This window comes from Pantoea sp. RIT-PI-b, from assembly GCF_001187905.1.
In the GTDB taxonomy this organism is placed as follows: domain Bacteria; phylum Pseudomonadota; class Gammaproteobacteria; order Enterobacterales; family Enterobacteriaceae; genus Pantoea; species Pantoea nemavictus.
Window position 1 is genome coordinate 56,916 of record NZ_LGIS01000014.1, and the last position, 461,373, is coordinate 518,288.

The following is a 461,373-nucleotide window of genomic DNA, read 5'->3' on the forward strand; positions in this document are numbered from 1 at the left end:
ACGGCATCACACCCGGCCGCTATCAAAAACAAGTCTTCCCACTGCGCTAACCGCAATCTGCTACAAGCCTTTAACGCCAGGCTGCGTCACACTGCAGCGGAATGCCTATAAAGGAAGAGTTTATGTTTGCTGGAATACTGTTTGCCCTCGCTGCGGGGCTGATGTGGGGATTGATCTTTGTCGGCCCGCTGCTAATACCGGATTATCCGGGCACCTTACAATCGGCCGGGCGCTATGTGGCCTTTGGTTTAGTGGTGTTACCGCTCGCCTGGCTGGATCGCCGTCGTTTACGACAGCTAACGCGTAAAGATTGGTTTGAAGCGCTGAAACTGTCGCTAATCGGTAATCTGCTGTATTACGCCTTACTCGCCAGTGCAATTCAACGCACCGGCGCACCGATTTCAACGATGATTATCGGCACCTTGCCGGTGGTGATCACCGTGACCGCGAATCTCTGTTATGGCCATCTCGAAGGACGCTTGCCGTGGCGCAAGCTGACGCCCGCTCTGCTGATTATTGCCGTAGGGCTGGCTTGTGTGAATGCCGCGGAGTTGCAAACCCAGGGGCCGGATTTTGATTGGTCGCGTTATTTAACCGGTTTGCTTTTAGCCGTGCTGGCGGTGGCATGCTGGACATGGTATCCGCTGCGCAACGGTTTGTGGATGCGTGCCCATCCCCAACACAAACCCTCAAGCTGGGCGACGGCGCAAGGGTTAGTGACATTGCCGCTGGCGTTGGTGTTCTATCTATTAGTTTGCGGGCAACTTTACTGGCAGCAACCTGGATTTGATCTGCCGTTCGGACCGCAGCCGCAACGCTTTCTATTATTGATGTTAGCAATTGGGCTGATTTGTTCCTGGTTGGGCACGCTGTGCTGGAATGCCGCCAGTCAGCGCGTGCCGACGGTGATCATGGGACCGTTAATCGTGTTTGAAACCTTAGCGGGTTTGCTGTGGACCTTCCTCTGGCGACAAAGCTGGCCGCCGCTGTTAACCGCGGTGGGTATTGGCTGTCTGATTATTGGTGTGATCTACGCGATGCGTATCAAACCGCAGCCGCAAATCACAGCGGTATAAATCAGCAAAATAACGCTGCTGAAGAATCATTTCGGCAGCGTATTCCCCTGTATTTTAAGAATTTGACCAACCCGATCTGCGGACGCTATTGCCATTTCTACCCTTCATCTGAACCTCGATATAACATTCCTGCCGAATTTAGACGCTATTTTAGTGCTCATTTGTCATAAGCCATCGTGCTCTGGCAGCGCTGTGGCGCTTAAAGGTTAGCCTTAAGGTGACTTAAACCATCAATAAGCGGCTGTGATTCCTGCTAGCGGGGGACCTAAAGCGGCAAAAGCGCACGCAGATAACGCGAAAAACATGCATCTAACCTACCGTTTATTGCCCTTTGGCACTGAATAAAACGGCTATAAAGCCACTTTTTGCTTAAGGAGATAGTGTGGTGTTAAGAATCATTCGATGTGATGCGGATAAAAAACCATTAAGCGCAGCGATGATTAATCCCCGACTATTTATCTTTTCTCGCGCTTTTTTGCGGTTATTGTTTAGGGGAGATAACGTTTCTTATCCGGACTATTCCTGGCAGCGCGCAACGAATTTTAGTCTACGTGCATCAGCTCTATGACAAATGAATGCCGGAACAGATCCACTCTAAAACAGAGTGAGTGTGTGAGCGGTTACATGCAGTTGTTCATTAATGCTTAACAGAAATGTCTGCATTCAGGTCAGATGATTAATGTTGATAAAGTAATCATCGAAGCGCCAATCTCACCGTAATGAGATTGGACTTCGTTTAAATGGCTTGAATAGAGAGACTTTTGCTGATGTGAATCTATTTTACCGCAAAAAAGGAAGCAATTCCGCGATGGAATTCATCAGGAAAAATTGGTTCGAATTGTTATGTTGTGAACGCCGAATTAAATGATCTTCATATCTTCTGGTAAGAACAAATCTCAGCATTAAGTCAAATAACATCGGCCTTAATGGTGTTAGCGATTATCTGTACCTGCAGGATAATGATAAACGCTACGGCTAATATCCAGTAAACGGCAGCTACGACGGGTACCTATGTCGAATGTGGTTTGCAGGAAGTTAACAGCCTGGCGCTTTTCATTGGTGGTGAAGAAGTTTTTCAATACGCTTTGCAGCATCTCTTTATCGGAACTCAGTGATTGCAGCTCACGCGTGAGGTTAAGAAGCTGGTCTTCTAGCTCCTTGATTTTTCTGCCTTCTTCGGAAGATAGCCCAGAAAACTTCTTCTTCCAGCTATAGAAAGTGGCCTCGGAAATGCCAAGCTCCTCACAAATTTCCCTGACTTTCACTCCCGTTTCAGAAGCTTTAATGGCATTTGTGATTTGCTCTTCGCTATATCGTGACTTTCTCATAAATGCTATTACCTTTCTTATCAATTAGTGGATGAGAATTACTGTATTAATATCTGGCACTGCAAAAACACTATTAATGCAGTATTAAAGTGCGCGATTTGAATTGCGAGGGTTAAATTAAGATATTTATAAGAAATATCATCATGGGATAAATCTTATTTTATTATGAATGCCAATGAACGCCTTCCGGGCGTTAGGTTTTTGATATAAATTCTCTCCATCCCAAATGCAGAAAAATACTACATTCCATGGAAAACGGCATAAACCCCTTACAGAAATATCGGGCTATGCCAGTAAACCTTTGCTTAGAATTTAGGCTGAAATCGTTTACATCCACTGAGTTTCGCGCCGGATTTAATCAGAATTTTCCTGAATATATTCTCTAATTATCGACGCGAGTCTCATTTTTCGGACCAGTTTGGTTTGAAGTTCTTAAAATAAGTCAGGCCCACTGAGCGCTTGTTAATTCATTTCAAGGATGTTGTACCGAAAGTTGTTGTAGTTCGTAATACTAAGGATCAGTCAATGAAATTGAGCGTAATGTCTAATGCCGCCTGGATGATGTCTGAAAAGATTGTCTCCGTGTTCGGCGTCATATTTGTGACCTCCTACGTGGCAAAATCCTTTGGCCCAACCATCTTTGGCCAAATGGCGTTTTCCGCCTCGCTATTCTCCATGGTGCAAACCGTGGCGATTTTCGGGACAGAAACCATTTTGTTTAAGCGCATCAGTAAAAGTGCGCCGAAAGGTCTGCGCCTGATGACCGTAGCGCGCAACATGCGCATGGTGTTACTGCTGCTCACTTCGCTGCCGGTGTTGATTTGGGTCTGGTACAACATGCAGGAAAATTTCCTTGCCTTTGCTCTGGCCTCGTTTATTTCTTCGGTTTTCGTCACGCAGGACACTTTCAGCGTTTATAACAACGCGCGTTTGGCTTCGCGGCTAAATACCCTCGCCAACTCTGTCGGTTTGCTGCTGGGTTTCACCCTGAGTTTTGCCATCGCCTGGCTGCACCTCAATCCGCTGTGGCTGACCGTTTCGATTGTCGCCGTCACGCTGGTGCCGTACGTGATTAAGCGCTTTAACTTTTATCGCGAGAATCAGGATGTGGCGCCGCCACAAGAGAAGCGCGGTACCTATCTGCGCTATCTGCTGTACGCCGGACTGCCGCTGGCTATCTCCAGCATCTTTATCTCGGTGCAGGTGAAAGCGGCACAGATGTTCCTGGCGGGTATCGCCTCTGCGCGCGACCTCGGCCTGTTCGCTGCCGCCAATACTATTTCGGCTTCATGGATTTTTATCCCGGTCGCCATCATCACTTCCTGCTTCTCGGAAATTTTCCGTGAGCGTGGAGAAGCCGCCATCAAGCTGACAGCACGGCTTAATGGTTATGTCATGGGTGTTTCATTGTTGTTGTTAGCGGTGATCGCGATGTACGGCGAAAAAATCATCATCGCTTTGTATGGTCACGAGTACACACAGTCAGGAAGTCTCATTACGTTGTTGTCGTTAGCAACCTGCTTTTCGGCGATGGGGACCGTGGCGTATCGCTACATGGTCAAAGAAGGCGGGTTTAATTATCTGTTGAAGAAAATTGTTTGCCTGATGGTTATCAGCTTGCCGCTGTCGTGGTGGCTGATCCAGAGCTACGGCATCATGGGTGCCGCCTGGAGCGTTTTCATCTCAGAATTGCTGTCCCTTACCGTAATGAATTACTTCTTCAAAAACGGCGTCATCCAAAAAATCCAGGTTTCCTCACTCAACTACAAAACCTACAAATGAGGTCAGATATGCTCAAGTTGAAAGAAGAACTCAGAAGAAGCGTGCAGTACTTCATTAAGAAGATGCCCTGGGCTACCCAGGATCGTATCTACTACTTTCACAAGTTCCGCAGGCTGCCCAATCTGCGTGAGCCGAAAGTCTTTAACGAGAAGGTGCTGTACCGCAAATTTGTCCACGGTGATTATCAGATCTATGGCCGTCTGTCGGACAAATATTCGGTGCGCGAATACATCGCCGAGAAAGTGGGCAGCGAATACCTGATCCCATTGGTGTATGAAACCAGCGATCCAAGCTCGCTGCATACGCTGCCGAGCTGGAAAAACACGGTTATTAAGCCGAATCACGCGTCTAATATGGTCGAAATCCTGCTGGAAGAGCCGGATGCACTGAAGAAGCAGCAGATCATTAGCGACTGCCACCGCTGGCTGAAGACCGACTTTGCTAACGAAGCGCGTGAGATTCATTACCGCTACATTAAGCCGCGCATCCTGGTCGAGCAGTATATTGGCGATGGTAAAACGGCGCCGATCGATTACAAATTCCACATGTTCAATAAGCGCGATGGCAGCTTTGAATATGTGCTGCAGGTGATCTACAACCGCTGTAATCCGCTGTTGTCGATGAATTTTTACGTTAACAATCTTAACGAGGCGTATCACAAGATTCGTGATACTGGCCTGGACGTTACGCCGCAGATGGCCTCGTTACAGCACGCCCTGGCGCTGAGTAAAAAGCTGGCGAGTGATTTCGATTATGTGCGCGTGGATTGGTACATCGATAACGACCAGATCTACTTCGGCGAATTAACCTTCACGCCGGGCGCTGGCTTAGTTACCGGTCTGGATCGCGGGCTAAATCAAATGATGGGTGATATGTGGATTCAGGATCGTCGCGGTACGAAGATACCGGGCGTCACGGTGGCGGAAGTGACTATTCCGGCCGTATTGAAGAAAATTTAAGAATCACACAGCAAAATAAAAAACCCCGCGCAAGCGGGGTTTTTTATGGGCAGCGATTAAGGCATTGGCCAGTCGGTCGGCGTTTGGCTCATCACTTCGATAAAGGCGTTCTTCGAGATTTCCATAAAGTTGTGCAGATTCTCCATGCTCAGCGTAATGCCAAGCAGGCCGGTAACAAACCAGCAGGACATGCCAACCCCAATTCCCCCACACAGCAGCGCCATCACGTGATGACTGTTTTGACGCAGACGAATTTTCATGGTGCTGGCGAAGAACATCATTACCGCGCTCAGGAGTTCCCAGCGCATAACGATCAAACTGGTGGTTAACGTAGCCATCTGTAGCAAACCTCTTAGGATCAGTGATATCCCCGACATTCGATCGACATCACGGGCGGCAAAGAAGGAAGGTCAGGGAAGCCCTTCTGGCCGTCTTACTGCAAACAGGAAAGTGTGACTTGGCTCACATTATATCACTCGATTTTAAATTTTGAACAAAATTTATACCTTGTATGGTAGAAAAATTTTTATCGAAAATTGGGGGAGGAGACAGGCAGGAAAGGGGAGGTGCGCCCGCACGGGGCGCGCTGAAAAGGTTAGCTTACCGGGCAGCACTCGCCGGTAGTACGCTGGGCAAAGCTGTTCATGCTGCTATCCACACAGTCAAAGCTAAGCAAGCGCGGACGCTGAATCATCGCCTGACGGCGCATGGTATGACGATAAGCGGTCGGCGTTTGCGAGAACTGGCGGCGGAACACGCGCGAGAAAGTCTGCTGCGAGTCGTAACCGTACTGCATGGCGATATCAAATACCGGACGCTGAGTTTGACGCAGTGCTTCTGCGGCCAGCGTCAGGCGACGTTCGCGAATATAGCCACCCAGCGTTTGTTTCGTGACGGCACGGAACATACGCTGCAGATGCCATTTTGAGTAACCTGATTTTGCTGCGACTTCATCAATTGATAGCGCTTTATCCAGATTCTGATCGATCCAGTGGGTCAGCGAATGAATGATTTCCTGTTGCATCATAGCCTCATCCTTCTGATGGTTATTACCTGGTTAGAAATTCGAAGTTTTGCTGGGGTGCGAGTATAATTCCTCAAGTTAACTTGAGGTAAAGGCCCTAAATGAAAAAAGAACGCAATTACCCGAAGCCGGTGCTGACGCCGGGCGAAGTCGCCAAACGTAGCGGCGTAGCGGTCTCCGCGCTGCACTTTTATGAAACCAAAGGGTTGATTTTCAGCTCGCGCAACGGCGGCAATCAACGTCGCTATAGCCGCGACGTATTGCGCCGCGTGGCGATTATTAAAATTGCGCAACGCATCGGCATTCCACTCGCCACGGTGAGCGATAGTCTGAACCATGTGCCGGCCAACAAGCGTATGTCGACGCAGGAGTGGGATGCGCTAACCCAACATTGGCGTGAAGAGCTGGATAAACGTATCGAAACGCTCACCCGCTTGCGTAACGATCTTGATGGCTGCATTGGTTGCGGCTGTTTATCGATGCGAGACTGCCCGCTGCGCAATCCGGGTGACCGCCTGGGCGAACAAGGTTCGGGTGCGGTGTTACTCGATCCCGAGCAAGACGAGCAGAAGCGTTAATCCGCTATACTTGCCAGCACACTTACCGGCAAGGAAAACCGCATGATCACCGTTCACCATCTGGAAAATTCCCGCTCGCATCGCGTGTTATGGCTGCTGGAAGAGCTGGCGGTGCCTTACCAAATTAAACGTTACCAGCGCGAGAATAGCTTGCTGGCGCCCGACTCGTTAAAGAAAGTGCATCCGCTGGGAAAATCGCCGGTTATTACCGATGGCAATCGTGTGGTTGCTGAGTCAGGCGCCATCCTTGAATACCTGCAGCAGAAATATGACAGCGAACATCAGCTGATGTTAAGCGATGAAGAGGAGCAGATTCAGGCGCGTTACTGGCTGCACTACGCTGAAGGATCGCTGATGCCGCTGCTGGTGATGAAGCTGGTGTTTGCGCAGCTGGGCAAAAAGCCGGTGCCGTGGCTGTTGCGTCCGGCGGGTATTGCGCTGAGCAAAGGGATTCAAAAAGCCTGGCTGAACAAACAGCTGGCGTTGCACGGCAGCGTGATCGAACAACATCTCTCGCAGCATCCCTTTTTTGCCGGTTCACGATTTAGCATCGCCGATGTGCAGATGAGCTTCCCGCTGCTGGCACTGCAAATGCGCGGTTCCCTGCGTGATATGCCCGCCACCGCGCGCTGGCTGGAAACTATGCAGCAGCGCGCCGCCTGGCAGCGCGCGTTAGAGCAGGGTGGCCCGATTCAACTGCAGAGTTGATTGCGGCCAGGTCGCCATGAATGACGACCCAACAAAGCCCATGATCGTAGGGTCGCCATTCATGGCGACCTGGGAAACCCATTGGCTGGATTTATCCTGTATTACCCGCGATTAGTAGTTGAAAACGCCATGCCAAAGGCCAGATAATCGTTTGCCTTTTTTCCGTGTCCCCCTTTTACGACCTGGAATACGCGGCGACGTAAACGTTTGCCTGATTTTCTTCAGGAAAAGCTTCATCAGGGAGCGGCAAACGTGCGCCGTGCGGCGACTCACATCACAAAAATATTGAGGAATGATTATGTCTGGCGAATCGCGCCCGGCCAGTGGAAAACTGGACGCCTGGTTCAACATTTCTGCACGCGGCAGCAGCGTGCGTCAGGAAGTATTGGCGGGTCTCACCACGTTTCTGGCGATGGTGTACTCGGTTATCGTGGTGCCCGGCATGTTGGGCAAAGCGGGCTTCTCGCCAACGGCGGTGTTCGTTGCTACCTGCCTGGTGGCAAGCATCGGTTCGATCGTCATGGGCCTCTGGGCCAACCTGCCAATGGCGATTGGCTGCGCTATCTCGCTGACCGCCTTCACCGCTTTTAGCCTGGTGCTCGGCCAGCACATTAGTGTACCGGTGGCGCTGGGCGCCGTTTTCCTGATGGGCTTACTGTTTACGCTAATTTCGGTAACCGGTATTCGCGCGTGGATCCTGCGTAACTTACCGATGGGCGTCGCGCATGGCACCGGCGTCGGCATCGGTCTGTTCCTGCTGCTGATCGCCGCTGACGGCATTGGTTTGGTGGTGAAGAACCCGGCGGCAGGTTTGCCGGTAGCATTGGGCCACTTCGCCTCGTTTCCGGTGATCATGGCGCTGGTAGGCCTGGCGGCGATTTTCGGCCTGGAGAAACGGCGCGTGCCGGGCGGCATTCTGCTGACCATCATCGCCATCTCGATTATTGGTCTGATTTTCGATCCAGCGGTGACCTATCAAGGTCTGTTTGCCATGCCAAGCCTGAAGGATGCTAACGGTCAATCGGCGATGTTTAGCCTGGATATCATGGGTGCGCTGCAACCGGTGGTGCTGCCAAGCGTTCTGGCGCTGGTGATGACGGCGGTGTTTGATGCCACCGGTACCATCCGCGCGGTAGCGGGGCAGGCCAATCTGCTGGATAAAGAGGGGCAGATTATCAACGGCGGCCGCGCGTTAACCACCGATTCACTCAGCAGCGTGTTTGCAGGTCTGGTCGGCGCATCGCCGGCTGCGGTCTATATCGAATCGGCGGCGGGCACCGCAGCCGGCGGGAAAACCGGTCTGACGGCGATTGTGGTCGGTTTGCTGTTCCTGATGATTCTGTTCATGTCGCCGCTGGCGTATCTGGTTCCGGCTTACGCAACTGCTCCGGCGCTGATGTACGTGGGCCTGCTGATGCTGAGCAACGTGGCCAAAATCGACTTCAACGATTTCGTTGATGCGATGTCTGGCTTGCTGACCGCGGTGTTCATCGTACTCACTTGCAACATTGTGACCGGCATTATGCTCGGCTTCGCTTCATTGGTGATTGGTCGCCTGTTTGCCGGCGAGTGGCGCAAACTTAACGTCGGCACCGTGGTGATTGCTGTCGCACTGGTGGCGTTCTATGCCGGTGGCTGGGCCATCTGACTCCAAAGCGAATAAATTTCAAGATTATTCTCTTTCTGCTCCACGCCGCACATCGGGTTGCCCCGCTGTGCGGCGTTTTGTTTTACACTTTCCCACGCAACAACATCGCTTTAATGAAATTGATTCGCCTAAGGACAGCATGGAAATCTTCTTTACTATTCTCATCATGACGCTGGTGGTTTCACTCTCCAGCGTGGCGGCACGCATTCTGCCGTTCCAAATTCCGCTGCCGCTGGTGCAAATTGCCGCCGGTGCATTACTCGCTTTTCCCGTCTTCGGCCTGCATGTCGATTTTGATCCGGAACTGTTCCTCGTGCTGTTTATTCCGCCGCTGCTGTTTGCAGATGGCTGGAAAACGCCGATTAACGAGTTTCTCCATCACGGTCGTGAAATCATGGGGTTGGCGCTGGTTCTGGTGCTGATTACCGTGGTCGGGATTGGCTACCTGATTTACTGGCTGGTGCCGGGGATTCCGCTGATTCCCGCCTTTGCGCTGGCGGCGGTGCTCTCGCCAACCGATGCCGTGGCGCTGTCCGGCATTGTGGGTGAAGGGCGTATCCCGAAAAAAATCATGTCGATTGTGCAGGGCGAAGCCCTGATGAATGACGCATCTGGCCTGGTGTCGCTGAAGTTTGCCGTTGCGGTGGCGATGGGCACCATGGTGTTTACCTGGGGCGGCGCCAGCGTCGAGTTCCTCAAAGTGGCGGTCGGCGGTTTGGTTGCCGGCGTGGTGATCTGCTGGCTGTATGGCCGCTCGCTGCGTCTGCTGAGCCGCTGGAGCGGGGACGATCCGGCCACCCAAACCGTGCTGCTGCTGCTGTTACCGTTCGCCTCCTACCTGATTGCGGAACACCTTGGCGTCTCGGGTATCCTCGCTGCCGTGGCGGCAGGTATGACCATCACGCGCTCCGGCATTATCCGTCAGGCGCCGCTCGCCATGCGCCTGCGCGCCAATAGCGTGTGGCAGATGTTGGAATTCGTCTTCAACGGCATGGTGTTCCTGATGCTCGGTCTGCAGCTGCCAGACATCCTGGCCACCTCCATTGCGCAGGCCAACGCCGATCCAAACGTCGAGCTGTGGATGCTGTTCACTGACGTCTTCCTGGTTTATGCCGCGCTGATGGTCGTGCGTTTTGGTTGGTTGTGGATCATGAAGCGCACCAGCATGCGCCTGCTGAAGAAGAAGCCGCTGGAGTTTACCAACTACTCACTGCGCGAACTGTTGATTGCCTCGTTTGCTGGGGTGCGCGGTGCCATCACGCTGGCGGGTGTGCTGTCGATTCCACTGTTCCTCAGCAACGGCGATCCGTTCCCGGCGCGCTACGAGTTGGTGTTCATCGCCACCGGCGTGATTCTGATTTCGCTGCTGGTTGGCGTGGTGCTGCTGCCGATTCTGCTGCGCGATGTGGAGAGCATCGATAAGGTAGGTCATCGTCGTGAGATTCAATTCGCGCGTGCGGCCATGGCGGGCGTGGCGATTGAAAGCCTGCACAAAATGGAGCAGCGTCTGGAGACCGACACCGAAGAGAACATCGATCCGGAGCTGCTGAAGGAAGTGAGTTTGCGGGTGATCGGTAATCTGCGTCGCCGCGCCGAGGGTAAAAACGATATCGAGCAGGCGCAGTTTGCCGAAAACCTTGAGCGTCGTTTCCGCCTCAACGCGCTGCGTGCCGAGCGCGCCGAGGTGTATCACCTGCGTGCCACCCAGGAAATTTCCAACGAGACGATGCAGAAACTGCTGCACGATCTCGATCTGCTGGAAGCGCTGCTGATAGAGAAAGAGGAGTAGCAGTCGCTGTGTCATCCGGGTGCGCATGAATGCGCACCCTACGAAAACCCAGCCAAATAACGTAGGGTCGCCATTTATGGCGACCGATTCAGAATTTACACCGATAGCCGCGGCGCCGTATCCGGCCAGTGTTCACGGCAGCAATCAATCCACGCCTGAGCGCTGCGCGACAAGTAGCTGCCTTCCCGCCAAATCAAACCTAAACTCCACTGCAGCTCCGACTCCAGCGGCAGCCACAGCAGCGATTGCTTATCCAGCCGCTGACAGATCGGCTCCGGCAGAATCGCCAAGCCCATGCCCGCTTGCACCATCGCCGCAAGAAAATCCCACTGCGCGCTGCGCAGCGCAATATTCGGCGTCAAATTAAGGCGCTGAAACGCTTTTTTGATCTGGCGATTGAGCGCGAACTCTTCGTTGAGGATCAGCAGCGGATGTTTGGCTAACTCTTTTAGTCCGACTTGAGTGTGGTCGAGCCAGATGTCGCTACGCGGTAAAAGCACGCACAGCGGATGATGCATCAACTCCAGCGTGTTGAGCGGCAGCTCGGCATCGATCGGTAGCGCGGTGAGGGCGATATCGAGCGCGCCACTCAGCACCGCTTGCTGTGCCGTCAGGCCGCCAAATTCGGCAATTTTCAATTCAACGCCGGGATAACGGCGGCGAAAGGCGGAGATTGATCCGGCCATCTGCATGCCGACCATCGGGGGAATCCCCAGGCGCAGCTCGCCAGTTTTCAGCTGGTTGATGTCGCCCAGCTGCGCCTCAAGCTGATGAAACTCCTGCAGAATCGCCAGTCCGCGCTGATAAACTGCCTGGCCGCTGTCGGTAAGATGCAGTTTGCGTCCTTCGCGCAGCAGCAGGGTGCAGCCCAGCTCCTCTTCCAGCTGGCGTAGCATTTTGCTGATGGTGGGCTGCGTCACGTAGAGCTTCTCGGCGGCGCGGGTAAAGCTTTGCTGGCGGACCACTTCGGTAAAGTAGCGCAGCGCTCGCACGTCCATAAGCATTCCTTTTTGGCATAGTTTGAATGATTTTAATTCATTTCTTTCACAGTTTGCGGCGGATTTATACTAGTCCCTGAATTTTTCATGGGGGAAAAGGAAATGATGGCATTAAGTCCGCGCAGAACGGATCTCCTGCAACACGCTTTTATTCCGCTGCAGCTGGGGCTGTATGTGGGTTTGTTTATCTTCAGCGACCGGCTGGTGAGCTGGCTGCATCTGCCGTTGCCCGCTAACGTGGTCGGCATGGTGCTGCTGTTAGGGTTGATCATGACGCGCATTGTGCCGCTGCGCTGGGTGAAAGCGGGCGCTAACTGGCTGCTGGCGGAAATGCTGCTGTTCTTTATTCCAGCGGTCGTGGCGGTGGTGAACTACAGCGACTTGCTGCGCAGCGAAGGCTGGCGCATCTGCGTGGTGATTGGCGTGAGCACTTTACTGGTGCTGGCTTCCACTTCTCTGGTGGTCGATCGTTTATATCGCTACGAACTGGCGCGTGCCGCGCGTAAGCAGGCGCATGATGAATGATCTGCTGATAAGCCTGCTGTGTCTGGCGTTCACGCTGCTGGTCTATTACATCAACAAGATGCTCTATCGTCGCTGGCGCACGCTATTGCTGATGCCGTTGGTGCTTACGCCGCTGGTGCTGGTCGCGCTGCTGCTGCTCACCCATGTGAGCTGGAAAAATTACATTGCCGAAAGTCACTGGCTGATTTGGTTGCTGGGTCCGGCAACGCTGGCGTTCGCCGTGCCGGTGTATGAGAACCTCGAGATCATCAAACGTCACTGGCTGTCGCTGAGTGTCGGCGTACTTACCGCCACGTTGGTGGCGGTCTGCAGCTCGGTGTGGCTGGCGCGTCTGCTGACGCTGCCGGAAACCATCCAGCGCAGTCTGGCGGTGCGCTCGATTACCACGCCGTTCGCGCTGGCGGCGGCGCAACCTATTGGCGGCCAGCCCGATCTGGTGGCGCTATTTGTGGTGATCACCGGCGTGTTCGGCATGGCGGTGGGGGATGTGCTGTTTCTGCGTATCGCCATCAAGCAGGGCGTGGCGAAGGGCGCAGGTTTTGGTGCGGCATCACATGGCGCGGGTACCGCGCGTGCCTATCAACTCGGCCAGCAGGAGGGCGTGGTATCCAGCCTGGTGATGATGCTGTCGGGCGTGGTGACGGTGATTCTGGCTCCGCTGCTGAGCCATCTGCTGTGGGCAGCATAGCGGTTCATTTTCAAGCCAGGGCTTATTTTGCTTCCTTGTCGTTTTGCTTACTGTTTGTTCGCGCAAACAACAAGGAAGCGACAATGAAAAAGCATTATTTAGCAGTTGGCCTGATGCTGGCCTCCACTGGGATCAGCGCAGCGGAAATCGGCATTAAAGGGGGCAGCGATTTCTTCTCTGCCACTCTCAATACGGAAAAAACCGCGTTGGGCCTGCAGTATGGCGCCGAATACATGAACGGTGAACGCAAAACTCAGATGGTTGAAGGCAGTATTGGCTATGGATATGCTTTCGGCGCATTATCGGTAGCACCGCGCGTGGGCGCGTTTTGGGCCGATCTTGATAACGATAAATCCGGGAGCCGCGGCATGAATGCGGGAGTGCGCTTTATGGCTCCTCTGCCGAAAGTGGACAAAATCTGGCTCTATCTTGATTACTCAGTGGCTCCGGATTTCGCCACGCGTCACATGCACCACCTGTACCAGTTCGAGGCTGGCCTTCATTACCAACCGGCCAAATGGCTGACGCTAAGTTCGGGTTATCGTTATCTGTCAACTTATGGCAAATATGGTCAGAATGACCAGAATCTGATCAATGGCGTGTTTATTGGCGCTGCCTACCGTTTCTGATATATCCAGACGGCCTTAACCGGCCGTTTTCCCCGCTGTAATCCATTTTTACGTAAAGCTTTCCAAATAAAGTTGTCTCCTGCTATCAGGCTGTTACCCTTGCCGCCGAATTAAATGTCCTTCATGGAGTGGAATCACATGTTTAAGCAACTTGTTACTGGAAGCGTTTTGGGTCTGGCACTGCTGAGCAGCGGCGCGCAGGCAATTGAGGGCAGTGTTGACGTGGGTGAGCACAGCACCAACCTGAACCTTGGTCTCGGCACCACTTCACCAGGCCTGTTCCTGAAAGGCAACTGGCTGCGTAGCGATCACGATGGCAGCACCTACGGTGCAGGCCTGGGCTATAACATCGACGTGGGCGATTTCCGCATCGCGCCAACCGCGAAAGCCCTGTTCACCCATCCGGAAGATGGCCGTGATGGCTTCACCGTCGCAGTCGGTGGCGCAGCGCAATACAGCTTCAACAGCATGTGGGGCCTGTACGGCGAATATTACTATGCGCCGGAAGCGTTCTCCGATCGTCTTGATAGCTACCAGGAAGCCTCTGGTGGCCTGAGCTTCACGCCAATTTCTCTGCTGAACCTGCGCGTGGGTTATCAGTACATCGAGCTGAACAACAAAGGCAGCCGTAAAGACAACGTACTGGTCGATGGCCCATACGTTGGCGCGTCACTGCGTTTCTGATTTCAGGATCGGATAAGAAAGGGCGACCCATTGGGTCGCCCTTTTGCGTTAGGGTGCGCGCTGGCCCTCACCCTGGCCCTCCTCCACGGGTGGGAGAGGGAGAAAAACGCGCCGATCGGTTCCCTCTACCGCGTGCGGGAGAGGGTTAGGGGGAGGGGAACAACGCACAAAACTAATGCGATTTACCCTGCGAAATCCCTATCCCCGTCTGCGAACGAATAAACTGTCCACGGAAGCGAGCACGTTCCTGGGCGCCGCGCGCCGAATGGTCGGTGATCGAGAACAGCCAGATGCCGATAAACGCCGCCAGCATGGAGAACAGCGCCGGATACTCATACGGATAAATCGGCTTGTCATGCCCCAGCACCTGCACCCAAATCGTCGGTCCGAGAATCATCAGCAGCACCGCAGTGATCAGTCCCAGCCAGCCGCCCACCATCGCGCCGCGCGTGGTTAGTTTTGACCAGTACATCGACAACAGAATAATTGGGAAGTTACAGCTGGCAGCAATCGAGAACGCCAGGCCGACCATAAAGGCAATGTTCTGCTTTTCAAACAGAATCCCCAGTGCAATCGCCACCACACCTAATACCAACACGGTGATTTTCGAGATGCGCAGTTCATCGCGTTCCGTCGCCTTACCTTCGCGGATCACGCTGGCATAGAGATCGTGTGACACCGCTGAAGCGCCCGCCAATGTCAGACCTGCCACTACCGCCAGAATTGTGGCGAAAGCCACCGCCGAAATAAAGCCGAGGAACAGGCTGCCGCCGACCGCGTTCGCCAGATGTACCGCGGCCATATTGGTGCCGCCGAGCAGGGCGCCGCTGGCATCTTTGAAGGCCGGATTCGATCCCACCAGTAAAATCGCGCCGAAGCCGATAATAAAGGTCAGGAAGTAGAAGTAGCCCATAAAGCCGGTGGCCCAGAACACGCTTTTGCGTGCCTCACGCGCATCGGCGACTGTAAAGAAGCGCATCAGAATATGCGGCAAACCGGCGGTACCAAACATCAAGCCCAGGCCGAGTGACAGCGCCGATATCGGGTCTTTCACCAATCCGCCAGGCTGCATAATCGCCGCGCCTTTGGGGTGTACCGCCATGGCTTCGGTAAACAGCGTGTTGAAGCTGAAACCGGTGGCCTTCATTACCATAATCGCCATAAAGCTGGCGCCAAACAGCAGCAGCACCGCTTTGATAATCTGCACCCAGGTGGTGGCTAACATGCCGCCGAACAGCACGTACAACACCATCAAAATACCGACCATCACCACCGCAATGTGGTAATCCAAACCGAACAGCAGCTGGATCAACTTACCGGCACCGACCATCTGTGCAATCAGGTACAGCGCCACCACCACCAACGAACCGCAGGCCGATAGCGTACGAATCGGTTTTTGCGCCAGGCGATAGGATGCGACATCAGCGAAGGTGTAACGACCAAGATTGCGCAGGCGTTCGGCGATCAAAAACAGGATCATCGGCCAGCCGACAAGGAAACCGAGCGAGTAGATCAGCCCGTCGTAGCCCGACGTGTAAACCAGGGCAGAAATACCGAGGAACGAGGCGGCAGACATAAAGTCGCCGGCGATGGCCAGGCCATTTTGGAAACCGGTGATATTACCGCCGGCGGTGTAGTAATCGCTGCGCGAGCGGGTACGTTTCGAGGCCCAATAGGTGATGCCGAGCGTCGCCGCGACAAACACCACGAACATGATGATGGCTTCATAGTTGGTGGCCTGGCGCTGCACCGCACCGGTAATGGCATCGGCGGCAAATACGCTGGCAGGCACGATAGCCAAAAACATCGAGAGCAAGCGCTTCATGATTTCACCTCGCTCAGGATCTGTTTGGTCAGGCGGTCAAACTCGCCGTTAGCGCGCCACACGTAGACGCCGGTCAGCACGAACGACATCACGATCAGTCCGATGCCAATCGGAATCCCTCGCGTCACGTTGGTGCCTGCATGTAAGGGCGTACCGAGCCAGCCGGGCGCAAAGGCGATCAGCAGAATAAAGCCGACGTAGAGCACCAGCATGATAATGCTGAGCAACAGTGCGAATGCCTGCCGATTATGCACCAGTTCGTGATAGCGCGGATTACTTTCGACTTGTTGCCAGATTGCTTCCTGTTCAGGGGTTTCGTTCATCACATTTTCTCCAGAGGCAAGGCAGACGGAAATCTCACAATGAAGTGATTTAACTGGCTGAATATTCTAGTTATATATACCCTTCATACTTCAAGCTACAGGTGCGTTGGCTGCGTATGCTCATCCCAGTCACTTACTTCAGTAAGCTTCTGGAATTCTCATCTTTGCCGCCTTCCTGCAGCTCGAATTATTTTGGGTATGGGTTGTGCGATGTTGAAAGGCATACGGCGTAAGGTCAGGGTGACGGAGAGGAACCTGCCGTGGACAGGCTGACACTCTCCGTCGGGTCGATGCCGCTTACGGCATGGTGATGGACTGTTTCTCCTCCAGCAATTTCTCTACCACGCCCGGATCGGCCAGCGTAGAGGTATCGCCGAGATTGCTGGTATCGCCCGCGGCGATTTTGCGCAGAATGCGACGCATAATCTTGCCGGAGCGGGTTTTCGGCAGCGAGTCGGTCCAGTGCAGCACATCCGGCGTGGCAATCGGGCCGATCTCTTTACGCACCCAGTTACGCACTTCGGTATACAGCTCGGGCGATGGCTCTTCGCCGTGGTTTAACGTGATATACGCGTAGATCGCCTGACCTTTGATGCTGTGAGGAATGCCCACCACCGCAGCTTCCGCAATCTTCGGATGTGACACCAGTGCCGATTCAATCTCGGCGGTGCCCAGGCGGTGACCGGAGACGTTGAGCACGTCATCTACGCGGCCGGTGATCCAGTAATAGCCATCTTCATCACGGCGCGCACCGTCACCGCTGAAGTAGCGATTTTTGAAGGTGGAGAAGTAGGTCTGCTCGAAACGATCGTGATCGCCATACAGCGTACGTGCCTGGCCTGGCCAGGAATCGACGATCACCAGGTTGCCTTCGGTAGCGCCCTCCAGCGGATTGCCTTCGTTATCGACCAGCGCGGGCTGCACGCCGAAGAACGGCTTAGTGGCGGAACCGGCTTTCAGTTCGGTGGCACCCGGCAGCGGCGTGATCATAAAGCCGCCGGTTTCGGTCTGCCACCAGGTATCGACGATCGGGCAACGGCTGTCGCCAATCTTTTTGTAGTACCACTCCCAGGCTTCCGGGTTGATCGGTTCACCCACCGAACCCATGATGCGCAGACTGCTGCGATCGGTGCCTTCAATCGCTTTATCGCCTTCGGCCATCAGGGCGCGAATCGCGGTTGGCGCGGTGTACAGCAACGTTACTTTATGTTTATCCACCACTTCTGCCATACGACTTGGCTTCGGCCAGTTCGGCACGCCTTCAAACATCAGCGTGGTGGCACCGCATGCCAGCGGACCGTAAATCAGATAGCTGTGACCGGTGATCCAGCCGACGTCGGCGGTACACCAATAGACATCATCAGGATGGTAATCAAACACATACTTAAAGGTGCTGGCGGCATACACCAGATAACCGCCGGTGGTATGCAGCACGCCTTTTGGCTTGCCGGTGGAACCGGAGGTGTACAGGATAAACAGTGGATGTTCGGCATCGACGGCGACAGGCTCATGCTGATCGCTGGCCTTCGCCATTAGATCGTGCCACCACAAATCGCGACCTTCGCGCCAGCCGGACTCTTTGCCAGTGCGCTTGAACACCACCACATTTTTCACCGTGGTGACGTTCGGATTGTTCAGGGCATCATCGACGTTTTTCTTCAGCGGAATGCTGCGACCGGCGCGTACGCCTTCGTCGGCGGTGATGATCAGTTTGGCGTTGGAATCGACCACGCGTCCCGCCACCGCTTCCGGTGAGAAGCCGCCAAAAATCACCGAGTGCACCGCGCCAATGCGCGCGCAGGCCAGCATCGCCACGGCCGCTTCCGGCACCATTGGCATATAAATCGCGACCACGTCGCCTTTCTTCACGCCGAGGCTGGTGAGCACATTGGCAAAGCGACAGACATCGCCGTGCAGCTCACGGAAAGTGATGGTTTTGCTTTCGCTGGCGTCGTCGCCTTCCCAGATGATGGCGGGATGATCGCCGCGAGTGGCCAGATGGCGATCGAGGCAGTTGGCGGCGAGGTTAAGCGCGCCGTCTTCGTACCAGCGAATTGAAATATTGCCGGGGGCAAAGGAGGTATTTTTCACTTTGCTGTAAGGTTTAATCCAGTCGAGAATTTTGCCTTGTTCACCCCAAAAGGTGTCGGGATCGTCAACCGATTGTTGATACAGCGCCGCATACTGATCGGCATTAATGAGAGCATTCGCTGCGATGGCAGCGGGTACGGGATGCTTATGTATTTGGCTCATGGCTGACCTCCTTGAAGATGTTAATCATATGTCAATCAAAGGTTAATTGAAGACCGTGTCAGGGCTTTGTTTCTGTTTTGTAGTCTGGATCACGACCTTTTAGCCCCCTTAAATGTCACGCCTTCGCTGCGCTAAAACCTGGCGTGAAATGCCCCATCATCTGCTGTAAGCCTACGAGATCTCTGCCGCTGCTGTGCAAATAATCGGCAAACGAGCCGGGCCGCTTTTTGCACAATAGTGCATAGCTATGCTGAAACTTATCGAATTAACACTTTTCATAACAGCGAGTTATAGCCGTTAACCATTGTCAGCATTTTATGCTACTAACCTGAATAAGATTTGCGCTATCGCGCCGGGGGTTGCATTTACCGTAGTGAAAATGGTACTTATCTCGGCCCTGTTCAGCAGGTATCAACTCAGACTGCATCACTTCGCCGGCGCAAAATGCCTGCACAGCTGTAACCGACGTAGTCATAAATAACCCTCTATTTTATCGGGCTTTTGCTCACTTCCCTGTGTGACATTTCTCCTGCACCTTCGCAGCAGAGCAAAGGGGTTTTTAACTGAGGAAATAACGCGTTATGAAAGGTTTTAAGTTCACCCTTGCATGGCAGATTTTAGTTGCGCTGATTCTGGGCGTGATTGTGGGAACCGTGCTGCATAATCAGCCTGACGATCGTGAATGGTTAATCACTAACATTCTGACGCCAGCTGGTGACATCTTTATTCATCTGATCAAGATGATTGTGGTGCCGATTGTGATTTCCTCACTGATTGTCGGCATTGCGGGCGTTGGCGATGCGAAAAAGCTCGGACGTATTGGTGTCAAAACCATCATCTATTTTGAAGTGATCACCACCCTTGCCATTGTGGTCGGTATTACGCTGGCCAACGTATTCCAACCCGGCAGCGGCATTGATATGTCAACGCTGGCAACGGTGGACATCTCTAAATACGAAGCCACAACCGAAGCTGTGCAGGGCGCACCGCATGGATTGGTGACCACCATTCTGTCGCTGATCCCGCAGAACATCTTTGCCTCATTGGTGAAGGGCGACATGCTGCCGATTATCTTCTTCTCGGTGCTGTTTGGTATGGGGCTGTCGGCGCTGCCATCGGAACATCGCGATCCGCTGGTGACGGTATTCCGTTCTATTTCCGAAACCATGTTTAAAGTGACGCACATGATCATGCGCTATGCGCCGGTCGGCGTGTTTGCGTTGATTGCCGTCACCATCGCCAACTTCGGTTTTGCCTCGCTTTATCCGTTGGCCAAGCTGGTGCTGCTGGTGTACGTGGCGATTCTGTTCTTTGCTTTCGTGGTGCTGGGCACGGTGGCGCGCTTCTGTAAGTTGCGTATTACCACTTTGATGCGCATTCTGAAAGACGAGCTGATTCTTGCTTATTCCACCTCGAGTTCAGAAACCGTGCTGCCGCGCATTATGCAAAAGATGGAAGCCTACGGCGCGCCGAAAGCCATCACCAGCTTCGTGGTGCCGACCGGCTACTCGTTCAACCTTGACGGTTCAACGCTGTACCAGAGCATCGCGGCGATCTTTATCGCGCAGCTGTATGGCATCGACCTGTCGCTGACTGACGAGATCATTCTGGTGCTGACGCTGATGGTGACCTCGAAAGGAATCGCTGGCGTGCCGGGCGTCTCCTTCGTGGTGCTGCTGGCGACACTGGGCAGTGTCGGTATTCCGCTGGAAGGTCTGGCGTTTATCGCCGGTGTGGATCGCATCATGGACATGGCGCGTACCGCGCTGAACGTGATCGGTAACGCGCTGGCGGTGCTGGTGATTGCGCGCTGGGAAGACCAGTTCGACACCAAACAAGCCGCCGCCTACGAGCAACAGCTGCGTACACAAAGCGCCAGCTAATTTGCCCGGTGCGCATGAATGCGCACCCTACGAAAACCTCGACAAACAATTGTAGGGTCGCCATTCATGGCGACCGGTATCCCCAGAAACCCGCCATCGGCGGGTTTTTTTATGCCCGCTGCGGCAAAACACAAAAATATCTCCAGAGCAGAGGAATTAACAATTCGGTTTGATATATAGTTTTCCGAATAAATTATTCTCTCTCAGGAGTATTTCATGCAGATCGATCTCAGCCAGATGATCACCGAAGGGCGTAACCCAGCCAGCCAAAACATCGATGAACTGTCGACCGAAGCCATGCTGCGCGTGATTAATGATGAAGATAAAAAAGTAGCGCTGGCAGTAGAAGCCATCGTGCCGCAGATTGCGCAGGTAGTGGATGCGATTACCGCCGCGTTCAGCAAAGGCGGACGCCTTATCTATTGTGGCGCGGGGACATCGGGTCGGTTGGGCATTCTGGATGCCAGTGAATGCCCGCCAACCTTTGGCACGCCGCGCAGCCAGGTGGTGGGATTGATTGCCGGCGGGCACACCGCGATTCTGCAAGCGGTAGAAAACGCCGAAGACAACGTTGAGCAGGGCGCACAGGATCTGCGTGATATCGCCTTTGCGGCTAACGACGTTTTAGTCGGCATAGCCGCCAGCGGTCGCACGCCGTATGTGCTCGGCGCACTGGCCTATGCAAAACAGCAGGGCGCATTGACGGCGGCGTTAACCTGCAATCCCAACAGCCCGATGTCGCACGCCGCTGATGTGGCGCTGACGCCGGTGGTTGGCCCTGAAGTGGTGACCGGCTCTTCGCGCATGAAGGCGGGCACCGCGCAGAAGCTGGTGCTGAATATGCTCACCACCGGCGCGATGATTCGCAGCGGCAAAGTGTATGGCAACCTGATGGTTGATGTTGAAGCCACCAACCAGAAGCTGGTGCAGCGGCAGGTGAATATCGTCAAGCAAGCCACTGACTGCGACGATGCCACGGCGCAGCAGGCGCTGGCAGCCTGTCAGGGCCACTGCAAAACCGCGATTGTGATGGTGCTGGCCGGGCTCACTGCTGAAGAGGCGACATCGCTGCTCAGCCAGAATCAGGGCTTTATCCGCCAGGCCTTGCGCGACGCGGGAGCACAATGATGGCCGCCATCACGGAAGGGCTGCTGCGTGACATCCTGCACGCGGTGGGCGGAGCGAATAACGTGGTGCAGTGCGGCAATTGCATGACGCGCCTGCGCCTGACGTTGGCCGATGCCGCGCAGGTGGATAGCGCCAAACTGAAAACGCTGCCGGGCGTGCTGGGCGTGATCGAGAGCGATGCGCAGTTACAGATCGTACTGGGACCGGGCAAAGCGCAAACCGCAGCGGAGAAGATGCAGGCGCTGCTCAATCATGCCAGCGCGGCAGATGCACCCAGCGATCTGCACAGCATTGCCAGCGCGCAAAAGCAGCAGATGAAGGCGAAACAGACCAGCGCGCTGCACCGCTTTCTCTCCTGCTTTGCCACCATTTTCACCCCGCTGATTCCTGGCTTTATTGGTGCCGGTTTACTGTTGGGCTTTGCTACGCTGATTGAGCAGATCTTTCACCTCAATCAGCCGGGCGATCATGCGCGTTGGCTGCTGGATACCGTGGCGTACATGAAGGTGTTCGGCAAAGGGCTGTTCACCTTCCTGAGTATTTTGATCGGCTACAACGCACAGAAAGCGTTTGGCGGAACGGGCGTCAACGGGGCGATTATCGCGTCATTGTTTGTGCTTGGATATGCGCCAAAAGCCACGGTCGGTTATTACAGCGGCATGGAAGATTTCTTCGGGATGGTAATCGATCCGCGTGGCAACATTATTGGCGTGCTGCTGGCGGCCATATTTGGTGCCTGGGTTGAGAAACAGCTGCGCAAAATCATTCCCGATAATCTCGATATGATTTTAACGTCATTACTGACGTTGTTAATTACCGGTGCCGTCACTTTCCTGGTGATTATGCCGATTGGCGGCGAACTGTTTAAAGGCATGTCCTGGCTGTTTATTCATCTGAATAATAATCCGTTTGGTTGTGCCCTGCTCGCCGGGCTGTTTTTAATCGCCGTGATGTTCGGTATTCATCAGGGCTTTATTCCGGTCTATTTCGCGCTGATGGAAACCCAGGGTTTTAATTCGCTGTTCCCGATTCTGGCCATGGCGGGCGCTGGGCAGGTCGGCGCTTCGCTGGCGTTATGGTGTAAAGCGGATAAGCATTCGCTGCTGCGTAAGCAGATTAAAGGCGCGATTGTGCCAGGCTTGCTCGGCGTCGGTGAGCCGCTGATTTATGGCGTAACGCTACCGCGTCTCAAGCCGTTTATCACCGCCTGTTGCGGTGGCGCATTGGGTGGCTTCTTTATCGGGCTGGTGGCGTGGCTGGGATTGCCGGTGGGAATGAACACGGTGTTCGGCCCATCGGGTTTGGTAACGCTGCCGCTGATGACTTCATCGCAGGGGATTTTTGCCGGTATGGCGGTCTATCTCGCGGGGTTGATCGTAGCGTGGATCGGTGGATTCGCATTCACCTGGTGGGGCGGAACCCGTAATGTCGATTTAAGTTGATTTTCATACCATTGCTCACCCAGTGCGCATAAATTGCGCACCTTACCATCGTAGGGTCGCCATTAATGGCGACCGAGTTAATGGAAGCATTATAAACAAACTTCAACTTAAACGTGACTTGAATCACACTTTTACACTCCCTCGTATCGCTTATCCTGGCAAAGGGGGTTTCACCACATAAGGGCCATGTGTAAGTAAAATGTCAGGAAAAAATTAAGGATTTATTAAAGGGATAGAAAGCTAGACCTTAAATAATAATTGGCCTTAATTTATTTGGATTATCTCGCCTGCCTCGCAATTATTTATCCATTATCACAATAAGTTACCCGAAATTGCTTTTTGCATCAGCAAGCAAAAAAGTCTATACATTAAGCCATTAAATCTATGCCCGTAAGACTTCAAATTGCAGATGCCCTGGCAGCGTTAGCCTGTCTCCTGCGATGCGAATGGCTGAGGGTAAATAACGATAGCTTCATTCCTTTTTCGCTGCGCCGTATTTTCTTCACACAGTGGTTCTCAAATTAAATCTCGACACGGGGTTGGTATTAACCTGCCGTTTTATCCCCCTCAAGATGAATTTAACGCTGTTGCAATAACAGCGTGGACGCTGCACGCCCACTGGAGGAAGTATGAGGTTCAAATTAAATCCGATTGCGATAGGGATGATGGCGGCGCAACTGCTGTTCTATCCAGCGATTCAAAGTCAGGCGGTTACGTTAGGCGCATATACGCCGCAAGTTAATGATAATCAGGTTGGCAAGCTGGTAGTCAGCAGTGGCAGTGAAACGCTGACCGGTAACCAGGCATTCACCGCAGGCACTGACGGTGCGGTCTCCACCACGCTAGGACAAGTGGCCATTACCTCCGGCTCACAATTCATCAATCAGGATCGCCTTGATCCCGGCCCGCAAAACTTTGCCATTACCACGCCTGATGCCGCGACCGGCACCAATACCACCTTCCAGGTTTACAACTCTGCCAGTCTGGTAGCGCTGGCTCCGGTGAGCAGCACCACCAGCGTGCCGGATGTACAAAATGTGAATAACGGGCAATACATCAATGCGCGTGTGGCGGATGTGACGGGCGGAACGCTGGATGTCAATATTGGCCAGCCCAATGCCGCCAGCAGCAGCGCGACCAACAGCTGGACCATGGCAGCAAAACAGACGCAGCTGTTTGACGTTAGCGGCACCGGCACGGTGAACTGGAACAGCAATAACCGCATTAGCTTCTTTGGCGCAACCGCCACGCCTGACGGCAGCGGTGCGGCGACCAGCTCTTACGCCGTGCAGAACCTCGCCACCTACAACGGCGCCTTCAGCGTACAGACGTTGGACGGCAGCAGCACCAGCTTTACCGTCACTAACGCCAGTCAGCTGCAGAGTTATAACAACTGGCTGATTAGTCAGCTACAGCGCGGCAACCTCGATAAAACCCGCTATCTCACCGAATTTAATAAAGCTGTGACCTTCAGCAGCGGCAATATTGTTTACAACGTTAGCGCGACGCCGCCGGATGAGGTGACGCAGCCTATCGGCAATCGTATTGTGATCAACGCCAGCGGCCCTGATGCCAAAGTAAATCTGGCCGCAGGTAAAACCCTTGAAGTGGTTGGTGCTACCGGTGGGGCGATTAAAGCCTCCAACGGTGCGCAAGCGGTGATTGATGGCAAGCTGGCGAGTCGCGGCAGCATCACCAATAACGGCACCGCGCTGGTATTAACCGACGGCAGCAACGGCCTGAATAACGGTGTGATTAACGGCGGATTCCTCAATCGCCAGGATGGCACTGGCGTGGGTTCAACCGGCTACGGCGCCAACGCGGTGAATGTACAAAGCGGCAGCACCTTCAACAACAGCGCCGGCGGTATCGTTACCCTCGCTCCTACCGGCAGCAATCCACAGTAGGGCGTGGGGGGGATCAATCTGGGGGGATCGTCCACCCCCAAAAACACGGGAATATTAACGTTGGGGGAAACGGCTCCCGCGCTCGCGGCACGGCTTCCGGGGTGCTGCTCACCGATGACACCTCACGCTTTACCAATACCAGCACCGGCAATATTTACATCGGGCGCGGACCACAAAACAGTGTGAATGATGTGGTTGCCGATACGGCGATGAACCAGAGCGGCTTGACCAGCGGCATTGCCGTGGTGGCTAACGGTAACGCGGTTAATGACGGCGCGATCACCATCGGCAGCAAAACGCAAAATGCGGCGGGGATGTCCGCTACGGGCGCCAGCAATGCCACCATGATCAACAACGGCACCATTAATGTGAATGGCGCGGCCGCCGCGATCCCTCGTGAAAACGTTGGCATGCTGGTGACCAACAGTGCTGGCACCATCGATAACGCCGGCATCATTAACCTCAACGGCGTGAACGGTACCGGCCTGAAAGTGCTGGCGACCAATGGCCGCAGCGCGAGCGCCACGTCAACCGGGGTTATCAATGTGGCGGGTGTTGCCGATCCGGCCCGCGGCACGCGTAACTATGGTGTCTGGGTTGAGGGACAGGGCACTGGCACAGCACAGTCGACAGTCGATGGGCCAATCAATCTCCGGGGTAATGGCGCCATTGGCGTGCATGCGCGCGGTAACGCCACCGTAACGGTTGATCCGGCTGCGGTACCGACTTTCGCCACCGGCAGTAATCAGATTGCCTTTTTCGCCTACGGCCCCAATGCGCTAATCAGAGTGTTAGGGAATAATCCGTTTGATGTCACCACCCAGAACTCCACGCTGTTCCGCGTTGAGCAGGGGGCGGATTTTAACGGCGATTCCCTGGCGCTAACGGCATCGGGTGCCGGTTCTACGGCGGTACTTGGCAGCGGCGTGGGCACCGATGTGAACACCGATGCGGCGGTGATTAACGTGAGCGGCACCGGCGCCAACGGCATTACCGTTGAAGGCGGCGCAAAGGGCGTAATCGATACCACCACCACCATGAACCTCACCGGAAGTAACGCGATTGGGGCGATTGTTGATGGTCAAAAGCATGATATCAATGGCAAAAATAGCGGCTCTCCGGTTGCCAGCACCACGCTCAACTCCGCCGCAACCCTTAACGCCTCGCAGAGCGGATTAACCGGCTATCTGGCGCGTAACCGTGCGCAGTTAACCAACACCGGGGATATTAACTTCACCGGCGCCAACGCCACCGGCATCCGCGTGGAGAGTGGCGCAACCGGTAACAACAGCGGCAATATTGCGATCAACGATGGCGGCACCGGTATTTCGGTCAACAGCAGCGGTACCACCACCACGGCGAACAATAGCGGCGTGATCAACGTTAATGGCGGCACAACCAGCGCGCGCACGCGCGGCGTGAGTGCCAGCGGCAGCGGCGCGGTGGCGAATCTCAACAGCGGCGCACTCAATCTCAACGGCGTCGGTGCGATTGGCGCGGAAGCCTTGAGCGGTGCCAGAGTCAATGTTTCGGCGGCTTCAACGCCGCTATTCAACAATACCGATCAACTCGCCTATCACGCGGCGGGTGCAGGATCGCTGATCAACAGCGCGGCTAACGCACTGAACATTAATATCAACGGATCAAGCGGTTACCGCATTGATGATGGCGCCACGCTGGCGCTGAGTAACGGCAGCGCTATCACCAGCAGCGCGGCCAATAGCACCGGCGTGATTGTTTCGGGCAGCGGCAGTACGCTGAACAGCGGCAACGGCCAGCTCACCGCAAGCGGCAATGGCAGTACGGGCGTGCGGGTGGAGGGCGGAGCGCAGGCCACATTGGCGGCGGGCAACAGCGTCAATGCCAGCGGCACCAATAGCGTTGGCGTGCTGGTAAATAACCTGCGGACCGATCTCAGCAACGCGCTGAACGGTAGCGCTGCGCCTACGTTGGTTACCAACAATGGTGCGGTGGGCGGCGCAGGCACCAACGCGGTGGGTATTGATGTCACCAACGGCGCTGAACTGGTTAACAACGGCAACCTCAACTTCACCGGCAGTAATAACATCGGTATCCGCTCACGCGCGGGCAGCACCATCACCAACAACGGCGTGGTGAACGTGGCAAACGGCACCGGGCTGGATGTCTCCGGCAGCGGCAGCACCCTGGCGAAAGGCGGTACCATCAATGTCGATAACGGCATTGCAGGTGTACGCATCAGCGATGGTGCTCAGCTGGCGCTAACCGGCAGCGACACGGTGATCACCACGCGCGGCAATGCGCACGGCATCTTGCTGGATAGCGGAGCGACCGCACTCAGCGCCAGCGATGCTACGGTGAACGTGCTGGGCAGCGGCAACGGCATTGAAAACCGCGCCGAACTCAGCAACGTCGGTTTGAGTAATCTCACCATCAACGTCGGTGACGGTAACGGCATTCGTACGGCGGTGCCGTTCGATCCGGCCTCAACCGTCACCACCAATGTGTCCGGTAGCGGCACCGGCCTGAATATTGTCAATGCCGATGGCTCAACCACCAGCGGTGATTTAACGCTCGGTTCAGGTTATCAGTTCAACGTAACCGGAGCCGACGGCACCGGTATCCGTGCCAATACTACCGGTAATGTGACCACCGCCGCTAACGTCAATATCGACAATGCGGCGGGCGGATCGGCGCTGATTTCCAGCACCGCGGGCACCATCGTCAATACCGGCAATCTCAGTTCGAACAGCCTGACTTCGCCAGTGGTCGATCTGCGCGGCGGTAAAACGGTGTTCGAGAATCTCGGCAACATCATCACCGCCAATCCACAGACCGTGGCGGTGGCGGGCAGCAACGCCAATGACGAAATTCTCTTAACGGAAGGGGAAGTCAGAGGGGATATCAACCCTGGCGGCGGCTCGGATATGTTCCGCTGGACCGGCGGCACGCTTAACGGCAGCCTGACCATGGGGAACGATAACAACAACAGTGCTGAAGTCAGCAATGTTGATCTCGGCACCACTTACCATCTCACCAGCGGTACCGGCACCGGTAACACCCTGACCTTTAACAATATTGAATCACGCGGTGGCTCATTTAGCGCCGACGATCTGACTAAAGGGGTCAACCTGGGCAGCGGATGGAGCACCATCAACTTCAACGATTCCCAGTGGACCTTAACCGATAACCTCAAACTGGCGCACAGCAATATCAACATCGGCAGTGGTTCAACGCTGTATGCCGGTAACAATGTCAATCCAACGTTGGCCGGTGGCAGTGCCAACTCGCTGGTGGTGAACAACGCCGGGATTATCGACTTAACCAACGGCAGCGGTTCACCGGGTAATCGCTTAACCATCGATGGCTCGCTGGCATCGACGGGCGGACAGGCAAATCTGGTCACCAACCTTAATGAGGGCGGGGCGCTGAGCAATCAGTTCACCGACCACATCAATGTGACTGGCGATGCCAGCGGCACCACGCTGCTGAATGTAAGACTCGATGCCGCCAGCACTGGCGCGCTGACCGATGTAAACCGTTCCGGTGCTATCGATGCCTATGAAGGTATTTCGCTGGCGCAGGTCGCCGGCAACGCCAGCGGCAGCAGCTTCGGCTTACAAGGCGGTTATCTGTCAGCGGGACCCTGGCAGTACCAGCTTTATAGCTTCGCGCCGGGCAGCAGCGATCCGAGCCAGCGTTTAGTTAGCGGCACAGGCAACAATTACTGGGATTATCGTCTGGCGAACGCTTACGTTTGCCAGGGCGAAACCAGCTGTTCACCGTTGGTCATTACGCCGTTTAGCCCGGAACCTCGCGTGAATGAAAATGCGCGTCCGGCGGTGGTGCCGCAGGTGCCTTCCTATGTTTCAGCACCGGTTGGCCTCGCCTACTACACGGCGGCGATCATTGACGATTTACATAAGCGTCTTGGTGAACTGCGTCACGAACAAACCCGCCCGGATGGCAACGGTGGCGAGATGTTTGTGCGCTATATCGGCTCAAACCTGAAGTACAAGAGTGACCAAAGCTTCCGCAACTATGGCTACGATTTTGACCTCGATTACAGCGCGGTGCAGATCGGCGGCAACCTGTTACGTCTGGATGGGGATAAAGACAGCCTGCGCGGTGGGGTAGCGTATACGCGCGGCAACACGCGTATCCGTCCGCATGCCGCCGATGGTTATAGCAGCACCACCTTCGACAGCGACAGCCTGGCGCTGTACGGTACCTGGCAGCGTCAAACCGGCTTCTATCTTGATGGCGTGTTGTCGTTCGACTGGCATCGTGGCGAAACGGATATCGCGCGTCAGCAGGAGGTCGCGAAGCTGAAAGGTCACGGCTGGACGGCGTCACTGGAGAGCGGTTATCCGTTTGAACTGGGTGATGGCTATAAGCTGGAGCCGCAGGCGCAACTGATGTACATGAAGCTGAATATGAACGACTTCGTGGATGAAGATGGCAACAAGGTGCGTTACGGCAACTACAACCAAACTATTGGCCGCCTCGGCGCACGTCTGGATCGCACCTGGACCGACGACAGCAACCGCCAATACACGCCATATCTGCGCGCCAACTACTACAAAGGTTGGGGCGGAACGGCGAAAACGTCGGTCTCCTCGGTGGACAATCCCGCCTTTGGTGCCAGCTTCGACAGCGGCAACTTCGGCCAAATGTGGGAAGTCGGCGCAGGCGGCACCGCAACAGTGCAGAAGGATGTATCGCTCTACGCTGAAGCGGATTATCGCAAAGAGATCGACGGCAACGGCGCCAAAGGGTGGCGGTATAACGTTGGCGTTCGCTGGCAGTTCTGATTTCCCGTCGCACTTCGCGCTGCAAGTGCGTTGGCTGCGCTTCCTCACCCCGGTTACATAGTGAACTATGCTCCCGGGGCTGAGTAAACTTGCCGCCTTCTTGCAACGCAAATTGCTTTGGGAAAATTTCCCGGCGCACTTCGCGCTGCAAGTGCGTTGGCTGCGCTTCCTCACCCCGGTCACATAGTGAACTATGCTCCCGGGGCTGAGTCAGCTTGCCGCCTTCTTGCAACACGAATTGCTTTGGGAAATTTTCCCGGCGCACTTGCAGCGCAAATTGCTTTGGGGAAATTTCCCGGCGCACTTGCAACGCAAATTGCTTTGGGAAATCTCGTGCAGCGTTCTAAAATCAAAAGATGAGTTTGGTATATTCTAAAACCACGTTAATTGATTCTGTAAGTCTGAAAATGTGAAAGCCGCTGCAAAGCGGCTTTTTTATTGCGGTTAATTTGAAACTGACGCTAAAGCCAGAGCCTTGCAGTGCCGAAAAGGTAAAAAAGTGTAATCGATTTTTCTTTTAGCCTGCGTCTTGCAAGGACACACACATGCGTAACAACCAGCCCGTCACTCAGCGCGAATTCGCTTTTGCGGATGACGCCACACTGATGTCGACTACCGATCTCAACAGCTACATCACCTATGCGAACGACGCTTTTATAGAAGTGAGCGGCTTCAGCCCGGAGGAGGTGAATGGCCAGCCGCATAACATGGTGCGCCATCCCGATATGCCGCCTGAAGCCTTTGCGGATATGTGGTCGACACTGAAGCAGGGCGAGCCGTGGACGGCGCTGGTAAAAAACCGTCGTAAGAATGGCGATCACTACTGGGTGCGCGCTAATGCTATTCCGGTGGTGCGCGAGGGCAAAGTGCAGGGCTTTATGTCGGTGCGCACCAAGCCGTCAGCCGAGGAAGTGCGTGAGACCGAAAAGCGCTATCGTGATTTTCGTGAAGGTCGCGCCAAAGGGCGTCGCTTCCATAAAGGTTTGATTGTCGGCACTGGCTGGCGCCGCCTCGGTTCCATCCTGAAAACGCTGCCGCTACGCTGGCGGATTCGTTCGACGTTGCTCACGCTGCTGCCGCTCTCGGTGTTGGGCGTCTGGCTGCTGGGCCTGGCACCGCTGGCGATTGGCGGCTTTGCGGGCGGCATGGCAGGCATTTTGCTGTTAGCGAGCCTGTGGCTGGAACAGCAGATTTCACGTCCAATGGAGCGCATGTGCCGCCAGGCGTTGAGCGTGGCAACCGGTGCCAGCCATAAAGTGGAACAGATCGATCGCGTGGATGAGATCGGCGTAACGCTGCGCGCTATCGGCCAGCTTGGCCTGATGTTCCGCTGGCTGGTAGATGATGTCAGCGGCCAGGCAATCAATGTGTTAAGCGCCAGCGATGCCATCGCACGCAGCAACGATGAGCTGAGCCGCCGCACTGAACAAGCCGCCGCCAACGTGCAGCAAACCGCCGCCACCATGAATGAAATGACCGCCACGGTAAAGAGCAACACCGATACCGCCAAAGAGGTGAATGGCCTGTCGGAAAACACCAGCTTTGCCGCGATTAAAGGGGGCGAAGTGATGCAGGAGATGGTGGGCATGATGGCGGAGATCGCTGACAGCTCGAAGCGCATCGCCAACATCACCAGCGTGATTGATGGCATCGCCTTCCAGACCAACATCCTGGCGCTGAACGCCGCCGTAGAAGCGGCACGCGCCGGAGAGCAGGGCAAAGGATTCGCGGTGGTGGCGGGTGAAGTGCGCAGCCTCGCGCAGCGTAGCGCCAAAGCGGCCAGTGAAATTAAAAATCTGGTGGAAACCAGCGCCAGCCGCGTGCAGTTGGGGAGCGATCACGCTGATGCAGCCGGTCACACCATGCAGGAGATTGTCGATCGGGTGCAGAATGTCACCGCGCTGATTGCGCAAATCAGCGGCGCCACCGCCGAGCAGGCCATTGCGCTGACGCAGGTCAGCACTGCGGTGGAAGATCTCGACGATATCACCCACCAAAACGCCGCGCGCGTGGCCGAAAGCGCCGAAGCATCGGGCCGCATGACGCATCAGGCCAATCGGCTGGTGGAAGCGATCAGCGTGTTCCGCTGATCCTCAGCGCATTTCCCGTTCGGCGCGCAGTGCGCCGGGTGGCGTGCCGACAATGCGTTTAAACGCACGGCTAAACGCCGCCAGTGAACCATAGCCGAGGTGGAAGGCGACGCTTTCCACCGCTTCGCCCTCATTGACAATACGCTCCACCGCCAGCCGCATGCGCAGCTCGGTAAGATAGCGCAGCGGCGTCATGCCGGTTGCCGTTTGGAAGCGCGCGGCAAACACCGAACGCGAACTGCCAGATTCGCGCGCTAATCGCTCCACCGTCCAGTTTTCGCCTGGCGCGCGGTGCATCGCCGCCATCGCCTGGCTGAGACGCGGATCGCGCAGCGCCTGTACCAGCCCGCTGCCTTTGCCACAGCCGTTTTCCACCCAGCCACGGACGATCTGCGCCGCCACCACATCCGCCAGCCGCGATAAAATCCCGGCAAAACCGGCTTTGCGCTCACGCGTTTCACGCTCCATCGCATCAAGAATCGGCTGGATTTCTGGATACTGCGCCAGTAGCGTGCTGACCAGCATCACGTCCGGCATGGTGTGCACCAGCGGCTGCATGCCGCCCAGTTCAAACGCCATACAGGCACTGAACAGAATCACATCGCTGTTATCCGGGCACAGCTCGCTGCTGTCATCAATGGCGCAGACGCTGCCGCAAATCGGTCGGCTATTAAAGGTTGAGATGGGTTCGCAGGTCGCCTCTTCGCTGGAGATCAGCGCGTGCGGTTTGCCGTGCGGAATCAGCAGCGCATCGCCCGCCTGCAGCGGGTAGATCACCCCAGACGCCGAGCGGATCAGCAACGATCCCCGCCCAACAAAATGCAGCTGTGCGCGGCCTGGCGCATCGTCAAACTGCAGGCCAAAGGGCGCGTGCAGCGCAATGCGCTGATATTTGACGCCGTACAGGCGCATACCCATCAACAGTTCACTGGTCAGATCTTCATAGCGGCTCATACGGATCCAGACGAATAATCAAAAAACAAAGTTTCTGCATCATAGATCGTCTGATGAACAGTCACTATGCTTAACGCTAAATATTTTGTGATGGGGATCACAGATGAGCCTGGATACTGAAATAGTCGAAACACCGCTAGAAGTGGACAAACCGGCATGGGGCGCGGTGTTTGCCATGGCGTTTGGCGTGTTCGGCCTGATTACCGCTGAATTCTTACCGGTAAGCCTGCTAACGCCAATCGCCGCCTCGCTGCAGATCAGTGAAGGCCAGGCGGGTCAAACCGTGACCGTCACCGCGCTGGTGGCACTGCTCACCAGTCTGGTGATCGGCAACGTGACGCGTCAGCTCGATCGCCGTTTGGTGATGCTGGCCTTTACGCTGCTGCTGATTGCCTCCGCACTGCTGGTGGCGTTTGCAGAGAATCTGCCGATGATTCTGCTGGCGCGCGTGCTGCTTGGCATCGCCATTGGTGGCTTCTGGACGCTTTCTACCGCGATTACCATGCGTTTGGTACCTAGCGATCAGGTGCCGCGCGCGCTCTCTATTGTCTTCAGCGGTATCTCGCTGGCGACCATTATTGCTGCGCCGCTGGGGAGCTATCTGGGCGGCATTATCGGCTGGCGTAACATCTTTATACTGACGGCTGCGTTGGGCGTGCTGGCCCTGTTTTGGCAGTTCTTCACCTTGCCAGCGATGCCGCCTGTGAATAAAGCACGCAGCGGTGGCGTGCTGGATCTGCTGCGTAAAAGCGTGATGCGCTGGGGCATGCTGGCGGTGATCATGATGTTCACCGGACATTTCGCCTTCTTCACCTATCTGCGTCCCTTCCTTGAAGGCAGCGCGCAGCTTAATGTGAATCAGCTGTCGCTGGTGCTGCTGGCGTTTGGCGTGGCCAACTTCTTTGGTACTTCGCTGGCCGGTTATCTGGTGACACGCAGCGTGTCGCTGACGCTGACGGCAATGGCGTTGGTGATGAGCGTGACTGCGCTGGTGCTGGTGAGCTTTGGCGAGGTGTCATGGTTGGTGGCGGCGGGCGTCGCGCTGTGGGGCTTGGCGTTTGGTTCCATGCCAACCGGCTGGTCAACGTGGATTTCCCGTGCGGTGCCGGATGATGCCGAGTCGGGCGGTGGTTTGCTGGTCGCTACCATTCAGCTGGCGATCACCGCCGGTGCGGCAGCCGGTGGCTGGATGTTTGATCTGCAAGGGGCTGGCGGCGTGTTTCTTGCCAGCGGCGTGCTCATGCTGTTAGCCGCTATCACCATTTTCACCCGCGTTCGTCATCACGGTTAATCACTACCAGGTCGCCATAAATGGCGACCTGGTTGATAACCGCATGGATTCTCATAAATACCTATCACAGCCATTTATCCTGCCTTTTAACTAAATGTCAGATTTTTAACCGTTTGCACCAAGGTTATTCCAAACGTGCTTTTTATGTTCAAAATAATCGAACAACTACGGCAAATCTCTCCGCTTTTTACTGATCAATTCTGCGCCTATTATATCTCTCAACAAGGCGATGACGCCTTACTCAATCAAACGTTTATTAAGGAATTGACCATGAAATCTATCAAAACTTTTGCTGCTGTTGTTGCTCTTACCGTTCTGCCATTCGCTAGCTTCGCTCAAAGCATCACTGCAACCGCTTCAACGCTGGATGGTGCAGAAGCGCAAATCGCTGCTCAGGCGCACGAAGCTGGTGCTTCCTACAAAGTGACCGAAGCAAACTTCAACAACGGCGTGCACATGACGGCCGAACTGACCAAATAAGTTGCGTTAACGTTCTGTGCTGACAGGGTGCCTCCGGGCGCCCTGGCGGCGTTGCTAACCTGATAAAATCCTGTCACTTTCCCTCCGAAATGATTACTATTCTCAAAAAGTAACATCCTTCGTCGGCTCGCCTCGGGCTGTCTTTTTAACATTGGTTGTAATGTCGAGCTTTCACTTCACTGCCATCAGGCGGTGTTTTTGCTATGGAGAAGTTATGAAGGCGAATAAAAAATCGTGGGCGCTGCGTCCTCTGTTGCTGGCAACGGCGCTGTTCTCTACCTCTGCGGCGATCGCGGCGGAAACTCAGCCATTGAATCAGGTGATTTCAAAAGGCGCTTATGAGCTGGCGTTTAGCAATAGCGATAACGCGCTGTTCCTGGCGACCGCGCAAAGCACAACCGACAAAAAAGGCGGCACCGTTTATCGTCTTGATCCGCAGGATCTGGCGGTGAAGCAAACCATCAACACCGATCTGCCGACCTTTGGCGCGGCGCTCAATCAGAAAACCAATATTCTCTATTTGGGTAACACGCGTGATGCTGCACTGACCGCAGTGGATGCCACCAGCGGCAAAGTGATCAATACGCTGGTGCTGGATGGGCGTAAGCGCAGCGAAACCGTGCGTCCGCTGCAGCCGCGTCAGCTGGCGGTCGATGCGGCTACCGATCGCGTTTACATCACCGGCCTGGGTGAGCAGAGCGTGGTGTGGGTGGTGGATGGCAAAACCCTGAAACTGATCAGCACCGTGCCGAACACCGGCAAAATGGGTACCGGTCTGGCGATCGATTCTGCCGCGCAAAAGCTGTACGTCACCAATGCGGATAACGAGCTGGTGACCATCAATACGCGCCTGAATGCGATTGAAAAGCGTCAGAAAATTGAGGGCGACAAAGATCATTTCTTCCTCAACATCTCGCTGGATACCCAAGGCCATCGCGCTTTCCTCAGCGACTCTAAGCAGTCGCAGGTGCTGGTGCTGGACACCCGCACGCAGCAAGTGATTCACAAGATCGATGTGCCGGAATCGCTGGCGGTGTTGTTCAATGCCGATCGTGATGAGCTATACGTCACCCACCGTAAAGCGGGTGAAATCAGCATCATCGACGCCAGCAGCTACAAGGTGAAACGCACGGTGAAAGCACCTGGCCTGCCAAACAGCCTGGCGCTCTCAGCCGATGGCAAAACGCTGTTTGTCAGTATCAAACAGCCAGGTTCACGCAAAGAGCCACCGAAGAATCCGGACAGCGTGTTACGCATCGCCCTTTAATCCCCGTCATACTTCAAGCCGCAGGTGCGTTGGCTGCGTGTGCTCGCCCCGGTCACTTACTTTAGTAAGCTCCCGGGGACTCACACCCTTGCCGCCTTCCTGCAACTTGAATTATTTAGGGGATATCTGGTTTTACTGGGCGGCTTGTGCCGCCCTTTGCATTTCTGGCATTCGCTGCGTTTTTATCGCCACAGATACGCTACCTTGTAGGACGACAACACCATAAGAGAGGACGCTATGAGCCAGTTTTTTATGCATGAGAAAAACGATCTGGTAAACGAAGCCATCGAAGGGGTTTTACTCAGTACGCCGTGGCATAACCTCAGTCGCCTCGATCTTGGCGATGAGATCCGTGTGGTGGTGCGTTCGGACTGGGATAAGAGCAAAGTGGCGCTGATTTCGGGTGGCGGTTCCGGTCATGAACCGGCGCATGCCGGATTCGTCGGTAAAGGCATGCTGACGGCGGCGGTGTGTGGCGACATTTTTGCCTCGCCGAGCGTCGATGCGGTGCTGAACGCCATCGTGAACGTCACCGGCGACGCCGGTTGTCTGCTGATTGTGAAGAACTATACCGGCGACCGCCTCAACTTTGGTCTGGCGGCCGAGAAAGCCAAAAATCTGGGCTACAAGGTCGAGCTGGTGATGGTGCAGGATGATATCGCGCTGCCGGAAAACCCGCAGCCGCGCGGCATTGCGGGTACGGTGCTGGTGCACAAAATCGCTGGCTATGCGGCGGAGCAGGGACAATCACTCGATGAGGTCAAAGCGCTGGCGCAGCGCGCGATTGATGCCACCTCGTCGATTGGTCTGGCTTTTGCCACCTGTCATGTGCCGGGCGAAAAGCGCGATGAACGCGTCGAGCCAGGCCACAGCGAGCTCGGCATGGGTATTCACGGCGAGCCAGGTGTGGTGACGCTCGATACGCAAAACAGCCGTAAAATCAGCAGCATCATGACTGATAAACTGGCGCAGGCGTTACCGGAAGGCAAGCAGGCGCTACTGCTGATCAACAATCTCGGCGGCTTCTCGCAGCTGGAGCTGGCGCTGTTAACGCGTGAAGTGCTGCAGTCGCCGCTGGCGGCGCGCATCACCCATCTGATTGGTCCGGCGACGCTGGTGAGTGCGCTGGATATGAAAGGCTTCTCACTGTCGTTGCTGGCGCTGGAAGAGCCGTTTCTGGCAGCATTAAGCGCGCCGGTTCAGGTGCTGGGCTGGGTGCCGGTGTATGACTTTGCGCCGATCAGCCTGCAACGTGCGGAGAAAATCGGCAGCGTGCTGGATTTTGATGCGTCTGAGAATGCCGAAGTGGCGAAGATTGTTGCAGGCGTCACGCAAACGTTGATCGATCTGGAGAGCGAGCTGAATGCGCTGGATGCCAAAGTTGGCGACGGCGATACCGGTTCAACCTTTGCCGCCGGCGCGAAGAAGATTCAGCGCGGCCTGAAGGACAAGCAGCTGCCACTGAATGAGCTGCCCACCTTGCTGGCGCTGATTGGTGAGCAACTGGCAACGGTGATGGGCGGATCGAGCGGCGTATTGATGTCGATTCTGTTCACCAGCGCCGGCCAGCAGCTGGAAGAGGGCAGCGCGCTACCGCAGGCGTTGATGCACGGTCTGGAACGCATGAAGCATTATGGCGGCGCACAGCCGGGCCATCGTACGTTAGTCGATGCGCTGCAACCGGCGCTGGAAGCGTTAGTGGCGGGCGAGTCGCTGGCGGCGGCCGCTAAAGCCGCTCAGCAAGGCGCGGATGCGACTGCGCAGATGCAGAGCGCCAAAGCGGGACGATCGGCCTATCTGAATCAGCAAAGTCTGGATGGGGTGAAAGATCCGGGCGCGTATGCGATTGAGAAGGTGTTTGCGGTGTTAGCGCGGTAGATTGTGCGGGCTGATGCCCTCACCCCGGCCCTCTCCCACGGGAGAGGGAGATGCTGCAACATGCTCGATCGGTTCCCTCTCCCGCTTGCGGGAGAGGGTTAGGGTGAGGGCATCAGCCGCACCAAACCGCACCTTACTCTGCCGCTTCGCGCATCATCTCATCATGCGGAATATCATCCAGAATCTGTTCGAAACTGCGCAGACGTTTGTAGATCGACATCAGCGTAATCAGCGTTGACCACGAGGTGATCAAATACTGAAACGATGACCGCACCTGATCAAACACGTTGGTGATCTGGTTCAGCAGACCCAGCGTAATGGTGCCCGCCACAATCGACGGAAACAGCACAAACAGCCCGAACACGTTATCCACCTGCAGATACATAATGCGCGTGATGTTGAAGTACAAATAGTGGAAATAGAGGCGGAAATAGTTCTGACGCACGCGGCTAAACAGCTCATGCACCGTAGGCGGTGAGGCGCGCTGTGGATCGTCTTCGCCGTACACCAACTCCTTACGATAGGCCGCTTCCACACGCTGATTGCGGAACTCCAGCCCCGGCAGTTTTATCCCCACCATCGCCAGCAGCGCGGTACCAAAAAGCGACCATAGCAGCGCGGCAATCACCAGCGCATAAGGAATGCTGCCGAGAATGGGCACCTCTTTCACATGGTGCGACAGCGTCACCAGCACCGGCAAGAACGCCACCAGCGTCATAATCGCCTGAATAAAGTTAATGCCCCAATCCTGCAGCGTACCGGCGAAGCGCATGGTGTCTTCCTGCACACGCTGCGCTGCACCCTCAACCAGACGCAGACGCTGCCAGTTATGCATGTAGTAATTATTCATCGCGGTACGCCAGCGGAACACCCAGTGGCTGACGAAGAACGAGTTCATCACGCCAATCACCACCGCAATCAGCGCAATGCCGAGAAACGCCAACACTTGCACATAGAACTGATGGATGGCGACGGAACCGGCTTTGGTCAGCGCCTGTTGAATCATGTCGTAGAACGGGCCGTACCAGGCGTTGACGCCCACGCCAACCTGCACGCCAAACCAGGTGACAAAGATGATCAGTATCGAACCCCACACCGACCAGCGCTGCCACGGATGGTTATCAATCACGCGCCACGCAAGGCCAAAAATCCCGGCGACAATCCAGTAATAGGCATAAAACCACAGCTGGCTAGCATGAATAAAACGGCTGGCGTTGGTTGGCAAAGGTTGTTGCATCGCCGCCTGAAACGCAGGCCAGCGCGCGGGGAGATCATTGAAAAAGCCAAACCAGGCAAAAATTGCTATCAAACTCCAAATCGCAGCTGAGCTGAAAAACAGCGTTGGCCGCGGAAAAAAGGACTTAAACATAGGCACTCCGCTGTTGTGTGTACTCTTTTATACCGCTTTAGACATCTCTCTGTCTGTTGTCGGTTGTATCTGACGATGACAGTCTGGCCGCTGCGATGTAAAGCGGCAGCGACAATTGTTAAGTAATTAGTGCGAATTTGTTTCTAAGAACTAATTAATCCACAGCAATGGTGTTACAATATTTGCACTGTTACCGGTAACAGTGCTGCTGTATCCCTTAAGCTATCAATAAAAAAACAATACAACGCAACTACTTAACTTTCATGCCGCATTATATGTGGTACTGAGGCAATGTCATGTCAGAACAAAAAAATGGTCATTCTCGCCGGGATTTTCTGCTGAGAACCATCACCCTGGCGCCGGCAATGGCGGTGGGCAGTACGGCGATGGGCGCTTTGGTGGTGCCGATGGCCGCCGGGGCAGCCGAACAACATTCATCACCGCAACAGGCGCGTAGCTACCAGCCAACCTGGTTCACCGCCGAAGAGTTTGCCTTCATTACTGCAGCGGTGGCGCGCCTGATCCCCAGCGATGATCGCGGTCCTGGCGCACTCGAAGCCGGCGTACCGGAGTTTATCGATCGCCAAATGAACACGCCTTATGCCACCGGTAACAACTGGTACATGCAAGGCCCATTCAATCCCGACCTGCCGAAAGAGCTGGGCTATCAGCTGCCGCTGGTGCCGCAGCAGATCTATCGTCTCGGCCTCGCCGATGCCGATGGCTGGAGCAAAAAACAGCACGGCAAAGTGTTCGCTGAGCTAACCGGTGAACAGCAAGATGCGCTGCTGACCGCGTTTGAAAGCGGCCACGCGGAATTCCCGCAGCTGCCCGCTAAAACCTTCTTCTCCTTCCTGCTGCAAAACACCCGCGAGGGTTACTTCAGCGATCCGATCCACGGCGGCAATCAAGGCATGGTGGGCTGGAAGCTGATTGGCTTCCCAGGCGCACGCGCTGACTTTATGGATTGGGTGGAACGCGGCGAACGTTATCCGTTCCCGTCAGTGGATATTCGCGGGGAGAGGACCTAAGCGTGGCAAATGAATTGAAAAAAGTGGATGCGGTCGTGGTCGGTTTCGGCTGGGCGGGCGCGATTATGGCGAAAGAGCTGACCGAAGCGGGCCTGAATGTGGTGGCGCTGGAGCGCGGTCCGCATCGCGATACCTATCCGGATGGATCCTATCCGCAGTCGATCGATGAATTGACCTACAACATCCGTAAAAAGCTGTTCCAGGATCTGTCGAAAAGCACCGTGACCATCCGTCACGATGCATCGCAGACTGCTGTGCCGTATCGTCAGCTGGCGGCATTTCTGCCGGGCACCGGCACCGGCGGCGCCGGCCTGCACTGGTCGGGCGTGCATTTCCGCGTCGATCCGGTCGAGCTCAACCTGCGCAGCCACTATGAGCAGCGCTATGGTAAAAAATTCATCCCGGAAGGCATGACGATTCAGGATTTCGGCGTCAATTATGACGAACTGGAACCCTTCTTCGATCAGGCCGAGAAAGTGTTCGGCACCTCGGGCAGCGCCTGGTCGATCAAAGGCAAGCTGCTGGGCAAAGAGAAGGGCGGCAACCCGTATGCGCCCGACCGCTCCAGCGACTTCCCGCTGCCAGCGCAGAAGCGCACCTACTCGGCGCAGCTGTTTGCGCAGGCGGCGGAATCGGTGGGATATCATCCGTATGATATGCCGTCGGCCAACACCTCTGGCCCGTACACCAACACTTACGGCGCACAGATGGGCCCGTGCAACTTCTGCGGTTTCTGCAGCGGTTACGCCTGCTATATGTATTCCAAAGCGTCGCCAAACGTTAACATCCTGCCGGCGCTGCGTCAGGAGCCGAAATTCGAGCTGCGCAATAATTCTTACGTGCTGCGCGTTAATCTGACTGATGATAAAAAGCGCGCCACCGGCGTGACCTATCTCGATGGTCAGGGCCGCGAAGTGGTGCAGCCGGCGGATCTGGTGATCCTGTCTGCATTCCAGTTCCACAACGTGCACCTGATGCTGCTCTCCGGCATCGGTCAGCCGTATAACCCGATTTCCAACGAAGGTGTGGTGGGCCGTAACTTTGCCTACCAGAACATCTCGACGCTGAAAGCGCTGTTCGACAAAAACACCACCACCAACCCGTTTATCGGTGCCGGTGGCGCGGGTGTGGCGGTGGATGATTTCAACGCCGATAACTTTGATCACGGCCCACATGGCTTCGTCGGCGGTTCGCCGTTCTGGGTTAACCAGGCCGGTACCAAGCCGATCTCCGGTTTACCGACACCAAAAGGCACGCCGAACTGGGGCAGCCAGTGGAAATCGGCGGTAGCCGATACCTACAACCATCACATTTCGATGGATGCGCACGGCGCGCACCAGTCGTACCGCGCCAACTATCTCGATCTCGATCCGAACTACAAAGATGCCTACGGCCAGCCGCTGCTGCGTATGACCTTTGACTGGCAGGACAACGACATCAAGATGGCGCAATTCATGATTGAGAAGATGCGCAAAATCACCGAAGCGATGAACCCGAAAATGATCATCGGCGGCGCGAAAGGTCCCGGCACCCACTTCGATACCACCATATATCAAACCACGCACATGAGCGGCGGGGCGATTATGGGTGAAGATCCGAAAACCAGCGCGGTTAACCGCTATCTGCAGAGCTGGGATGTGCCAAACGTGTTTGTGCCAGGCGCCTCAGCGTTCCCGCAAGGACTTGGCTACAACCCAACCGGCATGGTGGCGGCGTTGACTTACTGGTCAGCCAAAGCCATTCGTGAACAGTATCTGAAAAACCCCGGCCCGCTGGTACAGGCATAAGGAACACGGCGATGATTAAAAGCATTTTAGCCCTGTTTCTGGGCACGATGACGTTCGCCGCTGTGGCGGACGATAGCGCTGCGGACGCATTGGTGAAACGCGGCGAGTATCTGGCGCGCGCCGGCGACTGCGTAGCGTGTCACAGCGCGCAGGGCGGTCAGGCGTTTGCCGGTGGACTGCCTATGGCGACGCCGATCGGCACCATTTATTCCACCAACATCACGCCGGATAAAGCCACCGGCATTGGCGACTACAGCTACGACGATTTCCAGAAAGCGGTGCGTCACGGCGTAGCGAAAAACGGCGATACGCTGTATCCGGCGATGCCGTATCCGTCGTATGCGGTGGTCAGCGATGACGACATGAAGGCGCTGTATGCCTACTTCATGCACGGCGTGCAGCCGGTGGCGCAGGCCAACAAAGAGAGCGACATTCCATGGCCACTGTCGATGCGTTGGCCGCTCTCGATCTGGCGCGGTATCTTTGCGCCGGACGTGAAAGCGTTCCAACCAGCGGCTCAGGAAGATCCGCAGTTGGCTCGCGGTCGCTATCTGGTGGAAGGTCTTGGCCACTGTGGTGCCTGCCACACGCCACGCAGCATCACCATGCAGGAAAAAGCGCTTAACAACGACGAAGGCAATAACTATCTTGCCGGCAGCAGCGCGCCGATTGACGGCTGGACCGCCAGCAACCTGCGTGGCGACAACCGCGATGGTTTAGGTCGCTGGAGCGAAGACGATCTCAAGCAGTTCCTGCGCTTTGGCCGTAACGATCACACCGCCGTGTTTGGTGGCATGACCGACGTGGTGCAGCACAGCCTGCAATATCTGAGCGACGAGGATATCAGCGCGATTGCAAAATATCTGAAATCACTCGGCGCAAAAGATCCGAATCAGGCGGTGTTTAAGCAGGATGACGCGGTCGCCAAGGCGTTGTGGAAAGGTGACGATAGCCAGCCAGGCGCATCGACCTATGTCGATAGCTGTGCTGCGTGCCACAAAACCGACGGCAGCGGTTATCAACGCTTCTATCCGGCGCTGCGCGGTAATCCGGTGGTGATGGCTGACGATCCAACCTCGCTGATCCACATTGTGCTGGTGGGCGGTACTTTGCCTGGCGTGCAAGGTGCACCAACGGCAATCACCATGCCGGCATTCGGCTGGCGCATGAACGATCAGCAGGTGGCGGATGTGGTGAACTTTATCCGTGGCAGCTGGGGCAATGGCGTGAAGTCGAGCGTATCGGCGAAGGATGTGGCGGCGCTACGTAAAGACGAAACCGTGCAGTCAAAACAGGGCAGTGCGGATATTAAGGTGCTGGAAGGGCAGTAGCTTTTGCTCGCTGTACCCCATCCCGTCCTTCCCCCACAAGTGGGGGAAGGAGACGCTGCCACATGCAGCATCAAAACTAACATATGGCATCATCTTCCTCCCCCACTTGTGGGGGAGGACCGAGGAGGGGGACAGCCAGCACGATCTGGGACAGCCAGCACGATCTGATGCCATCTTCAAATATTCTCCAAATCCATGCCACGGGTTTTCGGCCCGTAAATTCCTACCGATAGCATCACAATCAACATGCTCAGCACGATAAAGGCGATCACGCCCTGGCTGCCGGCATACTGCAAAATAATGCCAATCAAAATACTGCTGAACACCGTGGACAGGCGGCTAAACGAATAGCAGAAACCCACCGCGCGGGCGCGAATGTGCGTCGGGAAAATCTCCGTCTGATAAGCGTGATAGCTAAACGTCAGCCATGCGTTGCTGTAAGTAATCAGGAAACCGCAGATGATCATCAGCACCGGATTGGTCATAAAAGCGAACAGCGTGCCGAACACCACCGTCATCAGCGACGAAAAAACAATCTGCCATTTGTTCTCGAGCTTATCGGCGTAGCGGCTGCAAATCAGCGAGCCGAGCGGGTAAGCCAGGGTAATGAAAAAGGCATACAGCAGGCTGTGCGTGACGGTCGCGCCTTTGCCCGACAGCAGCGCCGGCAGCCAGTTGCCGAAGCCAAAGAAGCCAATCGCCTGGAAGAAGTTCATCACCACCAGCATCAGCGTGCGCTTGCGATAGGCCGGTGCCCAAATCTCACTAAAACGCCCGTGTTTCGGTTGATTCGTTGCCTGCTGTCCCCCATCCCGGCCTTCCCCCACAAGTGGGGGAAGGGGAGAAGAGATGCCACAGCGTTGCTCCATCGCACTCAGCACCTGATGCGCCTCCTGATGGCGCCCTTGTTGCGCCAGCCAGCGCGCAGATTCCGGCAGGTTTTTACGGATCAGCCAGATCACCAGCGAGCAAACGGCACCGGCAATCACCACCCAGCGCCAGCCTTCGAGGCTGAGAATGGTTTGCGGCACCAGCCACCATGACATCAGCGCCACCGCCGGTACCGACAGAAACTGAATAAAGAATGAGAAGGCGAACGCGCGGCTACGCAGATGGGCTGGCACCCATTCGGAGAGATAGGTGTCGATGGTCACCAGCTCCACGCCGAGACCAATGCCAACCAGGAAGCGGAACAGGATAATCATCTCCGCGCTCTGCTGGAACGCCATCAGTAAAGAAAACACGCCGTACCACGCCAGCGCGCACATAAAGGTGAGACGACGGCCAAAGCGATCGGCATAGGGCGCGAGCAGGCTGGCACCGACGAAAAGACCAAGGAAAGTGGCGGAAGCAAACGCCGCCTGATCGCCGATGCCGAACACCCCCGCAGAACCGGTATGAAACACGCCCGCGGCGACCAGTCCGGAGCTAATGTAGCCGGTTTCAAACAGATCGTAGAGTTCGAAGAAGCCGCCGAGCGCCAGCAGCGTGATAAAGCGCCACAAGCCTGCGGAAGAGGGCAGCGCATCAATGCGCCCGGCTAAGGTGCGGCGATCCGCTGCGATGTGATCGTTCGCCATCCCTGTCGACGTGATTGTTGTCATTGTTGTGTAAACCTCGGTGTTTGCAGAACCCGCTGACGGCTGAGATGAGTTTTAAAAATAATTAACCGTTAGCAAGCGAAGGAATAGCAGGATAATAAATTCGTAACGGGTTGCCGAGAGGCGCCACGGTGACATTTTGGCAACATGCGTTGCAGTTCACAGAAGTGTGATCGCCATCCATGGCGCAGGGTTAGTGCAGGCTGGGATAAACGCCCGGACCAATCGGTAAACCCAATGCGTACCATGCCAGCAGTAGCACAATCCAGGCGCTGAAGAACACCAGCGGATAAGGGAAGATCAGCACGTAATAGGTGCCGAGCTGCGCATCTTTTTGATAGCGCTGCAGGAAGCCGAGGAACAGCGGCAGGAATGGCGACATCGGTGCCAGCGGCAACACCGCGGAATCGGCGATGCGGAAAATCATCTGCGCGAAGGCCGGATGGAAGCCCAGCAGCATAAACATCGGCACGAATACCGGTGCCAGGATCGACCAAATAGCCGATCCGCTGGCGATGAACATGCACAGGAATGCCGACAGGAACATCAGGCCAAGAAAGGCCGGGGCACCGCTAATCCCGGCGCTCTCCAGCACATCGGTTAGGCCGATGGCCATGAACTTGCCCATGTTGCTCCAGTTAAAGAAGGCAACAAACTGCGACAGCGGAAACACCATCACAATAAAGCCTGCCATGCTCTTCATCGGATCCACCAGCAGCTGCGGAATATCATCCGGGCGGCGGATCTGCTTCGTCACCGCACCGTAGGCAATGGCTACCACGAAGAAGAACAGGATGATGATCGGCACAATGCCCTGAATAAATGGCGAGGGAATGATGCCGCCACTTTTTGGATCGCGCAGCGGCGCGTGTTCCGGCACCACCAGCAGCGCCATTAGTGCGATAAACGCCAGCGCAGCGATACCTGCGGCCTTCAGGCCGCGATTCTCCAGCGCGGTGAGCGGCGGCAGGCGATCGTTATTGCCGCCGTTCCATGCTGGCAGACGCGGTTCGACGAATTTATCCGTCAACAGCGCGCCAGCGATGGTCAGCACAATCACCGAACTGGCCATAAAGAACCAGTTATCGATAACGCTGACGTGCACGGTATCGCTCACCGCTTTGGCGGCTTCGGTACTGATGCCAGACAGCAGCACATCGGTGGTCACAATCAGCAGGTTGGCGGTAAAGCCGGACGCTACGCCGGCAATCGCCGCCAGCAGACCCGCCACCGGATGCCGTCCCACGGCGAGGAAAATCAGCGCGCCGAGCGGCGGCATCACCACCAGCGCCGCATCGGATGAGATGTGGCTGAAGAAGGCGATAAACAACACCATGTAGCTGGCGTAACGACGGCTGACGCGCGAGGCCATTTTCACCATCAGCGACTGCAGTAAGCCGACTTTTTCCGCTAATCCCGCGCCAATCACCAGCGCCAGAATCGATCCCAGCGGCGTAAATCCGCTGAAGTTTTTGATGATGTTGGGCAGGATCCACTGAATTCCGGCGACGCTCAGCAGGTTATTCACCCGCACCAGCTCGCCGTTAGTGGGATTCTTCACCGCCACGTCGAGGCTGCTGATAATCGCCGTGGCGACCATCAGTACCACAATCAAATAGACGAACAGTAAGAAGGGATTCGGCACTTTATTGCCGACGCGCTCAATCCAGCTAAACAGCTTTCCGGGGCTGCGGTTCTCCGTGGTGGCTTCCATAGGTCAATCCTCGTCAGTCGTCTTGTTATGTTTGCATGCCCACTTGGGGGCTATATTTTTTTGTTTTAAGGTGGTTTTTACTGCTCGTACATATCGTAGCGGCGCAATTTATTGCGCAATATCTGGATGGGCACGGAGTCGCCATTCAAATGCGCGATGAATCGCGCCGCTACGGATGGTGCTTATTACTGCTTAGGAAGCTAATTTCGACGGCGTTACATCTGCTGGAATTGGGCAGACGTAAGGCTGTTCGCGGCGCACGCGTTGGAACTCCTCGCGGCAGCGCGCCAGCGCCTCGTCATCCTGCAGCAAGGTCAGTGCGGTTGCGGCCATCACTTTTGCCGCCAGACACATGCCTTTATGGGCGATTGACGTGCGGCCCTGCGCCACCAGTTGCCAGGTGTGCAGCGGCGTACCAAAGGCGAAGCAGGGCGCGAAACACTGCGCGGTCGGCGTTACCCAGCTGACATCGCCGACGTCGGTTGAGCCGTAAAGCAGCTCGCGCGTCACTGCATAAGGCGCTACCTCATCCATCAGAATCTTATCGCCCAGTGCCTCGGTCCAGGCGACGCCCGCTTCACCGCCGGTGCGTGCCGCATTGAGGCGCGCGTTGCGCAGATCGTCTTTGCTCAGCGTGGCACGAATCTCGGCGGCGAACGCCTGCTCCGCTTCGCTGTAGTCAGGCAAACCAAACTGATGCAAATAGCGCTCCATTACGCCTTCCAGCGCGCGATTCGGCACGTAATTGGAGCAGGCTTTATCGAAGCGTACCGTCATCTGCGTGTCGGTCATCAGCGCCGCGCCTTTAGCGATGTTAATCACGCGCTGATAAATATCCTGCGCCTGATCGAGCTGCGGCGCGCGAATCAGGTACAGCACTTCGGCGTCGGCTTGCACCACATTGGGCGAAACGCCGCCCGCGTTGGTCACCGCATAGTGCAGCCGCGCTTCCTGCACGATGTGCTCGCGCAGGAAGTTGGCGCCGGTGTTCATCAGTGTCACCGCATCCAACGCGCTGCGTCCCAGATGCGGAGAGTTTGCCGCATGCGCCGCGACACCTTTAAAGCGGAAAGCTGCCTGAATATTGGCCAGCGTGCTGAGGTTGAACATGCCGCTAAAGCCTTCAGGATGCCAGGTGACCGCCGCATCAACGTCATCGAACAGGCCTTCGCGCACCATAAAGGTTTTGCCGGAGCCGCCTTCTTCACCCGGACAGCCGTAAAAGCGCAGCGTGCCGCGCTGGCCGTGCTCTGCCCACCAGGCCTTGATGGCGAAGGCGGCGGCTAAACCGGCGGTGCCGAGCAGATTGTGGCCGCAGCCGTGACCGTTGCCGTTCTCCACCAGCGGCTGCGGCGTGGCGCAGCCCGATTGCTGGCTTAAACCCGCCAGCGCATCGAACTCGCCCAGAATGGCGATCACCGGTTTACCGCTGCCGATGCTGGCAATAAACGCGGTGTCGATATTGCCGACGCCGCGCTCCACGACAAAACCTTCCTGCTCCAGCGCATCGGCCAGCAGCGCGGCCGATAGTGTCTCCTCAAACCGGGTTTCCGGCACGTCCCAGATGGCGTCGCTAAGAGCGCTAAAGCGCGGCTGGTTTTGGTTGATGTAGTGATTAATAAATTCGCTGTGGCTCATCGTTTGCCTCCAAACTGGGCTTGATTGAGTGCCAGCGTCGCCAGCGTCTGTACCGCGGTGGCCATGATCGCCTCGTCGAAATCGAACTTCGCGTTATGGTGGCCTGCCGCCAGCTCGCAGCCGAAAATCACGTAGGAGGATTGGCCGCCGCGCTGCTGCACGCGCTCCAGCATGTAGGTGGCGTCTTCAGAGCCTGCCGCCTGCTGTTTGGTATCGACCACTGAAGTGAAAATGCCCAGCGCCTCGGCCTGCTGGTGGATGAATGCCACCCACGGCTGGCTTGGCGTGCAGCTACGGGCGCCGCCCATCAGCTTCACATCGTATTCAACGCCGTACATCGCCGCCGCACCGGCGATCACACGCAGCGCCTGCTGATAGATATCGTCGTTGACATCATTGCTCGCGCCGCGCGTCTCCACCTTCATGAGCGCGTAGTCGGGTACCACGTTGCGTCCCGAGCCAGCCTGTAATACGCCGACGTTAACGCGCGCTACGCCGCCGCTGTGCTGCGGCAAATTATGCAGTGCCAGCGTGGCCTGCGCCGCCGCCAGCAAGGCGTTGCGCCCCTCTTCCGGTTTGCCGCCGGCGTGCGCGCCGACTCCGGTGAAATTCACATCCAGCTTGGTGGTGGCGAGGAAGCTGTCGCTGCCGCAGACGATTTCACCGGCAGGCACGCCGGTGCCGAGGTGAATGGCGGTAAACAGATCGACATCATCCACCACGCCCGCTGCGACCATCGCTTTGGCGCCGCGGACGCCTTCTTCCGCCGGTTGGAAGATGATTTTAAGCGTGCCGCTCAGCTGATCTTTCATCTCCATTAACACGCCCGCCAGCGCCAGGCCGATGGTGGTGTGGCCGTCGTGACCGCAGGCGTGCATCATGCCGGCATTACAGGAGGCAAAACCTTCGCGCGTCGGCAGATGATCGCTCGCGCGGCTTTCGTTTTGATCGAGTGCATCCATATCAACGCGAAACCCCATTACCGGGCCCGGACGACCGGTTTCCAGCGTCGCCACCACGCCACAAAATCCGCCGGAGAAGTGCTTGATCCACTGCGGCAGCGCACCTTGCTCCAGTGCGCGCGCTTCCTGTTGCGCCAGCACCTCATCGGAGGGCAATCCCATGCGCGAGTCAGCATCGATCACCTCGCGGCCCAGCTTGAGTTGATAACCAAGACGATGCAGCTCTTCCGCCACCAGCGTGGCGGTACGGAATTCGAGCCAGCCCGATTCGGCAAAATGGTGCAGATCGCGACGCCAGGCTTGCATCTGTGGCACGCGGGCGTGAACGAGGTCAGAGAGGGTTTTCATCGGCATTTCCTTTGTGTTGATTTTTTATGCATTCACTCGAATCTACACAATGGTTTTGGTGCGCATAAGATGCGAATATCTTGCTACTGATAAACAACGGTTATCATCAAAACTATGTCGGCTAATCTTAAACTTCATCAGCTGCGCGCCTTTGTTGACGTGGCGCGGCAGGGCAGTATTCGCGCCGCCAGCCGCTTGTCCGGGCTCTCGCAGCCTGCGCTCACCAAGGCGATTCAGGAACTGGAGCTGGCGCTGGGCGCACGACTCTTTGAACGGCGCCAGCAGGGCGTCACGTTAACCGACATCGGTGATAACTTTTTTCAGCATGCCAGCCTGGTGCTGGAAGAGTTGCGGGTGGCGCAGGAGGATATTCAGCAGCGGCTAGGCTTGGCCGGCGGGCGCGTGAATATCGGCGTGGGTGGCAGCATTGCGCGCACCATCATGCCGCAGGTGATCACGCAGTTTCATCGTGAGTATCCGCTGGTAAAGGTGCGGATTGTCGAAGGCCAGCTGGTGTCGATGGTGCATGAACTGCGCCAGGGCGAGCTGGATTTCACCATCAACACTTACGATCAAAACCATCTTGATCAGGAACTGGTGTTTGAACGGCTGATGGAGCGGGATTATCAGGTGGTGATGCGCAAAGGGCATCCGATGGCGCACGCGCGCACGCTGGCAGAGCTGCAGCACTGCGACTGGACGATGCCGACGCCGCAGGGCAGCTACTATCGGTTGCTACACGATATGTTTGGCGAACGCGGCATGGCGCCCAAAATTGTGGTGACCTGCGAGACCTTTATGGCCTGCACCAGCCTGGTGGCGCAGAGCGACTTCGTCAGCATTATCTCGCGCGATGTGATTGAAGACCCGACACACGGCGGTCAGCTGATTGCACTTGATCTCGACGAACCGCTGCCGAAGGCCACTTTCTATCTTATCCAGCGCAAAGATACCGCGCTGACGCCGATGAGCGCCTATATGGCTCAACTGTTCCGCCGCCAATGTCAGCAAAGGTAAGAGTGCGGCCTGGCTCGCAGTTGTATAAATAATGCGCACTACACTTGCAGGGGACGTTCCCTTTTTGGAGTACAGACCATGCAAGTTACCCCGTATGTGTTCTACAACGGTCGCTGTGAAGAGGCGATTGCGTTCTACCTGGCGGCCACCGACGGCGAGCTGCTGTTTAAGATGACCTATGGCGATATGCCGGATGAAACGCCGGTGGAGGATGAGGGCTGCACCTCAGGCGTGAGCTTTTCACCGGAGCAGATTATGCATGCGCATGTGCGCATCGGGCAGGGTGAAATTATGCTGAGTGATGGCGCGCCGCAGGCGGAGTATGGCGGTTTTGCCGTAAGTTTATCCACGCCGGATGAAGCGCAAGGCAAGCGTTGGTTTGATGCGTTGTCGGCGGGCGGTAACATCACCAAAAGCTGGGCTCCAACGTTCTGGGCCAACGGTTTTGGCATGTTGATCGATAAGTTCGGCGTGCCGTGGATGGTGAATGCGTATAAGCCGCAGATTTGAGTTGGATGCGGTTTGTAACCAGGTGCGCATAAATGCGCACCCTACAATGTAGGGTCGCCATTAATGGCGACCTTTTTACCAAGCGCACCATTTCCCGGCGACCGTTTACTCGATTAGAAGTTGTAACCCACCACCAGGTAGTAACCCCAGCCGGTTGATTTCACTTCAAACGGACCGTTACCGAAGTTCAGCTCCTGGCCGTCAGCCCACTGGCCGCCGTTGTGGAAATAACGCGCCACGGTAGAAACGTGCCAGTGATCGTAGTTCAGCGACAGAATGTGGCTGGAGGCGATGGAGTTGCTGGTGCGTGAACGATCGGACTCATCACGCAGATCTGAACCCCAGTCGAAGTTGGTGAAGCCGATGTAGCTCAGCTTGCCGCCCCACAGATCGGTAATCGGTACAAAGTATTTCACCTTGAAGCGATAACCATCCCAGCTGTTCTCATTCGCCGCACCGTAGTTTTCCCACTGATACTTGGCGTACACGTTGAGCGACAGGCCGATATCGCTGTGCGTATCGATGTCGGTGCCGAGACCCATATACCAGGTGTTCTGACGGTTATCGCTGTTGCGACCCATGTCATAGATGTAGTTGTTGGCGAAGTACCACTCTTTGAACGGGCCAAAGGAGAGATCGGTGCCGGTCAGTTTATCAATCGAGAAACGTGGCTCAATTTCCATGAACATCGGCGAACCGTGGTCGAACACGCCGTTAGCGTTGCTGTTGCCGACGCCAAAGAAGTTGGTCAGATCGAGGTAACCGTAAAAATCGAACCAATCCTTTTTGGCAAAGGCTTCGTATTCGAGATACACGTCGTTATTGAACTGCGGTCCAAAACGAGTGTGGTAGCTGCCCACCACGTTAACGCTCTGATGCCACCAATCCGAAACGTACTGCGGATCGCTGTCTGCTGCTTGTGCCGCACCAGTCCAGCTACTGGCCAATAAGGCCCCTGCTATCAACGCTTTATATTTCATTATGTTAACCATATGCTTGTGATCGCCGGGCTGATGCCGCGATCGGGTGAAATTGATCCCAGGGGATGGGCGGTGTGTTGTCATATCCGGTCTGAAGCGCCAGATTTTCAAGTTTGCGTAATGTGCCTGTAACAGACGCATAGAAAATAGATTTTGGTCACGTTTGTCAAAAAGTGTTGCAGTTTGATTCACTGGAAATGTGATCGTTATCACATAAAAGCCTGGTGGCGAACGGAACCCCGCAACCGTTTACGTGTCGCGTACAGCAGGAAACGTGTTTGATGAAGGGAAAGGATGTAGCGGCGCGATTTATCGCGCGTGTTTTGTAGCGGGCACCGTGCTCGCAGCGATAATGCGCAATAAATTGCGCCGCTACGGCACGGTGTGCGTTATGGCAAGGTAATGCGCACCTGCAGGCCAGCAATCTGGCCCTGCGCATCATGACGATTCGACAGCGCCACCTGCATTTGATGCTTCTGCGCCACGCTGCGCACGATTGAAAGGCCTAAGCCGCTGCCCTGGGCTTGTACATCGGGCGAACGGGTAAAGCGGTCAAAAGCGCGATCGATGAAAGATTCCGCCATGCCGGGCCCGTTATCCACAATATCCACCACGGTGTGATTGCCGACACGATGCAGCAGCACGTCCACCAGGCTGCCCTCCGGCGTGTGCAGCATGGCGTTGCCGATCAGGTTATCGAACAGGCTGCGTAAATCGGAGCGGCTGGCCTGCAGACGATAGTGCGCGCTGCCGTTGAAACCGATATCAATGCCGCGCTTATCCGCTACCACCATCAGCTGTTCAATGCTCTCTTTCAGCAGGTCGTCCAGCTCGATGGTTTCCACCGTGGCGACCACCGATTGATCTTCCTGGCGCGAGATATTCAGCAGCTGTGTGACCAGATGGCGCGTACGGGTGACGCCGGCTTCCAGCTGATCGAACTGACGACTGGCTTCGCCTGGCTGAATGTGTTGCCTTAGGTTTTCCAACTGCAACGTCACCGCAGTAACTGGCGTACGCAGCTCATGTGCCGCATCTTCGAGGAACTGGCGCTGTGACGACCAGGCGGCGCGCAGCTTATCGAGCAACGAGTTGTAGGCCGCCACCAGCGGCAGCACTTCATCCGGCAAGCCATCGGGAGAAAGCGTATGCGGATGCAGGGTTTCCTGGGCGGCAATCTGGCGCGACGCGACACGTAAATCGCGCGTAATAGCACGCACCACTAGCCAGATGACCAGCAGCGAGAGCGGCATCATTAATACCAGCGGGATGATGGCCGATAGCGCCCGTTTCAGCATCAGACTCTTCATATAGCCGATGTTGTGCAGCACCTGAATATTGCCGATTTCACTGCCGAGTTCGCCGGGTCGCGTATAGACGCGCCATTCACAGTCATCGCCGCAGTCACCCACTTTGAGATCGTGCCAGCCTTTTTTGCTTTGCAGCGGCGCATGTAAATCGGGCCACGAACTGGCGCGCAGCCGATTACGGGTGTCCCACAGCTGGACGATATAGGTGCTTTTCAGCTTCTCGGCATGCATCACCATCGGCATTAACGCAGGCATACGCTGGCTGGTGGCCCACGCATCGGCGATCTTGGCGAGCTGATCGTCCTTCATGGTGCCCATCATGTCGCCGTAGCAGTGATAGAAATACCAGGTGACGCCGCCGATCATCGCCAGGTGCAGAATCACCAGCGTGGCGAGCAGTTTGTTGCGCAGCGAGCGCATAAAAGTGAAAGGTTTCATATTGCCGGTACCCGCCAGCCGAGTCCGCGCACGTTGCGGATCACTTCGTTATCGAGCTTGCGGCGCATGCCGTGAATCAGGACATCAACGGCGTTGCTGCTAACCTCTTCGCCCCAACCGTAAATGCGGTTTTCTAACTGTTCGCGCGACAGAATGGCGCCCGGCCGTTCCAGTAAGGCGTAGAGCAGGGCATATTCGCGTGCGGTGAGCTGTTCGCGCTGGCCTTTGTACAACACTTCGCGCGTCATGATGTCAATCTGCACATCGCCGCTGCCCAGCAGCGAATCTGCCGCACCGTGGCGACGTCGGGTAATGGCACGCATGCGCGCCAGCACCTCTTGCAGGTCAAAGGGTTTCAGCAGGTAGTCATCCGCGCCGCTGTCCAATCCCTGAATGCGTTGCTGCACGGTATCGCGCGCGGTGAGCACCAGCACTGGCGTCATATCGCCGCGCGTGCGGGCCCGACGCAGCACCTGCAGGCCATCTTCACGCGGCAATCCGAGATCCAGCAACACGCAGGTATAGCCGCCTTCGGCCCAGGCATTGCTGGCAAATACGCCATCACGTACCCAATCCACCGACCAACCCGCCGCTTCCAGCGCTTGCTGCAGATTGGCGCCAATCATTTCATCATCTTCTACCAGCAGCACACGCATGATGCCCTCCAACTTAACTGAGCGCAGTTTAGCTCTCTATTCTTAGCGCAGAATTACCCTCCGTCACACTTGCCGCCTTTCTGCAGCTGGAAGTATTTAGGAGGGCCGATTTTCCCGCTTGCTAATTCTGCGCTAATTTTCCGCTAATTAAGGGATAAATTTAACGCGCTACAGTAGCTGCACTGGACATATCGTCAAAGCAGGAGAATCCCATGAATCAGCGCGAATTTATCCGTAGTTTGCTGGACTGGATAGAGAATAATTTAGGACACGATCTGCATCTGGATGAAGTTGCACGCCGCTCGGGATACTCCCGCTGGCATCTGCAACGTCTGTTTCGTCAGCACACCGGTTTCTCTCTGGCCGAATACATTCGCCAGCGCCGCTTAACCGAATCCGCGCTGACGCTGATTAACAGTGACGAAGCGATTTTGCAGGTGGCGATGAGCTACGGTTTCGATACTCAGCAGGCTTACACCCGCACCTTCAAAAACTATTTCCTCGTGACGCCGGGCCAGCTGCGTCGCCAACGTCGCGTTGAGCCGGATCGGCTGCTGTTTCCGCTGGCGATGGCGAGTTGAGATATGGGCACCGATATTCCCTTGGGTGCGTTTCGTAGCGGCGCAATTTATTGCGCAATATCTGGATGGGCAAGCTGCCGCCATTGATACGCGCGATAAATCGCGCCGCTACGGAATGTGCGATGATGGACTTATTGCAGGCTTAGCTTTTAATCTACGGTTCTCACTCATCCAGCCCGTCAGAGAACATGGACAACAGCGACAATCTCAGCGCCATGATGCTGTTTGCACGCGTAGTGGAACGGCAAAGCTTTAGCGAAGCCGCACGCACGTTAGGCGTCTCCAAATCTCACGTCAGCCGCGAAGTGGCCCGGCTGGAAGTGCGGCTCGGTATCAAGCTGCTGCAGCGCACCACGCGCAAAGTGGTGCTAACGGAGCTCGGCCAGGCTTACTATCCGTTTTGTGTGCGCATGTTGGAAGAGATGCATCGCGCCGATGCCTTTGTGCAACAGGTGCATCAACTGCCCGCGGGCAATGTGCGGCTGCAGGCGCCGATCACCTACGGCTGCCAATGCGTGGTGCCGACGCTCAATGCCTTTATCCGCCGTCATATTCATATCAATGTCGATCTTGATCTCACCACCAGCGATGACCCGCAGCCCAGCGCTGATGTCGCGATTGTCATCCGCGCGCGTGCGCCAGATGGCGCCAACTACCGCGAGCTGAGCAGCATTGATTGGGGCTTGTACGCCACGCCGGATTATCTGGCGGCGCATGCACCGATCGATCATCCCGAACGTCTCACGCGTCATGACCTGCTGCTGTTTCACGGCCCGGCGCACACGGCTGCGCTACCTTTCCGCCGTGATAAACAGCGTCTGGCGCTCGATGTGCATAGCCGTTTCCGTGCCAATAACAGCATGGCGTTGCTGAATGCCGCGCTGGCAGGCACTGGCATCGCTTATCTGCCGGCGTATATGACGCAGGAAGCCTTAACGCGCGGCGAAATCCAGCAGGTGTTGCCGGAATGGCAAATGGATCGCCTGCACAGCTACTTATTGCTAAAAGAGCAGCCGCAGGCTTCCTCGCCGGTAACCTTGCTGTGCGATGCGCTAATCAACGCGCTCAGTACGGTGTGATTGTTGTTATCTGGCAACAATAATGCGCCGCCTGGTAATTATCACCGCAAGGCTGTCTTCTCTTATAGGTCACTGTTAGCCTGCTAAAAAAGCAAAAACAGGGATATCACCATGCAGCAACCTCCAATCGCGTTAGCGCCCGAACAGCAACACTGGAAGCGAAATTTATTTGTCTGCGTGCTGGGCTCGTTCAGCACCATCGTGGCGATGACGCTGCTCTTGCCGTTTCTGCCGCTCTATGTGCAACAGCTTGGCGTGCAGGAACCGGCGGCGATTGCACGCTGGTCGGGCGCGGCTTATGGCGCCACCTTCCTCAGCGCCGCATTGACCGCGCCGCTGTGGGGCAAACTGGCCGATCGTTACGGCCGTAAATTGATGTTGATCCGCGCCAGCCTGGGCATGGCGATTGCCATGTCGCTGATTGGCATGGCCACTGCACCGTGGCAATTGGTGGCGCTGCGTCTGCTGGCGGGTTTACTCGGCGGCTATGCGTCGGGATCGACCATTCTGGTGGCGGCGCAAACGCCAAAAGAGCAAACCGGCTGGGCGCTTGGCGTGTTGTCGTCCGGCATCATGGCCGGTAACGTGGTTGGGCCTCTGCTGGGCGGAGTATTACCGCCGCTGATAGGTATTCGCCACACCTTCTGGCTGACTGGCGCAGTGATCTTTCTCGCGTTCCTGGCGACCACCTTCTTACTGAAAGAGGTGCCGCGTTCTGCCGGCAAAAAAACGCAGCAGAGCGCAGCCGACGATGAAAAGTCGCTGAATCTGCCGGTGGTGCGTCTGATGTGGCTGTCGGGGATGTTGCTGATTTTTGCCAATATGTCGATTGAGCCGATTATCACGCTGTACATTGGCCAGTTTGTCAGCGGCGATCACGCGGTAACGGTCACTGCAGGATTGGTGATGGCGGCAGCGGCGCTCGGCAGCATTATCTCCGCGCCGCGTCTGGGACGTTTAGCCGACCGCGTGGGACATGGCTGCGTGCTGGTGTATGGATTAATAGCGTGCGCGCTGCTGCTGATCCCGCAGGCATTTATCAGTGAAGCGTGGCAACTGGTGGTGTTGCGTTTTCTGATGGGCATGGCGCTGGGTGGCTTAATGCCGTGCGTCACGGCGCTGATTCGTCACAGCGTGCCGCAGTCGCAGGTGGGGAAGATGCTGGGGTATTCCACTTCGGCGCAGTACGTCGGCCAGGGTTCTGGTCCGCTGTTTGGCGGTTTTATCGGCGGCGCGTTTGGCATGCGCCCGGTGTTTCTGGCGACCTGCGTGATTATGGCGCTGTGTGCACTGCTAAACGCACGCGTGCTGCGTAAACGCTAATCGTTGGTTCGCCATTCATGGCGACCCTGGTATTAACCGCACAATACGTTCTTGTGCGTCTTTCATGACGGTCACCATAAATGGCGACCCTACAAAAAAAGCGGGCTAAAAAGCCCGCTTTTTTACCTCAACGCGAAAACTTACTTCGCATCAGGCAGTGCATAGGCAATCACATAATCACCCAGCTTGGTACCAAACGAACCGTGACCACCTGCCGCGATAACAACGTACTGCTTGCCATCCACTTCATAGGTCATCGGCGTTGCCTGGCCGCCCGCTGGCAGACGTGCCTGCCACAGCATTTCACCGGTGTTGGTGTCGAATGCACGCAGGTAGTTATCTGCGGTAGCACCAATGAAGAACACGTTACCCGCGGTGGTAATTGGGCCGCCCAGCATTGGCATACCCATTTTGAACGGAACGGGTACTGGCGCGCTATCGCGAACTGTACCAATGCGTTTTTTCCACACGGTTTCGTTAGTCTTCAGGTCAACTGCAGAAACGTAGCCCCACGCTGGTTGCTTACACGGCAGGCCAAACGGTGACAGGAACGGGTTCAGCTCCACGCCGTACGGTACGCCGTACTGTGGCTGGATGCCGGTTTCAGTACCTGAACCGCCTTTGTCGTCAGCCGGTGGCTCGATCGGGTTGCCCGGACCGCGCGGAATCAGCTTCGACACAAACGGCAGCGCCATTGGGTTAGCAATCGCAATCTGACGATGTGGATCAACCGCGATACCGCCCCATTCGAACATGCCCAGGTTGCCTGGGAACACCAGCGTACCTTGCTCAGACGGCGGGGTGAACGGACCTTCGTAGCGCAGACGCTTGAAGATCACGCGGCACACCAGCTGGTCATACAGGGTCGCGCCCCACATGTCCTTGTCCGTCAGATTATTTTTCGGACGGAAGGTCAGTTCGGAGTAAGGCTGAGTTGGTGCAACGTGGTCGCCTTTAGCGGCGCCCTGTGGAACCGGGGTTTCCGGTGCAGGAACAACCGGCTCACCGGTGCGACGATCCAGTACAAAGATGTTACCGGTTTTCGCCGGTGCATAAATCACCGGTACGGTTTTGCCATCTTTATCGGTGATATCGGCCAGCGTCGGCTGAGACGGCAAGTCCATATCCCACAGATCGTGATGCACGGTCTGATACGACCACACCAGCTTACCGGTGGTGGCGTTCAGTGCCAGTACGCTGCTCGCATAACGCTCTTGCTCTGGTGTACGGTTACCGCCCCAGATATCTGGCGTTGATACACCCATTGGCAGGTAAACGATATCCAGTTTCGGATCGTATACCGCCGGCGCCCACGAGTTCGGTGAGTTCATGGTAAAGGTGTGTTCATCGGCAGGAATCGCGTTAGGATCTTTCGCGCCCGGATCGAATACCCACAGCAGTTTACCGGTGTTGACGTCAAAGCCACGGATAGCGCCAGACGGCTCACGGGTGGAGTAGTTATCGGTGACGGCACCGGCTACCACGATGGTGGTATCGGTGATGACCGGCGGCGACGTCGGCTCGTACTGACCTGGGGTCAATACTGGCTGCTTGTGCTGCAGATCCAGTTCGCCGTTGTTGCCAAAGGCCGCGCAACGTTCACCGGTTTCGGCATCCAGCGCGAACATACGACCATCATTTACCGGCAGGTAAATACGGCGTGAGCACAGCGCAGGTTGGGTGTTGGCAGCATCAGCGGCAGCAGGCACTTCGTGGTAGGAAACGCCACGGCAGGTAACGTGCTGGAAGGTTGGATTCGGCTTCAGGCCCGGATCAAATTTCCACTTCTGCTTACCGGTTTTCGCATCCAGCGCAAACAGAATCTGGTGCGGTGAGCAGAGATAAAGCGTGTCGCGGATTTTAATCGGCGTTACTTCATCGGTGATTTCACCTGGATCGTTTGGCGTCTTCATGTCGCCAGTCTGGAACTGCCAGGCAACCTGCAGCTCTTTAACGTTACCGTTATTGATCTGTTTCAGCGGGGAGAAGCGGGTACCTTGCTGGTCACGCGCATACGCGGGCCAGTCAGCATCGTCGATGTTGCTTAACGGCTGCGCCTGTGGGGCATTTGACGCCGCAGCAGGAATTTCACCGTTCAGCTCTTGTGGATCGTGGAACACTGCCCATGCCAGCACCAGCGCACTGGCAACCAGCGCGACCGCCAGCAGACCAAGCGCGCCTTTGCCGGCATTATTCAGACCGCGATACACAAACGGCAGAATCAGCCAGACGCCGAAGATCACCAGCACATCGGTACGCGGTGCCAGCGCCCAGAAGTCGAAGCCGACTTCCCATACGCCCCACACCAGCGTTGCCAACAGCAGCAATGCGTACAGCAGTAACGCTGAGCCGCTACGGCGCCACAGCAGAATAGCGGTGATCAACATGACCACACCGCCAATAACGTAGTACCAGGAACCACCAATGGCGGCTAACCAAACGCCACCAACCAGCATAAACGCGCCCGTCAGCAGTGCAAAAAGCACTGTGAGAAAACGGATTACGCCAAAAGATGAGGAAGCTTTCCCCATAATATTGACCTCTTTCTTTGCCATTAAAAACTAAAAAGGAAACAACGCGTTGGGTTGCTTCCCGACATAGAGTACGAAATAACGAAAACTGTTCGATCGGCGCTTTCCGTGCGACGAGTTGATCCCTTTGCGTTAAATTTTATCTTAAAAACGTTAAAGGGTTTGATATTTTTAGTGCTTTGCACTCGAAGAGAGGAAGTAGTACGACATTTTATGAGGGAATTAAGGCGTTATGTCCGGTTACATCGGGCCATAACACCCAGGAGCAACATATTGTGTAAACGTTTACCCTTCAAACAATGTGCTGCTGGTACGTTGTTCTTGCCAGCCGCTCAAATTAAGTTGCGCATACTGTGCCGCGGGCAGCGTTAACTGTGGCGTACGTAATATTACCTCTGCTTCTCTTTCCCTGCACGATTCCAGCAGAAAGGGAAAGCTGAACTTGAGATAATTATCGTTAAAAAATTCCTCGGTCAGCACTATTCCTTTAAAAGGGAATGACGCGATATTCTGCCAGCAGGTTCCGGGCGCGGCCAAATCATAAAGCCAGAAAGAGAAACGTTCAGCTGCCTGGCGTAGCGCACTATCTCCCTGAACTAAATCGGCATAATTGATTGCCAGATGCACATTCTCATTTTGCAGGCCGAAATAATTTTCCGGTGCCTGTAAAAAATGTAGCAGGTTATTTCCCGAGAGCGGGATAATTATTAATTCAGGTGATTCCAGCAACTGATTATGCAGCGAAATTATGTTGCTTCCATTAAGTAATACCGTGCCTTCCTGCTCACAATGCATAAAGGGTGCTGAATAACACACACCGGTTAGCGTGCCGTCGAAGCGACGGATGCACTCAGTAACATAAGGATTATAAGAACTGTTTTCCATTTATCTCTGTGAATAAATTAATTGGCTGGAACGTCTTAATTATTATAAGGACGGGCGATTAATGAAGTCTTAACACGGCCAATATAAACCGATTAGTTTATAAAGTTCAGCTTTTTTAACTGTTTCTGATAAAAAGATAGGCTGCACTGCGCAGTTGATAATTTAATAGCGAAGAAACTATCTGGAAAGATTGGAATATTTTCAGCTGAAAATCATCAGCCTGCTAATATTGTGAGCTCAATGCTTAGCAAAAATATAGATAAGCTTCTGTTTTTAAACAGCACGGCTAGCCATTGTCTGGCTCAGTAAGATGCCGCACTCTGTGGCGTGAAAAATAAAGCGGAAGCCATTAAATGGCTTTTCACCAGGTTGGTGCAACGACGCTAACTGACATAATCATTTAGGATGGGATAACAACTATGGGTTCACCGGTATCCGCAGCAGAGGATTCGTTGCTGCGGCACAGGTCGTTTGTCGCCTTTTGGCTGGCACGCACCTGTTCATCGTTTGGCTTTCAAATGTTCTCGGTCGCGGTTAGCTGGCAGATCTATGCGCTAACCCATAGCGCGATGGCGCTGGGTATGATCGGCCTGATGCAATTTCTTCCTTCAGTGCTGTTGGCGTTGCCTGCCGGGCACCTGGCGGATCAACACGATCGCCGGCGCATCGTGCTGCTCGGACAGCTTATTGAGTGGCTGGCACTGCTGGGGTTGGTGGCGCTAACGCTCATCAACTGGGCGGGCAAGTTTGAAATTTGGGGGCTGGTGTTCCTGATCTCGGTAGCCAAGGCGCTCGAGTGGCCGGCGATTACCTCAATGCTGCCGGCGCTGGTGCCGCCGCCGATTCTGGCGCGCGCCATGGCGGCCAGCTCGGTGGGCGGACAGGCAGCGGTGATTATCGGCCCGACGCTGGGCGGCTTTCTGTATGTGGCGGGGCCGGATGTGGTATATGGCGTCTCGGCGCTGTTCTATCTGTTCTCCATCGTGCTGGTGAGCCGACTGCGCTACGAGCGACCACCGCAGGCGCGTCTGCCGATGAACCTGCCGAATCTGTTTGCCGGCGTGCGCTTTATCCGCGATCGCAAAGATGTGCTCGGGGTGATTTCACTCGATCTGTTTGCGGTACTGCTGGGCGGCGCCACCGCGCTGCTGCCGATCTTCGCACAGGACATTCTGCACACCGGACCGTGGGGCTTGGGCATCCTGCGCGGTGCACCGTCGGTCGGTGCGCTGGTAGTCGGCGTGTGGCTCAGCCGTCATAAGCTGGAGAAGAATGTCGGCATGATTATGTTCGGTTCGGTGGCCGGATTTGGCGTGGCAACGCTGGTGTTCGCGCTCTCCACCCAGCTATGGCTATCGGTGGTGGCGCTGGCAGCGCTGGGCGGCTTCGATATGGTGAGCATGGTGATCCGTGGTGCGCTGGTGCAGCTGGATACGCCAGATGATATGCGCGGCCGCGTTAACGCGGTCAACGCCATCTTCATTAATACCTCGAATCAGCTCGGCGAATTTGAGTCCGGTCTGCTGGCGGCCTTTATGGGTACAGTGCCAGCCGCGGCAATTGGCGGCATCGGCACGCTGGTAGTGGTGGGCGTATGGATGACGATTTTCCCGCACCTGCGTAAACGGCAGAAGCTGGAAAACGAAACGGTGGTTTGAGGTGGTTTCGTGCAGTCTGTAAAACGGTGCGCATAAATGCGCACCCTACGCCGTAGGGTCGCCATTCATGGCGACCGTCATCAAAATCGCACCCTCCACAACGCTTACGCTGTCGCTCTTTTCCCCAGGCTGGCGTCAAATTTTTTCCAGCTATCGCTCATATCCACCACGGTTTTCGATTTTCGCGCTTCATCGATTTTAATCGCGGTAAGACCCGCTTCCAGTGCATCCACCACCGATACCTTCAGCGGTGTTCCCTGTTTAATATGTTTCACAATCTCTTCCGCCATCAGCGCATCCGCGCCGTAATGGCCGTCATAGGCATTGCCATCGTAAACGGTGTCCACTTCACGATCGCCGGTGCGGGCGTTGTGCACGCGGAAATAGTTACGCACAAAGTCGCCTTCGGCCATACCATCGGTGCCCATCACGCAGAAGCGGCGAAACTCATCCGGCACATTAAGGTTGGCGTGAAAGGCGAGGGTGGCACCGCCGGCATATTCAATGAGCGCAGTTTGATAATCGACGATATCGGCATCGCCATCAAACACCGCATCGGTGCTGGACCAACCGCTCGGTTTCACGTGATACACCTCAGACTGCGGCGTCACGCTACCTGTAGGCGCGTGCTGTGGCGTGAAGTTTTTGCGTCCGCCAAAGCTGGCGACGCGCACCGGACGCTCGCCCACCAATCCCTGGTAGAGGTCGATATCGTGGCAGCATTTTTCCAGAATGTACGGGCCGGCATACTTCTCCAGACGACGCCAGTCGCGCTGGAAAAACGCACCGTGATACGGCTTGATGTGTTCAGTAGCTTCAATGGAAGTGATTTCACCGAGACGGTTTTCATCGCGAGCAGCGAGCAGATCGCGATACAGCGGCGAGTAGCGCAGCACTAAACCGACCAGAATGCGCTCGTGGCCATATTGCTGCACCAGCTGCGCCATGGCCATGGTCTGCTCTTCATTGATCACCACCGGCTTCTCGGTAAACACCGTGTATCCTGCCGCCAGGCCCTGACGAATGTGCTCCAGATGCATAAAGTTTGGCGAACCTACCAGCAGCAGGTCAAAGCCGCCGTGCTGCAGCAGCGCATCCACGCCGTCAAACGCGGTGCCCGGATCAATGCCGAAGGTGTGCAGATTCGGTAATCCAGCCGGCGCTGGATCGACATATCCCACCACGGAAAAATCTGTATCGGCTTTGTTGAACTCTTTCACCACGTGGGAAAGACGAAAGCCCAGACCAATAATGCCCACTTTCATGTTGTACCCCTGAAGCCCGTTGCCTGTTAGCCGCCCGACCTGTCAGGCTGCTGATGATCTGACCGCTAACTTATTACGACAGAAAAACTAATGTCAATCCGTGTGGCGGATCGCAAATGGTGAATATTTGTTATTTAATTGATTTTTATTAATTTTAATTAACCATACGGATTGCCTATTTATTTGTTATTGCGATTTAAGTTTTTTTCCCCTATCTTTCGCACATATATAAGAGTCATTCCGTGCGGGGCCGGCAGGAGGAAGCGCGTGCAATCACTAATGCTGGGTATTGATGGCGGTGGTACGCACTGTCGTGGACGTCTGACCGATAGCGCTGGACGCGTGCTGGCGGAAGCCAAAGGCGGTCCCTCCAACGTCTGGTCGCAGTTTGATGCGGCGATGGTGGCGATTGAACAGGTCATCGACGATCTGTTTGCGCAGGCGAATTTATCCGCGGAAGCGCGCGACCGCACGGTGATAGTCGCCGGACTGGCCGGAGCCAACGTCGCTTCGGTGCAAAGCCGTCTTGCCAGCTGGCAGCCACGCTGTCAGGTGCGTTATCTGTTTACCGATGTGGAAATTGCCTGCGCGGGTGCGCATGCGGGTGCGCCGGGTGCGGTGTTTATTATCGGTACCGGCAGCCAGGGCGCGGCCTGGGATGGCGCGCAGTTTACGCTGCTCGGCGGCTGGGGCTTTGCCTTATCGGATGCCGGTTCTGGTGCCATTCTTGGGCAACGCGCGCTGCGGCTGGCGCTGCTGGCGCACGAAAATATTGTCCCCGGCTCGCCGTTGACCCAGCGCATCATGGCAAACTATCAACACAGTGCGGAGCAGATGCTGCTCTGGTCGCAGCAGGCCACGCCCGCCGATTGGGGACGCGTGGTGCCGCAAGTCTTTGCTGCCGCGCGGCTGGGCGACGAGCACGGTCTTGCGCTGGTGCAGCAATCGGCGATGGATATCGTACAGATGGTGCAACCGCTGCTGGCGCGCAGCCACGGTAAACTGGCGTTGATGGGCGGATTAGCCGAGCCGATTCAGGCGTGGCTGCCGGCAGATATCGCCGCGCTGTTGGTCACGCCGCAGGGCGATGCGCTGAGCGGTGCGATTCGTCTGGCCAGCCAGTTCAGCCTGCAACGTCCCGCTTAACTTCAGATAAAGAGGCTCATGAGCGCTCCCAACGTAACTGCGCGTATTTTGCGACTGATTGTCGAAAATGCGCCTATTAGTCAATCCGATCTCAAAGTACGCAGTGGCCTCAGCATGTCGACGGTGTCGCAAGCCACGAATCGTCTGCTGACCGGCGGTATTGTGCAGGAGCTGGGGCTGCGTCGCGTGTCGATGGGGCGGCCAAAAACGCTGCTCGGTCTCAATCCCGATCACGCCAGCGTGGTAGGGATTCAGCTCAATGCTGAACGCAACCTGATGGTGCTGACCGATCTTAGCGGCAATATTATTGGCGAGCAGCAGATTCCCTCCGGCGCGATGACGCCCAAGCAGCTTGGCGATGCGCTGGCAAAATTCCTGCGCGGCGTCGAAGGCAAAAAGGTCGGTGCGATTGGCCTGGCGCTGTCGGGCTTAGTGGATGCCAGCAACGGCGTGTGCGTGCTATCACGCGCGCTGGGCTGGGACAACGTGCCGATCGCACACCTGCTGGAAGAGCGCTTCTCGCTGCCGGTATTTATCGAAAATGACGCCAATGCGCTGGCAATGGCGGCGCTGGTGTTTGGCCAGTTGGGTCATGCGCAGTCGGCGGTGATTGCCACCTTTGGTAAAGGCATCGGCGCAGGAATTCTGCTCGATCGTCAGCTCTATCGCGGGCGCCACGGTAAAGCCGGTGAGATTGGCGTTTCGCTGCTGGGTGACGGATCCGAGCGTTTGCTGGAGGACGTAGCCTCATCGCAGGCGATTCTGCAGCGCGTAGCGGCCACGGCGAAAGAAGCAGTGCCGCAAACGCTGCGCGACCTGGATATGCGCCCTACGGCGGAGGTGCTGAGTGCGCTGGCCGAGGCCGGACAGCATCTTGGCATGTCGCTGGCGAACCTGTCTGTGGCCTACGATCCTGACGTGGTGTATTTAGCGATGGAGCCGCAAATGGCTTCGCGCATCCTGCTCGATCACATCACGCAAAGTTTCCAGACCTACCGTTTGAAGCTGACGCCGCACATGACGCCGCTGCAGTTTCTCACCGAGTCGAACCGCATGTGGGCACAGGGCGCCGCCGGATTCGCGGTGAATAAGCTGCTGGATTTGTTGGCCGCGCAGGCCGATGAAGAGATCATGTCCAATAATTAATTGCGCGATAAATGCCCGCTCAATCTGTAGCGGCGCGATTCATCGCGCGTTTTAATGGCGCATCGTGCTCGCGGCATTGATGTGCAATAAATTGCGCCGCTACGGCATGGTGCTGGTTGTACCTTATCTGAGCCGCAAACCCTGCTCATCAAACAACAAACAGCTCTCGGCACGTAGCTGATAACTTAGCCGCTCGCCAATCGTATGCTCCGCCACGTTACGCTCCTCAATCACCAACAGCTTCTCTTCACCGATATCGAGATAGAGATAATTGGTGTGCCCGAGCATCTCGCTGAACGACAGCTCACCGCTGAAACTGAGCGCATCATGATTGCTGCCGACAGACTGGAAGTGCTCAGGGCGCACACCCAACGTGATTTTCTGTCCTTCGCGGCACGGTGCGGCAATCGGCAGCGTTAACTGACTGATGCCCAGCGCCGGCACCCGCAGCTGCACCGCACCGGTCGTAATCGCGGCCACTTCGGCGTGGAGAAAATTCATCTTTGGCGAACCGATAAATCCGGCGACAAACAGGTTGTCGGGATCGCGATACAGCGCCATCGGCGCGCCAACCTGCTCAATACGGCCCTGACGCAGCACCACAATACGATCCGCCAGCGTCATCGCTTCCAGCTGATCGTGCGTCACGTAAATCATGGTATTACCCAGCGAGGTGTGCAGGCGCGCAATCTCGATGCGCATCTGCAGGCGTAACTCGGCGTCCAGATTCGAGAGCGGCTCATCGAACAGGAAAATGCGCGGATGGCGGATAATGGCGCGGCCAATCGCGACGCGTTGACGCTGTCCACCGGACAGCGCGCGCGGTAAACGATCAAGAAATTCAGTCAGATGCAGGCGCGCCGCCGTCTGTTTAATTGCCTGCTCTATCTCGGCTTTCGGGCGCTTCATCACTTCCAGCGGATAAGCCAGATTGCCGCGCACCGTCATGTTCGGGTAGAGCGCATACGACTGAAACACCATAGCGATGCCGCGCTCGGTGGCGGGCTGTTCGGTCATGTCGGCGCCTTCAATTAACAGCTTACCGTCGCTGATCTCCTCCAGCCCGGCAATCATGCGCAGCAGCGTCGATTTGCCGCAGCCAGAAGGACCAACAAACACCACGAATTCGCCGCTGTTGATGGTGAGATCGATGCCGTGAATCACGTTCACATTCTCGTAGGACTTCTTAACGTTTTGCAGATGCAGGCTGGTCATGCGGTGCCTCGAATCAGAGAAGTTGGCCCATATAAATGGCGTTGCTGCGCATAATCGGCGTGAAGCCGAGGCGCTGGTAGAAACCACACACCTGCTCGTTTTGCAGGCTGACGCCGAGATAAACGCCCGGCACGCCTGCGGCACGCAGATCGTGCAGCAGCTGTTCAATCAGCTTGCGGCCCCAGCCACCTTGCTGCGCGGCAGGCAGCAGATTGATATGCAGATGCGCCGGCCACTGCGTGACCAGCTGTTCGGCGGCAGCATCGGGCTGATGAATGCCCTCCAGCACTTTGCTATCCAGCGCGGCCTGCGGCACGTAATCGCGATACTGCTGCTGCAGATGTGGCCACCAGTGCGCATCCAGCTGCGCTTCAAAGGCACGCGTATCCGGTGCGGCAACCGCATAGCCGACCACCTCGCCGTGCTGCTCCAGCACATAAGCAAACTCGGGCGCAAAGCGGGCGTAGGGAATGACAAAGCGCAGACCGGGCAGCGCGGGATCGGAATAAAGCGCGCTGGCGTCGGTGCCGGCATTGGCGGTCTCTAAGCAGATGCGCGACAAGGCGGGAAAATCTGCCTCGCTGGCGCGACGAATAACACCTTCAGCCGTCATGGTGGAGCCTCTGTGGTCAGGAGATGAACAGATTTTACGGTAAAGAAAGCCGACTTAGTTTTCAAGGTGTAATAATTGCGCTGGCGCACAAAGCTGACGCGAACTCTAACCACAAGGCATGAATAAGCGACTCATCAACGCCTGCGCAACGCCTGCCGCTGCGGGCATTGACGGCTCATGACATCCCACCTATGTGGTGTGAATAGAATAACTATAGGATTTTCATATGCTCTATCAGTGAGTTAAAGCGCCTTATCTGCCTGAGTGATTTATACTGAAGCGCCAGCTTTAAACTCTGGCGGTATCTGGTTTGCGCGCTGATTCGCAGCATGCTCTGCTAGCGAGGCGGCTTTTCTTCTTACTCTTTGCACTGTATCACAGAGCAAAAATTCCGCAGTGGTGATGTTTGACTTTCTTTTATGCATAAAGTAAGTATGAATTAAGTGCGTTGCTGCTGCTGAATCAACCTGCCGGGAATCGCAGGTGTCGAGATGAAGGGATGCCAGTCATCTGTTGGAGAAACCGAGCATGATGTGTGATTCAACCAATCGTTCTTCCCGTTTGCAAAGCTCACTGCGCACCTTGTCGCGCCTGGTCTCAGCCGGGATTCTGCTCGGTGCAACCATGGCGGCTGCCCAGGCCGTCACCCTGAATGAATGGGACATCTACAACTATCCGCAGCAGACCGAAGCGGTGGATGAAGCGGTAAAAGCCTTCCAGCAAAAGAATCCGGATATTGTAATTCAACGTTCCGTGCACTCGTTTGAAGACACACGTATTCCGCTCAAGCTGGCGTTAACCGCCGGTGACGGCCCGCAGATTGCCCAGGTGAATCAGGGCGGTGGGGATATGGGATCGCTGGTGAAAGATAAACTGCTGTGGCCGCTGGATGAGTACGCCAAAACCTATGGCTGGACCACGCGCTTCCCGGATTCGATCCTCAAGCGTAACCGCTGGTCGGATAAACAAGATTTCGGTAGCGGCAAGCTGTACGGCGTGGCCAGCCTTGGCGAGATGGTGGGGTTGTACTACAACAAAGCGCTGCTGGATAAAGCCGGCGTTGCGGTGCCAAAAACCTTGCCAGAACTGGAACAGGCAATGGAAAAACTCAAAGCCGCCGGTACGCCACCCATGATGCTTGGCCTGCTCGACGGCAACATGGGCCAGCAGCTGCTCAGCACCTTGTGGGAAGCACAGATTGAGAGCAGCGACCGCAAAAAACTCGACGATCTGATTTACGACGTCGGCGGCACCTTCAAAGACGATAAGCTGGTGAAAGCCGCCAATCTGATGAAGGGCTGGAACGACAAAGGCTACCTGTTCCCGGGCTTCCAGGGCATTGGTCACGACGATGCCGCAACCTTGTTCCAGAATGGTCAGGCGGCCTTCCTGGTGAGCGGCACCTGGTATCTTGGCCAGTTTAAAGACAACAAAGATCTGCATTTCGCCGCAATGCCGGCGGGCGAGGGCGTGCAGCATCCGCTGATGGTGGGCGGCACCGATTTGGCCTTCTCCATCACCAGCACCGCTAAAGATAAGACGCAGCAGGACGCGGCCGCGAAGTTTATCGATTACATCGTCTCGGATGAGATGGCGAATCGCTGGCTGAAAGTCGGTTTCCTGCCCGCCGGCACCAGCAAAAATGCGCAGATTCCGGCGGATAACCCGCTGCTGGCGGAGGCCTATCAAGTGTGGGTGACGCTTAACGATAACGATGGTCTCGGCCATTATCTCGATTGGGCTACCCCAACCATGAACGCCGAACTGAACCAAAATGTGCAGCTGCTGCTGGCGGGACGCCAAACCGCTGACCAGATGGTGATCAACTTCGATAACAACTATCAACGTTACCTGAAAACCCTCAAGCACTGATGACATGCGGCCCGGCATTAGCTGCCGGGCCGCGAACAGGCCCGCAAGCGAGTACGGTTATGCTGAATAAATCTGCCTGGCGCAATGCGCTCTATCTTCTGCCCGCGGTGCTGGTGTATGCGGTGTTTTTACTGCTGCCGCTGCTGGCCTCGTTAGGGATCAGCTTCACCGAATGGGATGGTACGTCGTGGCCCATTTTCATCGGCATGGGCAACTATCTGCGCATGTTCCAGGATCCGGTGTTCTGGGTGGCGCTGGGTAACAACGCCTTGTTGATGCTGTTCTACACGCTGTTTCCGATTGGCGTCGGGTTGCTGCTGTGCAGCTTCCTGTATGAGACGCGTAATAACAAAGAGCGCAGCGTGCTGCGCATCCTCTTCTTCCTGCCGTACATCATGCCGATGGCGGTACTGGGCGTGGTGTGGCGCTGGTTGTATAACCCGGCATTTGGCCCGATCGATCAGTTCCTGCGCGCCGTGGGTTTGCCGCAGCTGGCGCTGTCGTGGCTGGGCGATTTTACCTGGGCGCTGCCCGCCGTTGGCTTTGTGGCGACCTGGTACTTCTTTGGTTTCTGCTTAGTGCTGTTTATGGCCGGTTTGCAGCGTATGGATCCGTCGCTGCTGGAAGCGGCCGATCTGGATGGCTCATCACGCCGCCAGAAATTTATGCGCATCACGCTGCCATCGCTGCGGCCGGAACTGCGCATTGCGCTGCTACTGACGGTGATTGCCAGCCTGAAAGCCTTCGATCTGGTGTATGTGATGACGCAGGGCGGACCCGGCACGTCCACCATGGTGACCAACATCTTTATGTATAAGCAGGGCTTTGACCTGCACTACTTTGGCTATGCCTCCGCCGTGGCGGTATTCAGTATGATGATTGTATTAATAATCAATGGATTAATTCACTTGTGCTTACGGGAGCGTCACTGATGCGCGGCACGCCTTTTGCCCCACGCGCGCTGATTTGGATTGTCGCGCTGCTGACCATTTTGCCGTTTTTAATGGCGCTGATGACCTCGTTCAAAACCCAGATGGAACTGTTCCAGGGCGTATTCACGTTGCCCTCGTCGCTCAATTTTAAAAACTACGTTACCGCCTGGCAGCAGGGACATTTCAACATCTACTTTATGAACTCAGTGCTGGTGGTGATTCCGGTGGTGATCTGCAGCATTCTGCTTGGCATTCTGGCGGGATTTGGCTTTGCGTGGCTGAAGATCCCCGGAAAAACGCTGGTCGCGGCGCTGCTGGGCCTTGGCATGGTGCTGCCGAGCGAAGCCTTCATCATTCCGCTTTATCACGAACTGCGCTGGATGGGGTTGACCAACACCTATCTGGCGCTGATTCTGCCGCAAATCGCCTTGTCGCTGCCGTTTACCACGCTGATGATCGCCACCGCGCTGCAGCAGGTACCGCGCGAGCTGGTGGAAGCGGCGGTGATGGACGGTGCCTCGCGGCGTAAAATTCTGTGGGGACTGCTGGTGCCGGCAATCTGGCCGACGCTCTCTACGCTGGCGCTGCTGCTGTTTATCTGGACGTGGAACGAATTCCTTATCCCGTTGATTCTGGTAAATAAAGATGAGCTACGCACCTTGCCGATCGGCATGATGTTCTTCCAGAACAAAAATACCATTGATATTCCGGTGCTGATGGCGGGCGCAATGATCGTCATCATGCCGCTGGTGGCAGTGTTCCTGGTGTTCCAGCGCAAATTTATCAGCGGCGTCACCGAGGGCGCAGTCAAGTAGAGTCGCCATGTATGGCGACCTGACAAAATCCGCACATCACTCTCGTGGGGCGCCATTAATGGCGACCGTCATGATGGACGCACCAAACCTAACGCCACACTTTGTCCATCAGCAAAAGGTTTAGTCGCGCGGCGCGTGCTGCAATAGCGCATCGCCGCTATTCAGGAAAACCACATGCACCTCTCACTGGCTGATTTCTATCCCGTCGCCGATGGCGAAACCCTTGATACTTCCTGTTTCCAGCGCGCATTAGATCATCTTGCGGCGCGCGGCGGTGGCACGCTGTCGGTGCCGCCGGGGCGCTATCACCTCGGTACGTTGTCGCTAGGCTCCAACATCCATCTGCATCTCGAGGCGGGCGCCACGCTGCTCGCCAGCGCTCGCGTTGATGATTATCAGCAGCAGCTGGCGCAGAGCCAGGCTGAGCTGTCGCAGCATGTGCTGCTGTACGCCGTCGGTCAGCGCAATATCACCGTCAGTGGCAAAGGGACGATCGACGGCAATGGCGAAGCCTGGTTTGCCACAGAAAAGGATCAGCAAGGCTATCGCCTGCCGCGTGCGCAGCGCCCACGCATGATGGTGTTTGAAGATTGCGAGCAGGTGACGCTGGAAGATTTCAGTATTCTTCAGGCGCCGATGTGGACGGTGCATCTGGTGAGTTGTCGCCATGTGCATATTGATCATCTCACCATCGATAACAGCATGAGCATGCCGAATACCGATGCGCTGGATATCGACAGCTGCGAAGCGGTGTTCGTCAGCAATAGCTATCTCAGCGCTGCGGATGACGCCATTTGCATCAAAACCTCGCAAAAACCAGCGCATCTGCGGCGTGCCGCACGACAAATTATGATCAGCAACTGCCTGCTGCGTTCTTACAGCTGCGCGTTCAAAATCGGCACCGAAACTTTCGACGACGTGGAAGATGTCACGGTGTCCGGCTGTACTATTTTCGATTCCAACCGCGCCATCGGCGTGCTATCGCGCGATGGCGGCCACTTCCGCCGTTTGCTGTTCAGCAATATCACGCTGGCATGTCGCCACGCGCCGCCGTGCCATTGGGGCAAAGCTGATGCGCTGTTTGTTTCCGCGCGCGCGCGCGATCCGGCGATTGCGCCAGGCAGCATCGAACAGCTGCAGTTCAGCAACGTCAGCGGCGTGATGGAAGGCGCAATCAATCTGCATGCCGAACGGCCAGGGCAGATTCGTGATGTGATGCTGGCGAATCTGCAGCTGCGACAAGTGGTGACGCAAGGCGTGGAGCAGGGGCATTACGATGTGCGTCCGCCGTGCAATCCCGCATCGCCGACCGGCATGGGGTTGGACAATGCGTACAAGCTGGATAGCGCATCCGGCTTAGCGTATGGCGTGGCGGCCTATCCGGATGGCCTGCCGGGCGTGTTTGCCCGCGGTGTGGAGAATCTCCAGCTGCACAACGTGCTGATTACGCGCCCGCAACCGCTGCCGCACGGCTGGCATGCGGAAACAGTGCAGATTTTGTAAGCTGCGCGAGAAAATCCAGGTCGCCATGAATGGTAGAGTTATTTGTAGGGTGCGCATTCATGCGCACCTGGAAATATCGGTCGTTATAAATGGCGACGCTACAATGCCGAGGCGATAGCCGCGCCCAACTCTTCGGTGCTTGCGCTGCCGCCGAGGTCGCGCGTCAGGCTATTACCTGCCGCCAGCGTACGCTCGATGGCATCCAGCACCGCTGCGCCTGCTTCGGCGTAACCAAGGTGCTCCAGCATCATCGCGCCACACCAAATTTGCCCAATCGGATTGGCAACGCCTTTGCCGGCAATATCCGGCGCGGAGCCGTGCACCGGCTCAAACAGACTCGGGAATTTGCCCTCCGGATTAATGTTGGCGGACGGCGCGATGCCGATGGTGCCGGTACAGGCCGGGCCGAGATCTGACAGGATGTCGCCAAACAGGTTACTGGCGACCACCACATCGAACCAATCCGGATGCAGGACGAAGTTGGCGGTCAGAATATCAATATGATATTTATCGACTTTTACCTCGGGATAGCTCGGCGCCATCGCTGCCACGCGGCTGTCCCAGTACGGCATAGTAATGGCGATACCGTTGGATTTGGTGGCGGACGTCAGGTGTTTTTTCGGGCGCTTTTGCGCCAGATCGTAGGCGAATTTCAGAATGCGATCGACGCCAACGCGCGTCATCACCGTTTCCTGAATCACCACTTCGCGCTCGGTACCGGGGAACATGGTGCCGCCTACCGACGAATATTCGCCCTCGGTATTTTCACGCACCACGTAGAAATCGATATCGCCCGGCTGACGATTCGCCAGCGGGGCTTTCACTCCCGGCATTAAGCGCACGGGGCGCAGGTTGACGTACTGATCAAATTCACGACGGAACTGCAGCAGCGATCCCCACAGCGATACGTGATCCGGCACCACGTCTGGCCAGCCAACCGCGCCGAAGTAGATGGCATCAAACTGACTCAGCGTGGCGAACCAGTCATCCGGCAGCATTTTGCCGTGCTGCTGCCAATATTCGGCGCTGGCGAAATCAAACCATTGCCACTCCAGCGCGATATCAAATTTCTTCGCCGCTGCATCCAGCACGCGGATGCCTTCCGGCATCACTTCTTTGCCAATGCCATCGCCAGGGATGACGGCGATCTTATAGGTTTTGCCGCTCATAGGGTTTCTCGCAGGTTGCTGTTGATGTTCTGTACGCAGTATAACCATGCATCTGAAGGAAATAATTAGCCTGAGCGATAAGCCAATGTTGAATAAAAGTAGAGAATCGCGCACCTCCACCGACGATCTGGCCTTCTTTGTGCGCGTGGCCGCGCTGGAGAGTTTAACCGCCGCCGCGCGCGAGCTTGGTTTATCGTTACCGGCGGTGAGTAAGCGGCTGAGCCAGCTTGAGCTGCGGTTGGGCGTGCAGTTACTCAAGCGCACCACGCGGCGGCTGGAGCTGACGGCGGAGGGCAAGCGTTATCTCGATGGCGCACGTCCGCTGCTTGACCAGCTGGCGGAGCTGGAAGAGTCGGTTAGCAGTCAAACCTCGGTGCTGCGGGGTTCGCTTAACCTCAATGCATCCTTTGGCTTTGGGCGCCGTCACGTTGCACCTTGCGTGTCGCGCTTTGCCGCGCTGCATCCCGAGCTGGCCATCAGCCTGCAGCTCAGCAGCCAGCCCCTGAATTTTCTTGATGCGCGCGTGGATATTGATATTCGCGTCGGTGAACCGCCAGATGCGCGGCTGATGGCGCGTAAGCTACGAACCAATCCGCGCGTGCTGTGCTGCTCGCCGGATTACGCTGCGCGCCATGGCATGCCTGAGAGCATCGCCGCGCTGGCACAACATAATTGTATTTTGCTGCGTCAGTTCGACAGTGATTTTGCGCTGTGGCGCTTGAGTGATGGCACACGGCAGCTGACGCAAAAGGTGCGCGGTCGCTTAATTACCAACGATGGTGAAGTGGCGATGCAAATGGCGCTGGATGGTCACGGCATTCTGCTGCGTTCGTGGTGGGATGCGCAGCACAGCATTGAGTGCGGCGATCTGCTGCCGGTGTTGCCGCAGTGGACGGCGCCAGACGGTGATATTTATGCTGTCTGGCAGCCGCAGCGTCAGCTGCCCATCCGCATTACGGCCTTTGTGGATTTTTTGCAGTCCGCCTTGTAACTGTTAAGTTAAATTTGATTATTTGTAATCATCATTGACTGTTTGTGAGCAACTTCAAACAAATTAAGCCGCTTTTATCCTATAAATTGCCCTGCTTATGCGTGAGTTCATTCTTATTTGAGTGAAATAAATCATCAAGGCATAAGTGGGGTGGTCATCAGTGCTCAGACACGTCAATAACAATATTGACCACCTCATCAACGGTGCGCGTGAAGCCCAGCGCGTGCCACGACCCTACGTTATCGATGAGGCTGAAATGAAACAATTCTCTACAGAAGGGATGGTGATTATCATCGGGATTGTCATTACGTACATCCTGTTCACCACCTGGCTGACCTGGCGGCTGCGCAGTAAAAACAGCGGCGACTTTATGGCTGGCTCCAATGTGATGCCCGCTTTTGTGGTGGGCGTGATGCTGATGTCGGAATACATCGGTGCCAAATCCACCATCGGCACTGCCCAGGCGGCTTTTGAAGATGGCTTCGCCGCATCCTGGTCGGTGATTGGGGCTGCCATCGGCTTCCCACTGTTTGGCTTCTTACTGGTGAAGCGCATCTATAACACCGGCAAAATCACCATCTCTGCAGCGATCGCGGAACGCTACGGCAACTCAACCAAAAACATTATCTCGTTAATCATGATCTACGCGCTGCTGCTGGTGAACGTCGGAAACTACGTCAGCGGCGCAGCGGCGATCTCGACGGTGCTCAATCTCGATCTTACTACCGCAGCGGTGATCACGGCGATCGTCAGCACTTTCTACTTTATGTTTGGCGGCATGAAAGGCATTGCCTGGGTCACGCTGCTGCATAGCGGGCTGAAATATGTTGGTATTTTGATCATCCTCGGTGTGGCGCTGCACATGACCGGCGGCGTTAGCCCGATGATCAAAGAGATGCCGCATTTCTACTGGACGTGGGACGGCAATGTCGGCGGCAGCACCATCTTTGCCTGGATGATTGGCACCATCGGCTCGATCTTCTGCACTCAGTTCGTGATTCAGGCGATTGCTTCGACCAAAAGCGCGGCCTCTGCCAAGCGTGCGACCTGGGTCGCGTTCTTCTTCTGCATGCCGATTGCCATCGCCATCGCGCTGATTGGCGTGGCGGCGAAATACCTGCATCCCGATATCAAAAGTTTGTACGCGCTGCCGGTATTCCTGCAGGACATGAGTCCGTGGCTGGCCGGCATCGTTACCACCTCATTGGTGGCGTCGATCTTTGTCAGCGTCAGCACCGTAGCGCTGGCGATTGCCTCGCTGGTGGTAAAGGATTTCTACGTGCCGTATCGCAATCCGACGCCAGAACGCGAGTTCCAGATGACGCGTTGGCTGTCGCTGCTGATTGGCTTCCTGCCGCTGATCTTCGTGCTGTTTGTACCGGAAGTGTTGAAGCTGTCGTTCTTCACCCGCGCCATTCGTCTGTCAATTTCGGTGGTGGCGATCATCGCCTTCTACCTGCCGTTCTACAAAAGCACGCGCGGTGCTAACGCCGGGCTGATTGGTGCCTGCGTGGTGACCTCGGTGTGGTATCTGCTGGGCGATCCTTTTGGTATCAATAACATGTATGTCGCGCTGTTTACGCCAGCGGTGATCATGGTGATTGATCGCCTGATCCCGACGCGTCAGACGCAGACCAAAAAAGCCCCCAAATCCTCAATGCAAAACAGTGGAGCCTGACATGAGCGACTTAACTCTTAGCGTGGAACGCAACGGTAACCTTCATCCGCACGCGCAGGATGCGCAGCAGCTCACGGCGATGCTGCCTTCGGTCTGTCCGCAGAACCATGCGGCGAATCTGCTGCCGCTGCCGAACGGCGACGTGTTGTGCGTGTGGTTTGGCGGTACCCAGGAAGGGATCGCCGATATTTCCGTGTGGTGCTCGCGGCTGGAAAGCGGCAGCACGCAGTGGAGCGAGGCGCAAAAACTCTCCGACGATCCAACACGATCCGAGCAAAATCCGCTGCTGTTCCTCGATCCTGACCAGGTCTTGTGGCTGCTGTGGACGGCGCAGAAATCGGGTAATCAGGACACCGCGATTGTGCGTTATCGCCAGTCGCACGATTTGGGTCACAGCTGGGGTGCCATCGACACGCTGCTCGACCAGCCCGGCACCTTTATTCGCCAGCCGATGGTGGTGCTGCCAAACGGTAACTGGCTGCTACCGGTGTTTTACTGCCGCACGCAGCCGGGGGTGAAATGGGTCGGTAACGACGATATCAGCGCAGTAAAAATCTCCAGCGATCGCGGAAAAAGCTGGCGTGATGTGGTAGTGCCGGACAGCCTCGGCTGCGTACATATGAACATCACGCTGCTGCAGGATGGCAGTTTGCTGGCGCTGTATCGCAGCCGCTGGGCAGATTTCATCTACCAAAGCCGCTCGACCGACGGCGGTGAAAGCTGGAGTGCGCCGCGGGCGACTGAGCTGCCGAATAACAATTCGTCGATTCAGGTCACCACGCTGCACAACGGCCATCTGGCGCTGGTGTTCAACGCCATGAGCGCCAAAGATGCCCGCGAGCGCCGCGTGTCGCTGTATGACGAAATTGAAGATGAAGAGGATGACGGCGATGTTGCGGTGGCGGCTGAACCGCAGGTGCACAGCGGACGCAGCGCCTTTTGGGGCGCTCCGCGCGCGCCGATGACGCTGGCGATCTCGGCCGACGGCGGCAAAAGCTGGCCGTGGCAGCGCAATCTTGATGAGGGCGATGGCTACTGCATGACCAACAATTCGCAGCAAAAACTCAACCGCGAGTTCTCCTATCCGAGCATTAAACAGAGCGAGGATGGCGCGCTGCATGTCGCCTACACCTATTTCCGCCAGGCGATTAAATATGTGCGCGTCGATGAAACCTGGGTGACCGGATGAGCAGGCCACGGCACGCGTTGGTGACCGGCGTGAGCTCCGGCATTGGTGCGGCGATTGCCGAACACCTGCTGCAGCAAGGCTGGCAGGTGACCGGTTTTAGCCGCACGCAGGTGAGGAAAGATCATCCGGCTTTTACCTCGGTAAGCGTCGATCTGTTCGATGCCCGCTTGCTGAAACAGGCGCTGGCAGCGCTACCGAAGGTGGATGCGCTGGTACACGCGGCGGGCATGATGGCGGCGGCACCGCTGGGGGATTTGGATGAGGAGCAGGGCACGCGTCTGTGGTACTTGCACGTGCAGGTGGCGCAGATTATGGCCAATGCCCTACAGCCGCAGATGGAGCAGGGCGATCGCATTTTGCTGATTGGCAGCCGCACCTCACGCGGCGCGGCGCATCGCAGCCAATATGTCAGCACCAAAGCGGCGATAGTGGGTATGGCGCGCAGCTGGGCGGCGGAATTGGCAGCCAGGGGCATTACCGTGAATGTGATTGCGCCAGGCGCCACGGAAACGCCGATGCTGCTGCAGCCCGGCCGCGCCAGCTCACCGCCGCAGCTGCCGCCGATCGGGCGCTATATCAAGCCGGAGGAAGTGGCGGCGCTGGCAGGATTTGTACTGTCGCCGGCAGCCGCTGCGATTACCGGGCAGGAGCTGGTGATCTGTGGTGGGGCGTCTTTGTAAGTAGTGCTGCTGAACCCCCTGGTCGCCATGAATGGCGACCCTACAACAACCGGTTCTTTTGTAGGGTCACCATTCATGGTGACCTCATCATCCCCGCCGCAACCCCGCGACATCCACCTGCCACTGATTCAGCTTGTTATACAGCGCAGTGCGTGAAATCCCCAGCAGCTGGGCCGACTGGCGCAGGTTGCCTTTCTGCTCACGTACCACTTGCAACACATGCTGGCGCTCATTTGCCTGCAGCGAGGTCAATTCACTCAGCTGCGGAACTGCGCGCTGCACCATCTCTTCCGGCAGATCGTGACGATCAATCTGCAACCCTTCACACAAGTTCACCGTGCGCTCCACCAGATTCTCCAGCTCGCGCACGTTGCCTGGCCAGTGCCACGCCTGTAAACAGGCCATCGCATCGGCGGAGAGCTGTGGCGCAATGCGCTTTAATCGGGTACAGAGCGCCTGAATAAAGGTGTTCACCAGGCCAGGAATATCCTCCTGACGCTCGCGCAGCGGCGGGATCTCCAGCGAAATCACATTCAGGCGATAGTAGAGATCGCGGCGGAATGCGCCTTTTTCCACTGCATCCAGCAGATTGCAGTGGGTGGCGGCGATGATGCGTACGTTAACCTTGAGCGGATGTGCCGCCCCGATGCGCACCACTTCACTCTCCTGCAACACACGCAGCAGGCTGGTTTGCGCTTCCAGCGGCATCTCGCCAATCTCATCCAGAAATAGGGTGCCGCCATCCGCCAGCTCAAATTTGCCCGCCGAACCACCGCGACGCGATCCGGTAAATGCGCCATCGACATAGCCGAACAGCTCGCTCTGGACCAAATCACGCGGCAACGCACCGCAGTTCAGCGCGATAAAGGCTTCCTGCTGGCGCGGACTGGCGTTATGAATCGCCTGAGCAAACAGCTCTTTGCCGGTTCCGCTCTCCCCGGTCAGCAACACGGTGCTGTCGGTGCGGCTGCTGGCGCGCGCTTTGTGAATCGCCTGCTGCACGCGCGGCGCATGGCCGCGAATCATCTCGAAGGTATAGCTGGCGCTCACGCCCATCACGCGACGCGTAATAGCGCGAATACGTTGATTCTCACGCAGCGACAACACGCGGCCGCCGTCCGGCGCGGGCATCAGCGAGATCAGGCAGGAGATCGGATTGGTGTCGCCCGGCATAAATTGCAGCTCGCGGTCATTGCAGAACGGCATGATCAGCAGCGATCCCCCTTGCGGCTGCAGCAGCTCATCAATGGTACCTGCTTGCGGATCGAGGCTGCTGAAGATCTGTCGCGCATAGCGATTGAGGGTTTTAATACGACCGTGACGATCGCAGACGATCACCCCTTCATTCAGGGTTTCGAGGATCGACTGCTGCTCGGCCAGTAAACGGCGCAGCGTCAGCTGCTGGCCAACCGCTTCCGCCGCCGCCTGCACCGTGCCGAGCGTGTGGGCATTGAAGTTATCGGGCGTAGCGGTCAACGTTAAAACGCCCAGCAGCTGGCCGCTGGCATCGCGCACCGGCGCGGCGGCACATTGGCGATGGCGTTTACGCAGGTCAAGTTTCCAGTTCTCGCCGCTCAGCACATACACCAGCCGCTGCTCGATCAAGCAGCGCGCGGTGCAGTTGGTGCCGAGCACCTCTTCGCGCAGGATGCTGCCGACCGGCGTGAGATCCGCGCCGCAGAAATGCAGCGTCACACCCTGCGCATCGGTCAGATTGATGTGGCCATCCGGGTTATACGCCAGCAGGTTCTCCATGATGCTGCGCGCCGCGTGGATCAGTTCAGCATTATGTTCGAGGATCGCCGCCAGCTCGGCGGCAGGCGGTGAGATATAGGCAAAGGTCGCGGGATCGATCGCGCGCTGACGCGATCGCTGCCATGACTGCAAAATACTGTGCCGCATCCAGCCTGGCTGCTCACCGCGTTCAAAGCTGTGCCAGCCCTGCCACAACAAGGTATCCCATTCGCCCACCTCCGCGCTGTCCGGCAAGCTGAAGATAGGATCGCTTTCATCTTTGAACGGCAAACGCTCTATGACACGCATGCGACACTCCTGATTACGTTGGAATGTCCATTTTATTGACATGTGAAGTTGACATGTAAATTTTGTTGCCAGTTTGTGAGCTATATCTGTGTTACGCCTCACATAAAGCGGCTGGCTGCAGTTGGCATCACCTTTGCACTACAGATGGCACATCCCTGTACTCGAACGAGCACATCCAAAACAATAAGGAATAGGTCATGACATTTCACCTTAAGCCAGTACGCGTCGGCCTGATTGGCGCAGGACGCATGGGCAGCTTCCACGCAGAAAACCTTGCCTGGCGCGTGCCCGGGGCGACGCTTGCCGCGGTGGCCGATCCGCTGCCGGGCGCGGCAGACGCGCTGACCAACAAACTTGGCGTGGCGAAAGCTTACAGCGATCTGCATGCGCTGCTGCAGGATCCAGAGATTGAGGCGGTGGCGATTGCCGCCCCGGCGCGTACCCACGCTGAATGGGTGATCGCCGCAGCCCAAGCCGGTAAACACGTGTTCTGCGAGAAGCCAATGGCGGTGACGCTGGATGAGGCCGATCGCGCGATTGCTGCGGCAAAAAGTGCCGGCGTGGTATTGCAGGTCGGCTTTAACCGCCGCTTTGACTCGGGCTTTGCCGCGGCGATCGCGGCGGTGGAGGCGGGCGGAAAAGGCACTACGCAGCTGAGGCGATCGCTGACGCGCGGTCCGGGCCTGCACGATCCTGCACGCATCCCGCAGTGGACGATCTTCCTGGAAACCCTGATCCACGACTTCGACACGCTGCTGCACTTCAATCCCGGCGCGAAGCCGGTGGAAGTGTATGCGCTGGCGGATGCGCTGGTGCGTCCGGATTTCAAAGATAAAGGCTTGCTGGACACCTCGGTGGTCACCATTCGCTTCGATAATGGCGCGATTGCCACCGCTGAAGCCAACTTCCAGGCGGTGTACGGCTACGACGTTCGCGGTGAAGTGTTTGGCAGTAAAGGTATGCTGCAGGCGGGACATATCAACGCCAATCACTGCGTGCGCTATCACCAGGATGGCATCGCGATTGAAACTTCGCGCATGGACTCGGATCTGCTGCGCGAAGCCTATGTCGCAGAGATGGCTGAGTTTGCCCGCTGCATCCGCAGGGGTGAAACGCCGCGCGCCACCGGCGAAGATGCACGTAATGCGCTGGCGATCGCGCTGGCCTGTATTGATTCGGTGCAGCAGCAGCAGCCTATCAAGCTGGGAGGTCGCTAATGGCCAGTTATCAGCTGTCGGTATGTGCCGAAATGGTGTTTCTCGATCTGCCGTTCGTCGAGCGCGTAAAACGCATTCACGAACTGGGTTTTGGCGTTGAGATTTGGGGCTGGGCGAACAAAGACATTGATGCGCTAGCGGCAACCGGTGCGCGCTTCACCTCTATGACCGGCTATCTCAGCGGCAACCTGACTGACGATGACGAAATCCAGCAGCTGCTGCAAAGTGCTGAAGCATCGCTGGCGGTGGCAGCCCGCCTGAACTGTCCGGCGTTGAATCTGCACGGCACCGGACTGGATGACAAAGGTTTGCCCGTCAAACCGGTTGAGGTGGTCACCGGCGCGATGTGGCTGAAAGCCGCTGACACGCTGCGCAAAGTGGCGCAATTAGGCGAGCGTGCCGGACGCGTGTTCACGCTGGAGAATCTCAACTTGTTGGTTGATCATCCCGGCACGCCGTTCGCGCTGGCCGCCGATACGCTGGCGCTGGTGGAGGCAGTCAACAGGCCGGCGCTGAAGATGAATCTCGACCTGTATCACGCGCAGATTGGCGAAGGAAATTTGATCGAACTGATCCGCCGTTGTGGTTCTGCGATTGGTGAGATTCAGGTGGCGGATGTGCCGGGACGTCAGCAGCCGGGAACCGGTGAGATCAACTATCGCGCCATCGCCCGTACGCTGCACGATGTGGGTTATCGCGGCACCGTGGCGCTGGAGGGCTGGGCCAGCGGTGACAGCACCACCGCGCTGCAGCAGTTCCGCGATCATTTCACCCTTTAAGCGTTCCATCGCCGGGTATTTGCCTGTTGCCCGGCGTTAACTCGATGAAATTAAAATAATATCTCAACCCTACAGGACTCACTCATGAAGATAAGAAATGTGATGTTGTGCCTCTGCTCGCTGCTGCTCAGCCTGAGCGTGAGTGCTAAAACCTTCACCGTCGGCGTGGCGCTGGCTAATTTCGATCTCAACTTCGTCTCGATTCTGCGCACCCAGATGCAGGCGGAGCTGAAGGCCAGTCAGCTTAATAGTCAGTTTGTAGATGCCAAGGGCGATGTCGCGCTGCAAGTGCAGCAAGTGGATGATTTTATTAACCAGGGCGTAGATGCCATCATCCTTAATCCGGTGGATACCCAAGGCGTGTTGCCGATGATTACCGCCGCGAAAAACGCCGGCATCCCGCTAATTTTCGTCAACCGTAAGCCGGAGGTGAAGCTGCCAGCCGACATGGCATATGTCGGTTCAGACTCGGCGCTGGGCGGCGAAATGCAGATGGAAGCGTTAGCGAAGAAGATGAACTATAAAGGCAACGTGGCGATTCTGATGGGCGCGCTGTCGAATGAGGAAGCACGCGAGCGCACTCGAGCCGTGGAAGCGGTGATCGCCAAATATAAAGATATGAAGGTGATTGAGAAGCAGAGCGCCAAATGGCAGCGCAATGAGGCGGTGGATGTGGTTTCCAGCTGGCTGCTGAATCAGCGTCCGATTGATGCCATTGCCGCCAATAATGATGAGATGGCGATTGGCGCTATCATGGCGCTGAATCAGGCGAAGAATGAGAAAATTTTGGTCGCTGGCATTGATGGCACGCCGGATGGGCAGCAGTTTGTGAAGAACGGCAAAATGACGCTGACCATTTTCCAGGACGCCAAAGGCCAGGCCACGGGCGCAGTGCAGGTTGCTAAAGCGCTGCTGGAGAAGCAGAAAGTGCAGGAGTTTAACTGGATTCCGTATCAGACCATCACGCCAGAGAATTATGCGCAGTTTGCGGCGAAGTAGGTTTTCCCCTCACCCTAACCCTCTCCCGCAAGCGAGAGAGGGAACAAATAGAGGGAGGTAAGGTGAGGGCCCGATCACATCTCCACATCCTAATTAATTACCGCAACTAAACTTTCCTCTCTCCACGCCGATAATTTTCCCACTGAGTCCGTGCGCTTTGCCCCACGATTTTGGGGCTCTACGATCACCTTCTGGTATGGAAAACTGTCATGATCGCAACGCCCTTGTCAGGCCCGGACGCCGTGCCGGTGGAGATGGTCTCTCTCAAACGTATTGCCCAGCGGGCCGATAGCCTGGCGGTGATCCTCAGTTGGGCACTGTGGCCGATTGCACTTGGCGTTGGCTGGCTCAATGACAGCACAAGGGTGGCGCTGATTGCCGGCTTAGTGCTGGCGCTGCTGGCGACCTTTTTCGGCACCGCGCTACGCGGTACGCTGACCTCACGCCTGGTGTTATCCGCGCTGCTCATTGGCTGGGCAGGTTTGTTGATTCAGCTGGGTGGCGGCGAAACCGAATACCACTTCTCTGTGTTTGTGCTGATGTCGGCGCTGCTGGCGTGGCGCGATATGCGGCCGTTATTAATGGGCGCGGCGGCAGCGGCCACCCATCACGTGCTGTTCAATTATCTGCAGGAGAATGATCTGTTCGGCGTGATTGTTTTCCACCATCCTGGCTGGGATATGGTGCTGTTCCACGCACTGTTTGTGGTGGCGCAAACCGCCATGTTACTGGTGATTGCGCGCCAGATGGCCGCCGATGCGCGTTCGGCCAGCGAAGTGGCGGAGTTGGCGGCTCAGATCAATCAACAGGCGGGTTATCTGACGCTGAACGCCGATATGCAGCAGAGTGCAACGCCGTTCGCCCGCACCTTTAGTACCACGCTTGGCACCATGCACGGCACTTTGCATCAGGTCAGCGAGGGCGTGGGACTGCTGCTGGCGGAGTCTGACAGTATTCTTGAACGTAACGCCGCGCTCTCAACGCGCACCGATGAGCAGGCGCAGGCGCTGGAAGTGGCGGCGAGTGCAATGACTGAAATCAGCATCGCCGCCAGCCTGACCCGCGATAAAGCGCTGAGCGCGCGCCAGTTGGCGAGTGAAACCCGCACGGTGGCCACGCGCGGCGAAGAGAATATTCAGTCGGCGATTCACTCGATGGAGAAAATCAGTGAGGAGTCGAGAAGGGTAAAAATCATTCTGGAGCTGATTGACGGCATTGCTTTTCAGACCAACATTCTGTCGCTGAATGCCTCGGTGGAGGCCGCGCGTGCCGGTAATCAGGGACGCGGTTTTGCCGTGGTCGCCAGTGAAGTGCGTAACCTGGCGATGCGCAGTGAGAGCGCTGCGCGTGAGATTCGTCAGCTGATGGATGCCAGCTCGACCAGCACCGAGCACGGCACCGTGCAGGTAGAACATGCGGCGCAAACCATGCGCGAGATTCATAGTAGCATCAGTGGCTTATCGCAGCTGGTAACAGAGTTGTCGGAGATGAGTGAGCAGCAGAACCTGAGCATTGAACAGATTCAGCAGAGCATCAACAGTATTGATCACAGCGTTCATCGCAACGTGCAGCACGTGGCCGAAACGCTGCAGGTGGCGCAACAGCAGCAGCAGCAGGCGAATGCGCTAAAGCAGGCGATTTCGTTGTTCAGGTTGAGGTAAATACCCATATTTTCTGCGTATCGTAGCGGCGCAATTCATTGCGCATTCTGGCGCGCCAAAACCATGCGCAATGAATTGCGCCGCTACGGTATTTGCGTTTTATTCCACGCCTTTAACCAGCAGCACGCGGTACTTCGCACCTTTCAGACGATGCGCTTTAGCTTCCTGATACGCCGGGCTGAAATACCAGCCTTTTGCCGCTTCAACATCCGGGAACTCCAGCACCACGACGCCTTCAGCTGACGGACCTTCCAGCGTTTCCAGCTCGCCGTAAAACGCCAGCGGGGTGATCGGATGGTCGCCGCGCGCCTGGCCCGCTTTTTCGGCGTAGGTTGCCAGTTCGTCCTTGTCTAAGGTTTCGTCCTTAATAAACACCACATATGCCGCCATTATTTCTCGCCTCGCGCCTGACGTTTGTCTTCAGTGTTGTTATCAAAATCTGATGCATCATGACGTTCCAGCAGCTGATCCTGCGGTTCAGCACCAAATGCACGATTCACCTTACGGCCACGGATTACCGCCGGACGCTCAGCAATCTCTTTCGCCCAGCGCACCACGTGTTTGTATGACTGCACATCGAGGAACTCGCTGCCGCCATATTGGTTATTCAGCACCAGGTTGCCGTACCACGGCCAGGTGGCGATATCGGCGATGGTGTATTCATCACCGGCGAGGAAGCGATGGTTGGCCAGCTGACGATCCAGCACGTCGAACTGACGTTTGGCTTCCAGCGTAAAGCGGTTGATGGCGTATTCGATCTTCTCTGGCGCGTAATGATAGAAGTGACCAAAGCCGCCGCCGAGGTAGGGCGCAGAACCTTGCAGCCAGAACAGCCAGTTCAGGGTTTCGGTGCGGCCTGCCAGTGAGGTCGGCAGGAAGTGGCCGAACTTCTCTGCCAGATACAGCAGGATGTTGCCGGATTCAAATACGCGCTGCGGTGGGGTAACCGAGTGATCGCTCAGCGCCGGAATTTTTGAGTTTGGGTTCACATCAACAAAACCGCTGGAGAATTGATCGCCATCGCCGATACGAATCAGCCAGGCATCGTACTCGGCGTCTTTGGCCCCAACGGCAAGCAACTCTTCCAGCAGGATAGTAATTTTCTGGCCGTTTGGCGTGCCGAGCGAATAGAGCTGCAGCGGATGTTTGCCGACCGGCAGCGTTTTCTCATGCGTCGGTCCGGCGGTTGGACGGTTAGTTTTTGCGCCGTTACCTTTGGCTTCCGGGTCCCAGGTCCAGACTTTCGCGGGCTGATACTGATGTTCCGACATAGTGGTTCGCCTTGTTGTGTTTGGTTTTTTGCTGCTACTGAGTGTAGCAGCGCGTGATACAGGCGATTTAACCGCGCTGGCGGTAGGATACAAAGTCTGATTATGTAAAGTTCTCTTGCGTAAAGAGCATAAAGTCGACTTTGCCGGGCTGGTAGATGTCGGGGATGTCGCCCTCTTCCAGATGGCGTAACAGCAGCGTCAAGGCCAGCTGAGCATGGCGTAGGGTGTTTTGATCGATCGTTAAGGTGAGCACGCGATCCTGTAACAGTTGGCGCGTAGTGCTATACAACTCGTGCGTGACGTACACCACTTTACCGTCGAGCCGATGGCGCGCCAGGGCTTCGTAAATCTGGGTGTTGCCGATGCCGGTATTGTAGAGCCCCACAATCGGCGGCGAGGCGGCCAGCGTTTTTTCCAGCAGACGACTGATTCGCGCGCGCTCGTCCTGACCGGCGAGAATTTCGCGCAGACGCAGCTGCGGAAAGCGTTCGGCCAGCACCGCCTGGAAACCTTCAATGCGCAGGCGGTGCGCAGCATAATCGGCGCGCCCGCTCATCAGCACCACTTCACCCGGCTGCGACAGCATGCTGCCCAACATTAAACCGGCGGTGCGTCCGGCTTTGTATTGATCGATGCCTACGTGGCAGAGCCGCGCGGCATCCGGGAGATCGGCGACCAGCGTGATGACCGGTACGCCGCGCGCTTTACAGTCGGCCAGCGCAGCGTAAATCAGCGGATTTTCGTGGGCGAAAACGATCAGCGCATCACGCTTTTTACTGCTGGCAGTGATATGTGCCGCCAACTTTTCTGGCGCATTTTCCGGGATTAGCGTGCGGTGCAGGCGCAAGCGGCGATAGCCGAGTTCGTCTGCAAGTTTGGCGAAGTCTTGTGCTAATTGCTGAAAGAAGAAGGAGGCGTTGCCGCTGAGCAGTACTTCAATCTGCCACGGATGGCGATGCTCTTCAGGCAGAATGCGTTTTAAACCGGCATCACGCGCTGCCTGCAGAATTTTTTTGCTCATGGCGGGCGACACGCCGCCGCGATCGTTTAATACCCGGTCAACGGTGGCGACACCGACGCCCACTTGTTTTGCCAGCTCGGCCAGCGTCACTGCTTTCATGGTGTAGGTTCCATTAGGGCGGGCCCTCATCCTAACCTTCTCCCGCCAGCGGAAGAAGGGACCGATCAAGCTCGCTTTGAGCTCTCCCCCTGTGTGAGAGAGCAATCACGCCGCACTTTCCAGTTCCCTCTCCCTATGGGAGAGGGTTAGGGTGAGGGCATCAGCGCGTATTTACCCTAACAGCTCGCGCTCAATCAGCTCGCGCGTTTCAACCGCTTGATACTTCATCTTCTCCGGGTAGCCGAACAGCGCCGCCGAGATAATTGACTCGCCGCCGACTTTAAACGTGCGGTTAGCAAAATTCATCTCGCGCAGCGCTTCAAACAGCGCATCGAAATTGACTTCGCCTTCACCGACCGCCACGTGCTGGTGGATAGTGGCATCCACGCCCGGCGGGTTAACGATGTAACGACAGTGCTTGGTGTGGTTCATGGTATCGGCGATCAGCATATGTGACAGATCGTCACCGGCGTAATGCAGCATGTTCTTCACATCGCCGACGCCTTTGTCGTAATAGAAGGTGTGCGGTGCGCTGTAGATATACTTCACGTTTTCGCTGCGGAATGACTTCACAATGTCTGCGGTTTCGTTACTTTGCTCGCAGAAATCCCACGGATGGGCCTGAATCTCGACGCGAATGCCTTCACGTTCGATGATCGGCAGCAGCTCTTCCATCGAGCGATAGAACATCTCTTCACAAATTTCCGGTTCGTTGGGATTGCCCGACAGCTCGGTGTTGATCACCTGCACGCCCATTTCGACGGCTATCTCGATCATGCGTTTCCAGTTTTTCACCGCCGCCTGACGACGCAGCTCATCCGGGCCTGACCAGCGATACACCGTAATGAAAGAGGAGATCTCCAGCCCGGTAGCGTTCAGCGCGTTTTTGTACTCGCGCATGATTTCACGGCTGGCTTTCGGGTGTTTATAGAACGGGTTGATTTGCGGATGCGGCGACTGCTCGATGTACTTGTAGCCCCATTCAGCCACCTGATGCACCATGCGCGTGATGCCGAGATCGCGGATTACATCCACATCAAAAGCGATTTTCATTGTTTTCTCCTGAGCGTTAAGCGGTGCGCTCTTCGTTAAAGACCACGCCGATCTGCTTCCTGACTTCATCCATGGCGTGCAGCGTCGCCAGCGAAGTGGCAAGCGGACGTACGGGTGAGTCGAGCAGGCCCTGATGAATGCACCAGGCGGTATGTTCAATTTCATAACTGAGCTGAATATAGCGATTATTCGGTTCTTCCCAGCGCAGCGTGTGGCGGCCGTCGCTGGAGGTCAGACGGAAATTACCCGGCGCATAAAACTGGCCGTCGAGATAAAGCGTGGCATCGCGACCGGCGATCACCGCCGTGCCGGGCGTGTTGCTGAACAGCGTGGTGTTCAGCACCGAATGCATGCCATTGGCGTGAGTTAATAGCATTGAGGTTTGCCCATTGACGCCGCCGGGCGCCGGTTGCCCAATGGCGCTGATGCTTGCCGGTGCACCGCCTACCAAAACGCTGAAACTGAGCAGATAACTGCCCAGGTCCAACATCGTACCGCCCGCCAGATCCGCGTTAAAAATGCGATGATCTTCCGTGAAATACTCACCATGATCGGCAAGCAGCGTATGCACCTCGCCCAGCGCGCCATCGGCCAATAGCTGGCGAATCACATCATATTTCGGCGCAAAATCGCACCACATCGCTTCAACGCACAAACGCTGCTGCTGCTGTGCCGCCTGTTGCAGCTGCAAGGCTTGCTGCGCATTGAGCGCCAGCGGTTTTTCAATCAGCACATGCTTGCCAGCCTGCAAGGTGCGCAGGCCATCGGTGAAGTGGTGATTGTGCGGGGTGGCGATATACACCACATCAATATCATTACGGCTTAACAGCGCATCAATGCCTGCTACCGCATGGGGAATGTCCCATTTACTGGCAAAGGCTTGTGCTTTATCGAGGCTACGTGATGACACCGCAACCAGCTGTTGTTGTGTATGGTGACGCAGCGCGTTGGCGAAGTGGTCGGCGATCCAGCCGGGCCCGACAATGCCCCAGCGTAGCGCAGGAATTTGATTAGCAGGGTGACGACGCGGTGCCGGTAACGTGGTAGGGAACATGGTATCTCCGTTTTTCGACCTTTGTGTAAGGCAGATCGCGTTAACTGTAGAAACAGCAAACCGTGGTCTCTACTCTTTTCCTGATGCAAAACCATCAGCCAAAACCGCCGTTATCGGGAAAATAAATATCAAATATTTATTCTGAATGGTATGAAAATGAAATGATAAGTTTCATTTTTGCGAGGGCGATCAAAATAGTGAGAGATTATCTATCACTCATTCTAATTTGATGATGATTTGAGCGCAGAGCTATTGGCGATTTAAGGCAGGTTAGGGCATTATTTTTGATAATTTATTATCATTTAAGTGTGGAAAATAACCCATGAGCAAAATCACCATGAACGCCATTGCCGCCGCCGCAGGCGTGGGCGTGGCCACCGTTGATCGTGTGATCAATCGTCGTGCGCCGGTGCGTGCTGCCACCGAGCAGAAGGTGCTAGAAGCGGCTAATCGTCTGGGATATCGCATTGGCCATGCGCCGCTGCTGAATAGCACCTTGCCGGCAGCCAGCGTCACGGTGCGCATGGGCTTTATCCTGCTATCAAAATCCTACTCGTTCTATCACTCCCTCACCGATGCGCTACGCCAGCACACGCAACCCTTCCATCCGCTGGGCAGCGAACCGCTGTTCACCTGGCACGATATTGATGATGTTGAGGCGGTGGTAGCCTCGCTGTATGCGCTCGCTGAGCAGGTAGATGCCATCGGTTTGGTGGCGCTGGATCACCCGCTCATTCGCCACGCGATTGCAAGCGTGTCGCGCAGGGGCGTGCGGGTGTATGCGCTATTTTCCAACTTCTCACCCTGCGGTCACGCCGGTTATTTCGGTCTGGATAACCAGAAAGCCGGGCGCACTGCCGCCTGGATCGCCACGCATCTGCTGCATCAGCCGGGTTCGGCGGGGGTGCTGGTGGGCGACCATCGCTTTATCTGCCAGGAGAGTAATGAGATCAGCTTCCGTTCGTATCTGCGCGAACAGGACAGCGCACGGCGGGTGCTGGAGCCGTTGAAGACCAATGAGTCGATTGATGGCGGCTACCGTGCGACGCGTCAACTGCTGGATGAACATGCTGATTTGGCGCTGATTTTCGCGCCGTGCGGCGGTATTGAGGGGGTGATTCACGCGCTGCGCCAGCAGCCACAGCGCAAGGTGGCGTTGATTTGCCATGGTCCGGTGAAGGAGGGCGAGTTGGCGCTGATTGACGGCACCATTACGGTGATGATCCGCAATCGCATTGATGAGATGGCGATGCGTTTGGCGCAAACGGTGTTGCAGCATCATGCTGAACCCGGCGAGCATTTTACGCAGGTCATCCTGCCGTTCGATATCGTCACGCGTGAAAACCTGTAAACCGCGCCATTGCTGAATTTGATATATTTTCTATCATTTTAATGATGCGAAATAGTATGATCGCTATCAAAAAATGAATGTTTCATGGTTGTTGATGATGAAATATTTATTTGATACTTGCGCCATCCATTACCGCAAGGAACGATCATGACTATCCATATTGCTAACGCGCCCTGTAGCTGGGGCGTGGATGACCCGAAAAATCCTTTCCTGCCGCCATGGCAGAAGGTGCTGAGTGAAGCGTCGCAGGCCGGTTATAAAAGCATTGAGCTCGGCCCGTGGAGCTATCTGCCGGTGGATGCTGCCGAGCTGCGCCAGCAGCTGGAAGCGCACGATCTGTCGCTGGTGGCAGGCACGATTTTTGATGATTTGGTGAGTGAAGCCAACTTCCCGGCGATGGTTGAACTGACGCACAATATTTGCCGCAATCTGTCGCAAGTCCCCACCGCAACCAAAACCCACGCCGATAACAAACCGGCGCCCTATCTGGTGATTATCGACTTCGGCAATCCAGAGCGCGCCAAATATGCCGGTCAATCTGACAAGGCGCCGCGCCTGTCAGACGCCGACTGGCAGCGCATGATGCAGCACATCACCACCCTGAGCCAGATTGCCTGGAATGAATATGGCGTGCGTGCGGTGATCCATCCGCATGCCGGGGGTTGCATTGAGTTTGCCGACGAGCTGCAGCAGCTGGTGGAGGACATTCCGCATGAGGTGGCCGGTTTGTGCCTCGATACCGGCCATTTGTACTACTCCGGCATGGATCCGATTCTCTACCTCAGCCGCTATTGGCATCGCATCGATTACCTGCACTTCAAAGACGTCAACGACGCGGTATGGCGCGACGTGATTGCCCGCGGTGTGGATTTCTTTGCCGCCTGCGCGGAAGGCGTCATGTGCCCGATTGGTAAAGGGGCGATTGATTATCCGGCGGTGCGCGCCTTCCTCGCGGAGCGCAATTATCAGGGCTGGATCACCGTTGAACAGGAGCGCGATCCGCGAGATGCGGAGACCAGCCTGCGTGACGTCACCGCCAGCCTGCACTATTTGCAATCCGTCGGATTCTGAGGAGATCACCATGATTAACGGCATTAAAGCGCTGAATCGCTCCCTGCGCTGGGGCATGGTCGGCGGCGGTGGTACCAGCCAGATTGGCTACATCCACCGTTCGGCGGCGACGCGTGATAACAACTTTACGCTGCTGGCGGGCGCCTTCGATATCAACGCTGAACGCGGCCGCGCGTTTGGTACTTCGCTGGGTATCGATGCCGAGCGCTGCTATGCAGATTACGAAACCATGTTTGCTGCGGAAGCGGCACGTGCGGACGGCATCGAAGCGGTGTCGATTGCTACGCCTAACAACACCCACTTCACCATCTGCCGTGCGGCGCTGAATGCGGGGTTGCACGTGGTGTGCGAGAAGCCGCTGTGCTTCACCGCCGCCGAAGCCGATGAGCTGGAACAGCTGTGCAGCGAGAAGAAGAAAATTATCGGTGTGACCTACGGTTATGCCGGGCATCAGCTGATTCATCAGGCGCGCGAGATGATCGCCGCAGGCTTGCTGGGCGAGATTCGCATCATCAATATGCAGTTCGCCCACGGTTTCCATAATGAAGCGGTTGAGCTGCAGAACGAAAGCACCAAATGGCGCGTGGATCCGCGTTTTGTCGGCCCCAGCTACGTGCTGGGTGATTTAGCGACGCATCCGCTGTTTATTGCCGAAACCATGGTGCCGCATCTGCAGGTAAAACGCCTGCTGTGCAGCCGCCAGAGCTTTGTTAAAACCCGCGCGCCGCTGGAAGATAACGCCTTCGTGATGATGGAGTACGACAACGGCGCGGTCGGTACCATGTGGGCTTCTGCGGTGAACTGCGGTTCGATGCACGGTCAGAAAGTGCGCGTAATTGGTGAGAAAGCCAGTCTTGAGTGGTGGGACGAGCAGCCGAATCAGCTGCGCTATGAAGTGCAGGGCGAGCCGGTGCAGATTCTCGAGCGCGGCATGGGTTATCTGCATCAGAGCGCGCTGGCTGACGACCGTATTGGCGGCGGCCATCCGGAAGGGCTGTTTGAAGCCTGGTCGAATCTCTATCGCCGCTTCGCGCTGGCGATGGATGCCACCGATCGCGGCGATGCAGCCTTCCTGCAGGCGTTCTGGTATCCCGGTGCGCATGCTGGCTTGATGGGCGTACGTTGGGTGGAGCAGTGCGTGAAATCCGCCGACGCGGGCGCGGTATGGGTGGATTGTTGAATCCAGTGCGGTGATGGACCTGGTCGGCATTCATGCCGACCAGCAACTCAATGCGACCGCAAATCACTCAAAAACCGCTGCGCGCGCGGGTGCTGCGGCTGGGTGAAGAACTGTTCCGGCTTGGATTTCTCCAGAATCTGTCCCTGATCCATAAACCAGATGGTATCCGCCACTTCACGCGCAAAGTTCATCTCGTGGGTGACGCACATCATCGTCATCCCTTCCTGCGCCAGACTGCGCATTACCGACAGCACTTCGCCCACCATTTCCGGATCGAGCGCCGAGGTGGGTTCATCAAACAGCATCACCGGCGGTTTCATCGCCAGCGCACGGGCAATCGCCACGCGCTGCTGCTGACCGCCGGAAAGCTGCGCCGGATAGGCATCGGCTTTATGCGATAACCCTACACGCTCCAGCAATTCACCCGCCTGGCGACGTGCCTCCGAACGCTTCACGCCCAGCACTTTCATCGGCGACATCATAATGTTCTCGGCCACCGAGACATGCGGGAACAGGTTAAAACTTTGAAACACAAAGCCAATGCGCGTGCGCAGTTGGTTAAGGCGCGTGCTGCTGCCGTGAATATCGATGCCATCAAACACGATCTGGCCATCATCGATCGGCTCCAGGCGGTTAACGGTACGGATCAGCGTCGATTTGCCCGAGCCGGAAGGGCCGCATACCACCACCACTTCGCCGCTATTAATCTCGGCGCTCAGGTTGGTCAGCGCCTGGTACGCGCCGTACCATTTGTTGACCTGATTAAACATGATCATCGGTCCCATGGTGCTTCCTTATTGCGAAGAGGTTTTAGTCAGCATTACCGCCGGCGCCACGCTGGTGGCAAGCTGCGGCGGTTGGCGACGTTTCTGCGCTATGTGCGCTTCGAGTTTATTGGCAAGCCAGGTGAGGCTAAAGCAGATGAGGTAGTAGCTCAGCGCCACAATGGCGAACACCTGGAACGGTTTGGTCAGCAGCTGATTGCTCACCTGATTGGCGGCAAACGTCAGCTCCGGCACGTTAATCACATAGCCCAGCGTGCTGTCTTTGATGATCGACACCAGCTGGCTGACCAGGCTGGGCAGCGTGTTGAACAGCGCCTGCGGCAGAATCACCAGACGCAGGGTTTTCAGATGGCTCATGCCCAGCGCGCGTGACGCTTCATATTGCCCGTGCGGCAGCGACTGGATGCCGCCGCGCACGATCTCGGCGATATAGGCGCTCTCATAGATCACCAACGTACACAGCATGGTGGCGAATCCGCTGATGTTGTGGCCAATCAGTAGCGGTACGCAGAAGTAGGTCCAGAACACCACCATCATCAGCGGAATACCGCGCAGCAGGTAAACCCAGCCGGTGGCGGGCCAGCTCAGCCAGCGCCATGGCGATAGACGCGCCAGGCCCAGCAGCACACCGATCGGAAACGCCAGCAGCACGGCCAGCACTGAGATCAGCAGCGTACAGAGCACGCCGCCAATCGGCCCATTCGGGTATTGGCCCATTAACAGCAGCATGCCGTTGTCATGCAAAATGGTGAAAATCTCAAACATCGCCATTACCTCGCATAGACGCGCTGGAAGCGGCGGGCCAGCAGCGCGCCCAGGCCCATCAGCAGCAGGGAGAAGAACAGATAGCCCAGGGTCGCCACGATGTAAGATTCGAAAGTGCGGAACGTCTGGTTCTCAATATCGCGGGTGACGTAGGTGAGATCCGCCACGCCAATCACCATCGCCAGGCTGGTGTTTTTAAACAGCAGCACCGTGTGGTTGATCATCGCTGGCAGCGCATTGCGGATACCCTGCGGCAGAATCACCGCATGCATGGCGCGCACATAGCTCATCCCCAGCGCACGCGCCGCCTCATTTTGCCCGTCAGGAATGGCGCGCAGGCCGCTGCGGATATCTTCCGAGAAGTACGCCGCCTGACACAGGCCCAGCGCGGTAAGGGAGAACAGGAATTCGGCGTTGTAGTTGTTGATCCACATCTGCAGCGCTTCCGGCAGCAGGGTAGGAATAGCGAAATACCACATCATCAACTGGATCAGCGTCGGCACGTTGCGGTGATAGGAGACATAGGCTTTAACCAGCCCGACGGCCAGTCGATTTTCTGTCAGGCGGATCACCACCAGCAGCAATGCCAGCACCATCGCCAGCAGCCAGGCACCCAACGCCAGTTCAAGGGTGATCACCGTTCCGTCAACGATCATCTGGCCGTAATGGCCGGTTATCACACTGCTGAAATCGAGAGCCATACTGTTACCTCATGATCGCATGCTACGCGCTGTGGTCGCCCGGTCGCATGGTGGAAAGGCCGCCCGGCACCTGCAGCGTTGGGGTGATTTCGATGTTGCCGATATTCACCGCCAGCGGTGCGGCGAGCGCGAAGGCGACGCAGTCGGCGATATCTTTCGCCTGCGGCAGCTCGAAGCCATCAATAAAGCGGCGACGCGCCTCTTCATGATCACCCGAGACGTTGCCGAAAATATCGGTGGCGACGCGGCCCGGGCAGATTTCGGTGATGCGCACGCGTGCGCCATAGCAATCTACGCGCAGCTGGCGCGAAAGGGCGTGCACCCCGGCTTTGGTAGCGTGATAGACCGAGTTACCGTTGAAGTTGTAGATGGCAGCAATCGAGGTGATGTTGAAGACGTGGCCACGATCGCGCGCCACCATGCCCGGCACCAGCAGACGGCACAAATGCAGCACCGCGCGCAAATTGACGTCGACCTGGGTTTCAACCACGTTCTCGTCGGCTTCAAGGATTGAACCGGGATGCGACACGCCAGCGTTGTTGACCAGGATGTCGATTTCGAGGTCTTTGCACAGCGCGGTCAGCGCGTTGACGTCGCTGACATCCACCGCGTGTGGAATGCAGCCGGTACGATCGGCGAGTGCCGCCAGCTGCTCTTTACGCCGCGCGACCGCATGCACGGTGATACCTTGCTGGCACAAGCGCTCCACAATCGCTTCGCCCATTCCCGCCGATGCACCGGTCACCAGTGCGGTTTTGTAATCTGAAAATGGCATGTGCCTCTCCTCTTTGTTGCGTCTTTTGACTGTATGCAGTTATGCCGCAAGGGCATAAGACATAAAAATTTTGAGGCGATAAGCGCCCCTTATAACGCTGTGCTGCTGGCCCACGTGCGCATGAATGCGCACCCTACAAACCCATTACGCCCCCGGGAACACCCTTACGCATGAATGCGCTCCCAACGTCGTAGGGTCGCCATTTATGGCGACCGATGCGGCGCAAATGTCAGAATCTCCTCGTCGTACTCCACTGGCGAAAGATGCTGCGGCGTGAGCGCCTGCACCGTGCCGCTGGCGGAACTGCGCACCGGCACATACAGCGGGCCCACCTGCACCAGCGCCACCACGTCGCCAGCCTGCACGTGTTGGCCAGGCGCAACAAAATCCTGCTGACTATGCGGATGGCGGCGCAGCAGCGTGCCGGGCATCGGTGCGCCGATACGTTGTGTTATGGGGGGGATTTCCGGGGCGGGAACCCTCGCGGATACGGGCGGTGGCGTGGATGGCGTGACGGCAAAAGTTAACCGTACCGACCAGTGCTTGCCATCCAGCGCCAGGCTGCTCAGCCCCGCACTTTGCATCTTGCGCGCCAGGGCACGCAGCGTCGGCAGCGGTATTGCGGTTTTTTCCATAACATTCCCGTCAAAGCGAAGCACGCCCGCCGAAGCGGGCAAAATCGTAATCTAGCGCGTTCGTAAGACGGGCAGTAAGAGGGTTTCGCTTTGCGGTAATAAGCGGGTCTTATCCCACCAGCGTTAGCGGATGGTTCTCAACATTGCGGCGTGACATCAGCGACAGCAGAATCGATTTCACCGCTTCAGCCGGTTGGGACAGCGGCAGGTGATCGGACATGCAGAACGACAGCGATACCTGCACATCCGGATCGACGATCTTCGCCATCCACGCATCGCCGCTTTTCAGCATCGCGCGCGCCGCAGACTCCGGCATGATGGTGGTGCCGAGACCGGCGCTCAGTGCGGCATTCAGCGTGGTTTGTGATTCGATTTCGCATTTCACGCGGTACTGCAGATTGTTATGCACGAAGGCATCGTCGAGCACTTTGCGCATGATGTTATAGACGCGCGGCAGGAACAGATCGTACTGCGCCACCTGCGCCAGCGGGATCTCTTTCACCGGCTGCGCGAGGCTGAACGGGCAGACGAAGTAGAGATCCTCTTTCATCAGCGGCATAAAACGCAGGCCATGAATGGTGCGATGATCGTAAATCACCGCCATATCCATGCGGCCATTCATGATCAGCTCGCTCAGCGTGGTGCCAAAGTTCTCATTGAAGTAGAGCACGATGCCAGGGTGCTGCTGCTGCACTTCCATCATCAGCGGTAACGCGAGGTTTTGCGCGGCGGTGCCCGGCGCTAAGCCGACCGAAACGCTGCCGCTCAGCGAGGCGCCCACCAGCTCAATGGCGCTTTGTGCCTGCTCGCACTGGCGCAAAATCGCCTGCGCGTGGGAATAAAGCGTTTTACCGGCTTCGGTCGGCGTCACGCCGCGCTTGGTACGAATGAGCAGTTGCTGATTCACTTCCCCTTCCAGCGTGGCCAGCTGTTGGCTCAGCGCAGGCTGGGCAATATGCAAAATATCGGCCGCCTGGGTCAGGCTGCCGACATCAACAATTTTAACAAAGTACTTAAGGCGACGAAGATTCATGGACACTTCCTCCAACAGAACGCATGTCTGTTACTAAGCAAAGTTGATGCCAAAATAAGCTTTCGCTATTGAACTCAGACAGGAGGGTAGAGCCACAGTGCCTCCTAAGGCTGGTGCTGAGTTGATGTGTTGCCGTGACGGCACGTGCTAGATCGCCACCTTTGCACTGGTATGGTGCGTGTCACTCATTAGATTTGGCGATGATGGGAGTGAGTAAAGTGCCGGTGCGCGGTGTCATCCGGCACTAAAAGTAACACTCTATTAACATCGCGTCAGGCGGTGGCGCGTGACCTGCCGCGCATTTCCACATCACCCTCGCCACCTTTATGACGAAAGTGTGCGGTCGGTTCAGTCATCGCTTTGTGTTATATCACCACAACAAAGCACTATTAACCGCCGCTTCGGGCAAAAACCTATTCTCTGGTAAACGTGGTGTTTGCAGCTTGCTGCGAGCCGTTCATGCTGACACAGAGCCAGGATTAACCCATGCCCGAGATAGCCGATCGATTAAATAATGTCACCGTTTCAGCCTCCGTTGCCATGACCCAAAAGGCGCGCGATCTCGCGGCGCAGGGGATTGATGTGGTGGCGCTCTCCACTGGCGAGCCCGATTTCCCCACGCCGCCGCATGCGATTGAAGCCGCCTACGCTGCCGCGCGCGGCGGTGATACGCGTTATCCGCCCACCGACGGCACGCCTGCGCTGCGCAAGGCGATCCAGCTGAAATTCAAACGCGACAATCAGCTGGATTATGACGTCAGCCAGATCCTCACCGCGGGTGGCGCCAAGCAGATCATCTTTAACGCCATTATGGCGACCATCAATCCGGGCGACGAAGTGGTGATCCCCACGCCGTCGTGGATCAGCTATGCCGATATCGTCAAATTCGCCGGTGGGATTCCGGTGGCGCTGCCGTGTGCGCAGGAGAACGGCTTTAAACCGCTGCCTGCCGATCTCGATGCCGCCATCACCGACAAGACCAAATGGCTGCTGCTCAACTATCCGAGCAACCCAACCGGTTCGGTGGCGACCAAAGCGGAGTTGCAAGCGCTGGGCGAGGTGCTGCTGCGCCATCCGCAGGTGTGGATCATGACCGACGATATCTATGAGCACCTGATTTATGACGAGGTACGCTTCTACACGCTGGCGCAGGTTGAGCCGCGCCTGTTTGATCGCGTACTGACGGTGAACGGCGTGTCGAAAGCCTATTCGATGACCGGCTGGCGCCTGGGCTTCTGCGGCGGCCCGGCGCCGTTGATTAACGCGATGAGCAACGTTAATACCCAGAACAGCGGCGGCGTCTGTACCTTAACGCAGGCGGCCGCGGTGGCGGTGCTGGAAGGTCCACAGGAGCTGTTGCAGGAGCGGGCGCGCATCTACCGCGAACGCCGCGATTACGTGCTGGAGCGCCTGACCTCAATTGATGGCCTGCGCTGCCACAAACCCCAGGGCGCATTTTATCTGTTTGTGAATATCGCCGGCTATATTGGCAAAACCAGCGCGGGTGGTCGGTTGATCGCCAATGATGCTGATTTTGTACTGGCGTTGATTGAGGAGCAGTACGTGGTGACGGTGCAGGGAGCGGCGTACGGGATGAGTCCGTTTATTCGGTTGTCGTATGCGACGAGCATGGAGCGGTTAGAGACTGGATGCGATCGCATTGCGGCGTTTTGCGACGGCTGTCGCTGAGATCTCGTTCGCACGGAGCGACTTTCGTTTGCACGGAGCGAATTTCGTTCGTATGGAGCGAATTTCGTTCGCCATCGGCTGAGGCAGTTTCAGCTATGTCGTGCGGCGACCGAGCAGAGGACGCCTGGCCGCGCCCTCTGCACTCCCCGGCCTTGCGCCAGCCCATCCCGCCGCTACGCGGTGCCTTCGCTCCTTCACGATTCCTGACGGACCGGCGGCGATTCGCTCCTGCTCAGCGCCGCCTCTCGCCGCATCCCTGCGGCTCGCCCTGGAATCCCTCACTCGCTCAGCGGGTTGGGATGTCGCCTCAACACCCGCGCTGTGACAGCAATGCGTTCTCTTGCTTCATATCCGCGGTCTGTTTTGTAGGGGCGCCATTTATGGCGACCAGGGTTATTGCGCTAACACTTGCGCGGCCGGGGCGACCTGATGGCCGCTGGCTTCGATTTCGCTGCGTACAATATTGGCGAGCGCCAGTGAACCGGGCGTGTCGCTGTGAACCAGAATCGAACGCGCGCGCACCCTGATCTCCTCGCCTTCAATCGTCGTGACCGTGCCGTGCTGCAAAAACTGACGCACGCGGGCGCGCAGTGCGTTCTCTTCTTTGATCACCGAACCGGCGATGCCGCGCGGCACCAGGCGACCTTGCGCGTCATAGGCGCGGTCGGCCAGAAACAGCGTGAGCGTTTTCAGGCCTGCAGCCTGCGCGGCGGCTTCGATGAGCGTATCGGGCTGGGCGAAGATGATCAGATCGCTATTGATGCGCGCCACTAATTCCATCACCTGTTTTGCCAGCGCGGCATCGCGATTGACGATGTTGCCCATCGCGGCGTGGAAGCTGAAGTGCGACACCTGCGTACCTTCTGCAACGGCAATCGCCATCAGCGCACCGAGTTGATACGCCACCTGCTGGCAAATCTCTTCGGCGCTAAACGGCAGCTCGCGACGGCCAAAACCCTGGCGATCGGGCAAGCCGGGATGCGCACCAATGCCCACGCCATGCTCTTTCGCCAGCCGCACCATGTTGGTCATGATCGCCGGATCGCCCGCGTGGAAACCGCAGGCGATATTGGCCGACGACACCACTTTCATTAGGGCGGCGTCATCGCACAGCTGATAAACGCCGAAGCCTTCGCCCATATCGGAATTCACATCAATCTTCATGGCTGGGTTCCTGTTACGGATTAAACGGTAAGGGCTTTACGCAGTGGCTGGCAGCTGAGGCGCAGCCGATTCAGCCAGCGCGCAACTTCCTGTTCGATGGCGATGGCTTCGCGCGCATCGCTCTGGATCAGCTGGATCGACTGACCCGGCAGCACCTGCCCAAGTCGCCACAGATCCTGCTCGATCACCCCGGCGATCTTCGGATATCCGCCGGCGGTGTTGGCATCGCTGAGCTGGATAATCGGTTCGCCACCCGGCGGCACCTGCACAATGCCGGGGATCAAACCGTAGGATCGCATCTCAACGCTTTCGGATGGGAAAATGGGAACGCCCGCCAGTCGATAGCCGGTGCGATTGCTTTGATTGGAGACTTGCCACGACTGCTGCCAGAAACGTGCGGCATCGGCGGCAAACAGCGGATATTCGCCCGACGGTATGGCGCGCAGCTGTATTTCACCGGCGCTGTTACGCGGAAACCAGCTCTGCAAGGCGCTGTCCGGCGGTTCAATACCGATGCCGCTTACCGGCAGCGGCGGCACGCGGCTTTCGCCCAGCGCCAGCCGATCGCCACGCTGGAGCGGGCGTCCATCAACACCACCGAAACCACCGCGCAGCGCGGTACTGCGCGAGCCGAGCACCAGCGGCACATCAATCCCGCCGGCGACACACACGTAGCCACGCGCGCCGCTGCGCGGGTAACGCAGCTCCAGCACTTGCCCGGCGCGTACGCCGCAGCCCCACCATGGCGGCAGCGGCGTGCCATCCAGCGTGGCGCGACAATCGGCGCCGGTCACCGCGATGCTGCTGTCCTGCAAAAAACGCATGCGAAACGGGAACAGCTGCACTTCAAGTGCCGCCGCGTTTTCATCGTTGCCCAGCAGCAAATTACCAGCACGCAGCGCCAGCGCATCCATCGCGCCGCTCACCGATACGCCCATGTGGCGGAAGTTGAAACGTCCTAAATCCTGTACCGTATTCAGCGCACCGCTCTGTTCGATCTCAATCACAGCTCAATCCTCTGCGGCAGAAAACGGATGCGATCGCCCGGCGCCATCAGCGCAGGGGATTCCGCCAGCGGGTCAAACACCGCCAGTTCGGCAAAGCCAATAGCATTCCAGCCGTTTGGACCGGTCAGCGCCGAGACGCCCGCCTGCGCGCCGCCGATGGTGACGGTGCCTTTCAGCATGCTGAGCGACGGCACTTTCTTACGCGGCGTCGCTAGCTGCGGATCTAAACCATGCAGATAGCCGAAGCCCGGCGCGCTGCCTAAGGCAAACACCGTGTATTCGCTTTGATGATGCAGACGCACCACCTCACGCGGGCTCAGACCGGTATGACGACACACGGCTTCGAGATCGGTGGCGTGTTCGCCGCCGTAATGCACGGGAATTTCAATCAGTTTGCCCTGCGGGCTGATCGCCTGCGCCTGATCCCAGGCGGCGTGCAACTGCATGCGCACGGCGGTTTCATCGGCTGGAATATGGCGGAACAGCACCAGCAGGTTGGTGACACCGGGAATCAGCGCTTCAATCGCTTCGTCGGCATGCAGCAGGCGCGCCAGCGACCAGATGCGGCGCTGTGCCGGGAGATCGAAACCGCCCGGCGCTTCCACCAGCCACGCACGTGCACCAATGGTGGAGAGTTTGATATCAGAGGAGCAAGCCAGCGCGGGGGCGCTGGCGGGCAGGAGAGCAGAGTGCGACGTCACGGGCATGGTTATTCCAGCGGTTCAAATTTCAGACTGGAGAGCGGCTGCACGCGCTCTTCGCGCACCATTTTGTATTCGGTATTTGGTCCAATCCAGGTGTCCCAGATTTTGTCGATAGTGCCATCATCATCCATCGCCTTCAGGCTGCTGTTGACGCTGGCCAGCAGTGCCGGCTCGTCACGCTTCATGCCGACACCAATCGGCTCCAGCGCCATGGGCTCTTTAATCATCGCCAGATTGATGCCGTCTTTTTTCGCCTGCGAGATGGTTTTGATGCCGGTCATGGTGTTGGTGACGAAGCCCACTGACTTGTTCTGCTGCAGCGCGAGAAACGCGGAGGCTGAATCCTGGAAAGTCACCGCTTTGCCGCCTTTGATGTGGATCGACTGCTCAGAAGTGGTGCCTTTAGTGGCGCTGATGCGTTTCCCCTGGAAGTAGCTCAGCGGCTTATCGGCCAGCGGTGCTTTCACCAGCAGCATCTCTTTGGCGACGTAATAGGGATCGCTGAACTGAATCTGGTTGCCGCGAGTTTTGGTGTAGGCAAGGTTGGCGATCAGCACGTCGGCGCGCCCGGTGGCGATCACCGCAATGCGCGCTTCAACCGAAGTCGGCACCAGCGTCAGCTTGACGTTCATCTGCTTCGCCAGCGCGTTACACAGATCGATATCCATCCCCGCCAGCTGGCGTGTTTTTGGGTCCGGAGAGGAGAAGGGCGGGACGTCCGAATAGACCGCACACTTCAGCTCGCCGCTGGATTTGATGTTCGCCATCATGTCTGCATGCGCAGCCGAAATAGCCAGTAGCGGCAGCAGTGCCAGCCCGATGGTGGTAGGTCTTTTCATGGTCATGTGAACGTCCTCAATGATGAATACCACGGCGTCACCGGGTCGGAGCGCCAGCGTTCTCGCTTTTCTGGACTATATCGGCTTTGTTTTCAGACTAAAAAGAGGGAAACCCTGTTGTGCAATAGCGAAAAAATATGACCAGCGGGGCATAAGTTCTTTCTATTCGGGCAGAGCGAAAAAGTGTTATCCAGCGCACACTTTTCTCGCCAGGCTGCACGCATGTCCTCTCGGCAGTCCCGCCGATTGCAAGTGGTAGAGAGAATAGAAACCGCATGAATGCCCGATTAGGCGTGTTACTGAAGATTTTGGCCGCGCTATGCGCCACGTTGATGCTGGCGTGCGTGAAGGGGCTGAACGGTGCGATTCCCACCGGCGAAGTGATTTTTTTCCGCAGTTTTATCGCCCTGTTTCCGCTGTTGATATGGCTAAAAGTGCAGGGCAACGTGCTGGAAAACCTTAAAACGCGCAACCTGTTTGGCCACTTCATTCGTGGTTTTTCCGGCACCGGCGGCATGTATTTTAACTATCTGGCGCTGGTGTACATCTCGCTGGCCGATGCGACGGCGCTAAGCTACGCGGCACCGCTATTTACCGTCATTTTGGCGGCGATGCTGCTTAAAGAGCGGGTGCGGATGTCGCGCTGGGTAGCGGTGGTGGTGGGGTTATCCGGCATTTTGATTATGCTTTCCTCCAGTCTGAGCGCCAGCGGCGCGCTATTTTCCAGCCAGGCCAACAACGCGACGACCAGCCTCGGCGTGGCGTTTGCGTTGATTGCGGCGCTCTGTTCGGCGACCTCGAACGTGCAAATCCGCTTTCTTAACGGCATCGAGAAGCCGGGCGCGATTGTGTTCTATTTCTCGCTGATGACCACCCTTATCGGCCTGGCAACGGCGCTGTTTGGCTGGATAAAACCCAACGCGTTGCAGCTGTTACTGCTGGTGGGCTGCGGCTTGTTTGGCGGCCTGGCGCAGATTTTAGTGACGCTAAGCCTGCGTTACGCCGATGCCTCGCTGCTGGCGCCGTTCGATTACACCACGCTGGTGTGGTCGATGCTGATTGGGTATCTGTTTCTGCATAGCTTGCCGGGCAGCACCACCTTACTGGGGGCATCAGTTGTGGCGCTGGCCGGCATTTTCGCGGTGTGGCGTGAGAATCGACAGCGTAAAATGGCGATGGTGAGCAGTACGCCTTAGCAATGTGCGCAGGAATGCGCACCCTACAACGGTGAAACATGGGCATTGCGTTAACGAAACACATCATCAATGATTTCAACCTGCTTGCTGCGCAGCGTCTCATCCAGCCAGCTGCGCTCCAGCGAGCCGGTTTTTGCCAGCTCGAAGTTGCGTTCATCAACAATCAAATAGGCCTGTGCCGCTTCGAGAATATGCGCCGCATCCTGGCGTGGAATGACAATCACGCCATCCGCATCGCCCAACACGATATCGCCCGGTGAGACGTGGATTTTGCCGCAGGCAATCGGCACATTGATTTCACCCGGACCATCCTTAAATGGGCCGCCCGGCGTGTGACCGGCGGCGTACAGGGGGAAGTCCATGCGCGACAAACCGTCGATATCACGTACCGGCCCATCCAGCACAATGCCTTCCATACCGCGCTGTTTGGCGTAAGTCGCCATCACTTCGCCCATCAAAGACTGACTGCGATCGCCTTCGTTCGACAGGATGATCACATCGTTACGGCCCGCCATGTCTAACGCTTTATGTAGCATCAGGTTGTCGCCAGAGCGGGCTTTGACCGTAACGGCCAGGCCGCACATTATCGGCTGGCGCGGCGCGGTTTTCAGGCTGATCTCCGACGACAACGCGGGCAAGCGGCTCATGCAATCGGCTACCACCGCAGCCGGCAAACAGCGGAAGGCTTCCAGCAGCGGTTCGGCATCGGCCGGACGACGTAAATAGATTCGGTTTCCTGCGCTCATCGTTATTTTCCTGTAAGGGATGTTTTGATAATCGGATAGTGATGTTTAATCGTTAATTAAATGGGTGGAAATAATTGTTTTATTTTATGACTGTTTAATGCGTCAGCTTATTAAGCATGCACTCAAGTAAACTCTTTAATAATCATCTGTGTTTAAAGCTTACGCGATTGCATCGGTGTTACGTATCGGATGTTACGGCTAACGGAAACAGGATCACGAAATAATATTGTGCCGTTATTTAACTCGCTGATAATTAATTTTATTGGATTTTATTATGGGGAGATAAATTTAAAGTATTAGCTGGCGGGAATGATATTGGCATCGATTAGTGCAGGATCATGAAAATGTATTGAGGGGAGGAAAAAATGCGTTGGGATTTACAAACGCAGAAAAGCAAAAACCCAGCCATAAGCTGGGTTTTCTAAATGTTGGTGCCCGGACGCGGAATCGAACCACGGACACGGGGATTTTCAATCCCCTGCTCTACCGACTGAGCTATCCGGGCAACGGGGCGCATTAAACCTTAATGGCTCTCAGTCGTCAACGGCTTTCGTCAAAAAAGCGTAGCAATCGTGATTGATTGCTTGCTTTTCAGACAAGATGGATAAAAAGGCTACGCCAGTGCGCCGTTCTGACGACACAGCGCAATGCCGAGCACATCTTCCGCTAAGCGGCGCGCCGTTTCCACATCCTGTACATTGCGTTTCACCAGCAGCTTGCTCAGACAACCTTCCAGAATCAGCTCCATCTGATCGGCCACCATGGTGGGATTATCCAGCGCTAAATCGACCAGAATTTCGTGAGTAAACTGCCATGAGCTGCGTTTTTGCTGTTCAGCTAACTGATGCACAGGGTGATCGGGCTGGGGATAGAAGCTGCACGCGGCGATAAACAGGCAGCCGGGAAAGCGGCTTTTGCTAACGTATTCACTTAATACCTGGTAGCGTGCCAGCAGCTTTTGTTCGGCGCTGAGATGTTCATTAAGCTGCACCTGGCGGCGCCAGCTATCGATTTGCTGGCCATGATAGCGCAGCGCATCGTACAGCAGGGCATCACGATCGGGCCAGAAGCGCGTTAACTGCTCTGCTTCCAGACCGCTTTCACCCGCCAGCTGCGTTAAAGACGTGGTGGCGGCCAGGCCGCTCTGTTCGAGCACATTCAGCGCATGCTCGAGTATTTGTTCACGTTGCAAGTGACTCTCCTCTGGAATGCGGGCCCGCTCGCGGACAAACGGGCAGTGTCCTGCAGACAGTGTCGTTTAACGCGACACATTGTGCAAATGCGCGCGGAAATCGGCGGCGTTGAGGAAGCCGGTGACACGCGAATCGGGAATCTCTTTGCCTTGCGCATCGAAGAACAGAATGGTCGGCAAGCCTAAAACCTGTAGATGCTGCAACAGCGCGTTATCCTGCGCGTTGTTGGCGGTAACGTTGGCTTGTAGCAGCTGCACCTGGCTCAACGCGCTGCGCACGCCATCGTCACTGAAGGTATATTTTTCGAACTCCTTGCAGGCGACGCACCAGTCGGCATACAAATCGACCATGGTGATACGGCCTTGCGCCTGCTGCAGCGCGCTCTCAAGCTGAGCGCTGCTGGCAATGGTCTGGAACGGCAAATGCGCCACGGTTTGCACACTGCTGCTGCCAAATGCCCAATCCTGTAAGGGGCGAGCACTCACCAGCGCGGCGGCCAGCATGATGATTTGCAGCACGCGCCATTTGCCGGTCGCCCGCAGGCTGAGGCTGAATGCCCAGGCAAAAAACGCCACGCCGAGCAGACTCCACAGACGCAAGCCCCAAACGTCGCCAATCACCCGCTCCAGCAGGAACACCGGCAGCGCCAGAATCACAAAGCCAAAGCCCTCTTTGACCGTTTGCATCCACGGCCCGCTTTTCGGCAGCAGCTTATTACCAAACATCGTCACGGCAATCAGCGGCAGGCCCATCCCGAAGGCATACAGCCACAACGTGCCGGCACCGGCCCATAGATTTCCGCTCTGTGCGATATACAGCAGAATGGCGCTGAGCGGTGCGGTGGTGCAGGGGGAACAAATCAGCCCAGCCAGCGCGCCCATCATAAAGACGCCCGGCAGCGATCCGCCTTGCTGACGATTGCTCCACAAGGTGAGGCGGGTTTGCAGGCCAGAGGGCAACTGCAGCGAGAACAAGCCAAACATCGACAGCGCTAGCACGATGAACAGCGCCGATAGGCCAATCAGCACGTAAGGATGCTGCAGCGCCGCCTGAAAGCGTAATCCTGCTGCCGCGACGACCATGCCGAGCACGGTGTAAGTCAGCGCCATCCCCTGTACGTAGACCATTGCCAGCGCGAACAGACGGCCCATCGAATAGCGGCGCGGGCCACCCAAAATGATGCTGGAGATCAGCGGATACATCGGCAGTACGCACGGCGTGAAGGCCACGCCGATACCAATCAGCAGTGCCCACAGCGGAGAAAACGGCAGCGGCGTACTTTGATGGGTTGGCTGCGCGCGGGCAGCGGGCGCATCCTGATTGGCGGCCACCGCGCTGAGCGGCACACTGCGGGTTTCGGGCGGATAGCAGAATCCGGCGGCGGCGCAGCCCTGATACGTCACGGTGACGGTCGCGCCGGCATCGGCCTGGCGCAGGGTGACCGGCAGCTGCAGATCCTGCGGATAGATTTCACTTTTCCCGTAAAACTCATCTTCATGCGGCTGGCCCGGCGGCAAGCTCAGCGGAGCAATCTGCGCTTTTTGCGGCGTGACGTGAATTTGCTGGCGATAGAGATAGTAGCCATCTTTCACTTTCCAGCTCAGCGTCAGCTGATTTCCCTGCTGGCTGAAATCGAAGCCAAATGCCTGATCAACCGGTACAAAGCGGCTGTTGTTATTGGGAGAGAAAAGTGAGGCTTGTGCCGAAAGGCAAAAGGTCAGTGCCAGGCAAAAGCCGGCAAGGCGTAAAAGTCGAGCAGCCATAACGAATGAATTAGCTCCGGTGGCGAATAGGCCGCGATGATAGCACGGCCGCCTCGCCACGAGGTTTTCAGGATGTAACGACGCTACAAAATCAGGCTACCAAACAGGAAACCAAACGCCACCGAGAAGGCAATCGCCAACACGCCGGGGATAATAAAGGAGTGGTTAAACACAAACTTACCGATACGGGTTGAGCCGGTATCATCCATTTCCACCGCAGCCAGCAGCGTTGGATAGGTTGGCAGCACGAACAGCGCGGAAACGGCGGCAAAAGATGCCACCGCCGCCAGCGGCGATACACCGAGCAGCAGCGCGGCGGGCATTAGCGCTTTGGTGGTAGCGGCCTGCGAATAGAGCAGCGTGGCGGCGAAGAACAGCACCAGCGCTAGCATCCATGGATAACCTTGCAGCATGTCACCGGCCAGGTTTTGAATATCGGCCAGGTGCGCTTTGACGAAGGTATCACCCAGCCAGGCTACGCCCATCACGCAGATACAGGCGCTCATGCCTGATTTGAAGGTACTGGCGCTGAGAATCTCACCAGTATCAACTTTGCAGGTCAGGCAAATCAGCGTGGCAACGGTTAGCATAAACACCACGATGGCTTCGTTGCGCGGCAGCACCGGATTGCTGATGAGGCCCACGCTGTCGCTGATGGCGGTGGCGTAGAGCACCACGGCGGCGATACCGATCAGGAACAGCAGCACCGCGCGTTTCGCGCCCGGTTTGATGTCATACACCTGCTCGCCGCGCAATTTCACTTCGCCTTTAGCTAAACGCGCCAGGTAAACCTCATCATCCTTTAACTCCTTGCCGAGGAAACTGGTGATGATGGCAGCACAGAAGATCGCCGCCATGGTGGAGGGCAGCGCCACGCCGAGCAGCGCCAGATAACTCACCCCGTGCGGCTCGAGAATCGAGGCGAAGAACACCACCGCTGCCGAGAGCGGCGAAGCGGTGATGGCGATCTGCGAGGCGACAACTGCTATCGACAGCGGGCGCGAAGGGCGCACGCCTTGCTCTTTCGCCACTTCGGCAATCACCGGCAAGGTAGAGAATGCGGTGTGACCGGTACCGGCCAGCAGCGTCATGACGTAAGTGACCAGCGGTGCGAGGAAGGTGACGTAGCGGGGATGGCGGCGCAGCAGGCGCTCTGCTAATCCCACCAGATAATCAAGACCGCCGGCGATCTGCATCGCGGCAATCGCGGCAATCACCGCCATGATAATTTCGATCACATCGAAAGGAATGGCACCGGGCTTTAAACCGCAAAACAGCGTCAGCGCCAGCACACCTAAGCCGCCCGCGAAACCAATGCCGATGCCGCCAAGACGTGCACCGAGCCAGATCGCCAGCAGGACAATAACCAACTCCACTACTACCATTCGTTCCACTCCCTGAGCCGTGGAAAAATCCCGACTCTTAAAGTTGTAGCCGCCAAAATGAAAAAAGCACGCCGCATTGTATCGGGGCGTGCTTTTGGCAACTTGATCCGGAGCGGATTACTGTTCGTTTTCGTCGGTATAGCGTTTGGCTTTGTAGGTTGGATGCATCAGGTTTTGGATGGAGAAGATATCGTCCAGCTCGGCTTCCGTCAGTAAACCGCGCTCCAGCACCACTTCACGCACGCTCTTGCCGGTTTCAGCACAAATCTTACCGACGATATCGCCGTTGTGATGACCAATATACGGGTTGAGGTAAGTGACGATACCAATCGAGTTAAACACGTAGGCTTCACACACCGCTTTGTTGGCGGTAATGCCGTTGACGCATTTTTCCAGCAGATTAAAGCAGGCGTTTGTCAGAATGCTGATTGACTCAAACAGCGCCTGGCCAATCACCGGCTCCATCACGTTAAGCTGTAGCTGGCCCGCTTCAGACGCCATGGTGACGGTGATGTCGTTGCCGATCACTTTGAAGCACACCTGATTCACCACTTCCGGCACCACCGGGTTCACTTTGGCTGGCATGATAGATGAACCGGCCTGCAGTTCTGGCAGGTTGATTTCATTCAGGCCAGCGCGTGGACCGGAGGAGAGCAGGCGCAAATCGTTACAGATTTTCGACAGTTTCACCGCCAGACGTTTCAGCGCGGAGTGCACCATCACGTAGGCACCGCAGTCGGAGGTGGCTTCAATCAGATCTTCTGCTGGCACCACCGGCAGATTACTCACTTCTGCCAGACGCTGTACCGCCAGCTGTTGATAGCCCTCTGGTGTGTTAAGACGCGTACCGATGGCCGTGGCGCCGAGGTTCACTTCCAGCAGCAGTTCGGCGGTGCGCAGAATACTGCGGGTCTCTTCATTCAGCAGCACGTTAAACGCGTGGAACTCTTGGCCAAGCGTCATTGGCACCGCATCCTGCAACTGGGTACGGCCCATTTTCAGGATATTTTCGAACTCGACGGCTTTGCGCTGGAAGCCTTCGCTGAGCTGGCTGATGCCGTCGAGCAGTTTCAGGATTGAGGCATAAACTGCGATGCGGAAACCGGTTGGATAAGCATCGTTGGTCGACTGACACTTATTCACGTGATCGTTGGGATTGAGGTACTGGTATTCCCCTTTCTGGTGGCCCATCAGCTCCAGGCCGATGTTCGCCAGCACTTCATTGGTGTTCATGTTGACCGAGGTGCCCGCGCCGCCCTGATAGACGTCAACCGGGAACTGATCCATGCATTTGCCGTTATTGAGCACCTCATCACAGGCCTGAATAATGGTGTTTGCGATGTTGCGGGGAATGGTTTGCAGCTCTTTGTTGGCGAGCGCGGCTGCTTTCTTCACCATCACCATACCGCGGACAAACTCAGGTATGTCACTGATTTTGTTATTACTAATATAGAAGTTTTCAATCGCACGCAGAGTATGAACACCGTAATAAGCATCTGCAGGAACTTCGCGCATGCCTAAAAGGTCTTCTTCGATACGAATGTTGTTCGCCATGATTACCTTCTTATTATTGCTGCCTTGTTACTACCGGGCGTCCGAAGGGACGGGCGGCAATTAACGTGCAGGTGAAGCGATTATATTGTCGTGGAATGTCAGCGCCGACATATTATCCATCTTCACGCTGACGGGCACGATCATATTCTGATGTTACAGAATTGTTTGTGCACAGATCACTTTACGGGCATTTGCAGGCCCAGCGGTAATAACGATATGTGATGTACTTCGCAATTTTAAGTCAGTGGGAAAAAAATGGCAGGATCGGTTGAAATTGGCGCCGCAAATGCCCATCTCTATCAATACGGTCATGCAGACCCTCCCTTTCTGCTGTCTGGCAATTTGCGAGGCAGCTCCAACTCACAGGAGAATTCGGTGCGCTGGTTACCGTTAGTGATTTTTTTTGTATTGGCCTGGATTGAAATCTCAATCTTCATTCAGGTTGCGCATGCGCTGGGCGTGCTGCTCACCATGCTGCTGGTGATCTTCACCTCATGTATTGGTGTGTCGCTGGTGAAAAATCAGGGCATGAAGAACTTCCGACTGATGCAGGAGAAGCTGGCGCGCAATGAGAGCCCGGCGGCAGAGATGACCAAGAGCGTTTCGCTGATCATCTCCGGTTTCCTGCTGCTGTTGCCGGGTTTCTTTACCGACTTCCTCGGCCTGCTGCTGCTATTGCCGCCGGTGCAGAAGCATTTGACGCTAAAGCTGATGCCGCATCTGCGCGTGTGGCGCGGACCGGGCGCGGGCCCCGACGCGGGCTTCACCATGGACGGTGAGTATGAGCGCAAGGATCAGGACAAGATTGGCCACGATAAAGACCAATAAACATGACAAGGCGGCGCAAGCCGCCTTTTTGCTGCATTTTTCGCCATCTGTTGCAGAAACGAAAATATTTATATTTTTTACCCTTGAAAGCCCACTTATTGCCCCTATCTCTTCCAGCACGAGGCCGGAAGCCATGCAGTCCGGTTCTAACCCAAAAAATGAATGATTGGACTTCTCAAAGGAGAGCTATCAAATGAAAATTCGTCCATTGCACGATCGCGTCATCGTCAAGCGTAAAGAAGTTGAAGCTAAATCAGCGGGCGGCATCGTGCTGACCGGTTCAGCTGCCGGTAAATCTACCCGCGGTGAAGTCCTGGCTGTTGGCAAAGGCCGCATCCTGGAAAGCGGTGAAGTTAAGCCACTGGACGTAAAAGTGGGTGATCTGGTGATTTTCAGCGAAGGCTACGGTGCTAAGACCGAGAAAATCGACAACGAAGAAGTTCTGATCATCTCCGAAAGCGACATCCTTGCAGTTGTTGAAGCGTAATTTACGCGCAATTCACTGAACGAAACGAATTTAAGGGATATTTGAAATGGCAGCTAAAGACGTAAAATTCGGTAATGACGCACGCGTGAAAATGCTGCGTGGCGTAAACGTACTGGCAGATGCAGTAAAAGTTACCCTGGGCCCGAAAGGCCGTAACGTGGTTCTGGATAAATCTTTTGGTGCACCGACCATCACTAAAGATGGTGTTTCTGTTGCGCGTGAAATCGAGCTGGAAGATAAGTTCGAAAACATGGGCGCACAGATGGTGAAAGAAGTGGCCTCTAAAGCGAACGACGCAGCAGGCGACGGCACCACCACCGCAACCGTACTGGCTCAGGCGATCATCACTGAAGGCCTGAAAGCCGTTGCAGCGGGCATGAACCCGATGGATCTGAAGCGCGGTATCGATAAAGCCGTTATCGCCGCTGTTGAAGAGTTGAAAACCCTGTCTGTGCCTTGCCAGGATTCACGCGCAATTGCCCAGGTGGGTACCATCTCTGCTAACTCTGACGAAACCGTCGGCACCCTGATTGCTGATGCAATGGACAAAGTGGGCAAAGAAGGCGTTATCACCGTTGAAGAAGGCACCGGCTTGCAAGACGAGCTGGACGTGGTTGAAGGTATGCAGTTCGACCGTGGCTACCTGTCGCCGTACTTCATCAACAAGCCAGAAACTGGCGCAGTTGAGCTGGAAACCCCGTTCATCCTGCTGGCTGACAAGAAAATCTCTAACATCCGCGAAATGCTGCCGGTGCTGGAAGCCGTTGCTAAAGCCGGTAAGCCGCTGCTGATCGTTGCAGAAGACGTGGAAGGTGAAGCACTGGCAACGCTGGTGGTTAACACCATGCGCGGTATCGTGAAAGTGGCTGCGGTTAAAGCGCCGGGCTTCGGCGACCGTCGTAAAGCGATGCTGCAGGATATTGCTATCCTGACCGGCGGTACCGTTATCTCTGAAGAGATCGGTATGGAGCTGGAGAAAGCGACGCTGGAAGATCTGGGTCAGGCAAAACGCGTTGTGATCAACAAAGACACCACCACCATCATCGATGGCGTGGGCGATCAAGGCGCTATCTCTGGCCGTGTAACGCAGATTCGTCAGCAGATCGAAGAAGCGACCTCTGATTACGACAAAGAGAAACTGCAGGAGCGCGTAGCGAAACTGGCAGGCGGCGTTGCCGTACTGAAAGTGGGCGCAGCAACTGAAGTTGAAATGAAAGAGAAGAAAGCACGCGTTGAAGATGCCCTGCACGCGACCCGTGCTGCGGTTGAAGAAGGTGTGGTTGCAGGTGGTGGTGTGGCGCTGGTTCGCGTTGCAGCGAAAATCGCCGCATCTGGCCTGAAAGGCGATAACGAAGACCAGAACGTGGGTATCAAAGTTGCGCTGCGCGCAATGGAAGCGCCACTGCGTCAGATCGTGTCTAACGCTGGCGAAGAGCCATCTGTCGTTGCCAACAACGTGAAAGCGGGCGACGGTAACTACGGTTACAACGCGCAGACCGAAGAGTACGGCAACATGATCGACTTCGGTATCCTGGATCCAACCAAAGTGACGCGTTCTGCACTGCAATACGCTTCATCTGTGGCTGGCCTGATGATCACCACCGAAGCAATGGTCACTGACCTGCCAAAAAGCGACGCACCTGATTTAGGCGGCGCTGGCGGTATGGGTGGCATGGGCGGAATGGGCGGCATGATGTAATTGCCCCTGACTGCTTAAGTCATCTGGAAAACCCTCGATCGGAAACGGTCGGGGGTTTTTCTTTTGCGGGGGAACAAGGTATAAGTAAGGGCGCAATACTTCGGCTTTACGGGTTTAGGGCAATGAATGTTCAGAAAAAAAGTGCGCTTTTCTGCTACGCTGCCGCCCGACACTGATGATAATAAATGGGGATTACAATGCGGATTAACCTCTTGCTCGGACTGGCAGTGGGAACTTTACTGCTGGCGGGCTGTAGCAGCTCCAATCAACTGAGTGCTGGCGGCGAACGTGTGACCTTCGTCGACCAACAACCAGCCAGTCAATGTCAGCTGCTGGGAACGCTTACCGGCTCACAGAGCAACTGGCTAACCGGTTCAGGCGGTGAAGGCAGTTCACTGCGTGGCGCGGCTAACGACCTGCGCAACCGCGCGGCAGAGATGGGCGGCAACGTGATTTATGGCGCCACCAGCCCGACGCAGAATCTGCTGTCTGCTTTTGCCCCGCTGGACAGCAAAATGTCTGGCCAGGTGTATAAGTGCCCGTAAGCTGTCGTCGTAAAAAAAAGCCGCTGATGCGGCTTTTTTTATTCCTGGCGCAACTGTAAATCCAGCGGCGTCTTGCTTGGCTCTCCACCAATCTCACGTGCCAGTTTAGGCACCATGTAGCCTGAAACCATTGCCAGCAGCTGACGCATCAGTCCGCGCGCTTCTTCATCCGCAACATAGAAGTGCGCCGCGCCTTGCACCTTATCCAGCACGTGCAGGTAATAGGGCAGAATGCCGGCATCAAACAGCGCATTGCTCAGGTTGGCCAGCGCCTGCGCATCGTCATTCACACCACGCAGCAGCACGCTCTGGTTGAGTAATGTTACGCCCGCACGCTTTAGCATCTGCATGCCGTAACGCAGTTCATCATCAATCTCTTGCGCATGATTAATGTGGCTCACCATCAACACCTGCAGACGTGTGTCTGCCAGAATCTGACACAAACCTTCGGTGATACGCGCCGGAATCACCACCGGTAAGCGGCTGTGAATGCGCAGGCGTTTGAGGTGGGGGATTTTTTCCAGCGCGGCAACCAGCCAGGCCAGCTCATGATCTTTTGCCATCAGCGGGTCGCCGCCGGAGAAAATTATCTCATCCAGTTCAGGATGGGTGGCGATGTAATCAATCGCGGCTTGCCAGTTACGCTTGTTGCCCTGGTTATCCTGGTAGGGGAAATGCCGGCGGAAACAGTAGCGGCAATTGACGGCGCAACCGCCTTTTACCAGCAGCAGCGCACGATTTCTATACTTATGCAGTAAACCAGGTACCACGCTGCTTTGTTCATCGAGCGGATCGGTGCTATAACCTGGCGCATCAATAAATTCCTGACGGCTGGTGATGACTTGCAGCAGCAGCGGGTCCATCGCATCGCCTTTTTTCATGCGTGCGATGAAGGCGCGCGGTACGCGCAGGGCGAAAAGCTTGCGTGCATCAGCGCCTGCAGCCAGATCTGTATGTTGATCCAGAGCTAAAAGTTGCAGTAATTCAGCAGGTTCGGTCACAACATCAGCGAGTTGCTGCAACCAATCTTCTCTGACGGGGGGATTTAGGGTTACAATGTGTGCCATTTTTTTGGCTATTTACCAGTTCAATATTTACAGAGGGCCTTTATGGCGACTTATCTTAGCAACGATTTCCGTCCCGGTCTTAAAATCATGTTCGAAGGCGAACCTTATGCCATCGAAGCCAGTGAGTTTGTTAAGCCGGGTAAAGGCCAGGCATTTGCACGCGTAAAAATGCGTCGTCTGCTGACCGGTTCTCGCGTTGAGAAAACCTTCAAATCTACTGACTCTGCCGAAGGCGCAGACGTTCGTGATATGACGCTGCAATACTCTTACAACGACGGCGACTTCTACTACTTCATGCACCCGGAATCTTTCGAGCAGTATCAGATCGAATCTAAAGTGCTGGATGATGTGACCAAGTGGCTGCAGGACAACGCTGATTGTATCGTTACCCTGTGGAACGATAAAGCGATCGCCGTTCAGCCGCCGAACTTCATTGAAGCTGAAGTGGTCGAAACCGATCCAGGCCTGAAAGGTGACACCGCGGGTACTGGCGGTAAGCCAGCAACGCTGTCTACTGGCGCTGTCATCAAAGTGCCACTGTTTGTGCAGATTGGCGAAGTAGTAAAAGTAGATACCCGTTCTGGCGAATACGTTTCACGCGTAAAATAATCGTCAAATCAGGCGCATCGGTGATGCGCCTTTTTTCTCTCTCAGAGTTCAGAAAAATGAAAAAGATGGCAAAGTTTGCTGTTTTTGCGTTGCTGGTCTCCTCCGCTTTGAGCGCCTGCAACACTTTTCATGGCTTTGGTGAAGATGTCTCGCATTTAGGCGGCGCCATCTCACACGCAGCTGAGAAATAATTCGCTGCCACTTCTCTTTTTTACTCCGCCCATCCGCAGTTTTACAGATCGAGACTATGCTTTAAGAGCTGTACTTTTACTGCAACCAAAAAGGATATGGCTATGTTAAAGAAAAGTATTGTTGCGATTTTTTCCGTGCTGGTGCTCTCTTCCGTTCTGACCGCTTGCAACACCACGCGTGGTGTTGGCGAAGATGTTTCGGCGGGCGGCAAGGCAATTCAGCGCAGCGCACAGTAAGATATTCCGGTGCGAAAGCTGCTTTCGCACCGGTTCTCATCTCTATTTCTGCTCAACCCAAATCAGCTCATCAACCGGGAATCCGGCACTTCTGGCCTGTTCAACCAAACGCTGTTTAATGCTTTCGTCCAATTGAGGCGTGCGCGACAGAATCCATAGGTAACTGCGATTGGGTCCACAGACCAGCGCATAGCGATAGTCTGGATCTAGCGCAATCACGTTGTAACCGCCGTAGAACGGACCAAAGAATGACACTTTAAGCGAGGCGCGCTGTTTATCGCCGGTGAAATAGGCTTTACCGACGCTCTCCTGCCAGCGTTGCTTAGGTTGATTGAAGCCGCGGTTTACCACTTTTAAGCCGCCATCTTCGCGCGGGCTATAATTGGCCGTGACCTGCTGTAAACCGCGTTCAAAGCGGTGATCAAGGCGGGCGATTTCATACCATTGACCGAGATAACGTTGGCTATCAAAGCCCTCTACCACCGTGACGCCCTTGGGCGGTGTGGTCGAGCAGGCCACAGAGAGAAAAGCGCTGAGGCTGGCGAGCAGGGTTTTCCATGGGGACATTGTGGGATTCCTTTACGATTTTAATGAGTTAAGTATAGCCGCCCGTGACCAAAATGTTGGCTGTGCCAGCCGCCTTTGCTGCGTCGTTGTTTGCCATCGTCAATGCGGGTAGACTTCCACCCCTTATCTGTATGAGGAGTCATCAACATGAGCGAAACGGCAAGCTGGCAGCCGAGCGCATCTATTGCCAATTTGTTGAAACGCGCCGCTATTATGGCGGAAATACGGCGTTTCTTTGCCGATCGCGGCGTGCTGGAGGTCGATACCCCGGCGATGAGTCAGGCGACCATTACGGACATTCATCTGGTACCCTTCCAGACGCGTTTCGTTGGGCCGGGCGCTGCTGAAGGGCGCGATCTCTGGCTGATGACCAGTCCGGAATACCACATGAAGCGCCTACTGGCAGCAGGTAGCGGACCGATTTATCAAATGGGCCGTAGCTTCCGTAATGAAGAAGCGGGGCGTCACCATAACCCAGAGTTCACTATGCTGGAGTGGTATCGTCCGCATTACGATATGTACCGCCTGATGAACGAGGTGGACGATCTCATGCAGCAGGTGCTGGAGTGTGACAGCGCCGAATCCCTGTCGTATCAACAGGCGTTTATTCGTCATCTGGAGATCGATCCGCTGTCTGCTGATAAAGCGCAGCTGCGCGAAGTGGCGGAGAAGCTGGGCGAGGGCGAGTTAGCGAACCGTGAAGAAGACCGCGATACGCTGCTGCAGCTACTGTTTATGCTGGGCGTTGAGCCAAAAATCGGGATTGATAAGCCGTGCTTCGTCTATCACTTCCCGGCCACGCAGGCGGCGCTGGCTGAGATCAGTACTGAAGATCACCGCGTCGCTGAGCGCTTTGAGGTTTACTACAAAGGTATTGAGCTGGCGAACGGTTTCCGTGAGTTAACTGATAGCCGTGAACAGCGTCAGCGCTTTGAGCAGGACAATCGTCGTCGTGCCGCGCGGGGCCTGCCGCAACATCCTATCGATACCAACTTGCTGGATGCACTGGCGCACGGTATGCCGGCTTGTTCCGGCGTGGCGTTGGGGGTCGATCGTTTGATTATGCTGGCGCTGAAAGCCAGTTCATTAAGCGAAGTGATCGCCTTCCCGGTCGATCGCAGTTAAACCCTATGGGCGCGTAAGCGCCCTTATGGTGTCGTGGTGGTGGGCGCGGTTACTTCCGGGAACTCCTGAATGGTTACCGGCAACGTCATTTTCTTTTCATTGCGCAATATCTGCACGTCAATCACCGAACCTGGGCGAATTTCTGCCACCTGATCCATGGTTTCCTGCGCTGAGAGCGCGGTTTTGCCATTCACCTCAAGCAGCACGTCATTAGCCTGAATCCCGGCGCTATCGGCGGGGCCACCTGGCGTAACATCGCTGACAATGATGCCCTGAACGCGATCGAGGTTATTCCCCTGGCCGTGCAGCGGCGGCAGTTCGCGACCGGTGATGCCAATGTATCCGCGAATCACCCGACCATCACGAATCAGCTTATCCATGATTTTGCTCGCCAACGCGGTAGGAATGGCGAAACCAATCCCTTCTGGCGTCTCGCCATCGCTGCTTTTATCAAACGTCAGCGTGTTAATGCCCATCAATTCGCCGAGCGAGTTAATCAACGCGCCGCCTGAATTGCCTTGATTGATGGAAGCATCGGTTTGCAGGAAGTTTTGTCGGCCAGATGAGCTCAGGCCAACGCGTCCGGTGGCACTGATAATGCCTTGCGTCACGGTTTGGCCGAGATTGTACGGATTGCCGATGGCCATCACCACGTCGCCGATGTGTGCGATACGTTTGGCGTTAATTGGGATCACCGGCAGGTTTGACGCGCTGATTTTCAGCACCGCTAAATCGGTCATGGCATCAGAGCCCACTAACGTGGCTTCGAAGAAACGGCCATCCTGCAGCGCGACGATGATCTGATCGGCGTTGTTAATGACGTGTTTGTTGGTCAGGATATAACCTTTGGCGTTCATGATCACGCCAGAACCGAGCGTGGTGATACCGCGATTGTTGTTGCCGTGGGCGCTGCGGTTATAGACATTGACGACCGCGGGCACGGCACGTCGCACACCCTGATTGAAACTGACGGGTGCTTCATCATCGCTATTGTCATGCTCAAAGGTGATATTGCTGCCCATACGCAGCGCAGGGATCGCGACGAGCAGTAAGCCAGCCACGATCAGGCCCATCACCACAGAACGCAAAAGTTTAAGAAACATGGTGTTATTTCAAGCCAGGTGAGATCGCAGGGCAGAATAGCATGAGAAAGGCGGACAAACACCTGCTTGTCCGCCTGATGCGAGGATTATCGCAGAAGCAGGTAAATACTTTCGTCGCCGCGCACCACGTTCAGTGCCAGCACCGGTGGTTTGCCTTCAAGCACTTTGCGCATTTCGGCAATCGATGCCACGCGATTGCGGTTCACACCGATGATCACATCGTCTTTCTGCAAACCAACTTGCTCCGCTGGCGTGCCTTTTTCGATGGCATCGACTTTCACGCCTTTATCACCGGTTTTAGTCGCGCCGTCGCTCAGCGTTGCGCCTTGCAGTGCTGGAGACATCAGCTGCGCGCTGGCGGTAGTCTGCGCGCTTTGTTCCAGCGTGACGGTGACATTTACCGGTTTGCCTTCACGCAGCAGGCCGATCTTCACGTCCTGGCCCGGCGGCGTTGTACCCACTTTGACACGCAGCTCGGCAAAGCTGGTAATCGGCTTATCATTGATGGAGGTAATAATATCGCCGGCTTTAATGCCCGCTTTCTCGGCGGCAGATTTCGGCAGCACTTCCGAAACAAAGGCACCGCGTTGTGCATCAACGTTAAACGCTTTGGCGATATCGGCGGTCATTTCCGTGCCTTTAATGCCCAGCTGGCCGCGCTTCACTTCGCCGAACTGGATAAGTTGCTGCGCGAGATTCATCGCCATATTGGCTGGGATCGCGAAGCCAATACCGATGTTGCCGCCGCTGGAAGCCAGAATCGCGGTATTAATACCAATCAGCTCGCCATTCAGGTTAACCAATGCACCGCCGGAGTTGCCGCGGTTAATTGCGGCATCGGTCTGGATAAAGTTCTCCAGCCCTTCCAGATTCAGGCCGCTACGACCCAGCGCAGAGATGATGCCGGAGGTGGCCGTCTGACCAAGGCCAAAGGGATTACCGATAGCCACCGCAAAATCACCCACTTTCAGCGAGTCCGAATCGGCGATTTTCACCTGGGTGAGGTTTTTTGCGCCCTCAATTTGAATCAAAGCGATATCGGTCTGCTCATCGTGACCAATCAGCTTGGCATCGTATTCGTTGCCGTCGCTCAACTGCACATTGATTTTGTCTGCGCCGTTCACCACGTGATTGTTGGTAAGGACGTAACCTTTCGCGGCATCGATAATCACACCGGAACCCAGCCCTTCAAACGGCTGCGGTTGGGATTGTCCCGGCGCCTGACCAAAGAAGCGTTTCAGCGGCTCGGGGATATCTTGCGCCTGCTGGCCGGAATCGGTGCCCTCAACATGCACACTGACTACCGCAGGCAGAACTTTCTCCAGCATTGGTGCCAGGCTTGGCAATGCTTGTCCCTGAATCTGGGCGGGTAGTGTGGCCAGCGCGCTCGGTGCCGCGGCCAGACTCATGCCAATGCTCAAGGCTAATGCGCTCAACAGTCGTGCTTGTTTTTTCATTGCTACAACGCTCTCGCTGCGAAAAGAAAAGGGGATAAAAAAGTGTGACAGTCTTTTGGGGCAAGGGTTCGACAAACAAAAAGGGCACAGCCAAGCTGTGCCCCAAAAGGATTAATTACGCGGTGTGCGATCGCTACCTCGTAACAGGCCGGATGCGCCTTCAGAGTAATCGCGCGGCATTTGTACCGGCGCCTGATCGTTATCCGCTTCGGCTTCCGTTAACTGGTAGGCAAACGGATTTTTCTCGCCTGGCAGATTTGGCAGCAGGTCGTTTGACCCTTTCGCCATGTGCTGATACAGCTGGCGATAATCATGCGCCATGTTGTCCAGCAGCTCGGCACTGCGTGCAAAGTGGTTGGTGAGCTCCTCGCGGTAATCCGCCAGCTCAGCCTTCGATTTTTCCAGCTCATACTGCATGCTACGCTGCTCACGCAGCTTCTTGTTGCCAAAACGCATCACTACCGCGCCGACAATAATGCCAATCACTAAACCAATCAGCCCGTATTCCCAGGTCATAATGACTCCCGTGTAATTTCCGTTGTTTCGTAGGGCATTGCTTCTGCTGCAACATCAACTTCAATAGCAGCCACTATACCCAATAATCTATTGGAAGTGGAACTATCGGGCTGCATAGCATAGTGTAGAGCGGCCTAATTTTCGTCAACCGACCCGTGAATCGGACTTTTTCAGGGATTCTGAGAGAACCATGCAAACCTCATCTCCGCTTGCACGCTATGAGCAGGCGCTGTCGCAGGGCGAATTCCGCCCGGATGACGTACAACGAGAAGCGATTACCCGCTTAGATGCCATCCAGCAAGGATTGATTGCCCGTCAGCAACACGTTGAACCGGAAGCAAAAGGTCTGTTTGGCCGCTTATCTAAGATGATCAATAAAGAGAAAAGCACCCGCGATGCGCCGGTGCGCGGCCTCTATATGTGGGGTGGCGTTGGGCGCGGTAAAACCTGGGTGATGGACCTGTTTTTTCAGTCAATTCCTGGCGATCGTAAGCTGCGTCTGCATTTCCACCGCTTTATGCTGCGTGTCCATCAGGAGCTGACGCAACTGCAGGGCCACAGCGATCCGCTGCTGATTGTCGCCGATCGCTTTAAAGCGGAAACCGACATTCTCTGTTTTGATGAATTTTTTGTCTCGGACATCACCGATGCCATGCTGCTCGGCACGCTAATGGAAGCGCTGTTTGCGCGCGGTATTTCGCTGGTCGCGACCTCAAATATTCCGCCGGATGAACTCTACCGCAACGGCTTGCAGCGTGCGCGTTTCCTGCCTGCCATCGAACAAATCAAGCGTCATTGCGAAGTGATGAACGTTGACGCCGGTATCGACTACCGCTTACGTACCTTAACGTCGGCACATTTGTGGAATTTCCCGCTGAGCGATGCCACGCATAGCGAAATGGAGCGCATGTTCCGCGCGCTGTCAGGCAAAGCACGTGAAGATGCGCCGGTGCTGGAAATTAACCATCGGCAGATGCCGACGCTCGGCGTGCATGAAGGCGTGCTGGCGATTGATTTCCTGACGCTATGCGGCGAAGGGCGCAGCCAGCATGACTATATTGAGCTATCACGCCGTTTTCATAGCGTCTTGCTGTATGATGTGCCGGTGATGATTTATAAGACCGAAGATCAGGCGCGTCGCTTCCTTGCGCTGGTCGATGAATTCTACGAACGCCACGTGAAACTGGTGGTGGCGGCAGAAACGTCACTGTTTGAAATTTATCAGGGCACACGCTTGAAGTTTGAGTATCAACGCTGCTTGTCGCGTTTGCAGGAGATGCAAAGCGAAGAGTATTTGCGTCTGCCGCATCTGCCCTGATGACGTGGCAGAAATCGCAGGATTTAGATGCAAAAAGGTTCGATCTTTGAGTTCGACTTCTCTATAATCTTGCGACCCCACGTTACAGCATCGGTTTTCTTTCCCAAGAACTCGATGTGATCCGGTAACTCACTTGAAGGGGTGGCTTGCTGGGCAAAATGGTCGTGTGAGCCTCAATCGTTTACTTAGCGTTTGGGATTTCACCAACGTGTAACTTTTTATTTGGGTAAGCTTTTCAATGAAAACTTTTACAGCTAAACCAGAAACCGTACAGCGTGACTGGTATGTTGTTGACGCAACGGGCAAAACCTTGGGTCGCCTGGCGACTGAACTGGCGCGCCGTCTGCGTGGTAAGCACAAAGCGGAATACACTCCGCACGTTGATACCGGTGATTACATCATCGTTCTGAACGCAGAAAAAGTTGCTGTAACCGGCAACAAGCGTACTGACAAGATTTACTATCACCACACTGGCCACATCGGTGGTATCAAGCAAGCGACCTTTGCAGAGATGATCGAGCGCCGTCCTGAGCGTGTGATTGAAATCGCGGTTAAAGGCATGCTGCCGAAAGGCCCACTGGGTCGTGCTATGTACCGTAAACTGAAAGTTTACGCAGGCAACGAGCACAACCACGCGGCGCAGCAACCGCAAGTTCTTGACATTTAATCGGGATTATAGGCAATGGCTGAAACTCAAAACTACGGCACTGGTCGCCGCAAAAGCTCTGCCGCTCGCGTCTTCATCAAGCCGGGTAGCGGTAACATCGTAATTAACCAGCGCTCTTTGGAGCAGTATTTCGGTCGCGAGACTGCACGCATGGTCGTGCGTCAGCCGCTGGAACTGGTTGATATGGTTGGTAAATTTGACCTGTACATCACCGTTAAAGGTGGTGGTATTTCTGGTCAGGCTGGTGCGATCCGTCACGGTATCACACGCGCTCTGATGGAGTACGACGAGTCTCTGCGTTCTGAACTGCGTAAAGCGGGCTTCGTTACCCGTGATGCGCGTGAAGTTGAACGTAAGAAAGTCGGCCTGCGTAAAGCACGTCGTCGTCCACAGTTCTCCAAGCGTTAATTGTTTGCTGCTTCGGCAGCGGCAGTTGGCTCAAAAAACCCGCTTCGGCGGGTTTTTTATTATCTGTATTTATGATTTTTTCCCACAAAAAACGCGAGCTTTACCCGCATTTTGCCCGCAAATCATCATGCCCGCCCCACAAGCTGCTTAAAATCTGGTAAACTCACTGTCACTTTGCGCCTGCGAGACGCAGCGTTGTGCTTGTCGTTCCTGTCCGGAAGACCGGGCGATGCTTTTAACGCTGACGGTAGGCGAATCTGATGAGCCGGTGAGTCGCCGCGTGGTTGGCTATTCGCAGTATCTTTTTGTGAACAAACTTGGAGGTTTTCATGGCTGTCGCTGCCAACAAACGTTCGGTAATGACGCTGTTTTCTGGTCCGACTGACATTTTCAGCCATCAGGTACGTATTGTACTGGCTGAGAAGGGCGTCAGCGTGGAGATCGAGCAGGTTGAAACGGATAACCTGCCGCAGGATCTGATTGACCTCAACCCGTATCGCACCGTACCTACGCTGGTCGACCGTGAACTGACGCTGTATGAATCACGCATCATCATGGAATACCTCGATGAGCGTTTCCCGCATCCTCCGCTGATGCCGGTTTACCCGGTGGCACGTGGTGAAAGCCGTCTGATGATGCACCGCATCGAGCAGGATTGGTATAGCCTGATGCGCACCATCGAAACTACCAACGGTGCAGAAGCCGATGCAGCGCGTAAGCAACTGCGTGAAGAGCTGCTGGCCATTGCGCCACTGTTCGCACGCACGCCGTTCTTCATGAGTGAAGAGTTCAGTCTGGTGGATTGCTATCTGGCACCGCTGTTATGGCGTCTGCCGCAGATGGGTGTTGATCTGTCTGGCGCGGGTTCTAAAGAGCTGAAAGGCTACATGACACGTGTGTTTGAGCGTGACTCTTTCCTTGCGTCACTGACGGAAGCAGAACGTGAAATGCGCCTGCAAGCTCGGGGCTAACGTATGGAAATGTCGCAACTAACGGCGCGTCGTCCCTATCTGCTGCGTGCGTTCTATGACTGGTTGCTTGATAACCAGCTGACGCCGCACCTGGTGGTCGACATCAATCTGCCTGGTGTGCAGGTGCCGCTGGAGTATGCGCGTGATGGACAGATCGTTCTGAACATCGCGCCGCGTGCGGTTGGCAATCTTGACCTCGCCAATGATGAAGTGCGTTTTAATGCGCGTTTCGGCGGTGTACCGCGTCAGGTTTCTGTGCCGATGGCTGCGGTTCTGGCGATTTATGCCCGTGAAAACGGCGCTGGTACCATGTTTGAACCGGAACCGGCCTATGAGCTGGCGACGGACGAACAAGAAGCTGGCGGTCAGGAAGAGACGATGATGTCTGTGATTGATGGCGATCGTCCGGACGATGCGACTGACGACGATCACTCGCCAGATGATGAGCCGCCACCGCGTGGCGGACGACCTTCACTACGTGTAGTGAAGTAATACGTCTGAGAGTGAGAAATAAAAAACGGGCCGATTGGCCCGTTTTTTTATGCCTGCGCGTCTCAGTAGACGTCGCGCAGATAGCGTTTATCTTTCTTGAGCTGATCGATGTAAGCCGCAGCACGTTCGCTGGACAAGCCACCGAACTGGCGAACCACTTCATACAGCGCAGCATCCACATCTTTCGCCATACGCGAGGCATCGCCACATACGTAGAAGTAGGCGCCATCCTGTAGCCAGGCATACAGCTCCGCGCCTTTCTCTAGCATGCGGTTCTGCACGTAAATCTTCTCTTCCTGATCGCGCGAGAAGGCCAGATCCAGATTAGTCAGCAGACCTTTCTCCTGCCATGCCTGCAACTCATCTTCATAGATATAATCATGTGCCTGATGCTGGTCACCGAAGAACAGCCAGTTTTTGCCTTCAGCGCCGGTTGCCTGGCGCTCCTGCAGGAAGGCGCGGAACGGAGCGATACCCGTTCCCGGGCCAACCATGATCAGCGGCGCATTGCCGTTTGCTGGCACGCGGAACGCTTTGTTAGGCGAAATGAAGATCGCTGGCTTTTCGCCACGACGTACACGTTCAGCCAGGTAGGTTGAACACACGCCTTTACGCTCGCGGCCGCCGCTGTGATAGCGCACGGAAGCGATGGTCAGATGCACCTGATTAGGGTGCGCTTTCGAGCTCGACGAGATGGAATACGCGCGGTGCTGCAATGGACGCAGCATGGCAACCAATTCCGGCACTGACAGGCTGCGCGTCAGCTCAAGCTGCAGCAGATCCAGCGTATCTTTGCCCCACAGCCAAACGGCAAGGGTATCTTTATCGTCGTGCTGCAATACGTGACGCAGTTCCTGGTTGGTGGTGTGCTGTCCAACCCACTCAATCAGTTTGCGTGATGGCTCAGAGATTTCGAACTGATACGTCAGCAGATCGCCGAGGTTACGGTCAAAGCCTGGCACCGGCGTCTCATAGTCCGCTTTCAGTTCGGCCAGCAGCAGTGACACCAACGCTGCGTCATTCACGGGGATCACACCCAGCGCGTCGCCCGCTTCATATTTCAGACCGCTGTCGCTGAGATCGAATTCAAAGTGGCGAATATCTTTTGCCGACTCTTCTGCTGAGAGACGCTTGTTCGTTGCCAGCGCAGCTGCATAGGGATTTTGCTTATTGCTGCCCGGAATCACCGGCGCTTCTGGCGCACTTTCCAGCGCGGTACCGCTGCTGCCAGCGCTGGCAGCAAACTGTGGCATTGCCGTGCCGATCCACTCGCTGGATGGCTCTTCAAAGTCGATATCGCAGTCGATACGATCGGCAACACGTTTCGCGCCGAGCTGCTCGAGACGCATATCGATGAATTTACCTGCCTGGCAGAAACCGTCGTAGCCGGTGTCGCCAATTGCCAGGACCGCAAAGTGCATCTGCTCCAGACGTGGCGCGGTGCTGGCTGAAATCGCCTGCCAAAACAGCTGGGCGTTATCCGGCATTTCGCCTTCGCCGTAGGTTGAGGTAACGATCAGCACGTGACGCATAGTGGCGAACACATCCAGATCCACCTCACCCAGCGCCTGTACCACCGGCACCAGACCTTTGGCACGAGCGGCTTTGGCAGCCGTTTGTGACAGCGCTTCAGCATTACCGGTCTGTGAACCGAACAGGATATGCAGTTGCGTATTGGCACCTGCGGCCGGCGCGCTCTGCTTGTCTTCTAATACCAGCAGGCGCGAATGGAGACCGGCGAGAAAGCCCGCCAGCCAGTATTTCTGCTCACCGTTAAACGGAGCATCTTCAGGAATGTAAGGAATTTTCATCGGTAAGGCACTCAATCCTGTTCAAAATTTTTTCCCCGTCATACTTCAAGTTGCAGATGCGTTGGCTGCTCTCGCTCACCCGAATCACTTACTTGAGTAAGCTCATCGTGATGCCCTCGTTTGCCGCCTTCCTGCACCCCGAATTATTTAGGGGAGGGTCTAAATTACACATGTTCAGTAGTGCTGTAATCAGGAAAGTTTCCCGACCGCAGCAGCGATTTCTGGCAATGCAGCACGGGCAAACAGCTCTTCAAAATCAGGGAGATGGCCAAGGACTTCACGGTTGCAGGCATCCTGATAAATGATCCAGCCGTAAGTCGCCAGGCTATCCATGGAGCGAATGTTACGTTGCGTCAATGCCGCTTTGTAATCGGCCATACGTTTCGCGGCGATCAGGCTGGCCAGCTCGTCATCGCTGTAGCTCTCAATCGCGGAGCGCGCGTGACGTTGCAGCTTGCTAATCAGCGTAAAATCTTCGGTCATCAGCAGATTACGTACCGCTTTCTCGACTGCCGCATCCTCCACCGCGGTGCCTTTCGGCAGCTTGCCCAGCGCCAGCTGCTGCGCAAGGCTGAGAACGGTGTAGTTGTTCAGCAGCACAAACATCTCCAGCGTGTCGGTCGCGCCGTAAGCCGGTACTGCGCCGTTGGCAATGGTTTTACCGTCACGCCAGGCGGATTTGAACTTCGCCACCTGATGCGCAGCCAGCGACGTCGACAGCTCCTCGAGCAGGTCTTTGCGCGATTTGGCCTTCAGAATCTCGGTGCCATCCTGATACAGCAACAGCGAACGCGGCATCACGTAAACAAAGTGGTGGCACTCGGTTTCCCAGTTATCCAACAGCCATGCGGCACGTGGGGATTGGGTCGCTTCCAGATGCCAGTTCAGCATGGTCAGCACCGCTTGTTTATGTACCTGCGCCATTTCATCTTCATCGGCGATGGATCCAAACAGTACTGAATCACCCGCTGCGTGTGCCGCCAGCGATCCATACGGGTCGTACTGGTAAGCGAAACCGCCGCTCATGCCGTTGCCGAAGCCTTTACCGAAGGTGCCAAGGTTGAGGATGGCGCCGTTGGTCATGTATTCGCAGCAGAAGTCGCCGACGCCTTCCACTACCGCGGTTGCGCCAGAGTTACGCACCGCGAAGCGGTCACCCGCCTGGCCCTGAACAAACAAACGACCACCGGTAGCACCAAACAGGGCGAAGTTACCGATCAGCACGTTGCCGTCGCTATCCTGTGCGCCGCCGCCCGGTGACATCACCACCAGCTCGCCGCCGCATTGGCCTTTACCGACGCCATCGTTACAGGTGCCGTAATGTTTCATCTGCATGCCGTCGTTGCAGAATGCGCCGAACGACTGGCCGGCAGAACCGCTGGTGTTGATCAGCACGGTGGCTGGCGCCAGATAGTGACGACCGCGATCGTCTTTCAGCACCGCTGGCAATGCTGCCAGTTGCTCTTTCGAGAGTTCATGGTTCAGCATGCGTTCGATATCGATCGCCAACTGGCCACCCACGCTCTTGTTACGGTTGTTCAGCGTGATGCCGGCGCCCAGCGCGACTTCACGGCTTGCCTCGCCAACCAGCTGGGTTTTAAGTTCGTTGACCCAGCCATCATCCAGCTCAAAGTCTTTTTCCAGATAGACCGGCTTAGCAATTTTCTGCTCTGGCACCACGGTTAACATCGCGCGCAGATCCAGTTTGCCGACTTCCAGCGGGTGATCCATCAAGTGCAGCAGATCCGAGCGGCCACGCGCTTCACGCAGTGAACGCAGACCAAGGCGGGCAAGGAACTCACGCACTTCTTGCGCCACGTTGATGAAGTACTGCGCCAGCTGACGTGGATCGCCATCAAAGGCTTCGGCGTTAGTGGTTAAACCGGCCGGGCATTTGACGTTACAGTTTTTCGCCATCACGCACTTCAGCATCATCAGAGCGGTGGTGCCGAATTCGAAGCTGTCGCCACCGAGCAGGGCAGATTTGATGACATCGCTGCCGGTCTGCTGCGCGCCGGAGCAGCGCAGCTGTACTTTGTCGCGCAGGCCATTGGCACATAGCGCCTGGTGTACTTCGGCGATACCGATTTCTGCCACGCGGCCGGTATATTTCAGGCTGGTAACCGATGCTGCACCGGTACCGCCGGTGTTACCCGCGACGTTAATCACATCGGCGCCGGCTTTTGCCACGCCGACGGCGATGGTGCCGATGCCTTCAGATGAAACCAGTTTTACAATGACGCGCACGCGCGCGGCTTTGCAATCGTGGATCAACTGAGCCAAATCTTCGATCGAATAAGTATCATGGTGCGGTGGCGGTGAAACCAGCTCAACGCCCGGCGTACCGCCACGCGCTGCCGCAATCTCAACGGTCACTTTCGGTGCTGGCAACTGACCGCCTTCACCTGGCTTCGCGCCCTGACCGATTTTGATCTCCAGCTCTTCCAGCATTGGGTCAGCCAGATAAGCCGCCCACACGCCGAAGCGACCTGATGCCAGCTGTTTAATACGTGACGCGCGGATGGTGCCGTGACGTGAATAGTGCTCGCCACCTTCACCACAGTTACTCATGCCGCCAACCATGTTAGTGCCGTGTGCAACCGCTTCGTGCGCCGGCGCCACCAGCGCACCGTGGCTCATCGCGCCCGACGCAAAGGTCCGGGTGATTTCATGTGCCGGTTGAATCTCTTCCAGCGGCAGCGATGGCAGCGCGGTGAAGATCAGTGACAGATAATCCGCAGCTTTGCCGTAAGCGGTGATGTGCAATACACCATCAGCCACATTGCTGCTTTCGATATCATCGATAAAGCGGGTTTTCAGTGCACGTGACAGCGCTTCCAGACGCTCATTCTCTGGCTTCAGGCCAGCAATCGCATCAATCAGGCGCAGCTCAAACTGGTTCAGGCTGCCGTTCACCGCTTCGCATTGCAGACCACGCGTAGCGAAGCCGTTGTTGACCAGCGAGTAGCGGCCCAGCTTGCGACCGAATTCGGCTTCGCTATCCACGTGCGTTAAATCGCATGGCAGCGCGAGGATGTCACGCAGCGCCGCAGGACGACGTTTACGTTCAGCGTGCATCAGGCCGGAGAACTGACGGTAATCTGGTGTGATGGCAAAGGTGTCGATCACATCATTTGGGATGCGCTCGAAGCTGCTGTCTTTAAAGGCTTCCGCTTTGATATTGAAAGCGTTATCCAGCTTGGCCAGCGTCATCAAACGAATAAAGTTGTCCTCTTCGCGCTCTTTGTTAGCAAAGCGAATCGGTTGTTCCGTCATATCAATGAAGGTACGTACCGCAATGGTGCCGTACGAGTGGCCAGCACCTTCTGCGCGCTCTTTGAATAGGCCGAGCAGCGGGACTTCCGCTTCGCCCTGAATTTTTAACGAACTCTGATGCCAATCAACCGCCATCTGGGCGATAGCCGGGAAGCCTGCGCCGCCGACCGGCGTTTTGATATTCGGGAAGTATTTCTTCAATACCGGATCTTCAGTATCGAGGAAATTCGGCTCGAAGAACTCGCCGCAGCTGTAGCTCTCAACCGTACACAGGCCCACTTTGCCCATGGTTTTCATCAGCGCTTTTTCAGCGGCTTTGGCATAGCGTTTAAACGCTTTATTGCCCTCTACACCTTCACCGAACTTCTCTTCCGCACGCATCTGCACGCCGAGTGGGTAAACGGCAGAAGCACCGAAGCCCAGCGTGGCGGCGATATGGTGTGAAGAGATGCTCTGACCGCTTTCTACTACCAGCGAAACATCCAGACGCAAACCTTCCTGCACCAGACGCTGGTTGATCGCCGACACCATCAACAGCATCGGGATCGCTGCATGGGTTGAGGAGATGTGGCGGTCGGTAATCACGGCGATGCCGCCTTGCTGGCGTGCGAAATCCACCACCTGCTGCGCTAAGTCATCGATGGCTTTTTCCAGCGCGTTGGCGTTGGCTGCACGGCTGACGATATCTTTACCGACTACCGGCTCATACAGCATCTCGAAGCGCGCGTAAGGAGCGACGGTTTGCTCGCGCAGGCGCAGCATGTCGAGGTGCGTCAGAATCGGTGTTGGCACAATGATCTGCTGGCCCTTGCTGCGGCCAAGGTGCGGCTTAGCGCCGAGGGCAACACGCAGCGTCATGCCGTCCGCTTCACGGATGGAGTCGAGCGGCGGGTTAGTCACCTGCGCAAAGCGTTGCGAGAAGTAGTGCGCCATGCCGCCTTCATGGTCGGACAGGCCGTTGATGGCGTTGCCGTAACCCATCGCTGAGATCTTCTCAGCGCCGGTTTGCAGCATCGGGTCCATCATGAATTTGAAGCTTTCCTGGTTGTAGTAGTAAGCGACAAAACGCTGATAGGTTTGCAGGTCACCACGATAACGCAGCGGAGAACCTAACTGTTCAGCCTGGATTTCTGGCAGATCTTCCAGATCGACGCGTGCTTTGCTCAGCAGGGAGAGGTAATCCTTCTCTGCTGCCAGTTTTTCCAGCGCTTCCACGGTGGTGTAAGAGCGCTTCTCTTGGTGATCGTAATAAAGCATGCCGCCGGCTTCGATACGGCCACGACGCAGCACGCTTTCTGGTGGGAAGGCGATCTGGCCCGCTTCAGACATGGCACCGATATACTCCGCCGTTTCAACGGAACGCAGCGGACGCAGGCCAAGGCGGTCCAGACGGGCGCCAATCACTTCTCCGTTACCAAAGATTAGCGCGGCAGGGCCATCGTTCTTCTCTTCATATAATGAGAAGTACTCGAGCATGGCGCGTACTTCATTAGAGAGCGAGGTATCGTTCTCCCAGGCCGGAGGCATCATGGACACCACCGCGGTGATCAGGTCGAGATTATCTTCCATCAAACGGCTGTGGATGCTTTGGTCCAGACGCGAGCTGTCGGACTGACCTTTAGGACGGACAATTTTCTTACCGCGCGCCAGCATCAGTGCCGCTTCGGCGATGCGGTTTTTACGATCGGTGTTCAGCTCGCCGTTGTGCGCCATCAGGCGGAACGGCTGAGCCATGGTGGTATGCGGATCGGTGTTGGTGGAGAAGCGGGTATGGAAGAACAGCCCGCGCACCTGATGGTCCGCATCGGTTAAATCTTTGAAGTACGGAATCACTTCGTTGGAGTTCAGGCGGGCTTTAAACACCTGCGTGCGCGAGGAGAGCGACAGCGGATACAGACCGCCGAATTCGCTTTCGGTAAAAGCACGCGCTTCGATATCCAGCAGCGCGCGATAAATCTGGCGTTCGAACTCCAGTTGTTCAGTCACTTCCTGCGGCGCAGCAAACACCCACTGCACAATTGGCAGCTGGAATGGCAGGGCGGCCGGTCGTGTTACGCTGCCGTCGAGCGGCATATCGCGTTTCACTAATACCGGGAAGTTGTGTGCCGCCAGCGTTTCTTCTACCAGACGCTCAGCATTGGCTCGCAGTTCAGCGTCTTTAGGCACAAAGAAGTTACCCACGCCAAACCGACCGGCTTCCAGCGCCATGCCCGTAACCTTACGGAAGAAGTTCAGGGAGAGATCGACGTTAACACCCGCGCCATCGCCCACGCCTTCGGCAGACATGCCGCCACGGTGCGGGACCGTGCAAAGCGCGCTATGGGCCATCTGCAGGATCTCATGGGTCTGCTCGCCGTCCTTACGGGTAATGAAACCTACTCCACAGCTGTCACTTCCGGCTGATGGATCATACAAACCATAGGGATTCGGTTTTTGCGTGGACATTGAGAGTCTCCTTAAACTTCTTTTGACATTACCTGCATTATTTCGCGTACTGCCGCGTTACTGAGTCAGACAACGTGGCGGTATCAATTCTTGTGCCGCTCATAAAGAGCAGGCGTCGCAACACCGAGCAAGGGCTCTCCAGACACTGTTGTCACGTCCTTAATGAGCTGCTCTTTAATCCGGTCTCTTTCGGGAGATAGCTTGCATCTAGAGGGAGTCTTCTTGCTGCATAGATATGCCGAGACACAGGCCCACGAGGAAAGCTCCCAGTGGAATTCCAACTTATCGGGAAAGCGAACTCAGGTCAAATAGCCAGCTTTGTTGAGGGTAATTGGCTTTTATGTCTCTTAACTAAATGATTAAAAAGAGTTTATTGCGTAAATATATGTCAATCTCCCGCTGCGCATTCCCCCAGGAAGTGTGAGCCGTCTCACTGTGACCCAGCCCTCTGATATCTAAACAATGCTGGAAGGTATGCTTATAACAGCATTTAATTCTGCTGAGGGGGGTTCACACACAGCATGTATCTGTTTTTCTTATGGCGTCATATTTGAATCAAAATGGGGCTGCCATTAGTAAAATTAATCATGCGGCGCGTGATTAAAAAATCATTTAAGTTGAATGGGTATGCAATAAAGGCGCGCAACCATTACGACGAATGGCTGCCAGAGTGCTGATTAGCACAGGATGTTGAGAAAAGGCCCGCAAAAGCGCGGCCCTCCAGATTATTCAGTTGGCAGAATTAGTCAAGCGCTTTGCGCATATAGAAGGGAACGTCGGCGAAATGCCGCTGTGGTGCACCATTACAGGGCATAACCCGCGCGATATGGCAAGGCGAAGCGGCGCGGCGCGGCGATAAATACGCTATCATGAGCCAGATTTCGTTCAGGGAGCTCGTTATGAAACAGATTCGTCTTTTAGCGCAGTATTACGTTGATTTGATGGTCAAACTCGGCCTGGTGCGCTTTTCACTGCTATTGGCATCGGCGCTGGTGGTACTGGCGATGGTGGTACAGATGGCGGTCACCATGGTGTTGCGCGGCCATGTTGAGAGCATCGACGTGGTGCGTTCGATCTTCTTCGGTCTGTTGATAACGCCCTGGGCAGTCTATTTTCTTTCGGTGGTGGTCGATCAACTGGAGGAGTCACGCCAGCGCCTGTCGAAACTGGTGGATAAGCTGGAAGAGATGCGCACGCGCGATCTTGAGTTGAATCAGCAGATGAAAGAGACCATCACCCAGCTGAATCAGGAAATTAACGACCGTATTAAAGCCGAACAAGCGCGTGAGCAGGTGATGGACAAGCTGCGCGAAGAGATGGCGCGGCGCGAACAGGCACAAATCGAGCTGGAACAGCAATCCTCCTTCCTGCGCTCCTTCCTGGATGCATCGCCGGACCTGGTGTTCTACCGCAATATTGATAAGCAGTTCTCCGGCTGTAACCGCGCCATGGAACTCTTAACCGGCATGAGCGAAAAGCAGCTGATCGGTCTGACGCCGCGCGATATTTACGATGATGAAGCCGCTACCAAAGTGCTGGAAACCGATGAGAAGGTGTTCCGTCACAATGTGTCGCTGACGTACGAACAGTGGCTGGAATATCCCGATGGGCGCAAAGCCTGCTTCGAGATCCGTAAAGTGCCCTATTACGACCGCGTGGGAAAACGCAGTGGCCTGATGGGCTTTGGTCGCGATATTACCGAGCGTAAGCGCTATCAGGACGCGCTGGAGAATGCCAGCCGCGAGAAGACCACCTTTATCTCTACGATTAGCCACGAGCTGCGTACGCCGCTTAATGGCATCGTTGGGCTGAGCCGCATCCTGCTGGATACCGATCTCAATCAGGAGCAGCTCAAGTACCTCAAAACCATTCATGTTTCGGCCATCACGCTGGGCAACATCTTCAATGATGTCATCGAAGTGGACAAAATCGAACGCCGCAAAGTGCAGCTGGATAATCAGCCGCTGGATTTCACCGGCTTCCTTGCCGATTTGGAAAACCTCTCCGGTCTACTGGCGCAGCCCAAAGGACTGAAGTTTGTCATGGCGCCAGAGTTGCCGCTGCCGCATAAAATCTCGGCGGATGGCACGCGCTTGCGTCAGATTCTATGGAACCTGATTGGCAACGCGGTGAAATTTACCCAGCAGGGCGAAATCGTGGTGCGTGTTGCTTATCGTCAGGACGAAACGCTGCACTTTGAAGTGCAGGATTCCGGCATGGGCATTCCGCAGGAAGAGCAGGATAAGATCTTCGCGATGTATTACCAGGTGAAGGATCAGCATGGCGGCAAACCGGCGACGGGCACCGGTATTGGTCTGGCGGTATCGCGTCGGCTGGCACAGGCAATGGGCGGCGATATCAGCGTGAGTAGCGTTGCGGGGCAGGGTTCCTGCTTCACCGTCGAGATCAACGCGCCACGCGTCGCTGAGGAGGTTGAGGACGACAATCTGGATGACAGCATGCCTTTGCCGGCGCTGCACGTACTGCTAGTGGAAGATATTGAACTCAACGTCATTGTGGCGCGTTCGGTTCTGGAGAAGCTCGGCTGCAGCGTTGAAGTCGCAATGACCGGTACGGACGCGCTGGCAATGTTTGATCCGCAGGAGTTCGATCTGGTGTTGTTAGACATCCAGCTGCCGGATATGACCGGGCTCGACGTATCGCGTGCCATTCATCAGCGTCATGCTGGCACATCCTTGCCGCCGCTGGTGGCCCTGACGGCAAACGTGCTGAAAGACAAAAAAGAGTATCTCGATGCAGGCATGGATGATGTGTTGAGCAAACCGCTTGCCGTACCGGCGTTGACGGCGATGATCAAAAAGTTCTGGGATTATCAGCCGGAACAGGAGGCGTTAGTTATTGAGTCCTCAGCCGAGCAATCACGCATGCTGTTAGATGTGCCAATGCTGGAGCAATACATTGAACTGGTTGGCCCAGGATTGATTACGCAAAGTCTCACCATGTTTGAGCAGATGATGCCGGGCTATCTCGAGGTGCTGGATTCCAACATGATGGCGCGTGACCAAAAAGGCATTGCGGAAGAAGGGCACAAAATCAAAGGCGCGGCGGGTTCGGTTGGTTTACTGCATTTGCAACAGTTGGCGAAGCAGATTCAGTCGCCGGAGTTGCCAGCGTGGTGGGACAACGTACAGGAGTGGATCGACGAGCTAAAACAGGAGTGGCTGCAGGACGTGAACGTGTTACGTGAGTGGGTTGCGGAGCGGGAAAAAGTACAGGACGTTAGAAAAAAATGACCCCAGTCGAAACTGGGGTGCGCGAATACTGCGCCAACACCAGGGAAATCGGTACTGCTGCTATTATTAGAGGTCGAATAAAAAAGCAACAGTTTGGTATTGGTTAACGCTTCAAAATCACCTTAACAAATTCGCCAATGCTTGCGACAAGATTCATTAAATTGTGTGATGTTGAGCAGCGATTAAATACAGAAAACATTAATTTGCTGACACAGTCAAGCAAGGAATTAATTTCTTTGCCATATTGCACCTTTTTTGACCAATTAATCTGTTTTTTGCCTGGTTTTGCTTCACTCGACAGCAGGAAAAGGCCGGCAGATGCGGCGAAAAACTCAATCGGGTGAAAAATTGAAGTTAAGTAAGATTAACGTGCTGATATTAAATAGTAAATTTCCATTTCCCGCTGGGTTATCCAAAACGTTTTGGAAACCATCAGCAGAAAGTTCCAGTTTCCAGTTTAATGAATTATGTAAACCAAACGTGCGATAAATCGCTTTACCAATACTGCGCCAGAATGTGCACAGGATGGCACCAATTCAGCGGTGTTTTTCAGAATGGTCTTGCTCAACAATGAGCATCTTCGAACACTACTAAAAATTATAGTTAAGCTTTGTGAAAGATTTTACGTGAGCGATATCACATTTAGTTAAGTGTGCAAGCCTGCAGCGCCTGCCCGGGGTAACGCGATGGAACCGATTCCTTTTTAATGGAAGTGCTTGATGTGATTGGCTCTAATAGAGGAACGTTGATTGCGTAGGCAACAATTAACCCTCATGGCATTGGGTGTATGTGGATAAATTTTGGTGGTGAGACGCGAGTGTTCGCTATCATGACTTGGGTGATTGATTAATACAGGGAACAGGTAAGAGAAAATTGCATGAGTAAGAGTAAAGGGACGCTGGGAAAACGAATTAAACTGCTGATTGCAAAAGTACTGCTCGCCTGGCTTGGCATCTGGCTAGCGGGCATTTTGTTGTTTGCGTTTATACCTGTGCCGTTCTCCGCGGTGATGGTCGAGCGGCAGATTGGTGCCTGGTTCAATGGGCGCTTTGATTATGTGGCGCACTCGGATTGGGTCGGCATGGATGAGATTTCACCGTGGATGGCCCTGGCAGTGATTGCTTCGGAAGATCAAAAGTTTCCTGAGCATTGGGGTTTTGACGTCGATGCCATCCAGTCAGTGCTGGATAACGAGGGTAAAGAGCGCATGCGCGGCGCATCAACTTTGTCACAGCAGACGGCGAAAAATCTGTTTCTCTGGGATGGGCGTAGCTGGATGCGCAAAGGGCTGGAAGCGGGGTTAACGGTGGGAATTGAAACCGTCTGGACTAAGCGTCGTATCCTGACGGTTTATCTGAATATTGCTGAATTCGGCGACGGCGTGTTTGGAGTCGAAGAGGCTTCCCAGCGCTACTTCCATAAACCCGCCAGCCGCCTGACGATGTCGGAAGCGGCGTTATTAGCGGCGGTATTGCCCAATCCGATCCGTTTCCGCGCCGATGCGCCCTCAGGCTACACTCGCCAGCGTCAGCAATGGATTATGCGTCAGATGCGGCAGTTGGGCGGAGAGGGCTTCCTGAATCGTTACAAGCTGCACTAAAACGTTCAGTCTTCGTCGAAGCCCGCTTCAAACAGTTCAATAACCGCTGCCAGTGCCTGCACTTCCTGCGGACCACTGGCTTCGATTTCAATATGGCCGCCTTTGGCTGAATCGAGCATCAGCAGCGCAATCACGCTGCTGGCTTCGGCTTCAGTGCCGGACTCATTGCGCAACAGCACTTCCGCATCAAAGCTCTGCACCAGCTCAAACAGCTTCATTGCCGGGCGCGCGTGCATGCCCAGTTTGTTTCGAATCTCAACGGTTTGCTTCACGCTCATGATTTACGTTTTTCCAGAGTGCGATGACGAGACTGCACGTTTTTGCCGCGTGAGCGGAAATAATCTGCCAATTGTTCAGCGATATACACTGAGCGATGCTTCCCGCCGGTACAACCAATGGCGACGGTCAGATAGCTACGATTATTGGTTTCCAGCATCGGCAGCCACAGTTCCAGATAGCTGCGCGTTTGATAGATGAAATTATGCACTTCAGTGTGACGATCAAGAAACGCCGCTACTGGACGATCCAGACCGGTCATCGGACGCAGTTTGGGATCCCAGTGTGGGTTCGGCAGGAAGCGCACGTCGAAAACATAATCGGCGTCGATCGGAATGCCGTGCTTAAAGCCGAACGACTCAAACACCATGGTCAGCTCACGCTCACGTTTGCCTAGCAGGCGCGTGCGCAGCATTTCTGCCAGCTCATGGACTGACATTTCTGATGTATCAATGATCAGGTCCGCACGCGATCGCAGTGGCTCCAGCAGATCGTTCTCTTCATCAATGGCGCTTTCCAGCGACAAATTTTTGCTCGAAAGCGGATGCAAGCGACGTGTATCGCTGTAGCGACGGATCAGTGTATTGCGATCGGCATCAAGAAAAAGTAGCTGTGGCGAGAAGGTGTCGGGCAAATTATTGAGCGCGGCTTCGAACACTTCCGGCGATTCAGGCATGTTACGCACGTCAATGCTAACCGCCGCAGAGATGTTGCGTTCAGTTAAGGTATTCGCCAACTCTGGCAACAGCACGACCGGCAGGTTATCAACACAGTAAAAACCCATGTCCTCAAGGGCACGCAGCGCAACTGACTTTCCTGAGCCTGAACGACCGCTAACGATCATCAGCACCATCACATTTCTCCCGTTTTAAACCGGCGAAGACGCCGGTAAAAGTTTTTGTCGCTTAAGAGTGTGCTTCCTGAGCTTCTGTGATAATGGCGTAGAGCTCTTCGTCGCTTTGTGCCGCGCGTAAACGACGGCAGACGGTTTTATCCGCCAGACGCTTGGCGACAAGCGAAAGCGTATGCAAGTGGGTTTTGCACTGGTCCGCAGGCACCAGCAGAGCAAACAGGAGATCAACCGGCTGGTTATCAACCGCATCAAAAGCGATAGGCTGATCAAGGCTGATAAATACGCCTACAGCGCGTAACGTGTCCTCCTCCAGCTTGCCGTGTGGAATGGCGATGCCGTTGCCAATGCCGGTACTGCCCATACGTTCGCGGGTGAGGATTGCTTCGAAAAGCGTCTGGTGCGGCAGATTGAGCTGCTTCGCTGCCAGCTCGCTGATAATTTCCAGCGCGCGTTTTTTACTCTGGCAGTGTACGCCGCTACGGGTACAGTCCAGGGAAAGGACCGAGCTCAATTCCAGTGTTAGATCGTTGTTCATCATCGTTTCACTTGCGAGTTCACATAGCCGCGAGGAGCAGACAATGGGTTTCATTGCCCTGCGCCCGTTGGCGCTTGCGCAGATGACAAAACGGGGCGGTTAAATCCGCCCCATCCTGGCTCTAAGTGCCGAATCAGTCAGCACTCTGCAAGCGTGAAGGTTAGTGTTTTTTCAGTTTGTCTTTATGTTTGGTCAGCTGACGGGAGAGTTTATCAATTAACCCGTCGATGGCCGCGTACATATCTTCCGCTTCCGATGTGGCGTGCAGCTCCCCGCCGTTGACGTGCAGTGTTGCATCCGCAATCTGCGTTACCTTCTCTACTTTTAGAACAATATAAACCTGATTGATACGATCAAAATAGTGTTCCAGTTTGGCAAATTTGCTATTTACAAATTCACGCAGAGGTTCGGTAATTTCAACATTATGTCCGGTAAGGTTTAGCTGCATAGGTCTTCCTTCTTCGTTCGGTCAAACCAATTGCTTACGCTGGTTTGATGGCGGTATAGATAAAGACTCGCGATATTTAGCAACCGTACGTCGCGCTACCATGATGCCCTGATCGGATAACATGGAGGTCAGTTTGCTGTCGCTCAAGGGTTTTGCGGGATTTTCCGCAGAGATCAATTTTTTCACCAGTGCACGAATCGCCGTGGAAGAGGCTTCGCCGCCGCCTTCGGTGTTGACATGACTGGAGAAAAAATACTTCAATTCAAAGATGCCACGCGGGCTGTGTAAATACTTCTGCGTGGTGACGCGGGAAATGGTGGATTCATGCATATCAACGGCCTGAGCGATATCCGCCAGTACCATCGGACGCATGTGCTCCTCACCCTGCTCAAAAAACGCCTGCTGCTGTTCAACGATACAGCGTGTCACCTTCAGCAGCGTGTCGTTGCGGCTCTCCAGGCTCTTAATCAGCCACTTGGCTTCCTGTAAGTTGCTGCGAATAAACTGATTGTCACTGTCATTACGTCCGGCACCGCCCATCGCAGCGTATTGCTGATTGATCTTCAGGCGCGGCATGCTGTCGGAATTGAGTTCAACCGTCCAGCGTTTGCTGACTTTACGCACCAGCACATCGGGAATCACATATTCCGGCTCGCTGGTATTGATCGACTGGCCTGGACGCGGATCGAGCGACTGAATCAGCAGCATCGCGTCCTTTAGCACCTCTTCCTTAAGACGCGTGACGCGCATCAGGCTGCGGAAGTCGTGATTGGCCAGTAAATCGAGATGTTCGCTAACAATCAAGCGAGCTTCCGTCAGCATGGGTGTTGCGGCGGAATATTGCGATAGCTGAACTAACAGGCAATCACGTAAATCGCGCGCACCTACGCCCACCGGATCGAAACGTTGTACGCGTTTTAGCACGGCTTCGACTTCTTCCAGCGTCAGCTCTTCATCGCCAATACTGTCATAAATGTCTTGTAAGCTGACGGTGAGATAGCCGGTGTCGTCAATGGCATCGACAATGGAGGTGGCAATGGCGCGATCGGTATCGGTGAAAGGCGTCAACTCAACCTGCCACATCAGGTAATCCTGCAGCGATTGAGTCGTTTCACCCTGATAGACCGGCAGTTCGTCGTCCTGATAATCGGTACCTGTGCCGGAAGGGGTGCCAGCGGTATAAATTTCATCCCAGGTCGCGTCGAGCGGCAGCTCCTCAGGCATATCCTTCTGTTCAAGTGCTTCGCGCGTGTCTAACGAATCGCTTTCCTGATCCTGAAATTCGCGTGCGTCGACTTCTTCATGCAGATCGGTTTGTTCAAGCAGCGGATTGCTTTCCAGCGCCAGTTGGAGTTCTTGCTGGAGTTCAAGCGTAGAGAGTTGCAGCAAGCGAATTGCTTGCTGCAACTGTGGTGTCATCGCCAGCTGTTGGCTGAGCCTGAGTTGCAAACCTTGCTTCATAATTCGGTTAGAATTTCCTAAGCAAACGTAGGGTGTTACAACACCTTATCAGAGTCTGAACTCTTCGCCCAAATAAACACGCTTAACCTGCTCATCTACAAGAATTTCATCAGGCGTGCCATGGGCAATCAAATGTCCCTGGCTGACGATATAAGCGCGTTCACAGACTGCGAGGGTTTCACGCACATTGTGGTCGGTAATCAACACGCCAAGGCCACTGTCGCGTAAATGCTCGATGATTTTTTTGATGTCGATAACCGAAATGGGGTCAACGCCGGCAAAAGGTTCATCCAGTAGAATAAATTTCGGATTCGCTGCCAGTGCACGAGCAATTTCCACACGACGACGCTCACCACCTGACAGCGCCTGGCCCATGCTGTCGCGCAAATGTGCAATATGAAACTCTTCCATTAGCTCGTTGGCACGATCCTGACGCTGCTCTTCCGTTAAGTCATCACGAATTTGCAGTACAGCCATCAGGTTGTCGTACACGCTCAGGCGGCGGAAAATCGAGGCTTCCTGTGGCAGATAGCCGATGCCGCGACGTGCGCGGGCGTGCAGCGGCAGAATGCTGATATCTTCATCATCAATCACGATACGCCCCGCATCGCGCGGCACAATACCAACTACCATGTAAAACGTGGTGGTTTTACCCGCACCGTTGGGGCCCAGCAGGCCGACAATCTCACCGGATTTTACCTGCAGGCTAACATCTTCCACCACGCGGCGGCCTTTGTAGGCTTTCGCCAGGTTCTCAGCGATTAGTGTGGCCATAGCAATCAGTTACTCTTTTTAGGGCTCGCGGAGGAACCGTTTTTATCCTGCAGCTGCGACGGTACCAGAACGGTGGTCACGCGCTTGCTCTCACCCTGGCTGAAAGCCTGCATCTTCTGCTCTTTCACCAGGTATGTGATGCGGTCGCCTTTAATATTGCTGTCCTGCTGCTGAATAAAGGCATTTCCCGTCAGCTCAACGAAATCGTTCGCCAACTCATAGTGCAGCTTACTGGCATGGCCTTGCACCGGCTTACCGTTATCCTGCATTTGATAGAAGGTGGCTGGATTACCGTAGGCATCAACGATAGTTTTTTTACTGTCGCCACCAGGACGTGTTACCACCACTTTATCGGCGGTAATCTTGATTGAACCCTGGGTCACAATCACGTTGCCGGTAAAGGTCGCGACGTTGCCTTGCAGGTCCAGCGCCTGATTGACCGAGTCAATATTAACGGGCTTGTCTGAGTCGCCAGTTAACGCCAGCGCGGGCAAACTGGTTGCCAGCAGGGTACTCACCAGCAATAACTTAAGGCTGTTTTTGTTCATTTTGAATTTCATAGGAAGTTTTGACCTTTTCAAGCAGCTCAGCATGTTTCGTCCGTAAATTGCCGCGCATTTTCATGCCAGTGGAATTAAAACTGCGGCCAAAAAGGGTGACTTGATCGTCAGACGTCACGTCCTGGGTGACCAAATTTACCTGAGCATTATCGGTAAGGATGCGCTCAAGCTGTGAATCCTGAGTCAACGTATTGACGACAACGTTGCCATACAGATAAAGCATACGATCTTTAGTCAGCTTTGCCTTATCGGCACGCACCGACCACGTCGGCACTTTATTTTCGTCATACGTGGTCATCACCGGATGATCAAACCAACTTACCTCATCGGCTGAAAAGTAGGTCACTTTATCCGAGACAAGCTTATAGCCCAGCGCACCCGTAGGGTTATACACCACCGTATTGGATTTCTCGCTGGTGTAAGTTGGCTCTTGATCGTTGGTCGCCACCGGCGTTTTGTCGTCATCCTGGTTGGTGAGATTCCAGCCGATCAGCACCAAGGCGATCAAGGCTAAAATCAGCGTCATCCAACGCCTGCTCTTACTCATATTGATTGCCCTTTGGCATCCTCAAATTTGTTCTGCGCGATCAAAATCAGATCGCACAACTCACGTACTGCACCGCGTCCGCCGGCAATGCGGGTAACATAATGCGCGCGCGGCAGTAAAACCGGGTGAGCATCGGCAACGGCAACACTTAACCCCGCCTGCGCCATTACCGGCCAGTCGATCAGGTCATCGCCAATGTACGCCACCTGCTCGGCCGTTAATGACAGTTTATCCAGGAGTTCACGCCAGGCCAAAAGCTTATCTGATTGTCCCTGGTAAAGATGCGTAATGCCGAGCGTCTTGCAGCGATCTTCCAGCAGTTTTGCTTTGCGGCCGGTAATAATAGCCACTTCAACGCCGGAGGTCAGCAGGCAACGCACGCCATAACCATCGCGCACGTTAAACGCTTTCAGCTCTTCACCGCTGTTACCCATATAAATCACACCATCGGACATGACGCCATCGACATCACAAATCAGCAGGCGAATCTGCGCGGCACGCGCCATCACCTCTGCGCTCACCGGACCGTAGCAGGTCTCAACCATCGCCGTTTCAGCACTCATTATCTCTTCCTGTTCAGACCACGCCAGCGCGCAGCATGTCATGCATATGTACCACACCGAGCAGGCGATCGTCATCGGCCACCAGCAGGGCGGTGATGTTTTTGTTTTGCATCAGATTAAGGGCGTCGACCGCTAGCATATTAGGGCGTACGCGAATGCCGCCGCTGGTCATGACATCCTGAATGCTGGCCGTCTGGAAATTGATGCCCATATCGAACACGCGACGTAAGTCACCATCGGTAAAAATGCCTTCGATTTTCATCAGGTCATCAACAATTACCGTCAGGCCGAGATTCTTACGCGTAATTTCCAGCAGGGCATCGCGCATGGATGCATCCCGGCTTACGTGCGGGATCTCATCGCCGCTGTGCATAATATCGCTGACGTGCAGCAGCAGTTTGCGGCCCAGCGCACCGCCAGGATGCGAGAGCGCAAAGTCTTCCTGGGTAAACCCGCGTGCTTCCAGCAGCGCCACGGCCAGCGCATCGCCCATCACCAGCGTTGCCGTCGTGCTGGTGGTCGGCGCCAGGCCAAGCGGACAAGCTTCCTGCGGTACTTTTACGCACAGATGCACATCTGCAGCGCGGCCCATTGCGCTATCCGGGCGACCGGTGACGCAAATAAGTTGCACCTTCTGGCGCTTTAATACCGGTATCAGCGCCAAAATTTCACCGGATTCACCGCTGTTGGAAATCGCAATGACCACATCGTTAGTGCTCACCATGCCGAGATCGCCATGGCTGGCTTCGCCGGGATGAACAAAGAATGAAGGCGTACCGGTACTGGCAAAGGTCGCGGCCATTTTTTTACCGATATGCCCGGATTTACCCATGCCCATCACCACCACTTTGCCGCGGCAGGCGAAGATCATCGCGCAGGCGCGATCGAAATCATCATTGATATATTGATCAAGCTGCTCCAGCCCTTCGCGTTCGATGCGCAGCACCGCTTTTCCCGCTCGCTGAAAATCGAAATCCGGTTGCTGATATGACATGCCAGTCCGTCCTTAATAGCTTGTGATAAGCATGGGGCTGAACCACAACCACAGCACCCACGCGACAAATCCACCTAATAATAGCGTGCCTGCGATACGACCAATGCGGCGCTTGCGCAGCAGACAGAGCAGGGCGAACAGCACGCTAACTGCCAGCATCACCCAGTAATCACGCGCAAAGGCATGCGCATCAATGCTGCCGGGATGAATCAGTGCCGGCAGGCCGAGCACAATCGCCAGATTGAAGATATTGGCGCCGATCAGGTTGCCGATGGCGATATCGTCTTCACCTTTTAGCGCGCCTGCCACGACGGTCGCCAATTCAGGCAAGCTGGTGCCAACGGCAATCAACGTCAAGCCCATCACCAGTTCGCTCACACCGAAGTAGTCGGCAAAGACGGTGGCGTTGTCGATTACCATGCGTGTCGACATCGGCAGAATAATCAGTGCGACCGCCAGCCAAAGAAAAGCCACGGTATTGCCTGCTTCATCGCGCGGCAGTTCGGCCAGCTGTTCGCGGGTGAGAGTGTCGTTATTATCACGTTCAGCACGGCGGGCGATGCGGATCGCCACCAACAGATAACCCAGCGCAATCAACAGCAGCGCGACGCCGTCGAGACGACTGAGATGATTATCAAACAGCATGATGCCGCTGAGCAGCGAGACGAGCAGCATTAATGGCAGTTCGCGCCGAATCAGATTGGAGTGTACTGTCAATGGGTGCAGCAGCGCCGCGCCACCCAGAATTAAAAGTATATTGGTGATGTTGGAACCCAGCGCAGTGCCAACCGCTAAATCCATCTGTCCGTGCTGTGCGGCCGAAAACGAAATAATCAATTCCGGTAATGATGTGCCAATGCTCACCACCGTCATGCCAATAATCAGCGGTGGGATGCCAAAGGATCGACAAAGGATCGCGGCACTGAATACCAGACGGTCAGCACCGTAAACCAGTAAAATCAATCCGATAAACAGCAAGGCAGAGGCTACGAACATTAAAAATCCTTGATGGATGGAGGTGTCGGCGAACCTTGTCCGACAGGTAAATAGATGCTGCGTGCGGTAATAGGCGCTGATTTTGACTGTCTGAGAGGCAAAAGTAAATTTTAAGGCCGTTTTCGCCACACCAAGTGGGTAAGTTTCTGTAAAACTATCGTGCATTCGAGGTTAACAGGCTAACATCCACAGCTTTGATAACGCCCGATCCGCATAAAAGAGGTAAAGATGATCCAGCAGCAAACGAATCTGGTTGAGGTTCGTGGCGTCAGTTTCACGCGCGGAGATCGTACCATCTTCGACGACATATCTTTAACCGTACCCGCCGGTAAAGTTACGGCAATCATGGGTCCGTCAGGTATTGGTAAAACCACGCTGTTGCGTCTGATTGGTGGACAATTGCAGCCTGATAAAGGTGAGATTTGGTTCCGCGATCAGAACATCCCGACGCTCTCACGCACCAAATTGTATGAAGCACGCAAAAAAATGAGCATGCTTTTTCAGTCAGGTGCACTTTTTACCGATCTCAACGTGTATGAAAACGTGGCCTGGCCTTTGCGTGAACATACGCGGTTACCGCCGGAATTATTGCATAGCACCGTGCTAATGAAGCTGGAAGCGGTGGGTTTGCGTGGGGCAGCTAAACTGATGCCTGCAGAACTTTCTGGCGGCATGGCGCGCCGTGCCGCTCTGGCGCGCGCAATTGCGCTGGAGCCGGAACTGATTATGTTCGATGAACCCTTTGTGGGGCAGGATCCGATCACCATGGGCGTGCTGGTTAAGTTAATTGATGAGCTTAATCATGCATTAGGTTTGACATGCATTGTGGTTTCACACGATGTGCCTGAGGTCTTGAGCATTGCCGATCATGCCTATATTGTTGCCGGACAAAAAATCATTGCCCAAGGCAGTGCGCCGGAACTGCGGGAAAATCCTGATCCGCGCGTGCGCCAGTTTATCGAGGGTCATGCGGATGGTCCGGTGCCGTTCCGCTTTGCCGCTGGCGATTATCTCAGCGACTTGACCCGCTCAGGGAGAACGTAGACTGATGTTGTTACAGGCGCTAGCGTCATTTGGACGTCAGGGGATTAATACCTGTGCCGCTTTTGGCCGCGCAGGCCTCATGCTATTTCATGCGCTGGTGGGTAAGCCGGCGTTTCGTCGACATGCGCCGCTGCTGGTAAAACAGCTATATAGCGTGGGCGTGTTATCGTTGCTGATCATCGTGGTATCCGGGCTATTTATTGGCATGGTGCTGGGCCTACAGGGCTATCTTGTGCTCACCACCTACAATGCGGAAACCAGCCTTGGCATGTTAGTCGCGCTTTCGCTGCTGCGTGAACTGGGGCCCGTGGTGACGGCGTTGCTGTTCGCGGGCCGTGCGGGTTCCGCATTGACGGCGGAAATTGGGTTAATGAAAGCGACTGAGCAGCTCTCCAGTATGGAGATGATGGCGGTGGATCCGCTGCGTCGCGTTGTCTCTCCACGTTTCTGGGCTGGCTTCATCAGCATGCCGTTGCTGGCGCTGATTTTTACCGCGGTGGGTATTGCGGGTGGTGCGCTGGTTGGGGTGAGCTGGAAAGGTATCGATCCCGGCTTCTTCTGGTCGGCGATGCAAAACGCAGTGGATTTCCGCACGGATGTCGTTAACTGCATGATCAAAAGCGCGGTCTTTGCCGTCACGGTAACCTGGATTGCGCTGTTTAATGGCTATGATGCCATCCCGACCTCGGAAGGGATTAGTCGGGCGACGACGCGTACTGTAGTGCATGCTTCACTGGCGGTACTCGGTTTGGATTTTGTGCTGACAGCACTGATGTTTGGGAATTGATGCAATGCAAAGCAAGAAAAGCGAAATCTGGGTAGGCGTCTTCATGCTGGCTGCGCTGTTAGCGCTGTTATTCCTCGGTCTGCGCGTTGCCGACCTCAAAACCATCGGCACCGAGCCGACGTGGAAGATGTATGCCACCTTCGATAATATCGGCGGATTAAAAGTTAGCTCGCCGGTAAAAATTGGCGGTGTGCTCATTGGTCGGGTAGCGGATATTTCATTGGATGAGAAGACGCTTTCGCCGCGTGTGACCATGGATATCAGCGATAAATATGCCAATAAAATTCCGGACACCAGCTCATTAGCGATTCGTACTCAAGGCCTGCTCGGCGAGCAGTTCCTGGCGCTTAATTTAGGTTTTGACGATCCCGAACTGGGTTCGGCCATGTTGAAAGATGGCGGTACTCTGCGCGATACCAAGTCGGCATTAGTACTGGAAGATCTAATTGGTCAATTCCTCTATAAGAGCGGTGACAACAAGCCCGACGATAAATCCCAGGGTGCGGAGAGCGCACCAGCAACACCTGCAACAACGGAATAACCTACGAGGTAAAACATGATGTTTAAACGTTTCCTGATGATTGCCATGTTGGCAATTGTACCGCTGGCTGCGACGGCTGCGGACCAGAGCAATCCTTATAAGTTGATGAATGAAGCGGCGGACAAAACCTTCACACGCCTGAAGAATGAACAGCCGAAGATTAAGCAGGATCCCAACTATTTGCGTGAAGTAGTGCGCCAGGAATTGATGCCATACGTGCAGGTGAAGTATGCCGGTGCGCTAGTCCTCGGCCGCTATTATCGTGATGCGACGCCCGCTCAGCGCGATGCCTACTTCGCTGCGTTCGGCGATTATCTGGCGCAGGCTTATGGCCAGGCGCTGGCGCTGTATAACGGCCAAACTTACCAGATTCAGCCGGAGCAGCCGATTGGTGATGCCAAGATCGTGGCGATTCGCGTTACGATTATTGATCCAAATGGCCGCCCACCGGTGCGCCTTGATTTCCAGTGGCGTAAGAACAGCCAAACGGGCAACTGGCAGGCTTATGACATGGTCGCCGAGGGCATCAGCATGATTACCACCAAACAAAATGAGTGGGGCGATCTGCTGCGTACCAAAGGTATTGATGGCCTGACGGCTCAGCTGAAAACCTATGCAGCACAGCCGATCACCCTGGATAAAAAGCAATAATGAGTGAACCGTTACGCTGGCAGCGCACTGCCAGCACGCTGGCCCTGAGCGGCAAATTAGATCGTGATACATTGCTGACGTTATGGCAGGAACGTGACACCGCGGTAGCAGATATCGCTACTATTGATGTCTCGGGGCTGGAAAGAGTGGATTCAGCTGGTCTGGCGCTGCTGGTGCATTTGCGTGAAATCGCGCGGGCACAAGGCAGCGCACCGCTTTTCAGCGGGATCTCCGATAAACTCCAGTCATTAATTACGCTGTATAACCTGCAGCAGATTATTGTTTCTGCAGAAAAAATCGCCTGATTTCCGCACATCCATGCTAAGCCCCTGATTTATTCAGGGGCTTTTGCGTATTTAAGAGTCAGGCGCTTTCCTCTAAGATGTCTCCCTTATTATTATTAAGTGAAGTAACGAGCGATGGAAAATAGTGAAGTACAGGCCGTGCTGATGCAGGCGCTGCCATTAGAAGAAGTACACGTACTCAGCAACGATGGCAGTCATTTTCAGGTCATCGCGGTGGGCGAAATGTTCGGTGAACTGAGTCGCGTGAAGAAGCAGCAGGCTGTGTACGCGCCGCTGATGGAATACATTGCGGATAACCGTATTCATGCGGTTTCCATCAAAACTTATACCCCAGCCGAGTGGGCGCGCGACCGTAAACTCAACGGTTTCTAAGCGTCCTGTCGGTTGTTTTGTTGATAGATAATTGAGAGCCGTGTTAATGGACAAATTTCGTGTGCAAGGCCCCACCCGTTTAAGTGGTGAAGTGACCATTTCCGGGGCGAAGAATGCTGCGTTGCCGATTCTGTTTGCTGCGCTGCTGGCTGAAGAGCCGGTAGAGATTCAGAACGTGCCGAAGCTGCGTGATATCGATACCACCATGAAGCTGTTGAATTTGCTGGGTGCTCGCGTTGAGCGCAATGGTTCGGTCCACGTTGATGCTCGCGAAGTTAATGTCTTCAGTGCGCCCTATGATTTGGTAAAAACCATGCGCGCATCAATCTGGGCGCTAGGTCCATTAGTGGCGCGTTTTGGTCAGGGCCAGGTTTCTCTGCCAGGCGGCTGTGCCATTGGTGCACGTCCGGTTGACCTGCACATTACTGGCCTTGAACAGCTGGGTGCGGAAATTAAGCTGGAAGAAGGCTACGTTAAAGCTTCGGTAAATGGCCGCCTGAAAGGCGCGCACATCGTAATGGATAAAGTGTCTGTCGGCGCTACCGTTACCATCATGAGCGCTGCGACGCTGGCAACCGGCATCACCATCATTGAAAACGCCGCGCGTGAGCCGGAGATTGTCGATACGGCAAACTTCCTCAACACGCTGGGCGCGAAAATTAGCGGTGCGGGCACAGACAAAATCACCATTGAAGGCGTTGAGCGTCTGGGCGGCGGCGTTTATCGCGTGCTGCCAGACCGCATCGAAACCGGGACTTTCCTGGTCGCGGCTGCGATTTCACGCGGTAAAGTGCTGTGCCGTAATACCCAGCCGGATACGCTGGATGCGGTGTTGGCGAAACTGCGTGATGCAGGTGCCGACATTGAAGTTGGCGCAGATTGGATTAGCCTTGATATGCACGGTAAGCGTCCAAAAGCGGTTAACATCCGCACGGCGCCGCATCCGGGCTTCCCAACTGACATGCAGGCGCAGTTTACGCTGTTAAACCTGGTGGCCGAAGGAACCGGTGTAATCACCGAAACCATCTTCGAAAACCGCTTTATGCATATCCCTGAGCTGATTCGTATGGGTGCGCATGCGGAAATCGAAAGCAACACGGCGATTTGTCACGGTGTTGAAACGCTGTCGGGTGCGCAGGTCATGGCAACCGATCTACGTGCATCTGCGAGTCTGGTATTGGCGGGTTGTATTGCTGAAGGCACCACCATTGTGGATCGTATTTATCACATTGACCGTGGCTATGAGCATATCGAAGACAAATTGAAAGCGATGGGTGCAAATATCGAGCGCGTTAGCGGCGAATAATTGTTTCGAGCGTGGATTAAAAAAACCAGTCACGATAACGCGGCTGGTTTTTTTTTGGCTGTATGAATGTCAGATCTTTTTACGATCTTTAGGCGATCGTATGCGTTGCTTACGATCCAGCAGCATGCCACTGGCAGGATCAAAGTAACGACTTGGCCAGATCTCTGCAGGATGAACTTTGATCGCATTGGCAATCAGCCACTCACCTTTTGGCCAGGGGCGCGACAGCGCATTGGCAAGCGTTGAAGAGCTCAGCCCTGATTGCCGTGATAATGCTGCCAGTGATGTGCCTTTCTTGCGTAGTGCAGCAATGATATCTGCCGGGTGCCAATCCTCTTTCCTTGCGTACATAACTTTCTTCTCCGTGTCCGTGTTGTTGCTTCATCTCTGCTGCAAAATATCTCTCCCATCGCAGAGCTATTTGGAAAAATATCCGGAATTTTATAGCAAATGTTTCCCATAAATTTCCAGTAATTGTTTGACCAGCACACGAAACTGCGTCGCTTTTCGCAAAACCAATGCAAGGGATGTAAGTTAAAGAGGAGAAGGGGAGGAGAGGAAACGGGGCCAATGCTGGCCCCATTGAAATCAGAAGTCGCGCTGTACTGACATATGCGCCAGCGCTTCCAGCGCGCTACGCCACGGGCTTTCTGGTAATACCTGCAGCGCCGAGATGGCTTTATCGGCCTCTTCTTCAGCGCGTTTACGGGTCCATTCCAGCGACCCCGTTTGTTGCATCGCCGCCAGTACCGGTTCCAGCAGATGGCGACCGTTGCCTTCTTCAATGGCTTTACGAATCATCTGCGTCTGTTCTGGCGTTCCATTGTGCATTGCATGCAGCAACGGCAGCGTCGGCTTACCTTCGCTCAGGTCATCACCGGTATTTTTACCCAGCGTTTCACCATCCGCGCTGTAATCCAGCAAATCATCGATAAGCTGGAAAGCCGTGCCAAGGTAGCGACCATAATCCTGCAACGCCTTTTCCTGCGCTGGCGTCGCATCGGCTAAAATCGCAGAAGCCTGTGAAGCCGCTTCAAAAAGGCGCGCGGTTTTGCTGTAGATCACCCGCATGTAGCTCTCTTCGGTGATATCCGGATCGTTGCAGTTCATTAACTGCAGCACTTCCCCTTCCGCGATCACGTTGACCGCTTCAGACATCAGCGCAAGGATCTTTAAGGATCCCATACTGGTCATCATCTGGAATGAGCGGGTATAAATAAAATCCCCTACCAGCACGCTAGCCGCATTACCAAATGCCGCGTTGGCCGTTGCTTTGCCACGGCGCATATCGGATTCATCCACGACATCATCGTGCAGCAGCGTGGCCGTATGGATAAATTCAATCAGCGCGGCATTGGTGATATGCAACGATCCCTGATAATTCAGCGCGCGTGCAGACAGCACAGCGATCATCGGACGGATGCGTTTTCCCCCGCCGCTGATGATGTAATAGCCCAACTGGTTAATCAGTGAGACTTCTGAATTCAGCTGCTCGAGGATGGTCTGGTTGACGGCCGCCATATCCTGCGCGGTTAATTCATTAATCTGTTCTAAGTTCATTCGTCTTTTCAGCTTTACTCGTTTTTTGCATGGTAAGCGCTTTACACAGCGTGAGTTCAGGTAATCTGTTACTGATTGTACTTGAAAAATCGGGTTGCGAAACGTTTGCATTCGCCTTGCGCTTTTTTTCTGCAAGAGAGTGCAAAGTGCTCTTGTCTTCTGCTGGAGTATTGCGTAGAATTCGCGCCCTATTGTGAATATTTATCGCGCCGCCTGATGAACAGAAAGGCACGCGCAGAAGCGGAGTTTTATATGTACGCGGTTTTCCAAAGTGGTGGTAAACAACACCGAGTAAGCGAAGGTCAGACCGTTCGCCTGGAAAAGCTGGACATCGCAACCGGTGAAACCATTGAGTTTGACCAGGTTCTGATGATCGCAAATGGCGAAGACGTGAAAATCGGCGCGCCACTGGTTTCAGGCGGTGTGATCAAGGCAGAAGTTGTTGCTCACGGTCGTGGCGAGAAAATTAAAATCGTTAAGTTTCGTCGTCGTAAACACTACCGTAAGCAAGCTGGTCACCGTCAGTGGTTCACAGATGTGAAAATCACTGTGATCGGCGCGTAAGAGGAGATCTGACAAATGGCACATAAGAAGGCTGGTGGCTCGACCCGTAACGGTCGCGACTCCAATGCAAAACGTCTGGGTGTAAAACGTTTCGGTGGTGAATCTGTTTTGGCAGGTAGCATCATCGTTCGTCAGCGTGGCACCAAATTCCACGCAGGTAGCAACGTAGGTTGTGGTCGTGACCACACCCTGTTTGCCACCGCAGACGGCAAAGTTAAATTCGAGATTAAAGGCCCGAACAACCGTAAATATATCAGCATCGTTGCTGAGTAAGGTTGTCGTGCTGCAGACGTTTACCGTCTGAATACACGAATGAAAGGCCCCGCAGCTTTGCGGGGCTTTTTACATTCTGCTGAAGCTTGCTGGATAACAGCGACGTTGCAGCACAGTTGTTGTACAATTTATGTACTCCTGGCTTTGCCAGTTTTGTATTATCCGCCGTCGGTCAGCGCAGAAGACCCTGGCGGACCCGTTTGCGGCCTGCAAGCTGCCGTGAACGACAGCGTGACGGAGAAATAAAATGAAGTTTGTAGATGAAGCGACGATCCTTGCGGTCGCGGGTGATGGCGGCAACGGTTGCGTAAGCTTCCGCCGTGAAAAATATATTCCAAGAGGCGGCCCTGACGGCGGCGACGGCGGCGACGGCGGCGACGTATATCTGTTGGCGGATGAAAACCTCAACACCCTGATCGATTATCGCTTTGAAAAGTCTTTCCGTGCCGAACGTGGCCAGAATGGCCAGAGCCGTGATTGCACCGGTAAACGTGGTAAAGACATTATTGTTAAAGTGCCAGTCGGTACCCGCGTAATTGACCAGGGTACGGGCGAAACGCTGGGCGACATGACGCGCCATGAGCAGAAGCTGATGGTGGCGAAGGGCGGCTGGCATGGGCTGGGTAACACCCGCTTTAAATCATCGGTTAACCGTTCACCGCGTCAGAAAACCATGGGCACACCGGGCGAAAAGCGTGATTTGCAGCTGGAACTGATGTTGCTGGCTGACGTCGGTATGCTGGGTCTGCCGAATGCCGGTAAATCGACCTTTATTCGTTCGGTTTCTGCAGCCAAACCCAAAGTGGCGGATTATCCGTTTACCACTCTGGTGCCAAGCCTTGGCGTAGTCCGCATGGATAGCGAAAAGAGCTTTGTTGTGGCCGATATTCCTGGCCTGATTGAAGGTGCAGCGGATGGCGCGGGTCTGGGTATTCGCTTCCTGAAACACCTTGAGCGTTGTCGTGTTCTGTTACACCTCATCGACATTGCACCAATCGACGAATCTGATCCGGTTGAAAATGCCCGCATCATTCTTGGCGAACTGGAAAAATACAGCGATAAGCTGTTCCAGAAACCACGCTGGTTAGTCTTCAACAAGACTGACCTGCTGAGCCGTGAAGAAGCGGAAAGCCGTGCTAAGGCGATTGCAGAAGCGTTGGGTTGGGAAGATAAATACTATCTGATCTCTGCCGCAAGCCGCGATGGCGTGACTGACCTGTGCTGGGATGTGATGAGCTTTATCATCGACAATCCTAAAGAAGCCGAGCTGGAAGAGAAACAGCCGGAGAAAGTGGCTTTCATGTGGGATGACTATCACCGTGAAGCCATGGAAACTGCGCAGGAAGTTGAAGAAGACGACGATTGGGATGATGACTGGGACGAAGAAGACGACGAAGGTGTCGAAATCATTTACCAGCGTTAATCGCAGCAGAAAAAGCGGCCAGATGGCCGCTTTTTTTATGTCCTAACCCAGCACCGCCACCGTCAAACGCGACGTACAGCACAGCTGATCGCGGGCGTTGCGGATCTCAATCTGCCAGCTCTGATTGCGCGCACCAAGGTGCAGCGGACGGCAAATCCCGCGCACTTCACCGCTGCTCACCGCGCGGTGGTGGCTAGCGCTGACTTCAATCCCCACCACACTTTTGCCTTCCTCAATACTGAGGTAACCGGCGATCGATCCCATCGACTCCGCCAGCACCACCGAGGCGCCGCCGTGCAATAGGCCAAACGGCTGCTGCGTCCGGACATCCACCGGCATGGTGGCCTCAAGGTAATCTTCACCGATGGCGGTGAACACAATGCCCACGTGTGCCACCAGCGAATTTTCACCCAGCTTATTTAGCGTCTCAAGATCGACCGATCGTTTCCAAATTGCCATCTGTTAGGATCCCAGCGTTGCGCCACCGTCGACCACAATATCCTGCAGTACCACGTGGCTGGCAAGATCCGAAGCGAGGAACATCACGTTAGCCACGATCTCCTGCGGCTTAGCGATCTTACGCAACGGAATCCCCAGTTTGTACTGATCCGGGAAGCCATTGATCATCTCCTGTTCCGCTTCAGGCGTATGCCACAGGCTGCGCTGCATATCGGTATCGGTCGAACCCGGTGACACGATATTGCAGCGCACGCCGAAAGGTGCCATCTCCAGCCCAACGGTCAGACACAGGCTGCGCAGCGCCGCCTTGGATGCGCCATAGGCGGACATGCCGATGCGTGGTGCGTGCGCGGCGTTAGAGGCGATAGTGACAATCGCGCCCGCGCGCTGCTGGCGAAACACCGGCAAGGTTTGCTGGAACATATTGAACGCGCCACCGGCATTTACCGCCAAACAGGCTTGCCAATCCTCGAACGTCAGCTCATCAGTGCTGCCAATGCGCAGGATGCCGGCACCGTTTACCAGCACATCCAGACGGGGCTGATCCGCCAGCAAACGCTGGCAAACCGCTTTGACTTCAAGCGCATTCGCCACATCCAGCACCTGGGTAGTAAACGGATAGTCAGCCTGATCGAAACGCAGATCGAAGCCGATCACCTGTGCACCTGCCTGATGGAAGCTCAGCGCCGTGTGATAACCAATGCCTTTGCCCGCGCCGGTGACCCAGACGATTTTTCCACTGAAATCAAAGGTATTCATTTGGCTGGCACCCGTGACAGCAGCGCCCACCAGCCATCAATGGTTGGATTTTTAGCCAGGCTGACGAAATCGATATCGCTGTGCACCTGGCGCCAGCGCGCCGCCAGCGCCATGACGCGTACTGAATCCAGACCGTAATCGATCAGGTTCTCGTCATCCTCAGGCACATCGTCATCTTCCAGCAGCGGTAAAATCAGCGCGCGCAGATCGTCTTTGCTTAGCGGCAGCGGCATCAGATCGGCGGTCATTACCACTTTCCCACTGCGGCCAGCGGTGTAAGTCAGCGCCATCATGTGCTCTTCACGCGTAAAGTCAGCCAGCGCATCGGCCACCATAAACGGCTGAATGTTACGCATAAAGGCGTCTGTCGCGGTGGTCAGGCAGCCAATGTGCGCGTAAACGCCGGTGATGATCAGCTGGTCGCGCCCCATTTCTTGCAGGATCGACTCAAGCGGCGAGCGCACAAATGCGCTGTAGCGCCATTTGGTCAGAACCTGGTCGTCCTGATCCGGTGCCAGCGCATCAACGATCTTCTGCTGATCCGGATGCTTGTTCAGGCCCGGTCCCCACATGTCGTTAAGCAGCGCGCGATCGGCATCGCTCTGCTCATTTGGCTGTGCGGTATAAAACACCGGAATGCCCTGCGCCTTGCAGTAGGCGCGCAGGCGCGCGATGTTTTCGACTACCTGATCCACCAGCGGGCTGTTTTCTCCCCAGAAATTGAGGAAGTACGCCTGCATATCGTGAATCAACAGCGCGGCACGCTGCGGTTCCAGTGCCCACTTCACTTTGTTGGTTGGCAGTTCTGTCGCTGCAGGCAGCGCATACGAATTGAGTTTTGGAATAGCCATTACATTCTCCGGAACAGGTCACGCTTGCGCTTGTTGATCGGCAAGCTGTTGGCGTAAACGTTTTTTATCCACCTTGCCGACTGGCGTCAGCGGCAGGGCATCTACGCAGGTAATACGGTCAGGTAATTTGAACTCGGCGACGCCCAGTTCACGCAGATGACGGCGCAGCGCCACCGCTTTAATCGGCTGGCTGGCGACGATAAAGGCGCAGCTCTTTTCACCCATCAATTCATCGTTCATCGACACCAGCGCGGCGTGGATCACATCCGGATGGCGCTGCAGCAGATTTTCGATCTCTTCAGCTGCGATCTTCTCGCCACCGCGATTGATCTGATCCTTTTCGCGCCCTTGCACGGTGATATAACCCTGCGCGTTGATCTCAATCAGATCGCCGGAGCAGTAAAAGCCATTGGCGTCGAAGCTGGCGGCATTGTGTTCTGGGCTCTTGTAGTAGCCACGGAAGGTGTAAGGTCCGCGCGTCATCAGGCGACCGATGGTGCCGGTTGGCAGCGCATTGCCATGCTCATCGGCCACCCACACTTCATCGTCCGCAGAGATTGGGCGGCCTTGCGTGGTGAGAATGGTGTTCTCATCGTCGCCAAAGCGGGTGTAGTTCACCAAACCTTCGGCCATACCGAACACCTGCTGCAACTGACAGCCAATCTCACGCTGAATGCGTGCCGCCAGGGTTTCACCCAGCTTGGCGCCGCCCACCTGAATGCGCTGCAGCGAGGCCAGCTGTTGATTGCTGCCCCATTCCTGAATCGCCTGTAACCACAGGCTCACTGCCGGCGGCACCAAACCGGTATCCGTCACCTGATGCTTTTCAATCAGCGGGAAACACAACGTAGCGCTGGGATCGGCGGCCAGAATCACCTGTCCACCCGCGTAAAATACGCCGAGTGAACCGGGTGAACTCATCGCAAAGTTATGCGGGGCGGGCAGGGCGATGAGATAGCGCGTATCGGCGGTTACCTCACAGATCTCATCACTGGCGCGGATGCTGTAGTAATAGTCGTTGTGGGTGCGCGGAATCAGCTTCGGTGTACCGGTGCTGCCGCCGGAGAGCTGGAAAAACGCGACTTCATCGGCGGCGGTTGGCGTGGCGACGAAATCACCTGCGGCTTCCGCCATCAGCGCTTCCAGCGTGTTTTCCGGCTGGTTGTCATTACGCAGAATCACCTGCTGCAGCGAAGGCTGCGCGGCGCACAGGGCGCTGATAAAGGTGTCGTCAGCAAACAGTGCATGGGTGCGATCGGCAATCAGCAGCTTAGGTTCGATCTGCGCGGCATAGGCGCTGAGTTCGGTACGCTGATGGCTGAACAGGGCGAATACTGAGGCTACGCCGAGCTTAAACAGTGCGAATACCGTGACATAAAAATCAGCCACATTGCCGAGCTGCACCAGCGCGGTATCACCATTCTGCAAGCCGCGCCGCTGCAGCGCGGCAGCCAGATTGCTGCTTAGCACATCCATGTCGCGATAGCTGATTTGACGATCGCCATCAATCACCGCAATGGCATCGTTGTGCTGATGACGCGCCAAAATATCGGTCATCGGCACATCCAGCCAGTAGCCTTTTTCGCGGTAGCGCGCGGCCAGATCGTCCGGCCAGCGAGTATAGGGAATGCTCATGCTCTTTCCTTTATTGCAGTCCAAAGGCGCGCAACATGGTATCCAGCTTCACGCCGGTTTCGCGCCATTCTGATTCGGGTTGGGAGTCGGCCACAATGCCCGCGCCGGCAAACAGCCGTACACGCGTGCCATGCACAGTACCGCAGCGGATGGTGACGACCCATTCGCCATTGCCTTCGCTATCGCACCAGCCGACGATGCCGCCAAACAGTTGGCGATCAAAGGGTTCCAGCTGCTGAATCAACTGTTGGGCACGTTGATGCGGAAAGCCGCTCAGCGCCGGCGTTGGATGCAGCAGGCAGGCCAGCGACAGGGCGTTTTCGCGCTCGTCCTGAACTTCGCCGTCGATTTGCGTCGCCAGATGCCACAGCGTAGCGGTGGTGATCAGCGAAGGCGTGGACGGTACCGAGAGCAAACGGCTGCGCGGCTGCAGCGTGGTACGCATCGCGTCGGTCACCAGTTTGTGTTCATGGCGATCTTTGCTGGAATTCATCAGCGTGTTACCGACCGCGCGATCCTGCTGCACATCGCCATGATTGCGCCGCGCAGAGCCCGCCAGTGGGCAGGAGCTGAAATCGCGCCCCTGTTTACGCAGCATCAGTTCCGGGCTGGCACCGATCAGCGCACCGCCTTGCGGCAGCGGCAGATGGAAATGGTAGCTATTCGGGTTCTGCGCAATCACACGCTGCATCAGCGCCCCAGTATCAACCGGCTGCTCAGTGACGATATCCATCAGGCGCGACAGCACCACTTTATCGAGATCGCCGCGCTGCGTGGCCGCTACCGCATCTGCCACCATATCGATAAAGACATCGTGGTCCGGCACCGGCGTGCGGCGACGCACCTCAGGCAGATCGCTGATGCCTTGCGGCAGTGCGTTTTGCAGGTCGTCACGATTAAAGGTCTGATAAGACTCGGGAATAAACAAAGCCGCAGGTTGGCTGACATCGAAGGGAATCGCGCCGACCAAAATCGGATTGGCGATGCCCTGTTTTTTCGCGGCGTCAAAGTGCTGACGCAGCTGTTGTTGGAAATCACCCTGCAGCGACGCGGCGTCATGTACCGGCGTGGTAATAGTGGTATAGCATCCTTGCGTTGCCAAACTGCGCCACGGCGAGGTAAACAGGAAACCACGGCTTAGCGCGGAATAATCCTTCAGCCAGGCATTTTCAAACGTGGAAGATTCCACCATAATTTTCACCTATAAATGATAAGATTATTAAGAATGATTATCATTTTTATTATGGGCCTGTAACCTACGTCGATTGGGCAAAAGTGTCAATCCATTCGCGGGATTTCAGCTGCGTTTAACCGTAATCAGGTGCGGAAGCCAATCAGGGCAATATGCTAAAAAGTGGACCAAAACTTATGAATAAATGCGGTTTTTGGGGTATTGCAGCCCTATTGTGTGTTTTCCAGACGTTCGCCAGCGTCGCGCACGCCGAACAAGCCTGGCCGCGCACCGTTCAGGGCGCTAACGGACCGCTCACCTTAAGCAAAGCGCCGCAGCGCATTGTCTCCACCAGCGTGACACTGACCGGATCGCTGTTGGCGATTGATGCGCCGGTCATCGCCTCGGGCGCCACGGCCCCCAATAGTCGCCTGGCCGACGATCAGGGCTTCTTCCGTCAGTGGAGCGACGTGGCCAAACAGCACCAGCTCAAACGCCTGTACATCGGCGAGCCAAGTGCCGAAGCAGTGGCAGCAGAAGCGCCGGATCTGATTATCGTCAGCGCCACCGGCAATGATTCCGCCATCAAACTCGCCGACCAGTTCTCTGCCATTGCGCCGACGCTGGTGGTCAACTATGACGACAAAAGTTGGCAGGATGTGGTTACGCTGCTAGGCCAGGCCACCGGCCACGACGCGCAGGCTGCACAGCGTGTTAAAGCCTTTGACGATCGCGAAGCGGCGCTGAAGAAAGCCATCACGCTGCCACCGCAGCCGGTCTCCGCCATGGTGTGGAACGGCGGAGGACGCGCGGTCAACCTGTGGACCGCCGCCTCAGCGCAGGGCAAGCTGCTGGAACAACTGGGTTTCACCCTGGCGATGCCGCCGGCAAATGTGGCGCAGAGCCACAGCATGGGACAGCGTAAAGATATCGTTCAGCTATCGGGTGAAAACGTCGCCAGCGGCCTGACGGGTAAAACCTTCCTGCTGTTTGCCGCCGACGATAAAACCACGCAGTCGGTGCTGGGCAACCCGTTCCTTGCACAGAACGCCGCAGTACAAGGCAAGCAGGTTTACGCGCTGGGTGTTGATTCGTTCCGTCTCGATTACTACAGCGCCAGCAATCTGCTGGCGCGTCTGGAAAAACTGTTCGTTAAATCATGATGCCTGTTCCGCCAGCTCCGGTGCTGGCGGATGGTAACGACGTAAACGCCCCATCATCAACCACATCCCGATGCCCAGCAGCGCCGCCGCAAAGCCAAACACGGCGGCGGCCTGCGGTGGCAGCAGCCATGAACCCATCGCACCAATCACTGCCGCACCTATCGCGTCGCCGGTGACGTTCTGTGCCGTCCACAACCCGTTGATGCGGCCTAGCAAATGATCGGGCGTTAGCGCCTGAATCATTGCGTACTGCACCAGGCTATTGATGGCGCTGAAGTAGCCGAAGGCGACCAGACAAGCTAACGCCAGCGGCAGATTCGGCATCAGGCTAAACAAGCCCAGGGCGATAAACGCCGCAATCGCGCTGCCGAGCACCAGCTGTCCCGGACGTGCAGCGTGCTTAAGTTTACCGCTGGTGAAGGCGCCCACCGCCGCACCGAGCGGCACTGCGGCGTAGAGCAAACCCAGCTGGTCAGCACTCACTGACCAATGGGGCGCGAGTGCGGGATAGAGCACGCGCACCGCGCTGGCTAAGGTCACCAGCGCACCAATCAGCGCCACCATGCCGACAATCGGGCTGGCAAAGAGAAACTGCACGCCAGCAGCGAGGGATTTGAGCGGATGTTCGCGCGGCTGCGGCGGAGGCGGCAAGTTCGGTAATTTTAACAGGGTTAGCACCGTAAGCAGCGTGCCGAACGCGGCGAGTCCGTAGTTCCAGGTCACGCCGCCGTGGGCAATCACCAGACCGGCAATCGCAGGTGACAAAATCGAGCCAAAGCGCACCGTTAACATGGTGATGGCTCCGGCCTGCATAATATTTTCCCGCCCCACCAGCGCGGGCGTGGCGGCTAACAGTGCAGTGACGCCAATCGCCCCGAAGAAACCATCCCAGAAGCCCAGCAGATAAACGGCGATTAACGAAGGTTCCGGCAGCGCCGCATTGATCGCCAGCGCGATAAAGCCCAGCCCGCAGGTTGAACGGGCGAAAAGAATCAGCTTCTTACGCTCATGGCGATCCGCCAAAACGCCGCCGGTCAGCAGACCAATAAACATGCCCGTAGCGGCCAGCGTCACCGCCAATCCCACCAGCAGCGGTGAATTTGTCATGTGCTGGATCTGCACCGGAACCGCGACGGCAAGCATGCCGAGCGCGACAATCGAGATAAAGCGCGCAATGAATACTGCGCGAAAAGCCGGATGGGTTTTCAGCAGTGAGAGATCGATAAAGTGGGATGATTTGTTCATAGGTTCGCCTTTTTGCACCAATTTTCCTCATCGTCCGCGAGGCGAGTCATGGTAACATAGCTAAACGCGAGTAATAACGATAACCATTATCAAGTTGCATCGCGCATGCGACGACGTTGAACAGTGAAGGTTTAGAACGCTATGCGCCAGATCCGTGCATTGGCAGGCTCAGGGATTCTGCTCTTGCTCCTCATCGCGCTCAGCTTAATGCTGGGAGCAAAATCAATACCGCTTCCCGATGTTTATCATTCGCTTACCGCCAGCTGTAATAGCGCGGAGTGTGTGATTGTGCGTGACGCGCGCTTGCCGCGTACCCTGGCTGGTTTGCTGGCGGGCGTGGCGCTCGGGCTGGCCGGTGCCTTGATGCAGAGTCTGACGCGCAACCCGCTGGCCGATCCCGGCATTCTCGGCGTCAATGCCGGTGCCGGTTTTGCAGTCGTGATTGGCATTGCGCTGTTTGGCGCAGATTCGCCGGTAGATTGGCTCGGCTTCGCTTTTGCGGGCGCACTGCTCTCTTCGTTGCTGGTGGCATTGACCGGTGCGATTGGCGGTGGCCGCGTCAATCCGGTACGTCTTACGCTGGCGGGCGTCGCGCTGGGCGCAGTGCTGGATGGGCTGACGTCTGGCCTGTCACTGCTCAATCCTGACATCTATGATCACCTGCGTTTCTGGCACAGCGGCTCGCTGGATATCCGTAACTTTACCGTGCTACGCACACTGTTTCCGGCGGTGCTGGTGGGCAGCGTGGTAGCGATTTGTCTGTCGCAGGCGCTCAACAGCCTCAGCATGGGCGGCGATATGGCCACCGCACTCGGTACACGCGTGGGGCGGACCCAGCTGCTTGGCCTGCTGGCGATTGCGCTGCTGTGCGGTGCTGCGACGGCGGCGGTGGGGCCAATTGCCTTTGTCGGTCTGATGACGCCGCACTTTGCCCGCTGGCTGGTGGGCAACGATCATCGCTGGATGCTGCCGGCGACGGCGCTTATCACGCCGATTCTGTTACTCGCCGCCGATATTCTTGGCCGCCTGCTGGTGGCGGGGGAGCTGCGGGTTTCCATCGTCACGGCAATGCTCGGTGCGCCGATGCTGATTGTACTGGTGCGCCGCAAACTGGGCCGGGGTGCGCTATGACGCGTCGAACCTGGTTACACGCGCTATGGCTGCTGCTTTGCTGCGCAGTGCTGGCGTATCTGGCGATGACGCGCGGGGCATTGCAGATTAGCGGCGAACAAATCGGGCAGCTGCTGCTCGGTCAGGGCGCCGGTAACGTCAAACTGATCGTGCTGGAGTGGCGCTTGCCGCGCGTGCTGATGGCGCTGCTGATTGGTGCCGCATTAGGCATCAGCGGAGCGATTTTCCAGTCGCTGCTGCGCAATCCGCTCGGCAGTCCGGATATTCTCGGCTTTAACACCGGCGCATACAGCGGCGTGCTGGTGGCGCTGGTGCTGTTCAATCAAAGTGTAACGGCGATGACCGGCGCGGCACTGATTGGCGGCATCGCCACGGCGGCGCTGGTGTACCTGTTTGCCTGGCGCAACGGGGTGGAAACCTTCCGGCTGATTATCGTTGGTATCAGCGTGCGCGCGCTGCTGATGGCGTTGAACTCGTGGCTGATTATCAGCGCCTCGTTGGAGTCGGCGCTGAGTGCCGGTTTGTGGAGCGCCGGATCGCTTAACGGGATTACCTGGGCGAAAACGCCGCCGGTGATTGCCGTGCTGCTGCTGGCATTAGCGCTGATGGCGCTGCTGGCGCGGCGTATGCGCCTGCTGGAGATGGGTGACGATACCGCCAATGCGCTTGGCGTGCCGGTGGAGCGCAGCCGGATGTGGCTGATGCTGATTGGCGTGGTGTTAACGGCAGCATCAACGGCGCTGGTGGGACCGATTTCGTTTGTCGCGCTGCTGGCGCCGCAAATTGCACGGCGTCTGGGCGGCGGTGTCAAAGGTGCGTTGCCGCTGGCAGCGCTGTGTGGCGCGTTGCTGCTGATTGCCGCTGACTTCGCCGCACAGCATCTGTTCCTGCCTTATCAATTACCGGTTGGCGTAATTACCGTCATCCTCGGTGGACTCTATCTGATAGCTTTACTGGTGCGGGAGGCGCGACGCCAATGATCGATATCCCTTCACGTCTGCGTGGCGAAGGTTTAACGCTGGGCTACGACAAAAAAGTGGTGGCAGAGAATTTATCGGTAGCGATTCCCGAAGGGGAGCTGACGGTAATTATCGGTCCCAACGCCTGCGGAAAATCGACGCTATTACGTACGCTCAGCCGTCTGCATACCCCACTGAAAGGGGAAGTCTTGCTGGATGGCGAAGCGATTGCGCGCTATCCGACCAAAGAGGTGGCGCGCCGCCTTGGCCTGCTGCCACAGAGTTCGAATGCGCCTGCCGGCATTAGCGTCACGGAGCTGGTGGCGCGCGGGCGTTATCCGCATCAGGCGCTGTTTGGTCGCTGGCGCGCGGAAGATGAAGCTGCGGTGCAACAAGCGATGCGCGCCACGGGCGTGAGCGATTTAGCGCAGCAGTCGGTGGATACCTTATCGGGCGGGCAGCGTCAGCGCGTGTGGATCGCCATGGTACTGGCGCAGGAAACGCCGCTGCTGCTGCTGGATGAGCCGACCACCTGGCTGGACATTACGCATCAAATTGAGTTGCTGGAGCTGATGCAGGAGCTGAATCAGCAGCATGGTCGTACGCTGGTGGTGGTGCTGCACGATCTCAATCACGCCTGCCGCTATGCCACGCACTTGATTGCGATGCGTTACGGCAAGATTGTCGCCGAGGGGAAACCGGCGGAGATCGTGACGCCAGCGTTGATCGAGCAGGTGTATGGTTTGCGCTGCGTGATTGTGGAAGATCCAGTGGCGCATACGCCGATGATTGTGCCGCTGGGGCGCGGAAGATAATTGAGGTGGTCGCCATGAATGGCGACCCTACAAAATCACACCGGCACATCGTAGGGTCGCCATTCATGGCGACCTGGTTTGCATCTAACCCAGCAACCGCTGCAACAGTGGCCCAATCTGCTCAAACATTTGCGGTGAAATGATCTCCACGTGGGCGCAATCCATCGGCCACACCTCTAGCTCATCCACATAGGGTGCCCAGGCACGACGTGCATCTTGTCCCGGCTGCTGCGTCTGCTCGGCGAGGAACAACGTGGCGCGACCGTTAAAACGCGCACTGCGCGCGGTAGCCAGCAGGCGCACTGAACTGGCGTAGTTAGCCTCGATGGTATCAAACATCGCGCGCATCTCTTCCCCGGCCTGATGGCGCTGTGCAGCGATAAACTGCTCGCGTTCGCGATTCACCTCTTCCAGCACCGCAGGATCCAGCACGTTCTCGCCGCGCTTCTCATCCCAGTTTTGCGTCTCTGGCGGCCAGGTATCCAGCAAGCCAAGGAATGCGACCTCTTCGCCCGCCGCTTCCAGCCGTGCTGCAATGCCTTGTGCCAGCGTGCCGCCGAGTGAATAGCCGAGGAAATAGTAAGGCCCGTGCGGCTGCACCTCGCGCAGGGTGTGCAGATGCGCCTCGCACACCTCATCCAGATGCGTGCTCTGGTTCAGCGGGCTGTTGATATCCGGCGACTGAATGCCGATCAGCGACCAGCTCGGATCGAGATAGCGTTGCAAGATGCTGAACTGCCAGGCAAAACCTGACGCCGGATGGAAGCAGAATAGCGTTGGGCCGTTGCTTTGACGCAGCGGCAGCACCGCTTCGAAGCCAGCCTGCTGATGTGATTGCGCATCACTGAGCAGAGTCGCCAGTTTCTCTACCGTCGAGGCCACCATAATCTGCCCCACTGAAACCGGCTGTTGCAGCTCGCGACGCAGCTGCGCCGCTAAGCGCATCGCCAGCAGCGAATGACCGCCAAGGGCGAAAAAGTCATCCTGCGCGCTGATGGCATCGCGTGCCAGCAGCTGGCAGAAGGCATTTGCCAGCGTGGTTTCCAGACCAGCGTAGGGGGCACGTCCCGCGCTGGCACTGGCGGACTCTGGCAACGGCAGCGCTTTGCGATCCAGCTTGCCATTGCTGCTGAGCGGGAAAGCATCAAGCTGCACAATGGCAACGGGCACCATATGCGCGGGCAAGCGTTGCGCCAGCGCCTGACGCAGTGCTTCGCCATCAACCGGCTGCGCGGCTAGCACGTAACCCACCAGCTGGCGTGCATCACCCTGTGCCGCCGCGCCGCCCAGCACCACGGCGTGCGTTACCGCTTGCTCAATGCCCGGCTGGGCGCTGAGCACATGATCAATTTCATTCAGCTCGATACGCTGACCGCGAATCTTCAGCTGATCGTCGCTGCGGCCGAGATATTCCACCGCACCGTTATCCAGCCAGCGCGCCACGTCGCCGGTGAGGTACATGCGCTCGCCGGGGCTGAAGGGATCGGCAATAAAGCGGCTGGCAGTAAGATCGGGACGACCAAGATAGCCATGCGCCAGCTGGACGCCGGTTAAATAGAGATCGCCCGCGACGCCCGGCGGTACCGGCTGCATGCGGGCATCGAGGATGCGCAGCCCGGTGTTCCACACCGGGAAACCAATCGGCACGCTGGCCCCTTCGACGGCAGCCAATGCATCACCAAACGCCGGATACCAGCTGACATCCACTGCGGCTTCGGTTGGACCATACAGATTGTGCAACGGCACCCGCGTCAGTGTTTCCCACTCGCGTGACAAGTCGGTCGGCAGCGCTTCACCGCTGCAGAACACGTTACGCAGGCTGGCACAGCAGGCAATCGCCTGTTGATCATCAAGGGCCGCGACAAAGGCCGCCAGCATCGAGGGTACGAAATGCGTGGTGGTGACTTTGTAGCGGGCAAACAGTTGCTGCAGCGCTTCAGGATCGCGATGTGCCTCTGGCGGCGCCATCACCAACTGCGCGCCGACCAGCAGCGGCCAGAAGAATTCCCATACTGAAACATCGAAGCTGCTCGGCGTTTTTTGTAAAACCACATCATCGGCTTGCAGCGGGTAGCGATCCTGCATCCACAACAGGCGATTGACGATGGCTTCATGGCCTACCATCACCCCTTTAGGACGGCCGGTAGAACCTGAGGTGTAAATGATGTAAGCACCATCCTGCGGTGTCGGCGCGCTGGCCGGTTGTGGCGCAGTTGGCGTGCTATACAGCGCATCAAAATGCAGCTGATTGACCGACGCGATGGCGCGAAAGCGCGCGCTGAGTGCCGCGCAGGTGATCAGCGTTTTCGGTGCGGCATCTTCCAGCATCAGCTGCAGGCGATCGTCGGGATAGCCGGTATCGAGTGGTAAATACGCGGCGCCAAGCGAAACAATGGCCTGCAATGCCAGCGACAGCTGCACTGAGCGCGGCAGCGCTACCGCGACAATATCGCCGCGCTGCACGCCTGCGGCAGTCAACTCCGCCGCCAGCGCAAATACCTGCTGTTGCATTTGGTGATAGTTCAGCTGGTGCTGCGCATCGGCGAGCGCCGGGGCATCCGGCGTACGTACCGCCTGCTGGGCCAGCAGCGAGGCCAGCGTTTCTGCCGGCAGCGGATAAGCGGTTTGGTTAATCGCGGTAATCTGCGCGTGTTCCTCAGCAGTGAGCAGATCGAGTTCGCCACACGGGCGCTGCGGTTGCTCAGCCAACTGATTCAGCAGCAAGGCAAAGCGGCTGGCATGACGCTGCAAGGTCTGTTCGCTGTAGCGCTCGGCATTGGCCAGCAGCTCAAGGGTTAATTCACCTTGCTCACTGATATAGATAGCGATTTCCAGGTCGCGTACCGGTCCGGAAGCCAGTTGATGGGTGATGCCCTCAACGCCGGCGAAATCGAGCTGGTAATCAAACATCTTCAGGTTGATCACCGGACCGTACAGCGGATCGCCATCGCCAAGACGACCGAGATCGCGCTGCACCTGTTCGGCGTCATAGCGCTGATGACGGCGCATCTTTTTCACTTCACCCGCCAGCTGCGCGGCGAGGGCGCTCAGTGGCTGCGTGGGATCGTAATGCACCGCCATCGGCAATACGTTGATCACTGGACCGGTAGCGCACAAGGCGGCGGAACCGATACGACGCATAAAGATGAAGCCGGCGGCAAAGTCGTTTTGGCCGCTGAGACGTGCCAGCCACAGCGCAACAAGGGCGAAGGCAAGATCGGCGGCGCTGGATTGCGGGTGCTGCTGCACCAACGTTTGAAAGGTGCTGCGATCCAGCGTCACGCTGTGGCGAAGTAGATCGGTGCTGGCGGTTTGTCCGGCAAGCGGTAGCGGCGAGAGCGACGCCGGTGACGGCAGCGCCGCCCCTTTTTCGCGCCAGAACTGGCTGTCACGCGTGAACGAGGAGGATTCGCGATAGCGCTGATACTCTTCAACCACCTCGCTAAACGGGATAAACGGCGTCGGTTCGGCCGACTGCTGGTGCACTGCGGCGCTGTAGAGGTTAGCGATGCGGCGCGTCAGTGCGGTAAAGCTGAAGCCATCCACCACCAAATGGTGATAGCGCTGATACCAGAACCAATGCTGCTCGCCGAGGCGGAACAGGCAGTGATGCCACAGTTTTGCGCCGCTCAGCACGCGCAGATCGCTGTTCATATCTTCGCGCATCAGCACGCGTGCTGTGGCGACGGCATCGGCCTCGCCGCGCAGATCGATAATCTGCGGCGGACTAAATTGTTGCGGCTGGAGCCACTGCAACGCTTCGCCTTCCACTTCGCCGAAGGCCATGTTTAGCGTATCGGCTTCCTGCATGCCCGCGACAATTGACTGGGCGAGTAAGGCGCTATCAATGTCACCGCGCAGCTCGACAAAGTGCGCTACCGCGTAAGCGTTGCGGTGCGGGGACAGCTGATCGGCAATCCAGATACCGGGCTGTGCCGCGACTAACGGCAGGGTTTGTTGGTCAATCATAGATTTATTCATCAGGGATTCGGACATGGATGCTCCGGTTGGTTCAACAGGGCTTGTAAGCCACTTAGCAGGCCACCGCGCCAACAGAGCGCGTCGTGCCCGCCTTCCACCGGCTGGTAATGCACCTGATAACCGGCAGCGTGCAGTTGCTGCTGTAACTGTTGATTAGCTTGCAAAATTAAGCCTTCGCGCTTGCCCGCTTCCAGCCAGAAGCGCAGCGGCTGGCGTGGTGCAAGGCCACTCTCCAGCGCCTGTAGCAGCCAACCGTGCGGATTGCCGCGTTCCGGCCACCAGAAGGAGCCGGAGAGGCTGAGCGCATTGCCAAAGGTTTCCGGCCAGTGCAGCGCGGCATATACCGAGGCGAGGCCGCCAAAACTTTGCCCGGCGACGATGGTGCTATCGGCCTGCTGGCGATAGGGCACTGATTGGGCAATCTGCGGTAGGAGTTCTTGCTGGAGAGCTTGCCAAAACTGCGCATTGCACGGCAGCTCGCGGCTGCGGTGGTCGCGGTCGATGATATCGATAAACAGATATACCGCAGGCGGCAAGGTGCCGGCATCGGTAAGCTGCTGCAGCGGCCCGGCAATCGGCATGTTGTGCGCCCAGAACTGCCCATCCAGCAGGATCGCCAGCGGACGCTGCGCGGGATTGGCGTCGCCGGTGGTGTAAATCCATACCTTGCGGCTGTTGCCCAATATTGCGCTGTGCCATTGCTGCTGCTGCAGCTCCACGGCTGACGCCGTGCCCTTATCTACCGCTTGCCATACCTGCTGATTCGGGGCCTGCGGCAGATGCAGCGGTGAGACACTCATGCCACGTCCGCCAGACCAGCCGCGTAAATAATTCAGCGGATCGGCCTGTGCAGTGGGGAATTTATCGCGCCACCAGTTGCGCAGCGAAGACATGTCGGCTTCACCAGAAAAGTCGGTGGCCTGTTCATCGGGCATTAAACAGTAGCTGCCGCGCCAGTTAGCCGGTAGCGAAGTCTGCCAGTACCAGACGTTAGTGCCCGTCACGCGCATCAGCGACTGTGGTGGGCGGCGCTGGTGGTGATCGGTGACGCCGGTAATGTTGATCCATACGCGCTGGGTCGACGATTGTGTTTCATCACCTTGCGGGTCGCGCCAGAAGAAGGTGACCTGACATTGGCCATCGTCTGCTAACTCAATACGGGGAATCCCCTGGGATTGTTGCGCCTGCCACCAGGCTGCACTGCCGGTTACATCATTTCGCCAGGTCATAGGGCTGCCAGTCGGTGTTTACGCGGAGATTTACATAAGCTTGATGAATAATACTATTGATAATAATTTGCATTTGCAATAGGGTGGCTGCGCTCAAAAATGAGCACGCTCGTTCCGCCTGATGCTTACCGTTCGGTAAGGTTGCGCTACGGATGGTTTGAAGGGTCTGGAACTGGGCGCGATAGGAACAGGGATCTTCTCACCGGCTCGCCAGTCAGCATGCAACGGCTTTTGCTGGCCATCCAGGAACGTATAAAATGAAAAATTACTCGCGGTTATCATTAGCTATTCTTCTTGAATTGGGGCTCAGCGCCTCACTGCTCTCCAGCGGCGCCTGGGCAGCAGAGACTTCCTCCAGCAAAACCTCAGCGAGCACCACTGACGCACAATCGATGGACGGCGGCACCTTAATGGTTACCGCGCAGCAGCAGAACCTGCAGGCGCCGGGCGTCTCAACCATCACCGCCGACGAAATCAAAAAGCATCCGCCCGCGCGCGATGTATCAGAAATTATCCGTACCATGCCAGGCGTGAACCTGACCGGTAATTCCACCAGCGGCCAGCGCGGCAACAATCGCCAGATCGATATTCGTGGCATGGGCCCAGAAAATACCCTGATCATGGTGGATGGCATGCCGATCACCAGCCGCAACTCGGTGCGCCTTGGCTGGCGTGGCGAGCGTGATACGCGCGGTGATACTAACTGGGTGCCGCCGGAGATGATCGACCATATCGACGTGATTCGTGGACCTGCAGCGGTACGTTACGGTAACGGCGCAGCGGGCGGCGTGGTGAATATCATCACCAAAAAACAGTCCGATCAGCAGTGGCACGGTTCATGGAACACCTATTACAACGTGCCAGAACACAAAGCCGAAGGCGCCACTAAACGCACCAACTTCAGCCTGGAAGGACCGCTGGGCGATGATTTCAACTTCCGTTTGTACGGCGGTTTAGCCAAAACGCAGGCCGATGCCTATGACATCAATGAAGGTCATGCGGCGGCGCGTACCGGTAGCTATACCGGCAGTTATCCATCGGGCCGCGAAGGCTCGGTGAATAAAGATATTAATGCATTACTGAGCTGGGCATTTGCGCCGATGCAAACGCTGGAGCTACAGGCCGGCTTCAGCCGTCAGGGCAACCTTTATGCCGGCGATACGCAGAACACTAACACCAGCGCGCTGGTGAAAAGCCTGTACGGTGATGAAACCAACCGCCTGTATCGTCAAAACGTCTCACTGAAATGGACCGGCGCGTGGGATAACGGCGTCAGTACCAATACCTACGCGCGTTATGAGAAAACCCGCAATTCGCGCATCAACGAAGGTTTGGCGGGCGGCACCGAAGGTATCTTCTCCAACAGCGGTTTTAACACCATTCAGCTGGATGATGTGCTGCTGCACAGCGAAGTCAGTATTCCGTTTGAACTGCTGTTTAATCAAACCGCGACGCTGGGTACCGAATGGAACCAGCAGCGCATGAAAGATGGTTCATCCAACGCCCAGGCGGCGAACTACGGCGCGGTGCCGGGCATCGACAACACTGGCCGCAGCCCCTATTCCCAGGCGGAGATTTTCTCACTGTTCGCTGAAGACAACATGGAGCTGACCGACAGCACCATGCTGACGCCCAGCCTGCGTTTCGATCACCACTCAATTGTGGGCAATAACTGGAGCCCGTCGCTCAATTTGTCGCAAGGTCTGGGCGATGACTTCACGCTGAAGATGGGCATCGGGCGCGCTTATAAAGCGCCGAGCCTGTATCAAACCAACCCAAACTATCTGCTGTACAGCAATGGCCAGGGTTGCGCTGCCAGCACCGGCGCCTGTTATCTGCAAGGTAACAGCGATCTGAAAGCCGAAAACAGCATCAACAAAGAGGTGGGACTGGAGTGGAAACACGAAGGTTATCAGGCCGGTTTGACCTGGTTCCGCAACGATTATCGCAACAAGATCGAAGCCGGTTACTCGCCAGCGGGCAAAGCCTCTAACGGCACCACCGATATTTATAAGTGGGAAAACGTACCGAAAGCGGTGGTGGAAGGGCTGGAAGGTACGGTTAACGTGCCGTTCTCCGACAGCGTGACGTGGAACAATAACTTCACCTATATGCTGCAGAGTAAGAACAAAGAGACCGGCGATCGCTTATCGGTGATTCCTGAGTACACGCTGAACTCGACGCTGAGCTGGCAGGCAACGCAGGATCTGTCGCTGCAAACCACGCTGACCTGGTACGGCACGCAAACGCCGAAGAAGTATGATTACAAAGGTAATGCTTCAACCGGCAGCGCGACCGATAAAGTCAGTCCTTACTCGATTATCGGCATGAGCGGCACCTACGATATCAACAAGTACGCCAGCGTCACGGTGGGTATCGATAATCTGTTCGATAAGCGTCACTATCGTGAGGGCAATGCGCAAACCACCGGCAACGCCAACACCAACTCTTATCTGTATGGTGCGGGTGCCAATACCTATAACGAATCAGGTCGTACTTACTTTATGAGCCTGAATACCCACTTCTAAGGCGAGTTAGCCAATAAGTTGATGCGGTAAATAGCAGCGGGCAATCAGTCCGCTGCTATCCTCACGATTGACCAGTTCCAGCCTGCCGCGATGCATCTGCACGATGCGCAGCACGATATTCAGACCCAGCCCGCTACCGCCGTAACGCTGATCGCGTCGACGGAATGCCTGCGTCAGCTCTTCCGCGGCGGCGGCATCAATGCCCGGTCCCTGATCCCACACTTCAATAATCACCTGCTGCTTGTCCTGCTGCATTCTCACCGCTACCTCGCTGCCTTCCGGGCTGTAGCGTGAAGCGTTCTCCAACAGATTGCGCAGCATCAAACGTAGCAGCACCGCTTCGCCTTGCTGCGGCACATCGTTGACCTGCGGCCAGTGCAGCGTTTGCTGGCGCTGTTGCAACAGCTCTGCCATTTCCGGTTCCAGCGGCTGCATGATGTCTTTCTGCCACAGCAACTGCTGATAGTGACCGCCAGCCAGCGCCTGACCGGCGCGCGACAGCATCAGCAACTGTTCAACGGTGTGCATCAGCTGGTCGATGCGTTCGATCAGCATCCCGCTTTGCGGCACGTTCTGCTGGTGCAGCAGCTCCAGATGCAGGCGTAATCCCGCCAGCGGCGTGCGCAGCTCGTGCGCCGCGTCGGCGGTGAATAATCGCTCCTGCTGTAGCGTGTGATCGAGGCGTGAAAATAGCTGGTTGATCGCGGTGGTGACCGCCACGATCTCATCCATCTCGGAATAGACCGGCAACGGCGTCAGGTTATCCGCTGATCGGTGTGCAAGGCTGTCTTGCAGCGATTTCAGCGGGCGGATGATCCAGGTAATCGCCCAAAACGACAGCAGCAAGGTGAGGGCGACCATCACTAAGGAGGGCAGAAGCAGTGAGGCGATCGCTTCGCGAATCTCATTTTCGACACGATCGTTACGCGCCTGAGCGGAAAGCGTTTCATTGACTAAAAAACTGATCTGCTCGCGGCTCTCATGCCACAGCCAGATGGCGCTCATCACCTGACAGGTGAGGAGAATCAGCGCCAGCATAATCAGTAACCGCTGACGCATGCTGTTCATTCGCGGAGTTCCAGACGATAACCGACGCCACGCACAGTTTTGATACGATCTTTTCCCAGCTTGCGACGCAGATTGTGGATGTGAACTTCGAGAGTGTTGGATCCAGGATCGTCATTCCAGCTGTAGAGATCCTGCTGCAACGTTTCACGATGGACGTTTTGCCCAACGCGCATCAGCAAACGGGTGAGCAGTGCGAACTCTTTCGGCGTGATCTCCAGCGGATGTTCTTCCAGTAGCACCTGTTGTGAACTGAGGTTGAGCGTCAGATCGCCCTGTTGCAGCAGATTATCGCTGTGGCCCTGATAACGGCGGATCAGCGCCCGCACGCGGGCCTGCAGCTCGACCAGCGCAAACGGCTTTACCAGATAATCATCGGCGCCGGCATCCAGGCCATCAACGCGATCCTCCAGCGCATCGCGCGCGGTGAGGATCAACACCGGTACGGCAATGCCGTCGCGGCGCCACTGTCGTAGCAATGAAGCGCCATCGCGATCCGGCAAACCCAGATCGAGCACGATCAGGCTGTACTGACCGCTGCGCAACATGGCGTTACTCTCGGCGGCGGTGCTGGCGCAGTCGATAGCGTAACCTTGTGCGCTGAGCGCTTGCGCCAGACCCGATTGCAACAGCGCATCATCTTCGACAATTAGCAGTTTCATCAGTTGTTTTTATTGATATCCGTGTAAAGGCGGCTCTCAAAACGTACCAATGGAATGCGGCGCGTTTTCTGATCTTCCGGCGGCACAGCATAGCCGGACAGGAACTGCACAAAGGCCACGCGCGCACCGCTTGAGGTAGTGATGAATCCAGCCAGATTATAGACGCCCTGCAGTGAACCGGTTTTCGCCGAGACTTTGCCATCGAGGCCTGCTTCATGCAGACCGCCACGATATTGCAGCGTGCCGTCGTAACCGGCCAGCGGCAGCATCGAAATATAATTCAGCGTCGAGTCGTTTTTCGCAATGAATTGCAGCACTTGCATCATGGTATCTGGTGCAATCAAATCATGACGCGACAGTCCTGAGCCATCCACCTGAATGCTGTTGCCCATATCGACACCGGCTTTTTCACGCAGAATGCGGCGTACCGCATCCGAACCCGCGCGGAAAGTGCCCGGCACGTTGAAGTAGTGGTGGCCGATGGTGCGGAACACGGTATCGGCAATCATGTTGTCCGATTTTTTCAGCATGGTATGCAGCAGCGTGTGCAGCGGCGCAGATTGCGTTGAAGCCAGCACGGTGCCCGGCGAGGTCACTTGCGCCTGACGCACCAGATGGCCGCTGTAATCGATATCGGCGGCACGCAGTTCGGCTTTAAGGATCTCACCGGCCCACGCAGCACCGTCCTGCACGGCAAATGCCAGCGGCAGCGGCTCAGCGCGTTGACGCATACAGCCGGTTAAGGTGTAGCGATTGAGCTCGCCCGGCACCACATCCAGCTCGCAATATTGCCCATCACCACTGTTACGACCGATGGTGCGCACCTGGCTGAACATATGTGCCGGGTAATAGGAGGCAATGCGCACGAAGGCATTTTCGCCCGGCGTATTGGCGCTATACAGCGATACTGAGAAACAGTTTTTATCGACAATCGCAGCACCTGGCGGTGCACTAAAGCACTGCGTCAAATCGTTCCACGGCCAGCCGGGCGCCATATCGTGGCTGGCGAACACCGAGGTGTCGACCACCAGATTGCCTTTAATATGCGTGATGCCCTGTTTTTTCAGCGCGGCCACCATATTGCGCAGATCCTGACGGCTCAACGTTGGATCGCCGCCGAAACGCGCGACCAGATCGCCATTCAGGGTGCCATCATTGACCGCGCCTTTGGTCTCCATGGTGGTCTGGAAACGGAAGTCAGGACCGAGTTCCAGCAGGGCCGCCAGCGCCGTCACCACTTTCATGGTGCTGGCCGGTAATGCCATCTGTTTGCCGTGATAATCGATTATCGGGGTTGATGCGCCCACTTTTTGTACCATCAGCGCCAGGTTTGCGCCGTCTGGCAAATACTGCATGTATTCTTCAACGGGAGCTGCTTGTGCCTGCAGCATAAACGCACAGGTTAATCCGGTAACAAGTCGTGAAAATCGCATAATCTCGCGGTAACTGACGGGTGAAGGCGTCAATACTACGTCCCCGGACGGTGCAAAGTAAACGATGACCCACAGGGAACTCTGGGGTAAAATACGTATCAAAATGCAAAACCGAACCTGACCCGGAAAGCTTTCCGGGTCAGGCTTCTTTTGCTTGTGAAAAGAGGTAACGCGCCGCAGAAGCTGTTTTCTGCTGTCACCGGTCAGGATGACGCCGTTAACCAGGATAGATGACGAGGAGCCAAAATGAATCAGATTCCGATGACGTTGAAAGGCGCTGAGAAGCTGCGCGAAGAGCTGAACGAACTGAAATCCGTAAAGCGTCCGCGCATTATCGCCTCCATCGCCACAGCCCGTGAGCACGGCGATTTAAAAGAGAATGCCGAATATCATGCGGCTCGCGAAGAACAAGGTTTTTGCGAGGGTCGTATTCAGGAGATCGAAGCTAAGCTCTCCAATGCGCAGGTGATTGATATCACTGCAATGCCGAAAACCGGCCGCGTTATTTTTGGCGCAACCGTGACCATTCTGAATGTGGAAACGGATGAAGAGTTCACCTACCGCATCGTGGGTGACGATGAAGCTGACTTCAAACAGAACCTGATCTCCGTGAATTCGCCGATGGCGCGTGGATTGGTGGGAAAATCAGCGGATGATGTCGCGATTGTCAAAACCCCGGGTGGGGATGTGGAATATGAAGTGCTGAAGGTGGAATACCTTTAAGATATTGCTACGCTTTGCAATATGTCGCTGCATTTTGTAAAGAAAGGAAAAAGGCCGCACTGCGGCCTTTTATCACATGCAGGAGCGTGGCACTTTCTTTGCCCGTCGCCGCCTTTAGGGCATGATTAACGCGGAAGAGTGATTTTACGCTCTTTGGCAGGGCGATATAGCACCAGCGTGTTGCCGATGACCTGTACGTTGCCTGCTTTAGTTTCACGCACGATAGCGTCAACGATCAGCTGCTTGGTTTCACGATCTTCCGAGGCAATTTTTACCTTGATCAATTCGTGATGCTCGAGCGCCAGTTCGATTTCGGCGAGCACGCCTTCAGTTAGGCCATTACCGCCCAGCATGACAACCGGCTTAAGCGGATGGGCAAGGCCTTTCAGGTGCTGTTTTTGTTTGGTACTCAGATTCATCGTATTTTTTGCTTACTCAGGGATTGAAAACGGTTCATTCTACCGCCATCTCGGGTATATCGCCAAATCAACGCGACCATTGCGTGCTGATTTATCGCTACGATGACGATTTAATTGGAAAAATTATGACGGGTAAAAAGCGTTCGGCCAGTTCCAGTCGCTGGCTACAGGAACACTTTAGCGATAAATATGTGCTGCAGGCACAGAAAAAAGGGTTGCGTTCGCGTGCCTGGTTTAAACTTGAGGAAATACAGCAGGGTGACAAGATTTTCAAACCCGGCATGACGGTGGTTGATCTGGGCGCTGCACCCGGCGGTTGGTCGCAATATGTGGTACAGCTTATCGGATCAAGTGGTCGTATCATTGCCTGCGATCTGTTACCAATGGATCCCATTGTCGGCGTTGATTTCCTGCAAGGCGATTTTCGTGATGAAGCGGTGCTTAACGCCTTACTGGAGCGCGTTGGCGACCAAAAGGTGCAGGTGGTGATGTCAGATATGGCACCCAACATGAGCGGGACACCTGCGGTTGATATTCCACGTTCGATGTATTTGGTAGAATTGGCGCTGGAAATGTGTCGGGATATCCTGGCCCCAGGCGGCAGTTTTGTCGTGAAAGTGTTTCAGGGAGATGGCTTCGATGAATACCTGCGGGAAATTCGCTCCCTGTTTACGAAAGTGAAAATTCGTAAGCCGGACGCTTCGCGATTACGTTCGCGCGAAGTGTACATTGTGGCGACGGGGCGCAAACTTTAGCCTGAATTGCCGGAATCAAAGCAAGACGACCAATGCGTTTACTCTGATGTCTAATTCTGAGTTTCAAGGTAAACAAGCAAAATCATCCGCACTGCGATTCCAGGTATGAAGGATCTATAGTACCCTACGCTGTCTGTTAACATCGTTGTAATATGAGGTTAATCCCTTGAGTGACATGGCGAAAAACCTGATTCTCTGGTTAGTCATCGCGGTCGTGCTGATGTCTGTATTCCAGAGCTTTGGGCCCAGCGAGTCGAATGGCCGTAGGGTTGATTATTCAACTTTCCTATCGGAAGTGAACCAAGATCAGGTCCGCGAGGCACGAATTAACGGGCGTGAGATTAACGTTGTCAAAAAAGACAGCAATAAATACACCACCTATATCCCCGTCAACGATCCTAAGTTACTCGATAACCTGTTGACCAAAAACGTCAAAGTAGTTGGCGAACCGCCTGAAGAACCAAGCCTGCTGGCTTCAATCTTCATCTCATGGTTCCCAATGCTGCTGCTGATTGGCGTGTGGATCTTCTTTATGCGGCAGATGCAGGGCGGCGGCGGTAAGGGCGCGATGTCCTTCGGCAAGAGCAAAGCCCGCATGTTGACCGAAGATCAGATCAAAACCACCTTTGCTGATGTGGCCGGTTGTGATGAGGCCAAAGAAGAAGTTGGTGAGCTGGTTGAGTATTTGCGTGAGCCGAGCCGTTTCCAGAAACTGGGCGGTAAAATCCCGAAAGGCGTCCTGATGGTCGGCCCTCCGGGTACCGGTAAAACGCTGCTGGCGAAAGCCATTGCAGGCGAAGCGAAAGTACCGTTCTTTACCATTTCCGGTTCTGACTTCGTTGAAATGTTCGTAGGTGTCGGTGCATCACGTGTGCGTGACATGTTTGAACAAGCGAAGAAAGCCGCGCCGTGCATCATCTTTATCGATGAAATCGATGCGGTTGGCCGTCAACGTGGCGCCGGTTTAGGCGGTGGTCACGATGAACGTGAACAAACGCTGAACCAGATGCTGGTTGAGATGGATGGCTTTGAAGGTAATGAAGGCATCATCGTGATCGCGGCAACTAACCGTCCAGACGTGCTTGACCCGGCGCTGCTGCGTCCAGGCCGCTTCGACCGCCAGGTTGTGGTTGGCTTGCCAGACGTCCGCGGTCGTGAGCAGATTCTGAAAGTGCATATGCGTCGTGTGCCGTTGGCTACCGATATGGATCCCTCTGTTATTGCACGCGGTACGCCGGGCTTCTCCGGTGCGGATTTGGCTAACCTGGTCAACGAAGCTGCGCTGTTCGCTGCTCGCGGCAATAAGCGTGTGGTTTCAATGGTTGAGTTTGAAAAAGCCAAAGACAAAATCATGATGGGTGCAGAACGTCGCTCCATGGTGATGACCGAAGAGCAGAAAGAATCGACGGCGTACCATGAAGCGGGTCACGCAATCGTGGGTACTCTGGTTCCGGGTTACGATCCGGTGCACAAAGTCACCATCATCCCGCGTGGTCGCGCCTTAGGTGTTGCCTTCTTCTTGCCAGTGGGCGATGAGATCAGCGCCAATCGTCAGAAGCTGGAAAGCCGTATTTCAGTGGCTTACGGCGGGCGTCTGGCGGAAGAGATCATTTATGGTCCGGACTATGTTTCTACCGGTGCTTCATCTGACATTAAAATGGCGACCAGCGTAGCGCGCAACATGGTTACGCAGTGGGGCTTCTCCGAGAAGCTGGGTCCGTTGCTTTACGCTGAAGAAGAGGGCGAAGTGTTCCTTGGACGTTCAGTGGCGAAAGCGAAACATATGTCAGATGAAACGGCGCGCATTATCGATCAGGAAGTTAAACACCTTATCGATACTAACTACCAACGTGCTCGCCGCATCCTGAACGAAAACATGGACATCCTTCACGCGATGAAAGACGCGCTGATGAAGTATGAGACCATCGATGCACCACAAATCAGCGATTTGATGGCACGTCGCGAAGTACGTCCACCTGCAGGTTGGGAAGAGGCTAAGGTTGCTGTTGGTAACGGCGACTCAACTCAGGCTCCTCGCCCTGTAGATGACCCGAAAACACCGGGTTCTGATAAGATTATGTGATGGCAATCTGGCGGGACGATAACGCTACCGCTAGATTTACAGCCCACACTGCTTGTTATAATGCAAACCCCGGCCGGTCCGGGGTTTTTTTTATTTCGCGATTTAGTGGTCCCTCAAGGAGATTTTCGCCATGAAGTTGTTCGCCCGTGATTCCCATCTCGATCTCTCTTTTCCCCATGTGATGGGTATTTTGAATGTCACGCCGGACTCCTTCTCAGATGGCGGAACGCACAACACCTTGGTCGATGCGCTGACGCACACCAATGAGATGGTGAACGCGGGTGCCACCATCATTGATGTTGGCGGTGAGTCTACGCGTCCCGGGGCTGATGAAGTCAGTGTGGAAGAAGAGCTGGAACGTGTCATTCCCGTAGTAGAAGCCATTGCACAGCGTTTTGAGGTGTGGATTTCAGTCGATACCTCCAAGCCAGAAGTGATCCGCGAGGCCGCGAGAGTGGGCGCTCACATCATTAATGATATTCGCTCGCTATCCGAACCCGGTGCGCTGGTGGCTGCTGCGGAAACCGGTCTGCCGGTATGTTTGATGCATATGCAAGGCGAACCGCGCACCATGCAGCAGGCACCGGAATATCACAATATTGTTAGCGAAGTGGACGCTTACTTCGCTGCTCAGATTGCGCGCTGTGAAGCGGCTGGAATAAAAAAAGAGAATCTGCTGCTCGATCCTGGCTTTGGATTCGGTAAGAATCTCAGCCACAACTATGAACTGCTGGCGCATTTGGGCCATTTCCACCATTACGGTTTACCGCTATTAGTGGGAATGTCGCGTAAATCGATGGTTGGACAGCTATTAAATGTTGGTCCGGCGCAGCGCCTGACCGGCAGCCTAAGCTGTGCGGTGATCGCCGCTATGCAAGGGGCACAAATTATTCGCGTACATGATGTGAAAGAGACGGTCGAAGCGATGCGCGTCGTCGAAGCGACACGAAGAGCAAAAGGATAAAGGCATGAGTAATCGTAAATATTTCGGTACAGATGGTATTCGCGGCAAAGTCGGTGAAGCGCCGATTACCCCTGATTTTGTCCTCAAGCTGGGCTGGGCAGCAGGTAAAGTGCTGGCGCGCCAGGGCTCTCGCAAAGTATTGATTGGTAAAGATACGCGTATTTCAGGTTATATGCTGGAATCGGCGCTGGAAGCGGGACTGGCGGCAGCGGGATTGTCTGCGGCCTTTACGGGACCAATGCCGACGCCGGCTATCGCCTATCTAACGCGCACCTTCCGTGCGGAAGCGGGCATTGTGATTTCGGCATCGCATAATCCGTTTGACGACAACGGCATTAAATTCTTTTCTGCTGAAGGCACCAAGCTGCCGGATGAAGTTGAAGAAGCCATTGAGCTGGAGATGGAGAAACCTATCACCTGCGTCGAGTCCGCTGAACTGGGCCGCGCTAGCCGCATTGTTGATGCTGCAGGCCGTTATATAGAATTCTGTAAAGGTACCTTCCCGAGCGAGCTGAGTCTCAATGGGCTTAAAATTGTGGTCGATTGCGCAAACGGTGCGACTTACCACATTGCTCCCAACGTGCTGCGTGAACTCGGCGCAACGGTGATTGCTATCGGCACACAGCCGGATGGTATGAACATCAATAAAGATTGCGGCGCGACCGATTTGCGTCTGCTGCAACATCGCGTGTTAGAAGAGAAGGCCGATCTCGGATTGGCTTACGATGGTGACGGCGACCGTATCATGATGGTTGATCATCTGGGCCATAAAGTTGATGGTGACCAGATTCTTTATATCATTGCGCGCGAAGGGCTGCGTCAGGGCCAGCTGCGCGGCGGCGTGGTGGGCACGCTGATGAGTAACATGGGGCTGGAACTGGCACTGAAGCAGCTGGGTATTCCGTTCACCCGTGCAAAAGTGGGCGACCGCTATGTGCTGGAAAAAATGCAGGAAAAGGGATGGCGTTTAGGGGCGGAAAACTCCGGTCACGTCATTTTGCTGGATAAAACCACCACCGGCGACGGCATTGTGGCAAGTTTGCAAGTGCTCACTGCTGTAGTACGAAATCATATGACGTTACACGATTTGTGCAGCGGTATGAAAATGCTGCCGCAGATTTTGGTTAACGTGCGCTTTGCTGGCGAGCACGATCCGCTGGAAAGCGAGAGCGTGAAAGCCGTGACCGCAGAAGTGGAAAAAACGCTGGCGGGACGTGGTCGCGTGTTGCTGCGTAAATCCGGCACCGAACCGCTGATCCGTGTAATGGTGGAAGGTGAAGATGAGGCGCAGGTTAGCGCGCTGGCGCACAAAATCGCAGATGCAGTAAAAGCGGTGTAATTGAATTCAGGCGGAGAAATTTTGCACTTTCCGCCTGCAAAATCACCGGGATGGTGCTTTTTTCCGCAATCGAAAGCGATGGTGAAAATTGCACTTGCAGAGGTATGTGCCATTGGTTAGTATTCACACCCGCTTCTGATGGGTGATGACGAGACTCCCCATCGATATTGGTTGAAGCTTTAACTGTGCAGATAACGCGCAAGGAAACAGGTTGATTATGTACGAAGCTCTGTTAGTTGTTTTCCTTATTGTAGCGATTGGCCTCGTAGGTTTGATCATGCTGCAGCAAGGCAAAGGCGCTGATATGGGAGCCTCATTCGGTGCAGGCGCTTCTGGTACGCTGTTCGGTTCTAATGGGTCAGGCAACTTTATGACTCGTATGACCGCGGTACTGGCTACCCTGTTCTTCATCATCAGCCTGGTTCTGGGTAATCTGAACAGTAATAAAACAGCCAAAGGAAGTGAGTGGGATAACCTCACTGCGCCGGCGCAGTCTGAACAGCAGACTCAGCCAGCTAAACCGGCAACGCCGGGCAATGATATCCCGCAGTAAGATCGTCAACGCTGTAGTGCGACAAATTAGCGTCGCAGTCTAGTGATGTACCGAGGTGGTGAAATTGGTAGACACGCTACCTTGAGGTGGTAGTGCTCGAAAGGGCTTACGGGTTCAAGTCCCGTCCTCGGTACCAAATCTCAGTAAAACTTGCATTTTTTGCAAGGCCGGCGTATTATTCGCCACGTTTTCGGACGCGGGGTGGAGCAGCCTGGTAGCTCGTCGGGCTCATAACCCGAAGGTCGTCGGTTCAAATCCGGCCCCCGCAACCACTTTCCCTTAGAGTTCTTTTTCAAATATACTGTATGCATCGACGGACGCAGTCATCAGTGATTTTGAAAAAAATTCTTTTGGATTGTGCTCCGAAGCCGCTATGCGGCGTACAGGGTCCAGTCACAAAAAGCCCCGAATATTCGGGGTTTTTTGTTATCAGGAAATCGACACACTGGGCTATAGGCCCTTTTTTTATGTCTTGGGGGTGGGCTTGTCCACATTAGAGCAAAAATTGACAGAGTTGATCTCTGCTCCAGTAGAAGCGCTTGGCTACGAATTAGTCGGTATCGAGTTTATTCGTGGTCGCACATCAACATTGCGCATCTATATTGATAGTGAAGAGGGTATCAATGTTGATGATTGCGCCGATGTTAGCCACCAGGTCAGCGCAGTAATGGATGTGGAAGATCCAATTACCGTGGCTTACAACCTTGAAGTTTCCTCGCCGGGTCTCGAACGTCCTCTTTTCACTGCTGAACACTATGCACGTTTTGCCGGTGACGAGGTGAGCCTGGTACTACGCATGGCCGTACAAAACCGCCGTAAATGGCAGGGTATCATCAAGTCTGTAGAAGGTGAGATGATCACGGTGACCGTTGAGGGTAACGATGAAGTGTTCGCGCTGAGCAACATTCAGAAAGCGAACCTGGTCCCCCACTTTTAAAAGTCCGGATTGAGGCTAACCAGGATGAACAAAGAGATCTTAGCTGTAGTAGAAGCCGTTTCTAACGAAAAAGCCCTGCCGCGTGAGAAAATCTTCGAAGCGCTGGAGAGCGCTTTGGCCACTGCGACCAAAAAGAAGTATGAGCAAGAGATCGAAGTGCGAGTCAGCATTGACCGTCGCAGCGGCGATTTCGACACCTTCCGTCGCTGGCAGATTGTTGAAGAAGTCACGCAGCCGACTCGCGAGATCACGCTGGATGCAGCCCGTTATGAAGACGAAGCGTTCAATCTGGGCGAATTTGTCGAAGATCAGATTGAATCTGTCACCTTCGACCGTATCACCACCCAAACTGCTAAGCAGGTTATCGTACAAAAAGTACGTGAAGCTGAGCGCGCAATGGTGGTTGATCAGTTCCGTCAACACGAAGGCGAAATCATCACTGGCGTGGTGAAGAAAGTGAACCGCGACAACATTTCACTGGACCTCGGTAGCAATGCCGAAGCGGTGATTGGACGTGAAGACATGCTGCCGCGTGAAAACTTCCGTCCAGGCGACCGCATCCGCGGCGTGCTGTACGCCGTTCGCCCTGAAGCACGTGGCGCACAGCTGTTCGTCACGCGTTCTAAGCCGGAAATGCTGATTGAGTTGTTCCGCATTGAGGTGCCAGAAATTGGCGAAGAAGTTATCGAGATCAAAGCGGCAGCGCGCGATCCGGGTTCACGCGCCAAAATCGCAGTGAAAACCAACGATAAACGTATTGATCCAGTAGGCGCTTGCGTCGGTATGCGCGGTGCGCGTGTGCAGGCGGTTTCAAGCGAGCTGGGTGGCGAGCGTATCGATATTGTGCTGTGGGACGACAACCCGGCGCAGTTCGTTATCAACGCTATGGCGCCTGCTGATGTGGCGTCAATTGTGGTGGACGAAGACAATCACACCATGGATATCGCTGTTGAAGCCGGCAATCTGGCTCAGGCGATCGGTCGTAACGGCCAAAACGTGCGTCTGGCTTCCCAACTGAGCGGTTGGGAACTGAACGTGATGACCGTCGATGATCTGCAGGCTAAGCACCAAGCTGAAGCCCATGCAGCAATCGATATGTTCACCAAACATCTCGACATCGACGAAGAGTTCGCCACCATTCTGGTGGAAGAGGGCTTCTCTTCGCTGGAAGAATTGGCTTATGTGCCAATCAACGAGCTGCTGGAAATCGACGGCCTCGATGAAGAGACCATTGAAGCCCTGCGTGAACGAGCAAAAAATGCGTTAACTACCCTGGCATTAGCGAAAGAAGAGAGCCTTGGTAATCAGGAGCCCGCTGAGGATCTTCTGAATCTTGAGGGCTTGGATCGTGCGCTGGCGTATCGCCTGGCGTCGAAAGGCGTTTGCACGCTGGAAGATCTCGCTGAGCAAGGTGTTGACGATCTGACAGATATTGAAGGGCTGGATGATGAGAAGGCCGGTGCGCTGATTATGGCTGCACGTAATATCTGCTGGTTCGGCGATGACGCGTAATAACAGGAAGGAACAGCATGACAGATGTAACCGTAAAATCGCTGGCCGCCGAAATTCAGACCCCGGTCGATCGCCTGGTACAGCAATTTGCTGATGCAGGGATCCGTAAGTCTGAAAATGATGCGGTGTCCCAGCAAGAGAAAGAAACCTTACTGTCTCACCTGAATCGTGAGCACGGTCAGACCGGTTCAAGCAAGCTGACTTTGCAGCGCAAGACGCGCAGCACCTTGAATATTCCCGTCACCGGGGGTAAAAGTAAGTCGGTACAAATCGAAGTCCGCAAAAAGCGCACATACGTGAAAGGCGACGCAGAGTCTGAGCAAGCTCAGGCAGAAGCGGAAGCCGAGGCGCAGCGTGAAGCGGAAGAGCAGGCGCGTCGCGAGGCGGAAGAACAAGCCCGTCGCGAAGCTGAACAGAAAGCGCAACGTGAAGCCGAAGATAAAGCCAAGCGCGAAGCCGCTGACAAGGCCAAACGTGAAGCAGCGGAAAAAGAGAAATTGACTAATCAACCTACCGACGTAGTAGCCAAGGCTGCGCAGTCTGATAAAGCCCGTCGTGAAGCAGAAGCTGCCGAACTGAAACGTAAAGCAGAAGAAGAAGCTCGCCGTAAGCTGGAAGAAGATGCGCGCCGCGTGGCCGAAGAAGCCCGCCGCCTGGCTGAAGAAAAAGGCGCTGAATGGGCAAAACCTGAAGAAGAGGATAAAGGCGACTATCACGTCACTACCTCTACTCATGCCCGTCAGGCAGAAGACGAGAACGATCGCCAGGTTGAAGCTGGCCGTGCACGTGCTCGCACCACCAAAGCTGCTCGCCCGGTGAAGAAAGGCAACAAGCACTCTGAAGCCAAAACCGATCGTGAAGAAGCTCGTGCTCAGGTACGTGGCGGCAAAGGCGGTAAGCATCGTAAGCCAAGCACCCTGCAGCAAGGCTTCAACAAGCCAGCTCAGGCTGTGAACCGTGATGTTGTCATCGGTGAAACCATCACCGTTGCTGAACTGGCCAATAAAATGGCAATCAAAGGTTCTCTGGTCGTTAAGGCGATGATGAAGATGGGCGCAATGGCGACCATCAACCAGGTTATCGATCAAGAAACCGCTCAGATGGTCGCGGAAGAGATGGGCCACAAAGTGATCCTGCGCCGCGAGAATGAGCTGGAAGAAGCGGTAATGGACGATCGTGATACCGATGCTGCGCAGGAAAGCCGCGCGCCAGTCGTGACCATCATGGGCCACGTTGACCACGGTAAAACCTCTCTGCTTGACTACATTCGTTCTACGAAAGTGGCTTCAGGCGAAGCAGGCGGTATTACCCAGCATATCGGTGCATACCACGTTGAAACTGACAACGGTATGATCACCTTCCTCGACACCCCTGGCCACGCCGCGTTTACCGCAATGCGTGCACGTGGTGCGCAGGCAACGGATATCGTTATCCTTGTGGTTGCGGCTGATGACGGCGTGATGCCTCAGACCGTCGAAGCTATCCAGCATGCGAAAGCAGCCGGTGTGCCAGTGGTTGTTGCAGTCAACAAAGTTGATAAGCCTGATGCAGATCCAGATCGCGTTAAGAATGAACTGACCCAATACGGCATCCTGCCGGAAGAGTGGGGCGGTGAGAACATGTTCGTTAACGTCTCTGCGAAAGCCGGTACCGGTATCGACGACCTGCTGAATGCGATTCTGCTGCAAGCTGAAGTCCTGGAACTGTCTGCAATCCGTGAAGGTATGGCGAGCGGCGTGGTGATTGAATCGTTCCTCGACAAAGGTCGTGGTCCGGTTGCTACCGTGCTGGTACGTGAAGGTACGCTCAATAAAGGCGATATCGTGCTGTGCGGCTTCGAATATGGCCGTGTTCGTGCGATGCGTGATGAATTGGGTCGCGAAGTGTTTGAAGCGGGTCCATCCATTCCAGTGGAAATCCTCGGTCTGTCCGGTGTGCCGGCAGCGGGTGATGAAGCGACCGTGGTACGTGACGAGAAGAAAGCACGTGAAGTTGCACTGTATCGTCAGGGCAAATTCCGTGAAGTTAAGCTGGCGCGTCAGCAGAAGTCTAAGTTGGAGAATATGTTCGCCAACATGACCGAAGGTGAAGTGTCTGAGCTGAACATCGTGCTGAAATCCGACGTACAGGGTTCTGTGGAAGCGATCTCCGATTCCCTGCTGAAACTCTCTACCGACGAAGTGAAAGTGCGGATTATCGGTTCGGGTGTAGGTGGAATTACCGAAACCGACGCAACGCTGGCTGCAGCTTCCAACGCGATCATCCTCGGCTTCAACGTACGTGCTGATGCATCTGCTCGCCGCGTCATTGATTCTGAAAACGTTGACCTGCGTTACTACTCTGTCATCTATAATCTGATCGACGAAGTGAAAGCAGCAATGAGCGGCATGCTGGCACCTGAGTTCAAACAGCAGATTATCGGTCTGGCTGCGGTGCGTGACGTGTTCAAATCACCGAAGTTTGGTGCTATCGCGGGCTGTATGGTTACCGAAGGTAACATCAAACGTCACAACCCAATCCGTGTACTGCGTGACAACGTGGTTATCTATGAAGGCGAGCTGGAATCTCTGCGTCGCTTCAAAGATGACGTTAACGAAGTTCGTAACGGCATGGAATGTGGTATCGGCGTGAAGAACTACAACGACGTTCGCGTTGGCGATATGATCGAAGTCTTCGAAGTGATTGAAATTAAACGCACCATCGATTGATCTTCATTTGATGTGTTGCAATTTGGGAGGCCTCTGGCCTCCCGAATTATTTGGGAGAAAGAATAATGGCAAAAGAATTTGGCCGCCCACAGCGCGTTTCCCAGGAGTTGCAGAAAGAGATTGCAATCATCCTGCAGCGCGAAATTAAAGATCCGCGTCTCGGTATGATGGTGACGGTTTCGGGCGTAGAAGTGTCCCGCGATCTGGCTTATGCCAAGGTGTTTGTGACATTTCTGAATGACAAAGATGAAGAAGCGGTGCAAAACGGCCTGAAGGCGCTGAAAGAAGCCTCTGGCTATATCCGCACGCTGGTAGGTAAAGCGATGCGCTTACGTATTGTGCCGGAACTGACCTTCTTCTACGACAACTCGCTGATCGAAGGTATGCGTATGTCGAATCTGGTCAGCAACGTTATCAAGAGCGATGTTGAGCGTCGTGGCGATAGCCCGGCGGAAGATGACAAGGAGGACTAATGAGTCGTCCTCGTCGTCGTGGTCGCGACGTCCACGGTGTGTTTCTGCTGGATAAGCATCAAGGCGCATCCTCCAATGATGTGCTGCAGAAAGTAAAACGTCTGTTCAATGCGAATAAAGCGGGCCACACCGGCGCACTCGATCCGCTGGCAACCGGCATGCTGCCGGTGTGCCTCGGCGAAGCCACTAAGTTTTCGCAATATCTGCTGGATTCTGACAAACGTTATCGCGTGATAGCTCGTCTTGGTGAACGCACCGATACGTCAGATGCCGATGGCAATATTGTTGAAACGCGTGAGATTACTTTCAATCAGGCTGAGCTGGATGCGGCGCTGGAGTACTTTCGTGGTGACACCATGCAGGTGCCGACCATGTTCTCCGCGCTGAAGTATCAGGGGCGTAAGCTGTATGAGTACGCGCGTGAAGGCATTACCGTGCCGCGAGAAGCGCGTCCGATTAAAGTGTTCGAACTGCAGTTTATTCGCTGGGAAGGGGATGAGCTGGAGCTAGAGATTCACGTCTCCAAAGGCACTTACATTCGCACTATCATCGACGATCTCGGTGAGCGGCTGGGCTGTGGCGCGCACGTTATCATGCTGCGTCGTCTGCAGGTGGCACGTTATCCAATCGAAAAAATGGTGACGCTGGAGCAGCTTCAGGAAGTGGCGGCCGCCGTCAATATGGCGGAAACACCGGATTACAGCGCGCTTGATGCGTTATTGTTACCGATGGATAGCCCGGCAGAAGAGTTCCCTATCGTGAATTTACTGCCTGCCGTGGCGGCTTATTTCAAACAAGGTATGCCGGTTCAGGTGGCCGATGCGCCGGAACAGGGATTGGTGCGTGTGACCGAAGGTGATGAGCACAAATTCATTGGTATGGCCGAAATCGCTGATGACGGGCGCGTGGCGCCGCGTCGTCTGGTGGTAGAATTTCCTGCATAATCAAGCGACTCAAATCTGACGTAACGGCGCATTTGCGTTGCTATCAGGCGAAGAGTAGAATGGCGCGGCTTTAAAAGCGGGCTGCTGAATTAGAGATCGGCACCCATACATTCATTTATTACTGGAGTTTATTATGTCTCTAAGCGTAGAAGCTAAAGCAGAGATCGTTGCTAAATACGGTCGTGGTACCAACGACAGCGGTTCAACTGAAGTTCAGGTTGCTCTGCTGACTGCTCAGATTAACCACCTGCAGGGTCACTTCTCTGAGCACAAGAAAGATCACCACAGCCGTCGCGGTCTGCTGCGCATGGTATCTCAGCGTCGTAAGCTGCTGGACTACCTGAAGCGTAAAGATGTTGCTCGCTACACCGGTCTGATCGAAAGCCTGGGTCTGCGTCGCTAAGTCTGAAGAATCTGATCAAGGGTGTAGCGCATGCACTATGCAAAAAAACGCATCTGACGATCAGATTTGTGCGAGTTTCGCGAAAAGGGGGCCTTTATGGCCCCTTTTTTCGAGCAATCCGCAGCAATCCGGACCAAACTCATGTATTGTTGCAGAGAGTGATCTTTGATTGCAGAGGTTCGCGCGGCTAATGAGAGGCTTGACCGCATGGGTGGTTAAGATTGTCATTAGTCGCGAGGATGCAACTGAAGATCGGTAATCCCCGGCGCGCCAGAATGGGCTGCGCCCCTCGAATTTAAGGACTTAAATTTTGCTGAACCCGATCGTACGCAAATTCCAATATGGTCAGCATACCGTCACGCTGGAAACCGGTATGATGGCGCGCCAGGCCACCGCGGCAGTTATGGTGAGCATGGATGACACTGCTGTATTCGTGACTGTTGTTGGCCAGAAAAAAACTAAACCAGGTCAGGACTTCTTCCCGCTGACGGTTAACTATCAGGAGCGTACTTACGCTGCTGGTCGTATCCCGGGTAGCTTCTTCCGTCGTGAAGGCCGTCCAAGCGAAGGCGAAACCCTGATCTCACGTCTGATTGACCGTCCTGTACGTCCGCTGTTCCCGGAAGGCTTCATTAACGAAGTTCAGGTAATTGCGACCGTTGTGTCTGTTAACCCACAAGTTAACCCGGACATCGTTGCAATGATCGGTGCATCTGCAGCGCTGGCTTTGTCTGGCCTGCCGTTCAATGGTCCAATTGGCGCAGCGCGCGTAGGTTATATCAATGACCAATACGTACTGAACCCAACTGCAGATGAAATCAACGAATCTCGTCTGAACCTGGTGGTTGCCGGTACTCAGAACGCGGTGCTGATGGTTGAATCTGAAGCTGACATTCTGACCGAAGAGCAGATGCTGGGCGCCGTAGTATTTGGCCACGAGCAGCAGCAGATCGTTATCGAAAACATCAATGCGCTGGTTGCCGAAGCGGGTAAACCACGCTGGGATTGGCAGCCACTGCCAACTAACGATGCACTGATTGCACGCGTTACTGCCCTGGCGGAAGCGGGCATCAGCGATGCGTATCGCATCACTGATAAGCAAGAGCGTTACACGCAGGTTGGCGCCGTTAAAGATGCCACTATCGCCGCTCTGCAGGCTGAAGATGAAACTTTGGATGCTGGCGATATCGCTGACATCGTGCATGACCTCGAGAAGAGCGTTGTTCGTAGCCGTATTATCCGTGGCGAACCGCGTATCGATGGTCGTGAAAAAGATATGATTCGTGGCCTCGACGTGCGCACTGGCGTACTGCCACGCACGCACGGTTCTTCACTGTTCACCCGTGGTGAAACGCAGGCGCTGGTTACCGCGACCTTAGGTACCGCACGTGACGCGCAAAACCTGGATGAGTTGATGGGCGAGCGTACCGATAGCTTCCTGTTCCACTACAACTTCCCTCCATACTGCGTGGGCGAAACCGGCATGGTTGGCTCTCCAAAGCGTCGTGAGATTGGTCATGGTCGTTTGGCTAAGCGTGGCGTGCTGGCAGTGATGCCTAAGCAAGCTGATTTCCCATACACCGTACGTGTGGTGTCAGAAATCACCGAATCTAACGGTTCTTCTTCAATGGCTTCCGTGTGTGGTGCTTCTCTGGCACTGATGGATGCAGGCGTACCGATCAAAGCAGCCGTTGCCGGTATTGCGATGGGTCTGGTTAAAGAAGCGGACAATTTTGTTGTTCTGTCAGACATTCTGGGTGACGAAGATCACCTCGGCGACATGGACTTCAAAGTTGCAGGTAGCCGCGACGGTATCACTGCACTGCAGATGGATATCAAAATCGAAGGTATCACCCGTGAAATCATGCAGGTTGCCCTGAATCAAGCTAAGGGTGCACGTCTGCATATCCTGAGCGTGATGGAACAGGCAATCAGCACGCCGCGTCAGGAAATCTCTGAATTCGCGCCGCGTATTTACACCATCAAAATCAGTTCAGACAAGATCAAAGATGTCATCGGTAAAGGCGGCTCGGTAATCCGTGCGCTGACCGAAGAAACCGGCACCACCATCGAAATCGAAGATGATGGCACCGTGAAGATCGCTGCAACTGATAGCCTGAAAGCTAAAGAAGCCATTCGTCGCATCGAAGAGATTACTGCTGAGATCGAAGTGGGCCGCGTTTACTCAGGCAAAGTGACACGTATCGTTGATTTCGGTGCCTTCGTGGCAATCGGCGGCGGTAAAGAAGGTTTGGTTCACATCTCTCAGATCGCTGACAAGCGCGTAGAGAAAGTGACCGACTATCTGCAGATGGGCCAGGAAGTTCCAGTTAAAGTGATGGAAGTGGACCGTCAGGGCCGTGTACGCCTGAGCATCAAAGAAGCGACAGAGCAGAAACCAGCGGAAGAAGTTGCTACCGCTGCAACTGATGCATCTGACGCCGAGTAAGCGTTTACCGATTGGCCTCTCCCTGCTCTGTGGGGAGAGGTATTTAGATCATCGCGAGGGCGGGAATCCTTGTGCACAGCAGGAGGATGACAGGATGGTTGTCCCAATGTTTGTATTCGGGAGTGGGAAATGAAGCCTTTTTTGCGCTGGTGTTTTGTTGCGACAGCTATCACGCTGGCAGGATGCAGCAACTCCAATTGGCGTAAGAACGAAGTTCTGGCAGTACCTTTGCAGCCCACACTGCAGCAAGAGGTGATCCTGGCACGCATGGAACAAATTCTTGCCAGTCGTGCCCTGACCGATGATGAACGCGCACAGCTATTATATGAGCGCGGAGTGTTGTATGATAGTTTGGGTCTGAGGGCATTAGCGCGGAACGATTTTTCGCAAGCGCTGTCTATAAGACCAGATATGCCTGAGGTATTTAATTATCTCGGTATATACTTAACGCAGGCAGGCAACTTTGATGCTGCCTATGAAGCGTTTGATTCTGTACTTGAGCTTGATCCAACTTACAACTATGCGCATTTAAACCGTGGTATCGCCCTCTATTACGGCGGTCGATACAAGTTAGCGCAAGATGATCTGCTGGCGTTTTATCAAGACGATCCTAACGATCCTTTCCGCAGCCTTTGGCTCTATCTCGTTGAAAGCGAAATGGACGCCGACAAGGCAAAAGTTACGCTGAGACAGCGTCATGACAAAGCGGTCCGGGACCAATGGGGATGGAATATTGTCGAGTTCTACCTTGGCGACATCAGTGAAAAAACATTGATGGAACGTCTCAAGGCGGACGCAACGGATAACACCTCGCTCGCTGAACATCTCAGTGAAACCAACTTCTATTTAGGTAAGTACTACCTAAGTCTGGGGGAGAAGGACGACGCGAAAGCGTTGTTCAAACTGGCGGTGGCCAACAACGTAAACAACTTTGTTGAACACCGATACGCATTGTTGGAACTGGCGCAACTCGGCCAGACACAAGACGATTTATCAGAATCTGACCAGCAATAGCTGACGAACTTTTATTGCCTGAATACCTGTAAAGTCATCATCTTCAGAGATGAGGGCTTTTCTGTTCGTCAAAACTTCTAATTTGAGCCGGTTCACACTTTTTGATGAAAATGACTGAAAGTTTTCACGACGAGTTATGTAGACTGGCCGCCGCAATCTAAGAGGCACGTGTACTACATGACTGATATTCAAACCACTTTTGCTGACCTTGGCCTGAACGCCGACATCCTCGAATCACTGAACGGTATGGGCTACGTTAAGCCTTCTCCAATCCAGGCTGAGTGCATTCCTCACCTGCTGGCTGGCCGTGATGTGTTGGGTATGGCGCAGACCGGTAGTGGTAAAACCGCGGCATTCTCGTTGCCGCTGCTAAACAACATTGATCCTACTGTTAAAGCACCGCAAATTTTGGTGCTGGCACCTACCCGTGAATTAGCGGTGCAGGTTGCTGAAGCCGTCACAGAATTCTCTAAACACATGCGTGGCATTAACGTTGTAGCCCTGTACGGCGGCCAACGTTATGACGTGCAGCTGCGCGCACTGCGTCAGGGACCACAAGTCGTTGTGGGTACGCCTGGTCGTCTGCTGGATCACCTGAAACGCGGCACGTTAGATCTTTCTAACCTGCGCGGTCTGGTACTGGACGAAGCTGATGAAATGCTGCGTATGGGCTTCATCGAAGACGTTGAAACCATCATGGCGCAGATTCCAGACGGTCATCAGACCGCGCTGTTCTCAGCCACCATGCCAGAAGCGATTCGTCGTATTACGAAACGCTTCATGAAAGATCCGCAGGAAGTGCGCATCCAGTCAAGCCTGACTACGCGCCCAGACATTTCTCAGTCTTACTGGACCGCTTACGGCCGTAAAACTGATGCGCTGGTTCGCTTCCTGGAAGCTGAAGATTTCGATGCAGCTATTATCTTCGTGCGTACCAAAAATGCCACGCTGGAAGTGGCCGAAGCGCTGGAGCGTAGCGGTTATAACAGTGCAGCATTGAACGGTGACATGAACCAGGCACTGCGTGAGCAGACGCTGGAGCGCTTGAAAGATGGTCGTCTCGACATCCTGATCGCTACCGACGTTGCCGCACGTGGCCTGGACGTTGAGCGTATCAGCCTGGTTGTAAACTTTGATATCCCAATGGATGCAGAGTCTTACGTTCACCGTATCGGTCGTACCGGCCGTGCAGGTCGTGCAGGTCGTGCATTGCTGTTCGTTGAGAACCGCGAGCGTCGTCTGCTGCGCAACATTGAACGTACTATGAAGCTGACCATTCCAGAAGTTGAGCTGCCTAATGCAGAACTGCTGGGTGAGCGTCGTCTGGCCAAGTTCGCGGCTAAAGTACAGCAGCAGCTGGAAAGCAGCGATCTGGACCAATATCGCGCACTGCTGAGCAAAATGCAGCCGGGCGAAGATCTGGATATCGAAACTCTGGCCGCAGCACTGCTGAAAATGGCTCAGGGCGAACGTCCACTGATTCTGCCACCAGAAGCACCGCGTCCAGCGCGTCGTGAATTCAGCGATCGTCCTGAGCGTAGTGAACGTCGTGATTCACGTGATTCTCGCGGCCCACGCGAAAGCCGTGACAGCCGTGATGGCGATCGCCCACGTCGTGAACGTCGTGATGTTGGTGAAATGCAGCTGTACCGCATTGAAGTTGGCCGTGATGATGGTGTTGAAGTTCGTCACATCGTTGGCGCGATCGCTAACGAAGGCGATATCAGCAGCCGCTATATCGGTAACATCAAGCTGTTTGGCACGCACTCAACTATCGAGCTGCCGAAAGGCATGCCGGGCGAAGTTCTGCAGCATTTTACTCGCACGCGTATTCTGAATAAACCGATGAATATGCAGTTGATGGGTGATGCACCAGTGCATGAGCGTAGCGAACGCCGTGGTAGCGGTGCTCCGCGTGATGGCGCACCACGTGGCGAAGGCGCTCCACGTCGCTTCTCCGAACGTCGTGAAGGTGGCCGCGAAGGCGGACGCTTCAGCCGTGAAGGTGGTCGTGGACCACGTCGTGAAGAGGGTGCAGCTGCTGCACCACGTCGTCGTGACGCATAAGCGATAAACGCTAAAGAGTAAAAAGGGACGCTGATGCGTCCCTTTTTTTATGCTGGCGGAAACTAAATTTTACACGCCACCGGCAATCAGCACGCGCTCGCCGCTAACGTAAGCTGACTCTTCTGAAGCCAGGAACAGCGCCACCTGCGCCACATCTTCTGGCAGGCCAAAGCGTCCTAATGGCGTTGCCGCAATCAGCTGAGCTTTTAATTCCGGATGCATCTTCTTCGCTGCCAGCAAGCCTTCGGTCAAAATGATGCCAGGCGCTAACGCATTGACGCGAATATTACGCGGCCCCAATTCCCGTGCGAGACCCTGGGTCAGCGTATCAATTGCGCCTTTAGTTGCCGCCCAAAGCACCGAACCGGGCGTGCTGCGTTGGCTGTTAAGGGCGCTGAGGTTAATGATGGAACCGCCACGAGCCGGGAAATGTTTTGCCGCCAGCTGACAAACCAGCAAAGTGCCAAGCAGATTCACATTCAGCTGCTGTTGCATCTCGCTGATGCTGAGATCGCTGAAGTCGCCGTGGTGAAAAATACCGGCATTGTTCACCACAATGTCGGGTGCGCCAAACTGCTCAATGCTGCTAGCGAACAGGCGCTGCACATCGGCCTCGCGCGAGATATCTGCCTGTACAGCGATGGCGTCACTACCCAGCGCCTGAATGTCAGTGACCACATCCGCGGCGCCCACTTCATCCTGAAGATAGTTGACCACCACACGAGCACCGGCCGCCGCGAAAGTCATGGCGATGGCAGCACCAATGCCTTTCGAAGCGCCCGTCACCAGCGCAATTTTGCCTTCAAGTGTTTTCATTGTGTCTCTCCACCTGAGATTTCGGGGAAGATAAAGCATGCGCTGCCCGTACAATTTGGTGGTAGCGCAATCCTGCAAGCTTTTTGCACAATCCTGCAAATCTGCTGTGCAAGGACTAGGCGTAATTCCTGCGACAAGCGAGAATATCAGCTTAGTGATTTCTTATCGCGGAGCGCATATCGCATGATTCATCAGCAGCAATGGCAGCAGTTAGTGGCGATTATCGCCCGTCATGCGCCGGAAGATGGTCGCCATAATAGCCCGATCGATTTTCTCTCATTTGGCCGCAGTTCCAAGCCCACCAGCTTGACGCACGTAGCGACCTGGGCCAGTTTCGCGCTGGTAGCGCAAGGACAGAAAGCCCTGCGCATGGGCGATGATGTGATGCATTACGGACCGGGCGATTTGCTGCTGGTGACGCTCGATATGCCGGTGCAATCCTGCGTAGTAATGGCGACGGCAGAAAAACCGAATCTCGGCGTGGGCATCACCATCAACGAAACGCGTCTAATGCGTTACCTTGAGCATTTTCCACATCATCATGTTGGTAGCAGTGCCATCAGCGAACGCGGCATTGCCGTGCATAAAGTTGCGCCACCGTTGGTCGATGCGGTGATGCGTCTGGTTGAATTATTGGATCAGCCACAGGATATAGCCGCACTGGCGCCGTTAATTGAGCAGGAAATTTTCTATCGTTTGCTGACCGGACCAGAAGGACCGCGCATTCTCAACATGGCGCTGACGGAACGACCAGGCAACAAAGTGGCGCGCGCAGCACGTTGGCTACGTGAAAACTTTCATCAGCCACTAAAAATGGATCACCTGGCGAGCAGCGTAGGAATGAGCATTTCGTCGTTGCATCATCACTTCAAAGCGGTGACGGCGATGACGCCGATGCAGTATCAAAAGCAGCTGCGGCTGAATGAAGCGCGGCGCCTGATGTTAATTGAGAAGCTGGATGCCGGAACGGCGGGCTATCGGGTAGGGTATCAAAGTGCATCGCAGTTCAGTCGCGAATACAGCCGTTTTCACGGCCAGTCTCCGGCGCGTGATGTGCGAACAATTGCGGTGGGTCAGGAGTGGTTAAACCCACCGCAATAACCGTTACAGCGAGCGCGCGGCTTCCATTGCCAGTGCGAAGGAGCGCAGACGTGCCTGTGAGTCGTAAATCTGGCCGTTAACCATGATCTCATCCGCCTGAGTTTCACGTACCAGCGCTGCCAGTCCGTTTCGTACTTTTTCGCTGTCGCCGACAATCGACATGCTCAGCGCTTGCTGCACGCCATATTGTTCAGACGGTGACCACAGATTATCCATGTTCTCCACCGGCGCGGGTAGCGGACCCGGCTTGCCACGACGCAGATTGATAAACTGCTGCTGCATTGAGGTAAACAGGAAGCGCGCATCACGTTCGCTATCGGCCGCGACGACGTTAACGCACACCATCGCATACGGTTTCGCCAGACGCGCGGAAGGTTTGAATTTCTCACGATAGAGATGCAGTGCCTGGAACAGCAGGTCTGGCGCAAAGTGCGAGGCAAACGCAAACGGCAAACCAAGCTGAGCGGCTAGTTGTGCGCTATACAGGCTGGATCCCAGTAGCCACACCGGAATCTTCAGGCCTAAACCTGGCACCGGCTGAACGGGTGGATGTTCGCCTTCTTCGGCGTCAAACCAGCGAATCAGCTCAGAGACATCTTCCGGGAAACTATCCGCCTGGCCGCTGGAAAGATGACGACGCAACGCCAGCATGGTGCGTTGGTCCGAACCTGGCGCGCGGCCTAATCCCAGATCGATACGGCCAGGATAAAGCGATTCGAGGGTACCAAACTGTTCGGCGATCACCAGCGGCGCATGGTTTGGCAACATGATGCCACCCGAACCAAGACGCAGGGTTTCGGTGTTTGCCGCTAAATAGCCAATCAGTACCGACGTGGCAGCGCTGGCAATGCCGGTCATATTGTGGTGTTCGGCCAGCCAATAGCGGTGGAAACCAAGCGCTTCAGACTGACGCGCCAGCGCCAGCGAGTTATGGAACGCGTCGCGCGCAGATGAACCTTGTGGAATAGGGGCCAGATCCAACACGGACAGGCGAACAGTTTTTTTCTCAGACATTGGCACTCCAAATAAGGATGGCGCAGGTGTTTAATCGGACCTGCGTCTGTGAGTATTACTCATCGTTACCTATATTAAAACTGCTAATAACAGCTGGAATATAGCCGGAATGTGCCTTTATCCGCCGCCTTCCAGTGCCATTCCGGCCAGGCGACGCCAATAACCGTTACTATCACTGCCACGCGCCATCATCAGCGGTGCCTGTCCGGCTTCATTGGCACGAAATCTATCGACTTCTGCCAACGTGCTTTCGCCTTGGGGTGACAGGCGCACAATGTCGACCCAATTATGCATGCCGCTCAGATCGTTGCCGAGGTTGTAGCAATAGCCGCTCATGGTTTGAATGCCGTTTAGCACAAACACCTGCTGGCCCTCCTGCGACAACACACGACGCCCGGTTGGGTAGTTAATACAGCAGGTTTGGCAGTCATCTTTGGCACGATTCTCAGCGCGGGCGGTAAAGCAGCGCGCCGACAGCGCCAGCGGCAGATGCCCATAACCGAGCACCTCCACCTCAAACTTATCGCGGACGCCTGCTGCATCGCACTGTTGCAGCAGTTGAATCAGCCAGTCGCGCGACATCTCCACCGGAATGCACCAGCGCGTCATGCCCTCTTTTAATAATAGTTGCAGCGTCTGTGCGTTATAGACATTGAGCGTCGGGCCCGCGACAAACGGCAATCGGCGCTCCGCCGCCATATTTACCGTACCCATATCGTTGGCTTCCAGCAGGAATTCGCCGTTTTCGACATAGCGACGCAGCTCTTTCACTTCCGACGGCGACTGCAGCAATGCCAGCGTACTGAGCACCACTTGCTTGCCGTGCTGCGCCAGCAGGCGGGCGATTTCCATCCATTGATTAAATGAGGTGGCGCGACGTTTACTGCACACCGCTTCGCCGAGATAGACGATCTCGGCGCTGCTTGCGGCAGCATGTTGATAAAAGTTCTCCAGCGTTTCAGTTGGCCAGTACCACAGCACCGGCCCAAGGGCGTATTTCATGCGATCTCCTTATTGCCAGTCGCGGTGATAAGCACCAAGCGTGGTTTGGCTGCCTTCAGACAGTTCACCCAGCGCCTGCATCCACGGTTCCTGCACCATATAGTGCTCCGGCGCGGCCATACAGCGGTCAATTGCCTGACGCCACACTTTTGCCACCTGGGCCACATAGGCCGGACTGCGCTGACGCCCTTCGATTTTCACCGAGGCGATATTGGCGCGCAGCAACTCGGGCAGCAGCGACAGCGTATTCAAACTGGTGGGCTCTTCCAGCACGTGATAAAGCTGGTTATCCACTTCGTATCTGCCTTTGCACAGCGTGGGATAGCCAGCGCTTTCGTTGGGTGCGTATCGATCTATCAGCACTTCGTTCAGGCGCGACTCCATCCCTTTTGGCGTTTGCTGCCAGCGGACAAATTTGGCCGGGGAGCAGGCTCCAGCGCTATTCGGCGATTCGCCGGTCAGCCAGGAAGAGAGGTAGCAGCGGCCTTCGGCCATAATGCACAGGCTGCCAAAGGCGAACACTTCAAGCGGTACCGGCGTCTCACGCGCCAGCTGTTTTACCTGGTGCATCGACAGCACGCGCGGCAGTACCACGCGGCTAAGTTGAAAGTGGCGATGATAAAAATGGATGGCCTGCAAATTAGTGGCAGAGGCCTGCACCGAAAGATGACGCTCAACCTGTGGATAGTGTTTGGCCGCGTACGCCAGCGTGGCGATGTCAGCCAGAATCAGCGCATCGGCACCGTTCTGTGCGGCAACGTCAATCGCCGTCTGCCAGCGATTCATACCGTCAGGATGGGCAAAGGTGTTGATTGCTACATGCAGCTTACGGCGATGCTGGTGCAGATAGCGCGCGGCCTCGGCCAGTTTCTTGTCGGTAAAATTGAGGCCAGCAAAGTGGCGGGCATTGGTATCATCTTTCAGGCCGACATACACCGCGTCAGCACCATGCTCCACCGCCGATTTCAGCGCAGGTAAATTCCCCGCTGGACACAGCAGTTCCATACGTCTTCCTCCCCGGATTCTGAAGCCGAAGAGTGTAGATAACTGGCCAGCCAGCAATGTTGATTTAAGGCAGTGAAAGCGCCATTGATGATGCGGAGTGCAGCATTTTCGTCCGACCGGGTAGTGATTTCCTTGATCTCAGTGGAGGCGATGCCGGGCAGATGTGGCAAAATAGATGAAATTTTCTGAAGGGAATGTCGATAATGTTTGCGCGCTTACGTGGCCTGATGGTTGAAAAAGGTCCAGAATTCCTGGCTTTACCGGTTTCAATTACCCCTTTCCCGCTGAAAAAAGTTATTCTGCAACAACTCCTAAACTGGCAATTTCGTCATGCTTTGTCTGAAGGTGAGTTAGACTTTCTGGAAGGGCGTTATCTGGGGATTGAGATTGCCGATGTGAATCTGCGCTGGATCACTACCCTGCAAGCAGGACGCCTGACCGTTTCGCGCGACACCGAGGCTGATGTCTGGTTTCGCGGTGAAGCCAACGATCTGTTGCTGGTGGCAGCACGCAAAGCGGATCCCGATATGTTGTTCTTTCAACGCCGCCTGGTGATTGAGGGTGACACGGAGCTGGGACTTGAGGTGAAAAACCTAATGGATGCCATTGAACTGGATGCCATGCCCACGCCATTACGCACGGGATTGCAGCAGCTCGCTGCTTTTATTGAGGCAGGAATGAAACAGGACGCGAAGGCCGCTGAGGCGCGCGCGGAGATCTCATGTTAATTCGTACTGAAATTGGCGTTGATGCAGCAGGCATCGATAGCCTGTTAAAGCGCAGTTTTGCTACCGCCGCCGAAGCGGAACTGATACAGCAACTGCGCGAAGATGGCTTGCTGACTCTCGGTGTGGTGGCCACGGATGATGAAGGCCAGGTGTTGGGTTACGCGGCGTTTAGTCCGGTAACCCTGCAAGGTGAAGACCGCAACTGGGTCGCTTTGGCACCGCTCGCCGTGGATGAATCGGTGCGCAAGCAAGGGCTTGCTAAAAAGCTGGTGTATGAAGGGCTGGATTCACTCAACGAGTTCAGCTACAGCGCCGTGGTGGTGCTGGGCGATCCTGAGTTCTATAACCCGCTCGGCTTTGAGCCCGCTGCGCGCCATGGCTTGCACTGTCGTTGGTTAGGCAGCGAAGCCGCCTTTCAGGTGTACAAACTGGCTGACGACGCGTTTGTCGGCGCGGAAGGGCTGATTGAATTCGCGTTACCGTTTAATCGTTTCGACTAAACCAGGCCGTTAAGCAGGGCGGCTGCTGAGCAACCAGCCGCAGCTTTTGCGCGCGGCTAAGTTGTTTCACCTTGTATTCCAGACGTGACGCCGCAGCTCGATCGCCCGCGTCGCAGTGAAACACCAGCGTCAGCGGACCTTTGCCGCGCAGTGAGCGCGCGCCGCGTCCCTGCTGATGCTGCTGCAGGCGGCGGTTAACATCCGTGGTGATGCCGGTATAAAGCATACCTGCGGCGGTTTGGAGCAGGTAAAGCTGCCAGCCTTGTTCCATCTTACTCATCTCGAAAAATAGCTGGCAGGCAGTGTAGCGCGCTTAAGTCCGCACTGCTATTCGCCGTACGGAGTTGCACCTTGTCTGACCATCCCCATCTGATTCGTTATTTAAAAAAACAGCACGTGCTTTCGCTATGCACAACCGATGGCAACGACATCTGGTGCGCTAACTGCTTTTATGTGTTTGATGAAGCCAGCATGGCATTTTGGCTGATGACCGAGCCCAACACGCGTCATGGCGCATTAATGCAGAGGAATCCGCGCATCGCGGGTAGCGTCAACGGCCAGCCGAAAAGCGTGCTAGTGATCAAAGGCGTGCAGTATCGGGGAGTGATTCAGCGACTCGACGGAGAGCGGGAAACGGTGGCGCGTAAAGCCTATCAAAAGCGTTTTCCGGTAGCGAAAAAAGTGACCGCGCCGCTGTGGGAGATTATTCTCGACGAAGTGAAGATGACGGACAATGCGCTGGGTTTTGGCAAAAAGATTGTCTGGACTAAGCCGTTGTAAGGTCGCCACTGATGGCGACCACAATGCGAAAGACGAGATTAGGCCGCGTTCAAAATCCGCAGTGCTTCGTGATTAAACGCGGGCAGATCTTCTGGCGTGCGGCTGGTGACGAGCTTGTCATCATCGACCACCACTTCTTTATCGTAAAAATCCGCGCCAGCATTGCGCAGATCAATGGCAATCGCTTTTACGCAGGTCATTTTGCGGCCGCGCACGCCGTTAGCGCTGATCAGCAGCTGCGGGCCATGACAAATGGCGAATATCGGCTTGCCGCTGGCCACAAATTCTTTGGTGAAGCTGACGAAGCGATCGTCACCGCGCAGGGAATCGGGGGAGTGTCCACCAGGTAGCAGCAGCGCATCGAACTCCGCCGCGCTGACATCATCAATCCCCTTGTCGATTTTAACCTCAGCCTTACCCTGCTTCCCTTTAATGACGTTACCCGCCTTAAACTCAATGGTGACAACCTGATGGCCCGCTTTGGTGTAAGCCTCGGCCGGCGAGGTAAACTCTGAGTCTTCAAATTCATCGGTAATCAATACCGCTATTTTCTTGCTCATCTTTTTCCTCCTTGCTGATTACGAACGGGTGTTCGTTACACATCTAACCATCAAGTCTGGTTGCCATGACGCAAAATGCAAGCCAGGCGGCTGCGCGCAATCGGGTTAAATTTCCGAGATGGATCAAGTTTGCGTCGTTTCGACATAGCAGATTTTATTGACCTGAATAACAATGCGGTCTTTCCGCTGCACCCTCCGGCGCGGCACTCTTTATTCAGTTGAATACGGAATTCGTGATGAATCAACTTACCTCGCCTACATCAGCGATGCGCTTCGCCTGGTGGAAACCGCTGCTGTTCCTTGCCGTGGTGGTCGCCGGCCTGTGGTATGTGAAATGGCAGCCTTACTACGGCAAAGCTTTTACTGCCGCCGAAACCCATTCTATCGGTAAATCGATATTGGCCAACGCGGCTGACTCACCGTGGCGGGCGGCGCTCGATTACGCCATGATCTATTTTCTGGCCGTGTGGAAAGCAGCGGTGCTCGGTGTAATCCTGGGTTCGCTGGTGCAGGTACTGATTCCGCGCAACTGGCTGCTACGTTTGATGGGAAGCTCGCGCTTCGGCTCCACGCTGATTGGCACCGTTCTGGGTTTGCCGGGCATGATGTGCAGCTGCTGTGCGGCACCGGTGACTGCCGGCCTGCGTCAATCGCAGGTTTCGAGTGGTGCAGCAATGGCCTTTTGGCTGGCGAATCCGCTGCTCAATCCCGCTACGCTAATTTTTATGGGCTTTGTTCTCGGTTGGAATTTTGCCGCCATTCGGCTGGTGGCCGGTCTGATGATGGTGTTGGGGATCGCCTGGCTGGTGCAGCGCAGTGTGCCCGATCAAGCCGTTGTCGCTCCCGTCAATGTTACTCACGATGAACAACCGTTTCTGACACGCTGGCTGCGGGTGATGTGGCGCTTGTTCTGCAACACGATTCCGCTGTATATCGTCGCGGTGTTGTTGCTGGGAGCCGCGCGCGTTTGGCTGTTCCCGCATGCCGATGGTGCGGTAGGCAATACGCTGTTTTGGGTGATGTTGATGGCAATTGCCGGCTGCCTGTTTGTGATCCCCACCGCAGCGGAAATCCCCATTGTGCAGACCATGATGCTGGCGGGCATGGGCATTGCGCCCGCGCTGGCACTGTTAGTGACGCTGCCCGCCGTCAGTGTGCCTTCGTTATTGATGCTGCATCGCGCATTTCCCGCCCGGGCGTTGTGGATCGCGCTGTTCGGCGTGGCCTTCAGCGGTATGCTGCTGGGCGTGCTCGCCCTGTGGCTGGCGTAGCGTCCAAACCTTCTGATTGCGGCTGCCGCGCCACAGCAGCCGCGCATCTTTTTCCGCTTCAATAAAGCGCCCGTCAATCAGCACATCAATCTCATTCAGCACCTCGCGCTGCGCATCACTCAGCTCCGCCATTTCGTAACCGGTCCACAGCCAGATATCCTTATCCGGGCATTCTTGCCGCACGCGTTTCACCAGGCGACGAATATGCGGCACGTTGTGCGGATGCAGCGGATCGCCGCCGCTCAGCGATAAGCCCTGACGTGGTATACGCCGATCGTTGAGATCGGCGATCAGCTGCTCTTCCAGCTCCAGCGTAAAGGGCTCGCCGGAATCCAGCCGCCACGTGCTCTGGTTATAGCAGCCGCGGCACTGATGTTCACAGCCCGCAACAAACAGCGTGCAGCGCGTGCCGGGACCGTTAACGATATCGACCGGATAATAGCGGTGAATGCGCATCATCCCAGTGGTCCCGTCTCCAGATGCTTAACCCGGCGCTGCACCTCTTCCTGCTTACCGGCGTTAAACGGGCGTGCATCCGGGCTGCCGAGATAGCCACACACGCGGCGCGTCACCGACACGCGCGCCGGATCGTGATTACCGCAGCATGGGCAGGTAAAGCCTTTGCTGGTGCAGCTAAACTCGCCGCTGAAACCGCATTCGTAGCACTCGTCTATCGGCGTGTTGGTGCCGTAATACGGCACGCGGTGGTAGCTGTAATCCCACACATCTTCCAGCGCCTTTAGGTTGTGCTGGATGTTGGGGTATTCGCCGTAACAAATAAAACCGCCGTTAGCGATGGTTGGATAGGGCGCTTCAAAGTCAATCTTGTCGTACGGATTGACCTTCTTCTCGACGTCGAGATGGAAGCTGTTGGTGTAATAGCCTTTGTCGGTAACGCCCGCCACCACGCCAAATTCGGCGGCATCAAGGCGGCAGAAGCGGTCGCACAGATTCTCGCTCGGCGTGCTGTACAAGCTGAAGCCGTAGCCGGTCTCTTCTTTCCAGGCATCAACCGCGTTTCGCAGATGCGTCACAATCGCCACGCCTTTTTCACGCAGATAATCGGCATCGTAAGGATGCACTTCGCTGCCGCTCAGCGCATTGAGCGTCTCATGCAGGCCGATGTAGCCGAGGGAAATCGAGGCGCGGCCATTGCGGAAAATGGATCCTACTTCATCGTCGGCCTTCAGCCGCACACCGCAGGCGCCTTCCATATAGAGAATGGGTGCCACGCGCGCTTTGGTCTTTTCCAGCCGGGCGATGCGCGTCATTAAGGCGCGTTTCGCCAGCGCCAGGCGTTGATCCAGCCGCTGCCAGAACTGCGCTTCGTTGCCTTGCGCTTCCAGCGCAATGCGCGGCAGATTGAGGCTGATCACGCCAATGTTGTTGCGACCTTCGTGAATCTGCTCACCGTTCTCTTCGTAGACGCCAAGGAAGCTGCGACAGCCCATTGGCGTTTTAAATGAGCCGGTCACTTCAACCACTTTTTCGTAGTTAAGGATATCCGGATACATGCGCTTGCTGGCGCACTCCAGCGCCAGCTGTTTGATGTCATAGTTAACATCACCCGGACGCCGATTAACGCCTTCACGAATAGCAAACACCAGTTTCGGAAACACCGCCGTTTTGTGATTTTTACCCAATCCGGCGATGCGATTGCGCAGAATGGATTGCTGAATCAGGCGCGCCGCCCAATCGGTGCCGAGGCCAAAACCAAAGGTGACAAACGGCGTCTGGCCGTTGGCGGTGTGCAGCGTATTCACTTCATATTCCAGCGACTGAAATGCGTCGTAGCACTCTTTCTCCGTGCGCACGCGCGCATAGGCTTCCGCATCAGGAATCTGCCACTCCTGCGCCACCGTGCGGTGCTTTTCCAGGCTGAGATTCACAAAAGGAGCCAACACTTCATCAATGCGATTAATGGTGGTGCCGCCGTAAATATGGCTGGCGACCTGAGCAATAATCTGCGCGGTGACCGCCGTGGCGGTGGCAATCGATTTGGGCGGTTCTATCTCGGCGTTGCCCATTTTAAAGCCGTTGGTCAGCATGCCCTGCAGGTCGATCAACATGCAGTTAAACATCGGGAAAAATGGGGAATAATCGAGATCGTGATAATGAATTTCGCCACGCTCATGCGCCAGCACCACATCGCGCGGCAATAGTTGCTGCTGGGCATAATGTTTAGCGACGATGCCGGCGAGCAGGTCGCGTTGGGTGGGAATGACCTTGCTGTCTTTATTGGCGTTTTCGTTGAGCAGCGCCGCATTGGTTTGTTCCACTAAACCCCGGATGGCGTGATGCAGTTTACCGCGCTGTTCGCGCGCCAAATCGCGATCGTGACGGTATTCGATATAAGTGCGCGCCAGCTGTGGCCAGCGTCCGCTCATCAGCGTCTCTTCTACCGCACACTGAATATCGCGGATATCCACTTCGCGGTGCTCGGCCATTTGCTCACCGACCTGCGCCGCTACCTGTGCGCACCATGCGGCATCATCAATCTGTGCTGCCTGTGCGGCAGCACGTACCGCCGCCTCAATTCGCTGCGCATTAAACGGCACTCTGCAACCGTCACGCTTAATCACCACTGTCGCCATTTTCTCTCCGTGAAACTACATATGGATATTTTTAAGGAGTTTAACCGCTATATGTGGTGCTATGACGGGAATTAATTCGCCACTGTTTGACCTACAGCAAAGAAGCCACGACCAGGATTGAAAGCCGCGCAATGGTTAATCCGGCTAAACTACAAAAGTTTTAAGCCGACTTGATTTCAGCCGGTCGCTACTTGCTTTGCAAAGCGAAACAGGTTTAATGGGCCTTTTGCCCATTTTGGTCCGCCGTTTCATTTACAAGGATGCCCGCATGCTTTTGCAGAGAACGTTGCTTGCCTGTTGTATATCCATGACTTTTTCCGCCTTTGCCGCCCCCGCGGGTGATTTACCACTCATGCCGTGGCCGCAGAAAGTTGAGCAGCCGGGCGGTGGCGGCGCGTACTCGCTAACGCCACAGCTCACCTTGCATATTGCCGGCGACCATCTGGAAGGCGCAGAGTCGCGCTGGCGGGCGCGCATTGCGCGTCAAACCGGCTGGCCGCTGTTGCCGGCCAGCGCATCCAGCGATCATCCCAATATTCAGGTGCAGATCGCCCAGGCTGTTGATCCGATTCCGCAGCCGGACAGCGATGAAAGTTATCACCTTGTCGTCAACAGCGATGGCGTTTTGCTGCAAGCGAATACACGCTTTGGTGCGATGCGCGGCATGGAAACCGTGTTGCAGCTGATTGAAAATACGGAGAATGGCACGGAAATCCCTTACGTCACCATTGACGATAAACCGCGTTTTCCGTGGCGCGGGGTGCTGATTGATTCGGCACGTCACTTCCTGCCGATTGAAACCGTAAAACGACAAATCGACGGCATCGCCGCCGCGCGCATGAACGTGTTTCACTGGCACTTAACCGACGATCAGGGTTGGCGCTTTGCCTCCAGCCACTATCCGCAACTGCAGGAGAAAGCCAGCGACGGCTTGTACTATACGCAGCAGCAGATGCGTGATGTGGTGCGCTATGCCACGCAGCGCGGCGTGCGCGTGGTGCCGGAAATCGATCTGCCGGGCCATGCATCGGCGATTGCGGTGGCGATGCCTGAGTTAATGAGCGCACCGGGGCCTTATCAAATGGAGCGCGGCTGGGGCGTGTTTAAACCGCTGCTCGATCCCAGCAACGAAGCGGTATTTCGCTTTATCGACACCTTAATGGGTGAAGTGACGGCGATCTTCCCGGATCCCTATATCCACATCGGCGGCGATGAAGTCGATCCCACGCAGTGGAATGATTCGACGCGCATTCAGCAATTTATGCGCGATCACGGCCTGAAAGACACGCATGCGCTGCAAGCCTGGTTTAACCAGCGCGTCGAGACAATTCTTGAAGCGCACCAGCGTCGCATGATCGGTTGGGATGAGGTTTACCATCCGGACCTGCCGAAGAGCATTTTGATCCAATCCTGGCAGGGACAGGATGCGCTTGGTACCGTGGCGAAAAATGATTTCCGCGGCATTCTCTCCACCGGTTTCTATCTCGATCAGCCGCAGACCGCCGCTTATCACTACCGTAATGAACCCTGGCCGCAAGGCCTCAACGGCGCGGATCAGGTGCAATCCGGCGAGCAGACGCAGAGCTGGCAGTTCACCATGCCACGCCTGAAGGGCAGTGCACTTAAAGGCAGCTTTACGCTGATTGAAGGCAAAAGTGGCTGGCGCGGTTTTATTGATTTCAGCGGTAAAGCGCGCCGCATGGTCAGCGATGTGCGCTGGCTTTCGCCGACGCAGCTGACGTTCAGCGTCGATACGTGGATGGGGCCTTTTCAGCCGATGGTGACGCTGACGCAAGACAAATTGACCGGATATATGCTGGTGGGCAACGTGCGCTATCCCACCGAAGGCAGCAAGCTGGCGCAGGTGCCAAAAGGCATTGCGCCATCGCTGCCCACGCCAGAGCAGATGAAAAATAATCTGATTGGCGGCGAAGCGGCACTGTGGGCGGAGAACGTCAACAGCCGGGTGATCGACACACGTTTGTGGCCGCGCGCTTTTGTGGTGGCCGAGCGTTTATGGTCCGCGCAGGATGTCACCGACAGCGACAACATGTATCAACGCCTGAGCGCGGTGGATCGCTGGGGCACCATTTCGGTGGGCTTGCAGCAGCATCAACAGGCTGAAGTGCAGATGATGCGGCTGGCGAATAGCAGCGACATCACGCCGCTGCGTGTGTTGGCCGAAGTGTTAGAGCCGGCGCAGTATTACACGCGTCAGCACCTGAAATTCCAGGCAGGACATTACGACTATTTTGAGCCGCTGAATAGGTTAGCGGATGTGTTGCCTGCCGAGAGCAACGCGGTGCGTTTGCTGGACAAGCAGATTGATCGACTGATTGCCAATCGTGCCGATCACGCGGCGGCACATGCTATCCGCCAGCAACTGCAGCGCTGGCAGAATAACAGCGATGCGGTGATGCCGCTGATTCTGGGCAATTATAAGCTCAAGCCGTTACAGCAGCAGGTACAGCAAGTAGCGCAACTGAGTCGTATGGGGCTGGATTTGGTTAACGCGCTGGAGCGAAATCAGGCTTACGGGGCGGGGGAGGTGGCGCAGATGCATGCACAATTGGATGCCGCAGCGCAGGTGCAGGATGAAACGGTGCTGGCATTGGTGAGGCCGCTGGAGAAGTTGCTGCGATCGTTTAAATAGGATTGTGCTCGTTGTCCCCCATCCCGGCCTTCCCCCGCAAGCGGGGGAAGGAGATGCTGCCACATGCAGCTTCATAACTCATATATGGCAGCATCTTCCTCCCCCATTTATGGGGGAGGACCGAGGAGGGGGACAGCAAGCACCAACGAAATCAACGACGTACCGCGATCGCCTCGATCTCAATCTTCACATCTTTCGGCAGACGCGCCACTTCCACACAGGAGCGCGCAGGGAAGCTGGCGTTATGCTCGGTAAAGAACGCTTCATAAGTCGCGTTTACCGTGGCGAAATCATTCAGATCTTTGACGAACACGGTAGTTTTCACAATGTCGCCCACTTTCAGGCCTGCAGCTTCCACAATCGCCTGCACATTTTCCAGTGACTGACGCGCCTGAGCAGACACATCGTCGGCCACGGCGCCGGTAGCAGGATTAACCGGAATCTGGCCAGAGGTGATGATCATGCTGCCGAGATCCACGCCCTGTACGTAAGGGCCAATCGCTGCGGGTGCGTTTGAAGTACTGATTTCGCGAGACATTGTTTCTCCTTAGAAGTGCGCGGCCGACCGTTGTCCGCCGCGAAATGAATCGTCCCATTATAGGGACGACGTGGGCGATTACCAGTGACCAAGCACCACGTGGCGCGCGAACTCTTTCTCGCAATATTTGCACTTCAGATGCACATCATCTTCGCGCTTTTTCACCGCAAAGCTGGTAAATACCGGCTCGTTACGGCTGATGCAGTTACTGTTCGGGCAGGTCAGCACGCGGTCGATACGATCCGGCAAGGTTGGGGCGATCTTCGCCACCACTTCGTACTCGTCAATGCGGTTCACCGTGGCGAGCGGCGCGTACACCGCTAGCTGGTTGATCTGATCGTCTGTCAGGAAGGTATTCTCGATTTTGATCAGATCCTTGCGCCCCATTTCACCCGAGGGCAAATTGAGGCCGATGGTGATGCGCTGATCGGTTTCGGTCAGGCGAAACAGGGACAATAACTTAAAGCCAACCTGCGCCGGGATATGGTCAATCACCGTGCCGCGCTTGATGGCTTCAACTTGCAATTTATTATCGTGAGTCATCGGGTTGCTCCTTACAGTGCCAGTTCGCTATTCAGTACCAGTGCCAGCAGTGCCTGGCGGGCGAAGATGCCGTTACCGGCCTGCTGGAAATACCAGGCATGCGGCGTGCTATCCACGTCGGTGGTGATCTCGTCGATGCGTGGCAGCGGATGCAGCACTTTCATGTTGTCGCGCGCACCCGCTAAATCGGCGGCGCGCAGGATGAATTGCGCTTTGACGTTGGCATATTCCGACGGATCGAGGCGCTCTTTCTGCACGCGCGTCATGTAGAGAATGTCGAGTTGTGGCATCACTTCTTCAATGGTGTCATGGCGTGACCAGGCAATATTCTGCTCATCCAGCATATCGGTGATGTACGACGGCATCGCCAGCGCATCCGGCGCGATAAAGAAGAAACGGTTGCCGTCAAATTTCGCCAGCGCCTGCGTCAGTGAATGCACGGTACGGCCATATTTCAGGTCGCCGACCATCGCCACATTCAGGTTATCGAGGCGATGTTGCGTTTCGCGGATGGTGAAGAGATCGAGCAGCGTTTGCGTCGGATGCTGGTTCGCGCCGTCACCGGCATTAAGTATTGGAACGCCGCCGGAAAATTCGGTCGCCAGACGCGCCGCGCCTTCCTGCGGATGACGCATCACGATGGCATCCACGTAGGTACCAATCACCGAAATAGTATCGGCGAGGGTTTCACCTTTCTTGCCAAGCGAAGTGTTGCTGCCATCAGCGAACCCCACCACCGACGCGCCGAGACGATGCATCGCCGTTTCAAACGACAAGCGCGTGCGCGTTGAGGCTTCAAAGAAGCAGCTGGCGATAACGTTATGCTTCAGCAACTCCGGCTGGGGATGGGCTTTCAGCTGGGCGGCGGTATGCAGCACCAGCTCCAGCTCGTCGCGGTTGAGATCGTTAATGGAAATGATGTGCTTGCGATATAGCGGGTTGGCCATAGCGTTCTCCTCTGCGCTGCCGGATTGCGGACAAAAAAAAGCCCCTGCTTAAGGGGCTTTTTTTACGATCGATTGATGACGGAAAGAAACAGGTGCGCCGCCCGCTGTCAGGCGTCGTTGAGCGTCAAATTGTGCGCTGCGCTGTTGCATGTTTCCTCCGGCAAATTGGGCCGCATTATACGCATTCACTGATTTGCAGCAAGCAAATATCGCGCGCAAGGTAAACGTTTGCTTCGCTATATTTATCGCTTACCTAAGGTGGCGACCATCACCGCTTTAATGGTGTGCATGCGGTTTTCTGCCTGATCGAACACGATGCTGTGTGCCGATTCAAACACTTCATTGCTCACTTCCATGCCATCGTGCAAACCATACTGTTCAGCCATCTGGCGGCCGAGCGTGGTTTTATCGTCATGGAAAGCCGGCAGACAGTGCAGGAATTTCACCTGCGGATTACCGGTCAGGGCCAGCATCGCGCTATTCACCTGATAAGGACGCAGCAGGGCGATGCGATCTTCCCACACCGATTTGGCTTCGCCCATCGACACCCATACATCAGTGTAGATGAAGTCGGCACCTTGCACGCCTTCGGCGATATCTTCGGTCAGCGTGATTTTGCCGCCGGTTTGCTGCGCGGCCACGCGGCATTGTTCTACTAATTCAGCTTCTGGCCAGCAGCCTTTCGGTGCCACCAGACGCAGATCCAGCCCCACTAGCGCTGCAGCTTCCAGCATGCTGTTGCCCATGTTGTTGCGCGCATCGCCCACATACACCAGCGCCATTTGATTCAGCGATTTGCCGGGCAGATGTTCCTGCATGGTCAACAGATCGGCCAGCAGCTGCGTAGGGTGAAACTCGGTGGTCAGGCCGTTCCATACCGGCACGCCAGCGAACTCCGCTAAGGTTTCCACCAGTTCCTGGCCGTAGCCGCGATACTGAATGCCGTCATACATGCGGCCCAGCACACGAGCGGTGTCTTTCATCGACTCTTTATGGCCGATTTGGCTGCCGCTCGGGCCGAGATAGGTGACGTTAGCGCCCTGATCGTAAGCGGCAACTTCGAAAGAGCATCGGGTACGAGTCGAGTCTTTTTCGAAGATGAGCGCGATGTTTTTGCCTTTCAGGTACTGCGTTTCGCCGGCATTTTTCTTTGCGTGTTTTAATTCACCTGCCAGACTCAGCAGAGAATCGATTTCGGCCGGGGTGAAATCCAGCAATCTCAGGAAATGTCTTTGATACAGCTGACTCATACAGCGCTCCAGTTGCCCACATGAAATGAATTAAAATTCAATCTAACCGTATGAATATGCATTTTCAACCCCAGCGTTAAGAAACTTGTTGTTTTGTGTAGTGGCGCGCGAGGCAGTGTGGGAAAATAATCTTATTCAGCCGAATATTTTGAGGACACACCCATGGCATATGAAGCATTGCTGGAAGAACAGCGCGAAGAGACGCGACTGATCATTGAAGAGCTGCTGGAAGACGGCAGCGATCCCGATGCGCTTTACACTATCGAGCATCATCTCTCCTGCAACAATTTCGACTCGCTGGAGAAGGTGGCGGTTGATGCCTTCAAGCTGGGCTATGAAGTGAGCGAGCCAGAGGAGCTGGAGCTGGAAGACGGCAGCAAAGTGATGTGCGTTGATATCCTGAGCGAAGGCGCGCTGAAGCCGGAGCTGATTGACGCGCAGGTTGAGCAGTTGGTGAATCTGGCGGGCAGCTACAACGTCGATTACGACGGTTGGGGCACCTACTTTGAAGATCCCGATGCCGAAGATGAAGACGACGATGGCGAATTCATCGACGACGAAGAAGACAACGGTGTACGCCACTAAGCCTTCCTTAACGGGCGGCGCCCGCCGCCCCGATTCCTTCTCCCCGTAAGACAAAAGATTGCCCATGAATTACGCTCCGCTATTAGAACCGATCTATCAATTCCTGCATTGCCGCACGCCACACGCGTGGATTGATGAAGCGCGCAAGCCGGAAAATCTGACGCTGCTGCTCACCGATCATATGGTTTGCGAATTGAAGGCCGCGCAAACCGCGGTGTTTATCATCCGTAAATACGTGGCGGATAAGCCGAGTGGCGATGCCATTCTGGCGTGGCTTAAGCCGTATGAAGATTTTATCTACCGCGATGAACCGGACAGCAACTTTATCAACGCCCACAAAAATCTGACCAAAAGTATCATTGTGCGCAATGAGCTGCCGTGGGCCGACGATTTGGTAGAGATGATGGTGCTGCTGATCAAAGAGGAGTTGCATCACTTTTATCAGGTGTGGGAAATCATGCAGTCGCGCGGTTTGCCCTATCGTAAAATCACCGCCAGCCGTTATGCCAAAGGGCTGATCCGTGAAATCGCCACGTATGAGCCAGATGCGCTGGTGGATAAGTTGATTTGCGGAGCGTACATCGAAGCGCGATCCTGCGAACGTTTTGCCAGCCTGGCACCGTATCTGGATGAGCAGCTGGAGAAGTTCTACATTTCGCTGTTGCGATCGGAAGCGCGTCATTACCAGGATTATCTGAAGCTGGCGCAGCAGATTTCGCCGAAGGACATTGCGCCACGCGTACAGGCGTTTGGTGCGACAGAAGCGCGCTTAATCAGCGAGCCGGATGGCGAATTGCGTTTTCATAGCGGTGTGCCGACGATTTAGATATGTGCTCGCAGTCCCCCATCCCGGCCTTCCCCCGCAAGCGGGGGAAGGAGATTCTGCCACATGCAGCTCCCAACCCACATATAGCAGCATCCTCCTCCCCCATTTATGGGGGAGGACCGAGGAGGGGGACAGCGAGCACATCAAATCACAACACCTTCAACATTCGCACTTCGCAATCCACGTGCCCGGTACAGCCCATCGCGCTGTCAATCAGCTCGAAGCCCAACGACTCATACAACTTAATCGCGCGCGTCAGGCTGCCGGTGGTTTCCAGATAACAGCGGCGAAACCCCTTTTGACGAGCATGTTCCATGGCGCGCAGCGCCAGATCGCGCGCCAGACCTAAGCCACGCACCTGCGGTAGGAAATACATTTTCTGCAGCTCGCAAATATCCGGTGCGCTACAAGCCAACGGTGCAACGCCGCCGCCGCCCACCACTACGCCTTCATGTTCAACAATCCAGTAGGCGCTATTGGCTTCACTGTACAGTTCGAACAGGCGATCCAGATTGGGATCGGACACGGTGTAACCTTTGTCCGCCGTCAGCCCAAATTCGGCTGACACATCGCGGATCACCTGCGCGATCAGCGGATTATCGGCGGCTGTAATCGGGCGCACCTTTAAATTGATGGGGGCGTCGGTGGTCATCATTATCTTCCGGTATAAAAAAGCCGGGCAGTGCCCGGCTTCGATTAAGCAGTTGGACTGAAGCGCTTACAATGCCGCAATCACGCCCTGCTGTTCAAACAGTTTTGCTTTAGATTGCTCAAGCTCGGCTACGCGCTCACGCTCTTTGGCAACAACCGCTTCCGGCGCACGTGACACAAAGCCTTCGTTGGCCAGCTTGGTCTGGATCTTCTCGATTTCCACATCGAGTTTTACCAACTCTTTCGCCAGACGCTCCAGCTCGGCTTCTTTGTTCACCAGATCCGCCATTGGGATCAGCAACTCAGCGCCTTCAACAATCTTCGTCACCGAAACCGGGCCTTTCTCGCCCGCAGGCAGAATGGTCAGGCTTGCCAGACGCGCCAGACGCGACAGGAAAGTACGGTTCTCTTCCACGCGACGCTGCGCCGCAGCCGAGCAGTCACGCAGCAACACATCGAGCGGCTTGCTTGGCGCGATGTTCATCTCAGCGCGAATATTACGTACCGCGACGATCGCCTGTTTCATCCACTCGATATCAGCTTGCGCCTCGGCATCTTCCTTCGCCGCTTCATACTGCGGGAACGGCTGCAGCATAATGGTATCGTGATCGATGTTTTTCAGGCCTTTCACACGCTGCCAGATGGTTTCGGTGATGTAAGGAATAATCGGGTGCGCCAGACGCAGCAGCGCTTCCAGCACGGTGACCAGCGTATTACGCGTGCCGCGCAGTTCCGCTTCGCTACCGCTGGTCATCACCGGCTTCGTCAGTTCCAGATACCAGTCACAGAACTGGTTCCAGGTGAAGTCATAAAGAATATTGGCTGCGATATCAAAGCGATAGCTATCCAGCGCTTCACGATACGCCTTCACGCTGCGGTTGAATTCGCTCAGAATCCAGCGATCAGCCAGCGACAGCTTCATTTCGCCGCCGTTTTGTCCGCAATCCTGCTCTTCGGTGTTCATCAGCACGAAGCGGCTGGCGTTCCACAGCTTGTTACAGAAGTTGCGGTAGCCTTCAAGGCGCTTCATGTCCCAGTTGATGTCACGACCGGTAGAAGCCAGCGCGGCGAGGGTAAAGCGCAGCGCATCGGTACCTGATGGCACGATGCCGTCCGGGAACTGCTTCTCGGTACGTTTGCGGATCTTTTCAGCCAACTGCGGCTGCATCATGTTGCCGGTACGCTTCTCCAGCAGATCTTCCAGCGAAATACCGTCAATCATATCCAGTGGATCGATGACGTTGCCTTTCGACTTGGACATCTTCTGGCCTTCTTCATCGCGGATCAAACCGGTCATATAGACGGTTTTAAACGGTACCTGCGGCTTGCCGTTTTCATCTTTAATGAAGTGCATGGTCAGCATGATCATGCGCGCAATCCAGAAGAAGATAATGTCGAAGCCGCTCACCAACACGCTGGTTGGATGGAAGGTACGCAGCGCTTCGGTGTTCTCTGGCCAGCCAAGAGTAGAGAACGTCCACAGACCGGATGAGAACCAGGTATCCAGGACGTCGTCATCTTGGCGCAGCGCAACGTCGGCGGCCAGATGGTTTTCCTGACGCACTTCGTCTTCGGTGCGGCCAACGTAGACGTTGCCGTCGTTGTCGTACCACGCCGGAATGCGGTGTCCCCACCACAGCTGACGCGAAATACACCAATCCTGAATGTCTCGCATCCACGAGAAGTACATGTTCTCGTACTGTTTTGGCACGAACTGGATGTCGCCATTCTCAACCGCTTCAACCGCAACTTTCGCCAGCGGGGCGGTGCGCACATACCATTGATCAGTCAGCATTGGTTCAATCACCACGCCGCCGCGATCACCGTAAGGAACGGTCAGGTCGTGCGGTTTGATCTCTTCCAGCAGGCCGATTTCGTCAACGGCAGCGACAATCGCTTTACGCGCAGCAAAACGCTCCATTTTCTGGAACTGTGCTGGGATATCGTCGGCACACTCGTCGCTCACTTCGCCATTAGTATCGAACACTTCCGCGCGCTCGCGGATATCGCCATCGAAGGTCAGAATGTTGATCATTGGCAGCTTGTGACGACGACCGACTTCGTAGTCATTGAAGTCATGCGCTGGCGTGATTTTCACGCAGCCGGTGCCTTTTTCCATATCGGCGTGTTCATCGCCAACGATCGGAATACGACGGTTCACCAGCGGCAGGATCACTTCTTTGCCGATCAAATCTTTATAGCGCGGATCTTCCGGGTTAACCGCGACGCCGGTATCGCCCAACAGGGTTTCCGGACGGGTGGTCGCCACCACCAGATAATCTTTGCCTTCCGCGGTTTTCACACCGTCAGCCAGCGGATAGCGGATATGCCACATCGAGCCTTTGCTCTCGCGGTTTTCCACTTCCAGATCGGAGATGGCGGTACGCAGTTTTGGATCCCAGTTTACCAGGCGTTTGCCACGGTAAATCAGGTTCTCTTTGTACAGGCGGACAAACACTTCGCGCACCGCGTTGGACAGACCGTCATCCATAGTGAAGCGCTCGCGCTCCCAGTCAACCGAGTTGCCGAGACGGCGCATCTGGCGGGTAATGGTGCCGCCGGATTCCGCTTTCCACTGCCAGATTTTGTCGATGAACGCATCGCGACCGTAATCCTGGCGTGTTTTGCCCTCTTCAGCGGCGATCTTACGCTCAACGACCATCTGCGTGGCGATACCGGCGTGATCGGTACCGGCCTGCCACAGGGTGTTTTTGCCCTGCATGCGCTGGTAACGCACCATGGTATCCATGATGGTTTGCTGGAAAGCGTGACCCATATGCAAGCTGCCGGTGACGTTCGGCGGCGGGATCATGATGCAAAAGCTTTCCTGGCTGGTGTCGCCATTCGGTTTAAAGTAGCCCTGCTGTTCCCAGTGCTCGTAGAGCGGCTGCTCGATATCTTGCGGGTTATATGTCTTTTCCATTTCTACACTGTCGTTTGCGGCGAGGGTGGCGTCGCCGTATTCAATTGGAAACCAACGCTGCGATAGGCTTTATAGCGATCGCGCGCCAGTTGTTTTAGGGATTCTTCATAAGGTACGAAGTCTATCACTTCATGGAAAGCAGTAGCAAAATCTGCGAACTGTGGCAGCAGGCTGATCAACAGATCGCGCGGCGAACTGCCACGGCGCTGCGGCCAGGCCAGTTCAACCGGTGCGCCATAGCGCGGGCCTTCGCCGGCCAGATTGTGCGGCACAAAGGCGTTAGCCGGCAACTGCCAGAGTGCTTCATCCAGCCGATTGGCTTGCTCTTCATTTTCGCAGGCAATCAGAATGCGTTTGCCGTCACGCCAGCGTGTTTCGGCAAGAGAGCATACCAGGGCTTCGATGGCGGTTAAGCCGTCGCCTGCGCTCTCAGACTCCATCACATAGAAAGTGGCGTTTTTCATGGGATCCTTTGGATGAGAGGGGGGCTCGCTGTCCCCCATCCCGGCCTTCCCCCATAAATGGGGGAAGGAGATGCTGCTACATGCAACTTCACAACTCACATAGGGCAGCATCTTCCTCCCCCACTTGTGGGGGAGGACCGAGGAGGGGGACAGCCATCACCAAATCAATCGTCGCCGTTCAGTCCAGCACGGTTCAGCAGGAACTGCGACAGCAGCGGCACCGGACGACCGGTTGCGCCTTTGGCTTTACCTGAACGCCATGCGGTACCGGCGATATCCAGGTGCGCCCAGTTGAACTTACGTGCAAAGCGCGCCAGGAAGCAGGCTGCGGTAATCGCGCCGCCAGGACGGCCGCCAATGTTTGCCATATCGGCAAAATTGGATTCCAGCTGTTCCTGATACTCATCCGCCATCGGCAGACGCCAGGCGCGATCGCCTGATTGCTCAGACGCGCTGATCAGCTCGTGCGCCAGCGGATTGTGGTTCGACATCAAACCGCTGACATGATGGCCCAGCGCAATCACGCAGGCACCGGTCAGCGTTGCGACGTCAATCACCACTTCTGGCTCGAAACGCTCGACATAGGTAAGCGCATCGCACAGCACCAGTCGGCCTTCAGCATCGGTATTCAGCACTTCCACGGTTTGGCCGGACATGGTGGTTAACACGTCACCCGGACGCATTGCTTTGCCGTCTGCCATGTTTTCACAGCCTACCAGCACGCCGACGACATTCAGCGGCAGATTCAATTCTGCCACCATGCGCATCACGCCGTACACCGAGGCCGCGCCGCACATGTCGTACTTCATCTCATCCATCGCTTCGGCTGGTTTAATCGAAATACCGCCGGAATCGAAGGTTAAGCCTTTCCCCACCAGCACGATGGGGCGCGCTTCGGGATCGTTATTGCCTTTGTACTCAATCACCGACATCAGCGATTCATTATGTGAACCGGCTCCGACCGCCAGATACGCGTTCATGCCCAGCTCTTTCATCTGCTGCTCGCCGATGACGCGCGTGGTGACATTTTTGCTGTACGCATCCGCCAGCTGACGCGCCTGTGACGCCAGGTAGGCGGCGTTACAGATATTTGGCGGCATATTGCTGAGATCTTTGGCCGCTTTCACGCCTGCAGCCACGGCCAAACCGTGCTGAATGGCGCGCTCGCCGCTGGTCAGTTCACGACGGGTTGGCACGTTGAACACCAGCTTGCGCAGTGGACGGCGCGGTTCAACTTTGTTGCTTTTCAGCTGATCAAAGTTGTAGAGCGCTTCTTTCGAGGTTTCGACCGCCTGGCGCACTTTCCAGTAGGTATTGCGGCCTTTTACGTGCAGTTCTGTCAGGAAGCACACCGCTTCCATCGAACCGGTGTCATTCAGCGTATTGATCGTCTTCTGAATCACCTGCTTGTACTGGCGCTCATCCAGCTCGCGCTCTTTACCGCAGCCGATCAGCAGGATGCGTTCGGAGAGGATATTTGGCACATGGTGCAGCAGCAGCGTTTGGCCCACTTTTCCTTCCAGTTCACCGCGGCGCAGCAGGGCGCTGATGTAGCCATCGCTGATCTTATCTAACTGCTCAGCAATGGGTGACAAACGGCGCGGTTCGAAAACGCCAACAACAATGCAGGCGCTACGCTGTTTTTCCGGGCTACCGCTTTTTACACTGAACTCCATGCACTCTCCTGAATCTTAAAGACAACGGCCTTAGCTGTCGTTAGAATGTAGCGCGTTCGTAACCCATTAATTTGTTGCGACGCCATGACAATTCAGCGCCGGTAGTCATAATGAGTTGTGGTGACAATATGTTGTTTTTTCACCACGCTAACGCGTTCGTCATACTATTTTAGCTACGATGACGGCCATTGATGAAGAAAAATGGCTGATAAGCGTTGAAACTAGCGATTTTCCTGCAAAAAGACAAGTTATCACAGGCGTACTAAGCGTGATCATCATTAGATATCTGGTTCGGGAAACGCTCAAAAGCCAGCTGGCTATCCTCTTCATCCTGCTACTGATCTTCTTTTGTCAGAAGTTAGTGCGGATTTTGGGAGCTGCGGTGGATGGCGAGATCCCAACAAACTTAGTTCTGACATTGTTAGGACTTGGCGTGCCTGAAATGGCACAACTTATCCTGCCCCTAAGCCTATTTCTGGCGATTTTAATGACCCTTGGGCGGCTGTACACCGAAAGTGAAATCACGGTGATGCATGCCTGCGGCCTGGGTAAAAGCGTGCTCATTAAAGCCGCGATGATCCTGATGCTGTTCACCTCGCTGGTGGCGGCGGTCAATGTCATCTGGTTAGGGCCGTGGTCGTCGCGTTATCAGCAAGAAGTGACGCAAAACGCCAAAGCGAATCCGGGTGCGGCAGCGCTGGCGGCTGGACAGTTCCAGACGTCCAGTGACGGCAACGCGGTGCTGTTTGTCGAAAACGTGAAAGGCAATACCTTCGGCAACGTGTTCCTGGCGCAGCTGCGTCCGAAAGGCAACGCGCGTCCCTCGGTGGTGCTGGCAGACAGCGGTCACATGGAGCAGCGTAAAGATGGCTCGCAGGTGGTCACGCTGGATAAAGGCACGCGCTTTGAAGGTACCGCCTTGCTCCGCGATTTCCGCATTACGGACTTTGTGAACTATCAAGCGCTGGTGGGCTACAAAGAAGCCACGCTGGATCCGAACGATGCCGATCAGGCGGATATTAGCGCGTTGCTGCAAAACAAGACGCCGCAGTTCCAGGCGGAATTCCACTGGCGTTTGACGCTGATCTTTGCGGTGCTGGTGATGGCGTTAATGGTGGTGCCGCTTAGCGTGGTAAACCCGCGTCAGGGGCGCGTGCTCTCAATGTTGCCCGCCATGCTGCTGTATCTGATCTTCTTCTTGCTACAGAGTTCTCTGCGTTCCAACGCTGCGAAAGGCCGGTTCGACCCTGCCATTTGGATGTGGGTAGTGAACTTCGCCTATCTGGCACTGGCGGTGCTGCTGAACCTATGGGATACCGTGCCGATGCGTCGCATCCGTGCCCGTTTTAGCCGTGGAGGATCTGTCTGATGTTTAAGGTTCTTGACCGCTATATCGGCAAAACTATCTTCAACACCATCATGCTGACGCTGTTCATGCTGGTGTCGTTGTCAGGCATCATTAAGTTCGTGGATCAGCTGCGTAAAACCGGGCAGGGCGCGTACACCGCACTGGATGCCGGTTACTACACGCTGCTCAGCGTACCGAAAGATATCGAAATCTTCTTCCCGATGGCGGCGCTGTTGGGCGCGTTACTCGGTTTGGGCACGCTGGCGCAGCGCAGTGAGCTGGTGGTGATGCAGGCATCGGGCTTTACTCGCATGCAGGTGGCGCTGGCGGTAATGAAAACCGCCATTCCGCTGGTGCTATTAACCATGGCGGTGGGCGAGTTCGTTGCGCCGCAGGGTGAGCAGATGGCGCGTAACTATCGTGCGCAACAGCTGTACGGCGGCTCGCTGGTCTCTACGCAAAACGGTCTGTGGGCGAAGGACGGTAACAACTTCATCTACATCGAGCGCATCAAAGGCGATAACGAGATTGATGGTGTCAGCATCTATAATTTCAGCGACCAGCGCCGTTTGCTGAGCGTACGTTACGCGGCGACTGCGACCTGGAACGCCGATAAGAAGCTGTGGGTGTTGTCGCAGGTAGATGAATCTAACCTGCAAGATGCCAAACAAATCACCGGTTCACAGAGCCTGAGCGGCGAATGGAAAACCAACCTCACGCCAGATAAGCTCGGCGTGGTGGCGCTGGATCCAGACGCTTTGTCGATCAGTGGCCTGTATAACTACAGCAAATACCTTAAGCAGAGCGGCCAGGTTTCGGGACGTTACCTGCTGAATATGTGGAGCAAAATCTTCCAGCCGCTGTCGGTAGCGGTGATGATGCTGATGGCGCTGTCGTTTATTTTTGGTCCGCTGCGTAGCGTCTCGATGGGCGTGCGCGTGGTAACGGGGATTAGCTTTGGCTTCCTGTTCTACGTGCTGGATCAGATCTTTGGCCCGTTAAGCCTGGTCTACGGTTTACCGCCGATATTAGGCGCAATTCTGCCGAGCGGTGCGTTCTTCGCCATCAGTTTGTTCCTGCTGATGAAACGCCGGTAATTGTCATGGGCCAGCCTCGATGCTGGCCCATCCTCTTCAGTAAAATCGCCTTTTCTGACGTCCCTCACTGCAACTGCTGAACCCATCCTGGCACCTGCGACAACAAATACAAAATCAGGCCAATGGTGCCGCCAACCAGCGTGCCGTTAATGCGGATGAACTGCAGATCGCGACCTATATTCAGCTCGATTTGCTGTGACATATCGCGTGCATCCCAGCTTTTCACGGTGTCGCTGATATGGCGCGTCAGGAAGGTGGCGAACTCCGGTGCCACGCTGCGTGCCGCATCTTCCAGATGTTGATTCATTGAAGCGCGTAACGCTTCATCGGCAGCCAGGGTTTCACCCAGCCACAGCGCGGCCAGTCTAACGCGCTCCTGCACCCGTGAATCCTCACTGTTCAAATCGTCTTTCAGCCAGCCACGTAAATCCTGCCACAGTTCGCCGATATAACGATTGAAAGACTCATCCTCCTTCAGCCAGTTCTTGATGCCTTCGGCGCGTTCCGCCATTTCCGGATCGGTTTTCAGTCGCTCAATCAGCCGCTGCACCGCACGGTCGAAGCCCAGACGCAGCTCATGTCCCTGATCGAGCGCCACCTGGTCGAGAATTGAATCCACCGCATTGGCCACCAAATCGGCGCTGTGCTCGCCCAGCCATTCGGTCGGCAGCATTTTGGCTTTAATCGGATGTTCGCGTTTCAGCCAGCGCACAATCTGCGCGGCGATAAACTCGCGCGTGCCGGGCTTGTGCAGCAGGCGCAGCAGCTGTTGCACCGCGGCATCGAGCAACTCCTGATGACGATTGTTTTTGGTCAGGCTATCCAACAGCAGTGCGCTGGATTGGGTGAGATCAACTTTATCCAGCGCGCGATGCACCGCGCGGCGTAAAAAGCGCTGAATGCGTTGGTCGTCAGTGAGATCGAGAAAGCCGCGCATCACCTGCAACAGATGGCGGCCAATGCGATCGGCGTTGCCCGGCGTGTTCAGCCACTGTGCCAACATTTGCGACGGATCGTGGCGGCGAATCAGCGCCAGTAGCGAATCGGTATCGAGGAATTTCTCCTGCACGAAGCGACCAAGATTCTCTCCAATACGATCTTTGTTACGCGGAATAATCGCCGTATGACGTGAGATAAACGGCACCGGCACGCGCCGGAACAGCGCCACCACGGCGAACCAGTCGGCTAAAGCCCCGACCATCGCCGCTTCAGCAATCGCCTTTACTCCCAGCACCCAAAAGTTGGGCGGCAGAAACAGCGTTACGACAAAAGTCGCGGCGGCAATCACCAGCAGCGACAGCGCCAGACGTTTGCTGCGTTTGAGTTGTTGATATTTATCCATAAATCCTTTTTTTAACGACGACGGCCGCCCAATAAACTGCCGAGCACACCGCGAATGATCTGATTGGTAACCTGACGCGCAGCGCTTTTCGCCACGCTCTGCACCACGCCATCGCGCTTGCCACCACGCGGACCGGTGGTGCCGAACAGAATGTCCTTCAGGCCGCCGAGAATGCCGCCATCAACATCGACGCTATTACCTTTGGCTTCTGGCGCGTTGGCTTGTTGCGTTGCGACCTGCACGCCTTTTTGCAACATTTCGAAGGCGGATTCACGATCCACTTCAGTATCGTATTTGCCGTACAGCGGCGAGTTGTTGATCAGGCTGTTACGTTCATCCAGACTCACCGGGCCCATGCGCGAGCCGGGTGCAATCACCATCGCACGCTGCACCATCGAGGGACTGCCTTTTTCATCAAGGAAGGAGATTAGCGCTTCGCCGGTGCCGAGCGCCTGAATCGCCTCGACGGTATCAAAGTCTGGATTGGCGCGCATGGTTTCAGCGGCGCTTTTCACTGCTTTCTGGTCTTTCGGCGTAAAGGCACGCAGTGCATGCTGCACGCGGTTGCCGAGCTGTCCCAGCACGTTGTCGGGAATATCGCCAGGATTCTGCGTGACGAAATAGACGCCAACGCCCTTGGAGCGGATCAGGCGAATTACCTGCTCGACCTTCTCCAACAGCACCGGCGGCGCATCGGTAAACAGCAGGTGCGCTTCGTCGAAGAAGAACACCATTTTTGGCTTGTCGAGATCGCCCGCTTCCGGTAACTGCTCATACAGCTCGGCCAGCAACCACAGCAGGCTGGTGGCGTAGAGTTTTGGCATTTGATAGAGCTTTTCCGCCGAGAGGATATTGATAAAGCCTTTACCGTTGCTGTCGCAGCGCATCCAGTCGCGGATATCCAGCATGGGTTCGCCAAAGAAGTGCTCGGCCCCTTGCTGTTCCAGCGCCAGCAAGCCGCGCTGAATCGCCCCCACCGACGCGCTGTTGATGTTGCCGTATTGCGTCTGAAATGCCTTGGCGTTGTCGCCGATGTACTGCGTCATGGCGCGCAGATCTTTGAAGTCCAGTAGCAACAAGCCTTGGTCGTCGGCGATGCGGAAGATGATCTGCAGTACGCCGGATTGCACATCGTTGAGATTAAGCAGACGTGCCAGCAGCAGCGGGCCGAGATCGGACACCGTCGCACGCACCGGATGCCCCTGCTGGCCAAAAATATCCCACACCATCACCGGATTTTTCTGCGCCTGCCAGTCGGTGACGCCTATCTTCGTCAGACGCGCCAGCAGCTTTTCAGAGCCGTCGCCTGCAGCGGAAATACCGGTGAGATCGCCTTTCACATCCGCCATAAATACCGGCACGCCGATGTCGGAGAAGGATTCCGCCAGCTTTTGCAGCGTCACGGTTTTGCCAGTGCCGGTGGCGCCAGTGATCAAGCCGTGGCGGTTCGCCATGTTGGAGAGGAGATGCAATTGAACGTCGGGCGTTTGGGCAATCAGCAACGGAGTGGTCATGATTATTTCGCTCTCAGGCAATAGGTTATGCCAGAAAGGATAGCAAGCGGCGCGCGAGGAGGGAGGAGGATTGTGCCGAAAAAAGTTGTGCTGGCTGTCCCCCATCCCGGCCTTCCCCCGCTAGCGGGGGAAGGAGACGCTGCCACATGCTGCTTCAGCACTCACATATGGCAGCGTCTTCCTCCCCCATTTATGGGGGAGGACCGAGGAGGGGGACAGCCAGCACACACGGACCGAGAAAGAGAATGGCAGCACGATCTAAATTATTTCTGCACCGTATCAAAAAACAGCAAACTCACGCCAATCCCTTGCTGCACATGATTAACGTTATTGCGCACCGCAACCTGCTGCGCGCCCTGCAGCGTTACCACAAACGGAGAATTCTGCTGCACGTTTTTTTGCAAATCGGTATATAACGCACGACGTTTAGCCGCATCGCTTTCACCGGCTGCCGCACGGGTTTTGGCACTGAGCTCCGGAATATCCCAGCCAACGCGCCACGCCAGGGTTTTGGAGCCGCCCGGCACGTTATAGGCGAAGGCGCTGGCATTGGTGTTGGGATCGACATAGTCCGCGCCCCAATAGATAAAGATCGACTGGAAATCGCGGCCGCGCATTTTGCTCCACAGTTCTGACTCCGCCACCGGCTGCAGCTCAATCTGCACATCCGCCTTGGCAAAGCTGGCCTGCAGCGCCTGCGCCACATCAATGTAAGGCGGCTGATTGATCACCGTCAGCGCAAACTTCGTGCCTGGCTTGATGCCGCCTTTGGCTAAAATCTCTTTGGCTTTCGCCACATCGTAATGGAAAGGCTGATCCTCCAGCGCGCCATCAAAGCCTTGTGGCAAGAAGCTTTGATGAATGCGGTACTGGCCTTTCAGCAGATCTTGCGAAATAGAGTGGTAATCCACCAGCCAGCGCGCGGCTTGCCACAGCGCCGGATTGCCCAGCGCCGGTTGCGCTTTATCTTTGGTGTTGAAACCAAGGTAATAGACCAGGCTGGATGGGAACGCCTCAATGCGCAGATTTTTGTCGCTCTTCAGCGCATCAATCTGATCCGGTCCGAGCTGATAGGCGACATCGACATCCCCTTGCTGAATCAGCAGGCGACGCGCACCGGCATCCGCCACACCTTTCAGCAAAATACGCTTCAGCTTCGGCTGAGGATTGGCTTGTTTGTTGGCGCTCAGCACCAGCGCCTGCTGCGGCACATATTGCTGAATGGTAAACGCGCCGCTACCGGCCGAATTGGTGTGCAGCCAGCCGTTGCCGGCATCATTATTCACCACATGCTGCTGCACGGTTTTACTGTCAACCACGGAGGCCACTGGCGCCGTCAGCAGGCGCAGCGCCAGGTTCTGACCAATCTGCGCTGGCCACTGAATCTCCAGCTGATGGTCATTTAGCACGTTAAATTGACTGGCGATGTTTTCAGGGGTCCAGCCAAATTCGGCGAGAATGAAAGAGGGCGCTTTGTTCAGTTGTACCGCGCGCGTTAGTGAGAAGATCACATCCTGCGCCGTCACCGGATTGCCGCTGGAGAAGTGGGCGTCAGGTTTAATGTTAAACACTAAACTGTGCGGCGTGCTGCCCTGCTGCCAACCGGTTGCCAGCAGCGGTGCCAGCTTCTGCGGCGAATTGCGATCCGCTTCTACCAGCGTTTGGTAAATATTGCGCTGCACGCTATTGCTTACGGTTTCGAAGCTTTCAGCGGGATCGAAGCTAATAATGCCGTCGAGCGGTACGGCAACGACAAGAGTATCTTTCGGCGTGGCGGCATGCAGTGCAAAACTGCTGCCCCATAAAGCGACGAGCAAAATCAGTGAGCGCATTATTGTTTTCCTGGAGAAGAGATAATCAGACTCTATCTCTGCCGCCGCTCAGGCAAAATGCCGGTTTGTTCTGAGCTGTGCCGGAAAATAACAATTGATTACGTTCAGGTATTATTGCGTTTATTTTGTGCGCTATCTGTCATTTCCGGGAAATAGATCGTTCATCTGCTGGTCAATTAAGTAAATGAAATGTTATAAATGAGAATAATTCTCTGGTATGGAAGTATGATTTTTTTTCATTGATTCATTTTGGCGATTATTTCTCTGCGCGATAATACCTGGTCAATTGCCCATCAAATAACCTCAATATCCCAACAATTGTACGGTTAAAACCTCATTTTCTGCCTCGAAAGCCTTTTACCAAGCCTTAACCTAAATTCAACATGATGATTGAATTTCATCAAAACATATCCTTAATTGAATTTTTACATTCTGAAATACCTATATCCCTAATATTGCCAGGTTATTTACCGATTTATAAAGCTATTAACAAAAATAATTATCTTTCTTAGCAAGTGAGAGTCGTCGCGCCATGCTTCTAAATAAACCGACCACCAGACGTAAGTTTTTACTTGGGTCGCTATTGGCTTTGCCATTAAGTGACCTGGTATTTAAGGGATTAACTGCGGCGCAAGCTGCGGAAATGGCAGCACCCGAGCTCGCCGACTATAAACCGATCTTTTTCAGTGCCGATGAGTGGCAATTTATTCTGGCTGCAGCCGATCGTCTGATCCCCGCTGGTGGCAAAGGTAAAGCGCCAGGTGCACTGGAAACCAACGTGCCGATCTTTATCGATCAGCAGCTGCACAGCCCGGAGTTCGGCGCCGAGATCTACATGCAAGGTCCGTTTGACGTGCACGCGCCTGCCACCATGGGATACCAAATTCCGTTTACGCCACAGCAGATGTACCAAACCGGTATCAAGCTGGTGAATCAGTGGACGCAGAGCAACTTCCAGAAGCCATTCCATGCGCTATCACTGGAAGAGAAAGATGCGGTGCTGACCAAAGTGAACAAAAACGACGGTATCGACTTCGCCGCTCTGGGCGAAGAGAACCTGAAGGCCTCACAGTTCTTCAGCCAGCTGCTTTCAGATACCAAACACGGCTACCTCGCTGACCCGATGTACGGCGGCAACAAAGGCATGAAAGCCTGGATTGCCATCGGCTTCCCGGGCGCACGCGCCAGCTTTACCGAATGGGTGAAGCAGCACAACGTGCCGTACCCGCTGGGACCGGTCAGCCTCTTGGGTGAAAGCGCGTAAGCACACCCCCGTTTTTGGTATGTGAGACAGGATTAACATGGCACAGATTACAAAGAAAGAAGTCGACGTCGTCGTATGCGGCCTCGGCTGGGCCGGCTCGCTGATGAGCATTGAGCTGGCGATGGCCGGACTGGAAGTGCGCGCCTTAGAGCGTGGCGGCGAGCGTGACTACCCGGATTTCGCCTATCCGAAACCGGCCGATGAGTACGCCTACAACGTGCGTAACAAAGTATTCGCGACGCCAAAAGAAGTGGCGGTCACCGTGCGTTACAACAGCAGCCAGACGGCGTTACCCACCCGTAAGTGGGGCGCGTTTGCGCCAGGCACCGGTGTGGGCGGCGCGGGCATGCACTGGACGGCGGTACTGATTCGTCCAACGCCGACTGACCTGAAGCTGAAAACCTACGTGGATGAGGCTTACAAGCCGGGCATCCTGCAGGAAGATATGCGCGTGATGGACTTCCCGTTCACCTGGGAAGAGATTGAGCCGTATTACTACAAGTTTGAGTTGATCTGCGGTCAATCCGGTAACACCGGCAACCTGCGTGGTCAGATTCTGGAAGGTGGCGATCCGTTTGAAGGTCCGCGTTCAGAACCTTATCCGCTGCCTGCGCTGGAAGACACGCTGAACAATGTGATGTTCAAGGAAGCGGCGACCAAACTCGGTTATCACCCGTTCCCGAACCCGTCAGCGTGCGTATCCCGCGCGTGGAAAAACCCGTACGGCAACCAGATCGCACCGTGCAACTACTGCGGTTACTGTTCGAAATATCCGTGCCTGAACTACTCGAAAGCCTCACCGCAAACGGCGGTCATGGATTCACTGAAGCGGATGCCAAACTTCTCTTACGAAGTGCACGCCGAAGTGGTGAAAGTGGTGCTGCATGACGATCAGAAAACCGCCAAAGGCGTGATTTATTACGATGTGGATGGCAACGAAGTGTTCCAGCCAGCCAGGATCGTGGTGCTCTCCAGCTTCCAGCTGTACAACGTGCGTTTGATGCTGCTGTCCGGTATCGGCAAACCGTATAACCCAATCACCGAAGAAGGTGTGGTAGGGCGTAACTACGCGTTCCTGTCGAACGGCGGCGCAACGCTGTTCTTCAAAGACAAAAACTTCAACTCTTACGCCACCGCAGGCGCTACCGGCCAGATGTTCAACGACATCTCACCAGGCAACTTCGACGGTCCGGGTCTGGGTTTCCTGGGCGGCGCCAAGATCCACAGTTCGCAGGCCACCGGTACGCCAATGGCTGCTGCACTGCCGAAAGGCACGCCGAGCTGGGGTCTGGGCTACAAGGAAGGTCTGGAGGAGTGGTACAACCACTCCATGAAGATCAGCATCACCACCACCTGTCAGTCGTATCGCGATATCTATCTCGATCTCGATCCGCACTACACCGACCATCGCGGTCAGCCGCTGCTGCGTATGACCTTTAACTGGAAAGAGAACGAACTCAAGCTGCAGCAGCACTTGAAAGGGATCGTCGGTAATATCGCCAAAGAACTTAACCCAGACAGCATGAGCATGAGCTTCCTGCCGATGGGCGCGGACTTTGACCTGACCAAGTACGTTTCGACCCACAACGTCGGCGGCGCGGTAATGGGCGATAACCCGAAAACGTCTGCACTGAACAAGTACCTGCAGAGCTGGGATGTTCATAACGTGTTTGTGCCGGGCGGCAACGCCTTCCCGCAAAACTTCCAGGCGAACCCGACCGATACCATCGGCGCGATCACCTTGATGGCGGCACAAGCCATCAAAGAACATTATCTGAAAAATCCCGGCCCACTGGTACAGGCATAAGCGCATGAAATTAAAATCATTGTTAATCGCCAACGCCGTGCTGCTGGGCAGCTTTGTCCTGCAGGCTCACGCGGAAGATGAAGCTCAATTGATCAAGCAGGGTGAATACCTGTCGCGCCTCGGCGACTGTATGGCGTGCCATACCGTGTCGGGCAAAGGCGATTACGCGGGTGGTTTGGCGATTGAGTCGAATCTCGGCACCATTTACTCCACCAACATCACGCCGGACAAAGAGCACGGCATCGGCAACTATAGCGAGCAGCAGTTCTCAGACGCGGTGCGCAAAGGCGTGTTGCCGAACGGTTCACGACTCTATCCAGCGATGCCGTATCCGGATTACGCCAAAATCTCTGATGCCGATATGCACGCGCTTTACGTCTACTTTATGAAGGGCGTCAAGCCGAGCAGCGAGCAGCCGCCGGAAACCGATCTCAGCTTCCCGTTCAGCCAGCGTTGGGGTATGCGCTTCTGGAACTGGGCATTCACCTCAGATAAACCGTTCCAGCCGATTGGTGGCGCATCGGAAGAGGTGAATCGCGGTGCTTACATCGTCGAAAGCCTTGGCCACTGCGGCAGCTGCCATACGCCGCGCGGTCTCGGCATGAACGAGAAAGCGCTGGATAGCGGCGACGATCAGTTCCTTGCCGGTGGCAGCCTGAACAACTGGGATGTGCCGTCGCTGCGCGGTCTGCCGCGCTGGAGCGAGCAGGAGATTGTCGATTACCTGCAAACCGGACGTAACGACAAGGCCGCGGTAGGCGGTGAGATGAAGTCGGTGATTGAGCACTCCAGCTCGCACATGACGGATGCTGACCTGAAAGCCATTGCTGCCTATCTGAAGTTCCTTGGCGGTAATCCGCCGCTGCAGGCGTACAACGTGCAGAAGCAGCAGGCGACAGAAGCGAAGCTAACGGCGGCGAAAGGTTTGTCGGAAGGTGAGCGTCTGTATATCGACAACTGCGGCGCCTGCCACTTTGTCACCGGTAAAGGCGCGCCAGGGATCTTCCCGGAGCTGGATCAGGCGACGATCGTCAATGCTAAAGATCCAAGCGGTTTGATCCACACCATTTTGGCCGGTGCGCAGCAGCCATCGACCGAGAAGGCGCCATCAACCCTGGCGATGCCGGATTTTGCTAAGCGTCTGGATGATGATCAAGTGGCTAAACTGGCAACCTTCATTCGTCAGGGCTGGAGCAACAATGCGCCAGCGGTGACTAAAGATCAGGTAGCAGAAGTTCGTAAAACGTTGAAGTAATAAGGTAATTCCGGGTGCGCATGCATGCGCACTCTACAACAGCGTAGGGTCGCCATTCATGGCGACCTGGTTTTACAAGACGGTTTAATGGAAATTGTGGATCACTTCCAACACGCCGTTGATGATGAACTGCACGCCCATACACACCAGCAAAAAGCCCATCAAGCGCGAAATCGCTTCGATCCCGCCTTTCCCCACCAGCTTCATAATGGCGCCAGAACAGCGCAGCGAAATCCACAGGATCACCGACACGGAGAGAAATATCAGCGTCGGCGCGACCATGACGACCCAATCAGGAAAATCGACCCCGGATTTTACCGTGGAAGCCGAGCTGATGATCATCGCGATGGTGCCTGGGCCAGCAGTGCTTGGCATCGCCAGCGGCACAAAGGCGATATTTACGGTTTCACGATTATTGTCGTTGGCATCCAGCTCATCCTGCTTATGTTCGGCTTCGACCGAATGCCCAACCGGTTTTGCCGGAAACAGCATGCGAAAGCCAATAAACGCCACAATCAATCCGCCGGCCATGCGCAGGCCGGGAATGGAAATACCAAAGGTGTGCAACACCGCGCTGCCGGCGTACCACGCCACCATCATGATCAGGAAAACGTAGATCGAAGCCTGCATCGCCTGGCGATTACGCTCCCGGAAGTTCATATCACCGGCAAGGCCGAGAAACAGCGCCACGGTGGTCAGCGGATTGGCCAGCGGCAAAATCACCACCAATCCCAGCCCGATGGCTTTAAAAAGCTCCAGCATGAAATGTCCTCAAATTCCCAGGTCGCCATAAATGGCGACCCTACAATAACGGCGATCCAATTATGCACGACCGCTCTAAACGGCAATCCAACGACGTAGGGTCGCCATTTATGGCGACCGTGGTGGGATCTGCACAGAAATCTATGCGCAACGGAATGCCGAATATCAGTGCTTCGGCGTATCCAGCGCTTCAATCAGCTCGGGGAAGAAATCCTGCAGCAGTTCAGGCGTCATCAATTCGGGATAGCTAATTAAATGCTCGCGAATGCGCTCATTCACATCCGGCAGCAGGCGCTGCGCAGCATCTTGCACCGAGATCTTCTTCTGTTTCATCAGGCGCAGCACGTCGTCAGGCAGATTATCTTCATCTTCGACCTCATCAACCCCTTCGAGATCGTCGAGTTCATCCAAAAGATCCATCAACGCTTCAATTTGCGGCGTACGGGACTGATATTCGGAAGGCTGCTCGTTCTCAAGATAGCGCAGCAGCGCGCGCACCGGCGAACCATCCGGCTCGGCGGGCGGTTCATTGGCGAACCAGGTCAGAAGATCGTGTTGCGTCACCTGATGGACATGAAAACCGTTATCCACCAGTTCGTCGGCGAGAATATCGGCGGTATCGTGCTCAATCAGGCAAATGTGGGTGCGATTAGGCGTGAACTGCTCCAGCCACTGGTAAATCTCTTCAATTACGCTGTCGTCGTAAATAAAGCTCTGGCTGAGATGGCTGTCATCCTGCTGGTGGACGCAGATATCAATCTGGTCGGGATCGAAGTAAATCGCAATGTTGATGCCTTTCATGTGCGCTGTCCTGTGTGGTGCAAAAACTCACTATAGCCTCAGGCAGCGCAGATGAACATGGTGCCGCCAGCAGCGTGGGCAACTGGCGGTAAAAATTAACGTAAATCAGCGCGATCCAGCCCATAAGCGCTATCGAGTGCGCCCGGCGTCATGCGTGAAAGTACCATCAGGCGGTTCCAGGTATTGATCACCGCGATGCAGAAGGTCAGTTCGCTGGTTTCCACTTCAGAGAAGTGCGCGCGCACTTCACTGTACAGCGCATCATCAATGCCGTTATCGCTCAGGCGCGTCAGCGCTTCAGTCAGCGCCAGCGCCGCTTTCTCTTTGGCGGTAAACAACGGTGATTCGCGCCAGATAGCGACATGGTGCAGACGCAGTTCGCGCTCGCCGTGCAGTTTGGCCTCTTTCACATGCATATCGACGCAGAAAGCGCACTGATTGAGCTGAGAAGCACGCAGGTCGACCAGATGCTTAATGGTGGTATCAAGTGACGATTTTCCCAGCGCTGCAGTCGCATCGCCCACGGTTTTCACCAGCGCAGGAATATTTTTAAAATGATTAACGCGTGACGTCATGATGGTGTCCTCTCTGTTCAGAATAGATTTTCAATGCATTGAAGTGCATGGGGTAACGCGGTGGTGCGAGTGACGGGATCGTGCGTGCCGTCAACGCGGATAAATTCCACATCAGTGATGCCAATGTATTCGAGCGCCACGCGGATATACGGCGTGAACTGGTCATCGGCGACAAAAGGGCCGTGGGCAAACACGCTGCCGCTGGCAACCACGCAATACACCTTCTTGCCCTGCACCAATCCGACTTTGCAGCCATCGGCGCTAAAGGCGAAGGTGCGCCCGGCGCGGGTAATATGGTCGAACCAGGCTTTCAGTACCGACGGTAATCCGAGGTTCCACATCGGCGATGAGATAACCAGCGTGTCGCAGGCAAACAGCTGATCCACTAAATCTTCCGATGTCTGAATGGCGGCGCGCTGTGCGTCATCGCGTTGCTCCGGCTTGGTAAAAAAGGCGCCAATGGTGAAGGCATCAAGATGCGGCAACGGATGTTGTGCCAGATCCAGCTCCGTCTCGATAAGATCGGCCTGCTGCGCACGTAATTTTTCGACCAAACGCGCCGACGCGATGCGCGACGCCGAACCCGCTAAATCCGGGCTGACTTTAATGTGCAGCAGTTTCATCCATTTCTTCCTTTAGCGTGATGGCGATGCATTGCGTGGTTGATGCGGTCATCTTAAACTTCTATGTCTGAGGTGAAAGGGTCAAAAACAAACAAAATAGGTAGGACAAGGCGTGGGATATAAAGAGATTTATCTGCGCTATCGCCAGCAGATTCTGGCAGGGCGCCTGAAACCCGGCGACCGCGTGCCGGCGATTCGTACGCTGGCGAGTGAACTGCAGGTAGCGAGAAAAACGGTAGAAGCCGCTTATGAAATTCTCATTGGCGAAGGCTATTTCGTCAGTCAGGGCGCGAAGGGCACACGCGTCAATTCGGAGCTGACGCTGGCCACGGCGCCAGAGAAAATATCGCTGTCCGTGCCGCTTGCTAACCAGCACTCAGCGCGCGAAAGCAGTGGAGAACTCCGGCTGGGGATTCCCGCGCTGGATGAGTTTCCCCATAAGAAATGGCTGCTGATCTCCGGCAAGGCTGCGCGCACGCTGCGGCCGGATGAGATGATTTTACCGCCGGTGATGGGTTACCAGCCGCTGCGCGAGGCGATCGCCAGCTATCTAAGCATTTCGCGCGGGCTCAACTGCCAGCCGGAGCAGGTCTTTATCACCAGCGGCTATCGCGCCAATCTGCGGCTGATCCTGGCGGTGCTGGCACAACCGAGCGACAAGGTGCTGTTTGAAGATCCTGGCTACTTCTTCGGACAAAAACTGCTGAAGCGCATCGCGCCGAATCTGCATTATGTGCCGGTGGATCGACAGGGCGTGGATGTTGATTATCTGCTGCGTTATCACCCTGACGCACGTTTCGCCGTGGTTACGCCAACCCATCACAGCCCGCTGGCAGTGACGTTATCGCTGCCGCGCAAACATCAGCTGCTGGAGTGGGCGCAGCAGAACGACAGCTGGATTATCGAAGATGATTACGACGGCGAGTTTCACTACACGCGCAAAGTGATTCCTGCATTGAAAAGCCTGGATGTGCACGATCGGGTGATCTACACCGGCACCTTCAGCAAAACCATGATGCCGGCGATGCGCGTGGGCTACTTAGTGATGCCAAAAGAGACTATCGCGCGCTTCAGCGAGCTGGGTGAGATTCTTGAAACCGGTATGTCGCTGCTGCCGCAAAAGATTCTGGCGCAGTTTCTGAGCGAAGGGCACTTCTATCGCCACATCAAGAAGATGCGCATTCTCTACCAGCAGCGGCGTCGCATGATGCTGGATGCACTACAAACCTGTTTCCCAACGCTGTTCGATTTCGAGCTGACCGATGGTGGCATGCATATTGTCGCCTTTCTGCGTCGCGGCACGCAGGATAGCGCGCTGGCGGAGATATGGCAGCGACATCAGCTGCGCGTGCTCCCGCTTTCCGGCTGGTATATGCAGACGCAGAAACGCTACGGGCTGGTGATTGGTTACACCAATATCCGTTCGATGGAGCAGGCGCGAGAACTGTTGCAGAGGACGGTGCAGGAGACGCAGGAGTTATTGCAGTAAAGAAAAGGCGCGAGGGACAGCTCGCGCCTTGATATCGGCGCGTCCTTACATGCCGATATATTTTTTACCCTGCTTCAGTACCACGTCGCAGGCTTTGGTTTTTAGCTTCTCACCCATCGGCGAGCTGCTCAGGCTTTGCAAATTCAGCTGCTGGCCGTTGCCGGTATTCAGTAAGCCTTGCAAACCCTGCTGATAATCGGTTTTCTGCTCCTGCGCGGCTGGGCTGCTTAAGCCGAGCTTGCTCAGTACCTGATCCTTCACCGACGTCACGTTGTTATCCACCACGTTATGCTGCACGCAATAGGACATCACGCCCGCGGCGTTGGTCATGCTGTTGGCGCTTACTGCTTTATCGCCGCCGTTCAGCAGGCCGGTCAGCGATGAGAGTGACAATCCGCTATTCTGCGCATTGTTGGTGTTCGTGTTGCTGGTGCTGTTATTTTGCTGCGACAGTTGTGATGCTGCGCTGCTCAGCTGATCCTGCCAGCTTGCCGCCGATGCGCTCCCCGCCACCATAGCTGCCGCGATGCCCCATCCCCAAATCATGCGTTGTAATTTCATCTCAACCTCGTTGTCTTTTATGTTCTGACTGCGTCAGTTGTGGTTAAGAGAGGTTTGGTTTAGGAAAGTTCCAGATAAGTAGGTGCATAAAGGCAAAATGGGACCGTTCTGGGTTTTGCTCAGCAGGCTGCGGCGGCTGGGATTGGCGCGATAACAAGCGGTTAGCGCTGAAATGCTGTTTTTTTCAACGCTTAGCGCACATCCCCAACGATTCCAGTTGCGCACTCTGCTCGTAACGGTATAATCCCCAACGTTTTCCGCATCCTCTTCAGTGCCGAAGTGGCGAAATCGGTAGACGCAGTTGATTCAAAATCAACCGTAGAGATACATGTCGGTTCGAGTCCGACCTTCGGCACCATCGATTGATGCAAAATTAAGTCGCTTACGAGCGGCTTTTTTTGTGTCTGCATTTTGCTAAAGTCCGCTCCCCCTTAAGCTCCTCTTAAGAACTCCCCGTATAATGGCGCCATAAATTCCAACGATGAGTTCACCATGAAAAACACCCTGATTTCCCTTTCGATTCTTTTCTCCGCATTGACCGTTACTTCTGTTCAGGCGGCAAATCCAGCCACCGGCTGTGAAGCCAAAAAGCAGGATATCCAGCAAGAGCTGGCGATGGCGCGTGAACACGGCAATGCAGCCCGCATCGCTGGTGTGGAGAGGGCGTTGCGTGAGAATGATGCGCACTGTACCGACAGCGGTTTATTAAAAGCCCGCCAGGATAAAGTTGCGGAGAAACAGTTGAAAGTGCAGGAACGCGAGCAGGATTTACGTGAAGCGCAGGCCAAAGGTCGCAGCGATAAAATCGATAAACAGCAGCGTAAGCTGAACGACGCGCGTGCAGAGCTTAAAGAGGCTCAGGAAGCACTGACGCAATAAATTATGCTCCTCGCAGCGATTCAATTGGCGCAGGCGGGATGCGGATTGTAGCAATAAAAACAGGCTCATCCCGGAGCCTGTCTGATTTCACCGTTTCACATGCACGCCAACGCCACTCTCTTCCGCGGCAAATTCCATTTTTAACGTCAGCGCCGGTATTTCATAATCCCCACCGTTCTGCTGGCGATACGCAATCGGTGCGGTTTCCGCTAATGTATCCAGCCGTGTGGCCAGAACATCACACCAGCCAGCAAAGCGCTCTGCTGCCGATTTCTGCACGCGATAAAAAACCACCGGTGGCAGCACGCTAAAGCCGGGGTAAAACAGCAAGCCGTGCTGAATGGGGAACAACAGCGCGTCCATCGGTCCATTAATGCCGCGCGGGCTGTAATGCGATTCCCATCCGCCGGTGGTGACCACCAGCATCGCCCGCTTGCCGCTGAGATTGCCTTCACCGTAACGATCGCCCCAATGTTGATCGTTGTGCTCGCCCACGCCGTAAGCAAAGCCGTTGGCGTAAACGCGATCAAACCAGCCTTTCATAATGGCGGGCATGGAGAACCACCACAGCGGGAACTGGAAGATCACCGTATCCGCCCAGCGCAGTTTTTCCTGCTCAGCGGCGATATCTGCGGCTTGCAGTTGATGATCGTAGGCGAAGCGCGAATCCACCGTGGCATCATAATGGCTGCCCACCAGCGGGGCGCGCGTATCGGCGGCGTCGAGCGGCGCTTTCCATTGCAGGGCATAAAGATCCGAAACCTGCACCTGATGTCCGGCTTTTTGCAAATGCTGCACGGCAAAATCTTTGAGTGAACCCGTCAGCGAGCGCGGTTCTGGATGGGCATACACAATCAGTACGTTCATGAGCTTAATCCTGTGAGATGAAATCAGCTGCAGGTTAAGTCAGCGCTGGATATAGTAGAAATCAATTGCTGATATCTCAGGTATAGACAAGGTGAATATCAATTCGCTGGATTTGAATCTGCTGCACACGCTTAGCGTACTGTTAGCCGAACAGAACGTGACGCGCGCAGCGCAGCGTCTGCATCTCTCGCAACCGTCCGTTAGCGCCCAGCTGTCGCGGCTGCGGCTACTGTTTGACGACCCGCTGTTATTGCCCGGCCCACGTGGCATGTTGCCCACCGCACGTGCAGAGGCGTTACGCGAGCCGTTGCGACTGGCGCTGGAAGCGGTGGAGCGGGCGGTTGCAACGCCCGATCTTTTCAATCCAGCCGATGCCGATGTGACCTGGCGCATCGCCGCCACCGATTACACGTCGTCCGCGCTGATGTTGCCGGCGTTGAAGCTGATCCGCACGGCTGCACCGCAAAGTCGTATGGCGGTGTTGGCGCTCAATCCGCCGCAGGTGGCGCAGCAGCTGGAGAAGGGCGAGTTGGATCTGGTGTTTCATACCGGTGATAACGCGCCGCCCACGCTGCATCAACGCAAACTTTTTAGCGAACGCTACGTGCTGGCGGGTCGACGCGATCATCCGCATTTGCAGCAGCCGCCGACGCTGGATCAGTTCTGCCAGCTGGAGTTTGTCATGGTCTCGCCGGACGGCGGTGGCTTCAGCGCCGCCACCGATGAGGCACTGGCGCAGCTGGGGCGCTCACGCCGCGTGGTACTTTCGGTGCCGCACTTCCTGTTGATGCAGGAAACGTTGGTGAACAGCGATTTAGTGGCGGTACTGCCGGAACGGCTGGTGCGGCATGCCACGCAACTCACCGTCGTTGATCCACCGCTCACCATTGCCGGCTTCGATATTTTGCTGCTGTGGCATGAGCGCCTGCATCGCGATCCGGCCCAGCAATGGCTGCGCCAGCAGATCGTGGCGGCGTTATAAACCTGAACATCAACGCGAGGCAGAGTCGCGTTAACGCTGTAACGTCCTCCGGCATAAGCCTTTTTGGCACGATTTTTTCTGAATCTCAATGCGAATAGCGCCGCGCTTTTCCTGCCTGCATCATATTAATGCGACGAAATGGTCGCATTTTATCCTGCAGGAAGACAATCATGAAATCCAATGTATTTATAACCTTGCTGCCGCTTACGCTGGCGGTATTTATCTCCTTTCTCACCATGGGGATGCAGCTGCCAGTGCTGCCGCTGCATCTGCAGCAAAACCTCGGTATGGATACGCTGATGATTGGCGCTGTCATCGGGGCGCAGTTTATTGCCGCGCTACTCACGCGTGCCTGGGCCGGTAACTTTGCTGATATGCGCGGACCGAAACGCGCGGTGATCGCCGGGCTGGTGGTGATCGCCAGCTCTGGCTTTATCTACCTGCTTTCGCTGATGTTCATCCATCAGCCGCACACTTCGGTGGCGATTCTGCTGCTGGGGCGCGTGGTGCTGGCGCTGGGCGAGAGCCTGATTGCCACGGGGGCTCTCGGCTGGGGTTTGGGCCTGGTTGGGTCGGGCAATGCGGGAAAAGTGATGGCCTGGATTGGTATCGCGATATACGGCGCATGGGCGCTGGGGGCACCGCTTGGCGTGGCGGTTTATAGCGGCTGGCAATTTAGTGGCATCGCTCTCGCCATCATCGTGATTCCGCTGCTGCCGCTGCTGTTTATCACGCGCACAGATGGCGTACAGCCAACGGCGACGGCGCGAACGCCATTCTATAAGGTGATGAGCGCGGTGTGGCAACCAGGCCTCGGGTTGGCGCTCGCCAGCGTGGGATTTGGCATGATTACCGCCTTTATCGCCTTGCTGTTTGCTGCCAAATCGTGGGGCAACGCATCGCTAGCCTTCACCGCGTTTGGCGTCACCTTTATTGTCGCGCGTCTGTTTTTCGCCCATCTGCCGGACAAGCTGGGCGGGGCACGCGTGGCGCTGCTGTGTGTGATGATTGAGGCGTTTGGCCAGCTGCTGATTTGGCGCGCGGACAGCGCCAGCGTAGCCTACCTTGGCGCAGCGCTGACCGGCTTTGGCTATTCGCTGGCGTTTCCTGGCTTTGGCGTTGAAGCGGTACGTCGCGCACCACCACAAACCCGCAGCCTGGCGATGGGCGCGTATGTTGCGTTTCTCGATATCGCGCTGGGGATCACCAGTCCGGTTGCCGGGGCGCTGGCGGGCCATTTCGGTATTGCATCGGTTTACCTCGCCGGGGCGATAGCGGTGGCGTGCGCCGCGCTGGTGGCGATACGTTTACTGGCGCGTCAGCCAGATCCACAGCGTGTAATGGAATAAGCATCGCCGCAAAAAATTCACTTCTCCCGCGTCACAAAAATCATCACACTAGCCACCTTTACCATTACGGAGAGATGGCATGATTACCCGATTGCTGCTGGCGATGTCGCTGCTCGCCAGCTTGAGTGCGCCGCTGTTGGCCGATCAAGATGGCGTCTCCTTCAGCCACAAAGACTGGGAACTGGCCTGTGATAACACGCTGACCTGTCGCGCCGCCGGTTACAGCGCTGAAGAGGGTGCGGGCGGCTCGGTGCTGCTGGTGCGCGCCGGCGGACCCAACGCAGTAACGCACGGCCGCGTGGTGCTGGCCGATACCGGCGATGATGATTCAAAGCAGGTTGATGCGTTGACGCTGTGGATTGACGATCGTGCGTTAGGCAACGTGACGAAAGCCGACAACGACGAGTGGACGATGACGGATGCGCAAACGCAGGCGTTGATCAATGCCATTAAAGGCAGCGAAAAAGTGGAGTTTCGCGGTGGGGAACAACCGTTCGATCTCTCCAGCAATGGCGCCTTTGCCACGCTGCTGAAGATGGATGATGCGCAAGGTCGTCTTAGCACGCCGGGTGCGCTGGTGCGTAAAGGCAACAAGCCGGAAACCAGCGTGCCGGCGGCGCTGGCAATGCCGGTGATTCAGCAGGTGAACGTGGCGAAGGCCGATGCGCGTCCATTAACGGCTGACGAGCTGGCGCTGCTGAAGCCGAAGCTGATTGCGTCTCTCACCGATGACGACAGCTGCGACAATCTGGCGCCGTCCGACGATCAACCGGAAGAGGGCGCAGAGCCGTTGACGCTGACGCCCGTGGATGATGCGCATGTGCTGATCGCCGCGCTGTGCTGGCGCGGGGCTTACAACGAAGGCTACGGTTTTTGGCTGATCGACAAAGCGTTGCAGGGCAAACCGCAGCTGGTGACGGATTCCGGTACAGATTACAGCGCAGGCGTGATCACGGAAGCGCAGAAAGGGCGCGGTATCGGCGACTGCTGGAGCACCGCGGCGTGGGTGTGGGATGGCAAAGATTTTGTGCAAAGCAGTGATGCCACCACCGGCATGTGTCGCGCGATTCGCGCGGGCGGCGCATGGCAGCTGCCAACGTGGGTGACCGAGGTTAAACCGGCGACTTGATAAATAACCGCACATAACCGTAGCGGCGCGATTTATCGCGCGTGTTTTGGCCGCAATATCGCGTTCAAAAGCGCGCAATAAATTGCGCCGCTACCAAAGAATCTCCGATTATTTACCGCAGCACTGCTTGTACTTTTTACCGCTGCCGCACGGGCAAGGATCGTTGCGACCGGTTTTCTCGCCGGCAAAGTGCGGCAACTGCGGTTCCGGGTCAGGCTGCGCCATGCGCTGTTCCTGCCAGTATTCATGCAGCTCCAGCGCGGCGGGGCGAATCGCGTCGATGCTGGCTTCAAACTCTTCTGGCGTGAAGGCTTCGCGCTTCGCCAGCTGCTCGTCGCTGCCGTGCAGGGTGATCGCCTCCATCATCGGCTGCAGGGACTCCGGCAGCAGCGACCAATCCGCATCCAGCGCGACGCCGCGCAGATAGCCGTAGCACCAATCTTCCACCACGGTGAATTCCTGGCCTTCCATCTCTTGCGTGCCAAACAGCGGATCGAACTGCTCCGGGAATTCGGCCAGGCGCTCGGCAATATCGTTCAGATGCTGAAACGTCAGCGTCATAAAGCGATCCATTTCGCGCTCGTTAGACCATTTAGGAATGTGCTTTTTGCCGCCCCACATCGCCACCAGCCACTCGCTCGGCTCAATGTCGTTCGGGCCGGAGAGCAGCGCGGTCAGCATGCCATCCAGTTCGGCGGTATCCACCACTGCGTGTTCGTTGCCGTATTTCTCCAGCATATCTTCAAGCCAGTTCAGCTCTTTTTCGGTTAACGGGCCCTGGTTCATACGGCGTCTCCTGCGGTTGCTCATGGTTGGGCAATGCCCAAATAGTATTGGCGGCGATTATAGCGGGAAGCAGGTGTGATTTACCGCTTTTTGCATATCGATTGCTGAACCTCTCCTAAAAATCATTCGCCATAACATATTGCCCAACAGTATTGGCTGCGGTTGCTGACAGATGGCAGCGTAAACAGAGAATTTTTCTGCCTAAAGGATGCAAATGTATGGCCACTACGTTGCCGGTACTGGATTTATCCCTGCTGGAACTGCCTGATGCCGAACAGGCGCAATATCTGGCCGAGCTGCGAGAAACCGCGCGCGACGTGGGCTTTTTTTATTTAATTAACCATGGCATCAATCCGCAACTGCTGCAGAACGTGCAGAGCATCACGCGGGCATTTTTTGCCTTGCCGGATGAAGAGAAGCAGCGCGTTTCGATGATTCACTCACCGCACTTTCGCGGCTACAACCGCGCGGGCGTGGAATATACCCGCGATCAGCGCGATCAGCGCGAGCAGTTTGATATCGGCGCGGAGCGCGCGGCGTTGACGTTGCAGCCGGACGATGCGGCGTGGAAGCAGCTGCAGGGCCCAAATTTATGGCCGCAGGCGCTGCCACAGCTGCGCCCGGTGATCCATGCGTGGCAGCAGGCGATGACCGACGTTGCACTGCGTTTACTGCGCGCCTTCGCCAAATCGCTGTCGCTGCCGCCGAACGCCTTCGATGCGCTCTACGGCACGCACCCCAACGAACATGTGAAGCTGATTCGCTATCCAGGTCAGGATGCGGATGCCAGCCAGCAAGGCGTTGGCGCACATAAAGATTCCGGTTTTCTAACCTTTCTGTTGCAGGACGAGCAGAGAGGTTTGCAGGTGGAAGTGACGCCGGATAATTGGGTAGATGCGCTGCCAAAACCAGGTGCTTTTGTGGTGAACATCGGCGAATTGCTGGAAATTGCTACCAATGGTTATCTGCGTGCCACCGTACATCGCGTGGTATCGCCTCCTGCGCGCCAGCAGCGGATTTCGATCGCGTTCTTCCTCGGCGCGCAGCTGGACGCCGAAGTCCCGCTGTATCAGTTACCGCCTCAGCTGGCCGCAGAAGCACGCGGACCAACCAGCGATCCCAGCAATCCGCTACTGCGGGAGGTGGGCTGGAACTATCTCAAGGGGCGTTTGCGATCGCATCGCGACGTAGCGCAGCGTTATTACGCTGACACTCTCAATAGCGTTAAATCATAAGAAACTAAGGGAAGCAGATGAATAAAAAGGTGATAGCAACGTTGGCGATGGTTTCGATGTTCAGCACTTACGCATCGGCGGCGGCACTGCGCGTGGCGGCGGATGCCGTACCGCACAGCGAAATCCTCAACCACATTAAACAGACCGATAAAAAGCTCGATCTTAAGGTGATTGAACTCAATGGCAACCTTAACGCCAACGAACTGCTGGCACGCGGAGACGTGGATGCCAACTACTTCCAGCATGTGCCTTATCTGCGCGATCAGGAAAAAGCGTTGGGCGAGAAATTTTCTGTCGTCGCTACCGTGCATATTGAGCCGCTGGGCATTTACTCGCACAAAGTGAAATCACTGAAAGATCTGCCTGATGGCGCGCAGGTGGCGGTGCCAAATAACGTCACCAATCTGAGCCGCGCCCTTTATCTGTTGCAGGCCAATGGTTTGCTGAAGTTGAAGAGCAGCAGCGCTGAGACGCTGGTGACATCGGCAGACATTACCGACAACCCGCATCATCTAAAAATTATTGAAGTAGAAGCGCCGCAGCTGCCGCGCGCGCTGGACGATGCGCAGTTAGCCATCATTAACGGTAACTACGCCCTGCAGGCAGGATTAGTGCCTTCAAAGGATGCGCTGGCGCTGGAACAAGCGCAGGATAATCCGTACGCCAACGTGCTGGTCACCACGCCGAAACTGGCGCACGATCCGCGTATTATTGAATTAGCCAAAGATCTCGAGTCAAAGCAAACCGCTGAATTTATTAACCAGCATTACAAAGGTTCGGTTATTCCTGTTAATCATTAATCCCCTGGCGCCCCCTGTTTTTGCCAGGTGGCGCTGACTTTCTTCTGTGCTATATTTCGCCACCAACACCCGCCGCGCCTTTTTAAAACCATAAAAATTCTATAAATCCATTGCCATGATTACCTTTGCCAGGAAAAAACGGGTGCTGTGCCATCGTTTAGCGCGATGCATCATTCTGCTGTGCATCAGCCTGCTGCTCAATGCCTGCGGCACGCTGTCGCAAACCTCCGCGCCGGTGAGCGATAAAGTTTACCTTTCTCATGACACGTTCAATGAAAACGTCGATGACATTGTGCGTCACTACATGCAGCAGAAGCAGGTTTCCGGCATCAGCATCGCGATCATCCACCAGCGTAGTCAGCCCACATTTTATAGCTTTGGCGTCACCGATGCGGTGCACCGTTATCCGATCACGCCCGATACCTTGTTCGCGCTGGGTTCACTGAGTAAAGGCATCACCGCCGAGGTGATTATTGAGCTGGTGGATCGGGGCGAGCTGCACTGGAACGACACGCTGGCGACGCTGCTACAGCCGAACGTGCCGCTGAGCGCCGATGCCAAACGCATTACGCTGCTACAGCTGGTAACGCATACCTCGGGGTTACCGCGCCAGGATATGGATTTGCCGATGTTCATAAAATTCATGGGCTATTTGCGCAGCGGCGAGAACTTTTACGGCAACCTGGACAGCGATGCGGTGTTGGAGTATCTCGCCGATTTTAGCGCGCCTGCGCATCCCACCGCCCGCTACTCCAATCTCGGCTATGCGCTGTTGGGCTACATTCTCAAGCATCGCTTTCATCAGGACATCGAAACGCTGGCGCAACGCAACATGTTCCAGCCGCTGGGCATGACCAACAGCAGCTTTGAGCCGCAACGCCTGCGCGGTTATCCGTGGCGTGCGATTGGCCATGCGGGCGATCAGCCAAAATTGATTCCACGCGGCCAAATAACGCCAGACTGGGCGTTCAATAACAATATGGTGGCGGCCGCCAGCCTGTATAGCAACGCGCGCGATTTGATTCGCTATCTGGATGCGCACCTGCACGACGGCGCGGGCAGCTCGCTCAACGCGGCGTTTGCGCAGGTCAATCACGGCTACGAGCAGCACGGCAATCAGTCGCAAAATATCGCCTGGGTGACGGATCGTTATGGCGATCAGCAAATTACCTATCAGGTCGGTTATATTGGCGGTTACTCAAGCTTTATTGGTTTTGATAAGCAGAACGGCAATGCGATTGTGGTGCTGCAGAACGCGTTTAACTGGAGTAATTATCTCGGCATTGCTCTATTGATGGATCTGGCGCAGAAAAAACACCACAGTAATTAACATGGTTGCTTGCAATTTTACTGCGCCAAAAATGGCGATAGCTGAGGTATGCTGAGCAGCGAAATTTGACGCGCTAAGCGCGCCGGGGGAACCTTCTGCGTGCCGCACTTGTCAGTAAATTGGACAGTTAATAATTAACCAGAGTGGAAATCACCAATGCGCAGGACACACGTCACCCTTCTTTCTGCAGGAATTTTTCTGGGCGCTTTAAGCCTTACGCCAGCTGCGCTGGCTGAAGGCGAGCAAACGGATGCCGTACCCACCCCGCCGCAGGTGCAGCAGACCGCACCCGACGCACAAACGCAGGCGCCAGCCGCAGATGCCCAAACTCAAGCGCCGGCGACCGATGCGCCCGCCAGCAATGAACCGGCTGAATCCAGTGGCGATGTCGCACCGATTCGTCCTCCGCAAAGCGGCGATGCTACGGCACCCAATAATTACGATCTGACCACCATTATCATCGACTACAAAGAGTACAAAGTCGGCGATGTGGTGCCAGAAGAGTATCGTAAAAAGCAGTACACCATTGTCCAGTGGCAGCCGCGCCATCTGCCCGCGCCGCAGCCTGGCACGCATTGGGCTTATATCAATGCCAACTACATCCTGATCACCGATGACAGCGGTAAGATCGTGATGGGCAAATCGGGCGAAATCTTCTTCCGCGGTTAACCCCCGCGCAGCAGACGCGCTAGCTGCCCTCCGCCCGCCGTAATCTGGCTGGTGCTGGTGTTGCCATAACCCAGCACCAGCCCTTGCTGCTTGTTCTCTCCAAGATAAAATCCCGACAGCGCGCCCGGCGCGTAGCCACTGTGGATCAGCCGATCCACCAGCGCCATATCGTTTTGATCATCTGGCAGTGATAACACCAGATGCATGCCACATTCGCCGCCCTGTATCGCTACCTCAGCACCCAAGGTTTGCTGCAAAGCCTGACGCAACGTTGCCTGACGTTGGCGATAGAGCCGACGCATTTTGCTCAGATGTCGGCTGAAGTCACCGCTGCGTAAAAACAGCGCCAGCGCCTGCTGCTCCGGGCGATTGCCGCCGCGCAGCAGTTCATGCAGGGCAGGACGCAGCGGCGCTAGCAGCTGCGGTGGCAACACCATAAAACCGAGGCGCAGTGCTGGAAACAGCGTTTTACTGAACGAACCGACGTAGATCACTGGCGTAGGTTGCATCATGCCTTGCATGGCGGCGATGGGTTCTCCGCTGTAACGAAAGTCGCTGTCGTAATCATCTTCGATAATCCACGTTTGATGTTCACGTGCCGCCGCTAATAGCGCCAGACGACGCGGTGCGCTCATGATCGCGCCGGTGGGATATTGATGGGTTGGCGTGGTGTAAATCAGGCGTGGACGACGCTGCTGCCAATCCTGTGGGTTTGCTGCCAGGCCTTGGCTATCGACGTTTACCGGCTCAATCTGCATATCACCGAGGCGCATGGCCGCCTTTGCGCCGCGATAGCCAGGTTCTTCAATCCAACCGATGTCGCCAGGGCTGCTAAGCAGCGCGACGCACAGCGTAAGCGCCTGCTGCGCACCTTCGGTAATCACGATTTGCTCTGGCATACAGCGCACGCCGCGCGCCAGAGCTAAATGCTGGGCCAGCGCTTCCCGCAGCGTACGTTCGCCGAGCGGATCGCCATAGCCCAGCAGCTGCTGCGGTTGATGCAGCATCACGCGGTTCAATGCGCGTCGCCATTGTGCCAGCGGGAAATGCGCCAGCGAAGGAACACCGGGTCGCAGCGCCATCTCCTGGCTGAAAGTGCGATGGCTGGAGCGCAGCTCGGCGATGCGCGGCGACAAGGTAATCTCGCTACTGGCGTACGGCTCTTTATCCTCGGCCTGCAGCGCCATGTTACCGATGCGACTGCCCTGGCGATCGCTGATGATGAAACCTTCGGCCTGTAGCTGTGACCACACGGCCATCACCGTGTTTCGTGAAACGCCAAGATCCAGCGCCAGCTGTCGCGTGGCGGGCAAGCGCGTACCAGCCGCCAGTTTTCCCGTCAGAATCGCCTGTTTGATGCGCTGAAAAAGCTGTTGCTGCAGTGTCTGCGCGCCATGGGTTTCCAGCGGTGCCAGTAATAATCGGTGTAGCTCAACATCACTCATAAGCGCATTTCCGTGGATCCATCAAATGGCATCATTGTGGCGCTTTTTAACACTCCAGCAAAGTGGCACTCTGCTGCACAGGCCCCTAACTTTTTAAGGAATCGAGGAATGTCGCAACACACCAACGTTTATGGACAACCGGTAGGATTTCAACTGCCCGATTGGCAACCCCGCGCCTGGCCAGAGTATGAAACTTTTTCGGGTGACTATTGCCGGCTAGAGCCGCTCAGTGCCGATCGTCATGGCCGCGAACTGTATGCCGCCTATGCGCAAGCTGCGGATGGGCGAGACTGGACCTATATGTTCGCGGAGCCTTTTGCAGATGAGGCGGCTTATGTGGCTTATGCGCGCCAGCTGGAAAACGGCCGCGATCCGCTGCATTTCGCGGTAATCGATCCGGCCAGCAATCGCGCGGTTGGCAGCCTGGCGTTGATGCGCATTGATGCCACGCACGGATCGATTGAAGTCGGCCACGTTGCCTTTTCACCCCTGCTGAAGCAAACCCGTATGGCCACTGAAGCGCATTATTTGCTGATGCGTTATGCCTTTGAAAACTTGGGCTATCGCCGTTATGAGTGGAAGTGCGACAGTTGCAATCAACCCTCACGTAACGCGGCGCAGCGGTTGGGATTTCAGTTCGAAGGTACCTTCCGTCAGGCGATTGTTTATAAAGGCCGCAGCCGTGATACCTGTTGGTTCTCCATCATCGACAGCGAGTGGCCGCAGGTGAAACAGGGCTTCGAACGCTGGCTGGCGGCGGAGAACTTTACGGAGCAGGGAGCGCAGCGTGAAAGGCTGGAGGCGCTGCGCTTGTAGGGTGCGCATTCATGCGCACCAGGAAAGTGAGCCGCCGCGTAATGCCGATGATTTAAGCACGACATCAAACCCCTGCACACTCCGTAGCGGCGCGATTTATCGCGCAATGAATTGTGCTGCTACGATGCATACAGTATGGGATTTAAGTTTTAATCTCTGAATTTATAAGGATTAGGATGTGAAACTCAATTAACTCATAAACAAATATTTTGCTGTGGCGGGAATCGCGATACATGCGATTAAGATCCATAATTGAATAAAAAAGCGGAAATCTCTTTTAAGACTTTCGAAGTTTTTATCCATATTTTCAATCATGCAATCTAATCGAATAATTAACTTATCTTTATCATTTGATTGTATGGGGGGTTTGTTCACGTCATTCTCCTTCTTCTTTTCTGCTAAATTCCCTGCGGTTTTTTATCGGTTCAAACTTTGCGCGATGCCTCGAAAAAAATCAATCCGTACAAAGAGTAACGCGATTTGCTAATAAAAAAGGCCTGCACGCAGGCAGGCCTTGAAGTCCAGCAGAATCAGCTTAACGTTGCGGCTGCGGAATAATTTTTATATCCACCATACCGATGCCCAGTTTGCGCGGATCCTGGCCGATGATGTTGCCGTCATTCGACTCCTGCGGTTCCGGCGGTGCAATAATCAAGTTGCGGCTACCGGTGGGATTGGTGAAATGCAGCGTGGTGGTGGAGAAATCCTCCCCCAGATTCAACGGCTGCTCCTGATCTCCCACGCGCACCGGGATTGGCCGATGCGCATTGGGGCCGTAGCCACGCGCGGTGATCACCACATCAAAGCGCTCAGGCAGCGGATCGTTGTATTCAATATTCACTTCAGGTGCCAGATTAGCGTTCGACCAACGTCCCCAGTTTTCCAGCCGTGATATGCCTTTAAAGCTCTTTACACTGCTCGGCGCGCCGGGCACCGTTAACAGGAAGCTGTCTGCGTTGTAGCGAATAGCATTGTCTTCAATGCGAATCTGCTGTTCGTTCAGCTGGAACGTTGCTGCGCTCACCTCCGCTTTCGGGAAGGTGACTTTACTTTTCCATAGCGGCTTATCAATTCGGGTTACGCTCGGTTTGCCGCCCATTTGCCCCATCGAAATGCACAGATCGTTCGATAGCGCTAAATCAGGCTGCCACAGGCGGGCCATCTTGAAGCAGCGATCGACCCAGACGAATTTGTCAGCGGCAGCGAATTTGGAGAGCTGATAGCGCAGTGGCTCAGCGTATTCACCTTCCGGCAGCGGTTCGACATGTTTATCAGAGATGCGGAACAGAATCGGCAGCTTGAAGGTCGCGCCCGAGAAGCTGAAAGTATTCTTCTGCTGATCGACCGTGAAGTTCTCCATCTTACTGGGGAAATTCCACAGTTGGATGATATCCGCTTTCCACGCCGTGACGCGCTTCGCCATATCCTCAAACTGGGTAGACAGCGAGACGGAGGAGAGACCGCTGCGGCCCAGGCCGATGGCGTTATCACCGCCGAGAATATCCAGCACCGTCGCACCGTTATCCAGCGTGCTGCGTTTGCTATCGAGCACTTCCGCCTGTGGCTGATCGCCACGAATGACCATAAACAGGTCATGGCGCGGCTGTTTGATCAAATATTGATGCGCCGTGTTGTTCATCGCCAGGTGATCGGACGTCACCACGATGATGGTATTTTTAAACCACGGCGAGGCCTTAATGCGCTCAATCAGCCGCGCCACATGCTCTTGTGAACAGGCCACGGCACTAAATGACTGGTTCGGTTTACCGTCATAGCTGTAGCTTTTGCGTTGGCAGCTGCGCGAGATAAAACCATCCGGATGATGGGTATCTACCGTTAGCGTGAACAATGCAAAGCGCTTCTGCTCACGGGACAGCTCCTCGTATTTCTCAAATACCTCATCCATTACCGTGTCATCGTAGTAGCCCCAGTTATTGCGATAGGCGGGATCGGCGACGCGGCTTTTGAGCTCCTCAGAGCCGTACATATTGGCCGCATCAAAGCCGTGCGACAGCAGAAAAGTATCTTTACCGGCGAAACGCAAATCCGCGCCCTGAATAAACCAGTTTTCGTAGCCGGAGTTTTTCAGGATATCGCCGAGACAAATATTCTGCGGATAAAAGCTGGAGAGCGAAGCCGAGGCGTTGCCATCAAAAGGGGCAAACAGCGGAATGCCGCACTGCGAAGCCACCATGCCGGCAATGGTGTAGTCGGTGCCGGGTAACTGTTCGGTTTGGCTGAAATCGATGCTCTGGTCTTTTTCACGGCTGAGTTCGGGCGCCAGGCCGGGAAAGGCCTGCTGATCGAAGTAGGTCCGTTCGAGGCTTTCGCCATAGATATAGACCAGATTGAGCTTCGGCTCGGCTATCACCTTGTTTGGCGTTTTGTAATAGGTTTCGAAATCTGAATCAGCGAGACGCGTGTGGGAGGCGATCAGCTCTTTCACCTGACGAAACGCCGGCGTGGTTTGTACTGAACCGGCAGCACAGGCAATAGCCAGTAAACTCCAGCCGAGATGATGCTGGGTCTTGCGGCGACGCAGCAGCCATGTAAGCAGGCAAAATAGCGAGAACAGGCCAATGATTAACCCGATGGCCGGCACCACATATTTGCTCACGCCCGCGCCCGTCAGGCTATTGGTTAGGGTGTAGAGCACCGCATCATTGATTCCATCGCCCGTGAAATAGTTGCTGGCGAACAGCGTGACGTTAAGCACGATGAACAGGGTAAGCAGCAGCAAGATCAGACTAAACCAGAATTTATTTCGCCCGGCTTTAAAGGAGTAGACCGCAATCGCAGCCAAAAAGAGTACAACCGAAACCATTTCGGACAACGTCAGATCCTCATCTTGAATGAATACGCATTCCCTGCGTCAACGACCCTCTTTGGGGGATTTTTGCGTCAATCTATATCGGGTGTCACAAGGCTGCAACACATCCAACCAGATTTGTGCGATGCATTCCGATTCGTTTATGGCGGGTTTAGGCTGGCTGTGGTTTGGCCTGGTAGCAACGCAACGGCTGCTACCAGTGAGGGCTGAGAAGGGAAATTAGAGTTTGCCAGTGAGGTATTGCGCTTCGCCATCGGCAAAGCTCCAGTCACCTTTACTGTTGGTGATAAAACTAATCATCAAATCTGTGCCCTGTACGCCACAATTTTCCTGCAGCTCGCGCGCTAACTCTGCCATAAACAGGCACTTCTGTTCTTCACTTCTCGGGCTGGTATAAACGCGCACCATCACCAGGTTATCACTGCGCTCAAAACCCAAACCGGTGTCCTGAAAGACCATCTGGTAGCCTTTGTTTTCATGAACAATCTGATAGCGATCGCGTGCGGGCACTTTGAACGCCGTTAACACCGCGCGATGTGCGGCATCCAGTAAAGTCCGTAATTCTGCTTCAGAACGGCCCTGAATAACGTCAAATGTCAGTAATGGCATCAATAAACCCTCGTTTTTGCTCACATGAAAAGAGTAGGATGTGGCTCTATGCTGCCGCTTGCTGCCGGAAAGAAAAAGCGTGCTGGTTGAAATGATTATTTATTATTTTGAACAATGAAGATGAAAGAAATTAAAACCGATAGCCTTTGGGTCCATTTGCACTGGTTAACCGTGCTGGCTGAGCTCGGCAGTTTTACGCGTGCAGCGGAGCGCTTAGACGTCAGCAAAGCGGCGATGAGCCAAAAGATTAAAGAACTGGAAAAGATGGCCGGGGTGGCGTTGGTGCAGCGCACCACGCGCAGCGTGCGTCTCACTTCCGCCGGTGAAAAACTGGTGGATGAGCTGCGCGATCCCTTTGCGCGCATCGCGCAGAGCTTTTTCAGCGTGCGCGATGAAGCGGGACCGGTACGTGGCATGGTGCGCGTAACGGCTCCGGTAGCCTTTGCGCGTCAGCAGCTGGTGCCGATTATTGGTGATTTCTTGCGGGATTATCCGCAGGTGCGCCTGCAGCTGGATGTGACCGATCGTTTGGTCTCGCTGGGCAGTGAAGGATTTGATCTGGCGATTCGCCACAGCGATAACCTGCCGGAAACGCACGTGGCGCTGCCGCTGTGTGAAACCCACGCGCTGCTGGTGGCTTCCCCCGCCTATCTGGCACAAAACGGGGTGCCCGCTACGCCGCAGGCGCTGCAGCAGCACAACTGCCTGTATTATCCGCGGGGTTTAGAGTCGCCGCAGTGGCGCTTTCGCTTGGCTAGCAACGCCAGTGAAACCGTGCAGGTAAAGATTCAGGGCAACTTTGCCACTAACAATAGCGAGTCGATTCGTGACGCAGCATTGCAGGGAGTAGGTATCGCGATGCTGCCTGATTTCAGCGCCAGCGCGGCACTCGCCAGCGGTACGCTGCAGCAGGTGCTGCCGCAGTGGCAGACGATCGATGCCTTCGCCGATCGTTTATGGGTGGTACGCCCGTATGCTGCACAGGTGCCACGGGCGGTGACCACCTTTATCCACTGGTTACGCGCGCGCTTTGTTGATGGGTGACGCCAGCGTGATGGGCGTATGCGGTTGCATCATTTGGCCCAACAGGCTGCTGCGGTTGTAGTGACCGAGGCGCAGGTTGAAGTCGAGATGCAACTGTTCATTGCCGCTGAGCTTAATCACCGGCGGTGGCGTATGCGGGCGCTGGTGAAACAGCACCGCGTGGGCAAACGCCTCGCTTTTCCAGCCGCTCAGGCGCTGGTAGTAATAGGCGTTCGCCTCGCATTTACGTAGATAGAGATTGACCCGGCGATATTCACGCATGGCGATTTGCTGCGCCAGCGAACCCAGTTGCTGTTCCGGCTGGGCAATCTTCTGCGTCAGCAGCGAATAATCATCGCGTTTGGTCAATTCATTGAAATAATTTTGTTCGCCGAGATGTTTAATCGGCGCGTAATGTTTTTGCCATTCACGAATAAACGGATTGTTGGCTGTCGCCGCCAGGAACCAGCTCTCAATCACCGGCGCGAGATAATTAACGGTGGCATTTTCGTGATAATAACCAATCACATCCATACCACGTTCCTGATGTGCGCGATGCACCCAAGAGAGATCTTCAAATAATAACGTACTGCAATCAATAGCAATGCCGCCATAACGTAATAGCAACTCCAGGCGAATGACTTCGCTGCGCTGCTGTGCGCTTAATTGTGAAGAGGTAAAGATAAAGTCAGGTAAAACTTCTTTTACCGTTAAGCGGTTTAATAAATGAATTTCATGATCGGGATTATCCTGACGAATCTTTTTAATATTTAGCGCCATCGATTTGGGTAAATATTCATTATCCCAATACATCCACACTTTTTTTGGAATCTCTGGCAGATCTTTTTCGCCAGAAAGCAACACGATATTGTCCTCTTCGCTGGGATCGTATTCCGGCGCACAGAGCGCATTATGCTGTTTTTTCTGCAGGAAAGTCTGGCTGGTAAAGGCGAGTCTTTTCCAGTTATGCCAGAGGTTTAAGGCTGGCTGAAGGCGTTTTTTATTCATGATGCACCTGATTATTGTGATTATGGTGGCAAGGCTTCCCTGTTACTGGCGCTGAGCGCTCTTGATTATCCCTTTCTTTGTGCTGTGTAAAAAAATACTCTCCAGAGCTTAATAAAACATTCTGTGCTGTGCGGCTACCACTTTTTACTTCTTTCAGATAAAGCGGAAAATCAAGGATCCGTTAAGTTTTAAATTAACGCTGAATAACATACTGGATTGTTGTTTATTCACTTTTTTCAGCTTAAGACTATTCCTAATAAAATAAGGTTGGCGTAGCGCAGGCTGCGGATTGAATTAAAAAGTGGGCGTGAGATCACTGGTTAACCTCACTGCATTTTCCGCTGGTCTGCGGTGAGAATCCCACCATGAGTGAGGGTTAGCTACGCTTAAAGGAGGTGATTAACCAAAGGAGACACTATGCAGCGACACAACCGTGGCCTACTGGCGGTCGATAAGCAGGGCAATCGCGTGCTGTTTCTCAATCCCGAAACCTTTGCCGTTGAGCAAGAGTTAAATGCTTTTCCCCCGCGGCCGCATGAGTTACTGATGCTGCCACAGCTGGAGAAAGCGTATGTGCCGATCTACGGCGATGGCATTCACGGCGACAACCCGCATCCGGGTCACAAAGTGGCGATCATCGATCTGCGTTTGCGTCAGATCAGTGGCTTTATTGATTTGTCGCCGTTAAAAGCACCGCACAGCGGCCAGCTGGGACGCGACGGCAAAGTCTATCTCTGCTGTGAAAACAGCGCGGTGGTCGCGGTGATTGATCCGGTCAGCGATCGACTGGAAAAAACCATTCAGCTGCCGTCGCACAATGCGCACCGGCTGACGCTATCGCCTAGCGGCCGCAAACTGTTTACCGAGAACGAAGAGGATGCCAGCATTACGGTGGTGGATCTGTGCGAGGCAGAAGGGCGCATTATCGATAACATTCTGATGCCAGGAGCGATCTCAGGGATTGCTGCCTCACCGAAACATCCCTATCTGGTGGCGAGTGCCGCGGATGCGCCGCTGCTGTATGTCGTCGATCGGCAAAGTCATCGCATCCGTCAGCGCCTGACGTTACCTGGGCATCAACAACCGTGTCAGGTGGTGCGCTTTAGCGCCAATGGCGAACGACTGGTGGCGATTGGCGACCAGGAGCCGGTGGTGACGCTGTTTGACGATTTACTCAATCCGTTAGGCGATATTCGTGTTGGCAATAAACCGATGGATGGCTGCTTCAGTGAAGACAATCGCAGTTTGCTGATTGCCAACGAGGGCGACGGTTCGCTCAGCCTGATTGATCTGCAGCAGATGAAGGTGATTGCCACGCCGCAGGCCGGCACCGGTTGTGAAGTGTTGAGCTACTTCCAGCTTAACCCTTCGGGTTAAATAAAGGGGCGATGATAAATCGCACTGCTCCAGTGGCGGCTGCTGGCATGTTTTTCTGCTTGCCAGCCGCGCTTACGCAACTCGCGTGCAATCAGTTTGTTCATGATGCCGTGTCCCACCAGCAACACCGTGCCTTGCTGCGACAGCGAGACCAGTTTATCCGCGGCCAGCCGAGCGCGTTCGCGCGCATGTTGCACCGACTCCACATGCCCGGCATAGCCGCAAAGCCACAGCAGACGCAACAGGGACAGCCAGACGGTTAGCGGCAGGTGAAGGCGCTCAAACGGCAGCGTAGGCATCGCGACTTCGCTAAATACCTCATCCACCGCGTGCGGCTGCAAACCAAGGCGCGTTAGCGACGATCGCGCGCGCGGCAGCGGGCTGGTAGCAATCACGCTGGCCTGGCGCGCAATCGTCTGACTGCGCGGCGGCGGCGAGTCGCAAATATCAGCCTGATCGTATCCTTCACACCAGTCGGCCAGCGCCCGCGCCGTAAAGCGCCCGCTAACCGGATGATCGGGTTTACCGTGTCGCATGAGAATAATGGTCATAGGGCCCCTGAGTGACGTTGCTCCAGTGTAATGCAGATGGTGCGCTTATCGTGACCCGGCGGTGGGTTTTAAGAGTAATGCCTGACTGTCATCAAAGCTTAACTCAAGTGTGCGAAAAACAGCGCGATGAAGAATCAGGCTTCTGCGCTAAATGGTAAGCAATAATCGTCAATCATGCGGCAACTGACATTTTTTTGTTCACGCGCATTAGATGTAATGTCATGAATTAATGCCTTTTTTGTCTTTTACCCCTGAGTTATAGTGAAGATTAATTAATAAATATCACTATTATCGCTTGATTTATCTACGCGCGTAGATAGACTATCTCCATAGTGATAACTCACGGTGCCAGAGACGAAGTTGGCCTTGAGATGACCCAGTTACATTTGCCTCACTAATGCGATCGATGAAAATTACATCGACGGAAACAGGCGAAGAAGCGAATTCCAACACCAGGGAATTCATTACTGATTTTTCATCCAGGTTTGCCTACTGAACGTCGCCACCGGGGAGTTCCGCTTGTTGCAAGGGAACTGACCCACGGAAGGGCGTTTGCTGTTTTTACCTCTCTCAGGGAAATGGTCATGACGGTACATCACTCCGTTTCGCAACAAAGCGCACTCAACGCCTCCTCTGCTGCCGATGCGCGGCTTGAAACCACTGCTGGCCGCAAAGACTTCTGGCGCGCCACCTTCTCTTGCTGGCTCGGCACCGCGATGGAATATGCGGATTTTGCCCTTTATGGCCTCGCTGCGGGCATCATCTTTGGTGACGTCTTCTTCCCCGAAGCCACGCCAACCATCGCCTTACTCTCAAGTTTTGCTACCTGGTCCGTTGGCTTCATTGCCCGCCCGATTGGCGCGTTGCTGTTTGGTTGGATCGGCGATCGTAAAGGCCGCAAAACGGTGATGATCGCCACCATCATTCTGATGGGCGCTTCTACCACATTAATTGGCCTGATTCCCTCCTACGCCAGCATTGGCGTGTGGGCACCGGCGTGTCTGGTGCTGCTGCGCTTTACGCAGGGGCTCGGCGCCGGCGCAGAGCTGTCTGGCGGTACCGTGATGCTAGGCGAATATGCGCCGGTTGAGCGTCGCGGTCTGGTGTCATCGGTGATTGCGCTGGGTTCGAACAGCGGCACGCTCATCGCCTCGCTAGTGTGGCTGGCGGTAATCCAGATGGACAAAGAGAGTTTGCTGGCGTGGGGCTGGCGCATTCCGTTCCTCAGTAGCGTGCTGATTGCGGTAGTGGCATTGTGGATCCGCCGCCATCTGCGCGAAACGCCGGTGTTTGAACGCCAGCAGGCAGAGTTACAGGCTGAGCGCAGCGCGACGCTGGCGCAGGCGCAGGAAGAGGTGGACACCCGCAGCTTCTGGCAGCGCAGCCGCGCCTTCTGGACCATGGTGGGATTACGTATTGGCGAGAACGGCCCCTCTTATCTGGCGCAGGGCTTTATTGTCGGTTACGTGGCGAAAGTGCTGATGCTCGACAAATCGGTCCCCACCACGGCGGTATTTATCGCCTCGCTGCTGGGCTTCCTGATCATTCCTTTTGCGGGTTGGCTGTCGGATCGTTTTGGCCGCCGTATTACCTATCGCTGCTTCTGCCTGTTACTGATGTTCTACGCCTGGCCGGCCTTTAGCCTGATGGATAGCCGCGATCCTACCATTGTTATCGCGGTGATTGTGGTGGGTATGGCGCTGGCATCGCTGGGTATTTTTGGCGTGCAGGCGGCGTGGGGCGTCGAGATGTTTGGCGTTAAACGTCGTTACACCAAGATGGCCGTCGCCAAAGAGCTAGGGTCTATCCTTTCTGGAGGCACCGCACCGTTAGTGGCGGCGGCGCTGTTGTCGTTCACCGGACACTGGTGGCCGATTGCGGTGTACTTCACTGCGATGGCCAGCATCGGTTTCCTAACCACCTTTGTGGCTCCGGAAACGCGCGGACGCGATCTCAATCTGCCGGAAGATGCAATTTGACCAGCAGGATCGCGTAAAACATCACCTCATTGGCCGGCGCTCCCGGCCAATGGCATTTACGCAGGGGCAAAGGAATGGCGAAATCTCCAACCGGAAATGTGACGCGCACCGATGTGGCAAAAGTTGCCGGGACCTCGGTGGCGGTGGTCAGTTACGTGATCAATAACGGTCCACGCCCGGTGGCAGAAGCCACGCGGCAGCGCGTGCTGGACGCGATTAAACAGACCGGCTATCGCCCGAATGCGGTGGCGCGTGCGTTGGCTTCCGGCAGCACCAAAACCTTTGGTTTAGTGGTGCCGAACATTGGTAACCCCTTTGTTGCCTCGATGGCGCACATGCTGTTGCAGGAGTCGATGAATCACGGCCACGTCATGCTATTGGGCGATGCAGGTGATGATCGCAAGCGCGAGCTGGAGATCATTCAGGGCCTGCTAAATCGTCAGGTTGATGGCCTGTTTTATAACAGCGTTGATCGTCATCCCTATATCGATGTGATTCAGGCCAGCGGTACGCCACTGGTGATGCTGGATCGTATTGAACCGCGTCCCGGCGTCAACATGCTGCGCGTCAATGAACGCGAAGCGGCGTGTCAGGTCACCGCGCATCTGCTCAGTCACGGTTATCAGCAGGTTGGCATGATCAGCGGCCCGCTGGACATGCTAAACGCGCAGGATCGTATTCAGGGCTGGCGCGATGCGCTGGCGCAGCAGGGTTTGCCGGCGGATGTGGCGATGATTTTCCCCGCGAACTACACGCGGCAGGGCGGTTATGACGCCGCACAGCGCATGGTGGCAAGCGGTCGCGTGCCACGTGCGCTGTTTACCAGTAATGAAGGCCAGGCGATTGGCTGTATTCGTGCACTGTCGGAACATGGACTGCGCGTGCCGCAGGATGTCGCGCTGGTGTGTTTTAACGGTACCGATCAGTCGGCGTTTCATGTGCCGACGTTGACCACCGTCCGTCAGCCGCTGCGCGATATGGCGCGTAGTGCGATTGCCATGCTTAAAAACTGGGATGGCGACGCGAAGCTGGCGGAATTCCCTCACCAGTTAGAAATTGGTGAGTCCTGTGGCTGTCAGCTCTTTCAAGCAGAATAAAACTATAACATTATGAAAAGACTAATTATTGATTGTGATCCGGGAAACGGCATTGCGGGCGCTAACACCGATGATGGTCTGGCACTGGCGTTAGCGTTGGCCTCACCTTCGCTGTCGCTTGAGCTGGTCACTACCGTGACGGGCAACACGCCGAGTGCGGTTGGAGCGCAGGTAGCAAAAGATCTGCTGCAGCGCCTGGGGCTTAACATTCCGGTGGTGCAGGGCGCCTTGCAGGCATTGCGTGAAGATCCAGCCCCCTGGCGTGCGCGTCTTGACCATGTTGCCGATGAAAAGCTCGGGGAACTGTGGCACGGCGTTCGCCAGCCGCAGCGCATTCCAGCCGATGGACATGATGCGGCTGGGGTGATGGGACAGCTGATTTGTGACAATCCCGGCGAATTTACCCTGGTGGCGATTGGCCCGCTAACCAACGTGGCGCTGGCGCTACAGCGTTACCCGCAAATGGCGGAATCGGTGGCGGAGATTGTCATCATGGGCGGCGTGTTCGCGCTCGATGATTACATCAAAGACACCAATTTTGGCCTCGATCCGGAAGCGGCGCATCAGGTGCTGCACAGCGGTGCCACCATCACGCTGGTGCCGATGGATGCCACGACGCAAACGTTGATGACCCAGCAGGACCTCACCCGCATCACCGCTAATCCGCACCCGTTGCCGCAGTTTGTGCGTGAGACATTGCGTCCGTGGATCGACTATTCGATTCGTACCCGTCACCTGCCGGGATGCTGGATTCACGATGCGCTGGTGGTGGCCTGGTTGCTCAATCAGCGCGTGGCCGACGGCGTTGATTATTACGTGGATATTGAACTGCGCCCTGGCGCAACGCGCGGGAAAAGCTGGCGTTATCGCGCGCCGCTGCGTCTGGATATTGGCGTGCCAGAGCAAACCGGCGCGCTGGTGCATGTGATGCAAACCGTCAATAATTCGCTGCTGCTGGAGATGATTGAAAAGGCGTTTAATCAATTGCAACGTTGAAACGTTTTCCAGGTGCGCATAAATGCGCACCCTACGCTGTTCCAGGGACGCCCTTTATGGCTGTCCCCTTCTACAACATGACACGCTTTTTTACACCGCGAATCACTCGCTGACAATTCCTGCCACAGCCCGCCTTTCTGACATGCTATATACAAATGGTTAACATATTAGTAACCCGTGAAATTATTCGCGCGGTAACTTCTACAATAAAATCCGGCCAACGATCCGGAAGCTAATCAGACAGGATACCAACATGTTCAACTGGACTGCGACCCAGCGCAACGTGGCTTTTGCCAGTTTCGCGAGCTGGACGCTGGATGCGTTCGACTTCTTTATTCTGGTGTTTGTACTTAGCGATCTCGCCCAGTATTTTCACACCAGCGTCTCCGATGTTTCACTAGCCATCATGCTTACCCTCGCGGTTCGCCCGATCGGTGCGTTACTGTTTGGTCGTCTGGCCGAAAAGTATGGTCGCCGACCCATTCTGATGCTCAATATCGTGATGTTCTCGCTGTTTGAGCTGTTGTCTGCGTGGTCTCCGAGCTTCGCGGCTTTCCTCGGTTTCCGCGTGATTTACGGCATAGCGATGGGTGGGATTTGGGGCGTGGCGTCGTCGCTGGCGCTGGAAACTATTCCCGATCGTTCGCGCGGCCTGATGTCAGGCATTTTCCAGGCGGGTTATCCGTGCGGTTACCTGCTGGCGTCGGTGATTTTCGGTCTGTTCTTCGAAACGGTTGGCTGGCGCGGGATGTTCCTGATTGGCGCATTACCGATTCTGCTGCTGCCGTTCATCTACTTCAAAGTGCCGGAATCGCCAGTATGGCTGGCGGCGCGCGAGCGCAAAGAGAGCACCGCGTTACTGCCGATTATCCGTCAGCACTGGAAACTCTGCATTTACATGGTGCTGCTGATGGCCTGCTTTAACTTCTTTAGTCACGGCACCCAGGATCTCAATCCTACCTTCCTAAAGGTGCAGCATCAGTTTGATCCGCACACCGTCAGCATTATCGCCATTAGCTACAATATTGCGGCGATGCTGGGTGGGATCACCTTTGGTGCGCTGTCGGAACGTATTGGTCGCAAGAAAGCCATTATTCTGGCTTCGTTCCTTGCGCTACCGGTGCTGCCGCTGTGGGCTTTCTCGAGCGGTTCGTGGATGATCGGCATCGGCGCGTTTCTGATGCAGTTTATGGTGCAGGGCGCGTGGGGTGTGGTGCCGACCTATCTCACCGAACTGGTGCCTGCCAACGCGCGTGCGGTGCTGCCGGGCTTTGTTTATCAGCTGGGGAATTTGCTCGCCTCTGTCAATGCGACGTTGCAGTCACGCATTGCCGAGGCGCACGGCGGTAACTATGGTCTGGGGATGGCGATTGTCGCCGGGACGGTAGCGGTGCTGATTTGCGTGTTTGTGGCGTTCGGTCGGGAGACGCGCGGCATCGAAATATCCGGTGCTGCCGCGCGCGAATCGCATTAGAGCGCCTCGCAGACGTCGACCCATTTTGCCGCAGTGAGCTCTGCCATGCGCTGCGGCGCAATGCGTACCGCGCTGTGAATCGAACCCGCTGCCGGCAGCACTTCGTCGAAGCTGCGCAGCGACACATCGCAATAAACGGTCAGCGGATTTTCCAGCCCAAACGGGCAGACGCCGCCGACCGGATGCCCGGTCCAGTTCACCACTTCATCCACGCTTAACATGCGCGCCTTCGCGCCGAGAGCGGCTTTTAGCTTGCGGTTATCAAGACGCGCATCGCCGCGCGTCACGATCAGCACGATAGAATCCTTTACTTTCAGCGATAAGGTTTTGGCGATTTGCCCAGGCGTAACGCCATGAACGCGTGCGGCCAGCTCAACGGTGGCGGTGCTTTCCGGCATCTCAATGATATCGATATCCGGTGCATGTTCGGCTAAGAATTGCCGTACCGACTCCAGGCTCATTTTTTTCTCCGATAAAAACAGAGCATAAAAACTGCCACAAGGCTGGAAAACTGTAAACGGGAGAAAAGGAGAATCTGTAACAGAATGCGCGATCGCTACACCGCTTTTAACGTGCAGTTACCACAGCGTTCAACATCTGGAATGCGGTAGCGCTGGCAGCAACTGCGCCGCTCCATTTCGCCATTGCGCGGGATCATGGTGCGATACAGTGGGTTATCGCTGCCATCCAGCAGGGATTTAGTGAAAAATAGCGCCTGCTCCAGCTGCAACACCGTGTGTTCAGGCAGTTGGTTTTTCAGCTCACCGAGGAACCAGTAAAACGAAAAGCCCATATTGTTCCAGATGAGTTTGGCGTTGATGTCGCCATGCTGCGTGATGCCGTTAACCGCCGGGATCAAGCATTGCTGAATTAAACGATCGATGCGCTGCTGCGCACTGAGGTAGCGTGCGTCTTCATCTTCCTGCACATCCAACCAGAAGGCGCAGGGATGACCGTTCTCATGAAACTCAACGTGAATCAGATGCGGTGCGCAGTTCAGCGCTCGCGGCTCCTGCAGCAGTGCCAGCATCAGCGGCGGCAGCAATAGACCAAAATACCATTGTGCCCACAGCGACTGCAGCGGCTTGGCTTCCTGCGGCATATCGGGGTGATCGCGATAGAGATAGTCGCTGTAGCGCTGCGTCAGGCGACGATAATTGATGGGATTTGACCACTCAGCAAGCGTTAGCGTTCCGGCGGGTGCCGGTTGGCCAAGCTTAAGGTTGTCGAGCATATAGCTACGTTGCTCGCGCATCAGATCTTCCAGCGCACTCGCTAAACTGCGATCGCTCTGCATAAAGATCAGTGGATGCTCGCTGAAGCGATGATCCTGACGCGTGATGATGGCCATGCCGGTCCTGAGTGATAACGGGAATCGAGAGACAAATGATAATCGTTCCCGGTTTGTTGCACAACTTTTCTGCACCGGCCAGATATAACGTTATGTCAGATCGGAGCTCGCTTGCGAGCGCGCAGGCAAATCTTCCCACGCCAGAATGGTGTTACGTCCTTGATTCTTCGCCACATACAGCGCGCGATCGGCGTTGGCAACCGCCTGGTCAAAATCGTCGGCAAAGATTGGCGCAATTCCGGCGCTGATGGTGACGTGCGTCGAGACTTTCTCATTGAAGCGGTGGGGAATTTCCAAATCCACCACGTACTGACGAATCCGCTCCGCCAGCTTCATCGCAATTGAGGCGTTGACGTTGGTCATCAGAACCAGAAACTCTTCGCCTCCGTAACGTGTCACGACATCGCGCGAGCGCACGGCATCGCGAATCGCCACAGAGACACGTGCCAGCGCCTGATCGCCCATCGCATGGCCGTAATTGTCGTTGTAAGCCTTGAAGTGGTCGATATCCAGCAGCAGCACAAAGTGGCTGCCCGCGTGGTTTTCCATAATGGTATCGAGGCGATTTTTTAGCCCACGGCGGTTATACAAACCGGTAAGCGGATCGAGCATGCTCAAATCGCTGAAACTCTCTTTCTCCTCGTACAGCTGGCTCACCAGACGACGGGTAAAGGTATCAAAACGGCGACGCATTAAATGGTGCAGTGAAAAACCGATTAACGGCAGCATAATCGTGAATAAGATCATCATTAAATGCTGACCATCATCCAATAACAGTACGGTTAAAACCGGTGGCGTGATGTGTAAACAAAATGCGATCAAATAATCACTTAAGGCAATGGCGCTGATAAAGAACACGCTTAACAAGCTGATAATGAGAAAGCTGCCATCAAAATAGAAAACCAGATGATATCTGTGGTTAATATGCCATGCCCACAGCGCTCCTAATATAAAAGCGACAGGATTTAATAGCGGTAATTTTTGTTTTGGCGCCATTAAGCAAATAATCAGCAGCGTGCTGCTGAAGCCCGCAACCAGCGCCACCGGCAGCGATCGTACCGGGCTATCACTGCCTAAAATCGGCAGCAGGCAAAAAAGCGAAACGGCGACATTGAGAAACAAAAATAGCATCAGCGACAGCCGATATTTACTGTGTTTCAACTCATCATAAGATTGTAATTTCATTATTATTCTCGTGACAGCCCTGATATATCAAAGCGCTACCCGGAAGAGATAATATCCGAATAGAGAGCACGTTATTGTTGTGTTGGCGATATTGTTATCGGCGGCAATTTAGCATTTTCCAGTAATTCTGTCATCCGGGATGGCTTGTGATAAAAAATTCGCTGCAAGATGAGAAATATTATCATATGATAATACGAATATTTATCATTTGAGGGTTGCGCGATGATCATGGCGATGATGGCCGCCTGCGGCTTATGGGGTGTGAGCTGGATAATGGGTAAACGTCTGGACAGCGGGTGGGGCGTGTTATTACCTTGCGCAGCGATGCCGGTTTTCGCGTTATGGGAACCGAGTTTCAGCCAATGGCGCGTGGTGATGATCGTAGCGCTGCTGCTGACCGTGGTGATGCTGTTTCACCATCGCCTGCGTCACTATTTGCTGCTGCCTTCATGCCTGGCGCTGGCTGGCGGGTTGGCGGCGGTGTCGGTCAATTTCCACGTTATCTGATAAATCGCAGAAACGACAACATCACGCTAAGAGCGTGAAGTTCGTTGAAAAATCTTTTTGGGAATTTACTGCCGGGAAGGAGTGACAACTGTTGGTGCGAAGGGAGGGACTTGAACCCTCACGTCCGTAAGAACACTAACACCTGAAGCTAGCGCGTCTACCAATTCCGCCACCATCGCATCTTAGTTGTCTGTTTATATCATCGCATTGGTGCGAAGGGAGGGACTTGAACCCTCACGTCCGTAAGAACACTAACACCTGAAGCTAGCGCGTCTACCAATTCCGCCACCATCGCTCAGTGCGTACGATATAAACTGTGTGATTATTAGTTTGGTGCGAAGGGAGGGACTTGAACCCTCACGTCCGTAAGAACACTAACACCTGAAGCTAGCGCGTCTACCAATTCCGCCACCATCGCAAACTAACAACACTCTAAAGTATTGCTAACCACGGAGGCGCATTTTAGAGATTTTACTCATTGCGTCAACACATATTTCGCGACGACAAAACGATCGCTGTAAAAAGCAACGTTTCTGCCGTCGCGCTGGTATTATCGCGGATTAACGCGTTTTGGCACCGCGACCATACACGGCACGGTACACTTTGAAGCGGCCGGTTTGCGCCAGCACTTCGTGGTTGCCGAAGGTTTCATCCAGAATCTGCGGATAGGGCAGGAAGGCGTTGGCCACGATACGCAGTTCGCCACCGCTGTTTAGATGCTTAAGCGCACCGCGAATCAGCGTGTTGGCCGCTTCCAGGCTGGTTTGCAGACCATCGTGGAACGGCGGGTTGGAGATGATCATGTCAAAACGGCCGGTCACGTCAGAGAACACGTTGCTGGCAAACACTTCACCTTCGAGTTCGTTAGCCGCCAGCGTCGCTTTACTGGCTTCAATGGCGGCGGCATGCACATCACACAGCCACAAACGCACGCGCGGCGACACTTTGGCCATCACGGTCGCCAGCACGCCGCTGCCACAGCCGATATCCAACACTTTGCCACGGAAGTGCGGCGTCAGCGTGGAGAGCAGCAGATCGCTGCCGATGTCCAGACCATCGCGACTGAACACGCCTGGTAAAGTGTGGATGGTGAGATCGTCGAGCTGATAAGTATTACCGTAGCCGCTGGCGTCAAAGCTTGGCTGCTTGTCGAGACGACCGTGATACAGGCCACAACGGCGCGCGCTGTCGACTTTCTCCAGCGTCGCCCACGCCTCCAGCATGCCTTCGGCGCTGCGCACGCCGCTGCGGTTTTCACCCACCACGAAGATATCGCAGCCAACCGGCAGCAGTGACAGCAGGTTCTGCAGCTGGAACTGCGCTTCGGGTTTGTTTTTCGACCAGTAATAGACCAGCGTATCGCAGCCTTCAACATCTGCAGCCGTGGTAACCATGCTGTAAACCGCACGTTCACCGAGGCGATGGCTAAGGTTCTGCCAGTGATGATATTGCTGGGTATGCACGCGGCTTGACGCGGTTTCTAGCTGGGCGGGCAGGTCATCCTGCAGGTCGCCAGCGAACAACACGTTGCGGGCGGTAAATTCATCACTGTGGCGCAGAATCACTTCGCTGGCCGGGGTAAAAGCAGACATGGAGCACTCCTGTTAAATCAGAGCGGCGATTATAGTGCTTTGTTGGCGCATGTTCGATGGGTTTGCTAGCATAGCGTCGCATTCTGGCAGCATAACGGGTAATAGCATGAGCACAAGGCGCGACTGGCTTCTACAGCAAATGGGGATCACGCAGTATCAGCTGCGGCGTCCGCGCGTGCTGCAAGGGGAGATTGCCGTCACGCTTTTACCCGACACGCGTTTAGTCTTGGTGGCCGAACAGGCGCCAACGCTGCAAGAACCGCTGATTCGCGACGTGCTGCGCGCGCTGAATATCCAACCTGCGCAGGTGATGGCGTTGACGCCAGAGCAGCTACAAATGCTGCCGGAGCAGGTTGACTGCGCCGGCTGGCTGCTGGGCGTCGAGAGCGAACATCCCTTTAACGGCATAACTTTCACCACCGCCGTTTTCAATGAACTGATCAGCAGCGGCGCGGCAAAACGCGCCCTGTGGCAACAGATGTGTAACCATGACAGCCATCTCTTTAGTCACCCCTGAAGACCAGCCGCAGCTGCTGGCGATTGAGCGCCGCGCGCATGCCTTTCCGTGGAGCGAACAGACGTTTGCCAGCAATCAAGGCGAACGTTTTGTGAATTACCGTATTGAATCCGACGGTAAGCTGGCCGGATTCGCCATCACCCAAGTTGTGCTGGATGAAGCATCGCTGTTCAACATTGCGGTAGATCCTGACTTCCAGCGTCGCGGCTATGCATGCCAACTGTTGCAGCATCTGATTGCTGAGCTCGAGCAGCGCGACGTGATGACGCTGTGGCTGGAAGTGCGCGCCTCAAATACGGCGGCGATTGCCCTGTATGAGCAGTTGGATTTCCACGAAGTCAGCGTACGCCCTAACTATTATCCCACTGCCAGCGGACGAGAAGATGCCATCATTATGGCGCTAACGCTTTAAGGAGCACCATGCTAAACGATTGGGACTGCATCCTGTTTGATGCAGACGACACGCTTTTCCATTTTGATGCTTATGCCGGTTTGCAGCGTATGTTCGCGCAATATGACGTGCAGTTCAGCGCGCAGGATTACAGCGATTATCAGGCGATCAACAAACCGCTGTGGGTGGATTATCAGAACGGCACCATTTCGGCGCTGCAGCTGCAAACGCGTCGCTTCACCTTGTGGGGCGAAAAACTTAGCGTAGCACCGGAAGTGCTCAACAGCGATTTTCTCAGCGCGATGGCCGATATCTGCCTGCCGCTGGAGGGCGCTGCACATCTGCTGGCGACGCTGAAGGGCAAAGTGAAGATCGCCATCATCACCAACGGGTTCACCGCGCTGCAGCAGGCGCGCCTGGAACGCACGGGATTCCGTGATGTTTTCGATGCGCTGGTGATTTCTGAGCAAGTCGGCGTGCCGAAACCGGACGTGGCGATTTTTGATCATACCCTGGCCTTGCTCGGTAACCCGGATCGCAGCCGCGTACTGATGGTCGGCGATACGCCGGAATCGGACATTCTCGGCGGCATGAATGCTGGCCTGAAGACCTGCTGGATCGATCACGGCACGCGTCCGTTACCAGAACAGATCACGCCAACCTGGCAGGTAAAAACGCTGGCCGAGCTGGAAGCGTTAATTACTGAAGGTTAAAGTATCTATTCATCGTTAACCTCATGATGATGCTAAGAAGCCCGCTGTGCGGGCTTTTTTGTGCAAAAAATCTATTCAACTATCTATTCACGAATCTATTCATGAAGCGTGCAGATGAGGTAACACCGCCGATGTTGTTAACGTCCTTTTTCTGTCTCTGATGCCGCCGCTTCTTCTTCCTCTTTCTCTTTATCCTCTTTCACCGTGCGGCTCGCCGTCAGCAGGAACGGCGATTGCTGCCAGCGGGTGCGGCGGTCGCGCAACAGGGTTCGCGTCAGGATAATGCCGATGGCCAGCGCCAGTAACATCATCAGACGCAGGATGTTAGTGGTGTTATCCACCTGGCGTGATTCGGTCACCAGTACGTGAGTATCCAGCGTCACACGCAGAAAACCTTGCGGGCCATCTTTGCCTTCCAGCGGCTGCACAATTTGATGGTTAAAGTAGCTGCCAGCACGTTTGCCATCCAGCGACAGGCGATCGCGTACGTTAATGCTCTCACCGCTGTGCGCCACCAGGCTGCCATCATCGGCGTAAACCGAGGCATCAAGAATGCGGCTGTTGTCGGTCATTTGGTTGAGGATCGTGGCAATCTGCGTGCGGTTATCGTCGCTGTTATCCATCAGCGGTTTGAGGCTAAACGCCACCTGTTTGGTCAGGGTGCGCGCCAGCTCTTCCACTTGTTCAGAGCGGGCCATTTGATGGCCGAGGCTAAACCAGGATGCGCCTTGCATCAGCACCACTAACAGAGCCAGCGAGATAAGAACAATCACCGTGCGATGCAGGCGAAATTTCAGTGCGGTTTTGACCATCAGAAACCCGTGTGATGTAACAGCAGAAAGGCTGGCAATTATGTTGCCAGAACCCGCGCAGACAAGGTAGCCTCTTGCGTGGTTTTGTTGTCCCTACAGGAGCTGTAATGCCAAATCGTCTTACCTGGTGCGATCTGCCCGCCGATGTCTCACTTTGGCCGGGTTTACCCCTTTCCCTCAGCGGTGATGAAGTCATGCCGCTGGATTACCGTGCTGGTCGGACTGGCTGGCTGCTGTATGGGCGCGGACTCGATAAACAAAAACTGACCGATTACCAGCATAAGCTCGGTGCGGCGATGGTGATCGTCAGCGCCTGGAATGTCGATGAGTATCAGGTGGTACGGTTAGCCGGTTCGCTGACGCCGCGTGCTAGTAAACTGGCGCATGAAGCCGGTTTCGATGTGGCACCGCTCGGCAAAATTCCGCATCTGAAAACGCCAGGTTTACTGGTGATGGACATGGATTCTACCGCCATCCAGATTGAGTGCATTGATGAGATCGCCAAACTGGCGGGCTGCGGCGAGCAGGTGGCGGAAGTCACCGAACGCGCGATGCGCGGCGAGCTGGATTTCAAAGCCAGCCTGCGCGAGCGCGTGGGCACCTTAGCGGGCGCCGATGCCAATATTCTGATGCAGGTGCGCGATGCGCTGCCGCTGATGCCAGGCTTAACCACGCTGGTGCAGAAACTGCAGGCGCTGGGCTGGCAGGTAGCGATCGCCTCGGGTGGCTTCACTTTCTACGCCGACTATTTGCGCCAGACGCTGCATCTGGCAGCAGCAGTCGCTAATGAGCTGGAAATTCGCGACGGCAAGCTGACCGGCCAGGTGCTGGGACAGATTGTCGATGCCCAATTTAAAGCCGATACCCTGAATGATTTGGCCCAACGCTTTGACATCGCCCCGGAACAAACCGTGGCGATTGGCGATGGTGCTAACGATCTGCCGATGATTAAAACCGCGGCGCTGGGTATCGCCTATCACGCTAAACCTAAAGTGAATGAGCAGACGGAAATCATCATCCGCCATGCTGACCTGATGGGGGTGTTCTGCATCCTAACCGGCAGCCTGATTCACGAAGAGCGTTAACTGAGGATTTGATTTGGCCAAAGCGGCAAAACGCGCCTTCGTTTGTAACGAATGCGGCGCTGATTATCCACGCTGGCAGGGGCAATGTAGCGCCTGCCACGCATGGAACACCATCACCGAGGTGCGCATTGCCGCCTCGCCTGCGGCAGCGCGTAACGAGCGTCTGAGCGGTTATGCCGGCGGCAACGCGGGCGTTAGCCGCGTGCAGAAGCTGTCGGAGATCAGTCTTGAAGCGCTGCCACGTTTCTCTACCAGTTTCAAAGAGTTCGACCGCGTACTGGGCGGCGGCGTGGTGCCGGGCAGCGCCATCTTGATTGGCGGTAATCCGGGTGCCGGTAAATCGACGCTGCTGCTGCAGGTGATGTGCAAGCTGGCGGAAGGGATGAAAACCCTGTACGTCACTGGCGAAGAGTCGCTGCAACAGGTGGCGATGCGCGCCCATCGTCTGGGATTGCCGACCGAAAATCTGAATATGTTGTCGGAAACCAGCATTGAGCAGATCTGCCTGATCGCCGAGCAGGAGCAGCCGAAACTGATGGTGATCGACTCAATCCAGGTGATGCACATGGCGGAGATCCAGTCGTCGCCGGGCAGCGTGGCGCAGGTGCGTGAAACCGCCGCGTACCTAACGCGCTTCGCCAAGACGCGCGGCGTGGCAATCATTATGGTCGGCCATGTCACCAAAGATGGCTCGCTGGCCGGTCCGAAAGTACTGGAACACTGTATCGACTGTTCGGTGATGCTGGATGGTGATGCCGATTCGCGTTTCCGCACCTTGCGCAGCCACAAAAACCGCTTCGGTGCGGTGAATGAGCTCGGCGTGTTCGCCATGACCGAGCAGGGCATGCGCGAAGTGAGCAATCCGTCGGCTATCTTCCTGTCACGCGGTGATGAGATCACCTCGGGCAGTTCGGTGATGGTGTTGTGGGAAGGAACGCGTCCGCTGCTGGTGGAGATTCAGGCGCTGGTCGATCACTCAATGATGGGCAATCCGCGCCGCGTAGCGGTAGGCCTGGAGCAGAATCGCCTGGCAATCTTACTCGCGGTGCTGCATCGCCACGGTGGTTTGCAGATGGCGGATCAGGACGTGTTCGTCAACGTGGTTGGCGGGGTGAAAGTCACCGAAACCAGCGTCGATTTGGCGCTGCTGATGGCGATGGTCTCGAGCTTCCGCGATCGTCCGCTGCCGCAGGATCTGGTTATCTTTGGCGAAGTGGGCCTTGCGGGCGAAATTCGTCCGGTGCCGAGTGGTCAGGAGCGTATTTCCGAAGCGGCGAAGCACGGCTTTAAGCGCGCTATCGTCCCGGCCGGCAATGCACCGAAGAAGCCGGTAGAAGGGATGAAGGTGTATAGCGCGAAGAAGCTGGCGGATGCGCTGGCGATTCTGGATGAGTTGTAAGTTTTGCCGGTCGGCATGAATGCCGACCCTACGTTCGTAGGGTGCGCATTTATGCGCACCGTCTTAAAGGCCGCACCGCCCTTTATTCCACGCAGGAGGCACTAAATGTCATCGTTTGACTACCTGAAAACAGCCATTCGCCAGCAAGGCCACACGCTGCAGCAGGTTGCCGACGCCAGCGGAATGACCAAAGGCTACTTAAGCCAGCTGCTCAACGCCAAAATTAAAAGCCCCAGTGCGCAGAAGCTGGAAGCATTGCACCGTTTTCTGGGCCTGGAATTTCCGCGCCGAGACAAAACCGTTGGCGTGGTGTTCGGTAAATTTTATCCGCTGCACACCGGTCACATCTATTTGATCCAACGCGCCTGCAGCCAGGTGGATGAACTGCACATCATCATGGGTCACGACGATCCGCGCGATCGTGAACTGTTTGAAAACAGCGCCATGTCGCAGCAGCCGACCATCAGCGATCGTTTACGCTGGCTGCTGCAAACCTTCAAATACCAGAAAAATATCCGTATTCACTCATTCAACGAAGAGGGCATCGAACCTTATCCGCACGGCTGGGATGTGTGGAGCGGCGGCGTTAAAACGTTTCTGGCTGAGCAGGGCATTGAGCCGAATTGTGTTTACACCAGTGAAGAGCCTGATGCCGCGATGTATGAGCAGCACCTCGGCATTCCGGCGGTGGTTGTCGATCCCAACCGATCGTTTATGAACATCAGCGGCGGCCAGATTCGTCAGGATCCGTTCCGCTACTGGGAATATATTCCTACCGAAGTGAAGCCGTTCTTCGTGCGCACCGTAGCGGTGTTGGGCGGTGAATCGAGCGGTAAATCAACGCTGGTGAATAAGCTGGCCAACATCTTCAATACCACCAGCGCGTGGGAATATGGCCGCGACTATGTCTTCTCGCACCTCGGCGGCGATGAGATGGCGCTGCAATATTCCGACTACGATAAAATCGCGCTGGGACAGGCGCAGTACATCGATTTCGCGGTGAAATACGCCAGCAAAGTCGCCTTTATCGATACCGATTTCATTACCACGCAGGCATTTTGCCTTAAGTATGAAGGGCGCGAGCATCCGTTTGTTCAGGCGTTAATTGATGAGTACCGTTTCGATCTGGTGATTCTGCTGGAGAACAACGTGCCGTGGGTGGCGGATGGTTTACGCAACCTCGGCAGCTCAATGGATCGCCGTGAATTCCAGACCATGCTGGTCACCATGCTACGCGAAAATAATATCGAGTTTGTCCACGTTAAAGAGGATGACTACGATGCGCGATTCCTGCGCTGTGTGGAGTTGGTAAAGCAGATGTTAGGCAGCTAATTCAGCAATAAAAAAGGCGCCAGTCGGCGCCTTTTTCACGTTATAACAATTACTTGGTCATACGCTTGTACTTGATACGCTTTGGCTCCAGCGCGTCGGCGCCGAGGGTGCGTTTCTTGTACTCTTCGTACTCGGTAAAGTTACCTTCGAAGAACTCCACCTTGCCTTCATCCTGATAGTCGATGATGTGCGTGGCGATACGGTCAAGGAACCAACGGTCATGCGAGATCACCATGGCACAGCCTGGGAATTCCAGCAGGGCGTTTTCCAGCGCGCGCAGGGTTTCGATGTCGAGGTCGTTGGTCGGTTCATCGAGCAGCAGCAGGTTGCCGCCCACTTGCAGCAGTTTCGCGAGGTGCAGACGACCGCGTTCACCGCCTGACAGCTCACCCACGCGTTTGCCCTGATCGGTGCCTTTGAAGTTGAAGCGACCAACGTAAGCACGGCTTGGCATCTCGGTGTTGCCCACGCGCATAATGTCCTGGCCGCCAGAAACTTCTTCAAACACGGTTTTGGAATTGTCCATCGCGTCACGGAACTGATCCACTGACGCCAGCTTGACGGTTTCGCCCAGCTCGATGGTGCCGGAATCCGGTTGCTCCTGACCTGACATCATGCGGAACAGGGTCGATTTACCCGCGCCGTTCGGACCGATAATGCCGACAATCGCGCCTTTCGGTACAGAGAAAGTCAGATCGTCGATCAGTACGCGATCGCCATACGATTTCTTCAGATTGGTCACTTCCAGCACTTTGTCGCCAAGGCGCGCACCTGGTGGAATGAAGAGTTCGTTGGTTTCGTTACGCTTCTGGTAATCGGTGTTGTTCAGCTCTTCAAAGCGTGCCAGACGGGCTTTGCCCTTAGACTGACGGCCCTTCGCGCCTTGACGCACCCACTCCAGCTCTTTCTCGATCGATTTGCGACGAGCGGCTTCAGAAGAGGCTTCCTGCGCCAGACGCTGATCTTTTTGCTCCAGCCAGGAAGAGTAGTTACCTTCCCACGGAATACCTTCGCCGCGGTCCAGTTCCAGAATCCAGCCAGCGACGTTATCGAGGAAGTAACGGTCGTGCGTGATCGCCACAACGGTACCTTCGAAGTCGTGCAGGAAGCGCTCAAGCCACGCCACGGATTCCGCATCCAGGTGGTTAGTCGGTTCGTCGAGCAGCAGCATGTCTGGTTTTTCCAGCAGCAGACGGCACAGCGCGACGCGGCGGCGTTCACCACCGGAGAGCGTAGCGATTTTGGCATCCCAATCCGGCAGACGCATCGCATCTGCCGCACGGTTCAGCTGCGTATCGAGGTTATGACCGTCGTGCGCTTGGATCACTTCTTCCAGACGACCCTGTTCGGCGGCTAGCTTGTCGAAATCGGCATCCGGATCGGCATACAGCGCATAAACCTCGTCAAGGCGCTTCAGCGCACCCACCACTTCGGAAACCGCTTCTTCCACGGATTCACGCACGGTGTGTTCCGGGTTGAGCTGCGGTTCCTGCGGCAGATAGCCAACATTGATGCCCGGCTGTGGGCGTGCTTCCCCTTCGATATCGGTATCGATACCGGCCATGATGCGCAGCAGCGTCGATTTACCCGAACCGTTCAGGCCGAGGACGCCGATTTTTGCTCCAGGGAAGAAGCTAAGTGAAATATTCTTCAGGATGTGACGCTTCGGCGGAACGACTTTGCCGACGCGATGCATGCTATAGACGAATTGAGCCACGTTGTATTGAGCCTTTTGGTCTGTGAGTGGTGGACTACTGATGCAGAAGTTTAGCCGTTTTCCCCTTTTATTCATACCCGTCATACTTCGAGCTGCAGCGGCGTTGGCTACGTGTGTCCACCCCAGTCACATACTTATGTATGCTCCTGGGGATGAACCCACTTGCCGCCTTGCTGCAGCTCGAATTATTTAGGGTATGGATCGTGAGCCGATTATTGAAAATACAGGAACTATGATCTTATGGCAGGCGCAGTGGGATGTTATGTTGCGCCAGCCAGTTCTTCAGCGCCGGTTCCGGTGCGCTATCGCTCACCAACAAATCAAAGCGACGCAGCTCACCAATCCGTGCTGGCAGCACTTTGCCGAACTTGCTGCTGTCTGCCACCAGCACGCGCTGACGGGCGCGCAGCATCGCGTGGTGCTTCATCGCCAGTTCATTGATGTTATAGCAGGTGGCACCCTGCTCCTGATCGATACCCGCTGCCGAAATAAAGGCCAGCGTCGGGCAGAGATCGTCGAGGATCGAATGCGCGCCAATCGGCGTGAACAGCGCGTTATCGGCATGGAATTCGCCACCGCTGAGGATCACGTTGCAGGCCGGTTTCTCCTTCAGCGCCAGGAAGGTGTTCATCGCGCAACAAATCGCGGTGAACGGCAAGGTATCGGGGATCGCATCGACGATGTAGGGCAGCGTGGTGCCGCAATCAAAAAACACCGTGTCATTTTCACCGATCAGATCCGCTGCAGCCTGCGCCAGGCGCTGTTTACGTGCGGCGTTCTGTCCGTGCTGATCGGAGATGAAATAGTGTCCGGCATGGCTTTTGGGATCGCTAACGATATAGCCGCCAAGCAGCACCACCGTTGAGGCCGGTTCGGTAAGATCGCGGCGGATGGTCATTTCCGACACGCCTAGCAACTGTGCCGCATCTTTCAGGTGCAGTTTATCGGTGCGTTTTAGCGCCTGAGCTAATTTGTGAATACGTTCGTCGCGCCGGGTTTCCATGATCATCTCTGCGTAATTAATCCTGAAGTCGAAGTTGCCTGGTCAAAAATCACGATAAATCTCACAGATTTTAATGATTTGCGACGTATTCAGCAGGCCGGTTTTCAATCTTACCTGTAATGAGATCGGCCCGCAAACGCCACGCCATCCCGCCATTTCGTTTCAATCCCGCCGCTGCGCTCAGCGCCAGACGGCGTGCTCAATGGTGTTGCAATGTTAGAATAATAACATTCTCTATCATGAGTAAGTGGCGTGATGACGGCTTTTTATCAGCGTTCATAGGTGTGAAATTTATCACATAATTAACTTTATTAACCTGATATTGTGATTTTTATAACATTATAAAGTTAAAAATTCACCAGGAGAGCACAATGGACATCGCGGTTATTGGGTCGAACATGGTCGACCTCATTACCTATACCAATCAATTGCCTAAAGCGGGCGAAACGCTGGAAGCGCCTGACTTCGCCATCGGCTGTGGCGGCAAAGGTGCTAATCAGGCAGTGGCCGCAGCGAAGTTGGGCGGCAGCGTGATGATGGTCAGCAAAGTGGGCGACGACCTGTTTGCACCCAACACCGTGGCCAACCTGCAACAGCAAGGCGTCGATACGCGTTTTGTCACCACCGCGCCCGGCACCTCGAGCGGCGTGGCGCCGATTTTCGTTGACGATCAATCACAGAACCGCATTTTGATCATTAAAGGCGCCAACCAGCAGCTGAAACCGGCGGATATTGATGCCGCTGCCGACGCACTGAAAAGCTGTCGGCTGATCATCCTGCAGTTGGAGATCCCGCTGGAAACGGTCTATTACGCCATTGATTTTGCCCGCCAGCACGACATCAAAGTGATCCTCAATCCGGCGCCTGCCGTGGCTAATCTGGACATCGACTACGCCTGCAAATGCGACTTTTTCATGCCGAACGAAACCGAGCTGGAGATCCTGACCGGCATGCCGGTTAACAGCGATGAAGAGGTGCAGCTGGCGGGGCAATCGTTGCTGAATCGCGGGCTGAAAAACCTGATCATCACGCTCGGCGGACGCGGTTCGCTGTGGATGTCTGGCGACCAGCTGCACCACGTTGCACCTACGGCGGTAAAAGCCGTCGACACCAGCGGTGCGGGCGATGCTTTTATCGGCTGCTTCGCTCACCAGCTGGTAAAAACCGGTGATATTGCGGGCGCGATGGCGCAAGCCTCCGCCTATGCCGCCTGCAGCGTGACCGGTCGCGGCACGCAGCGCTCCTATCCCGACGCGGAAACCTTCCAGCGTTTTCTCAACGTTAATTGAGGTCGAGTTATGCAACCGAGCATTGTTCAGCAACCTGATGGTTATTTGAATAAAACGCCGCTGTTCCAGTTCATTTTGCTCTCGTGCCTGTTCCCGTTGTGGGGTTGTGCGGCGAGTCTGAACGACATTCTGATCACCCAGTTCAAAAGCGTATTCGCGTTGAGCGATTTCGCCAGTGCGCTGGTGCAGAGTGCGTTTTACGGCGGCTACTTCCTGATCGCCATCCCAGCTTCGCTGGTGATCCGCAAAGCCAGCTACAAACTGGCGATATTGATGGGGCTGGCGCTGTATATCGTCGGCTGCGTGCTGTTCTATCCGGCTTCACACATGGCGACCTACACCATGTTCCTCGCGGCGATTTTCGCTATCGCTATTGGGTTGAGCTTCCTCGAAACCGCTGCGAATACCTATAGCTCGATGATTGGACATCGCGATCACGCCACGCTGCGCCTTAACATCAGCCAGACGTTCTATCCGGTTGGCGCCTTAATGGGCATCGTGCTGGGCAAATATCTGGTGTTCCAGGAGGGCGACAGTCTGGAAAGCCAGCTGGCCGGCATGAACGCTGAACAGGCGCACGCGTTCCGTCTCACCATGCTGGAACACACGCTGGAACCGTACAAATATCTGGTCATGGTACTGGTGGTGGTGATGCTGCTGTTCCTGTTCACCCGCTATCCGCGCTGTAAGCCGGAAAGCAGCGGGAAATCCTTGCCGTCGCTGGGCGAGACCTTCCGCTATCTGGCGACCAATCGTCACTTTAAACGCGGCATCGTCGCGCAGTTCCTGTATGTCGGTATGCAGGTGGCGGTGTGGTCGTTCACCATTCGTCTGGCGCTAACGCTCGGCGCAACCAATGAGCGCCATGCTTCTAACTTTATGATTTATAGCTTTATCGGCTTCTTCATCGGTAAGTTTGTTGCCAACTTCCTGATGACGCGTTTCCGGGCGGAAAAAGTGTTAATTGCCTACTCGGTGCTCGGTGTGATCACGCTGGCATGGGTGATGTTTGTGCCGAACTTTACCGCAGTGTATGCCGCGATCTTTGTCAGCGCGCTGTTTGGGCCCTGCTGGGCGACCATCTATGCCGGTACGCTGGCGACCGTCGATAACAAATACACCGAAGTGGCGGGCGCATTTATCGTGATGTCGATTGTGGGTGCTGCTTTCATTCCGGCGCTGCAGGGCTTCGTCTCCGATCATTTGGGATCGATGCAGCTGGCGTTTGGCGTTTCGCTGCTGTGCTTTGCCTGGGTGGGTTACTTCTTCTGGGGCGAACTGCGCCATAAAAAGCAGGCTGAAGCGGCTGGTCGTTTAGTCGAGGAGATGCCATGAAAACCCGTTTACCGTTACGTCGGGAACAGTTCCATGCAACGCCGAGCACGCTGCTGCGCAACGAGACGTTCCACGTCGAGCTGTTTCGCTACCCAGCGGGCGTCGAAGCGGTGCGCATCAGCAACCCACGCGGCACGGTGATCGTGCTGCCGTTTTACGGCCAGATGGTGTGGGACGCCAACTTTGATGGCCATGCGCTGACCATGGGCCACAGCTTTAAGCAGCCGCTGCTCGGCAGTTCGATAATTGATACCTACGGCTGTTTTGCTTTCCACTCCGGACTGCTGGCCAACGGCTGCCCGGCCGCCGAGGATGACCATCCGCTGCATGGCGAAATGGCCTGCGCGCGCATGGACAGCGCGTGGATTGTATTGGAACACGATCGCCTATCGCTGGAGGGCGAAACCGAGTATGTGAAGGGCTTCGGCCATCACTATCTTGCCGCACCTGCGGTGCGGCTTGAGGCCAATGCGGCAAGGCTGCACATTGAGATGAACGTCACTAATCTGGCCGGTGCGTCGATGCCGCTGCAGTACATGTGCCATCTCAACAGCGCGTGGGTTGAGCAGGGACGTTTCCAGCAGTCGATCCCGACGGATGCGTTCCAGCTGCGCACCTCGATCCCGGCACACGTGAAGCCAACGCCGCAGTGGCGCGCTTATACCGATCGGCTGGCTGCCGATCCACAGGCGTTTCAGCCATTGGATCAGCCGGAGATGTGCGATCCAGAGATCGTGTTCTTCGCCGACGATCTGCAGCAGTATGGCGATGAGGTGCAGTTCGAGCTGCACTCGCCGCAGGGTTTTGCCCTGATGACGCGCTTCTCCAGTCAGCAGTTTCCGCACGCCACGCGCTGGCTGTTGCATAACCGCGATCAGCAGGTCGCGGCCTATGTGCTGCCAGCCACCTGCCGCCCGGAAGGATTCAAGGCGGCGCAGCGCGCGGGAACGTTGATTGAACTGGCGCCTGGCGAGCAGCGCCATTTCAGCGTCGAGACCGGCATTTTGTAACTAAACCGTAGGGTCGCCATTTATGGCGACCAGATTTCCAGGTGCGCATAAATGCGCACCCTACGAATAAACGGCGCAATCAAATCGCCACCAATCCCCGCACGCCGTCGGCTTCCATGGTTGATCCGGCACCGCGCTGCACGATCTCACCGCGTGACATCACCAGATAGCTGTCGGCCAGCTCGGCGGCGAAATCGTAAAACTGCTCGACGAGCAGGATCGCCATATCACCGCGCTGCGCCAGTTGGCGAATCACCGCGCCGATCTCCTTGATCACCGAGGGCTGAATCCCTTCGGTGGGTTCATCAAGGATCAACAGCTTTGGTGAACAGGCGAGGGCGCGGCCAATCGCGAGTTGCTGCTGTTGACCGCCCGACAAATCGCCGCCGCGTCGTGCTTTCATCTCACGCAGCACCGGGAACAGCTGGTAGATCTCCTCCGGCACCGCTTTGGCCTGCGCGCCGGAAAAGCGCGCCAGCCCCATCAGCAGATTTTCTTCCACCGTCAGACGCGGGAAGATTTCACGCCCCTGCGGCACATAAGCGATGCCAGCCTGCACGCGCTGGTGCGGTTTGCGGCCGTTAATCACTTTGTCCTGCCAGCGAATCTCGCCGGATTTGGCCGGAATCAGCCCCATCAAACACTTCAACAACGTGGTTTTTCCCACGCCGTTGCGTCCCAGCAGGCAGGTGATTTCACCCGGTTTAGTCTCAAACGACAGGCCGCGCAGAATGTGGCTGCCGCCGTAATATTGATTCAGTTCCGCGACTTGCAGCATGTTAGCGCCCCAGATAAACGTCGATAACCCGATCGTCCGCCTGCACTTCGCGTAACGATCCCTCGGCCAACACCTGGCCCTGATGCAGCACGGTCACGTGATCGGCAATGGTTTCAACAAAGCCCATGTCGTGCTCAACCACCATCAGCGAATGCTTGCCGGCGAGACTGCGAAACAGCTCGGCGGTGTACTCGGTTTCGGCGTCGGTCATGCCCGCCGCCGGTTCATCCAGCAGCAGCAGATGCGGGTCTTGCACCAGCAGCATGCCGATTTCCAGAAACTGCTTCTGGCCGTGCGACAGCAAACCGGCCTGGCGCTGACGTTCGCCGCCGAGTCGTAGCAGCTTCAGCACCTCATCAATGCGATCCTGCTGCTCGCCGTTCAGTCGGGCGCGCAGGCTGGCCCACACCGATTTGTCATTTTTCAGCGCGATTTCCAGATTCTCGAACACCGTGAGCGCTTCAAATACCGTGGGTTTCTGGAACTTGCGTCCGATCCCAGCGCGCGCGATCTCCACCGGCGACATTTTGCTGAGATCGGTATCCTGGTCGTAGATCACCTGGCCATTATCCGGTCGGGTTTTACCGGTGATCACATCCATCAGCGTGGTTTTACCCGCGCCGTTGGGGCCGATCACGCAGCGCAGTTCGCCGACGCCGATCTTCAGTGAGAGATCGGTTAGCGCGCGGAAACCGTCGAATGACACGTTGATCTTCTCCAGTTGCAACACCGGATCGGTCTGTTCACGATGGCGATCCGACGGATGGGGTTGGGTAAACAGTTGTTCAGTCATCACGCCTCCGGCGCAGCAGGCCAATCACGCCACGCGGCAGGAACAGCGTGACCAGGATAAACATCAGGCCGAGGAAGAACAGCCAATATTCCGGGAAGGCGACGGTAAACCAGCTCTTGGCGCCGTTAACGATCGCCGCGCCCAGTAGCGGTCCAATCAAAGTGCCGCGTCCGCCTAACGCCACCCAGATTGCGGCTTCAATCGAGTTGGTCGGCGACATTTCACTCGGGTTGATAATGCCGACCTGCGGCACATACAGCGCGCCCGCCAGCCCGCACAGCACCGCCGAGAGCGTCCAGACAAACAGCTTGAAGCCTTTGGGATCGTAGCCGACAAACATCAGGCGGTTTTCCGCATCGCGCACCGCCGTCAGCACGCGGCCGAATTTGCTGCGCGCCAGCGCGAAGCCGATGCCGAGACTCACCAGCAACAGCAGCACCGTGGCAACGAACAGCCCGATGCGCGTACCGGTAGCGGTAACGTTAAAGCCAAGCAGCGTGGTGAAGCCGGTAAACCCGTTGTTACCGCCGAAGCCGGTTTCGTTGCGGAAAAACAGCAGCATGCCGGCGTAGGTCAGCGCCTGCGTCATGATCGAGAAGTAGACGCCTTTGATTTTTGAGCGAAAGGCGAAGAAGCCGAACACCAACGCCAGCAGGCCCGGCACCAGCACGATCAGGCACAGCGCCCAGGCAAAATGCTGCGTGCCCGCCCAGAACCACGGCAGCTCGCTCCACGAAAGGAATGACATAAACGCCGGCAGGCCGTCGCCGGAGGCCTGGCGCATTAAATACATGCCCATCGCATAGCCGCCGAGCGCGAAGAACAGGCCGTGACCGAGTGACAGCAAACCGGCGTAGCCCCACACCAGATCGAGCGCTACCGCGACGATGGCGTAACAGAGGATTTTGCCGACCAGCGTCAGCGTGTAGGTGGAGATCGCCAGCGGATGGGTGGCAGGCAGCAGGGCGCAGAATGGCAGCACCAGCAGCAGCGCGGTGATCACTACACCAAGGCTGAGGGTCAGGCGCGGCGCCTTACGCGAGATAGTTAACGTCATTGGCTGGCTCATCAGTCAATCACCCTCCCTTTAAAGGCAAACAGGCCCTGCGGACGTTTCTGGATAAACAGCACGATCAGCACGAGGATGAGGATTTTGCCCAACACTGCGCCTATCTGCGGTTCCAGCACTTTGTTAAGAATGCCGAGGCCAAACGCCGCCACGACGGTGCCCGCCAGCTGCCCGACGCCGCCCAGCACCACCACGAGGAAGGAGTCGATGATGTAGCCCTGACCCAGCTCCGGCCCGACGTTGCCCAACTGCGACAGCGCCACGCCGCCGAGTCCGGCAATGCCAGAACCGAGGCCAAAGGCCAGCATATCGATGCGTCCGGTGGGTACGCCGCAGCAATCAGCCATGGCGCGGTTCTGCGTCACGGCACGCACGCTGAGACCAAGGCGAGTTTTATTCAGCAGCAGCCAGGTGAGACTCAGCACGGCAAACACGAACAGGATCACCGCGATACGGTTGTACGGCAGCACCAGATTAGGCAGCAGCTGCAGACCGCCGGAGAGCCAGCTCGGGTTGGCCACTTCCAGGTTCTGCGCGCCAAACAGCATACGCACCAGCTGAATCAGCATCAGGCTGATGCCCCACGTCGCGAGCAGGGTTTCCAGCGGACGTCCGTAGAGATGGCGGATAATGGTGCGTTCCAGCAGCATGCCCATGCAGGCGGTCACCAGAAATGCCACCGGCAGCGCCAGCAGCGGATACCAGGCGAGCCATTGCGGCGCGAACTGCTGGAATAGGCTCTGCACAAACCAGGTAGCGTAGGCGCCGAGCATCAGCATTTCGCCGTGCGCCATGTTGATCACACCCAGCAGGCCGTAAGTGATCGCCAGACCGAGTGCCGCCAGCAGCAAAATCGAACCGAGCGACAGGCCAGTAAACGCCTGTCCGATCAGATCGCCCCACATCAGGCGCTGTTTAATCTGCTTCAGGCTGGTGGCGGCAGCTTCACGGACTTTAGCATCGGGCTCATTACTGGCCTGGGTTAAGCGAGTAAGGCTAGCCTGCATGTTGGGATCGCTGGATTCGCCGAGCAGCGTCACAGCTTTAAGGCGCAGCGCCGCATCCGGGCTGGCGAGTTGCAGGTTAGCGGCGGCCATCAGTAGCACGGTGTGGACCTGTGCATCTTTTTCGCTGGCGAGGCGCTGCTCAAGCAGCGGCAACATATCGGCTACGCCATCGTTTTGCAGTTGTTGCGCGGCACGTAAGCGGATCGTCGCATCGTTGCTCACCAGCTGATGAGCGGCGAGGGCGCTGGCGACCAATACGCGCAGCCGGTTATTCATAAACAGTTTTTTGCTGTCGCCAGCGAGCTGTTGCGCGCTATCGAGTGGCTGCAACGTATCGCCCTGTTTGCTGAACGGCTGCTGTTTCTGGTCGATGACCACGGTTTCATTGCGCAGCGCCTGCAGCAGCGGCAAGCGGCTAGCCTGCGGCGCGGCGGCCCACTGTTGCAGCAGCGTGGCTTGTTGGGTGCGGCTGGCGGCCGCGAAGTCTGCGCCATCGCCCGCCTGGGCGAGCCAGGGCAGCAGTAACAGCAGACAGCAGAGATAACGGCGAATTGTCATGGTTCTGGCCCTGAAGGAGGTAGTTTGAGATTGATGTTGCTGTCCCCCTCCTCGGTCCTCCCCCATAAATGGGGGAGGATGACGCTGCCATATGTTGGTTAAGGAATTACATGTGGCAGCGTCTCCTTCCCCCGTTAACGGGGGAAGGCCGGGATGGGGGACAGCGAGCACCCAATTACTGCGTTGATTTCACCGGATGATCGGGCTTCTTGTCGTTACCCGCGATGTACGGGCTCCACGGCTGGGCGCGCACCGGTTGCTCGGTCTGCCACACCACGTTGAACTGGCCGTTCTCTTCCACTTCGCCAATCATCACTGGCTTGTGTAGATGGTGGTTGGTTTTATCCATGGTCAGAGTGAAACCGTCTGGTGCTTTGAAGGTCTGGCCCGCCATCGCCGCGCGCACTTTGTCTACATCAGTGGTGCCGGCTTTCTCCACCGCCTGCGCCCACATGTGCAGGCCAACGTAGGTCGCTTCCATCGGATCATTGGTTACCACGGTGTCGGCGTTCGGCAGGTTATGCGCTTTCGCGTAAGCGCGATAATCCTTCACAAATTGGGCGTTGGTGGGGTTATCCACTGACTCAAAGTAGTTCCACGCCGCTAACTGACCAACCAGCGGTTTGGTATCAATACCGCGCAGCTCCTCTTCACCCACCGAGAAGGCGATCACCGGAATATCGGTGGCTTTGATGCCCTGATTCGCCAGCTCTTTGTAGAACGGCACGTTGGAGTCGCCGTTGATGGTGGAGATCACCGCGGTTTTGCCACCGGCAGAGAACTTCTTAATGTTGGAAACGATGGTCTGATAATCGCTGTAACCAAACGGCGTGTAGACCTCTTCGATGTCTTTATCCTGCACCCCTTTACTGTGCAGGAAGGCGCGCAGAATCTTGTTGGTGGTGCGGGGATAAACGTAATCAGTGCCCAGCAGGAAGAAGCGTTTAGCGCTACCGCCATCTTCACTCATCAGGTACTCCACCGCCGGAATCGCCTGCTGGTTAGGCGCGGCGCCGGTGTAAAACACGTTCGGCGACATCTCTTCGCCTTCGTACTGCACCGGATAGAACAGCAGGCCGTTCAGCTCTTCAAACACCGGCAGCACCGATTTGCGCGATACCGAGGTCCAGCAGCCAAACACCGCCGCCACTTTATCCTGCGTCAGCAACTGACGCGCTTTTTCGGCGAACAGCGGCCAGTTGGAGGCGGGATCCACCACCACCGGTTCCAGCTTTTTGCCCAGGACGCCGCCTTTGGCGTTGATCTCATCGATAGTCATCAGCGCCACATCCTTCAGCGGCGTTTCGGAGATCGCCATGGTGCCGGAGAGCGAGGACATAATACCCACCTTGATGGTGTCAGCAGCCTGTGCCGCGAAGGCAAAACCCATGCTGGCAACAGAGGCAGAGAGCGCGAAAGCCTTGAGCAACGAACGTCTTTTCATCAGTAAACCCCTAACTGTGTTTGTGTTGTTATTCAATGGGTTGAAGTCGAGCCTGCTGTAACATATGCAATGTAATCTTTCTGACCTCTGCCTTACTGACGGCGATGTGGTCGGTTAAAATGCGCTGCGCCTCCTCGGTCTGTTGCTGGAAAATCGCCCGTAAAATCTGAGCGTGCTCTCGGTATGTCGCCTCCATTCGGTCGTCGCGGGTAAAATCGAGACGGCGAATGATGCGAATCTTTTCGGTCAGTTCGGCGTGGATGCGCGCCATCTCCTGATTGCCAGCGGCCGCCACCAGCGCCATGTGAAAAGCTTCATCCTGCGCGGAGACCGTTTTGCCATCGGCCAGCGGTAGCGCATCGATCCAGAAGCTTTTCTGTGCCGTCAGGGTTTGCGCACACTGCACGGCGGGCAGGGCGCACAGGCGGCGCACCGCTTCGCACTCCAGCACGGTGCGGAAGTCGTACAGCTCTTCGAAATATTCGAAGTCAAACGGCTTCACCTGCCAGCCGCTGCGGAACCACACTTCGACGTAGCCCTCGCGCTCCAGCCAGAACAGCGCCTGACGCACCGGCGTGCGGCTGACTTCCAGCCGATCGGCGATTTCGTTCTCGCTGAAACGGTCGCCCGGCATCAGACGGAACTCAAAAATGTCCTGTTTCAGCGCCTGATAGACCTTCTCGGCCAATGCCTCAGGGCGGCCTTTGCTGCGCGGGCTCGTGTTCATGCCGTCTCCTTATTCCAGCCACAGCAGGGCATCGCCCGGACTCACCGGACGTCCTGCCTGGCAGGCAATGCGTTTCACCTGGCCTGCCTGCGGTGCGACAATTGCCAGTTCCATTTTCATCGCTTCCACGATGATCAGCGTTTGACCGGCTTCCACCACGTCGCCCGGCTGTACCAGCACTTTCCAGATGTTGCCGTTCATATCGGCGCACACCGCCAGCGCATCATCGTCGGCTTCCGCCACCTCCAGCGTCTCATCACTGGTGAGTGGCGCGTTCTGCTCTTCCTGCGCCCACAGCGTCACTTCCTGTTCGAAGGCGGCCGACTGGCGCTGACGGAATTCGCCGATCGACGCGGCGTGATCGGCCAGGAACTGCTGATGCGCGGCGAAATCGAATACCGTCTCTTCAATGCGCACCGTGGCACGGCCTTCGCGGAAGTCATCGCGCAGCTGCGTCAGTTCGTCTTCGGTGACCGGATAGAAGCGCACCTGATCGAAGAAGTGCAGCAGCCACGGCTCGTCAGCGGCGAACTGAGGGTTTTTGAGGAACTTGTTCCAGATCGGCAGGGTGCGGCCCACCAGCTGATAGCCGCCCGGCGAGTCCATGCCGTAGATGCACATGTACATGCCGCCAATGCCAACGGTGCCTTCGGCGGTGAAGGTGCGCGCCGGGCTGTATTTGGAGCTCAGCAGGCGATGGCGTGGATCGATCGGTACTGCGCACGGCGCGCCGAGATAGACGTCGCCGAGGCCGAGAATCAGATAGCTGGCATCAAAAATCGTGTCGCGTACCGCTTCACGGCTGGCTAAGCCATTAATACGCTGGATAAAATCGACGTTGTTCGGCAGCCACGGCGCGCTGGCGCGCACGGTTTCTTTGTAGCGCTCCACCGCGCCGAGCGTCGCGCTGTCTTCGAACGCCATCGGCAGCCAGACAATGCGCGACGGCACTTTCAGCTGGCTGACATCGCCCAATCCGCTCTCCAGCTCCAGCAGTAACTGCATCAGCTGTTTCTGGCTGAGGATCAGGCTGTCGTAACGTACCTGCAGAGAGCGCACGCCGGGCGACAGCTCTTCCACGCCCGGCACCGCGCGCTCGCGCAGCGCATTCATCAGCAGATGCACGCGCAGGCGCAGCGCCAGATCCAGCACGTTATCGCCGTACTCAATCAGCACATATTTATCGCCCGCCTGGCGATACACCGCCGCTGGCGTGGTCGCCGTGGCCGGTAACGCCGCCAGCAGGGTGGCGGAACCGATAGCGCTGGCCGCTAAAGAGGGCACCGCAAAAGCCGGTGCATGGGCACTGCGCAGGGTGGCCACGCTGTGCGCCTGGGCTTTTTCCAGCGCCACCGCTTCGTCAGCGCTAATCGGATGGAAGCGAATGCGGTCGCCCGGTTTCACCTGGCCGACTTTCCACAGCTCGGCTTTGGCGATGGTCACCGGACAGACGAAGCCGCCGAGGCTTGGGCCGTCATGCGTCAGGATCACCGGGAAGTCGCCGGTGAAGTTCACCGCGCCAATGGCGTATTCGCAGTCATGTACGTTGGACGGATGCAGACCGGCTTCGCCGCCGTTGGCGCGCGTCCATGTCGGTTTCGGACCAACCAGGCGGACACCGAGGCGGGTGGGGTTGTAGTGCACCTGCCAGTCGCTGGCGAAGAACTCATCAATTGCCGCCTGAGTGAAGAAATCCGGTGCGCCGTGCGGTCCGTACAGCACGCCGATGCGCCATTCGCTGCCGTAGTGCGGCACCAATGCATGATCGAGCGCCTGCGGTGCGCTGACCGGCGCGGGCGTGGTACAGGCCGCCAGCTGCGGCTGGGAGATCGGCAGCATATCGGCGACGCGCAAGGTGCGTCCGGCGTGGCCGCCAAACTGGCCGAGCGAGAAGGTTGAGCGGCTGCCGAGATACTCCGGCACGTCAAAGCCGTTGCGCACCGCTAAATAGGTGCGGCAGCCGCTTTGCGCGCGGCCTAACGTCAGGGTTTGCCCTGCTTTAACGCTGACGGGCTGCCAGTAGGCGATACTTTCGCCATCGACATCGGCCGCACAATCGGCGCCGGTCAGGGCGATCACCGCATCGCTATGGAAGCGCAGCGTCGGGCCTTGCAGGGTAAATTCGAGGCCCGCGGCGCTGTCATGGTTGCCGACAATGCGGTTGGCGAGGCGGAAGGCGAAATCGTCCATCGGGCCGGATGGCGGCACGCCGATATCCCAATAGCCAAGGCGGCCAGGAAAATCCTGAATGCTGCTGAAGGTGCCGGGCTGCAGCACTTCAATCACGCTGGCGGATGGCGTGAAGCTGTCGAGGAAGCGCGTCCACACCTTGCCGCTGCGGAAGGCCTCGGTGGCGACGATCTGGCGCAGATAATCGAGGTTGCTGGCGATGCCGTGCAGCTGGGTGGCGTCGAGCGCCTGCTGCATTTTTGTTAACGCCGCTTCACGCGTCTCGGCATGCACGATCAGTTTGGCCACCATCGGATCGTAAAACGCCGAGACTTCGGTGCCGGTAGCGATCCAGCCATCGACGCGCACATCGTCCGGGAAACAGACGCCGGTTAAGACGCCGGGGCTGGGCTGGAAGTTTTTCAACGGATCTTCAGCGTAGAGGCGCACTTCAATCGAGGCGCCTTGCGGCGCCTGCTGCAGACGCGCCCAGTCGATGGCATCGCTCGCCGCGACTTGCAGCATGCACTCAACCAGATCGAGACCGGTGACGCATTCGGTGACCGGATGTTCCACCTGCAGGCGGGTGTTCACTTCGAGGAAGTAGAAGGCATCTAGCTCGGCGTCGTAGATGTACTCCACCGTGCCAGCGCTGCGATAGTTGACCAGCTCGCCAAGGCGCACCGCCGATGAGAGCAGCGCTTCACGCGTTGCCTGCGGCAGATTAGGTGCCGGCGTTTCTTCCACCACTTTCTGGTTGCGGCGCTGCAGCGAGCAGTCGCGTTCGCCGAGGGCAATTACTTTGCCGCTGCCGTCGCCAAAAATCTGCACTTCCACGTGGCGTGCGCGGTCAATGCAACGTTCTAAAAACACTCCCGCATCGCTGAAGAACTGCTCGCCAAGACGGCGCACGCTCTCCCACGCATTGCGCAGCGCATCGGCGTCGGCGCAGCGCGTCAGACCAATGCCACCGCCGCCGGCGGTGCTTTTCAGCATCACCGGATAACCGATGCTGTCGGCGGCGCTTAAGGCTTCGTCCAGCGAACTCAGCAGCGGCGTGCCCGGCGTCATTGGCACGCCAGCGCTGGCGGCTAATTCACGCGCGCGGTGTTTCAGGCCAAACTCGCCAATCTGCTGCGCGGTGGGGCCGACGAAGGCGATACCGGCTTTTTCACAGGCATCGGCGAACGGCAGGCTTTCCGAGAGGAAACCGTAGCCCGGCCAGATGGCTTCGGCACCGGTTTCCTGTGCGGCGGCGAGGATTTTATCAATGCGCAGATAGCTGTCGCTGGCTTTGTCACCGCCAAGCGCGATCGCCACATCCGCTTCTTTGACGTGGCGCGCGTTGCGATCGGCATCGGAATAGACGGCGACGCTTTTCACGCCGAGGCGTTTTAAGGTACGGATGGCGCGACAGGCGATTTCGCCACGGTTAGCAATCAAAACGGTGCTGAACATGCTTATTTACTCCCCTGAGAAGCCAGCCAGTTGCGCCAGCCGCCAAATTCGGTAATTTCCAGCGCCTGCGACAGCACCGCCGGTTCACAGATAAAGCCTTTGACGCTGCGGCCGTCGGCCAGCGTTAACGAGCCAATGCCGAGCGGGGCGGGGATCTCCGCCACGAACTCGCCAAAGCGTGCCAGCGGGATATCCCACAGCTCGACGGTAATCGCCGCGCCGCTCTCACCGCGCAGCAGGCCCGGCTTCTTAATTGGGCCATCGAGCAGAGCAAACAGGCGGTAGTTGCTGGCGGTTTGCGTCTCTTCCACCAGCACCGCCTGACGCGTCGTCAGCTGGAAGTTGAGCGGCATACCGGTGAGATGCGCGCCTACCACCGCCACGCGTACGTGATCGGCAGAAAGCGGCAAGGTGGCAGATTCCGCTGGCGGCGCTTTGCCGGTGGCACCGAGCGGCAGCGACATCTGCTGCTGCCAGCGCACACCAAAACCGGCCAGCGCACGATCCTGCCAGGCGGGCGCAATCAGCGTGATGCCCGCCGGTAAACCATCGGCGCGGAAGGGGGCCGGCAGCGCCAGTGCGCTGAGATCGGCAAGATTGGTGAAGTTGGTGTAAGTGCCGAACTGCGAGTTGTAGAGCACCGGCTCCTGCTGCATTTCGGCCAGCGTGTGGACGGTTGGTGAGGTGGGCACCACCAGCGCGTCGAACTGCGCCAGCGTTTGCTGAATCTGCCGCGTCAGCTCGGCACGCAGGTATTCCGCCTGATAGGCTTCGCCCGCGCTGTATTTCAGGCCGCTGCTGACAATGCCGAATCCCCCCGGATCCATCTCTTCCGGCCGATTGATCATCTCGCCCACCGCCACGGTGCGCTCGGCGACCCACGGGCCGTAATAGAGCTGTTCGGCCAGCTGGTGGAACACGGAGAAATCAATCGGGTGCAGCGTCGCGCCACCTGCCTGCAGTTGCTCTAGCGCCGCCAGCCATGCCGCTTCGGCCAGTTTGTCGCCGAAGAATTCCGGCGTGGCGGGAATGGCGAAATCAGGCTGCGCTTTGAAGCTGGCGGGCGCGCTGAGCGGATTGCTGCGCGAGTAGGCATCGCCGGCGTCATAGCCGCCCGCCGCCGTGGCCACCGCGAAGGCATCTTCCACCGTTAACGCGAACACCGAAATGGTGTCATTGAGGCGGCAAGCCGGCACCACGCCGCTGGCGGAGAACCAGCCTTTGGTGGGCTTAAGGCCGACGATATTGTTGAAACCGGCCGGTACGCGGCCCGAACCGGCGGTATCGGTGCCGAGTGAGAAGCCCACCAGTCCGCGCGCCAGTACCGAAGCGGAACCGGAACTGGAGCCGCCGCTGACGTAATCCGGATTGAAAGTGTTGCTCACCGCGCCAAATGGCGAACGCGTGCCGACTAAGCCAGTGGCGTATTGATCGAGGTTGGTTTTGCCAATCACCACCGCGCCTGCGGCTTTAAGCTGCGCCACCACAAAGGCATCGGCGGCGGCGGTGTAGGTGAAGGCGGGGCAGGCGGCGCTGGTCGGCCAGCCGGCGACATCAATATTGTCTTTCACCGCAAAAGGCACGCCAAACAGCGGCAGCGCGGCCGGGTTGCGCTGATAACTCGCCAGCAGCGGCTCAATTTGTGCCTGCAGCTGCGCGGGTGTGGCGAGATAAAGCCAGGCGTTATCCTGCGCGTCGATTGCGTCGAGATGTGCTGCCAGCAGGGAAGTAATTTGCTGTGGATCCTGTTGGTAACTGCGTTGCCAATCCTGGAGCGTAAAGCCAAAGGTCAATGCCATGAGTGAATTCCAACTGGTATACAAGATGGAATTCAACAGAGCAAAGCGCGTGCCATTTTTGTAAGCCAATGAAAGCGCGTAGTTAATTGATGTGTAATACGTTTTTCTGATGATAAATTGCACAACGGCGGCGCAAGCGCTGTGCAATGGCGGTGCGCGAGCGTAAATTTTGTGAAGAACATGGCAAGAGACGGTTGGCCTGGTTAGCATGAAGGAAGTCTGGCATGAGCTGGATCGCAGCACTGAGAGGAGAGCGTAATGGAGAAGTGGCGTTACTGGATGCTAGGGATCTGTCTGGTCAGCACGGCCAGCAGCGCATGGGCCGATTCGCTGGATCAGCAGCGGCAGCGCTATGCGCAAATCAAGCAAGCCTGGGATAACAAACAGATGGACCAGGTGACGCAGCTGATGCCAACGCTGCAGGATTATCCGCTCTATCCGTATCTGCAATACCGGCTGCTGGCGCAGGATCTCGATCAAGAGACGCCGCTGGCGGTGAAGAATTTTATTCAACAGTATCCTACGCTGCCGCCGGCGCGCTCGCTCTCAACACGCTTTGTGAATGTGTTGGCCAATCGTCAGGACTGGCAAGGCGTGCTCAGCTTCAGCCCGGATGAGCCGAAACCGGTGCAGGCGCGCTGTAACTGGTATTACGCCAAATGGGCCACCGGGCAACAGCAGGCAGCGTTTGCCGGGGCCAAAGAGATTTGGCTGCGCGGCACCGCGTTGCCGAATGACTGTGACAAGCTGTTCTCGGTCTGGCAAGCCAGCGGGCAGCTCTCGCCGATCACCATTCTGGAGCGTATCCGTCTGGCGATGAAAGCCGGTAACGATAGCCTGGTGAATTACCTGGCGAAAATGCTGCCAGCGGATTATCAAACCACCGCCAGCGCGCTGATTGCGCTGCAGCAGAATCCGCAAACCGTCACTACCTTTGCCAGCAGCATGGGCCCCACTGATTTCACCCGCATGGCGACCAGCTATGCCTTCGCCCGCGTGGCGCGTGAGGATATGGACAACGCGCGCATGATGATTCCGCAACTGGTGCAGGCGCAGAAGATGAGCCAGGCCGATGAGCAGGATCTGAAAGAGACGGTGGTATGGCGCATGATGGGCGCGGATCTCACCAGCGAGCAGGCGCGCTGGCGTGATGCGGTAGTGATGAACAGCGAATCCACCGCGCTGGTGGAGCGCCGTGTTCGTCTGGCGCTGAGCCAGAACGATCGCCGCGGGCTGAATACCTGGATCGCGCGTTTGCCGGTGGAAGCCAAAGAGAAAGATGAGTGGCAATACTGGCAGGCCGATTTGCTGATTTCGCAGGGCCGCAAAGAGGAAGCGAACGACATTCTGCGCAAGCTGATGCAGGCGCGCGGCTTCTATCCGATGGTGGCGGCGCAACGTCTTGGCGTGGAGTATCCGTTGCAGGTTGATAAAGCGCCGGCAGCTGATAATAGCGTGGTGCAGGGCGCGGAAATGGCGCGCGTGCGCGAGCTGATGTACTGGGGGTTGGATAACCTGGCGCGCAGCGAATGGGCCAATCTGATCTCCAGTAAAACCCATTCCCAGCAGCAGATGCTGGCGCGTTACGCTAACGAGCAGGATTGGTGGGATCTCAGCGTGCAGGCCACCATTACCGCGAAAATGTGGGATAGCCTGAAAGAGCGCTTCCCGCTGGCGTGGCAAAATCTGTATCAGCAATACACCAGCGACAAAGGCATTCCACCGAGTTATGCGATGGCGATTTCACGTCAGGAGAGCGCGTGGAATCCGAAAGCGCGTTCACCGGTGGGCGCCAGCGGCTTGATGCAGGTAATGCCCGGTACGGCGACGCATACCGTGAAGATGTATAACATTCCCGGCTATGTGAACAGCAGCCAGCTGTTGGATCCGCAGACCAATATTCAGATCGGTACCCAGTATCTGGAGTATGTCTATCAGCAGTTTGGTCAGAACCGCATCTTCGCCTCGGCGGCTTACAACGCAGGGCCGGGACGCGTGCGCAGCTGGCAGAAAACCAGCGGGGGGAATCTGGATGCGGTGGCGTTTATCGAGACCATTCCGTTCTCAGAAACGCGTGGCTACGTAAAAAACGTGCTGGCCTACGATGCCTATTATCGCTACTTCATGGGCAAGCCGGATAAGATTCTCGCTGACAGTGAGTGGAATCGCCAGTATTGACTGTGCTATGCTTCCGTACTCGTTAATGAGTACGGAAGTCCTTCATGAGCCAACCCCTTTCTTCCCAGCCGGAATCGGCTCAGCCTGTTGAAGATAACTGGCTGCGTTTTATCGAACTGATGCAAAACGCCTTTGCCGATGGCGTGGCGCTGCCGTTGCTACAGCTGATGATGACGCCGGATGAACGTGAGTCCTTCGGCACGCGTTTGCGCATTATCGAAGAGCTGATGAACGGTGAGATGAGCCAGCGTGAACTGAAGAATGAGTTGGGCGTGGGTATCGCTACGATAACGCGCGGTTCAAATAGCCTGAAAGAAGCGCCGCCAGAGCTGAAACGCTGGCTGGAAGCGCGTCTGGGACGCGATTAACGCTGATTGTAAAGCGGATGCGTAAACGGACACAGCGCCAGAATCAACGCCTGATGATAGACGCTGGAGCGGCTTAGCAGGCCGTGAGTAAAGGCGCCAATCGCGCCACCTTTGTGTTTGATATTCTCTACGCCGGTCAGGCGTGCCATCTCGTCACCGAGTTCACGTCCGGCGGCTAAGCCTGCTACGACGATCGGCGGCAGGGTAAAGCTGGCCGAACGCGATTCACCGCGCTGCTGCGCATTTTCAATCACCATCCACGCAAAGGCGCAATCGCCTTCAATGCCCGCTTCAATCGCCACCCAATAATCCGCCTGCGGACGCTCCTGACGGGCGTTCGCTACGCGTTGACGTGCGCCAGTTCGCGTTTCGACATCGCTAAGTGGCTGAGCTGCGACGCCGCTCTCGACCTCGACCCCTTCAATGTGGCAGGATCCTTCGCCGAAAACGTCGTTGAACGCCTGAGCAATCGCGCGAATTTTTGCCGGGTTGATGGTGGCTGCGACAACATGGTACATAATTGTTTGAACCCTCGAGGCAAATTTGTCGCAGTATAACGGAAATTAAGCATGCTACAGGTCTATCTTGTTCGTCACGGTGAAACGGTATGGAATGCGGCGCGACGCATTCAGGGGCAGTCTGACAGCCCGTTAACGGAAAAAGGTGAGCAGCAGGCTCATCAGGTTGGCGAGCGCGTGAAATCGCTGGGCATTACCCACGTGATTGCCAGCGATTTAGGACGTACACGTCGCACGGCGGAGATCATCGCCGACGCGTGTGGCTGCACCGTTACGCTCGACGCGCGTCTGCGTGAGCTCAACATGGGCTGCCTTGAACAACGTCCGCTCGATGGCTTGACGGAAGAAGAGGAAAACTGGCGTAAAACGCTGGTGGACGGCACCACAGCGGGCCGTATTCCGGGTGGCGAATCGATGGCGGAGATGGCGGCGCGTATGCACGAAGCGCTGAATGCGCTGCTGGCGTTGCCAGCTGGCAGCCGTCCGCTGATTGTCAGCCACGGCATGGCGCTTGGCGTGCTGGTCAGCACCATTCTCGGCTTACCTGCGCATGCAGAACGTCGTTTGCGTCTGCGCAACTGCTCGATTTCGCGTGTGGATCATCAGCAAAGCGCCTGGCTGGCGGCTGGTTGGGTAGTCGAAACGGCGGGCGATGTTTCGCATCTGGATGCCCCCGCGCTGGATGAATTGCAGCGTTGAGCTAAATAAAAATGCCGTCATGATGACGGCATTTTGTTTTTAGTGATTTGTTTGCGGGCGAATCGGAATCAGGTATTCGCAGCGGATTTCCGCTGGCGGCTCGCTACGTTTCTTGCCACCGTGGGTGAAGAAACGCTCGATATCCTGTCCCTGACGACGCACTAAACCGAGCGTTGGCATGCAGGTTCCGTACAGTAGCAGGATGAACTCACCCAGCGCACTGCGTGCACCGTTGTAAGTAAACTGCACGTAATCACCGGCCTCAACCACCACGCTTTGATTCGATTGCATACTCTTCGCCAGCTGATCGGCGGGCACCGCTGTGGTGTACAGAATCTCTTGCTCATCATCCTTTTCATGGCTGGCACGCACCTGATGCAGGCCGTACAGCACCGGCGGCACCGTGTCGGTTTCCAGCAGGAACTGCTTCCAGAAATGCATGCGCATCTCATCGCGGTAGCTGGAAATTTGCTCCAGCGTGCAGGAGTAGCTCTGCGTCTGGCCGACCAACACCGTTTCCGGCAGCGTGACAAACTGCGCTTCCGGCAGGCTGCTATCGTCCAGGCGAATCGGCGGGCGAATACCGAACGAGTTCCACTCCGATGAGCGACGATACCAGGCGGGCGTTTGGTTGAACTGCTTTTTAAACGCGCGGGTAAAGGTCTGCTGTGAATCGAAGCGATATTGTAGAGCGATGTCAAGGATGGGGCGGCTGGTCAGGCGTAACGCCACCGCGGCTTTCGACAGCCGACGCGCGCGGATATACGCGCCAATTGCGTGGCTGGTTACTTCCTTGAACATCCGCTGCAGGTGCCACTTGGAATAGCCTGCTTTCTGCGCAACGTTATCTAATGAAAGCGGTTGGTCCAGATGGCTCTCCAGCCAGACAAGCAAATCGCGAATGATACCGGCTTGGTCCATAAAACATCCTCATAACTCTCTGGTGGCGCAACTATGAAGTCGTCGAATAATAGCACGAAATGCACAAAAGCGTGGGGGCGGTTTGCTAATCGAGTGTGCTAAGTCAATGCGGGTTAAAACCCGTTTAGGTTTGGTTCTGTGTTCAATTGACAGTACATTACATTCTCATCTATTCGATTGGCAATGGTAACTCAATGACAATAGCTCGTATTCTTATAATCACGCTGGCAACTTATGTGTTCAGCGCTGGCGTTCAGGCTGAAGAGATCGGCTCAGTTGACACGGTGTTCAAGATATTTGGCCCCGATCATAAGATCGTGGTCGAAGCCTTCGATGACCCCGATGTAAAAAATGTAACCTGTTATATCAGCCGGGCAAAAACCGGTGGTATCAAAGGGGGATTAGGTTTGGCGGAAGACACGTCCGACTCAGCCATCTCCTGTCAACAGGTTGGGCCGGTAGAGCTTAGCGATAAAATCGCACAAGGCAAGTCGCAGGGCGAAGTGGTATTTAAAAAACGCACTTCACTGGTGTTTAAGAAGTTGCAGGTGGTGCGCTTCTTCGATCAGAAACGTCATGCGCTGGTGTATCTGAGTTACTCAGATAAGGTGGTAGACGGCTCGCCGAAGAATGCGCTAAGTGCCGTGCCGATCATGCCGTGGCATTAATACAGGCATAAAAAAAACGCCCTGACGGGCGTTTTTCCTCTCAAAACTTAGTCCTGCAGTTCGCCGCAGAAACGGTAACCTTCGCCGTGAATGGTGGCGATGATTTCTGGCGTATCTGGCGTGGATTCGAAATGCTTGCGGATGCGGCGGATGGTGACATCCACGGTACGGTCATGCGGCTTGAGCTCGCGGCCGGTCATCTTCTTCAGCAAGTCACCACGCGTTTGAATTTTGCCTGGATTCTCACAGAAGTGCAGCATGGCGCGGAATTCACTGCGCGGCAGCTTGTACTGGTCGCCGTTCGGGCTGATCAGTGAGCGGCTATTGATGTCCAGCTCCCAGCCGTTAAAGCGATAGCTCTCAACCTGGCGGCGCTCTTCACTCGGCATGGCCAGATTCATGGTACGCGACAGCAAATTGCGCGCACGAATCGTCAGCTCACGTGGGTTGAAGGGTTTGGTGATGTAATCATCGGCTCCAATTTCCAGACCGAGGATTTTATCCACTTCATTATCACGACCGGTCAGGAACATCAGCGCAACGTTTGCTTGTTCACGCAATTCGCGTGCCAGCAGCAAACCGTTTTTACCTGGCAGGTTGATATCCATGATCACCAGATTGACGTCATTCTCCGTCAGGACCTGATGCATTTCGGCGCCGTCGGTGGCTTCATAGACCACGTAACCTTCTGCCTCAAAGATGCTTTTAAGGGTGTTACGCGTGACCAGTTCGTCTTCAACGATAAGAATGTGCGGGGTCTGCATGTTTCGCTACCTAAAATTTGCCAACAAATCGAAAACAGGGCGTACGTCGGTTACGCTATTTGCGGCAACCGGTATACGAAATAATCTTCGGAATACACCATCCATCTACGTCAACTTCAGTGTTAGCTCAGCCAGTCAGGATGGATATTTGCGCGCCCCGAGAATATCGGACAGGCGCTCATCCTAACCGTATTAACAGCAACCTAACAGCACCAACAACAACCGATAAGCATAAAAACAACGCTTCGTTGACTTATATCAAATGCAAGTGTAGCACGTTAACACTTTTATGAAAAACTTCTCCAGGATTGCTAGTTTAGCTCACAAAATGCAGCAATTTTGCTACATTTATCCCTTATAAAAGCAAAAGTTAAACGCGCAGGAATTTATATTTCAATAAATTGAAAGGAAAGGGTTTTATATAAATTAAGTCCTATAATTTTGCTTATGCCTGCTAATTTACTCTACATGGAGATTTCCCGCTGTTTTAACATCGTTAACATCTTATTTTCTCTTATCGCCGTAGTTGGTATTTTTTCTGCTGCATGCCAACATAAAGCGCGTTGTTAACCGTCCGATGGAAAAATCATGCATTTCCCCTTAATCCTTGTTTCTCCCGCCCGTCCGGAAAATATCGGCGCGGCTGCCCGTGCCATGAAAACCATGGGATTTAGCGAGTTGCGTATTGTCGCCAGCGATGCCTGGCAGGACCCCGCTGCACGACGTGTGGCACACGGTGCCGGCGAGATCCTTGATAACGTGAAAACCTATGCCACGCTGAGCGAGGCGCTCAAGGATGTCGATTTCTCGGTGGCGACCACCGCGCGCAGCCGCGCGAAGTTCCGCTACTACGCTACGCCGACGCAGGTGGAAAATATCCTGCAAGAGAAGCGCCAATGGCTGAGCCGCATCGCACTGGTTTTTGGCCGTGAGGACAGCGGTTTAACCAATGAGGAGCTGGAGCAGGTTGACCTGTTGACCGGCATTCCGATGGCAAATGACTATCCATCACTTAACCTCGGCCAGGCCGTGATGGTCTATTGCTATCAACTGTCAGCGCTGAATCAAATTGCGGCCGAACCTGCCGAAGCGGCAAACGCGCATCAACTGCAGGCGCTGCGTGAGCGTTTTCATCAGCTGTTGGCGAAGCTGGATGTCAGCGATGACGTCAAAATGGCTGACTGGATCGACCAGCGTATTGGCCTGCTGGAACAGCGCGACAGCGCTATGCTGCATCGCTTGTTACACGATGTAGAAAAAAAACTTATAGATAATTGCTCGGATAAATCCTGAGTTGGCAGTGACTGATCGTGGAAATCGCAGCCTCTTATGAACGATCCCGATACGATTTGTGCCAGCAAGCGCACTACTGCGCAGCCGTGCCGTCCGTGTGCTTAGGACAAATTCGTTGACTTAATGTGCCCTTTGCTTTACTTCTGGAAGGCAGACGGACAAGACAAAGACAGACAGAAAAAAATCTAAATGCGTAAACTCAGCCTGAACACCACAATTATTATTACCACCACCATTACCACAGGTAACGGTGCGGGCTGACGCATACAGGAAAAACAAAGAAAAAAGCCCGCACCTAAACAGTGCGGGCTTTTTTTTCGGCAAAAATTCAGGAGAGCTTCAACTATGCGAGTGCTGAAATTCGGCGGAACCTCAGTAGCCAATGCGGATCGTTTTCTCCGCGTGGCGGACATTCTGGAAAGCAATGCACAACAGGGACAGGTTGCGACCGTACTCTCTGCACCAGCGAAAATTACCAATCATCTGGTGGCGATGATTGAGAAAACCATCAGCGGTCAGGACACGTTACCGAATATCAGCGATGCCGAACGTATTTTTGCCGACCTGCTGCAAGGCCTGCATGATGCACAGCCGGGCTTTGATTTCGATGGATTGAAAACCCGCGTGCAATTGGAGTTCGCGCAGCTGAAGCAAGTGCTGCACGGCATCAGCCTGCTGGGCCAATGTCCGGACGCCGTCAACGCTGCCATCATCTGCCGTGGCGAGAAGCTGTCGATTGCCATAATGGAAGCGCTGCTGCAGGCGCGCGGCCACAAGGTGACCGTTATCGATCCGGTGGAGAAACTGCTGGCGGTTGGTCATTACCTCGAATCCACCGTGGATATTGCCGAATCCACACGTCGCATCGCCGCCAGCCAGATCCCATCCGATCACTTTATCCTGATGGCCGGTTTCACCGCTGGCAATGAGAAGGGCGAATTAGTGGTGCTGGGCCGTAACGGTTCTGACTATTCTGCCGCCGTGTTGGCCGCTTGCCTGCGCGCAGACTGCTGTGAAATCTGGACTGACGTCGACGGCGTCTACACCTGCGATCCACGTCAGGTGCCTGATGCCCGCTTACTGAAATCGATGTCTTATCAGGAAGCGATGGAGCTCTCCTATTTCGGCGCCAAAGTGCTGCATCCGCGTACCATCGCGCCTATCGCTCAGTTCCAGATTCCCTGCCTGATCAAAAACACCGCCAATCCGCAAGCGCCGGGCACCTTGATCGGTGGCGAAGGCGAGCTGGATGAAAATCCGGTGAAAGGCATCACCAACCTGAACAACATGGCGATGTTTAACGTTTCCGGCCCGGGTATGAAAGGCATGGTGGGCATGGCGGCGCGCGTGTTCGCGGCGATGTCCCGCACCGGCATTTCGGTGGTGTTGATCACCCAATCCTCTTCGGAATACAGCATCAGCTTCTGCGTACCGCAAAGCGATCAGGCGCGGGCGCGTCGCGTGCTGGAAGAGGAGTTCTATCTGGAGTTGAAAGATGGCTTACTCGATCCGCTGGACGTGCTGGAACAGCTGGCGGTGATCTCAGTGGTGGGCGATGGCATGCGCACGCTGCGCGGCATCTCGGCCAAATTCTTCTCGGCGCTGGCACGCGCCAATATCAATATCGTGGCGATTGCTCAGGGCTCATCTGAGCGTTCTATCTCGGTGGTGGTGAGCAACGATGAAGTCACCACCGGCGTGCGCGTGGTGCACCAGATGCTGTTCGCCACCGATCAGGTGATTGAAGTGTTTGTGGTGGGCGTTGGCGGTGTGGGTGCGGCGCTACTCGATCAGTTGCACCGTCAGCAAACGTGGCTGAAACAGAAGCATATCGATCTGCGCGTGTGCGGCATCGCTAACTCGCGTGCACTGTTAACCAACGTGCACGGTATCGATCTCAGCAACTGGAAGGCGGAACTGAGCGAAGCCAAAGAGCCGTTCAATCTCGGCCGCTTGATTCGTTTGGTGAAGGAGTATCACCTGCTGAATCCGGTGATCGTCGATTGTACCTCCAGCCAGGCGGTCGCCGATCAGTACGCGGATTTCCTCGCCGAAGGTTTCCATGTGGTTACGCCGAACAAAAAAGCCAATACCTCTTCATGGAATTACTACCAGCAGATGCGCGCTGCAGCGGCGAAATCGCGCCGTAAATTCCTGTATGACACCAACGTCGGTGCCGGTTTGCCGGTGATCGAAAACCTGCAGAACCTGATGAATGCCGGTGATGAGCTGATCAAGTTCTCCGGTATTCTCTCTGGCTCGCTCTCCTTCATCTTCGGCAAACTGGATGAAGGCGTTTCGTTGTCAGAAGCCACTAAAATGGCGCGTGAGATGGGCTTTACCGAACCGGATCCGCGTGACGATCTTTCCGGCACCGACGTGGCGCGTAAGCTGCTGATTTTGGCGCGCGAAGCCGGGCATCAGCTGGAACTCAGCGATATCGATATCGAACCACTGCTGCCCGCCAGCCTGACGGATATCGCCGACGTTGAACAATTCATGGAACGTCTGCCGGAGCTGGATAACGCCTTTGCGGCGCGCGTTGCCAAAGCGCGTGACGAAGGTAAAGTATTACGCTTCGTCGGCGCGATCGAAGAAGGCGGCGTCTGCAAAGTGAAGATTGATGCGGTGGACGGCAACGATCCGCTGTACAAAGTGAAGAACGGTGAGAACGCGCTGGCATTTTACAGCCGCTACTATCAGCCAATCCCGCTGGTTCTGCGTGGATATGGCGCCGGGAATGATGTCACAGCAGCGGGCGTGTTTGCTGACCTGCTGCGTACGCTGTCGTGGAAGTTGGGAGTTTGATGATGGTAAAAATTTATGCACCGGCCTCGATAGGTAACGTCAGCGTCGGCTTTGATGTGCTTGGCGCGGCGGTTTCGCCGGTGGATGGCAGCTTGCTGGGCGACTGCGTTTCGGTTGAAGCCGCCGACAGCTTTAGCCTGGTGAACTCCGGGCGCTTTGTCAGCAAACTGCCGAGCAATCCGCAGGAGAATATCGTTTATCAGTGCTGGGAGCGTTTTTGCCAGGCGATTGGCAAACAAGTTCCGGTGGCGATGACGCTGGAAAAAAATATGCCGATCGGTTCCGGCCTCGGTTCGAGCGCTTGCTCAGTGGTCGCCGGCTTGATGGCGATGAACGAATTCTGCGGCAAACCGTTGAATGATACTGAACTGCTGGCGCTGATGGGCGAGCTGGAAGGACGTATTTCCGGCAGCGTACACTTTGATAATGTCGCGCCATGCTTCCTCGGCGGCGTGCAGTTGATGATTGAAGAGAACGGCATTATTAGCCAGCACGTGCCGTGCTTTGACGAATGGCTGTGGGTGATGGCCTATCCGGGGATTAAAGTCTCCACCGCCGAAGCGCGCGCCATTCTGCCAGCACAATATCGCAAAGAGGATGCCATCAAGCATGGTCGCCTGCTGGCGGGCTTTATTCACGCCTGTCATACGCGTCAGCCTGGGCTTGCGGCTAAACTTATGCAGGATGTTATCGCTGAGCCGTATCGTACCAAACTGCTGCCGGGTTTCGCCGATGCGCGTAAAGCCGCACAGGATATTGGCGCACTGGCGTGCGGCATTTCGGGTTCTGGCCCGACACTTTTCGCCGTTTGCAACGAGATGGCAACGGCACAGCGGATGGCGGACTGGCTGAGCCAGCACTATCTGCAGAATGAAGAAGGTTTCGTCCACATCTGCCGTCTTGATACGGCTGGCGCACGTAAATTGGGATAACGCATGAAACTCTACAACCTTAAGGATCACAACGAGCAGGTCAGTTTTGCTCAGGCGGTTAAACAGGGCCTCGGCTCGCAGCAAGGGCTGTTTTTCCCGCTCGAACTGCCGGAATTCGAACTGACCGATATCGATGCCATGCTGGAGATGGATTTCGTCAGCCGCAGTAGCAAAATTCTGTCTGCCTATATTGGTGATGAAATTGCCGCGCATCAGCTGGCCGAGCGCGTGAAAAACGCCTTCGCTTTCCCGGCTCCGGTGGCGAAGGTTAGCGAGGATGTGGCTTGCCTTGAACTGTTCCACGGACCGACGCTGGCGTTCAAAGATTTCGGCGGCCGCTTTATGGCGCAGATGCTCTCGTATGTGAGCGGTGCGGATGAGCAGATCACCATTCTGACCGCGACTTCCGGTGATACCGGTGCCGCGGTAGCGCATGCGTTCTACGGCATGGAGAACGTGCGCGTGGTGATTCTCTATCCGCAGGGCAAAATCAGCCCGCTGCAGGAGAAACTGTTCTGTACGCTGGGCGGGAATATCGAAACCATCGCGGTTGAGGGCGATTTCGATGCCTGTCAGGCGCTGGTGAAACAGGCATTTGATGATGAAGAGCTGAAAAAGGCGATTGGCCTGAACTCGGCGAACTCGATCAACATCAGTCGCCTGCTGGCACAGATTTGCTACTACTTCGAAGCGGTGGCGCAACTGCCACAAGAGCAGCGTAATCAGCTGGTGGTTTCCGTACCAAGTGGAAACTTCGGTGACCTGACGGCGGGCCTGTTGGCGAAATCACTCGGTCTGCCGATTAAGCGTTTTATCGCTGCGACCAATGCCAATGACACGGTGCCGCGCTTCCTCGGCAACGGTGCATGGCAGCCAAACGCGACGGTGGCAACGCTGTCGAACGCGATGGATGTCAGCCAGCCGAACAACTGGCCGCGCGTGGAAGAGCTGTTCCGCCGCAAAACCTGGCGTTTAACCGATCTGGCTTACGGCGCGGTTTCAGATGAAACCACCCAATCCACCATGCGCGAGCTGGCGGAGATTGGCTACATCTCTGAACCGCATGCGGCAATTGCCTATCGTCTGCTGCGCGATAACCTGCAGGAGGGCGAATATGGCCTGTTCCTCGGGACTGCGCATCCGGCGAAGTTCAAAGAGAGCGTGGATGAGATTCTGGGCCAGGATCTGCCACTGCCGAAAGAGCTGGCCGAGCGTGCCGATTTGCCGCTGCTGTCACACAATCTGAAAGGCGATTTCGCTGAGCTGCGGGCGTTTTTGCTGAAGTAAGTGCTGACTGGGGTAAGTGCTCGCTGTCCCCCATCCCGGCCTTCCCCCGCAAGCGGGGGAAGGAGACGCTGCCACATGCAGCTTCCAAACTCACATATTGCAGCATCTTCCTCCCCCATTTATGGGGGAGGACCGAGGAGGGGGGCAGCGAGCACAATCCAGGGCAGCGCTTGCTAAACTATTTCTGCTCGCGGCGCTTAAACACCAGCTCGTTATCTTTGCTTTCTGCCGCATCAAAGAAGTAGCCATCCACATCGAATTTCTTCAACTGCGCTGGCTTGGTCAGGCGATTCTGAATCACATAGCGGCTCATCAAACCACGCGCTTTTTTGGCGTAGAAGCTGATGACTTTAAACTTGCCGTTCTTCTCATCGAGGAACACCGGCTTGATCAATTCGCCATTGAGTTTCTTCGGCTTAATGGCTTTGAAATACTCATCGGATGCCAGATTAATCAGCACTTCATCGCCTTGCTCAGCAATCGCCTCGTTGAGCTTCTCTGTCAGCAGATCGCCCCAGAAGCCGTAAAGGTCTTTCCCGGCCGGATTCGCCAGCTTAATCCCCATCTCCAGACGATAGGGCTGCATTAAATCGAGCGGACGCAGCAAGCCATATAAGCCGGAAAGCATGCGCAAGTGCTGCTGGGCAAACTCAAAGTCGCCATCGCTAAAGGTTTCTGCCTGCAAACCGGTATACACATCGCCTTTAAAGGCCAGAATCGCCTGACGTGCGTTATCCAGCGAGAAGGGCGGCTGCCACTGGTTAAAACGCTCGGCATTCAGATGCGCCAGCTTGTCGCTGATGCTCATCAGTGAGCTGATTTGCGCCGGTGAAAGATCGCGCGCAACGTCAATTAATTGGTGTGATTTTTCTAACAGCGCCGGTTGGGTAAAGCGTTGGGTCGCCAGCGGGCTTTCATAGTCCAGTGTCTTCGCTGGCGAGATTACCATCAGCATCGTTTACGTCCTCGTTGACCCGCAGGTTTATCAGGGAATTGAAGGGAAAAATGTCGCAGGGAGTGTAGCAAAAAAGCCGCAGAGATCGGCAAATCACTGCCATTTGTTAGCGCTATCGTAAAGGGCACTTCGTGGTGTTGCGCCGTCACTTGCGCGTGATATTATCGCAACAGCCTTTTACACCCTGACAGTCAACCTAAGAGAAAGAGAACCATGACGGACAAACTTACTTCCTTGCGTCAGCTGACTACTGTGGTCGCCGACACCGGTGATATCGCGGCGATGAAACTGTATCAGCCGCAGGACGCTACCACGAACCCTTCTTTGATTCTCAACGCCGCTCAAATCCCTGAATACCGCAAACTGATTGACGAAGCCATTAGCTGGGCACGTCAGCAGAGCAGCAACAAAGAAGATCAGCTGGCGCTGGTTTCAGACAAGCTGGCCGTCAACATTGGTCTGGAAATTCTCAAACTGATCCCAGGTCGCATTTCGACTGAAGTTGATGCGCGCCTTTCTTATGACACCGAAGCGAGCATCGCTAAAGCGCGTAGCCTGATCAAACTGTACAACGATGCTGGCATCAGCAATGACCGTATCCTGATCAAGCTGGCCTCAACCTGGCAGGGCATTCGTGCAGCTGAGCAGCTGGAAAAAGAAGGCATCAACTGCAACCTGACGCTGCTGTTCTCCTTCGCGCAGGCGCGTGCATGTGCCGAAGCGGGCGTGTTCCTGATCTCACCATTTGTGGGCCGTATCCTCGACTGGTACAAGCAGAACACTGATAAGAAAGAGTACGCAGCACACGAAGATCCAGGCGTGGTGTCTGTGGCTGAAATCTACAACTATTACAAGCAGCACGGTTATGAAACCGTGGTAATGGGCGCCAGCTTCCGTAACGTCGGCGAAATCATCGAACTGGCTGGCTGTGACCGTCTGACCATCTCTCCGGGTCTGCTGAAAGAGCTGGCGGAGAGCGAAGGTACGGTTGAACGCAAACTGAGCTACAGCGGCGAAGTGAAAGCGCGTCCAGCGAAGATGACTGAAGCTGAGTTCTTCTGGCAGCACAACCAGGATCCAATGGCCGTGACTAAACTGGCTGAAGGTATCCGCAACTTTGCCATCGATCAGGGCAAACTTGAGAAGATGATCGCCGAACTGCTGTAAGGTGATATGCCGTGGCAGCGACCCGCTGTCACGGTTTTACGTTTTTCCCTCGCTTCTTGTATTATCCTTTTTACATCTCATGCTATTTGCTGCCATGCAGCCAACCACAGCGATAACTCTATGGATACTTTACGTATTGGATTAATTTCCGTTTCCGATCGTGCTGCCAACGGCATCTACCAGGATCAGGGCATTCCGGCGTTAGAGAGCTGGCTCGCCACCGCGCTTGTCACGCCATTTGAAATCGAAACGCGTCTGGTGCCAGATGAACAGCCGATGATTGAGCAGGCGATCTGCGAACTGGTCGATGAGCTGTTCTGTCATCTGGTGCTTACCACCGGCGGCACCGGGCCAGCACGACGTGATGTGACGCCGGATGCCACGCTCGCCATCGCCGATCGGGAAATGCCCGGGTTCGGCGAGCAGATGCGCCAAATCAGCCTGCAATTCGTGCCAACGGCAATTCTGTCTCGTCAGGTTGGTGTGATTCGCAAGCAGTCGCTGATCCTGAATCTGCCGGGCCAGCCGAAATCGATTAAAGAGACGCTGGAAGGCGTGAAAGCGGAAGATGGAACGGTCAACGTGCCGGGGATTTTTGCCGCTGTACCTTATTGTTTACAGCTTCTGGAAGGGCCGTATGTTGAAACGCATGATGCAGTGGTAGCAGCTTTTCGCCCTAAAAGTGCCCGTCGTGAGACAAATAACTAAAAAACGGCGTTTTCAGGCATAAAATCTAGCGGCGCTGGTGTGGCTAAATATTGACGGTATAGTAATCCAATCTTTACATAACGTATGTTTAGCCTCTGGATACCGCTGGATTATGGATACGCACGCAACGCGTCGACTCAACGGACAGGATTACAAAACCCTGTCGCTGGCCGCCCTTGGTGGGGCGCTGGAATTCTACGACTTCATTATTTTCGTTTTCTTTGCCGCGGTGATTGGCGAACTGTTCTTTCCGCCCGACATTCCTGAATGGCTGCGGCAGGTGCAGACATTCGCCATCTTTGCCGCCGGCTATCTGGCGCGCCCATTAGGCGGCATTATCATGGCGCACTTTGGTGACAAAGTGGGCCGCAAGAAGATGTTTAGCCTGAGTATTCTGTTGATGGCGCTGCCCACGCTGGCGATGGGTGCGCTGCCAACGTATGCCAGCATTGGCATTGCCGCGCCGCTGTTGATGCTGCTGATGCGTGTGCTGCAGGGGGCGGCCATCGGCGGTGAAGTACCCGGCGCGTGGGTGTTTGTTGCCGAACATGTTCCTGAGAAACGCATCGGTTTCGCCTGCGGCACGCTGACAGCCGGTTTAACTGCCGGCATTTTGCTGGGTTCGCTGGTGGCAACAGTACTGAATACCACGCTTTCACCGGCTGCCATTCGCGATCACGGCTGGCGTATTCCGTTCTTCCTTGGCGGGATTTTTGGCCTGCTGGCGATGTATCTGCGCCGCTGGCTGCACGAAACGCCGGTGTTCCAGCAGATGCAGCAGCGTAAAGCGCTGGCGGAAAAAATGCCGCTGCAAACTATTCTCGCCAGCCACAAGCGCGGCATTGTGATTTCGATGCTGCTTACCTGGCTGCTGTCAGCCTGCATTGTGGTGGTGATTTTGATGGCGCCGACGCTGATGCAGAAACAGCACGGTATCCCCGCGGCGCTCAGCCTGCAAGCCAACAGTTTCGCCACCATTATGCTGCTGCTGGGCTGCGTTATCGCCGGATGGCTGGTGGATCGCTTCGGCGCAGCGCGGTCGCTGATGGTCGGTTCATTACTGCTGGCGATGGGTAGCTGGAATTTCTTCCATCAATTAGGTAGCACGCCCGAAATGCTGTTTGTTTGGTATGGCTTAGCGGGCTTGAGCGTCGGCGTGGTGGGTGTGGTGCCGTTTGTCATGGTGCGCGCGTTCCCAGCCGCGGTGCGTTTTACCGGCATCTCGTTCTCATACAACGTGGCTTACGCGATTTTTGGCGGACTGACGCCGATTAGCGTCACGCTGATGATGAGCCTGACGCCGATGGCACCCGCGTGGTATGTGCTGGCGCTGGCAGGCATTGGTTTCATGGTGGGGATTTGGCTGTGGCGCGATAGCCGTCAACAGCATGCGCAGTTGGATATGTCGCTGCACTCGTCATAATAAACAACGCGGAGCCAATAGGCTCCGCGTTGTTTTTCTTCTCTCGCCACATTTACTCGCCGATCGGCAAGACTGTACGGCCAAATTTCTCGTTCAGCACTTCGCCCATCGCCAGATAGAAGGCGCTCGATCCGCAAATGATGCCAATCCAGCCGGCAAAACGCAGCAAGCCCGCGTTGTCGGTCAAATGACCTATCGCCAGCAGGGCAAACAGCAGCGTCAGGCTAGCAAAGATGAACTGCAGCATTTTGGGTGACTTCAGCGTGCCGAAGAACAGGAATGCAGTGAAAATGCCCCATAGTGCGAGATAGGCGCCAAGGAAGTGGCCGTCGGCTGCGGACGCTAACCCAAGCTTTGGCAGCAGCAGAATTGCCACCAGCGTTAACCAAAAGCTGCCGTACGAGGTGAACGCGGTCAAACCAAAGGTATTGCCTTTTTTATACTCCAGCAGCCCGGCAAAGATCTGCGCGATGCCACCGTAAAAGATGCCCATTGCCAGGATGATCACATCCATAGCGAACAGGCCGGTGTTATGTAAGTTAAGCAGGATGGTGGTCATACCAAATCCCATCAGGCCCAACGGGGCGGGATTCGCCAGCGTGGTGTTGCTCATAATTCCTCAGAAGCAGCGTTTAAATGTTGTTAGTTTTTTTAGCCACGTAAGCCGCCGGGGCCGCGTGGCGCTGCATAATAAGCGGCCTGTTTTTGGCCAACTTTGATCTTAATCGACCAGAGAATGAAATTTTTTTTAGTTTTAACCCTTGATGCGCATCGAACCGGCCCCATTTACTTGTCATCGAGCGTTGTGAGGCAGCAAAAAAAGCCTGCTTCAGCAGTTGAAAGTGGTCAGTTTGACCGCATCTCTGTTTCACAACCCTAATTGGCAAAGAATTTAAGTGGGAGATGTTTAGATGGGTAAGATTATTGGTATTGACTTGGGTACAACCAACTCATGTGTTGCGGTTATGGATGGTGGTAAAGCGCGCGTGCTGGAAAACGCCGAAGGCGATCGCACCACGCCGTCGATCATTGCGTATGCACAGGATGGCGAAACTCTGGTTGGTCAACCGGCTAAACGTCAGTCTGTGACCAACCCGCAGAATACCCTGTTCGCGATTAAGCGCCTGATTGGCCGTCGCTTCCAGGACGAAGAAGTACAGCGTGATATTAAAATCATGCCTTACAAAATCATCGGCGCTGACAACGGCGACGCATGGCTGGACGTTAAAGGCCAGAAAATGGCACCGCCGCAGATCTCTGCTGAAGTGCTGAAAAAAATGAAGAAAACTGCGGAAGATTTCCTCGGTGAAGCAGTAACTGAAGCGGTTATTACCGTACCGGCTTACTTCAACGATGCACAGCGTCAGGCAACCAAAGACGCCGGCCGTATCGCGGGTCTGGAAGTAAAACGTATTATCAACGAACCAACCGCAGCGGCACTGGCTTACGGTCTGGATAAAGGCCAGGGCAACCGCACCATCGCTGTTTACGACCTGGGCGGTGGTACTTTCGATATCTCAATCATTGAGATCGATGAAGTTGATGGCGAGAAAACCTTTGAAGTGTTGGCAACCAACGGTGATACCCATCTTGGTGGTGAAGACTTCGATAGCCGTCTGATTAACTATCTGGTGGCAGAGTTTAAGAAAGATCAGGGCATCGATCTGCACAACGATCCACTGGCAATGCAGCGTCTGAAAGAAGCCGCAGAGAAAGCCAAGATCGAGTTGTCTTCAGCGCAGCAGACCGACGTTAACCTGCCGTACATCACGGCGGATGCGACCGGTCCTAAGCACCTGAACATTAAAGTGACTCGTGCGAAGCTGGAATCACTGGTTGAAGATCTGGTTGCGCGCTCTATCGAGCCGCTGAAAGTCGCTCTGCAGGATGCCGGTCTGTCAGTTTCTGACATTAACGATGTCATCCTGGTAGGCGGTCAAACGCGTATGCCAATGGTTCAGGCCAAAGTCACTGAGTTCTTTGGTAAAGAGCCACGTAAAGACGTGAACCCGGATGAAGCGGTTGCTGTAGGTGCTGCGGTTCAGGGTGGCGTGTTGGCGGGTGAAGTAAAAGACGTTCTACTGCTGGACGTTACCCCGCTGTCGCTGGGTATCGAAACCATGGGTGGCGTGATGACGTCGCTGATCAGCAAGAACACCACTATCCCAACCAAGCACAGCCAGGTGTTCTCGACGGCTGAAGACAATCAGTCTGCCGTGACCATTCACGTGCTGCAGGGTGAGCGTAAGCGTTCTGGTGATAACAAATCACTGGGCCAGTTCAACCTCGACGGTATTCAGTCTGCACCGCGCGGCATGCCGCAGATCGAAGTCACCTTCGATATCGATGCGGATGGTATCCTGCACGTGTCGGCGAAAGACAAAAACAGCGGCAAAGAGCAGAAGATCACCATCAAGGCTTCTTCTGGTCTGAACGAAGAAGAGATCGAAAAAATGGTGCGTGACGCGGAAGCTAACGCCGAGTCTGACCGTAAGTTCGAAGAGCTGGTTCAGACCCGTAACCAGGGCGATCAGATTTCGCACAGCACGCGTAAGCAGTTAGATGAAGCTGGCGACAAATTGTCTGCCGATGATAAAGCACCGATCGAAGCTGCATTGACTGAGCTGAACACGGCGCTGAAAGGCGAAGACAAAGCTGAAATCGAAGCCAAAATGCAGGCATTGATGGAAGTGTCCAGCAAACTGATGGAGCTGGCACAGCAGCAAGGTCAATCAGCTGATGCAGGCGATGCGTCTGCACAGAAAGATGACGACGTTGTCGATGCTGAATTCGAAGAAGTTAAAGACAAAAAATAATTGCCCCTGACCGGGCGCGACGGCTGGCCTGACAGCCGTTGAAACCAGCACGGGCGTAGGAGATCTCTCCACGCCCGTGCGATCATGTTAAGGGCAGAACAAATATGGCTAAGAGTGATTTATACGAGATCTTAGGCGTCTCTAAATCCGCTGATGAGCGTGAAATCAAAAAGGCTTATAAGCGCCTGGCGATGAAATACCATCCGGACCGTAATCCGGACAATAAAGAAGCCGAAGCGAAATTTAAAGAAATCAAAGAAGCCTACGAAATTCTGACCGATGCGCAGAAGCGTGCAGCCTACGACCAATACGGTCATGCGGCCTTTGAACAAGGTGGTATGGGTGGCGGCGGTGGCTTCGGCGGCGGCGGTGCTGATTTCAGCGATATCTTTGGCGACGTATTTGGCGATATCTTTGGTGGTGGCCGCCGTCAGCGTGCCTCACGTGGCGCCGATTTACGCTACAACATGGAGCTAACGCTGGAAGAAGCGGTACGCGGCGTGACCAAAGAGATCCGCATTCCTACGCTGGAAGAGTGTGATGTTTGCCACGGCAGCGGCGCGAAAGCGGGCACCAAACCACAGACTTGTCATACTTGTCACGGCGCGGGCCAGGTGCAGATGCGTCAGGGCTTCTTCACTGTGCAGCAAGCGTGTCCAACCTGTCACGGTCGCGGTTCAGTCATCAAAGATCCGTGCAATGCTTGTCATGGTCACGGTCGCGTTGAGCGCAGTAAAACCCTGTCAGTGAAAATTCCTGCAGGCGTGGACACCGGCGATCGCATTCGTCTGAGCGGCGAAGGCGAAGCAGGCGAACACGGCGCACCGGCAGGCGATCTCTACGTTCAGGTGTCGGTGAAAAAACACCCGATCTTTGAGCGTGAAGATAACAACCTGTACTGCGAAGTGCCGATTAACTTCGCCATGGCTGCATTGGGTGGCGAGATAGAAGTGCCAACCCTGGATGGTCGCGTAAACCTGAAAGTGCCTTCTGAAACGCAAACCGGCAAACTGTTCCGCATGCGCGGCAAAGGCGTGAAATCGGTGCGTGGTGGCGCGGTGGGTGATTTGCTGTGTCGTGTGGTGGTGGAAACGCCTGTTAGCCTTAACGACAAGCAAAAAGCGCTGCTGCGTGAACTGGAGGAGAGCTTTGGCGGTGCTGGCGGTGAGAAAAATAGCCCGCGCTCTAAGAGCTTCTTTGACGGCGTAAAAAAATTCTTTGATGACCTAACCCGTTAAGTTTGCCGGGCAGGGTTAAAAAGCGGAGAGGAAACTCTCCGCTTTTTTTATGTTTCGCCACTCACGCGTCACTCCTGATATATGCTCAATTTTGCCCATCACTTGATGTACGCCAAAAACGTCATCGCAAAGGCTCGGTATTATCGAGCATTAAACGAGACATAAGCTGCTTTTAACGAGGTGTTTGAATCGCTACACTTCTCAGCCAAATGTCTCTACTCAGGAGGAGTTGTGAACAAACCCCGTTCTATTCGAAGCTTACTTAAAAGCTTTATTGCCAGCGATGCCAGTAATGGCTTAGTGCTGATTCTGGCTGCCGTCGCGGCAATGATTTTGGCTAACAGCGCGGAGACCGCTCAAGGCTATCAAGCGTTTCTCGCGCAACCGGTACAGATTCGCTTTGGCGCATTAGATATCAGTAAAGACCTGCTGCTGTGGATCAACGATGCGATGATGGCGTTGTTCTTCCTGGTCATCGGTCTGGAAGTGAAACGTGAACTGATTACCGGCGAACTCGCTAGCCGCGATCGTGCCATTTTCCCGGTGATTGCTGCGCTCGGCGGTATGGTTGTGCCGGGGCTGATATTTTTTGCCTTGAATCATGGCGATCCTATCGCACGTAATGGCTGGGCGATCCCAACTGCTACCGATATCGCCTTCGCTTTAGGCGTATTGGCATTGTTAGGCAGCCGCGTACCGACCGCGCTGAAAGTTTTCCTGATGGCGCTGGCAATTATTGATGACCTCGGCGCCATCGTGATTATCGCGCTGTTCTACACCAGCGATCTGTCTGTGATGTCCTTGAGCGTAGCGGCGGGCGCCATTGTGCTACTCGCGATTCTTAATCGCTGTGGCGTACGCAACATCGCAATCTATATGCTGGTCGGCATCGTGCTGTGGACTGCGGTGCTGAAATCTGGCGTACACGCTACCCTGGCGGGCGTCGTTGTGGGCTTCTTTATACCGCTGGAAGAGAAGAACGGGCATTCACCGGCCGAACATTTGGCGCATGGTTTGATGCCGTGGGTAAACTGGCTGATTCTGCCGCTGTTCGCTTTTGCAAATGCGGGGATTTCGCTGAGCGGTATCACCTTTATGGATGCGCTGTCGCCAGAGCCGCTGGGTATCATTCTGGGCTTGCTGATAGGTAAACCACTGGGTATTACGCTGTTCTGCTGGTTGGCGGTGAAGTGGCGGCTGGCGGTACTGCCAGCGGGCACCACGATACGCGATATCATGGCGATTGGTGTGTTGTGCGGTATCGGCTTTACCATGTCGATCTTTATCAGCTCACTGGCCTTTGATGCTGCCCACGAGCAACTGGTGACCTTCTCCAAACTGGGCATTCTAAGCGGCTCACTGCTCTCGGCGGTAATTGGTTACACGCTGCTGCGGATTAAACTGCGTTAATAGAGGAAGGAGGCGCAAGTCTCCTTTTTTGCCAATGAATCAGCTCAACTTTAATCATCTCTACTATTTCTGGCAGGTGTGTAAAACCGGTTCGGTGGTGCGTGCAGCGGATGTGCTGTGCCTGGCGCCACAAACTGTCACCGGCCAAATTAAAGCACTGGAAGAGCAGCTCGGCGGGGTGTTGTTTCGTCGTCAGGGGCGCGGATTAGTGCCCAGTGAATTGGGGCAGCTGGTATTTCGTTATGCCGATCGTATGTTCATGCTGAGCCAGGAAATGCTCGATATCGTTAACTATCGCAAAGAGTCACATCTGCTGTTTGATGTCGGCGTGGCGGATGCGCTATCGAAGCAGTTAGTGAGTAAAGTGCTTGAGGCGGCGGTGGTGGCAGAAGAGAGAATTCATTTGCGCTGCTTTGAATCGACACACGAAATGCTGCTGGAGCAGCTTAGCCAACATAAGCTGGATATGATCCTCTCCGATTGTCCTATTGATTCTACCCAGCAGGAAGGGCTGTTTTCGGTGAAGCTGGGCGAGTGTCCAATCAGTTTCTGGTGCAACACACCTGTACCGGCGCAGCCTTTTCCCGCCTGCCTCGAAGAGCGTCGCTTACTGATCCCCGGTCGTCGTTCGATGCTGGGGCGCAAATTGCTGAACTGGATTCACAGCCAGGGCTTGCAGGTCGAGATTCTGGGTGAGTTTGATGATGCGGCCTTAATGAAGGCGTTTGGCGCGCTTAACAACGCGATATTCGTGGCTCCCACGCTTTATGGCGACGGCATTTATCGTGATGATGCTATCAGGGAGATTGGTCGTTTGGATGCGGTGATGGAGGAGTATCACGTCATTTTTGCTGAAAGGATGATTCAGCATCCGGCCGTACAGCGTATTTGCAATCGCGATTTCAGCGCGCTATTTACCCGCGAATAACAGGCATAAAAAAACCGGCTAAGCGCCGGTTCTTTTTACAAAGCGATGAACAGACGGGCGATTAAGCCAGTTTGTTGATCTGTGCAGTCAGGTTTGCTTTATGACGTGCAGCTTTGTTTTTGTGGATCAGACCTTTAGCAGCCTGACGGTCCACGAGTGGTTGCATTTCGTTGAATGCGTTCTGCGCAGCAGCTTTGTCGCCTGTTGCGATAGCCGCGTATACTTTCTTGATGAAAGTACGCATCATTGAACGGTTGCTTGCGTTATGCTTGCGACGTTTCTCAGATGTTACGGCGCGTTTCTTAGCTGATTTGATATTAGCCAAGGTCCAACTCCCAAATGTGATCTATATGGACAAATCAAAGGCCGAGGACTATGCCTTTTGCGCCTTCTTATGTCAATGGATTTGTGCAAATAAGCGTCGTTTTAAAAACAACACTCGATTACGTAATTGATGGCGCAGGATTCTACCAGCAACGCGGCGTTGAATACAGTATTTCGCAGCAAAAATCTTCAGATCCTCGCTAAGCAACTGGCCACGCATGGAATAAGCCGCTCCAGAAGCAGGAAAGGCACGTATACGGGTTAACCTAAACGCCATTCAAGGGTATAATCCGCCGATTTCCACCGGTTTGAGTCAGCCATGAAGTTTATCCGCGGTATTTACAATCTGAAAGAGCAGCATCGCGGCTGCGTCCTGACCATAGGCAATTTTGACGGCGTACATCGCGGCCACCAGGCTTTGATGGCGGAGCTGATTGCCGAAGGACGTCAACGCAATCTGCCGGTGGTGGTGATGCTGTTCGAGCCACAACCGCTTGAACTGTTTGCCGGCGATAAAGCCCCGGCGCGCCTTACACGTTTGCGTGAAAAGCTGAAATACCTTGAGCAAGCCGGTGTTGATGCGGTGTTGTGCGTGCGTTTTGATCGCCGCTTCGCCGCGCATTCGGCGCAGAGTTTTATTGCTGAATTGCTGGTGGACAAGTTGAACGTGAAGTTCCTTGCCGTGGGCGATGATTTCCGCTTTGGCGCTGGTCGCCAGGGGGATTTCCTGCTATTACAGAAAGCCGGTGCGGAGTATGGCTTCGAGGTCATCAGTACCCAGACTTACTGTGACAGCGGCAAGCGCATCAGCAGCACGGCAGTACGTCAGGCGCTGGCGCAGGATGATTTCGCGCAAGCCGAAGCGCTGCTGGGCCATCCGTTCAGCATCTCAGGTCGCGTAGTGCACGGTGATGCACTTGGGCGCACCATCGGTTTTCCTACTGCTAACCTCCCTTTACGTCGTACCGTTACGCCGGTTAAAGGCGTGTTTGCGGTTGAAGTTTTGGGCCTTGGTGAGCAGCCGCTGCCGGGCGTGGCCAACATTGGTACGCGTCCTACGGTAAAAGGTTTACGTCAGCAGCTTGAAGTTCACCTGCTCGACACAAATATGAATCTCTATGGACGCCACATTGACGTGGTATTGAAACAGAAGATTCGCGATGAGCAGCGTTTCGCTTCGCTGGACGCGTTGAAAGAACAAATTGCGAAAGATGTGGTGACGGCCCGCCAATTCTTTGGGCTAAAAACACCGGTTTAATGACCGAAATACGGAATCGAGAATCTGATGAGTGACTATAAATCTACCCTGAATTTGCCGGAAACGGGGTTCCCGATGCGTGGCGATCTGGCCAAGCGCGAACCGGGAATGCTGCAACGTTGGTATGATGACAACCTGTACGGCATCATCCGCGAAGCCAAAAAAGGGAAAAAAACCTTTATTTTGCATGATGGCCCTCCCTATGCGAACGGCAGCATTCATATCGGTCACTCAGTTAACAAGATTCTGAAAGACATTATCGTTAAGTCGAAAGGCATGGCGGGCTATGACTCGCCGTACGTTCCAGGCTGGGACTGCCACGGCTTGCCGATTGAACACAAAGTTGAGCAGATGATCGGCAAGCCGGGCGAGAAGGTGAGCGCGGCTGAATTTCGTGCAGCTTGCCGTCAATATGCGGCTGAACAGGTTGAAGGTCAGAAAAATGACTTCATCCGTCTCGGCGTATTAGGCGACTGGGATCGTCCTTACCTGACGATGAATTTCCAGACAGAAGCCAACATCATCCGCGCACTGGGTAAAATCATCGGCAACGGCCATCTGCACAAAGGCGCTAAGCCGGTGCACTGGTGTATGGATTGCCGCTCAGCGCTGGCCGAAGCGGAAGTCGAGTACTACGACAAAACCTCACCCTCCATCGACGTGATGTTCAATGCCGTTGATGCTGACGCAGTACGCGCTAAGTTTGGCGTCACCGCTTCAGAAGGCCCGGTTTCTCTGGTTATCTGGACCACCACGCCGTGGACCATGCCGGCCAACCGCGGGATCTCGCTGCATCCGGAATTTGAATACCAGCTGCTGCAGATTGAAGGTCGCAGCCTGATCCTCGCTAAAGAGATGGTTGAGAGCGTGATGAAGCGCGCTGGCATTAGCGACTGGACAGTGCTGGGCGAATGCAACGGCGCTGCGCTGGAGTTGCAGCTGTTCCAGCATCCGTTCCTTGAGCAGATCCAATCTAAAGTGGTTCTGGGTGAGCACGTTACGCTGGAAGCCGGTACCGGTGCGGTACACACCGCGCCAGGCCACGGCCCGGATGACTATGTCATCGGTCAGAAATATGGTCTGGAAACCGCCAATCCGGTTGGTCCGGACGGCGCCTATCTGCCAGGCACTTATCCAACGCTGGATGGTGTGAACGTCTTTAAAGCTAACGACATGATCGTTGAGCTGTTGAAAGAGAAAGGTGCGCTGCTGCACGTTGAAAAACTACTGCATAGCTATCCGCACTGCTGGCGTCACAAAACGCCGATCATCTTCCGTGCCACGCCGCAATGGTTCATCAGCATGGATCAGAAAGGTCTGCGTGCGCAGTCGCTGAAAGAGATCAAAGGCGTGCAGTGGATCCCGGATTGGGGCCAGGCGCGTATCGAAGCGATGGTCGCTAACCGTCCAGACTGGTGTATCTCACGTCAGCGTACGTGGGGCGTGCCGATGGCGCTGTTCGTGCATAAAGAGAGCGAGCAGTTGCATCCAGATACGCTGGAGCTGATGGAAAAAGTCGCCAAACGGGTTGAGCAGGACGGCATCCAGGCGTGGTGGGATCTCGACCCGCGTGACCTGATGGGCGACGACGCTGACCACTACGTTAAAGTGCCAGACACCTTAGACGTCTGGTTCGACTCCGGATCAACCAGCTACGCGGTCGTTGATGCGCGTGCAGAGTTTGGTGGTCACACGCCAGATATGTATCTGGAAGGTTCGGATCAGCATCGCGGCTGGTTCATGTCTTCTCTGATGATCTCTACGGCGATGAAAGGCAAAGCGCCTTATCGTCAGGTACTGACGCACGGCTTCACCGTCGATGGTCAGGGCCGCAAAATGTCGAAATCTATCGGCAACACCGTGGCACCGCAGGACGTGATGGATAAGCTGGGCGCGGACATTCTGCGTCTGTGGGTCGCCTCAACCGATTACTCCGGTGAGATGGCGGTATCCGACGAAATCCTCAAACGTGCCGCAGACAGCTATCGTCGTATCCGTAACACCGCGCGTTTCCTGCTGGCTAACCTTGCTGGCTTCAACCCGGCGACCGATTGCGTTAAGCCGGAAGAGATGGTGGTGGTGGATCGCTGGGCGGTCGGCCGCGCGCTGGCAGCGCAACAGGATATCGTGCAGTCCTACGAGAATTATGATTTCCATGAAGTGGTGCAGCGCCTGATGCACTTCTGCTCCATCGAAATGGGCTCGTTCTATCTTGATGTGATCAAAGATCGTCAGTACACCGCGAAAGGTGACAGCCTGGCGCGTCGCAGCTGCCAAACCGCACTGTGGCACATCGTTGAAGCGCTGGTGCGCTGGATGGCGCCAATCATGTCCTTCACCGCTGACGAAATCTGGGGCTATCTGCCGGGCGAGCGTTCGAAATACGTGTTCACCGAAGAGTGGTACCAGGGTCTGTTTGGTCTGGCGGAGAACGAAGCGCTGAACGACGCTTATTGGGATGACCTGCTGAAAGTTCGCGGCGAAGTGAACAAGGTCATTGAGCAAGCGCGTAGTGATAAACGCATCGGTGGTGCGCTGGAAGCCACGGTCACGCTTTACGCAGATGCCGAGCTGGCAGCCAAGCTGCAGGCGCTGGGCGATGAGCTGCGTTTTGTGCTACTAACCTCAGGTGCGACCGTAGCGGATTACGCCACGGCCAGCGATGAAGCGCAGCAGAGCGAGCTGTTAAAAGGTCTGAAAATTGCGCTGCACAAAGCAGAAGGTGAGAAATGTCCGCGCTGCTGGCATTACACTACTGACGTTGGCCAGAATCCGGAGCATGCTGCGGTGTGTGGTCGTTGCTACACCAACGTCGCCGGCAATGGCGAACAGCGGAAATTTGCCTGATGAGTAAAGCGCTCTCTTCGACTGGTTTGCGCTGGCTGTGGCTGGTGCTGGTGGTGATCGCCATCGATTTTGGCAGCAAGATGTGGATCATCAACAACATGATGCTGCATGAAACGCAGCCGCTGATGCCGTTCCTGAACCTGTTCTACGCGCACAACTATGGCGCGGCGTTCAGTTTCCTGGCCGACAAAGGCGGCTGGCAGCGCTGGTTCTTTGCCGGTATCGCCGTTGCTATCGTGGTGGCGCTGCTGGTGATGATGTATCGCAATGCGGCCACGAACAAATTAACCAATATTGCCTACGCGCTGATTATTGGCGGGGCGTTAGGTAACCTGTTTGACCGTTCATATCACGGCTTTGTGGTCGATTTTATCGACTTCTATGTCGGAGACTGGCACTTCGCGACCTTTAATATCGCTGACTGTGCCATCTGCATCGGCGCGGCGCTGGTGGTGTTGGAAGGTTTTCTCAGCCCGAACGGCAAACCGGCTAAGGAATAAAAGATGACAGACTTAGTTCAGCGCGATAGCGCGTTGCTGGTGCATTTCACGCTGAAGCTGGAAGATGGTTCGACAGCTGAATCCACGCGCGCCAACGGCAAACCTGCGCTGTTCCGTCTGGGCGATGGTAGCCTGTCGGGCGCGCTGGAACAGCAGCTGATCGGGCGTAAAGTGGGCGATAAGCACGCGTTTACGCTGGAACCGGAAGATGCGTTTGGTGGCACCAGTCCGGATCTGGTTCAGTACTTCTCGCGCCGTGACTTTAACGATGCGGGCGAGCCGGAAGTGGGTGCCATCATGCTGTTTAGCGGTCGAGGCGGCAGCGAAATGCCGGGTGTGATTCGTGAAGTTTCCGGCGACTCGATCACCGTGGATTTCAACCATCCGCTAGCGGGTCAACGCATTCAGTTCGACATTGAAGTGCTGGAGATTGATCCGGTGCTGGAGGGCAACGATGCAAATCCTGTTAGCTAACCCGCGCGGTTTCTGCGCAGGCGTCGATCGCGCCATCAGCATCGTTGAGCGCGCGCTGGAGATGTATGGCGCGCCCATCTATGTGCGTCACGAAGTGGTGCATAACCGCTACGTGGTAAGCAGCCTGCGCGAGCGCGGCGCCATCTTCATTGAAGAGATCGCCGAAGTGCCAGACAACGCGATTTTGATCTTCTCGGCGCACGGTGTCTCACAAGCGGTTCGCGCCGAAGCCAAAGCACGTAATCTCACCATGTTGTTCGATGCCACCTGTCCGCTGGTGACCAAAGTGCATATGGAAGTCGCGCGCGCCAGCCGCAAAGGTGTCGAAGCGATCCTCATTGGTCACGCGGGCCATCCCGAAGTGGAAGGCACCATGGGCCAATACAGTAATCCGAACGGTGGCATGTATCTGGTGGAATCACCGGAAGATGTGTTTAAGCTGAACGTGAAAGATGAGCGCAATCTATGCTTTATGACGCAGACTACGCTCTCCGTCGATGATACCTCGGACGTGATTGATGCTTTGCGTCAGCGCTTCCCGGCAATTATCGGTCCACGTAAAGATGACATCTGCTATGCCACCACTAACCGTCAGGAAGCGGTACGCGTGTTGGCGCGTGATGCTGAAGTGGTGCTGGTTGTGGGGTCGAAAAACTCCTCTAACTCTAATCGCCTGGCGGAACTGGCGCAGCGTGCTGGCAAGCTGGCGAAGCTGATTGATTCAGCGGATGACATCCAGGAAGAGTGGGTCAAAGATAAGCAGATCATCGGCGTCACCGCGGGAGCATCAGCGCCGGATATTCTGGTGCAGCAGGTAATCCAGCGTTTGCGTGAGCTCGGCGGAGAAGCAGCCATTGAGCTGATTGGTCGCGAAGAGAACATCGTGTTTGAAGTACCGAAAGAGCTGCGCGTCGACGTACGCAACGTGCAGTAAGCGCTTCGCGCCACAGTAAAAATCAGGCCGACATTGTTCGGCCTTTTCTTTGTCTGTCGCCACCTAAAATCCCACTTCCAGCATGCGGGATTGCTTTTACTGATAATGTTTCGCGGCTGGCATAAAATTCTTATTATCCCTTTATTATTGTGGCGTGACGGTTATCGGACCGTTAACCTGTTTACGCTTTATATGCATAGATTTGTATCAGGAATGAATAATTATGAGTGAAATCCGCATTGCTATCGTTGGTGCGCCGGGTCGCATGGGACGCAATTTGATTCAGGCCGTTCAGCAGGCGGAAGGTGTCGTGCTCGGTGCCGCACTGGCGCGCAGCGGTTCCTCGCTGTTGGGTGTTGATGCGGGGGAGTTGGCGGGCGTCGGCAAAACCGGCGTGATCGTCACCGACGATCTGCATCAGGTGAGCAATGATTTCGATGTCTTAATCGACTTCACCCGCCCGGAAGGCACGCTGGAGTATCTGGCGTTTTGCCGCCAGCACAAAAAGGCGATGGTGATCGGTACCACCGGTTTTGATGAGGCGGGTAAAGCAGCGATTCGCGCGGCTGCGCAAGAGATTGGTATCGTGTTTGCCGCCAACTTCAGCGTTGGCGTCAATCTGGTGCTAAACCTGCTGCAGCAGGCAGCGAAAGTGATGGGTGACTACGCGGATATTGAAATTGTAGAAGCGCATCACCGTCATAAAGTTGATGCACCATCAGGTACCGCGCTGGCAATGGGCGAAGCCATTGCCGATGCCATGAACTGGAAGCTGGACGAGCATGCGGTGTATGCCCGTGAAGGCCATACTGGTGAGCGTAAAGCACAAACCATCGGTTTCGCTACGGTGCGCGCTGGCGATATCGTGGGCGAACATACTGCGATGTTTGCGGATATCGGCGAGCGCGTAGAGATTACCCACAAGGCTTCCAGCCGCATGACCTTCGCAAATGGCGCGGTTAAGGCTGCAAGCTGGCTTAAGAACAACAAATCTGGCCTTTATGACATGCGTGACGTGCTGGATTTATCGATGTTGTGAGTGTTGTGAACCATCGTGATGTGGTTATTTCAATCGGTAAGACCTTGATTGACGAGGGCAATGTTTTCATTGCCCTTTATTTTATCTATAAATAACCATCTTGTTGTATATTGATTATGAAGTCTTTATTTATCGTGGTTTTTTGGCGTTTATCAGCCTGCTTAAGTCCATTTTTGACCATTTGGTCAAAAATTTATGCGTGCTAGCACCATTTTGTGATTATTGCCGTCAGGCAACCGATTATTTTTCCGAGTTATCACGCTCTTTTGTCGCCTTTCCCCGTTTTTAACATTCAGTTGCCCGAAATATACAAAAAAATAGCCACATGGTGTAGACAAGCTGCGGGTCGATCATTAGAATGCGCGCAATTTGCCAAAATTCGAGTACTCAGGCGGGTTTTGCATTGATTCTGGCACTGCTTTTGAATTAATATGCAAATATTGTGACTGTTTATTCCCTGGAGGATGTTTTGATTAAGTCAGCGCTCTTGGTTCTGGAAGACGGAACCCAATTCCACGGTCGGGCCATCGGGGCAACGGGGTCGGCAGTGGGAGAAGTTGTTTTCAACACTTCAATGACCGGTTATCAAGAAATCCTCACTGATCCTTCCTATTCTCGCCAAATCGTTACCCTCACTTATCCCCATATCGGCAATGTTGGCGTTAACGCCGCCGATGAAGAATCCAGCCAAATCCATGCTCAAGGCCTCGTTATTCGCGATCTGCCGCTGATTACCAGCAACTTCCGCAGTGAAGAGAGTCTGTCAGCTTACCTGCAGCGCAATAACATCGTCGGTATCGCCGATATCGACACGCGCAAACTGACCCGTTTGCTGCGTGAGAAAGGTGCTCAGAGTGGCTGCATTATTGCGGGCGATAATCCGGATGCCGCACTGGCGCTACAGAAAGCGCAGGCGTTCCCGGGCTTGAAAGGGATGGATCTGGCGAAAGAAGTCACCACCGCAGAGACCTACGCATGGCAGCAGGGCAGTTGGACGCTGGAAGGCGACCTGCCGGAGCAGAAAAGCGCGGAAGCGCTGCCGTTCCACGTGGTGGCCTATGATTACGGTGCTAAGCGCAATATCCTGCGCATGCTGGTGGATCGCGGCTGCCGCCTGACGGTGGTACCGGCACAAACCCCGTCAGACGAGGTGCTGGCACTTAATCCAGACGGTATTTTCCTGTCGAATGGCCCTGGCGATCCTGAGCCGTGCGACTATGCCATTAACGCGATTCAGGCGTTCCTGAACACGGACATTCCAGTGTTCGGCATCTGCCTCGGCCATCAGTTATTAGCGCTGGCGAGCGGTGCCAAAACCATCAAGATGAAGCTCGGCCACCACGGCGGCAACCACCCGGTGAAAGATCTCGATAACAATACCGTGATGATTACCGCGCAGAACCACGGTTTTGCGGTTGATGACAGCCAGTTGCCAGCGAATCTGCGCGTGACGCATGTGTCGCTGTTCGACAAAACCGTGCAGGGCATTCATCGCACCGACAAACCGGCCTTCAGCTTCCAGGGACATCCGGAAGCGAGCCCAGGCCCGCACGACGCGGCGCCGCTGTTCGATCACTTTATCGAACTGATCGAAGCTTACCGTTCTAACGCGAAGTAATCAGGAGCCCACGATGCCAAAACGTACAGACATAAAATCCATCCTGATCCTTGGCGCTGGCCCGATCGTAATCGGCCAGGCATGTGAATTTGACTACTCCGGTGCGCAGGCGTGTAAAGCGCTGCGCGAAGAGGGTTACCGCGTCATTCTGGTGAACTCGAACCCGGCCACAATCATGACCGACCCGGAAATGGCAGATGCCACCTACATCGAGCCGATTCACTGGGAAGTGGTACGCAAAATTATCGAAAAAGAGCGCCCGGATGCGGTGCTGCCGACCATGGGTGGCCAGACTGCGCTGAACTGTGCGCTGGAGCTGGAGCGTCAAGGCGTGCTGGCTGAATTCGGCGTCACCATGATTGGTGCCACCGCCGATGCGATTGACAAAGCCGAAGATCGCCGCCGTTTCGACGTAGCGATGAAAAGCATTGGTTTGGGCACCGCGCGTTCCGGTATTGCGCACAACATGGAAGAAGCGCTGGCGGTGGCCGAAGACGTTGGCTTCCCGTGCATCATCCGTCCTTCCTTTACCATGGGCGGCACCGGCGGCGGTATCGCCTATAACCGCGAAGAGTTTGAAGAGATTTGCGAGCGCGGTCTGGATCTGTCTCCAACCAATGAGCTGCTGATTGACGAGTCGCTGATTGGCTGGAAAGAGTACGAGATGGAAGTGGTGCGTGATAAAAACGATAACTGCATCATCGTCTGCTCAATCGAAAACTTCGATGCGATGGGCATCCACACCGGTGACTCGATCACCGTGGCGCCAGCGCAAACCCTGACCGACAAAGAGTATCAAATCATGCGTAACGCCTCGCTGGCGGTACTGCGTGAGATCGGTGTAGAAACCGGCGGTTCTAACGTCCAGTTCTCGGTGAATCCGAAAGATGGCCGTATGATCGTTATTGAAATGAACCCGCGCGTGTCCCGTTCGTCGGCGCTGGCATCGAAAGCCACCGGCTTCCCGATTGCTAAAGTGGCAGCGAAGCTGGCGGTGGGCTTCACCCTCGATGAACTGATGAACGACATCACCGGCGGCTTAACGCCTGCGTCGTTTGAACCCTCTATCGACTACGTCGTGACCAAAATTCCTCGTTTCAACTTCGAGAAGTTTGCTGGCGCCAACGATCGCCTGACTACGCAGATGAAATCAGTGGGTGAAGTGATGGCGATTGGCCGTACTTTCCAGGAATCGATGCAGAAAGCGCTGCGCGGCCTGGAAGTGGGCGCCAACGGTTTCGACCCGAAAGTCAGCCTGGACGATGCCGAAGCACTGACGCGCATTCGCCGTGAGCTGAAAGATGCCGGTTCTGACCGTATCTGGTACATCGCCGATGCCTTCCGTGCCGGCATGTCGGTGGATGGCGTGTTCAATCTCACCAACATCGACCGCTGGTTCCTGGTACAGATTGAAGAGCTGGTGCGTCTGGAAGAGCAGGTTGAGCGCGAAGGCGTGAACTCGCTGAATGCTGAATTCCTGCGGGCCCTGAAGCGTAAAGGCTTTGCCGATGTGCGTCTGGCCACGCTGGCCGGCGTTTCAGAAGGCGAAATTCGCAAGCTGCGTCAGCAGTTTAATCTGCATCCGGTCTACAAACGCGTCGATACCTGCGCCGCTGAATTTGCCACCGATACCGCGTATATGTACTCAACCTACGAGGAGGAGTGCGAAGCCAATCCAAATCAGGATCGTGAAAAAATTATGATTCTGGGCGGTGGTCCAAACCGTATCGGCCAGGGCATCGAGTTTGATTACTGCTGCGTGCATGCGGCGCTGGCACTGCGTGAAGACGGTTACGAAACCATCATGGTTAACTGTAACCCGGAAACCGTATCGACCGATTATGACACCTCAGATCGCCTCTACTTCGAGCCGGTCACGCTGGAGGATGTGCTGGAAATCGTGCGCATTGAGCAACCAAAAGGCGTCATCGTGCAGTATGGCGGCCAGACTCCGCTGAAACTGGCGCGCGCGCTGGAGGCGGCCGGCGTGCCGGTGATTGGTACCAGCCCGGATGCCATTGACCGTGCAGAAGACCGTGAACGTTTCCAGCAGGCGGTTGATCGCCTGAATCTGAAGCAACCGGCGAACGCCACCGTTGCCACGCTGGAGCAGGCGGTAGAAAAAGCGGCCGGTATCGGCTATCCGCTGGTGGTACGTCCTTCTTATGTGCTGGGCGGCCGCGCGATGGAAATCGTTTACGATGAAATCGACCTGAAGCGCTACTTCCAGACCGCGGTTTCGGTCTCTAACGATGCGCCGGTGTTGCTGGATCGTTTCCTCGATGACGCGGTTGAAGTGGATGTTGATGCGATTTGCGACGGCGAGCGTGTGCTGATTGGCGGCATTATGGAGCACATCGAGCAGGCCGGCGTGCACTCCGGTGACTCCGCATGTTCACTGCCAGCCTACACGCTGAGCACTGAAATTCAGAACGTGATGCGTCAGCAGGTCGAGAAACTGGCCTTTGAGCTGAACGTACGCGGCTTGATGAACGTGCAGTTTGCGGTGAAGGACAACGAGGTTTACCTGATTGAGGTTAACCCGCGTGCCGCACGTACCGTACCGTTTGTGTCGAAAGCCACCGGCGTGGCGCTGGCGAAAGTAGCGGCGCGCGTAATGGCCGGCAAAACGCTGGCGGAGCAGGGCGTCACCAAAGAAGTGATTCCTCCGTATTACTCGGTAAAAGAAGTGGTGCTGCCGTTCAACAAGTTCCCAGGCGTTGACCCGATTCTCGGCCCTGAAATGCGCTCTACCGGTGAAGTGATGGGCGTTGGTCGAACCTTCGCAGAAGCCTTTGCGAAAGCGATGCTGGGCGCGCAGAGCAATATGAAGAAAACCGGTCGTGCACTGTTGTCAGTACGTGAAGGCGATAAGAAACGTATCGTCGACCTGGCGGCGAAGCTGCAGAAGTTTGGTTTCGAGCTGGATGCCACGCACGGCACCGCAGTGGTACTGGGCGAAGCGGGCATTAATCCACGTCTGGTGAACAAGGTGCATGAAGGTCGTCCGCACATTCAGGATCGTCTGAAGAACGGCGAATATGCTTACATCGTGAACACCACTGCAGGACGTCAGGCGATTGAAGACTCTAAGCTGATTCGTCGCAGCGCACTGCAATATAAGGTGCATTACGACACTACGCTAAATGGCGGCTTTGCTACCGCGATGGCGCTGAATGCGGATCCCACAGAGCAGGTGATTTCCGTGCAGGAAATGCATGCGCAAATTAAAGGCTAATCAGTTCGTTAGCTAAAATAAGCGGCTCCTTCGGGGGCCGTTTTTATTTTGTCATTTTGCTGCAATATGGAAATGCTTATACGTTAAAATTCTTTAGATTTGACATAACTTTTATCAGTTGATGCAGAAAACGTTACACCTCGGAATATCCGCACAAAATTATAAATAAGAACCCAGTAAGCGCACCGTACTATTTCGCTCGCTCACCAATAGAGCGCTCACCTTAACTGGGATATAAAAAATGCAAATGCGTGCTTTCACTCTCAGCGCTATTGCTGCGTTACTCGCAGCGGCGCCACTCGCCAGCCAGGCGGAAATTACTTTACTCAAGCAGGATCCCCAGGCGGGCGATCCGCTCAGCCGTCTCGACTTCAAAGTGGGCGGCAGTATTCGTCCGCAGTTCCAGCACCAGAATGGTGTAAACGACCAATCCTATAAGCGTAATGGCTATGATGGCGGTTCACGTTTCCGCTTCACTGCGAATTACTACCTGTTTGATGACGTAAGCTGGGTCGGTTACTACGAGCTGGGTGTTAACTTCCCGGCTTGGTGGGGTTGGGACAATCATCATGCTGATGGCGCCAACAATACCACCCGTCGCCAACTTTACACGGGCTTCAAAAGTGCCACTTTGGGTGAGCTCTACTTTGGTCAGCAGAACAGCGTTTACTACGATGTAGTGGGCGCGAAAACCGATATCTGGGACTATGACATGTTGGCTCAGGGCCCAGGCAACGGTATCAATGGCGATTACGATGGTTCATATCGCTCGCGCAAAATGTTGAAGTACAAAAACACCTTCGGCGATGCAGATGTGTATGCATCTTATCTGTTTGAAGATAACGAGTTCCTGCCAGGTAACGGTCTACGCTACAAGCGTAAAGGCGGCGGCTCGCTAGGTGTGAACTATCACATCACCAAAGATCTGGCATGGGGAACCGCGTGGAACTACACCCGCGCAGATATCCGTAATCCAGGCAATGGTGACAGCAAGCGCTACGACCAGAATATCTACGGTACCGCATTGAGCTGGACGCCGGATAACTGGACGCTGTCAGCAGGTGCGGGTTGGTATGAAAACTTCTCTCCAACCAAACGTAATACGGTAAACAACTACTTCGCGGATGACGCGTGGGGTATTGAATATTTTGCCGGTTACAAATTCCCAATCGGTCAGTATGCGGTGAAATCAATTCAGCCTTACTTCATGGGTGACCGTCTGGAGTTCGTCAACGGACGTGATTACAAACGTATCGATAATGGGGTTGGCGTGAGCGCACAGCTCGACTTCGGCTTCCGTATTGATTACGAATATGTCATCACCTCAAGCACCGACAAATCACTGGGTAACGTCAACCTGGTGCGTCTGCGCTACGATTTCTAAATCGTCTTAACGGCTCCTGCGGGAGCCGTTTTCTTTTGGCGCACAGAGTGCGTTTTTCTTTACACTGCCATACCGAGTGTCCACGGATTCGTGCTGAGTTGTGCCGCCTCGCCAGCAATTTCTGGCGCCTCTCCCCGCTATTGCTGGGAAAGTCGGTGTAAAACTCTGTCCAATAACAAAAGTGCGGTGGCATCGGAGCTTTACGCAAATAGCGGGGTCGGCCTATCGACGAAAGTTTCGCCTTTACGTATGATGGCGCCAATTTTTTCCAGTAGGTCTTTTAACATGATTAGTCTGATCGCGGCATTGGCAACGGATCGCATTATTGGTATGGAAAACGCCATGCCATGGAATCTGCCAGCAGATTTGGCGTGGTTCAAACGTAATACCCTGAATAAGCCGGTGATTATGGGCCGCCTGACCTTTGAATCCATTGGCCGTCCGCTGCCTGGACGTCTTAATATTGTGGTCAGCAGCCAGCCTGGCAACCATGATGGTGTAACCTGGGTGACCTCGCTGGAAGAGGCGGTGAAAGCTGCGGGCGATGTAGAAGAGATGATGGTGATTGGCGGTGGACGCGTTTACGAGCAGATGCTGGCGCGCGCAGATCGTCTGTATCTGACGCATATCGACGCGGAAGTGGAAGGGGATACGCAATTCCCGGATTATGAGCCGGATGAGTGGCAATCAACCTTTAGCGAATTCCACGATGCCGACGAGCAGAACTCGCACAGCTACTGCTTTGAGATTCTGGATCGCCGTAAGTAGGGTTGGCCTTCAGGTGACCAATAAAAAACCCCGCTAAAGCGGGGTTTTTTAATTACGGCGTATCGCTTAACGGTGGATGTGTGCTGGCGGCGCTTTCCGCCATCGCCTGTTCACGATTCGAGGCTTGCACGTAATATTGTTTGGTTTCCCAATGCAACAGCGTCAGTGTTCCGCCCCAGCAGCAACCGGTATCCAGACCAATTACGTGTTCCGGTGTACCTTTCCCTTCCAGTGATGCCCAATGACCGAAAATCTGCGTGTAGTCGCTGTCGATCTTGCTCGGCACCATAAACCACGGCTTCAGCGGCGGTGGTGCAGATTCCGGGGATTCCTTGCAAATCATATCCAGCTGACCATTTGGAAAGCAGAAGCGCATGCGCGTTAGCGCATTGGTGCTAAACCGCAGGCGCGCCAGCCCGCTAAGCTCCGGCGTCCAGTTGTTTGGCATGTCGCCGTACATGGCGTCGAGAAACAGCGGATAGCTGTCGCTGGAAAGCACCGCTTCTACTTCGCGCGCGCATAACTGCGCCGTTTCCAGATCCCACTGCGGTGTAATCCCGGCATGCGCCATTAATAACTTCTTCTCTTCATCTACCTGCAGCAGCGGCTGACGACGTAACCAGTTGATCAGTTCATCGGCATCATCGGCTTCCAGCAGCGGCGTCAGGCGATCTTTTGGCTTATTACGGCTGATACCGGCAAACACCGCCAGCAGGTGCAGATCGTGATTGCCCAGCACCAGGCGCACGCCATCGCCCAGCGATTTCACATAGCGCAACACATTGAGCGAGCCGGGCCCGCGCGCCACCAGATCGCCGGTGAGCCACAATGTGTCCTGCTGCGGATCGAAATCGACCTGCGCCAGCAGCGCACGAAGCTCGTCATAACAGCCATGGATATCGCCAATCAGGTATGTACTCATTGTCAGTCCGGTTAAAACGCGCCGCCCGGACGGGCCGGGCGGAGGAGGATTAATGAATGTGGGTTTGCACCGCAAGTCGGAACACGGGAATTTCGACGTGGAACTCTTCGCCCGCTTCATCGATCATCACATAGTGACCCTGCATAGTGCCCATCGGCGTTTCAAGAATCGCGCCGCTGGTGTATTGATACTCGCCGCCGGCCGCGATGTGCGGCTGCTCGCCGACCACGCCTTCGCCCTGGACTTCAGTCTCGCGACCGTTACCATTGGTGATCAGCCAATAGCGGCTGCGCAGCTGTACGCTGCTGCGCCCTAAATTGCGGATGGTGATGGTGTAGGCAAACACGTAGCGATCCTCGTCGGGCAAGGATTGCGACTCCACATACTGACTATGTACATGGATACAGACGCGGGCCAGTTCACTCATGCACTCAATTCTCCGGGTTTTCAGCCTGATGCTTGCTCAACCAGTTTGCCAGTTGGCAATATTGCGCCACAGAAACGTTTTCTGCACGCAGTGAGGCATCGATATCTAATTGATCCAGCGCACCAGCCGCAAACATATGAGCAAGGCTGTTGCGCAGCGTTTTACGGCGTTTACCAAAGGCTTCTGTGGTGATGCGGCTCAGCAGACGAATATCGCTCACCGGATGCTGTGGCTGCGTATAAGGCACTAAACGCACCACGGCCGAATCTACTTTCGGTGGCGGCGTGAACGATTCAGGCGGCACTTCGAGCACAGGGATAACCTGGCAATAGTACTGCGCCATCACGCTCAGACGACCATAAGCTTTGCTGCCTGGACCGGCGACTAAACGATTCACCACTTCTTTCTGCAACATGAAGTGCATGTCTTTAATCGAACCAGTATAGCTGAAAAGGTGGAACATCAGCGGCGTGGAGATGTTGTACGGCAGGTTGCCGAATACGCGCAGCGGCTGACCTTTCTCCTGCGCCAAGGCAGAAAAATCAAAGGTCATCGCATCCTGCTGGAAGATGGTCAGCTTAGGGCCGAGGAACGGGTGCGTTTGCAGACGCGCGGCAAGGTCGCGGTCCAGCTCGACAACGGTCAGCTCATCCAGACGCTCGCCTACCGGTTCGGTTAACGCACCAAGGCCGGGGCCAATTTCCACAATGGCTTCGCCTTTTTGCGGATGAATGGCGGAGACAATGCTGTCGATAATGTACTGATCGTTCAGGAAGTTCTGCCCGAAACGTTTACGGGCATAATGCCCCTGATGGACGCGATTATTCATTACTACTCTTGATCATAGTGATGGCGAGATTAAGCGCCGTGATAAAGCTGCCCGGTTCCGCTTGACCCAGTCCGGCTAATTCAAGCGCGGTACCGTGGTCGACAGAAGTCCGGATAAAGGGCAGGCCAAGCGTGATATTTACCGCCCGGCCAAACCCCTGAAATTTTAGCACCGGTAAGCCCTGGTCGTGATACATCGCCAGCACTGCGTCGGCATGTTGCAGGTATTTCGGCTGAAATAACGTATCCGCCGGCAGTGGTCCAGTGAGTTGGATGCCTTGCTGACGCAGCTCGTTGAGTGCCGGAATAATGGTATCAATCTCTTCACGGCCCATATGGCCGCTCTCGCCGGCATGCGGATTGAGGCCGCAGACGAAGATATGCGGATTTGGCAAACCAAACTTTAGCTGAAGATCGCGATGCAAAATCGTGATCACTTCATGCAGCGTGTCGCGAGTAATTGCTGCAGACACATCTTTCAACGGCAGATGCGTCGTGGCTAAGGCGACGCGCAACTCTTCAGTTGCCAGCATCATAACCACTAAATCGCCACCGGCGCGATCGGCGAAAAATTCGGTGTGACCGGTAAACGGGATGCCCGCGTCGTTGATCACGCCTTTATGTACTGGCCCGGTAATCAGCGCAGCGAATTCACCCTTCAGACAACCATCGCAGGCGCGCGTCAGCGTTTCCAGCACATAGTGGCTGTTAGCGACGCACAGTTCACCAGCGGTGACGGGCTGCGCGGTATCCACTTGCAGTAGCGTAAGGGTACCGGCCTGCTGCGGTTGTGCCGCGACGCCAGGCTGATAGTCGCGCAGCGTCAGCGGTAAACCCAATAAAGCAGCGCGACGGCGCAAAAGCTCGCCGTCGCCGCAGACCACCAATTCAACGGGCCAGTTTTGCTGCGCCAGTTGAACGGTGAGGTCGGGACCAATCCCGGCGGGTTCGCCGGGAGTGATCGCTACACGATAATTACTGACCATTGTTATCCAGAATTTTCACGTAAGCACTGGCGCGCTGTTCCTGCATCCAGGTTTGCGCTTCTTCCGCGAATTTACGGTTGAACAGCATACGATAGGCGCGCTCTTTCTGCGCAGCATCGGTCTTATCGACCTGACGCGTATCCAGCAGCTGAATCAGATGCCAGCCGAAGGAGGAGTGAACTGGCTGGCTCACCTGGCCTTTCTGCAGTTTCAACAGTGCATCGCGGAACGCCGGATCGTAAATTTCCGGTGATGCCCAGCCAAGATCGCCGCCCTGATTGGCAGAGCCCGGATCGTCAGAGAACTGCTTGGCCGCTGCGGCGAAGGTGGTTTTACCGCTTTGAATGTCGGCTGCGATCTGTTCGATCTTCGCTTGAGCCTGCGCGTCAGTCAGAATCGGTGACGGCTTCAGCAGGATGTGGCGCGCGTGTACTTCAGTCACGGAGATGTTTTTACTCTCGCCACGCAGATCGTTCACCTTCAGGATATGGAAGCCGACACCTGAACGGATTGGGCCGACGATATCGCCTTTCTTCGCAGTGCTCAGCGCCTGCGAGAACAGCGTTGGCAGCTCTTCGATTTTACCCCAACCCATGTTGCCGCCTTTCAGCGCTTGTGGATCGGCTGAGTAAGTGACGGCCAGTTTGCCGAAGTCAGCACCGCTTTTCAGCTGAGCAACCAATTGGCGCGCCAGCGTTTCCTGATCGTCAACCTGCTGTTGCGTTGGGTTCTCTGACAGTGGCAGCAGAATCTGGCTAATGTTCAGTTCCGTACCCTGGCTGTTCTGCGCACCGACCTGAGCGGCCAACGTGTCCACTTCCTGCGGCAGGATGGTGACGCGGCGACGCACTTCGTTATTACGCACTTCGGCAATCATCATCTCTTTGCGGATCTGCGCGCGATAGACGTTGTAGTTCATACCGTCGTAAGCCAGACGACTACGCAGCTGATCAAGACTCATGCGATTCTGTGCGGCAATGTTTTGAATAGCCTGATCCAGTTGCTGATCGCTAATCTGCACGCCTGCTTTTTCACCCATTTGCAGAATGATGTTATCCATGACCTGGCGTTCAAGGATTTGATGACGCAATGTGTTGTCATCAGGGAGCTGCTGGTTTGCCTGCTGCGCCTGTGATTTCACGGTGCGCATCATGTCATCAACGTCACTTTCGAGTACCACGCCGTTATTTACGACTGCGGCAACTTTATCAACCACTTGTGGGGCTGCGAACGCAGTGTTAGCGGTAATCGCCACACCAAGAATCAGCATTCTCCAGTTCTTCATACTTTATCCATTGTTGTTTCCGCACTGCGGGATAGCCTGTCAAACATCACAACATCAGAAAGCGCGCTGGTAAGGGATGATGCCCTGACGCAGCATTTGATTGGTGCCTAAGCCATAGTTGGAACTCAGACCACGCAGCTCAATGTTGAATGAGATTTGGTTGTCATACTTACTGTCGTTGTTTTCCCAACCGTTGATCTTGCGTTCGTAACCCAGACGAATGGCATAGCAGCACGAGCTGTACTGCAGTCCGACCATTTGTTCAGCAGGACGGCTGTTGCGCGTATCGTAGTAGTAACCGCCCACCAGTGACCAGGCATCTGCAATCGGCCAGCTGGCAGTGGTACCCACCTGTGAAATCCCGTTTTTGTAGATCGGGTTAGTCACCAGGTTTGAGTTGTTCAGGGCCTGTGCCACATATTCCGGGCTGCTGTAGCGATAGCTCAGCTGCACCATACGGTCGGCGTCCTGACGATACTCAACTACCGCATTACCCTGCGATACGTCATCAAGGCGGGTGTCATATTGCAGTCCGCCACGCGCGCCCCAGCGATCGCTGATTTTCCAGTAGGTGTCGCCGGCCCAGACCAGGCTGCCGGTGTCATCTTCTTTATTTGTCTGGTTTACGCCGGTACGAGACGGGGTAAACGAGTAGATTTGACCCACAGAAACGTTAAAACGTTCAACCAGATCGTTATCATAAATACGCGTGGTGACACCGGTCGCCACTTCGTTCGCCGAAGCGATACGATCGAGGCCGCTATAAGTACGATCGCGGAACAGACCGGTGTAGTCGGTTTGCAGCAGCGTTGAGTCGTATGGATAGATATCGCTTTGATTGCGATACGGGACGTAAAGATACTGAACACGTGGTTCCAGCGTCTGGGTGTAGCCTGGCTCCCAATCCATATCACGGTCAAACACTAAGCGACCATCCACTTTGAACTGCGGCAGGGTACGATTGACCGAGTTCTTCAGCTGGTTATCACCGGCGGTATTAATTGAAGTGTTGTAGTAATCAACTTCATCCTGCTGGTAATGGGTCGCGAGGAATTTTGCTTCGGTATCCAGACTTGCCCAGCCATTTGACAGCGGAAGATCCAGCGTTGGCTCGATGTGCAAACGTGTCGCTTCAGGCATGCGGCTATTCACGTTGGTGAATTTAACCGCCTGCGCATAGACGCGGCCATCGAACGGTCCGATATCATTCTGATAAAAGTTTAGGTCGAGCTGCGGCTGCGCTCGGTAGACGTTTCGATTGCTGGTCGTACCGAAGACCTGGAAGTCTTTGCTCGACAGCGTAGCGTCCCAGTTGGTGTCCGCATAGCCAAAGCTGAATTTCTGCGTGGCGTAACCGTCGGTTGAGCTGTAGTACTTCGACTCAAGATCGTTGAAGTAATAAGGATCGCTGACTTTGGTGTAGTCGGCGTTAAAGCGCCAGTGCTGATCGTAAACGCCCGCATGACGCCAGTAGAATAACCAGCGATCGGAGCTGTCATTCTCTGCGATTCCGCGCACCGCTTTATCGTTGTCGTATTGCTTATCTGACTTCAGGTAGTCCAGCTCCATCAAGCCCGCGCCAAACACCGTCAGATAGCGGAATTCGTTCTGCAATTGCAGACCGCGTTTTTCCATATAATGCGGTGTAATAGTGGCATCGGCCTGCGGTGCAATGTTCCAGTAGTACGGCAACATGAATTCGAAGCCGTCATTGCTACCGTACTTCGCATTCGGGATCAGGAAACCGGAACGGCGACGATCGCCAATCGGCAGCTGCAAATAGGGGCTGTAGAACACTGGCACATTGCCGAGTTTAAAGCGGGCGTTCCAGATTTCCGCGACTTCTTCTTCGCGGTCCTGAATCACCTCGGAACCGACCACGCTCCAGCTGTTGGAACCCGGCAAGCAGGAAGTGAAGCTGCCGTTTTCCAGAATGGTGTAACGATTGTTACCGCGCAGCTTCATTTGATCGGCATCGCCGCGACCCTGGCGGCCAACCATCTGATAATCACCATTCCACACGTTGGTGTCTTTGGTGTTCAGATTTGACCAGGCTTTCGGACCTTTGAGGATGACCTGGTTGTCGTCATAGTGCACATTACCCAGCGCATCCACGGTGCGAACCGGCGTGGTTTGCCCATCTTGCGGACGCTGATGCAGTTGCATCTCGTCAGCGCGCAAGCGGCTATTGCCCTGTTGCACATCGACGTTGCCAGTGAACACCGCGTCATTCGGATAATTGCCTTTGGCTGAATCAGAATTGATGGTGACCGGCAGCGAATTGGTATCGCCATTAACCAGCGGGCGGTTGTAGCTCGGCACGCCCAGCATGCACTGCGACATCAGATCGTCGGCAAGTGATGACTGGCTATAAAGCGCTGCACCAATCATGGTAGCCAGCAAGGTAGGTATACGTTTTTTCATACGCGGTTTCGATAATTCCATGAAAACTGGCATCATGCCGACAATCCGGTCAGAGACTAACTTACTGCCCGGCGTTGCGCCAGTGTTAATCCTTTTCTGTCCGCGTTGCCGTTAGGCGCTGAGATAAATGACAGGTATGATAATGCAATTTTCAGCCGCAAGCATGGCGAATTGAGGAGTTTATGCGCTACTGGGGAAAAGTAATTGGTCTGGCACTCGGTATATTTTCCGGGGCGGGCTTTTGGGGCATTGTACTGGGTCTGATCATTGGTCACATGTTTGACAAAGTGCGCAGCGTAAAAGGGCAGGGATATTTCGCCAATAACCAGGCGCGACAGACACTGTTTTTCAGTACCACCTTCCAGGTGATGGGCCATTTGACCAAGTCAAAAGGGCGCGTGACCGAAGCGGATATCCAGATTGCTTCCTTATTTATGGATCGTATGCAGCTGCATGGTGATGCGCGCAGCGCTGCACAGCGTGCGTTTCGCGAAGGCAAGCAGAGCGACTATCCGCTGCGCAATAAACTGCGCGAGCTACGCAGCGCCTGTTTTGGCCGTTTCGATCTGATTCGTATGTTTCTGGAAATCCAGATCCAGGCCGCTTTCGCCGATGGTTCACTGCATCCCAACGAACGTCAGGTGCTGTATGTCATTGCGGAAGAGCTAGGCATCTCGCGCGCGCAGTTCGATCAGTTCCTGCGCATGATGGAGGGCGGGCAGCAGTTTGGCGGCGGCGGTTCTTCCTACGGCGGTGCGTATCAGCAGACCCAACGCGGGCCCACACTGGAAGATGCCTGTAGCGTGCTGGGCGTGAAAAGCAGCGATGATAGCACCACCATCAAACGCGCTTATCGTAAGCTAATGAGCGAGCATCATCCTGATAAACTGGTGGCGAAAGGATTACCGCCAGAGATGATGGAGATGGCGAAACAGAAAGCGCAGGAAATCCAGGCGGCTTACGATCTGATTCGTAAGGAGAAGGGGTTTAAGTAAGTTTGTTTTTCCCTCACCCTAGCCCTCTCCCGCAAGCGGGCGAGGGAACCGTTTATTGCGATGTTAAGATCTGCAAATCCACTCACCCCAACCCTCTACCGCGTGCGGACGAGGGTTGGGGTGAGGGAAGAAACTAAAACTCTGCCGGCTGCCTAAACGTCATGCTGTTACCAAAAGCCGGATGGGTAATCGTCAGAGATTCGGCATGCAGCTGCAAACGCGGGGCCATCGCCAGCGCCTCTTGGTGCGCATAAAAGCGGTCACCGAGAATCGGATGCCCCAGCGCCAGCAGATGTACACGCAGCTGATGTGAACGTCCGGTAATCGGCTTCAGCTTGATGCGCGCGCTGTGAGTCGCTTCGTACTCCAGCACCTGATACTCCGTTTGCGCCGCCTTGCCGTTCTCGAAACACACCATCTGCTTCGGCCGATTCGGCCAGTCGCAAATCAGCGGCAGATCGATTAACCCTTCTTCTGCCGCCGGATGTCCCCAAACACGCGCCACATAATACTTAGAGGGCTCGCGCTCACGAAACTGGCGCTTGAGTTCACGCTCTGCCGCTTTATTCAGGGCCACGATTATCACGCCGCTGGTGGCCATATCAAGACGATGCACCGATTCCGCCTGCGGGAAATCACGCTGGATGCGCGTCATCACGCTATCCTTGTGCTCCTCAAGACGACCCGGCACTGACAGCAACCCGCTCGGTTTATTCACCACCATAATGTGCTCGTCCTGATAGAGAATATGCAGCCAGGGCTCGAGCGGCGGGTTGTAGGCTTCCATCAGCATGATGTCGCGGTCCTGAACATTATTGGTGCGTCACGACGATCAGGCGCAGCGCATCAAGACGCCAGCCCGCATCGCCCAGGCTTTCCAGCACCTGCTCGCGATTGCTTTCCAGCGCTTCAACCTCATCATCACGGATGTTGGGGTTAACAGCGCGCAGCGCTTCGAGGCGTGACAGTTCTGAACCCAGCTTCTCTTCGGCTTCGACTTTCGCCGCCGCGATAATCGCCTGCGCTTCCGGCACAATCACTTTTTCCGCCTGGGTTAGAATCTCGTGCACATCTTGCTGCACGGCATTCACCAGCTTGCTGCCAGTATGACGATTCACCGCATTGAGCTGACGGTTAAAGCTTTCAAACTCGACCTTGCCAGCCAAATTGTTACCGGCACGATCCATCAGCAAACGCACCGGGGTTGGCGGTAAGAAGCGGGTGAGCTGCAGGCTTTTCGGCGCTTGCGCTTCAACCACATAGATCATCTCCACCAGCAGCGTACCTACCGGCAGCGCCTTGTTCTTCAGCAGCGACAGCGCGCAGCTGCCGGTATCGCCAGAAAGAATCAGATCGAGACCATTAAGAATCAGCGGGTGTTCCCAGGTGATGAACTGCGTGTCTTCGCGTGACAGCGCCTGATTACGGTTGAAGGTTACGGTACAACCGTCCTCCGGCAGGCCAGGGAAATCGGGCACCAGCATGTGATCGGATGGCGTCAGCACAATCAGGCTGTCGCTGCGATCTTCCTGGTTGATGCCGACGATATCGAACAGGTTCAGCGCGAAGTTAACCAGATCGGTATCATTATCCTGTTCGCCGATGGCATTCGCCAACGCTTGTGCCGCTTCGCCACCGTTGGAGTTGAGTTCCAGCAGGCGGTCGCGCCCCTGCTCCAGCTGCGATTTCAGCGCATCATGCTGCTTGCGGCTCTCGGTGATGAACGCATCCAGCCCCTGCGGGTTTTCCGGCGCGGCGAGGTATTCAATCAGCTGCTTGTACTCGTTGTCATAGATCGCGCGGCCGGTTGGACAGGTATGCTCAAACGCGTCCAGACCTTCGTGATACCAGCGCAGCAGCACCGCCTGGGCAGTTTTTTCCAGCCACGGCACCAGAATCTGGATGTCATGCATTTGGCCGATACGATCGAGACGACCGATACGCTGTTCCAGTAGATCCGGGTTGAACGGCAGATCGAACATCACCAGACGACTGGCGAACTGGAAGTTACGGCCTTCTGAACCGATTTCCGAGCACAGCAATACCTGCGCGCCATCCTCTTCGGAGGCGAAGAAGGCGGCTGCACGGTCGCGTTCAATGATCGACAAACCTTCGTGGAATACAGCCGCGCGAATACCTTCACGCTCACGCAGTACCTGCTCCAGCTGCAGTGCGGTGGCCGCTTTGGCGCAAATCACCAGCACTTTCTCTTTGCGGTTGCTGGTGAGATAGCCCATCAGCCACTCAACGCGGGGATCGAAGTTCCACCAGGTGCCGCTGTCGCCTTCGAATTCCTGATAAATCTGCTCGGGATACAGCATGTCGCGCGCGCGCTCTTCTGCGCTTTTGCGCGTGCCCATGATGCCGGAGACTTTAATGGCGGTCTGATACTGTGCCGGCAGCGGCAGGCGAATTTGGTGCAGCTCGCGTTTCGGGAAGCCTTTTACACCGTTTCGGGTGTTACGGAACAGCACGCGGCTGGTGCCGTGACGATCCATCAGCATTGAGACCAGCTCTTTACGCGCATCCTCTTTGCCGTCGCGATCGCTATTGGCCACTTGCAGCAGCGGCTCAATATCCTGCTCACCGATCAAATCGTTGATCAGATTCATTTCATCTTTGCTGATGGCGTGATCGGCCAGCAGCGAGCTGACGGCATCTGCCACCGGGCGATAATGCTGCTGCTCTTCAACGAACTGGCCAAAATCGTGGAAGCGATTCGGATCGAGCAGGCGCAGACGGGCAAAGTGGCTCTCTAAGCCCAGCTGTTCTGGCGTTGCGGTCAACAGCAGCACGCCAGCTGTTTTCTCTGCCAGCTGCTCGATGACCTGATATTCACGGCTCGGCGCGTCTTCGCTCCACGCGAGGTGGTGCGCTTCATCGACCACCAGCAGATCCCATTCGGCGTCCGCCAGCAGTTCAAGACGCTGTTTATTGCGGCGTACAAAGTCAAGCGAACAGATAATTAACTGCTCGGTTTCAAAAGCGTTATCGCTGTCATGCTGGGCTTCGGTATAGCGATCGTCATCAAACAGCGCAAAGCGCAGGTTAAAGCGACGCAGCATCTCTACCAGCCACTGATGTTGCAGCGTTTCCGGCACCACAATCAGCACGCGTTCGGCGCGACCGGCCAGCAGCTGTTGCTGGATGATCATCCCAGCTTCAATGGTTTTACCCAGGCCCACTTCGTCCGCCAGCAGGACGCGCGGCGCATGGCGACGGCCAACATCGTGCGCGATGTGCAGCTGATGCGGGATCAGATTGGTGCGCATACCGCGCAGGCCGCTGATTGGCAAACGATATTGCTCACTATGATATTTACGCGCACGAAAACGCAGCGCAAAGCGATCCATACGGTCGAGCTGACCGGCGAACAAGCGATCCTGCGGCTTGCTGAACACCAGTTTGCTGTCCAGCATCACTTCACGCATCACCACATCGGTTTCTTCGTTATCGAGACGCGTGCCGATGTAAGTCATTAACTCGTTTTCGTTGCGGACTTCATCGACGCACATCTGCCAGCCTTCATGGCTGGTGATGGTGTCACCCGGATTGAAAATTACACGGGTAACCGGAGCATCATTTCGTGCATACAGGCGGTTTTCGCCGGTTGCCGGAAACAGCATGGTAATCATACGCGTATCAATCGCGACAACCGTGCCCAGTCCCAGTTCACTTTCCGTATCACTAATCCAGCGCTGACCCAGTGTAAAAACCATATATTTTTTGCTCGACTCTCTTACATGCCATAAAGAAGTTCACCTGCACTCAGGCAATACGCAACCGCCAAACGGGTGTTTGGTCAGATTGTGTGTGCGGTGAGAATCAGGAAGGGCGCTATGGTACTGGATGGCAAGGCATTCGTCACCTGTCAAAAAAGCCCCAGTTGCCCAGTAATCAGTGTAGCAAAGTCATCACCGACGAACGGTAAAATGCCATCAGCCACCGGTTGTAGCTGTTTACTAACGTAGTGATCGTAGTCCAGCGGCGTATTGCGTGCCTCCAGCGGTTCAGGGCCAGAGGTGGCCATTACATAGCGAATTGAGCCGCCGTTCTGGTATTGCAGCGGCCGCTGTAGCTTACGATTTTGCTCATCGGCAAGGCGTGCGGCGCGCACGTGGGGCGGCACATTGCGTTCGTAATCTTTCAGCGCCCGACGTAGCCGTTTTTTGTAGATCAGTTGCTCATCGAGCTCGCCCGCCAGCAGCTGTGCCACCGTCTCGCGAATATAATCCTGCCACGGCTCACCGCGGAATATACGGCCATACAGGTTTTGCTGGAACTGCTGCGCCAGCGGTGTCCAGTCGGTACGCACGGATTCAAGTCCTTTAAACACCAGCCGCTCGCCGCCGTCGCTGCGGATCATACCGGCATAACGTTTTTTACTGCCCTGTTCGGCACCGCGAATCGTCGGCATCAGGAAGCGGCTAAAGTGCGTTTCATACTCCAGCTCCAGCGCGCTCGCCAGTCCATAAGTCGCTTGCAGATGCTGTTGCCACCAGCCGTTGACGTGCCCGGCCAGGCGGCGACCAATCGCCGTCGCATCTTCTTCGCTGTGCGCGCCTTTTAGCCAGACAAAGGTGGAATCGGTGTCGCCATAAATAACGTCAAAGCCTTCCGCTTCAATCAGCTCGCGCGTTTGCTGCATGATGGCGTGGCCACGCAGTGTAATTGACGACGCCAAACGCGGATCGAAAAAGCGGCAGGCGCTGGTACCGAGCACGCCGTAAAAGGCGTTCATAATAATTTTCAGCGCCTGCGACAGCGGTTTATTGCCGTCGCGCTTGGCGGCTTCACGTCCTTGCCAAATCTGCTCAACGATTGCCGGTAAGCAGTGCGTGTCACGGGAAAAACGTGCATTTCGAAAGCCGGGGACAGAATCGGCATCATCCGGATGGGCCAGACCTTCTACCAGCCCAACCGGATCGATCAGGAAAGTACGAATAATTGAGGGATAGAGGCTTTTATAATCCAGCACCAGCACCGAGTCGTACAGGCCGGGGCGCGAATCCATTACATAGCCGCCGGGGCTGGCTTCAGGCGCCACTTCACCGAGATTCGGCGCGACAAAACCAGCGCGGTGCATGCGTGGAATATAGAGATGACCAAACGCCGCCACCGAACCGCCGTGGCGATCCACTGCTAACCCATTTACCGTGGCGCGTTCCAGCAGGAACGGCATGATGGCGGTGTGCTGGAAGATGCGCGTTACCAGCTCGCAATCCTTAAGATTGTATTTCGCCAGCGCCGGTTTATCGTTGGCAAAGCGCCAGTTGATCTCCTCCATGCGCTGCCATGGATTATTGATGGCTTTGCCTTCACCCAGCAGCTGGCGCGAGACCGCTTCAAGGCTGAAAGAGGGGAAATCCCAGAAAGCGGATTTGAGCGCGTCAATGCCATCAATAATCAAGCGGCCAGTGGCCTGCGCGAAGAACACGCCGGGTTTGAAGCCATGCTCGCGCCACTCTAAAGCCTGCTTCTGACGCCCTAAACGCAGCGGAATGCCGTAGCGATCGGCGTGCTTTTGTAATACGCGCAGGTCAAACTGCACCACGTTCCAGCCGATAATCACATCCGGTTCATGTTGCTCAAACCAGGCGTTGAGCTGCTCCAGCAACTGCGGGCGGCTATCGACATAGATGAGTTCGAAATCGAGGGGGCTGGCGTCGCCGTTGGGCGGACCGAGCATGTAGACCTGACGCTGGCCGCAGCCTTCCAGCCCAATACAATAAAGCTCGCCATGCTGGGTAGTTTCGATATCCAGCGAAACCCATTTCAGCTGTGGACGATAATCAGGATGTGGCTTCAGGCGCGCGTTAACTACGCTGTCACCGCGCGCCTCGCCACTAAACCACACTGGCGCGGTGATAAAGCGTTCCATCAGGTAGCGTTCCGGCGGGCGGATATCGGCTTCATAGACCGGAATGCCGTTCTCGCGCAGACGCTTTTCGAGGTTTTGCAGTTGGCGATTGCTGCGGCAATAGAGGCCAAAAACCGGGCGGCGGCGGAAATCTTTCAGTTCAAGCGTTTGCAAACGAATATGGCGCTCATCGTACAGCTGCGCTTCGGTTTGCGCACGAAACGCTTCCGGGATAAACGCCACCGATTCCTGAGCAGGCAGAACCAGCCGCTGCGGGCCGCTGTCTGTCGCCAGCCACAGCACCACTTCGCTGCCAGTCGGCGTATCTCGCCAATGTCGGGTAAGCAGAAAACCTGCGCGCGGATCGGTCACGTTAACTCCGGAGAATGAATTATATTCAGTATAACATGGATGTTTATACAGTGTATTTGGATCTCTGGCGTAAATCCCCGGGAGCTTACACCCGTAAGTGACCGGGGCAAGCGAACGCAGCCAACGCACCTGCCATTTGAAGGATGACGGAAAAGCCTACAATTCTTGCCTTGACGCTGGCGCACGCGCTCTGGACAATCCAGCCTCTATATTCCGCAGAGGATATTTATGGAAGCCTGGATTCAACACCTGTTTTCGCAATCGCTGGAGTACGCGCTGATCGCCGTTGCGCTGGTGACCTTTCTTGAGTCACTGGCATTCGTGGGATTGCTGTTGCCGGGCACGGTATTAATGGCCAGCCTTGGGGCGCTGGTAGGAAGTGGACAAATTGGCCTTTACCCTGCGTGGGCGGCCGGATTCATCGGCTGTTTAGTCGGCGATTGGGTCTCTTATGGCATCGGCTGGAAGTTTCAGGGTCCGCTGCATCGCTGGAAATATCTGAAAAAATATCAGGGGCTGCTGGATAAAACCGAGCACGCGCTGCATCAACACAGCATGTTCACCATTCTGGTGGGGCGTTTTGTGGGTCCGACGCGTCCGCTGATTCCGTTAGCGGCAGGTATGCTGGAACTGCCGGTGCGCAAGTTCCTGCCACCGAATCTCATTGGCTGCATTCTTTGGCCGCCGGCTTATTTAATGCCGGGCATTCTGGCGGGCGTGGCGATTGATGTACCGCAGGCCGCGCAGGGCGGCAGCTTCAAATGGCTGCTGTTGCTGGTGGCGCTGCTGCTGTGGATCGGTGGCTGGTTGCTGTGGCGCTGGTGGCGCAGTGGGAAAACCGTCGATTGGGCAACCCAGTATCTGCCGACTGCGCGCCTGCGCTGGCTGGCACCGCTGGCGGCAGCGATCGGGCTGGGCGCGTTTATCGCGATCCAGTTCCATCCCATGATGCCGATCTTCCGCCACCTGCTGTGGAAAGTGTTCTTCGCTTAACGCGGTTGCACGCCAAGGATGGCGGCTGCCGTGCTTTCACCCCGAATCAAACTCTCCGTGCTGCCGTCCCAATAGATGCGCCCATCGACGATCACTAAACTGCGCGGCGCAATCTGCTGAGCATCTTCCAGGCTGTGCGAAACCATCAGCAGCGTGATATTGCGCGTTTCACATACCGAACGTACCAGCTGCAGCATCTCACCGCGCAGCGCCGGATCAAGCGCCGAAAACGGCTCATCCAGCAGCAAAATAGGCTGATTGCGCAGCAGGCAACGCGCCAGCGCCACGCGCTGACGCTGGCCACCGGAAAGCTGTCCCGGCAAGCGCGTCAGCAGCTCCTGCAAGCCGGTTTGTTCGGCAATGTCAGTGACTTGTTGCTGCTGCGCGCGCGTGAGTTTCAGGCCAGGATGCAAACCCAGCGCCATGTTCTGCTGCACCGTCAGGTGCGGAAACAGGTTGTTCTCCTGAAACAGCATCGACACCGGCCGCGCCGACGGCACGCTGTTAGTGTGATCAACGCCATCCATTACCAGCGAGCCTTGATTGATCGGCAAAAAGCCGCCAATCAGACTCAGCAAGGTGCTTTTGCCCGCGCCGCTTGGACCAAGGATCGCCAGGCGTTCACCCGCCTGCGCCGCAAAACTGAAGCGCATCGGCAGATGCTGATAAAGGTAAGTGAGGTTATTCAGTGTCAGCATGGCGGCCCGGTAATTTTTCCATCAGCGTAAAGAGTAGCAAGCAGAGCAACAGCAATAGCAGTGCGGTGACAGCACCATCCGCACCACGATAGGCACCGATCTGCTGGAAGAGATAGAAGGGCAGCGTGCGGAAATCGGCGCTGCCAAAAAGCGCCACCACGCCAAAGTCACCGATCGACAATACGCAGGCAAACGCCAGCGCCTGCGCAATCGGACGTTTCAGCGCGCGTAGCTCAATCAGTCGTAAGCGGTTAAAACCTGAGATGCCGAGTGAGGAACAGAGCTGGCCATAACGGGCGCTGATATCGCGCATGGGATTCTCCAGTACTTTCATCGCATAGGGAATGGCGATCAGCGCATTAGTGAAAATCACTAAGCCATCGGCGCGCTGCGGCAGGCCAACGGTGGCGTTGAACAGCAGGAAAAATCCACTTGCCAGCACAATGCCCGGCATCGCCAGAATCAGCATGCCGCTGAGTTCCATGGCCTGCGCGGCGATCATTTTCTGACGCTGGCGCAGTTCGCGGCTGCTCCACAGCAGCATCATGGTCAGCACCACACAGAGTACGCCGGCGCCGACCGCGATACGCAGCGAGGTAAAGGTGGCTTGCCACAATGCTGATTGTTGCAATGCACCGGCCACGCCACCGCGTAGGCCATCGACCACCACCGCCGCCAGCGGTGGCAACAGTAGCAGCAGCGCCATGCCAATTAACACGGTATCGGTAAAACGCGCATGCCATGAATCGCGCGGGTCGCGCCAGCCGCGAATGCTCTGGCTGCCAGTGGGAATTGCTTTGCTAAAGCGCTGACTCAGCAGGACCAATAATAAACAACAGCCAAGCTGTAGCAGGGCCAGCAGTGCCGCACGGCCAGGATCATAATCAAAATTCAGCGCCTGATAGATCGCCAGTTCCAGCGTGGTGGCCTGCGGTCCGCCGCCCAGCGCCAGCACGGTGGCGAAGCTGGCGAAGCACAGCATAAAGATCAGTGCCGCTGTAGGCAGAATCTGGCGGCGCAGCCACGGCCACTCCAGCAGTCGAAACAGATTCCAGCCGCGCAGGCCGAGCTGCGCGGCTAATTGTCGCTGCTCGCCTGGGATGCTCTCCAGCGCCTGTAGCAGCATGCGCGTTGCCAGCGGCAGATTAAAGAACACGTGCGCCAGCAGAATGCCCTGCAAACCATACGGCGAAAAGTGGTAGTCGAATCCCAGCGTCGCACACAGTTGTGCCAGCCAGCCGCTGCGGCCGTAAACGCTCAGCAGGCCAAATACCGCCACCAGCACCGGCAGCACCAGCGTCATAGCACACAGACGCAGCAGCAGATTACGACCGGGGAAACGGCGGCGATAGAGCGCGCGTGCCAGCAGGATGGCAGGCATCACTGACAGCAGCGCCGACAGCAGCGCTTGCTCGAAGGAGAAGGCCAGCACGTGGTGCAGGTAGCTGTCGCTGAGCAGCGCGCGCCAGTCAGTGGCCGGCGCGACCATCACTAAAGCGCCAAAGGCCAGCAGTGCGACCGCGCACAGCAGCAGCGCGGTCGCACTGCCGGGAATCAACCAGCCAGGCATTAACGGCTAACGGCGCGTTGCCATGCGCTGATCCATGCAGCGCGATGGTCGGCCACTTCCGCTGGCGTGAATTGCAGCGCTTTGGCGGGGACCTGCAGCGATTGATAACCGGCAGGCAACTCGCTTTTAATCACCGGATACATCCAGTTGCCGGTGGGAATGGTCTGCTGGAAAGCCGGCGACACCATAAACTGCATGAACTGTTGCGCCAGCTGTGGCTGTTTGCTGCTGGCCAGCTGCGCGGCAACTTCTACCTGTAAATAGTGGCCTTCGCTAAATTCGGCCGCGGCGTAGTTCTCTTTCTTCTCTTCGATGATGTGGTAAGCCGGAGAGGTGGTGTAACTCAACACCAAATCGCCTTCGCCTTTGAGGAACAGGCCGTAGGCTTCACTCCAGCCTTTGGTGACGGTAACGGTTTTTTGCGCCAGCTTCTGCCACGCATCGGGCGCGTTGTCGCCATAGACTTTCTGCATCCACAGCAGCAGGCCAAGACCCGGCGTGCTGGTGCGCGGATCTTCATAAATCACGCGCCATTTTTCCGGGCTCTCGACCAGCTCCTGCAGGCTTTTAGGCGGATTCTTCAACTTGTTCTTATCGTAGACGAAGGCGAAGTAGCCGTAATCGAACGGGATAAAGGTGTCGTTGTGCCAGCCATCCGGCAGTGTTAACGCTTTGGTATCGACGCTGCTTTTGGCAAACAGGCCGGTTTTCTCCGCTGCCTGCACCAGATTGTTATCGAGGCCCAGCACCACATCGGCTTTGCTGTTTTTGCCTTCCATACGCACACGATTCAGCAGCGACACGCCATCTTCCAACGCGACGTATTTCAGTTCACAGCCGCACTGCGCTTCAAAGGCTTTTTTGACCGCCGGACCTGGCCCCCAATCGGCAGAGAATGAGTCGTAGGTGTAAACCGTCAGAACCGGTTTGGCAGCGAAAACCTGTGCCGCAACCAGCAACAACACAGGCAGAACTTTGTTTAACACTTTGCGCTCCTTGAGGAGAAAATAAGGTTGAGTCGCAAAGGATCTGAGGAGTGGGCATCTCAAATCCCTACGCCGGTATTAGCCGGATCAGGTTCGACGGGTCTTTCTCAGCCACAAAATAAGGCACCCCGTTGAGAACGGCTCATTCTAGACATTTATGTGACAGCGCGAAAGGATCACAGGCTGGAAGTCTGGTGCCACGCTTCCCGGTGCGCATGAATGCGCACCTCACAAAACTGCGCCGGCGCGATGCTCACAGCTCCGGAGGCGCAAACCAGGCGGATTTGAAGTCAAACCAGCCGAGCGTATTCAGCCGCACGCCTCGCATGCTGCGTTGCCCCTCCAGCAGCAGCCAATGATGGAAAAGCGGGTGCAGATAGTCGCTGTCGATCAGCTGTTTACTCCACTCCGCCAGCGGTAAAGCTTTCTGCCGCCAGCGCGCCGCGTCGGCTTGCCAGTCAATCGGGATACAATGATGCATTAAAGGCAGTTCGAACAGCTGAGCAAACAGCGCGTACTCCAGCGGCAGGGTAAAATTGACGCTACCGAGCCAGATATCACTCTCGCCTTCACCCTCGAACCACTCCTCGTAACTGACTTCGCGCGTAATCAACTCAACACCTTGCTGCGCCAGTAACGGACGCAGGGCGTTGGCGATACCTTCATGCTCAACGTGGTTGTTGTACCAGCTGAGCGTGAATTGGGTTAAGCCGGCTGGTTTCTCGGCAGGCGTAAGGTCGCGACGATGATGCCAGCGCGGCAGCAGGCCATAGGCCGGGAACCAGTAACGCTGATAGCCGACGCCAGCATGATTAAGCAGGGCGATAGGATTAAATAAATAGCTCACCCAGCGGCGGAAATGCGCATCTTGTCCCAGGTGTGAGCGCTGATCAAACAGGAGGAAATAACAGCCCTCTTCCAGGCGGCTCTCTTCCGATTTCTCATCGGCGTTTTCGCCCTGCAGTTTTACGCCGGCATACACCAGCTCGTCGCTGATCTCCGGCAGCACCCAAATCGATACATCGTCGATCAAGGCGCGATAGCCGAAGTAATCATCAAAGGCGGCAATTTTCAGCTGCGTTTGCTGATTACGCACCACGCTGTAGGGGCCGGTACCAATCGGCTGACGGGCAAAGTGGCGTAGCGTCTGCCATTCGCGTGGCAGGATCATCGCACTGACGCTGGCCAGCAGCCACGGTAGCCAATCGTCCGGCTGGCTTAGGTGAATATCCAGCGTCCAGGGGGCTGGTGAATGCAGCTTTTCGATATGGGAAAACAGCGGTTGACTGCGCACGCGCTCCAGCGAAGCAATCACATCCTCCATTTCCAGTTCGCGGCCATGATGAAAGCGAATGGCCGGGCGCAGGAAAAAGCGCCAATGCAGCGGCGAAGTTTGCTGCCAATGGTGCGCGATATCGGGTTCGATTTCCCCCTTTTCCTCATTTATACGCATCAGGCCGTTGAAGATTTGGCGTGCCAGATGGGTTTCTGAGCGGCGCAGCGGCGAACCGGGCAACAGATTGGGCAGCGGACGGTAATAGAGCACGCGCAGAATATGCTTGCCCTGACGGAAGCTGCGGCCTAAATGTGCCGCGATCATCTGTCGGACCTGATTTTTGTCGCCCACCAGCTGGACCAACTGTTCGATGCGATCTTGTTCCAGCAGATCCTCGGCACGCTGCTGTTGCAGCGCCAGCCCGGTATAGCAGAAACTCAACATCGAACGCTTGCCGCGTCCGGCTTCCGCCTGCCAAATCAGCCAGCCTTCGTTCTGCATGGCGTTGAGTAAATTACGCATGTGACGGCGCGAGCAGTGCAGCAGATCGGCCAGCTCGTTCAGGGTGGTTTCCTGATCCAGCCCCTGACAGCTTTGCCATAAGCGGATGAATTGCTGCTGCAGACGTGAAGAGGACATAAAAGGGGAACTCCTTCTCAGAATCGCTCAGTTTTTCCTGCCTCATATTAGAGGCATACTGCCCGGCAATGGAAGAGCGGGAGGCATTCAGTAATGAATGGCGCTCTGCCAGCGGTTCTGCCAACGTGGAACCTCTTTCTGAGTAGGGTGCATTTTCACCGCCAGCAGCGCTTTATCTGCTGGCTTTTTTCGTTTTGCTGTAGAATCTTCTACCCTCATTTCTCTAGCCATTTTTTATCCGCAAAGGGATTTCTGCATGAAATCGCTGTTAACGCGTCAACGTCGCATCAATCCGGTCTATCTCTCTTTTATGGTGGTGTCGTTTATGACGGGCGTGGCCGGGGCGCTGCAGGCGCCAACGCTGAGTCTATTTTTGACGCGTGAAGTGCAGGTTAGCCCGTTTTGGGTGGGCTTGTTCTTTACCATCAATGCGATAGCCGGCATTGTCATCAGCCTGTTAATGGCGAAGCGATCCGATAATCGAGGCGATCGCCGCAATCTGATTCTCTTCTGCTGCCTGATGGCGACACTCAATGCGCTGCTGTTTGCTTTCAACCGTCACTATTTAACGCTGGTGACGCTGGGGGTGTTTTTGTCTGCGCTGGCCAGCGTGTCGATTCCGCAGGTGTTCGCCCTCGCGCGTGAATATGCCGATCAATCGGCGCGTGAGGTGGTGATGTTCAGCTCGGTAATGCGTGCGCAGCTGTCGCTGGCATGGGTGATTGGGCCGCCGCTGTCGTTTGCGCTGGCGCTCAATTATGGCTTCACCACGTTGTTTTGCGTCGCGGCGGGGATTTTCCTGCTGAGCATGCTGCTGATCTGGCGCACCTTGCCTTCGGTACCGCGCGTGGTGGCGTCGCCTGAAGAGGTGCTGACGCAGCTTAGCCCGTGGAAAGATAGCCAGGTGCGGCTGCTGTTTATCGCCTCCGTCACCATGTGGGCGTGCAACACCATGTATATCATCGATATGCCGCTGTATATCAGCTCAACGCTCGGCCTGCCGGAGAAGCTGGCGGGATTATTAATGGGCACCGCCGCCGGGCTGGAGATTCCGATTATGCTGCTGGCCGGGCATTACGCGCGGCGGTTGGGCAAACGCAAACTGATGCTGCTGGCACTGGTGGCGGGAATTGTGTTTTATCTCGGACTGGTGATGTTCCAGTCACGTACTGCGCTGATGGTGCTGCAGCTGTTCAATGCGGCATTTATCGGCATCATCGCCGGAATTGGCATGCTGTGGTTCCAGGATTTGATGCCAGGACGGGCAGGCGCGGCAACCACCTTGTTCACGACGTCGATATCCACCGGCATGATTATCGCGGGTATTATTCAGGGCACCATGAGCGAGCGCTTTGGTCATGAGTCTGTTTATTGGCTGGCGTTGGGGTTAGCGGTGCTGGCGCTGGGATTGGCGTCACGCGTGCGGGATGTACCGCATCGATAGAAAAGAGAAGGGCGACAGAATGTCGCCCTTATTGCCTTAGCGTAAGAACGCGGGCTGATTGGTTTCGTAGCTGGAGATCGACGCTTCATGTTGCAGCGTCAGGCCAATACTGTCGAGGCCGTTGATCATGCAGTGACGGCGGAAGCTGTCGATTTCAAAGCTGTAGGTTTTCTCACCCGCCGTTACCGTCTGCGCTTCCAGATCCACCGTGAAGCTAACGCCCGGCTGCGCGGCGACCAGTTTGAACATCTCATCCACTTCTTCATCACTCAGCTTCACCGGCAGCAGCTGGTTGTTGAAACTGTTGCCGTAGAAGATGTCCGCGAAGCTTGGTGCGATCACCACATGGAAACCGAAGTCGGTCAGCGCCCAGGGCGCATGCTCACGTGAAGATCCGCAGCCGAAGTTTTCACGCGCCAGCAAAATGCTGGTGCCTTTGAACTCGGGCTTGTTCAGCACGAAGCTGGCGGTGGGGACGGTGCCGGCATCATCTTCAAAACGCCAATCGTGGAACAGATGCGCGCCAAAGCCGGTGCGCGTCACTTTCTGCAAAAACTGCTTCGGAATAATGGCATCGGTATCGACGTTAGCCGCATCCAGTGGCGCCACAATGCCGGTGTGTTGAGTAAATTTGTTTGCCATGGCTTAAGCTCCCTGAGTCAATTCACGAATGTCGGCAAAGCGACCGGTTACGGCAGCCGCCGCGGCCATCGCCGGGCTGACCAGGTGAGTACGTCCACCACGGCCCTGACGACCTTCAAAGTTACGGTTGCTGGTGGATGCACAACGCTCGCCTGGATTCAGGCGGTCATTGTTCATTGCCAGGCACATGGAGCAGCCCGGCAAGCGCCATTCAAAACCGGCTTCGAGGAAGATTTTATCCAGACCTTCGGCTTCGGCCTGCGCTTTCACTGGACCCGAACCTGGCACCACCATCGCTACTACGCCTGGCGCCACTTTGCGACCTTTAGCAATGGCGGCAGCGGCGCGCAGATCTTCAATGCGTGAGTTGGTGCAGGAGCCGATAAACACTTTATCGATCGCCACGTCAGTCAGTTTAATGCCCGGCTGCAGATCCATGTAAGCCAGCGCTTTCTCGGCCGAGGCGCGCTCAACCGGATCGGCAAACGATTGTGGATTCGGGATCGCTTGATCCACCGCCATCACCTGGCCAGGGTTGGTGCCCCAGGTAACTTGCGGGGCAATATCTTCCGCGTGCAGGGTGACAATGCTGTCAAACTTCGCATCGCGGTCAGACTTAAGCGTGCGCCAGTAAGCAACCGCCTGTTCCCACTGCTCGCCCTTCGGTGCGAACTGTTTGTCTTTCAGGTAGTTGAAGGTGGTGTCATCCGGTGCGACCAGGCCCGCTTTGGCACCCATCTCAATCGCCATATTACACAGCGTCATGCGGCCTTCCATGCTCAGCGCTTCAATCGCTGGGCCACAGAATTCAACAACGTGACCGGTACCGCCAGCGCTGCCGGTTTTACCAATGATCGCTAACACGATGTCTTTAGCGGTAATGCCCGGCGCCGCTTCGCCCAGCACTTCAATCTTCATGGTTTTCGCACGACCCTGTTTCAGGGTTTGCGTGGCAAACACATGCTCAACTTCAGAGGTACCGATACCGAACGCCAGCGAACCGAACGCGCCGTGGGTGGCGGTGTGGGAGTCGCCGCAGACAATAGTCATGCCCGGCAGCGTCATGCCTTGTTCCGGCCCAATCACGTGCACGATGCCCTGGAACGGGTGATTCAGGTCATACAGCTGAATGCCGAACTCAGCACAGTTCTTGATCAGCTCTTGCATCTGAATACGTGCCATCTCGCCAGACGCATTGATGTCTTTGGTCTGGGTCGAAACGTTATGGTCCATGGTGGCGAAGGTTTTTGACGGTTGACGCACTTTGCGGCCGTGCGCACGCAGGCCATCAAAGGCCTGCGGTGACGTCACTTCATGGATCAAATGGCGATCGATATACAGTAACGGGGTTTCTTTTGGCGCTTCGTGGACGACATGTGCATCAAATAACTTCTGGTATAAGCTTTTCATTTTATTATTTTTCCTCGGCGATAAAACCGGCAATGATGCTGCCCATTTCATCTGTGCTCACGGCTTTGCCGTCACCGGCTAAATCACGGGTGCGATAACCCGCTTCCAACGCGCGGCTCACGGCGCGTTCAATGCTTGCGGCAGCGTCATCCGCATTCAGGCTATAACGCAGCAGCAGTGACAACGACAGAATCTGGGCAATCGGGTTGGCAATATTCTGACCGGCGATATCCGGTGCAGAACCGCCTGCGGGCTCAAACAGGCCGAAACCTTCTTCGTTCAGGCTGGCGGAAGGCAACAAGCCCATGGAACCGGTAATCATCGCGCATTCATCAGACAGGATGTCGCCAAACAGGTTAGAACACAGCAGCACATCAAACTGTGATGGATCTTTAATCAGCTGCATGGTGGCGTTATCGATGTACATGTGGCTCAGCTGCACATCCGGGTAATCTTTTGCCACTTCATTGACAATTTCGCGCCACATGACCGACGTCTGCAAGACGTTGGCTTTATCGATTGAGGTGACGATGTTGCGACGTTTGCGGGCAGATTCAAAGGCGATGCGGGCAATGCGCTCGATTTCAAAGCGGTGATAAACCTCGGTGTCAAAGGCGCGCTCATGCGGGCCGCTGCCTTCGCGACCTTTCGGCTGACCGAAGTAGATGCCGCCAGTCAGTTCACGCACGCACAGGATATCGAAACCACGCTCGGCGATATCGCTGCGCAGCGGGCAAAAAGCTTCTAAACCTTTATACAGCGCGGCGGGGCGCAGGTTACTGAACAGCTTGAAGTGCTTACGCAGCGGCAGTAGCGCACCGCGCTCTGGCTGCTGAGCAGGCGGCAGATGTTCCCATTTCGGGCCACCTACCGAGCCAAACAGAATCGCATCTGCTTGTTCTGCGCCGGCAACGGTGGCCGGTGGCAACGGTTCACCATGACGATCGATGGCGATACCGCCAACATCATATTCGCTGGTGGTGATACGCATGTCGAAACGCGTACGAATTGCGTCGAGAACCTTCATGGCCTGCGCCATCACTTCCGGACCAATTCCGTCGCCTGGCAATACCGCGATATGAGAAGACTTAGACATAGTTACACCGTTTCCTTCTGATCTTTAAATTTACGCTGCAGTTCTTTTTCCACCTGCTTAGCACGCCAAATATTGTTCAACGCATTTACCATCGCTTTAGCGGATGATTCGACGATATCGGTCGCCAGGCCAACGCCGTGGAATTTACGGCCGTTGTAGTTGACGACGATATCTACCTGACCCAGCGCGTTCTCGCCGTGGCCTTTCGCGGTCAACTTGTAGTTCATCAGTTCAGCTTCAAAGCCGGTAATGCGGTTGATAGCCTGGTAAACGGCATCTACCGGGCCATTACCGGTAGCGGCATCGGCTTTGGTCTCTTCGCCACAGCCCAACTGCACAGACGCGGTGGCGGTGACGCTGGAACCTGTCTGCACGTTGAATTCGTTCAGCTGGAAGTATTCCGGCTCTTCATTCTGTTTGTTGATGAAGGCCAACGCTTCCAGGTCGTAATCGAAGACCTGACCTTTCTTATCAGCCAGTTTGAGGAAGGCATCGTACAAGGTGTCCAGATTGTAATCGGACTCTTTGTAACCCATCTCTTCCATGCGATGTTTGACGGCGGCGCGGCCCGAGCGTGAGGTCAGATTCAGCTGGATTTTGTGCAGGCCGATAGATTCTGGCGTCAGGATTTCGTAGTTTTCACGATTCTTCAGCACGCCATCCTGGTGAATACCGGATGAGTGGGCGAAGGCGTTAGAACCAACTACCGCTTTGTTGGCCGGAATCGGCATGTTGCAGATTTGGCTTACCGTTTGGCTGGTACGGTAGATTTCCTGATGATTGATATTGGTGTGCACGTTCATAATCTGCTGGCGGGTTTTAATCGCCATGATCACTTCTTCCAACGCACAGTTACCCGCGCGCTCGCCCAGACCATTCAGCGTACCTTCAACCTGACGCGCACCGGCCAATACCGCGGCGATGGCGTTGCCGGTCGCCATGCCCAAATCATCGTGGGTATGAACAGACAAAATGGCTTTATCAATGTTTGGCACGCGTGCGACCAATTGGCCGATGATGTTGGCGTATTCGCCTGGCAAGGTGTAGCCGACGGTATCGGGGATATTAATCGTGGTGGCACCAGCATTGATAGCCGCTTCAACCATGCGACACAGATCGTCGATTGGTGTGCGGCCGCCGTCTTCACAGGAGAATTCAACGTCATCGGTATAGTTGCGGGCGCGTTTAATCATGTGTACTGCACGTTCAATCACTTCCGGCAGCGTGCTGCGCAGCTTGGTGGCGATGTGCATCGGCGAAGTGGCGATGAAGGTGTGAATACGGAACGCTTCAGCGACACGCAATGATTCGTATGCGGCGTCAATGTCCTTCTCAACGCAGCGTGCCAGTCCGCAGACGCGGCTATTTTTAATGGTACGAGCAATGGTTTGTACGGATTCAAAATCGCCTGGAGAGGAAACCGGGAAGCCCACTTCCATCACATCCACGCCCATACGTTCCAATGCCAGAGCGATCTGCAGTTTTTCTTTAACACTCAGGCTGGCCTGTAAAGCCTGTTCGCCGTCACGCAGAGTGGTATCGAAAATAATAACTTGCTGGCTCATCGTAATCTTCCTTATGCATTAACTTTGCCGGTGCTACGAGCATAAAAAAACCCGCGCATTGGCGCGGGTTTCTTAAACTTCTGCAGGTTCGAATCAGTTATTGATTCCGCCCACGAGTCTACCGCGCAAACTGGATGCGTTTAGTAGTAGACCGAGTAGGCGGAAAGAATGAAACATGAGTCAAACCTCGTAAATTGTGTGCTGCACATATTGGTACTGGAATTGACGTAGCAAGTCAACCCTAAGTGCAAGGGTATTTCAGTCAAGCCAGGAGGGCGATCTGCTGTGATTTTTCAGCTGCGCAGAGCAATGACATAAATTAGCTGCAGGATAAGCAAAACCCTGCGCTTAAAAAATATTTTAGAGAATAGATTTTATTTTAATGCGTTGAAATATATTGATTTAGTTAGTTAATGCGATCTGAATCCAAAACAAGATTTGGCTTGTTGTATAGAGGAATATGATGTGATTAAGCCATTTTAAAGATAATCAAGCCAGAAAGTAATTAGCCCAAAAGATTGTGGACTGAGTGGTCAGGCAATATGAAAATCATATTTCTTATAACACGCTGCAAATAATTGCTTAGCCAGCATTATCCTCTGTGGTTATGACAAAGCATTAGTTTAATCCTCCCAGGCGATAATCACGCGTTAGTGCCTTAATTGCCGGATAGAGCCTGAGGTGGCATGCTGGCGTTTGCAGGCTGCGTAGTCTGCGGTTATGGTAATCGACCTACTCTTAAAAGAATTAACTCAAGTAGATTCCCTGTACCTGGAAGGCGGAAATGAACGCCGTCTTCTGAGCATAAACATAAGGTTTTGATCTTAATTGGCAAGCGGGGGCCGGATATCAGTGGCGTGCGGGAAACGCGAACGTCAGTGGATTCAGTCCCTCAAGCCTGGAGGCAGAAAATGGAGATGTTGTCAGGAGCCGAAATGGTCGTCCGTTCGTTAATCGATCAGGGCGTTAAGCAGGTATTCGGCTATCCGGGCGGAGCGGTGCTCGATATTTACGATGCGCTGCAAACGGTCGGTGGTATTGACCATGTATTGGTGCGTCATGAACAAGGCGCGGTGCATATGGCCGATGGCCTTGCGCGTGCGACGGGCGAGGTTGGGGTGGTGCTGGTGACGTCCGGTCCGGGCGCCACTAACGCGATCACCGGTATCGCAACGGCCTATATGGACTCCATCCCGATGGTGATTCTGTCGGGCCAGGTGCCCTCTTCACTGATCGGCTACGATGCGTTCCAGGAGTGCGACATGGTCGGCATCTCCCGTCCGGTGGTGAAGCACAGCTTCCTGGTGAAAAATACCGAAGAAATTCCAACCGTATTGAAAAAGGCCTTCTGGCTGGCAGCGAGCGGTCGTCCGGGACCGGTGGTAATCGATCTACCAAAAGATATCCTCAATCCTGCCAATAAGTTGCCATACGTATGGCCGGAAACGGTGAGCATGCGCTCCTACAATCCGACTATCCAGGGCCATAAAGGACAGATTAAGCGCGCATTGCAAACGTTATTAGCGGCCCATAAGCCGGTGATTTACGCGGGTGGTGGCGCGATCATGTCTGGCTGTGAAGCTGAACTGCTGCAGCTGGCGGAAAAACTGAATATCCCGGTAACTATGTCGTTAATGGGCCTGGGCGTGTTCCCTGGCACGCATAGTCAGAGTGTCGGGATGCTGGGTATGCACGGCACTTACGAAGCCAACATGACTATGCACAATGCCGACTTGATTTTCGGTATTGGCGTACGTTTCGATGATCGCACCACCAACAATCTGGCGAAGTACTGCCCGAATGCCACCATCATGCATATCGACGTCGATCCGACCTCGATCTCCAAAACCGTGAGCGCGGATATTCCGATTGTCGGTGATGCAAAACAGACGCTGACTCAAATGCTTGAGCTGCTGGCGCAAAGCGATGCGAAGCAGGAGCTTGATAGCCTGCGTGATTGGTGGCAAACCATTGATGGCTGGCGTAGCCGTAAGTGCCTGGAATTTGATCGCACCAGCGACAAGATTAAGCCGCAGGCGGTGATCGAAACCATCTGTCGTTTGACCAAAGGTGACGCTTACGTCACCTCTGACGTGGGTCAGCATCAGATGTTCGCTGCGCTTTATTACCAGTTCGACAAACCACGTCGTTGGATCAACTCCGGTGGCCTGGGCACCATGGGCTTCGGCCTGCCCGCTGCGTTGGGTGTGAAGATGGCGCTGCCGGATGAAACGGTTATCTGCGTGACCGGTGATGGCAGCATCCAGATGAACATTCAGGAGCTGTCAACCGCACTGCAATACGATTTGCCGGTGCTGGTGCTGAACCTCAACAACGGCTTCCTCGGCATGGTGAAGCAGTGGCAGGACATGATTTACTCCGGCCGCCACTCGCAGTCTTATATGCAATCGCTGCCTGACTTCGTCCGTCTGGCTGAAGCCTATGGCCACGTCGGCATCGCGATTCAACATCCTGCCGAACTGGAAGAGAAGCTTCAGCTGGCGCTGGACACGCTGGCGAAAGGGCGTCTGGTGTTTGTTGATGTGAATATTGACGGCAGCGAGCACGTTTACCCGATGCAGATTCGGGGTGGTTCGATGGATGAGATGTGGCTGAGCAAAACGGAGAGGACTTAATTATGCGTCGTATTTTATCGGTTCTGCTGGAAAATGAATCCGGCGCATTGTCCCGTGTCGTGGGACTGTTCTCGCAACGTGGCTACAACATTGAAAGCCTGACTGTAGCGCCCACCGATGATCCTACGTTATCCCGCATGACCATCCAAACGGTTGGCGACGCGAAAGTGCTGGAGCAGATCGAGAAGCAACTGCATAAGCTGGTGGACGTGTTACGCGTCAGCGAACTGGGGCAGGGCGCCTATGTAGAGCGCGAGATCATGCTGGTGAAAATTCAGGCCAGCGGTTACGGTCGTGAAGAAGTGAAGCGCAGCGCGGAAATTTTCCGTGGTCAGATTATCGATGTGACGCCGACGCTTTACACGGTTCAGCTGGCGGGCACCAGCGATAAACTTGATGCGTTTCTCAACACTGTACGTGATGTAGCGGAAATTGTTGAAGTGGCGCGTTCAGGAATCGTTGGTGTGTCACGCGGCGATCGCGTTATGCGTTAATAACGCAGAGAAAAGATCACATTCAGTGCTAACCCGGCGAAATGCCGGGTTTTTTTATTTTATGCGCTCAACCAGGATGCTGGAGAAAAGCGGTTGCTCAGCGTAGTTTTCTGCGGTTAGATGTTACAAATGTTTTATCCATAGCTAATCTGCGGATATTTTCGCCAGCGCTGGCTTAACAGAATTAAGGTGTCATCGTGAAACTGGATGAAATTGCGCGCCTGGCAGGCGTGTCGCGCACTACGGCCAGCTACGTAATAAATGGCAAAGCGCGGCAGTATCGTGTCAGCGAAAAAACCGTCGAAAAAGTCATGGCGGTGGTGCGTGAACACAATTATCACCCCAATGCCGTTGCGGCTGGGCTGCGTGCCGGCCGGACGCGCTCTATTGGTCTGGTAATCCCCGATTTGGAAAACACCAGTTACACCCGCATTGCAAATTATCTGGAGCGTCAGGCGCGACAGCGCGGCTATCAGCTGCTGATTGCCTGCTCGGAAGATCAGCCCGATAACGAAATGCGCTGTATTGAGCATCTGCTGCAGCGTCAGGTCGATGCCATCATTGTTTCTACCTCATTACCGCCAGAGCACCCGTTCTATCAGCGATGGATCAATGATCCCTTACCGATTATCGCTCTGGACCGCGCGCTGGATCGTGAACACTTTACCAGCGTGGTAGGAGCCGATCAGGATGATGCCCAAGCGTTGGCGGCTGAATTGCGTCAGCTGCCGGTGAAAAATGTGCTGTTCCTTGGCGCACTGCCTGAGCTTTCAGTGAGTTTCCTGCGCGAACTGGGCTTCCGCGATGCGTGGAAGGATGACGAGCGCCCTATCGATTACATTTACTGTAATAGCTTCGATCGTGCCGCCGCGGCAACGTTGTTTGAAAGCTACCTCGAAGATCATCCTATGCCGGATGCGCTGTTCACCACCTCATTTGGGCTATTACAGGGCGTGATGGACATTACGCTTAAGCGCGATGGTCGCCTGCCAACCGATCTGGCAATTGCTACCTTTGGTGATCATGAATTGCTCGATTTCCTGGAATGCCCGGTACTGGCAGTGGGTCAGCGTCACCGCGATGTCGCCGAGCGTGTGCTGGAGTTAGTATTAGCCTCGCTGGATGAGCCACGCAAACCGAAGCCTGGTTTAACGCGCATCCGCCGAAATTTATTCCGCCGTGGACAATTAAGTCGCCGCGCAAAATGAAATTGTGGGCAGCTCGCTGCCCCTTTTAATTTAACCAATAGATATTTCTCAAGAACCTCCCGGGGTAAAAAAGCGTAAATTATCGCCACCACAGCTAACAATTTAAACCTGTTAACTTTTCTTATTTGTTTACATGTTCATCAACGAGTCATAGCAGAGCCGGCGCGAAGCTGCTGGGCTTCCTTTCAGAAATCCCCTAAAATGCAGCCGCTGTCGCAGAACGCAGGGCAAATATATTTCAGCGCTAAAGCGCTTTATTTTTCGCCAATTTATATTTCGCGGAAATTTTTATTCCACTATTCATCAGGTTAATTTTAATTTTGCCGCTCAATGTCGCTTTATTCCCGTCTCCAATTAATTTCACCCGTTGTAAATAGTGATATTCACTTGCCGTTGCGGCTTGACAAGGATTTCATCGGCTCCGTAAACTCGTTTCGTGGTAAAAAGTGGGATAAAGTGGTGAAAACGGGTGATTGAGGGGTAAGGCTGGCATGTTCCGTGGAGCAACGTTAGTCAATCTCGACAGTAAAGGGCGATTAGCAGTACCAACACGCTATCGTGAATTGCTTGTCGCAGAGTCTCAGGGGCAAATGGTATGCACCATTGACCTCCACCAGCCATGCCTGCTGCTTTATACCCTGCCCGAATGGGAAATCATTGAGAAAAAGCTGTCTCGCTTATCCAGCATGAATCCTGCAGAGCGTCGCGTACAGCGACTGCTGTTAGGGCATGCCAGTGAGTGTCAGATGGATAATGCGGGCCGTTTGTTGTTAGCGAATACGCTGCGACAACACGCGGGCCTGACCAAAGAAGTGATGCTGGTTGGACAGTTCAATAAATTTGAGCTGTGGGATGAACAGACCTGGTATCAACAAGTTAAGGACGATATTGACACAGAACAGTCGGCTCAGGAGCCTTTATCTGAGCGGTTGCAGGACTTGTCGCTATAGCTATGCAGGAAAATTTCAAACACACCACAGTGCTGCTGGATGAGGCGGTTAACGGCCTCAATATCAGGGAAGACGGCATTTACATTGACGGCACTTTTGGTCGCGGCGGTCATTCGCGCTTAATTCTTTCACAGCTTGGCGAGAAAGGACAACTGATCGCGATTGATCGCGATCCGCAAGCGATAGCCGCAGCTGCTGAGATAAACGATCCCCGTTTCTCCATCGTCCACGGGCCGTTTTCGGCGCTGGCGGAATATGTCGAAGAGCGCGGTCTGACCGGCCAAATTGATGGCGTATTGCTGGATCTGGGCGTCTCGTCACCACAGCTGGATGATGCCGAACGCGGCTTCTCCTTTATGCGTGACGGACCGCTGGATATGCGTATGGATCCAACGCGTGGGCAATCAGCAGCTGAATGGCTAATGAGTGCGGAAGAAGCGGATATCGCTTTCGTGATTAAAACCTACGGTGAAGAGCGTTTCGGTAAACGTATCGCGCGTGCCATCGTAGAACGCAATCGCGAGCAGCCCATGACACGCACCAAAGAGTTGGCCACCGTTATCGCCGCTGCGATGCCGGTGAAAGACAAATTTAAGCATCCGGCAACGCGTACCTTCCAGGCGATTCGTATCTGGATCAACAGCGAGCTGGAAGAGATCGATACCGCACTAAAAGGTGCGCTGTCTGTTCTCGCTCCCGGCGGCAGATTGTCGATCATCAGCTTCCATTCGCTGGAAGATCGCTTAGTGAAGCGTTTTATGCGCGATCAGAGCCGCGGTCCACAGGTGCCAGCCGGCATCCCAATGACCGAGTCGCAGCTCAAAGCGTTAGGCGGTCGTGAACTCAAAACGCTTGGCAAGCTGATTCCGGGTGAAGCTGAAGTGAACGAAAACCCACGTGCACGCAGTTCTGTTTTGCGTATCGCGGAGAGAACAGCGTCATGATTGGCAACGAGCGTCACAGCCTGCCTGGCGTTATCGGTGGAGACCTGCTGCGTTTTGGCAAGATTCCACTGTTACTGCTGATTGCGGTGCTAGTGTCCTCCGTCGTGGTCGTGACGACCACACATAAGACGCGCCTGCTGACAGCGCAGCGTGAACAGCTGGTGCTGGAGCGTGATGCGCTCGATATCGAGTGGCGCAACCTCATTCTTGAAGAGAACGCCCTTGGCGATCACAGCCGCGTAGAGCGGATAGCAACCGATAAACTGCAAATGCAGCATGTTGATCCTTCACAGGAAAATATTGTGGTGCAGAAATAAGGAATCGCAGAACTCAATGAGTGGCGCAGGTAAAACGCTGAAGTTAAAAAAACAAGAAGATAAGGCCAGCTTTGTAAGCTGGCGCTTTGCGTTACTGTGCGGGTGTATTTTACTGGCGCTGGGTGGACTGCTGTCGCGCGTAGCGTGGTTACAGGTGATCAACCCCGATAAGCTGGTGAAAGAGGGCGATTTACGCTCGCTGCGCGTTCAGTCGGTGCCAACGGCGCGCGGTATGATCAGCGATCGTGCGGGTCGTCCACTGGCGGTGAGTGTGCCGGTGAATGCGATCTGGGCCGATCCGAAAGAACTGACTGAGCACGGCGGCGTATCGCTGGATAGCCGCTGGAGAGCATTGTCTGATGCGTTATCAATCCCGCTTGATCAACTCGCAGCACGCGTTAATGCCAACCCGAAAGGGCGCTTTATTTATCTGGCGCGTCAGGTCAATCCGGCAATCGGCGAGTATGTGAAAAAACTTAAGCTGCCGGGCATCTATCTGCGTGAAGAGTCGCGTCGCTACTATCCGGCGGGCCAGGTTACTGCGCACCTGATTGGCTTCACCAACATTGATGGACAGGGCATTGAGGGCATCGAGAAGAGCTTCGATAAATGGCTGACTGGCGCGCCGGGTGAACGTACCGTGCGTAAAGACCGCAACGGTCGCGTCATTGAAGATATCTCTTCGGTTGATAGCCGTGCGGCGCATAACCTAACGCTGAGCATTGATGAGCGTCTGCAAGCGCTGGTTTATCGGGAACTGAATAACGCCGTGGCTTTCAACAAAGCCGAATCGGGCACTGCCGTATTGGTGGATGTGAATACCGGTGAAGTGCTGGCAATGGCGAACAGTCCCGCTTATAACCCGAATAATCTTAGCAACACGCCGAAAGACGTGATGCGTAACCGCGCCATCACTGACATCTTCGAGCCAGGTTCTACCGTGAAACCCATGGTGGTGATGACGGCTTTACAGCGTGGTGTGGTGAAAGAAAACAGCGTCCTGAATACCGTGCCGTACCGCGTTAATGGTCATGAGATCAAAGACGTGGCGCGCTATAACGAATTGACCCTTACCGGGGTTTTACAGAAGTCGAGTAACGTCGGGGTTTCACGTTTGGCGTTAGCGATGCCCTCCTCAGCGCTTGTAGATACTTATGCGCGCTTTGGCTTGGGTAAACCGACCAATTTGGGGCTGGTCGGGGAAAGCAGTGGCTTATACCCTCAAAAACAACGGTGGTCTGACATAGAGAGGGCCACCTTCTCTTTCGGCTACGGGCTAATGGTAACGCCGTTACAGTTAGCGCGAGTCTACGCAACCATTGGCAGCTATGGCATCAATCGCCCGCTGTCGATCACCAAAGTTGACCCGCCAGTGGCAGGTGAACGCGTTTTCCAGGAAGACCTGGTGAAAACGGTGATGCACATGATGGAGAGCGTTGCGTTGCCAGGCGGTGGTGGGGTTAAAGCCGCCATCAAGGGCTATCGCATTGCTATTAAAACCGGTACCGCCAAGAAAGTTGGACCGGACGGACGCTACGTCAACAAATACATTGCTTACACCGCTGGCGTTGCACCTGCCAGCCGTCCTCGTTTTGCGCTGGTGGTGGTGATCAACGATCCCCAGGCCGGTAAATATTATGGTGGTGCGGTTTCAGCACCGGTGTTTGGCGCCATCATGGGCGGCGTGTTGCGTACCATGAACATTGAACCTGATGCGCTGCCAACAGTTGATAAGAACGAGTTGGTGAAGAATAGAAGTGAGGAATCAAGTGACAGATCGTAACCTGCGCGACTTACTGGCCCCATGGGTGCCGGGTGCGCCGGCGCGTCCACTCCGTGACATGACACTGGACAGCCGCGCTGCGGCTGCTGGCGATCTGTTTATCGCCGTGGCGGGCCATCATGCTGATGGACGTCGTTTTATTCCACAGGCTATTGCACAAGGTGTGGCAGCGGTGATTGCCGAAGCCGAAGGTGAGGCCAGCGATGGTGATATCCGCGAGATGCACGGCGTCCCGGTTATCTATCTGGCGCAGTTGCAGCAGCGTCTCTCTGCACTGGCCGGACGCTTTTATCAGCAGCCTGCGAGCAAACTGAAGTTAATTGGTGTTACCGGCACCAACGGTAAAACCACCACCACGCAGTTGATGGCGCAGTGGGCCAATCTGTTGGGTGAAGCCGGCGCCGTGATGGGCACGGTAGGAAATGGCCTTTACGGTCAACTGGTGGCAACTGAAAACACTACCGGCTCTGCAGTGGATGTGCAGCATGTTCTGAATGATTTGGTCGAGCAGGGCGCAACCCTGACGGCGATGGAAGTGTCTTCACATGGGCTGGTGCAGCACCGCGTGGCAGCGTTGCCGTTTGCCGCGGCGGTATTTACCAACCTGAGCCGCGATCACCTCGATTATCACGGTGATATGCAGGGCTATGAATCCGCTAAATGGCTACTGTTCTCTGAGCATCAAATCGGTGCAGCCATCATCAACGCTGATGATGAGGTTGGCCGTCGCTGGCTGGCAAAATTGCCCGATGCTGTAGCGGTAACCATGGAAGACAACCTGCAATCTGGCTGCCATGGCCGCTGGCTCAAAGCCACGGCGGTGAATTATCACGACGGCGGCGCACATATTCAATTCAGCTCCAGCTGGGGCGACGGCGAGTTTGATAGCCGTTTGATGGGCGCGTTCAACGTTAGCAACCTACTACTGGCGCTGGCTACCTTGCTAACGCTGGATTATCCGCTTACTGCGCTGGTTGCCACCGCACCGCAATTATTACCGGTTTGTGGTCGTATGGAAGTGTTCACCGCGCCAGAAAAACCCACAGTCGTGGTTGATTACGCCCACACGCCTGATGCGCTGGAAAAAGCGCTGGAAGCGGCGCGTCTGCACTGTAAAGGCCAGCTGTGGTGCGTGTTTGGCTGCGGCGGCGATCGTGATAAAGGCAAACGTCCATTGATGGGCGCGATTGCTGAGCAATTCTCCGACATTGTGGTGATCACCGACGATAATCCGCGCAGCGAAGAGCCGATGTCGATTGTGAATGATATTCTCACCGGCCTGCTCGACCCGGGTCGTGCACGCGTCGTTTCAGGACGTGCGCAGGCGGTGACCAACGCCGTCATGCAAGCCAGTGTGGATGACATCGTGCTGGTGGCCGGTAAAGGCCACGAAGATTATCAAATCATTGGCAACCGCCGTCTGGATTACTCGGATCGCGACACCGTCGCCCGTTTGCTGGGGGTGGTCGCATGATTCCCGTTTCTCTGCAAACCCTCGCTGATATCAGCGGCGGCAAGCTGCACGGCGCTGATTTAACCGTTGCCGATGTCACAACCGATACGCGCAAAGTTACTGCCGGCAGCCTGTTTGTTGCGCTGGTAGGCGAACGTTTTGATGCTCATGATTTCGCCAGCGATGCCATTGCAAGCGGCGCTCAGGCTCTGCTGGTCAGTAAGCTATTGCCGATTTCTATCCCGCAGGTAGTGGTGGCCGATACGCGTATTGCCTTCGGACAACTCGCGGCATGGGTGCGCCAACAGGCGAAAGCGCGCGTGGTTGCCCTGACGGGATCGTCCGGTAAAACCTCGGTCAAAGAGATGACCGCCGCAATTTTGCGTCAGTGCGGCGAGACGCTCTATACCGCAGGTAACCTGAATAACGATTTCGGTGTACCGATGACGCTACTGCGTCTAACGAAAGAGCATGCCTACGCAGTGATTGAGCTGGGTGCCAACCATCAGGGCGAGATTGCCTACACCACCGCGCTGGTGCGTCCGGAATCCGCGCTGGTGAATAACCTTGCCGCCGCTCATCTGGAAGGTTTTGGTTCGCTAGCAGGAGTGGCGAAAGCCAAGGGCGAAATCTTTAACGGCTTGCCGGTGCACGGCACCGCTATCGTTAACGCCGACAGTAATGATCTGGCCAACTGGCAAACGCAGTTTGTGGATAAAACGTTGTGGCGCTTCTCGCCGCAGCCGATGGCCGATGCCGAATTCCGCGCCAGTGATATTGTGCTGCGCGCTGATGCCACGCTCTTTACCCTGCATACACCGCGTGGCGATATCGCGGTTGAGTTGCCGCTGCCGGGCCGTCATAACATCGCCAATGCGTTAGCAGCTGCCGCGCTGGCGCTGTCAGTGGATGCACCGCTGACTGCGATTCAAAATGGCCTTAAAACCTTACAGCCCGTTCCTGGTCGTCTGTTCCCGATTCGTCTCGCGGCCAATCAGTTGCTACTGGATGACAGCTATAACGCCAACGTGGGTTCGATGACCGCCGCTGCGCAGGTACTCGGCGATATGCCGGGCTTCCGCGTGATGGTGGTAGGCGATATGGCGGAGTTGGGCGATGAAGCTGAACTCTGTCATCGCCAGGTTGGCGATGCGGCAAAAGCGGCAGGCATCGATCGCGTGCTGAGCACCGGCTCATTAAGCCAGCTGATTGGTGAAAATAGCGGCAAAGGCGAGCATTTCGCCAGTAAAACCGCGCTGACTGAACGTTTACGCACATTGCTGTCCGAACATCAGGACATCACTATTTTGGTTAAAGGTTCACGTAGTGCCGCCATGGAGCAGGTAGTACAGAGCTTACAGGAGAAAGGAACATGCTAGTCTGGCTGGCCGAACATCTGGTCGCATTTTATTCCGGCTTTAACGTCTTCTCATATTTGACGTTCCGCGCCATTGTCAGCCTGCTGACCGCTCTGTTCATTTCTCTGTGGATGGGACCACGTCTGATTGCCTGGCTGCAGAAACTGCAGATTGGTCAGGTGGTGCGTAACGACGGCCCCGAGTCACACTTCAGCAAACGTGGCACGCCAACGATGGGCGGCGTGATGATCCTTACCTCCATCACCATTTCGGTGCTGATGTGGGCGTATCCCTCCAATCCATACGTTTGGTGTGTTCTGGTGGTGCTGGTTGGTTTTGGCATCATCGGCTTTGTTGATGACTATCGCAAAGTGGTGCGCAAAGACACTAAAGGTCTTATCGCGCGCTGGAAATACTTCTGGATGTCAGTGATTTCACTCGCTGTGGCCTTCGCGTTGTTTATCGCTGGCAAAGATACACCCGCGACACAACTGGTGGTGCCGTTCTTTAAGGACGTTATGCCGCAGTTGGGCTTGTTCTACGTGGTGTTGGCCTACTTCGTGATTGTCGGTACCGGTAACGCCGTTAACTTAACGGATGGCCTTGATGGGCTGGCAATTATGCCAACCGTGTTCGTGGCGGCGGGCTTTGCGCTGGTGGCGTGGGCAACCGGTAACGTCAAATTCGCTGAGTATCTGCACATTCCTTATTTACGGCACGCCGGTGAACTGGTGATTGTCTGTACCGCGATTGTCGGAGCGGGGCTCGGATTTTTGTGGTTCAACACCTATCCAGCACAAGTGTTCATGGGCGATGTCGGTTCATTAGCGCTGGGCGGCGCGCTTGGGACTATTGCAGTGCTGCTGCGCCAGGAGTTCCTGCTGTTGATTATGGGCGGCGTGTTTGTCGTAGAAACCCTGTCGGTAATTCTTCAGGTGGGATCGTTCAAGCTGCGCGGACAACGCATTTTCCGCATGGCACCGATTCACCATCACTATGAATTGAAAGGCTGGCCGGAGCCGCGCGTCATCGTGCGCTTCTGGATTATTTCGCTGATGCTGGTGCTGATTGGCCTGGCAACGCTGAAGGTACGTTAATCATGGCTGACTATCGGGGCAGAAAAGTCGTCATCATCGGATTAGGCATTACTGGCCTGTCCTGTGTTGATTTCTTCCTTGCGCAAGGCGTTACGCCACGCGTGATGGATACCCGTGTCTCGCCGCCGGGACTGGACAAGCTGCCAGCCTCGGTTGAGCGCTATGTTGGCGGTATCAATAGCGATTGGCTGCTGGCGTCGGATCTGATTATTGCAAGCCCGGGTATCGCACTGGCACATCCTGCCTTAAGCGAGGCTGCTGATGCTGGCATTGAGATCATTGGCGATATCGAGTTGTTTTGTCGCGAAGCGCAGGCCCCGATTGTGGCGATTACTGGTTCAAACGGCAAAAGCACCGTGACGACGCTGGTGGGCGAAATGGCCCGCGCAGCAGGTTGGCAGGTGGGCGTTGGCGGCAACATTGGTTTGCCGGCGCTGACGCTACTGAAATCGCCAGCGCAGCTCTATGTGCTGGAGTTGTCCAGCTTCCAGCTCGAAACTACCCACAGTTTAAAAGCCGCGGCTGCGACGATCCTCAATCTTACCGAGGATCATATGGATCGCTATCCGTTGGGCATGCAGCAATATCGCGCGGCTAAGCTGCGCATTTACGAAAATGCCAGCGTCTGCGTAGTGAATGCTGACGATGGCATGACGATGCCGGTGCGCGGTGTTGATCAGCGCTGCGTGAGCTTCGGTATCAACCTTGGCGATTATCATCTCAATCAGCAGCAGGGCAGCACCTGGCTGCGGGCGAAGGGCGAGAAAGTCCTGAATACCGATGAGATGACGTTGGTGGGACAACATAACTACACCAACGCGCTGGCAGCACTGGCATTGGCTGACGCGGTGAACATTCCGCGCGCCTCCAGCCTGAAAGCCTTAACCACGTTCACCGGCCTGGCGCACCGCTTTCAGTTGGTGCATGAAGCTAATGGCGTGCGCTGGATTAACGATTCAAAAGCCACCAACGTCGGCAGCACTGAAGCGGCGCTGAATGGGCTGCAGGTAAAAGGAACGTTATGGCTGCTGCTCGGCGGCGACGGTAAGTCGGCTGATTTCAGCCCGCTGGCGCGCTATCTGCAGGGTGACAAGGTGAAGCTGTTCTGCTTTGGTCGCGATGGCGATGCCTTAGCGGCGCTGCGCCCGGAGATTGCCACGCGCACCGACACTATGCAGCAGGCGATGACGCAAATTGCTGCACAGGTGACAGCCGGCGATATGGTGCTGCTGTCTCCCGCCTGCGCCAGCCTCGATCAATTCCGCAATTTTGAGCAGCGTGGCGATCAGTTCGCGCAGCTGGCGAAGGAGTTGAGTTGATGCGCATTCCTGGAGCCGGTATCGCCAACTATCTGTCACTGCGCCTACGCGATTGGGTGATGGGCGCACGCGACAATGATGATGCGCCAGTGGTGCTGTACGATCGCACGCTGCTATGGCTGACCTTTGGGCTGGCGCTGATCGGTTTCGTGATGGTGACCTCGGCATCCATGCCGGTGGGTCAACGTTTGAACGAAGATCCATTCTATTTTGCCAAGCGTGATGCGTTTTATATCGCACTGGCGTTTGGTATGGCGTTAGTGACATTGCGCATCCCGATGGATTTCTGGCAGCGCTACAGCAACGTAATGCTAATGGTTTCGGTCGTGATGCTGCTGATCGTATTAGTGGTGGGTAGCTCGGTAAATGGTGCGTCGCGCTGGATTGCCCTTGGCCCGCTGCGTATTCAGCCAGCTGAGCTCTCAAAATTAACGCTGTTCTGCTATCTCGCCAGCTATCTGGTGCGCAAAGTGGAAGAGGTGCGTAACAACTTCTGGGGCTTCTGTAAGCCGATGGGTGTGATGGTGGTGCTGGCGGTATTGCTGCTGGCCCAGCCGGACCTCGGCACCGTGGTGGTGCTGTTTGTTACCACACTGGCGATGCTGTTTCTCGCCGGTGCGAAAATGTGGCAGTTCCTGGCGATCATTGGCTCCGGCATTTTTGCTGTGGTGCTGCTGATCATCGCCGAACCTTACCGTATGCGCCGCGTTACTTCCTTCTGGAATCCATGGGAAGATCCCTTTGGTAGCGGCTATCAGCTCACGCAGTCATTGATGGCGTTTGGACGCGGTGAGTTCTGGGGCCAGGGCTTAGGCAACTCGGTGCAGAAACTGGAATATCTGCCGGAAGCACATACTGACTTTATCTTCTCCATCATCGGCGAAGAGTTGGGTTATGTCGGTGTGGTTTTGGCGCTGTTGATGGTATTCTTCGTCGCTTTTCGCGCGATGTCGATTGGTCGCCGTGCTCTGGAGATCGATCAGCGCTTCTCAGGCTTCCTCGCTTGCTCAATTGGCGTGTGGTTTAGCTTCCAGGCGCTGGTTAATGTCGGTGCGGCCGCGGGTATGCTGCCGACCAAAGGTCTGACACTGCCGCTGATCAGTTACGGTGGTTCGAGTCTGATCATCATGTCGACCGCCATCGTGTTTTTATTGCGCATAGATTATGAAACGCGTCTGGCAAAAGCCCAGGCGTTTACCCGAGGTGCTCGATGAGTGGCAAACGGCTGATGGTCATGGCAGGCGGTACTGGTGGACACGTGTTCCCCGGTCTGGCCGTTGCCCATCACCTGATGGAACAAGGCTGGCAGGTTCGCTGGCTGGGAACCGCTGACCGAATGGAAGCGGATTTGGTGCCGAAACACGGCATTGAGATTGATTTTATCCGCATCAGCGGTTTGCGCGGTAAAGGTGTGAAAGCGCAGTTACTGGCACCGGTACGCATCTTTAATGCGTGGCGCCAGGCGCGTCGCATCATGAAAAACTGGCAGCCGGATGTGGTGCTGGGCATGGGCGGTTATGTTTCAGGTCCCGGTGGTTTAGCGGCATGGAGCTGCGGGATTCCGGTGGTACTGCATGAGCAGAACGGCATTGCCGGACTCACCAACAAGTGGCTGGCAAAAATCGCCACCAAAGTGATGCAGGCATTTCCGGGCGCATTCCCTAACGCTGAAGTGGTAGGAAATCCGGTGCGTACCGATGTGTTAGCTCTGCCATTACCGGCAGCGCGACTGAGCGGACGCTTTGGCCCGATTCGCGTGCTGGTAGTGGGTGGCAGTCAGGGCGCTCGCATCCTCAATCAGACTGTGCCACAAGTGGCTGCTGAGTTGGGCGAAGCGATTACGGTTTGGCACCAAACCGGTAAAGGCGGACTGGAAATCGTGCAGCAGGCTTATCGTGCAGCCGGCCAGCCGCAACATAAAGTCACCGAATTTATCGATGACATGGCAGAAGCCTATGCGTGGGCGGATGTGGTTGTTTGTCGCTCCGGCGCATTGACGGTCAGTGAAGTCGCTGCCGCAGGTTTACCGGCGATCTTCGTGCCGTTCCAGCATAAAGATCGTCAGCAGTACTGGAATGCGTTGCCGCTGGAAAAAGCGGGCGCAGCCAAAATTTTCGAGCAGCCGCAATTTACTGCGGCTGTAGTAGCGGACACGCTGCGTCACTGGGATCGCACCACATTATTGGCGATGGCAGAGAAAGCCCGTCAGGTGGCGATTCCCGATGCAACCGAGCGGGTTGCAAATGAAGTGGCACGTGTCGCGAAGTAAATTAATCGGCCAGTTGATTTGGCCCGTACCTTCAGTAGGTACAAACGGGAAAAACAGGTAATTGAAACAGATGAATACACAACAATTGGCAAAACTGCGTTCTATTGTGCCCGAGATGCGTCGCGTCCGGCACATTCACTTTGTCGGCATCGGTGGTGCTGGCATGGGCGGTATTGCCGAGGTGTTGGCGAACGAAGGTTATCACATCAGCGGTTCTGATCTGGCGCCGAACCCGGTGACACAGCATTTGGCCGCGTTGGGCGCGACGATTTACTTCAACCATCGCCCGGAAAACGTCACCGATGCGAGTGTAGTCGTGGTGTCTACGGCCGTGGCGCAGGATAACCCTGAGCTGGTGGCCGCGCGCGAGCAGCGCATTCCCGTGATTCGTCGCGCGGAGATGCTGGCCGAACTGATGCGCTTCCGTCACGGCATTGCCGTGGCCGGCACGCACGGTAAAACCACCACTACCGCAATGGTGACCAGCATTTATGCGGAGGGCGGACTGGATCCGACTTTCGTCAACGGCGGCTTAGTGAAAGCTGCGGGAACGCATGCGCGCCTTGGCAGCAGCCGTTACCTGATTGCGGAAGCGGACGAAAGTGACGCGTCCTTCCTGCATCTGCAGCCGATGGTGGCGATTGTTACCAACATCGAAGCCGACCATATGGACACTTATCAAGGCGATTTCGAGAACCTGAAGCAGACCTTCATTAACTTCCTGCACAACCTGCCATTCTACGGACGTGCGGTGATGTGTGTTGATGACGCGGTGATTCGTGATCTGATTCCGCGTGTAGGCCGCCAGGTTACCACATACGGCTTCAGCGAAGACGCCGATGTACGTATCGAGAATTACGAACAGCGTGGCGCGCAAGGTCATTTCACTCTGATTCGCCATGATAAACCGGTGCTGAAAGTGACGCTGAATGCGCCCGGTCGACATAACGCATTAAACGCGGCGGCGGCTGTGGCCGTAGCCAGCGAAGAAGGGATTGAAGACAACGCGATTCTGGCCGCACTGGAGAGCTTCCAGGGAACCGGGCGCCGCTTTGACGTACTGGGCGAGTTTGATACCGCCGCCGTCAATGGCAACCCGGGCAGCGCGATGTTGGTCGATGATTATGGGCACCATCCAACCGAAGTTGATGTCACCATCAAAGCGGCACGTGCGGGCTGGCCTGACAAAAAGCTGGTTATGGTGTTCCAGCCGCATCGCTACACGCGTACGCGTGACCTGTTTGATGATTTCGCCAATGTGCTGTCGCAGGTTGATGTGCTGCTGATGCTGGATGTTTATCCAGCCGGTGAAGCCGCCATTCCGGGCGCTGACAGTCGCTCGCTGTGCCGCGCGATTCGTAATCGTGGCAAGGTTGATCCCATTTTGGTCTCTGAGCATGACGCTTTACCAGATGCCCTGGCACCGTTGCTGTCGGGCGACGATCTGGTGATCGTTCAGGGCGCAGGTAACATCGGCAAGATTGCACGTAAGCTGGCCGATAGCCAACTGCAGCCGGCGGTTAAGACGGAGGCGCGTCATGACTGAGAAGGTCGCAGTATTGATGGGCGGTACCTCGGCAGAGCGTGAAGTGTCGCTGATGTCAGGTGCGGCCGTGCTGGCCGGGCTGCGTGAAATGGGCATTGATGCACATGCTGTTGATACGCGTGATGTGTCGGTGCTGGATCTGAAACAGCAAGGCTTTGCTAGGGCGTTTATCGCGCTGCACGGCCGCGGTGGCGAAGATGGCACGTTACAAGCGGTGCTGGAGTTCCTGCAACTGCCGTATACCGGCAGCGGCGTGATGGCTTCTGCCATCACCATGGACAAACTGCGCAGTAAATTGCTGTGGCAGGGCAGGGGATTGCCGTCAGGCAAATTCGTCTGGCTCACGCGTCAGCAGCATCAGCAAGGTTTGGATGCGGATACCGTTGCCGCTATACAAGCATTAGGTTTACCGCTGTTTGTTAAGCCAAGCTGCGAAGGTTCCAGCGTTGGCATCAGCCGCGTAAACCATGCGGATGCGCTACCTGCGGCGTTAGAAGAAGCATTTCGTCATGATGACGACGTATTGATTGAAGCTTTTTTAAGCGGCGCAGAGTACACCGTAGGCATCGTGGGTGAACAAATTCTGCCTTCTATCAGAATTAAAACCGCCAGCGAGTTCTATGACTATGAAGCTAAATACATTTCTGACGATACTGAATACTTCTGTCCGAGCGGTTTAAGTGCTGAGCGAGAAGCGGAATTGCAGAAATTGGTATGGGCAGCCTGGCGCGCGCTGGGTTGCAGCGGCTGGGGCCGCGTTGACGTGATGGCCGATGGTGAGGGTAATTTCCAGCTGCTGGAAGTGAATACCTCGCCAGGCATGACCAGCCATAGTTTGGTGCCAATGGGCGCTAAGCAGGCCGGATACAGCTTCCCTCAATTGGTAGCGCGTATTCTGGAGCTGGCTGACTGATATGTCTCAGGCGGCGATACGAGTACGCAATCGCGAACCTCAGGAGCGTCTACGCTCCGGGCGTAGCAACGGTGCACGACTGTTCGGCATCGTGTTCCTGCTGATTGTGCTGGGCATCATGGTGGCGGGCGGCCTTGTGGTGCTGAAGTGGATGAATGACGCCTCGCGCTTACCCTTATCAAAGCTGGTGGTAACGGGACAAACCCACTACACCACACATGATGATATTCGCCAGGCCATTTTATCGCTCGGTGCACCGGGGACATTCATGTCGCAGAACGTGGATATCATCCAGCAGCAGATTGAGCGTTTACCCTGGATTAAGCAGGTCAGTGTGCGGAAGCAGTGGCCTGATGAGCTGAAGATAAACCTGGTGGAGTATGTTCCGGTCGCACGTTGGAACGATTCACACATGGTCGATGCCGATGGCGTCTCCTTCAGCGTCCCGGCCAGCCACGTTGGCAAAGAAACCTTGCCAATGCTGTATGGCCCGGAAGGCAGTGAAAATGAGGTGTTAGCCGGCTATCACACCATGAGTGATGTGTTGAAGGCTAACAAGTTTACCCTGAAGGTCGCGTCGATGACGGCGCGGCGCTCGTGGCAGTTGGTGACCAGTGACGATGTGCGCATCGAGTTGGGACGCAGCGATACCATGAAGCGTCTGAACCGTTTTATAGAGCTTTATCCGGATCTGCAGCAGCAGGGTCAGAGTCAGAATCAGCGCATCACCTATGTCGATTTGCGATATGACTCCGGCGCCGCAGTTGGTTGGGCAGCAGCACCGGTTGAGCCACAGGACAGTAATCAGCAACAGAACCAGGCACAGGCTAAACCACAATGATCAAGGCAACGGACAGAAAACTGGTAGTAGGACTCGAAATTGGCACCGCGAAGGTGTCCGCCCTGGTTGGGGAAATTCTGCCCGATGGTATGGTCAATATTATTGGGGTGGGCAGTTGCCCGTCTCGCGGCATGGATAAAGGCGGCGTAAACGATCTTGAGTCGGTGGTGAAATGCGTACAGCGAGCCATCGATCAGGCTGAACTGATGGCGGATTGCCAGATTTCATCGGTCTACCTTGCTTTATCGGGCAAACATATCAGTTGCCAGAACGAAATCGGGATGGTTCCGATTTCGGAAGAGGAAGTGACTCAGGATGATGTAGAGAACGTGGTGCATACGGCGAAATCCGTTCGCGTACGTGATGAACATCGTATTCTGCATGTCATTCCGCAGGAATATGCCATCGATTACCAGGAAGGCATCAAGAATCCGGTGGGACTTTCCGGCGTGCGTATGCAGGCGAAAGTACATTTGATCACCTGCCACAACGATATGGCAAAAAATATTGTCAAAGCCGTTGAACGTTGCGGCCTGAAAGTTGACCAACTGATTTTTGCCGGACTGGCCTCCAGTTTCTCAGTATTAACTGAAGACGAACGTGAGCTGGGAGTCTGTGTTGTTGATATCGGTGGCGGTACAATGGATATCGCTGTCTATACTGGCGGTGCACTGCGTCATACCAAAGTGATCCCGTATGCTGGGAACGTGGTAACCAGTGATATTGCCTACGCTTTTGGCACGCCGCCAACTGACGCGGAAGCGATTAAAGTGCGTCACGGTTGTGCATTGGGCTCGATTGTCGGCAAAGACGAAAACGTCGAGGTGCCGAGCGTGGGTGGTCGTCCACCACGTAGCCTGCAGCGTCAAACGCTGGCGGAAGTGATTGAGCCGCGTTACACCGAACTGCTGAATCTGGTCAATGACGAGATTCTGCAACTACAGGAGCAGCTGCGCCAGCAGGGCGTAAAACATCATCTGGCAGCCGGTATCGTGCTGACCGGTGGTGCGGCGCAGATTGAAGGTTTGGCAGCCTGCGCACAGCGCGTGTTTCACACGCAAGTGCGCATTGGACAGCCGCTTAACATCACCGGCCTGACGGATTATGCGCAGGAGCCGTATTACTCTACGGCGGTTGGCCTGCTGCATTACGGCAAAGAGTCACACATGAACGGTGATGCAGAAACGGAAAAACGTGCTTCGGTGGGCAATTGGTTTAAGCGAATCAACAGCTGGCTGAAGAAAGAGTTTTAATTTTTGAAAAAGGAGATCATGCTGGCAATGTTTATGATCTCCAGGCGACAGGCACATAACGGAGAGAAATCATGTTTGAACCTATGGAATTAACCAATGACGCGGTGATTAAAGTCATCGGCGTCGGCGGTGGCGGCGGCAACGCCGTAGAGCACATGGTACGCGAGCGTATCGAAGGTGTAGAATTCTTCGCTGTAAACACCGACGCGCAAGCGTTGCGTAAGACAGCGGTCGGCCAGACGATCCAGATCGGGACCAATATCACTAAAGGTCTCGGTGCAGGTGCGAACCCAGAAGTGGGCCGTAACTCTGCGGAAGAGGATCGCGAAGCACTGCGTGCTGCGCTGGATGGTGCAGACATGGTGTTCATCGCCGCAGGCATGGGTGGCGGTACCGGTACTGGTGCAGCGCCAGTTGTGGCTGAAGTAGCAAAAGATTTGGGTATCCTGACCGTTGCGGTGGTGACTAAGCCATTCAACTTCGAAGGCAAAAAGCGTATGGCTTTTGCTGAGCAGGGTATCGCCGAACTTTCTAAGCACGTCGATTCATTAATCACTATTCCTAACGACAAATTGCTGAAAGTTCTGGGCCGTGGCATCTCTCTGCTGGATGCGTTTGGTGCAGCCAACGACGTGTTGAAAGGCGCAGTGCAGGGTATCGCTGAGCTGATCACGCGTCCTGGACTGATGAACGTCGACTTTGCGGACGTACGTACCGTGATGTCAGAAATGGGTTACGCCATGATGGGTTCCGGTGTGGCATGCGGTGAAGACCGTGCGGAAGAAGCGGCAGAAATGGCTATCTCCAGTCCACTGCTGGAAGATATCGACCTGTCTGGCGCGCGCGGCGTGTTGGTCAACATCACCGCCGGCTTCGACCTGCGTCTGGACGAGTTTGAAACCGTGGGTAACACTATCCGCGCCTTCGCGTCTGACAACGCTACCGTAGTAATCGGTACATCTCTGGATCCAGAGATGAACGACGAACTGCGCGTAACCGTAGTTGCCACCGGTATTGGCATGGATAAGCGTCCAGAAATCACGTTAGTGACCAACAAACCGGCTACTCAACCTGTGATGGATCATCGCTACCAGCAGCATGGCATGGCGCCACTGCCGCAGGAGCAGAAGCCTGCAGCTAAAGTGGTGAATGAGCAACCAGCATCATCCAGCAAAGAACCCGACTACCTTGATATTCCAGCCTTCCTGCGTAAACAGGCAGACTAAGAATATCCCGATAATTGGGATTCTCCGCTCTTTGTGCTAAAGTATTCCCCCGCTGGTAATTTATACTGGCGGTCGGAAGGGTAATATTGCGAGATAAAGCGATGATCAAACAAAGGACATTAAAACGTATTGTTCAGGCGACTGGTGTCGGTTTACATACCGGCAAGAAAGTCACGCTGACCTTACGCCCTGCGTCGGCTAATACCGGGGTCATCTATCGTCGCACTGACTTGAATCCACCGGTTGATTTCCCGGCTGATGCAAAATATGTGCGCGACACCATGCTGAGTACTTGCCTGGTGAATGATGAAGGCGTGCGTATTTCAACAGTTGAACACCTGAACGCCGCATTGGCGGGCTTGGGCATCGACAACATTATTGTTGAAGTTGATGCACCGGAAATCCCGATTATGGATGGCAGTGCCGCGCCTTTTGTCTATCTGCTGATGGATGCTGGCATCGAAGAGCTGAACAGCGCGAAGAAATTCGTGCGCGTTAAGCAAACGGTGCGTGTTGAAGATGGTGATAAGTGGGCCGAGATTAAGCCGTATAACGGTTTTTCACTCGACTTTACCATCGACTTCAAGCACCCGGCGATTGACTCAAGCTCGCAGCGTTATCAGCTCAACTTCTCGGCTGAGAACTTTGTGCGTCAAATCAGCCGTGCGCGCACTTTTGGCTTTATGCGTGAAATCGAATATCTGCAGTCTAAAGGCCTGTGCCTGGGCGGTAGTTTAGATTGTGCGATTGGCCTCGATGATTTCCGCGTATTAAACGAAGACGGTCTGCGCTTTGAAGACGAGTTTGTTCGTCATAAAATGCTCGACGCGATCGGTGACTTGTTCATGTGCGGTCACAATGTTATTGGCGCATTTACCGCCTTTAAATCTGGCCATGCGTTGAACAATAAGTTGCTGCAAGCGGTTCTGGCGAAGCAGGAAGCCTGGGAATGGGCGACCTTTGAAGACGAAGCTGAACTGCCACTGGCATTCAAAGCACCTAATTTAGTTCTGGCTTAAGTCAGACATAAAACGGCAGGTTTCGCTGACACCCTCTCCGGTCAGTTGAACCTGCCGTTTTTTTATTGCCTAGCATCTAACCCTGCCAAACCGATCTCAATTCACTGTCGTGACTGGTGAAACGCTATACAAAAAAACGTGAATTCCGCCGTGGGCCCTTTAATCACTGGTGTCGAAGCCGCACATAAGTGCTATCATCTGGCGCTCATATAAGCTGGTTAACGCAGTTTTACGCGACAGCTTTATTACTTTATTCAATGCATTGTGGACGGGTTGTGATCGGGATTTTCTCACGCTGGCGACAATTAGGCAGACGCTATTTCTGGCCTCATCTCCTTTTGGGGATGGTGGCGGCCAGTTTGGGCTTGCCTGCCTGCGCGCAAAGCTCTGAGCCCGCGGCGAACGATTCGCCGATCAGCAGCCTATTTGTTGGCAATGTTGTTCAGTTCGATCATCTCATTCGTTTGCAGGAAAGCGCGCGTCGACCGAATTTTAACGTCGATTATTGGCATCAGCATGCAATTCGTACGGTGATACGCCACCTTTCCTTTAGCATGACGCCACCTGCTCAGGCTGAGGCCGACCAGGCTTTACCGCTGGCGGCGCAAAAGCTGGCGTTGATTGGTTCGCTTCAGGCGCTTTTAACCTCTCCCGCACAGCCACTTACTGTCGTTGAGCCGCAGCAAAACCTGCGTCACAGCGAGCCGCAAATCCACTCTTCTGCTGATTGGCAGGCTGCTATTCACGGCATTCGCGCCGGACCTTTCAAAGCTTAACTGCTAACCTTTTTTCCGCATCCTGTTTTAGATTTTGCAGTCCGTGAGATCACGGCTGAATTGAGAAAAATTTATCATGTTAATCAAATTGTTAACTAAAGTATTTGGCAGCAGCAACGATCGTACTCTGCGCCGTATGCGTAAAGTGGTAGACATCATCAACAAGATGGAGCCAGATTTCGTGAAGCTCTCCGATGATGAGCTGAAAGCGAAAACTGACCTGTTCCGTGAGCGCCTGAAAAAAGGCGAGAGCCTTGAAAGTCTGATTCCAGAAGCTTTTGCCACCGTACGCGAAGCGAGTAAGCGCGTATTTGGCATGCGCCACTTTGATGTGCAGCTGATCGGCGGCATGGTGCTGAACGAACGCTGCATCGCGGAGATGCGCACCGGTGAAGGTAAAACTCTGACCGCAACTTTGCCTGCTTACCTGAATGCGCTGAGCGGCAAAGGCGTGCACGTGGTGACCGTCAACGACTATCTGGCGCAACGTGACGCCGAAAATAACCGCGCACTGTTTGAGTTTCTTGGCCTGACCATTGGTATTAACCTGCCAAATATGCCAGCCGTGGCAAAGCGTGAAGCCTATGCAGCCGATATCACCTACGGCACCAACAACGAATACGGCTTCGACTACCTTCGCGACAACATGGCATTCAGCCCGGAAGAGCGCGTGCAGCGTAAACTGCATTATGCGCTGGTGGATGAAGTCGACTCCATCTTGATCGATGAAGCACGTACGCCATTGATCATCTCTGGTCCTGCTGAAGACAGTTCTGAACTGTATACCAAAGTTAACAAGATCATCCCGCACCTGGTCCGCCAGGAGAAAGAAGATTCTGAGACTTTCCAGGGCGAAGGCGATTTCTGGGTCGATGAGAAAGCACGTCAGGCGCACATGAGCGAGCGTGGCCTGGTGAAAGTTGAAGAGCTGCTGGTTAGCCAAAACATTATGGAAGAGGGCGAGTCACTCTACTCACCAACCAACATTATGTTGATGCACCATGTTACGGCGGCACTGCGTGCTCATGCACTTTTCACCCGTGACGTAGATTACATCGTAAAAGATGGTGAAGTGGTCATCGTCGATGAACATACCGGTCGTACCATGCAAGGTCGCCGCTGGTCTGATGGCCTGCATCAGGCCGTTGAAGCGAAAGAGGGCGTGGAAATCCAGAATGAAAACCAGACGCTGGCTTCAATCACCTTCCAGAACTACTTCCGTATCTACGAAAAACTGGCCGGTATGACCGGTACGGCAGATACCGAAGCATTCGAATTTAGCTCTATCTATAAGCTCGACACTATCGTGGTGCCAACTAACCGTCCGATGGTGCGTAAAGATATGGCCGATCTGGTCTACATGACTGAGAAAGAGAAGATCGACGCCATTATCGAAGACATTCGCGTCTGTACCGCAAAGGGGCAGCCGGTGTTGGTGGGTACGATTTCGATTGAGAAATCCGAAGTGGTCTCCAATGAGCTGACGCGCGCAGGCATTAAACACAGCGTGCTAAATGCCAAATTCCACGCCAGTGAAGCGGATATCGTGGCACAAGCGGGCCAGCCAGCTGCGGTAACTATCGCAACGAACATGGCCGGTCGCGGTACCGATATCGTGCTGGGCGGTAGCTGGCAGGCTGAGCTTGCCGCGATGGACGAGCCGACTGAAGAGCAAATTGAGGCGATGAAAGCCGCCTGGAAACTGCGTCATGATGCAGTGCTGGCGGCGGGTGGCCTGCACATCATTGGTACTGAGCGTCACGAATCACGTCGTATCGATAATCAGCTGCGTGGTCGTGCTGGTCGTCAGGGTGATGCCGGTTCTTCACGCTTCTACCTGTCGATGGAAGATGCCTTGATGCGTATCTTCGCTTCGGATCGCGTATCAAACATGATGCGTAAACTGGGTATGAAGCCAGGCGAAGCGATTGAGCATCCATGGGTGACCAAAGCAATTGCCAACGCTCAACGCAAAGTGGAAAGTCGCAACTTCGATATTCGTAAACAGCTGCTGGAATACGATGACGTTGCTAACGATCAGCGTCGCGCCATCTACAGCCAGCGTAACGAACTGCTGGATGTGTCTGATGTATCTGAAACCATCAACAGCATCCGTGAAGATGTCTATAAAACCACCATCGATACTTACATTCCACCGCAGTCGCTGGAAGAGATGTGGGATGTCGCGGGCCTGGAAGAGCGTCTGCGTAACGACTTCGATCTGAACCTGCCAATTGCTGAGTGGTTGGATAAAGAGCCTGATCTGCATGAAGAGACGCTGCGCGAACGCATCATGAGCCATGCTGCTGAAAACTATGCTGCCAAAGAAGAAGTGGTTGGTGCAGAGATGATGCGGAACTTTGAAAAAGGCGTGATGCTGCAAACGCTGGATTCGCTATGGAAAGAGCATCTGGCGGCGATGGACTATCTGCGTCAGGGGATCCACTTGCGCGGTTACGCACAGAAAGATCCGAAGCAGGAATATAAGCGTGAATCCTTCTCTATGTTTGCAGCAATGCTGGAGTCACTGAAGTACGAAGTGATCAGTACCCTGAGCAAGGTCCAGGTACGCATGCCAGAAGAAGTTGAAGCAATGGAGCAGCAGCGTCGTGAAGAAGCGGAGCGCTTAGCACAGCAGCAACAGCTGAGCCATGTTGATGATGCAACCGCAGCAGCCGAAGCCTTAGCAGCACAAGGTGGCGAAAGGAAAGTGGGCCGTAATGACCTTTGCCCATGCGGCTCAGGCAAAAAATATAAACAGTGCCACGGTCGTCTGGCCTGATAAAAAAGGAGCCTTCGGGCTCCTTTTTTTTGCTTAAGCCTTAGCGCGTAATTGCCATTAGCTTCTCTTCGTTGAGTCGTACGCCGTGATAAGGCAGCGTGACCAACAAACCATCCGGCAAGCCAAATCGTTTGAATAATGCCCGGCTTTGAAACAGCAATTGATGGTAATTATTATCGCTGATGCCTGGATAGCTCTCATTCCACACTGTCGCGATGATCTGACGTTTTGAGGTAATCCGCAGCAACAGGCAGGAGAAGAAGCGTTTTTGCGCTTCGTTAAGTGGCATGATTTTATGTTCAGGCCACCAGGTTAGGGTGTTCTGAGCACTGTCTAAGGTGAGAAGGTCGTGAAATACCAGATGGCGTAGAGTATGTAATTGTTCCGGCGTGTTTTGTTCCAGAAACGTTGTTTCTTTGAATTCCATAGGTAATCGGGTTTGGCAGAAGAAAGTGGCTGCGAGTATTCCTAACATCCCCGGTTGCGATCATTACGACATGTCTTAATCAATGGCTTTTGTGCGGCACATGGCGTCACATCCATCTCAGTGGTTAACATCACGCAACGTCTGATTTACACTCAGCGCTCATTTATTAAAAGCGGAATCCAGCTTATGAAACACCTGCAGGTTGCGGTGGGCATCATTCGCAATACAGATCGTCAAATTTTTCTAGCCCAGCGGGCGGCAAGCTCCTATATGGCTAATAAATGGGAGTTTCCAGGCGGGAAGATTGAACAAGACGAAACCGCCGAGCAGGCGCTGAAACGTGAGTTGATGGAAGAAACCGGGATAGACGTTACTTCAGCTAAGGCAATTGGACTGGCCGATCATAGCTATGAAGACCTGCGCGTTACGCTGCATTTCTTCCTGGTGGAAGGCTGGAACGGTGCGCCTTATGGCCGTGAAGGACAGCCACAACGCTGGGTTGAACAGCAGGATTTGGTTGCGGATGAATTTCCTCCGGCAAACCATGAGCTGATAGGTCGTCTGGTGGCCGGCGAGATTTAAGTTAAGGGGCTGCTGGCCCCTTACTTTTTTGTTACTGCTGCTCTTCGCTCCAGTCATCGCTGTCTGTCAGGTCACCGTTGCTGGGAATGCGTTTTTCTTCTGCTGCCCATTCACCTAAATCAATCAGCTGGCAACGTTTACTGCAGAATGGCCGCCACGGGCTCAACTCATCCCAGATCACATCTCTACGACAATTGGGACAAGGTACGGTAATAATCTCTTCCGGCATAACTTCCTCTAACAACAAGCTAATTCAAAATTCAGTCGGGCTGGCACCTCACCCCGTTCGCTGTCTAACGGCAGAAAACGAATGGCATAGCGACTTTTGTGACCCGAGACTTGCGGATACAGCGCATCTTCCAGCATTAACTGCAGGCGCAGCAAATCGGATCCTTCGGCATTGTCCTGATAAAAACCATTGAGGCTAGTTTGATGACGGAATACGCCGGACTGACGCACTAAATCGAGAATCATCGTCAAACTATTACGCAGCGGATTCAACGATTCTAACCAGCTATTGACCTGCACATCACGCACCGATTGGTCCTGATGCAGCCAGATGTGCAGACTTGGTAAATCAAAACTACAGCAGCCGCCGGGAATACTCAGGCGCTGACGTACCAGCGCAATCAGGCGATCTTCACGTAGCTGTTGGCCCATCCGCGGCGCAGCCATCAATTCGCTAGAGTATTGTTTCAATTGCTGGCGCAGATTGCTAACGCGCAGTTCGTCAACTCCAGGCACATCCAGCCAGGCGCGTAACTTCTGCTGCTGCCGCTCCAGCTCTTTTAGCAATTCGGTGCGCATATCTCCGCGCTCAAAAATATCCAGGAGATCGCTAAGTATGCGAAAAACGCCGAGAGCCGAGACCGAACCACTTACTGGCACAGTTTCATGCAGCTGATCAATCAGATACTCAACGCGCAACCAGGTACGCATCTTCTCGTTCAAAGGGTGTTCGAATAGAACAACTGTACTCATGATGTTAATCCTTTCCGGTTGCTGCCAGACTTAGATAGTGCTGGTGAAGAGCAGCAACGCGCGGTAGCACCTGTTCAGGCGTACCGCTGTTATCAATGATGTCATCCGCACAGGCTAATCGCTGCTCACGACTGGCCTGCGCGGCAAGAATACTTTTCGCCTGACTCAGTGAAATGCCATCGCGCTGTTGAGTGCGTTGCAATTGCGTTGCGGTATCCACATCTACCACCAGCACACGATCAGCCTGCTGCTGTAATCCATTTTCGACTAACAGCGGCACCACCCAAAGCACATAAGGTGAAGTGGCCAGTAACTTTAATTGTTGTGTGCGGGCGTTAATGAGTGGATGGAGCAACTGATTGAGCCAGTTTTTTTCTTGCGGTTGCTGGAAAATAATTTCACGAAGTCGCGCACGATAGAGCGTGCCTTCAGCCGTCAGAATGGATTCTCCATGTCGTTGAGCAATCGCCTTTAAGGCGGGCGTGCCGGGTTCAACGACTTCTCTGGCAATGGCGTCAGCGTCAATAATATCAACGCCTAGCGCTGCGAAAGCATTAGCAATAGTGGTTTTACCACTGCCAATGCCACCGGTGAGCGCAACGGTATAAGGCATAGCGTTCTCGCAAAATTTATATCGTGAGCGGTGATTAACCACAGCAAGATGAGAGCATGATCACAATCATTTTTCTCAGCTAAATTTAAGGGATTGTAGCCTAAATAAAGTGAAATTCGCAGTCTTGTCGCGCAAGGAATGGCGCGTATGATAACGACACTGGAGCCGTGAGCGCTACCCGAACCGCGGTTCGTCTTCACTAACCAGGACAATCAGCTATGCGCATTGAAGAAGATTTAAAACTGGGCTTTAAAGATGTTTTGATCCGCCCAAAACGCTCCACCTTGAAAAGCCGTTCCGAGGTTGAACTGGAACGCACCTTCACGTTTAAACACTCAGGCTTAAACTGGAGCGGCATACCCATTATTGCCGCTAATATGGATACCGTCGGCACGTTCACTATGGCTGAAGCGCTGGCCAGTTTTAACCTACTGACCGCGGTGCATAAGCACTATAGCGTAGAAGACTGGCAGGCATTTGTGCAGCGCGTCCCGGCGACGGTGCTGAGTCATGTGATGGTTTCCTCAGGCACATCTGAATCAGACTTCACTAAGTTATCCGCGATTCTGGCGTTATCACCGCAACTTAATTTCATCTGTATCGACGTGGCTAACGGCTACTCCGAGCACTTTGTTCAGTTCTTGCTGCGGGTGCGTGAAAGCTTCCCAGGTAAAACCATCTGTGCGGGCAATGTCGTCACCGGTGAAATGGTGGAAGAGCTAATTTTGTCGGGCGCCGATATCGTCAAAGTAGGGATTGGCCCTGGCTCGGTGTGTACCACGCGAGTGAAGACCGGCGTGGGCTATCCTCAGCTCTCTGCGGTTATTGAGTGTGCTGATGCGGCACACGGTCTGGGTGGACAAATCGTCAGTGATGGCGGCTGTTCGGTTCCGGGCGATATTGCCAAAGCTTTCGGTGGTGGTGCAGATTTCACCATGCTCGGTGGCATGCTTGCGGCGCATGACGAGTGCGAGGGCACCATCGTTGAAGATCAGGGTGAGAAGTTTATGTTGTTCTATGGCATGAGCTCCGAATCGGCGATGAAGCGTCACGTAGGCGGCGTGGCGCAGTACCGTGCAGCTGAAGGTAAAACCGTACGCTTGCCATTGCGTGGTCCCGTTGAAGATACGGTGAAAGATATCCTCGGTGGCTTGCGTTCAGCCTGCACCTACGTGGGCGCGGAGCGTTTGAAAGAGCTGACTAAGCGCACCACCTTTATCCGCGTAGCAGAACAGGAAAACCGCGTGTTTACTCGCTGATCGAAGATAACGGGCGCGCACAGCGCGTGCCCGTTAACGAATCGCATCACCCAGGCCAAATACCGGCAGATACATCGCTATCACTAACGTCCCAACAATCCCGCCAATCACCACCATCATCATCGGTTCCAGCGACGCAGCCAGAGCATCAGCCCGCGCCAGCGTTTGGGCCTCATGCCACTCCGCCAGACGCGCCAGCATCACATCGAGCGCACCTGCCTCTTCGCCAACTCTGACCAACTGGGCACAAAGCGGTGTAAACAGCAGATGCTGTTGTAACGCCTGATGCAGCGGTGCACCCGCGGCGATATGCTGTTGCAATTGAACAATGGCATCACGCCACAGACGCGATACTAGCGTAACCTCTACCGCCTGCAGGCTCTGTAACAGCGTTAAACCAGATTGCTGAGTAAGTTGCAGGATGGCGTAAATCTGGCTGAGCTGCCCACCGCGCCACAGCGGTGATAGCAACGGCATGCGTAACAGCCATTGCTGTGTACGCTTTTGCCAGGGCACTGAGCGTCGATAAGTTTGCTGCGCAGTTGCCAGCACCGCGGCGCATACCAGCGACAGTGGTAGTGCGGCTTTCTGCAAAAGTTCTGACAGAGACATCACCGCAGCGGTAAAAGCGGGCAACGGAGCATCAAAACTGGCATACACGGAGACAAATTCCGGCAGCACAAACAGCAGCATGCCGGCACTGACCGCGAGCGCCACCAGCAAGATAAACAAGGGATAACGCAGCGCCTTCACAACTTTTTGCCGTAAATATTGCTGCTTGCTTTGCTGCTGCGCCAGCTGGCGACAGCATTCGTCGAGTTGGCCCGTTAACTCGCCAACCTGCATCAGCGCGGGAAACAGCGGTGGAAAGATTTGCGGCCACTCCTGCAGCGCCTGTGAAAAGGGTTCACCGGCAATGACGCGGCGCTGCAATCCTTTCAGTAATACCCGCCAACCGGCATGCGGATGACCTTCCGCCAGCAGTATCAGGCTTTCGGCCAGCGGCAAACCGGCTTTAAGTAGCGTCGCTAATTGCCTAACCAGATCGATCTTCTGCTGCCACTTCCAATCGCGTGAGCGCCAGCATTTACCACGCTGCCAACTCACCGGCAGCATGCCTCGATCGGAAAGTTGATTGAGTAGGGCTTCCTGGCTGATGTTGAGCGACTCACCTTCCTGCAATACGCCCATGGTATCAAGCGCATGCCAGCGAAAATGATAGAGATTAGCCATCGCCAAGTCCCACCACGCGCTGCATCTCTTCAAAAGAGGTATCGCCGCGACTCACCGCTTCCAGCCCTGCAGCCAGCAGTGTTTTCAATCCTTGCTCATTGGCTATGGCCAGCAAATGCTCTAGCGGCATATCTGCCGAGATAGCATTTTGCAATTTGCTGGTTATCGGCAGAATCTCAAACAGCGCCAGACGGCCGTAATAACCAGAGAAGCAGTGATCGCAACCGGGCGCTCGCCAGGTTTGTAGGGTGCCAGGCCAGAGGTCGCCTGGCAGATGGGCGATAGCTTGCCCCGGCTGACGGCAATGCACGCACAGGCGCCTGACCAGGCGTTGCGCGACCACCAGTTGCAGAGCAGGTCCCAGCAGATAGCCCGGAATGTCCATCTGGCGCAGACGCGTCAACGTTTCAGCGGTTGAGTTAGTATGCAAAGTGGAGAGGACCAGATGGCCGGTTTGTGCCGCCTTAACGGCAATGCTTGCTGTCTCGGCATCACGAATTTCACCCACCATAATGACATCAGGATCCTGGCGCAGCAGTGCACGCAGCACACGATTAAAATCAAGCCCGCTGCGCGGCTGGATCTGCGTTTGATTAATGCCATCGAGCGGAATTTCCACCGGGTCTTCCACGCTACACACGTTCTTTTCCGGCACGTTTAGCGCGCTTAAGCCGCTGTAGAGCGTGAAGGTTTTTCCGCTTCCGGTGGGGCCGGTGACCAGAATCAAACCCTGAGGCTTTGCCAGCGCATTTTTCAACAGGCGTAACTGTGCTGCGGGCATCCCCAGTTTATCGAGTGTGATGGCGCTATTTTCACTTTGCAGCAAACGCACCACGGCCTTTTCGCCCTGACTGATGGGTAATGTCGAAAGGCGAAACGCTGCCAGTTTGTCGTCTATTTCCAGCGTAAACTGCCCATCTTGCGGTAAACGTCGTTCAGCAATATCTAATCCGCCGAGAATCTTTAAGCGTGCCAGTAGCGCAGCAGGCTGCGCCTCGGAGGATTGAGGCAGTTTATGCAGCACGCCATCTATGCGCAGACGCACGCGCAGCCCATGTCGCTGCGGTTCGAAATGGACATCCGATGCGCGACGCTGGATGGCCTGGCGCAAGATTTGATCCACCGCGTTAATCGCTGACTCGGCGCTGGCGTGTTCACGCGGCGTGCTAGCGGCTTCGGGTTCGTGGAGCAATTGTTCGAGTCGTGCCGCAGGCCAGCATTCGACGTCGACCTTACACTGGCTGGCGAACTGCAATGCTTCCAGTAGCAGCGGATCGGGCGTCTCTGCTACCGCCACGCGCAGCTGCGTGGCGTCGTGTTGCAAAATTACCGCCTGATAACGTGCGCACAAGGCTTGTAACGCGGCATTTGGATTGTCCATTAATTGGCATCCTTGTCATCAAAGCGGAACTGCTCAAGACAGCTATCGCGCAGGCTACTGTTATCACTGGTACAACTACGCTGCCAGCTCATGGTGCCATCCATTGTGTTCCAAATTGGCAGCATTTCGACCGCTAATCCGCTAAGGCTCTCTTGTCCGGTCAGATTGATCGTACCGTTGACCACGCTCAGCGTTGCCACATAGCGCGAACCTTTGGCCGCAGGAATGCCGCGCTGTCCCGCCTGACACTGCGCTGGACCGCCACGTTCAATCGAACAGAGTTCCACTGCCGTTTTATACGGCACCATGGTTTGCAGCATGTCGGTTAGCGCCGCGCGTTGCAGATAATTTTGGTAGGCCGGTAAACCGATGGCGCTGAGAATGGCGACGATGCCAATCACAATCATCAATTCGATGAGGGTAAAACCGCGTTGTCTTTCCATAGTGATGCTCCTTGTTGTGGAGCCGCTACGGTAGAAAAGGGCGAGTCAAAGCGGAAGCCAGGCATGCGCGAGTCTGGAAAGCATCGCGCAGAGAATCGTCAGGATTACAGATGAGCTAGCAGAAATTTGGAAGGCATACCGCAAAACCGCCGCCACGAAGGGCGACGGAGGCGCTGAATTAAAGGTCGCGGAAGCGCATCGATAAATCCAGCGCGCGCACATGTTTGGTTAACGCACCAACGGAAACGTAGTCTACGCCGGTCTGGGCAATGTGTGGCAACGTGGTTTCGGTAACGTTGCCAGAGACTTCCAGCAGCGCACGTTTATTGGTTAGCGCCACCGCTTCATGCATCATTTCAAGGCTGAAGTTATCCAGCATGATGATGTCCGCGCCAGCATCAATGGCATCCTGCAGTTCCGTCAGTGATTCGACTTCGACCTCAACCGGCACATCGGGCGATAGCCACAGCGCTTTTTCTACCGCGTTGCGCACCGAGCCGCTGGCAATAATGTGGTTTTCTTTAATCAGAAAAGCATCCGACAAACCTAAGCGATGATTGTTACCGCCACCGCACAGCACCGCATATTTCAGCGCGGTACGCAGACCGGGTAAGGTTTTACGCGTGTCGAGCAGTTGCGTGTTGCTACCTTGTAGCAGGGCCACATAGCGGCTGACTTCAGTAGCCACTCCAGACAACGTTTGTACGAAGTTAAGCGCAGTGCGTTCTGCGGTTAAAAGCAGGCGCGCCGGGCCACTGAGCTCAAATAGCAGTTGATCGGCAACCAGCGTTTGTCCATCTTCAACATGCCAGTTGATGCTCACTTTATTGCCCAACTGGATAAACACCTCTTCCACCCAGCGTTTACCACAAAAAACACCGACTTCACGCGTGATTACCTGCGCCTCAGCCTGCTTCTCGGCTGGCAGCAGTAACGCGGTGATATCGCGATCGGCATCCACTTCGCCGCCCAGGTCCTCCTGAAGCGCGCGGGCAACGGCTTCAGGGATATCTTGCTCAATACGCTTAATCAATTCCTGACGGCGATGATCGGGATCGTAACGACGCGTTGCCATGGTTTACCACTCCACAAGACGAGATTTTGTGCGCTCACCTTAGCCTGATTTATCGGCCATTGCCAGTTGCTGCAGGTGAAATGTTTAGTATCCTTAACTCCGGGTTGCTGGCGCATTAAGTCGCAAGTCTGCTCTCTGAAACATGTTATTCTCAGCCTGATTTTGCTGAGGATTTAACGGCATGAAACTGGAAGAGGGCTGGATCACCAGCGCGCGCAAAGTACCGTCACCCCACTTTAATCAGCGTCCGAATGATGAAGTTCCCTCGCTGTTGGTGATTCATAACATTAGCTTACCGCCCGGTGAGTTTGGCGGGCCGTGGATCGATCGGCTGTTTACCGGCACGTTGCCTGCGGATGCGCATCCCTATTTTGCCGAGATCGCCCACTTACGCGTGGCGGCACACTGTTTGATTCGCCGCGATGGTGAGTTGGTGCAATACGTCTCTTTCGATCAGCGCGCCTGGCACGCTGGGGTATCACAATTTGAAGGGCGTGAAAGCTGCAATGATTTTTCGATGGGCATTGAGCTGGAGGGCACCGATACGCTGCCGTATACCGATGCGCAATATGCCACTTTGCAACAGGTGACGGCGTTGTTATTGCAGCACTATCCATTGACGCCGTCGCGCATTACCGGCCACAGCGATATAGCGCCGGAACGTAAAACGGATCCGGGGCTCTCGTTTGACTGGCCGCGATATAAAGAGTCTATCAGGCAGGAGAATTCCTGAAACAGCAGGAGCAGGTATGACGTTGTTTAGCTTGTTATTAGTCTTAGGTTGGGAACGCCTTTTTAAGCTGGGTGAACATTGGCAACTGGATCATCGGCTTGAGCCGCTGTTCCGGAGACGTCAGCGCTTTTCCCTGCTGCGCACGCTGTTGATGACCGTCATGGCGATGCTGATCGTCTGGCTGGTGGTGTGGAGCCTGAAAGGTATTCTGTTTGGCGTAGCGCAACTGCTGTTCTGGATTGTGGTGGGTTTGCTGTGCATTGGCGCCGGTTCGGTACGGCTGCACTATCACAACTACCTTAAAGCCGCGAGCCATGACGATGAAGCAGCCCATCAGGCGATGGCCGCCGAACTGACGCTGATTCACGGTGTGCCTGTTGAGTGCACCGAACGCGAGTTCCTGCGTGAACTGCAGAATGCGCTGATATGGATTAACTTCCGCTACTATCTGGCGCCGCTGTTCTGGTTTGTGGTTGGCGGTCCTTACGGTCCGGTGCTGTTGGTGGGTTATGCATTTCTGCGCGCCTGGCAGAGTTGGCTGGCGAAACACCATTCGCCGCTGGAGCGTTCGCAATCTGGCGTTGATCGCCTGCTGCACTTGCTGGACTGGATTCCTGTGCGCCTTGCCGGTGTGGCTTACGCGCTACTCGGGCACGGCGAGCGTGCGCTGCCGGCGTGGTTTGCCGCGCTTGGCGATCTGCATCGCCCGCAGTATCAGGTGCTGACCAGCCTGGCGCAGTTCTCGCTGGCACGCGATCCGCACATGGATAAAGTCGAAACGCCACGTGTTGCGGTGGCGCTCGCGAAACGTATTTCTCTGGTGCTGGTGGTGGTGGTGGCGCTATTGACCATCTACGGCACGCTGGTGTGATCGGCCGGCGGCACGCCGAAATCCGGTGTGCCGTCTTCGCGCCAGTCAACGTACTTTAATCGCGTATGGCGATTCGGATCCCACAGCGGATCGCCCTCAATTTCCGTATAGTTACGTGCGTGATACACCAGCACATCCCGCCCCGCCTCATCCACCGTAAAGCTGTTATGCCCTGGCCCGTATTGTTGATTATCCCAACTGGTGGCAAATACCGGACGCGCCGATTTATGCCAGGCGCTGATGTTAAGCGGATCGGCCGACACATCAATGCTTAAGATGCCAAGGCAGTAATTTTCATCGGTGGCGCTGGCGGAGTAGGTGACAAACAATCGTTCACCGTGCTGAATCACTGCCGGCCCTTCATTCACGCTAAACCCTGCGCATTCCCATTCATACTCAGGTCGGCTCAGCATCAGCGGGGCGCTTTTCAATGTCCAGGGATTGAGTAGCTCGGCGAGATACAGATTGGAGTTACCGGGAATAGCCGGGTCTTTCTGCGCCCACAGATACCAGTGTTTGCCCTGATGCGAGAAGTAAGTGGCATCCAGCGAGAAGGAGTCGATGGGCGTGTGGACGCGACGGCAAGGTTGCCAGTTGCCGCTGAGCGGATCGGCATCATTACATACCAGCGCATACATACGGTGCTGGAAAAGCCCATCTTTAATTTCGCGCGTCGGCGCGGCGGCAAAATAGATCACCCATTGCCCATTTATGTGGTGCAGTTCTGGTGCCCAAATCAATGCGCTAAACGGACCGGTATCGGGTTTGTGCCATACGGTAACGGCTTGCGCATCAATCAGGCCAGCCAGCGTAGACGCATAGCGAATCTCCAGTCGGTCATATTCCGGCACCGAGGCGATAAAATAGTAGCCATCCGCGTGACGCAGAATAAAGGGATCGGCGCGTTGGGTAATAAAAGGATTGGGCCAGCTCATTTGATCTCTCCGGGTTGCGTAGTCGCTGAGGACGCGATAGGGGATACGTGATGTGAATGGGCACGGCGCAGTGCCAGATCGGCCTGAATGGTGCGCATCATTTTGCGATCCACTTTCATCAAGCGCACCACGCCAGCGGTAATCAGATAGCCGACTCCAGGAATCACGGTAAACAGCAGCATGATGCCGTTAGTGGCGCTGGGTGCCTGTTGTTTGGCACCGGCATCGTAGCCATATATCGACAGCAGGAAACCTACCATCGCACCGGCAACCGCCAGCCCAACTTTCAGGAAGAACAGATTGCCGGAGAAGCTCATACCGGTGATGCGTTTGCCGGTTTTCCATTCACCGTAATCATCCACGTCGGCCATCAGCGACCAGTGCAGCGGCGAGGGAATTTGGTGCAGGATATTCAGCAGGAAATAGGCGATCACCACCGCGACGGTGGCGTGTGGATCGATCCAGTAAAAGCCGCAGGAGAACAGCGCCAGCGCGATGTTAGTCCAGAAAAAGACTTTGAGCTTGCACCAGCGGTCGGTAAGAATTTTCGCCAGCGTGCTGCCAAACATCATGCCGATGACGCCAAGGCTGATGAACAGCGTGGCGAAGTGCGTCGATTGGCCCATCACCCAGGTGACGTAATACATGGTGGCCGCCATGCGGATAAAACCAGGGCAGACGTTACAGAACGTCAGCAGCAGAATGCGCACCCACTGATCGTTCTTCCATACGTCGCGCAGGTCCTGTTTCAAATCATCATTGCTTGGTGCCGCAGGTCGAATGCGTTCGCGCACCGTAGCAAAACAGAACAGGAACATGGCCAGACCAATCAGCGCCAACACGCTCATCGCCAGCTGATAGCCGCGTGCTTTATTGTCGCCACCAAACCACTCGGCCATCGGCAGTAGCGAAAGCGAAAGAATGAGCGTGGCAACGCCCACCATTACAAAGCGATACGACTGGCACGACACGCGTTCTCCGGGATCGTTGGTAATCACGCCACCCAGCGAGCAGTAAGGGATGTTGATGGCGGTATAGGTCAGCGACATCAGGAAGTAGGTGACAAATGCCCAGATAACTTTGTTGTCGTAGCTCCAGTCCGGCGTGGTAAACATCAAGACGCTGAACAGCACGTAGGGCACGGAAACCCACAGCAGCCAAGGGCGGAAACGGCCCCAGCGGCTCTGGGTTCGGTCGGCAATGGCGCCCATGATCGGATCGGTCACCGCATCCAGCACGCGCACCGAGAGCAACAGCGTGCCGACCAGCGCCGGGGCTAAGCCAAACACATCAGTGTAGAAATAATTGAGGAACAGCATGATGGCGCCACCAATCATGTTGCATCCGGCATCGCCCATGCCATATCCCAGTTTCTCTCGGAACGAGAGGGCTGCTCCTTTCATTGATCGTCTCCAGCGACTAGATGAGCAGAAATTATCTGTGCAAAATCAGTAATCTGCTGGGGAGCAAATGGTCGGGTAGATGGACAAAACGCGCGGGCGGGAAAAAGTGTGAGCCAGATCAGAGGAACTGCCCGGCAACAGCGTGCCGGGCAGGGAACAACATTAGGCTTTCTGTAGTTTGTTCTTAATGGTGTAGCCGATACCCAGAATCACTAGCCAGACCGGAATCAGCCATACCGAGATCGCCATGCCCGGCGTCATCAGCATAATGACCAGCACGCCGGCCAGGAACACCAGACAGATCCAGTTACCCAGCGGATAGAGCACCGCTCTGAAGCGCGTGGTCACGCCTTGCTGGTCTTTCTTCTTACGGAATTTCAGATGCGCCAGGCTGATCATCGCCCAGTTGATAACCAGAGCGGAAACCACCAGCGCCATCAGCAGACCAAAGGCTTCACCTGGCATCAGGTAGTTAATCAGGACGCACAGCAAGGTCGCAACGGCAGAGACCAGAATGGTGGCGACTGGCACGCCGCGGCTATCGACTTTTAGCAGCGCTTTTGGCGCGTTGCCTTGTTGCGCAAGGCCGAACAGCATGCGGCTATTGCAGTAAACGCAGCTGTTGTAGACCGACAGTGCAGCCGTCAGGATCACCACGTTCAGCGCGTTGGCGACAAAAGCATCGCCCAGTTCATGGAAGATCAACACGAACGGGCTGGTATCGGCTGTTACGCGCGTCCACGGCAGCAGCGACAGCAATACAGCCAGTGAGCCGATATAGAAAATCAGGATACGCCACAGCACCTGGTTAGTGGCTTTCGGGATGCTCTCTTCTGGATTGTCGGCTTCTGCGGCGGTAATGCCCACCAGCTCCAGACCACCAAACGAGAACATAATGATTGCCATCATCATCACGAGCCCGGTCATGCCGTGCGGCAAGAAACCGCCCTGATCCCAAAGGTTGCTCACGCTAGCCTGCGGGCCGCCGTTGCCGCTAAACAGCAGCCAGCCGCCGAACAGGATCATGCCGATAACCGCGACGACTTTGATGATCGCGAACCAGAACTCCATCTCACCAAACACTTTAACGTTGGTCAGGTTGATGGCGTTGATCAGCACAAAGAAGATGGCGGCAGTAGCCCAGGTGGGGAAGTCCGGCCACCAGAACTGCACGTATTTGCCGACGGCGGTCAATTCAGCCATGGCGACCAATACGTACAGCACCCAGTAGTTCCAGCCCGAGGCGAAACCGGCGAAGTTGCCCCAGTATTTGTAGGCGAAGTGGCTGAAGCTTCCGGCAACCGGCTCTTCAACCACCATTTCGCCCAGTTGGCGCATAATTAGAAAGGCAATAAAACCGGCGATCGCATAACCGAGAATCACGGCGGGACCCGCCGATTTAATCACTGATGCGCTACCCAGAAACAGGCCAGTACCTACGGCTCCGCCCAGCGCAATCAGCTGAATATGGCGATTCTTTAAGCCGCGGTGCAGCGTGTCGCCATGCTGTTGTTCCATACAAACCTCGTGATGTTGTTATTGTGCACCTGCAGTGCGCGCACTGTAAGGTTGTTTACCCTAATGTACTCTTTTCTTTACGGTATCTGGCGTGCTGTGTGCATGCATGAGCTACCACGGCGTTCAGAATAGTGATAAGCGCGCCGCTTTGCACCTGCTTTTGCTTTTTGTGCTGAGAGATGACTGAAAAAGCAGCAGCATTCACTGCGCGCCGGTCGCAATATTTCTGCCACGAAAAAATCGTGAACACGAATAGCTTTCACTTATGGTTGTACGGTTTTGGCGGCGCTAACTCAGTGTAAGGTTAGGTAAAAGTGCAATTCATTAACATTTGTTGCCGCCCAGTAATTTCTCACTCTATCCCGGTGAGTTAGCGCATCACTGCTACGATCTTCCCCTGAAGTGTGACCGCGCCCATATAGACACAAGGTGAATACTTTGTTACTTTACCGGCACCATTTTTCAATTGGTATTACCAATTTACTCCGGACGTTTGGCTGATAAGAAGGGAAGATGGCTTACAGTAAAATTCGCCAACCTAAGCTCTCTGATGCAATTGAGCAGCAACTGGAATCCCTGATTATGGAAGGGACGCTCCAGCCGGGAGAAAAACTGCTCCCCGAGCGTGAACTGGCGAAACAGTTTGATGTCTCACGTCCATCCTTGCGCGAAGCGATTCAGAGCCTGGAAGCCAAAGGCCTGCTGATGCGTCGTCAGGGCGGCGGCACCTTCGTCCAAAAAAATCTCTGGCAAAGCCTAAGCGACCCGCTGGTCGGGCTGCTTGCCGAACATCCAGAATCTCAGTTTGACCTGCTGGAAACCCGCCATGCGCTGGAAGGCGTTGCTGCCTATTATGCGGCGCTGCGGGGCACCGATGAAGATCTGCAGCGCATCCGCGACTGCCATGTTCACATTCAGCAGGCACAGGACAGCGGCGATCTCGATGCCGAAGCCGATGCAGTGATGAAGTATCAGATCGCTGTCACAGAAGCCGCTCATAATGTGGTGCTTCTGCATTTGCTGCGTTCCATGGGCCCTATGCTGGAACAAAACGTCCGTCAGAATTTTGAATTGCTCTACGCTCGCCGGGAAATGCTGGCGAAAGTGAGCGGTCACCGCGCCAGTATTTTCGAGGCGATTGTGGCTCGTGAGCCAGAACAAGCACGCGAGGCCTCTCATCGTCACCTGGCGTTCATTGAGGAAATCTTGCTGGATAGAAGTCGGGAGCAGAGTCGTCGTGAACGCTCCCTGCGTCGTTTACAGCAACGTAAGGAATAACGCACGGCAACGAACGTGCGGAAAACACGACGGGCCTGTCTTCTTGTGCTGTGAACCAGAAGCAAAGCACAAGCAGACAGGCTCCTGATAATTTCAACGTATTAGACACAGATAAGGAATACACCCCATGTCAGAACGTTTACAGAATGACGTGGATCCGATCGAAACTCGTGATTGGCTACAAGCGATCGAATCGGTCATCCGTGAAGAAGGTGTTGAGCGCGCGCAGTATCTGATTGATCAGGTAATGAGTGCAGCACGCAAAGGTGGCGTGAAAGTTGCCGCAGGTTCCTCTGCAATCAGCAACTACATTAACTCTATTGCTGTTGAAGATGAGCCGGACTATCCGGGCAACACCTCTCTTGAACGTCGTATCCGTTCCGCAATTCGTTGGAACGCCATCATGTCGGTGCTGCGTGCGTCGAAGAAAGATCTGGAGTTGGGTGGCCATATGTCCTCCTTCCAGTCTTCCGCGACCATTTATGAAGTGTGCTTCAACCACTTCTTCCGCGCGCGTAGCGACAAAGACGGCGGCGATCTGGTTTACTTCCAGGGCCATATCTCTCCGGGCATCTATGCACGTGCCTTCCTTGAAGGTCGTCTGACCGAAGAGCAGATGAACAACTTCCGTCAGGAAGTGCATGGCAACGGCCTCTCTTCTTATCCGCACCCGAAACTGATGCCAGACTTCTGGCAGTTCCCGACCGTTTCTATGGGCCTTGGTCCGCTGTCGGCGATCTATCAGGCGAAATTCCTGAAGTATCTGGAACACCGCGGTCTGAAGGACACCTCAGCACAAACCGTATACGCCTTCCTCGGTGATGGCGAGATGGATGAGCCGGAATCCAAAGGTGCGATCACCATCGGCACCCGTGAAAAGCTGGATAACCTGGTGTTCATCATCAACTGTAACCTGCAGCGTCTGGATGGCCCGGTCACCGGTAACGGTAAGATCATCAACGAGCTGGAAGGCATCTTCGCCGGTGCTGGCTGGAACGTGATCAAAGTGATCTGGGGCGGTCGTTGGGATGAACTGCTGCGTCAGGACACCAGCGGCAAGCTGATTCAACTGATGAACGAAACCGTTGACGGCGATTATCAGACCTTCAAATCCCGTGACGGCGCCTACGTGCGCGAGCACTTCTTCGGTAAATACCCGGAAACCGCAGCGCTGGTGAAAGATTGGTCAGACGAAGAGATCTTCGCCCTGAACCGCGGCGGCCACGATCCGAAGAAAGTCTACGCAGCACTGAAAAAAGCGCAGGAGACCAAAGGTCAGCCAACGCTGATTCTGGCACATACCATTAAAGGCTATGGTATGGGTGATACTGCCGAAGGCAAAAACATCGCGCACCAGGTTAAGAAGATGAACATGGATGGCGTTCGCTACATCCGCGATCGCTTCAACGTGCCGGTTGTTGATGAGAAAATCGAAGAGCTGCCGTACGTGACCTTCGAAAAAGGCTCTGAAGAGTACAACTATCTGCACGGTCAACGTGAGAAGTTGGGCGGCTACCTGCCAACGCGTCAGGCGCAATTCAGCGAGAAGCTGGAAATGCCAACGCTGGAAGAGTTCCGTCCGCTGCTGGAAGAGCAGAACAAAGAGATCTCCACCACCATCGCCTTCGTGCGTGCCTTGAACGTGATGCTGAAAAACAAGTCGATCAAAGATCGCCTGGTTCCGATCCTCGCGGATGAAGCCCGTACCTTCGGTATGGAAGGTCTGTTCCGTCAGATTGGTATCTACAGCCCGAACGGTCAGCAGTACACCCCGCAGGACCGCGAGCAGGTTGCTTACTATAAAGAAGACGAGAAAGGCCAGATTCTGCAGGAAGGGATCAATGAGCTGGGTGCAGGTTCATCCTGGCTGGCAGCAGCGACTTCTTACAGCACCAACAACCTGCCGATGATTCCGTTCTACATCTATTACTCGATGTTCGGCTTCCAGCGCATCGGCGATCTGATGTGGTTGGCGGGCGATCAGCAGGCGCGCGGCTTCCTCGTCGGCGGCACCTCCGGTCGTACTACACTGAACGGCGAAGGCCTGCAGCACGAAGATGGTCACAGCCACATTCAGTCGCTGACCATCCCGAACTGTATCTCTTACGATCCGTCTTACGCGTACGAAGTGGCGGTCATCATGCAAGATGGCCTGGTGCGTATGTACGGCGAAGCGCAGGAGAACATCTACTACTACATCACCACGCTGAACGAAAACTACCACATGCCGGCGATGCCGCAGGGTGCGGAAGAGGGTATCCGTAAGGGTATCTACAAGCTGGAAACCGTAGACGGTAGCAAAGGCAAAGTGCAGCTGCTGGGTTCAGGTTCAATCCTGCGTCACGTGCGTGAAGCCGCGCAGATCCTGGCGAAAGATTACGGCATCGGTTCTGACGTCTACAGCGTGACCTCGTTCACCGAGCTGGCGCGTGATGGCCAGGATTGCGAGCGCTGGAACATGCTGCACCCAACCGAAGAGCCACGTGTACCGTACATCGCGCAGGTGATGAACGAGGCGCCGGCTGTCGCATCAACCGACTACATGAAGCTGTTCGCAGAACAGGTTCGCAGCTACGTACCTTCCAGCGATTATCGCGTGCTGGGTACTGACGGCTTCGGTCGTTCAGACAGCCGCGAAAACCTGCGTCACCACTTCGAAGTGGATGCATCGTATGTGGTTGTGGCTGCGCTGGGTGAGCTGGCTAAACGCGGCGAAATCGATAAGAAAGTGGTGGCAGAAGCAATCACCAAGTTCAACATCGACGCCGATAAAGTTAACCCGCGTCTGGCTTAAGAGGTAAGAGAGTAATGGCTATTGAAATTAACGTGCCGGACATCGGGGCAGACGAAGTTGAAGTCACCGAAATTCTGGTGAAGGTGGGCGACAAGGTTGAAGCTGAACAGTCGCTGATCACCGTAGAAGGCGATAAAGCCTCAATGGAAGTGCCTTCGCCGCAGGCCGGCGTGGTGAAAGAGATCAAAATCTCAACCGGTGACAAAGTGGAAACCGGCAAACTCATCATGATTTTTGACGCAGAAGGTGCCGCAGAAGCGGCGCCAGCGCCAGCAGAAGAGAAGAAAGCGGAAGCCGCTCCTGCTCCAGCTGCTGCCGCTGCTGCGGTTAGCAAAGAGGTCAACGTACCGGACATCGGCGGCGACGAAGTTGAAGTTACCGAGATTCTGGTCAAAGTGGGCGACACCGTTGCCGCTGAGCAGTCACTGATCACCGTTGAAGGCGACAAAGCCTCAATGGAAGTCCCTGCACCGTTCGCGGGTGTGGTGAAAGAGATCAAAATCGCCACCGGCGATAAAGTGAATACCGGCTCACTGATCATGGTATTCGAAGCAGAAGGCGCAGCGCCTGCTGCGGCTCCAGCAGCCAAACAGGAAGCGGCTCCAGCAGCAGCCCCTGCGGCCTCTGGCGCGAAAGACGTCAACGTGCCGGACATTGGTGGCGATGAAGTTGAAGTCACCGAGATTCTGGTGAAAGTCGGCGACAAAGTTACTGCTGAACAATCATTGATCGTGGTTGAAGGCGACAAAGCCTCAATGGAAGTGCCTGCACCGTTCGCCGGTACCGTGAAAGAGTTGAAAGTGTCGACTGGCGATAAAGTCAGCACCGGTAAACTCATCATGGTGTTCGAAGTGGAAGGCGCGGCACCGGCTGCGGCTCCAGCAGCTAAGCAGGAAGCCGCTCCGGCAGCCGAAGCCGCTAAACCTGCCGCCGCGCCTGCGCCTGCGAAAGCGGATGCTAAAGGCGAGTTCGCTGAGAACGATGCTTACGTGCACGCTACGCCGGTGATTCGTCGCCTGGCGCGCGAGTTCGGTGTCAACCTGGCGAAAGTCAAAGGCACCGGCCGCAAAGGTCGCATCCTGAAAGAAGACGTGCAGACTTACGTTAAAGACGCGGTGAAACGCGCTGAAGCGGCTCCGGCTGCTGCAGCCAGCGGCGGAAGCCTGCCTGGTCTGCTGCCTTGGCCGAAAGTGGACTTCAGCAAGTTTGGCGAAATCGAAGAAGTGGAACTGGGTCGTATCCAGAAAATCTCGGGTGCCAACCTGAGCCGTAACTGGGTGGTTATCCCGCACGTTACGCACTTCGACAAAACCGACATCACCGATCTGGAAGCCTTCCGCAAACAGCAGAATGCTGAAGCGGAGAAACGTAAACTGGATGTGAAATTCACACCCGTGGTGTTCATCATGAAAGCCGTTGCCGCTGCTCTTGAGCAGATGCCACGCTTCAACAGTTCACTGTCTGAAGATGCACAAAAACTGACGCTGAAGAAATACATCAACATCGGTGTGGCGGTAGATACGCCAAACGGTCTGGTGGTTCCGGTGTTCAAAGATGTGAACAAAAAAGGCATCACTGAACTGTCGCGCGAGCTGATGGCGATTTCTAAGAAAGCACGTGATGGCAAGCTGACCGCGGGCGACATGCAGGGCGGTTGCTTCACCATCTCCAGCCTTGGCGGCCTGGGCACTACGCACTTCGCGCCGATCGTCAACGCGCCGGAAGTGGCTATCCTCGGTGTTTCCAAGTCAGCGATGGAGCCGGTGTGGAACGGTAAAGAGTTTGAACCGCGTCTGATGATGCCTATCTCACTCTCCTTCGACCACCGCGTGATCGACGGTGCTGATGGTGCGCGCTTTATCACCATCATCAACAACACACTGTCCGACATTCGCCGTCTGGTGATGTGAAGTTAATCAAGGCCGGCGTAAGCCGGCCTTGTTGTAAGCATTCAATGTTGCCGCGGTTGGCAGTTTGTTAACAATTCTGTAAACTCTCGCGGTGAAATGTCCCGGCGGATATAGGGCATTAGAGCTTGGGAAAAGCTTTCTCCTGACTGCCGGTAATCAAACAAGAGGTCATGATGAGTACAGAGATTAAAACTCAAGTCGTGGTACTTGGGGCAGGTCCTGCAGGTTACTCTGCAGCCTTCCGTTGCGCTGATTTAGGTCTGGAAACCGTAATCGTTGAGCGTTACAGCACCCTCGGAGGTGTTTGTCTGAACGTAGGCTGTATCCCGTCAAAAGCGCTGCTGCACGTCGCCAAAGTGATCGACGAAGCAAAAGCCCTGGAAGAGCACGGTATCGTGTTTGGCCAGCCGCAAACTGACATCGACAAAATTCGTAGCTGGAAAGAGAAGGTGATTAACCAACTCACTGGCGGCCTCGCGGGTATGGCGAAAGGTCGTAAAGTGAAGGTGGTTACTGGCCTCGGCAAATTCACCGGTGCTAACACGCTGGTGGTAGAGGGTGAAGGTGGCGCAACCACCATTAACTTCGACAACGCGATCATCGCGGCCGGTTCTCGTCCAATCGAACTGCCATTTATTCCGCACAACGATCCGCGCGTGTGGGACTCTACCGATGCGCTGGAACTGAAAGAAGTGCCGAAGCGTCTGCTGGTTATGGGCGGCGGCATCATCGGTCTGGAAATGGCCACCGTTTACAAAGCGCTGGGTTCAGAGATCGACGTGGTTGAGATGTTCGACCAGGTGATCCCGGCTGCCGATAAAGACGTGGTGAAAGTCTTCACCAAGCGTATCAGCAAGAAATTCAACCTGATGCTGGAAACCAAAGTCACCGCGGTTGAAGCGAAAGACGACGGTATTTACGTATCGATGGAAGGCAAAAAAGCGCCAGCTGACGCACAGCGTTACGACGCGGTGCTGGTGGCGATTGGCCGTGTACCGAATGGTAAAGGTCTGGATGCTGGTAAAGCAGGCGTGGAAGTGGACGATCGCGGCTTCATCCGCGTCGACAAGCAGATGCGCACCAACGTACCGCACATCTATGCCATCGGTGACATCGTGGGTCAGCCAATGCTGGCGCACAAAGGTGTGCACGAAGGCCACGTCGCGGCGGAAGTGATCTCCGGTCTGAAGCACTACTTCGACCCGAAAGTAATCCCATCCATTGCCTATACCGAGCCAGAAGTTGCCTGGGTTGGTCTGACCGAGAAAGAAGCCAAAGAGAAAGGCATCAGCTACGAAGTGTCTACCTTCCCGTGGGCAGCTTCAGGCCGTGCGATCGCTTCTGATTGTGCAGACGGTATGACCAAGCTGATCTTCGACAAAGAAACGCACCGTGTCATCGGTGGTGCGATTGTCGGTACCAACGGCGGCGAGCTGTTGGGTGAGATTGGTCTGGCGATTGAAATGGGCTGTGATGCCGAAGATATCGCGCTGACCATTCACGCGCACCCAACGCTGCATGAGTCTGTTGGCCTGGCAGCGGAAATATTCGAAGGCAGCATCACTGACCTGCCGAACCCGAAAGCGAAAAAGAAATAACTTTTCGCTTTTAATAAAAACGGCTCCTTTAAGGAGCCGTTTTTTATTAGTCGTTCTGGTTAAATAAAGAAATAAAAAAAAGGCGCGTGAGCTACTGCATGAGTCATGTTGGAATAGCGGGAGCGAACTCCCGCTAAAGAAGTTTTACTGTCGTGCTTCGTAAGCCATAACAGCCGATAATTCAGCAGTGAATATCCGTAAACGTAATTCACAAAGTGAACTGCGATTAACCAGACACAATCCTAATAGAATGAGCCCGCTGATAATCAGCTTGCTGAATATTGACTTCATAGTCGTGTTCCTCTTGATTTAGCACGAGCAAGCGACTACCCTAACATTTCTCAGGTGGTAGGGTATGTCGCTTGCCCGTGCGGTTAATGAAAGTTAACTGCACGGTTTTACGCTCCACAACCTACCTCAATCTTTTCAGCTTGAAGCAAGTTGCCTCAAGCGCCCGCAGGCAGTCTACGCCAAACCTATTTTATTTCACCTTAATTTTAAAAATTATTTATAATTAATCATTTTGTTTTTATTTAACTATTTAAATAGATCGCGTAATGGATGGCTTTAATTGGTTATTCATTTCTTTAAGCCAATCAATAAAATGCCGCAGCGGCGCTGAAAGATATTTACGGCTTGGATAGTAGAGCCAGAATCCTTCTTCAATCGCAGTAAACTCCGTGAGTATTTCAATTAAATCGCCGCATTCTACATCTTCCCGCACCGTGCCTTCATGCAGAAAAGCAATGCCCACGCCCGCACGCGCCGCCTGTAAAATCCGTTCGTTGTTATCCAGCACCAGCGAACCTTTTACCGCCACTTCCTGTCGGCGGGTAGCCGAAGATGATTTTCGTCGTTCTTTACCGCGTTTCCATTAGGATGCGCAGGCACATAACCAGAAGTTAGTGAATCAACTTTCCGCGATGGCTGCAGGTTATGACGCCACAGCCGCCCAGCTGGCATTGGCGTGGGTGCTGGCGAAGGGTGATTTTATCGTGCCGATTCCCGGAGCCAGTAAAATCGCCCATCTGGAACAGAACTGCGTCGCCGCCGATTTAACATTACGCGGGGTTGATGTCGCCACGCTGGATGAGCTGTTCAGCGTGCACAATATTCAGGGCGCACGTTATAACGACAGCGAGTTTATATTGGTCGATCGATAATCGGTTTCTCCTCGTTTATGCAGCAAGCAGGCTTTCAACGCCTGCTTTTTTTATGTGATCGCGCGCAATCCGCAGACGAACCTGCTAAATAACGCGCGGATGTTGCTTTTTTGTAAACAGATTAACAATCAGCCGAAATGCTGCTATGCTGCCCCACGCGGAACCGGGCACCTCACCCTACTGTTTGACAGCATCAAGGGGTGCGCCGGAAAGCTATACAATGAGAGCGAGGAGAACGTCGTGCTAGAAGAATACCGTAAGCACGTTGCCGAGCGTGCTGCCCAGGGAATCGTACCTAAGCCGTTAGATGCTTCCCAAATGGCCGCGCTGGTTGAACTGCTGAAAAACCCGCCAGCGGGTGAAGAAGAATTCCTTATCGACCTTTTGGTCAATCGTGTTCCACCAGGTGTTGATGAAGCGGCGTATGTTAAAGCCGGTTTCCTGGCAGCTGTCACTAAGGGCGAAGCCCACTCTCCTCTGGTTACTCGCGAAAAAGCCGTTGAGCTACTGGGCACCATGCAGGGCGGTTATAACATCCATGCGCTGATTGAAGCGTTAGAAGATGAAGCGCTCGCGCCGATTGCCGCTGAAGCCCTGTCTCACACGCTGCTGATGTTCGATAATTTCTACGATGTCGAAGAGAAAGCCAAAGCGGGTAACCCACACGCGAAAAAAATTATCCAGTCATGGGCCGATGCCGAATGGTTCCTGAAGCGTCCAAAACTGGCTGAAAAAATCACCACCACCGTGTTCAAAGTGACCGGCGAAACCAACACCGACGACCTCTCTCCGGCGCCGGATGCATGGTCACGTCCGGATATTCCACTGCACGCGCTGGCGATGTTAAAAAACGCCCGTGAAGGCATCGAACCCGACGATGCGGGTAACGTTGGCCCGATCAAACAGATCGAAGCGCTGCAGACCAAAGGCTTCCCGCTGACCTATGTCGGCGACGTGGTCGGTACCGGTTCTTCACGTAAATCCGCCACCAACTCGGTGCTGTGGTTTATGGGCGACGATATCCCGTACGTGCCGAACAAAAAGGGCGGCGGTCTGTGCCTCGGCGGTAAAATCGCCCCGATCTTCTTCAACACCATGGAAGATGCTGGCGCACTGCCGATCGAACTCGACGTTGATCGTCTGAACATGGGCGATGTCATTGACGTTTACCCGTACAAAGGCGAAGTGCGCAATCATGAAACCGATGAAGTGCTGGCGACCTTCGAACTGAAGACCGACGTGCTGCTGGACGAAGTCCGTGCTGGCGGTCGTATTCCGCTGATCATCGGCCGTGGCTTGACCACCAAAGCGCGTGAATCACTGGGTCTGCCGCACAGCGAAGTGTTCGTGCAAGCCAAAGATGTTGCCGCCAGCACCCGTGGTTACTCACTGGCGCAGAAAATGGTTGGTCGTGCGTGCGGCGTAGACGGCGTCCGTCCTGGCGCTTACTGCGAACCGAAAATGACGTCAGTGGGTTCTCAGGACACCACCGGTCCAATGACGCGTGACGAACTGAAGGATCTGGCGTGCCTCGGCTTCTCTGCTGACCTGGTGATGCAGTCATTCTGCCACACCGCGGCCTATCCGAAGCCGGTCGACGTCACCACGCACCATACGCTGCCTGACTTCATCATGAACCGTGGTGGCGTCTCGCTGCGTCCGGGCGATGGTATCATTCACAGCTGGCTGAACCGTATGCTGCTGCCAGATACCGTGGGTACCGGCGGTGACTCGCATACCCGTTTCCCAATTGGTATATCCTTCCCGGCTGGTTCGGGTCTGGTAGCGTTTGCTGCTGCGACCGGCGTAATGCCGTTGGACATGCCGGAATCGGTGCTGGTGCGCTTTAAAGGTAAAATGCAGCCGGGCATCACCCTGCGCGATCTGGTGCATGCGATTCCGCTGTACGCCATCAAAGCGGGTCTGCTGACCGTGGAGAAGAAAGGGAAGAAGAACATCTTCTCTGGCCGCATTCTGGAAATTGAAGGCCTGCCTGATCTGAAAGTTGAGCAAGCTTTCGAACTTTCTGATGCTTCCGCTGAACGTTCTGCTGCCGGCTGTACCATCAAGCTGGATAAAGCGCCAATCATCGAGTATCTCAACTCGAACATTGTGCTGCTGAAGTGGATGATCTCTGAAGGCTACGGCGATCGTCGTACGCTGGAACGCCGCGTTGAAGGCATGGAAAAATGGCTGACCGATCCGCAACTGCTGGAAGGCGATGCAGATGCCGAATACGCTGCGGTGATCGACATCGATCTGGCCGAGATCAAAGAGCCAATTCTGTGTGCACCGAACGATCCAGACGACGCGCGCTGGTTGTCTGACGTGCAGGGCGAGAAGATCGACGAAGTGTTCATCGGTTCGTGCATGACCAACATTGGTCACTTCCGCGCGGCCGGTAAACTGCTGGATGCCCATAAAGGTCAGTTGCCAACCCGTCTGTGGGTTGCGCCGCCAACGAAAATGGACGCCGCACAGCTGACCGAAGAGGGCTACTACAGCGTGTTCGGTAAGAGCGGTGCGCGTATTGAGATTCCGGGCTGTTCACTGTGCATGGGTAACCAGGCGCGTGTGGCGGACGGCGCGACGGTGGTTTCCACCTCAACCCGTAACTTCCCGAACCGTCTCGGTACCGGTGCTAACGTGTTCCTCGCATCGGCTGAACTGGCAGCGGTAGCTTCACTGCTCGGTAAACTGCCAACGCCGGACGAGTACCAGCAGTTCATGCTGCAGGTGGATAAGACCGCGGCAGACACTTACCGTTACCTCAACTTTGATCAGCTGGGACAATACACTGACAAAGCAGATAGCGTGATCTTCCAGACTGCCGTTTAATCGGTTTTCCGGATGAACAAGGGGACGATGAAAATCGTCCCTTTTTTTATGCGCTTTTTTCCGCTGACATCTCCAGGCATAATGCGAGCGCGATCCCACTTTATTCAGCGTGCTGCGCACAAAATGCACTAAGACAGTGCCGCACGGCGCGTCATCAGTATGAGGCAAACCCATGGAGTATGAATTTCTGCGTGATTTGACCGGGCAGGTCAAAGTGCGTATGTCGATGGACCACGAAGCGGTGGGTCACTGGTTCAACGAAGAGGTCAAAGACAATCTGCCGTTGCTGGATGAGGTTGAAGCCGCCGCCCAACAGGTAAAAGGTACCCTTAATCAGTGGCAGCGTGTGGGGCATGAATACACGCTGTGGCTGGACGAAGAAGAGGTGATGATTCGTGCCAACCAGCTAGCGCTGGAAGATGACGGCATGGAAGAGGGCATGACCTATTACGACGAAGAGAGCCTGTCGTTTTGTGGTGTGGAAGATTTTCTCGCGGTGATCGCGGCATACCGGCAGTTTATTGCGGGTAAGTAATACCGGTGCGCATTAATGCGCACCTTACGTCATAAGATCCCATCCCAGAAGCTTACCGCACCGCGCCGCTGGCGACGGAATGGGTATGCGTCACCTGTTCCTCATCCACGATAGGTTCAACTTTGCCCATCAGGAACAGATAGTTAAGGATACCAATCACCACCAGCACCGCCGAGAACACCAGTGCCCAGGTGAAGTGGCCGGTTGCACCGACGATGGCGCCGGTAATAATCGGGCCAACGGCACCGCCCATGTTGGAGACGGTGTTTTGCAACCCGGCGACAATCGATACGCTGTTTTGCGGCGCAACATCGCCCGGCAGCGCCCATACCTGTGAGGCCGCAACGGTGGTGCCCGATTTTGCGATACACAGCAGCAGCACGGTCATGAACACTGAGTCGGTAAACGGCGCAAAGCCGATGCACAGCGCCATCAACAGGCCAATGGTGAGGAACAGTTTGCGCGTGGCGGTCAGCGACAGCACTTTATTATGCACCATGCGATCCGATGCCCAACCGGCCAGCACTTCAATCACCATGCCGCAAATCAGCGGCAGCGCAGCCACCATCCCCATTTTGAGGAAATCCATGCCTTTATCTTTCACCAGATAGGTCGGCAGCCAGGTGATAAAGAAGTAGGAGGTGTAGTTGATGGTGAAGAAACCAATGCACATCGCCCAGATATTGCGATAGCGCAGCAGCTTGTACCACTTCATCGGACGCACGCTTTTATCGCCATGCTTCTGCGCCTGGCCGTCACGGATAAAGCGCACTTCCTCTTTGCTGATCGACTGATGATCTTCCGGGTTTTCAGCGTAGATAAAGTACCAGGCGATAACCCAGAACAACCCTAATGCACCAATGGCGAGGAAGGTCAGACGCCAGTCGAACATGGCGATCATAAACACAATCAGCGGCATCGCCACCGCCCCCCCAAACTTCGAGGCGCTGTCGAACAGGCCCGACACCGTGGCGCGTTCGCGGTCCGGGAACCAGCGCGCGGTGATGCCGGCGTTGCTCGGATAGGCAGCCGCTTCACCCACGCCCAGCGCTAAACGCAGCGCCAGCAGCGATTTAAAGCCGGTCGCCAGACCCATCGCCATGGTGGCGATTGACCACCAGCCGACGGCAATTCCCAGGCCTTTTTTCTGGCCGAAGCGATCGGCAAACCAGCCCGCCGGTATCTGCAGCAGCGCGTAAGACCAGAAGAATGCGGCCATGATAAAGCCCATCATTTCCGGATTGATATCGAGCTCTTTGATCAGATGCGGTGCCGCAGCCGAGAGAACGGTGCGGTCAATGTAGTTAATGGCGATGGCCAGCCACATTAGGCCAGCGATCCACCAACGGATACGACTCGAGCGTGCAGAGTTAGTCATAATAATTATCCACTCGAAAAAGGGTTACAGGGAAAGGCGGCGAATTATTCCAGCCCATTCATCACGTTAAGCGGGCGTTCACCCTGGCAAATGCACTGCACGATTTGCGTCACGCAACGTTCGCCTATCGCGCTGATGGCACCGTCGGTGTAACCGGCGAGGTGCGCGGTGGGAATGAAGTTGCTGAGCGTGAACAGCGGATGCTCCGTAAGGGGTTCTTGCACGAACACGTCAGCCGCAGCTCCGGCAATCACGTTATCCAGCAGCGCCTGATAGAGATCCTGCTCATTCACCACGCCGCCGCGTGAGGCATTAATCAGGAAGGCACTCTTCTTCATGCGTTTCAGCCGGGCGGCATCAAACAGGTGGTGGGTTTTGTCGGTCAGCGGCATATGCAGGGTGATGAAATCGCTGGTTTCCGTCAGCTGATCCAGCGTGACGAATTCAATGCCGTGCTCGGCAGCAAATGTCTCATCTGGATAAAAATCGAAGGCAATCACCCGCATGTTGAAGCCTTTAGCGCGCAGCGCGACCTGCTTGCCGATATTGCCCAGCCCAATAATGCCCAGCGTTTTGCCGTAGACATCGGTGGCAAAAATGCGCGGCCAGTGTCCGGCGCGCGTTTCAATCGCCGCCTGAGTTACCTGGCGCGCGCAATTCAGTATCAGCGCGAAGGCGAAATCGGCCACCGCATGTTTGTTGGCGTCCGGCACGTTAGTGACGTAAATACCGCGTGCGCGCGTGGCATCCAGATTGATATTGTCGACGCCCACGCCGTGCTTACAGACGATTTTCAGCTGTGGCGCCAGCGTCAGCAGCGCCTCGTTGACGTCGGTAAAGGCGACGATCAGCGCGACCGTATCAGCCAGATGCGGCTCAAGTGCGCTTAGCGGCGCATCGGCGGGCAGGGTGATCAGCTCAAAACCCTGTTGTTGCAGGGTTTCAATGGGCGTCGCCTCATATTTAGCAAACGACGGTGAGGTGCAGATGACTTTCATAAATCTTCCCGATGTTGAAAATACAGCTAAGAGCCGGTGCCGCGATTAACACGGTGTGCATAAATGCGCACCCTACAAAACGCGTAGGGTCGCCATTTATGGTGACCTGGCAGGCCGCTCACCCGGTGATTACTGCAAATATTGATTCACGATCTGACGAATTTTCTGCTCTTCGTCGGCAGAGAAACTCACCGCATAGCGGCTATCGCCCACGTCAAAGCCGAGCAGCGACACCGCTTTTTTTACTGCAGCCGGCGAGAAGCCGACGCTATACAGATCGGTACGCAAGCCGGTGACATTTTCCTGCGCCAGACGAGAACCTTCGATATCGCCAGCGTGGAAGCGTGCCCAAATGGCGTTGATCTCTTTGGGGGCGACGTTGGCGAGCCCTGAAATACAGGCCGAGCAACCGTCGACGAAGCCCTGATGAATCAGCGAATCCGGGCCATTCAGCACATCAAAGCTATCGATGCCTGCTGCCGCTTGCAGAAAACCGCTCAGGCTTTCATAGCTGCCAGCGCTATCTTTGATGCCGATGATGTTCGGATGCGCAGCCAGCGTGCGCACGGTCTCCGGCTGCAGCGTGTTGCCCGTGCGCGCCGGGATGTTATAGAGGAACAGCGGCACATCGATGGCGTCAGCTACCGCGCGATAGTGGGCGATCAGCTCTTCCTGTTTCAGCGGCACGAAGTAGGGCGTAATCACCGAAACCGCATCCACGCCCAGCTTCGCCACTTGCTTGCCGAGACGAATGGTTTCACGCGTCGAGATTTCGCCAATGTGCGCCACTACCGGCGCGGTGCCGTTAACTTCATCGACGCAAGTCTGTGTCACCGCCAGCTTCTCCTGCTCGTTCAGCACGAAGAATTCACCGTTGGTGCCGCCGCAGAAAATACCGTTGCCAGCACTTAACTGGCGTTTGACCTGCTCGCGCTGGGCGACGGGATTAAAGGCACCGTCGCGATCGAAGGTGGTAACGATGGCGGTTAACACGCCCTGAATTTTCTTACTCATGTTGTCCTCGATAATGCTTAGTGGCTCAAAGCGGGAAACAGCGTCAGGTAGACGTTGCGTACGTCATCTGCGCCCACTTTCATCGGTACATTCTTCATCAGACGCTGCACGTCGAGTGCGGCTTCAACCAGATACGGCAGGTGATCCGGGCCGATACCCAGCTCTTCAAGACTGGCGGGCAGCTTTAGGCGTTTTACCAGCGCGGCGAAGTACTCAACCAGCGCGTGAGATTTGGCTTCTTCATCCAGTGACGTATCGGCATTGGGCAGCAGATCGTAAGCCTGAGCGAATTTGCTCACCGCCGCTGGACGCACAAAGCGCATGCACGGCGCGAGCAGAATAGCGTTAGCCACACCGTGCGGAAGATGATATTTCCCGCCCAACGGATAGGACATGGCGTGTACCAGATGGGTACCGGCATGCGCAATCGACGCACCGCCATAATAAGATGCCCACAGCATATTCAGGCGCGCTTCAAGGTTATCCGGCTCAGCGAGAGTGGTTTCGAGGCTGGCAAACAGCTTTTTCATGCCGATCAGCGCATAGTTATCGCTTACCGGATTCGCCACGGTAGCGGTAAAGCATTCGATCAGATGGCACAGCGCATCGATACCGGTAGAAGAGGCGATATGCGGTGGCATGCTGGTGGTGAGCTCCGGTATCAACGCGACATAATCCGGCAGCATCACCGGCGTGATTATGCCGACTTTGGTCTCTTTCTCCGGGATCGCCAGAATGGCGTTCGGCGTGGCTTCCGAGCCGGTGCCCGCCGTGGTGGGAATCAGCAGCGAAGGGGTGCGCGTCTGCGGTTTTTCACCGTCCAGCAGCGCATCCAGCGTTGGCGCGTCCGCGACGCACAGAATAGAGAGCAGCTTAGCGACATCCAGTACGCTGCCACCGCCGACGCCAATCACCAGATCGACATCGGTGGCCGGTAGCGCAGCGACAATGGCCGCCACATCGTGCTGGCTTGGCTCTGGCGGCACCGAATTGACGATGCTCAGGCTAGCCAATTGTTGCTGCAGCTGGGCGATCAGCCTCTGAACCGCCGGAATGCCTTCGATATTCTTATCGGTCACCAGCAGGGCTCTCTTCTTACCTCGTAGTAGATAGCTGAGGTCATTAAGCGCCTGAAAGCCACTTATCACGGTGCTGTTGATATTCATTACATACCCTTATCGCGTTTTTTGTGCTGAATGATTAATTTTGCTCAAACAGCGCGAGGTCCATCATTTCAGTGCCTAATTTTATAGGACAAATTGATTTCAATTAATTTGATCTTGCTCACATATAATCAATCATGATTGAATATAATCATTGCAGCACGGCAGCAGCCGCTAAAGGAGAGAAAATGACTTCACAGCCATGGAAAACGCCCGTCTTAGTGATTGCCGATGATTTTACCGGTGCTAATGATGCGGGCAGCGGGCTGGCACGTGCCGGAGCGCGCGTGCATGTGCTGTTTGACAGCAGCACGCCCCATCCAGCTGGCAGCGCTGATGTGCTGGTGATCAGCACCGATAGCCGCGCGGTAAACGCGCAAGAAGCGGCGCGTCGCACCCTTGCTGCGCTGGAGCAGCATCAGGCGATGGCCAACGATGGCTGGCTGTTTAAGAAGATCGATTCCACGCTGCGCGGCAATCCCGGTGCGGAAATCAGCGCGGCGCTGCAGGCCAGCGGCAAAAAATTAGCATTGGTAGTGCCGGCGGTGCCGAAACTGGGGCGTACCACGCGCAACGGTGAAGTCTGGATCGATCAGCAGCGTTTGATTGATACCGAATTCGCCAGCGATCCCAAAACCCCGGTTACCAGCAGTCATGTGCTGACGTGCCTGCAAATGCAGAGCATCTTGCCCGGCGAGACCCTCGACCTCGCCACGGTACGCGGCGCACAACTGGCCCAGGTACTGGCGCACAAACAGGGGTTGCTGGTGGTGGATATCGAGCAGGACGCCGACCTTGCCTTATTAATGGCGGCGGCGGCCGCGCTAGATGAGCGGCCACTATTGGCCGGAGCCTCAGGCCTGAGCGATGCGCTGGGCGAACTGCTGGCTGCCCGTCGGCCGCGTCCGGTGCTGGCGGTGGTGGGTTCGATGAGCGCAATGGCGCAGCAGCAAATTGCGCGCCTTGCCAGCCAGCGCGACATTCGCATTATCGACATTGATATCCGCCAGCTGTTTGCCCAGCCTGCCTGGCCGCAAGCCGCCGAATGGCAACAGGCGATGCTGCAGGCGCTGCACGATGGCGCGCATTGCGTGCTGCGCACCACGCAGCATGCCGATCAGCGTCACGACATTGAGCAACTTTGCCAGCAGCATCAGGTTTCGCGGCAGGCATTAGGCGAACGCATCTGCCAGTTTCTCGCGCAGTTAACCAGCACCGTTTGTCGTCAGGTACAGCCTGCGGGGCTTTATCTCTCCGGCGGAGATGTGGCGATTGCCGTGGCGCAGGCATTAGGTGCCAGCGGTTTCCAGATTCAGGGCCTGGTGGCGGGCTGTGTGCCGCACGGGGTTTTGCTTAACAGTGAATTACACCTGCCGGTGATGACCAAAGCAGGTGGCTTTGGTGACGAAAACACCCTGGTAGAAGCCATTCGTTTTATTGAGGAGAAGTTGAGTGAATAAAATTATTGCGATTACCATGGGCGATCCGGCGGGCATTGGCCCGGAGATCATCATTAAAGCGCTGGCAGAAGGTGATTTAGCGGGCGTGCCGGCCGTCGTCGTCGGCTGCGCGAACACGCTGCGCCGGGTGATGGGGTTAAATGTGACGCCGCAGGCTGAGCTGCGCGTGCTTGACCAGGTCAACGATGCGCACTTCTCGCCGGGCATTATTAATGTGATTGATGAACCGCTGGCGGATGCGGATGCGCTAAAACCGGGCGTGGTGCAGAAAGAGGCGGGCGATCTGGCGTGGCGCTGTGTTAAGCGCGCCACCGAATTGGCACTGGCCGGAGAAGTACACGCCATTGCGACCGCACCGCTGAATAAAGAAGCGCTGCACTCGGCAGGTCACCTGTATCCTGGCCACACCGAACTGCTGGCACAGCTCACCAATACTAAAAACTACGCCATGGTGCTCTACACCGATAAGCTGAAAGTGATTCACGTCACGACGCATATCGCGCTGCGTAAGTTCCTCGACACCTTAAACGGTGAACGCATTCAGACGGTGATCGGCATGGCCGACAGCTTCCTGCGCCGCGTCGGGTTCGACAAGCCGCGCATCGCGGTGGCGGGGGTTAATCCTCATGCCGGTGAAAACGGTCTGTTCGGCGATGAGGAGATCACTATCGTCGCGCCTGCGATTAACGTGATGAAACAGCAGGGCATTGATGTGCATGGCCCATGCCCGCCCGATACCGTGTTCCTGCAGTGTCAGGAAGGGCAGTACGATATGGTGGTGGCGATGTACCACGATCAAGGACATATCCCACTGAAGTTATTGGGTTTCTATGATGGCGTGAATATTACTGCGGGCTTGCCCTTTATCCGCACATCGGCGGACCACGGTACCGCGTTTGATATCGCCTGGACAGGTAAAGCGAACTCTGCGAGCATGGCAATCTCCATTAAACTCGCGATGCAGCTTGCATAGGGAAATATGAAGGGACAAAGCCGTCTCGACCAGATTATGGACTATCTGAAGAGTCATAATCTGGTCACCGTTGAACAACTGGTGAGCGCTATTTCCGCCTCGCCAGCGACCATCCGCCGCGATCTGATTAAGCTGGACAAGGAGGGCGTCATTAGCCGCAGCCACGGCGGCGTCACGCTGAATCGCTTTATTCCCAACCAGCCCACTACGCTGGAGAAGATGCAGCGTAATCTGGCGGAAAAACAGGCTATTGCCCAGTTTGCCGCACGTTATGTGCAGTCGGGTGATGCGGTGGTATTGGATGCCGGCACCACCATGCTGGAGCTGGCGCGCCAGCTAACGCATCTCAAGCTGCGCGTTATCACCGCCGATCTGCATATCGCGCTGTTTTTATCCGAGTTTAAGCAGATCGAAACCACCATTATTGGTGGACGCATCGATGATTCCAGCCAGTCGTGCATTGGTGAGCACGGGCGTCGCCTATTGCGCAGCATCAATCCGGATATCGCCTTTGTCAGCTGTAACTCGTGGAGTATCGAACGTGGCATTACCACGCCAACTGAAGATAAGGCCGGATTGAAGATGGACTTGCTGGCCAATGCGCGCCGCCGGGTGCTGCTGGCTGACAGCAGTAAATACGGCTCCTGGTCGCTGTACTGCGCAGCACCGATTGATAGCCTGACTGATGTGGTGACGGATGCGCGTCTGGATGAAGCGGTATGTCGCGACCTGCGCGAGCGTGGAATTGGTCTGGAGTTAACCTAACATGTTGCAGCGTCTCCCTCTCCCGTGGGAGAGGGCCGGGGTGAGGGCATCAGCCCGCACCCAATCTGATTACTTAACGTAAGCCAGCAAACTCAGCGAATCGCGCGCTAACGACTTACACTTCTTGTCGTTGGTAATGGCGATGCCGCTCAAATCCTTGTAGCTCTCTTCACCGAGCGACTTCATGTTGTAGTTGCTGTAGTTGCTCAGATCCCAACGGTTCTGTTGGGCAAAAAACACCAGCGCTTTACGAATCTGCGCGTCCGGCAAATCCTGATAGCCACAATCGTTCTTCAGATAAACGAACACCGCGGTGAGGTCGGCAAGATCTTCTGCTTCGGATTCACTCAGGGCAAAACTGGTGGAGGAGAAGCCAAGGAGTCCCGCCAGCAGCAGGATCTTGATGCTTTTCGTCATAATGATTCTCAACAAGGGACAATTTATTGACGTTAGCACAGTTATTGTCGCTATTCCGCTAAATTTGCCCTTTCGGGCCATTCACGCGCTTTTTCTCAGTGCATTCTGTTTCAGCACTTGACCCTCCCGCAGGGTAAAGGTTTACGCTGTGCCCTTATTCACGACAAGGATAAGAATATGCAACGTCGTCATTTTCTAAAGTTGACTGCCGCTCTCAGCGCCGCCGGTGCGCTGCCGCTATGGAGCCGCTCACTAATGGCCGCCACGCGACCGTTATTGCCGATCCCTTCCATTTTGGAACCTGACGCACGCGGGCAATACACGCTGACCGCCATGACCGGCAGCAGCCAATGGAACGGTAAAGCGGTGCCCACCTGGGGCTACAACGGCGGATTGTTAGGGCCAGCACTCAGATTGCAGCGCGAAAAAAACGTCACGGTAAATATTCATAACCAACTGCCTGAAGCCACTACGTTGCACTGGCATGGCCTGGAAATTCCTGGCGATGTTGATGGCGGTCCGCAAGGGATCATTGCGCCAGGTGCCACGCGTCAGGTGAGTTTTACCCCGGATCAACCGGCCGCCACCTGCTGGTTCCATCCGCATCAACACGGCAAAACCGGCTATCAGGTGGCGCAAGGTCTGGCGGGATTGGTGCTGCTGGAAGATGAAGCGTCCGGCAAATTGCGCCTGCCGATGCAGTGGGGCGAAGATGACGTGCCGCTGATTTTCCAGGATAAACAGCTGAATAAAGCGGGGACGCAAATCGATTATCAACTCGATATCATGCGCGCCGCGGTGGGCTGGTTTGGCGATCTGATGCTGACCAACGGCGTGCCATATCCGCAGCATGCCGTACCGCGCGGCTGGCTGCGCCTGCGTTTGCTCAACGGCTGTAACGCGCGCTCGCTGCATATCGCGACAAGCGATCGGCGTCCGCTGTATGTGATCGCCAGCGACGGCGGTTTACTGGCCGAACCGGTGAAAGTGACGAGCCTGCCGCTGTTACCGGGCGAGCGTTTTGAGGTGATGGTGGATACGTCGGATGGCAAAACCTTCGACATGGTGACGCTGCCGGTAACGCAAATGGGCATGACGCTTGCCCCGTTCGATCAACCTTTGCCGCTGGTGCAGATCATGCCGCTACGCGTGATGGCCAGCGGTACGCTGCCGGACAAACTGGTGGATCTGCCACCGGTTCCTGCAACGGATGGCCTGCAAAGCCGCTGGCTACAGCTGATGATGGATCCGCAGCTTGATCAGCAAGGCATGCAGGCGCTGATGGATCGCTACGGTGATAAAGCCATGGGCGGTGTGAAAATGGATCATGGCAACATGGCGATGAGTAACAGCGCGCAGCCGATGGATCATGGTGACATGGCGATGGATCACGGCAGCCACGGTAAAGCTGCGGCGTATGATTTCCACAACGGCAACAAGATCAACGGCCAGGCCTTCAATATGACCAAGCCGATGTTCAATGTGGAATTGGGTAAACTGGAGAAGTGGACCATCTCCGGCGAAGGCGATGCGATGCTGCATCCGTTCCACATTCACGGCACACAATTCCGCATCCTGTCAGAAAACGGCAAGCCGCCGGAAGCGCATCGTGCCGGCTGGAAAGACATTGTCAGCGTAAACGGCTGGCGCAGCGAAGTGCTGGTGCGCTTCAACTATGTCGCCAACGCTGAGAATGCCTATATGGCGCATTGCCATCTGCTCGAGCATGAAGATACTGGCATGATGCTGGGCTTTAGCGTCAGTTAACCGCAGCTTCAAGTGCCAGACGCATATCTTCAATCAGGTCGTCGGGATGCTCGATACCAATTGACAGGCGCACGGTGGCATCGCTGATGCCAATGCGTTGCCGCACCTCCTGCGGCACGCCCGAATGGGTGGTGCTGGCAGGATGGCTGGCGAGCGATTCGGTGCCGCCCAGGCTCACCGCCAGCTTGAACAGTGCCAGCGTATTAAGGAAGCGGAACGCCGCCGCTTGTCCGCCACGAATATCAAATGAGAAGGTCGAGCCGGCGCCGCTGCACTGGCGCTGATACGTTTTCCCGGCTGGGCTCTCTGCATCGAGATACGGCAGCCAATGCAACTTTTCTACCTGTGGATGATCGCGCAAAAACGCCGCCACTTTATCCGCATTGCTGGCCGCCTTCTCCATACGCAACGACAGCGTCTCCAGCGAGCGGCCGATCATCCAGCTGGAGTGCGGATCAAGCTGGGTGCCGATGGCGCTACGCAGCGAACGCACCTTGCTCACCAGCGCTTTACTGCCGAGCACCGCGCCGGCAATCAAATCCGAATGGCCACCCACATATTTAGTCAGCGAATAGAGCGACAAATCTGCGCCGTGCTGTAACGGATGCTGAAACACCGGGCCGAGCAGGGTGTTGTCGCAGGCGAGAATCGGCCGTGAACCTTGCTGCTGCGCAATCACATCGGCAACCTGCTGCATTAACTGTATGTCGACCAAACTGTTGGTGGGATTGGCTGGCGTCTCAATCAAAATCAGCGCCACGCGTCCGCGCTGCCATGCGAGCTTGGCCGCTTCATGTACCTTATCTTCGTCGGTGCCATCGCTGAAACCCACCGCTTTAATTTCCAGATCGTGTAGCGTTTTGCTCAGCAGCGTTTCGGTGCCGCCGTACAGCGGCTGGGAGTGCAGAATCACCTCGCCAGGGCGGGCAAACGTCAACAGCGTGGTGGCAATCGCTGACATCCCGGAGGAGAACAGCGCTGCACTTTCCGCACCTTCGTAGACCGCCAGCCGATCTTCAACGATTTCGCTGTTGGGATGGTTAAAGCGCGAATAGACCAATCCGCCACTTTTGCCTTCTGGCGGCTGCTTGCGCCCGGCGACGAAATCAAAAAAGTCCTGTCCCTCTTCGGCGCTGTTAAAGACAAAAGTCGAGGTGAGAAACACCGGCGGTTTCACCGCGCCTTCCGACAGCTGCGGATCGTAGCCGTAATTCAGCATCTGCGTTTCCGGGTGCAAATCGCGCGTACCAATCTGTGTTTTTTTACTGGATGAAGCGGTCATAGGAACTCCAGAACCAAGCGGTGAAGGGGCGGACTCGTCCATACAGTTAACGCCAGCGTGATAAATTTCGCCACGGAATCGTTTGCGTTCTGTGCGCGGCGTTAGACGCCAGCTCGACTATGATAGACTTCGTGGCTTTCCAAAAACCGTAATTGGACGCATGCAATGAAACATACCGTCGACGTGATGATCTCCGAGCAAGAGATCGCAACCCGGATTGCCGAACTGGGCAAGCAGATTAGCGAGCACTACCGCGACAGCGGCAGCGAAATGGTGTTAGTAGGTTTGCTGCGCGGCTCCTTTATGTTTATGGCCGATCTGTGCCGCACCATCGACGTGCCGCATGAAGTCGACTTTATGACCGCCTCCAGCTACGGCAGCGGCATGTCGAGCACGCGCGACGTAAAAATCCTCAAAGATCTCGACGAAGATATTCGCGGCAAGGATGTGCTGATCGTCGAAGACATCATCGATTCCGGCAACACCCTGAGCAAAGTGCGCGAAATTCTGCGCCTGCGCGAGCCGAAATCGCTGGCAATTTGTACCTTGCTGGATAAGCCAGAGCGCCGTGAAGTGGATGTCACCGTGGAATACGTTGGCTTCACCATCCCAGACGAGTTTGTGGTGGGCTTTGGCATCGACTACGCGCAGCGTTATCGCCATTTGCCGTATATCGGCAAAGTTATCCCGACCGGTGAATAACCGCACAATCGTCCAAGGCTAATCTCCCCAGCCTGCGATAAACTGCGCAGCCCGTGAGCCAACCGCTTATGGGCTGGCTTGACTCTCTGCTAAACTCCTTTGATTTCTCAATCTTTATTATCGCGACAGCGCATGCCTCTTCGTTCGCGCGCACTATCATTACACGTGGCTGTGATGTCACAACAATAAGGTATGGATTCACAATGACATATGCACTGGAAATTTCCGGGCTGACCAAAACCTATCCCGGCGGCGTACAGGCGCTGAAAGGACTCGATCTCAACGTGGAAGCGGGGGATTTTTACGCCTTGCTCGGGCCTAACGGCGCCGGAAAATCCACCACCATCGGTATTATCAGCTCGCTGGTGAATAAATCTGGTGGCAGCGTGCGCGTGTTTGGTTATGACCTGCAAAAAGATGTGGTCAACGCCAAGCGTCAGCTCGGGCTGGTGCCGCAGGAGTTCAACTTCAACCCGTTTGAAACCGTGATGCAGATTGTGGTGAATCAGGCGGGTTACTACGGCGTGGAACGTGCCGAAGCCAACAAGCGTGCAGAAAAATACCTTAACCAGCTTGATCTGTGGGGCAAGCGCAACGAACGTGCGCGTATGCTTTCGGGCGGGATGAAGCGCCGCCTGATGATTGCGCGTGCCTTGATGCATGAGCCGAAGCTGCTCATCCTCGATGAACCCACCGCGGGCGTGGATATCGAACTGCGCCGTTCGATGTGGAGTTTCCTGAAAGAGCTGAATATCAAAGGCACCACCATCATCCTCACCACGCACTATCTGGAAGAGGCGGAGATGCTGTGCCGCAATATTGGCATCATTCAGAGCGGCGAGCTGGTGGAAAACACCTCGATGAAAGGGCTGCTCTCCAAGCTGCAATCCGAAACCTTCATTCTGGATCTCGCTCCGCGCAGTCCGCTGCCGCAGCTGGAGGGCTTCCAGTATCGACTGGTGGATACCTCCACGCTGGAAGTGGAAGTGATGCGCGAGCAAGGACTGAACAGCGTGTTCAGTCAACTGAGCGCGCAGGGCGTGCAGGTACTGAGTATGCGCAATAAAGCTAACCGCCTTGAGGAGCTGTTCGTCAGCCTGACACAGGGAAAAACAGGAGTGAAAGCATGACGCACTTGTATTGGGTGGCGCTCAAGAGTATCTGGAGCAAAGAGATTAACCGCTTCGCCCGCATCTGGATTCAGACGCTGGTGCCGCCGGTAATCACCATGACGCTCTATTTCATCATCTTCGGCAATCTGATTGGTTCGCGCATCGGCGATATGCACGGTTTCAGCTACATGCAGTTTATCGTGCCGGGCCTGATCATGATGGCGGTGATCACTAACGCTTACGCCAACGTGGCGTCATCGTTCTTCAGCGCCAAGTTCCAGCGCAATATTGAAGAGCTGCTGGTGGCGCCGGTGCCAACGCACATCATCATCGCCGGTTATGTCGGCGGTGGCGTGGCGCGTGGCGTGTGCGTGGGGATTTTGGTTACCGCGATTTCACTGTTCTTCGTGCCGTTCCACGTGCATTCATGGTCGATGGTGGCGCTGACGCTGCTACTGACAGCGATCTTGTTCTCGCTGGCGGGCCTGCTGAATGCGGTCTTCGCGCGCACCTTTGACGATATCAGCCTGATTCCGACCTTCGTGCTGACGCCGTTAACCTATCTTGGCGGCGTGTTCTACTCGTTGACGTTGCTGCCGCCGTTCTGGCAAGCGGTGTCGAAGCTCAATCCGGTGGTGTATATGATCAGCGGCTTCCGTTACGGTTTCCTCGGCATCAACGATGTGCCGCTGGTGTTTACGCTATCGGTGCTGATTGCCTTTATCGTGGTGTTTTACGTGCTGGTGTATACGCTGATTCAGCGTGGCAGGGGATTACGTACCTAATGACGGTCGCGGTCGCCTGAAATGGCGACCCTACGAATAACAAGGGCGCGGTGTAAAAACCGCGCCCTTGCTGTATCAGGCTACCTGAACTGGAAGGGCCTTAGCGAGGCGCTTCATTTCATTGTCGCCTTCAAAATAGGCGACTTTCGGCTGCCAGCTGCGCGCGACTTCATCTTCCACCTGCACGTAAGAGCAGATGATCATGATATCGCCAGCACAGGCACAGCGCGCGGCGGCGCCGTTGACCGAAATGATCTTCGAGCCACGTTCAGCGGCAATCGCATAGGTTGAAAAACGCTGGCCGTTGGTGACGTTATAGATGTCGATGGCTTCATACTGCAGAATGCCGGACGCATCGAGGAAATCCTGGTCAATGGCGCAGGAACCTTCGTAATGCAAATCTGCCTGGGTGACTTTAACGCGATGCAGTTTGCCCTGAAGTACGGTACGAATCATAGCGGGATAACCTTATTATGCTGCTAATAAACGACGGAAAATTACTCCGTCAGATCCACTTGCTGATTATCGATCAGCCGCGCATTGCCCAGCCAGGCGGCCATTAAAATCACCGCGCGTTGGCTATCGACAGTTAGCGCTTGCAGGGTTGCGGCATCGCAGATGGCTAATCCATCCGGACGGAAACCCTGATCGCGCAGCGACGCTTCCGCTTGCTCGATAATCTCTTCGACATGGCGCTCGCCATTACTCAGACGCTCGGCCATGCTGTTCATCACCTTACTGAGACCGGCGGCGATTTTACGTTCGTCGGCGGTGAGATAACCGTTGCGCGAACTCAGCGCCAGACCATCTTTGGCGCGCACCGTTGGCACACCCACGATCTCAATATCAAAGCCCATATCCGCCACCATCTTGCGGATAATCGCCAGCTGTTGAAAATCTTTCTCGCCGAAGCAGGCGATGTCGGGCTGCACCAGATTGAACAATTTGCTAACGACAGTGGAGACGCCGCGGAAATGGCCCGGACGGCTGGCGCCTTCCAGCAGCGATGAGAGTCCCGGTACTTCGACAAACGTCTGGCTATCGAGACCTTGCGGGTAAACCTCCGCTGGCGCCGGCGCAAATACCACATCGACGCTGTGACGATTGAGCTTCTCGCAATCGTCCTGCAGCGTGCGTGGATAGCGCGCCAGGTCGTCGGGACGCTCAAACTGCATCGGGTTAACGAAAATGGATACCACCACAATATCGGCCCGTTCACGCGCTTCATCGACCAACGTCAGATGACCGTCATGCAGGTTGCCCATGGTCGGGACGAGCGCGATACGTTTGCCTGCCTGACGCCAGCGACGAATTTCACGACGCAGCATCGGCAGTGTTTCGATGATCAGCACTGCAAATCTCCTGATTTACTGGAAACTGTGTTCAGCGGCTGGATAGATGCCCGCTTCAACGTCGGCGATATATTGGCGAATTGCCGCACGAATGTCGCCAGTTTCGGCGAGGAAATTTTTGGCAAATTTGGGAATGTGGCCGCCGGTAATGCCAAAGGCGTCATGCATCACCAGAATCTGACCGTCGGTGACGTTGCCAGCGCCGATACCAATCACCGGCACCGACAGCGCTTTGGTGACGCGCTCGGCCAATGCCACCGGGACGCACTCCAGCACCAGCAGCTGCATGCCCGCGGCTTCCAGCGCTAGTGCATCAGCCAGCAGACGTTCGGCGGCGGCTTCATCGCGGCCCTGTACTTTATAGCCGCCGAAAACATTAACCGATTGCGGTGTCAGTCCCAGATGGCCGCACACCGGTACGGCGCGCTCGGTCAGCATGCGCACGGTTTCAGCCAGCCATTCGCCGCCCTCCAGCTTCACCATGTTGGCACCGGCGCGCATCAGCTGCGCGGCATTAGTGAAGGTGTGTTCCGGCGTGGCATAACTCATAAATGGCAGGTCAGCCATTAACAGCGCCTGCGGCGCGCCACGGCGCACGGCGGCGGTATGATAAGCGATATCCGCGACGGTAACCGGTAACGTCGATTCATGGCCTTGCACGGTCATGCCGAGCGAATCACCAATCAGCATCACCTGAATGCCTTCATTGGCAAAGAGACGGGCAAAACTAAAATCGTATGCCGTCAGCGTGGCAAATTTGCGGCCGCTGGTTTTGAGTTGGCGTAGATGGGAGATAGTTGTCGGTTTCATCGCACACTCCAGAGTTTTCTGATGCGCGCAGTGTACTACGGGTTACTCAGACCACAAACGGATAGCGCTGCGATCCAGCCTGGCAAGAATCTCAGCCAATGCTTGCCCGTTTGGCAGCGCCAGCTGCGGCGCAATCTCTAGCAACGGCACCAGCATAAAAGCGCGATTGTGCATGTCGTAATGCGGCACGGTGAGACGCGGGGTGTTAATCGTAGCGTTGCCAAACAGCATGATGTCGAGATCCAGCGTACGCGGTCCCCAACGTTCAGCTTTACGCACGCGACCGTGATCCAGCTCGATACGTTGCGTGTGATCGAGCAGCGCTTCGGCAGCCAGCGCGGTTTCCAGTTCCACCACCGCATTAAGGTAATCGGGCTGATCCGGTGGGCCGTACGGCGGCGTGCGATATAACGAAGAGGTTTTGAGGCGCGAGGTGTGCGGAAGGGCATCCAGTGCGGCCAGCGCTGCATCAACCTGATGCAGCGGATCGGCCAGATTACTGCCTAAAGCGAGGTAAACGCGGGTCATTGCGCGCTATTGGTATCGCGACGTGGCCCGGTTGGACGGCGGCGTGGACGGCGCGGTTTACGGCGCGGTGCCGGATCGTCGCCCAGCGTGGTCATCATGGTTTTCTGCTGGACCGGCGCGGCCGCCTGGAACTCGCCCCACCAATGCGTCAGCTTTTGCAGCTCAGGATTGTTTTCCACATCGGCGCGCAGCGCCATCAGGTCGTAAGCGGCGCGGAACTTAGGATGCTCCATCAGCTTCCACGCACGTTTGCCGTGACGACGCGACATGCGCAACTGCAGCTGCCAGATATCGCGAATCAAAGTGGTGATACGTTTCGGAATCGCTAGCGCGCGGCAGGCTTCATCCAGAATTTCGTTCATCGACAGGGCAAAGGCATCGTAATAGGTCAGGCCGCTTTCCTGCGCAATACGCTCGGCGGATTCCAGCTGCGGATACCAGAACATAGCGGCAAACAGGAAGGCCGGGTTAACGCGCATATCATTTTGAATACGCGTATCAGTATTTTTCAGCACCTGCGCCAGCATGCGCTCCATCAGGCTGTCGCTTTCGGCGGTGAAACCCCGCGTCAGCGTCGGAAACAGCGGCTGGAACAGCTGATATTCACGCATCATCTGATAGGTGCGGTAGCCGTAACCGGCCTGCAGCAGCTTGAGTGACTCTTCAAACATACGCGCCGGAGGAATGTCATTCAGCAGCGTCGCCAGGCGCGGGATCGGCTCGGCGGTTTCTGCAGCAATACGCATCTGCAGCTTGGCGGCAAAACGTACCACACGCAGCATGCGCACCGGATCTTCGCGATAGCGGGTTTCCGGATCGCCAATCAGGCGAATGATGCCTTCCTGCAGATCGTGCAGGCCGCCAACGTAATCGCGGACGGTGAAATCGGCCACGCTGTAATAGAGGCTGTTGATGGTCAGATCGCGGCGCTGGGCATCATCTTCAATGCTGCCGAAGATGTTGTCGCGCAGCAGCATGCCGTTCTGGCCGCGCTGCGAGCTATTGCGATCTTCTTCGCTCTCTTCCTGATGATGACCGCGGAAGGTAGCAACTTCGATCACTTCCGGACCGAACATCACATGTGCCAGACGGAAACGACGACCCACCAGGCGGCAGTTGCGGAACAGCTTGCGCATCTGCTCAGGCGTGGCGTTGGTGGTGATATCAAAGTCTTTTGGCTTGCTGCCGAGCAGCAAATCACGCACGCCGCCGCCAACCAGGTAAGCTTCGTATCCGGCTTTGTTCAGGCGATAGAGCACTTTAAGGGCGTTTTCGCTGATATCTTTGCGTGAGATGTTGTGGCTTTCGCGTGGAATGACGGTCATCAGACTCTTCTCAGCTTCCACCTCTTCAGGCGCCTCCTCATCACGCTTGAGGACTCTCCGGCAAAAATTAGCGACTCGGGTAAAAATGGGACACCTCGACAGTGATAAAAGGGTGTTAATAAAATCAGCGGCTAATCATAGCCTGTTGAGAACCATTTAGGAATGGCGATGTCGTTTCATCGGGCTTGAGACCGTTCTGCAACGGAATCAGGCGGATATTCCACTGCGCGACGGCCTGTTTCAGCAGGTTTTCCAGCGATTCATCCTGCCATCCTGGCGAAACCGGTTGACCGAGAAAGCGCAGCGCCTGCACCAGCAGCGGTCGCGCATCGCCGGTTGGCAGCGCGGGCGCATGATTTTGCTTTGAAAGTTTATTGCCATCCTGATTGACCGCGAGCGGTAAATGCAGGTAATCCGGCACCGGCCAGGCGAACTGCTGATAAAGCGCTATCTGGCGCACCGTCGGCTCAATTAAATCTGCGCCGCGCACAATTTCCGTTACGCCTTGAAAATGGTCATCGACCACCACCGCCAGGTTATAGGCAAATAGCCCATCACGGCGATGGATAATAAAATCTTCCTGTGCCAGCTGCGCTTCCGCCTGTAAATGGCCGCGCAGACGATCGTCAAAACCGAAAACGGGTGCATGTTGACGCAGGCGTAATGCGGCATTATCGGGCGGCAGCTGCAAATCGCGGCAGTGGCCGTCATAAAATCCGCCAGACTGCTGAATACGGCGCCGGGTACAGCGGCAGAAGTAACTTTGACGATGGCTTTGCAGCCAGCTCAGCGCGGCGCGATAGGCATCATGACGCTGTGACTGCCACAGCACTTCGCCATCCCACTGCAAACCGTAATGTTCCAGCTGCTGCAAAATACGCGTTGCCGCACCGGGAACTTCACGTGGTGGATCGATATCTTCGATGCGCACCAGCCAGCTTCCCTGTTGCGCACGCGCACTCAGGTAACTGCCTAACGCAGCAATCAGCGAACCAAAATGCAGGTCACCCGAAGGAGAGGGAGCGAAACGCCCAATGCAGGGAGGAGTTAAAGCGGTCATTTGGAAGTGTACCGCACGTCGGGAAAACAGGGATTTTCCCGGCTGTGCGGTAACAGTTTGCTCACGGCCATTAGCCAGCCATCTGCTTCTCGCGGATTTCTGCCAGCGTTTTGCAGTCGATGCAGAGGTCAGCAGTCGGACGCGCTTCGAGGCGACGAATACCAATTTCTACACCGCAGGAATCACAGTAGCCGAAATCGTCGTCATCCACTTTCTTAAGCGTTTTCTCAATCTTTTTAATGAGTTTGCGCTCACGATCGCGGTTACGTAATTCCAGGCTGAACTCTTCTTCCTGTGCGGCACGGTCGACCGGATCCGGGAAGTTGGCAGCTTCGTCCTGCATGTGCGACACAGTGCGATCTACTTCATCCCGAAGTTGGTTGCGCCAGGCTTCCAGAATCTTACGGAAGTGACCTAGCTGGGCGTCGTTCATATACTCTTCGCCCGGTTTCACCTGATACGGCTCCACTCCAGCAATGGCGAGGATACTCAGGGACGATGTTTTACGGTTTTGCCCTTCTTGCATGTTGTTTCTCCTGGATAACACGCACTTCCCTAGATGCTTCAAGTTGCTTGTGCACTGGCTGCGTTCATTCATCTTCGTAACTTACGTGGGTAAGCACCGGAGATTCATTCTGTTGCCATCTTCCTGCAACCCGAAATATTTAGGGCTTATCGATTCCCATAAAGGGAAAAAAACAGGCCGCTATAAATAGCAGAAGCAATCAAGGTTGGCAATTATTCCTGACCACTGCTTGACAAGCCTCTGAAGAATCGCGTATTCAGCGCCTCGCCGAGAACAATCCTGGCACACCAAATTGCTATAAATATTACAACGCTACGTTAATCGGACGCGTTAGTAACATCTTTAGCGGTGATATCTGAGCTTGATACGCTAACACCTCTACACCACAACGTTGCGCCTGTTCCAGTAGTTCTGCGTATTGCACGTCGATATGGCGTGCCGGGGAAACGTCCTCAATCCCCGTATGCAAAACCGCGAACAACAAAACGGCTCGATGACCTTCTGCCACGATAGTGCTGAGTTCGCGCAGATGTTTCTGACCTCGAGTCGTCACGGCATCCGGAAAATAGCCTTTACCTAGATGTAAAAGGGTGACGGACTTGACTTCAATATAGCAGTTCGATCGACCCTCCGCTTGCAGCAGAAAGTCAATTCGGCTTTTTTCCGTGCCGTATTTCACTTCAGGCTGGCAGTGGCTGTAAGCGGATAATTCCGGAATTGCATGGTGGCTTAGCGCCTCACGTACCAACTGGTTGGCGCGCAGCGTATTGACGCAGATCCAGTGGCCTTGTTGGGTCTCGGTGAGCTCCCAACTGTGCGGATATTTTCGCGTAACGCTCTCGGAGGTTGAGTACCACACCGTGTCACCCGGCGTGGCACAACCGGTCATCGCGCCGGTGTTGGCGCAGTGAATAGTTAGCATTTCGCCTTCCGGCGTGATCACATCGGCTAAAAAACGTTTGTAACGGGCGATCAAGCGGGCGGGTTTGAGCGGGGGATCGAACTGCATTTACTCTCCTGATGATAGTAGCGGCCAGCGGGCCAGCGCCTGATAACGCGTGCGGCCGCGCGTCACGTTGGAGGCGAACAGTGCAAAATGATGGATATCAGTGCGCCAGTGAAAGCCGCGCGCGGGTAGCGCGACCTGTGACGCCGCATGGCGCAACAGCGTGACGTGCGGATGGAATGGCTGCGCACTTTGCGCACAACCGTGCCGTGCGGCTTGCGCACGCAACAGGCTGGCGAGCTGCAGCAGGCCGCGCGGCGCACGCTGGCAACCCAGCCACACCACGCCGGGGCGCGGCCAGTGTCCGGCATCATCCAAATCCAGCGCAAAGCCAGGCTGCACAATGCGCGAGGCTAACAGCTGCAGCTTACGTGATGTCTCATCGCCTACCTCGCCGAGAAAGGCCAGCGTCAGGTGCAAATTGGCCGCCTCGACCGGTTTACCCGCCTCAGCCGCAAAGTTATCTGCGCGCCACTGCACCAGCTGTTGCTGGAGCGGAGCGGGCAGTTCAAGAGCAAAAAACAGACGTTGCGTTGCCAGGTTGGCCTCCGGTAAACCGCGCTTGAGAGTGCTACAATGCGCGCCATCTTAGCACAGGCATTTTGGGAGTTGAGTTTGAGTGAGTTACCGGTAAGCGAGGTGCTGCCTGAACTGCTGGCCGCGCTGGCGCAGTCGCCGCAGGTGTTGCTGGCGGCGCCGACCGGCGCAGGTAAATCCACCTGGCTGCCGCTACAGCTGCTGCAACATGCCAAACTGCCCGGCCGCATCATCATGCTGGAGCCGCGACGCCTGGCTGCACGCAACGTGGCGCAACGGCTGGCGGAGCTGCTCGGCGAACAGCCAGGCGCAACGGTGGGTTATCGCATGCGCGGGGAGAACTGCTGCGGTGCTAACACGCGTCTGGAAGTGGTGACTGAAGGCATCCTGACGCGCATGCTGCAGCGCGATCCGATGCTGGAGGGGGTCTCGCTGGTGATTCTGGATGAATTCCACGAACGCAGCCTGCAGGCCGATCTTGCGCTGGCGCTGCTGCTCGATGTGCAGCAAGGACTGCGTGACGATCTGAAAATCCTGCTGATGTCGGCGACACTCGACAATCAGCGTTTGCGTCAGCTGCTGCCGGACGCGCCCTTTGTGGTATCTGAAGGCCGCAGCTTCCCGGTTACGCGGCGCTATGCCTCACTCAATAGTCAGCAACGCTTTGAAGAAGCGGTGGCGCGCGAAGTCGCGCAGCTGCTGCGCGAAGAGCCGGGTTCGCTGCTGCTGTTCTTACCTGGCGTGGCAGAAATTGAGCGCGTGAAGCGCGAGCTGGAGGCGCGGGTCGGCGAAGAGGTTGATCTCTCTCCTTTATATGGTGCGCTTTCGCTGGATGCGCAACGCCGCGCGATTCTGCCCTCTCCGGCAGGTCGTCGCAAAGTGGTGCTGGCGACCAATATCGCCGAAACCAGTTTGACCATCGAAGGCATTCGTCTGGTGGTCGACAGCGCGCTGGAACGCTCGGCGCAGTTTGATGTACGCAGTGGCGTAACGCGGCTGCAAACGCAGCGCATCAGCCAGGCCTCAATGACGCAACGAGCCGGGCGTGCCGGACGTCTTGAGCCCGGCATCTGTCTGCATCTGCTGCCGCAGGAGCAGGCGCTGCGGGCTGCGGCGCAGAGCGAACCTGAGATCCTCAACAGCGATCTGACTTCGCTGCAGATCGACTTACTGCAGTGGGGTTGCCGGGAGGCGGCGCAGCTGAGCTGGCTCGACGCACCGCCGCCGCGTAATTTGCGCGCAGCATGCGCGCGCTTAACACAGCTGGGCGCGCTGGAGAATCACCAGCTCAACGCGCGTGGCCGCAAAATGGCTGCATTGGGCAGCGATCCGCGTCTCAGCGCCATTCTGGTCGCCGCTGGGCAAAACAATGATGCCATCGCCAGCGCCGCGCTGCTGGTGGCGATTCTGGAAGATCCGCCGCGCAGCGGCAGCGTTGATTTGCGTGATGCGCTCAATCATCCGCAATCGCACTGGCAGCGCCGCGCGCGTCAGTGGCAAAAACGCCTCAACACCAGCGGCGGCAGGATTAATCCCGATCTGTTTCCGCAACTGCTGGCCGCCGGGTTTGCCGACCGTCTGGCGCAGCGACGCGGTGATAGCGCACGTTATCAGCTAGCGAACGGTATTGGCGCGATGCTCAATGAGCAGGACGGTTTGAGCCGCTACGAGTGGCTGATTGCGCCCACGCTGCTGCAGGGGGCCAGCAGCGCCGACGCGCGCATGCTGCTGGCGCTGCCGGTGGAGATTGATGCGTTGCGCCAGCAGTGCCCGACATTGGTTGAGCAGCGCACCGACGTGGAGTGGGATGAAGAGAAAGGCACCTTGCGTGCCTGGAAACGCGAACTCATCGGTGCGCTGGTGCTAAAAGCCCAACCGCAGGCGCGTCCGGACGCTGAAATTTTACATCCGGCGATGCTGCGCTGGATCCGCGAAAAAGGATTGTCGGTGTTGGGCTGGAAAGCGGACGCTGAACAGCTACGCTTGCGGGTGCAGTGTGCGGCGCAGTGGCTGCCGCAAGAGGCGTGGCCGCAGCTGGATGATGACAGCTTGCTGGAGTCACTGGAGAGCTGGCTGCTGCCGGAGATGAGCGCGGTGCGCGACCTGAAAGGATTGCAGAGCATCAATCTTGTCAGCGCATTATTACATTTGCTGACATGGTCACAACGTCAGCGGCTGGATAGTGTGCTGCCAACTCATTACACTGTGCCGACCGGAAGCCGCCTGCCCATTCGCTACGATGCCGAGAAGCCTCCCGCGCTGGCGGTGCGGATTCAGGAGATGTTTGGCGAAGCACAAAATCCGGCGGTGGCAGAGGGCCGCGTACCGCTGGTATTGGAACTGCTTTCGCCTGCGCACCGTCCGCTGCAGATAACGCGCGACCTCGCGGCGTTCTGGCGCGGTGCCTATCCTGAGGTGCAGAAAGAGATGAAAGGGCGCTATCCAAAGCATCCGTGGCCGGACGATCCGGCCAACGCCTTACCCACAAGGCGGACCAAGAAATTTTCATCGTGAAACGCTGTGGATCGAATTCAGAGGGTTCTGCCATGCGCAGCACGAGAAAGCAGTTGTAGACTAAAGGCCGCTGCCGTAGCAATGCCTGGAGAATAAAAGCATGTCTGGGAACGATCGCGAACCTATTGGGCGCAAAGGAAAAGCGCCAAAGCCGCCGCGCAGCACTGCGCGTCGGGGTCGCCGCAGGGAACTTGATGATGATATCGATCAGGACGATTTTGACGAAGAAGATGAGGAGAGTGGACCGGTGCCACCAAAAGGTAAAGGTAAAGGAAAACGACCGCCACGCGGCAAGCGTCGTTGGTTAGGCTGGTTGATTAAGCTCTTCCTGGTCTTTGTCGTAGTGATGGCCGCCTGGGGCGTCTATCTCGACTCGGAAATCCGCAGCCGCATTGACGGTAAAGTGTGGCAACTGCCGGCGACCGTGTATGGCCGTATGGTCAGCCTGGAACCGGGCATGTCGTACGACAAAAAAGAGATGATTGCGCTGCTGGAAGGCACGCAGTATCGCGAAGTGTCGCGCATCACCCGTCCCGGCGAGTTTAGCGTTAAAGGCAACACCATTGATCTGCTGCGCCGTCCGTTTGATTTCCCGGACAGTAAAGAGGGGCAGATTAATGCGCGCCTGACGTTTAGCAACAATGAGCTGAGCGAGATTAAAAACCTCGATACCGGCCGCGATTTTGGCTTCTTCCGCCTCGATCCGCGTCTGATCACCATGTTGCAGTCGCCGAACGGTGAACAACGCCTGTTTGTGCCACGCGCCGGTTTCCCGGATCTGCTGGTCAGCACGCTGATCGCCACCGAAGATCGCCACTTCTATGAGCACGACGGCATTAGCCCGTACTCGATTGGTCGTGCGTTCCTCGCCAACATCACCGCCGGTAAAGCGGTGCAGGGCGGCAGTACATTGACGCAGCAGCTGGTGAAAAACCTGTTCCTCACCAACGAACGTTCACTGTGGCGTAAAGCGCGTGAAGCCTACATGGCGGTGATCATGGATGCGCGCTACAGCAAAGATCGCATTCTTGAGCTCTACCTCAACGAGGTGTACCTCGGGCAAACCGGTAACGATCAGATCCGTGGTTTCCCGCTGGCGAGTTTGTACTACTTTGGTCGTCCGGTGGATGAGCTGAGCCTCGATCAGCAGGCGATGCTGGTCGGCATGGTGAAAGGCGCGTCGCTGTATAACCCGTGGCGTAACCCGAAACTGGCGCTAGAGCGACGTAATCTGGTGCTGCGTCTGCTGCAGCAGCAGAACGTTATCGATCAGGAACTGTATGACATGCTGTCGGCGCGTCCGCTTGGCGTGCAGCCAAAAGGCGGCGTGATCACGCCACAGCCGGCATTTATGCAGATGGTGCGTAATGAGCTGCAGGCTAAGCTCGGCGACAAAATGAAAGATCTCTCTGGCGTAAAGATTTTCACCACGCTGGATGCGATTTCGCAGGATGCCGCCGAGAAAGCGGTGGTTGAAGGTATTCCAACGCTGAAAAAACAGCGGGGCCTGAAAGATCTGGAAACTGCGATGGTGGTGGTTGACCGCTTCAGCGGTGAAGTACGCGCCATGGTCGGCGGGGCAGATCCGCAGTTTGCCGGTTATAACCGTGCGCTGCAGGCGCGTCGTTCAATCGGCTCGCTGGCGAAACCGGCAACCTACCTGACGGCGCTCAGCCAGCCGAACAGCTATCGCCTTAACAGCTGGATCGCTGATGAACCGATTGCGCTGAAGCAGCCGAACGGCACCATCTGGAAACCGATGAATGACGATCGTCGCTTCAGCGGTAAAGTGATGCTGGTTGATGCGTTAACCAACTCGATGAACGTGCCAACGGTTAACCTCGGTATGACGCTGGGTCTGGATGCGGTAGTGGATACCTGGACCAAGCTGGGCGTGCCGAAAGATCAGCTGCATCCGGTGCCCTCCATGCTGCTGGGGGCCCTGAACCTGACGCCGATTGAAGTGGCGCAGGCGTTCCAGTCGATTGCCAGCGGCGGTAACCGTGCGCAGCTGTCAGCGGTGCGTTCGGTGATTGCTGAAGATGGAACGGTGCTGTATCAGAGCTATCCGCAGGCGCAGCGCGTTGAACCGGCGCAGGCCGCTTATCTGACGCTTTACAGCATGCAGCAGGTGGCGGATCACGGTACCGCGCGTGCGCTGGGTGCGCGCTACCCTAAAGCCCATCTGGCGGGCAAAACCGGTACCACCAATGACCTGATTGATAGCTGGTTTGCTGGCGTTGACGGCAAAGAAGTGGCGATTACCTGGGTTGGCCGTGATAACAACCAGACTTCGAAGCTGTATGGCGCGAGCGGAGCGATGCAACTCTATCGCCGCTATCTCGACAACCAGGCGCCGATGCCGCTGGTGCTGACGCCGCCGGAAGATATCACGCAGATGAACGTCGATTCTGCCGGTAACTTCATCTGCGGTACCGGTAGCAGCACGTGGCGTTCGCTGCCGGTGTGGTCGCTGGATCCGAATGCGCTGTGCCAGCAGCAGCAAGAGCAGGTTCAGCAACAGCAGCAACAGTTGCAGCAACAACAAGAGCAGCAACAGCAGCAACAACAGCAGCAGCAGCCACAGAATGAGCAGAAAGATTCTGACGGCGTTGCAGGTTGGATCAAGGATATGTTCGGCAGCAAATAGTGTGCTGAGAAAACAGAGGGCGCTGCGGCGCCCTTTTTTTTCGTCTGTACCTTTGTTGTTAAGCGCGATCATGGATATGCACGTTCTGGGCGCTAACGACCCGCAATATGCCATTAGTCGTTGCGATTATGACGGGATTTCGCCTAAAATCCGTGCGTCATAATAATCATTCTCGTTTGTATTCGCCTGCATCGACTTTTTTCGAGAGATCTCACTTATGAATACGCGAAACACCAATCCTTGTTTCTTACACCCGAGCTCATCCCGTCGTCCGCTGGCATGGCTAATCTCTTTAACGCTGGGCACCCTTAGCGCACAGGCGCTGGCCGAAGATACCGTAGTCGTGAGCGCCGATGGCGGCAGCGGCGTGGCGCAGGAAAAAGCGTGGGGGCCGTCGCCAACTATCGCCGCCAAACGCAGCGCCACCGGTACCAAAACTGATACGCCAATTGAGAAAAACCCGCAGTCAATCTCTGTGGTCACGCAGGAAGAGATGGCGATGAAAAACGTCACCAGCGTGAAAGGGGCGTTCAACTACACGCCCGGCGTATTAACCGGCAACCGTGGCAGTTCCAACGTCATTGATGCGCTATCGATTCGCGGCTTCAGCGAAACCAATACCAACCAATATCTTGATGGCCTGAAACTGCAGGGTGATAACTACTCTGAGTTCGCTATCGATCCCTACTTCCTCGAACGCGCCGAGCTGTTGCGCGGCCCGGTTTCGGTACTGTACGGCAAGAGCAATCCAGGCGGCGTGGTGTCGCTGGTGAGTAAGCGTCCAACCCAGGAGACGCTGCGTGAAGTGCAGTTCCAGATGGGCACTGACAATCTGTTCTCCACCGGCTTCGATTTTGGCGGCTCACTGGATGATGATGGCGTATACAGCTATCGCCTGACCGGCCTGGCACGCAGCGCCGATGCGCAGCAGGAGATGAACAAAGAGAAGCGGTACACCATCGCGCCATCGTTCAGCTGGCGTCCGGATGAAAATACGCGTTTCGATCTGCTGACCTATTTCCAGAACGAACCGGAAACCGGTTATTACGGCTGGCTGCCGCGTCAGGGCACGGTGGTGGGCATTACGCGCCCGGACGGCAGCAGCTATAAGTTACCGACCAATTTTGATGAAGGCGAAGACAGCAACAAGATTTCGCGCAACACCAAGATGGTGGGCTACAACTTCGAGCACAGTTTCAACGATACCTGGACGGTGCGACAGAATCTGCGCTATGCGGATTTGAGAACGGATTATCGCAGTATTTATGGCAATGGCTTTATTCCCGCTACGCAGCAAATCACCCGCGGTTCAGCGGTTTCCAATGAAAAGCTCAATCAGTTTGCGCTGGATAACCAGGTACAAGCTAAGTTCGCGACTGGCGCAGTTGACCATACATTGTTGATGGGAGTGGATTACCAGCGTACTCGCAATGATATCGATGCGGCCTTTGGTAGCGCGGCACCCATCAGTGCCATTAACCCGCAATACGGCAATGATGCGGATATTGGCACGCCTTTCCCATACCAATATCTGAATCGTCAGGAACAGACGGGCCTCTATTCGCAGGACCAGATGGAATGGAATCGTTGGGTGCTAACGTTGGGCGGTCGCTATGACTACGCGATGACCTCAGCGCTAAACCGTAACGGCAATACAGAAGAGAAAAATCACGATCAGGCTTTCACCTGGCGCGGTGGTTTGAACTATGTGTTTGATAATGGTATCGCCCCGTACTTCAGCTACAGCGAATCATTTATTCCTACGGCAGGTACTACATCCAGTGGCCAAACGTTTGATCCTTCACGTGCCAAACAATATGAAGCTGGTGTGAAATATGTGCCAAAAGATCGTCCGATTGTCATTACAGGTGCGGTTTACCAGCTAACGAAGACCAAAAACCTTACTGCCGATCCTGACAGCCTGCAATTTAGCGTGCAGGGTGGCGAGATTCGTTCACGCGGCGTGGAGTTAGAAGCCAAAGCGGCAGTTAATGCCAATATCAACCTGACTGCCGCTTACTCCTACACGGATGCGGAGTACACCCATGACACGCTGCTGAAGGGTAAAACGCCGGTGCAGGTGCCAAAACACATGGCCTCGCTGTGGAGCGATTACACCTTCCATGAAACCGCGCTGTCTGGCGTGACGGTTGGTGCTGGCGTGCGTTACGTGGGTGAAAGTAAAGGGTTGTACGCTAGCGGCGACAATGCCAACCAAAACTTCGACGTTGCCGGTTACACCACCGTTGATGCCGCGCTGAAATACGATCTCGCACGCTTTGGCATGCCGGGATCAACCATCGGCGTGAATGTGAATAACCTGTTCGATCGTGAATACGTTGCCAGCTGCTACCGCGAATACGCCTGCTATTGGGGCGCTGAGCGGCAGATTGTCGGAACCGCGACTTTCCGCTTCTAACGCGTTTGTAGGGTGCGCATTTATGCGCACCTGAGTTTCTGGTCGCCATTAATGGCGACCTTACAGCGCCCATTTACCAGGGATTATCATGCAGCATCCGCACCATGTAGAAACCACCTTCCGGCTGGATAACGTCAGTTTTAGTGTGCCAGGCCGCACGCTACTTCATCCGCTGTCTCTTACTTTTGCGCCAGGCAAAGTCACGGCGCTGATCGGACATAACGGCTCTGGTAAATCCACGCTGCTGAAGATGCTCGGTCGTCACCATGCGGCGAGTGAAGGGTGCGTATTGCTGAATGAGGATGCGGTAGATAACTGGGGCAGCAAAGATTTTGCGCGTCAGGTGGCGTATTTGCCACAGCAATTGCCCGCGGCGGAAGGGATGACGGTGCGTGAACTGGTGGCGATTGGTCGTTATCCGTGGCACGGCGCGCTGGGCCGTTATGGGCAGGAAGATCGCGACCGTGTTGAAGAGGCGATTACGCTGGTGGGATTGAAACCGTTTGCCGGTCGACTGGTGGATAGCCTTTCCGGCGGTGAGCGCCAGCGTGCCTGGCTAGCGATGCTGGTGGCGCAGAACAGCCGCTGCCTGCTGCTGGATGAACCGACTTCAGCGCTGGATATCGCCCATCAGGTTGATGTGCTGGCGCTGATTCAGCGTCTTAGTCGCGAACGCGGATTAACGGTGATTGCGGTGTTGCACGATCTCAACATGGCGGCGCGCTATTGCGATCGGCTGGTGGCGCTGCGCGGTGGCGAAGTGATTGCCGAAGGTGGTCCCGAGGTAATCATGCAGGCTGATGTGCTGGGTAATATTTACGGTATCCCAATGGGAATTTTGCCGCATCCGCTCGGCGGCGCTCCCGTCAGTTTCGTTTACTAAGGCCGCGCCATGTTAGATATTTCCCGCCGCCGCCTGTTGACGGCGCTGGCGCTCTCTCCTCTGATGTCGGCATTGCCACTGCGTGCCGCACTACCCGATGCGCAGCGCATTCTGGCGCTGGAGTGGTTGCCGGTCGAGCTGCTGATGGCGCTCGGCGTGACGCCGCTTGGCGTAGCCGATATGCACAACTACAACATTTGGGTGGGCGACCCGCTGCTGCCGTCCAGCGTTATCGATCTCGGTCTGCGCACCGAACCCAATCTGGAGCTGATGACGCAGCTCGAACCTGCGCTGATTCTGCACTCCAATGGTTACGGTCCGGCGCTGGATAAGTTGCAGCGCATTGCACCGACCATGGGGTTTGATCTCAACAGCGGCGACGGCAAACCGCTTAGCACCGCACGCCATTCGCTGCAGGCGCTCGGCGCGCGTATTGGACGCGAAGCGCAGGCCGCGCAGCATCTGCAGGATGTTGACGAGCAGCTGGCGGCGGCACGTGAACGGCTTATACCCTGGGCCGATCGTCCGCTATTGCTGATGTCGCTGATGGATAGCCGCCATGCCATCACCTTCGGCAAAAACAGCCTGTTCCTTGAAGTGATGGAGATTCTTGGGTTGCGCAATGCGTGGCAGGGCGAAACTAACTTCTGGGGCAGTGCGGTCGTCGGGCTGGAGCGGCTGGCGGAAGTCGGTGATGTGCAGGTAATTTGCTTCGATCACGATAACGATCGCGACATGCAGCAAGTGATGAAAACCGCACTGTGGCAGGCGCTGCCGTTCGTGCGCGCCCAGCGTTTCCAGCGCGTGCCGGCGGTGTGGTATTACGGCGCGACCTACTCGGCACTGAAATTTGTGCGCGTGCTGGAACACGCGCTGGAGTCGCACTGATGCGCAATCGTCTTTTTCCCGTCGCGCTGCTGAGTGCCGTGTTCCTGCTGGCGCTGGCGTTAACCTTTATCAATCTGCGTAACGCGTTGCCGATCGATCAGTGGTCGCAGGCGTTGTTTGCGCCGGATATCAACAATATCCAGCAGGTGGTGTTTCATCATAGTTTGCTGTCACGCCTGGCGCTGGCGCTGCTGGTCGGCGCAGGCCTCGGCTTAGCTGGGTTGCTGTTTCAACAGGTGCTGCGCAATCCGCTGGCCGAGCCCACCACGCTTGGTGTTTCTTCGGGGGCGCAACTCGGTATTACCGTGGCCACGCTGTGGCAACTGCCGGGTGGCGAGCTAACGCAGCAGTTTGCCGCGATGGGCGGCGCGGTGATTGTCGGCGTGCTGGTGTTTGGGGTCGCCTGGGGGAAACGTCTCTCGCCAGTGACGTTGATTCTTGCTGGTCTGGTGCTGAGCCTGTATGCCGGCTCGGTTAACCAGATTTTCGCCATCTTTAATCACGATCAGCTGCAGAACATGTTCCTGTGGAGCACCGGTGCGCTTAACCAGCTGGATGGCCACAACGTGGCGCAGCTGTGGCCGCGCCTGCTGCTGGCATTTGTGGTGGCGCTGGCGCTGCTGCGTCCGCTGACGCTGATGGGGCTGGATGATGGCGTAGCGAAAAATCTCGGCCTGGCGCTGTCGGCGGCGCGGATTGCCGCGCTGGCGCTGGCCATTCTGCTCAGCGCGCAGCTGGTCAATGTCGCGGGCATCATCGGCTTTATCGGCCTGTTTGCGCCGCTGCTGGCGAAGCTGCTCGGTGGACGTCGGCTGATCAGCCGCATGTTACTTGCTCCGCTGATTGGTGCGCTGCTGCTGTGGCTGGCGGATCAATGCGTGCTGTGGCTCACCGGCCACTGGCGCGAAGTGTCCACCGGGACCGCGACCGCATTGATCGGTGTGCCGATTCTGCTGTGGCTTTTGCCGCGCTTGCGGACGGGCTCAGTCCCGCCGGCGCTCAATCAGGGCGATAAGGTGCCGGCAGAGCGGCAGAACGTGTTGCGCTGGTGCCTGATCGGATTAGTAATTCTTAGCGTGTTCAGTTGGATTGGCATCACCTTTGGGCGCGATGCACACGGCTTTGCGTGGGTGGGCGGCGACATGCTACAGCAGCTGCTGCCGTGGCGCGCGCCGCGCGTGCTGGCGGCGCTGGTCGTCGGCATGATGCTCGGCGTGGCGGGAGCGCTGATTCAGCGCCTCACCGGCAATCCGATGGCGAGTCCGGAAGTGCTGGGCATTAGCTCGGGTGCGGCGTGTGGTGTGGTGGTGATGATGTTTTTCGTGCCGGGCGATGCGGTAGCGTGGCTGCTACCGGCTGGCGCACTTGGCGCAGCACTCACGCTGCTGGTCATCATGCTGGTGGCGAGTCGCGGCGGTTTCTCGCCAGAGCGTATGTTGCTGGCGGGAATGGCGCTCAATAGCGCATTCGTGACGTTATTGATGGTGCTGTTGGCGAGCGGCGATCCGCGTATGGGCGGCTTACTGAGCTGGATTTCTGGTTCGACCTACAACATCAACATGCAGCAGGCCGTTCAAAGCGCAGTGGTTGGCGTGGTGCTGATTGCCCTGGCGCCGCTGGCGAGCCGCTGGTTAACGCTGCTGCCGCTTGGCAGCGCTACCGCGCGTTCGGCGGGCATGGCGCTCACCACCTCACGCCTCAGTTTGCTGCTGCTGGCAGCAGCGCTGACCGCCACGGCAACCTTAACCATCGGGCCGCTGAGTTTTGTCGGGCTAATGGCGCCGCATATTGTGCGCATGCTCGGTTTCCGCCGTGCATTACCACAGGTGTTGATGGCCGGCTTATTGGGTGGGGGATTGATGATCTTCGCTGACTGGTGCGGCAGAATGCTGGCGTTTCCGGATCAGATTCCAGCTGGCCTGATGGCCACCTTCTTCGGTGCACCGTACTTTATCTGGTTACTGCGGCGGGCATAGCAAAAGGGCGCCAGATGGCGCCCTTGTCATTTACAGCTGCGCGAAGCTGCGGCGTGCAGCATCGATGGTGCGTTGGATATCTTCCTGACTGTGCGCCAGCGACATAAAGCCTGCTTCGAAGGCGGAAGGCGCGAGATAAACGCCTTCTTCCAGCATCAGGTGGAAGAAGCGCTTAAAGCGCTCTACGTCACACTGCGTCACGTCCTGATAGCAGGTCACTTCAGCAGCATCGGTGAAGAAAATACCGAACATGCCGCCAACGTGGTTAATCACCAACGGAATGTTCTCTGCCTTTGCGGCGGCCAGCAAACCTTTTGCCAACTGCGTGGTTAAGTCGGTCAAGGTGCTGTGCGTACCCGGCTGCGCAATCTGCGACAGACAAGCAAAGCCGGCGGCCATGGCAATCGGGTTACCGGACAGCGTACCTGCCTGATAAACCGGGCCGGTCGGTGCCAGCGCATCCATCACATCACGACGACCGCCAAAGGCGCCAACAGGCATGCCGCCGCCGATGATTTTACCGAGGCAGGTCAGGTCTGGCGTTACGTCGTAATAGGCTTGAGCACCGCCCAGCGCCACGCGGAAACCGGTCATCACTTCGTCGATGATCAGCAGCGCGCCAAATTCGTCACACAGCGCGCGCAGGCCTGGCAGGAAGTCCGGCTGCGGTGGAATACAGTTCATGTTGCCCGCTACCGGCTCAACGATGATGCAGGCAATATCCTCTGGATATTGCTCGAAAGCAGCACGCACCGTGCTCAAATCGTTGTAGGTGCAGGTCAGCGTGTGTTTGGCGAAATCGGCCGGTACGCCCGGCGAGTTTGGCTGGCCGAGCGTCAGCGCGCCGGAACCGGCTTTCACCAGCAGGCAGTCGGCGTGACCATGGTAGCAGCCTTCGAACTTGATGATTTTGTCGCGATGGGTGAAGCCGCGCGCCAGGCGAATGGCGCTCATGGTGGCTTCGGTGCCGGAGTTCACCATGCGCACCATGTCCATGCTTGGCACCAGCTCGCACACCAGCTCGGCCATTTTCACTTCCATCTCGGTGGGAGCGCCGAAGCTCAGACCGCGTGCGGCGGCTTCAATCACCGCATTACGGATAGTGGCATTGTTATGACCGAGCACCATCGGGCCCCACGAACCGACATAATCGATATAACCTTTGCCGTCGGCGTCGTACAGATACGCACCGTCAGCGCGTTCGATGAACAGCGGCACACCGCCTACACCGGTAAAAGCACGTACCGGGGAGTTCACACCGCCAGGAATCAGGCGTTGCGCTGCGGTATACAGGTTTTCTGACTTACTCATGGTTCTGCTCCTGCTGTTCGGGAAAAAATCTGGCGCCATTCTACGGGAAGAACGGCTTGCGCTAAAGTTTAGGGTATATACTTTCATGCGCATGCGGCGGCACACACTGCCAAGCTTGAGACTTGATTGCACTGCACGGCTGGCAGATAATAGCGAAATTAAGGTCGTTTTCTGACCTCGACGTTTACCCGGAGTAAAAGATGAGTGACGACTTAGCAGCGCTGCCTTTGCAATTCACTGATGCAGCAGCAAAAAAAGTGAAAAACCTGATTTCTGATGAAGAGAATCCGGAGCTGAAACTGCGCGTTTATATTACCGGCGGCGGTTGCAGCGGTTTCCAATACGGCTTCACGTTTGACGATCAAATGAATGACGGCGACATGACCATCGAAAAACAGGGCGTGGCGCTGGTGGTTGATCCAATGAGCCTGCAATATCTGGTGGGCGGTTCGGTGGATTACACTGAAGGTCTGGAAGGTTCACGTTTTATCGTCACTAACCCCAATGCCAAAACCACCTGCGGTTGCGGTTCTTCCTTCAGCATCTAATGCTGCTTCTGGCTGCCGTTCTGGTAGCCAGATTCCTACCACTCAATAGTCACTAAGCGCGCCGATTCGCGGCGTTGTGCATCGCGTTTTAGCACCCGCTCGGTAATACGTGGTTGCGCGCTGAAGTGGCGCCCGCAGTCAATGCTCGGCAGAGTATGTTCATTCTGGCGCGAAATATCGCAACGTGAGAATAACGTTAAGGTGACGGCAATAGAGCCGGTTGAGGTAGCCGCATTCAATGGCGCAGCGATCACGAGCCCTATGGCCAGCAGCAGAGCTCTGGTCATGAATAGTTCCTGGTGAAGACAAAATTGCGCTAAGCGCTAAAATGGGCACAGAGCATACGTGGCCGCTGCGCCTTGTATTATGATCAACGACAATTTTTGCCGGATCTTTAATCTTTTTTGGTGTTATTTTTCGCCGGATGTAAATTCGCACACAGCTGTTTCGCTGCCAGTAGCATGCGTGGGCCGGGGCGGCTCAGCCAGTCGTCATTGATGGCGATCACCGGCACAGTAAGTTGCGGCTGCCAGAATTTGGCGATGCTGACGGCCTGCGTCGCGTCACCGCCGATCACAATCGCCTGCGGATGGCGCATCAGCACCTGCTCACGACTTACCTGCGGCCAGCTAACGGCGCTATCAGCGAAAATATTCCTTCCGCCACACAACTCAATTACCTGATTCTGCATGGTGTTGCGCGCAGCGGTAAACAGCGGCTGCTGACCAAACTGCAAAAACAGCGCTATCGGCGCGCCGTGCTGATACTGTTGCCGCAGCGCCACCTCCTGTGCCCGTAATGTCTGGGCGGCATCAATGGCCTGCTGCGGCTGCGGACTCCACTGCTGTAATCCGGCCAGCGCATCAATCATTTGATCGAGGGTTTGCGGATCAATCCACTCAACTTTAAGGCCGAAACGTTGCAACTGTTCGATTTGCCGTTGCGGATTACCGCCACGCCACGCCAGCACCACATCCGGCTTGAGTTGCAGAATACGTTCAACGTTGATGCCCTGCCAGTTTGCTACCTCTTCCAGCGCCCTGGCTGGCGCCGGATAATCAGAGAAAGCGCTGACCGCGACCGGCGTAATGCCGGCAGCAAAGGCCAACTCGGTTAAATGAGGTGAAAGGGTGATAACGCGTGGTGCGGCGGCGAACAGGCTATTGCACAGCAGCAATAGCCCGAGCAGAAGATGTTTAGCCACGCGCCAGCTGCGCCAGCAGGTTTTCTACCATCAGCGAAGATTGTTTTGCCGCAACGCTGAGGAACTCATCGAAGCTGAGATGAGACTCTTGATCGGCAACGTCAGAAATAGCGCGTACCACCACGAATGGCACGTTAAATTGATGGCAAACATGGCCAATCGCCGTGGCTTCCATCTCTACCGCAATCGCCTGCGGGAAGGTGCTACGGATGCGCGCCAATGGCTCGGCACCGTTGATAAACGCATCGCCGCTCACCACTAAACCGCGCACTGCGTTGAGATCGAGTTGCTTAATAACCTGCTCGGCGGCCGCAATCAGTTTGTCATCTGCAGCGAAGGCCGCAGGGCAACCGGCCATTTGGCCTGGTTCATAGCCGAAGGCGGTAACATCCGCATCGTGATAACGCACTTCATCTGATACCACGATATCGCCCACTTTCAGCGTTGATGCCAATCCGCCCGCAGAACCGGTATTAATCACCACATCGGGTTTGCACAGTTCAAGCAGCAGCGTGGTACCCAGCGCGGCAGCGACTTTGCCAATGCCTGATTTCAGCAGCGCCACTTCAACACCGTTCAGCGTGCCGGTGTAAATTTCGCAGCCAGCCAGCGTAAGTGTCTGGCGGTTTTCAATTTTGTCACGCAGCAGGGTAACTTCCTGCTCCATCGCGCCAATAATGCCTACTTTCATAAGAATCTCGCTAATTTAATGGATGTAACCCGCAAAAGTGAGGCATAGTCTAACATGGCTGATTGAGGAAGAATTCACGAAAAAATAAGGGGTAATTATGGCGACGATCAATTTCAGGAAGAAGATCAGTTTCACCCGCCCTTATACCAGCCGCAAAGATCCCGAAGGGGAATACTATATTACCCGCCATTTTGAGAGCGATCGCGGACGCATTATTAACTCCGCTGCCATTCGCCGTCTGCAACAGAAAACTCAGGTATTCCCGCTGGAACGCAATGCCGCAGTGCGTTCGCGTCTGACGCATTCACTGGAAGTGCAGCAAACCGGGCGTTATATCACTAAAGAGATTCTGCAAGCGCTGAAAACGCAGGGCGGCGGACTGGCGAATTATGGGCTGGATGAGTTTGAAGGCGCGTTTGAAAGCCTGATTGAAATGGCCTGTCTGCTACACGATGTCGGCAATCCGCCTTTTGGTCATTTCGGTGAAGCAGCGATCAATGATTGGTTCGATGATAACCTGCCTGCTGAATTAGTCGATCCGCTGGTAGCAGGGGTTGGCGACGATATTACACGCTCAGCATTCGACCAATTAAATGCCATGATCCGCCAGGATTTATGCCACTTTGAAGGCAATGCGCAAGCGATTCGCCTGGTGCATACGCTGCTGCAACTTAATCTCAGCTACGCGCAGGTTGCCTGTATTTTGAAATATACCGCACCGGCATGGTGGCAAGGTGATAAACCGGCTGAGTTTAGCGTGTTAATGAAGAAACCGGGTTTCTACTTATCCGAACGCGAATATGTTGCCGAGTTACGTGACGCGACAAATATTAAAGAGCATCATCGTTTTCCACTGACCTGGATAATGGAAGCCGCCGATGATATCTCTTATTGCATCGCCGATCTTGATGACGCGGTGGAAAAAGATATCTTCCATGTTGAAACGCTGTATAAGCATTTGCTCGAGGCCTGGGGGACGGTCAAAAACGGTGATGTCTTCAGCCGCACCATCGGTGATGCGTGGAAAGAGGCCAATCAGAAAAAGCGTCGCAGTATCAGCGATCAATTCTTTATGTCGCTGCGGGTTAATGTGCAGAACGTATTAGTTAGCCATGCGGTACGGCGTTTTATCGATAATCTGCCCGCTATTTTCGAAGGCAATTTCAATCATGCATTATTGGAAGATGACGGTGAAGAAGGGCGCTTGCTGAACTTATTTAAGACGGTTGCACGCCAGCAGGTGTTTAATCATCCGGAAGTCGAGCAGTTGGAGTTGCAGGGCTACCGCGTGATTAAAGGGCTGCTGGAGATATATCAATCCTTGCTGTTGCTGGATTATGAGCAATTTACCACGTTAATGAACGATGATTTCCTGGCGAAGCATCCGATTGAAACCCGTCTGTTTCATAAGCTTTCTGGAAAACACCGTAAAGCTTATCAACAACACATGCGTTCATTAATCGTTGAGCATAAATATCAGCGTTTGTTGTGGGAACGTTATTATCGTGCGCGCCTGATTCAGGACTACATTAGTGGAATGACAGACAATTATGCCTGGGATGAATATCGTCGTTTGATGGCGGTGGAATAAGCGCGCATTTGTAAAGACGAAGAACAATTTTTTACCTTTGCCTAAAACTTTATTAGGAACTTCGCGCTAAAAACTTAATCTCATCATCACGACCACAGCAATGGTCTGGCCGTACTTCTTAGAGAGACACAGATAAATGAAAAAAAACACAATTATGCTGGCGTTGGCGCTGAGTTTCGGCGCGGCAATGGGTCCTGTGAGTGCATTCGCAGCGGAGACAGCGTCTTCTTCGAGCCAACAGTTGCCAAGCCTGGCACCGATGCTGGAAAAAGTCATGCCTTCCGTGGTGAGCATCAGCGTTGAAGGCAGCACCACGGTTAAAACCCCGCGCATGCCACAGCAGTTCCAGCAATTCTTTGGTGATAATTCACCATTCTGCCAGGACGGTTCTCCGTTCCAGAGCTCACCGATGTGCCAGAACGGCGGCGGTGAGGGTGGTGGCGCAGAGGGCGGTGCCAACGCGCAGAAACAGCAGTTCCGTGCGCTGGGTTCCGGCGTGGTGATCAATGCAGATAAAGGTTATGTCGTTACCAATAACCACGTGGTGGACAACGCCACCAAAATTCAGGTTCAGCTGAGCGATGGTCGTCGCTACGACGCCAAAGTGATCGGCAAAGATCCGCAATCTGATATCGCGTTGATTCAGCTGCAGGATGCGAAAAACCTTACCGCAATTAAGATTGCCGATTCTGACAACCTGCGCGTCGGTGATTACACCGTGGCGATTGGTAACCCGTATGGTCTTGGCGAAACGGTCACCTCAGGTATCGTTTCCGCGCTGGGTCGAAGCGGCCTGAACGTTGAGAATTATGAAAACTTCATCCAGACCGATGCGGCAATTAACCGCGGTAACTCCGGCGGTGCGCTGGTTAACCTCAACGGTGAGCTGATCGGTATTAACACCGCGATTCTGGCGCCGGACGGCGGCAACATCGGCATCGGCTTTGCTATCCCAAGCTCAATGGTGAAAAACCTGACCGCGCAGATGGTGGAATATGGTCAGGTGAAACGCGGCGAGCTGGGCATTATGGGCACCGAGCTTAACTCCGAACTGGCGAAAGCGATGAAAGTTGATGCACAGCGCGGCGCCTTTGTCAGCCAGGTACTGCCAAACTCTGCCGCGGCGAAAGCTGGCGTGAAAGCCGGTGACGTGGTGGTGTCAATGAACGGTAAAGCCCTGACCAGCTTCGCGGCGTTGCGTGCTGAAGTCGGCTCGCTGCCGGTGGGGACTAAGCTGCAGCTGGGTCTGCTGCGTGAGGGCAAACCGGTGAACGTCACGGTTGAACTGCAGCAGAGCTCGCAGGAGAAGGTACAGTCCGCCACCATTTACACCGGTATTGAAGGCGCCGATCTCAGCAATATCGACACAAACGGCCAGAAAGGCGTGCGAGTTGATAATGTGAAAGCGGGTAGCGCAGCGGCGCGTATCGGCCTGAAGAAAGGTGATGTCATCCTCGGTGTGAACCAGCAAGCGGTGGCTAATCTCGGCGAACTGCGTAAGGTGCTCGACACCAAGCCTTCAGTGCTAGCACTGAACGTGCAGCGCGGAGATAGCAGCCTGTATCTGCTGATGCAGTAAGCTTAAGGTTGTTAATGGCAGGCGAGCTTCGGCTCGCCTTTTTTACGCCTGGGCAAATGTCCGGTACTGAATGTGACGTCCACCGCAAATCCCGCATAATCCTTCTGGCTATGTGCAGTTGCACAATGTAAGCGCCTTAATGGATGCGTATTCTGTCGGTTCGTCCTTACCTCCGGAGTGTTTGATGGCCACCTATCATCTCGATGCGCGACTGGCTCAGGATATTGTTGCCCGCACCATGCAAATTATTGATAGCAATGTCAACGTGATGGATGCGCGCGGTCGCATCATCGGCAGCGGCGATCGTGAGCGTATTGGCGAATTGCACGAAGGCGCGCTGCTGGTGCTGTCGCAGGGTCGCGTAGTGGACATCGACGAGGCGGTGGCAAAACATCTGCACGGCGTGCGTCCCGGGATAAATTTACCGCTGCGCATTGATGGCGATATCGTCGGCGTAATCGGCTTGACCGGTCAACCGGCCACGCTGCGTCACTACGGCGAGCTGGTGTGTATGACCGCCGAAATGATGCTGGAGCAGGCGCGTTTGCTGCATATGCTGGCGCAGGACAGCCGCCTGCGTGAAGAGCTGGTGCTGAATCTGGTGCGCAGTGAAACCTTATCGCCGGCGCTGAGCGAATGGGCGCAGCGGCTGGGCATCGATCTCAATCAGCCGCGCGTGGTCGCGGTGGTAGAAGTGGATAGCGGCCAACTTGGCGTCGATAGCGCTATGTCAGAACTGCAGCAGCTGCAAACGTTATTGACTACGCCGGAACGCGACAACCTGATTGCGATTGTTTCGCTGACCGAAATGGTGGTGCTCAAGCCGGCGCTCAATGCGCATGGTCGCTACGATCAGGACGATCATCGCCGGCGAGTGGATCAACTGCTGCAACGGATGAAGGAGAGCGGGCAGGTGCGCATGCGCATCGCGCTTGGCAACTACTTTACCGGCCCCGGCAGCATTGCACGCTCGTACCGCACCGCGCGTACCACCATGATGGTGGGTAAACAACGCATGCCCGATCAGCGCAGCTATTTTTATCAGGATCTGGTGCTGCCGGTGCTGCTCGACAGTTTACGCGGCGGCTGGCAGGCCAATGAGCTGGCGCGCCCGCTGGCGAAACTAAAAAGTATGGATAACAACGGTTTATTACGGCGTACGCTGGTGGCATGGTTCAGCCACAACGTGCAACCTAGCGCGACCGCGCGCGCGCTGTTTATTCATCGTAATACGCTGGAGTATCGCCTCAACCGTATTTCCGAGCTAACCGGACTCGATCTGGGTAACTTTGACGATCGGCTACTGCTGTACGTGGCGCTACAACTGGATGAGCAGAGTTAATGACCAGGGCGTGGATTGCGTTGTTGTGGCTGTTTAGCGCGCTTAGTTTTGCCAATGATCCGGCTTTTCTCTCTTTAAACGATCTGCAACGGGTTAAACAACAACTCGCTGAGCAGCAGGCTGCGCCGCCGACGCTCGAAGCCTGGCATCAACTGCAACAGCAGGCGGATAGGGCGCTAAAACATGCTAATCCCAGCGTCACCGACAAAGGTATGCTGCCACCGAGTGGTTCAAAGCAGGATTATCTCAGCTTAAGCGCCTACTGGTGGCCGGACGCCAGCAAAGCTGATGGCCTGCCATGGCAGCGCCGCGATGGGGAAGTGAATCCCGCCAGCAAGAACGACCAGAGCGATGGTGTGCGGCTGGCGCGCTTTACCGCCGATTTCCAGGCGCTGGCGCTGGCCTGGTACTTCTCCGGCGATCAACGCTATGCCGATAAAGCGCTGGCGATGATGCGCCACTGGTTCATTACGCCCTCCAGCCGCATGCATCCCAACCTTAATTTTGCGCAAGGCATTCCGGGCCGTTCTGCGGGCCGCCACGATGGCGTTCTGGACGGGCGTTATTTCGCCACGCGCGTGGTGGATGCGCTCACTTTATTGCGTCACGCGCCCGGCTGGCAGCCTTCCGATGAGAAAGCGATGCAGCAGTGGTTCAGCGACTATCTGCACTGGCTGCTGCACAATCCGTTAGCACAGAAAGAAGCGGCGGCGGCGAATAATCATGGCAGTTGGTATTGCACCCAGGTGGCGGGGATCGCGTGGTATTTGGACGATCGTGAGACGGTAAAAGCGATGGTTGAGCTGGCGCGCAGTAAAATCGCGCTGCAAATCCGCGCCGATGGCAGCCAACCTGCCGAGCTGGCGCGCACGCGTTCGTTCCATTACAGCTATTTTAATCTGCAGGCGCTGACCGCATTGGCGCAGTTGGCCAAAAAAGCGGGGCTGGGGGATTTATGGCATAGCCGCCAGCAAAGCGGTTCGCTGCTGGATGCGCTAGACGCGATGGCACCGTACAGCGATGCCAGCAAAGTCTGGCCGTGGAAAAATCGTGATCGTGTTAGTGAACGTGTGATTCCATTGCTTTCAGCGGCCGACAACAGCTTGCAGCAGCCGCGTTATCAGCGGTGGATCACGCAGGAAACATGGACTAATAACAAGCGTGGCGCGGTAATGCAGGCGCAGCGTGACAGCTGGCTGCTTTCGCTGCCTTATCAACAGCAATAAAAAAGGCCAGCATTAGCTGGCCTCTTATCTAAAGCGCGAAATTAACGGTTGTTGCGGGTCAACTGATCGAGGTCAGATTCGATTTCAGCGATCTTGTTAGAGACCACGCTTTCCAGATGGCGCAGATCCGCCAGGATTTTACGCTTCAGATCCACTTCAACCTGGTCGCGCTGGCAAATCTGGTCCAGCTCATCGATCACGTAACGCAGGTTCGGGCTGATTTCCTGAACTTCTTTGTAACCCTGGCTGGTGTGATCGGCGACAACCGTTTTACGCTGACGCGGGTATTTGAATTTCACGCTTTTCGCAAAGAATTCACCTTTGTCTTTGCGGAAGTAGATTTTAAGAATGTCGTTGTTAGCTTCCTGACGCAGGCTGTAACGGTCGATGTCGTCAGGGTTGCTGATACCTAAGCTTTTCAGGTTGTCGTACATAGCGTTTATATTCCATCTAAGAGTGGGTGAGCGCGCAGGACTATCATCATCATTCGGGATGCAGCAGAAACGCGGCAACCGGAACGCTTACGGCATACTTAATCAACTGTAGACACAAAAACCGGGATGAACAGTGCGCGACCGGAGTTAACTTGGCGCGGATTATGAACTGTTTGAAAAATAAACGCACGTGTTAATTCGCGGCGCGAAACAGGTAATTCAGGCGGGAGTGTAAACAAATAATTACGGGCCTGAATACAGGCCCGTCGGGAAGATTTTGCGGCAGAAGAAACTTAGTCGATGCTGCGCAGCAGTTCGTTAATGCCTGTTTTGCTAAGGGTTTTAGCATCAACTTTTTTCACGATGACTGCGCAGTACAGGCTGTAGCTACCGTCTTTTGACGGCAGGTTACCTGAAACCACCACTGAACCTGCGGGTACGCGGCCGTAATGTACTTCGCCGGTTTCGCGGTCAAAGATTTTGGTGCTCTGGCCGATGTACACGCCCATCGAAATCACTGAGCCTTCTTCTACGATCACGCCTTCAACGATTTCTGAACGTGCACCGATGAAGCAGTTATCTTCGATGATAGTTGGGTTGGCCTGCAGCGGTTCCAGCACGCCACCGATGCCCACGCCGCCAGATAGGTGCACGTTTTTACCGATCTGCGCACAAGAACCGACCGTGGCCCAGGTATCAACCATGGTACCTTCATCAACGTACGCACCGATATTGACGTAAGACGGCATCAGCACGGTGTTGCGTGCGATGAATGCGCCCTGACGCACGGCAGCCGGTGGCACCACACGGAAACCGGCGTTCTTGAAGCGCGCTTCATCCCAGCCAGCAAATTTCATTGGCACTTTGTCGTAGAAACGGGTTTCAGAGCCTTCCATCACCTGGTTGTCGTTAATGCGGAACGACAACAGCACTGCTTTCTTCAGCCACTGATGCGTTACCCATTCTCCGTTGATCTTTTCAGAAACGCGCAGTTCACCGCTATCCAGCAGGCCGATAACCTGGTTGATAGCATCACGGGTTGCACCGTCTACGCTAGATGGCGTGATGTCGGCGCGGCGCTCAAAGGCAGATTCGATAACGCTCTGTAACTGTTGCATATTTATTTCCTGATTCTGTCATAGCGGATGTCCGTAAATACGGACATGATTAAAATATCTCCCCTAAATCATTCAAGCTGCAGGTAGGCGGCGACGCAGCGAGAGCCTGGGAGCATACATCAGTATGTGACCAGGTCGAGCGAGGAAAGCCAACGCCCCTGCGGTTTGAATGATGACGGGGAGATTAGAGTTTATCGTTTGGATTAAGGGCCTCTGTCAACCTCTGTTGCAACACATCGCGCATTTCGACCCCCAGCGCACGTCGCTCGCTATCGGCGAGGATGAAAAGATCCTCAACCCGCTCACCAATTGTACTGATGCGCGCACCGTGCAGCGACACGCCGAGATCGGCAAACACTTCACCCACGCGCGCCAGCAAGCCGGGCTGATCGAGCGCGACTAACTCCAGATAGCTGCGGCGATCGGTGTGCGTTGGCAGGAAATTGACCTCGGTATCAACGCTGAAATGCTTGAGACGCGCTGACTGACGGCGCGTGCGCGGCGGCACCCATTCGGTTTGCGTGATGGCTTGTTCCAGCGCCTGGATGATCAGCGGATGGCGATCGGCGGCCAGCGGGCTGCCGTCGGGCTCCAGCACAATAAAGGTATCCATCGCCATGCCGTCGCGGCTGGTAAAGATTTGCGCATCATGCACGCTGAGATTGCGACGATCCAATTCGCCAGCCACCGCCGCAAACAGGTGCGGGCGATCCGGGCTCCAGATAAAGATCTCGGTGCCGCCGCGCGTGGCCTGTGGGCTAACCAACACCAGCGGCTTGTTGAGATCGTGATGAATTAAATGACGCGCGTGCCAGGCGAGCTGATTCGGCGTGTGGCGCAGGAAATAGTCGGCGCGGCAGCGGCTCCAGATATGGTGCAGGCGCTCTTCGTCGAGATTCTCCATGCGCAGCAGCGCCAACGCTTGTAGCCGATGATGGCGCACGCGCTCGCGCAGATCCGGGCTGTTTTCCATGCCGCGACGCAGCTGTTTTTCGGTGGCAAAGAACAGCTCGCGCAACAGACTTTGCTTCCAGCTGTTCCACAAGCTTTCGTTAGTGGCGCAGATATCAGACACCGTCAGGCACGCCAGATAACGCAGACGGTTTTCATTCTGCATCACTTCAGCGAACTGCTGAATCACGGTGGGATCCTGAATGTCACGGCGTTGAGCGGTGACAGACATCAACAGATGATGGCGCACCAGCCAGGCAACCAGCTGCGTTTCACGTGAGTTCAGGCCGTGTAATTCGGCGAAATCCAGCGCATCCTGCGCGCCGAGAATAGAGTGATCGCCATTGCGACCTTTGGCAATATCATGCAGCAGCGCGGCCATCAGCAACAGTTCTGGCTGCGGCAGGCGCGGCCAGAGCTCTACGCACAGCGGATGCATCGGGCGCGTGGCTTCATCGGCAAAACTCTCCAGCTTCTGCAGCACGCGAATGGTGTGTTCATCCACGGTATAAGCGTGGAACAGATCGAACTGCATCTGGCCGACGATATTGCCCCACAGCGGCGTATAGGCCCACAGCACGCTGTGCCGATGCATCGGCACCAGCGCGCGCTTGACTGCGCCCGGATGACGCAGAATGGCCATAAAGGTTTCACGCGCTTCAGGAATATGGCACAGCGGCTGTTTCAGGTGGCGACGTGCATAGCGCAGCTGACGCAGCGTGGTGGAGTAAATGCCTTTGATATTTTCATTGCGTACCATCACATAGAACATGCGCAGGATGGCTTGCGGCTCACGCTCAAACAGCGTGGGATCGCGCAGATCAATTAAATTACCGCGGATTTGGAAGTCATCATCAAGGGCGCGCGGTTTTTCCGTCGTCGACAGCGCCAGAATGGCTTCATCAAACAGTTGTAGCAGCATTTGATTGAGTTCGCCGATGCGACGCGTGACGCGATAAAAGTCTTTCATCATGCGCTCAACCGGCTCGTTGACCTCGCCCAGATAGTTAAGGCGCTGGGCAACGGTCAGTTGGCGATCGAACAGCAGGCGGTTGTCATAGCGCGGCAGCGTTAAGTGCAGGGCAAAACGAATGCGCCACAGGAATTCCTGACACTCATTGATTTCATTACGTTCCGCTTCGGTGATAAAGCCGAAACCGACCATCTCATCCATGGTCGTGGCGCCAAAATGCCGGCGCGCGACCCACTGCAGCGTATGAATGTCGCGCAGGCCGCCGGGGCTGCTTTTGATATCGGGTTCAAGATTGTAGCTGGTGCCGTGATAGCGCTGATGTCGTTCCTGCTGCTCTTCGATTTTCGCGGCGAAGAAGCGTGACGACGGCCAGAAACCATCGCTGAAGATGTTCTTTTGCAGTTCGAGAAACAGCGCCACGTCACCCGTTAGCATGCGTGATTCGATCAGGTTGGTCGCGACAGTCAGATCGGATAAGCCTTCCAACAAACACTCTTCCAGCGTACGCACGCTGTGACCGACTTCCAGCTTCAGATCCCACATCAGTGTTAACAGTTCGCTGGTGCGCTGCGCGGCGGCTTCGTCCAGCGGCTGGCGACTGAGGATCAGCACATCGATATCCGAGAGCGGATGCAGTTCGCCGCGACCGTAGCCGCCTACGGCAACCAGCGCGATCTCTTTCAGCTGGTCAAAACCAAAAAAGCGCCACAAGCGACGTAATAGGCGGTCGATAAACAATGTGCGCGCATCAATCAATGATTCGATATCGGTGCCCGCATCAAACGCGATGCCGAGATGCTGGTGAAACTGCTCAAGATACTGTTTGAGCTTGTCGCGCGTCAGGGCTTCATCGGGCCAGCTGGCGGGGGAATCGGTCAGGCCTTTGTGTACTGCTTCGGTCACGCTACCACTCATCAACATGCCTCATCATTACGCACATAAAAAAGGCCAGCTATAAGCCGGCCTGGTACTGTCAGGGAGATAATTACGCGACGTTTTCGAGCACCGCTGGAATGGTGTCGTCTTCACGCAGCGTCAGAATCTCACAGCCGTTTTCTGTCACCACAATAGTATGCTCATACTGCGCGGACAAGCTGCGATCTTTGGTTTTCACGGTCCAGCCATCCTTCATGGTGCGGATGCGGTAATCACCGGCATTGACCATCGGCTCAACGGTGAATGTCATACCTGCTTGCAGCACCACGCCGCTGTCGTCAGCGTCGTAATGCAGCACCTGCGGCTCTTCATGGAAGCCTTTGCCGATACCGTGACCGCAATATTCGCGCACCACGGAGAAATCCTGCGCTTCCACATACTGCTGAATCGCCCGACCTAGCTCACGCAGACGAATGCCCGGTTTCACCAGGCGCAGCGCGATGTACAGGCTTTCCTGAGTGACGCGACACAGGCGTTCGCCCTGAATGGTAGGTTTCCCGACGATGAACATTTTAGACGTATCACCGTGGTACTCATCTTTGATCACCGTGACGTCCACGTTAACCACGTCGCCCTCTTTCAACACACGATCGTCGCTTGGGATTCCGTGACAAACCACTTCATTCACCGAAATACATACTGATTTCGGGAAGCCGTGATAACCGAGGCAGGCAGAAATTGCCTGTTGCTTCTGCGTAATGTGTTCGTGGCAGAGGCGGTCCAGTTCACCGGTGGTGACACCAGGCACCACGTGCGGTGCGATCATTTCCAGCACTTCAGCGGCAAGACGGCCGGCGACGCGCATTTTTTCGATTTCTTCAGGGGTTTTAATTGAAATAGCCATTAAATTAATCCGCAATCGTCGAAATTTTCGACAATAATGAGTTCTGTGGCGATCATGTTAGCAGCCAGCAAATGGGCTGCCAAATGGCGATTGTCTGCGCCTGCTGCCGCTAACTACTATTGGCGTATTCCTGCGCATTGTGGTATAAAGCGCGCCGACGATTCTCTGTCACCGACGTTTGGCTGACAGGAAACGCATAAAACTCATTATGTGTACTAAAACACACATGTATCGACACATACGCCGGGGTGCCTTGAAAGAGGTCGGTCGTATGGGATACATGGAGGCCCAACCCCAAATCAAACTTTAGAGGTAATCATGGCAACTGTTTCAATGCGCGACATGCTCAAGGCTGGTGTTCACTTTGGTCACCAGACCCGTTACTGGAACCCGAAAATGAAGCCATTCATCTTCGGCGCACGTAACAAGGTTCACATCATCAACCTCGAGCAGACTGTGCCAATGTTCAACGACGCGCTGGCTGAGTTGAAAAAGATCTCTTCCCGTAAAGGTAAGATCCTGATCGTTGGTACTAAGCGCGCTGCTGCCGAAGCGGTAAAAGAGTCAGCTCTGAGCTGCGACCAGTTCTTCGTAAACCACCGCTGGTTGGGTGGCATGCTGACTAACTGGAAAACCGTTCGTCAGTCAATCAAACGCCTGAAAGATCTTGAGTCTCAGTCTCAGGACGGTACTTTCGACAAACTGACCAAGAAAGAAGCGCTGATGCGCACTCGCGAACTGGCCAAGCTGGAAAACAGCCTGGGCGGTATCAAAGATATGGGCGGTCTGCCGGATGCACTGTTCGTTGTTGACGCTGATCACGAGCACATCGCTATCAAAGAAGCAAACAACCTGGGTATCCCAGTATTTGCTATCGTTGATACCAACTCTGATCCAGACGGCGTTGACTTCGTTATCCCAGGTAACGACGATGCGATCCGTGCTGTAAGCCTGTACCTGACTGCCGTTGCCACTACCGTGCGCGAAGGCCGTTCACAGGACCTGGCTGAGCAGGCTGAAGAAGCTGCTGAAGCTTAATAAGGTTCGCTCTTTCTAAGAGCCCTTAGACATCAGATGTTATCTGTTAAGGGGGCCGTTCAGGCCCCTTTATTTTATCTAAGTCTGTCACGCTCACTTCAAAGCGAGCGGGGCAGAGTAAATTTTCCGCAACAAGTTTCTGACAGTGTGTGAACACACAGAGACGAATCGAGGATTCTGGAATGGCTGATATTACCGCTGCATTGGTAAAAGAACTGCGTGAGCGTACTGGCGCAGGCATGATGGACTGCAAAAAAGCGCTGACCGAAGCGAACGGCGACATCGAGCTGGCGATTGAGAACATGCGCAAATCTGGCGCAATCAAAGCCGCTAAAAAAGCAGGCAACGTCGCTGCTGATGGCGTGATCAAAACCAAAATTGCTGACGGCTTCGCGGTGATCCTGGAAGTAAACTGCCAGACCGACTTCGTTGCTAAAGATGGCGGTTTCCAGGCGTTTGCTGACAAGGTTCTGGATGCAGCTGTTGCTGGCAAAGTTACCGATGTGGAAGTTCTGAAAGCGCAGTTCGAAGAAGAACGCGTAGCGCTGGTTGCGAAAATCGGTGAGAACATCAACATCCGTCGTGTTGCTATCCTGGAAGGCACTGAGCTGAACAGCTATCAGCACGGCGCACGTATCGGTGTCGTTGTATCTACTACCGGTGCTAACGAAGAGCTGAGCAAGCAAATTGCTATGCACATTGCTGCGAGCAAGCCAGAATTCGTTAAGCCAGAAGACGTGTCTGCAGATGTGGTTGAGAAAGAGTACCAGGTTCAGCTGGACATCGCCATGCAGTCTGGCAAGCCAAAAGAAATCGCAGAGAAAATGGTTGAAGGCCGCATGAAGAAATTCACCGGTGAAGTTTCTCTGACCGGTCAGGCTTTCGTTATCGACCCAAGCAAAACCGTTGGCCAGGCGTTGAAAGAGAAAAACGCTGACGTCATCAACTTCATCCGCTTCGAAGTGGGCGAAGGCATTGAGAAAGTTGAATCTGACTTCGCAGCAGAAGTTGCTGCAATGTCTAAACAGTCTTAATGGTCCGAAAGAACCGCCACAAGGCGGTTCTTTTTTGTCTGCAATTTAGTGCAGCACTTTTCAGTCTCATCCCAATAGCTTTTCTTGCTTGCTAAGCGGATGATCGATCAGATTTTACTTCTCCTTTTCATCATATCTTCCAGGAAGAATCGACCATGGCGACCAACGCAAAACCTGTATATCAACGTATCCTGCTAAAACTGAGTGGCGAAGCACTGCAAGGTGCCGAAGGTTTTGGCATCGACGCGAGCGTGCTTGACCGCATGGCGCAAGAGGTGAAAGAGCTGGTTGAGCTGGGCATCCAGGTGGGTGTGGTTATTGGTGGCGGTAACCTGTTCCGCGGCGCAGGTCTGGCCCAGGCCGGGATGAACCGTGTGGTCGGCGACCATATGGGCATGCTGGCGACGGTGATGAATGGCCTGGCAATGCGTGATGCGCTGCACCGTGCGTATGTCAATGCGCGTTTGATGTCAGCGATTCCGCTGAATGGCGTGTGTGACAACTACAGCTGGGCAGAAGCGATCAGTCTGCTGCGTAATAACCGCGTCGTCATCTTCGCGGCCGGTACTGGCAACCCGTTCTTTACCACCGACTCTGCAGCCTGTCTGCGCGGCATCGAAATTGAAGCCGACGTGGTACTGAAAGCCACCAAAGTAGACGGCGTCTACTCTGAAGATCCGGTGAAAAACCCGGATGCAACGCTGTATGATCAGCTGAGCTATGCAGAAGTGCTGGATAAAGAGCTTAAAGTGATGGATCTCGCGGCCTTCACGCTGGCACGCGACCATAAACTGCCTATCCGCGTCTTCAATATGAACAAGCCTGGCGCACTGCGTCGCGTAGTGATGGGTGAAAAAGAAGGCACCCTGATTACGCATTAATACCCGACGCAGGTTAAAATAAGGTATATTCTTTTGCCGCGATGCGCTGTCATCGCGCAGCAATTAGGATGATCGATGTTTATCGATACCGCTTCCGGTTAGCCCGGAAATGGCCAGGTCAACCGAATTCAAGGGTTTCAACGTGATTAACGACATTAAAAAAGATGCAGACACGCGCATGGAAAAGTGTGTGGATGCATTCAAAAACAACATCAGCAAAGTGCGCACTGGTCGTGCTTCGCCTTCACTGCTCGACGGCATTATGGTTCCTTACTACGGTACACCTACGCCGCTGCGTCAGGTGGCTAACGTGACGGTAGAGGATTCACGTACGTTGAAAATCAACGTATTTGATCGCTCGCTGAGCGCTGCGGTTGAGAAAGCGATCATGACGTCTGATCTGGGTCTGAACCCAAGCTCGGCCGGTACCGATATTCGTGTGCCGTTGCCAGCGTTAACCGAAGAGCGTCGTAAAGACCTGATCAAGATCGTACGTGGCGAAGCTGAGCAGGGCCGTGTCTCTGTGCGTAACGTCCGCCGTGATGCCAACGACAAGATCAAAGCGCTGCTGAAAGACAAAGAGATCAGCGAAGACGACGAACGTCGTTCGCAGGACGAAATCCAGAAAATGACTGATGCGCACATCAAGAGTGTTGATGCGGCATTGGCCGACAAAGAAAAGGAACTGATGGACTTCTAATTCCATCATTTACTTTTAAAACGCCGTTCAGAGACGAGAGATAGTCGACTCTGGCGGCGTTTTACATTGTGCCCGGCGCCGTTGCGGGAACGATCCATGACTTCACAGGGATAGCATGATGAAGCGATTAACTCTGCTGGGATCTACCGGCTCGATTGGCACCAGTACGCTGGCGGTGATTGCCGCGAATCCTGAACTTTATCAAGTGACTGCGCTGGTTGCTGGCCAAAACGTTGCGCTGATGGCTGAACAGTGCCAGCAATTCCAGCCACGCTATGCTGCGATGTCCGACGAGACATCCGCTCAGGCGCTGCGTGAGCGACTGAAAGCACTCAACGTTAATACCGAAGTGCTCTCCGGCGTTCAGGCAGCCTGCGAACTGGCCGCGTTGGATGAGGTGGATCAGGTAATGGCGGCGATTGTCGGCGCCTCCGGCTTGCAGCCCACTTTGGCGGCGATTCGTGCGGGTAAAACGGTGCTGCTCGCTAACAAAGAATCGCTTGTCACATGCGGCCGTCTGTTTATGGAGGCTGTACGTCAACATCAGGCGCAATTGCTGCCGGTCGACAGCGAGCACAATGCCATTTTTCAGAGTTTACCCGCTTCCATACAGCATCAGTTGGGGTACGCTGATCTGCAGGGGAACGGCATCGAGTCGATTCTCCTTACGGGATCGGGTGGTCCTTTTCGTGACACGCCATTAGCGGATTTAGCCGCTATGTCGCCGGATCAAGCATGTGCGCATCCGAACTGGTCAATGGGACGTAAAATCTCCGTTGATTCGGCCACCATGATGAATAAAGGTCTTGAATACATTGAAGCCCGCTGGCTGTTTAATGCGACCGACGCGCAGATGGAGGTGATCCTGCATCCGCAGTCCGTCATCCATTCGATGGTGCGTTATTGCGACGGCAGTGTACTGGCGCAACTGGGTTCACCGGATATGCGAACGCCAATAGCGCACAGCATGGCATGGCCAGCACGTATCTCTGCGGGCGTGACGCCGCTCGACTTCACTCGCATGAAGTCGCTGACGTTTGCCGAGCCGGACTACGAGCGCTATCCCTGCCTGAAGCTCGCAATTGATGCCTGCGCAGCAGGCCAGGCCGCCACTACGACGCTTAATGCAGCGAATGAAGTGGCGGTTGAGGCTTTTCTGCAGCACCAGATTCGCTTTACCGATATCGCCGCCATCAACAGCGAAGTGCTGGCCTCCCTGAAGTGTCAGGAGCCGGGCAGCATTGACGAAGTGATGGAGATCGACCGATTAGCGCGAGTTCGTGCCAGAGAATTGTTGCCACGCTTTCGTTTAGCAGGTTGATAGTTCCCGCTATTTGTTCGCTCTGGGTGAAAATGGTATAGTCGCTCGCTCGCGTTTCACAGCCCGACATTGTTTCGATGTCATCTGGCGTGTTTGCCGGAGTTTGCTGCAGGCGCAATGTATTCAGAAACCACAGCATTTCTGATGAAAGGAATTATTACGCGTTATGTCGTCCAACAATCACAATACAATCGATGACGAGTCGTACTGCACGCCACGTCACGTGGCCATCATTATGGATGGTAATGGTCGCTGGGCAAAAAATCAGGGCAAACTGCGTATTTCAGGCCACAAAGCCGGGGTAAAATCAGTACGCCGGGCTGTCAGCTTTGCGGTCAGCCACAAACTGGAAGCGCTCACGCTTTATGCGTTCAGCAGTGAAAACTGGAGCCGACCCATTCAGGAAGTGACAGCATTAATGGAGTTGTTTGTCTGGGCGCTCGACAGCGAAGTTAAAAGCCTGCACAAGCACAATGTGCGTCTGCGCATTATTGGTGATATCAGCCGTTTCAATAACCGTATTCAGGAACGCATTCGCCGCGCAGAGGAACTGACTCAGCAAAATAATGGACTGACCCTCAACATTGCTGCCAACTATGGCGGCCGTTGGGATATTATCCAGGGTGCCAGAAAATTGGCCGAACAGGTTCAGGAAGGTTTACTGCGTCCTGACCAGATTACCGAAGAAAGCCTGGCTCCGTATCTGTGTATGCAGGAGTTGGCGCCAGTGGATTTAGTGATAAGGACCGGGGGAGAGCATCGGATTAGCAACTTCCTGCTGTGGCAAATCGCCTATGCTGAGTTTTGGTTTACCGATGTTCTTTGGCCTGATTTTGATGAAAACGTTTTTGAAGGTGCACTGAATGCATTCTCTACGCGGGAGCGACGCTATGGCGGTACTGCACCAGGCGGCGCCTAAGCAATTTGGGGGTAACCTTTGCTGAAGTCTCGTCTGATTACCGCGTTAATTTTGATTCCGCTGGTGATCGCTGCACTGTTTTGGTTACCACTGTCCGGTTTTGCGATCACCACTATCATCATCTGCATGCTTGCCGCCTGGGAATGGGGGCAGTTTGCGGGCATGAAAACGCGCCAGCAACGTATCTGGCTGGCCGTGCTATGCGGTTTGTTACTGTCCGCGATGCTCTTTACCCTGCAACCCTATCAACGCAATCTGCATCAATTCCAGATGGAAGGCTCGCTCTGGGCATCGCTGGGATGGTGGATTGTCGCGCTATTTTTAGTGCTGTTCTATCCTGCTTCGGCTGCGCTGTGGCGTAATTCGCGTACGCTGCGTCTGGTGTTTGGCCTTCTCACCGTCATTCCGTTTTTCTGGGGCATGATGGCGCTGCGTCAATACCATTACGATACCGATCACTTCGCGGGTGCGTGGTGGCTACTGTTCGTGATGTTCCTCGTCTGGGGCGCAGACTCTGGTGCTTATATGTTTGGCCGTCTGTTTGGTAAACACAAACTGGCTCCGAAAGTTTCTCCGGGTAAAACCTGGGAAGGTTTCTTTGGTGGGCTGCTGTCGTCTGCCATCATTGCCTGGCTGTTTGCGCTATTGGCACCGCTTTCAGTTGCGCCAGGCACACTGATTATCTGTGCGGTCATTGCGACACTTGCATCAGTACTCGGTGACCTCACAGAGAGTATGTTCAAACGTGAGGCAGGCATTAAAGACAGCGGTAACTTGATTCCAGGGCACGGTGGTATTCTCGATCGTATTGATAGCCTGACAGCTGCGGTGCCGGTATTTGCCTGCCTGCTGCTGCTGGTGTTCCAAACCCTCTGAGGATCGCCGACGATGTTGAGTATACTCTGGAGTTTTGTCGCCTTTATCGTGGCGCTGGGCGTGCTGATTACCGTGCACGAATTTGGTCATTTTTGGGTCGCTCGTCGTTGCGGTGTCAAAGTCGAACGTTTCTCCATTGGCTTTGGTAAGGCGCTATGGCAGCGCACCGACCGTCAGGGCACCGAATATGTCATCGCGCTGATTCCTCTCGGTGGCTACGTTAAAATGCTCGATGAACGCGTTGAGAGCGTTCCCGCTGAACTGCGTCATCAAGCCTTCAACAATAAAACCGTGCTGCAGCGTGCTTCCATTATTGCAGCCGGTCCTATCGCCAACTTCATCTTTGCCATATTTGCCTACTGGGTGGTGTTTATCCACGGCGTACCGGGCGTACGTCCGGTGGTTGGCGAAATTCTGAACGGTTCCGTCGCTGCTGAAGCGCAAATTACCTCCGGCATGGAACTTAAAGCGGTAGATGGTATCGAAACGCCTGATTGGGATGCTGTGCGTATGGCGCTGGTCGGTAAAATCGGTGACAGCGATGCCACGCTTACTGTTTCGCAATTTGGCGAAGAAGCTACGCAGCAAAAGCAATTAAATTTGCGCGAATGGCAATTTGAGCCTGATAAACAGGATCCGGTGGTCGCTTTAGGTATTCGTCCACGTGGGCCGCAGATTGAAACGACCTTAGCTGACGTTCAGGCAAACTCGCCGGCAAGCAATGCTGGTTTGCAAGCGGGCGATAGGATCGTTAAAGTCGATGGTCAGCCATTAACACAGTGGCAGACTTTTGCGGCGCAGGTGCGGGATAACCCGGGCAAAAACATGGCGCTAGATATTGAGCGCAACGGCGAACCTGTGACGTTATCGCTCACGCCGGAAGCGAAACCGGGCAATGAAGCGGAAGGCTTCGCGGGTGTTATACCGCGCGTAATTCCACTGCCTGATGAGTACAAAACGGTAAGGCAATATGGGCCCTTTGCGGCTATCGGCGAAGCCAGTGTGAAAACCTGGCAGTTGATGAAGCTAACAGTTTCCATGTTGGGCAAGTTGATAACCGGGGATGTGAAGCTGAATAACCTGAGCGGGCCGATTTCGATTGCGCAAGGTGCCGGGTTATCAGCAGAGTACGGGGTGATTTATTACCTGATGTTCCTGGCGCTAATCAGCGTCAACCTGGGCATCATTAACCTGTTCCCTCTGCCGGTTTTAGATGGTGGTCATCTGCTCTTTCTGGCGATCGAAAAGATCAAAGGTAGACCGGTGTCCGAGCGAGTTCAGGACTTTAGTTATCGCATTGGCTCAATCTTGCTGGTGCTGTTAATGGGGCTTGCACTTTTCAATGATTTCTCTCGTCTGTAATAGCTGGAACGCATACAGGTGCGGGATGTGTTAGGAAA

General features: G+C 55.4%; 403 protein-coding genes, 7 tRNA genes, 1 pseudogene, 1 riboswitch and 1 other annotated feature (1 of these 413 cut by a window edge). Of the genes and pseudogenes, 225 read left to right on the plus strand and 186 right to left on the minus strand.

The genetic code is table 11. From position 1 onward, the window contains the following. Positions 1 to 50: the end of an AraC family ligand binding domain-containing protein gene (locus AC790_RS06700; protein ID WP_369817582.1), read on the plus strand. The gene continues 814 nt to the left of window position 1, outside the view; only the last 50 of its 864 coding nucleotides appear in the window; its start codon lies beyond the left edge, outside the window; the stop codon is at positions 48 to 50. A gap of 72 nt (positions 51 to 122) precedes the next feature. Beyond that, positions 123 to 1,076 carry a DMT family transporter gene (locus tag AC790_RS06705; RefSeq protein ID WP_009128636.1) on the plus strand — a complete coding sequence of 318 codons (954 nt, stop codon included), beginning with the start codon at positions 123 to 125 and terminating at the stop codon, positions 1,074 to 1,076. A 932-nt stretch (positions 1,077 to 2,008) separates the two neighbouring features. Here the strand turns inward: AC790_RS06705 and AC790_RS06710 are convergent. Beyond that, positions 2,009 to 2,404 carry an IS3 family transposase gene (locus tag AC790_RS06710; protein WP_008109970.1) on the minus strand — a complete coding sequence of 132 codons (396 nt, stop codon included), beginning with the start codon at positions 2,402 to 2,404 and terminating at the stop codon, positions 2,009 to 2,011. A gap of 525 nt (positions 2,405 to 2,929) precedes the next feature. On the opposite strand from AC790_RS06710, the gene AC790_RS06715 reads away from it, so the two are divergent. Both AC790_RS06715 and AC790_RS06720 read left to right on the plus strand, forming a co-directional pair. Continuing rightward, positions 2,930 to 4,186: a polysaccharide biosynthesis C-terminal domain-containing protein gene (locus tag AC790_RS06715; protein ID WP_049851285.1), complete on the plus strand. Its 1,257-nt coding sequence runs from the start codon at positions 2,930 to 2,932 to the stop codon at positions 4,184 to 4,186. A gap of 8 nt (positions 4,187 to 4,194) precedes the next feature. Then, positions 4,195 to 5,145, plus strand: coding sequence for an ATP-grasp fold amidoligase family protein (locus tag AC790_RS06720; RefSeq protein WP_009128641.1), 951 nt, complete (start codon positions 4,195 to 4,197; stop codon positions 5,143 to 5,145). A 56-nt stretch (positions 5,146 to 5,201) separates the two neighbouring features. On the opposite strand, the gene AC790_RS06725 is transcribed toward AC790_RS06720, so the two are convergent. Together AC790_RS06725 and soxS are read right to left on the minus strand one after the other, a co-directional pair. Further along, a complete protein-coding gene (locus AC790_RS06725) occupies positions 5,202 to 5,483 on the minus strand; it encodes a YjcB family protein (RefSeq protein ID WP_008109973.1) in 282 nt (93 codons plus the stop codon). 257 nt (positions 5,484 to 5,740) lie between these two features. Further along, positions 5,741 to 6,172: a superoxide response transcriptional regulator SoxS gene (soxS, locus tag AC790_RS06730; RefSeq protein ID WP_036621487.1), complete on the minus strand. Its 432-nt coding sequence runs from the start codon at positions 6,170 to 6,172 to the stop codon at positions 5,741 to 5,743. Positions 6,173 to 6,270: 98 nt separating this feature from the next. Here soxS and soxR point away from each other — a divergent pair, with 98 nt between their 5' ends. From soxR to AC790_RS06750, 4 genes are all read left to right on the plus strand, one after another. Next, on the plus strand, positions 6,271 to 6,747 hold the full coding sequence (soxR, locus tag AC790_RS06735) for a redox-sensitive transcriptional activator SoxR (protein ID WP_009128647.1): 477 nt from the start codon (positions 6,271 to 6,273) through the stop codon (positions 6,745 to 6,747). Between the two features lie 42 nt (positions 6,748 to 6,789). Further along, entirely contained in the window at positions 6,790 to 7,455 is a 666-nt protein-coding gene (locus AC790_RS06740) for a glutathione S-transferase family protein (protein WP_009128649.1), read from the plus strand. 298 nt (positions 7,456 to 7,753) lie between these two features. After that, positions 7,754 to 9,103, plus strand: coding sequence for an NCS2 family permease (locus AC790_RS06745; RefSeq protein ID WP_049851286.1), 1,350 nt, complete (start codon positions 7,754 to 7,756; stop codon positions 9,101 to 9,103). Between the two features lie 139 nt (positions 9,104 to 9,242). Then, positions 9,243 to 10,892, plus strand: coding sequence for a Na+/H+ antiporter (locus AC790_RS06750; RefSeq protein ID WP_009128655.1), 1,650 nt, complete (start codon positions 9,243 to 9,245; stop codon positions 10,890 to 10,892). Positions 10,893 to 10,987: 95 nt separating this feature from the next. Here the strand turns inward: AC790_RS06750 and AC790_RS06755 are convergent, their stop codons facing one another. Then, positions 10,988 to 11,890 (minus strand): LysR family transcriptional regulator, encoded by a 903-nt coding sequence (locus tag AC790_RS06755; protein WP_049851287.1) that lies wholly within the window; start codon positions 11,888 to 11,890, stop codon positions 10,988 to 10,990. A gap of 102 nt (positions 11,891 to 11,992) precedes the next feature. Here AC790_RS06755 and AC790_RS06760 point away from each other — a divergent pair, with 102 nt between their 5' ends. From AC790_RS06760 to AC790_RS06775, 4 genes are all read left to right on the plus strand, one after another. Next, positions 11,993 to 12,415, plus strand: coding sequence for a CidA/LrgA family protein (locus tag AC790_RS06760; RefSeq protein ID WP_049851288.1), 423 nt, complete (start codon positions 11,993 to 11,995; stop codon positions 12,413 to 12,415). After that, positions 12,408 to 13,103, plus strand: coding sequence for an LrgB family protein (locus tag AC790_RS06765; RefSeq protein ID WP_049851289.1), 696 nt, complete (start codon positions 12,408 to 12,410; stop codon positions 13,101 to 13,103). Before AC790_RS06760 ends, AC790_RS06765 begins: the two co-directional genes overlap by 8 nt. Before the next feature lie 83 nt (positions 13,104 to 13,186). Continuing rightward, a complete protein-coding gene (locus AC790_RS06770; protein WP_049851290.1) occupies positions 13,187 to 13,732 on the plus strand; it encodes a YfaZ family outer membrane protein in 546 nt (181 codons plus the stop codon). Between the two features lie 138 nt (positions 13,733 to 13,870). Beyond that, positions 13,871 to 14,416, plus strand: coding sequence for a YfaZ family outer membrane protein (locus AC790_RS06775; RefSeq protein ID WP_007888570.1), 546 nt, complete (start codon positions 13,871 to 13,873; stop codon positions 14,414 to 14,416). A 172-nt stretch (positions 14,417 to 14,588) separates the two neighbouring features. Here AC790_RS06775 and actP read toward each other — a convergent pair whose 3' ends face one another. The 3 genes from actP to acs all read right to left on the minus strand — a co-directional run bounded on the left by actP (position 14,589) and on the right by acs (position 18,817). Then, positions 14,589 to 16,241, minus strand: a complete 1,653-nt coding sequence (actP, locus tag AC790_RS06780; RefSeq protein ID WP_007888569.1) for a cation/acetate symporter ActP — start codon at positions 16,239 to 16,241, stop codon at positions 14,589 to 14,591. Beyond that, positions 16,238 to 16,564 carry a DUF485 domain-containing protein gene (locus tag AC790_RS06785; RefSeq protein ID WP_049851291.1) on the minus strand — a complete coding sequence of 109 codons (327 nt, stop codon included), beginning with the start codon at positions 16,562 to 16,564 and terminating at the stop codon, positions 16,238 to 16,240. The genes actP and AC790_RS06785 overlap by 4 nt, the downstream gene beginning before the upstream one ends. A 297-nt stretch (positions 16,565 to 16,861) precedes the next feature. Further along, complete coding sequence (gene acs / locus AC790_RS06790) at positions 16,862 to 18,817, minus strand: acetate--CoA ligase (protein WP_049851292.1); 1,956 nt, start codon at positions 18,815 to 18,817, stop codon at positions 16,862 to 16,864. Between the two features lie 581 nt (positions 18,818 to 19,398). Between acs and gltP the strand changes: the two genes are divergently transcribed. From gltP to AC790_RS06815, 6 genes are all read left to right on the plus strand, one after another. Beyond that, a complete protein-coding gene (gene gltP / locus AC790_RS06795) occupies positions 19,399 to 20,700 on the plus strand; it encodes a glutamate/aspartate:proton symporter GltP (RefSeq protein ID WP_007888562.1) in 1,302 nt (433 codons plus the stop codon). 216 nt (positions 20,701 to 20,916) lie between these two features. Further along, the gene (murQ, locus tag AC790_RS06800) at positions 20,917 to 21,828 is read left to right on the plus strand and encodes an N-acetylmuramic acid 6-phosphate etherase (RefSeq protein ID WP_007888556.1); all 912 of its coding nucleotides are present in this window, start codon (positions 20,917 to 20,919) and stop codon (positions 21,826 to 21,828) included. Continuing rightward, positions 21,828 to 23,270: a PTS N-acetylmuramic acid transporter subunit IIBC gene (murP, locus tag AC790_RS06805; RefSeq protein WP_049851293.1), complete on the plus strand. Its 1,443-nt coding sequence runs from the start codon at positions 21,828 to 21,830 to the stop codon at positions 23,268 to 23,270. Before murQ ends, murP begins: the two co-directional genes overlap by 1 nt. Before the next feature lie 629 nt (positions 23,271 to 23,899). Then, the gene (locus tag AC790_RS25110; protein ID WP_235440731.1) at positions 23,900 to 25,177 is read left to right on the plus strand and encodes a hypothetical protein; all 1,278 of its coding nucleotides are present in this window, start codon (positions 23,900 to 23,902) and stop codon (positions 25,175 to 25,177) included. Positions 25,178 to 25,278: 101 nt separating this feature from the next. Beyond that, on the plus strand, positions 25,279 to 29,970 hold the full coding sequence (locus AC790_RS06810) for an autotransporter outer membrane beta-barrel domain-containing protein (RefSeq protein ID WP_235440732.1): 4,692 nt from the start codon (positions 25,279 to 25,281) through the stop codon (positions 29,968 to 29,970). A 545-nt stretch (positions 29,971 to 30,515) separates the two neighbouring features. Further along, on the plus strand, positions 30,516 to 32,060 hold the full coding sequence (locus AC790_RS06815) for a PAS domain-containing methyl-accepting chemotaxis protein (protein ID WP_049851294.1): 1,545 nt from the start codon (positions 30,516 to 30,518) through the stop codon (positions 32,058 to 32,060). A gap of 3 nt (positions 32,061 to 32,063) precedes the next feature. Here the strand turns inward: AC790_RS06815 and AC790_RS06820 are convergent, their stop codons facing one another. Then, positions 32,064 to 33,014, minus strand: coding sequence for an AraC family transcriptional regulator (locus AC790_RS06820; RefSeq protein ID WP_049851295.1), 951 nt, complete (start codon positions 33,012 to 33,014; stop codon positions 32,064 to 32,066). A gap of 103 nt (positions 33,015 to 33,117) precedes the next feature. Here AC790_RS06820 and AC790_RS06825 point away from each other — a divergent pair, with 103 nt between their 5' ends. The 4 genes from AC790_RS06825 to AC790_RS06840 all read left to right on the plus strand — a co-directional run bounded on the left by AC790_RS06825 (position 33,118) and on the right by AC790_RS06840 (position 37,930). Then, entirely contained in the window at positions 33,118 to 34,305 is a 1,188-nt protein-coding gene (locus tag AC790_RS06825) for an MFS transporter (RefSeq protein ID WP_007888547.1), read from the plus strand. 270 nt (positions 34,306 to 34,575) lie between these two features. Next, positions 34,576 to 34,785, plus strand: coding sequence for a DUF1471 domain-containing protein (locus tag AC790_RS06830; protein WP_007888545.1), 210 nt, complete (start codon positions 34,576 to 34,578; stop codon positions 34,783 to 34,785). A gap of 214 nt (positions 34,786 to 34,999) precedes the next feature. Continuing rightward, complete coding sequence (locus tag AC790_RS06835) at positions 35,000 to 36,052, plus strand: YncE family protein (RefSeq protein WP_007888544.1); 1,053 nt, start codon at positions 35,000 to 35,002, stop codon at positions 36,050 to 36,052. Between the two features lie 237 nt (positions 36,053 to 36,289). Next, complete coding sequence (locus tag AC790_RS06840) at positions 36,290 to 37,930, plus strand: dihydroxyacetone kinase subunit DhaK (RefSeq protein WP_049851296.1); 1,641 nt, start codon at positions 36,290 to 36,292, stop codon at positions 37,928 to 37,930. A 133-nt stretch (positions 37,931 to 38,063) separates the two neighbouring features. Here the strand turns inward: AC790_RS06840 and sbmA are convergent, their stop codons facing one another. Next, positions 38,064 to 39,299, minus strand: coding sequence for a peptide antibiotic transporter SbmA (gene sbmA / locus AC790_RS06845; RefSeq protein ID WP_007888542.1), 1,236 nt, complete (start codon positions 39,297 to 39,299; stop codon positions 38,064 to 38,066). Positions 39,300 to 39,595: 296 nt separating this feature from the next. On the opposite strand from sbmA, the gene AC790_RS06850 reads away from it, so the two are divergent. Genes AC790_RS06850 through AC790_RS06860 form a run of 3 tightly spaced genes read left to right on the plus strand, consistent with a single transcriptional unit; the run spans position 39,596 to position 43,448 of the window. Further along, on the plus strand, positions 39,596 to 40,330 hold the full coding sequence (locus tag AC790_RS06850) for a gluconate 2-dehydrogenase subunit 3 family protein (RefSeq protein ID WP_007888538.1): 735 nt from the start codon (positions 39,596 to 39,598) through the stop codon (positions 40,328 to 40,330). Positions 40,331 to 40,332: 2 nt separating this feature from the next. Further along, positions 40,333 to 42,117: a GMC family oxidoreductase gene (locus AC790_RS06855; protein ID WP_049851297.1), complete on the plus strand. Its 1,785-nt coding sequence runs from the start codon at positions 40,333 to 40,335 to the stop codon at positions 42,115 to 42,117. Between the two features lie 11 nt (positions 42,118 to 42,128). Then, complete coding sequence (locus AC790_RS06860) at positions 42,129 to 43,448, plus strand: cytochrome c (protein ID WP_049851298.1); 1,320 nt, start codon at positions 42,129 to 42,131, stop codon at positions 43,446 to 43,448. A gap of 176 nt (positions 43,449 to 43,624) precedes the next feature. Here the strand turns inward: AC790_RS06860 and AC790_RS06865 are convergent, their stop codons facing one another. The 4 genes from AC790_RS06865 to AC790_RS06880 form a co-directional block, all read right to left on the minus strand. Next, positions 43,625 to 45,052, minus strand: a complete 1,428-nt coding sequence (locus AC790_RS06865) for an MFS transporter (RefSeq protein ID WP_049851299.1) — start codon at positions 45,050 to 45,052, stop codon at positions 43,625 to 43,627. Between the two features lie 190 nt (positions 45,053 to 45,242). Then, positions 45,243 to 46,763 (minus strand): p-aminobenzoyl-glutamate transporter, encoded by a 1,521-nt coding sequence (gene abgT / locus AC790_RS06870; RefSeq protein ID WP_049851300.1) that lies wholly within the window; start codon positions 46,761 to 46,763, stop codon positions 45,243 to 45,245. 192 nt (positions 46,764 to 46,955) lie between these two features. Further along, complete coding sequence (locus AC790_RS06875; RefSeq protein ID WP_049851301.1) at positions 46,956 to 48,401, minus strand: M20 family metallopeptidase; 1,446 nt, start codon at positions 48,399 to 48,401, stop codon at positions 46,956 to 46,958. Next, positions 48,398 to 49,711 carry an amidohydrolase gene (locus AC790_RS06880; protein WP_049851302.1) on the minus strand — a complete coding sequence of 438 codons (1,314 nt, stop codon included), beginning with the start codon at positions 49,709 to 49,711 and terminating at the stop codon, positions 48,398 to 48,400. Before AC790_RS06880 ends, AC790_RS06875 begins: the two co-directional genes overlap by 4 nt. A gap of 114 nt (positions 49,712 to 49,825) precedes the next feature. Between AC790_RS06880 and AC790_RS06885 the strand changes: the two genes are divergently transcribed. Continuing rightward, positions 49,826 to 50,728 (plus strand): LysR family transcriptional regulator, encoded by a 903-nt coding sequence (locus AC790_RS06885; RefSeq protein ID WP_049851303.1) that lies wholly within the window; start codon positions 49,826 to 49,828, stop codon positions 50,726 to 50,728. A 78-nt stretch (positions 50,729 to 50,806) separates the two neighbouring features. Then, the gene (gene yjdN, locus AC790_RS06890; protein WP_007888515.1) at positions 50,807 to 51,238 is read left to right on the plus strand and encodes a VOC family metalloprotein YjdN; all 432 of its coding nucleotides are present in this window, start codon (positions 50,807 to 50,809) and stop codon (positions 51,236 to 51,238) included. Between the two features lie 113 nt (positions 51,239 to 51,351). Here yjdN and AC790_RS06895 read toward each other — a convergent pair whose 3' ends face one another. The 3 genes from AC790_RS06895 to AC790_RS06905 form a co-directional block, all read right to left on the minus strand. Beyond that, positions 51,352 to 52,218: a nucleoside-specific channel-forming protein Tsx gene (locus AC790_RS06895; RefSeq protein WP_036620733.1), complete on the minus strand. Its 867-nt coding sequence runs from the start codon at positions 52,216 to 52,218 to the stop codon at positions 51,352 to 51,354. Positions 52,219 to 52,607: 389 nt separating this feature from the next. Beyond that, positions 52,608 to 53,966 carry a HAMP domain-containing sensor histidine kinase gene (locus AC790_RS06900; RefSeq protein WP_007888513.1) on the minus strand — a complete coding sequence of 453 codons (1,359 nt, stop codon included), beginning with the start codon at positions 53,964 to 53,966 and terminating at the stop codon, positions 52,608 to 52,610. After that, a complete protein-coding gene (locus AC790_RS06905; protein ID WP_007888511.1) occupies positions 53,963 to 54,622 on the minus strand; it encodes a response regulator transcription factor in 660 nt (219 codons plus the stop codon). Before AC790_RS06905 ends, AC790_RS06900 begins: the two co-directional genes overlap by 4 nt. 212 nt (positions 54,623 to 54,834) lie before the next feature. Here AC790_RS06905 and AC790_RS06910 point away from each other — a divergent pair, with 212 nt between their 5' ends. The 3 genes from AC790_RS06910 (at position 54,835) to AC790_RS06920 (ending at position 57,605) form a co-directional block, all read left to right on the plus strand. Next, a complete protein-coding gene (locus AC790_RS06910) occupies positions 54,835 to 55,203 on the plus strand; it encodes a helix-turn-helix domain-containing protein (protein WP_007888509.1) in 369 nt (122 codons plus the stop codon). Positions 55,204 to 55,391: 188 nt separating this feature from the next. Next, on the plus strand, positions 55,392 to 56,282 hold the full coding sequence (locus tag AC790_RS06915; protein WP_049851304.1) for a LysR family transcriptional regulator: 891 nt from the start codon (positions 55,392 to 55,394) through the stop codon (positions 56,280 to 56,282). A 111-nt stretch (positions 56,283 to 56,393) separates the two neighbouring features. After that, complete coding sequence (locus tag AC790_RS06920) at positions 56,394 to 57,605, plus strand: MFS transporter (RefSeq protein ID WP_049851305.1); 1,212 nt, start codon at positions 56,394 to 56,396, stop codon at positions 57,603 to 57,605. Between the two features lie 140 nt (positions 57,606 to 57,745). Here the strand turns inward: AC790_RS06920 and AC790_RS06925 are convergent, their stop codons facing one another. Both AC790_RS06925 and AC790_RS06930 read right to left on the minus strand, forming a co-directional pair. Then, positions 57,746 to 60,136: a glucose/quinate/shikimate family membrane-bound PQQ-dependent dehydrogenase gene (locus AC790_RS06925; protein WP_007888498.1), complete on the minus strand. Its 2,391-nt coding sequence runs from the start codon at positions 60,134 to 60,136 to the stop codon at positions 57,746 to 57,748. A gap of 285 nt (positions 60,137 to 60,421) precedes the next feature. Then, positions 60,422 to 61,021 (minus strand): hypothetical protein, encoded by a 600-nt coding sequence (locus AC790_RS06930; protein ID WP_049851306.1) that lies wholly within the window; start codon positions 61,019 to 61,021, stop codon positions 60,422 to 60,424. A 419-nt stretch (positions 61,022 to 61,440) separates the two neighbouring features. On the opposite strand from AC790_RS06930, the gene AC790_RS06935 reads away from it, so the two are divergent. Continuing rightward, a complete protein-coding gene (locus AC790_RS06935; protein ID WP_049851307.1) occupies positions 61,441 to 62,679 on the plus strand; it encodes an MFS transporter in 1,239 nt (412 codons plus the stop codon). A gap of 104 nt (positions 62,680 to 62,783) precedes the next feature. On the opposite strand, the gene AC790_RS06940 is transcribed toward AC790_RS06935, so the two are convergent. Then, entirely contained in the window at positions 62,784 to 63,944 is a 1,161-nt protein-coding gene (locus AC790_RS06940; protein ID WP_049851308.1) for a Gfo/Idh/MocA family protein, read from the minus strand. A gap of 267 nt (positions 63,945 to 64,211) precedes the next feature. Here AC790_RS06940 and AC790_RS06945 point away from each other — a divergent pair, with 267 nt between their 5' ends. Both AC790_RS06945 and AC790_RS06950 read left to right on the plus strand, forming a co-directional pair. Beyond that, positions 64,212 to 65,090: a BadF/BadG/BcrA/BcrD ATPase family protein gene (locus AC790_RS06945; protein WP_200902260.1), complete on the plus strand. Its 879-nt coding sequence runs from the start codon at positions 64,212 to 64,214 to the stop codon at positions 65,088 to 65,090. 18 nt (positions 65,091 to 65,108) lie between these two features. Beyond that, the gene (locus AC790_RS06950) at positions 65,109 to 66,236 is read left to right on the plus strand and encodes an ROK family transcriptional regulator (protein WP_049851310.1); all 1,128 of its coding nucleotides are present in this window, start codon (positions 65,109 to 65,111) and stop codon (positions 66,234 to 66,236) included. A 123-nt stretch (positions 66,237 to 66,359) separates the two neighbouring features. On the opposite strand, the gene AC790_RS06955 is transcribed toward AC790_RS06950, so the two are convergent. Both AC790_RS06955 and AC790_RS06960 read right to left on the minus strand, forming a co-directional pair. Beyond that, complete coding sequence (locus tag AC790_RS06955; RefSeq protein ID WP_049851311.1) at positions 66,360 to 67,451, minus strand: ABC transporter ATP-binding protein; 1,092 nt, start codon at positions 67,449 to 67,451, stop codon at positions 66,360 to 66,362. A gap of 13 nt (positions 67,452 to 67,464) precedes the next feature. After that, on the minus strand, positions 67,465 to 68,064 hold the full coding sequence (locus AC790_RS06960) for a GNAT family N-acetyltransferase (protein WP_049851312.1): 600 nt from the start codon (positions 68,062 to 68,064) through the stop codon (positions 67,465 to 67,467). Between the two features lie 531 nt (positions 68,065 to 68,595). On the opposite strand from AC790_RS06960, the gene AC790_RS06965 reads away from it, so the two are divergent. The 4 genes from AC790_RS06965 to AC790_RS06980 all read left to right on the plus strand — a co-directional run bounded on the left by AC790_RS06965 (position 68,596) and on the right by AC790_RS06980 (position 73,186). After that, positions 68,596 to 69,936, plus strand: a complete 1,341-nt coding sequence (locus tag AC790_RS06965) for an ABC transporter substrate-binding protein (RefSeq protein WP_049851546.1) — start codon at positions 68,596 to 68,598, stop codon at positions 69,934 to 69,936. Between the two features lie 59 nt (positions 69,937 to 69,995). Beyond that, positions 69,996 to 70,868 carry a carbohydrate ABC transporter permease gene (locus AC790_RS06970; protein WP_049851313.1) on the plus strand — a complete coding sequence of 291 codons (873 nt, stop codon included), beginning with the start codon at positions 69,996 to 69,998 and terminating at the stop codon, positions 70,866 to 70,868. Further along, a complete protein-coding gene (locus AC790_RS06975) occupies positions 70,868 to 71,683 on the plus strand; it encodes a carbohydrate ABC transporter permease (RefSeq protein WP_049851314.1) in 816 nt (271 codons plus the stop codon). Before AC790_RS06970 ends, AC790_RS06975 begins: the two co-directional genes overlap by 1 nt. Positions 71,684 to 71,857: 174 nt before the next feature. Next, positions 71,858 to 73,186, plus strand: a complete 1,329-nt coding sequence (locus AC790_RS06980; RefSeq protein WP_049851315.1) for a glycoside hydrolase family 28 protein — start codon at positions 71,858 to 71,860, stop codon at positions 73,184 to 73,186. A 98-nt stretch (positions 73,187 to 73,284) separates the two neighbouring features. Here AC790_RS06980 and AC790_RS06985 read toward each other — a convergent pair whose 3' ends face one another. Beyond that, positions 73,285 to 74,355, minus strand: a complete 1,071-nt coding sequence (locus AC790_RS06985) for a tartrate dehydrogenase (protein ID WP_049851316.1) — start codon at positions 74,353 to 74,355, stop codon at positions 73,285 to 73,287. Positions 74,356 to 74,440: 85 nt separating this feature from the next. Between AC790_RS06985 and AC790_RS06990 the strand changes: the two genes are divergently transcribed. The 4 genes from AC790_RS06990 (at position 74,441) to AC790_RS07005 (ending at position 78,893) form a co-directional block, all read left to right on the plus strand. Continuing rightward, positions 74,441 to 75,346, plus strand: coding sequence for a LysR family transcriptional regulator (locus tag AC790_RS06990; protein WP_049851317.1), 906 nt, complete (start codon positions 74,441 to 74,443; stop codon positions 75,344 to 75,346). Positions 75,347 to 75,602: 256 nt separating this feature from the next. Next, complete coding sequence (locus AC790_RS06995; RefSeq protein ID WP_049851547.1) at positions 75,603 to 77,024, plus strand: sodium:solute symporter family protein; 1,422 nt, start codon at positions 75,603 to 75,605, stop codon at positions 77,022 to 77,024. A 1-nt stretch (position 77,025) separates the two neighbouring features. After that, positions 77,026 to 78,213, plus strand: coding sequence for an exo-alpha-sialidase (locus tag AC790_RS07000; protein WP_049851318.1), 1,188 nt, complete (start codon positions 77,026 to 77,028; stop codon positions 78,211 to 78,213). Beyond that, positions 78,210 to 78,893, plus strand: coding sequence for an SDR family NAD(P)-dependent oxidoreductase (locus tag AC790_RS07005; RefSeq protein ID WP_049851319.1), 684 nt, complete (start codon positions 78,210 to 78,212; stop codon positions 78,891 to 78,893). Before AC790_RS07000 ends, AC790_RS07005 begins: the two co-directional genes overlap by 4 nt. 87 nt (positions 78,894 to 78,980) lie before the next feature. Here AC790_RS07005 and AC790_RS07010 read toward each other — a convergent pair whose 3' ends face one another. Beyond that, positions 78,981 to 80,936: a sigma-54-dependent Fis family transcriptional regulator gene (locus AC790_RS07010; RefSeq protein ID WP_049851320.1), complete on the minus strand. Its 1,956-nt coding sequence runs from the start codon at positions 80,934 to 80,936 to the stop codon at positions 78,981 to 78,983. Positions 80,937 to 81,133: 197 nt separating this feature from the next. Here AC790_RS07010 and AC790_RS07015 point away from each other — a divergent pair, with 197 nt between their 5' ends. From AC790_RS07015 to AC790_RS07030, 4 genes are all read left to right on the plus strand, one after another. After that, a complete protein-coding gene (locus AC790_RS07015) occupies positions 81,134 to 82,153 on the plus strand; it encodes a Gfo/Idh/MocA family oxidoreductase (protein WP_049851321.1) in 1,020 nt (339 codons plus the stop codon). Then, entirely contained in the window at positions 82,153 to 82,932 is a 780-nt protein-coding gene (locus AC790_RS07020; protein ID WP_049851322.1) for a TIM barrel protein, read from the plus strand. The genes AC790_RS07015 and AC790_RS07020 overlap by 1 nt, the downstream gene beginning before the upstream one ends. An 84-nt stretch (positions 82,933 to 83,016) precedes the next feature. Next, entirely contained in the window at positions 83,017 to 83,931 is a 915-nt protein-coding gene (locus AC790_RS07025; RefSeq protein WP_007888463.1) for a substrate-binding domain-containing protein, read from the plus strand. A gap of 209 nt (positions 83,932 to 84,140) precedes the next feature. Beyond that, entirely contained in the window at positions 84,141 to 85,592 is a 1,452-nt protein-coding gene (locus tag AC790_RS07030) for a methyl-accepting chemotaxis protein (protein WP_049851323.1), read from the plus strand. Positions 85,593 to 85,691: 99 nt separating this feature from the next. Here the strand turns inward: AC790_RS07030 and AC790_RS07035 are convergent, their stop codons facing one another. From AC790_RS07035 to AC790_RS07055, 5 genes are all read right to left on the minus strand, one after another. Continuing rightward, positions 85,692 to 85,982 (minus strand): DUF1330 domain-containing protein, encoded by a 291-nt coding sequence (locus AC790_RS07035; protein WP_049851324.1) that lies wholly within the window; start codon positions 85,980 to 85,982, stop codon positions 85,692 to 85,694. Beyond that, the gene (gene yghU / locus AC790_RS07040; RefSeq protein ID WP_049851325.1) at positions 85,982 to 86,863 is read right to left on the minus strand and encodes a glutathione-dependent disulfide-bond oxidoreductase; all 882 of its coding nucleotides are present in this window, start codon (positions 86,861 to 86,863) and stop codon (positions 85,982 to 85,984) included. The genes AC790_RS07035 and yghU overlap by 1 nt, the downstream gene beginning before the upstream one ends. A gap of 100 nt (positions 86,864 to 86,963) precedes the next feature. Further along, a complete protein-coding gene (locus AC790_RS07045) occupies positions 86,964 to 87,983 on the minus strand; it encodes a LacI family DNA-binding transcriptional regulator (RefSeq protein WP_049851326.1) in 1,020 nt (339 codons plus the stop codon). 171 nt (positions 87,984 to 88,154) lie between these two features. Beyond that, a complete protein-coding gene (locus tag AC790_RS07050; protein ID WP_007888450.1) occupies positions 88,155 to 89,036 on the minus strand; it encodes a sugar phosphate isomerase/epimerase family protein in 882 nt (293 codons plus the stop codon). Positions 89,037 to 89,052: 16 nt separating this feature from the next. Then, a complete protein-coding gene (locus tag AC790_RS07055) occupies positions 89,053 to 90,090 on the minus strand; it encodes a Gfo/Idh/MocA family protein (protein WP_049851327.1) in 1,038 nt (345 codons plus the stop codon). Positions 90,091 to 90,412: 322 nt separating this feature from the next. Between AC790_RS07055 and AC790_RS07060 the strand changes: the two genes are divergently transcribed. The 3 genes from AC790_RS07060 (at position 90,413) to AC790_RS07070 (ending at position 93,692) form a co-directional block, all read left to right on the plus strand. Further along, the gene (locus AC790_RS07060) at positions 90,413 to 91,441 is read left to right on the plus strand and encodes a LacI family DNA-binding transcriptional regulator (protein WP_049851328.1); all 1,029 of its coding nucleotides are present in this window, start codon (positions 90,413 to 90,415) and stop codon (positions 91,439 to 91,441) included. 147 nt (positions 91,442 to 91,588) lie between these two features. Further along, the gene (locus tag AC790_RS07065) at positions 91,589 to 92,512 is read left to right on the plus strand and encodes a TIM barrel protein (RefSeq protein ID WP_049851329.1); all 924 of its coding nucleotides are present in this window, start codon (positions 91,589 to 91,591) and stop codon (positions 92,510 to 92,512) included. 10 nt (positions 92,513 to 92,522) lie between these two features. Further along, complete coding sequence (locus AC790_RS07070) at positions 92,523 to 93,692, plus strand: Gfo/Idh/MocA family protein (protein WP_049851330.1); 1,170 nt, start codon at positions 92,523 to 92,525, stop codon at positions 93,690 to 93,692. 47 nt (positions 93,693 to 93,739) lie between these two features. Here the strand turns inward: AC790_RS07070 and AC790_RS07075 are convergent, their stop codons facing one another. The 6 genes from AC790_RS07075 to nac all read right to left on the minus strand — a co-directional run bounded on the left by AC790_RS07075 (position 93,740) and on the right by nac (position 98,386). Then, the gene (locus tag AC790_RS07075) at positions 93,740 to 94,477 is read right to left on the minus strand and encodes an amino acid ABC transporter ATP-binding protein (protein WP_007888432.1); all 738 of its coding nucleotides are present in this window, start codon (positions 94,475 to 94,477) and stop codon (positions 93,740 to 93,742) included. 9 nt (positions 94,478 to 94,486) lie between these two features. Then, a complete protein-coding gene (locus AC790_RS07080) occupies positions 94,487 to 95,242 on the minus strand; it encodes an amino acid ABC transporter permease (protein ID WP_007888430.1) in 756 nt (251 codons plus the stop codon). 5 nt (positions 95,243 to 95,247) lie between these two features. Continuing rightward, a complete protein-coding gene (locus tag AC790_RS07085) occupies positions 95,248 to 95,943 on the minus strand; it encodes an amino acid ABC transporter permease (RefSeq protein WP_007888428.1) in 696 nt (231 codons plus the stop codon). A 22-nt stretch (positions 95,944 to 95,965) separates the two neighbouring features. Further along, positions 95,966 to 96,718, minus strand: a complete 753-nt coding sequence (locus AC790_RS07090; protein WP_049851331.1) for an SDR family oxidoreductase — start codon at positions 96,716 to 96,718, stop codon at positions 95,966 to 95,968. 203 nt (positions 96,719 to 96,921) lie between these two features. Beyond that, the gene (locus tag AC790_RS07095; protein ID WP_049851332.1) at positions 96,922 to 97,353 is read right to left on the minus strand and encodes a biotin/lipoyl-containing protein; all 432 of its coding nucleotides are present in this window, start codon (positions 97,351 to 97,353) and stop codon (positions 96,922 to 96,924) included. 109 nt (positions 97,354 to 97,462) lie between these two features. After that, on the minus strand, positions 97,463 to 98,386 hold the full coding sequence (gene nac / locus AC790_RS07100; RefSeq protein WP_049851333.1) for a nitrogen assimilation transcriptional regulator NAC: 924 nt from the start codon (positions 98,384 to 98,386) through the stop codon (positions 97,463 to 97,465). 486 nt (positions 98,387 to 98,872) lie between these two features. On the opposite strand from nac, the gene AC790_RS07105 reads away from it, so the two are divergent. Then, positions 98,873 to 100,075, plus strand: coding sequence for a pyridoxal phosphate-dependent aminotransferase (locus tag AC790_RS07105; RefSeq protein ID WP_049851334.1), 1,203 nt, complete (start codon positions 98,873 to 98,875; stop codon positions 100,073 to 100,075). Positions 100,076 to 100,468: 393 nt separating this feature from the next. Here the strand turns inward: AC790_RS07105 and AC790_RS07110 are convergent, their stop codons facing one another. From AC790_RS07110 to AC790_RS07125, 4 genes are read right to left on the minus strand one after another with little or no spacing between them, the layout of a single operon-like run. Then, complete coding sequence (locus tag AC790_RS07110) at positions 100,469 to 101,239, minus strand: 5-oxoprolinase subunit PxpA (protein WP_049851335.1); 771 nt, start codon at positions 101,237 to 101,239, stop codon at positions 100,469 to 100,471. A gap of 20 nt (positions 101,240 to 101,259) precedes the next feature. Continuing rightward, a complete protein-coding gene (locus tag AC790_RS07115; protein ID WP_049851336.1) occupies positions 101,260 to 102,246 on the minus strand; it encodes a biotin-dependent carboxyltransferase family protein in 987 nt (328 codons plus the stop codon). After that, positions 102,243 to 102,953 (minus strand): 5-oxoprolinase subunit PxpB, encoded by a 711-nt coding sequence (gene pxpB / locus AC790_RS07120; protein ID WP_007886502.1) that lies wholly within the window; start codon positions 102,951 to 102,953, stop codon positions 102,243 to 102,245. Before pxpB ends, AC790_RS07115 begins: the two co-directional genes overlap by 4 nt. 2 nt (positions 102,954 to 102,955) lie before the next feature. Continuing rightward, on the minus strand, positions 102,956 to 103,795 hold the full coding sequence (locus AC790_RS07125) for a transporter substrate-binding domain-containing protein (RefSeq protein ID WP_049851337.1): 840 nt from the start codon (positions 103,793 to 103,795) through the stop codon (positions 102,956 to 102,958). Positions 103,796 to 104,064: 269 nt separating this feature from the next. On the opposite strand from AC790_RS07125, the gene AC790_RS07130 reads away from it, so the two are divergent. Next, the gene (locus AC790_RS07130) at positions 104,065 to 104,985 is read left to right on the plus strand and encodes a DMT family transporter (protein ID WP_049851338.1); all 921 of its coding nucleotides are present in this window, start codon (positions 104,065 to 104,067) and stop codon (positions 104,983 to 104,985) included. A gap of 50 nt (positions 104,986 to 105,035) precedes the next feature. Here AC790_RS07130 and AC790_RS07135 read toward each other — a convergent pair whose 3' ends face one another. The 6 genes from AC790_RS07135 to aspA all read right to left on the minus strand — a co-directional run bounded on the left by AC790_RS07135 (position 105,036) and on the right by aspA (position 111,626). After that, positions 105,036 to 105,731 carry an RraA family protein gene (locus AC790_RS07135; RefSeq protein WP_049851339.1) on the minus strand — a complete coding sequence of 232 codons (696 nt, stop codon included), beginning with the start codon at positions 105,729 to 105,731 and terminating at the stop codon, positions 105,036 to 105,038. 429 nt (positions 105,732 to 106,160) lie between these two features. Then, positions 106,161 to 106,236, minus strand: a tRNA-Phe gene (locus AC790_RS07140). A gap of 108 nt (positions 106,237 to 106,344) precedes the next feature. Beyond that, a complete protein-coding gene (locus AC790_RS07145; RefSeq protein WP_007886581.1) occupies positions 106,345 to 106,923 on the minus strand; it encodes a transcriptional regulator in 579 nt (192 codons plus the stop codon). A 66-nt stretch (positions 106,924 to 106,989) separates the two neighbouring features. Then, complete coding sequence (locus tag AC790_RS07150; RefSeq protein WP_049851340.1) at positions 106,990 to 108,687, minus strand: protein-disulfide reductase DsbD; 1,698 nt, start codon at positions 108,685 to 108,687, stop codon at positions 106,990 to 106,992. 83 nt (positions 108,688 to 108,770) lie between these two features. Then, a complete protein-coding gene (locus tag AC790_RS07155) occupies positions 108,771 to 110,072 on the minus strand; it encodes an anaerobic C4-dicarboxylate transporter (protein WP_049851341.1) in 1,302 nt (433 codons plus the stop codon). 117 nt (positions 110,073 to 110,189) lie between these two features. Further along, positions 110,190 to 111,626, minus strand: a complete 1,437-nt coding sequence (gene aspA, locus AC790_RS07160) for an aspartate ammonia-lyase (protein WP_049851342.1) — start codon at positions 111,624 to 111,626, stop codon at positions 110,190 to 110,192. Between the two features lie 375 nt (positions 111,627 to 112,001). Here aspA and AC790_RS07165 point away from each other — a divergent pair, with 375 nt between their 5' ends. The 4 genes from AC790_RS07165 to AC790_RS07180 all read left to right on the plus strand — a co-directional run bounded on the left by AC790_RS07165 (position 112,002) and on the right by AC790_RS07180 (position 115,185). Continuing rightward, positions 112,002 to 112,454: an FxsA family protein gene (locus AC790_RS07165; RefSeq protein WP_036620254.1), complete on the plus strand. Its 453-nt coding sequence runs from the start codon at positions 112,002 to 112,004 to the stop codon at positions 112,452 to 112,454. 193 nt (positions 112,455 to 112,647) lie between these two features. Beyond that, positions 112,648 to 112,941 carry a co-chaperone GroES gene (locus AC790_RS07170; protein ID WP_007886586.1) on the plus strand — a complete coding sequence of 98 codons (294 nt, stop codon included), beginning with the start codon at positions 112,648 to 112,650 and terminating at the stop codon, positions 112,939 to 112,941. Between the two features lie 46 nt (positions 112,942 to 112,987). Next, positions 112,988 to 114,640 (plus strand): chaperonin GroEL, encoded by a 1,653-nt coding sequence (gene groL, locus AC790_RS07175; RefSeq protein WP_007886587.1) that lies wholly within the window; start codon positions 112,988 to 112,990, stop codon positions 114,638 to 114,640. Between the two features lie 197 nt (positions 114,641 to 114,837). Then, positions 114,838 to 115,185, plus strand: coding sequence for a DUF4156 domain-containing protein (locus tag AC790_RS07180; RefSeq protein ID WP_007886588.1), 348 nt, complete (start codon positions 114,838 to 114,840; stop codon positions 115,183 to 115,185). Between the two features lie 38 nt (positions 115,186 to 115,223). Here AC790_RS07180 and epmB read toward each other — a convergent pair whose 3' ends face one another. Beyond that, positions 115,224 to 116,252 carry an EF-P beta-lysylation protein EpmB gene (gene epmB / locus AC790_RS07185; RefSeq protein WP_049851343.1) on the minus strand — a complete coding sequence of 343 codons (1,029 nt, stop codon included), beginning with the start codon at positions 116,250 to 116,252 and terminating at the stop codon, positions 115,224 to 115,226. Positions 116,253 to 116,294: 42 nt separating this feature from the next. Here epmB and efp point away from each other — a divergent pair, with 42 nt between their 5' ends. The 3 genes from efp (at position 116,295) to AC790_RS07200 (ending at position 117,289) form a co-directional block, all read left to right on the plus strand. Beyond that, on the plus strand, positions 116,295 to 116,861 hold the full coding sequence (efp, locus tag AC790_RS07190) for an elongation factor P (protein WP_007886590.1): 567 nt from the start codon (positions 116,295 to 116,297) through the stop codon (positions 116,859 to 116,861). 56 nt (positions 116,862 to 116,917) lie between these two features. Next, complete coding sequence (locus AC790_RS07195) at positions 116,918 to 117,052, plus strand: entericidin A/B family lipoprotein (RefSeq protein ID WP_007886591.1); 135 nt, start codon at positions 116,918 to 116,920, stop codon at positions 117,050 to 117,052. Positions 117,053 to 117,154: 102 nt separating this feature from the next. After that, on the plus strand, positions 117,155 to 117,289 hold the full coding sequence (locus AC790_RS07200; RefSeq protein ID WP_007886592.1) for an entericidin A/B family lipoprotein: 135 nt from the start codon (positions 117,155 to 117,157) through the stop codon (positions 117,287 to 117,289). Between the two features lie 42 nt (positions 117,290 to 117,331). On the opposite strand, the gene AC790_RS07205 is transcribed toward AC790_RS07200, so the two are convergent. After that, positions 117,332 to 117,856, minus strand: coding sequence for a lipocalin family protein (locus AC790_RS07205; RefSeq protein ID WP_007886593.1), 525 nt, complete (start codon positions 117,854 to 117,856; stop codon positions 117,332 to 117,334). Between the two features lie 147 nt (positions 117,857 to 118,003). On the opposite strand from AC790_RS07205, the gene epmA reads away from it, so the two are divergent. Next, a complete protein-coding gene (epmA, locus tag AC790_RS07210; protein ID WP_049851344.1) occupies positions 118,004 to 118,981 on the plus strand; it encodes an elongation factor P--(R)-beta-lysine ligase in 978 nt (325 codons plus the stop codon). Between the two features lie 23 nt (positions 118,982 to 119,004). Here the strand turns inward: epmA and degS are convergent, their stop codons facing one another. From degS to zapG, 3 genes are all read right to left on the minus strand, one after another. After that, entirely contained in the window at positions 119,005 to 120,084 is a 1,080-nt protein-coding gene (gene degS / locus AC790_RS07215) for an outer membrane-stress sensor serine endopeptidase DegS (RefSeq protein WP_049851345.1), read from the minus strand. An 86-nt stretch (positions 120,085 to 120,170) separates the two neighbouring features. Beyond that, positions 120,171 to 121,541, minus strand: a complete 1,371-nt coding sequence (degQ, locus tag AC790_RS07220; RefSeq protein WP_007886596.1) for a serine endoprotease DegQ — start codon at positions 121,539 to 121,541, stop codon at positions 120,171 to 120,173. Positions 121,542 to 121,652: 111 nt separating this feature from the next. Continuing rightward, a complete protein-coding gene (gene zapG / locus AC790_RS07225; RefSeq protein ID WP_007886597.1) occupies positions 121,653 to 122,057 on the minus strand; it encodes a Z-ring associated protein ZapG in 405 nt (134 codons plus the stop codon). Between the two features lie 190 nt (positions 122,058 to 122,247). Between zapG and zapE the strand changes: the two genes are divergently transcribed. The 5 genes from zapE (at position 122,248) to sspB (ending at position 125,913) form a co-directional block, all read left to right on the plus strand. Then, positions 122,248 to 123,375: a cell division protein ZapE gene (gene zapE, locus AC790_RS07230; protein WP_049851346.1), complete on the plus strand. Its 1,128-nt coding sequence runs from the start codon at positions 122,248 to 122,250 to the stop codon at positions 123,373 to 123,375. Between the two features lie 238 nt (positions 123,376 to 123,613). Continuing rightward, on the plus strand, positions 123,614 to 124,042 hold the full coding sequence (gene rplM, locus AC790_RS07235; protein WP_007886599.1) for a 50S ribosomal protein L13: 429 nt from the start codon (positions 123,614 to 123,616) through the stop codon (positions 124,040 to 124,042). Between the two features lie 15 nt (positions 124,043 to 124,057). Beyond that, complete coding sequence (gene rpsI / locus AC790_RS07240; protein ID WP_007886600.1) at positions 124,058 to 124,450, plus strand: 30S ribosomal protein S9; 393 nt, start codon at positions 124,058 to 124,060, stop codon at positions 124,448 to 124,450. Positions 124,451 to 124,779: 329 nt separating this feature from the next. Beyond that, entirely contained in the window at positions 124,780 to 125,421 is a 642-nt protein-coding gene (sspA, locus tag AC790_RS07245) for a stringent starvation protein SspA (protein WP_007886602.1), read from the plus strand. A 3-nt stretch (positions 125,422 to 125,424) separates the two neighbouring features. After that, positions 125,425 to 125,913, plus strand: a complete 489-nt coding sequence (sspB, locus tag AC790_RS07250; protein WP_049851347.1) for a ClpXP protease specificity-enhancing factor — start codon at positions 125,425 to 125,427, stop codon at positions 125,911 to 125,913. 62 nt (positions 125,914 to 125,975) lie between these two features. On the opposite strand, the gene AC790_RS07255 is transcribed toward sspB, so the two are convergent. Continuing rightward, complete coding sequence (locus tag AC790_RS07255) at positions 125,976 to 127,724, minus strand: sulfite reductase subunit alpha (protein WP_007886604.1); 1,749 nt, start codon at positions 127,722 to 127,724, stop codon at positions 125,976 to 125,978. A 189-nt stretch (positions 127,725 to 127,913) separates the two neighbouring features. Beyond that, positions 127,914 to 133,445, minus strand: a complete 5,532-nt coding sequence (locus tag AC790_RS07260; protein WP_049851348.1) for a glutamate synthase-related protein — start codon at positions 133,443 to 133,445, stop codon at positions 127,914 to 127,916. Positions 133,446 to 134,344: 899 nt separating this feature from the next. Between AC790_RS07260 and arcB the strand changes: the two genes are divergently transcribed. Continuing rightward, positions 134,345 to 136,699: an aerobic respiration two-component sensor histidine kinase ArcB gene (gene arcB, locus AC790_RS07265; protein WP_007886612.1), complete on the plus strand. Its 2,355-nt coding sequence runs from the start codon at positions 134,345 to 134,347 to the stop codon at positions 136,697 to 136,699. Positions 136,700 to 137,576: 877 nt separating this feature from the next. Beyond that, positions 137,577 to 138,299 carry a monofunctional biosynthetic peptidoglycan transglycosylase gene (mtgA, locus tag AC790_RS07270; protein WP_049851349.1) on the plus strand — a complete coding sequence of 241 codons (723 nt, stop codon included), beginning with the start codon at positions 137,577 to 137,579 and terminating at the stop codon, positions 138,297 to 138,299. A gap of 5 nt (positions 138,300 to 138,304) precedes the next feature. On the opposite strand, the gene npr is transcribed toward mtgA, so the two are convergent. The 11 genes from npr to AC790_RS07325 form a co-directional block, all read right to left on the minus strand. Next, the gene (npr, locus tag AC790_RS07275) at positions 138,305 to 138,577 is read right to left on the minus strand and encodes a PTS phosphocarrier protein NPr (RefSeq protein WP_007886615.1); all 273 of its coding nucleotides are present in this window, start codon (positions 138,575 to 138,577) and stop codon (positions 138,305 to 138,307) included. Continuing rightward, a complete protein-coding gene (gene rapZ / locus AC790_RS07280; RefSeq protein WP_049851350.1) occupies positions 138,574 to 139,428 on the minus strand; it encodes an RNase adapter RapZ in 855 nt (284 codons plus the stop codon). The genes npr and rapZ overlap by 4 nt, the downstream gene beginning before the upstream one ends. Positions 139,429 to 139,480: 52 nt before the next feature. After that, positions 139,481 to 139,963 carry a PTS IIA-like nitrogen regulatory protein PtsN gene (gene ptsN / locus AC790_RS07285; RefSeq protein ID WP_175501705.1) on the minus strand — a complete coding sequence of 161 codons (483 nt, stop codon included), beginning with the start codon at positions 139,961 to 139,963 and terminating at the stop codon, positions 139,481 to 139,483. Positions 139,964 to 140,123: 160 nt separating this feature from the next. Continuing rightward, positions 140,124 to 140,411, minus strand: a complete 288-nt coding sequence (gene hpf, locus AC790_RS07290) for a ribosome hibernation promoting factor (protein WP_007886619.1) — start codon at positions 140,409 to 140,411, stop codon at positions 140,124 to 140,126. 21 nt (positions 140,412 to 140,432) lie between these two features. Further along, a complete protein-coding gene (rpoN, locus tag AC790_RS07295) occupies positions 140,433 to 141,872 on the minus strand; it encodes an RNA polymerase factor sigma-54 (RefSeq protein WP_007886620.1) in 1,440 nt (479 codons plus the stop codon). Between the two features lie 48 nt (positions 141,873 to 141,920). Continuing rightward, positions 141,921 to 142,646 (minus strand): LPS export ABC transporter ATP-binding protein, encoded by a 726-nt coding sequence (gene lptB, locus AC790_RS07300; protein WP_007886624.1) that lies wholly within the window; start codon positions 142,644 to 142,646, stop codon positions 141,921 to 141,923. 5 nt (positions 142,647 to 142,651) lie between these two features. Further along, positions 142,652 to 143,206, minus strand: a complete 555-nt coding sequence (gene lptA, locus AC790_RS07305; protein ID WP_007886625.1) for a lipopolysaccharide ABC transporter substrate-binding protein LptA — start codon at positions 143,204 to 143,206, stop codon at positions 142,652 to 142,654. Further along, a complete protein-coding gene (gene lptC / locus AC790_RS07310) occupies positions 143,175 to 143,753 on the minus strand; it encodes an LPS export ABC transporter periplasmic protein LptC (RefSeq protein WP_049851351.1) in 579 nt (192 codons plus the stop codon). Before lptC ends, lptA begins: the two co-directional genes overlap by 32 nt. Beyond that, positions 143,750 to 144,316: a 3-deoxy-manno-octulosonate-8-phosphatase KdsC gene (gene kdsC / locus AC790_RS07315; protein WP_007886627.1), complete on the minus strand. Its 567-nt coding sequence runs from the start codon at positions 144,314 to 144,316 to the stop codon at positions 143,750 to 143,752. The genes lptC and kdsC overlap by 4 nt, the downstream gene beginning before the upstream one ends. Positions 144,317 to 144,329: 13 nt before the next feature. Beyond that, a complete protein-coding gene (gene kdsD, locus AC790_RS07320) occupies positions 144,330 to 145,310 on the minus strand; it encodes an arabinose-5-phosphate isomerase KdsD (RefSeq protein WP_049851352.1) in 981 nt (326 codons plus the stop codon). Between the two features lie 12 nt (positions 145,311 to 145,322). Continuing rightward, positions 145,323 to 146,306 (minus strand): calcium/sodium antiporter, encoded by a 984-nt coding sequence (locus AC790_RS07325; protein ID WP_049851353.1) that lies wholly within the window; start codon positions 146,304 to 146,306, stop codon positions 145,323 to 145,325. A gap of 228 nt (positions 146,307 to 146,534) precedes the next feature. Here AC790_RS07325 and mlaF point away from each other — a divergent pair, with 228 nt between their 5' ends. From mlaF to murA, 7 genes are all read left to right on the plus strand, one after another. Further along, a complete protein-coding gene (gene mlaF, locus AC790_RS07330; RefSeq protein WP_007886632.1) occupies positions 146,535 to 147,350 on the plus strand; it encodes a phospholipid ABC transporter ATP-binding protein MlaF in 816 nt (271 codons plus the stop codon). A gap of 4 nt (positions 147,351 to 147,354) precedes the next feature. Beyond that, a complete protein-coding gene (gene mlaE / locus AC790_RS07335; RefSeq protein ID WP_007886633.1) occupies positions 147,355 to 148,137 on the plus strand; it encodes a lipid asymmetry maintenance ABC transporter permease subunit MlaE in 783 nt (260 codons plus the stop codon). A 4-nt stretch (positions 148,138 to 148,141) separates the two neighbouring features. Then, a complete protein-coding gene (gene mlaD / locus AC790_RS07340) occupies positions 148,142 to 148,678 on the plus strand; it encodes an outer membrane lipid asymmetry maintenance protein MlaD (protein ID WP_007886634.1) in 537 nt (178 codons plus the stop codon). 18 nt (positions 148,679 to 148,696) lie between these two features. Beyond that, the gene (gene mlaC / locus AC790_RS07345; RefSeq protein ID WP_036620259.1) at positions 148,697 to 149,329 is read left to right on the plus strand and encodes a phospholipid-binding protein MlaC; all 633 of its coding nucleotides are present in this window, start codon (positions 148,697 to 148,699) and stop codon (positions 149,327 to 149,329) included. Continuing rightward, positions 149,329 to 149,634, plus strand: a complete 306-nt coding sequence (gene mlaB, locus AC790_RS07350; RefSeq protein ID WP_007886636.1) for a lipid asymmetry maintenance protein MlaB — start codon at positions 149,329 to 149,331, stop codon at positions 149,632 to 149,634. The genes mlaC and mlaB overlap by 1 nt, the downstream gene beginning before the upstream one ends. A gap of 114 nt (positions 149,635 to 149,748) precedes the next feature. Then, positions 149,749 to 150,006, plus strand: a complete 258-nt coding sequence (gene ibaG, locus AC790_RS07355) for a BolA family iron metabolism protein IbaG (RefSeq protein WP_007886637.1) — start codon at positions 149,749 to 149,751, stop codon at positions 150,004 to 150,006. A gap of 46 nt (positions 150,007 to 150,052) precedes the next feature. Beyond that, on the plus strand, positions 150,053 to 151,312 hold the full coding sequence (gene murA / locus AC790_RS07360; RefSeq protein WP_007886638.1) for a UDP-N-acetylglucosamine 1-carboxyvinyltransferase: 1,260 nt from the start codon (positions 150,053 to 150,055) through the stop codon (positions 151,310 to 151,312). Positions 151,313 to 151,381: 69 nt separating this feature from the next. On the opposite strand, the gene AC790_RS07365 is transcribed toward murA, so the two are convergent. Next, entirely contained in the window at positions 151,382 to 151,663 is a 282-nt protein-coding gene (locus AC790_RS07365) for a helix-turn-helix transcriptional regulator (protein WP_007886641.1), read from the minus strand. A 237-nt stretch (positions 151,664 to 151,900) separates the two neighbouring features. Beyond that, positions 151,901 to 152,872, minus strand: coding sequence for an octaprenyl diphosphate synthase (ispB, locus tag AC790_RS07370; protein WP_007886642.1), 972 nt, complete (start codon positions 152,870 to 152,872; stop codon positions 151,901 to 151,903). Between the two features lie 252 nt (positions 152,873 to 153,124). Between ispB and rplU the strand changes: the two genes are divergently transcribed. The 3 genes from rplU (at position 153,125) to cgtA (ending at position 155,132) form a co-directional block, all read left to right on the plus strand. Beyond that, positions 153,125 to 153,436 carry a 50S ribosomal protein L21 gene (rplU, locus tag AC790_RS07375; RefSeq protein WP_007886644.1) on the plus strand — a complete coding sequence of 104 codons (312 nt, stop codon included), beginning with the start codon at positions 153,125 to 153,127 and terminating at the stop codon, positions 153,434 to 153,436. Positions 153,437 to 153,451: 15 nt separating this feature from the next. Then, the gene (gene rpmA / locus AC790_RS07380; protein WP_007886647.1) at positions 153,452 to 153,709 is read left to right on the plus strand and encodes a 50S ribosomal protein L27; all 258 of its coding nucleotides are present in this window, start codon (positions 153,452 to 153,454) and stop codon (positions 153,707 to 153,709) included. Between the two features lie 247 nt (positions 153,710 to 153,956). Then, positions 153,957 to 155,132: an Obg family GTPase CgtA gene (gene cgtA / locus AC790_RS07385; protein WP_007886648.1), complete on the plus strand. Its 1,176-nt coding sequence runs from the start codon at positions 153,957 to 153,959 to the stop codon at positions 155,130 to 155,132. 42 nt (positions 155,133 to 155,174) lie between these two features. Here cgtA and AC790_RS07390 read toward each other — a convergent pair whose 3' ends face one another. Genes AC790_RS07390 through AC790_RS07410 form a run of 5 tightly spaced genes read right to left on the minus strand, consistent with a single transcriptional unit; the run spans position 155,175 to position 160,028 of the window. Continuing rightward, complete coding sequence (locus tag AC790_RS07390) at positions 155,175 to 155,591, minus strand: hotdog fold thioesterase (RefSeq protein ID WP_049851354.1); 417 nt, start codon at positions 155,589 to 155,591, stop codon at positions 155,175 to 155,177. Between the two features lie 3 nt (positions 155,592 to 155,594). After that, complete coding sequence (gene dhbA, locus AC790_RS07395) at positions 155,595 to 156,350, minus strand: 2,3-dihydro-2,3-dihydroxybenzoate dehydrogenase (RefSeq protein WP_049851355.1); 756 nt, start codon at positions 156,348 to 156,350, stop codon at positions 155,595 to 155,597. After that, on the minus strand, positions 156,347 to 157,201 hold the full coding sequence (locus AC790_RS07400) for an isochorismatase family protein (protein ID WP_049851356.1): 855 nt from the start codon (positions 157,199 to 157,201) through the stop codon (positions 156,347 to 156,349). Before AC790_RS07400 ends, dhbA begins: the two co-directional genes overlap by 4 nt. 18 nt (positions 157,202 to 157,219) lie before the next feature. Further along, positions 157,220 to 158,836, minus strand: a complete 1,617-nt coding sequence (locus AC790_RS07405) for a (2,3-dihydroxybenzoyl)adenylate synthase (protein WP_007886653.1) — start codon at positions 158,834 to 158,836, stop codon at positions 157,220 to 157,222. Positions 158,837 to 158,846: 10 nt separating this feature from the next. Continuing rightward, on the minus strand, positions 158,847 to 160,028 hold the full coding sequence (locus AC790_RS07410) for an isochorismate synthase (RefSeq protein WP_049851357.1): 1,182 nt from the start codon (positions 160,026 to 160,028) through the stop codon (positions 158,847 to 158,849). A 176-nt stretch (positions 160,029 to 160,204) separates the two neighbouring features. Between AC790_RS07410 and fepB the strand changes: the two genes are divergently transcribed. Then, positions 160,205 to 161,170 carry a Fe2+-enterobactin ABC transporter substrate-binding protein gene (gene fepB / locus AC790_RS07415; protein WP_049851358.1) on the plus strand — a complete coding sequence of 322 codons (966 nt, stop codon included), beginning with the start codon at positions 160,205 to 160,207 and terminating at the stop codon, positions 161,168 to 161,170. Here fepB and entS read toward each other — a convergent pair. Then, positions 161,165 to 162,415, minus strand: a complete 1,251-nt coding sequence (gene entS, locus AC790_RS07420) for an enterobactin transporter EntS (protein ID WP_036620261.1) — start codon at positions 162,413 to 162,415, stop codon at positions 161,165 to 161,167. The genes fepB and entS overlap by 6 nt on opposite strands. Positions 162,416 to 162,556: 141 nt before the next feature. Between entS and fepD the strand changes: the two genes are divergently transcribed. Genes fepD through AC790_RS07435 form a run of 3 tightly spaced genes read left to right on the plus strand, consistent with a single transcriptional unit; the run spans position 162,557 to position 165,320 of the window. Further along, the gene (gene fepD, locus AC790_RS07425) at positions 162,557 to 163,546 is read left to right on the plus strand and encodes a Fe(3+)-siderophore ABC transporter permease (protein WP_072093401.1); all 990 of its coding nucleotides are present in this window, start codon (positions 162,557 to 162,559) and stop codon (positions 163,544 to 163,546) included. Continuing rightward, a complete protein-coding gene (gene fepG, locus AC790_RS07430) occupies positions 163,543 to 164,526 on the plus strand; it encodes an iron-enterobactin ABC transporter permease (RefSeq protein ID WP_049851359.1) in 984 nt (327 codons plus the stop codon). Before fepD ends, fepG begins: the two co-directional genes overlap by 4 nt. Continuing rightward, complete coding sequence (locus AC790_RS07435; RefSeq protein WP_049851360.1) at positions 164,523 to 165,320, plus strand: ATP-binding cassette domain-containing protein; 798 nt, start codon at positions 164,523 to 164,525, stop codon at positions 165,318 to 165,320. Before fepG ends, AC790_RS07435 begins: the two co-directional genes overlap by 4 nt. An 84-nt stretch (positions 165,321 to 165,404) precedes the next feature. On the opposite strand, the gene AC790_RS07440 is transcribed toward AC790_RS07435, so the two are convergent. Beyond that, positions 165,405 to 169,316 (minus strand): enterobactin synthase subunit F, encoded by a 3,912-nt coding sequence (locus AC790_RS07440; RefSeq protein ID WP_049851361.1) that lies wholly within the window; start codon positions 169,314 to 169,316, stop codon positions 165,405 to 165,407. Further along, positions 169,301 to 170,530: an enterochelin esterase gene (gene fes, locus AC790_RS07445; protein WP_049851362.1), complete on the minus strand. Its 1,230-nt coding sequence runs from the start codon at positions 170,528 to 170,530 to the stop codon at positions 169,301 to 169,303. Before fes ends, AC790_RS07440 begins: the two co-directional genes overlap by 16 nt. A gap of 257 nt (positions 170,531 to 170,787) precedes the next feature. Here fes and AC790_RS07450 point away from each other — a divergent pair, with 257 nt between their 5' ends. After that, entirely contained in the window at positions 170,788 to 173,058 is a 2,271-nt protein-coding gene (locus AC790_RS07450; protein ID WP_049851363.1) for a TonB-dependent siderophore receptor, read from the plus strand. A gap of 6 nt (positions 173,059 to 173,064) precedes the next feature. Here the strand turns inward: AC790_RS07450 and pmrB are convergent, their stop codons facing one another. From pmrB to dacB, 3 genes are read right to left on the minus strand one after another with little or no spacing between them, the layout of a single operon-like run. Then, complete coding sequence (pmrB, locus tag AC790_RS07455) at positions 173,065 to 174,126, minus strand: two-component system sensor histidine kinase PmrB (RefSeq protein ID WP_049851364.1); 1,062 nt, start codon at positions 174,124 to 174,126, stop codon at positions 173,065 to 173,067. Next, on the minus strand, positions 174,123 to 174,785 hold the full coding sequence (gene pmrA / locus AC790_RS07460) for a two-component system response regulator PmrA (RefSeq protein ID WP_049851365.1): 663 nt from the start codon (positions 174,783 to 174,785) through the stop codon (positions 174,123 to 174,125). The genes pmrB and pmrA overlap by 4 nt, the downstream gene beginning before the upstream one ends. Continuing rightward, on the minus strand, positions 174,785 to 176,218 hold the full coding sequence (dacB, locus tag AC790_RS07465; RefSeq protein WP_049851549.1) for a serine-type D-Ala-D-Ala carboxypeptidase: 1,434 nt from the start codon (positions 176,216 to 176,218) through the stop codon (positions 174,785 to 174,787). Before dacB ends, pmrA begins: the two co-directional genes overlap by 1 nt. Positions 176,219 to 176,464: 246 nt before the next feature. Between dacB and greA the strand changes: the two genes are divergently transcribed. Further along, the gene (gene greA / locus AC790_RS07470; RefSeq protein ID WP_007886682.1) at positions 176,465 to 176,941 is read left to right on the plus strand and encodes a transcription elongation factor GreA; all 477 of its coding nucleotides are present in this window, start codon (positions 176,465 to 176,467) and stop codon (positions 176,939 to 176,941) included. Positions 176,942 to 177,066: 125 nt separating this feature from the next. On the opposite strand, the gene yhbY is transcribed toward greA, so the two are convergent. Further along, positions 177,067 to 177,360, minus strand: a complete 294-nt coding sequence (gene yhbY / locus AC790_RS07475; RefSeq protein ID WP_007886683.1) for a ribosome assembly RNA-binding protein YhbY — start codon at positions 177,358 to 177,360, stop codon at positions 177,067 to 177,069. 125 nt (positions 177,361 to 177,485) lie between these two features. On the opposite strand from yhbY, the gene rlmE reads away from it, so the two are divergent. From rlmE to AC790_RS07555, 17 genes are all read left to right on the plus strand, one after another. Continuing rightward, the gene (rlmE, locus tag AC790_RS07480) at positions 177,486 to 178,115 is read left to right on the plus strand and encodes a 23S rRNA (uridine(2552)-2'-O)-methyltransferase RlmE (RefSeq protein WP_007886684.1); all 630 of its coding nucleotides are present in this window, start codon (positions 177,486 to 177,488) and stop codon (positions 178,113 to 178,115) included. A gap of 175 nt (positions 178,116 to 178,290) precedes the next feature. After that, positions 178,291 to 180,198 (plus strand): ATP-dependent zinc metalloprotease FtsH, encoded by a 1,908-nt coding sequence (ftsH, locus tag AC790_RS07485; protein ID WP_036620266.1) that lies wholly within the window; start codon positions 178,291 to 178,293, stop codon positions 180,196 to 180,198. Positions 180,199 to 180,328: 130 nt separating this feature from the next. Next, positions 180,329 to 181,162: a dihydropteroate synthase gene (folP, locus tag AC790_RS07490; protein WP_049851366.1), complete on the plus strand. Its 834-nt coding sequence runs from the start codon at positions 180,329 to 180,331 to the stop codon at positions 181,160 to 181,162. Between the two features lie 4 nt (positions 181,163 to 181,166). Beyond that, on the plus strand, positions 181,167 to 182,501 hold the full coding sequence (gene glmM, locus AC790_RS07495) for a phosphoglucosamine mutase (protein ID WP_049851367.1): 1,335 nt from the start codon (positions 181,167 to 181,169) through the stop codon (positions 182,499 to 182,501). 217 nt (positions 182,502 to 182,718) lie between these two features. Beyond that, the gene (gene secG / locus AC790_RS07500) at positions 182,719 to 183,054 is read left to right on the plus strand and encodes a preprotein translocase subunit SecG (RefSeq protein ID WP_007886689.1); all 336 of its coding nucleotides are present in this window, start codon (positions 182,719 to 182,721) and stop codon (positions 183,052 to 183,054) included. A 49-nt stretch (positions 183,055 to 183,103) separates the two neighbouring features. Continuing rightward, a tRNA-Leu gene (locus tag AC790_RS07505) sits at positions 183,104 to 183,190 on the plus strand. A 59-nt stretch (positions 183,191 to 183,249) separates the two neighbouring features. Next, a tRNA-Met gene (locus tag AC790_RS07510) sits at positions 183,250 to 183,326 on the plus strand. Between the two features lie 212 nt (positions 183,327 to 183,538). Further along, complete coding sequence (rimP, locus tag AC790_RS07515) at positions 183,539 to 183,991, plus strand: ribosome maturation factor RimP (protein ID WP_036620302.1); 453 nt, start codon at positions 183,539 to 183,541, stop codon at positions 183,989 to 183,991. A gap of 24 nt (positions 183,992 to 184,015) precedes the next feature. Next, positions 184,016 to 185,503: a transcription termination factor NusA gene (nusA, locus tag AC790_RS07520; protein ID WP_007886691.1), complete on the plus strand. Its 1,488-nt coding sequence runs from the start codon at positions 184,016 to 184,018 to the stop codon at positions 185,501 to 185,503. A gap of 17 nt (positions 185,504 to 185,520) precedes the next feature. Beyond that, on the plus strand, positions 185,521 to 188,211 hold the full coding sequence (gene infB, locus AC790_RS07525) for a translation initiation factor IF-2 (protein WP_007886692.1): 2,691 nt from the start codon (positions 185,521 to 185,523) through the stop codon (positions 188,209 to 188,211). 65 nt (positions 188,212 to 188,276) lie between these two features. Further along, the gene (gene rbfA, locus AC790_RS07530; RefSeq protein ID WP_007886693.1) at positions 188,277 to 188,684 is read left to right on the plus strand and encodes a 30S ribosome-binding factor RbfA; all 408 of its coding nucleotides are present in this window, start codon (positions 188,277 to 188,279) and stop codon (positions 188,682 to 188,684) included. Beyond that, positions 188,684 to 189,628: a tRNA pseudouridine(55) synthase TruB gene (truB, locus tag AC790_RS07535; protein ID WP_049851368.1), complete on the plus strand. Its 945-nt coding sequence runs from the start codon at positions 188,684 to 188,686 to the stop codon at positions 189,626 to 189,628. The genes rbfA and truB overlap by 1 nt, the downstream gene beginning before the upstream one ends. Before the next feature lie 133 nt (positions 189,629 to 189,761). Continuing rightward, complete coding sequence (gene rpsO, locus AC790_RS07540; RefSeq protein ID WP_036620269.1) at positions 189,762 to 190,031, plus strand: 30S ribosomal protein S15; 270 nt, start codon at positions 189,762 to 189,764, stop codon at positions 190,029 to 190,031. Positions 190,032 to 190,341: 310 nt separating this feature from the next. Continuing rightward, positions 190,342 to 192,480, plus strand: a complete 2,139-nt coding sequence (gene pnp / locus AC790_RS07545; protein ID WP_007886696.1) for a polyribonucleotide nucleotidyltransferase — start codon at positions 190,342 to 190,344, stop codon at positions 192,478 to 192,480. 129 nt (positions 192,481 to 192,609) lie between these two features. Beyond that, the gene (nlpI, locus tag AC790_RS07550) at positions 192,610 to 193,494 is read left to right on the plus strand and encodes a lipoprotein NlpI (protein WP_007886697.1); all 885 of its coding nucleotides are present in this window, start codon (positions 192,610 to 192,612) and stop codon (positions 193,492 to 193,494) included. Positions 193,495 to 193,598: 104 nt separating this feature from the next. After that, on the plus strand, positions 193,599 to 193,655 hold the full coding sequence (gene yrbN, locus AC790_RS25295) for a protein YrbN (RefSeq protein WP_098053093.1): 57 nt from the start codon (positions 193,599 to 193,601) through the stop codon (positions 193,653 to 193,655). A gap of 16 nt (positions 193,656 to 193,671) precedes the next feature. After that, positions 193,672 to 195,561 (plus strand): DEAD/DEAH family ATP-dependent RNA helicase, encoded by a 1,890-nt coding sequence (locus tag AC790_RS07555; RefSeq protein ID WP_007886698.1) that lies wholly within the window; start codon positions 193,672 to 193,674, stop codon positions 195,559 to 195,561. Positions 195,562 to 195,630: 69 nt separating this feature from the next. Here AC790_RS07555 and AC790_RS07560 read toward each other — a convergent pair whose 3' ends face one another. Next, on the minus strand, positions 195,631 to 196,377 hold the full coding sequence (locus AC790_RS07560; RefSeq protein WP_007886699.1) for an SDR family NAD(P)-dependent oxidoreductase: 747 nt from the start codon (positions 196,375 to 196,377) through the stop codon (positions 195,631 to 195,633). A gap of 183 nt (positions 196,378 to 196,560) precedes the next feature. Between AC790_RS07560 and AC790_RS07565 the strand changes: the two genes are divergently transcribed. Further along, positions 196,561 to 197,478 (plus strand): AraC family transcriptional regulator, encoded by a 918-nt coding sequence (locus tag AC790_RS07565; RefSeq protein ID WP_049851369.1) that lies wholly within the window; start codon positions 196,561 to 196,563, stop codon positions 197,476 to 197,478. A 3-nt stretch (positions 197,479 to 197,481) separates the two neighbouring features. Here the strand turns inward: AC790_RS07565 and AC790_RS07570 are convergent, their stop codons facing one another. The 3 genes from AC790_RS07570 to AC790_RS07580 all read right to left on the minus strand — a co-directional run bounded on the left by AC790_RS07570 (position 197,482) and on the right by AC790_RS07580 (position 200,499). Then, positions 197,482 to 198,492, minus strand: coding sequence for an LLM class flavin-dependent oxidoreductase (locus tag AC790_RS07570; protein ID WP_049851370.1), 1,011 nt, complete (start codon positions 198,490 to 198,492; stop codon positions 197,482 to 197,484). Between the two features lie 117 nt (positions 198,493 to 198,609). After that, entirely contained in the window at positions 198,610 to 199,494 is an 885-nt protein-coding gene (locus AC790_RS07575; RefSeq protein WP_049851371.1) for a U32 family peptidase, read from the minus strand. A gap of 9 nt (positions 199,495 to 199,503) precedes the next feature. Continuing rightward, positions 199,504 to 200,499, minus strand: a complete 996-nt coding sequence (locus tag AC790_RS07580) for a peptidase U32 family protein (RefSeq protein ID WP_049851372.1) — start codon at positions 200,497 to 200,499, stop codon at positions 199,504 to 199,506. Positions 200,500 to 200,702: 203 nt separating this feature from the next. On the opposite strand from AC790_RS07580, the gene AC790_RS07585 reads away from it, so the two are divergent. Together AC790_RS07585 and AC790_RS07590 are read left to right on the plus strand one after the other, a co-directional pair. Then, positions 200,703 to 201,227 carry an SCP2 domain-containing protein gene (locus AC790_RS07585; RefSeq protein ID WP_049851373.1) on the plus strand — a complete coding sequence of 175 codons (525 nt, stop codon included), beginning with the start codon at positions 200,703 to 200,705 and terminating at the stop codon, positions 201,225 to 201,227. Next, positions 201,221 to 201,727: a GNAT family N-acetyltransferase gene (locus AC790_RS07590; RefSeq protein WP_007886708.1), complete on the plus strand. Its 507-nt coding sequence runs from the start codon at positions 201,221 to 201,223 to the stop codon at positions 201,725 to 201,727. Before AC790_RS07585 ends, AC790_RS07590 begins: the two co-directional genes overlap by 7 nt. Here AC790_RS07590 and AC790_RS07595 read toward each other — a convergent pair. After that, complete coding sequence (locus AC790_RS07595; protein WP_049851374.1) at positions 201,711 to 201,998, minus strand: GIY-YIG nuclease family protein; 288 nt, start codon at positions 201,996 to 201,998, stop codon at positions 201,711 to 201,713. The two genes, AC790_RS07590 and AC790_RS07595, sit on opposite strands and share 17 nt — an antisense overlap. 80 nt (positions 201,999 to 202,078) lie before the next feature. On the opposite strand from AC790_RS07595, the gene AC790_RS07600 reads away from it, so the two are divergent. Beyond that, the gene (locus AC790_RS07600) at positions 202,079 to 202,507 is read left to right on the plus strand and encodes a YhbP family protein (protein WP_049851375.1); all 429 of its coding nucleotides are present in this window, start codon (positions 202,079 to 202,081) and stop codon (positions 202,505 to 202,507) included. Positions 202,508 to 202,545: 38 nt separating this feature from the next. On the opposite strand, the gene AC790_RS07605 is transcribed toward AC790_RS07600, so the two are convergent. Next, entirely contained in the window at positions 202,546 to 203,067 is a 522-nt protein-coding gene (locus AC790_RS07605; protein WP_007886714.1) for a type 1 glutamine amidotransferase domain-containing protein, read from the minus strand. A gap of 236 nt (positions 203,068 to 203,303) precedes the next feature. On the opposite strand from AC790_RS07605, the gene AC790_RS07610 reads away from it, so the two are divergent. After that, positions 203,304 to 204,338 (plus strand): permease, encoded by a 1,035-nt coding sequence (locus AC790_RS07610; protein WP_049851376.1) that lies wholly within the window; start codon positions 203,304 to 203,306, stop codon positions 204,336 to 204,338. Here the strand turns inward: AC790_RS07610 and nrdG are convergent. Together nrdG and nrdD are read right to left on the minus strand one after the other, a co-directional pair. Further along, a complete protein-coding gene (gene nrdG / locus AC790_RS07615) occupies positions 204,231 to 204,797 on the minus strand; it encodes an anaerobic ribonucleoside-triphosphate reductase-activating protein (protein ID WP_049851377.1) in 567 nt (188 codons plus the stop codon). The genes AC790_RS07610 and nrdG overlap by 108 nt on opposite strands. After that, positions 204,794 to 206,932 (minus strand): anaerobic ribonucleoside-triphosphate reductase, encoded by a 2,139-nt coding sequence (gene nrdD, locus AC790_RS07620; RefSeq protein WP_049851378.1) that lies wholly within the window; start codon positions 206,930 to 206,932, stop codon positions 204,794 to 204,796. Before nrdD ends, nrdG begins: the two co-directional genes overlap by 4 nt. A gap of 268 nt (positions 206,933 to 207,200) precedes the next feature. On the opposite strand from nrdD, the gene AC790_RS07625 reads away from it, so the two are divergent. After that, entirely contained in the window at positions 207,201 to 209,585 is a 2,385-nt protein-coding gene (locus AC790_RS07625; protein ID WP_049851379.1) for a beta-N-acetylhexosaminidase, read from the plus strand. Between the two features lie 151 nt (positions 209,586 to 209,736). On the opposite strand, the gene ridA is transcribed toward AC790_RS07625, so the two are convergent. From ridA to argF, 4 genes are all read right to left on the minus strand, one after another. Continuing rightward, positions 209,737 to 210,123, minus strand: coding sequence for a 2-iminobutanoate/2-iminopropanoate deaminase (ridA, locus tag AC790_RS07630; protein WP_007886733.1), 387 nt, complete (start codon positions 210,121 to 210,123; stop codon positions 209,737 to 209,739). A 78-nt stretch (positions 210,124 to 210,201) separates the two neighbouring features. Next, positions 210,202 to 210,666: an aspartate carbamoyltransferase regulatory subunit gene (gene pyrI, locus AC790_RS07635; RefSeq protein WP_007886734.1), complete on the minus strand. Its 465-nt coding sequence runs from the start codon at positions 210,664 to 210,666 to the stop codon at positions 210,202 to 210,204. An 11-nt stretch (positions 210,667 to 210,677) separates the two neighbouring features. Then, entirely contained in the window at positions 210,678 to 211,613 is a 936-nt protein-coding gene (gene pyrB, locus AC790_RS07640) for an aspartate carbamoyltransferase (RefSeq protein WP_049851380.1), read from the minus strand. A 242-nt stretch (positions 211,614 to 211,855) separates the two neighbouring features. Further along, positions 211,856 to 212,863, minus strand: a complete 1,008-nt coding sequence (argF, locus tag AC790_RS07645; protein WP_049851381.1) for an ornithine carbamoyltransferase — start codon at positions 212,861 to 212,863, stop codon at positions 211,856 to 211,858. 162 nt (positions 212,864 to 213,025) lie between these two features. On the opposite strand from argF, the gene rraB reads away from it, so the two are divergent. Continuing rightward, the gene (gene rraB, locus AC790_RS07650; RefSeq protein WP_007886745.1) at positions 213,026 to 213,448 is read left to right on the plus strand and encodes a ribonuclease E inhibitor RraB; all 423 of its coding nucleotides are present in this window, start codon (positions 213,026 to 213,028) and stop codon (positions 213,446 to 213,448) included. A gap of 64 nt (positions 213,449 to 213,512) precedes the next feature. Continuing rightward, positions 213,513 to 214,274 (plus strand): tRNA-(ms[2]io[6]A)-hydroxylase, encoded by a 762-nt coding sequence (locus AC790_RS07655; protein WP_049851382.1) that lies wholly within the window; start codon positions 213,513 to 213,515, stop codon positions 214,272 to 214,274. A gap of 148 nt (positions 214,275 to 214,422) precedes the next feature. On the opposite strand, the gene AC790_RS07660 is transcribed toward AC790_RS07655, so the two are convergent. The 4 genes from AC790_RS07660 to pepA all read right to left on the minus strand — a co-directional run bounded on the left by AC790_RS07660 (position 214,423) and on the right by pepA (position 219,988). Next, the gene (locus tag AC790_RS07660) at positions 214,423 to 214,926 is read right to left on the minus strand and encodes a GNAT family N-acetyltransferase (RefSeq protein ID WP_049851383.1); all 504 of its coding nucleotides are present in this window, start codon (positions 214,924 to 214,926) and stop codon (positions 214,423 to 214,425) included. 66 nt (positions 214,927 to 214,992) lie between these two features. Next, a complete protein-coding gene (locus AC790_RS07665; RefSeq protein WP_049851384.1) occupies positions 214,993 to 217,848 on the minus strand; it encodes a valine--tRNA ligase in 2,856 nt (951 codons plus the stop codon). Between the two features lie 2 nt (positions 217,849 to 217,850). Further along, positions 217,851 to 218,312, minus strand: a complete 462-nt coding sequence (locus AC790_RS07670) for a DNA polymerase III subunit chi (RefSeq protein ID WP_036620276.1) — start codon at positions 218,310 to 218,312, stop codon at positions 217,851 to 217,853. 164 nt (positions 218,313 to 218,476) lie between these two features. Further along, on the minus strand, positions 218,477 to 219,988 hold the full coding sequence (gene pepA, locus AC790_RS07675; RefSeq protein ID WP_007886756.1) for a leucyl aminopeptidase: 1,512 nt from the start codon (positions 219,986 to 219,988) through the stop codon (positions 218,477 to 218,479). 268 nt (positions 219,989 to 220,256) lie between these two features. On the opposite strand from pepA, the gene lptF reads away from it, so the two are divergent. Then, complete coding sequence (gene lptF / locus AC790_RS07680; protein ID WP_036620304.1) at positions 220,257 to 221,357, plus strand: LPS export ABC transporter permease LptF; 1,101 nt, start codon at positions 220,257 to 220,259, stop codon at positions 221,355 to 221,357. Beyond that, on the plus strand, positions 221,357 to 222,433 hold the full coding sequence (gene lptG, locus AC790_RS07685; RefSeq protein WP_007886758.1) for an LPS export ABC transporter permease LptG: 1,077 nt from the start codon (positions 221,357 to 221,359) through the stop codon (positions 222,431 to 222,433). The genes lptF and lptG overlap by 1 nt, the downstream gene beginning before the upstream one ends. Before the next feature lie 64 nt (positions 222,434 to 222,497). On the opposite strand, the gene AC790_RS07690 is transcribed toward lptG, so the two are convergent. From AC790_RS07690 to AC790_RS07700, 3 genes are all read right to left on the minus strand, one after another. After that, a complete protein-coding gene (locus tag AC790_RS07690; protein ID WP_007886759.1) occupies positions 222,498 to 223,775 on the minus strand; it encodes a DUF445 domain-containing protein in 1,278 nt (425 codons plus the stop codon). 11 nt (positions 223,776 to 223,786) lie between these two features. Beyond that, entirely contained in the window at positions 223,787 to 225,289 is a 1,503-nt protein-coding gene (locus AC790_RS07695; RefSeq protein WP_049851385.1) for a helicase HerA-like C-terminal domain-containing protein, read from the minus strand. Between the two features lie 263 nt (positions 225,290 to 225,552). Beyond that, the gene (locus AC790_RS07700) at positions 225,553 to 227,121 is read right to left on the minus strand and encodes an ABC transporter substrate-binding protein (RefSeq protein WP_049851386.1); all 1,569 of its coding nucleotides are present in this window, start codon (positions 227,119 to 227,121) and stop codon (positions 225,553 to 225,555) included. A 532-nt stretch (positions 227,122 to 227,653) separates the two neighbouring features. Here AC790_RS07700 and AC790_RS07705 point away from each other — a divergent pair. Genes AC790_RS07705 through AC790_RS07715 form a run of 3 tightly spaced genes read left to right on the plus strand, consistent with a single transcriptional unit; the run spans position 227,654 to position 231,447 of the window. Further along, complete coding sequence (locus AC790_RS07705; protein WP_007886763.1) at positions 227,654 to 228,385, plus strand: gluconate 2-dehydrogenase subunit 3 family protein; 732 nt, start codon at positions 227,654 to 227,656, stop codon at positions 228,383 to 228,385. A 37-nt stretch (positions 228,386 to 228,422) separates the two neighbouring features. After that, a complete protein-coding gene (locus AC790_RS07710; protein ID WP_007886764.1) occupies positions 228,423 to 230,192 on the plus strand; it encodes a GMC family oxidoreductase in 1,770 nt (589 codons plus the stop codon). 4 nt (positions 230,193 to 230,196) lie between these two features. After that, the gene (locus AC790_RS07715; protein WP_049851387.1) at positions 230,197 to 231,447 is read left to right on the plus strand and encodes a cytochrome c; all 1,251 of its coding nucleotides are present in this window, start codon (positions 230,197 to 230,199) and stop codon (positions 231,445 to 231,447) included. A gap of 84 nt (positions 231,448 to 231,531) precedes the next feature. On the opposite strand, the gene AC790_RS07720 is transcribed toward AC790_RS07715, so the two are convergent. The 4 genes from AC790_RS07720 to AC790_RS07735 form a co-directional block, all read right to left on the minus strand. Then, positions 231,532 to 232,209, minus strand: a complete 678-nt coding sequence (locus AC790_RS07720; protein WP_049851388.1) for a MarC family NAAT transporter — start codon at positions 232,207 to 232,209, stop codon at positions 231,532 to 231,534. Between the two features lie 165 nt (positions 232,210 to 232,374). Next, a complete protein-coding gene (locus AC790_RS07725; RefSeq protein ID WP_007886773.1) occupies positions 232,375 to 233,010 on the minus strand; it encodes a hypothetical protein in 636 nt (211 codons plus the stop codon). Between the two features lie 95 nt (positions 233,011 to 233,105). After that, complete coding sequence (locus tag AC790_RS07730; RefSeq protein ID WP_007886774.1) at positions 233,106 to 233,585, minus strand: carboxymuconolactone decarboxylase family protein; 480 nt, start codon at positions 233,583 to 233,585, stop codon at positions 233,106 to 233,108. A 17-nt stretch (positions 233,586 to 233,602) separates the two neighbouring features. Next, positions 233,603 to 234,208, minus strand: a complete 606-nt coding sequence (locus tag AC790_RS07735; protein ID WP_007886775.1) for an FMN-dependent NADH-azoreductase — start codon at positions 234,206 to 234,208, stop codon at positions 233,603 to 233,605. 112 nt (positions 234,209 to 234,320) lie between these two features. Here AC790_RS07735 and AC790_RS07740 point away from each other — a divergent pair, with 112 nt between their 5' ends. After that, positions 234,321 to 235,697: a PLP-dependent aminotransferase family protein gene (locus AC790_RS07740; RefSeq protein ID WP_049851389.1), complete on the plus strand. Its 1,377-nt coding sequence runs from the start codon at positions 234,321 to 234,323 to the stop codon at positions 235,695 to 235,697. 45 nt (positions 235,698 to 235,742) lie between these two features. On the opposite strand, the gene AC790_RS07745 is transcribed toward AC790_RS07740, so the two are convergent. Further along, positions 235,743 to 236,258 carry a DUF2501 domain-containing protein gene (locus tag AC790_RS07745; RefSeq protein WP_007886783.1) on the minus strand — a complete coding sequence of 172 codons (516 nt, stop codon included), beginning with the start codon at positions 236,256 to 236,258 and terminating at the stop codon, positions 235,743 to 235,745. A 273-nt stretch (positions 236,259 to 236,531) separates the two neighbouring features. Here AC790_RS07745 and AC790_RS07750 point away from each other — a divergent pair. Both AC790_RS07750 and AC790_RS07755 read left to right on the plus strand, forming a co-directional pair. Continuing rightward, positions 236,532 to 236,616: transfer RNA gene (locus tag AC790_RS07750), tRNA-Leu, on the plus strand. Between the two features lie 134 nt (positions 236,617 to 236,750). After that, positions 236,751 to 237,137 (plus strand): DUF1090 domain-containing protein, encoded by a 387-nt coding sequence (locus AC790_RS07755; protein WP_049851390.1) that lies wholly within the window; start codon positions 236,751 to 236,753, stop codon positions 237,135 to 237,137. Between the two features lie 87 nt (positions 237,138 to 237,224). On the opposite strand, the gene AC790_RS07760 is transcribed toward AC790_RS07755, so the two are convergent. Beyond that, positions 237,225 to 238,004, minus strand: coding sequence for an NAD(P)H-dependent oxidoreductase (locus tag AC790_RS07760; RefSeq protein ID WP_007886790.1), 780 nt, complete (start codon positions 238,002 to 238,004; stop codon positions 237,225 to 237,227). A gap of 91 nt (positions 238,005 to 238,095) precedes the next feature. On the opposite strand from AC790_RS07760, the gene AC790_RS07765 reads away from it, so the two are divergent. The 3 genes from AC790_RS07765 (at position 238,096) to AC790_RS07775 (ending at position 241,464) form a co-directional block, all read left to right on the plus strand. Then, entirely contained in the window at positions 238,096 to 238,986 is an 891-nt protein-coding gene (locus AC790_RS07765; protein ID WP_049851391.1) for a LysR family transcriptional regulator, read from the plus strand. 170 nt (positions 238,987 to 239,156) lie between these two features. Further along, positions 239,157 to 240,335, plus strand: coding sequence for an arabinose transporter (locus AC790_RS07770; RefSeq protein ID WP_049851392.1), 1,179 nt, complete (start codon positions 239,157 to 239,159; stop codon positions 240,333 to 240,335). Positions 240,336 to 240,414: 79 nt separating this feature from the next. Then, positions 240,415 to 241,464, plus strand: coding sequence for a DUF1176 domain-containing protein (locus AC790_RS07775; RefSeq protein ID WP_049851393.1), 1,050 nt, complete (start codon positions 240,415 to 240,417; stop codon positions 241,462 to 241,464). Positions 241,465 to 241,572: 108 nt separating this feature from the next. Here AC790_RS07775 and AC790_RS07780 read toward each other — a convergent pair whose 3' ends face one another. After that, positions 241,573 to 242,250 (minus strand): YecA family protein, encoded by a 678-nt coding sequence (locus AC790_RS07780; RefSeq protein ID WP_007886798.1) that lies wholly within the window; start codon positions 242,248 to 242,250, stop codon positions 241,573 to 241,575. Positions 242,251 to 242,468: 218 nt separating this feature from the next. Between AC790_RS07780 and AC790_RS07785 the strand changes: the two genes are divergently transcribed. From AC790_RS07785 to AC790_RS07800, 4 genes are all read left to right on the plus strand, one after another. Then, the gene (locus AC790_RS07785) at positions 242,469 to 243,485 is read left to right on the plus strand and encodes an isopenicillin N synthase family oxygenase (protein WP_049851394.1); all 1,017 of its coding nucleotides are present in this window, start codon (positions 242,469 to 242,471) and stop codon (positions 243,483 to 243,485) included. Between the two features lie 17 nt (positions 243,486 to 243,502). Next, positions 243,503 to 244,285, plus strand: coding sequence for a MetQ/NlpA family ABC transporter substrate-binding protein (locus tag AC790_RS07790; RefSeq protein ID WP_049851395.1), 783 nt, complete (start codon positions 243,503 to 243,505; stop codon positions 244,283 to 244,285). A 142-nt stretch (positions 244,286 to 244,427) separates the two neighbouring features. Beyond that, positions 244,428 to 245,615 carry a serine hydrolase gene (locus tag AC790_RS07795; RefSeq protein WP_049851396.1) on the plus strand — a complete coding sequence of 396 codons (1,188 nt, stop codon included), beginning with the start codon at positions 244,428 to 244,430 and terminating at the stop codon, positions 245,613 to 245,615. 156 nt (positions 245,616 to 245,771) lie between these two features. Then, the gene (locus AC790_RS07800; protein ID WP_049851397.1) at positions 245,772 to 246,284 is read left to right on the plus strand and encodes an RcnB family protein; all 513 of its coding nucleotides are present in this window, start codon (positions 245,772 to 245,774) and stop codon (positions 246,282 to 246,284) included. Here AC790_RS07800 and AC790_RS07805 read toward each other — a convergent pair. Next, positions 246,281 to 247,729, minus strand: coding sequence for a PLP-dependent aminotransferase family protein (locus AC790_RS07805; RefSeq protein WP_049851398.1), 1,449 nt, complete (start codon positions 247,727 to 247,729; stop codon positions 246,281 to 246,283). The two genes, AC790_RS07800 and AC790_RS07805, sit on opposite strands and share 4 nt — an antisense overlap. Before the next feature lie 108 nt (positions 247,730 to 247,837). Between AC790_RS07805 and AC790_RS07810 the strand changes: the two genes are divergently transcribed. Continuing rightward, a complete protein-coding gene (locus tag AC790_RS07810) occupies positions 247,838 to 248,545 on the plus strand; it encodes a GNAT family N-acetyltransferase (protein ID WP_049851399.1) in 708 nt (235 codons plus the stop codon). Between the two features lie 535 nt (positions 248,546 to 249,080). Here the strand turns inward: AC790_RS07810 and opgB are convergent. Both opgB and AC790_RS07825 read right to left on the minus strand, forming a co-directional pair. Further along, positions 249,081 to 251,378, minus strand: a complete 2,298-nt coding sequence (gene opgB, locus AC790_RS07820; protein WP_049851401.1) for a phosphatidylglycerol--membrane-oligosaccharide glycerophosphotransferase — start codon at positions 251,376 to 251,378, stop codon at positions 249,081 to 249,083. A 216-nt stretch (positions 251,379 to 251,594) separates the two neighbouring features. Beyond that, positions 251,595 to 251,984 (minus strand): tautomerase family protein, encoded by a 390-nt coding sequence (locus AC790_RS07825; RefSeq protein WP_007886812.1) that lies wholly within the window; start codon positions 251,982 to 251,984, stop codon positions 251,595 to 251,597. A 120-nt stretch (positions 251,985 to 252,104) separates the two neighbouring features. Between AC790_RS07825 and AC790_RS07830 the strand changes: the two genes are divergently transcribed. Further along, positions 252,105 to 253,028 (plus strand): LysR family transcriptional regulator, encoded by a 924-nt coding sequence (locus tag AC790_RS07830; protein ID WP_049851402.1) that lies wholly within the window; start codon positions 252,105 to 252,107, stop codon positions 253,026 to 253,028. Here the strand turns inward: AC790_RS07830 and AC790_RS07835 are convergent. Next, positions 253,002 to 254,015 (minus strand): glycosyltransferase family 32 protein, encoded by a 1,014-nt coding sequence (locus AC790_RS07835; RefSeq protein WP_007886816.1) that lies wholly within the window; start codon positions 254,013 to 254,015, stop codon positions 253,002 to 253,004. The two genes, AC790_RS07830 and AC790_RS07835, sit on opposite strands and share 27 nt — an antisense overlap. 417 nt (positions 254,016 to 254,432) lie before the next feature. Here AC790_RS07835 and AC790_RS07840 point away from each other — a divergent pair, with 417 nt between their 5' ends. Further along, positions 254,433 to 255,392 carry a YncE family protein gene (locus AC790_RS07840; protein WP_007886818.1) on the plus strand — a complete coding sequence of 320 codons (960 nt, stop codon included), beginning with the start codon at positions 254,433 to 254,435 and terminating at the stop codon, positions 255,390 to 255,392. Here the strand turns inward: AC790_RS07840 and AC790_RS07845 are convergent. Beyond that, positions 255,389 to 255,943 carry a histidine phosphatase family protein gene (locus AC790_RS07845; RefSeq protein WP_007886821.1) on the minus strand — a complete coding sequence of 185 codons (555 nt, stop codon included), beginning with the start codon at positions 255,941 to 255,943 and terminating at the stop codon, positions 255,389 to 255,391. The two genes, AC790_RS07840 and AC790_RS07845, sit on opposite strands and share 4 nt — an antisense overlap. 584 nt (positions 255,944 to 256,527) lie before the next feature. Here AC790_RS07845 and AC790_RS07850 point away from each other — a divergent pair. The 4 genes from AC790_RS07850 to AC790_RS07865 all read left to right on the plus strand — a co-directional run bounded on the left by AC790_RS07850 (position 256,528) and on the right by AC790_RS07865 (position 261,489). Then, entirely contained in the window at positions 256,528 to 257,922 is a 1,395-nt protein-coding gene (locus AC790_RS07850; protein WP_007886822.1) for an MFS transporter, read from the plus strand. Positions 257,923 to 257,996: 74 nt separating this feature from the next. Continuing rightward, a complete protein-coding gene (locus AC790_RS07855) occupies positions 257,997 to 259,019 on the plus strand; it encodes a LacI family DNA-binding transcriptional regulator (protein WP_049851403.1) in 1,023 nt (340 codons plus the stop codon). A 12-nt stretch (positions 259,020 to 259,031) separates the two neighbouring features. Then, complete coding sequence (locus AC790_RS07860; RefSeq protein ID WP_049851404.1) at positions 259,032 to 260,015, plus strand: nucleoside hydrolase; 984 nt, start codon at positions 259,032 to 259,034, stop codon at positions 260,013 to 260,015. A 253-nt stretch (positions 260,016 to 260,268) separates the two neighbouring features. Continuing rightward, complete coding sequence (locus AC790_RS07865) at positions 260,269 to 261,489, plus strand: MFS transporter (RefSeq protein WP_049851405.1); 1,221 nt, start codon at positions 260,269 to 260,271, stop codon at positions 261,487 to 261,489. On the opposite strand, the gene AC790_RS07870 is transcribed toward AC790_RS07865, so the two are convergent. From AC790_RS07870 to AC790_RS07880, 3 genes are all read right to left on the minus strand, one after another. After that, complete coding sequence (locus AC790_RS07870; RefSeq protein WP_049851406.1) at positions 261,486 to 261,950, minus strand: YbaK/EbsC family protein; 465 nt, start codon at positions 261,948 to 261,950, stop codon at positions 261,486 to 261,488. The genes AC790_RS07865 and AC790_RS07870 overlap by 4 nt on opposite strands. A 95-nt stretch (positions 261,951 to 262,045) precedes the next feature. After that, on the minus strand, positions 262,046 to 262,840 hold the full coding sequence (gene fhuF / locus AC790_RS07875) for a siderophore-iron reductase FhuF (RefSeq protein WP_049851407.1): 795 nt from the start codon (positions 262,838 to 262,840) through the stop codon (positions 262,046 to 262,048). A gap of 90 nt (positions 262,841 to 262,930) precedes the next feature. Further along, a complete protein-coding gene (locus tag AC790_RS07880; protein ID WP_049851408.1) occupies positions 262,931 to 264,025 on the minus strand; it encodes a diguanylate cyclase in 1,095 nt (364 codons plus the stop codon). A gap of 222 nt (positions 264,026 to 264,247) precedes the next feature. On the opposite strand from AC790_RS07880, the gene AC790_RS07885 reads away from it, so the two are divergent. Further along, positions 264,248 to 264,532: a DUF1435 domain-containing protein gene (locus tag AC790_RS07885; RefSeq protein ID WP_007886848.1), complete on the plus strand. Its 285-nt coding sequence runs from the start codon at positions 264,248 to 264,250 to the stop codon at positions 264,530 to 264,532. A gap of 92 nt (positions 264,533 to 264,624) precedes the next feature. On the opposite strand, the gene AC790_RS07890 is transcribed toward AC790_RS07885, so the two are convergent. The 4 genes from AC790_RS07890 to rsmC form a co-directional block, all read right to left on the minus strand. Next, positions 264,625 to 264,711, minus strand: a tRNA-Leu gene (locus tag AC790_RS07890). Between the two features lie 29 nt (positions 264,712 to 264,740). Next, positions 264,741 to 264,827 (minus strand) — tRNA-Leu (locus AC790_RS07895). 36 nt (positions 264,828 to 264,863) lie between these two features. Continuing rightward, positions 264,864 to 264,950, minus strand: a tRNA-Leu gene (locus AC790_RS07900). Positions 264,951 to 265,092: 142 nt separating this feature from the next. Next, on the minus strand, positions 265,093 to 266,124 hold the full coding sequence (rsmC, locus tag AC790_RS07905) for a 16S rRNA (guanine(1207)-N(2))-methyltransferase RsmC (protein ID WP_049851409.1): 1,032 nt from the start codon (positions 266,122 to 266,124) through the stop codon (positions 265,093 to 265,095). Between the two features lie 106 nt (positions 266,125 to 266,230). Here rsmC and AC790_RS07910 point away from each other — a divergent pair, with 106 nt between their 5' ends. The 3 genes from AC790_RS07910 to yjjG are packed head-to-tail and all read left to right on the plus strand — an operon-like array spanning position 266,231 to position 267,745. After that, positions 266,231 to 266,641: a DNA polymerase III subunit psi gene (locus tag AC790_RS07910; protein WP_036620286.1), complete on the plus strand. Its 411-nt coding sequence runs from the start codon at positions 266,231 to 266,233 to the stop codon at positions 266,639 to 266,641. Beyond that, a complete protein-coding gene (gene rimI / locus AC790_RS07915) occupies positions 266,613 to 267,053 on the plus strand; it encodes a ribosomal protein S18-alanine N-acetyltransferase (protein ID WP_049851410.1) in 441 nt (146 codons plus the stop codon). The genes AC790_RS07910 and rimI overlap by 29 nt, the downstream gene beginning before the upstream one ends. An 8-nt stretch (positions 267,054 to 267,061) precedes the next feature. Then, positions 267,062 to 267,745 (plus strand): pyrimidine 5'-nucleotidase, encoded by a 684-nt coding sequence (yjjG, locus tag AC790_RS07920; RefSeq protein WP_049851411.1) that lies wholly within the window; start codon positions 267,062 to 267,064, stop codon positions 267,743 to 267,745. 137 nt (positions 267,746 to 267,882) lie between these two features. Here yjjG and AC790_RS07925 read toward each other — a convergent pair whose 3' ends face one another. Then, positions 267,883 to 268,557: a YtjB family periplasmic protein gene (locus AC790_RS07925; protein WP_049851412.1), complete on the minus strand. Its 675-nt coding sequence runs from the start codon at positions 268,555 to 268,557 to the stop codon at positions 267,883 to 267,885. A gap of 107 nt (positions 268,558 to 268,664) precedes the next feature. On the opposite strand from AC790_RS07925, the gene serB reads away from it, so the two are divergent. The 3 genes from serB (at position 268,665) to nadR (ending at position 272,373) form a co-directional block, all read left to right on the plus strand. Then, entirely contained in the window at positions 268,665 to 269,642 is a 978-nt protein-coding gene (gene serB / locus AC790_RS07930) for a phosphoserine phosphatase (RefSeq protein ID WP_007886866.1), read from the plus strand. A 13-nt stretch (positions 269,643 to 269,655) separates the two neighbouring features. Continuing rightward, positions 269,656 to 271,041: a DNA repair protein RadA gene (radA, locus tag AC790_RS07935; RefSeq protein WP_007886867.1), complete on the plus strand. Its 1,386-nt coding sequence runs from the start codon at positions 269,656 to 269,658 to the stop codon at positions 271,039 to 271,041. A gap of 105 nt (positions 271,042 to 271,146) precedes the next feature. Then, positions 271,147 to 272,373 (plus strand): multifunctional transcriptional regulator/nicotinamide-nucleotide adenylyltransferase/ribosylnicotinamide kinase NadR, encoded by a 1,227-nt coding sequence (gene nadR, locus AC790_RS07940; RefSeq protein WP_049851413.1) that lies wholly within the window; start codon positions 271,147 to 271,149, stop codon positions 272,371 to 272,373. Positions 272,374 to 272,422: 49 nt separating this feature from the next. Here the strand turns inward: nadR and ettA are convergent, their stop codons facing one another. Continuing rightward, positions 272,423 to 274,090 carry an energy-dependent translational throttle protein EttA gene (gene ettA, locus AC790_RS07945; RefSeq protein WP_008101764.1) on the minus strand — a complete coding sequence of 556 codons (1,668 nt, stop codon included), beginning with the start codon at positions 274,088 to 274,090 and terminating at the stop codon, positions 272,423 to 272,425. Between the two features lie 238 nt (positions 274,091 to 274,328). Further along, positions 274,329 to 275,093 (minus strand): DNA-binding transcriptional repressor DeoR, encoded by a 765-nt coding sequence (gene deoR / locus AC790_RS07950; protein WP_049851550.1) that lies wholly within the window; start codon positions 275,091 to 275,093, stop codon positions 274,329 to 274,331. A gap of 371 nt (positions 275,094 to 275,464) precedes the next feature. Between deoR and rbsK the strand changes: the two genes are divergently transcribed. Genes rbsK through AC790_RS07965 form a run of 3 tightly spaced genes read left to right on the plus strand, consistent with a single transcriptional unit; the run spans position 275,465 to position 278,727 of the window. Next, complete coding sequence (rbsK, locus tag AC790_RS07955) at positions 275,465 to 276,382, plus strand: ribokinase (protein WP_049851414.1); 918 nt, start codon at positions 275,465 to 275,467, stop codon at positions 276,380 to 276,382. A gap of 9 nt (positions 276,383 to 276,391) precedes the next feature. After that, the gene (gene fucP / locus AC790_RS07960) at positions 276,392 to 277,717 is read left to right on the plus strand and encodes an L-fucose:H+ symporter permease (RefSeq protein WP_007886874.1); all 1,326 of its coding nucleotides are present in this window, start codon (positions 276,392 to 276,394) and stop codon (positions 277,715 to 277,717) included. Then, a complete protein-coding gene (locus tag AC790_RS07965; protein ID WP_049851415.1) occupies positions 277,714 to 278,727 on the plus strand; it encodes an aldose 1-epimerase family protein in 1,014 nt (337 codons plus the stop codon). Before fucP ends, AC790_RS07965 begins: the two co-directional genes overlap by 4 nt. A 79-nt stretch (positions 278,728 to 278,806) precedes the next feature. Here the strand turns inward: AC790_RS07965 and urtE are convergent, their stop codons facing one another. The 8 genes from urtE to atzF all read right to left on the minus strand — a co-directional run bounded on the left by urtE (position 278,807) and on the right by atzF (position 290,529). Beyond that, entirely contained in the window at positions 278,807 to 279,505 is a 699-nt protein-coding gene (urtE, locus tag AC790_RS07970; RefSeq protein ID WP_049851416.1) for an urea ABC transporter ATP-binding subunit UrtE, read from the minus strand. Position 279,506: 1 nt separating this feature from the next. Continuing rightward, positions 279,507 to 280,298 carry an urea ABC transporter ATP-binding protein UrtD gene (urtD, locus tag AC790_RS07975; protein WP_049851417.1) on the minus strand — a complete coding sequence of 264 codons (792 nt, stop codon included), beginning with the start codon at positions 280,296 to 280,298 and terminating at the stop codon, positions 279,507 to 279,509. Next, on the minus strand, positions 280,291 to 281,367 hold the full coding sequence (gene urtC, locus AC790_RS07980) for an urea ABC transporter permease subunit UrtC (RefSeq protein ID WP_049851418.1): 1,077 nt from the start codon (positions 281,365 to 281,367) through the stop codon (positions 280,291 to 280,293). The genes urtD and urtC overlap by 8 nt, the downstream gene beginning before the upstream one ends. Then, positions 281,367 to 282,932, minus strand: a complete 1,566-nt coding sequence (gene urtB / locus AC790_RS07985) for an urea ABC transporter permease subunit UrtB (protein WP_049851419.1) — start codon at positions 282,930 to 282,932, stop codon at positions 281,367 to 281,369. The genes urtC and urtB overlap by 1 nt, the downstream gene beginning before the upstream one ends. 175 nt (positions 282,933 to 283,107) lie before the next feature. Beyond that, positions 283,108 to 284,376: an urea ABC transporter substrate-binding protein gene (gene urtA, locus AC790_RS07990; protein WP_007884919.1), complete on the minus strand. Its 1,269-nt coding sequence runs from the start codon at positions 284,374 to 284,376 to the stop codon at positions 283,108 to 283,110. 28 nt (positions 284,377 to 284,404) lie between these two features. Continuing rightward, positions 284,405 to 285,103, minus strand: a complete 699-nt coding sequence (locus AC790_RS07995; protein WP_049851420.1) for a GntR family transcriptional regulator — start codon at positions 285,101 to 285,103, stop codon at positions 284,405 to 284,407. Positions 285,104 to 285,112: 9 nt separating this feature from the next. Then, positions 285,113 to 288,730, minus strand: coding sequence for an urea carboxylase (gene uca, locus AC790_RS08000; RefSeq protein WP_049851421.1), 3,618 nt, complete (start codon positions 288,728 to 288,730; stop codon positions 285,113 to 285,115). 2 nt (positions 288,731 to 288,732) lie between these two features. After that, positions 288,733 to 290,529 carry an allophanate hydrolase gene (gene atzF / locus AC790_RS08005; RefSeq protein ID WP_049851422.1) on the minus strand — a complete coding sequence of 599 codons (1,797 nt, stop codon included), beginning with the start codon at positions 290,527 to 290,529 and terminating at the stop codon, positions 288,733 to 288,735. 258 nt (positions 290,530 to 290,787) lie between these two features. On the opposite strand from atzF, the gene sltY reads away from it, so the two are divergent. Together sltY and trpR are read left to right on the plus strand one after the other, a co-directional pair. Then, a complete protein-coding gene (gene sltY, locus AC790_RS08010) occupies positions 290,788 to 292,707 on the plus strand; it encodes a murein transglycosylase (protein WP_007884923.1) in 1,920 nt (639 codons plus the stop codon). Between the two features lie 44 nt (positions 292,708 to 292,751). After that, positions 292,752 to 293,075 carry a trp operon repressor gene (gene trpR / locus AC790_RS08015; RefSeq protein WP_007884925.1) on the plus strand — a complete coding sequence of 108 codons (324 nt, stop codon included), beginning with the start codon at positions 292,752 to 292,754 and terminating at the stop codon, positions 293,073 to 293,075. Here the strand turns inward: trpR and yjjX are convergent. Next, on the minus strand, positions 293,072 to 293,593 hold the full coding sequence (yjjX, locus tag AC790_RS08020) for an inosine/xanthosine triphosphatase (RefSeq protein ID WP_007884926.1): 522 nt from the start codon (positions 293,591 to 293,593) through the stop codon (positions 293,072 to 293,074). The two genes, trpR and yjjX, sit on opposite strands and share 4 nt — an antisense overlap. A gap of 51 nt (positions 293,594 to 293,644) precedes the next feature. Between yjjX and gpmB the strand changes: the two genes are divergently transcribed. Next, positions 293,645 to 294,292 (plus strand): 2,3-diphosphoglycerate-dependent phosphoglycerate mutase GpmB, encoded by a 648-nt coding sequence (gene gpmB, locus AC790_RS08025; protein WP_007884928.1) that lies wholly within the window; start codon positions 293,645 to 293,647, stop codon positions 294,290 to 294,292. Positions 294,293 to 294,331: 39 nt separating this feature from the next. On the opposite strand, the gene robA is transcribed toward gpmB, so the two are convergent. Beyond that, on the minus strand, positions 294,332 to 295,213 hold the full coding sequence (robA, locus tag AC790_RS08030) for an MDR efflux pump AcrAB transcriptional activator RobA (protein ID WP_007884929.1): 882 nt from the start codon (positions 295,211 to 295,213) through the stop codon (positions 294,332 to 294,334). Positions 295,214 to 295,407: 194 nt separating this feature from the next. On the opposite strand from robA, the gene creA reads away from it, so the two are divergent. Beyond that, positions 295,408 to 295,881 carry a protein CreA gene (gene creA / locus AC790_RS08035; RefSeq protein ID WP_007884931.1) on the plus strand — a complete coding sequence of 158 codons (474 nt, stop codon included), beginning with the start codon at positions 295,408 to 295,410 and terminating at the stop codon, positions 295,879 to 295,881. Positions 295,882 to 295,928: 47 nt separating this feature from the next. Here the strand turns inward: creA and arcA are convergent, their stop codons facing one another. Continuing rightward, a complete protein-coding gene (arcA, locus tag AC790_RS08040) occupies positions 295,929 to 296,645 on the minus strand; it encodes a two-component system response regulator ArcA (RefSeq protein WP_007884933.1) in 717 nt (238 codons plus the stop codon). 588 nt (positions 296,646 to 297,233) lie between these two features. On the opposite strand from arcA, the gene AC790_RS08045 reads away from it, so the two are divergent. From AC790_RS08045 to thrC, 5 genes are all read left to right on the plus strand, one after another. Then, complete coding sequence (locus tag AC790_RS08045) at positions 297,234 to 297,938, plus strand: tRNA/rRNA methyltransferase (RefSeq protein WP_049851423.1); 705 nt, start codon at positions 297,234 to 297,236, stop codon at positions 297,936 to 297,938. A gap of 189 nt (positions 297,939 to 298,127) precedes the next feature. Further along, a complete protein-coding gene (thrL, locus tag AC790_RS25300) occupies positions 298,128 to 298,199 on the plus strand; it encodes a thr operon leader peptide (protein ID WP_071531027.1) in 72 nt (23 codons plus the stop codon). Next, positions 298,135 to 298,257, plus strand: a sequence feature (Thr leader region). It overlaps the preceding gene by 65 nt. A 26-nt stretch (positions 298,258 to 298,283) precedes the next feature. Then, positions 298,284 to 300,746 (plus strand): bifunctional aspartate kinase/homoserine dehydrogenase I, encoded by a 2,463-nt coding sequence (gene thrA / locus AC790_RS08050; protein WP_007884936.1) that lies wholly within the window; start codon positions 298,284 to 298,286, stop codon positions 300,744 to 300,746. 2 nt (positions 300,747 to 300,748) lie between these two features. Further along, positions 300,749 to 301,678, plus strand: a complete 930-nt coding sequence (gene thrB / locus AC790_RS08055) for a homoserine kinase (RefSeq protein WP_049851551.1) — start codon at positions 300,749 to 300,751, stop codon at positions 301,676 to 301,678. Positions 301,679 to 301,681: 3 nt separating this feature from the next. Further along, on the plus strand, positions 301,682 to 302,965 hold the full coding sequence (gene thrC / locus AC790_RS08060) for a threonine synthase (RefSeq protein WP_007884938.1): 1,284 nt from the start codon (positions 301,682 to 301,684) through the stop codon (positions 302,963 to 302,965). Between the two features lie 178 nt (positions 302,966 to 303,143). Here the strand turns inward: thrC and yaaA are convergent, their stop codons facing one another. After that, positions 303,144 to 303,920, minus strand: coding sequence for a peroxide stress protein YaaA (yaaA, locus tag AC790_RS08065; protein ID WP_007884939.1), 777 nt, complete (start codon positions 303,918 to 303,920; stop codon positions 303,144 to 303,146). Between the two features lie 213 nt (positions 303,921 to 304,133). Between yaaA and tal the strand changes: the two genes are divergently transcribed. From tal to AC790_RS08080, 3 genes are all read left to right on the plus strand, one after another. Next, complete coding sequence (gene tal / locus AC790_RS08070; protein ID WP_007884940.1) at positions 304,134 to 305,087, plus strand: transaldolase; 954 nt, start codon at positions 304,134 to 304,136, stop codon at positions 305,085 to 305,087. Positions 305,088 to 305,207: 120 nt separating this feature from the next. Further along, positions 305,208 to 305,795 (plus strand): molybdopterin adenylyltransferase, encoded by a 588-nt coding sequence (gene mog, locus AC790_RS08075; RefSeq protein WP_049851424.1) that lies wholly within the window; start codon positions 305,208 to 305,210, stop codon positions 305,793 to 305,795. Positions 305,796 to 305,907: 112 nt separating this feature from the next. Further along, positions 305,908 to 307,218, plus strand: coding sequence for an MFS transporter (locus AC790_RS08080; protein ID WP_049851425.1), 1,311 nt, complete (start codon positions 305,908 to 305,910; stop codon positions 307,216 to 307,218). Positions 307,219 to 307,270: 52 nt separating this feature from the next. Here the strand turns inward: AC790_RS08080 and satP are convergent, their stop codons facing one another. Beyond that, positions 307,271 to 307,831, minus strand: a complete 561-nt coding sequence (gene satP / locus AC790_RS08085; protein ID WP_049851426.1) for an acetate uptake transporter — start codon at positions 307,829 to 307,831, stop codon at positions 307,271 to 307,273. A 298-nt stretch (positions 307,832 to 308,129) separates the two neighbouring features. Between satP and dnaK the strand changes: the two genes are divergently transcribed. The 4 genes from dnaK (at position 308,130) to nhaR (ending at position 313,610) form a co-directional block, all read left to right on the plus strand. After that, positions 308,130 to 310,034, plus strand: a complete 1,905-nt coding sequence (gene dnaK / locus AC790_RS08090; RefSeq protein ID WP_049851427.1) for a molecular chaperone DnaK — start codon at positions 308,130 to 308,132, stop codon at positions 310,032 to 310,034. Positions 310,035 to 310,138: 104 nt separating this feature from the next. Continuing rightward, positions 310,139 to 311,272 (plus strand): molecular chaperone DnaJ, encoded by a 1,134-nt coding sequence (gene dnaJ / locus AC790_RS08095; RefSeq protein ID WP_007884949.1) that lies wholly within the window; start codon positions 310,139 to 310,141, stop codon positions 311,270 to 311,272. A 231-nt stretch (positions 311,273 to 311,503) separates the two neighbouring features. Next, a complete protein-coding gene (nhaA, locus tag AC790_RS08100; protein ID WP_049851428.1) occupies positions 311,504 to 312,682 on the plus strand; it encodes a Na+/H+ antiporter NhaA in 1,179 nt (392 codons plus the stop codon). Between the two features lie 34 nt (positions 312,683 to 312,716). After that, positions 312,717 to 313,610, plus strand: coding sequence for a transcriptional activator NhaR (nhaR, locus tag AC790_RS08105; protein ID WP_049851429.1), 894 nt, complete (start codon positions 312,717 to 312,719; stop codon positions 313,608 to 313,610). Between the two features lie 61 nt (positions 313,611 to 313,671). On the opposite strand, the gene rpsT is transcribed toward nhaR, so the two are convergent. Further along, complete coding sequence (rpsT, locus tag AC790_RS08110; RefSeq protein ID WP_036619798.1) at positions 313,672 to 313,935, minus strand: 30S ribosomal protein S20; 264 nt, start codon at positions 313,933 to 313,935, stop codon at positions 313,672 to 313,674. A gap of 318 nt (positions 313,936 to 314,253) precedes the next feature. On the opposite strand from rpsT, the gene ribF reads away from it, so the two are divergent. The 10 genes from ribF to folA all read left to right on the plus strand — a co-directional run bounded on the left by ribF (position 314,254) and on the right by folA (position 327,994). Then, positions 314,254 to 315,192, plus strand: coding sequence for a bifunctional riboflavin kinase/FAD synthetase (ribF, locus tag AC790_RS08115; protein WP_007884953.1), 939 nt, complete (start codon positions 314,254 to 314,256; stop codon positions 315,190 to 315,192). 27 nt (positions 315,193 to 315,219) lie between these two features. Continuing rightward, a complete protein-coding gene (ileS, locus tag AC790_RS08120) occupies positions 315,220 to 318,039 on the plus strand; it encodes an isoleucine--tRNA ligase (RefSeq protein ID WP_049851430.1) in 2,820 nt (939 codons plus the stop codon). Next, a complete protein-coding gene (lspA, locus tag AC790_RS08125) occupies positions 318,039 to 318,539 on the plus strand; it encodes a signal peptidase II (protein ID WP_007884955.1) in 501 nt (166 codons plus the stop codon). Before ileS ends, lspA begins: the two co-directional genes overlap by 1 nt. Positions 318,540 to 318,542: 3 nt before the next feature. After that, positions 318,543 to 319,013, plus strand: a complete 471-nt coding sequence (gene fkpB / locus AC790_RS08130) for an FKBP-type peptidyl-prolyl cis-trans isomerase (RefSeq protein ID WP_007884956.1) — start codon at positions 318,543 to 318,545, stop codon at positions 319,011 to 319,013. Beyond that, on the plus strand, positions 318,994 to 319,947 hold the full coding sequence (gene ispH, locus AC790_RS08135; RefSeq protein ID WP_007884958.1) for a 4-hydroxy-3-methylbut-2-enyl diphosphate reductase: 954 nt from the start codon (positions 318,994 to 318,996) through the stop codon (positions 319,945 to 319,947). The genes fkpB and ispH overlap by 20 nt, the downstream gene beginning before the upstream one ends. A gap of 223 nt (positions 319,948 to 320,170) precedes the next feature. After that, the gene (gene dapB, locus AC790_RS08140; RefSeq protein WP_007884960.1) at positions 320,171 to 320,986 is read left to right on the plus strand and encodes a 4-hydroxy-tetrahydrodipicolinate reductase; all 816 of its coding nucleotides are present in this window, start codon (positions 320,171 to 320,173) and stop codon (positions 320,984 to 320,986) included. 469 nt (positions 320,987 to 321,455) lie between these two features. Next, positions 321,456 to 322,604 carry a glutamine-hydrolyzing carbamoyl-phosphate synthase small subunit gene (gene carA, locus AC790_RS08145; RefSeq protein ID WP_049851431.1) on the plus strand — a complete coding sequence of 383 codons (1,149 nt, stop codon included), beginning with the start codon at positions 321,456 to 321,458 and terminating at the stop codon, positions 322,602 to 322,604. 13 nt (positions 322,605 to 322,617) lie between these two features. Then, on the plus strand, positions 322,618 to 325,842 hold the full coding sequence (gene carB / locus AC790_RS08150; RefSeq protein WP_007884964.1) for a carbamoyl-phosphate synthase large subunit: 3,225 nt from the start codon (positions 322,618 to 322,620) through the stop codon (positions 325,840 to 325,842). 241 nt (positions 325,843 to 326,083) lie between these two features. Next, entirely contained in the window at positions 326,084 to 327,226 is a 1,143-nt protein-coding gene (locus AC790_RS08155) for a porin (protein ID WP_049851432.1), read from the plus strand. 285 nt (positions 327,227 to 327,511) lie between these two features. Next, positions 327,512 to 327,994, plus strand: a complete 483-nt coding sequence (gene folA / locus AC790_RS08160; protein WP_049851433.1) for a type 3 dihydrofolate reductase — start codon at positions 327,512 to 327,514, stop codon at positions 327,992 to 327,994. Positions 327,995 to 328,046: 52 nt separating this feature from the next. Here the strand turns inward: folA and apaH are convergent, their stop codons facing one another. Genes apaH through lptD form a run of 6 tightly spaced genes read right to left on the minus strand, consistent with a single transcriptional unit; the run spans position 328,047 to position 334,866 of the window. Next, a complete protein-coding gene (gene apaH / locus AC790_RS08165; RefSeq protein ID WP_049851434.1) occupies positions 328,047 to 328,916 on the minus strand; it encodes a bis(5'-nucleosyl)-tetraphosphatase (symmetrical) ApaH in 870 nt (289 codons plus the stop codon). Positions 328,917 to 328,965: 49 nt separating this feature from the next. Continuing rightward, the gene (apaG, locus tag AC790_RS08170; RefSeq protein WP_049851435.1) at positions 328,966 to 329,343 is read right to left on the minus strand and encodes a Co2+/Mg2+ efflux protein ApaG; all 378 of its coding nucleotides are present in this window, start codon (positions 329,341 to 329,343) and stop codon (positions 328,966 to 328,968) included. 4 nt (positions 329,344 to 329,347) lie between these two features. Continuing rightward, positions 329,348 to 330,172 (minus strand): 16S rRNA (adenine(1518)-N(6)/adenine(1519)-N(6))-dimethyltransferase RsmA, encoded by an 825-nt coding sequence (gene rsmA, locus AC790_RS08175; protein WP_007884976.1) that lies wholly within the window; start codon positions 330,170 to 330,172, stop codon positions 329,348 to 329,350. Continuing rightward, positions 330,165 to 331,157, minus strand: a complete 993-nt coding sequence (gene pdxA, locus AC790_RS08180; RefSeq protein WP_007884978.1) for a 4-hydroxythreonine-4-phosphate dehydrogenase PdxA — start codon at positions 331,155 to 331,157, stop codon at positions 330,165 to 330,167. The genes rsmA and pdxA overlap by 8 nt, the downstream gene beginning before the upstream one ends. Beyond that, a complete protein-coding gene (gene surA, locus AC790_RS08185; RefSeq protein WP_007884980.1) occupies positions 331,147 to 332,442 on the minus strand; it encodes a peptidylprolyl isomerase SurA in 1,296 nt (431 codons plus the stop codon). The genes pdxA and surA overlap by 11 nt, the downstream gene beginning before the upstream one ends. Positions 332,443 to 332,496: 54 nt before the next feature. Then, positions 332,497 to 334,866, minus strand: coding sequence for an LPS assembly protein LptD (gene lptD / locus AC790_RS08190; protein WP_193372766.1), 2,370 nt, complete (start codon positions 334,864 to 334,866; stop codon positions 332,497 to 332,499). A 182-nt stretch (positions 334,867 to 335,048) separates the two neighbouring features. On the opposite strand from lptD, the gene djlA reads away from it, so the two are divergent. Then, on the plus strand, positions 335,049 to 335,861 hold the full coding sequence (djlA, locus tag AC790_RS08195) for a co-chaperone DjlA (RefSeq protein ID WP_007884983.1): 813 nt from the start codon (positions 335,049 to 335,051) through the stop codon (positions 335,859 to 335,861). A gap of 133 nt (positions 335,862 to 335,994) precedes the next feature. Here djlA and rluA read toward each other — a convergent pair whose 3' ends face one another. The 3 genes from rluA to polB form a co-directional block, all read right to left on the minus strand. Beyond that, entirely contained in the window at positions 335,995 to 336,654 is a 660-nt protein-coding gene (gene rluA, locus AC790_RS08200; protein WP_049851436.1) for a bifunctional tRNA pseudouridine(32) synthase/23S rRNA pseudouridine(746) synthase RluA, read from the minus strand. Between the two features lie 19 nt (positions 336,655 to 336,673). Then, the gene (gene rapA / locus AC790_RS08205; RefSeq protein WP_007884985.1) at positions 336,674 to 339,580 is read right to left on the minus strand and encodes an RNA polymerase-associated protein RapA; all 2,907 of its coding nucleotides are present in this window, start codon (positions 339,578 to 339,580) and stop codon (positions 336,674 to 336,676) included. Between the two features lie 152 nt (positions 339,581 to 339,732). Continuing rightward, positions 339,733 to 342,093, minus strand: coding sequence for a DNA polymerase II (gene polB, locus AC790_RS08210; protein WP_049851437.1), 2,361 nt, complete (start codon positions 342,091 to 342,093; stop codon positions 339,733 to 339,735). A 228-nt stretch (positions 342,094 to 342,321) separates the two neighbouring features. Here polB and AC790_RS08215 point away from each other — a divergent pair, with 228 nt between their 5' ends. Continuing rightward, on the plus strand, positions 342,322 to 343,086 hold the full coding sequence (locus AC790_RS08215) for a DedA family protein (protein WP_007884988.1): 765 nt from the start codon (positions 342,322 to 342,324) through the stop codon (positions 343,084 to 343,086). Here AC790_RS08215 and thiQ read toward each other — a convergent pair. From thiQ to AC790_RS24870, 5 genes are all read right to left on the minus strand, one after another. Beyond that, positions 343,083 to 343,784 (minus strand): thiamine ABC transporter ATP-binding protein ThiQ, encoded by a 702-nt coding sequence (gene thiQ, locus AC790_RS08220; protein ID WP_049851438.1) that lies wholly within the window; start codon positions 343,782 to 343,784, stop codon positions 343,083 to 343,085. The two genes, AC790_RS08215 and thiQ, sit on opposite strands and share 4 nt — an antisense overlap. Further along, entirely contained in the window at positions 343,768 to 345,354 is a 1,587-nt protein-coding gene (gene thiP, locus AC790_RS08225; protein WP_049851439.1) for a thiamine/thiamine pyrophosphate ABC transporter permease ThiP, read from the minus strand. Before thiP ends, thiQ begins: the two co-directional genes overlap by 17 nt. Next, the gene (gene thiB / locus AC790_RS08230; RefSeq protein ID WP_049851440.1) at positions 345,354 to 346,340 is read right to left on the minus strand and encodes a thiamine ABC transporter substrate binding subunit; all 987 of its coding nucleotides are present in this window, start codon (positions 346,338 to 346,340) and stop codon (positions 345,354 to 345,356) included. The genes thiP and thiB overlap by 1 nt, the downstream gene beginning before the upstream one ends. A gap of 46 nt (positions 346,341 to 346,386) precedes the next feature. Beyond that, a riboswitch (TPP riboswitch) is annotated at positions 346,387 to 346,481 on the minus strand. 112 nt (positions 346,482 to 346,593) lie between these two features. Then, positions 346,594 to 348,255, minus strand: a complete 1,662-nt coding sequence (gene sgrR / locus AC790_RS08235; RefSeq protein WP_007884992.1) for an HTH-type transcriptional regulator SgrR — start codon at positions 348,253 to 348,255, stop codon at positions 346,594 to 346,596. An 87-nt stretch (positions 348,256 to 348,342) separates the two neighbouring features. After that, positions 348,343 to 348,486, minus strand: a complete 144-nt coding sequence (locus tag AC790_RS24870) for a hypothetical protein (protein ID WP_161804873.1) — start codon at positions 348,484 to 348,486, stop codon at positions 348,343 to 348,345. Positions 348,487 to 348,511: 25 nt separating this feature from the next. Here AC790_RS24870 and AC790_RS08240 point away from each other — a divergent pair, with 25 nt between their 5' ends. Then, complete coding sequence (locus AC790_RS08240; protein ID WP_007884993.1) at positions 348,512 to 349,699, plus strand: MFS transporter; 1,188 nt, start codon at positions 348,512 to 348,514, stop codon at positions 349,697 to 349,699. A 36-nt stretch (positions 349,700 to 349,735) separates the two neighbouring features. Here AC790_RS08240 and leuD read toward each other — a convergent pair whose 3' ends face one another. The 5 genes from leuD to leuL all read right to left on the minus strand — a co-directional run bounded on the left by leuD (position 349,736) and on the right by leuL (position 354,589). Continuing rightward, entirely contained in the window at positions 349,736 to 350,341 is a 606-nt protein-coding gene (gene leuD / locus AC790_RS08245; protein WP_049851441.1) for a 3-isopropylmalate dehydratase small subunit, read from the minus strand. 3 nt (positions 350,342 to 350,344) lie between these two features. Next, positions 350,345 to 351,751, minus strand: a complete 1,407-nt coding sequence (leuC, locus tag AC790_RS08250) for a 3-isopropylmalate dehydratase large subunit (protein WP_049851442.1) — start codon at positions 351,749 to 351,751, stop codon at positions 350,345 to 350,347. A 4-nt stretch (positions 351,752 to 351,755) separates the two neighbouring features. Beyond that, on the minus strand, positions 351,756 to 352,847 hold the full coding sequence (leuB, locus tag AC790_RS08255; protein ID WP_007885003.1) for a 3-isopropylmalate dehydrogenase: 1,092 nt from the start codon (positions 352,845 to 352,847) through the stop codon (positions 351,756 to 351,758). 2 nt (positions 352,848 to 352,849) lie between these two features. Then, positions 352,850 to 354,412: a 2-isopropylmalate synthase gene (leuA, locus tag AC790_RS08260; RefSeq protein WP_007885009.1), complete on the minus strand. Its 1,563-nt coding sequence runs from the start codon at positions 354,410 to 354,412 to the stop codon at positions 352,850 to 352,852. A 93-nt stretch (positions 354,413 to 354,505) separates the two neighbouring features. Beyond that, a complete protein-coding gene (gene leuL / locus AC790_RS25305; RefSeq protein ID WP_099686952.1) occupies positions 354,506 to 354,589 on the minus strand; it encodes a leu operon leader peptide in 84 nt (27 codons plus the stop codon). Between the two features lie 734 nt (positions 354,590 to 355,323). Between leuL and ilvI the strand changes: the two genes are divergently transcribed. From ilvI to secA, 21 genes are all read left to right on the plus strand, one after another. Further along, positions 355,324 to 357,048 carry an acetolactate synthase 3 large subunit gene (ilvI, locus tag AC790_RS08265; protein WP_049851443.1) on the plus strand — a complete coding sequence of 575 codons (1,725 nt, stop codon included), beginning with the start codon at positions 355,324 to 355,326 and terminating at the stop codon, positions 357,046 to 357,048. A 2-nt stretch (positions 357,049 to 357,050) separates the two neighbouring features. After that, the gene (gene ilvN, locus AC790_RS08270) at positions 357,051 to 357,542 is read left to right on the plus strand and encodes an acetolactate synthase small subunit (protein ID WP_007885011.1); all 492 of its coding nucleotides are present in this window, start codon (positions 357,051 to 357,053) and stop codon (positions 357,540 to 357,542) included. Between the two features lie 197 nt (positions 357,543 to 357,739). After that, the gene (gene cra / locus AC790_RS08275) at positions 357,740 to 358,750 is read left to right on the plus strand and encodes a catabolite repressor/activator (RefSeq protein ID WP_007885012.1); all 1,011 of its coding nucleotides are present in this window, start codon (positions 357,740 to 357,742) and stop codon (positions 358,748 to 358,750) included. 491 nt (positions 358,751 to 359,241) lie between these two features. Further along, positions 359,242 to 359,700 (plus strand): division/cell wall cluster transcriptional repressor MraZ, encoded by a 459-nt coding sequence (gene mraZ, locus AC790_RS08280; protein WP_007885013.1) that lies wholly within the window; start codon positions 359,242 to 359,244, stop codon positions 359,698 to 359,700. Between the two features lie 2 nt (positions 359,701 to 359,702). Beyond that, on the plus strand, positions 359,703 to 360,644 hold the full coding sequence (rsmH, locus tag AC790_RS08285) for a 16S rRNA (cytosine(1402)-N(4))-methyltransferase RsmH (RefSeq protein WP_049851444.1): 942 nt from the start codon (positions 359,703 to 359,705) through the stop codon (positions 360,642 to 360,644). Further along, positions 360,641 to 360,961, plus strand: a complete 321-nt coding sequence (ftsL, locus tag AC790_RS08290; protein ID WP_007885016.1) for a cell division protein FtsL — start codon at positions 360,641 to 360,643, stop codon at positions 360,959 to 360,961. Before rsmH ends, ftsL begins: the two co-directional genes overlap by 4 nt. A 16-nt stretch (positions 360,962 to 360,977) precedes the next feature. Further along, positions 360,978 to 362,744, plus strand: a complete 1,767-nt coding sequence (locus tag AC790_RS08295; protein WP_049851445.1) for a peptidoglycan glycosyltransferase FtsI — start codon at positions 360,978 to 360,980, stop codon at positions 362,742 to 362,744. Continuing rightward, entirely contained in the window at positions 362,731 to 364,218 is a 1,488-nt protein-coding gene (gene murE / locus AC790_RS08300) for a UDP-N-acetylmuramoyl-L-alanyl-D-glutamate--2,6-diaminopimelate ligase (protein WP_007888606.1), read from the plus strand. Before AC790_RS08295 ends, murE begins: the two co-directional genes overlap by 14 nt. After that, positions 364,215 to 365,576, plus strand: coding sequence for a UDP-N-acetylmuramoyl-tripeptide--D-alanyl-D-alanine ligase (murF, locus tag AC790_RS08305; protein ID WP_049851446.1), 1,362 nt, complete (start codon positions 364,215 to 364,217; stop codon positions 365,574 to 365,576). The genes murE and murF overlap by 4 nt, the downstream gene beginning before the upstream one ends. After that, entirely contained in the window at positions 365,570 to 366,652 is a 1,083-nt protein-coding gene (gene mraY, locus AC790_RS08310) for a phospho-N-acetylmuramoyl-pentapeptide-transferase (protein ID WP_007888613.1), read from the plus strand. Before murF ends, mraY begins: the two co-directional genes overlap by 7 nt. A gap of 2 nt (positions 366,653 to 366,654) precedes the next feature. Beyond that, positions 366,655 to 367,971 carry a UDP-N-acetylmuramoyl-L-alanine--D-glutamate ligase gene (gene murD / locus AC790_RS08315; RefSeq protein ID WP_049851447.1) on the plus strand — a complete coding sequence of 439 codons (1,317 nt, stop codon included), beginning with the start codon at positions 366,655 to 366,657 and terminating at the stop codon, positions 367,969 to 367,971. Continuing rightward, the gene (gene ftsW / locus AC790_RS08320; protein ID WP_007888617.1) at positions 367,971 to 369,185 is read left to right on the plus strand and encodes a cell division protein FtsW; all 1,215 of its coding nucleotides are present in this window, start codon (positions 367,971 to 367,973) and stop codon (positions 369,183 to 369,185) included. Before murD ends, ftsW begins: the two co-directional genes overlap by 1 nt. After that, the gene (gene murG, locus AC790_RS08325) at positions 369,182 to 370,240 is read left to right on the plus strand and encodes an undecaprenyldiphospho-muramoylpentapeptide beta-N-acetylglucosaminyltransferase (RefSeq protein ID WP_049851448.1); all 1,059 of its coding nucleotides are present in this window, start codon (positions 369,182 to 369,184) and stop codon (positions 370,238 to 370,240) included. The genes ftsW and murG overlap by 4 nt, the downstream gene beginning before the upstream one ends. 70 nt (positions 370,241 to 370,310) lie before the next feature. After that, on the plus strand, positions 370,311 to 371,786 hold the full coding sequence (gene murC / locus AC790_RS08330; RefSeq protein ID WP_007888621.1) for a UDP-N-acetylmuramate--L-alanine ligase: 1,476 nt from the start codon (positions 370,311 to 370,313) through the stop codon (positions 371,784 to 371,786). Continuing rightward, positions 371,779 to 372,699 (plus strand): D-alanine--D-alanine ligase, encoded by a 921-nt coding sequence (locus tag AC790_RS08335; protein WP_049851449.1) that lies wholly within the window; start codon positions 371,779 to 371,781, stop codon positions 372,697 to 372,699. The genes murC and AC790_RS08335 overlap by 8 nt, the downstream gene beginning before the upstream one ends. A gap of 1 nt (position 372,700) precedes the next feature. After that, positions 372,701 to 373,540, plus strand: a complete 840-nt coding sequence (gene ftsQ, locus AC790_RS08340) for a cell division protein FtsQ (RefSeq protein WP_049851450.1) — start codon at positions 372,701 to 372,703, stop codon at positions 373,538 to 373,540. Continuing rightward, entirely contained in the window at positions 373,537 to 374,793 is a 1,257-nt protein-coding gene (gene ftsA / locus AC790_RS08345; RefSeq protein WP_007888634.1) for a cell division protein FtsA, read from the plus strand. Before ftsQ ends, ftsA begins: the two co-directional genes overlap by 4 nt. A gap of 71 nt (positions 374,794 to 374,864) precedes the next feature. Continuing rightward, positions 374,865 to 376,019: a cell division protein FtsZ gene (gene ftsZ, locus AC790_RS08350; RefSeq protein WP_007888638.1), complete on the plus strand. Its 1,155-nt coding sequence runs from the start codon at positions 374,865 to 374,867 to the stop codon at positions 376,017 to 376,019. Between the two features lie 101 nt (positions 376,020 to 376,120). Next, on the plus strand, positions 376,121 to 377,038 hold the full coding sequence (lpxC, locus tag AC790_RS08355; RefSeq protein ID WP_007888639.1) for a UDP-3-O-acyl-N-acetylglucosamine deacetylase: 918 nt from the start codon (positions 376,121 to 376,123) through the stop codon (positions 377,036 to 377,038). Positions 377,039 to 377,313: 275 nt separating this feature from the next. Further along, positions 377,314 to 377,814: a secA translation cis-regulator SecM gene (secM, locus tag AC790_RS08360; RefSeq protein ID WP_235440733.1), complete on the plus strand. Its 501-nt coding sequence runs from the start codon at positions 377,314 to 377,316 to the stop codon at positions 377,812 to 377,814. 76 nt (positions 377,815 to 377,890) lie between these two features. Further along, positions 377,891 to 380,596, plus strand: coding sequence for a preprotein translocase subunit SecA (gene secA / locus AC790_RS08365; protein WP_049851452.1), 2,706 nt, complete (start codon positions 377,891 to 377,893; stop codon positions 380,594 to 380,596). Positions 380,597 to 380,636: 40 nt separating this feature from the next. Here secA and AC790_RS08370 read toward each other — a convergent pair whose 3' ends face one another. Beyond that, positions 380,637 to 381,023, minus strand: a complete 387-nt coding sequence (locus tag AC790_RS08370; protein ID WP_007888644.1) for a hypothetical protein — start codon at positions 381,021 to 381,023, stop codon at positions 380,637 to 380,639. 186 nt (positions 381,024 to 381,209) lie between these two features. Here AC790_RS08370 and mutT point away from each other — a divergent pair, with 186 nt between their 5' ends. Beyond that, a complete protein-coding gene (gene mutT / locus AC790_RS08375) occupies positions 381,210 to 381,605 on the plus strand; it encodes an 8-oxo-dGTP diphosphatase MutT (RefSeq protein WP_007888646.1) in 396 nt (131 codons plus the stop codon). A gap of 31 nt (positions 381,606 to 381,636) precedes the next feature. Here mutT and yacG read toward each other — a convergent pair whose 3' ends face one another. From yacG to coaE, 3 genes are read right to left on the minus strand one after another with little or no spacing between them, the layout of a single operon-like run. After that, entirely contained in the window at positions 381,637 to 381,834 is a 198-nt protein-coding gene (gene yacG, locus AC790_RS08380; protein WP_007888648.1) for a DNA gyrase inhibitor YacG, read from the minus strand. Positions 381,835 to 381,842: 8 nt separating this feature from the next. Further along, complete coding sequence (zapD, locus tag AC790_RS08385) at positions 381,843 to 382,586, minus strand: cell division protein ZapD (RefSeq protein WP_007888650.1); 744 nt, start codon at positions 382,584 to 382,586, stop codon at positions 381,843 to 381,845. 4 nt (positions 382,587 to 382,590) lie between these two features. Further along, positions 382,591 to 383,199, minus strand: a complete 609-nt coding sequence (gene coaE, locus AC790_RS08390; RefSeq protein ID WP_049851453.1) for a dephospho-CoA kinase — start codon at positions 383,197 to 383,199, stop codon at positions 382,591 to 382,593. Between the two features lie 218 nt (positions 383,200 to 383,417). Here coaE and AC790_RS08395 point away from each other — a divergent pair, with 218 nt between their 5' ends. Then, positions 383,418 to 384,458, plus strand: a complete 1,041-nt coding sequence (locus AC790_RS08395; RefSeq protein ID WP_049851454.1) for a GMP reductase — start codon at positions 383,418 to 383,420, stop codon at positions 384,456 to 384,458. 33 nt (positions 384,459 to 384,491) lie between these two features. Here AC790_RS08395 and hofC read toward each other — a convergent pair whose 3' ends face one another. The 4 genes from hofC to nadC form a co-directional block, all read right to left on the minus strand. Continuing rightward, positions 384,492 to 385,691 (minus strand): protein transport protein HofC, encoded by a 1,200-nt coding sequence (gene hofC, locus AC790_RS08400; protein ID WP_049851455.1) that lies wholly within the window; start codon positions 385,689 to 385,691, stop codon positions 384,492 to 384,494. Continuing rightward, entirely contained in the window at positions 385,684 to 387,072 is a 1,389-nt protein-coding gene (gspE, locus tag AC790_RS08405) for a type II secretion system protein GspE (protein ID WP_049851456.1), read from the minus strand. Before gspE ends, hofC begins: the two co-directional genes overlap by 8 nt. Beyond that, positions 387,072 to 387,515 (minus strand): prepilin peptidase-dependent pilin, encoded by a 444-nt coding sequence (gene ppdD, locus AC790_RS08410; RefSeq protein WP_049851457.1) that lies wholly within the window; start codon positions 387,513 to 387,515, stop codon positions 387,072 to 387,074. The genes gspE and ppdD overlap by 1 nt, the downstream gene beginning before the upstream one ends. A 178-nt stretch (positions 387,516 to 387,693) precedes the next feature. Next, the gene (nadC, locus tag AC790_RS08415; protein ID WP_049851458.1) at positions 387,694 to 388,590 is read right to left on the minus strand and encodes a carboxylating nicotinate-nucleotide diphosphorylase; all 897 of its coding nucleotides are present in this window, start codon (positions 388,588 to 388,590) and stop codon (positions 387,694 to 387,696) included. Between the two features lie 181 nt (positions 388,591 to 388,771). Here nadC and ampD point away from each other — a divergent pair, with 181 nt between their 5' ends. Together ampD and ampE are read left to right on the plus strand one after the other, a co-directional pair. Next, positions 388,772 to 389,323: a 1,6-anhydro-N-acetylmuramyl-L-alanine amidase AmpD gene (gene ampD / locus AC790_RS08420; protein WP_007888669.1), complete on the plus strand. Its 552-nt coding sequence runs from the start codon at positions 388,772 to 388,774 to the stop codon at positions 389,321 to 389,323. A gap of 16 nt (positions 389,324 to 389,339) precedes the next feature. Beyond that, positions 389,340 to 390,194, plus strand: coding sequence for a beta-lactamase regulator AmpE (gene ampE, locus AC790_RS08425; RefSeq protein ID WP_049851459.1), 855 nt, complete (start codon positions 389,340 to 389,342; stop codon positions 390,192 to 390,194). Here the strand turns inward: ampE and AC790_RS08430 are convergent. The 3 genes from AC790_RS08430 to aroP all read right to left on the minus strand — a co-directional run bounded on the left by AC790_RS08430 (position 390,176) and on the right by aroP (position 394,050). Next, complete coding sequence (locus AC790_RS08430) at positions 390,176 to 391,129, minus strand: family 43 glycosylhydrolase (RefSeq protein ID WP_049851460.1); 954 nt, start codon at positions 391,127 to 391,129, stop codon at positions 390,176 to 390,178. The two genes, ampE and AC790_RS08430, sit on opposite strands and share 19 nt — an antisense overlap. Then, positions 391,126 to 392,532: a glycoside-pentoside-hexuronide (GPH):cation symporter gene (locus AC790_RS08435; protein ID WP_007888681.1), complete on the minus strand. Its 1,407-nt coding sequence runs from the start codon at positions 392,530 to 392,532 to the stop codon at positions 391,126 to 391,128. The genes AC790_RS08430 and AC790_RS08435 overlap by 4 nt, the downstream gene beginning before the upstream one ends. Positions 392,533 to 392,694: 162 nt before the next feature. Next, complete coding sequence (gene aroP, locus AC790_RS08440; protein WP_007888683.1) at positions 392,695 to 394,050, minus strand: aromatic amino acid transporter AroP; 1,356 nt, start codon at positions 394,048 to 394,050, stop codon at positions 392,695 to 392,697. A 513-nt stretch (positions 394,051 to 394,563) separates the two neighbouring features. On the opposite strand from aroP, the gene pdhR reads away from it, so the two are divergent. The 4 genes from pdhR (at position 394,564) to lpdA (ending at position 401,630) form a co-directional block, all read left to right on the plus strand. Beyond that, positions 394,564 to 395,328, plus strand: coding sequence for a pyruvate dehydrogenase complex transcriptional repressor PdhR (gene pdhR / locus AC790_RS08445; protein WP_007888684.1), 765 nt, complete (start codon positions 394,564 to 394,566; stop codon positions 395,326 to 395,328). 127 nt (positions 395,329 to 395,455) lie between these two features. Next, positions 395,456 to 398,122 (plus strand): pyruvate dehydrogenase (acetyl-transferring), homodimeric type, encoded by a 2,667-nt coding sequence (gene aceE / locus AC790_RS08450; protein WP_049851461.1) that lies wholly within the window; start codon positions 395,456 to 395,458, stop codon positions 398,120 to 398,122. Positions 398,123 to 398,136: 14 nt separating this feature from the next. After that, positions 398,137 to 400,032 carry a pyruvate dehydrogenase complex dihydrolipoyllysine-residue acetyltransferase gene (gene aceF / locus AC790_RS08455; RefSeq protein ID WP_049851462.1) on the plus strand — a complete coding sequence of 632 codons (1,896 nt, stop codon included), beginning with the start codon at positions 398,137 to 398,139 and terminating at the stop codon, positions 400,030 to 400,032. 173 nt (positions 400,033 to 400,205) lie between these two features. Then, entirely contained in the window at positions 400,206 to 401,630 is a 1,425-nt protein-coding gene (gene lpdA, locus AC790_RS08460; protein WP_007888688.1) for a dihydrolipoyl dehydrogenase, read from the plus strand. A 144-nt stretch (positions 401,631 to 401,774) separates the two neighbouring features. Here lpdA and AC790_RS25310 read toward each other — a convergent pair whose 3' ends face one another. Further along, the gene (locus AC790_RS25310; protein ID WP_007888693.1) at positions 401,775 to 401,921 is read right to left on the minus strand and encodes a Hok/Gef family protein; all 147 of its coding nucleotides are present in this window, start codon (positions 401,919 to 401,921) and stop codon (positions 401,775 to 401,777) included. A 250-nt stretch (positions 401,922 to 402,171) separates the two neighbouring features. Beyond that, a complete protein-coding gene (locus AC790_RS08465; RefSeq protein ID WP_049851463.1) occupies positions 402,172 to 402,450 on the minus strand; it encodes a LysR substrate-binding domain-containing protein in 279 nt (92 codons plus the stop codon). An 82-nt stretch (positions 402,451 to 402,532) separates the two neighbouring features. On the opposite strand from AC790_RS08465, the pseudogene AC790_RS08470 reads away from it, so the two are divergent. From AC790_RS08470 to yacL, 3 genes and pseudogenes are all read left to right on the plus strand, one after another. Beyond that, a pseudogene (locus tag AC790_RS08470) lies at positions 402,533 to 402,793 on the plus strand (aldo/keto reductase); the annotation flags it as partial. Positions 402,794 to 403,033: 240 nt separating this feature from the next. Continuing rightward, positions 403,034 to 405,631: a bifunctional aconitate hydratase 2/2-methylisocitrate dehydratase gene (gene acnB / locus AC790_RS08475; RefSeq protein ID WP_152929119.1), complete on the plus strand. Its 2,598-nt coding sequence runs from the start codon at positions 403,034 to 403,036 to the stop codon at positions 405,629 to 405,631. 172 nt (positions 405,632 to 405,803) lie between these two features. Beyond that, positions 405,804 to 406,166 (plus strand): protein YacL, encoded by a 363-nt coding sequence (yacL, locus tag AC790_RS08480; RefSeq protein ID WP_007888696.1) that lies wholly within the window; start codon positions 405,804 to 405,806, stop codon positions 406,164 to 406,166. Positions 406,167 to 406,218: 52 nt separating this feature from the next. On the opposite strand, the gene AC790_RS08485 is transcribed toward yacL, so the two are convergent. The 4 genes from AC790_RS08485 to AC790_RS08500 form a co-directional block, all read right to left on the minus strand. Beyond that, positions 406,219 to 407,544, minus strand: a complete 1,326-nt coding sequence (locus AC790_RS08485) for an MFS transporter (protein ID WP_049851465.1) — start codon at positions 407,542 to 407,544, stop codon at positions 406,219 to 406,221. A 44-nt stretch (positions 407,545 to 407,588) separates the two neighbouring features. Beyond that, a complete protein-coding gene (locus tag AC790_RS08490) occupies positions 407,589 to 408,542 on the minus strand; it encodes a phosphoglycerate dehydrogenase (RefSeq protein ID WP_049851466.1) in 954 nt (317 codons plus the stop codon). A 129-nt stretch (positions 408,543 to 408,671) separates the two neighbouring features. After that, a complete protein-coding gene (locus AC790_RS08495) occupies positions 408,672 to 409,556 on the minus strand; it encodes a dihydrodipicolinate synthase family protein (protein WP_007888717.1) in 885 nt (294 codons plus the stop codon). Positions 409,557 to 409,573: 17 nt separating this feature from the next. Next, entirely contained in the window at positions 409,574 to 410,722 is a 1,149-nt protein-coding gene (locus AC790_RS08500) for an iron-containing alcohol dehydrogenase (protein WP_049851467.1), read from the minus strand. Positions 410,723 to 410,907: 185 nt separating this feature from the next. Between AC790_RS08500 and AC790_RS08505 the strand changes: the two genes are divergently transcribed. Genes AC790_RS08505 through AC790_RS08515 form a run of 3 tightly spaced genes read left to right on the plus strand, consistent with a single transcriptional unit; the run spans position 410,908 to position 413,917 of the window. Next, positions 410,908 to 412,179 (plus strand): four-carbon acid sugar kinase family protein, encoded by a 1,272-nt coding sequence (locus AC790_RS08505; protein WP_049851468.1) that lies wholly within the window; start codon positions 410,908 to 410,910, stop codon positions 412,177 to 412,179. Continuing rightward, positions 412,172 to 413,152 (plus strand): D-threonate 4-phosphate dehydrogenase, encoded by a 981-nt coding sequence (locus AC790_RS08510; RefSeq protein ID WP_049851469.1) that lies wholly within the window; start codon positions 412,172 to 412,174, stop codon positions 413,150 to 413,152. The genes AC790_RS08505 and AC790_RS08510 overlap by 8 nt, the downstream gene beginning before the upstream one ends. Positions 413,153 to 413,158: 6 nt before the next feature. Continuing rightward, positions 413,159 to 413,917, plus strand: coding sequence for a DeoR/GlpR family DNA-binding transcription regulator (locus tag AC790_RS08515; RefSeq protein ID WP_049851470.1), 759 nt, complete (start codon positions 413,159 to 413,161; stop codon positions 413,915 to 413,917). Positions 413,918 to 413,986: 69 nt separating this feature from the next. On the opposite strand, the gene AC790_RS08520 is transcribed toward AC790_RS08515, so the two are convergent. Further along, complete coding sequence (locus tag AC790_RS08520) at positions 413,987 to 414,334, minus strand: YacC family pilotin-like protein (protein WP_007888732.1); 348 nt, start codon at positions 414,332 to 414,334, stop codon at positions 413,987 to 413,989. Between the two features lie 177 nt (positions 414,335 to 414,511). On the opposite strand from AC790_RS08520, the gene cueO reads away from it, so the two are divergent. Continuing rightward, on the plus strand, positions 414,512 to 416,101 hold the full coding sequence (gene cueO / locus AC790_RS08525; RefSeq protein ID WP_049851471.1) for a multicopper oxidase CueO: 1,590 nt from the start codon (positions 414,512 to 414,514) through the stop codon (positions 416,099 to 416,101). On the opposite strand, the gene AC790_RS08530 is transcribed toward cueO, so the two are convergent. Then, entirely contained in the window at positions 416,094 to 417,383 is a 1,290-nt protein-coding gene (locus tag AC790_RS08530; protein WP_049851472.1) for a cystathionine gamma-synthase family protein, read from the minus strand. The genes cueO and AC790_RS08530 overlap by 8 nt on opposite strands. 165 nt (positions 417,384 to 417,548) lie before the next feature. Between AC790_RS08530 and hpt the strand changes: the two genes are divergently transcribed. The 3 genes from hpt (at position 417,549) to AC790_RS08545 (ending at position 419,982) form a co-directional block, all read left to right on the plus strand. Further along, positions 417,549 to 418,085 (plus strand): hypoxanthine phosphoribosyltransferase, encoded by a 537-nt coding sequence (gene hpt / locus AC790_RS08535; protein ID WP_007888744.1) that lies wholly within the window; start codon positions 417,549 to 417,551, stop codon positions 418,083 to 418,085. Between the two features lie 203 nt (positions 418,086 to 418,288). Then, positions 418,289 to 419,215 (plus strand): ABC transporter ATP-binding protein, encoded by a 927-nt coding sequence (locus AC790_RS08540; RefSeq protein WP_049851473.1) that lies wholly within the window; start codon positions 418,289 to 418,291, stop codon positions 419,213 to 419,215. Then, positions 419,212 to 419,982 (plus strand): ABC transporter permease, encoded by a 771-nt coding sequence (locus tag AC790_RS08545; RefSeq protein WP_007888752.1) that lies wholly within the window; start codon positions 419,212 to 419,214, stop codon positions 419,980 to 419,982. Before AC790_RS08540 ends, AC790_RS08545 begins: the two co-directional genes overlap by 4 nt. Positions 419,983 to 420,057: 75 nt before the next feature. Here AC790_RS08545 and panD read toward each other — a convergent pair whose 3' ends face one another. From panD to thpR, 9 genes are all read right to left on the minus strand, one after another. Next, positions 420,058 to 420,438, minus strand: a complete 381-nt coding sequence (panD, locus tag AC790_RS08550) for an aspartate 1-decarboxylase (RefSeq protein ID WP_007888760.1) — start codon at positions 420,436 to 420,438, stop codon at positions 420,058 to 420,060. Between the two features lie 41 nt (positions 420,439 to 420,479). Further along, a complete protein-coding gene (panC, locus tag AC790_RS08555; RefSeq protein WP_049851474.1) occupies positions 420,480 to 421,334 on the minus strand; it encodes a pantoate--beta-alanine ligase in 855 nt (284 codons plus the stop codon). A 15-nt stretch (positions 421,335 to 421,349) separates the two neighbouring features. After that, positions 421,350 to 422,144: a 3-methyl-2-oxobutanoate hydroxymethyltransferase gene (gene panB / locus AC790_RS08560; protein ID WP_007888764.1), complete on the minus strand. Its 795-nt coding sequence runs from the start codon at positions 422,142 to 422,144 to the stop codon at positions 421,350 to 421,352. Positions 422,145 to 422,186: 42 nt separating this feature from the next. Next, positions 422,187 to 422,672, minus strand: coding sequence for a 2-amino-4-hydroxy-6-hydroxymethyldihydropteridine diphosphokinase (gene folK, locus AC790_RS08565; protein ID WP_049851475.1), 486 nt, complete (start codon positions 422,670 to 422,672; stop codon positions 422,187 to 422,189). Next, the gene (gene pcnB, locus AC790_RS08570) at positions 422,669 to 424,084 is read right to left on the minus strand and encodes a polynucleotide adenylyltransferase PcnB (RefSeq protein ID WP_235440736.1); all 1,416 of its coding nucleotides are present in this window, start codon (positions 424,082 to 424,084) and stop codon (positions 422,669 to 422,671) included. Before pcnB ends, folK begins: the two co-directional genes overlap by 4 nt. Positions 424,085 to 424,121: 37 nt before the next feature. Beyond that, positions 424,122 to 425,057 (minus strand): tRNA glutamyl-Q(34) synthetase GluQRS, encoded by a 936-nt coding sequence (gluQRS, locus tag AC790_RS08575; RefSeq protein WP_049851477.1) that lies wholly within the window; start codon positions 425,055 to 425,057, stop codon positions 424,122 to 424,124. A 70-nt stretch (positions 425,058 to 425,127) separates the two neighbouring features. Continuing rightward, on the minus strand, positions 425,128 to 425,583 hold the full coding sequence (dksA, locus tag AC790_RS08580; protein WP_007888770.1) for an RNA polymerase-binding protein DksA: 456 nt from the start codon (positions 425,581 to 425,583) through the stop codon (positions 425,128 to 425,130). A gap of 304 nt (positions 425,584 to 425,887) precedes the next feature. Next, a complete protein-coding gene (gene sfsA / locus AC790_RS08585) occupies positions 425,888 to 426,592 on the minus strand; it encodes a DNA/RNA nuclease SfsA (protein WP_049851478.1) in 705 nt (234 codons plus the stop codon). Then, positions 426,593 to 427,129 carry an RNA 2',3'-cyclic phosphodiesterase gene (thpR, locus tag AC790_RS08590; RefSeq protein ID WP_036620764.1) on the minus strand — a complete coding sequence of 179 codons (537 nt, stop codon included), beginning with the start codon at positions 427,127 to 427,129 and terminating at the stop codon, positions 426,593 to 426,595. It abuts the gene before it with no gap. Positions 427,130 to 427,165: 36 nt separating this feature from the next. Here thpR and hrpB point away from each other — a divergent pair, with 36 nt between their 5' ends. From hrpB to fhuB, 6 genes are all read left to right on the plus strand, one after another. Next, complete coding sequence (gene hrpB / locus AC790_RS08595; RefSeq protein ID WP_049851479.1) at positions 427,166 to 429,640, plus strand: ATP-dependent helicase HrpB; 2,475 nt, start codon at positions 427,166 to 427,168, stop codon at positions 429,638 to 429,640. Positions 429,641 to 429,740: 100 nt separating this feature from the next. After that, a complete protein-coding gene (mrcB, locus tag AC790_RS08600) occupies positions 429,741 to 432,290 on the plus strand; it encodes a bifunctional glycosyl transferase/transpeptidase (protein WP_049851480.1) in 2,550 nt (849 codons plus the stop codon). A gap of 217 nt (positions 432,291 to 432,507) precedes the next feature. Then, positions 432,508 to 434,709: a ferrichrome porin FhuA gene (fhuA, locus tag AC790_RS08605; RefSeq protein ID WP_049851481.1), complete on the plus strand. Its 2,202-nt coding sequence runs from the start codon at positions 432,508 to 432,510 to the stop codon at positions 434,707 to 434,709. An 88-nt stretch (positions 434,710 to 434,797) separates the two neighbouring features. Next, positions 434,798 to 435,592, plus strand: coding sequence for a Fe3+-hydroxamate ABC transporter ATP-binding protein FhuC (gene fhuC / locus AC790_RS08610; RefSeq protein WP_049851482.1), 795 nt, complete (start codon positions 434,798 to 434,800; stop codon positions 435,590 to 435,592). Positions 435,593 to 435,601: 9 nt separating this feature from the next. After that, on the plus strand, positions 435,602 to 436,480 hold the full coding sequence (fhuD, locus tag AC790_RS08615) for a Fe(3+)-hydroxamate ABC transporter substrate-binding protein FhuD (protein ID WP_049851483.1): 879 nt from the start codon (positions 435,602 to 435,604) through the stop codon (positions 436,478 to 436,480). Then, positions 436,480 to 438,456 carry a Fe(3+)-hydroxamate ABC transporter permease FhuB gene (gene fhuB / locus AC790_RS08620; RefSeq protein WP_049851484.1) on the plus strand — a complete coding sequence of 659 codons (1,977 nt, stop codon included), beginning with the start codon at positions 436,480 to 436,482 and terminating at the stop codon, positions 438,454 to 438,456. Before fhuD ends, fhuB begins: the two co-directional genes overlap by 1 nt. Before the next feature lie 30 nt (positions 438,457 to 438,486). Here the strand turns inward: fhuB and hemL are convergent, their stop codons facing one another. Continuing rightward, complete coding sequence (hemL, locus tag AC790_RS08625) at positions 438,487 to 439,767, minus strand: glutamate-1-semialdehyde 2,1-aminomutase (RefSeq protein ID WP_049851485.1); 1,281 nt, start codon at positions 439,765 to 439,767, stop codon at positions 438,487 to 438,489. Positions 439,768 to 439,967: 200 nt separating this feature from the next. Between hemL and erpA the strand changes: the two genes are divergently transcribed. After that, entirely contained in the window at positions 439,968 to 440,315 is a 348-nt protein-coding gene (gene erpA / locus AC790_RS08630; RefSeq protein ID WP_007893884.1) for an iron-sulfur cluster insertion protein ErpA, read from the plus strand. 35 nt (positions 440,316 to 440,350) lie between these two features. On the opposite strand, the gene AC790_RS08635 is transcribed toward erpA, so the two are convergent. From AC790_RS08635 to mtnN, 3 genes are all read right to left on the minus strand, one after another. Next, positions 440,351 to 440,602, minus strand: coding sequence for a hypothetical protein (locus AC790_RS08635; protein WP_007893885.1), 252 nt, complete (start codon positions 440,600 to 440,602; stop codon positions 440,351 to 440,353). Between the two features lie 107 nt (positions 440,603 to 440,709). Further along, positions 440,710 to 441,519: a vitamin B12 ABC transporter substrate-binding protein BtuF gene (gene btuF, locus AC790_RS08640; protein WP_049851486.1), complete on the minus strand. Its 810-nt coding sequence runs from the start codon at positions 441,517 to 441,519 to the stop codon at positions 440,710 to 440,712. Then, positions 441,512 to 442,210, minus strand: coding sequence for a 5'-methylthioadenosine/S-adenosylhomocysteine nucleosidase (mtnN, locus tag AC790_RS08645; RefSeq protein ID WP_049851487.1), 699 nt, complete (start codon positions 442,208 to 442,210; stop codon positions 441,512 to 441,514). The genes btuF and mtnN overlap by 8 nt, the downstream gene beginning before the upstream one ends. Before the next feature lie 97 nt (positions 442,211 to 442,307). Here mtnN and dgt point away from each other — a divergent pair, with 97 nt between their 5' ends. The 4 genes from dgt (at position 442,308) to AC790_RS08665 (ending at position 447,948) form a co-directional block, all read left to right on the plus strand. Continuing rightward, positions 442,308 to 443,801 (plus strand): dGTPase, encoded by a 1,494-nt coding sequence (dgt, locus tag AC790_RS08650; protein ID WP_049851488.1) that lies wholly within the window; start codon positions 442,308 to 442,310, stop codon positions 443,799 to 443,801. A gap of 136 nt (positions 443,802 to 443,937) precedes the next feature. After that, positions 443,938 to 445,380, plus strand: a complete 1,443-nt coding sequence (degP, locus tag AC790_RS08655; protein WP_049851489.1) for a serine endoprotease DegP — start codon at positions 443,938 to 443,940, stop codon at positions 445,378 to 445,380. 184 nt (positions 445,381 to 445,564) lie between these two features. Continuing rightward, on the plus strand, positions 445,565 to 446,722 hold the full coding sequence (locus tag AC790_RS08660; RefSeq protein WP_007893890.1) for a CdaR family transcriptional regulator: 1,158 nt from the start codon (positions 445,565 to 445,567) through the stop codon (positions 446,720 to 446,722). Further along, positions 446,722 to 447,948 carry an alginate lyase family protein gene (locus AC790_RS08665; protein ID WP_049851490.1) on the plus strand — a complete coding sequence of 409 codons (1,227 nt, stop codon included), beginning with the start codon at positions 446,722 to 446,724 and terminating at the stop codon, positions 447,946 to 447,948. The genes AC790_RS08660 and AC790_RS08665 overlap by 1 nt, the downstream gene beginning before the upstream one ends. A 41-nt stretch (positions 447,949 to 447,989) precedes the next feature. Here AC790_RS08665 and AC790_RS08670 read toward each other — a convergent pair whose 3' ends face one another. The 4 genes from AC790_RS08670 to map all read right to left on the minus strand — a co-directional run bounded on the left by AC790_RS08670 (position 447,990) and on the right by map (position 453,204). Then, positions 447,990 to 448,382, minus strand: a complete 393-nt coding sequence (locus AC790_RS08670) for a DUF3461 family protein (RefSeq protein WP_007893894.1) — start codon at positions 448,380 to 448,382, stop codon at positions 447,990 to 447,992. Between the two features lie 293 nt (positions 448,383 to 448,675). Then, the gene (gene dapD / locus AC790_RS08675) at positions 448,676 to 449,500 is read right to left on the minus strand and encodes a 2,3,4,5-tetrahydropyridine-2,6-dicarboxylate N-succinyltransferase (RefSeq protein WP_049851491.1); all 825 of its coding nucleotides are present in this window, start codon (positions 449,498 to 449,500) and stop codon (positions 448,676 to 448,678) included. A gap of 184 nt (positions 449,501 to 449,684) precedes the next feature. After that, positions 449,685 to 452,339: a bifunctional uridylyltransferase/uridylyl-removing protein GlnD gene (glnD, locus tag AC790_RS08680; RefSeq protein ID WP_049851492.1), complete on the minus strand. Its 2,655-nt coding sequence runs from the start codon at positions 452,337 to 452,339 to the stop codon at positions 449,685 to 449,687. Between the two features lie 70 nt (positions 452,340 to 452,409). After that, on the minus strand, positions 452,410 to 453,204 hold the full coding sequence (gene map, locus AC790_RS08685; protein WP_007893897.1) for a type I methionyl aminopeptidase: 795 nt from the start codon (positions 453,202 to 453,204) through the stop codon (positions 452,410 to 452,412). A gap of 318 nt (positions 453,205 to 453,522) precedes the next feature. Between map and rpsB the strand changes: the two genes are divergently transcribed. The 8 genes from rpsB to rseP all read left to right on the plus strand — a co-directional run bounded on the left by rpsB (position 453,523) and on the right by rseP (position 461,335). Continuing rightward, the gene (gene rpsB / locus AC790_RS08690; protein WP_007893898.1) at positions 453,523 to 454,242 is read left to right on the plus strand and encodes a 30S ribosomal protein S2; all 720 of its coding nucleotides are present in this window, start codon (positions 453,523 to 453,525) and stop codon (positions 454,240 to 454,242) included. A gap of 182 nt (positions 454,243 to 454,424) precedes the next feature. Continuing rightward, positions 454,425 to 455,276, plus strand: coding sequence for a translation elongation factor Ts (gene tsf / locus AC790_RS08695; protein WP_007893899.1), 852 nt, complete (start codon positions 454,425 to 454,427; stop codon positions 455,274 to 455,276). Between the two features lie 155 nt (positions 455,277 to 455,431). Further along, positions 455,432 to 456,157 (plus strand): UMP kinase, encoded by a 726-nt coding sequence (gene pyrH / locus AC790_RS08700; protein WP_007893903.1) that lies wholly within the window; start codon positions 455,432 to 455,434, stop codon positions 456,155 to 456,157. Between the two features lie 142 nt (positions 456,158 to 456,299). Then, positions 456,300 to 456,857: a ribosome recycling factor gene (gene frr, locus AC790_RS08705; protein ID WP_036622239.1), complete on the plus strand. Its 558-nt coding sequence runs from the start codon at positions 456,300 to 456,302 to the stop codon at positions 456,855 to 456,857. A 118-nt stretch (positions 456,858 to 456,975) separates the two neighbouring features. Then, positions 456,976 to 458,178, plus strand: coding sequence for a 1-deoxy-D-xylulose-5-phosphate reductoisomerase (gene ispC, locus AC790_RS08710; protein WP_180823093.1), 1,203 nt, complete (start codon positions 456,976 to 456,978; stop codon positions 458,176 to 458,178). A gap of 166 nt (positions 458,179 to 458,344) precedes the next feature. Further along, a complete protein-coding gene (ispU, locus tag AC790_RS08715) occupies positions 458,345 to 459,097 on the plus strand; it encodes a (2E,6E)-farnesyl-diphosphate-specific ditrans,polycis-undecaprenyl-diphosphate synthase (protein ID WP_007893909.1) in 753 nt (250 codons plus the stop codon). Positions 459,098 to 459,115: 18 nt separating this feature from the next. Then, entirely contained in the window at positions 459,116 to 459,973 is an 858-nt protein-coding gene (gene cdsA / locus AC790_RS08720; RefSeq protein WP_007893911.1) for a phosphatidate cytidylyltransferase, read from the plus strand. 12 nt (positions 459,974 to 459,985) lie between these two features. After that, positions 459,986 to 461,335 (plus strand): sigma E protease regulator RseP, encoded by a 1,350-nt coding sequence (rseP, locus tag AC790_RS08725; protein WP_049851494.1) that lies wholly within the window; start codon positions 459,986 to 459,988, stop codon positions 461,333 to 461,335. Positions 461,336 to 461,373: the final 38 nt, after the last annotated feature.

Excerpts from the sequence above, each read along its gene's own strand:
- AC790_RS08490 (WP_049851466.1), bottom strand. The coding sequence starts at position 408,542 with ATGAAAGTCATCTGCACCTCACCGTCGTTTGCTAAATATGAGGCGACG.
- nadC (WP_049851458.1), bottom strand. The coding sequence starts at position 388,590 with ATGGCAACGCGTCGTTACGATCCCGATCATCGCCGTCAGGAATTGATT.
- AC790_RS06825 (WP_007888547.1), top strand. The coding sequence starts at position 33,118 with ATGAGCCTGGATACTGAAATAGTCGAAACACCGCTAGAAGTGGACAAA.
- leuC (WP_049851442.1), bottom strand. The coding sequence starts at position 351,751 with ATGAAAAGCTTATACCAGAAGTTATTTGATGCACATGTCGTCCACGAA.
- sspB (WP_049851347.1), top strand. The coding sequence starts at position 125,425 with ATGGAAATGTCGCAACTAACGGCGCGTCGTCCCTATCTGCTGCGTGCG.
- lptG (WP_007886758.1), top strand. The coding sequence starts at position 221,357 with ATGTTTAAGGTTCTTGACCGCTATATCGGCAAAACTATCTTCAACACC.
- AC790_RS07105 (WP_049851334.1), top strand. The coding sequence starts at position 98,873 with ATGCCCGAGATAGCCGATCGATTAAATAATGTCACCGTTTCAGCCTCC.
- yhbY (WP_007886683.1), bottom strand. The coding sequence starts at position 177,360 with ATGAATCTGAGTACCAAACAAAAACAGCACCTGAAAGGCCTTGCCCAT.
- AC790_RS08530 (WP_049851472.1), bottom strand. The coding sequence starts at position 417,383 with ATGACCGCTTCATCCAGTAAAAAAACACAGATTGGTACGCGCGATTTG.
- AC790_RS07125 (WP_049851337.1), bottom strand. The coding sequence starts at position 103,795 with ATGACCATGAAAAGACCTACCACCATCGGGCTGGCACTGCTGCCGCTA.
- murD (WP_049851447.1), top strand. The coding sequence starts at position 366,655 with ATGGCTGACTATCGGGGCAGAAAAGTCGTCATCATCGGATTAGGCATT.
- AC790_RS07440 (WP_049851361.1), bottom strand. The coding sequence starts at position 169,316 with ATGTCCGAATCCCTGATGAATAAATCTATGATTGACCAACAAACCCTG.
- pmrA (WP_049851365.1), bottom strand. The coding sequence starts at position 174,785 with ATGAAACTGCTAATTGTCGAAGATGATGCGCTGTTGCAATCGGGTCTG.
- mog (WP_049851424.1), top strand. The coding sequence starts at position 305,208 with ATGGATACTTTACGTATTGGATTAATTTCCGTTTCCGATCGTGCTGCC.
- dnaJ (WP_007884949.1), top strand. The coding sequence starts at position 310,139 with ATGGCTAAGAGTGATTTATACGAGATCTTAGGCGTCTCTAAATCCGCT.
- AC790_RS07775 (WP_049851393.1), top strand. The coding sequence starts at position 240,415 with ATGATTACCCGATTGCTGCTGGCGATGTCGCTGCTCGCCAGCTTGAGT.
- urtC (WP_049851418.1), bottom strand. The coding sequence starts at position 281,367 with ATGAGCCAGCCAATGACGTTAACTATCTCGCGTAAGGCGCCGCGCCTG.
- dnaK (WP_049851427.1), top strand. The coding sequence starts at position 308,130 with ATGGGTAAGATTATTGGTATTGACTTGGGTACAACCAACTCATGTGTT.
- pyrI (WP_007886734.1), bottom strand. The coding sequence starts at position 210,666 with ATGACTCACGATAATAAATTGCAAGTTGAAGCCATCAAGCGCGGCACG.
- AC790_RS07010 (WP_049851320.1), bottom strand. The coding sequence starts at position 80,936 with ATGCGTGTCATAGAGCGTTTGCCGTTCAAAGATGAAAGCGATCCTATC.
- AC790_RS06910 (WP_007888509.1), top strand. The coding sequence starts at position 54,835 with ATGAATCAGCGCGAATTTATCCGTAGTTTGCTGGACTGGATAGAGAAT.
- rpsI (WP_007886600.1), top strand. The coding sequence starts at position 124,058 with ATGGCTGAAACTCAAAACTACGGCACTGGTCGCCGCAAAAGCTCTGCC.
- truB (WP_049851368.1), top strand. The coding sequence starts at position 188,684 with ATGAGTCGTCCTCGTCGTCGTGGTCGCGACGTCCACGGTGTGTTTCTG.
- ispC (WP_180823093.1), top strand. The coding sequence starts at position 456,976 with ATGAAGCGATTAACTCTGCTGGGATCTACCGGCTCGATTGGCACCAGT.
- aspA (WP_049851342.1), bottom strand. The coding sequence starts at position 111,626 with ATGGCGAACAACATTCGTATCGAAGAAGACCTTTTAGGCATGCGCGAA.
- AC790_RS07825 (WP_007886812.1), bottom strand. The coding sequence starts at position 251,984 with ATGCCATTACTGACATTTGACGTTATTCAGGGCCGTTCTGAAGCAGAA.
- AC790_RS06750 (WP_009128655.1), top strand. The coding sequence starts at position 9,243 with ATGGAAATCTTCTTTACTATTCTCATCATGACGCTGGTGGTTTCACTC.
- arcA (WP_007884933.1), bottom strand. The coding sequence starts at position 296,645 with ATGCAGACCCCGCACATTCTTATCGTTGAAGACGAACTGGTCACGCGT.
- AC790_RS07390 (WP_049851354.1), bottom strand. The coding sequence starts at position 155,591 with ATGGCAATTTGGAAACGATCGGTCGATCTTGAGACGCTAAATAAGCTG.
- urtA (WP_007884919.1), bottom strand. The coding sequence starts at position 284,376 with ATGAAAAGACGTTCGTTGCTCAAGGCTTTCGCGCTCTCTGCCTCTGTT.
- AC790_RS06835 (WP_007888544.1), top strand. The coding sequence starts at position 35,000 with ATGAAGGCGAATAAAAAATCGTGGGCGCTGCGTCCTCTGTTGCTGGCA.
- ftsH (WP_036620266.1), top strand. The coding sequence starts at position 178,291 with ATGGCGAAAAACCTGATTCTCTGGTTAGTCATCGCGGTCGTGCTGATG.
- AC790_RS25110 (WP_235440731.1), top strand. The coding sequence starts at position 23,900 with ATGAGGTTCAAATTAAATCCGATTGCGATAGGGATGATGGCGGCGCAA.
- AC790_RS08430 (WP_049851460.1), bottom strand. The coding sequence starts at position 391,129 with ATGAGCTGGCCCAATCCTTTTATTACCCAACGCGCCGATCCCTTTATT.
- AC790_RS07060 (WP_049851328.1), top strand. The coding sequence starts at position 90,413 with ATGAGCAAAATCACCATGAACGCCATTGCCGCCGCCGCAGGCGTGGGC.
- ampE (WP_049851459.1), top strand. The coding sequence starts at position 389,340 with ATGACGTTGTTTAGCTTGTTATTAGTCTTAGGTTGGGAACGCCTTTTT.
- AC790_RS07015 (WP_049851321.1), top strand. The coding sequence starts at position 81,134 with ATGACATTTCACCTTAAGCCAGTACGCGTCGGCCTGATTGGCGCAGGA.
- fhuD (WP_049851483.1), top strand. The coding sequence starts at position 435,602 with ATGTTAGATATTTCCCGCCGCCGCCTGTTGACGGCGCTGGCGCTCTCT.
- yjdN (WP_007888515.1), top strand. The coding sequence starts at position 50,807 with ATGCAAGTTACCCCGTATGTGTTCTACAACGGTCGCTGTGAAGAGGCG.
- mlaE (WP_007886633.1), top strand. The coding sequence starts at position 147,355 with ATGTTGTTACAGGCGCTAGCGTCATTTGGACGTCAGGGGATTAATACC.
- AC790_RS08370 (WP_007888644.1), bottom strand. The coding sequence starts at position 381,023 with ATGGAATTCAAAGAAACAACGTTTCTGGAACAAAACACGCCGGAACAA.
- AC790_RS06865 (WP_049851299.1), bottom strand. The coding sequence starts at position 45,052 with ATGACAACAATCACGTCGACAGGGATGGCGAACGATCACATCGCAGCG.
- ispU (WP_007893909.1), top strand. The coding sequence starts at position 458,345 with ATGTCGTCCAACAATCACAATACAATCGATGACGAGTCGTACTGCACG.
- entS (WP_036620261.1), bottom strand. The coding sequence starts at position 162,415 with ATGAACAAATCATCCCACTTTATCGATCTCTCACTGCTGAAAACCCAT.
- leuB (WP_007885003.1), bottom strand. The coding sequence starts at position 352,847 with ATGTCTAAGTCTTCTCATATCGCGGTATTGCCAGGCGACGGAATTGGT.
- dapB (WP_007884960.1), top strand. The coding sequence starts at position 320,171 with ATGAGTGAAATCCGCATTGCTATCGTTGGTGCGCCGGGTCGCATGGGA.
- tal (WP_007884940.1), top strand. The coding sequence starts at position 304,134 with ATGACGGACAAACTTACTTCCTTGCGTCAGCTGACTACTGTGGTCGCC.
- fepG (WP_049851359.1), top strand. The coding sequence starts at position 163,543 with ATGACGCGTCGAACCTGGTTACACGCGCTATGGCTGCTGCTTTGCTGC.
- fhuC (WP_049851482.1), top strand. The coding sequence starts at position 434,798 with ATGCAGCATCCGCACCATGTAGAAACCACCTTCCGGCTGGATAACGTC.
- sfsA (WP_049851478.1), bottom strand. The coding sequence starts at position 426,592 with ATGCAGTTCGATCCCCCGCTCAAACCCGCCCGCTTGATCGCCCGTTAC.
- groL (WP_007886587.1), top strand. The coding sequence starts at position 112,988 with ATGGCAGCTAAAGACGTAAAATTCGGTAATGACGCACGCGTGAAAATG.
- AC790_RS08295 (WP_049851445.1), top strand. The coding sequence starts at position 360,978 with ATGAGTGGCGCAGGTAAAACGCTGAAGTTAAAAAAACAAGAAGATAAG.
- gspE (WP_049851456.1), bottom strand. The coding sequence starts at position 387,072 with ATGGACAATCCAAATGCCGCGTTACAAGCCTTGTGCGCACGTTATCAG.
- urtB (WP_049851419.1), bottom strand. The coding sequence starts at position 282,932 with ATGACAATTCGCCGTTATCTCTGCTGTCTGCTGTTACTGCTGCCCTGG.
- pxpB (WP_007886502.1), bottom strand. The coding sequence starts at position 102,953 with ATGCCCGTGACGTCGCACTCTGCTCTCCTGCCCGCCAGCGCCCCCGCG.
- AC790_RS07700 (WP_049851386.1), bottom strand. The coding sequence starts at position 227,121 with ATGCGCTCACTGATTTTGCTCGTCGCTTTATGGGGCAGCAGTTTTGCA.
- uca (WP_049851421.1), bottom strand. The coding sequence starts at position 288,730 with ATGTTCAGCACCGTTTTGATTGCTAACCGTGGCGAAATCGCCTGTCGC.
- AC790_RS07995 (WP_049851420.1), bottom strand. The coding sequence starts at position 285,103 with ATGAACACGAGCCCGCGCAGCAAAGGCCGCCCTGAGGCATTGGCCGAG.
- AC790_RS08215 (WP_007884988.1), top strand. The coding sequence starts at position 342,322 with ATGGAAGCCTGGATTCAACACCTGTTTTCGCAATCGCTGGAGTACGCG.
- zapG (WP_007886597.1), bottom strand. The coding sequence starts at position 122,057 with ATGACCTGGGAATACGGGCTGATTGGTTTAGTGATTGGCATTATTGTC.
- mraY (WP_007888613.1), top strand. The coding sequence starts at position 365,570 with ATGCTAGTCTGGCTGGCCGAACATCTGGTCGCATTTTATTCCGGCTTT.
- AC790_RS07025 (WP_007888463.1), top strand. The coding sequence starts at position 83,017 with ATGAAGATAAGAAATGTGATGTTGTGCCTCTGCTCGCTGCTGCTCAGC.
- AC790_RS07095 (WP_049851332.1), bottom strand. The coding sequence starts at position 97,353 with ATGGAAAAAACCGCAATACCGCTGCCGACGCTGCGTGCCCTGGCGCGC.
- rsmA (WP_007884976.1), bottom strand. The coding sequence starts at position 330,172 with ATGAATAATCGCGTCCATCAGGGGCATTATGCCCGTAAACGTTTCGGG.
- surA (WP_007884980.1), bottom strand. The coding sequence starts at position 332,442 with ATGAAGAACTGGAGAATGCTGATTCTTGGTGTGGCGATTACCGCTAAC.
- AC790_RS07705 (WP_007886763.1), top strand. The coding sequence starts at position 227,654 with ATGCTTCTAAATAAACCGACCACCAGACGTAAGTTTTTACTTGGGTCG.
- AC790_RS07785 (WP_049851394.1), top strand. The coding sequence starts at position 242,469 with ATGGCCACTACGTTGCCGGTACTGGATTTATCCCTGCTGGAACTGCCT.
- AC790_RS07790 (WP_049851395.1), top strand. The coding sequence starts at position 243,503 with ATGAATAAAAAGGTGATAGCAACGTTGGCGATGGTTTCGATGTTCAGC.
- urtD (WP_049851417.1), bottom strand. The coding sequence starts at position 280,298 with ATGACTGAACAACTGTTTACCCAACCCCATCCGTCGGATCGCCATCGT.
- ptsN (WP_175501705.1), bottom strand. The coding sequence starts at position 139,963 with ATGAACAACGATCTAACACTGGAATTGAGCTCGGTCCTTTCCCTGGAC.
- hpt (WP_007888744.1), top strand. The coding sequence starts at position 417,549 with ATGAAACATACCGTCGACGTGATGATCTCCGAGCAAGAGATCGCAACC.
- actP (WP_007888569.1), bottom strand. The coding sequence starts at position 16,241 with ATGAAGCGCTTGCTCTCGATGTTTTTGGCTATCGTGCCTGCCAGCGTA.
- AC790_RS07405 (WP_007886653.1), bottom strand. The coding sequence starts at position 158,836 with ATGAGCATTCCCTATACTCGCTGGCCGGACGATCTGGCCGCGCGCTAC.
- AC790_RS08495 (WP_007888717.1), bottom strand. The coding sequence starts at position 409,556 with ATGAGTAAGAAAATTCAGGGCGTGTTAACCGCCATCGTTACCACCTTC.
- AC790_RS07805 (WP_049851398.1), bottom strand. The coding sequence starts at position 247,729 with ATGAGTGATGTTGAGCTACACCGATTATTACTGGCACCGCTGGAAACC.
- AC790_RS06755 (WP_049851287.1), bottom strand. The coding sequence starts at position 11,890 with ATGGACGTGCGAGCGCTGCGCTACTTTACCGAAGTGGTCCGCCAGCAA.
- AC790_RS07050 (WP_007888450.1), bottom strand. The coding sequence starts at position 89,036 with ATGAAAATCGCTTTTGATGTGGATGTAATCCGCGATCTCGGCATCACG.
- zapE (WP_049851346.1), top strand. The coding sequence starts at position 122,248 with ATGCAAACCTCATCTCCGCTTGCACGCTATGAGCAGGCGCTGTCGCAG.
- folP (WP_049851366.1), top strand. The coding sequence starts at position 180,329 with ATGAAGTTGTTCGCCCGTGATTCCCATCTCGATCTCTCTTTTCCCCAT.
- AC790_RS06905 (WP_007888511.1), bottom strand. The coding sequence starts at position 54,622 with ATGCGTGTGCTGCTGGTAGAAGATGATGAAATGATTGGCGCCAATCTG.
- hpf (WP_007886619.1), bottom strand. The coding sequence starts at position 140,411 with ATGCAGCTAAACCTTACCGGACATAATGTTGAAATTACCGAACCTCTG.
- AC790_RS07085 (WP_007888428.1), bottom strand. The coding sequence starts at position 95,943 with ATGGCTCTCGATTTCAGCAGTGTGATAACCGGCCATTACGGCCAGATG.
- aceE (WP_049851461.1), top strand. The coding sequence starts at position 395,456 with ATGTCAGAACGTTTACAGAATGACGTGGATCCGATCGAAACTCGTGAT.
- AC790_RS25310 (WP_007888693.1), bottom strand. The coding sequence starts at position 401,921 with ATGAAGTCAATATTCAGCAAGCTGATTATCAGCGGGCTCATTCTATTA.
- yghU (WP_049851325.1), bottom strand. The coding sequence starts at position 86,863 with ATGTCGGAACATCAGTATCAGCCCGCGAAAGTCTGGACCTGGGACCCG.
- AC790_RS07560 (WP_007886699.1), bottom strand. The coding sequence starts at position 196,377 with ATGAAAACACTTGAAGGCAAAATTGCGCTGGTGACGGGCGCTTCGAAA.
- AC790_RS07625 (WP_049851379.1), top strand. The coding sequence starts at position 207,201 with ATGCTTTTGCAGAGAACGTTGCTTGCCTGTTGTATATCCATGACTTTT.
- AC790_RS07260 (WP_049851348.1), bottom strand. The coding sequence starts at position 133,445 with ATGTCCACGCAAAAACCGAATCCCTATGGTTTGTATGATCCATCAGCC.
- AC790_RS06785 (WP_049851291.1), bottom strand. The coding sequence starts at position 16,564 with ATGAACGAAACCCCTGAACAGGAAGCAATCTGGCAACAAGTCGAAAGT.
- AC790_RS07725 (WP_007886773.1), bottom strand. The coding sequence starts at position 233,010 with ATGAAAGGCATCAACATTGCGATTTACTTCGATCCCGACCAGATTGAT.
- AC790_RS07720 (WP_049851388.1), bottom strand. The coding sequence starts at position 232,209 with ATGCTGGAGCTTTTTAAAGCCATCGGGCTGGGATTGGTGGTGATTTTG.
- AC790_RS07670 (WP_036620276.1), bottom strand. The coding sequence starts at position 218,312 with ATGAAAAACGCCACTTTCTATGTGATGGAGTCTGAGAGCGCAGGCGAC.
- AC790_RS06955 (WP_049851311.1), bottom strand. The coding sequence starts at position 67,451 with ATGACCAGCCTGCATCTGCAAAACGTTAAGAAGTCCTACGAGAATGTG.
- AC790_RS06920 (WP_049851305.1), top strand. The coding sequence starts at position 56,394 with ATGCAGCAACCTCCAATCGCGTTAGCGCCCGAACAGCAACACTGGAAG.
- pepA (WP_007886756.1), bottom strand. The coding sequence starts at position 219,988 with ATGGAGTTCAGTGTAAAAAGCGGTAGCCCGGAAAAACAGCGTAGCGCC.
- ispB (WP_007886642.1), bottom strand. The coding sequence starts at position 152,872 with ATGAACTTAGAACAGATTAATGAATTAACCGCGCAGGATATGGCGGCC.
- AC790_RS07555 (WP_007886698.1), top strand. The coding sequence starts at position 193,672 with ATGACTGATATTCAAACCACTTTTGCTGACCTTGGCCTGAACGCCGAC.
- AC790_RS07090 (WP_049851331.1), bottom strand. The coding sequence starts at position 96,718 with ATGCCATTTTCAGATTACAAAACCGCACTGGTGACCGGTGCATCGGCG.
- AC790_RS06930 (WP_049851306.1), bottom strand. The coding sequence starts at position 61,021 with ATGGAAAACAGTTCTTATAATCCTTATGTTACTGAGTGCATCCGTCGC.
- sspA (WP_007886602.1), top strand. The coding sequence starts at position 124,780 with ATGGCTGTCGCTGCCAACAAACGTTCGGTAATGACGCTGTTTTCTGGT.
- nrdD (WP_049851378.1), bottom strand. The coding sequence starts at position 206,932 with ATGGCGACAGTGGTGATTAAGCGTGACGGTTGCAGAGTGCCGTTTAAT.
- lptB (WP_007886624.1), bottom strand. The coding sequence starts at position 142,646 with ATGGCCACACTAATCGCTGAGAACCTGGCGAAAGCCTACAAAGGCCGC.
- AC790_RS06830 (WP_007888545.1), top strand. The coding sequence starts at position 34,576 with ATGAAATCTATCAAAACTTTTGCTGCTGTTGTTGCTCTTACCGTTCTG.
- yacL (WP_007888696.1), top strand. The coding sequence starts at position 405,804 with ATGGAGTATGAATTTCTGCGTGATTTGACCGGGCAGGTCAAAGTGCGT.
- AC790_RS07030 (WP_049851323.1), top strand. The coding sequence starts at position 84,141 with ATGATCGCAACGCCCTTGTCAGGCCCGGACGCCGTGCCGGTGGAGATG.
- ispH (WP_007884958.1), top strand. The coding sequence starts at position 318,994 with ATGCAAATCCTGTTAGCTAACCCGCGCGGTTTCTGCGCAGGCGTCGAT.
- AC790_RS07610 (WP_049851376.1), top strand. The coding sequence starts at position 203,304 with ATGAATCAACTTACCTCGCCTACATCAGCGATGCGCTTCGCCTGGTGG.
- rbsK (WP_049851414.1), top strand. The coding sequence starts at position 275,465 with ATGGACATCGCGGTTATTGGGTCGAACATGGTCGACCTCATTACCTAT.
- AC790_RS06705 (WP_009128636.1), top strand. The coding sequence starts at position 123 with ATGTTTGCTGGAATACTGTTTGCCCTCGCTGCGGGGCTGATGTGGGGA.
- AC790_RS07830 (WP_049851402.1), top strand. The coding sequence starts at position 252,105 with ATGAAAGAAATTAAAACCGATAGCCTTTGGGTCCATTTGCACTGGTTA.
- rraB (WP_007886745.1), top strand. The coding sequence starts at position 213,026 with ATGGCATATGAAGCATTGCTGGAAGAACAGCGCGAAGAGACGCGACTG.
- AC790_RS07710 (WP_007886764.1), top strand. The coding sequence starts at position 228,423 with ATGGCACAGATTACAAAGAAAGAAGTCGACGTCGTCGTATGCGGCCTC.
- AC790_RS06775 (WP_007888570.1), top strand. The coding sequence starts at position 13,871 with ATGTTTAAGCAACTTGTTACTGGAAGCGTTTTGGGTCTGGCACTGCTG.
- fes (WP_049851362.1), bottom strand. The coding sequence starts at position 170,530 with ATGACCTGGCGAAATGATGTAACCGGCAGTGCAGCCTGGTGGCAGGCG.
- soxS (WP_036621487.1), bottom strand. The coding sequence starts at position 6,172 with ATGATGCAACAGGAAATCATTCATTCGCTGACCCACTGGATCGATCAG.
- ampD (WP_007888669.1), top strand. The coding sequence starts at position 388,772 with ATGAAACTGGAAGAGGGCTGGATCACCAGCGCGCGCAAAGTACCGTCA.
- AC790_RS06815 (WP_049851294.1), top strand. The coding sequence starts at position 30,516 with ATGCGTAACAACCAGCCCGTCACTCAGCGCGAATTCGCTTTTGCGGAT.
- AC790_RS07870 (WP_049851406.1), bottom strand. The coding sequence starts at position 261,950 with ATGAGCCTGGAGTCGGTACGGCAATTCTTAGCCGAACATGCACCGGAT.
- pdhR (WP_007888684.1), top strand. The coding sequence starts at position 394,564 with ATGGCTTACAGTAAAATTCGCCAACCTAAGCTCTCTGATGCAATTGAG.
- glmM (WP_049851367.1), top strand. The coding sequence starts at position 181,167 with ATGAGTAATCGTAAATATTTCGGTACAGATGGTATTCGCGGCAAAGTC.
- gluQRS (WP_049851477.1), bottom strand. The coding sequence starts at position 425,057 with ATGACCGCTTTAACTCCTCCCTGCATTGGGCGTTTCGCTCCCTCTCCT.
- ppdD (WP_049851457.1), bottom strand. The coding sequence starts at position 387,515 with ATGGAAAGACAACGCGGTTTTACCCTCATCGAATTGATGATTGTGATT.
- AC790_RS08660 (WP_007893890.1), top strand. The coding sequence starts at position 445,565 with ATGGCCACCTATCATCTCGATGCGCGACTGGCTCAGGATATTGTTGCC.
- AC790_RS06965 (WP_049851546.1), top strand. The coding sequence starts at position 68,596 with ATGTGTGATTCAACCAATCGTTCTTCCCGTTTGCAAAGCTCACTGCGC.
- AC790_RS06745 (WP_049851286.1), top strand. The coding sequence starts at position 7,754 with ATGTCTGGCGAATCGCGCCCGGCCAGTGGAAAACTGGACGCCTGGTTC.
- AC790_RS06995 (WP_049851547.1), top strand. The coding sequence starts at position 75,603 with ATGAAACAATTCTCTACAGAAGGGATGGTGATTATCATCGGGATTGTC.
- AC790_RS06990 (WP_049851317.1), top strand. The coding sequence starts at position 74,441 with ATGTTGAATAAAAGTAGAGAATCGCGCACCTCCACCGACGATCTGGCC.
- AC790_RS07195 (WP_007886591.1), top strand. The coding sequence starts at position 116,918 with ATGAAAAAGATGGCAAAGTTTGCTGTTTTTGCGTTGCTGGTCTCCTCC.
- serB (WP_007886866.1), top strand. The coding sequence starts at position 268,665 with ATGCCAAATCGTCTTACCTGGTGCGATCTGCCCGCCGATGTCTCACTT.
- AC790_RS06760 (WP_049851288.1), top strand. The coding sequence starts at position 11,993 with ATGATGGCATTAAGTCCGCGCAGAACGGATCTCCTGCAACACGCTTTT.
- dacB (WP_049851549.1), bottom strand. The coding sequence starts at position 176,218 with ATGCGATTTTCACGACTTGTTACCGGATTAACCTGTGCGTTTATGCTG.
- AC790_RS07575 (WP_049851371.1), bottom strand. The coding sequence starts at position 199,494 with ATGAAATACGCCCTTGGGCCGGTGCTGTGGTACTGGCCAACTGAAACG.
- ileS (WP_049851430.1), top strand. The coding sequence starts at position 315,220 with ATGAGTGACTATAAATCTACCCTGAATTTGCCGGAAACGGGGTTCCCG.
- kdsD (WP_049851352.1), bottom strand. The coding sequence starts at position 145,310 with ATGTCATATCAGCAACCGGATTTCGATTTTCAGCGAGCGGGAAAAGCG.
- AC790_RS06840 (WP_049851296.1), top strand. The coding sequence starts at position 36,290 with ATGAGCCAGTTTTTTATGCATGAGAAAAACGATCTGGTAAACGAAGCC.
- gltP (WP_007888562.1), top strand. The coding sequence starts at position 19,399 with ATGAAAGGTTTTAAGTTCACCCTTGCATGGCAGATTTTAGTTGCGCTG.
- AC790_RS07755 (WP_049851390.1), top strand. The coding sequence starts at position 236,751 with ATGAAAAACACCCTGATTTCCCTTTCGATTCTTTTCTCCGCATTGACC.
- degQ (WP_007886596.1), bottom strand. The coding sequence starts at position 121,541 with ATGAAAAAACAAGCACGACTGTTGAGCGCATTAGCCTTGAGCATTGGC.
- map (WP_007893897.1), bottom strand. The coding sequence starts at position 453,204 with ATGGCTATTTCAATTAAAACCCCTGAAGAAATCGAAAAAATGCGCGTC.
- sltY (WP_007884923.1), top strand. The coding sequence starts at position 290,788 with ATGGAGAAGTGGCGTTACTGGATGCTAGGGATCTGTCTGGTCAGCACG.
- yacG (WP_007888648.1), bottom strand. The coding sequence starts at position 381,834 with ATGCCGGAAGAGATTATTACCGTACCTTGTCCCAATTGTCGTAGAGAT.
- fepD (WP_072093401.1), top strand. The coding sequence starts at position 162,557 with ATGCGCCAGATCCGTGCATTGGCAGGCTCAGGGATTCTGCTCTTGCTC.
- mrcB (WP_049851480.1), top strand. The coding sequence starts at position 429,741 with ATGTCTGGGAACGATCGCGAACCTATTGGGCGCAAAGGAAAAGCGCCA.
- thiQ (WP_049851438.1), bottom strand. The coding sequence starts at position 343,784 with ATGCTGACACTGAATAACCTCACTTACCTTTATCAGCATCTGCCGATG.
- dgt (WP_049851488.1), top strand. The coding sequence starts at position 442,308 with ATGGCGACGATCAATTTCAGGAAGAAGATCAGTTTCACCCGCCCTTAT.
- rpsB (WP_007893898.1), top strand. The coding sequence starts at position 453,523 with ATGGCAACTGTTTCAATGCGCGACATGCTCAAGGCTGGTGTTCACTTT.
- cueO (WP_049851471.1), top strand. The coding sequence starts at position 414,512 with ATGCAACGTCGTCATTTTCTAAAGTTGACTGCCGCTCTCAGCGCCGCC.
- AC790_RS07760 (WP_007886790.1), bottom strand. The coding sequence starts at position 238,004 with ATGAACGTACTGATTGTGTATGCCCATCCAGAACCGCGCTCGCTGACG.
- degS (WP_049851345.1), bottom strand. The coding sequence starts at position 120,084 with ATGTTTCTTAAACTTTTGCGTTCTGTGGTGATGGGCCTGATCGTGGCT.
- AC790_RS06715 (WP_049851285.1), top strand. The coding sequence starts at position 2,930 with ATGAAATTGAGCGTAATGTCTAATGCCGCCTGGATGATGTCTGAAAAG.
- degP (WP_049851489.1), top strand. The coding sequence starts at position 443,938 with ATGAAAAAAAACACAATTATGCTGGCGTTGGCGCTGAGTTTCGGCGCG.
- folK (WP_049851475.1), bottom strand. The coding sequence starts at position 422,672 with ATGACCCGCGTTTACCTCGCTTTAGGCAGTAATCTGGCCGATCCGCTG.
- murG (WP_049851448.1), top strand. The coding sequence starts at position 369,182 with ATGAGTGGCAAACGGCTGATGGTCATGGCAGGCGGTACTGGTGGACAC.
- aceF (WP_049851462.1), top strand. The coding sequence starts at position 398,137 with ATGGCTATTGAAATTAACGTGCCGGACATCGGGGCAGACGAAGTTGAA.
- AC790_RS07745 (WP_007886783.1), bottom strand. The coding sequence starts at position 236,258 with ATGAAATTACAACGCATGATTTGGGGATGGGGCATCGCGGCAGCTATG.
- yjjG (WP_049851411.1), top strand. The coding sequence starts at position 267,062 with ATGCTAAACGATTGGGACTGCATCCTGTTTGATGCAGACGACACGCTT.
- fepB (WP_049851358.1), top strand. The coding sequence starts at position 160,205 with ATGAATAAATGCGGTTTTTGGGGTATTGCAGCCCTATTGTGTGTTTTC.
- mtgA (WP_049851349.1), top strand. The coding sequence starts at position 137,577 with ATGAGTAAGAGTAAAGGGACGCTGGGAAAACGAATTAAACTGCTGATT.
- creA (WP_007884931.1), top strand. The coding sequence starts at position 295,408 with ATGACAATAGCTCGTATTCTTATAATCACGCTGGCAACTTATGTGTTC.
- ftsA (WP_007888634.1), top strand. The coding sequence starts at position 373,537 with ATGATCAAGGCAACGGACAGAAAACTGGTAGTAGGACTCGAAATTGGC.
- rplM (WP_007886599.1), top strand. The coding sequence starts at position 123,614 with ATGAAAACTTTTACAGCTAAACCAGAAACCGTACAGCGTGACTGGTAT.
- AC790_RS24870 (WP_161804873.1), bottom strand. The coding sequence starts at position 348,486 with ATGGCTAGAGAAATGAGGGTAGAAGATTCTACAGCAAAACGAAAAAAG.
- murQ (WP_007888556.1), top strand. The coding sequence starts at position 20,917 with ATGCAGATCGATCTCAGCCAGATGATCACCGAAGGGCGTAACCCAGCC.
- zapD (WP_007888650.1), bottom strand. The coding sequence starts at position 382,586 with ATGAGTACAGTTGTTCTATTCGAACACCCTTTGAACGAGAAGATGCGT.
- AC790_RS07965 (WP_049851415.1), top strand. The coding sequence starts at position 277,714 with ATGAAAACCCGTTTACCGTTACGTCGGGAACAGTTCCATGCAACGCCG.
- ribF (WP_007884953.1), top strand. The coding sequence starts at position 314,254 with ATGAAGTTTATCCGCGGTATTTACAATCTGAAAGAGCAGCATCGCGGC.
- rapA (WP_007884985.1), bottom strand. The coding sequence starts at position 339,580 with ATGGTTTTTACACTGGGTCAGCGCTGGATTAGTGATACGGAAAGTGAA.
- fucP (WP_007886874.1), top strand. The coding sequence starts at position 276,392 with ATGCAACCGAGCATTGTTCAGCAACCTGATGGTTATTTGAATAAAACG.
- AC790_RS07730 (WP_007886774.1), bottom strand. The coding sequence starts at position 233,585 with ATGACGTCACGCGTTAATCATTTTAAAAATATTCCTGCGCTGGTGAAA.
- AC790_RS07020 (WP_049851322.1), top strand. The coding sequence starts at position 82,153 with ATGGCCAGTTATCAGCTGTCGGTATGTGCCGAAATGGTGTTTCTCGAT.
- carB (WP_007884964.1), top strand. The coding sequence starts at position 322,618 with ATGCCAAAACGTACAGACATAAAATCCATCCTGATCCTTGGCGCTGGC.
- soxR (WP_009128647.1), top strand. The coding sequence starts at position 6,271 with ATGAAAAAAGAACGCAATTACCCGAAGCCGGTGCTGACGCCGGGCGAA.
- atzF (WP_049851422.1), bottom strand. The coding sequence starts at position 290,529 with ATGGCATTGACCTTTGGCTTTACGCTCCAGGATTGGCAACGCAGTTAC.
- erpA (WP_007893884.1), top strand. The coding sequence starts at position 439,968 with ATGAGTGACGACTTAGCAGCGCTGCCTTTGCAATTCACTGATGCAGCA.
- AC790_RS07130 (WP_049851338.1), top strand. The coding sequence starts at position 104,065 with ATGAATGCCCGATTAGGCGTGTTACTGAAGATTTTGGCCGCGCTATGC.
- AC790_RS08545 (WP_007888752.1), top strand. The coding sequence starts at position 419,212 with ATGACGCACTTGTATTGGGTGGCGCTCAAGAGTATCTGGAGCAAAGAG.
- sgrR (WP_007884992.1), bottom strand. The coding sequence starts at position 348,255 with ATGTCCTCTTCACGTCTGCAGCAGCAATTCATCCGCTTATGGCAAAGC.
- AC790_RS07850 (WP_007886822.1), top strand. The coding sequence starts at position 256,528 with ATGACGGTACATCACTCCGTTTCGCAACAAAGCGCACTCAACGCCTCC.
- dhbA (WP_049851355.1), bottom strand. The coding sequence starts at position 156,350 with ATGAATACCTTTGATTTCAGTGGAAAAATCGTCTGGGTCACCGGCGCG.
- AC790_RS07800 (WP_049851397.1), top strand. The coding sequence starts at position 245,772 with ATGCGCAGGACACACGTCACCCTTCTTTCTGCAGGAATTTTTCTGGGC.
- thrB (WP_049851551.1), top strand. The coding sequence starts at position 300,749 with ATGGTAAAAATTTATGCACCGGCCTCGATAGGTAACGTCAGCGTCGGC.
- AC790_RS07035 (WP_049851324.1), bottom strand. The coding sequence starts at position 85,982 with ATGGCGGCATATGTGGTGTTTATTAAGGACGAAACCTTAGACAAGGAC.
- rpsO (WP_036620269.1), top strand. The coding sequence starts at position 189,762 with ATGTCTCTAAGCGTAGAAGCTAAAGCAGAGATCGTTGCTAAATACGGT.
- AC790_RS08395 (WP_049851454.1), top strand. The coding sequence starts at position 383,418 with ATGCGCATTGAAGAAGATTTAAAACTGGGCTTTAAAGATGTTTTGATC.
- AC790_RS07565 (WP_049851369.1), top strand. The coding sequence starts at position 196,561 with ATGATTCATCAGCAGCAATGGCAGCAGTTAGTGGCGATTATCGCCCGT.
- arcB (WP_007886612.1), top strand. The coding sequence starts at position 134,345 with ATGAAACAGATTCGTCTTTTAGCGCAGTATTACGTTGATTTGATGGTC.
- AC790_RS07735 (WP_007886775.1), bottom strand. The coding sequence starts at position 234,208 with ATGAAACTGCTGCACATTAAAGTCAGCCCGGATTTAGCGGGTTCGGCG.
- rpoN (WP_007886620.1), bottom strand. The coding sequence starts at position 141,872 with ATGAAGCAAGGTTTGCAACTCAGGCTCAGCCAACAGCTGGCGATGACA.
- rlmE (WP_007886684.1), top strand. The coding sequence starts at position 177,486 with ATGACGGGTAAAAAGCGTTCGGCCAGTTCCAGTCGCTGGCTACAGGAA.
- AC790_RS07070 (WP_049851330.1), top strand. The coding sequence starts at position 92,523 with ATGATTAACGGCATTAAAGCGCTGAATCGCTCCCTGCGCTGGGGCATG.
- acs (WP_049851292.1), bottom strand. The coding sequence starts at position 18,817 with ATGAGCCAAATACATAAGCATCCCGTACCCGCTGCCATCGCAGCGAAT.
- ftsL (WP_007885016.1), top strand. The coding sequence starts at position 360,641 with ATGATTGGCAACGAGCGTCACAGCCTGCCTGGCGTTATCGGTGGAGAC.
- dapD (WP_049851491.1), bottom strand. The coding sequence starts at position 449,500 with ATGCAACAGTTACAGAGCGTTATCGAATCTGCCTTTGAGCGCCGCGCC.
- AC790_RS06895 (WP_036620733.1), bottom strand. The coding sequence starts at position 52,218 with ATGAAATATAAAGCGTTGATAGCAGGGGCCTTATTGGCCAGTAGCTGG.
- apaG (WP_049851435.1), bottom strand. The coding sequence starts at position 329,343 with ATGAGTGAACTGGCCCGCGTCTGTATCCATGTACATAGTCAGTATGTG.
- AC790_RS07885 (WP_007886848.1), top strand. The coding sequence starts at position 264,248 with ATGATCATGGCGATGATGGCCGCCTGCGGCTTATGGGGTGTGAGCTGG.
- AC790_RS07200 (WP_007886592.1), top strand. The coding sequence starts at position 117,155 with ATGTTAAAGAAAAGTATTGTTGCGATTTTTTCCGTGCTGGTGCTCTCT.
- AC790_RS07880 (WP_049851408.1), bottom strand. The coding sequence starts at position 264,025 with ATGAAATTACAATCTTATGATGAGTTGAAACACAGTAAATATCGGCTG.
- trpR (WP_007884925.1), top strand. The coding sequence starts at position 292,752 with ATGAGCCAACCCCTTTCTTCCCAGCCGGAATCGGCTCAGCCTGTTGAA.
- fhuA (WP_049851481.1), top strand. The coding sequence starts at position 432,508 with ATGAATACGCGAAACACCAATCCTTGTTTCTTACACCCGAGCTCATCC.
- AC790_RS08505 (WP_049851468.1), top strand. The coding sequence starts at position 410,908 with ATGACTTCACAGCCATGGAAAACGCCCGTCTTAGTGATTGCCGATGAT.
- nlpI (WP_007886697.1), top strand. The coding sequence starts at position 192,610 with ATGAAGCCTTTTTTGCGCTGGTGTTTTGTTGCGACAGCTATCACGCTG.
- pdxA (WP_007884978.1), bottom strand. The coding sequence starts at position 331,157 with ATGGTCAGTAATTATCGTGTAGCGATCACTCCCGGCGAACCCGCCGGG.
- nhaR (WP_049851429.1), top strand. The coding sequence starts at position 312,717 with ATGAATCAGCTCAACTTTAATCATCTCTACTATTTCTGGCAGGTGTGT.
- rsmC (WP_049851409.1), bottom strand. The coding sequence starts at position 266,124 with ATGTCTGCTTTTACCCCGGCCAGCGAAGTGATTCTGCGCCACAGTGAT.
- secG (WP_007886689.1), top strand. The coding sequence starts at position 182,719 with ATGTACGAAGCTCTGTTAGTTGTTTTCCTTATTGTAGCGATTGGCCTC.
- AC790_RS07150 (WP_049851340.1), bottom strand. The coding sequence starts at position 108,687 with ATGGCTGCTCGACTTTTACGCCTTGCCGGCTTTTGCCTGGCACTGACC.
- djlA (WP_007884983.1), top strand. The coding sequence starts at position 335,049 with ATGCGCTACTGGGGAAAAGTAATTGGTCTGGCACTCGGTATATTTTCC.
- AC790_RS07835 (WP_007886816.1), bottom strand. The coding sequence starts at position 254,015 with ATGAATAAAAAACGCCTTCAGCCAGCCTTAAACCTCTGGCATAACTGG.
- panB (WP_007888764.1), bottom strand. The coding sequence starts at position 422,144 with ATGAAACCGACAACTATCTCCCATCTACGCCAACTCAAAACCAGCGGC.
- AC790_RS07170 (WP_007886586.1), top strand. The coding sequence starts at position 112,648 with ATGAAAATTCGTCCATTGCACGATCGCGTCATCGTCAAGCGTAAAGAA.
- coaE (WP_049851453.1), bottom strand. The coding sequence starts at position 383,199 with ATGCCTTATACCGTTGCGCTCACCGGTGGCATTGGCAGTGGTAAAACC.
- AC790_RS07715 (WP_049851387.1), top strand. The coding sequence starts at position 230,197 with ATGAAATTAAAATCATTGTTAATCGCCAACGCCGTGCTGCTGGGCAGC.
- satP (WP_049851426.1), bottom strand. The coding sequence starts at position 307,831 with ATGAGCAACACCACGCTGGCGAATCCCGCCCCGTTGGGCCTGATGGGA.
- AC790_RS07045 (WP_049851326.1), bottom strand. The coding sequence starts at position 87,983 with ATGAAAGCAGTGACGCTGGCCGAGCTGGCAAAACAAGTGGGCGTCGGT.
- AC790_RS07435 (WP_049851360.1), top strand. The coding sequence starts at position 164,523 with ATGATCGATATCCCTTCACGTCTGCGTGGCGAAGGTTTAACGCTGGGC.
- ilvN (WP_007885011.1), top strand. The coding sequence starts at position 357,051 with ATGCGTCGTATTTTATCGGTTCTGCTGGAAAATGAATCCGGCGCATTG.
- AC790_RS07570 (WP_049851370.1), bottom strand. The coding sequence starts at position 198,492 with ATGTCTGAGAAAAAAACTGTTCGCCTGTCCGTGTTGGATCTGGCCCCT.
- lptC (WP_049851351.1), bottom strand. The coding sequence starts at position 143,753 with ATGAGTAAGAGCAGGCGTTGGATGACGCTGATTTTAGCCTTGATCGCC.
- AC790_RS07065 (WP_049851329.1), top strand. The coding sequence starts at position 91,589 with ATGACTATCCATATTGCTAACGCGCCCTGTAGCTGGGGCGTGGATGAC.
- rbfA (WP_007886693.1), top strand. The coding sequence starts at position 188,277 with ATGGCAAAAGAATTTGGCCGCCCACAGCGCGTTTCCCAGGAGTTGCAG.
- rapZ (WP_049851350.1), bottom strand. The coding sequence starts at position 139,428 with ATGGTGCTGATGATCGTTAGCGGTCGTTCAGGCTCAGGAAAGTCAGTT.
- glnD (WP_049851492.1), bottom strand. The coding sequence starts at position 452,339 with ATGAGTGGTAGCGTGACCGAAGCAGTACACAAAGGCCTGACCGATTCC.
- AC790_RS06720 (WP_009128641.1), top strand. The coding sequence starts at position 4,195 with ATGCTCAAGTTGAAAGAAGAACTCAGAAGAAGCGTGCAGTACTTCATT.
- thrC (WP_007884938.1), top strand. The coding sequence starts at position 301,682 with ATGAAACTCTACAACCTTAAGGATCACAACGAGCAGGTCAGTTTTGCT.
- mlaB (WP_007886636.1), top strand. The coding sequence starts at position 149,329 with ATGAGTGAACCGTTACGCTGGCAGCGCACTGCCAGCACGCTGGCCCTG.
- AC790_RS07325 (WP_049851353.1), bottom strand. The coding sequence starts at position 146,306 with ATGTTCGTAGCCTCTGCCTTGCTGTTTATCGGATTGATTTTACTGGTT.
- AC790_RS07660 (WP_049851383.1), bottom strand. The coding sequence starts at position 214,926 with ATGACCACCGACGCCCCCATCAATTTAAAGGTGCGCCCGATTACAGCC.
- kdsC (WP_007886627.1), bottom strand. The coding sequence starts at position 144,316 with ATGAGTGCTGAAACGGCGATGGTTGAGACCTGCTACGGTCCGGTGAGC.
- thrA (WP_007884936.1), top strand. The coding sequence starts at position 298,284 with ATGCGAGTGCTGAAATTCGGCGGAACCTCAGTAGCCAATGCGGATCGT.
- efp (WP_007886590.1), top strand. The coding sequence starts at position 116,295 with ATGGCGACTTATCTTAGCAACGATTTCCGTCCCGGTCTTAAAATCATG.
- panD (WP_007888760.1), bottom strand. The coding sequence starts at position 420,438 with ATGATTCGTACCGTACTTCAGGGCAAACTGCATCGCGTTAAAGTCACC.
- AC790_RS06950 (WP_049851310.1), top strand. The coding sequence starts at position 65,109 with ATGAGCGCTCCCAACGTAACTGCGCGTATTTTGCGACTGATTGTCGAA.
- cgtA (WP_007886648.1), top strand. The coding sequence starts at position 153,957 with ATGAAGTTTGTAGATGAAGCGACGATCCTTGCGGTCGCGGGTGATGGC.
- AC790_RS07005 (WP_049851319.1), top strand. The coding sequence starts at position 78,210 with ATGAGCAGGCCACGGCACGCGTTGGTGACCGGCGTGAGCTCCGGCATT.
- thiP (WP_049851439.1), bottom strand. The coding sequence starts at position 345,354 with ATGCCTGGCTGGTTGATTCCCGGCAGTGCGACCGCGCTGCTGCTGTGC.
- sbmA (WP_007888542.1), bottom strand. The coding sequence starts at position 39,299 with ATGTTTAAGTCCTTTTTTCCGCGGCCAACGCTGTTTTTCAGCTCAGCT.
- mtnN (WP_049851487.1), bottom strand. The coding sequence starts at position 442,210 with ATGAAAGTAGGCATTATTGGCGCGATGGAGCAGGAAGTTACCCTGCTG.
- AC790_RS06880 (WP_049851302.1), bottom strand. The coding sequence starts at position 49,711 with ATGAAAACCCTCTCTGACCTCGTTCACGCCCGCGTGCCACAGATGCAA.
- npr (WP_007886615.1), bottom strand. The coding sequence starts at position 138,577 with ATGAGCGTGAAGCAAACCGTTGAGATTCGAAACAAACTGGGCATGCAC.
- AC790_RS07865 (WP_049851405.1), top strand. The coding sequence starts at position 260,269 with ATGTTCAACTGGACTGCGACCCAGCGCAACGTGGCTTTTGCCAGTTTC.
- argF (WP_049851381.1), bottom strand. The coding sequence starts at position 212,863 with ATGAGTCAGCTGTATCAAAGACATTTCCTGAGATTGCTGGATTTCACC.
- AC790_RS06985 (WP_049851316.1), bottom strand. The coding sequence starts at position 74,355 with ATGAGCGGCAAAACCTATAAGATCGCCGTCATCCCTGGCGATGGCATT.
- AC790_RS06860 (WP_049851298.1), top strand. The coding sequence starts at position 42,129 with ATGATTAAAAGCATTTTAGCCCTGTTTCTGGGCACGATGACGTTCGCC.
- AC790_RS08540 (WP_049851473.1), top strand. The coding sequence starts at position 418,289 with ATGACATATGCACTGGAAATTTCCGGGCTGACCAAAACCTATCCCGGC.
- secA (WP_049851452.1), top strand. The coding sequence starts at position 377,891 with ATGTTAATCAAATTGTTAACTAAAGTATTTGGCAGCAGCAACGATCGT.
- ftsW (WP_007888617.1), top strand. The coding sequence starts at position 367,971 with ATGCGCATTCCTGGAGCCGGTATCGCCAACTATCTGTCACTGCGCCTA.
- epmA (WP_049851344.1), top strand. The coding sequence starts at position 118,004 with ATGAGCGAAACGGCAAGCTGGCAGCCGAGCGCATCTATTGCCAATTTG.
- murP (WP_049851293.1), top strand. The coding sequence starts at position 21,828 with ATGGCCGCCATCACGGAAGGGCTGCTGCGTGACATCCTGCACGCGGTG.
- AC790_RS07255 (WP_007886604.1), bottom strand. The coding sequence starts at position 127,724 with ATGAAAATTCCTTACATTCCTGAAGATGCTCCGTTTAACGGTGAGCAG.
- pmrB (WP_049851364.1), bottom strand. The coding sequence starts at position 174,126 with ATGAACAGCATGCGTCAGCGGTTACTGATTATGCTGGCGCTGATTCTC.
- murA (WP_007886638.1), top strand. The coding sequence starts at position 150,053 with ATGGACAAATTTCGTGTGCAAGGCCCCACCCGTTTAAGTGGTGAAGTG.
- pyrH (WP_007893903.1), top strand. The coding sequence starts at position 455,432 with ATGGCGACCAACGCAAAACCTGTATATCAACGTATCCTGCTAAAACTG.
- rpmA (WP_007886647.1), top strand. The coding sequence starts at position 153,452 with ATGGCACATAAGAAGGCTGGTGGCTCGACCCGTAACGGTCGCGACTCC.
- greA (WP_007886682.1), top strand. The coding sequence starts at position 176,465 with ATGAATCAGATTCCGATGACGTTGAAAGGCGCTGAGAAGCTGCGCGAA.
- epmB (WP_049851343.1), bottom strand. The coding sequence starts at position 116,252 with ATGGCACACATTGTAACCCTAAATCCCCCCGTCAGAGAAGATTGGTTG.
- AC790_RS06935 (WP_049851307.1), top strand. The coding sequence starts at position 61,441 with ATGGGTTCACCGGTATCCGCAGCAGAGGATTCGTTGCTGCGGCACAGG.
- AC790_RS08485 (WP_049851465.1), bottom strand. The coding sequence starts at position 407,544 with ATGACTAACTCTGCACGCTCGAGTCGTATCCGTTGGTGGATCGCTGGC.
- murC (WP_007888621.1), top strand. The coding sequence starts at position 370,311 with ATGAATACACAACAATTGGCAAAACTGCGTTCTATTGTGCCCGAGATG.
- leuD (WP_049851441.1), bottom strand. The coding sequence starts at position 350,341 with ATGGCAAACAAATTTACTCAACACACCGGCATTGTGGCGCCACTGGAT.
- rsmH (WP_049851444.1), top strand. The coding sequence starts at position 359,703 with ATGCAGGAAAATTTCAAACACACCACAGTGCTGCTGGATGAGGCGGTT.
- mlaF (WP_007886632.1), top strand. The coding sequence starts at position 146,535 with ATGATCCAGCAGCAAACGAATCTGGTTGAGGTTCGTGGCGTCAGTTTC.
- AC790_RS07075 (WP_007888432.1), bottom strand. The coding sequence starts at position 94,477 with ATGGGACCGATGATCATGTTTAATCAGGTCAACAAATGGTACGGCGCG.
- deoR (WP_049851550.1), bottom strand. The coding sequence starts at position 275,093 with ATGGAAACCCGGCGCGACGAACGTATTCACAAATTAGCTCAGGCGCTA.
- rimI (WP_049851410.1), top strand. The coding sequence starts at position 266,613 with ATGACAGCCATCTCTTTAGTCACCCCTGAAGACCAGCCGCAGCTGCTG.
- AC790_RS07840 (WP_007886818.1), top strand. The coding sequence starts at position 254,433 with ATGCAGCGACACAACCGTGGCCTACTGGCGGTCGATAAGCAGGGCAAT.
- mutT (WP_007888646.1), top strand. The coding sequence starts at position 381,210 with ATGAAACACCTGCAGGTTGCGGTGGGCATCATTCGCAATACAGATCGT.
- lspA (WP_007884955.1), top strand. The coding sequence starts at position 318,039 with ATGAGTAAAGCGCTCTCTTCGACTGGTTTGCGCTGGCTGTGGCTGGTG.
- AC790_RS07205 (WP_007886593.1), bottom strand. The coding sequence starts at position 117,856 with ATGTCCCCATGGAAAACCCTGCTCGCCAGCCTCAGCGCTTTTCTCTCT.
- lpdA (WP_007888688.1), top strand. The coding sequence starts at position 400,206 with ATGAGTACAGAGATTAAAACTCAAGTCGTGGTACTTGGGGCAGGTCCT.
- AC790_RS07400 (WP_049851356.1), bottom strand. The coding sequence starts at position 157,201 with ATGGCTATTCCAAAACTCAATTCGTATGCGCTGCCTGCAGCGACAGAA.
- yjjX (WP_007884926.1), bottom strand. The coding sequence starts at position 293,593 with ATGTACCATGTTGTCGCAGCCACCATCAACCCGGCAAAAATTCGCGCG.
- robA (WP_007884929.1), bottom strand. The coding sequence starts at position 295,213 with ATGGACCAAGCCGGTATCATTCGCGATTTGCTTGTCTGGCTGGAGAGC.
- AC790_RS08500 (WP_049851467.1), bottom strand. The coding sequence starts at position 410,722 with ATGAATATCAACAGCACCGTGATAAGTGGCTTTCAGGCGCTTAATGAC.
- tsf (WP_007893899.1), top strand. The coding sequence starts at position 454,425 with ATGGCTGATATTACCGCTGCATTGGTAAAAGAACTGCGTGAGCGTACT.
- hrpB (WP_049851479.1), top strand. The coding sequence starts at position 427,166 with ATGCGCGCCATCTTAGCACAGGCATTTTGGGAGTTGAGTTTGAGTGAG.
- AC790_RS07110 (WP_049851335.1), bottom strand. The coding sequence starts at position 101,239 with ATGAAGATTGATGTGAATTCCGATATGGGCGAAGGCTTCGGCGTTTAT.
- AC790_RS06980 (WP_049851315.1), top strand. The coding sequence starts at position 71,858 with ATGCACCTCTCACTGGCTGATTTCTATCCCGTCGCCGATGGCGAAACC.
- ftsZ (WP_007888638.1), top strand. The coding sequence starts at position 374,865 with ATGTTTGAACCTATGGAATTAACCAATGACGCGGTGATTAAAGTCATC.
- urtE (WP_049851416.1), bottom strand. The coding sequence starts at position 279,505 with ATGCTGCAAGTCGCGGAACTGAATCAATATTACGGCGGCAGCCACATT.
- mlaD (WP_007886634.1), top strand. The coding sequence starts at position 148,142 with ATGCAAAGCAAGAAAAGCGAAATCTGGGTAGGCGTCTTCATGCTGGCT.
- AC790_RS06960 (WP_049851312.1), bottom strand. The coding sequence starts at position 68,064 with ATGACGGCTGAAGGTGTTATTCGTCGCGCCAGCGAGGCAGATTTTCCC.
- AC790_RS07910 (WP_036620286.1), top strand. The coding sequence starts at position 266,231 with ATGAGCACAAGGCGCGACTGGCTTCTACAGCAAATGGGGATCACGCAG.
- nac (WP_049851333.1), bottom strand. The coding sequence starts at position 98,386 with ATGAATCTTCGTCGCCTTAAGTACTTTGTTAAAATTGTTGATGTCGGC.
- AC790_RS07000 (WP_049851318.1), top strand. The coding sequence starts at position 77,026 with ATGAGCGACTTAACTCTTAGCGTGGAACGCAACGGTAACCTTCATCCG.
- AC790_RS07055 (WP_049851327.1), bottom strand. The coding sequence starts at position 90,090 with ATGTTCCCTACCACGTTACCGGCACCGCGTCGTCACCCTGCTAATCAA.
- AC790_RS07695 (WP_049851385.1), bottom strand. The coding sequence starts at position 225,289 with ATGACCACTCCGTTGCTGATTGCCCAAACGCCCGACGTTCAATTGCAT.
- ilvI (WP_049851443.1), top strand. The coding sequence starts at position 355,324 with ATGGAGATGTTGTCAGGAGCCGAAATGGTCGTCCGTTCGTTAATCGAT.
- AC790_RS07860 (WP_049851404.1), top strand. The coding sequence starts at position 259,032 with ATGAAAAGACTAATTATTGATTGTGATCCGGGAAACGGCATTGCGGGC.
- AC790_RS06850 (WP_007888538.1), top strand. The coding sequence starts at position 39,596 with ATGTCAGAACAAAAAAATGGTCATTCTCGCCGGGATTTTCTGCTGAGA.
- AC790_RS08520 (WP_007888732.1), bottom strand. The coding sequence starts at position 414,334 with ATGACGAAAAGCATCAAGATCCTGCTGCTGGCGGGACTCCTTGGCTTC.
- AC790_RS07135 (WP_049851339.1), bottom strand. The coding sequence starts at position 105,731 with ATGAGCGCAGGAAACCGAATCTATTTACGTCGTCCGGCCGATGCCGAA.
- mlaC (WP_036620259.1), top strand. The coding sequence starts at position 148,697 with ATGTTTAAACGTTTCCTGATGATTGCCATGTTGGCAATTGTACCGCTG.
- lpxC (WP_007888639.1), top strand. The coding sequence starts at position 376,121 with ATGATCAAACAAAGGACATTAAAACGTATTGTTCAGGCGACTGGTGTC.
- AC790_RS07080 (WP_007888430.1), bottom strand. The coding sequence starts at position 95,242 with ATGTTTGAGATTTTCACCATTTTGCATGACAACGGCATGCTGCTGTTA.
- rseP (WP_049851494.1), top strand. The coding sequence starts at position 459,986 with ATGTTGAGTATACTCTGGAGTTTTGTCGCCTTTATCGTGGCGCTGGGC.
- yaaA (WP_007884939.1), bottom strand. The coding sequence starts at position 303,920 with ATGCTGATGGTAATCTCGCCAGCGAAGACACTGGACTATGAAAGCCCG.
- AC790_RS08240 (WP_007884993.1), top strand. The coding sequence starts at position 348,512 with ATGAAATCGCTGTTAACGCGTCAACGTCGCATCAATCCGGTCTATCTC.
- infB (WP_007886692.1), top strand. The coding sequence starts at position 185,521 with ATGACAGATGTAACCGTAAAATCGCTGGCCGCCGAAATTCAGACCCCG.
- AC790_RS06820 (WP_049851295.1), bottom strand. The coding sequence starts at position 33,014 with ATGAGCCGCTATGAAGATCTGACCAGTGAACTGTTGATGGGTATGCGC.
- AC790_RS07855 (WP_049851403.1), top strand. The coding sequence starts at position 257,997 with ATGGCGAAATCTCCAACCGGAAATGTGACGCGCACCGATGTGGCAAAA.
- AC790_RS08515 (WP_049851470.1), top strand. The coding sequence starts at position 413,159 with ATGAAGGGACAAAGCCGTCTCGACCAGATTATGGACTATCTGAAGAGT.
- ridA (WP_007886733.1), bottom strand. The coding sequence starts at position 210,123 with ATGTCTCGCGAAATCAGTACTTCAAACGCACCCGCAGCGATTGGCCCT.
- folA (WP_049851433.1), top strand. The coding sequence starts at position 327,512 with ATGATTAGTCTGATCGCGGCATTGGCAACGGATCGCATTATTGGTATG.
- AC790_RS07925 (WP_049851412.1), bottom strand. The coding sequence starts at position 268,557 with ATGGTCAAAACCGCACTGAAATTTCGCCTGCATCGCACGGTGATTGTT.
- AC790_RS06975 (WP_049851314.1), top strand. The coding sequence starts at position 70,868 with ATGCGCGGCACGCCTTTTGCCCCACGCGCGCTGATTTGGATTGTCGCG.
- AC790_RS06970 (WP_049851313.1), top strand. The coding sequence starts at position 69,996 with ATGCTGAATAAATCTGCCTGGCGCAATGCGCTCTATCTTCTGCCCGCG.
- nusA (WP_007886691.1), top strand. The coding sequence starts at position 184,016 with ATGAACAAAGAGATCTTAGCTGTAGTAGAAGCCGTTTCTAACGAAAAA.
- AC790_RS08045 (WP_049851423.1), top strand. The coding sequence starts at position 297,234 with ATGCATTTCCCCTTAATCCTTGTTTCTCCCGCCCGTCCGGAAAATATC.
- AC790_RS07595 (WP_049851374.1), bottom strand. The coding sequence starts at position 201,998 with ATGGAACAAGGCTGGCAGCTTTACCTGCTCCAAACCGCCGCAGGTATG.
- AC790_RS08155 (WP_049851432.1), top strand. The coding sequence starts at position 326,084 with ATGCAAATGCGTGCTTTCACTCTCAGCGCTATTGCTGCGTTACTCGCA.
- AC790_RS07585 (WP_049851373.1), top strand. The coding sequence starts at position 200,703 with ATGTTTGCGCGCTTACGTGGCCTGATGGTTGAAAAAGGTCCAGAATTC.
- AC790_RS07155 (WP_049851341.1), bottom strand. The coding sequence starts at position 110,072 with ATGGTAGTAGTGGAGTTGGTTATTGTCCTGCTGGCGATCTGGCTCGGT.
- AC790_RS06725 (WP_008109973.1), bottom strand. The coding sequence starts at position 5,483 with ATGGCTACGTTAACCACCAGTTTGATCGTTATGCGCTGGGAACTCCTG.
- AC790_RS07180 (WP_007886588.1), top strand. The coding sequence starts at position 114,838 with ATGCGGATTAACCTCTTGCTCGGACTGGCAGTGGGAACTTTACTGCTG.
- AC790_RS07690 (WP_007886759.1), bottom strand. The coding sequence starts at position 223,775 with ATGGATAAATATCAACAACTCAAACGCAGCAAACGTCTGGCGCTGTCG.
- fhuF (WP_049851407.1), bottom strand. The coding sequence starts at position 262,840 with ATGGCCATCATCACGCGTCAGGATCATCGCTTCAGCGAGCATCCACTG.
- AC790_RS06710 (WP_008109970.1), bottom strand. The coding sequence starts at position 2,404 with ATGAGAAAGTCACGATATAGCGAAGAGCAAATCACAAATGCCATTAAA.
- aroP (WP_007888683.1), bottom strand. The coding sequence starts at position 394,050 with ATGGAACAACAGCATGGCGACACGCTGCACCGCGGCTTAAAGAATCGC.
- AC790_RS07365 (WP_007886641.1), bottom strand. The coding sequence starts at position 151,663 with ATGTACGCAAGGAAAGAGGATTGGCACCCGGCAGATATCATTGCTGCA.
- AC790_RS08080 (WP_049851425.1), top strand. The coding sequence starts at position 305,908 with ATGGATACGCACGCAACGCGTCGACTCAACGGACAGGATTACAAAACC.
- nadR (WP_049851413.1), top strand. The coding sequence starts at position 271,147 with ATGTCATCGTTTGACTACCTGAAAACAGCCATTCGCCAGCAAGGCCAC.
- AC790_RS07655 (WP_049851382.1), top strand. The coding sequence starts at position 213,513 with ATGAATTACGCTCCGCTATTAGAACCGATCTATCAATTCCTGCATTGC.
- hofC (WP_049851455.1), bottom strand. The coding sequence starts at position 385,691 with ATGGCTAATCTCTATCATTTTCGCTGGCATGCGCTTGATACCATGGGC.
- AC790_RS06740 (WP_009128649.1), top strand. The coding sequence starts at position 6,790 with ATGATCACCGTTCACCATCTGGAAAATTCCCGCTCGCATCGCGTGTTA.
- ftsQ (WP_049851450.1), top strand. The coding sequence starts at position 372,701 with ATGTCTCAGGCGGCGATACGAGTACGCAATCGCGAACCTCAGGAGCGT.
- hemL (WP_049851485.1), bottom strand. The coding sequence starts at position 439,767 with ATGAGTAAGTCAGAAAACCTGTATACCGCAGCGCAACGCCTGATTCCT.
- AC790_RS07605 (WP_007886714.1), bottom strand. The coding sequence starts at position 203,067 with ATGAGCAAGAAAATAGCGGTATTGATTACCGATGAATTTGAAGACTCA.
- AC790_RS07580 (WP_049851372.1), bottom strand. The coding sequence starts at position 200,499 with ATGGAACTGCTGTGTCCAGCGGGGAATTTACCTGCGCTGAAATCGGCG.
- AC790_RS06940 (WP_049851308.1), bottom strand. The coding sequence starts at position 63,944 with ATGAAAGTGGGCATTATTGGTCTGGGCTTTCGTCTTTCCCACGTGGTG.
- AC790_RS08635 (WP_007893885.1), bottom strand. The coding sequence starts at position 440,602 with ATGACCAGAGCTCTGCTGCTGGCCATAGGGCTCGTGATCGCTGCGCCA.
- AC790_RS07770 (WP_049851392.1), top strand. The coding sequence starts at position 239,157 with ATGAAATCCAATGTATTTATAACCTTGCTGCCGCTTACGCTGGCGGTA.
- lptD (WP_193372766.1), bottom strand. The coding sequence starts at position 334,866 with ATGAAAAAACGTATACCTACCTTGCTGGCTACCATGATTGGTGCAGCG.
- AC790_RS07780 (WP_007886798.1), bottom strand. The coding sequence starts at position 242,250 with ATGAACCAGGGCCCGTTAACCGAAAAAGAGCTGAACTGGCTTGAAGAT.
- fhuB (WP_049851484.1), top strand. The coding sequence starts at position 436,480 with ATGCGCAATCGTCTTTTTCCCGTCGCGCTGCTGAGTGCCGTGTTCCTG.
- AC790_RS08435 (WP_007888681.1), bottom strand. The coding sequence starts at position 392,532 with ATGAAAGGAGCAGCCCTCTCGTTCCGAGAGAAACTGGGATATGGCATG.
- AC790_RS07665 (WP_049851384.1), bottom strand. The coding sequence starts at position 217,848 with ATGGAAAAGACATATAACCCGCAAGATATCGAGCAGCCGCTCTACGAG.
- AC790_RS07810 (WP_049851399.1), top strand. The coding sequence starts at position 247,838 with ATGTCGCAACACACCAACGTTTATGGACAACCGGTAGGATTTCAACTG.
- rluA (WP_049851436.1), bottom strand. The coding sequence starts at position 336,654 with ATGCTGATGGAAGCCTACAACCCGCCGCTCGAGCCCTGGCTGCATATT.
- AC790_RS08670 (WP_007893894.1), bottom strand. The coding sequence starts at position 448,382 with ATGTACGACAACCTGAAAAGCTTAGGTATCAGCAACCCTGACGACATC.
- AC790_RS07450 (WP_049851363.1), top strand. The coding sequence starts at position 170,788 with ATGAAAAATTACTCGCGGTTATCATTAGCTATTCTTCTTGAATTGGGG.
- mraZ (WP_007885013.1), top strand. The coding sequence starts at position 359,242 with ATGTTCCGTGGAGCAACGTTAGTCAATCTCGACAGTAAAGGGCGATTA.
- dksA (WP_007888770.1), bottom strand. The coding sequence starts at position 425,583 with ATGCAAGAAGGGCAAAACCGTAAAACATCGTCCCTGAGTATCCTCGCC.
- AC790_RS06875 (WP_049851301.1), bottom strand. The coding sequence starts at position 48,401 with ATGAGCCACAGCGAATTTATTAATCACTACATCAACCAAAACCAGCCG.
- apaH (WP_049851434.1), bottom strand. The coding sequence starts at position 328,916 with ATGAGTACATACCTGATTGGCGATATCCATGGCTGTTATGACGAGCTT.
- abgT (WP_049851300.1), bottom strand. The coding sequence starts at position 46,763 with ATGGAAGCCACCACGGAGAACCGCAGCCCCGGAAAGCTGTTTAGCTGG.
- rplU (WP_007886644.1), top strand. The coding sequence starts at position 153,125 with ATGTACGCGGTTTTCCAAAGTGGTGGTAAACAACACCGAGTAAGCGAA.
- AC790_RS06915 (WP_049851304.1), top strand. The coding sequence starts at position 55,392 with ATGGACAACAGCGACAATCTCAGCGCCATGATGCTGTTTGCACGCGTA.
- lptA (WP_007886625.1), bottom strand. The coding sequence starts at position 143,206 with ATGAAATTCAAAATGAACAAAAACAGCCTTAAGTTATTGCTGGTGAGT.
- AC790_RS06900 (WP_007888513.1), bottom strand. The coding sequence starts at position 53,966 with ATGAAACCTTTCACTTTTATGCGCTCGCTGCGCAACAAACTGCTCGCC.
- leuL (WP_099686952.1), bottom strand. The coding sequence starts at position 354,589 with ATGTTTCATTCTTTCCGCCTACTCGGTCTACTACTAAACGCATCCAGT.
- ibaG (WP_007886637.1), top strand. The coding sequence starts at position 149,749 with ATGGAAAATAGTGAAGTACAGGCCGTGCTGATGCAGGCGCTGCCATTA.
- AC790_RS06765 (WP_049851289.1), top strand. The coding sequence starts at position 12,408 with ATGAATGATCTGCTGATAAGCCTGCTGTGTCTGGCGTTCACGCTGCTG.
- leuA (WP_007885009.1), bottom strand. The coding sequence starts at position 354,412 with ATGAGCCAGCAAGTTATTATTTTCGATACCACTCTGCGTGACGGCGAA.
- AC790_RS06770 (WP_049851290.1), top strand. The coding sequence starts at position 13,187 with ATGAAAAAGCATTATTTAGCAGTTGGCCTGATGCTGGCCTCCACTGGG.
- nrdG (WP_049851377.1), bottom strand. The coding sequence starts at position 204,797 with ATGATGCGCATTCACCGCTATTATCCGGTCGATATCGTTAACGGTCCC.
- AC790_RS08665 (WP_049851490.1), top strand. The coding sequence starts at position 446,722 with ATGACCAGGGCGTGGATTGCGTTGTTGTGGCTGTTTAGCGCGCTTAGT.
- fkpB (WP_007884956.1), top strand. The coding sequence starts at position 318,543 with ATGACAGACTTAGTTCAGCGCGATAGCGCGTTGCTGGTGCATTTCACG.
- AC790_RS07590 (WP_007886708.1), top strand. The coding sequence starts at position 201,221 with ATGTTAATTCGTACTGAAATTGGCGTTGATGCAGCAGGCATCGATAGC.
- murF (WP_049851446.1), top strand. The coding sequence starts at position 364,215 with ATGATTCCCGTTTCTCTGCAAACCCTCGCTGATATCAGCGGCGGCAAG.
- pyrB (WP_049851380.1), bottom strand. The coding sequence starts at position 211,613 with ATGGCCAACCCGCTATATCGCAAGCACATCATTTCCATTAACGATCTC.
- AC790_RS07845 (WP_007886821.1), bottom strand. The coding sequence starts at position 255,943 with ATGACCATTATTCTCATGCGACACGGTAAACCCGATCATCCGGTTAGC.
- AC790_RS08335 (WP_049851449.1), top strand. The coding sequence starts at position 371,779 with ATGACTGAGAAGGTCGCAGTATTGATGGGCGGTACCTCGGCAGAGCGT.
- AC790_RS06885 (WP_049851303.1), top strand. The coding sequence starts at position 49,826 with ATGTCGGCTAATCTTAAACTTCATCAGCTGCGCGCCTTTGTTGACGTG.
- gpmB (WP_007884928.1), top strand. The coding sequence starts at position 293,645 with ATGCTACAGGTCTATCTTGTTCGTCACGGTGAAACGGTATGGAATGCG.
- AC790_RS06925 (WP_007888498.1), bottom strand. The coding sequence starts at position 60,136 with ATGGGGAAAGCTTCCTCATCTTTTGGCGTAATCCGTTTTCTCACAGTG.
- AC790_RS07410 (WP_049851357.1), bottom strand. The coding sequence starts at position 160,028 with ATGGTGGAATCTTCCACGTTTGAAAATGCCTGGCTGAAGGATTATTCC.